General features: G+C 51.6%; 305 protein-coding genes, 10 tRNA genes and 6 pseudogenes (1 of these 321 only partly in view). 136 read left to right on the forward strand and 185 right to left on the reverse strand.

Features of this window, described 5'->3' with window-relative positions; genetic code table 11:
* A protein-coding gene (gene yegD / locus EDC54_RS06855) for a molecular chaperone (protein ID WP_132455128.1) crosses the window boundary here: on the forward strand, positions 1–864 show its 3' portion. It extends 489 nt beyond the left edge of the window; 864 of the gene's 1,353 nt are visible here — the last part of the coding sequence; its start codon lies off the left edge, out of view; it ends in the stop codon at positions 862–864.
* A 172-nt stretch (positions 865–1,036) separates the two neighbouring features.
* Here yegD and EDC54_RS06860 read toward each other — a convergent pair whose 3' ends face one another.
* The 22 genes and pseudogenes from EDC54_RS06860 to yceD form a co-directional block, all read right to left on the reverse strand.
* Complete coding sequence (locus EDC54_RS06860; protein WP_132454561.1) at positions 1,037–1,576, reverse strand: glycine zipper 2TM domain-containing protein; 540 nt, start codon at positions 1,574–1,576, stop codon at positions 1,037–1,039.
* Between the two features lie 454 nt (positions 1,577–2,030).
* Positions 2,031–3,335: an NAD(P)/FAD-dependent oxidoreductase gene (locus tag EDC54_RS06865; RefSeq protein WP_132454563.1), complete on the reverse strand. Its 1,305-nt coding sequence runs from the start codon at positions 3,333–3,335 to the stop codon at positions 2,031–2,033.
* Between the two features lie 347 nt (positions 3,336–3,682).
* Entirely contained in the window at positions 3,683–4,225 is a 543-nt protein-coding gene (ycfP, locus tag EDC54_RS06870) for an alpha/beta hydrolase YcfP (protein WP_132454565.1), read from the reverse strand.
* Positions 4,226–4,257: 32 nt separating this feature from the next.
* Positions 4,258–4,511, reverse strand: a pseudogene (locus EDC54_RS18180) (beta-N-acetylhexosaminidase); the annotation flags it as partial.
* Between the two features lie 55 nt (positions 4,512–4,566).
* Positions 4,567–5,430: a thiamine kinase gene (thiK, locus tag EDC54_RS06880; protein WP_132454567.1), complete on the reverse strand. Its 864-nt coding sequence runs from the start codon at positions 5,428–5,430 to the stop codon at positions 4,567–4,569.
* Positions 5,411–5,989, reverse strand: coding sequence for a penicillin-binding protein activator LpoB (gene lpoB, locus EDC54_RS06885; protein WP_132454569.1), 579 nt, complete (start codon positions 5,987–5,989; stop codon positions 5,411–5,413). Before lpoB ends, thiK begins: the two co-directional genes overlap by 20 nt.
* 21 nt (positions 5,990–6,010) lie before the next feature.
* Entirely contained in the window at positions 6,011–6,388 is a 378-nt protein-coding gene (locus tag EDC54_RS06890; protein ID WP_132454571.1) for a YcfL family protein, read from the reverse strand.
* Positions 6,389–6,431: 43 nt separating this feature from the next.
* Complete coding sequence (gene hinT, locus EDC54_RS06895) at positions 6,432–6,782, reverse strand: purine nucleoside phosphoramidase (RefSeq protein WP_132454573.1); 351 nt, start codon at positions 6,780–6,782, stop codon at positions 6,432–6,434.
* Positions 6,783–7,234: 452 nt separating this feature from the next.
* Positions 7,235–8,668 carry a PTS glucose transporter subunit IIBC gene (gene ptsG / locus EDC54_RS06905; protein WP_132454575.1) on the reverse strand — a complete coding sequence of 478 codons (1,434 nt, stop codon included), beginning with the start codon at positions 8,666–8,668 and terminating at the stop codon, positions 7,235–7,237.
* Between the two features lie 317 nt (positions 8,669–8,985).
* Positions 8,986–9,780: a metal-dependent hydrolase gene (locus EDC54_RS06910; protein WP_132454577.1), complete on the reverse strand. Its 795-nt coding sequence runs from the start codon at positions 9,778–9,780 to the stop codon at positions 8,986–8,988.
* A gap of 11 nt (positions 9,781–9,791) precedes the next feature.
* Positions 9,792–10,805 carry a DNA polymerase III subunit delta' gene (gene holB, locus EDC54_RS06915; RefSeq protein ID WP_132454579.1) on the reverse strand — a complete coding sequence of 338 codons (1,014 nt, stop codon included), beginning with the start codon at positions 10,803–10,805 and terminating at the stop codon, positions 9,792–9,794.
* Complete coding sequence (tmk, locus tag EDC54_RS06920; protein WP_132454581.1) at positions 10,805–11,464, reverse strand: dTMP kinase; 660 nt, start codon at positions 11,462–11,464, stop codon at positions 10,805–10,807. The genes holB and tmk overlap by 1 nt, the downstream gene beginning before the upstream one ends.
* Positions 11,454–12,473 (reverse strand): endolytic transglycosylase MltG, encoded by a 1,020-nt coding sequence (gene mltG / locus EDC54_RS06925; RefSeq protein ID WP_132454583.1) that lies wholly within the window; start codon positions 12,471–12,473, stop codon positions 11,454–11,456. Before mltG ends, tmk begins: the two co-directional genes overlap by 11 nt.
* Before the next feature lie 11 nt (positions 12,474–12,484).
* On the reverse strand, positions 12,485–13,291 hold the full coding sequence (gene pabC / locus EDC54_RS06930) for an aminodeoxychorismate lyase (protein ID WP_132455130.1): 807 nt from the start codon (positions 13,289–13,291) through the stop codon (positions 12,485–12,487).
* Between the two features lie 128 nt (positions 13,292–13,419).
* A complete protein-coding gene (gene fabF / locus EDC54_RS06935; RefSeq protein ID WP_132454585.1) occupies positions 13,420–14,661 on the reverse strand; it encodes a beta-ketoacyl-ACP synthase II in 1,242 nt (413 codons plus the stop codon).
* Positions 14,662–14,742: 81 nt separating this feature from the next.
* Entirely contained in the window at positions 14,743–14,979 is a 237-nt protein-coding gene (gene acpP / locus EDC54_RS06940; protein WP_005970506.1) for an acyl carrier protein, read from the reverse strand.
* A 154-nt stretch (positions 14,980–15,133) separates the two neighbouring features.
* Positions 15,134–15,868: a 3-oxoacyl-ACP reductase FabG gene (gene fabG, locus EDC54_RS06945; RefSeq protein ID WP_132454587.1), complete on the reverse strand. Its 735-nt coding sequence runs from the start codon at positions 15,866–15,868 to the stop codon at positions 15,134–15,136.
* 13 nt (positions 15,869–15,881) lie between these two features.
* Complete coding sequence (gene fabD / locus EDC54_RS06950) at positions 15,882–16,811, reverse strand: ACP S-malonyltransferase (protein WP_132454589.1); 930 nt, start codon at positions 16,809–16,811, stop codon at positions 15,882–15,884.
* Positions 16,812–16,828: 17 nt separating this feature from the next.
* Positions 16,829–17,782 (reverse strand): beta-ketoacyl-ACP synthase III, encoded by a 954-nt coding sequence (locus EDC54_RS06955; RefSeq protein ID WP_132454591.1) that lies wholly within the window; start codon positions 17,780–17,782, stop codon positions 16,829–16,831.
* 6 nt (positions 17,783–17,788) lie between these two features.
* The gene (plsX, locus tag EDC54_RS06960; protein ID WP_132454593.1) at positions 17,789–18,835 is read right to left on the reverse strand and encodes a phosphate acyltransferase PlsX; all 1,047 of its coding nucleotides are present in this window, start codon (positions 18,833–18,835) and stop codon (positions 17,789–17,791) included.
* Between the two features lie 29 nt (positions 18,836–18,864).
* Positions 18,865–19,035 (reverse strand): 50S ribosomal protein L32, encoded by a 171-nt coding sequence (gene rpmF / locus EDC54_RS06965; protein ID WP_005970518.1) that lies wholly within the window; start codon positions 19,033–19,035, stop codon positions 18,865–18,867.
* Between the two features lie 16 nt (positions 19,036–19,051).
* Complete coding sequence (gene yceD / locus EDC54_RS06970; RefSeq protein ID WP_132454595.1) at positions 19,052–19,573, reverse strand: 23S rRNA accumulation protein YceD; 522 nt, start codon at positions 19,571–19,573, stop codon at positions 19,052–19,054.
* Positions 19,574–19,713: 140 nt separating this feature from the next.
* Here yceD and EDC54_RS06975 point away from each other — a divergent pair, with 140 nt between their 5' ends.
* The gene (locus EDC54_RS06975) at positions 19,714–20,298 is read left to right on the forward strand and encodes a Maf family protein (protein ID WP_132454597.1); all 585 of its coding nucleotides are present in this window, start codon (positions 19,714–19,716) and stop codon (positions 20,296–20,298) included.
* A gap of 55 nt (positions 20,299–20,353) precedes the next feature.
* Here EDC54_RS06975 and rluC read toward each other — a convergent pair whose 3' ends face one another.
* Positions 20,354–21,310: a 23S rRNA pseudouridine(955/2504/2580) synthase RluC gene (gene rluC / locus EDC54_RS06980; protein WP_132454599.1), complete on the reverse strand. Its 957-nt coding sequence runs from the start codon at positions 21,308–21,310 to the stop codon at positions 20,354–20,356.
* A 580-nt stretch (positions 21,311–21,890) separates the two neighbouring features.
* On the opposite strand from rluC, the gene rne reads away from it, so the two are divergent.
* Positions 21,891–25,184, forward strand: a complete 3,294-nt coding sequence (gene rne, locus EDC54_RS06990; protein WP_132454601.1) for a ribonuclease E — start codon at positions 21,891–21,893, stop codon at positions 25,182–25,184.
* 62 nt (positions 25,185–25,246) lie between these two features.
* Here the strand turns inward: rne and EDC54_RS06995 are convergent, their stop codons facing one another.
* Positions 25,247–25,537, reverse strand: coding sequence for a putative quinol monooxygenase (locus EDC54_RS06995; RefSeq protein WP_132454603.1), 291 nt, complete (start codon positions 25,535–25,537; stop codon positions 25,247–25,249).
* Between the two features lie 184 nt (positions 25,538–25,721).
* Between EDC54_RS06995 and pyrC the strand changes: the two genes are divergently transcribed.
* From pyrC to EDC54_RS07025, 6 genes are all read left to right on the forward strand, one after another.
* Positions 25,722–26,765: a dihydroorotase gene (gene pyrC / locus EDC54_RS07000; RefSeq protein ID WP_132454605.1), complete on the forward strand. Its 1,044-nt coding sequence runs from the start codon at positions 25,722–25,724 to the stop codon at positions 26,763–26,765.
* A 106-nt stretch (positions 26,766–26,871) separates the two neighbouring features.
* Positions 26,872–27,120: a DNA damage-inducible protein I gene (dinI, locus tag EDC54_RS07005; protein WP_132454607.1), complete on the forward strand. Its 249-nt coding sequence runs from the start codon at positions 26,872–26,874 to the stop codon at positions 27,118–27,120.
* 208 nt (positions 27,121–27,328) lie between these two features.
* On the forward strand, positions 27,329–27,586 hold the full coding sequence (locus tag EDC54_RS07010; protein ID WP_132454609.1) for a hypothetical protein: 258 nt from the start codon (positions 27,329–27,331) through the stop codon (positions 27,584–27,586).
* A gap of 239 nt (positions 27,587–27,825) precedes the next feature.
* Complete coding sequence (gene bssS / locus EDC54_RS07015; protein ID WP_132454611.1) at positions 27,826–28,080, forward strand: biofilm formation regulator BssS; 255 nt, start codon at positions 27,826–27,828, stop codon at positions 28,078–28,080.
* 400 nt (positions 28,081–28,480) lie between these two features.
* A complete protein-coding gene (locus EDC54_RS07020) occupies positions 28,481–29,035 on the forward strand; it encodes a cytochrome b (protein ID WP_132454613.1) in 555 nt (184 codons plus the stop codon).
* 28 nt (positions 29,036–29,063) lie between these two features.
* Positions 29,064–29,639: a YceI family protein gene (locus tag EDC54_RS07025; RefSeq protein WP_132455134.1), complete on the forward strand. Its 576-nt coding sequence runs from the start codon at positions 29,064–29,066 to the stop codon at positions 29,637–29,639.
* 75 nt (positions 29,640–29,714) lie between these two features.
* On the opposite strand, the gene trhO is transcribed toward EDC54_RS07025, so the two are convergent.
* Positions 29,715–30,782, reverse strand: a complete 1,068-nt coding sequence (gene trhO, locus EDC54_RS07030) for an oxygen-dependent tRNA uridine(34) hydroxylase TrhO (RefSeq protein ID WP_132454615.1) — start codon at positions 30,780–30,782, stop codon at positions 29,715–29,717.
* A 215-nt stretch (positions 30,783–30,997) separates the two neighbouring features.
* On the opposite strand from trhO, the gene EDC54_RS07035 reads away from it, so the two are divergent.
* Positions 30,998–32,092, forward strand: coding sequence for an NADH:flavin oxidoreductase/NADH oxidase (locus tag EDC54_RS07035; RefSeq protein ID WP_132454617.1), 1,095 nt, complete (start codon positions 30,998–31,000; stop codon positions 32,090–32,092).
* A 254-nt stretch (positions 32,093–32,346) separates the two neighbouring features.
* Positions 32,347–33,267 carry a Kdo(2)-lipid IV(A) acyltransferase gene (locus tag EDC54_RS07040; protein WP_132454619.1) on the forward strand — a complete coding sequence of 307 codons (921 nt, stop codon included), beginning with the start codon at positions 32,347–32,349 and terminating at the stop codon, positions 33,265–33,267.
* A gap of 206 nt (positions 33,268–33,473) precedes the next feature.
* Here EDC54_RS07040 and mdoH read toward each other — a convergent pair whose 3' ends face one another.
* Both mdoH and EDC54_RS07050 read right to left on the reverse strand, forming a co-directional pair.
* On the reverse strand, positions 33,474–36,023 hold the full coding sequence (gene mdoH / locus EDC54_RS07045; RefSeq protein ID WP_132454621.1) for a glucans biosynthesis glucosyltransferase MdoH: 2,550 nt from the start codon (positions 36,021–36,023) through the stop codon (positions 33,474–33,476).
* A complete protein-coding gene (locus tag EDC54_RS07050; protein ID WP_132455136.1) occupies positions 36,016–37,518 on the reverse strand; it encodes a glucan biosynthesis protein G in 1,503 nt (500 codons plus the stop codon). The genes mdoH and EDC54_RS07050 overlap by 8 nt, the downstream gene beginning before the upstream one ends.
* A gap of 446 nt (positions 37,519–37,964) precedes the next feature.
* Here EDC54_RS07050 and EDC54_RS07055 point away from each other — a divergent pair, with 446 nt between their 5' ends.
* The gene (locus EDC54_RS07055) at positions 37,965–38,369 is read left to right on the forward strand and encodes a DUF2946 domain-containing protein (RefSeq protein ID WP_230514485.1); all 405 of its coding nucleotides are present in this window, start codon (positions 37,965–37,967) and stop codon (positions 38,367–38,369) included.
* A 185-nt stretch (positions 38,370–38,554) separates the two neighbouring features.
* Complete coding sequence (locus EDC54_RS07060; protein WP_230514492.1) at positions 38,555–39,988, forward strand: PepSY-associated TM helix domain-containing protein; 1,434 nt, start codon at positions 38,555–38,557, stop codon at positions 39,986–39,988.
* A 98-nt stretch (positions 39,989–40,086) separates the two neighbouring features.
* Here EDC54_RS07060 and EDC54_RS07065 read toward each other — a convergent pair whose 3' ends face one another.
* The 3 genes from EDC54_RS07065 to EDC54_RS07075 form a co-directional block, all read right to left on the reverse strand.
* Positions 40,087–41,748, reverse strand: coding sequence for a methyl-accepting chemotaxis protein (locus EDC54_RS07065; protein WP_132455138.1), 1,662 nt, complete (start codon positions 41,746–41,748; stop codon positions 40,087–40,089).
* Positions 41,749–42,338: 590 nt separating this feature from the next.
* The gene (locus tag EDC54_RS07070; protein WP_132454627.1) at positions 42,339–42,599 is read right to left on the reverse strand and encodes a hypothetical protein; all 261 of its coding nucleotides are present in this window, start codon (positions 42,597–42,599) and stop codon (positions 42,339–42,341) included.
* Positions 42,600–42,838: 239 nt separating this feature from the next.
* Positions 42,839–43,117, reverse strand: a complete 279-nt coding sequence (locus tag EDC54_RS07075) for a hypothetical protein (protein ID WP_132454629.1) — start codon at positions 43,115–43,117, stop codon at positions 42,839–42,841.
* A gap of 554 nt (positions 43,118–43,671) precedes the next feature.
* Here EDC54_RS07075 and EDC54_RS07080 point away from each other — a divergent pair.
* Entirely contained in the window at positions 43,672–43,857 is a 186-nt protein-coding gene (locus EDC54_RS07080; RefSeq protein ID WP_132454631.1) for a GhoT/OrtT family toxin, read from the forward strand.
* 181 nt (positions 43,858–44,038) lie between these two features.
* Here EDC54_RS07080 and EDC54_RS07085 read toward each other — a convergent pair whose 3' ends face one another.
* Positions 44,039–44,467, reverse strand: a complete 429-nt coding sequence (locus EDC54_RS07085; RefSeq protein ID WP_132454633.1) for a universal stress protein — start codon at positions 44,465–44,467, stop codon at positions 44,039–44,041.
* A 156-nt stretch (positions 44,468–44,623) separates the two neighbouring features.
* Positions 44,624–45,079 (reverse strand): GNAT family N-acetyltransferase, encoded by a 456-nt coding sequence (locus tag EDC54_RS07090; RefSeq protein ID WP_132454635.1) that lies wholly within the window; start codon positions 45,077–45,079, stop codon positions 44,624–44,626.
* A gap of 431 nt (positions 45,080–45,510) precedes the next feature.
* On the opposite strand from EDC54_RS07090, the gene EDC54_RS07095 reads away from it, so the two are divergent.
* On the forward strand, positions 45,511–45,765 hold the full coding sequence (locus tag EDC54_RS07095) for a biofilm/acid-resistance regulator YmgB/AriR (protein ID WP_132454637.1): 255 nt from the start codon (positions 45,511–45,513) through the stop codon (positions 45,763–45,765).
* A gap of 287 nt (positions 45,766–46,052) precedes the next feature.
* Positions 46,053–46,157, forward strand: a pseudogene (locus EDC54_RS18025) (hypothetical protein); the annotation flags it as partial.
* Between the two features lie 145 nt (positions 46,158–46,302).
* Here the strand turns inward: EDC54_RS18025 and EDC54_RS07100 are convergent.
* Positions 46,303–46,390 (reverse strand) — tRNA-Ser (locus EDC54_RS07100).
* A 298-nt stretch (positions 46,391–46,688) separates the two neighbouring features.
* Between EDC54_RS07100 and yccA the strand changes: the two genes are divergently transcribed.
* Both yccA and tusE read left to right on the forward strand, forming a co-directional pair.
* Positions 46,689–47,348 (forward strand): FtsH protease modulator YccA, encoded by a 660-nt coding sequence (gene yccA, locus EDC54_RS07105; RefSeq protein WP_132454639.1) that lies wholly within the window; start codon positions 46,689–46,691, stop codon positions 47,346–47,348.
* 112 nt (positions 47,349–47,460) lie between these two features.
* The gene (gene tusE, locus EDC54_RS07110; RefSeq protein WP_132454641.1) at positions 47,461–47,790 is read left to right on the forward strand and encodes a sulfurtransferase TusE; all 330 of its coding nucleotides are present in this window, start codon (positions 47,461–47,463) and stop codon (positions 47,788–47,790) included.
* Between the two features lie 12 nt (positions 47,791–47,802).
* On the opposite strand, the gene yccX is transcribed toward tusE, so the two are convergent.
* Positions 47,803–48,081, reverse strand: coding sequence for an acylphosphatase (yccX, locus tag EDC54_RS07115; RefSeq protein ID WP_132454643.1), 279 nt, complete (start codon positions 48,079–48,081; stop codon positions 47,803–47,805).
* Positions 48,082–48,324: 243 nt separating this feature from the next.
* Between yccX and hspQ the strand changes: the two genes are divergently transcribed.
* Positions 48,325–48,633: a heat shock protein HspQ gene (hspQ, locus tag EDC54_RS07120; protein ID WP_132454645.1), complete on the forward strand. Its 309-nt coding sequence runs from the start codon at positions 48,325–48,327 to the stop codon at positions 48,631–48,633.
* Between the two features lie 63 nt (positions 48,634–48,696).
* Here hspQ and EDC54_RS07125 read toward each other — a convergent pair whose 3' ends face one another.
* Positions 48,697–49,110 (reverse strand): CoA-binding protein, encoded by a 414-nt coding sequence (locus tag EDC54_RS07125; RefSeq protein ID WP_132454647.1) that lies wholly within the window; start codon positions 49,108–49,110, stop codon positions 48,697–48,699.
* 237 nt (positions 49,111–49,347) lie between these two features.
* Between EDC54_RS07125 and EDC54_RS07130 the strand changes: the two genes are divergently transcribed.
* Both EDC54_RS07130 and EDC54_RS07135 read left to right on the forward strand, forming a co-directional pair.
* A complete protein-coding gene (locus tag EDC54_RS07130; RefSeq protein WP_132454649.1) occupies positions 49,348–49,872 on the forward strand; it encodes a DUF2057 family protein in 525 nt (174 codons plus the stop codon).
* A 137-nt stretch (positions 49,873–50,009) separates the two neighbouring features.
* Entirely contained in the window at positions 50,010–50,468 is a 459-nt protein-coding gene (locus EDC54_RS07135; protein WP_132454651.1) for a methylglyoxal synthase, read from the forward strand.
* 77 nt (positions 50,469–50,545) lie between these two features.
* Here EDC54_RS07135 and helD read toward each other — a convergent pair whose 3' ends face one another.
* Complete coding sequence (helD, locus tag EDC54_RS07140) at positions 50,546–52,603, reverse strand: DNA helicase IV (protein WP_132454653.1); 2,058 nt, start codon at positions 52,601–52,603, stop codon at positions 50,546–50,548.
* A 181-nt stretch (positions 52,604–52,784) separates the two neighbouring features.
* Here helD and EDC54_RS07145 point away from each other — a divergent pair, with 181 nt between their 5' ends.
* Both EDC54_RS07145 and yccS read left to right on the forward strand, forming a co-directional pair.
* The gene (locus EDC54_RS07145) at positions 52,785–53,231 is read left to right on the forward strand and encodes a YccF domain-containing protein (RefSeq protein WP_132454655.1); all 447 of its coding nucleotides are present in this window, start codon (positions 52,785–52,787) and stop codon (positions 53,229–53,231) included.
* 20 nt (positions 53,232–53,251) lie between these two features.
* Positions 53,252–55,387 (forward strand): YccS family putative transporter, encoded by a 2,136-nt coding sequence (gene yccS / locus EDC54_RS07150; protein ID WP_132454657.1) that lies wholly within the window; start codon positions 53,252–53,254, stop codon positions 55,385–55,387.
* 14 nt (positions 55,388–55,401) lie between these two features.
* Here yccS and EDC54_RS07155 read toward each other — a convergent pair whose 3' ends face one another.
* On the reverse strand, positions 55,402–56,022 hold the full coding sequence (locus tag EDC54_RS07155; RefSeq protein ID WP_132454659.1) for a TfoX/Sxy family DNA transformation protein: 621 nt from the start codon (positions 56,020–56,022) through the stop codon (positions 55,402–55,404).
* Positions 56,023–56,247: 225 nt separating this feature from the next.
* On the opposite strand from EDC54_RS07155, the gene sulA reads away from it, so the two are divergent.
* Positions 56,248–56,754 carry an SOS-induced cell division inhibitor SulA gene (gene sulA, locus EDC54_RS07160; RefSeq protein ID WP_132454661.1) on the forward strand — a complete coding sequence of 169 codons (507 nt, stop codon included), beginning with the start codon at positions 56,248–56,250 and terminating at the stop codon, positions 56,752–56,754.
* Positions 56,755–57,117: 363 nt separating this feature from the next.
* On the forward strand, positions 57,118–58,191 hold the full coding sequence (gene ompA, locus EDC54_RS07165) for a porin OmpA (protein ID WP_132454663.1): 1,074 nt from the start codon (positions 57,118–57,120) through the stop codon (positions 58,189–58,191).
* 79 nt (positions 58,192–58,270) lie between these two features.
* Here ompA and matP read toward each other — a convergent pair whose 3' ends face one another.
* Positions 58,271–58,729, reverse strand: coding sequence for a macrodomain Ter protein MatP (gene matP, locus EDC54_RS07170; RefSeq protein WP_132454665.1), 459 nt, complete (start codon positions 58,727–58,729; stop codon positions 58,271–58,273).
* Between the two features lie 166 nt (positions 58,730–58,895).
* On the opposite strand from matP, the gene EDC54_RS07175 reads away from it, so the two are divergent.
* Both EDC54_RS07175 and fabA read left to right on the forward strand, forming a co-directional pair.
* A complete protein-coding gene (locus EDC54_RS07175; RefSeq protein ID WP_132455140.1) occupies positions 58,896–60,665 on the forward strand; it encodes an AAA family ATPase in 1,770 nt (589 codons plus the stop codon).
* A gap of 91 nt (positions 60,666–60,756) precedes the next feature.
* On the forward strand, positions 60,757–61,275 hold the full coding sequence (gene fabA / locus EDC54_RS07180) for a bifunctional 3-hydroxydecanoyl-ACP dehydratase/trans-2-decenoyl-ACP isomerase (RefSeq protein ID WP_132454667.1): 519 nt from the start codon (positions 60,757–60,759) through the stop codon (positions 61,273–61,275).
* Between the two features lie 76 nt (positions 61,276–61,351).
* On the opposite strand, the gene EDC54_RS07185 is transcribed toward fabA, so the two are convergent.
* The 4 genes from EDC54_RS07185 to betI form a co-directional block, all read right to left on the reverse strand.
* Positions 61,352–62,005 (reverse strand): tellurite resistance TerB family protein, encoded by a 654-nt coding sequence (locus EDC54_RS07185; protein WP_132454669.1) that lies wholly within the window; start codon positions 62,003–62,005, stop codon positions 61,352–61,354.
* Between the two features lie 146 nt (positions 62,006–62,151).
* The gene (gene betA / locus EDC54_RS07190; RefSeq protein ID WP_132454671.1) at positions 62,152–63,831 is read right to left on the reverse strand and encodes a choline dehydrogenase; all 1,680 of its coding nucleotides are present in this window, start codon (positions 63,829–63,831) and stop codon (positions 62,152–62,154) included.
* Positions 63,832–63,850: 19 nt separating this feature from the next.
* Positions 63,851–65,323, reverse strand: a complete 1,473-nt coding sequence (betB, locus tag EDC54_RS07195; protein WP_132454673.1) for a betaine-aldehyde dehydrogenase — start codon at positions 65,321–65,323, stop codon at positions 63,851–63,853.
* Positions 65,324–65,385: 62 nt separating this feature from the next.
* Entirely contained in the window at positions 65,386–65,973 is a 588-nt protein-coding gene (betI, locus tag EDC54_RS07200) for a transcriptional regulator BetI (protein ID WP_132454675.1), read from the reverse strand.
* A 344-nt stretch (positions 65,974–66,317) separates the two neighbouring features.
* Between betI and EDC54_RS07205 the strand changes: the two genes are divergently transcribed.
* The 3 genes from EDC54_RS07205 to EDC54_RS07215 all read left to right on the forward strand — a co-directional run bounded on the left by EDC54_RS07205 (position 66,318) and on the right by EDC54_RS07215 (position 69,522).
* On the forward strand, positions 66,318–68,357 hold the full coding sequence (locus EDC54_RS07205; RefSeq protein ID WP_132454677.1) for a choline transporter: 2,040 nt from the start codon (positions 66,318–66,320) through the stop codon (positions 68,355–68,357).
* Between the two features lie 218 nt (positions 68,358–68,575).
* Positions 68,576–69,214 (forward strand): RpiB/LacA/LacB family sugar-phosphate isomerase, encoded by a 639-nt coding sequence (locus EDC54_RS07210; RefSeq protein ID WP_132454679.1) that lies wholly within the window; start codon positions 68,576–68,578, stop codon positions 69,212–69,214.
* A gap of 218 nt (positions 69,215–69,432) precedes the next feature.
* A tRNA-Ser gene (locus EDC54_RS07215) sits at positions 69,433–69,522 on the forward strand.
* Between the two features lie 299 nt (positions 69,523–69,821).
* Here EDC54_RS07215 and EDC54_RS07220 read toward each other — a convergent pair.
* Together EDC54_RS07220 and EDC54_RS07225 are read right to left on the reverse strand one after the other, a co-directional pair.
* On the reverse strand, positions 69,822–70,571 hold the full coding sequence (locus EDC54_RS07220; RefSeq protein WP_132454681.1) for an SDR family NAD(P)-dependent oxidoreductase: 750 nt from the start codon (positions 70,569–70,571) through the stop codon (positions 69,822–69,824).
* 37 nt (positions 70,572–70,608) lie between these two features.
* Positions 70,609–71,073, reverse strand: coding sequence for a MarR family winged helix-turn-helix transcriptional regulator (locus tag EDC54_RS07225; RefSeq protein WP_132454683.1), 465 nt, complete (start codon positions 71,071–71,073; stop codon positions 70,609–70,611).
* A 629-nt stretch (positions 71,074–71,702) separates the two neighbouring features.
* On the opposite strand from EDC54_RS07225, the gene EDC54_RS07230 reads away from it, so the two are divergent.
* Positions 71,703–72,305, forward strand: coding sequence for a class I SAM-dependent DNA methyltransferase (locus tag EDC54_RS07230; protein WP_132454685.1), 603 nt, complete (start codon positions 71,703–71,705; stop codon positions 72,303–72,305).
* 126 nt (positions 72,306–72,431) lie between these two features.
* Here the strand turns inward: EDC54_RS07230 and phoH are convergent, their stop codons facing one another.
* From phoH to EDC54_RS07245, 3 genes are all read right to left on the reverse strand, one after another.
* A complete protein-coding gene (gene phoH, locus EDC54_RS07235) occupies positions 72,432–73,220 on the reverse strand; it encodes a phosphate starvation-inducible protein PhoH (protein WP_132454687.1) in 789 nt (262 codons plus the stop codon).
* A gap of 530 nt (positions 73,221–73,750) precedes the next feature.
* Positions 73,751–74,266 (reverse strand): flagella biosynthesis regulatory protein FliZ, encoded by a 516-nt coding sequence (gene fliZ / locus EDC54_RS07240; protein ID WP_132454689.1) that lies wholly within the window; start codon positions 74,264–74,266, stop codon positions 73,751–73,753.
* Between the two features lie 201 nt (positions 74,267–74,467).
* Complete coding sequence (locus EDC54_RS07245; RefSeq protein WP_132454691.1) at positions 74,468–75,190, reverse strand: RNA polymerase sigma factor FliA; 723 nt, start codon at positions 75,188–75,190, stop codon at positions 74,468–74,470.
* Positions 75,191–75,818: 628 nt separating this feature from the next.
* Here EDC54_RS07245 and EDC54_RS07250 point away from each other — a divergent pair.
* The gene (locus tag EDC54_RS07250; RefSeq protein ID WP_230514486.1) at positions 75,819–76,859 is read left to right on the forward strand and encodes a glycosyltransferase; all 1,041 of its coding nucleotides are present in this window, start codon (positions 75,819–75,821) and stop codon (positions 76,857–76,859) included.
* 188 nt (positions 76,860–77,047) lie between these two features.
* Here EDC54_RS07250 and EDC54_RS07255 read toward each other — a convergent pair whose 3' ends face one another.
* The 3 genes from EDC54_RS07255 to EDC54_RS07265 all read right to left on the reverse strand — a co-directional run bounded on the left by EDC54_RS07255 (position 77,048) and on the right by EDC54_RS07265 (position 83,408).
* Positions 77,048–78,523 carry a class I SAM-dependent methyltransferase gene (locus EDC54_RS07255; protein ID WP_132454695.1) on the reverse strand — a complete coding sequence of 492 codons (1,476 nt, stop codon included), beginning with the start codon at positions 78,521–78,523 and terminating at the stop codon, positions 77,048–77,050.
* Positions 78,524–78,714: 191 nt separating this feature from the next.
* Complete coding sequence (locus EDC54_RS07260; RefSeq protein ID WP_132454697.1) at positions 78,715–82,410, reverse strand: glycosyltransferase; 3,696 nt, start codon at positions 82,408–82,410, stop codon at positions 78,715–78,717.
* Positions 82,411–82,559: 149 nt separating this feature from the next.
* Positions 82,560–83,408, reverse strand: a complete 849-nt coding sequence (locus tag EDC54_RS07265) for a flagellin domain-containing protein (RefSeq protein WP_132454699.1) — start codon at positions 83,406–83,408, stop codon at positions 82,560–82,562.
* Between the two features lie 270 nt (positions 83,409–83,678).
* On the opposite strand from EDC54_RS07265, the gene fliD reads away from it, so the two are divergent.
* Genes fliD through fliT form a run of 3 tightly spaced genes read left to right on the forward strand, consistent with a single transcriptional unit; the run spans position 83,679 to position 85,873 of the window.
* Positions 83,679–85,067, forward strand: coding sequence for a flagellar filament capping protein FliD (gene fliD, locus EDC54_RS07270; protein WP_132454701.1), 1,389 nt, complete (start codon positions 83,679–83,681; stop codon positions 85,065–85,067).
* A gap of 30 nt (positions 85,068–85,097) precedes the next feature.
* Complete coding sequence (fliS, locus tag EDC54_RS07275; protein WP_132454703.1) at positions 85,098–85,508, forward strand: flagellar export chaperone FliS; 411 nt, start codon at positions 85,098–85,100, stop codon at positions 85,506–85,508.
* The gene (fliT, locus tag EDC54_RS07280; protein ID WP_132454705.1) at positions 85,508–85,873 is read left to right on the forward strand and encodes a flagella biosynthesis regulatory protein FliT; all 366 of its coding nucleotides are present in this window, start codon (positions 85,508–85,510) and stop codon (positions 85,871–85,873) included. The genes fliS and fliT overlap by 1 nt, the downstream gene beginning before the upstream one ends.
* A 229-nt stretch (positions 85,874–86,102) precedes the next feature.
* On the opposite strand, the gene fliE is transcribed toward fliT, so the two are convergent.
* On the reverse strand, positions 86,103–86,417 hold the full coding sequence (gene fliE, locus EDC54_RS07285) for a flagellar hook-basal body complex protein FliE (RefSeq protein ID WP_132454707.1): 315 nt from the start codon (positions 86,415–86,417) through the stop codon (positions 86,103–86,105).
* A 261-nt stretch (positions 86,418–86,678) separates the two neighbouring features.
* Between fliE and fliF the strand changes: the two genes are divergently transcribed.
* From fliF to fliR, 13 genes are all read left to right on the forward strand, one after another.
* Positions 86,679–88,406, forward strand: a complete 1,728-nt coding sequence (fliF, locus tag EDC54_RS07290; RefSeq protein ID WP_132454709.1) for a flagellar basal-body MS-ring/collar protein FliF — start codon at positions 86,679–86,681, stop codon at positions 88,404–88,406.
* Positions 88,403–89,395 (forward strand): flagellar motor switch protein FliG, encoded by a 993-nt coding sequence (fliG, locus tag EDC54_RS07295; protein WP_132454711.1) that lies wholly within the window; start codon positions 88,403–88,405, stop codon positions 89,393–89,395. Before fliF ends, fliG begins: the two co-directional genes overlap by 4 nt.
* Positions 89,388–90,113 (forward strand): flagellar assembly protein FliH, encoded by a 726-nt coding sequence (fliH, locus tag EDC54_RS07300; protein ID WP_132454713.1) that lies wholly within the window; start codon positions 89,388–89,390, stop codon positions 90,111–90,113. The genes fliG and fliH overlap by 8 nt, the downstream gene beginning before the upstream one ends.
* Entirely contained in the window at positions 90,113–91,483 is a 1,371-nt protein-coding gene (gene fliI / locus EDC54_RS07305; protein WP_132454715.1) for a flagellar protein export ATPase FliI, read from the forward strand. The genes fliH and fliI overlap by 1 nt, the downstream gene beginning before the upstream one ends.
* 8 nt (positions 91,484–91,491) lie before the next feature.
* Positions 91,492–91,938 (forward strand): flagellar export protein FliJ, encoded by a 447-nt coding sequence (fliJ, locus tag EDC54_RS07310; protein ID WP_132454717.1) that lies wholly within the window; start codon positions 91,492–91,494, stop codon positions 91,936–91,938.
* A complete protein-coding gene (locus tag EDC54_RS07315; protein ID WP_132454719.1) occupies positions 91,935–93,230 on the forward strand; it encodes a flagellar hook-length control protein FliK in 1,296 nt (431 codons plus the stop codon). The genes fliJ and EDC54_RS07315 overlap by 4 nt, the downstream gene beginning before the upstream one ends.
* Positions 93,231–93,385: 155 nt before the next feature.
* On the forward strand, positions 93,386–93,865 hold the full coding sequence (gene fliL / locus EDC54_RS07320; protein ID WP_132454721.1) for a flagellar basal body-associated protein FliL: 480 nt from the start codon (positions 93,386–93,388) through the stop codon (positions 93,863–93,865).
* A gap of 6 nt (positions 93,866–93,871) precedes the next feature.
* Entirely contained in the window at positions 93,872–94,885 is a 1,014-nt protein-coding gene (gene fliM / locus EDC54_RS07325) for a flagellar motor switch protein FliM (protein WP_132454723.1), read from the forward strand.
* Positions 94,878–95,294 (forward strand): flagellar motor switch protein FliN, encoded by a 417-nt coding sequence (gene fliN, locus EDC54_RS07330; protein ID WP_132454725.1) that lies wholly within the window; start codon positions 94,878–94,880, stop codon positions 95,292–95,294. Before fliM ends, fliN begins: the two co-directional genes overlap by 8 nt.
* On the forward strand, positions 95,294–95,719 hold the full coding sequence (gene fliO, locus EDC54_RS07335) for a flagellar biosynthetic protein FliO (protein ID WP_132454727.1): 426 nt from the start codon (positions 95,294–95,296) through the stop codon (positions 95,717–95,719). Before fliN ends, fliO begins: the two co-directional genes overlap by 1 nt.
* Before the next feature lie 77 nt (positions 95,720–95,796).
* The gene (gene fliP, locus EDC54_RS07340; protein ID WP_196238446.1) at positions 95,797–96,492 is read left to right on the forward strand and encodes a flagellar type III secretion system pore protein FliP; all 696 of its coding nucleotides are present in this window, start codon (positions 95,797–95,799) and stop codon (positions 96,490–96,492) included.
* A 20-nt stretch (positions 96,493–96,512) separates the two neighbouring features.
* Positions 96,513–96,782, forward strand: a complete 270-nt coding sequence (gene fliQ / locus EDC54_RS07345; protein WP_132454731.1) for a flagellar biosynthesis protein FliQ — start codon at positions 96,513–96,515, stop codon at positions 96,780–96,782.
* A gap of 2 nt (positions 96,783–96,784) precedes the next feature.
* Positions 96,785–97,567: a flagellar biosynthetic protein FliR gene (gene fliR, locus EDC54_RS07350; protein WP_132454733.1), complete on the forward strand. Its 783-nt coding sequence runs from the start codon at positions 96,785–96,787 to the stop codon at positions 97,565–97,567.
* Between the two features lie 265 nt (positions 97,568–97,832).
* Here the strand turns inward: fliR and flgL are convergent, their stop codons facing one another.
* The 11 genes from flgL to flgB form a co-directional block, all read right to left on the reverse strand.
* Positions 97,833–98,786: a flagellar hook-associated protein FlgL gene (flgL, locus tag EDC54_RS07355; protein WP_132454735.1), complete on the reverse strand. Its 954-nt coding sequence runs from the start codon at positions 98,784–98,786 to the stop codon at positions 97,833–97,835.
* Between the two features lie 31 nt (positions 98,787–98,817).
* Positions 98,818–100,512, reverse strand: a complete 1,695-nt coding sequence (flgK, locus tag EDC54_RS07360) for a flagellar hook-associated protein FlgK (RefSeq protein ID WP_132454737.1) — start codon at positions 100,510–100,512, stop codon at positions 98,818–98,820.
* A gap of 126 nt (positions 100,513–100,638) precedes the next feature.
* Positions 100,639–101,601: a flagellar assembly peptidoglycan hydrolase FlgJ gene (gene flgJ, locus EDC54_RS07365; RefSeq protein WP_132454739.1), complete on the reverse strand. Its 963-nt coding sequence runs from the start codon at positions 101,599–101,601 to the stop codon at positions 100,639–100,641.
* Positions 101,601–102,710 (reverse strand): flagellar basal body P-ring protein FlgI, encoded by a 1,110-nt coding sequence (locus EDC54_RS07370; protein ID WP_132454741.1) that lies wholly within the window; start codon positions 102,708–102,710, stop codon positions 101,601–101,603. Before EDC54_RS07370 ends, flgJ begins: the two co-directional genes overlap by 1 nt.
* Positions 102,711–102,726: 16 nt before the next feature.
* On the reverse strand, positions 102,727–103,440 hold the full coding sequence (gene flgH / locus EDC54_RS07375; RefSeq protein WP_132454743.1) for a flagellar basal body L-ring protein FlgH: 714 nt from the start codon (positions 103,438–103,440) through the stop codon (positions 102,727–102,729).
* A 182-nt stretch (positions 103,441–103,622) separates the two neighbouring features.
* A complete protein-coding gene (flgG, locus tag EDC54_RS07380; RefSeq protein WP_132454745.1) occupies positions 103,623–104,405 on the reverse strand; it encodes a flagellar basal-body rod protein FlgG in 783 nt (260 codons plus the stop codon).
* Positions 104,406–104,432: 27 nt separating this feature from the next.
* Entirely contained in the window at positions 104,433–105,188 is a 756-nt protein-coding gene (locus EDC54_RS07385; RefSeq protein ID WP_132454747.1) for a flagellar basal body rod protein FlgF, read from the reverse strand.
* Positions 105,189–105,209: 21 nt separating this feature from the next.
* Positions 105,210–106,463, reverse strand: coding sequence for a flagellar hook protein FlgE (flgE, locus tag EDC54_RS07390; protein WP_132454749.1), 1,254 nt, complete (start codon positions 106,461–106,463; stop codon positions 105,210–105,212).
* Between the two features lie 75 nt (positions 106,464–106,538).
* Entirely contained in the window at positions 106,539–107,219 is a 681-nt protein-coding gene (gene flgD / locus EDC54_RS07395; RefSeq protein WP_132454751.1) for a flagellar hook assembly protein FlgD, read from the reverse strand.
* Positions 107,220–107,234: 15 nt separating this feature from the next.
* Positions 107,235–107,639, reverse strand: coding sequence for a flagellar basal body rod protein FlgC (gene flgC / locus EDC54_RS07400; protein ID WP_015840801.1), 405 nt, complete (start codon positions 107,637–107,639; stop codon positions 107,235–107,237).
* 28 nt (positions 107,640–107,667) lie between these two features.
* A complete protein-coding gene (gene flgB, locus EDC54_RS07405; protein WP_132454753.1) occupies positions 107,668–108,084 on the reverse strand; it encodes a flagellar basal body rod protein FlgB in 417 nt (138 codons plus the stop codon).
* Between the two features lie 164 nt (positions 108,085–108,248).
* Between flgB and flgA the strand changes: the two genes are divergently transcribed.
* The 3 genes from flgA to EDC54_RS07420 all read left to right on the forward strand — a co-directional run bounded on the left by flgA (position 108,249) and on the right by EDC54_RS07420 (position 109,805).
* Positions 108,249–108,923 (forward strand): flagellar basal body P-ring formation chaperone FlgA, encoded by a 675-nt coding sequence (flgA, locus tag EDC54_RS07410; protein WP_132454754.1) that lies wholly within the window; start codon positions 108,249–108,251, stop codon positions 108,921–108,923.
* A gap of 142 nt (positions 108,924–109,065) precedes the next feature.
* Entirely contained in the window at positions 109,066–109,362 is a 297-nt protein-coding gene (gene flgM, locus EDC54_RS07415) for a flagellar biosynthesis anti-sigma factor FlgM (protein ID WP_132454756.1), read from the forward strand.
* A gap of 5 nt (positions 109,363–109,367) precedes the next feature.
* Positions 109,368–109,805: a flagella synthesis protein FlgN gene (locus tag EDC54_RS07420; protein ID WP_132454758.1), complete on the forward strand. Its 438-nt coding sequence runs from the start codon at positions 109,368–109,370 to the stop codon at positions 109,803–109,805.
* Between the two features lie 58 nt (positions 109,806–109,863).
* Here EDC54_RS07420 and EDC54_RS07425 read toward each other — a convergent pair whose 3' ends face one another.
* The 15 genes from EDC54_RS07425 to EDC54_RS07495 all read right to left on the reverse strand — a co-directional run bounded on the left by EDC54_RS07425 (position 109,864) and on the right by EDC54_RS07495 (position 126,475).
* A complete protein-coding gene (locus EDC54_RS07425) occupies positions 109,864–110,283 on the reverse strand; it encodes a flagellar protein FlhE (protein ID WP_132454760.1) in 420 nt (139 codons plus the stop codon).
* Positions 110,280–112,364, reverse strand: a complete 2,085-nt coding sequence (flhA, locus tag EDC54_RS07430; protein ID WP_132454762.1) for a flagellar biosynthesis protein FlhA — start codon at positions 112,362–112,364, stop codon at positions 110,280–110,282. The genes EDC54_RS07425 and flhA overlap by 4 nt, the downstream gene beginning before the upstream one ends.
* Positions 112,357–113,508 (reverse strand): flagellar biosynthesis protein FlhB, encoded by a 1,152-nt coding sequence (flhB, locus tag EDC54_RS07435; RefSeq protein ID WP_132454764.1) that lies wholly within the window; start codon positions 113,506–113,508, stop codon positions 112,357–112,359. Before flhB ends, flhA begins: the two co-directional genes overlap by 8 nt.
* Before the next feature lie 241 nt (positions 113,509–113,749).
* Entirely contained in the window at positions 113,750–114,394 is a 645-nt protein-coding gene (gene cheZ / locus EDC54_RS07440) for a protein phosphatase CheZ (RefSeq protein WP_132454766.1), read from the reverse strand.
* A gap of 9 nt (positions 114,395–114,403) precedes the next feature.
* The gene (cheY, locus tag EDC54_RS07445) at positions 114,404–114,793 is read right to left on the reverse strand and encodes a chemotaxis response regulator CheY (protein ID WP_132454768.1); all 390 of its coding nucleotides are present in this window, start codon (positions 114,791–114,793) and stop codon (positions 114,404–114,406) included.
* 38 nt (positions 114,794–114,831) lie between these two features.
* Positions 114,832–115,884 carry a protein-glutamate methylesterase/protein-glutamine glutaminase gene (locus EDC54_RS07450; protein ID WP_132454770.1) on the reverse strand — a complete coding sequence of 351 codons (1,053 nt, stop codon included), beginning with the start codon at positions 115,882–115,884 and terminating at the stop codon, positions 114,832–114,834.
* A complete protein-coding gene (cheR, locus tag EDC54_RS07455) occupies positions 115,884–116,756 on the reverse strand; it encodes a protein-glutamate O-methyltransferase CheR (RefSeq protein ID WP_132454772.1) in 873 nt (290 codons plus the stop codon). The genes EDC54_RS07450 and cheR overlap by 1 nt, the downstream gene beginning before the upstream one ends.
* Before the next feature lie 545 nt (positions 116,757–117,301).
* Entirely contained in the window at positions 117,302–118,987 is a 1,686-nt protein-coding gene (locus tag EDC54_RS07460) for a methyl-accepting chemotaxis protein (RefSeq protein ID WP_132454773.1), read from the reverse strand.
* A 138-nt stretch (positions 118,988–119,125) separates the two neighbouring features.
* On the reverse strand, positions 119,126–119,623 hold the full coding sequence (gene cheW, locus EDC54_RS07465) for a chemotaxis protein CheW (RefSeq protein WP_132454775.1): 498 nt from the start codon (positions 119,621–119,623) through the stop codon (positions 119,126–119,128).
* Positions 119,624–119,657: 34 nt separating this feature from the next.
* Entirely contained in the window at positions 119,658–121,670 is a 2,013-nt protein-coding gene (cheA, locus tag EDC54_RS07470; protein ID WP_196238441.1) for a chemotaxis protein CheA, read from the reverse strand.
* A gap of 39 nt (positions 121,671–121,709) precedes the next feature.
* A complete protein-coding gene (gene motB / locus EDC54_RS07475) occupies positions 121,710–122,762 on the reverse strand; it encodes a flagellar motor protein MotB (RefSeq protein WP_132454777.1) in 1,053 nt (350 codons plus the stop codon).
* Positions 122,759–123,646 carry a flagellar motor stator protein MotA gene (gene motA / locus EDC54_RS07480; RefSeq protein WP_132454779.1) on the reverse strand — a complete coding sequence of 296 codons (888 nt, stop codon included), beginning with the start codon at positions 123,644–123,646 and terminating at the stop codon, positions 122,759–122,761. Before motA ends, motB begins: the two co-directional genes overlap by 4 nt.
* A 132-nt stretch (positions 123,647–123,778) precedes the next feature.
* On the reverse strand, positions 123,779–124,357 hold the full coding sequence (gene flhC / locus EDC54_RS07485; RefSeq protein WP_132454781.1) for a flagellar transcriptional regulator FlhC: 579 nt from the start codon (positions 124,355–124,357) through the stop codon (positions 123,779–123,781).
* A 3-nt stretch (positions 124,358–124,360) separates the two neighbouring features.
* Positions 124,361–124,711: a flagellar transcriptional regulator FlhD gene (flhD, locus tag EDC54_RS07490; RefSeq protein ID WP_132454783.1), complete on the reverse strand. Its 351-nt coding sequence runs from the start codon at positions 124,709–124,711 to the stop codon at positions 124,361–124,363.
* Between the two features lie 807 nt (positions 124,712–125,518).
* A complete protein-coding gene (locus tag EDC54_RS07495; protein WP_165904282.1) occupies positions 125,519–126,475 on the reverse strand; it encodes a DMT family transporter in 957 nt (318 codons plus the stop codon).
* 268 nt (positions 126,476–126,743) lie between these two features.
* Between EDC54_RS07495 and EDC54_RS07500 the strand changes: the two genes are divergently transcribed.
* Positions 126,744–128,465: a methyl-accepting chemotaxis protein gene (locus tag EDC54_RS07500; RefSeq protein ID WP_132454787.1), complete on the forward strand. Its 1,722-nt coding sequence runs from the start codon at positions 126,744–126,746 to the stop codon at positions 128,463–128,465.
* A gap of 69 nt (positions 128,466–128,534) precedes the next feature.
* On the opposite strand, the gene dsrB is transcribed toward EDC54_RS07500, so the two are convergent.
* A complete protein-coding gene (gene dsrB / locus EDC54_RS07505) occupies positions 128,535–128,738 on the reverse strand; it encodes a protein DsrB (protein ID WP_132454789.1) in 204 nt (67 codons plus the stop codon).
* Between the two features lie 200 nt (positions 128,739–128,938).
* Here dsrB and EDC54_RS07510 point away from each other — a divergent pair, with 200 nt between their 5' ends.
* The 5 genes from EDC54_RS07510 to EDC54_RS07530 all read left to right on the forward strand — a co-directional run bounded on the left by EDC54_RS07510 (position 128,939) and on the right by EDC54_RS07530 (position 137,195).
* Positions 128,939–130,351: a diguanylate cyclase gene (locus EDC54_RS07510; RefSeq protein WP_132454791.1), complete on the forward strand. Its 1,413-nt coding sequence runs from the start codon at positions 128,939–128,941 to the stop codon at positions 130,349–130,351.
* A 266-nt stretch (positions 130,352–130,617) separates the two neighbouring features.
* Positions 130,618–130,836: a KTSC domain-containing protein gene (locus EDC54_RS07515; RefSeq protein ID WP_132454793.1), complete on the forward strand. Its 219-nt coding sequence runs from the start codon at positions 130,618–130,620 to the stop codon at positions 130,834–130,836.
* Positions 130,837–131,494: 658 nt separating this feature from the next.
* Complete coding sequence (locus EDC54_RS07520; protein ID WP_132454795.1) at positions 131,495–132,946, forward strand: flagellin N-terminal helical domain-containing protein; 1,452 nt, start codon at positions 131,495–131,497, stop codon at positions 132,944–132,946.
* Positions 132,947–132,995: 49 nt separating this feature from the next.
* On the forward strand, positions 132,996–133,541 hold the full coding sequence (locus EDC54_RS07525) for a helix-turn-helix transcriptional regulator (protein ID WP_132454797.1): 546 nt from the start codon (positions 132,996–132,998) through the stop codon (positions 133,539–133,541).
* A gap of 363 nt (positions 133,542–133,904) precedes the next feature.
* Positions 133,905–137,195 (forward strand): DEAD/DEAH box helicase, encoded by a 3,291-nt coding sequence (locus tag EDC54_RS07530; RefSeq protein WP_132455144.1) that lies wholly within the window; start codon positions 133,905–133,907, stop codon positions 137,193–137,195.
* Between the two features lie 312 nt (positions 137,196–137,507).
* Here the strand turns inward: EDC54_RS07530 and EDC54_RS07535 are convergent.
* The 9 genes and pseudogenes from EDC54_RS07535 to uvrY form a co-directional block, all read right to left on the reverse strand.
* Positions 137,508–137,586: transfer RNA gene (locus EDC54_RS07535), tRNA-OTHER, on the reverse strand.
* An 11-nt stretch (positions 137,587–137,597) separates the two neighbouring features.
* The gene (gene cspE / locus EDC54_RS07540; RefSeq protein WP_132454798.1) at positions 137,598–137,810 is read right to left on the reverse strand and encodes a transcription antiterminator/RNA stability regulator CspE; all 213 of its coding nucleotides are present in this window, start codon (positions 137,808–137,810) and stop codon (positions 137,598–137,600) included.
* 689 nt (positions 137,811–138,499) lie between these two features.
* Positions 138,500–138,638: pseudogene (locus EDC54_RS18035) on the reverse strand (RusA family crossover junction endodeoxyribonuclease); the annotation flags it as partial.
* Positions 138,639–139,186: 548 nt separating this feature from the next.
* A tRNA-Leu gene (locus EDC54_RS07555) sits at positions 139,187–139,273 on the reverse strand.
* A gap of 8 nt (positions 139,274–139,281) precedes the next feature.
* Positions 139,282–139,355, reverse strand: a tRNA-Cys gene (locus EDC54_RS07560).
* 39 nt (positions 139,356–139,394) lie between these two features.
* Positions 139,395–139,470 (reverse strand) — tRNA-Gly (locus tag EDC54_RS07565).
* Between the two features lie 139 nt (positions 139,471–139,609).
* Positions 139,610–140,158, reverse strand: coding sequence for a CDP-diacylglycerol--glycerol-3-phosphate 3-phosphatidyltransferase (pgsA, locus tag EDC54_RS07570; protein ID WP_132454800.1), 549 nt, complete (start codon positions 140,156–140,158; stop codon positions 139,610–139,612).
* Between the two features lie 58 nt (positions 140,159–140,216).
* A complete protein-coding gene (gene uvrC / locus EDC54_RS07575; RefSeq protein WP_132454802.1) occupies positions 140,217–142,049 on the reverse strand; it encodes an excinuclease ABC subunit UvrC in 1,833 nt (610 codons plus the stop codon).
* On the reverse strand, positions 142,042–142,698 hold the full coding sequence (gene uvrY, locus EDC54_RS07580) for a UvrY/SirA/GacA family response regulator transcription factor (protein WP_132454804.1): 657 nt from the start codon (positions 142,696–142,698) through the stop codon (positions 142,042–142,044). Before uvrY ends, uvrC begins: the two co-directional genes overlap by 8 nt.
* A gap of 647 nt (positions 142,699–143,345) precedes the next feature.
* Here uvrY and EDC54_RS07585 point away from each other — a divergent pair.
* Positions 143,346–143,570 (forward strand): DUF2594 family protein, encoded by a 225-nt coding sequence (locus tag EDC54_RS07585; RefSeq protein ID WP_132454805.1) that lies wholly within the window; start codon positions 143,346–143,348, stop codon positions 143,568–143,570.
* 93 nt (positions 143,571–143,663) lie between these two features.
* On the opposite strand, the gene EDC54_RS07590 is transcribed toward EDC54_RS07585, so the two are convergent.
* Together EDC54_RS07590 and EDC54_RS07595 are read right to left on the reverse strand one after the other, a co-directional pair.
* Positions 143,664–143,951: a hypothetical protein gene (locus tag EDC54_RS07590; RefSeq protein WP_132454807.1), complete on the reverse strand. Its 288-nt coding sequence runs from the start codon at positions 143,949–143,951 to the stop codon at positions 143,664–143,666.
* 418 nt (positions 143,952–144,369) lie between these two features.
* Positions 144,370–144,445 (reverse strand) — tRNA-Lys (locus EDC54_RS07595).
* A 345-nt stretch (positions 144,446–144,790) separates the two neighbouring features.
* Between EDC54_RS07595 and cycA the strand changes: the two genes are divergently transcribed.
* Complete coding sequence (gene cycA / locus EDC54_RS07600; RefSeq protein WP_132454809.1) at positions 144,791–146,203, forward strand: D-serine/D-alanine/glycine transporter; 1,413 nt, start codon at positions 144,791–144,793, stop codon at positions 146,201–146,203.
* 336 nt (positions 146,204–146,539) lie between these two features.
* On the opposite strand, the gene EDC54_RS07605 is transcribed toward cycA, so the two are convergent.
* Together EDC54_RS07605 and EDC54_RS07610 are read right to left on the reverse strand one after the other, a co-directional pair.
* Positions 146,540–146,806, reverse strand: a complete 267-nt coding sequence (locus tag EDC54_RS07605) for an anti-adapter protein IraP (protein ID WP_132454811.1) — start codon at positions 146,804–146,806, stop codon at positions 146,540–146,542.
* Between the two features lie 365 nt (positions 146,807–147,171).
* A pseudogene (locus EDC54_RS07610) lies at positions 147,172–147,441 on the reverse strand (LysR family transcriptional regulator); the annotation flags it as partial.
* A 376-nt stretch (positions 147,442–147,817) separates the two neighbouring features.
* Here EDC54_RS07610 and EDC54_RS07615 point away from each other — a divergent pair.
* The 3 genes from EDC54_RS07615 to EDC54_RS07625 all read left to right on the forward strand — a co-directional run bounded on the left by EDC54_RS07615 (position 147,818) and on the right by EDC54_RS07625 (position 152,716).
* Positions 147,818–147,893 (forward strand) — tRNA-Asn (locus EDC54_RS07615).
* A gap of 483 nt (positions 147,894–148,376) precedes the next feature.
* On the forward strand, positions 148,377–149,540 hold the full coding sequence (locus EDC54_RS07620) for an efflux RND transporter periplasmic adaptor subunit (protein ID WP_132454814.1): 1,164 nt from the start codon (positions 148,377–148,379) through the stop codon (positions 149,538–149,540).
* Positions 149,540–152,716, forward strand: a complete 3,177-nt coding sequence (locus EDC54_RS07625) for an efflux RND transporter permease subunit (RefSeq protein ID WP_132454816.1) — start codon at positions 149,540–149,542, stop codon at positions 152,714–152,716. The genes EDC54_RS07620 and EDC54_RS07625 overlap by 1 nt, the downstream gene beginning before the upstream one ends.
* 68 nt (positions 152,717–152,784) lie before the next feature.
* On the opposite strand, the gene EDC54_RS07630 is transcribed toward EDC54_RS07625, so the two are convergent.
* Positions 152,785–153,204 (reverse strand): Rrf2 family transcriptional regulator, encoded by a 420-nt coding sequence (locus EDC54_RS07630; protein ID WP_132454818.1) that lies wholly within the window; start codon positions 153,202–153,204, stop codon positions 152,785–152,787.
* Positions 153,205–153,316: 112 nt separating this feature from the next.
* Between EDC54_RS07630 and EDC54_RS07635 the strand changes: the two genes are divergently transcribed.
* Positions 153,317–153,691 (forward strand): hypothetical protein, encoded by a 375-nt coding sequence (locus EDC54_RS07635; RefSeq protein WP_132454819.1) that lies wholly within the window; start codon positions 153,317–153,319, stop codon positions 153,689–153,691.
* Between the two features lie 220 nt (positions 153,692–153,911).
* Here the strand turns inward: EDC54_RS07635 and EDC54_RS07640 are convergent, their stop codons facing one another.
* A complete protein-coding gene (locus EDC54_RS07640; RefSeq protein ID WP_230514488.1) occupies positions 153,912–154,859 on the reverse strand; it encodes an AraC family transcriptional regulator in 948 nt (315 codons plus the stop codon).
* Between the two features lie 197 nt (positions 154,860–155,056).
* Here EDC54_RS07640 and EDC54_RS07645 point away from each other — a divergent pair, with 197 nt between their 5' ends.
* The 7 genes from EDC54_RS07645 to EDC54_RS07675 all read left to right on the forward strand — a co-directional run bounded on the left by EDC54_RS07645 (position 155,057) and on the right by EDC54_RS07675 (position 162,721).
* Positions 155,057–155,800, forward strand: a complete 744-nt coding sequence (locus tag EDC54_RS07645) for an SDR family oxidoreductase (RefSeq protein WP_132454821.1) — start codon at positions 155,057–155,059, stop codon at positions 155,798–155,800.
* Positions 155,801–155,863: 63 nt separating this feature from the next.
* Positions 155,864–156,601 (forward strand): SDR family NAD(P)-dependent oxidoreductase, encoded by a 738-nt coding sequence (locus EDC54_RS07650; protein WP_230514489.1) that lies wholly within the window; start codon positions 155,864–155,866, stop codon positions 156,599–156,601.
* 35 nt (positions 156,602–156,636) lie between these two features.
* On the forward strand, positions 156,637–157,494 hold the full coding sequence (locus EDC54_RS07655) for an SDR family oxidoreductase (RefSeq protein WP_132454825.1): 858 nt from the start codon (positions 156,637–156,639) through the stop codon (positions 157,492–157,494).
* Between the two features lie 65 nt (positions 157,495–157,559).
* On the forward strand, positions 157,560–158,117 hold the full coding sequence (locus tag EDC54_RS07660; RefSeq protein WP_132454827.1) for a flavin reductase family protein: 558 nt from the start codon (positions 157,560–157,562) through the stop codon (positions 158,115–158,117).
* A 275-nt stretch (positions 158,118–158,392) separates the two neighbouring features.
* Positions 158,393–159,601, forward strand: a complete 1,209-nt coding sequence (locus tag EDC54_RS07665; protein ID WP_230514490.1) for an MFS transporter — start codon at positions 158,393–158,395, stop codon at positions 159,599–159,601.
* A 321-nt stretch (positions 159,602–159,922) separates the two neighbouring features.
* Positions 159,923–161,422, forward strand: coding sequence for a SulP family inorganic anion transporter (locus EDC54_RS07670; RefSeq protein ID WP_132454829.1), 1,500 nt, complete (start codon positions 159,923–159,925; stop codon positions 161,420–161,422).
* A gap of 117 nt (positions 161,423–161,539) precedes the next feature.
* Positions 161,540–162,721, forward strand: coding sequence for a mandelate racemase/muconate lactonizing enzyme family protein (locus tag EDC54_RS07675; protein ID WP_132454831.1), 1,182 nt, complete (start codon positions 161,540–161,542; stop codon positions 162,719–162,721).
* A 237-nt stretch (positions 162,722–162,958) separates the two neighbouring features.
* Here EDC54_RS07675 and EDC54_RS07680 read toward each other — a convergent pair whose 3' ends face one another.
* Positions 162,959–164,047: an NADH:flavin oxidoreductase/NADH oxidase gene (locus tag EDC54_RS07680; protein ID WP_132454833.1), complete on the reverse strand. Its 1,089-nt coding sequence runs from the start codon at positions 164,045–164,047 to the stop codon at positions 162,959–162,961.
* Between the two features lie 86 nt (positions 164,048–164,133).
* On the opposite strand from EDC54_RS07680, the gene EDC54_RS07685 reads away from it, so the two are divergent.
* Positions 164,134–164,439 (forward strand): ArsR/SmtB family transcription factor, encoded by a 306-nt coding sequence (locus EDC54_RS07685; RefSeq protein WP_132454835.1) that lies wholly within the window; start codon positions 164,134–164,136, stop codon positions 164,437–164,439.
* An 87-nt stretch (positions 164,440–164,526) separates the two neighbouring features.
* Here the strand turns inward: EDC54_RS07685 and EDC54_RS07690 are convergent, their stop codons facing one another.
* The gene (locus tag EDC54_RS07690; RefSeq protein ID WP_132454837.1) at positions 164,527–165,993 is read right to left on the reverse strand and encodes a UbiD family decarboxylase; all 1,467 of its coding nucleotides are present in this window, start codon (positions 165,991–165,993) and stop codon (positions 164,527–164,529) included.
* A 293-nt stretch (positions 165,994–166,286) separates the two neighbouring features.
* Between EDC54_RS07690 and EDC54_RS07695 the strand changes: the two genes are divergently transcribed.
* Positions 166,287–166,751, forward strand: a complete 465-nt coding sequence (locus tag EDC54_RS07695) for a YehS family protein (protein WP_132454839.1) — start codon at positions 166,287–166,289, stop codon at positions 166,749–166,751.
* Between the two features lie 88 nt (positions 166,752–166,839).
* Here EDC54_RS07695 and EDC54_RS07700 read toward each other — a convergent pair whose 3' ends face one another.
* From EDC54_RS07700 to EDC54_RS07735, 8 genes are all read right to left on the reverse strand, one after another.
* Entirely contained in the window at positions 166,840–167,760 is a 921-nt protein-coding gene (locus EDC54_RS07700; protein WP_132454841.1) for an Rpn family recombination-promoting nuclease/putative transposase, read from the reverse strand.
* A gap of 166 nt (positions 167,761–167,926) precedes the next feature.
* A complete protein-coding gene (cobA, locus tag EDC54_RS07705; RefSeq protein ID WP_132454843.1) occupies positions 167,927–168,760 on the reverse strand; it encodes a uroporphyrinogen-III C-methyltransferase in 834 nt (277 codons plus the stop codon).
* Between the two features lie 25 nt (positions 168,761–168,785).
* Positions 168,786–171,494, reverse strand: coding sequence for a nitrate reductase (locus tag EDC54_RS07710; RefSeq protein WP_132454845.1), 2,709 nt, complete (start codon positions 171,492–171,494; stop codon positions 168,786–168,788).
* Positions 171,491–175,675 (reverse strand): nitrite reductase large subunit NirB, encoded by a 4,185-nt coding sequence (nirB, locus tag EDC54_RS07715; RefSeq protein ID WP_380895448.1) that lies wholly within the window; start codon positions 175,673–175,675, stop codon positions 171,491–171,493. The genes EDC54_RS07710 and nirB overlap by 4 nt, the downstream gene beginning before the upstream one ends.
* Before the next feature lie 16 nt (positions 175,676–175,691).
* Complete coding sequence (locus EDC54_RS07720; protein ID WP_132454847.1) at positions 175,692–176,486, reverse strand: ABC transporter ATP-binding protein; 795 nt, start codon at positions 176,484–176,486, stop codon at positions 175,692–175,694.
* Between the two features lie 10 nt (positions 176,487–176,496).
* Complete coding sequence (ntrB, locus tag EDC54_RS07725) at positions 176,497–177,411, reverse strand: nitrate ABC transporter permease (RefSeq protein WP_132455152.1); 915 nt, start codon at positions 177,409–177,411, stop codon at positions 176,497–176,499.
* A gap of 12 nt (positions 177,412–177,423) precedes the next feature.
* Complete coding sequence (locus EDC54_RS07730; protein WP_132454849.1) at positions 177,424–178,683, reverse strand: CmpA/NrtA family ABC transporter substrate-binding protein; 1,260 nt, start codon at positions 178,681–178,683, stop codon at positions 177,424–177,426.
* Positions 178,684–179,173: 490 nt separating this feature from the next.
* Positions 179,174–180,463, reverse strand: a complete 1,290-nt coding sequence (locus EDC54_RS07735) for a nitrate regulatory protein (protein ID WP_132454851.1) — start codon at positions 180,461–180,463, stop codon at positions 179,174–179,176.
* A 137-nt stretch (positions 180,464–180,600) separates the two neighbouring features.
* Between EDC54_RS07735 and EDC54_RS07740 the strand changes: the two genes are divergently transcribed.
* Positions 180,601–180,966 (forward strand): YidH family protein, encoded by a 366-nt coding sequence (locus EDC54_RS07740; protein ID WP_132454853.1) that lies wholly within the window; start codon positions 180,601–180,603, stop codon positions 180,964–180,966.
* Between the two features lie 3 nt (positions 180,967–180,969).
* Positions 180,970–181,296, forward strand: coding sequence for a DUF202 domain-containing protein (locus EDC54_RS07745; RefSeq protein ID WP_132454855.1), 327 nt, complete (start codon positions 180,970–180,972; stop codon positions 181,294–181,296).
* Between the two features lie 48 nt (positions 181,297–181,344).
* Here the strand turns inward: EDC54_RS07745 and fdhE are convergent, their stop codons facing one another.
* The 4 genes from fdhE to EDC54_RS07765 form a co-directional block, all read right to left on the reverse strand.
* Positions 181,345–182,274, reverse strand: a complete 930-nt coding sequence (gene fdhE / locus EDC54_RS07750) for a formate dehydrogenase accessory protein FdhE (RefSeq protein ID WP_132454857.1) — start codon at positions 182,272–182,274, stop codon at positions 181,345–181,347.
* A gap of 352 nt (positions 182,275–182,626) precedes the next feature.
* Complete coding sequence (locus EDC54_RS07755) at positions 182,627–183,370, reverse strand: glutamine amidotransferase (protein ID WP_132454859.1); 744 nt, start codon at positions 183,368–183,370, stop codon at positions 182,627–182,629.
* Between the two features lie 123 nt (positions 183,371–183,493).
* Entirely contained in the window at positions 183,494–183,970 is a 477-nt protein-coding gene (locus EDC54_RS07760) for a YlaC family protein (protein ID WP_196238442.1), read from the reverse strand.
* A 247-nt stretch (positions 183,971–184,217) separates the two neighbouring features.
* Positions 184,218–185,810, reverse strand: a complete 1,593-nt coding sequence (locus EDC54_RS07765; RefSeq protein WP_132454863.1) for an ABC-F family ATPase — start codon at positions 185,808–185,810, stop codon at positions 184,218–184,220.
* A gap of 114 nt (positions 185,811–185,924) precedes the next feature.
* Here EDC54_RS07765 and EDC54_RS07770 point away from each other — a divergent pair, with 114 nt between their 5' ends.
* The 4 genes from EDC54_RS07770 to treC all read left to right on the forward strand — a co-directional run bounded on the left by EDC54_RS07770 (position 185,925) and on the right by treC (position 191,247).
* On the forward strand, positions 185,925–186,848 hold the full coding sequence (locus tag EDC54_RS07770; RefSeq protein ID WP_132454865.1) for a PhzF family phenazine biosynthesis protein: 924 nt from the start codon (positions 185,925–185,927) through the stop codon (positions 186,846–186,848).
* Complete coding sequence (locus tag EDC54_RS07775) at positions 186,817–187,362, forward strand: GNAT family N-acetyltransferase (RefSeq protein ID WP_132454867.1); 546 nt, start codon at positions 186,817–186,819, stop codon at positions 187,360–187,362. The genes EDC54_RS07770 and EDC54_RS07775 overlap by 32 nt, the downstream gene beginning before the upstream one ends.
* A gap of 718 nt (positions 187,363–188,080) precedes the next feature.
* Positions 188,081–189,499 carry a PTS trehalose transporter subunit IIBC gene (gene treB, locus EDC54_RS07780; RefSeq protein WP_132454868.1) on the forward strand — a complete coding sequence of 473 codons (1,419 nt, stop codon included), beginning with the start codon at positions 188,081–188,083 and terminating at the stop codon, positions 189,497–189,499.
* Positions 189,500–189,561: 62 nt separating this feature from the next.
* On the forward strand, positions 189,562–191,247 hold the full coding sequence (gene treC / locus EDC54_RS07785; protein WP_132454869.1) for an alpha,alpha-phosphotrehalase: 1,686 nt from the start codon (positions 189,562–189,564) through the stop codon (positions 191,245–191,247).
* Positions 191,248–191,371: 124 nt separating this feature from the next.
* Here the strand turns inward: treC and elaB are convergent, their stop codons facing one another.
* The 15 genes from elaB to lrhA form a co-directional block, all read right to left on the reverse strand.
* Positions 191,372–191,683 (reverse strand): stress response protein ElaB, encoded by a 312-nt coding sequence (gene elaB / locus EDC54_RS07790; RefSeq protein ID WP_132454871.1) that lies wholly within the window; start codon positions 191,681–191,683, stop codon positions 191,372–191,374.
* A 234-nt stretch (positions 191,684–191,917) separates the two neighbouring features.
* Positions 191,918–193,375, reverse strand: a complete 1,458-nt coding sequence (nuoN, locus tag EDC54_RS07795) for an NADH-quinone oxidoreductase subunit NuoN (RefSeq protein ID WP_132454873.1) — start codon at positions 193,373–193,375, stop codon at positions 191,918–191,920.
* Positions 193,376–193,381: 6 nt separating this feature from the next.
* Positions 193,382–194,917, reverse strand: a complete 1,536-nt coding sequence (gene nuoM / locus EDC54_RS07800) for an NADH-quinone oxidoreductase subunit M (protein WP_132454875.1) — start codon at positions 194,915–194,917, stop codon at positions 193,382–193,384.
* Between the two features lie 99 nt (positions 194,918–195,016).
* A complete protein-coding gene (gene nuoL / locus EDC54_RS07805; RefSeq protein ID WP_132454877.1) occupies positions 195,017–196,864 on the reverse strand; it encodes an NADH-quinone oxidoreductase subunit L in 1,848 nt (615 codons plus the stop codon).
* On the reverse strand, positions 196,861–197,163 hold the full coding sequence (nuoK, locus tag EDC54_RS07810) for an NADH-quinone oxidoreductase subunit NuoK (RefSeq protein ID WP_132454879.1): 303 nt from the start codon (positions 197,161–197,163) through the stop codon (positions 196,861–196,863). The genes nuoL and nuoK overlap by 4 nt, the downstream gene beginning before the upstream one ends.
* The gene (gene nuoJ / locus EDC54_RS07815) at positions 197,160–197,720 is read right to left on the reverse strand and encodes an NADH-quinone oxidoreductase subunit J (protein WP_132454881.1); all 561 of its coding nucleotides are present in this window, start codon (positions 197,718–197,720) and stop codon (positions 197,160–197,162) included. The genes nuoK and nuoJ overlap by 4 nt, the downstream gene beginning before the upstream one ends.
* 9 nt (positions 197,721–197,729) lie before the next feature.
* Positions 197,730–198,272 (reverse strand): NADH-quinone oxidoreductase subunit NuoI, encoded by a 543-nt coding sequence (nuoI, locus tag EDC54_RS07820; RefSeq protein ID WP_132454883.1) that lies wholly within the window; start codon positions 198,270–198,272, stop codon positions 197,730–197,732.
* Between the two features lie 17 nt (positions 198,273–198,289).
* Entirely contained in the window at positions 198,290–199,264 is a 975-nt protein-coding gene (gene nuoH / locus EDC54_RS07825) for an NADH-quinone oxidoreductase subunit NuoH (RefSeq protein WP_132454885.1), read from the reverse strand.
* Positions 199,261–201,987 (reverse strand): NADH-quinone oxidoreductase subunit NuoG, encoded by a 2,727-nt coding sequence (nuoG, locus tag EDC54_RS07830; RefSeq protein ID WP_132454887.1) that lies wholly within the window; start codon positions 201,985–201,987, stop codon positions 199,261–199,263. Before nuoG ends, nuoH begins: the two co-directional genes overlap by 4 nt.
* Before the next feature lie 187 nt (positions 201,988–202,174).
* Positions 202,175–203,524: an NADH-quinone oxidoreductase subunit NuoF gene (gene nuoF, locus EDC54_RS07835; RefSeq protein ID WP_132454889.1), complete on the reverse strand. Its 1,350-nt coding sequence runs from the start codon at positions 203,522–203,524 to the stop codon at positions 202,175–202,177.
* Complete coding sequence (nuoE, locus tag EDC54_RS07840) at positions 203,521–204,066, reverse strand: NADH-quinone oxidoreductase subunit NuoE (protein ID WP_132455154.1); 546 nt, start codon at positions 204,064–204,066, stop codon at positions 203,521–203,523. Before nuoE ends, nuoF begins: the two co-directional genes overlap by 4 nt.
* 32 nt (positions 204,067–204,098) lie before the next feature.
* Positions 204,099–205,898 (reverse strand): NADH-quinone oxidoreductase subunit C/D, encoded by a 1,800-nt coding sequence (nuoC, locus tag EDC54_RS07845; RefSeq protein WP_132454891.1) that lies wholly within the window; start codon positions 205,896–205,898, stop codon positions 204,099–204,101.
* Positions 205,899–205,996: 98 nt separating this feature from the next.
* Positions 205,997–206,671, reverse strand: coding sequence for a NuoB/complex I 20 kDa subunit family protein (locus EDC54_RS07850; RefSeq protein WP_132454893.1), 675 nt, complete (start codon positions 206,669–206,671; stop codon positions 205,997–205,999).
* Between the two features lie 17 nt (positions 206,672–206,688).
* Entirely contained in the window at positions 206,689–207,129 is a 441-nt protein-coding gene (locus EDC54_RS07855) for an NADH-quinone oxidoreductase subunit A (protein WP_132454895.1), read from the reverse strand.
* A gap of 649 nt (positions 207,130–207,778) precedes the next feature.
* Complete coding sequence (gene lrhA / locus EDC54_RS07865) at positions 207,779–208,729, reverse strand: transcriptional regulator LrhA (RefSeq protein WP_132454899.1); 951 nt, start codon at positions 208,727–208,729, stop codon at positions 207,779–207,781.
* 494 nt (positions 208,730–209,223) lie between these two features.
* Between lrhA and EDC54_RS07870 the strand changes: the two genes are divergently transcribed.
* Together EDC54_RS07870 and yfbR are read left to right on the forward strand one after the other, a co-directional pair.
* Entirely contained in the window at positions 209,224–210,438 is a 1,215-nt protein-coding gene (locus EDC54_RS07870) for a pyridoxal phosphate-dependent aminotransferase (RefSeq protein ID WP_132454901.1), read from the forward strand.
* 129 nt (positions 210,439–210,567) lie between these two features.
* Positions 210,568–211,167 carry a 5'-deoxynucleotidase gene (gene yfbR / locus EDC54_RS07875; protein ID WP_132454903.1) on the forward strand — a complete coding sequence of 200 codons (600 nt, stop codon included), beginning with the start codon at positions 210,568–210,570 and terminating at the stop codon, positions 211,165–211,167.
* Between the two features lie 13 nt (positions 211,168–211,180).
* On the opposite strand, the gene EDC54_RS07880 is transcribed toward yfbR, so the two are convergent.
* The 4 genes from EDC54_RS07880 to yfbV all read right to left on the reverse strand — a co-directional run bounded on the left by EDC54_RS07880 (position 211,181) and on the right by yfbV (position 215,000).
* Positions 211,181–213,013, reverse strand: coding sequence for an SLC13 family permease (locus EDC54_RS07880; protein WP_132454905.1), 1,833 nt, complete (start codon positions 213,011–213,013; stop codon positions 211,181–211,183).
* A gap of 197 nt (positions 213,014–213,210) precedes the next feature.
* On the reverse strand, positions 213,211–213,867 hold the full coding sequence (locus tag EDC54_RS07885) for a sugar phosphatase (protein WP_132454907.1): 657 nt from the start codon (positions 213,865–213,867) through the stop codon (positions 213,211–213,213).
* A gap of 21 nt (positions 213,868–213,888) precedes the next feature.
* Complete coding sequence (locus EDC54_RS07890; protein WP_132454909.1) at positions 213,889–214,383, reverse strand: YfbU family protein; 495 nt, start codon at positions 214,381–214,383, stop codon at positions 213,889–213,891.
* A 161-nt stretch (positions 214,384–214,544) separates the two neighbouring features.
* Entirely contained in the window at positions 214,545–215,000 is a 456-nt protein-coding gene (gene yfbV, locus EDC54_RS07895) for a terminus macrodomain insulation protein YfbV (RefSeq protein WP_132454911.1), read from the reverse strand.
* A 428-nt stretch (positions 215,001–215,428) separates the two neighbouring features.
* On the opposite strand from yfbV, the gene ackA reads away from it, so the two are divergent.
* On the forward strand, positions 215,429–216,631 hold the full coding sequence (ackA, locus tag EDC54_RS07900) for an acetate kinase (protein ID WP_132454913.1): 1,203 nt from the start codon (positions 215,429–215,431) through the stop codon (positions 216,629–216,631).
* 79 nt (positions 216,632–216,710) lie between these two features.
* Positions 216,711–218,849 carry a phosphate acetyltransferase gene (gene pta, locus EDC54_RS07905; protein WP_132454915.1) on the forward strand — a complete coding sequence of 713 codons (2,139 nt, stop codon included), beginning with the start codon at positions 216,711–216,713 and terminating at the stop codon, positions 218,847–218,849.
* A gap of 200 nt (positions 218,850–219,049) precedes the next feature.
* Here pta and yfcD read toward each other — a convergent pair whose 3' ends face one another.
* Both yfcD and yfcE read right to left on the reverse strand, forming a co-directional pair.
* Positions 219,050–219,682 (reverse strand): NUDIX hydrolase YfcD, encoded by a 633-nt coding sequence (yfcD, locus tag EDC54_RS07910; protein WP_132454917.1) that lies wholly within the window; start codon positions 219,680–219,682, stop codon positions 219,050–219,052.
* 119 nt (positions 219,683–219,801) lie between these two features.
* On the reverse strand, positions 219,802–220,353 hold the full coding sequence (gene yfcE / locus EDC54_RS07915; protein ID WP_132454919.1) for a phosphodiesterase: 552 nt from the start codon (positions 220,351–220,353) through the stop codon (positions 219,802–219,804).
* A 244-nt stretch (positions 220,354–220,597) separates the two neighbouring features.
* Between yfcE and yfcG the strand changes: the two genes are divergently transcribed.
* The 3 genes from yfcG to EDC54_RS07930 all read left to right on the forward strand — a co-directional run bounded on the left by yfcG (position 220,598) and on the right by EDC54_RS07930 (position 222,687).
* Positions 220,598–221,224, forward strand: a complete 627-nt coding sequence (gene yfcG / locus EDC54_RS07920) for a GSH-dependent disulfide bond oxidoreductase (protein ID WP_132454921.1) — start codon at positions 220,598–220,600, stop codon at positions 221,222–221,224.
* Between the two features lie 164 nt (positions 221,225–221,388).
* Positions 221,389–221,760, forward strand: a complete 372-nt coding sequence (folX, locus tag EDC54_RS07925; RefSeq protein WP_132454922.1) for a dihydroneopterin triphosphate 2'-epimerase — start codon at positions 221,389–221,391, stop codon at positions 221,758–221,760.
* A 21-nt stretch (positions 221,761–221,781) separates the two neighbouring features.
* Positions 221,782–222,687 (forward strand): TIGR01777 family oxidoreductase, encoded by a 906-nt coding sequence (locus tag EDC54_RS07930; protein WP_132454924.1) that lies wholly within the window; start codon positions 221,782–221,784, stop codon positions 222,685–222,687.
* A gap of 74 nt (positions 222,688–222,761) precedes the next feature.
* Here EDC54_RS07930 and EDC54_RS07935 read toward each other — a convergent pair whose 3' ends face one another.
* The 10 genes from EDC54_RS07935 to pdxB form a co-directional block, all read right to left on the reverse strand.
* Positions 222,762–223,334 (reverse strand): UbiX family flavin prenyltransferase, encoded by a 573-nt coding sequence (locus tag EDC54_RS07935; RefSeq protein WP_132454926.1) that lies wholly within the window; start codon positions 223,332–223,334, stop codon positions 222,762–222,764.
* A gap of 162 nt (positions 223,335–223,496) precedes the next feature.
* Positions 223,497–225,014 carry an amidophosphoribosyltransferase gene (gene purF / locus EDC54_RS07940; RefSeq protein WP_132454928.1) on the reverse strand — a complete coding sequence of 506 codons (1,518 nt, stop codon included), beginning with the start codon at positions 225,012–225,014 and terminating at the stop codon, positions 223,497–223,499.
* Positions 225,015–225,035: 21 nt separating this feature from the next.
* Entirely contained in the window at positions 225,036–225,536 is a 501-nt protein-coding gene (cvpA, locus tag EDC54_RS07945) for a colicin V production protein (RefSeq protein WP_132454930.1), read from the reverse strand.
* 277 nt (positions 225,537–225,813) lie between these two features.
* Positions 225,814–226,515: a cell division protein DedD gene (dedD, locus tag EDC54_RS07950; protein WP_132454932.1), complete on the reverse strand. Its 702-nt coding sequence runs from the start codon at positions 226,513–226,515 to the stop codon at positions 225,814–225,816.
* On the reverse strand, positions 226,505–227,773 hold the full coding sequence (gene folC, locus EDC54_RS07955; protein ID WP_132454934.1) for a bifunctional tetrahydrofolate synthase/dihydrofolate synthase: 1,269 nt from the start codon (positions 227,771–227,773) through the stop codon (positions 226,505–226,507). Before folC ends, dedD begins: the two co-directional genes overlap by 11 nt.
* Before the next feature lie 85 nt (positions 227,774–227,858).
* On the reverse strand, positions 227,859–228,776 hold the full coding sequence (gene accD, locus EDC54_RS07960) for an acetyl-CoA carboxylase, carboxyltransferase subunit beta (protein WP_132454936.1): 918 nt from the start codon (positions 228,774–228,776) through the stop codon (positions 227,859–227,861).
* 222 nt (positions 228,777–228,998) lie between these two features.
* Positions 228,999–229,661 (reverse strand): DedA family protein, encoded by a 663-nt coding sequence (locus EDC54_RS07970; protein WP_132454938.1) that lies wholly within the window; start codon positions 229,659–229,661, stop codon positions 228,999–229,001.
* 193 nt (positions 229,662–229,854) lie between these two features.
* Entirely contained in the window at positions 229,855–230,706 is an 852-nt protein-coding gene (gene truA, locus EDC54_RS07975) for a tRNA pseudouridine(38-40) synthase TruA (RefSeq protein ID WP_132454940.1), read from the reverse strand.
* Complete coding sequence (locus EDC54_RS07980; protein ID WP_132454942.1) at positions 230,706–231,716, reverse strand: aspartate-semialdehyde dehydrogenase; 1,011 nt, start codon at positions 231,714–231,716, stop codon at positions 230,706–230,708. The genes truA and EDC54_RS07980 overlap by 1 nt, the downstream gene beginning before the upstream one ends.
* Before the next feature lie 116 nt (positions 231,717–231,832).
* Positions 231,833–232,969: a 4-phosphoerythronate dehydrogenase PdxB gene (gene pdxB / locus EDC54_RS07985; protein ID WP_132454944.1), complete on the reverse strand. Its 1,137-nt coding sequence runs from the start codon at positions 232,967–232,969 to the stop codon at positions 231,833–231,835.
* A 274-nt stretch (positions 232,970–233,243) separates the two neighbouring features.
* Here pdxB and EDC54_RS07990 point away from each other — a divergent pair, with 274 nt between their 5' ends.
* Positions 233,244–234,128, forward strand: coding sequence for a DMT family transporter (locus tag EDC54_RS07990; RefSeq protein ID WP_230514493.1), 885 nt, complete (start codon positions 233,244–233,246; stop codon positions 234,126–234,128).
* An 88-nt stretch (positions 234,129–234,216) separates the two neighbouring features.
* The gene (flk, locus tag EDC54_RS07995; protein ID WP_132454946.1) at positions 234,217–235,425 is read left to right on the forward strand and encodes a flagella biosynthesis regulator Flk; all 1,209 of its coding nucleotides are present in this window, start codon (positions 234,217–234,219) and stop codon (positions 235,423–235,425) included.
* Positions 235,426–235,517: 92 nt separating this feature from the next.
* Here flk and fabB read toward each other — a convergent pair whose 3' ends face one another.
* Entirely contained in the window at positions 235,518–236,735 is a 1,218-nt protein-coding gene (fabB, locus tag EDC54_RS08000; RefSeq protein WP_132454948.1) for a beta-ketoacyl-ACP synthase I, read from the reverse strand.
* Positions 236,736–236,904: 169 nt separating this feature from the next.
* Between fabB and mnmC the strand changes: the two genes are divergently transcribed.
* Positions 236,905–238,932: a bifunctional tRNA (5-methylaminomethyl-2-thiouridine)(34)-methyltransferase MnmD/FAD-dependent 5-carboxymethylaminomethyl-2-thiouridine(34) oxidoreductase MnmC gene (gene mnmC, locus EDC54_RS08005; RefSeq protein WP_132454950.1), complete on the forward strand. Its 2,028-nt coding sequence runs from the start codon at positions 236,905–236,907 to the stop codon at positions 238,930–238,932.
* 67 nt (positions 238,933–238,999) lie between these two features.
* Here mnmC and EDC54_RS08010 read toward each other — a convergent pair whose 3' ends face one another.
* From EDC54_RS08010 to prmB, 6 genes are all read right to left on the reverse strand, one after another.
* A complete protein-coding gene (locus EDC54_RS08010) occupies positions 239,000–239,284 on the reverse strand; it encodes a YfcL family protein (protein WP_132454952.1) in 285 nt (94 codons plus the stop codon).
* Between the two features lie 29 nt (positions 239,285–239,313).
* Positions 239,314–239,862 (reverse strand): elongation factor P hydroxylase, encoded by a 549-nt coding sequence (locus EDC54_RS08015; RefSeq protein WP_132455158.1) that lies wholly within the window; start codon positions 239,860–239,862, stop codon positions 239,314–239,316.
* 11 nt (positions 239,863–239,873) lie between these two features.
* Positions 239,874–240,674, reverse strand: coding sequence for a sulfite exporter TauE/SafE family protein (locus EDC54_RS08020; RefSeq protein WP_132454954.1), 801 nt, complete (start codon positions 240,672–240,674; stop codon positions 239,874–239,876).
* A 2-nt stretch (positions 240,675–240,676) separates the two neighbouring features.
* The gene (gene mepA / locus EDC54_RS08025; RefSeq protein WP_132454956.1) at positions 240,677–241,522 is read right to left on the reverse strand and encodes a penicillin-insensitive murein endopeptidase; all 846 of its coding nucleotides are present in this window, start codon (positions 241,520–241,522) and stop codon (positions 240,677–240,679) included.
* A gap of 6 nt (positions 241,523–241,528) precedes the next feature.
* Positions 241,529–242,614, reverse strand: coding sequence for a chorismate synthase (gene aroC, locus EDC54_RS08030; protein ID WP_132454958.1), 1,086 nt, complete (start codon positions 242,612–242,614; stop codon positions 241,529–241,531).
* Between the two features lie 87 nt (positions 242,615–242,701).
* Complete coding sequence (gene prmB / locus EDC54_RS08035; RefSeq protein WP_132454960.1) at positions 242,702–243,634, reverse strand: 50S ribosomal protein L3 N(5)-glutamine methyltransferase; 933 nt, start codon at positions 243,632–243,634, stop codon at positions 242,702–242,704.
* Positions 243,635–243,805: 171 nt separating this feature from the next.
* Between prmB and smrB the strand changes: the two genes are divergently transcribed.
* Entirely contained in the window at positions 243,806–244,348 is a 543-nt protein-coding gene (smrB, locus tag EDC54_RS08040; RefSeq protein WP_132454962.1) for an endonuclease SmrB, read from the forward strand.
* Between the two features lie 47 nt (positions 244,349–244,395).
* Here smrB and sixA read toward each other — a convergent pair whose 3' ends face one another.
* A complete protein-coding gene (gene sixA / locus EDC54_RS08045) occupies positions 244,396–244,872 on the reverse strand; it encodes a phosphohistidine phosphatase SixA (RefSeq protein WP_132454964.1) in 477 nt (158 codons plus the stop codon).
* A gap of 972 nt (positions 244,873–245,844) precedes the next feature.
* On the opposite strand from sixA, the gene EDC54_RS08050 reads away from it, so the two are divergent.
* From EDC54_RS08050 to EDC54_RS08070, 5 genes are all read left to right on the forward strand, one after another.
* Positions 245,845–246,396 carry a Csu type fimbrial protein gene (locus EDC54_RS08050; RefSeq protein ID WP_132454966.1) on the forward strand — a complete coding sequence of 184 codons (552 nt, stop codon included), beginning with the start codon at positions 245,845–245,847 and terminating at the stop codon, positions 246,394–246,396.
* Between the two features lie 165 nt (positions 246,397–246,561).
* Entirely contained in the window at positions 246,562–247,098 is a 537-nt protein-coding gene (locus EDC54_RS08055; RefSeq protein WP_132454968.1) for a Csu type fimbrial protein, read from the forward strand.
* Between the two features lie 18 nt (positions 247,099–247,116).
* Positions 247,117–247,905, forward strand: coding sequence for a fimbrial biogenesis chaperone (locus tag EDC54_RS08060; RefSeq protein ID WP_132454970.1), 789 nt, complete (start codon positions 247,117–247,119; stop codon positions 247,903–247,905).
* Positions 247,906–247,956: 51 nt separating this feature from the next.
* Positions 247,957–250,335 carry a fimbria/pilus outer membrane usher protein gene (locus tag EDC54_RS08065; protein WP_132454972.1) on the forward strand — a complete coding sequence of 793 codons (2,379 nt, stop codon included), beginning with the start codon at positions 247,957–247,959 and terminating at the stop codon, positions 250,333–250,335.
* Between the two features lie 4 nt (positions 250,336–250,339).
* Complete coding sequence (locus EDC54_RS08070) at positions 250,340–251,347, forward strand: Csu type fimbrial protein (protein WP_132454974.1); 1,008 nt, start codon at positions 250,340–250,342, stop codon at positions 251,345–251,347.
* Between the two features lie 63 nt (positions 251,348–251,410).
* On the opposite strand, the gene fadJ is transcribed toward EDC54_RS08070, so the two are convergent.
* The 3 genes from fadJ to EDC54_RS08085 form a co-directional block, all read right to left on the reverse strand.
* Positions 251,411–253,606, reverse strand: coding sequence for a fatty acid oxidation complex subunit alpha FadJ (gene fadJ / locus EDC54_RS08075; RefSeq protein ID WP_132454976.1), 2,196 nt, complete (start codon positions 253,604–253,606; stop codon positions 251,411–251,413).
* Complete coding sequence (gene fadI / locus EDC54_RS08080) at positions 253,603–254,916, reverse strand: acetyl-CoA C-acyltransferase FadI (RefSeq protein WP_132454978.1); 1,314 nt, start codon at positions 254,914–254,916, stop codon at positions 253,603–253,605. The genes fadJ and fadI overlap by 4 nt, the downstream gene beginning before the upstream one ends.
* Positions 254,917–255,157: 241 nt before the next feature.
* Positions 255,158–255,454 carry a YfcZ/YiiS family protein gene (locus tag EDC54_RS08085; RefSeq protein WP_132454980.1) on the reverse strand — a complete coding sequence of 99 codons (297 nt, stop codon included), beginning with the start codon at positions 255,452–255,454 and terminating at the stop codon, positions 255,158–255,160.
* Between the two features lie 371 nt (positions 255,455–255,825).
* Between EDC54_RS08085 and fadL the strand changes: the two genes are divergently transcribed.
* Positions 255,826–257,127 (forward strand): long-chain fatty acid transporter FadL, encoded by a 1,302-nt coding sequence (gene fadL, locus EDC54_RS08090; protein WP_132454982.1) that lies wholly within the window; start codon positions 255,826–255,828, stop codon positions 257,125–257,127.
* A gap of 148 nt (positions 257,128–257,275) precedes the next feature.
* Here the strand turns inward: fadL and mqo are convergent, their stop codons facing one another.
* Together mqo and mlaA are read right to left on the reverse strand one after the other, a co-directional pair.
* Complete coding sequence (gene mqo / locus EDC54_RS08095; RefSeq protein ID WP_132454984.1) at positions 257,276–258,859, reverse strand: malate dehydrogenase (quinone); 1,584 nt, start codon at positions 258,857–258,859, stop codon at positions 257,276–257,278.
* Positions 258,860–259,207: 348 nt separating this feature from the next.
* Positions 259,208–259,969, reverse strand: a complete 762-nt coding sequence (mlaA, locus tag EDC54_RS08100) for a phospholipid-binding lipoprotein MlaA (RefSeq protein ID WP_132454986.1) — start codon at positions 259,967–259,969, stop codon at positions 259,208–259,210.
* Positions 259,970–260,534: 565 nt separating this feature from the next.
* Here mlaA and EDC54_RS08105 point away from each other — a divergent pair.
* Both EDC54_RS08105 and EDC54_RS08110 read left to right on the forward strand, forming a co-directional pair.
* Complete coding sequence (locus EDC54_RS08105; protein WP_132454988.1) at positions 260,535–261,479, forward strand: formate/nitrite transporter family protein; 945 nt, start codon at positions 260,535–260,537, stop codon at positions 261,477–261,479.
* Between the two features lie 69 nt (positions 261,480–261,548).
* Positions 261,549–261,623, forward strand: a tRNA-Arg gene (locus EDC54_RS08110).
* A gap of 465 nt (positions 261,624–262,088) precedes the next feature.
* On the opposite strand, the gene EDC54_RS08115 is transcribed toward EDC54_RS08110, so the two are convergent.
* Positions 262,089–262,355 (reverse strand): hypothetical protein, encoded by a 267-nt coding sequence (locus tag EDC54_RS08115; protein WP_132454990.1) that lies wholly within the window; start codon positions 262,353–262,355, stop codon positions 262,089–262,091.
* Between the two features lie 520 nt (positions 262,356–262,875).
* Between EDC54_RS08115 and EDC54_RS08120 the strand changes: the two genes are divergently transcribed.
* Positions 262,876–263,418, forward strand: coding sequence for a hypothetical protein (locus tag EDC54_RS08120; protein WP_132454992.1), 543 nt, complete (start codon positions 262,876–262,878; stop codon positions 263,416–263,418).
* Positions 263,419–263,643: 225 nt separating this feature from the next.
* On the opposite strand, the gene dbpA is transcribed toward EDC54_RS08120, so the two are convergent.
* Complete coding sequence (dbpA, locus tag EDC54_RS08125) at positions 263,644–265,026, reverse strand: ATP-dependent RNA helicase DbpA (RefSeq protein ID WP_132454994.1); 1,383 nt, start codon at positions 265,024–265,026, stop codon at positions 263,644–263,646.
* 501 nt (positions 265,027–265,527) lie between these two features.
* Between dbpA and ypdK the strand changes: the two genes are divergently transcribed.
* Complete coding sequence (gene ypdK, locus EDC54_RS08130) at positions 265,528–265,602, forward strand: membrane protein YpdK (RefSeq protein WP_099606229.1); 75 nt, start codon at positions 265,528–265,530, stop codon at positions 265,600–265,602.
* Positions 265,603–265,735: 133 nt separating this feature from the next.
* On the opposite strand, the gene EDC54_RS08135 is transcribed toward ypdK, so the two are convergent.
* The 14 genes from EDC54_RS08135 to EDC54_RS08200 form a co-directional block, all read right to left on the reverse strand.
* Positions 265,736–266,584 (reverse strand): prepilin peptidase, encoded by an 849-nt coding sequence (locus EDC54_RS08135; RefSeq protein WP_132454996.1) that lies wholly within the window; start codon positions 266,582–266,584, stop codon positions 265,736–265,738.
* A gap of 116 nt (positions 266,585–266,700) precedes the next feature.
* Positions 266,701–267,444 (reverse strand): type II secretion system protein N, encoded by a 744-nt coding sequence (locus tag EDC54_RS08140; RefSeq protein ID WP_132454998.1) that lies wholly within the window; start codon positions 267,442–267,444, stop codon positions 266,701–266,703.
* Positions 267,434–267,928, reverse strand: coding sequence for a type II secretion system protein GspM (gspM, locus tag EDC54_RS08145; RefSeq protein ID WP_132455000.1), 495 nt, complete (start codon positions 267,926–267,928; stop codon positions 267,434–267,436). The genes EDC54_RS08140 and gspM overlap by 11 nt, the downstream gene beginning before the upstream one ends.
* Positions 267,925–269,184, reverse strand: coding sequence for a type II secretion system protein GspL (gene gspL, locus EDC54_RS08150; protein WP_132455002.1), 1,260 nt, complete (start codon positions 269,182–269,184; stop codon positions 267,925–267,927). Before gspL ends, gspM begins: the two co-directional genes overlap by 4 nt.
* Positions 269,181–270,167, reverse strand: coding sequence for a type II secretion system minor pseudopilin GspK (gene gspK / locus EDC54_RS08155; protein WP_132455004.1), 987 nt, complete (start codon positions 270,165–270,167; stop codon positions 269,181–269,183). The genes gspL and gspK overlap by 4 nt, the downstream gene beginning before the upstream one ends.
* Complete coding sequence (gene gspJ, locus EDC54_RS08160; RefSeq protein WP_132455006.1) at positions 270,164–270,778, reverse strand: type II secretion system minor pseudopilin GspJ; 615 nt, start codon at positions 270,776–270,778, stop codon at positions 270,164–270,166. The genes gspK and gspJ overlap by 4 nt, the downstream gene beginning before the upstream one ends.
* Positions 270,778–271,143, reverse strand: a complete 366-nt coding sequence (gspI, locus tag EDC54_RS08165) for a type II secretion system minor pseudopilin GspI (protein WP_132455008.1) — start codon at positions 271,141–271,143, stop codon at positions 270,778–270,780. Before gspI ends, gspJ begins: the two co-directional genes overlap by 1 nt.
* Positions 271,140–271,706, reverse strand: coding sequence for a type II secretion system minor pseudopilin GspH (gene gspH / locus EDC54_RS08170; RefSeq protein ID WP_132455010.1), 567 nt, complete (start codon positions 271,704–271,706; stop codon positions 271,140–271,142). The genes gspI and gspH overlap by 4 nt, the downstream gene beginning before the upstream one ends.
* 52 nt (positions 271,707–271,758) lie before the next feature.
* Positions 271,759–272,199, reverse strand: coding sequence for a type II secretion system major pseudopilin GspG (gene gspG / locus EDC54_RS08175; RefSeq protein WP_132455012.1), 441 nt, complete (start codon positions 272,197–272,199; stop codon positions 271,759–271,761).
* Positions 272,200–272,231: 32 nt separating this feature from the next.
* Positions 272,232–273,458, reverse strand: a complete 1,227-nt coding sequence (gene gspF / locus EDC54_RS08180) for a type II secretion system inner membrane protein GspF (RefSeq protein WP_132455014.1) — start codon at positions 273,456–273,458, stop codon at positions 272,232–272,234.
* Between the two features lies 1 nt (position 273,459).
* Entirely contained in the window at positions 273,460–274,956 is a 1,497-nt protein-coding gene (gene gspE / locus EDC54_RS08185) for a type II secretion system ATPase GspE (protein ID WP_132455016.1), read from the reverse strand.
* Positions 274,953–276,872, reverse strand: coding sequence for a type II secretion system secretin GspD (gene gspD, locus EDC54_RS08190; RefSeq protein WP_196238444.1), 1,920 nt, complete (start codon positions 276,870–276,872; stop codon positions 274,953–274,955). The genes gspE and gspD overlap by 4 nt, the downstream gene beginning before the upstream one ends.
* Before the next feature lie 100 nt (positions 276,873–276,972).
* On the reverse strand, positions 276,973–277,842 hold the full coding sequence (gene gspC / locus EDC54_RS08195) for a type II secretion system protein GspC (RefSeq protein WP_132455020.1): 870 nt from the start codon (positions 277,840–277,842) through the stop codon (positions 276,973–276,975).
* Between the two features lie 50 nt (positions 277,843–277,892).
* Complete coding sequence (locus EDC54_RS08200; protein ID WP_132455022.1) at positions 277,893–279,872, reverse strand: glycosyl hydrolase family 28 protein; 1,980 nt, start codon at positions 279,870–279,872, stop codon at positions 277,893–277,895.
* A gap of 761 nt (positions 279,873–280,633) precedes the next feature.
* On the opposite strand from EDC54_RS08200, the gene gspB reads away from it, so the two are divergent.
* Entirely contained in the window at positions 280,634–281,194 is a 561-nt protein-coding gene (gene gspB, locus EDC54_RS08205; RefSeq protein WP_132455024.1) for a type II secretion system assembly factor GspB, read from the forward strand.
* Here gspB and gspS read toward each other — a convergent pair.
* Together gspS and alaC are read right to left on the reverse strand one after the other, a co-directional pair.
* Positions 281,191–281,604, reverse strand: coding sequence for a type II secretion system pilot lipoprotein GspS (gene gspS / locus EDC54_RS08210; RefSeq protein WP_132455026.1), 414 nt, complete (start codon positions 281,602–281,604; stop codon positions 281,191–281,193). The genes gspB and gspS overlap by 4 nt on opposite strands.
* Positions 281,605–281,710: 106 nt before the next feature.
* Positions 281,711–282,952 carry an alanine transaminase gene (alaC, locus tag EDC54_RS08215; RefSeq protein ID WP_132455028.1) on the reverse strand — a complete coding sequence of 414 codons (1,242 nt, stop codon included), beginning with the start codon at positions 282,950–282,952 and terminating at the stop codon, positions 281,711–281,713.
* 258 nt (positions 282,953–283,210) lie between these two features.
* Between alaC and dgcA the strand changes: the two genes are divergently transcribed.
* Both dgcA and EDC54_RS08225 read left to right on the forward strand, forming a co-directional pair.
* Positions 283,211–284,191, forward strand: coding sequence for an N-acetyl-D-Glu racemase DgcA (dgcA, locus tag EDC54_RS08220; RefSeq protein ID WP_132455030.1), 981 nt, complete (start codon positions 283,211–283,213; stop codon positions 284,189–284,191).
* A gap of 41 nt (positions 284,192–284,232) precedes the next feature.
* On the forward strand, positions 284,233–285,093 hold the full coding sequence (locus EDC54_RS08225) for a D-amino-acid transaminase (RefSeq protein ID WP_132455032.1): 861 nt from the start codon (positions 284,233–284,235) through the stop codon (positions 285,091–285,093).
* Between the two features lie 69 nt (positions 285,094–285,162).
* On the opposite strand, the gene EDC54_RS08230 is transcribed toward EDC54_RS08225, so the two are convergent.
* Positions 285,163–287,616: a DUF3772 domain-containing protein gene (locus EDC54_RS08230; RefSeq protein ID WP_132455034.1), complete on the reverse strand. Its 2,454-nt coding sequence runs from the start codon at positions 287,614–287,616 to the stop codon at positions 285,163–285,165.
* A gap of 403 nt (positions 287,617–288,019) precedes the next feature.
* Between EDC54_RS08230 and EDC54_RS08235 the strand changes: the two genes are divergently transcribed.
* From EDC54_RS08235 to ybcJ, 6 genes and pseudogenes are all read left to right on the forward strand, one after another.
* A tRNA-Arg gene (locus EDC54_RS08235) sits at positions 288,020–288,096 on the forward strand.
* Between the two features lie 274 nt (positions 288,097–288,370).
* A pseudogene (locus EDC54_RS08240) lies at positions 288,371–288,799 on the forward strand (DUF4942 domain-containing protein); the annotation flags it as partial.
* A gap of 93 nt (positions 288,800–288,892) precedes the next feature.
* Positions 288,893–289,123, forward strand: a complete 231-nt coding sequence (gene vapB, locus EDC54_RS08245) for a type II toxin-antitoxin system VapB family antitoxin (RefSeq protein ID WP_132455036.1) — start codon at positions 288,893–288,895, stop codon at positions 289,121–289,123.
* Positions 289,123–289,527, forward strand: coding sequence for a type II toxin-antitoxin system tRNA(fMet)-specific endonuclease VapC (gene vapC, locus EDC54_RS08250; protein ID WP_132455038.1), 405 nt, complete (start codon positions 289,123–289,125; stop codon positions 289,525–289,527). Before vapB ends, vapC begins: the two co-directional genes overlap by 1 nt.
* A 332-nt stretch (positions 289,528–289,859) precedes the next feature.
* Positions 289,860–290,723: a bifunctional methylenetetrahydrofolate dehydrogenase/methenyltetrahydrofolate cyclohydrolase FolD gene (gene folD, locus EDC54_RS08255; RefSeq protein ID WP_132455040.1), complete on the forward strand. Its 864-nt coding sequence runs from the start codon at positions 289,860–289,862 to the stop codon at positions 290,721–290,723.
* Between the two features lie 35 nt (positions 290,724–290,758).
* Positions 290,759–290,971: a ribosome-associated protein YbcJ gene (gene ybcJ / locus EDC54_RS08260; RefSeq protein ID WP_132455042.1), complete on the forward strand. Its 213-nt coding sequence runs from the start codon at positions 290,759–290,761 to the stop codon at positions 290,969–290,971.
* 82 nt (positions 290,972–291,053) lie between these two features.
* On the opposite strand, the gene cysS is transcribed toward ybcJ, so the two are convergent.
* A complete protein-coding gene (gene cysS / locus EDC54_RS08265; protein ID WP_132455044.1) occupies positions 291,054–292,439 on the reverse strand; it encodes a cysteine--tRNA ligase in 1,386 nt (461 codons plus the stop codon).
* Positions 292,440–292,730: 291 nt separating this feature from the next.
* A complete protein-coding gene (locus EDC54_RS08270; RefSeq protein WP_132455046.1) occupies positions 292,731–293,153 on the reverse strand; it encodes a DoxX family protein in 423 nt (140 codons plus the stop codon).
* A gap of 416 nt (positions 293,154–293,569) precedes the next feature.
* Here EDC54_RS08270 and ppiB point away from each other — a divergent pair, with 416 nt between their 5' ends.
* The 6 genes from ppiB (at position 293,570) to EDC54_RS08300 (ending at position 299,750) form a co-directional block, all read left to right on the forward strand.
* The gene (gene ppiB / locus EDC54_RS08275) at positions 293,570–294,064 is read left to right on the forward strand and encodes a peptidylprolyl isomerase B (protein WP_132455048.1); all 495 of its coding nucleotides are present in this window, start codon (positions 293,570–293,572) and stop codon (positions 294,062–294,064) included.
* A 10-nt stretch (positions 294,065–294,074) separates the two neighbouring features.
* Positions 294,075–294,797 carry a UDP-2,3-diacylglucosamine diphosphatase gene (gene lpxH / locus EDC54_RS08280; RefSeq protein ID WP_132455050.1) on the forward strand — a complete coding sequence of 241 codons (723 nt, stop codon included), beginning with the start codon at positions 294,075–294,077 and terminating at the stop codon, positions 294,795–294,797.
* A 175-nt stretch (positions 294,798–294,972) separates the two neighbouring features.
* A complete protein-coding gene (purE, locus tag EDC54_RS08285) occupies positions 294,973–295,482 on the forward strand; it encodes a 5-(carboxyamino)imidazole ribonucleotide mutase (RefSeq protein ID WP_132455052.1) in 510 nt (169 codons plus the stop codon).
* Positions 295,479–296,558 (forward strand): 5-(carboxyamino)imidazole ribonucleotide synthase, encoded by a 1,080-nt coding sequence (purK, locus tag EDC54_RS08290; RefSeq protein ID WP_132455054.1) that lies wholly within the window; start codon positions 295,479–295,481, stop codon positions 296,556–296,558. Before purE ends, purK begins: the two co-directional genes overlap by 4 nt.
* A 487-nt stretch (positions 296,559–297,045) precedes the next feature.
* The gene (locus EDC54_RS08295) at positions 297,046–298,335 is read left to right on the forward strand and encodes an HAAAP family serine/threonine permease (protein ID WP_132455056.1); all 1,290 of its coding nucleotides are present in this window, start codon (positions 297,046–297,048) and stop codon (positions 298,333–298,335) included.
* Positions 298,336–298,400: 65 nt separating this feature from the next.
* Entirely contained in the window at positions 298,401–299,750 is a 1,350-nt protein-coding gene (locus tag EDC54_RS08300) for an L-serine ammonia-lyase (protein WP_132455058.1), read from the forward strand.
* Positions 299,751–299,852: 102 nt separating this feature from the next.
* Here the strand turns inward: EDC54_RS08300 and EDC54_RS08305 are convergent, their stop codons facing one another.
* The 4 genes from EDC54_RS08305 to EDC54_RS08320 all read right to left on the reverse strand — a co-directional run bounded on the left by EDC54_RS08305 (position 299,853) and on the right by EDC54_RS08320 (position 305,060).
* Positions 299,853–300,290 (reverse strand): helix-turn-helix domain-containing protein, encoded by a 438-nt coding sequence (locus EDC54_RS08305; protein WP_132455060.1) that lies wholly within the window; start codon positions 300,288–300,290, stop codon positions 299,853–299,855.
* A 129-nt stretch (positions 300,291–300,419) separates the two neighbouring features.
* Complete coding sequence (gene pstB / locus EDC54_RS08310; protein ID WP_132455062.1) at positions 300,420–301,235, reverse strand: phosphate ABC transporter ATP-binding protein PstB; 816 nt, start codon at positions 301,233–301,235, stop codon at positions 300,420–300,422.
* A gap of 13 nt (positions 301,236–301,248) precedes the next feature.
* Entirely contained in the window at positions 301,249–302,895 is a 1,647-nt protein-coding gene (gene pstA, locus EDC54_RS08315; RefSeq protein WP_132455064.1) for a phosphate ABC transporter permease PstA, read from the reverse strand.
* The gene (locus tag EDC54_RS08320; protein WP_132455066.1) at positions 302,892–305,060 is read right to left on the reverse strand and encodes an ABC transporter permease subunit; all 2,169 of its coding nucleotides are present in this window, start codon (positions 305,058–305,060) and stop codon (positions 302,892–302,894) included. Before EDC54_RS08320 ends, pstA begins: the two co-directional genes overlap by 4 nt.
* Positions 305,061–305,277: 217 nt before the next feature.
* Between EDC54_RS08320 and ppk1 the strand changes: the two genes are divergently transcribed.
* The 5 genes from ppk1 (at position 305,278) to mgtE (ending at position 311,445) form a co-directional block, all read left to right on the forward strand.
* A complete protein-coding gene (gene ppk1, locus EDC54_RS08325) occupies positions 305,278–307,350 on the forward strand; it encodes a polyphosphate kinase 1 (RefSeq protein WP_132455068.1) in 2,073 nt (690 codons plus the stop codon).
* A complete protein-coding gene (ppx, locus tag EDC54_RS08330) occupies positions 307,350–308,885 on the forward strand; it encodes an exopolyphosphatase (protein ID WP_132455070.1) in 1,536 nt (511 codons plus the stop codon). The genes ppk1 and ppx overlap by 1 nt, the downstream gene beginning before the upstream one ends.
* Before the next feature lie 203 nt (positions 308,886–309,088).
* Complete coding sequence (locus EDC54_RS08335) at positions 309,089–309,277, forward strand: YjfB family protein (RefSeq protein WP_132455072.1); 189 nt, start codon at positions 309,089–309,091, stop codon at positions 309,275–309,277.
* 251 nt (positions 309,278–309,528) lie between these two features.
* Positions 309,529–309,744 carry a YfgG family protein gene (locus tag EDC54_RS08340; protein WP_132455074.1) on the forward strand — a complete coding sequence of 72 codons (216 nt, stop codon included), beginning with the start codon at positions 309,529–309,531 and terminating at the stop codon, positions 309,742–309,744.
* A 240-nt stretch (positions 309,745–309,984) separates the two neighbouring features.
* Positions 309,985–311,445: a magnesium transporter gene (mgtE, locus tag EDC54_RS08345; RefSeq protein WP_132455076.1), complete on the forward strand. Its 1,461-nt coding sequence runs from the start codon at positions 309,985–309,987 to the stop codon at positions 311,443–311,445.
* A 66-nt stretch (positions 311,446–311,511) separates the two neighbouring features.
* Here the strand turns inward: mgtE and galK are convergent, their stop codons facing one another.
* Both galK and galT read right to left on the reverse strand, forming a co-directional pair.
* Positions 311,512–312,675, reverse strand: a complete 1,164-nt coding sequence (gene galK, locus EDC54_RS08350) for a galactokinase (RefSeq protein WP_132455078.1) — start codon at positions 312,673–312,675, stop codon at positions 311,512–311,514.
* Between the two features lie 9 nt (positions 312,676–312,684).
* Positions 312,685–313,725, reverse strand: coding sequence for a galactose-1-phosphate uridylyltransferase (gene galT / locus EDC54_RS08355; RefSeq protein ID WP_132455080.1), 1,041 nt, complete (start codon positions 313,723–313,725; stop codon positions 312,685–312,687).
* 534 nt (positions 313,726–314,259) lie between these two features.
* Here galT and galR point away from each other — a divergent pair.
* The gene (galR, locus tag EDC54_RS08360) at positions 314,260–315,270 is read left to right on the forward strand and encodes an HTH-type transcriptional regulator GalR (protein ID WP_132455082.1); all 1,011 of its coding nucleotides are present in this window, start codon (positions 314,260–314,262) and stop codon (positions 315,268–315,270) included.
* 14 nt (positions 315,271–315,284) lie between these two features.
* Here galR and EDC54_RS08365 read toward each other — a convergent pair whose 3' ends face one another.
* Positions 315,285–316,259 (reverse strand): aldo/keto reductase, encoded by a 975-nt coding sequence (locus EDC54_RS08365; protein ID WP_132455084.1) that lies wholly within the window; start codon positions 316,257–316,259, stop codon positions 315,285–315,287.
* 265 nt (positions 316,260–316,524) lie between these two features.
* Between EDC54_RS08365 and EDC54_RS08370 the strand changes: the two genes are divergently transcribed.
* From EDC54_RS08370 to yegS, 10 genes are all read left to right on the forward strand, one after another.
* Complete coding sequence (locus tag EDC54_RS08370; protein WP_132455160.1) at positions 316,525–317,715, forward strand: NupC/NupG family nucleoside CNT transporter; 1,191 nt, start codon at positions 316,525–316,527, stop codon at positions 317,713–317,715.
* A 236-nt stretch (positions 317,716–317,951) separates the two neighbouring features.
* Positions 317,952–319,178, forward strand: coding sequence for an MdtA/MuxA family multidrug efflux RND transporter periplasmic adaptor subunit (locus tag EDC54_RS08375; RefSeq protein ID WP_132455086.1), 1,227 nt, complete (start codon positions 317,952–317,954; stop codon positions 319,176–319,178).
* Positions 319,178–322,300, forward strand: coding sequence for an MdtB/MuxB family multidrug efflux RND transporter permease subunit (locus tag EDC54_RS08380; RefSeq protein WP_132455088.1), 3,123 nt, complete (start codon positions 319,178–319,180; stop codon positions 322,298–322,300). The genes EDC54_RS08375 and EDC54_RS08380 overlap by 1 nt, the downstream gene beginning before the upstream one ends.
* Positions 322,297–325,380 carry a multidrug efflux RND transporter permease subunit MdtC gene (gene mdtC / locus EDC54_RS08385; RefSeq protein ID WP_132455090.1) on the forward strand — a complete coding sequence of 1,028 codons (3,084 nt, stop codon included), beginning with the start codon at positions 322,297–322,299 and terminating at the stop codon, positions 325,378–325,380. The genes EDC54_RS08380 and mdtC overlap by 4 nt, the downstream gene beginning before the upstream one ends.
* A gap of 228 nt (positions 325,381–325,608) precedes the next feature.
* The gene (gene mdtD / locus EDC54_RS08390; RefSeq protein ID WP_132455092.1) at positions 325,609–327,006 is read left to right on the forward strand and encodes a multidrug transporter subunit MdtD; all 1,398 of its coding nucleotides are present in this window, start codon (positions 325,609–325,611) and stop codon (positions 327,004–327,006) included.
* Between the two features lie 7 nt (positions 327,007–327,013).
* Positions 327,014–328,381, forward strand: a complete 1,368-nt coding sequence (gene baeS, locus EDC54_RS08395) for an envelope stress sensor histidine kinase BaeS (protein WP_132455094.1) — start codon at positions 327,014–327,016, stop codon at positions 328,379–328,381.
* A 5-nt stretch (positions 328,382–328,386) separates the two neighbouring features.
* Complete coding sequence (gene baeR, locus EDC54_RS08400) at positions 328,387–329,115, forward strand: envelope stress response regulator BaeR (protein WP_132455096.1); 729 nt, start codon at positions 328,387–328,389, stop codon at positions 329,113–329,115.
* Positions 329,116–329,148: 33 nt separating this feature from the next.
* On the forward strand, positions 329,149–329,700 hold the full coding sequence (locus tag EDC54_RS08405; RefSeq protein WP_132455098.1) for a GNAT family N-acetyltransferase: 552 nt from the start codon (positions 329,149–329,151) through the stop codon (positions 329,698–329,700).
* Positions 329,701–329,861: 161 nt separating this feature from the next.
* A complete protein-coding gene (gene trhP / locus EDC54_RS08410; RefSeq protein ID WP_132455100.1) occupies positions 329,862–331,223 on the forward strand; it encodes a prephenate-dependent tRNA uridine(34) hydroxylase TrhP in 1,362 nt (453 codons plus the stop codon).
* Positions 331,224–331,590: 367 nt separating this feature from the next.
* Complete coding sequence (yegS, locus tag EDC54_RS08415) at positions 331,591–332,490, forward strand: lipid kinase YegS (protein ID WP_132455102.1); 900 nt, start codon at positions 331,591–331,593, stop codon at positions 332,488–332,490.
* Between the two features lie 11 nt (positions 332,491–332,501).
* On the opposite strand, the gene psiE is transcribed toward yegS, so the two are convergent.
* From psiE to thiM, 3 genes are all read right to left on the reverse strand, one after another.
* A complete protein-coding gene (gene psiE, locus EDC54_RS08420; RefSeq protein ID WP_132455104.1) occupies positions 332,502–332,909 on the reverse strand; it encodes a phosphate-starvation-inducible protein PsiE in 408 nt (135 codons plus the stop codon).
* 141 nt (positions 332,910–333,050) lie between these two features.
* Complete coding sequence (gene thiD / locus EDC54_RS08425) at positions 333,051–333,854, reverse strand: bifunctional hydroxymethylpyrimidine kinase/phosphomethylpyrimidine kinase (RefSeq protein ID WP_132455106.1); 804 nt, start codon at positions 333,852–333,854, stop codon at positions 333,051–333,053.
* Positions 333,851–334,645, reverse strand: coding sequence for a hydroxyethylthiazole kinase (thiM, locus tag EDC54_RS08430; RefSeq protein WP_132455108.1), 795 nt, complete (start codon positions 334,643–334,645; stop codon positions 333,851–333,853). Before thiM ends, thiD begins: the two co-directional genes overlap by 4 nt.
* 845 nt (positions 334,646–335,490) lie before the next feature.
* Between thiM and EDC54_RS18235 the strand changes: the two genes are divergently transcribed.
* The 6 genes and pseudogenes from EDC54_RS18235 to EDC54_RS17890 all read left to right on the forward strand — a co-directional run bounded on the left by EDC54_RS18235 (position 335,491) and on the right by EDC54_RS17890 (position 339,198).
* Positions 335,491–336,108, forward strand: coding sequence for a tyrosine-type recombinase/integrase (locus tag EDC54_RS18235; protein ID WP_408005830.1), 618 nt, complete (start codon positions 335,491–335,493; stop codon positions 336,106–336,108).
* Positions 336,105–336,404: pseudogene (locus EDC54_RS08440) on the forward strand (tyrosine-type recombinase/integrase); the annotation flags it as partial. The gene EDC54_RS18235 and the pseudogene EDC54_RS08440, both read left to right, overlap by 4 nt.
* Before the next feature lie 88 nt (positions 336,405–336,492).
* Entirely contained in the window at positions 336,493–337,185 is a 693-nt protein-coding gene (locus tag EDC54_RS08445; RefSeq protein ID WP_132455112.1) for an MBL fold metallo-hydrolase, read from the forward strand.
* Positions 337,186–337,238: 53 nt separating this feature from the next.
* Positions 337,239–337,712 carry a ComEC/Rec2 family competence protein gene (locus tag EDC54_RS08450; protein ID WP_132455114.1) on the forward strand — a complete coding sequence of 158 codons (474 nt, stop codon included), beginning with the start codon at positions 337,239–337,241 and terminating at the stop codon, positions 337,710–337,712.
* Positions 337,713–337,736: 24 nt separating this feature from the next.
* The gene (locus EDC54_RS08455; RefSeq protein WP_132455116.1) at positions 337,737–338,639 is read left to right on the forward strand and encodes an HNH endonuclease; all 903 of its coding nucleotides are present in this window, start codon (positions 337,737–337,739) and stop codon (positions 338,637–338,639) included.
* A gap of 388 nt (positions 338,640–339,027) precedes the next feature.
* Positions 339,028–339,198 carry a hypothetical protein gene (locus tag EDC54_RS17890; RefSeq protein WP_165904285.1) on the forward strand — a complete coding sequence of 57 codons (171 nt, stop codon included), beginning with the start codon at positions 339,028–339,030 and terminating at the stop codon, positions 339,196–339,198.
* 67 nt (positions 339,199–339,265) lie between these two features.
* On the opposite strand, the gene EDC54_RS17945 is transcribed toward EDC54_RS17890, so the two are convergent.
* The 3 genes from EDC54_RS17945 to EDC54_RS08470 all read right to left on the reverse strand — a co-directional run.
* Positions 339,266–340,393, reverse strand: coding sequence for a hypothetical protein (locus EDC54_RS17945; protein ID WP_196238445.1), 1,128 nt, complete (start codon positions 340,391–340,393; stop codon positions 339,266–339,268).
* Positions 340,394–340,404: 11 nt separating this feature from the next.
* Positions 340,405–340,923 carry a type 4 pilus major pilin gene (locus EDC54_RS08465; protein ID WP_132455118.1) on the reverse strand — a complete coding sequence of 173 codons (519 nt, stop codon included), beginning with the start codon at positions 340,921–340,923 and terminating at the stop codon, positions 340,405–340,407.
* A gap of 428 nt (positions 340,924–341,351) precedes the next feature.
* Positions 341,352–341,516: integrase core domain-containing protein (locus EDC54_RS08470; protein ID WP_165904286.1), on the reverse strand; the 165-nt coding region annotated here is incomplete at its 5' end.

Consider the following 341,516-nt stretch of genomic DNA (forward strand, 5'->3'; position numbering starts at 1 on the left):
GGCGAAGAAGCCAACCAGCAGGCGCAAGGGATTTTGGATCGTGCCGCGCACCGCGCCGGATTTGACGACGTCGTTTTTCAGTTCGAACCCGTGGCAGCCGGGCTGGATTTCGAATCCACGCTGACGGAAGAAACCCGCGTCTTGGTCGTGGATATCGGCGGCGGAACCACCGACTGCTCCATGCTGCTGATGGGGCCCACGTGGCATCGGCAGCGTGAACGGACACAAAGTCTGTTAGGGCACAGCGGCTGCCGCGTCGGTGGTAACGATCTGGATATCATGCTTGCGTTCAAACAGCTGATGCCGCTGTTGGGTATGAACAGCGAAACGGAAAATGGCATCGCTCTGCCGATCATGACCTGGTGGAATGCGGTCGCGATTAACGATATTCCGGCGCAGAAAGCGTTCCATAGCCGTGACAGCCGCACGTTAATCAACGAGATGATCCGCGATGCGCGCCAGCCTGAATTGGTGAAAAGACTGTTGACCGTGTGGCAACAGCGCCTGAGCTACCGCCTGATTCAGCTGGCGGAAGAGAGCAAAATTGCGCTTTCCAGTCAGCCGGAAACGGCGGCGGACTTGCACTTTATCGAACCGGGCCTGACAACCTCGATTCATGTTGATGAACTCAATGCCGCGCTCGACAATCCGCTCACGCGCATTCAGCAGCAGGTGACGCTGGCATTAGAAACTAGTCAGACCCGACCGGATGTCATCTACCTGACCGGCGGTAGCGCACGCTCGCCCCTGTTGCGTCAGGCCATTCAGCAATTGCTTCCCGATATTCCTATCGCCAGCGGCAACGATTTTGGTTCCGTGACCGCCGGACTGGCGCGCTGGGCGGAAATTCTCTTTCGCCGTTAAGCTCCCTGTGCGGTATCTTGGCGTGTTGACGATGGGTATCGCACTTGGCTCAGGGGGCGGAAGCCTGTTTCAGAACCAGTGGCTGACCATAAAAAAACCGCGAGCACACATCTTCAGGTGTCTCGCGGTTTGCAAACAAGGTGTCAGCGCTAAAGCGTCGATATCAGATCAATTAACTCTGCTGATTCAGGATCAACTGACCATTTTTGTCCACTGGAATTTGTGTGCCCGGATCGCGATCCATACGGATTTTGCCCTGCTGGTCGCCGATTTTATAGGTGACATCATAACCCAGCACTTTTTGTGATTTGTCGTACACCGTCTGGCAGCGCTGTTGCTGCGTGGTGTACGTATCATTTTCCTGCATGCCGCTTTGTACGCGGTTACCGGCGTAGCCGCCTGCCAGCGCGCCCGCTACCGTCGCGACGTCTTTACCGCGTCCGCCGCCAAACTGATGCCCCAGAACGCCCCCTGCCACGGCACCCAGTACCGACCCGGCAATCTGATGTTCATCCTGTACCGGACGGCGATGCGTCACCGTGACGTTACGGCACTCCTGCCGAGGCGTTTTTACCGTTTCTTTGATTGGTGTTGCCGTCAGCACCTGTGCAAATTGAGGTTTAGAGGAGAACACATCCATACTCGCCACCGCCGCCACACCCAATGCAGCAGCCACACCAATACCTACACCCGCTAACATTGATTTGTTCACAGGATACCTCCCGAATCTATTCTCACGCATTTCCCATCTGCAACTCTGGCGTAAAGTTCACTTTACGGCCCGCTCGCGTTTAACGCGATGAATCCGATGAGACCTCCTGAATATCAGCATTCAGAATTTTCGACGTGCGTGCTACGTCATCTGTAAACAGTGGAAAGTCTGCACAATGTTTCAAACTCTCGCAATAAGACTAATTAACCAAAAGTGTCAGATTCATAACACAAAACCGCCATTTGAGAATTTTCTTAACTGGAATCGCCAATAAGACGATATTTTATACTGTAAAAACAGTGGGGTGGCAGCGCTGCGGACGAGTCATAACGCGGTGTTGATGGTGTGACGAAACGGGAGGATATCAGACAAGCATCAGATGATGGACGATACATAAAAATACGGGCATGAAAGCACACTCACGCCCGTGTTGATAACGGTATCCGCGTTGGGATTAATGCAACTTCAGACGCGGGCGAATCACCCGGTTGATCCCACCGACCAGCATCATCAGCCCGGTTTTAATGTAGCCATGCAACGCGATCTGATGTATGCGATATAGGGAGATATAAACGAAGCGTGCGATACGTCCTTCGACCATGACCGATCCCCGCATCAGGTTTCCCATCAGGCTTCCCACCGTACTGAACTTCGACAGTGAAACCAAAGAGCCATGATCTTTGTAGACATAAGGCTTAAGCGCTTGCCCGTTGAGTAAAGCAATAATATTACTGTGGCAACGTGACGCCATCTGGTGAGCCGCCTGCGCGCGCGGCGGCACAAAACCACCGCCTTCCTGCGGACAGGATGAACAGTCGCCAATCGCGAAGATATTCGGATCGCGAGTAGTCTGCAACGTCGGTTCAACAACCAGTTGGTTAATCCGGTTCGTCTCCAGACCCGCAATGTCTTTCATTGCATCCGGCGCTTTGATCCCCGCCGCCCAAACCATCAGGTCGGCGTCAATAAACTCACCGTCTTTCGTATTCAGGCCGCCGCGTTCCGCACTGGTTACCATGGTTTTCGTCAGCACGCGAACGCCAATGTTGGTCAACTCCTGATGGGCGGCAGCGGAAATGCGCGGCGGCAGCGCAGGCAAAATACGTTCGCCCGCTTCCACCAGCGTGACATTCAGCGTTTCATTATCCAGCCCGTCAAAACCATAACTGTGCAGTTGCTTCACCGCGTTATGCAGCTCAGCAGACAGCTCGACGCCGGTTGCGCCACCACCCACAATGGCAATGTTGACGCGCTCTTTCTCTTCCTTATTTGCCGTGAATTTCAGGAACAGATTCAGCATCTCGTTATGGAAGCGACGCGCCTGTTTCGGGTTATCCAGGAAGATGCAGTGATCTTTCACGCCCGGCGTACCAAAATCATTTGAGGTACTGCCCAGCGCCACCACCAGAATGTCATACGGGATCCGGCGCGCCGCAACCAGCACTTCGCCGTGCTCATCGCAGATTTCAGCCAGTTGAATCTGCTGCTGCTCTCGATCGATATCCGTCAGCATTCCCAACTGAAACTGGAAATAGTGATTACGGGCGTGCGCCAGATAGCTCAGCGCGTCCATATCATCGTCCAGCGAGCCCGTCGCCACTTCATGCAGCAACGGCTTCCACAGATGGCTATGGTTACGATCCACCAGCGTGATATCCGCTTTTTTCTTGCGCCCTAATTTATGGCCCAAACTGGTTGCCAGTTCAAGTCCACCGGCTCCCCCGCCGACAATAACGATTTTTTTGGTTGGTGATGGCAAAATGACCCCCTAAAATGTGAACCAATAGTTAATAAAGAGTAAAAATAATATCCTTATATAACATAGGGTTCGCGTAAGTTAAGCCTGTTCTCTGCTGCAAGAATAGCACGTCAGGTTAGTTGGTCATACCAAAATTGATATATATCAATTTATTTCGCCACGTGGATTTTTAGGAGGGGAATTCCATTTTTATTTCAGTTAATTACCAGAGGCTAACGAAGAGAGAAAGCAAGCAGCGGCGTGAATCGCAGGAAAAGAGAACAAACGGCGTGATTCCTTCTGATAGCGTCGAACAGACATATCAGAAGGAAAAACGGGAGCACTCATGCCAAAATGTTAACGGTACATCAGCCCAGCGTCTTAAAGGCTTTTATCCGTTGCAAATGGGGAGAGATATTTTTGAATTTATGCGTTTGGATGTCATCCCAGACAATCTCGTAATACGCACCCAGCACCTGCGCGCTACGCTGGCTGTCGAGCATTTCATCCTGCCGGGATAGGATGGTCAGACAGCGATCGCGATTTTTTTCGCGAAAATTCGCGACGCATTTCGTCGCAATATCCAGATACTCTTCCGGGCGATTAATTTTCCCCTTCATGTTTTCCTGCGGGAAAAGGTTCGGATTAAAAATGGCCTGCCGGATATCGCACAGAAAGCCGACCCGTTCGGCCCAAAATCCCCCCAATCCCACGCCGCAAATCAGCGGGCGCTCGTCATCCGAATGCTGAATCAGCTTATCCACCTGCTTTAACAGGTGCTGCATGTCATGACGCGGATGCAGCGTGCTATAGCTAATGAGTCTGACATCGTCATCAATAAACTGAAGCTGCAAGACTTTTTCATGGTTGCCGGGACTGTTCGAGTCAAAACCATGTAAATAGATAATCATCTTTTACCCTCACTGCTACGACTACTGGTTGTCTATTTCTCGCCGTTTTTGCGCGTCTCCCAACACTCGCTCAGTGACGAAAGCGCCTGATGCGGCGGCTGCCAGCGCGGCGAGCTCAACGGTTCCCGACGAGAAAACGAACCTTGATGATATAAACGTGTCAATCGTTCTGCTTTGACCAGGGACAGGTTATCCAGCACGCTGGCCGCCCTTCCCGACGATTGCCCACCAGAATCGTGTCGCGTCCTGCCTGTATCGCGGCCAGTGCGCGTTCCCCAAAACGCCCCGCGCTGCGCGTACTTTGCCGATCCATAACCACGATAAGACGCTCTCGCCAGCCGTCACTGGCGGCGCAGTGCGGGAATCGACGCTAAAAACTCAGGATCCCTCGTCTGGTGCCAACGCACTTCACACCACATCAATACCAGATAATCCACCCAGGGAAACCACTGCGTCACCCGTTGCTGAAGACTGCTTATGGAAAACGCTCGCCGACATCGCTGGTAGTCCTGTAGGAAACGCGTTTGCGCCCGACTTTCCATCTGACTGGCGCGTATGATGAATGCCAGCTCAAAGGCGATATCACCATCGACGGCGTATTCCCAATCAATCAGCTTTGTTCCCTGCGGTACAAGCAACACATTCTCCGCGTGCACATCCAGATGCAGAGGAGACAGTGCCAAAGGCTTGGGTAGCGCGGTGCGTTGAAAATAATGGTGGGCACGCAGCAAGGCGGGTGAACGACGGCACGGATCCATCCTTTGCCAATGCCGGGAGAGTAACGCTTTAAGATCGAGCGTATAGCCGCAGCGCGGCAGGCTATGCAGTTGAGACAGCATACGCGCGATTTCTCCGTTAGCCAGCATCATCAGGAATTCATCAGGCGTCGCGCTTCGCCCCGGCACCCATTCGACGATTAACCAACCATCGCGCCACAGCAAAGGCCGCGGCGCCAACCCCGCCGCAGACATCTGGCGTAGCAGAGCAAACTCCCTTTGGCGATCGACGCCGAGCTGTCGCTCGGCTAACGGCTGTTCGCGGGCAAGCCAGTCGATGCCCGCACTGCGGATACGCCAGCTTTTACTGCTTAGCCCGCTTACCGGTTCAACGCGAATATCCGCTATGTCCAACGCCGGAAAGTGCTTCTGGAGCGCCGTCATCAGCGGCTGTCGGGTGCCCTCAGGCCTAGCGCTGAACGGCGCCATTGCCTGACCACACAATTTCGCCGGTCTGTACCAGCATCAATTGCATATCCAACTGCGGTGATTTCACATCCCCGCTGACATCGCTATACAGCACATACTGTGCGCTGACGTAGCGCGCCAGACCAATGGCCTTGCTTCGCGACCCCAGACTGTCATCAACCGATAGCCCCAGCGTCTGCTTCGCCGCAGCCAGTTGCTCGCGCGGCACCAGTGTGAACGCCTTAGCGGAAGACAATGCGTTGTACAGCGCACCTGTCGCTTTCGACATCGGCAGTGAACCATTGGTGTTGTTCTTCACGCTATCCACCAGCAGTATGCTGCCCGGCGTGACGCCATCGGCTTTCAGCATCTGCGTCACCATCGGGTTGATACTGGCTTCCCAATTCAGCGTCTGGATTTTCGGAGGCTGAGGAACGGCCTCTCCCGGTGGCGGCGCAGGCTGAGACGGCGCCTCAGGTTCCACGGGTTCGATAGTTGCAGGCTCAGTCGGTTCCGGCGGGTGGCTGGGACACCCGGTCAGCACCAGTGCCGCCAGTATCACCCCTAGATACTTTTTCATGTTTACGCTCTCAACACAGCATTATAAAAACAGATGAAGACGGACCTGACGCGCGTTAGGACGACTGCGCATTGAAAATATTTTCACTTCCGTCTGAGGCGGGATATCGAGGGTTTGCACCTCTTCAAACGGCAAGACATCCAGCCCGTTTTCATCATACCAATAGAAACGATAATGTAGGGTCACCGCGTGTGAGGCATCGTTGCTCACGATGGAAGACGCGCGCGGCAGACCATTTTCTGCATCCAATGAGGGATTGCCGGCGATAATACCGGCAGACAGCACCGATGCATCAAGTATCAGTGTTTGCCGATCGTTGATGCTCATCACCTTTGGCGCACTACAGCCCGCCAGAAACCCAGCGATCAGGCACGCTGAGATAAACGTCGGATTACGCATGGCTTTCTCATCTGAAAATGGTTATCTGGCATCATGATATCGCCTAATTTGCCAGCAGAGGCCCTAACGCCCGGCCCCCCAGAAGATGCATGTGGATGTGATAAACTTCCTGACCGCCGTGTCGATTACAGTTGATAATCAACCGATACCCATCGTCCGCGATCCCTTCCTGCCGGGCAATCTTCGCTGCGACCGTCACCATACGGCCCAGCGCCGCTTCATGTTCCGGCGCCGTATCGTTAACAGTAGGAATCAAGACATTCGGGATAATCAGAATATGGGTTGGCGTGCGCGGTGCGATGTCACGGAAAGCGGTGACCAGTTCATCCTGATAAACGATATCGGCAGGAATTTCCCGGCGGATAATCTTACTAAAAATGGTTTCTTCAGCCATGAGCGATTTCCTTGTTAAAACAGACATTGTACAAAGCGATATAGGCAGTATGAGTGACATATTCCATTTCTTTCAACCTTCTTCGTCTATTTCTGGCGCGGCTGGTCAAAATACGACACGCAGAAAAAACCAGAAGTACGCCAGCGTTATCCCGAAACAGCCTGACCATCATCGCGGCGATAAGGATTGCACACCGTCCATTGAAATATGAACCGGTAAATCCGCTTTTCAGCGTCGGCGCACATCCTTCCGAGCGTAATCCTCTCTGGCTATTATTTACCGCGCCATTACTGCACGGGCGATTTATCGACCGGGAGCAACAGGCTTCACAGACGCGCTCACGGGATTCAGAGAAAGCGCTCATCGTCTGGCCGGTATTAGCCCGTAAGCGGCTTGTTCCCCGCCATAAAAAAAGGGGCTTTCGCCCCTTTCTGCAACTCCCCGACAACCCATCAGTGATTACGGATGTAGTCGTCCATGTCCGTTTTCAGATTATCGGATTTGGTCCCGAAAATAGCCTGAACGCCAGAGCCCGCGACAACCACACCCGCTGCGCCCAGCTCTTTCAGGCCGGCCTGATCGACTTTGGACACATCCCCTACGCTAACGCGCAGACGCGTGATGCAGGCATCGAGGTTGGTGATGTTTTCCTTGCCGCCAAATGCGCTAACCAGCGCAGCGGCCATTTCAGTGCTGTCCTGTGAATTTTTCTCGCCTGCGCTATCTTCGCGTCCCGGCGTTTTCAGGTTCAGCTTCGCGATCAATATGCGGAACAAGGTATAGTAAACCAGCGCATAGCACAGGCCGACAATCGGGAATAACCACAGCTTGCTGCCGTTGCCGCTCAGTACCACGAAGTCGATTAGCCCGTGTGAGAAGCTGGTACCATCACGCATTCCCAACAGGATACAGATTGGGAACGCCAGACCGGCCAGAATCGCATGGATGACATACAGGATCGGCGCAACAAACATGAATGAGAATTCGATTGGCTCGGTGATCCCCGTCAGGAACGAGGTCAGCGCCGCAGAGATCATGATACCGCCCACTTTCGCGCGGTTCTCTGGTTTAGCCGAATGCCAGATGGCAATCGCCGCCGCAGGCAGGCCGTACATTTTAAACAGGAATCCGCCGGACAGTTTCCCCGCAGTCGGGTCACCGGCAATGTAACGTGGGATATCGCCATGGAAAACCTGTCCAGCCGCATTGGTGAACTCGCCAACCTGCATTTGGAAAGGCACGTTCCAGATATGGTGCAAACCAAACGGCACCAGGGAACGTTCAACGACCCCATAAATACCGAATGCTAACATCGGATTCTCATTCGCAGCCCAATGTGAAAACGTTTGAATCGCGCTACCGACGGGCGGCCATATAAACGATAGCACCGCACCCGTAACAATCGCGGTCAGACCGGAAATAATCGGCACAAAGCGTTTACCGGCAAAGAAGCCCAGATATTCAGGCAATTGGATGCGGTAGAAGCGGTTGAACATATATGCGGCAATCGCACCCGCAATGATCCCCCCCAATACCCCGGTATCCGCCAGATGCTTTTCGGCAATCTCGGCAGCTGGCAAGCCCAGAACCAGCGGCGCAATCGCCGCCATGGTTTTCACCATAATGCCGTAGGCCACCACCGCCGCCAGCGCGGAAACACCGTCGTTATTGGTGAAGCCCAGAGCGACCCCGATGGCGAAAATCAGCGGCATGTTAGCAAATACCGAATCACCGGCCTGCGCCATGACGCTGGAGACAATTTCTGGCAACCAGCTAAAATTGGCCGAACCGACGCCCAACAGGATACCTGCGATAGGCAGTACGGATACGGGCAGCATTAGCGACTTACCTACTTTCTGCAGGTTTGCGAATGCATTTTTGAACATAATTGAGTGTGCTCCTGAGTAATAGTGCTTTTACTTCTGATACTTCATATAGGCAAAGGCAGGGAGGATGGCCTTTGTGCGCTGAGGGGTCTTAGCCCCCTTTAATTTTTACGCAGAGTAAAATAAATCACTTTCACAATGTTTGACTGCTATCACGTTTCCATTAGCCAACGGGCCAGGATCGAACAAGTATTGTACTTTTTTGTGATATGTCGCTGAAAAACATCCCCCCTCGCAGAGAAAAATCCTCTTCAAAGGGGGTAATGAAACGTCATTAATTACACAGATAAAAAAAACTCGGTTATTCTCAGCCACGATTAGCCAGTGGTCAACCGAAGCCTATCAATGTGGAATAAACGGGAGAAGTTTTCCGTCGTGGCGGCCGCTAACACATCCAGCGAGATCCCCTTCAGAACAGAAAGATATTCTGCAACATCACGGACATACGCAGGCTGATTTTCCTGTCCGCGAAACGGCACGGGAGCCAACCAAGGGGAATCCGTTTCAATAAGCATACGGTCCAGCGGCACATAGCGCGCCACGTCACGCAATGCTTCGGCGTTCTTAAACGTCACGATCCCAGAAAAAGAAATATAAAATCCCAGATCCAACAGGACTTTTGCCGTGGCTAAATCCTCCGTAAAACAGTGCAGAACTCCCCCGCATTTCTCTGCCTGCTCTTCCCGCAGGATCGCCAGCGTATCCTCACGGGCCGAGCGCGTATGCACAATAATCGGCTTGTTCAGCGTATTGCCAATGCGAATATGTTCACGAAAAGATGCCTGCTGTTGGGGTTTCGTTTCCTGTTGATAGAAATAATCCAGCCCCGTCTCCCCCATCGCCACAACGCGACTGGAACGGGCTAATTCACGCAGCTCGGCATAGTCATAAGGCTCGTCCTGATGCAGCGGGTGGACGCCACAGGAAAACACGACGTTGTCACGTTCGCCAATCAAATCCACCATCGCCCGGTAGCCGGGTAGCGTGGTCGCCACAGCCAGAAAAAAACCGACATCGCGGCGTTTCGCCTTCTCCAGCACATCAGACACGTCTTTATGTAATGACTGATAGTCCAGACCGTCAAGATGACAGTGGGAATCCACTAACAACATGATATTTACTCTTAGTTAACCAGAAAGGGATGATCGGTTCGTTGAATTGATGAAGAGAATGTGCGCTCGCCGTTAAGCAGGCGATCCGTCAGCAGTAGCTCACGATTCACGCCCGTCACACTCAGTAATCGTTGTCGACATGCCAGCCACTGTTGCAGTTCATACTGCAAGTGCGCGCCAGGTTCGAGCGCCAGACGCTCAACCAGTGCGACCTGATCCTGATTCACCAAATGTTCGCTGGCACCCTGCTGCCATTTCAGGGCGTCCAGCAGCAGCACAGTCAGCCAATGAATGCGCACATCGGCATCATCATGATGCAGCGCCGGCAAAAGCGCCAGCCAGTCTCGTGAAGTAAGTACGTCAGAAACCGCCTGACACAATACCATTCGCTGCTTCCAGCAGTCCGGTTGCAACAGCGCCTCTGCCGCCAGCGGCGCGCCCGATTGTAATCGCAGCGCTGTGCGCAGGGCTTCACGATCGTACTGGTGGCGCGTATTCAGCCACAGCACGCTTTGCGTTTCGTTCGGTACATCCAAATAGTGATACAGGCAACGGCTTCGCAGCGTCGCCAATAGACGGGCCGGCTCGCGGCAGCTCAATAAAAAGAAGGTCTTCTCCGGCGGCTCTTCCAGTGTTTTTAACAACGCATTCGCCGCGGCCTCGGTTAGCTGTTCGGCGGCAGGCAGCCAAATCACTTTCGCGCCCCCCTGTCGGGCGCGCTGATACACTTTTTCCACGACGTCGCGCACCGGGTCTATCCCCAGACTTTGCTTGCCTTTCTCCGGACTCAGCACGTGCCAGTCGGGATGCGTGCCCGCACTCATCAGGTGACAAGCGTGACATTGTCCGCAGCTTTTCATGCCGTTAGGCCGTTGACAGATCAGCCAGCGGCTCAGCGCATAAATCAGCGACTCGTCGCCCATGCCCGGCAATGCATGCAACAGAACCGCATGGTGGCCTCTCCCCGCCTGATACTGGCGGATAAGCTGCTGGTAGGAAGCCTTCAGCCACGGATACCAATCCATCAACGCGACTCCTGCTCGACGGGATGTAGCCCCTGCTGCCGCAGCCACTGCTGTAATGCCGACCGAATATCGGCATTGACGGCATCAATCGATTGCGACGCATCAATGGTCACGATGCGGTTATCTTCCGCGGCCAATTCCTGATAGCGGGAACGGGTACGGTCAAAGAAAGCCAGCGACTCTTGCTCAATGCGATCCAGTTCGCCACGCTGACGCGCGCGCTGAAGCCCAATCGCGGGGGGTAAATCAAGATAGAGCGTCAGGTCAGGGCGAAAATCACCCAATACGGTATCGCGCAGCGACCGTAGCAGTTGCTGGTCAATACCGCGTCCTCCGCCCTGATAAGCCTGTGAAGAGAGATCGTGACGATCGCCGATAACCCACTGGCCGCGGGCCAATGCGGGTTTGATGACGTTATCCACCAGTTGTACTCTGGCCGCGTATAACATCAGAACTTCCGCTTTATCGGTAACCTTCTCATCGGTCATGCCTTGTTTGATCAGCTCACGCAATCTCTCTGCCAGCGGCGTACCTCCCGGCTCTCGCGTAAACACCACATCCTGTACGCCATGTGCGCGCAGCGTTTCCACAACGATATTACGCGCTGTCGTCTTTCCTGCCCCTTCCAATCCTTCAATGACGATAAATTTACTGTTCATCCCGTTCCTTTAACGCTGAGCGGTATACCTTCACAGCCCGATTATGATCTGCAAGGTTAGTGGTAAAACGGTGTCCGCCCTTGCCATCTGCAACAAAATACAGATAAGACGTTTTGGCCGGATGAGCAGCCGCATCCAGCGACGCTTTTCCCGGCATGGCGATCGGCGTGGGCGGCAAACCGGAAATGACATAAGTATTGTAAGGCGTCGGCGTGTCCAACGCTTTGCGGGTTATCACCCCTTTATAATCGTCTCCCATGCCGTAAATCACGGTTGGGTCAGTCTGCAAACGCATACCAAGCCGCAGGCGGTTGACAAAAACAGAGGCAACCTGAGTACGCTCCTCATTGATGGCCGTTTCTTTTTCAATAATCGATGCCATCGTGAGCAATTCATCCGGCGTTTTATAGGGCAGCCCCTGTTCACGCCTTTTCCAGACCTCATCAACCGTCTTTTTCATGCGCTCATGCGCGCGCCGCAACAGGTCAATATCGCTCGTTCCGGCGGTATATAAATAAGTGTCAGGATAAAACCATCCTTCAGGGTTAGGCTTATCCTTTATCTCCAACAACATCGCAATATCCTGCTCGCTTTTATCGACCAGCGTATGCGTGGTATATGGCGCCTGTCTCAGGGTTTCAAGCCACTCTTTCAGGCGCGATCCTTCTACAAAACGGATAGAGAATTGCGCCTCTTTGCCGCTGGACAACAGCGCCAACATCTCACGAACGCTCATCCCCACCATAAAACGGTAGGTTCCGGCCTTGAACTTCGCCAGTTCGGGCTCCGCACGCAGCAGCCACGGGAAGAACGTGCCGTCAGCAATAATTTTTTGTTCAACAAGCAGGCTTTCCAGCCCCTCTCTCCCCGTACCTGCCGGGAGAGTGAAAATGGTTTCTTTTTCAATCGCCAACGGCGAGGCGGCGAAACGCTGCATTTTCTGCCATGCGATCGCTATCGACAATACGATGACGGCAACGATCAATAAACCAACTTTCTTTTTATTCATAAATCAACCAATTACTCACAGCCGGGATGCAAAAAGCGATAAAGCGTTCTGGCATGATCATGATAGCGCCAGACATGCGCCTGATTCACGGGGACGACTGGCATTAATGCGTTGCAAACCAGCACTTCGTCCGCATCCCCCAACGCAGAGATCGGTTCGTTGACAATCTGTAGTTCAAAATCGGACCCCGTTAACAAAGCGATGATATGTTGGCGGGCAACACCATCCACCCCTGACTGAGACAAATCCGGCGTATAAACACGGTGGCCTTTACGCCAGAATAAATTAGCGGCACAGCATTCCACCAGCATACCTGACGTGTCAAGCACCAGCGTTTCCTCGGCGGAGGTCTGGTCAAGGGCTGCACGGATCAGCACTTGTTCCAACCGATTTAGATGTTTTATTCCCGCCAGCAGCGGATTTTTGGCCAACGCCACGGGACTCAGATTCAGATTAATGCCCCGTTCACGCCAGTTAGCATAGTGCGCAGGATAGTCCGCCTGCATGACGATGCGAGTCGGTTGGAGACAGCCTTTCGGACTATAACCACGCCCGCCGACGCCACGAGTTAGCATCACTTTCACGACGCCGTTCGATTGACCCTGTGCTGCCTGATTCATCTCAGCGATCAGGCTTTCCCAGTCCACCGCCGGAAATAATAAGCGCTCAGCGGCCTGTTGCAGACGCGCAATATGTCGATCAAGCCAGACAATCCCACCGGCACAGACTCTGGCTGTGGTAAAGCAGCCATCGCCATACTGCGTACCCCGATCGAGCACTGAAAGCTGTTGCTGTAACTGACCATCAATCCACAGCATAATGGACCCCATAATGTTCACCGTCGCCAGCTTGCCAGTAAAACGGCACCTTGTACAAACAGGTATTTCTGATTTTATCCAGACAAAAAAAAACCCGGAAACCGGGTTTTTTCAACATACCGCCGCAATTAAATCTTACGGAAGATCAGCGAACCGTTGGTCCCGCCAAAACCGAAAGAGTTGCAAAGGGCGTATTCTATTCCACTCACCTGACGCGCCTCGTGCGGCACGAAATCCAAATCGCAACCGTCATCGGGGTTATCCAGATTGATCGTCGGCGGAACCGCCTGATCGCGCAGAGCAAGAATACTGAAGATAGACTCCACTGCCCCGGCTGCGCCGAGCAAATGGCCCGTCATGGATTTGGTCGAGCTGACCAGCACACGGCCAGCGTCAGCGCCAAACACAGATTTCACCGCCTGCGTTTCAGCTTTATCACCCGCCGGCGTAGAGGTGCCATGCGCGTTAATATAACCGATCTGAGTCGTCGACAAGCCTGCGTCTCGCAACGCGTTTTCCATCGCCAACGCGGCGCCTGAGCCATCTTCCGGCGGTGACGTCATATGATACGCATCGCTGCTCATGCCAAAACCGACAACTTCCGCGTAGATTTTCGCACCGCGTTTTTTCGCGTGTTCATATTCTTCCAGCACCATAATGCCGGAACCGTCGCCCAGCACAAAGCCATCGCGATCTTTATCCCACGGGCGACTCGCCGCCTGAGGGTCCTCATTGCGTGTAGACAACGCACGCGCCGCGCCAAACCCGCCAACGCCCAACGGCGTACTGGCTTTTTCCGCCCCACCGGCCAACATTACATCCGCATCGTTGTAAGCAATGGTACGTGCTGCGTAACCGATGTTGTGCACGCCGGAGGTACAGGCGGTGGCGATTGAGATACTCGGGCCACGCAGTCCATACATGATGGTAAGGTGGCCGGCGACCATGTTGACAATGGTCGATGGTACGAAGAACGGGCTGATTTTGCGAGGGCCGCTTTTGACCAACGCATTATGGTTTTCTTCAATAAGCCCCAGACCGCCGATACCGGAGCCAATCGCCGCACCGATACGCGATGCGTTTTCATCCGTTACTTCCAGACCAGAATCCTGCATGGCCTGTACGCCAGCAGCAACCCCGTATTGAATGAAGGCATCCATTTTGCGAGCTTCTTTACGCGAAATGAATTCCTCAGAATTAAAATTCTTTACTAAGCCAGCAAAACGCGTTGCATAGGCACTAGTATCGAAATGGTCGATCAGGCTGATACCACTCTGACCGGCAAGAAGAGCACTCCAGGTAGACTCAACTGTATTGCCGACAGGAGATAACATGCCCAGTCCGGTCACAACTACTCGACGCTTAGACACGCTTATCCTCCAGGGAGGGAAAAAAAATCACTGCGGGACAAAAAAACTTAGGCGGTCGAATGACCGCCTAGATATGTTCGCTTACTGCTGGTTAGCCTGAATGAAATCAATGGCTGCCTGAACAGTCGTGATTTTTTCAGCTTCTTCGTCTGGAATCTCAGTATCAAATTCTTCTTCCAGAGCCATTACCAGCTCAACGGTGTCAAGAGAATCAGCGCCGAGGTCATCAACGAAAGAAGCATTGTTTACGACTTCTTCCTGCTTAACACCAAGCTGTTCAACGATGATTTTCTTAACGCGTTCTTCGATAGTGCTCATACTCTTAAATTTCCTATCAAAACTCGCTTTCGCGATGGTTTTCGTAGTGTATAAAATGTTTGAAAAGATGCAACAAAATCTCGGCTGGTCGAACCACGATTTTATACTATTTTGCGGTTATCACCGCAAATAATGCAAATAGTTTTCGAGCTTTTTAGATCATATACATGCCGCCATTGACATGCAATGTTTCGCCAGTAATGTAAGCAGCCTCATCAGAGGCTAAAAATACAACAGCATTGGCGATTTCTTTCGCATCACCGAGTCGGTTAGCGGGAACCTGCGTCAAAATGCCTGCTCGCTGTTCTTCTGTCAATGCCTGAGTCATATCTGTTTCAATAAAACCAGGCGCAACCACGTTGACCGTAATGCCGCGAGAGGCCACTTCGCGCGCGAGGGATTTACTGAACCCAATCAGCCCCGCCTTCGCAGCCGCATAGTTGGCTTGCCCTGCATTGCCCATTGTTCCTACAACGGAACCGATGGTAATGATACGGCCAAAACGTTTTTTCATCATGGCGCGCATCACGGCTTTGGACATCCGGAATACCGAAGTCAGATTGGTATCCAGAATATCTTGCCATTCATCATCTTTCATGCGCATCAGCAGGTTATCACGAGTGATACCGGCGTTATTGATCAGAATATCAACGTCGCCAAACTCCGCGCGAATTTCTGCTAATACGTTTTCCACTGAAGCCGCATCGGCAACATTCAGCTTATAACCTTTACCGTTCTCACCCAGCCAGGCGCTAATCGCTTCAGCCCCTTTTTCGCTGGTTGCGGTACCTATGACTTTTGCCCCGCGGGCAACCAACGTCTCGGCGATGGCTCGCCCTATACCCCGGCTTGCGCCAGTAACCAGTGCAACTTTCCCCTGAAAACTCATGGTCTCTCCGTTCTTATTTCTCAATCGCCGCTGACAGAGAAGCAGGATCGTTCACCGCAGTTGCTGTCAGGCTATCGACGATTCGTTTGGTTAAACCGGTCAATACCTTGCCCGGTCCGACTTCCAGCAGCGACTCAACGCCCTGAGAAGCGATAAATTCAACACATTCAGTCCAGCGAACGGGACGATAGAGCTGGCGCACCAGCGCATCACGGATCGCCTCTGGCGCCGTTTCGATGCGGGCATCAACATTATTTACCACGGGAATGACAGGAGAATTAAACGTCACACTCTCCAGCGCGACGGCCAGTTTCTCTGCCGCCGGCGCCATCAAGGCACAGTGTGACGGTACGCTGACAGGCAACGGCAAAGCACGCTTCGCGCCAGCCGCTTTGCACGCCGCGCCAGCACGTTCGACGGCGTCTTTATGACCCGCAATCACTACCTGTCCCGGTGAATTAAAGTTTACCGGAGACACCACCTGCCCCTGCGCAGACGCTTCACACGCTTTAACAATCGCCTCATTGTCCAGCCCGATAATGGCGTACATCGCGCCGGTCCCTTCCGGCACCGCCTCCTGCATCAGTTTGCCGCGTAACTCGACCAGACTGACAGCCTGTTGGAAATCGAGCGCCCCGGCACATACCAGCGCGGAATATTCCCCAAGGCTATGACCGGACATCAATGCCGGCGTTTTCCCACCATGCTGCTGCCAGACGCGCCAGATAGCAACAGAGGCCGTCAGTAACGCAGGTTGCGTCTGCCAGGTTTTGTTCAACGCTTCAACTGGCCCCTGTTGGGTAAGCTGCCACAAATCATAGCCTAAAACTTCAGAGGCCTGAGCAAATGTCTCGGCAACGATCGGGTATTCAGCGGCCAGATCCGCCAGCATGCCGACCGTCTGCGATCCCTGACCGGGAAACACCATTGCAAATTGCGTCATATCACAATCCTGTTTAATTAAAAACGAACCAGTGCGGAACCCCAGGTAAAGCCGCCGCCGAAAGCTTCAAGCAGCACTAACTGTCCTGGTTTAATACGCCCGTCTCGCACCGCTTCATCCAACGCGGAAGGCACGGAAGCGGCGGAGGTGTTGCCATGACGATCCAACGTCACAACGACCTTGTCCATTCCCATGCCCAGTTTTTTCGCGGTGGCGGTGATGATTCTCAGATTGGCCTGATGAGGAACCAGCCAATCTATTTCACTTTTATCCAGTTGAGCCGCCTGCAGCGTTTCTTCAACAATATGCGCCAATTCCGTGACCGCCACTTTAAAGACCTCATTACCCGCCATCGTCAGGTAAGCAGGCGTATCCTGGCGGCTACGGTCCTGATGCGGCAACGCCAGCAGCTCGCCGTAACGACCATCGGCATGCAAATGGGTAGAAAGAATGCCCGGTTGCTCTGATGCCGTTAACAGCACAGCTCCAGCACCGTCGCCGAACAGAATCAGCGTACCGCGATCTTCAGGATCCAATGTACGAGACAAAGCATCAGAACCCACCACCAGCGCGTATTTTACCGTGCCGTTTTTAACATATTGATCGGCAACGCTTAAAGCGTAAGTGAACCCCGCGCAGGCCGCAGCCAGATCGAAAGCAATGGTATCTTTGATGCCCAGCAGTTGTTGAATCTGGCAGGCTGAACTGGGAAACGCATGGCTTGATGATGTCGTCGCGACGATCAGCAACCCCACCTCAGACGCATCGACGTTCGCCATTTCCAACGCGTTTTGCGCTGCCCGGCATCCCATGGTCGCGACATTTTCATCCGCCGCAGCAATGCGACGTTCACGAATTCCGGTACGCGTGACGATCCATTCGTCCGACGTCTCCACCATTTTCTCTAAATCAGCGTTCGTCCTGATTTCTTCAGGCAAATAGCTGCCCGTTCCGATTATTTTTGTATACATGTACGCTTAGTCACTCTTGGGTAATACCGCTTGTAGACGGGCGGCAATTCGTTCAGGAAGCTGCCGCCGTACCGCCTGCATTGCCTGCTCGATAGCAACCGCAAACGCTTTCTGGTTTGCTGCGCCGTGGCTTTTGATTACAGTTCCCCGTAATCCTAACAGACATGCGCCGTTATACTGATCGGGATTCAAATGACTGAAACGCTTTGATAACCGTGTTTTTAACCAGCGTCCCAACCATTTCAACCACCAGGACTGTTTTTGTTTTTTCGTCGGGTCCGAAGCGGGTGATTTTAGCAATGACAGGAACATCCTGACCATGCCCTCCACCGTTTTCAATGTGACATTCCCCACGAAGCCGTCACAAACCATCACATCCGTTTTTCCTGTCAGCAAATCATTGCCTTCCAGATAACCAATGTAGTTTATTGACGGCGCCTCTTTTAACTGCGCCGCCGCATCACGGATCGTGCTTAATCCTTTGCTTTCTTCTTCACCAATATTCAACAATGCGACGCGGGGATTCGTCAGCGCCAGCACTTCTTCCGCCATCACCGAGCCCATCACGGCAAACTGAACCAGCATCGTGCTATCACAATCGACATTCGCCCCAAGATCCAGCACGACCGTTTTTCCGCGCTGTTGATGGGGTAAGACTGACACCAACGCCGGTCGTTCAATCCCCTCAAGCGGTTTAATCAGAAGCTTGGCCAACCCCATCAGTGCGCCCGTATTACCCGCACTCACGCAAGCTTGCGCTCTGCCCTCTTTCACCAATTCAAGCGCAATGCGCATTGAGGTACCACGACTCGCACGAATAGCCTGCGACGGTCTTGCATCACTGGCAATAACCGATTCTGCTGGAACAACGTCTAAACGGGACAGCAACTCAGAATCGACTTTGGCAAGTAATGGGGTAATCGCAGCGGGATCGCCGACTAATAACAAATTGAGGACTGGATTTGAAGCCAGTGCCTGCAACGCAGCAGGCACTGTCACGCAGGGACCGAAATCCCCGCCCATCGCATCTAACGCCAGAGTTAGGCGTGTCAAGATATTGCCTTGCAAATAATTCGCAAGAATTACTTGGCAATGACCTTGCGACCGCGGTAGTAACCGTCCGCAGTGATGTGGTGACGCAGGTGAGTTTCGCCAGAAACTTTATCTACGGATACAGAAGCGGTAGTCAGCGCATCGTGTGAACGACGCATACCACGTTTGGAACGGCTAGGTTTGTTCTGTTGTACGGCCATGGACCTTACTCCTTAATTACTTACGCTTTAAACTGGCTAATACGGCAAACGGATTTGGCTTTTCCGCCTCTTCAGGCAGTTGACCAAACACCATGTCCGCTTCGGACACTTCACAGTGTTCAGAATCATGCACCGGAACGATAGGCAACGTCAGAATAATTTCATCCTCGATCATTGCCAGCAGATCGACTTCGCCGAATTCATCGACGCCGATCGGTTCATACGCTTCCGGTAACGCTTCGGCCTGTTCATCATTGACGACCGGGCTGAAACAAAATGTCGCATGGACCTGATGTTCAAACGGCTTTCCGCAACGTTGGCACATCAGTGTGACCGTAACGTCCGCATTACCGTCAATCACCGCCAGGCGCTGATTATCAATATTGAAAGATAAGGAGGCCTGAACATCACTATCCACACTCACCACTGATTCGGCAACCCGCGCTACTTGTTCAGGCAAATAGACACCAACATAGTCTAAACGCTTTTGAGCAGTGCGAACCGCATCAAGGGTTAAGGGTAATTTTACCTTTTGCATAGGGCGCGCATATTAACGTCGTAACGACATAGAGTCAAAGAAAAAGGCAGTGAAGCGCCGCCTTTCACCAATATTCGCTTCCAGAGCGGCGCATAGTTTAAAATGCCTTTCATTATTACGCCATGGTTTATCAAAAAATTATGCAGCAGATTATCCTCGCTTCAACATCACCTTACCGCCGGGCCTTACTGGAAAAACTGGCCATCCCTTTTATTTGCGCATCGCCCGATATTGACGAAACGCCCCACCCCGGCGAAAACGCCCGCGATCTCGTGATTCGTCTTGCTGAAAACAAAGCGCGGGCGCTGGCTGCACAATATCCCGCTCATCTGATTATCGGTTCCGATCAGGTTTGCGTGCTGGAAGATACGATTACGGGGAAGCCCTATAATAAGGTCAATGCCACGCGACAATTACAACAGGCCAGCGGAAAATGCGTTTCATTCTTTACCGGTTTGGCACTTTTTAATAGCGCGACTCAAAACATGCAGAGCATTGCGGAACCCTTTGACGTGTATTTCCGTGCGCTGACACAGACTGAAATCAGCGGCTATCTGGATAAAGAACAACCCTGGAACTGCGCTGGCAGTTTTAAAAGTGAAGGGCTGGGCATTACCTTATTCGAGCGACTATCCGGGCGAGATCCCAATGCGCTCATTGGGCTACCGCTGATCGCGCTGACGCACATGCTGAGACAGGAAGGCATCAATCCGCTGACGGTATGAAATGACGCGGGATAGCCCGATGACGAACTATCCCGGAGGAGAAACCGGACGGTGTTTAAGATTTCGTCTTACGCAGCGTTTGCAAACATTGACGAAGCGCGTTATCCAATGGGGCTTCAATCCTCAGCGTCTCGCCGGAATGAGGATGTTCAAAACGTAGCGCCTGCGCATGCAGGAACAAACGTTTTAGCCCCGTATTTGCCAGTTGCCGATCAAATTCGCGATCGCCGTAACGATCGTCAAACGCAATGGGGTGCCCGGCATGCAAAGTATGCACGCGAATCTGATGCGTACGTCCAGTAACCGGGCTCGCCCGCACCAATGTCGCATGCTCAAAACGCTCTTCAACTTTAAAGCGTGTCTCCGATGGCTTACCTTCGCTGTCTACCCGCACCACGCGTTCACCACTTTGCAGCGTATTCTTAAGCAACGGCGCCTGTATGACCTTGCAATGAGACTGCCACTGGCCGCGAACCAACGCGAGGTAATCTTTTTGCATCCCTTTCAGGCGCAGTTGCTCATGCAATGACCGCAGCGCCGAGCGCTTTTTCGCGACCAGTAAAACGCCGGAAGTATCACGATCGAGACGGTGTACCAACTCCAGAAAACGCGCTTGCGGGCGCAAAGCGCGCAACCCCTCGATCACGCCAAAGCTTAAGCCGCTCCCGCCATGTACCGCTGTCCCTGACGGCTTGTTTAACACCAGCAGGTAATCATCTTCATAAAGAATACACTCCGCCAGCGCGGCGACTTTACCAAGGCTGGCAGAAACAGGCGCTTCGTCACGTTCAGCCTGTCGAACAGGCGGAATGCGGATTTCATCGCCATCGAGCAATTTGTATTCTGGCTTGACCCGCTTCTTATTTATCCTTACCTCGCCTTTTCGCAAGATGCGGTAGATCAGACTTTTAGGCACACCCTTTAAGCGGGTATGCAGGAAATTATCGATGCGCTGCCCCGCTTCATCTGCGGAGATAGTCACAAATTGTACTGAAGGATGATCTGTTTTCATGATGCGCGATTCTAAATAGAGCAACCCAATAGCGCCACTTCTTTTTCTGTGCTTAACTGTGTGTCTGACTTATAAAGATATTGTTACATCGGCGGGTCAAGCAGGCTTAGCGTCAAACTCTGCCTGTTTTGGTGATGGCGACAGAACTATCTTTATACAGACAGGCAAAGTCACCTTGCTATAACGGTGTCAGCAGTGGAATAATGCTTTTGCGTTTCCCACGCGGGTTTCCGATAAAACGAGGGAAATTGCGAAATTATTAAGTTTGCCTGATAGCGCACACACGCAGCAATGGCGTAAGACGTAATGCGAAATCAAGCAGTTAGCGGGCTGCGGACTGCAGCTTGGCCGGCAAATGGAATCAGGTCTGGCGACATTCTTCAGAAGCGGTTCCCCCAGTAAATGCGCTGTTTTCCATCAGGAAAAACAGGCTACCGAAACATGCGCCTCTATGCAGGCGACAACCGGGAGGTTGACGTCCCTGCGATAAGCCACGAGGCCATCGGTTCACTCCGGTCATGCGGTTCTTTTGTCCGCAGCTCTATCAATAATGCAAGTAAAAATAACGAGTAAGTTGAAGATGAAAAGAATGTTAATTAACGCAACTCAGCAGGAAGAGTTGCGTGTTGCTTTGGTTGATGGTCAACGGCTGTATGATCTGGATATCGAAAGTCCCGGTCATGAGCAGAAAAAAGCAAATATCTACAAAGGTAAAATCACGCGTATCGAACCCAGTCTTGAAGCGGCTTTCGTTGATTATGGCGCAGAAAGGCATGGTTTCCTCCCTCTTAAAGAGATCGCCCGCGAATACTTCCCCAATAACTATGCTTCCCACGGTCGCCCTAACATTAAAGACGTGTTACGTGAAGGTCAGGAAGTCATCGTTCAGGTTGATAAGGAAGAGCGCGGCAACAAAGGCGCAGCGCTGACGACGTTTATCAGTCTGGCGGGCAGCTATCTGGTCTTGATGCCGAATAACCCGCGCGCTGGCGGCATATCTCGCCGAATCGAAGGTGACGACCGCACCGAACTTAAAGAAGCATTGGGCTCTCTGCAACTGCCAGACGGTATGGGACTCATTGTTCGTACCGCGGGCGTGGGCAAATCTGCCGAAGCGCTGCAATGGGATCTGGCTTTCCGTCTGAAGCACTGGGACGCGATTAAAAAAGCGGCTGAAGGACGTCCGGCGCCCTTCCTGATCCATCAGGAAAGTAACGTGATCGTGCGCGCATTCCGCGATTATCTGCGTCCGGATATCGGCGAAATCCTAATCGACAACCCCAAAATCGTCGATCTGGCGAAAGAGCATATTGCTGCGCTGGGTCGCCCCGATTTCAGCAGTAAGATTAAATTGTACAGCGGCGAAATTCCGTTATTCAGCCATTATCAGATCGAATCGCAGATCGAGTCGGCCTTCCAGCGTGAGGTTCGCCTGCCGTCCGGCGGTTCTATCGTTATTGATACCACCGAAGCGCTGACGGCTATCGATATCAACTCCGCTCGTGCGACGCGTGGGGGCGATATTGAGGAAACCGCCTTTAATACCAACCTTGAAGCCGCAGATGAAATTGCCCGTCAGTTGCGGCTGCGCGACCTTGGTGGCCTGATCGTTATCGATTTTATTGATATGACCCCGGTTCGCCACCAGCGCGAAGTTGAAAACCGTCTGCGTGACTCCGTTCGTCAGGATCGCGCTCGTATCCAGATTGGCCGCATTTCCCGCTTTGGTCTGTTGGAAATGTCGCGTCAGCGCCTGAGTCCTTCGTTGGGCGAATCCAGCCATCATGTTTGCCCTCGCTGTAGCGGCACCGGTACGATCCGTGACAACGAATCGCTTTCACTGTCTATTCTGCGTCTGATCGAAGAAGAGGCCCTGAAGGAAAATACCAAAGAAGTTCACGCCATCGTTCCCGTTCAGATCGCGTCTTATCTGCTGAATGAGAAGCGTGATGCGGTGAATGCCATCGAAAAACGTCAAGGCGGCGTTCGTGCCATTATCGTGCCGCACGATGGCATGCAGACACCGCACTACTCTGTGGTTCGCGTTCGCAAAGGTGAAGAAAAACCAACGCTCAGCTACATGTTGCCTCAGCGGTTAGAAACCGAAACTCAGCAGTTGCAAGAAGAGCAAACGATTGAGCGTAAGCAACCTGAGCAGCCCGCTTTAGCGACGTTTTCCCTGGCAGACATGCCGACGGAAACCGCCGCGCCGGTGGCCAAAGCCGCGCCAGTCGTCGCTCAAGCCGCGGCGGAAACGCAGCCGGGCTTCATTAGCCGTTTCGTCAGCGCGCTAAAAGGTCTTTTTGCTTCCGAACCTGCCACAAAAGCGGCAGATACGCTTGATGAGCAGAAAGCCGAAGAAGAAAAATCCGCTGAAACGCAACGCCCTGAGCGTCGTCATTCGCGCCGTCAAGGCAGTAATCGCCGTGACCGTGGCTCACGAGACAATCGTGAGCAGCGCGATGACCCGCGCCGTAATAAGCGGCAAAATCCTGAGGAAGCGGTGGTAGACACGCTCTCAGACACCGCAGAGAAGGCCAGCGTTGAAGAACAACCGCGTCGCGAGCCGCGTGCTGAACGCCAGCGTCGCCGTCAGGAAGAGCGTCGCCAGTCTTCAGCAGAAACTAAAGCGCAATCTACGGCTGAAAATTCGGACGATAACACCGAGGAGCAGGATAAACCCGCTCAGGTTATGCCTCGCCGTCAGCGCCGTCAGCTCACGCAGAAAGTACGTATTCAGTCAGAAAACGAACAAGCGACCGAGCCGGACAGCGTACAGCCTGTTGTTGAAACATCCACATTGTCTCCATCTGACGTCAACACCATCAACGTTGCGGCAGACAGCCAGGAAACCGATAACGAGCAAAACGAGGCGAATCGCGCCAATAACGAGAATGGCAGTATGCCGCGTCGTTCACGTCGTTCACCTCGCCACCTGCGCGTTAGCGGTCAGCGTCGCCGCCGTTATCGCGATGAGCGCTACCCTTCTCAATCCGCGATGCCACTGGCGTTTGCTGCCGCATCGCCGGAAATGGCCTCAGGCAAGGTCTGGGTTAGCTATCCTGTCGCACAGGCGCAGCAGGCCGAAGGACAACAGCAGGAAGAAAGCCTCACCGCAACAACGCCGCTGTTACCCGCCGTTATCGCCGCAACGGAACCTGAGCAAGTCAATACCGTAGAAACTCAAACGGTTGTGGACGCCGCGATTGTTGAAAACGGGACTCAGAACGAGACCGAGCCGACAGCAACCGCGCACACTGCTGACGTTATTCAGGATAGTAATGTTACTGATGTCGACGTCAGCGCCGATGGTAGCGAAACCATTGTCGGATCAGCCATTGATAATACCGCGATCGACGATGCAATTGCCGCAGTGGCCGTAAGTGCAGTTGAAGAAGTGAAAGCGGTTGATGCGGATGAGGTCGTTAATACGGATGAAATTGTTGACACGACGGCTGACCATGCGAATGAGCAGATTGCAGATGATGTTGTCAACGAAGACATCCCATCTGAGGCTGACGCCGTGGAGCAAACCGATGCCGCAGAGCCTGCTATTACAGCAACGCAGGATATCAGCCAGCCGCAACCGCTTCAGGACGAGCCTGCACTGGTCGCGGTTAACGCTCAACCGGCGATAGGATCTACTGACTCGAATGCTGAAGACAAGGCCGATGTCGCCGAGCCTCGCTATAAGCTCCACGCGACGGCGCCGGCAACCCATGCGCCAGCACCGGCATACCAGCCCGAGCCGGCACGGCACAGCGATTGGGTTCGCCCGACCTATGCGTTCTCCGGTAAAGGGTCCGCAGGCGGCCACGCTGCGCTGAACCATTCAACTGCGCCAGCAACCAAGCCTGCGCCAGTCAACGAATAAGCCTGTCTTTCGTCACTATCTCCCCCCGCCGTCCGGCGGGGGTTTTTACCGTTAACTTTCGCTTATTCGCCTAAAAGGTTCAGTTGGTTAATATCCACGCGTTCCGTTTTTCCATCCAGCTCAGCCAGCAGACGTTTGAAGTGTTCGCTCTGCTCATGTAACGCCAGAGCATCCCGATCCTTCCAACGTTCGAAAAACACAAAAGTGTCAGGCTTATCGACTACCTCGTGCAAATCATACTGCACATTTCCCGCTTCCTGTCGGCTGGACGCGACAACTTGTTTTAGCGTCGCGCTAACGTCCGCAATGAATTCTGCCTTTGCCTGAATAGTGGCGACAATACGAATTTCCATACACATCCCTTATTTCTTCATAGATAAGATAATGATATCAAATGCCAATACGGCGTTAATTTCAAGCTTTCATAAACAAACGGATGCATTGTAGCCACTTTACGCTTATCCTTGTCCCCCGCCTATCAGTCCCAACACCAACTTGAAGATGATGTTTTTCTACTGACCGCCGGAGCACAATGTCATGACCGCACAGCCTTCCACACTTAAAATTCGTCGCCCTGATGATTGGCATATTCATCTGCGTGACGATCAGATGTTGGAAACCGTACTCCCTTATACCAGCCGCATCTTTGGTCGTGCTATTGTCATGCCGAACCTGACGCCGCCGATTACCAGCATAGCGAGCGCCATTGCATACCGTCAGCGTATTTTAGCCGCTGTCCCGCAGGGGGATCGCTTTCAGCCGCTCATGACCTGCTATCTGACCGATGGGCTCGACGCCAATGAAATTGTCAGCGGTTTTGAGCAAGGCGTTTTCACCGCGGCCAAACTATACCCAGCCAACGCCACGACAAATTCCAGCCATGGCGTGACCAACGTTGCCAATATTTCCGGCATCCTGGAAAAAATGCAAAAGATAGGGATGCCGCTGCTCATCCACGGGGAAGTTACCGATCCCGACATTGATATTTTTGACCGGGAAGCCCGTTTTATTGAAACCGTGCTGGAGCCTCTGCGCCGGCAATTTCCTGAATTGAAAATCGTCCTTGAACACATTACGACAAAAGAAGCGGCACAATACGTTGTTGACGGAAACGATTATCTCGCGGCAACCCTTACTCCCCAGCATCTGATGTTCAACCGCAATCATATGCTGGTCGGCGGCATTCGCCCTCACCTGTATTGCCTGCCCATATTAAAACGCAACATCCACCAACAGGCGCTGCGTAATGCAGTAGCCAGCGGCTGCAATCGCCTTTTCCTCGGCACCGATTCTGCACCTCATGCCAAACACAGAAAAGAGTCCTGCTGCGGCTGTGCCGGCGTGTTCAACGCACAAGCGGCCTTAAGCGCATACGCTACGGTTTTCGAAGAGATGAACGCGTTAGATAAGCTTGAGGCATTCTGTTCACTGAACGGCCCACGTTTTTACGGCCTGCCGGTTAATGAAAGCTGGATTGAGCTGCATCGCGAAGCGATAACATTCCCTGAAGAAATCCCACTCGGTGATGAATCATTAATCCCTTTTTTGGCAGGACAACGCCTCAACTGGTCAGTTCGTTAATCGATTAGCCCATCCGTATAATGCCGATGGGCTAAATTTTATGTCGCGCCTTGTTCTTGACACGCAATGACTGTATAAATAAACAGTTTTCATTGGGAGACTCAACATGCGCGTAGAAATTACTCTTGCTAAGACAACGCCTTTACCCCCCGGTGCGATAGATGCGCTTCAGCAAGAACTGACAAACCGTATTCACAGAATTTACCCTGATATCCCCATTCAGGTGCGTTACGCATCCTCGAATAGCCTGACAGTGTTGGGAGCAGGCAAAGAGGATAAAGATCGCATCTCAGACATTCTGCAAGAAACCTGGGAAAGCGCCGATGACTGGTTTACGCCAGAGCAGGATGTTTGAGATTTTAAAAAAATAAAAATTATTACGTTATCTGACCGGTGTCGCGCAGTGGCATGGTATCAGAACCTATGTTATGCATATGCGCTGACATCCGATGATGCGACGTCCGCAATAAGTCGATGTTACAACTTGAAAGATAACGAGGATCTGGCTGTAATGACGGTTCGAAACGGCATTTCGCCATGTGTTATGACTGAGGGTATCTGTTATGACGGTAGAGAAACCAGAAGAAGCAATGACATTCGGGGAACTGCTGGCGCTTATTGGAGAGCAACAACGCAAACTCGACGCGCTGGAACTCGCCTTTTCATCGCTGGCATTTTGCCTTGATGAAAAGTCAAACCAGTTGATGATCCACAATCTGACGCTGGAATCTCAAAATGAGAACCGGGATCCGGTCATGAAAAAATATCTTGCCCGCCTCGCCGCCAGCTTGGAGAAAAACGCAGGGCCGGTTGCGGAATAATGTTCCGCGTCGCCTATCCCCCCTCTCTTCGGGATGAAAATGGTGTTCGTCCCGATATTTTATTTGATATACCACTGCGTTTATTCATATTGGCCCGTGTCATTTTTTTTACAAAAAATTGAAAATATTTCCCATAAATTAAATAAGCAGCAGTATACTGATAAAGCTCAGTCAAGATAATGAGCCACCTGAAACCTCGTTAGTCACTCATGTTAGTAACTAGTCAATAAGGGGTATTTATGGATAGAAAAAATGAAGTTATTCAGACACACCCTCTTGTAGGTTGGGACATCAGTACCGTTGACAGTTATGACGCCATGATGATCCGTTTACACTACTTGTCCGACGCGGATCAAGCACCAGATGAAGCACATGTTGACCGGACACTTTGGCTAACGACCGATGTAGCAAGGCAGTTGATAAACATACTTGAAGCCGGTATTGCGAAAATCGAATCGACTGACTTTGATGTCGGCGACTATCGAAAACATTAACCATTGATTGCGTTATTAATCATCGATTCAATCTTCTGTTAATTTGACTTAATAACAGCACCGCTATATTGGCGGTGCCGTTATTTTAGTTTTATTCTCATTTCTTTTTTATATTCTTCAATCAATTACCCTCGACCGATTGTTATTTGTCCTCTGAATGTACCGCTTTCGCGTCAATGTCATATTTATTCATCATTTCCGTCTGAAAACCGGCATCAGAAATAGCGGTCACGGTTCATGAGTTACCATAACTGAATTGAATAAGTTATGAATTTAGATTCAAAAAAACTGTTCTTGTTTATGATAGTGTTGCAATTTAAAAGTTTATATTGATTTTATGTTGCTTCCTGTTTAATTTTGCCAACCAGCCATGTTAAAAATCTGATAGGGAGTTATCACTATGCTTTGGCGTAATACATCGTCTCGTTACGGCCATATCAGCATTCTGCTGCACTGGATAGCGGCGTTGACAGTCTATGGTATGTTTGCTTTAGGGCTTTGGATGGTTTCATTAGGCTACTACGACATCTGGTATCACAAAGCCCCGGAAATTCACAAAGCTATCGGTACTCTGCTGTTTGCCGTCATGTTGTTTCGTGTGGTTTGGCGTTTTATTTCCCCGCCACCGCCCCCGTTGAAAAGTTACTCAACATTGACCCGGGTGAGCGCAACCCTGGCGCATATTGCGCTCTACGTGATTCTTTTCGCAATTCTTATCAGTGGTTATCTGATTTCCACCGCGGAAGGACAAGCAATTTCAGTTTTTGGCTGGTTTTCAATTCCGGCCATTGTCAGCGGCTTGACGGATCAAGCCGATATAGCAGGCGACGTGCATCTTTATCTTGCATGGGCGGTGGTTGCTCTATCAGTGCTGCACGGCTTAGCTGCATTAAAACACCACTTTATCGATGGTGATAACACGTTGAAACGGATGTTGGGTCGCAACGTTCCTTAACTTTTGAGATTATGGAGAAACACGAATGCTGAAAAAAACACTACTGGGCCTGACCGCAGTATCTATGCTTGCCTCTGCCGGTTCAGCGTTAGCCGCAGAATACAAGTTAGACAAGGAAGGCCAGCACGCGTTTATTGAATTCCGCATTAAACACCTTGGTTATAGCTGGCTTTATGGCAGCTTTAATGACTTTGATGGCGCGTTTACCTTTGATGAAAAAAACCCGTCAGCGGATAAAGTAAATGTCACGATCAACACCAACAGCGTTGATACCAATCATGCTGAGCGTGACAAGCACCTGCGTAGCGCAGAGTTTTTAAACGTTGCCAAGCATCCTCAGGCAACCTTTACCTCAACGGAAGTAAATAAAGACGGCAACGAATACGATATTACCGGTAACCTGACGTTAAATGGCGTGACCAAGCCCGTTAAACTGGATGCAAAACTCATCGGTCAGGGGGATGACCCGTGGGGCAACTACCGTGCGGGATTTGAAGCAGAAGGTACTATCAAGCTGAAAGATTTCAACATCACGACCGACCTCGGCCCGGCGTCACAAGAAGTCGAACTGATTATTTCGGTTGAAGGCATTCGTCAGAAATAAAGTTTAACGCTTGCTGCGGCAAACCCTAGCCCTTTCCTCAGGAAAGGGCTTTTTACTTGAGCGCGCTATCACCAATTATTCCGTATTACCTTTCGTCTCAGGCAGAGGAATACGTAATGATGACGTCAATAGTCCCTTGGATTTATTGAAAATTTTCATTCCATTTTCACGCCCGCTGCGCCTTGCCCGTTGCTCTTCCAGGGGCAGTTTCATTTCATCCTGACATACGCGACTACAGCACCCTTCATAGGTTGCCGCACAGTTTGGGCACTGAATAAACAGGAGATGACACCCTTCGTTGCGGCAATTGGTATGGGTATCGCATGAGGCTCCGCACTGATGGCAGTGTGCGATCACCTCATCAGAGATACGTTCACCCATGCGTTCATCAAACACAAAGTTCTTGCCAATAAATTTCAGCGGCAGCCCTTTCGCTTTAGCCTGGCGCGCATATTCAATAATACCGCCTTCTACGTGATACACATTTTCAAAGCCATGATGAAGCATGTAAGCGCTGGCTTTCTCGCAGCGAATGCCCCCCGTACAGTACATGACAATATTTTTATCACGCGCGTCATTCAGCATATCAACAGCCATAGGAAGTTGATCGCGAAACGTATCGGACGGAATCTCTAGCGCATTCTTGAAGTGCCCGACTTCATATTCGTAGTGATTCCGCATATCAACGAATACCGTATTGGGATCTTCGGCCATGGCATTGACCTGCTCTGCTTTCAGGTACTGCCCGACCTTCGCCGGATTAAAGGTGGGATCATCAATCCCGTCAGCGACAATCCGTGCGCGAACTTTCATTCTCAGTACCCAGAACGACTTCCCGTCATCTTCCAGTGCGATATTTAAGCGAACCTGATCGAGCGCCGGATGTGCGCTAAATAAGGCTTCTTTAAAGGAATCAAACTGATTATTGGGGACGCTGATTTGTGCGTTAATCCCTTCAGTTGCAATATAAATGCGCCCGAATACCTTACGCTGTTCAAACTGAACATATAGGCGGTCACGAAAGGCTTTGGGATCGTCAATCGTAAAATATTTATAGAAAGAAACAGTAGTACGCGGCTCGGTTTCAGCAAGCATACGCGCCTTTAGTTCCTCATTGGACACCCGGTTATGTAACACTGGCATGGTGTACGTTCCTGTCTTCATGAAGGTTAGCCTGCGAGGTTTCTCATTGAGCGCTAGCCCAATGGTTCGCATCGCCCGGCATCATACCTGATAGTGCCGCAGCTGTCAGGGCATGAAATCCCTGGCGAAAAGATGACGACTGATCTACCGTAACCGGATAGTCTCTGGCGTTCATTTCACGTTCACGACAAACCATCACTCAAGGATCTGTCATTATGAGCAAACTATTCTCTCCCGTGTCGCTGGGAAAACTCGATTTGCCTAACCGCATCATCATCGCCCCTATGTGTCAATATTCAGCTGAAGATGGCAAAGCGACGGCCTGGCATACGATGCACTTAGGTAGCCTGTCGCATTCCGGCGCGGGGTTACTCATACTGGAAGCCACGGCCGTCTCGCCGGAAGGCAGGATTTCCCCGCGCGATCTCGGCCTGTGGAATGACGCAACCGAGCAGGCTCTCGCCAACGTCATCCACTCAGTCAAAACTTACTCTGCCATGCCGCTCGGCATACAACTGGCTCACGCCGGTCGTAAAGCCTCGACGGCGGTTCCGTGGCATAGTCGGGTATTTCTTCGTCCGGATGAAGGCGGATGGCAAACCGTTGCGCCCTCAGCGCTTCCCTATGCAGCAAGCGATGATGCCCCATTAGCGCTGTCAGAACAGCAAATTCATACGCTGATCTCATCGTTTGTCGAAGCAGCTAAGCGTGCGGATCGTCTGGGGTTTGATCTGGTAGAGATTCATGCCGCTCACGGGTATTTGCTGCACCAATTCCTTTCACCGCTGGCAAACCAGCGCACGGACAGCTATGGTGGTTCACTCGCGAACCGAATGCGTCTGGTCATGGAGATTTTCCGTGCGGTTCGTGAAGTCTTCCCTGCGCATAAAGCCGTCGGCGTGCGGATTTCCGCGACTGACGGCGTTGACGGCGGCTGGGATCTGGAACAATCAGTAGAGCTGAGTAGAGCGCTGCACGAATCAGGCTGCGATTTCATTCATGTCTCCAGCGGCGGGTTATCTCCCCTGCAACAGATTAACCCTGCGCCGAATTATCAGGTCCCGTATGCGCAGCGCATTAAACAAGAGGTTGGTATTACCACTATCGCAGTTGGGCTGATCACCGAACCGGAACAGGCAGAAGCCATTGTCGCCACAGGGGAGGCCGATGCTATCGGACTCGCTCGGGCCATACTCTTCGATCCTCGCTGGCCGTGGCATGCGGCAGCCCGACTGGGGGCTCAGGTATCTGCACCACCACAGTACTGGCGTAGCGAACCACACCATGTCAGAGGTATTTTCAAACAATAGTTTTGCACGCCCCTTCAATGTCGAACAAGCCTATCAGGCCGCTTTTTTACACGGTGTTTTGCCATCAAAAGACAAAACTTACCATCCGGAGATGGTAAGATTAGCGTTTTTTTTGCATGAAAATCAGCAGATAAGACGGCAATAATTTGTTTTATTGGCGAAGCACCGCAATAATCTACCTTGTAGTTAACACTCTATTGATTCTTTTAAACGGTTCGCGTGCTGAGTAGCACCAGAAAATTGATATTGAGGCCATGACACAACTTCCTTCCTTTAATCGTTCACTGTTGCACCCACGCTATTGGCTCACCTGGTTGGGCATTGGCATCCTTTATCTTACCGTCTTACTACCCTACCCCGTGATTTATCGTATCGGCACCGGGTTAGGCCATCTGTCGATGCGCATGCTGCCGCGGCGCGTCAAGATTGCCTCACGTAACCTCGAACTCTGCTTCCCTGAGATGCCGCAGAGCGAGCGTGATGCGTTGATCAGAAAAAACTTCGAATCTGTCGGCATGGGAGTGCTGGAAACAGGCATGGCCTGGTTTTGGCCCGACTGGCGTATCGATCGTTGGTTTACGGTTAAGGGCTTAGAGCACATGCGCCCTTTACGGGAAAAGCGGCAAGGCGTGTTGCTCATCGGCCTGCATTTCCTGACGCTGGAACTGGGCGCTCGCATCTTTGGCATGAAAAATGCGGGAATTGGCGTCTATCGACCCAATGATAATAAGCTGATCGATTGGCTACAGACCTGGGGACGCTTACGCTCGAATAAATCCATGCTGGATCGCAAAGATCTCAAAGGCATGATTCGTGCACTCAAACAGGGAGAAATTATCTGGTATGCGCCGGATCACGATTATGGCCCCGCCAGCAGCGTATTCGCCCCGTTGTTTGCTGTAGATAATGCAGCGACAACCCGAGGCAGCTATATGCTGATCAAAACGGCCTCTCCGGCAGTCGTCCCATTCGTACCACGCCGATTACCTGACGGCAAAGGTTATGAACTGCTCATCCAGCCTGCGGAGTTAGGTGCCCCTGTAGACAATGAAACGGTGACGGCGACCTGGATGAACAAAGTGGTTGAGCAGAATATCCTGCTGGCTACGGACCAATACATGTGGCTACACCGCCGATTTAAAACTCGCCCTGAAGGAGAGCCTTCTCTCTATTAGGCCGCAAAAACCGGTAACCCTGTTCATAGCGTTAGCCGTATGGGCAGGGTATTAGTCATATCTCCCACTTTTCTCCCCTCGGCAATGCCTCCTTAACGTTCTGCACATACGCGATCTGATATACCATCTCAGGCATGCACTGAACTTGGGGCAAAAAAAAAGCAACGGCAATTGCCGTTGCTATCACTTTAATCGATCAATATCCGTCAGTTTTTAATGTGAGGCGCAGGCAGCTTTTGGTAAGCGTCAACCCAGTCCGCATGAACCTCTGGCGTTTGCCATACATGATAATGCAGACGCGATATCGTTACCGGATCGCTCAACAACGCCAGACGCTGCTCATTACTCACCTCTTCCGGTTTGCGATTCAGCGCATTACGCACATTCTGCTCACGCACCGCTTCGATCGCCCGGCTGAAACGGTGACGCGCAGTCGCCATTGCGCTGGCAAGCGCATTGATGGAAGGATCAAAAACAGCCTGCATGAACCCATTATCCAACCGGCGCTGATGGTTCAAACGACAGTACTCGTCTGTAGCAACCAATTCACGAGGCGGATTGTATTCTTCCGGTATCATCAGTAATTTTAATCGCTTGCATCCAATTCCCCACGATGCCCGACTTGAAAAAACCGAAACGAATGGAGACAGAATCAGCGAGAAGACAATCGGCGCCAGCCACCACAGGAAGCGCAGGTCCAGCCAGGCCATACCAATCGCCCATACCAGCCCCAGGATCAGTTGCGAACCGTGACGCACGAAAGCCTCTCCCCAAGGCGTCGCGTCATCATCGCGCTGAGGGGAATTCCATTGGACTGACCAGCCGAGAAAAGCGCTAACGACAAACACCGTGTGGAACAGCATACGCACGGGCGCCAACAACACCGAGAACAGCATTTCCAGCAGCAAAGAAATAAATACGCGGAAAACGCCGCCGTACTCTTTTGCTCCTTTCGCCCATACCAGAATGACGCTCAGCAGTTTTGGCAAGAACAGCAAAACCAATGTGGTGGAGAATAGCGCAATGGCTAATTCAGGCCGCCATTGTGGCCAAACGGGGAACAGTTGCCGGGGCTGCAAGAAGTATTGCGGCTCCATCAGCGTATGCACCACCTGCAAGGCCGTAGAGAGCATCAGGAACATAAACCATAGCGGGGCGGACAGATAGGACATCACCCCCGTCAGGAAAACCGCACGGTGAACCGGGTGCATTCCTTTAACCAGAAATAACCGGAAGTTCATCAGGTTACCGTGGCACCAGCGGCGATCGCGTTTCAGCTCGTCCAACAGATTCGGCGGCAGCTCCTCATAACTTCCCGGCAGATCGTAAGCGATCCAGACGCCCCATCCGGCACGACGCATTAATGCCGCCTCAACGAAGTCATGCGAAAGAATCGCCCCGGCAAACGACCCCTCACCGGGCAGCGGCGCCAGCGCACAGTGCTCGATGAACGGTTTAACGCGAATAATCGCGTTGTGCCCCCAGTAGTGCGATTCCCCCAACTGCCAGAAATGCAGACCGGCGGTAAACAGCGGGCCATAAACACGCGTGGCGAACTGCTGACAGCGCGCATATAACGTATCCATGCCCGATGCTTTCGGCGAAGACTGGATAATCCCGGCATTCGGGTTAGCTTCCATCAGTCTGACCAGAGAACTCAGACACTCTCCGCTCATGACACTGTCGGCATCCAGGATCACCATGTAACTATATTGGCTCCCCCAACGACGGCAGAAATCATCAATATTGCCGCTCTTACGTTTGACGCGACGACGACGACGACGATAGAAAATACGCCCGCTACCGCCGACATCCCGGCACAGCTCCATCCAGGCTTTTTGTTCCGCTACGCAGATGTCGGGATCGTTACTGTCGCTCAATACATACAGGTCAAAATGCTCAAGATTCCCGGTCGCTTCAACCGATTCATACGTCGCGCGCAGCCCCGCGAAAACCCGCTCTACGTCTTCGTTGCAAATCGGCATAATTAACGCCGTGCGGTGCTCCGGATTGAGCGGTTCATTACCCACGGTGGTCGAAGAGATACTGTATTTATCGCGGCCGATAAGCAGTTGCAGGAACCCCATCAGCGCTGTCCAGAATCCGGCAGAAACCCAGCAGAACAGCACCGCAAACAAAACGAGTATGCCGCTTTGCAACACATAGGGAAGCAGTTGCATCAGCGAACGCGTCCAGGGCTGATCGGCCATTTCAAACGGATCGATCAGCGCCCACCCCTGATAGGGCAGGATCGTTTTCATGTACCAGGTTGCAATCGCCGTCTGGAACAGCGTCAGCACCAGTAAAATATAGCGACGGATTGTTCCCACCATACGCCAGCGGCTTTCGGAAATCTTTTCCTCCGGGCTGTAATGAGGACGGGGAGGAACGGTTCGTCCTAATAAGCTTTCCCACCAGCGAACCAGTGGGTTAGTCCGCCAGGCATCAGGGAACATGGAAACCCGGGTAATGACGGGCATTGCTTTTAATGCCGTCCGCCCTTCCCTGTCTGTACCCAGTTGGCGCCCTTCATCCAGACCATCAGCCCAGGCCATTTCAAGACGCGTCTTAACAGAAAGCAGCGCAGCGTCGTCTTCAGCCTGAACATTTACCTGGCGACCTTCGGACAAAACCTGATGCAAAACGGCCTGATCGTTGCAGGCCGCTTGCGGTAGCTTTTCGCGAAAAACCGCTGCCTGCTCGGCAGGCAGCGGAAGTTTCTCAATATAATCGAGAGAAGAAGTTGACTTATTCATTAGCAGGTAGCTGATTGCTCCAGGTTTCAGTCAATGTCGTTTCGCCATTAACCAACGCAGCTCTCATTTCCGTTGGCTGTTTCGCATCTTTCACGCGTAAACGCAACGTCAAACGCCAGCCCTGAGTTACCGGGTTATAGCGAACGCTATTTTCGACAATCTCGCCGTTATCGCCGATGCTGACCTGAGAAGCGACCGGCGTATTCTCATCCAGCGCTTTCAGATTTGGCCCAATAAAATCGACAATGTAAGCGATCGTGCCATCAGGTTGGCGTATCAGGTTAGATTGTTTCACATCGCCGGTCGAACGACGGGTCTGCTGAACATAGGCGATATCCGGGGAATGCAACTGATCTTCATCGCGAGTAAAGTGCAGACGGTATTTGATATCCAGCGGCTTACCGGTTTCAGGCAGTACATCTGGCGTCCAGAACGCAACGATATTGTCATTGGTTTCATCCGCCGTTGGGATCTCAACCAACTCAACCTTTCCTTTACCCCACTCGCCTTTCGGTTCGATCCAACCGCTTGGGCGCAGGTCGTAACGATCGTCTAAATCCTCATAGGCTGCGAAATCGCGACCACGTTGCAACAGACCAAATCCTTTCGGATTTTCCACTGCATAGGTGCTGACAGACAGGTGCTTAGGATTGTTCAGCGGGCGCCAAATCCATTCGCCATTACCTGCATGAATCGACAGACCGTTAGAATCATTCAGCGCCGGACGATAGTTCAGCGTTGGTGACGGCTGGTTTGGCCCAAAGAGATACATACTGGTCAGGGGCGCAATGCCCAGCTTGCCGACCTTATCACGCAGGTAAACTCTGGCCTGAACGTCTACGACGCTGTCGCTGCCCGGATAAACGATAAAGCGGTAAGCGCCGGTGGCGCGCGGTGAATCCAGCAGCGCGAAAATAACCAGGTGTTTATCATTCGGTTTCGGGCGTTCAATCCAAAACTCACGAAAGCGCGGGAACTCTTCACCGGACGGCAACGCGGTATCGATAGCCAGGCCGCGCGCTGATAAACCATAAATCTGGCCTTTACCTACCACACGGAAATAGCTGGCTCCCAGCATACTCACGATTTCGTCGTTTTTATCAGCTTGATTGATTGGATAAAGGACTTTAAAACCCGCAAAGCCGAGGTTTTTAACCGACTCAGGGTCGTGATTGACGGGACCGAAATTAAAGTAATCAGGAGAGTATTTAATCTCCTTGACGGTTGTCGCCGTGACTTCATTAATTTTCACCGGGGTGTCGAAATACATCCCCTGATGATAAAACTGGAGCTTGAAAGGCGTCTGTAAATTATTCCAGTAGGATTTGTCGTCATTGAAACGAATTTGTTGATAGTCTGCAAATTTCATCTCACGAAATTGCGCAGGAAGGTTACTTTTCGGCGCTTCAAAGCTTTTTGCTGCCAGCTTTTCAGCCTGTTGTGCGACATCATCAATAGAAAATGCCCAGACAGGCACTGCGCTCACAGATAACATAACGGCGGCTGATAACCAGCGAAGGCTGGCAACCCGCTGTTTAAACCCAAATTTATTAACCAGCACAGCTCCCCCTGTTCGTGTGCTTCAATCAACTAAAATCCATAGTAATGGATAAGTTAGCTTTCCGACAACTTGATAAAGGTATTGTTCATCATAATAGGTCAGCGTTTAAACAACGAGAACACAAAACCATGATAAACCGGGTTGCAAAAATGGAAAACAGCGACGGACTATAACGAATATCCGCCTGTACGTGCGTAGGATTATTCCGTATACGCCTGCCTGATTTCACCGGCTAAGCGCTAAAAATCACGCCGGATTGTGAAATTGGCCTTGATGTGCGGCGCGTATAAACATTTGTGTAACAAAGCAAGGGCAAGTAAGATAGGCGCCCGGCCTGAACCTGGTATTGTTGAATAACGACCACTATGTTTTTGTCTGCGTTGCAACGACGAAGATTTCCTGCCTGGCTCGGCATCTTCGCTATTTTGACCATTTTCATTGCCCCGGTGATTTCACAGACGCTGGTGCTCCACGATCATGGGATAATGACATCGCCAGACCAGAGCGACGGTAGCGTCGAACGGCATCATCACGCCGGGCATACGATGCCCGAGCATCATTTTGTTCAGTCCCCCCATTCTCACTCACAGCCGGTTATGATGATGGATCATGCGGCCTGTGGTTACTGCGTTCTTTTTTCATACAGCCCGGCGCTGTTCGAAACCAGCGCGCTCAATCCGATACTGACCGCGCTTTTATCGGACGTTCTGGTTATCTATTTTATTTCCCGCTTCATTGCGCCAGAACGTTACGCCACCCCCGTTGTTCGCGCCCCGCCTCTCTGAATCATGCACCACCATGCCCATTGGGCATTAATAACGTACCAGACCATAGTCATTCAGACATGGCGTTTGGTTATTTCTGCTAACTGATTTCAGAGGGATCTATGTCATACCCTGATCAGACATCGACGACTGCTGCCACATCCACCGCACCACCGGTCGGCGCGGCACCGCGGGATAAATACACCATGGATAAAATATCGCCACGGGCTGCGATCGTGGCTCTACTCATTCGGCTCCACTTTTACATTGGTATTTTTGTCGGCCCTTTTATCTTCATTGCGGCACTCACTGGAACGCTGTACGTGGTAACGCCACAGATTGAAAACCGACTCTATTCGCACCAGCTTTTTACCGATAGTCGGGGCACACCACATTCACTGGCCGATCAGATCCGTGCCGCACAGGCAGGGCTACCGCACCATGAAGCTATATTATTGGCGATACGCCCGGCATCTGACGTCGGAGGAACCTCGCGCATTATGTTTGCTTCGCCGGGATTAGCCCCGGGGGAAAGCTATGCGGTTTTCATTGATCCGGTTTCACTGGAGAATCGCGGTAGCGAGAGAGTTTACGGCACCAGCGGCATCCTGCCATTCCGTACCTGGCTTGATTACCTGCATCGTGGCTTGCTGTTAGGGGATATCGGACGTAATTACAGCGAACTGGCGGCATCCTGGCTATGGGTCGCAGCGCTTGGGGGCATTGCCATCTGGTGGTCAACCCGGAAAACGAACTCAACCGCCAGACGGAAATTGAAAAACAGCCAAACGACAACGGCAAAGACGCTACGTCTGCGCCACTGGCATACCACCATGGGGCTTGCTCTTGTTTTGGGCTTAATCTTTTTCTCCGCTACGGGCTTAACCTGGTCGCAGTGGGCTGGCAGCAACATCTCTGTCGCCCGCGCCGCGTTGGGCTGGCAAACGCCTTCTGTAAACACTCAATTGCCCATGCCGCATGCCCATCACGGCATGATGCATGATCATGGCAGTACAATGTCTGCGGACGAACATGCAGAACACCATACTCCCCCTCCAATGGAGGATGCCGAACCCTATTCGCCCGAAAAATTTGATGACGTACTCGCTGCCGCTCGGCGCGCGGGGATCGACGCCAACAAGATCGAAATCCGCCCGGCCATGAAACCGCACCGCGCCTGGACCGTCAGTGAAATTGACCGGTCCTGGCCGACACAGGTTGACGCGGTGTCGGTCAATCCCGATACGCTGGCGATCGTCGACAAAATAGATTTCAACACCTTCCCACTTGCGGCCAAACTCACTCGCTGGGGAGTCGATGCGCATATGGGTGTGCTGTTCGGTTTACCGAACCAACTGATCCTGGCAGGATTTGGGCTTGGACTCTGTGCGACAATCGTGTGGGGATACCGGATGTGGTGGTTACGTCGCCCGAAATCCCGATATGTCACTCATCCCATCAAGACGCTGACAGCCGCGCTGCTACAGGTTCCCGTTTTTCACCGGGTACTCATTGTCTTGATGACACTCTTGCTGGCGCTGAGCTTGCCCATCATGGGAATAAGCCTGATGATCTTTCTGCTGGTTGACATTACCCGGTGGTATATCAACCGGACGACGCACGCCGCCGCCAAAAGCTGATTTCCGCCCGGTCGCCACCGCGCGACATCGCCCTATCAAAACCGCCATTGCCTAACACAATGGCGGTTAAAAAACGGCTCAAGGTTAACGAAACGGTATTAAATGTAGCTCCAGTCTGCCAATTCGCCTTTGGCCGTTTGCTCTGCTCCGCTGTTTTTCGGTGCCGTTAGCGCTTGCGTTTCCGCTTTATTATTGAATGCCGCACCTTTATAAAATGCGCCAAGATTGAATACGCTGACCGTATTCGTGAGGCTATTCGCCTGCTCCTGTAAAGAGAGTGCCGCAGCGGCGGATTCTTCAACCAGAGCCGCATTTTGCTGAGTCGTCGTGTCAATCTGCCCAACAGCCAAATTGATTTGGTTGATCCCATCGCTCTGCTCGCGGCTAGCCTGGGCGATCTCGCTAATGATTCCCGTCACGTCCTGCACATTAGACACCAACGCGTTCATCGTAGCGCCCGTTTCTTCTACCAGTCCCATTCCATCCTGGACTTTCTTGAACGAGTCATCGATAAGTTCTTTAATTTCTTTGGCGGCAGTAGCACTTCGTTGTGCCAGCGCCCGAACTTCACTGGCAACGACGGCAAACCCTCGACCTTGTTCCCCCGCACGCGCAGCTTCAACCGCCGCATTTAAGGCAAGAATATTGGTCTGGAACGCAATTCCATCAATCACACCGATAATTTCCGCCATACGCTGTGATGATTCACGGATACCACGCATTTCCTTCGTTACCGTTTCCATCATTTCGCCGCTTCTCTTCACTGTTTCAGAAGTGTTCACCGCGAGTTCTGTCGCTTGCGTCGTATTATCTGCAGTATTTCTTATCGTTGACGTCAGCTGTTCCATTGATGAGGCCGTCTCTTCCAGCGAGCTGGCCTGTTCTTCCGTTCTGGCGGATAAATCCTGATTTCCCGCCGCAATTTGTGACGCCGCGGTCGATATCGTTTCTGCGCCATCGCGTACCTGACTGACAATTTGTCGCAGGCTACGATTCATATTATTCAGGGCGGTTAGCAGCATGCCCGTTTCATCTTTACGATCGATATGAATGTCAGAGGTCAGATCGCCTTTGGCGACGTTTTCTGCAATACCCAGCGCTTCCTGTAGCGGTTGAGTGACGCTACGGGTAATAAATAAAGCGATGAACAGCCCAGACAACGCACTGAAGGCAATGATCGTGGCAAGCACCACCAGCGCATTGTTATAACTTTCCCCCACCTCTTGCGCAGAGAACGACATTTTATCATCCTGTATATCGATGAATTCATGCACGCTTTCGGTATACTTTGCCTGAGTAACGCGCGTGACATTGAAATATTCTTCGGCGGCGGCTTCCGTCTGCCCTGCGGTCACCAGTGAAGTGAGCTTATTCGCTGAGCGCAAAAAATCACTTCGAATTTCAGCAATTTCACGCAGCACCGCAACAGATTTGTCATCATTGACAGATTTGTTTAAGTACTCCATGAGTTCAGATATTGTTCCCGAGTGCTTTTCATTTAATGCCAGTTGCTTATTTATTTCATTTTCTGATTTAAGCAATAACAATAACTGCTGACCATTAAGATAATTATTTAACTCATTAATGAGTTTATTGCCATCCACCGTCAAAGGGTAGTTTTGAGAAACGATATCATCTATTCGGCCATGAAAATTACTTAATTTAGAAATGGAAATACTGCCAATCACCAAAAGCATTAATATCAAAAAGGAAAACCCGGCTCCTAATCGATAACCTATGCGCCAGTTAGCTAAACTCATTAACATCTCCTTATTCTTCCATTTGTATAAGAACATCCACACTTAAAAACTAATATTTCCCACAAAAAACAAACATCCCTCACAACATCGCCATAACAAAAAACGTCCACTTACGGGTAGGTTATTGATATGATGATATAAAATCATATCCCATTAACATGAACGTTTAAAAAACAATCTATAAGCAATGCAGACCAACAGACGCATTACTTACGCCGAAATGGGTATCGACCAGTTATATAAAATCTTTATATTTTCTAACTTATGATTTTAATATCGACTTAATCGATCATTTTTTAAAAATCTATCTCTTTACGAGATATAACTAATTATAATAAGAATTATTTCATTAAATTAAATATCATATATTTTATAATTAGAGCGTTGATAATTTAAAATACAAACAAACCGATGTTATTTTTGATTTCGTAAAATGAACATTTCTTTAAAACAAAACAGGGGAAAACACAGAGAATTAAATCAACATTCAGGCGGGTTATTTTAGGGGGGATTCTATTTTAATATGCCCATCCGGGATACTTATTAAAATAGAAAACCGTGGTAAGACGCAGAGAGAATGAATATATCGGTCATACTAACATCGCACGATAAGCTTCTCTCCAATGATTTTCACATTCTATACGAGCATTTGGAATATAGCGTGATGTCAGACCATGATAGGGTTCGGAAATAGTCCATGCCATGATCGCCTCATCTCCAGAAAAGAACGTTTTTTGTGTATAAATGACAGCAAAATATCCAGCATTGTGCTGGCTCTTGTAGATCTCATACCGATGAAGATGAGTATTATCCCCCTGAGCAAAAATCAACGTTTCTTTTAGCGTTCCCATTAACATAATCCGACAACCTCACAGAATAACATGAGTAACATTTATCGGCAGGACAGCAGGAATCTTATTGATCAATATCGCAAAAATGAGATGTATAAGAAAAAAATCTCAGTGAAAAGGGATAAAAGCAGGTATAAAGGGAAAATCCAAACTTGCCCAGCCACCCTTTATCAAGGCACCTGGGCAATTTATCTTTCATTTTATATAAATCAATCGGATAGCTTAGTTTCGTGACACTATTACTTTTTCTTAGACCCTGCTTTAGACTTGCCTTTCAGCAGTTCCCGGAGCTTTTTTATCTCTTTCTGCGTCAAAGGCGATTCTAAGATGACTTCTTCGGTCCCCTGACTGTCTACCGAATCCAGCGACACCTGAGAAGCCGGGTTATCATCAAAGCTCCTTAGTAGCCGGGAACTGACTTCGGCACTGATTGATACTTCATTTTCCAACGCGGCGGCCTTAATTTTTTCTTTCAAATCAGAAGAAATCTTTAAGGATAAACTAGATATCTCACTCATTTTATTACCTTTCTCGTGGGGTAAAATAGTAAGCTATGACAGCCCTCACATAATGTCCATACTGAAATAAAAATTTAATATTTTTGTCACAAAAAAATCATCAATTCTTACCTGACCCGAAAGTGACGATTGCACAATCGCTCTTCCTTTCGTGGTAGTGTTTTTATTTTTCGTTCTCCAATCCTCCATTGCCTTTCGGCTTACCTGAATGATCTTTTCTTTGACCTGTTCATCAGAAATTTGGCAACGCTTCGCCATACTATCAACAGGAGAATCAGTCCCCAGGGTGTAAACGCGTTGCGATAGTCAGAGTTGCTTTTATTCGTGGGGGATCATGCACCCGGCGTTAATCAGCGTAGTGCAAATAGTCGAGCACACTGAGAGACAGCACATATCAACAACTTCTGACCACCACACCACGCCAAAGTAGGCAACAGAAATGGCGAGGGAGACGGAAAGTGTGCAGCGTTGACGATTCATGATGGGTTAAAAAATTGATCATTAAATATTAACAACATAGAATGCAGGCGCTTCAACGATAAAAGGAAATAAACGTGTCACATCACTCCCTATGGGAATTTATTAAGCTCAGCTATCTTATCGGCTTTGTCATTTCCACGATCGTGACGTTCTTATTAAGTAAAGATAAATCACTGTTCATCCGATCTCTGGCATCATTAATGGTAGGCCTGACCTGGCCAATGAGCTTTCCCATCGCCTTGCTATTTTCAATCTTCTGAAGTGACTTGCACAAAATGGTGGCGTAAGCGCAGTATTGACGCGTTTCCCGCTCGCGAGAACGAGCTGTTGGTAGAACGCGTTAAATAGGCCGATCGTCACGTTATTGCTTCTCGCCCCGAAAAAACGCATGGTGTATCACGCCGCGGCTGCGACGTGACCCATCCCGAGCAGATATCAGAACTAACGGATAACTAACACTGACATTTTCGCATGGCGAACGATCGCGGCGGCATTAGAGCCAAGCAGGTAAGTTTTCACATTTGGCCGCCGCGAACCAACGACAATTAAATCGGCATTAATTTCCTCCGCCAGCGATAGGACCTCATCTCTGGGGGGCCCAAAGCTAACGCTGCATGACAAACGCGATGGCGGAAGGTCTATTGTTTTCATGATCGCCTTGAGCTTGTCGTTCGCCTTCACCACCGCCTCGTTTTCAAATTCTTTGATGCCAAAGGAATATGCGGATAAAAACGCAGACGCATCTGGAAGAGAATGAAAAAGGTGTATTGCGGCACCTGACATTTTCGCCAACCTCACCGCGTGCGTAATTGCATGGCTGGTGAGTTCATCTTCTTCTATATCGACTGGTACGAGAATTGTCGTATACATAATCACCGATCCCCAAAGTGGATGACTGCTTATCTGTCAGTATGTAAGAAACCGAGTCCATCTGCTATCTGGGGAATATGATCTCGTTCACTTTTATGCAAGTTACCGGCTATTTTCTGCATAAAATGCCCTATAAACAGACCGATGCTTTTACTTTTAAAGGGATCGCGAATAGATACGCGACAATCCTCCCCACGGGTGATAGCCCATGCCGGTAAAGTGGAATCCATACCGTTCGTAAAAACCTTGCAGTTCAGTACATAAATGCAGGCGGGAAAAACCTATCCGGCGAGCCTCCTGAGCCAGATGTTCGATCAGCAACCCCGCATAACCGTTACCGCGGTGATCCTCTTCCACATACAGCGCGCACAGCCAGGGGTAGAGATCCATACGGCTGATAAAATCATTGGTCACCAACCCCGTTCCGCCAAGAATGTCCCCTTCCTTTTCCAGCAAGTACCAATCCGGTAATGGATTGTCAGCACCAATACAGTGGGTAATACAATCTTCATAAAGCATTCCTGTTTCATCCGATGCCCAATGGCGCTGAAAATAGTCAATTGCGTGTTTTTTATATTCAGGATGACGCCTGACAGAAATAATGTTTAGCATACAGTTAACCGTTCATTCTTATAAAACAATGATACTCTCCGTTTCTTACCCTACTCTTGCATGTTAATACCAGACGTCAAAACCCGCTACTTAATAGTTCAAATGGATTAAATGAATTCCAGCATGTCGCCATCATCCTATAATTTATCGCTGAACGTAATCACGCGCTATTTAACACATTGATATCACGCTATATCGTGTAATCCCCTTAGAATAATGGGGTGAAAAGGATAAAACCATATCACCGTCCTTCTGATCTTTTAACGTCAGATAAGTGATTAGGTCATTATAATTATTTATCCTGCCGACTGGTTTTATGTGCATGATGGGCTAAAATAAATGGGTCATTTCTTCATCGCTGACGGGCGCTCCAGTGAAGCTCACCAGAAAACCGGTCACGATATCATCAGCACATTAGGGAGGGGGAAGTTATGTATTCAGAGATGACGCCAAACGAGCACTTAAGCTCGGATGTCCTGGGTCTGGAATCCCAAATCAGCGATAGTGAAATACTCGGTAATGTTGTGGAAGAGATCATACGGTCAGGCGACAGCGTTAGTAACAAAGCTATAATCGCAAAATTGGTAAACAAGATTGAAACGGAGACCAATGCCGTCTTTCAGGAAAGATACCGTTCACTGCTGGAATTTGTGGTTTTTAAAACGCAGGATGATGTTCTTATTTAACTTGCGAAAATACCTTTTTCTTCCCTTTTGATGAGATGCAGGTTTATTTCATTCACGGTTTACTTATGCACGAACGTGTCAATAATGAATAATAAAGATACAAGTGTTATCACTATCTTTAATGATCGTTATCGCATAATTAATATTTCCGTGGCACGCACATCTTTATTTTTATCTACTCGTCGTCTTCATTTCTGTATAAATCAAGTTGGCAAACGCTCGTTGGGCCGCCACAAACGATAAGGATGTGTAGCAAAATTTCATGACACCCGTGCTAAGCGAATAAAGAGGATTATCATGTCGCCGTCACTTACCCTGAAGATGATAAATTTTGTCTTTTATCCGATCCTTATGTTTTTCAGCATGAAGTGCAGACGATACATTCGTTGTAGAAACAAAATAAGTCCCGCCTGATCTCAACGCGCATCAAAAACTAACGATCTGTGTTTAAACAAAAATAGTATGAAAAGGCAAATCCATAATCACAAAAGGAGACGATAAATGGCTGGCAGAGAGAAATATGATTAACGCGTGAAGTGGCGGAGGAGTAGAGATTCGAACTCTAGAACGCTTTCGCGTCGCCGGTTTTCAAGACCGGTGCCTTCAACCACTCGGCCACTCCTCCGCAGTGACGCGAACTATAAACAGTGCATGAGATCTTGTAAAGCGTCATCGCGCTCGATTGCCTGAAAAACAACCTAACAGGACGTAAGCGCGCGTAAAGTCGCCAGAATGGACATAAATGCAACGCGCTATTTCTGCGATGATTCGACCGGTGAAGGTAAACGCAATGATCTGCGCCATTTCGCTTTAAACGAAATGATGAATTGACAGCGTAAAGAAGGGTAAACCGTCTTTAATAACATTCTGCAACTATTTATTCTTGGATATTAGATACTAGCACCCTAGAGAGAGTCTCTGATATGGATCGTATTGTTGTTTCCTCTACCCGTGAAAGTTCGCTACTCAGCACTCACAAAGTGCTGCGAAACACCTATTTTCTTCTGTCGCTGACGCTGGGTTTTTCCGCCGTAACGGCAACGGTAAGTACCGTGCTGAATCTGCCTGCGCCCGGCCTGTTATTAATGCTGGTTGGTTTTTATGGTCTGATGTTCCTGACGCATAAACTGGCGAACAGTCCGGCAGGTATTTTGGCCGCGTTCGCGCTGACGGGCTTTATGGGTTATACGCTCGGCCCGCTATTAAGTTCGCTGATCGCTTCCGGCGCGAGCGATATCGTTATGCTGGCGTTAGGCGGCACGGCGCTGGTGTTTTTCTGCTGTTCAGCCTATGTGTTGACGACGCGTAAGGATATGTCCTTCCTGTCTGGCATGATGATGGCAGGGTTTGTCGTTCTGGTAGTCGCTGTCATTGCCAATCTGTTTTTACAAATCCCGGCGCTGCATCTGGCGATCAGCGCGCTGTTCATTCTGTTCTCTGCAGGCGCCATCCTGTGGGAAACCAGCAACATCATCCACGGCGGCGAAACCAACTACATTCGGGCGACGGTTAGCCTGTATGTCGCGATATACAACATCTTCGTTAGCCTGTTGAGCATTCTGGGCATTATGCGTAACGACTAAGTCTCGTTTATTGTCCTCTCCAAGCCCCAATTTCTCCGGGGCTTTTTTTTATTCCGGTTCAGACAGAAAAATTTGTTAAACTGCGAACAGTCGTAGTGCAGGTGGAGAGAAGATGTTGGAGTTTGAAGGGCGAACGATCGCAACAGATGCCCAGGGTTACCTCATGGACAGTACGGAGTGGAGCGAAGCATTGTCTCCCATGTTAGCCGCGCAGGAAGGCATCGAATTGACCGAAGCGCATTGGGAAGTCATCCGGTTTGTGCGGAATTTTTATCTCGAATTTAATACCTCACCGGCGATACGCATGCTGGTGAAAGCCATGGCGCAAAAGTACGGCGAAGAAAAAGGCAATAGCCGTTATCTGTATCGACTGTTTCCTAAAGGGCCAGCCAAGCAGGCGACTAAAATCGCCGGCCTACCCAAACCGGTGAAATGCATCTAGGCCTATTCCGGGTCAATAACGGATCGAAAAACGTTCATAGTCAGTCTTACCATGCGGCTCAATAAGCACCTTATCAACCCGGGCGCTTCGCGGGCCCCCTTGTTTAAGCCAGCTAAGCAGCGTTTCAACCGCGTCCTGCTCACCGTTTGTCACCACTTCCACGCTGCCGTCATCACAATTGCGCGCGTAACCATTCAGCCCAAGCTTCACGGCCTGATGTTGTGTGCTGTAGCGAAATCCAACGCCTTGAACCAGACCATAGACATACGCCACGACAGCTATTTTTGCCATATTTTCCTCCTTCCCAACGCTGAACGCCAATAACACGTCAGCAGCAGGGCTGTATATTCTATAAATTTACACCATACTATTAATCATGTACTCAATCCGTGCTCCACTTAAGAACACCGCGCAGCATCACTTGAAAAAACGGAATACCGCTCTGCCTCAGAGGTCGTTGTCGGACGAATGCCATGGCCGCATCCGTCTTATCTGTCGTACACAGAAAGCGGTATCAATTTTTCGGGAGGTTATATGATCATCTGTAAATTCAGTATCGGACAGCAGATTCGTCATAAATTCCTCGGGTATCCAGGCGTCATTATTGATATCGACCCTGAGTACTCATTGGAAACGCCCCCGTGGGAAGAGATAAGCGACACTGACACATCGCGCTCCGAGCCGTGGTATCACGTGGTGATGGAAAATGATGAAGGGCAACCGGTCCACACCTATCTGGCGGAAGCGCATTTGATAAAGGAAGAACTTTCCGAACACGATAACCCTTCTCTCAATGAACTGGCCGAAGCCATTCAACGTCGGGCCCCCTATCTGCGCCATTAGAGGCAGTGCCAAGAGCAGGCCCGGATAGGTTGCCTCGCCGGTATCACACTCAATGCTTGCGGCTTATTTAGTCAACCCCAGCCGGGGGATTTCGATTTTCGGGCAACGATCCATCACAACCTGTAAACCGGCGTTGCGTGCTAAAATAGCCGCCTGCGCGTTGATAACGCCAATTTGCAACCATAAGACGCTAGCGCCGATAGCAATGGCCTCTTTAGCGATCTCATAGGCCGCTTCAGGCTGACGAAAAACATCCACCATATCAACCGGCTTAGGAATATCCGCTAAGCGGGCATAGACTTTTTGTCCTAAAAGCGTCTGTCCGGCCAGTTTGGGACTAACGGGAATCACGTCATAACCTTGTGTAAGCAGATACGCCATCACGCCATAGCTTGGTCGCGATGGCGTATCGCTCGCCCCGACAAGCGCAATCGTTTTAACCGAGCCCAGCACCGCTTTGATATCGCTGTCATTCATATTATTCAGCCTCTTTCGCATGGTTTATTTCAGTGTATCGTAGATTCCACGCGCGAGGTGAAATCACCGCTTTTCATTTCCCATTCCACGTCGCCTCGATGAAACAGCGCTGACCACGTCGTTCAATGGAGGATGTCGGCCCGAACAATATCATGACAGTCTGTTGCAAACTGAAACCTTTGACACACCAGGCCAATTACTCAACAATATGTAACCTGTTCGTCATCTGAGAAAATTATGAAATTCAGCTTTATTACCGCCTGCCTTTTCATCGCTGGCTTATGTGGTTCAGCCTTCGCGGCAACAACGCTGAAATTGGATCAGAAAGTCGATCTTCTCATGGTTGATGGACAAAAAATGGCAGGTTCGCTGCTGAAAGGTGCCGATAGCCTTGAACTCAGCAACGGTCAACACCAAATTTTGTTCAAGGTTGTCAAAACTGTCGATGCGCAGACCGGCCTGCCCGCCACCTATTTCCCCCAAACGTTTATTGCGGCGTTTAATACTGAAAATGTGCTGGCTGTTTCATTTAAACTGCCGCCGCTGCAAACATTTCAGGATCGCAAAAATTTTACCGTCCAGCCCCAATACCAATTGCTTGATGAGAAAAACCGGGCTATCCCCGTTCTCAGCGATGCGTTGGCGATTGCTGAGAGTGAATTACCTGACATAGAGAGAAAGATGTCGGAATATAACGCGTCGGCGAAGGGAGCCTCGGTAGCGAGCTTTGCCGCCACGCTGAACGAATCTGTAAGTTGGTGATTTTACGCGCGGCTACGTCAGAACTTTGATAGCGGTTTGCCTTTTTCTGTATTTATCCCTTTGCACTAAAACAGCGTTTTCGTAATCTGTCTTTACCTTAGTTTCAGCATGACTACACCAGATTGAAGGATGTCACTATGGAGTTCACCACCCGCACCATCGCCGCGCAAAAGCACATTGCGCTGGTCGCGCATGATCACTGTAAACAGGCTTTATTAGATTGGGTTAGTGAAAATAAACAACAACTTGCAGAACATGTCCTTTATGCCACGGGCACAACAGGCAACCTGATTCAGTTAAATACCGGCCTGCCCGTCAAAAGCATGTTAAGCGGCCCCATGGGAGGCGACCAACAGGTTGGCGCGTTAATCTCCGAAGGGAAAATCGACCTGATGATCTTTTTTTGGGACCCGCTCAATGCCGTGCCGCATGACCCTGACGTAAAGGCACTACTGAGGCTGGCGACGGTATGGAACATTCCGGTTGCGACCAACCGGGCAACGGCTGACTTTCTGATTAACTCCGCGCTATTTAAAGAACCGGTTCAGATTACTATCCCTGACTACCAGCGCTATTTGCAAGACCGTCTGAAATAGTCGCCGTCGCCAATAGACCAGCGATGCTTTGCTTGCTGGTCTTCGCCCTGTTAACGCACGGCGTTTTGAACTTTTTGTCACCCCGGTTTACGTTGCTTCGGCACCCCCAGTCGATGGAGATGTTCGATAAAGACGGATGGGTTCTTTACATCTTGTAGTAACCAGACGCGGTGTTTCGCTCTGGTTAGCGCCACATACAGTAAGCGACGCTCCTCCGCATCCGGGAAATCCTCAGGTTCGGGCAATAATACCGTTTCCATCACCGATTCACGGGCTGGCGCCGGGAAACCGTCTTTCCCATCATGCAAGCCGACTATAATGACATATTCCGCCTGCTGCCCTTTACTGGCATGTACCGTCATAAAATCAAGCGGTAAATTCGGCCATCGGGTCGCAGCCTTATCCAGAATATCAGGGCGTAAATGGTGATAACGGGCCAGGATCAGAACGCGTTCATCAGCCTTAACAAACCCACTTAGCTTGTCCAGCAGCGGCTCAAGCTGCTCCTGAGGCAGGATAGTCACCGCTTTTTTGTCGCCTTTGCTCAGGCTATTTAGCGGTTTTCTCAACTGATAAGGGTTCTGCTGTATAAACGTGTTGGCGATCTCCCCGATACGATCATTAAAGCGGTAAGTGGTATCCAGCGCGCACTGTTCACTCACGCCGAAATGCTGTTCAAACGCGGTCGTCAGCGTCAGCTCAGCGCCGCTAAAGCGGTAAATCGCCTGCCAATCATCTCCCACGGCAAAAAGGCAGGTACGGCTATTTTGCCTGCGTAATGCCGCAAGCAACTTTGCCCGCTGTGGCGAAATGTCCTGAAATTCATCCACCAGTATGTGCTTCCACGGGCTTACAAAGCGCCCTTTATCAAGCAGGTTCACGGCCTGATGGATTAGACCGGAGAAATCGACGGCATTCTCCTCCTTGAGCGCTTTTTTCCAGGCTTTCAGCAGCGGCGCCATCAGGCGAATACGCTGCTGAAATTGCGCCCGAATCGATTCCGGCGCTTGTTCTATCATTTCATTCTGACTACCACCATGCATACGCATCAGTCCCAGCCAACGTTCCAGCCGTCCCGCCAGCCGGTTCGCCAGCATCGGGTCATTCCAGAAATCACCTTCGGACACCGCCCACCCCAGCTCTTCCGTTAACCACCGCCGCCAGCCGTTAGCCTGCGTTTTTTTCTCGTGACATTGCTGTTGCCAGTGAGTAATCAGCAACTCACGCCGCCGTTTTGCATCACTTTCCAACTGGCTGACGATCGGGGCTTTGCGGCTGGCCTGTTGAATAATGTGCAATGCCAGCGCGTGGAACGTCTTAGCCTGAATCGCCTCAGTGTGGAGCCTTTCTTGGATCCGCTCATTCATCTCTTCTGCCGCCTTACGACCGAATGCCAGCAGCAGAATCTGATCGGGCGTGGCCGCTTGCCGATGGAGTAGCCATGCCGCTCTGGCGACCAGCACCGAAGTTTTTCCGCTTCCCGCCCCGGCGAGAACCAGCACACCGTCTTCGCCATTAATCACGGCCTGGCTCTGAGACACATTGAGCGGCGAGCGCTCCACCGACCCGAAGAAAGCCTGCTCTGCCTCAAGGGTACGCGCCATCCATGCCTGATTAGCCGCAACCCGCATCTCATCGCCCCGCTCAAGCCAGTTCAAACAGCATTGATAGTTTTCACGGCAGTTATCGAATGCGTCGAGCCGAGATGCGGGCAGCGGCAGCGCCGCCAGAGAATCACGGATGTCACGCTGTAATGTCGCCAGCGCCTGACGACTCAGCCAGTTATCCTGCTGCGTCAATGTTTGAACGCTGTCCATTTGGCGCTGCAAAACCTCGGCGCTGACCTGGCTCATGTCTTCGCTCCAGCTAAGCCAGGATTTAAGCAGGTGGTGATAAAAAGCCTGCGTTTCCTGCCACTCAGTACCGTGCAGGCGAACGACTTTTCCAGCGGGCAACTCAAACTCCAGCTCTCCCCATACCAGCCCTCTTTTACAGTGGATACTCAGCAACTGATTAAACGGGATCAGGTATTCGTGTTTATCGCCACTCACTTCAACACCGGCATTCAGTAATCGCACCCGGTTATAAGGATGCTGAGCCAAATGTTTGCCTAACGAGGTGGATTTCAGTTCCATGATGTTCGCGCCATGACTGTATAGAGGTTATTCGGCTAGTTTTTAACTTCACTGTTCCCTAGTTTACCCGTTATCTGACATCCCCCTCTAGCCTTAAAAACAGGTTAGGATATCCTGACACTTGATGTGATAATTCTTTAACCATCAGAGAGTTTGCCTAACCTGTAAATATAGGAAAACTATGCGTACTGTTTTAAATATCCTTAACTTCGTACTGGGTGGTTTTTTCACCACATTAGCCTGGCTTCTGGCCACCATTGTGAGCGTCTTGCTGATTTTCACCCTACCGCTGACGCGTTCATGCTGGGAAATTACCAAGCTATCCTTGTTGCCATACGGTAATGAAGCGATCCATGTTGATGAACTGCGCCCGGATGAAAAGAGTGCCATTCTCAGCACGGGCGGTTCGGTGCTGAATATCTTCTGGTTCATTTTCTTCGGCTGGTGGCTTTGCCTGTCGCACATCGTGACGGGGATTGCCCAATGCATTACGATCATCGGCATCCCCGTTGGGATAGCCAACTTTAAAATCGCCGCTATCGCGCTATGGCCTGTAGGACGTCGCGTGGTTTCCGTCGAAATGGCTCAGGCGGCGCGGGAAAATAATGCCCGTCGTCACTATCGTTAACGGCCTCTAAGGAAATGACGTTGCTCACCCTTTCACCGGGCATTCGCCGCTATGTGTACAACAGCAGCTGGCTGTATACCATCCGCATCTTTATTGCACTCAGTGGCGCATCGGCCGTTCCCTGGTGGCTGGGCCAACCCACGTCGACCATTCCCCTCACCCTTGGCGTCGTCGCCGCTGCACTGACCGATCTTGACGATCGCCTCACTGGTCGTTTACGCAATCTGTTCATTACGCTGACCTGCTTTTTTGTGGCTTCTGTTTCGATCGAACTGCTTTTCCCTTATCCCTGGCTGTTCGGATTGGGTTTGGCGGTGTCGACATGGGGGTTTATCCTGCTCGGCGCATTAGGTCAGCGCTATGCGACCATCGCCTTTGGCGCATTGCTGATCGCCATTTACACCATGTTAGGGATATCGCTTTATGATAACTGGTATCAGCAGCCCATCATGTTGCTGGTCGGGGCCTCCTGGTACAACCTGCTCACCCTGCTCGGCCATTTGATATTCCCTATCCGCCCATTGCAGGATAACCTCGCTCAGTGTTATCAACAGTTGGCTCACTATCTGGATGCGAAAGCCAACCTTTTCGATCCGGAAATAGAAGAGGAAACCGACAGACCATTAATTGATGTCGCCATGGCAAACAGCCAGCTGGTTGCTACGCTCAATCAGGCCAAATCCTCGCTGCTTACCCGACTGCGGGGCGATCGCGGCCAGCGGGGGACACGGCAAACGCTGCATTACTACTTTGTCGCTCAGGACATTCACGAACGCGCCAGTTCATCACACGTTTACTACCCGCTATTGCGCGAAAAACTGCGCTACAGCGATGTCCTGTTTCGCTTTCAACGCCTGTTGACGATGCAGGCCAAAGCCTGCCAGCAGTTGTCGCAATCCATTCTGTTGCATCAAAAATATCAGCATGACAACCGGTTTGAGCGGGCTTTTGTCCATCTCGAAGCGGCCATTGAACGCATCGCGGCCAACAAAATGGCTGATATCGCGCAAATCAAGGCGCTCACTTATCTGCTGAATAATCTGCGCGCGATTGATGCGCAGTTAGCAACCATTGAATCCGAACAGGCTATCGAACAGGAAAACACGGCGGAAAACACGCTGGCCGATGACAAGCTTACAGGCTGGAGCGACATACGCCTACGCATTAGCCGCCACCTGACGCCTCAGTCGTCACTGTTTCGCCACGCTGTACGCATGTCTGTATTACTGTGCAGCGGCTATACGTTGATTCAGGTGACAGGCTTACAACACGGTTACTGGATCCTGCTGACCAGTTTATTTGTCTGCCAGCCCAACTATAACGCTACCCGGCGACGCCTGACGCTGAGAATTATCGGGACGCTAACCGGTATTTTACTTGGCCTGCCCATCTTGTATTTCGTTCCCTCATTAGAAGGCCAACTAACGCTGATCGTCATTAGCGGCGTTCTGTTCTTTGCCTTTCGCAACGTACAATATGCGCATGCCACCATGTTTATTACTCTGCTCGTCCTGCTGTGTTTCAACCTTCTGGGGGAAGGCTTTGAAGTCGCCGTTCCACGTATCATTGATACGCTGCTGGGGTGCGCCATCGCGTGGGCGGCAGTCAGCTTTATCTGGCCAGACTGGCGTTTCCGCACGCTGCCCGCGGTTATCACCAAGACCCTGGAGGCCAACTGTCGTTATCTTGACGCGATCATCGCGCAATATCATCAGGGCAAGGACAATAGCCTGCCCTATCGGATTGCCCGCCGTGATGCGCATAACTGCGATGCGGAACTGGCATCCCTCGTGTCAAATATGTCGTCAGAACCCCATGCCCCCCGAAACCAGCTGGACAGCGCGTTCCGTCTCATGTGCCTGAACCACACGTTGTTGAGCTATATTTCGACGTTAGGCGCACACCGGGGGAAAATCGCCTCATTGGAAACGCTGCAATTACTGGATGATGCCGTTCGCCATGTTGATGACGCGCTGCAGTGCCGTGAAGAAGAACGTTTGCATCTTAATCAGGGATCGGAAACCATCACCGCCAGAATCCAATCCCTTACACCTGAACCAGACAGCAAAGAATCGTTAGTCATCCAGCAGATCGGCCTGCTGATCGGGCTGCTGCCCGAACTGGTACAGCTAAAAAACGAGATGACCACTCAGTGAAATCTTTAGCGCTGCTAGTGCTTGGGCTCCTTAGAGACGGCATGGTGCTGATACCATTCCACCAGCTCGCGGCGGATAGGGTGAGGCAGCGCGGCCTGATGTGTGCCACAAATCGCCCCCGCCAGCGCCAACAGCACATTGACGCTCAGGTTGCTGCGAATCTTTCGCAGCTCAAGGTAGCTGCTTTTTGCCCCGTAATGCTGTAATTCATCGACATTCTGTATGCCCGCCTTCCATAGCAAGCGCTCGATATCGTGATTAAGATTCGGGAGATCCTTCAAACGTCCATTTGCACTTCTGACCGTTTTATCGTACTGCGCGCCCGCCAGCGCCACCCGGGCCAGAAACAGCAGTTGTGACGGCTCTTGCCATAATGCCTCGTCCACAAGAAAGTAGTTAAGGGGGACCGGTATGCCGCGTTTGGTATAGATCAGGTTAATCATTTCACGACGCTGAAAATGTTGTTCATCTTTCTTACTGGCACGAAGGTAAAGTTCGCCCTCAGAGACCAGGCCGAAAATTGTCTTATTTGCTGCGATGCTGTAGCCACCAAATTGGGAACGCGAAGTGATGTTCCCCAAAGATGAAAAAGAGTGCTGTGATTGCAAAATCCTTTTTTTGCATAAATGCTTCATGGGTAATCCTTAGTGTTAAAATAATTTTATCCCGCAAAAATCAGTCAAGTAAAATCAATAGCAGGAACAAATAATTAATCACAGCGCAGGGGCAGCTTCAAACATAAAATGTGTTTAATGTCTTTCACATAAGGAATATGCGAGGCACTTTCAAAATCAGGTTGATTTTCGCTCACACAGGATATACTGTATACCCATACAGTAACACTATGGGTGAAACTCATTATGCGTACGCAATCAAGCAGCTCTCACAACGTTCAGGCCCCATCGCTTTCTGTGACTCAACGTGCTGCGGCTCCCGCAGCGTGTACGGGCGGAATCATCAGCGAAATCGTGTACAACGCCGATCAACCCATAGTCACACACCTGCTCTTACCGCTTTTACAACAGTTGGGCGCGCAGTCTCGCTGGTTGCTGTGGCTATCCCCACAACAAAAATTGAGCCGTCCCTGGGTACAGCAATCCGGGTTACCGCTCGAAAAAATAGTCCAACTCCATCACATCAATCCTCTGTTTACGGTTGACGCAATGGAAAGAGCGTTATTGACTGGCAATTACAGCGCCGTCTTATGTTGGTTGTCCGATGAGCTAACGGAAGAAGAAAAGGTTCGGTTACGGCAGGCGGCGCAGGCAGGAAACACCTACGGCTTTATTATGCGCTCCGAAAGCGCGGGCGATGACGCCTATAGACTCTTTCCGAGCCTTAAAATTCACTCAACATTGTATCATTAAGTAAATTAAGAATTTTCTCAGCCCGATCAGACCATGCGCTTCGCAGATCGCTGCGAAGCGGTATTCTGCGGGCTTTTTGTTTATTTTTAAAACACATGAAAGACGCAACATCTGTCAAAACCATCTATTATTTGTTAATAAGTATGTATGAATCGTGCGTTTTTCTTAAGTCGCAAATAACATCATACTTGTAACTTTCTCATCACGTTGTAGACTTTAACTCGCTGGAGTTGCTCTTTTATAACGTCAGTTGACTGACAGTGAGTCATAAATAAGGGCAAAGTCTCCAACCAAAGGATTTTAACCAAAGGTTTATTAGCCCGCACGGGTTAATTACCGATTTGGATGATAATGAGGCGTAAAATGAAAAAAACAGCTATCGCAGTTGCAGTGGCACTGGCTGGCTTCGCGACCATCGCGCAAGCTGCTCCTAAAGATAATACCTGGTACACCGGTGGTAAACTGGGTGTGTCTCAATTCCACGATACTGGTTTCTACGGAAATGGTTATTCCGGTGTCAATAACAACCCAATCAAAACCAAGCTAGGCGCAGGTGCCTTCCTTGGTTATCAAGCAAACCCATACCTGGGTTTTGAACTGGGTTACGATTGGCTGGGTCGCATGAAATATGCTGGCTCTACATCTAATGCAGCAGATAGCGCAAGCTTTAAAGCTCAAGGCGTTCAGCTGGCAGCTAAGCTGAGCTACCCAGTATTATCCGATCTGGACATCTATACTCGTCTGGGTGGTATGATTTGGCGTACTGATAGCCACGCGGCTATCGGCGGCGGACACATCAACAACGACGATACCGGCGTTTCCCCGCTGGCAGCTATCGGTGTTGAATACGCTATCGACAAAAACTGGGCTACCCGTGTTGACTACCAATGGGTAAGCAACATCGGTGACGCAGGTACCGTTGGTGCGCGTCCAGACAACATGCTGATGAGCGTGGGTCTGTCCTACCGTTTCGGTCAGGAAGATCGCGTAGTACCAGCTCCGGCTCCGGCTCCGGCGCCAGTTGTTGAAACCAAGCGTTTCACGCTGAAATCTGACGTGCTGTTCAACTTCAACAAAGCAACGCTGAAAGCAGAAGGCCAGCAATCACTGGATCAACTGTACACTCAGCTGAGCTCTCTGGATCCGAAAGACGGTTCCGTTGTTGTTCTGGGCTTCACCGACCGTTTAGGTTCAGAGCAATACAACCAGGCCCTGTCTGAAAAACGCGCTCAGAGCGTCGTTGATTACCTGGTATCCAAAGGTATTCCTGCGAACAAAATCTCTGCTCGTGGTCAGGGTAAATCTCAGCCGGTTACCGGTTCTACCTGTGACAACGTGAAGCCGCGCGCTGCGCTGATCGACTGCCTGGCACCGGATCGTCGTGTAGAGATCGAAGTTAAAGGCATCAAAGACGTTGTAACTCAGCCTCAGGCTTAAGTTATTAACGAAAAAACCTCGCTTCGGCGAGGTTTTTTTATGCACGCTGGTCACGCTCTTTACCCTAAATCACAAACGACTACTTCCCATCACTATTGAGAATCGCTTTGAGATCCTGTTTAAGCAGGGACATTTGGCTGGCGTATTTTTCTTTATGTTCAGCATCCTCGATTAACTGCACAATCGTCTCGGACAGCGTAGCGCCCCGTCTCTGAGCCAGAGCCGCAAGCCGCTGCCAGACCAGATATTCCAGATCGATCGATTTCTTACGCGTATGCTGATGTTCCGCATTAAAATGGCGCTTGCGTCGCGCACGGATGGTTTGCTTCATCCGGTTTTCTAAAGCGGGGTTCATACACTGCGCTATCCATTCCAGCACGTTTACCGGTTGGTTTTCCATCCGAAGCAACGTTTGCACAGCCTCATCCGCCGCGCTCTGTTCCAGAAAACGCGTAATCGCCTCACCTTCCCGGTGCTTCTTCACCAGGTACTTCCATTTCCACCCGCACTCAAGATTTTCTAGTTGTTGATATTTCATATTAAATGCTTCAGTGACCGCGTAACGTTACTTCTAGCATAACAGTTTTCTCTGATTTTGACCGCTTTCCGGCAGCTTTTAAGACGATTAGCCAAACGCGGTAAGGACGATAACGCATGAAAGATGACGGGGAGATGACTCTCCTTCTGTGCAGTACACGTTATTCTTGTATAATCACGGTTTTCCTTTAGACAATTACATTGATACTTTGACCAGTAACCGACTCTCATGGCAGCATTTACTGCCCAATAACACGCCTTATCAAACGCTATTCACTCAGGCTGCTCAGCTTGCACCTGTTGAATTTTCCGCTATTCAGCCGCGCCTGTCAGACAGCCTGACCCTTTTTTGCCACCCTCATTCGCCTTCCCGCTTTATGCTGTTGAAAGCACAGGAAAACGACGAATACATGGCATTAATCTCCCGCACGCTGAACGCCATCAGGCCGGAGTCTGGCGCGGTATATGGCAGTAAATATATCATTGAGGGTCGCCATATCCGGGTTGAACCCGCCACGTTGCCGACAGATAACTTCGCCGCCCAGCAATCCTGTGGCTATCAGGAATGGATAGAGCCGGAGCAGCTCTTTGGCTGTGTACGCAGTTTTCACGATGAAATCACGCTGTATCCAGGGCTGATTCATCAGGTTAACGGCGGTACGCTGATTCTGTCAGCCAGATCGCTACTGGCGCAGCCGTTGATGTGGCTGCGTTTGAAACAGATTATGGCTGAAGGGCTCTACCGCTGGCAGTCGCCAGACGAGCGCAAACCCTTGCCTGTTGATATTCCACCGATGCCTCTCAATGTCCGCCTGATTATTCTTGGTGACCGCGACAGTCTGGCGGATATTCATGATATGGAGCCGGAGCTAAGCGAGCACGCCATATACGGTGAGTTTGAAGCGCTATTGCAGCTGATTGAAACCGATGACATGGCGCGCTGGTGCGCCTATATCAACGCGTTATGCAGCGAAAATCATCTGCCTCGGCTTGCCGCCGATGCCTGGCCGGCGTTAGTGAACATCGCAGTCCGTTACAGCGGCGATCAGGGGAATTTACCTTTATGCCCGCGCTGGCTTATCGGCCAACTGAAATACGCCGCGTTGTACGCCAGAGAGGGAGAAATAACGAAGCAGGCGCTGGTTGACGCCGTTGCCGCTCGTCAATGGCGTGAAGGTTATCTTCGTGAGCGGATGCAGGATGAAATCGAGCTAGGCCAGATCCTTATTGAAACCGAAGGTGAAGTCATCGGTCAGGTCAACGGGCTTTCCGTTCTTGAGTTTCCCGGCTATCCCGTTGCCTTTGGCGAACCGACGCGCATCAGCTGCGTCGTACATGCGGGCGACGGGGAACTGACCGACGTCGAGCGGAAGGCTGAACTGGCGGGCAATTTGCACGCCAAAGGGATGATGATCATGCAGGCGTTCCTGATTGCGGAACTGGAACTCGATCAGCAGCTCCCTTTCTCTGCTTCCATGGTCTTTGAGCAGTCCTACAGTGAAGTCGACGGCGACAGTGCCTCGCTGGCGGAACTGTGTGCGCTGGTGAGCGCGCTCTCCCTGCGTCCAATCAATCAGCAGTTCGCCGTCACCGGTTCCGTCGACCAGTTTGGTCACGTCCAGCCCATTGGCGGCATAAATGAAAAAATTGAAGGTTTTTTTGAAGTTTGTCAGCGTCGTGGGCTAACGGGAAACCAGGGGGTGATTTTACCGGCTGCCAACCTGCGTCACCTCTGCTTGCAGGAAGACGTTGTGGACGCTGTCCGCCAAGGGCAATTTCATCTCATTCCGGTAGAAACTGCGCCGGAAGCGGTATCGCTGTTGACTAACCTTGCTTACGATGATGAACAGCAGCCTAACTTGCTGGCGGCGATTCGTGAGCGGATTGGACACATGATGCCGCAAGAGCGCAGACGTTTTCCCTGGTTTTTCCGTTAACGCAACTGGTTTAACCAGACGTAACAGACTTGCTCAGCGTACATCTGTACGCTAACCTGCGTGCTTCATTAAAATAAGGCTTACAGAGACCATGGTAGATAAACGCGAATCCTATACGAAAGAAGACCTCCTTGCCTCCAGTCGGGGTGAATTGTTCGGCCCACAGGGTCCGCAATTACCGGCGCCTAACATGCTAATGATGGACCGCGTCGTTAAAATGACAGAGGATGGCGGTAAGTATGGCAAAGGCTACGTGGAAGCCGAACTGGATATCACGCCTGATCTGTGGTTCTTCGGTTGCCATTTCATCGGCGATCCCGTCATGCCGGGCTGCCTCGGTCTGGATGCCATGTGGCAGTTAGTCGGCTTCTATCTGGGCTGGCTGGGCGGCGAAGGTAAAGGCCGCGCGCTCGGCGTAGGTGAAGTGAAATTTGCCGGACAGATTCTGCCAACCGCGAAGAAAGTGACTTACCGTATTCACTTCAAACGCGTCATTAACCGTCGTCTGGTTATGGGGATTGCTGACGGTGAAGTTCTGGTCGACGGACACCCGATCTACACCGCCAATGAGCTGAAAGTCGGCCTGTTCAAAGACACTAACGCGTTCTAAGCGTCAAGTGCTATTGCGGGCGAAAATCGCTTCGCCCGCACGACACTCTCCGCTCCTCTGATGACGTCCAGAACACTTATGATGGGCTTTTCAGCTCATTCGCTATCGAATGCCGTACATCCTGCGGGATTTTTAACTCCGTCGCTAACGCGTCCAGATAGCTTTTTTCCATGAAGTGGTCAACATCGATCACAGCGCAGCTCAGAAAGTAAATCTCAAGCGCTTCTTCCTCATTTTTCACGTCTCTTGCCAGCAAGGCCGGATCGAGCGGTTGTTCTATGGCTTCCTGCACCCAGCGGTTTGCCTCACTGCCTAATTGCAACTGCTGAATATTTTCCTCAATGCGCTGCTTCTCCGTGGCATCAATATGGCCATCACTCTTGGCGGCAAAGACCAGAGCCTGAATCAGGCGCCGGGCACGGATATTGTCAGACGAGGCGTGAGCGCCGAACTGCGGATCATCCTGATGCGCGTCACGAACGCGTTTCTTGTATTGATTCCACAGAACCACGCCGGCTGCCGCACTACCACCGATAATCAACGCGTTTTTACCCAATGAGCCCATGATTTTCCGCGCGGATTTATTCGACAGCAGTACCCCGGCCAGCCCCCCTAACGCCGCAGGTTTCATCATATCGCCCAGATTACCGTTCGAGCCCCCTTGATGATGATTACCCTGCTTGCTACCTGAGTTTAATAAGCCCTGAATCTGTTGCAGCCAGTTATTCATTTCGTTCTCCCAAGGAAAAGTGCCATCACTCATGACATTACTGTTCAATAGTAATGGTGCTCAGGACGTTTGTTTGTCAGGTTGTGTATAACAATGAAAAGTATGGGCTGAGCCAGAAACACAGCCCATAAACTGAAGCTGGTGAATTACGATATGGATTTCAGCGGCGATTTCTTCACCGGCGCCGTTCCCGCAACATAATAGCGCGCCTTACTGCGCGGTAACGGCTGACGTCCACGGATGCGGTCAGCAATTTTCTCGGCGATCATGATCGTGGTTGCGTTCAGGTTGCCGGTGATAATCTGCGGCATAATGGAAGCATCCACCACGCGCAGCCCCTCCATCCCGTGTACACGCCCTTGCCCATCGACGACGGCCATCTCATCTTCCCCCATCTTACAGGAGCAGGAAGGATGGAATGCGGTCTCGGCATGCGTGCGAATAAAATCGTCCAATTCCTCGTCGGTCTGAACATCCGGCCCCGGGCTAATCTCCCGACCACGGTATTTATCCAGCGCGGGCTGCGCCATAATTTCACGCGTCAGGCGAATCGCATCGCGAAACTCTTGCCAGTCCTGTTCCGTCGACATGTAGTTGAATAAGATACTCGGATGCTCACGAGGATCTCTGGAGCGGATCTGTACGCGCCCTCGGCTGGGCGAACGCATAGAACCGACATGGGCCTGAAAGCCGTGCTCTTTTACCGCATTACTGCCGTTATAGTTAATCGCGACAGGCAGGAAATGATACTGAATATTCGGCCAGGCAAATTCCTCGCGGCTGCGAATAAAACCGCCCGCCTCAAACTGATTGCTGGCGCCGATGCCTGTCCCATTCAATAACCATTCCGCGCCAATTTTTGGCTGATTGAACCACTGTAGTGCCGGATAGAGCGATACGGGTTCTTTGCAGGCATACTGCAAATACATTTCCAGATGGTCCTGTAGGTTCTCCCCGACGCCGGGTAAATCGTGCACCACAGGAATGTCGAACCGCTGCAACAAATCTGCCGGCCCTACGCCCGAACGCTGTAGAATTTGCGGCGAGGCAATCGCACCCGCACACAGCAGCACCTCACGCCGCGCCTTCGCCGTTTGCCTACGTTCGCCTTTAACGTAGGCGACGCCGACGGCCCGCTTTCCCTCAAAGAGAATTTGATCGGTCAAGGCATGCGTCACAATGGTCAGATTTTTACGTCCCTTCGCCTGATCCAGATAGCCACGTGCGGTACTGGCGCGCCGTCCTCTCGGCGTAACGGTTCGGTCCATCGGCCCAAAGCCTTCCTGCTGATAGCCGTTGAGATCGTCCGTACGCGGATAGCCCGCCTGTACGCCCGCGTCCACCATCGCATGGAACAGCGCATTGTTTCCCATTTTCGGCGTTGTCACCGAAACCGGTCCATTCGCGCCATGGTAGTCATTCGGCCCCACATCTCGCGCTTCGGCTTTACGGAAATAAGGCAGACAGTCGAGGTAGCTCCAGTTCTCCAGACCCGGCATCGTCGCCCAATTGTCAAAGTCCATCGCATTGCCGCGGATATAGCACATGCCATTAATCAGCGACGAACCGCCTAACCCTTTACCACGACCGCATTCCATACGGCGGTTGTTCATATGCGGTTCTGGATCGGTTTCATAAGCCCAGTTATAGCGTCTCCCTTGTAAAGGAAAAGCCAACGCGGCAGGCATCTGCGTGCGAAAATCCAGCCGATAGTCCGGCCCCCCGGCCTCAAGCAGCAACACGCTCACATCACTGTCTTCCGTTAAACGCGTTGCCAGCACATTGCCCGCGGAACCGGCGCCGATGATAATGTAGTCATATTCCATTAGGCTTTCTCCCCTTCGTTCAAAATACCGAGTGGAATTCACCCAGTTCAACCTGTACAGATTTGATTTGCGTGTAGTGTTCCAGCGTTGTAATGCCGTTCTCGCGGCCGACACCCGAATGCTTATAGCCGCCTACCGGCATCTCAGCCGGCGATTCGCCCCAGGTATTGATCCAGCAAATCCCGGCTTCAAGCTGATGAATAACCCGATGCGCCCGACTCAGGTCGCGGGTAACAATTCCCGCAGCCAACCCATACTCACTCTCATTCGCCCGGCGGATAACCTCATCTTCATCCCGATATGTCAGAATGCTCATGACCGGGCCAAAAATTTCTTCCCGCACAATCGTCATCTCGTCTCTGCAATCGGTGAACACGGTAGGTGCGACATAGGCGCCCTGAGCATAGTCGCCCTCCGTCATACGCATGCCGCCCACCAGCACGCGCGCCCCTTCACGCTTGCCGCTGTCGATGTAACGCAGTACCGATTCCATATGCGGAAAGCTGACCAACGGGCCGAAATTCACCAGCTCATCCGTCGGGTCGCCAACACGAATGCGTTGGACTCGCGCCAGAATCTTCTCCTCAAATTGGGCCTGTAACGCCTGAGGAACAAAGACGCGCGTACCGTTGGTGCAGACCTGACCTGAGCTGAAAAAATTCGCCATCATCGCAATATCCGCTGCCCTATCCAGATCGGCGTCGTCAAAAATAATCAGCGGCGATTTTCCCCCGAGCTCCATTGTGACGTCTTTTAGCGTCGAGCTGGCGGCACTGGCCATGACGTTCTTTCCACTGACGACGCCCCCGGTGAAAGACACCTTGGCAATGCCTAGATGCGTGGTCAGTGCCTGACCGACAGTGGCGCCCGTTCCCGTCAGTACGTTGAAGACACCGTCTGGCAATCCGGCTTCGGTGTAGATCTCCGCCAGCTTCAGCGCGGTCAACGACGTCACTTCACTGGGTTTAAAGATCATGGCATTGCCCGCCGCCAGCGCAGGCGCCGATTTCCATAACGCGATTTGAATGGGGTAATTCCACGCGCCAATACCCGCCACAACGCCCAGAGGTTCGCGGCGAGTATAGACAAATGACGTCTCACGCAGGGGGATTTGCTGGCCTTCGAGCATCGGAATCAAACCCGCGTAATACTCCAGAACATCCGCCCCGGTAACGATATCAACCGTTCGGGTTTCCGATAGCGGCTTGCCGGTATCGTGCGTTTCAATCAGCGCCAGTTCGTCGTTGCGCTCACGTAAGATATCGACGGCACGACGCAAAATGCGCGACCGCTCCATCGCCGGCATGGCTCCCCATACTTTCTGTCCCGCCGCCGCCGCCGTCACCGCCCGTTCGACGTCTGTGGCGGTGGCCGACTGAATCTGGGCGATAATTTCGCCATTAGCGGGATTGACCGCATCAAACCGGTCACTCCCCGTGCTGTCGACATAAGCACCATTGATATAAAGCTGTTGTAAACCGTAGTGAGACATAAACTCTCCTGTCTGATAACTGCCAGCGCACGCCGGGCAGAGAAGGCAAAATGATAAAAGGTCTAAGTGCGGGCGAGCTGTTGCTCAATGTAATCGCAGGCAATACTCAGCGCCTCTTCGCGGTCAAAGACGCCATCATTCAAGGCGCTACGTAGCCACAGTCCGTCGATCAAACCGGCCACGCCCTTCGCCGCGATACGCGCCCTCGCCTTCGGCAGGCAGCGGCTGAATTCGACGCACAGGTTAGAATAAAGACGACGATTGTTAACCTGCTGTAACCGATGGAGCTTAGGGGAATGCAGACTGCTGGCCCAGAAAGCCAGCCAGGTTTTCATCGCCGCGCTGTTCGTTTGGCTCTCATCAAAATTCCCCTGAACAATCGCCCGCAAACGGGCGCGGGGCGATGGATCTTCCAGACTTTGCAATCTTGATTTCACCGCCTGACCCAGATGACGAATCAGATAACGCATCGTCGCTTCCAGCAGGCCATTTTTATCGCGAAAATAGTGGCTGATGATGCCATTCGAAACGCCGGCGCGTCGGGCAATTTGCGCAATTGAGGCATCATGCATACCAACGTCATTAATCGCGGCCAGCGTCGCTTCGATCAGTTGCTGCCGCCTGATGGGCTGCATTCCGACTTTAGGCACAGCATCTCTCCTTCATTCCTCATTTTTGCAGAATAAATCACGGTAAAACGCAGTGATTCATGCTCCATGATTTTCCATTAAACTTTTTTTTGATTGAACGTTCAATAAAAAATGAATATCTTTTATTGCTGAAAAGTTAAAAATTAGTATCAATTATCATAAAAAATGGTTTAAGTTCAGAGGATAACGCCACCTTAAAAGGAATAACTGATTTTTTGTTCTGACAATCACACTTGGCGAAAAGCGTACTCAGCGGATGTCCTGCGCAGTGTTCTTGATATGCGCTAAGCGCGCTTCGTGCAATGTGGGTCAGCGTATGTGTTCACGCAATGCAGGGGATAACCATGCCAGCATCAGAAATTACCGCTCAACCCGCGAAGGATCGTCTGAATCCTGTCGTGTTCTATACCTCAGCCGCCTTGATCCTGACGTTCTCACTGATGACGATCTTGTTCAATAAGGCGGCAAATGCCTGGATAACCCGCGCGCTCAACTGGGTTTCCGCCACCTTTGGCTGGTACTACCTGCTGGCCGCCACGCTGTACATCGTCTTCGTTATTTTCATCGCCTCATCACGTTTTGGCGCGATTAAGCTTGGGCCGGAGCAGTCAAAGCCTGAATTTAGCCTGATGAGCTGGGCGGCGATGCTGTTTGCCGCGGGGATCGGTATCGACTTAATGTTCTTCTCCGTCGCGGAGCCCATCACGCAGTATATGATGCCACCGGAAGGCGACGGGCAAACGATGGAGGCTGCGCGACAGGCCATGGTCTGGACGCTGTTCCACTACGGATTGACCGGCTGGTCCATGTACGCCTTAATGGGGATCGCGCTGGGTTACTTCAGCTACCGATATAATCTGCCGCTGACGATCCGTTCAGCCCTCTACCCGATCTTTGGCAAGCGCATCAACGGCCCGATTGGTCACAGCGTTGATATTGCGGCCGTGCTCGGTACTATCTTTGGTATCGCAACCACGCTCGGTATCGGCGTCGTCCAGCTTAACTACGGGCTGAAAGTCCTGTTCCAGCTTCCTGAGAATCTCACCGTTCAGGCCTCGCTGATTTTACTTTCCGTCATCATGGCAACGGTATCCGTAACGTCCGGCGTAAACCGCGGCATTCGCTTTCTTTCAGAACTCAATGTCCTGCTTGCGCTCGGTCTGATCCTGTTTCTGCTCTTCTGGGGGGATACTGAATTTCTGCTCAATGCGCTGGTGCTTAACGTCGGTGATTACATCAATCGCTTTACAGGCATGACGCTGAACAGCTTTGCATTCGATCGTCCCACGGAATGGATGAACAGTTGGACGCTGTTTTTCTGGGCATGGTGGGTGGCATGGGCGCCGTTTGTCGGGCTGTTTCTCGCACGTATCTCACGCGGCAGGACGATCAGACAGTTTGTCGTCGGCACGCTGATTATCCCGTTTGTCTTTACGCTGCTGTGGCTTTCTATTTTCGGCAACAGCGCGCTTTATCAAGTGATCCACGGTAATCTGGACTTTGCGAATGAAGTCATGCAGCACCCGGAGCGCGGTTTCTACAGTCTGCTGGCGCAGTATCCGGGCTTCAGTCTGAGCGCCTCTGTCGCGACCATTACCGGTTTGCTGTTTTATGTGACCTCTGCCGATTCCGGTTCACTGGTGCTGGGCAACTTTACCTCACGTCTGAGCGACATCAATAATGATGCGCCAAACTGGTTACGCATTTTCTGGTCGGTGGCTATCGGCCTGCTGACGCTGGGCATGCTGATGACAAACGGCGTATCCGCCCTGCAAAATACGACCGTCATCATGGGGCTGCCCTTCAGCTTTGTGATGTTCTTTATTATGGCCGGGCTGTATAAATCGCTGAGAGTCGAGGATTACCGCAAAGCCAGCTCGTTACAGACCTCGGCCCCCATGCCCGTTTCCGGCGACGGCCGTTTGAACTGGAAACAGCGTATCTCACGCGTGATGAACTTCCCCGGCACCACGCATACGCAGAAGATGCTGGATGATGTTTGTAAACCGGCCATGGAAGACGTCGCACGCGAACTACGCCTGCGGGGAGCCAACGTCGACGTCAGCGAACTGCCGCCGGTTGAAGATGAACGGCTGAACCATCTAGAACTGCTGGTCGATTTAGGGGATGAACAGAATTTCCTTTACCAAATCTGGCCGCAACGTTACAGCGTTCCGGCGTTTACCTATCGCGCCCGCGCCGGTAAATCAGACTATTATCGGTTAGAAACTTTCCTGCTGGAAGGCAGTCAGGGTAACGACCTGATGGACTACAGCAAAGAGCAAGTGATCAACGATATTCTGGATCAATATGAACGACACATGAACTTTCTCCATCTCAATAGAGAAGCTCCGGGGAATACGTTGACCTTCCCTGACGCATGATCACTCACTTAATGGCGCTGTTAACAGCGCCATCTTTTAATGGACTACAACCGCATCACGAGACCTTCCGCCCCATCTACCGCTTCCCCGAACTATGGGCTATGCCGCATTCTTGGCTTCTGCAATTTGCGCTTTATTTTTGAAACGGTATACTGCACTCATTAAATTGAAATACGGTTTTAAAAAATGTATTTGTCCGTCACAAAAAAGGAACGAACATGAAAATTGCATTGATTAACGAGAACAGCCAGGCAGCCAAAAACGCCATCATCGCCGAGTCTCTGACCAAAGCCGTTACGCCGCTGGGCCACACTGTACACAACTACGGTCAATATGCCGTTGAAGACGCTGCACAGTTGACCTACATCCAGAACGGTATTCTGGCGGCTATCCTGCTGAACTCTGGCGCCGCGGATTTCGTCGTCACCGGCTGTGGTACGGGTCAGGGAGCCATGCTGGCTTGTAACTCTTTCCCTGGCGTCATCTGTGGTCTGGTTGTTGACCCCTCCGACGCTTACCTGTTCTCGCAGATCAACAACGGTAACGCGGTTTCCGTTCCCTACGCGAAAGGCTTCGGTTGGGGAGCAGAGCTGAATCTGGAAAACCTGTTCACCCAGCTGTTCAAGGAAGAAGGCGGCAGAGGCTATCCGAGCGATCGTGTTGCACCTCAGCAGCGCAATAAAAAAATCCTGGATGCAGTAAAAAAAGTCACCTATAACGATCTGATCACTATCCTGAAGGGTCTCGATCAGGATCTTGTGAAAGGCGCCATTGCCGGCCCCAAATTCCAGGAATATTTCTTCGCGAACAGCAAAGACGAAGCATTGACCAGCTACATCAAAACGCTGCTGGCTTAATCCTCCGGACGTTAACAAAAACCACGGGTCGCGATGGCCAGTGGTTTTTTTATGCCTGCGCGATGCCCATTTGCATGTACATTCACGTACTGCTGCGGTGCAAATTCTCCGTTAACGTTCAATGCTTAGCCAGACGCACCGATAGCGCTAAATACTGCTTGACCAGAGCTTAGCGACTCCCTATAGTAGCGCCCCGTTGCCCCTTGTTGGCGACCCCCGGTGAGGTGTCCGAGAGGCTGAAGGAGCACGCCTGGAAAGTGTGTATACGTGAAAACGTATCAAGGGTTCGAATCCCTTCCTCACCGCCATATTTTGTACAAAATCAAAAACTCAAACCTTGATTTTGTTATGCATAAAATCATACGTAAAAAGTCCGCTTCGGCGGACTTTTTGTTTATGAAATCCGGCCTCTCTCATTCGTTAGTTCTCCCCCACCTCCCTTGTAGACCCCAGCATAGCCTTTAGAAAGACATTGCTCCCTATGTAATCCCCTAAATTGTTTTTACCTCATGAACAGGAATGGAGATTATTCATTCTTCCTGACGCCGAATAATCAAGATAAGACTTCATTGTTATCTGAATGTATGAGAAAAAATGATTTTTTACGTTACTGTGCTAAATAACCACCATCGATAGGGTATACGCTACCAGTACAGAATCCTGCCAGATCTGACAATAAGAAAGAAATAAAATTAGCGACCTCAAGTCTTGTAGCAAAACGCTTCATCGGATGACTATTACCAAACGCCTCAAGCACGTTAGCAGGAGCTTCCCTCATTCTGGGGGTATCAACATATCCTGGAGCAATAGCATTTACCCGTATTCCTTTATCAGCGAATTCAAGTGCAGCTGATTTCGTCAGTCCTATTATGCCATGTTTGGCAACAGTGTATGGGGCTAACCCCGCGATACCCACTAAACCATTAACAGCAGAAAGATTAACTATTGACCCACCGCCACTTTTTAACATTGCAGGGATCTCATATTTTAAACAATAAAACACACTGCTTAGACTGGTATTGATAACTCTGTTCCAATCATCAATACTCTGATCCGGTATATTTTTATTATGTGCACCTGTTATCCCGGCATTATTCACAGCTAAATGCAACGCACCAAATTTTCTCATTACACTATCAACCATCCGTTCTACGGATACTGGATCTGAAACATCGCATTCTATACCTAACGTAATTTTTCCTGCGGGGTCTAACTCGTAAGCTTTTCTTTCTGAATGTTCTTTATCTCTTGATGCGATAACAACATAAGCACCATTCTCATGTAAAATATCAGCTATAGTTTCACCAATACCATTGGTACTACCCGTTACAATTGCTACTTTTTTTTCAAAATTCATTATTCGTCCCGCCTGTATAAAGCGCTGTTAATAAGCATCACAGTTTTTTTTCCTTCCCTTCCTCGACAAAAAGAGTACTGCTGAGAGCAAGCGCATGACTAACTTTATTACATAATTCGGTATAAATCGCTTGCTCTCCAGGTGTCAGCACTTCCATTGCTAACGTCGCCATATCATGATGGCAGGTAGCGGCACGAGAGAGAAAATCCCTTCCCGATGCCGAAATAGCCGTTCTCTGTTCCCGACGATCTATAGCGTCCTGATCTTGCGTAACAAAACCCAAATCTTTCAGCACCCTTAGCGATTTTGACATGCTTGCTCGGGTTATACCCAAACTCTTGCTCAGACCTGAAGGGGTTGATGGACCATTTAAACGCAATACTTCAAGGATATCGTACTGACTCCATGATACCTTCTCCGGCGTGTAGTAAGCCCTGCGAGCGACCATAACGCACTGTAATCTGGATAGAGCAGTTTCTAATGTATCAATAGCCTCAGACATATTGATAACTTCCCTCGCAAAAGAATGGTGTACCGACAATACATAATTGCCAAAAAGAAATCAAATCACCAAGAGAAAGGCGTTTTTATCTGAATATATGCTCACATAGGAAACCATTATGTAAATCATTCATAGGCTATTGAAATAACAACATTTTGATTTAACTAATAAAATAAGAGGCGATACGTTAAACCTCGTCAGGATAGGATTTTCAAACGTTTAACCTTACTGGTAGTCGAATACATGAGAGAGATATTCTCTGGGCCAAGAAGCCGGTTGCCTCCGTTGTTGATCACGATAAGCGCGTTGCTAAAAATTATGCGTTTCATGAGGATCAAGATATCTATGTGCCACACACTGAGTATGACAAATGCACACAATTTAACAGCGATGATTACAAGCCTACCAAGGAAGAGATCACCCGTTTTCCAAGTCGTCCGGGTAATCCAGCACAGCCTGATAGCGATCTTGACTACATACCAACACTCGCGGCAGACAGGAAAATCCAGTGCCTAAATTGAAGTTCCTAGGTTATTATCATAGCTGAACAACTCTCGATTGGAATAAAGTGCTGAAGCATGGTGTTTAGTCTGTATATCGATATCAATCACGATGATAACTGAGGTTTTATGTCCCATCCTGTATCAGCGACGATTATTGATTTTTATCATAAACATGCCTATGAATGGGATGAGATAAGGCAGCGACGTTTTCTCGAAAAAACCTGGATAGATCGATTCTTATCAGACATCCCACCGAATAGCGATATAGTTGATATAGGCTGCGGTTCTGGTACTCCACTGGGTGGATATATAATCAATCAAGGTTACAATCTCACAGGGATTGATTCATCTTCGCCATTAATTGAACTCTGCGTAAAACGCCATCCTTTTTCCAAGTGGATTATTGGCGATATGCGCACGTTATCATTGAATAAAACCTTTAATAGAATCCTGGTTTGGGATAGTTTCTTTCATCTTACTCAAGATGACCAAAGAAAAATGTTTCCTATCTTTAAGGCACATTCTCGCAAGGGTGCAATGCTAATGTTCACGAGCGGAACCTATGACGGTGAGGTAATTGGAAGACTTTTTGGTGATGATCTATACCATGCCAGTTTATCACCTGAAGAATATCGCAACCAATTAGACAGCAATGGCTTTGATATTATTGATTACATAGAAAACGACCTCTGTTGTGACAGAACGATTTGGTTAGCAAAATATCGTTAAATTTTTAATGCGCCCATCCATCGAGATGGATACACCGAGAAGAAAACGCCCTTAACTTACGTTAAGGGCGTTTTTTTATCACAATATCGGTGGCATAGAAATATTCACTTCCATACCGCACAAGCCTCAATCATAGGCATGAAGCGTGCGCTGACACAGCGCCGAACGCACACAATCCTCTTTACCGAAAGAGACGACGCCAATCATATCGTCCTCAACAAAGCGCTCCAACGCATCTTGCAGACCGGATCTAACCCCGGTCGGCAAATCACATTGCGTCACATCGCCATTAACAATAACGGTGACATTCTCGCCTAAACGCGTCAGGAACATTTTCATTTGGTTTACGGTTACGTTTTGCGCCTCATCCAGAATCACAACGGCATTTTCAAACGTCCGCCCGCGCATATAAGCGAAAGGCGCAATTTCAACTTTGCCTATTTCCGGTCTCAGGCAGTACTGCATAAAAGACGCCCCCAACCGTCTTAACAAAACGTCATAGACCGGGCGGAAATAAGGCGCAAACTTCTCCGCGATATCACCGGGTAGAAAGCCAAGATCCTCATCAGCCTGTAATACCGGCCGTGTCACAATAATACGCTCAACCTCTTTTTGAATGAGTGCCTCCGCCGCTTTCGCCGCGCTCAGGAACGTCTTGCCACAGCCCGCTTCGCCAGTGGCAAAAATCAACTGTTTGTTTTCTATCTCAGACAAGTAATGTTGCTGGGCGGTAGTACGAGCCTCAATCACGGAACGATCGCGATGCTCTCGCGCCATTCCTATCGCTTCAATCCCACCCATCTGTACCAGAGAAGTGACCGATTCTTCCTCGCGTTGACGATGACTACGCGACTCACGACGAATAACGCGTTTCGCTTCACGACGAGCTTTGATCACTGCTTTTTGTCTTCCCATAGTGGCACCTTACAGTTTGTTTCACTTACCGCACTGCCTTACAGCGCGTGACGTTTAACTCACTAACGAGGTCTGGCTTCCTTATTAAGCCGATAATGGACAAAGAACGGATATGATTACCCCACAACCCGAAAGAAAAATAGGCGGGATACTCGTAGACAAGAAAGGAAAATAAATGAGGAGTTGGCGTAAAAAAAGAATCGTGTAGCACTGAAATCAAGGGGGAAAAGAAGCGCTCGCGTCGGCAAGTCAGTGGGCTAGCATGTTGATATCGACTACAAAGTCCGGCAAAGGACATTACCATTCGCGTTCCTCACAGTAACAGTGACTACGCCACCGAATAATGCTTGATCGCATAACAAAATCGCGACTTACTACGGCATAAAGCTAGTATCGAATGATTTCAATAGTATGACAGTGCCGTAATTTACCCCGATAACGCAAGCATTTCTTACACTGTCATGACATTTATCTATAGTCGGTATCCTGGAATTTCACAACGCAGAGGCATAAAAAATACATAGCACGCGTTAGAAATGTCGCTGCCAGTCCAGATATTGATCGTATTTACGTAACGCGCTGCGGTAGATATTTTGTTCGATATCAGGAAAATGATCGCATAACTGCTGCTGAACACCATTGCGATGCCCGGAGAATTTTTCTGCCGGATAATTATTCGCGACCAGCAGCTCATCCAACCGCCGAAGGCGAATAACGTATTCTCGCATCGTGCTATGGCGCACTTCGGTTTGTTCAATCAGGTATTGTGTGAAAGCCTTTATATCGAAATAGCTAGCCTGGGTATTACATAATATTTCGCTACAAAAACGGCAAAGTGGGACGAGTTCTTGTTGCAAACCAGACCAAATTTCGTCATCAATAAGCCTGTCGATTCTGCCAATCGACTTTTTATTGATTAGCTGATTACGAAACACCAGTGAAACGCGGTCCAGCTCTTTATTGCAATGAGAACAGTTGGTTTGTCTATGTTTGAAATCTTTCAGATAACGGCTTAATAGCTGTTTCTTCCGGGTTGATAGATGCATGAATCCATTCCATGACATATATAGCCTTAATGAGAAGCGCTAGCGCCATACATTAGGGTAAAAATACCCGCGCTATAGAAACAGGAAACACGAATGATTGGCATCGTAATGCCATGCGCTTACCCGCATTCAAACACGTTGTAATCCTGCCACTTCAATCACTGAAGGTCTATGTGATAACAGTATTCCTACGCCGTGTAATTAAACATCGTTGACTAATTTCACGCGCAGACGCTTTATCGCCTGACTATGCAGTTGACTAACCCTCGACTCTCCAACTTCCAGAACGGCGCCGATCTCTTTCAAGTTCAGCTCTTCCTGGTAGTACAGCGTCAACACAAGCTTCTCACGCTCTGGCAGGTTTTCAATCGCATCCATTACACGATGGCGTAAATTCCCTTCCATCAGTTGATGCAATGGATTAGCGTCTTCATTCCCTTCCAATAACGCTTCTGCGCTGTCGCCATGTTCTTCACGCCACTCATCATAAGAAAAAAGCTGGCTATTGTTCGTGTCCAGCAATATCTGACGATATTCTTCCAGCGTGATATTTAGGACCTGCGCAACCTCCTGCTCAGTTGGAGTTCGACCCAGTCGCTGTTCAGCCTGCTGCATTGCTTGTGCAACTTCCCGCGCATTACGCCGCACACTCCGAGGAGCCCAATCGCGGCTGCGTAATTCATCCAACATCGAACCACGGATCCGCTGAACGGCATACGTCGTAAACGCCGTGCCTTGCAACGAATCGTAACGCTCAACTGCGCTAAGCAAACCGATACCACCGGCTTGCAGCAAATCGTCAAGCTCGACGCTTGCGGGGAGACGAACTTGTAAACGCAAGGCTTCATGGCGCACTAGCGGAACATAGCGCTTCCAAAGGGAATTTTTATCCATTGTGCCTTCGGCGGTATACAAATCGCTCACAGTGACAAGTACCTACGATGATAATGTTATCGACACTATTATGCGTTTAGGTAGGGTAGCCAATCGCATGAATAGCGTTAAAAAAGAAGGGTTATTCCTGCTATGTGTGGCAGGATTTTGTAAAGAACCGTAGAAGGAGGACAAGCGCTAACCGTAAACAGCGTTAAAATACAGCAAAGTTGTGATACACCTCTATTTTTAAAATGATTCTACGTTTAATCAAATAAAGCAATAATTTTATGCTCCTTCAGGAGGAGCTGGCGAAAGAGCATTCAAACTCGTTCTTAAGGCCATCAGTAAAATGCGCCGACCATTCGCGTCCAGTTCAAATTCACGATAATTTCGCCATAAACACTCCGACAACTTTTATCGCGGACTCTCTGAACAAAAAAACTGCCTGAACTTGCAATCTTTTTAAAATGAACTGGCGCATTCTGCGGAAAGTGGGAGCCGGGAATATTTTATCATGATGGAAAACAAATACATAATGCGATGATCATTTCACAATAACAGCAACGTCCCTTGGGCGCTGGTAATAAACTGCATCAAATTGTTTTCGATAATAAATTGATATAGTATTGGAAAATATTAACGCCCTAAAATGTGGTACGCAATGATATCGGTCTGCATGATTGTTAAAAACGAAGCTCAACACTTACAAGCCACACTCAAAGCTATTGCTAAATACTTTGACGACATCGTCATTGTTGATACCGGTTCGACTGACGATTCAAAAAAAATTGCGGGCGAATTTACTGATAAAATTTATGATTTCACATGGGTATCTGATTTTTCCGCCGCACGAAACTATGCCCTGCAATTTGCAAAATATGATTGGGTGTTAGTTGTTGATGCTGATGAAGAGCTGAATTTTATAGATAAAGACAAACTCGCCACTCAGATCTCCGCCCCACCTACACACGTTGGAACAGTCGAAATACGCAGTATCATCAGCAGCGAAACGCCCGAAGAAACAGACTCGGTTAAAGAACGTATTAGCCGTCTTTTCAATCGTTCACTCTATCACTATCGCGGTATTGTCCATGAGCAAATATGCAACAAAAAAACGGGTAGTCTTCCGACACGCCGTTTTGACACCTCCTTATCATTTCTTCATGTGGGGTATCAGCATGAGATATTAGCGAGTAAAGACAAAATTTCCCGCAATATTAACCTATTAAAAGAAGCAATAAATCATGCGCCCGAAGATCCTTACTGGCATTATCAGTTAGGGAAAAGTTATTATTTGGGAAAAGATTATGTCATGGCTGCCGGCTGCTTTGAAAACGCCCTGACCTTACAAAAAGGAGCATACCATAATTATAATGACGTGCTCATTGAATGCTACGGTTATTGCTTGCTCAACACTGCACAATATGAAAAAGCCTTAGATATTATAAAGTATGAGAATGTTTTTACCTCTACCGATTTCATGTTTCTAAAAGCACTGATACTCATGAACAATGCAGATTTCCAAGGCGCATTAGACACTTTTCAAGTATGTACAAGGATGGAGCCAGGTCGAAAGAAAGGCCTGAATACATACAAGGCAAATTATAATATCGCCGTCATCCTCGAATGCTTTGGCATGAAGCCTGAGGCACTGGATTATTATCAACGATGTGGTGATTACCGCCCTGCGCTTGAGGGGATAAATCGTATTCGATAGTGTTTTTTAACAATCAGTGATAGCATTACTTTAAATATATTAGCTCAGAGTTGAACTACTGCTAGAGACTGTAATTCAAACTTTGACCACCTAAGCCCTCATCTTTAATACCGTGGCAATTACACAGTATTATTCATAGAGTCGACAGTTACCTATGCAAGAATCAGTAACTGTCAGACCTAATAAAATCAGTACTCAAAAGAGTCGCCTATCCCCCCCATATTAGCTTGCATAGCTCTTGCTACACATTTTTCATGAAATGTTGTAGGTGCTTTCTCTAATAAGATCCGCATAAATGCTGCATTACTCTCCTGGCATTCTGATAAATTAATATCCAGAAAACAAGACTCTTTCATTATGAATTTATACTCAAACCAACCTAAATACCAAAACCACTCTGTATAATATATCCACGAGTTAACATTCATTGCTCTTATATGAGTTGGATCCTGCCATGCTGTAACAGATTTTTCATAAGGGACTTCAATAAAAAAGCAGCCGCCAACTTTTAGAAGATCAAGACAGTTACTCATCATTCTAACAAGATTAGGCACATGCTCCAGAACATTATTTGCATATATAAAATCATACGATTCTTTTCTTATGATTACATCACCAAGAAAAGGGGACTTTAATCTTACAGGCCAAGAGTGCTCACCACTCAAGTCTAAAATAACATCTGGCAATGTTTCTTCAGAAATATCTATATTAATCCACCCTGTTCTATAGTCTTTCCCTGAACCTATATGTATTTTATTTATTTTATCAGAAAAATTACTTAATTTTTTTTGACTAACAATCCCTTCCGCAACCCTTATAATTTCCTTATAAGAATCAAATTGACATTTTGATTTAAAATTTTCAAGCTTAGCATAACCCTCCGAATAAAATTCTTTAGTTTTCATTTTATTTGTAAAGAAATCAAGCAACTCATCCTTTTTGAGGAAAAACACACTATCATTATAATAAGGTGGAATACTTTCATTATCATCAAGCAAAGAAATAAATGGAGTACCGATAGACAAACAGTTAAAAGCTCGCGCCTCCTCAAAAATGGCAGAATCATAATAGTGACAATTAAATACGCACTTTGAATTTCGTATAAAAAAATCTCTTTCAGGTCCATATAATGGACTACTAAAAGTACTTACACTGACACCAGCAGATTCAATAAGGTCTAATATTTTCTTTCTTTTTTCATTCATTGCCCCAATAAATAAAACGTCAATTTCTCTTTCTTCAATAGGAAGAAATTCTTTTCTTAAATACGGAGCATACCCTAAAGGAGCATAGATCACATCGTAAAGACTCTCATCATATTCTTTTATATTAGCTTTATTGTAATCTATAAATTGGGCCTTCTTTTGTAATTCTTTATATTCATTTCCAACATGAGATACATCCCTTGATAGATTCTCAAGATTTACAAATAGGCTGCAATAGTTTTCCCAACCAGTAGGAATTATATCATTCGCGCCAAAAATAATATTTATAGAATCATACTTTAGCCTGTTTTTAGTGATGGTAACTATCTTCCCTAAGTTCTCAAACTGATATTTATAAAATAAAGCAACATCTAAAAATGCCAAAAAATGAGGGTTGGCCACACTAGAACTGCTCATTTTTTGCATCAATACTATATTGACTGCTATATTATAGCTCATAATCCGAACACCTCACTTTAGATTGATTAGACTTTTATATTTTTATAAAACATTCAAAATTTAAAATTAAAAAACACTATAATCGCATGCATCCAATGCCTTTAATTACCTACTCTGATTATGATATCCATAGTGAAACTGTTATACACAAAATAGTATCCATGGTAGACATACCAGATATAAGAGGACTTTTATCGCGGTAACCATGCATGCAACCAATCATTTAATCCGTTTCCTTCCAACATCCAATGAGATAAAACAGCTTCACGCAATTCATCGCCTAACCTAGCAGCCTCATCCATATCTGCCAGATGAGAACGAATTGCTTCCATCCAATCTTTAAAACGATTGTTGACGAGTGTTACAGGCAACCCACACCGATAAGGTTCTATATCCGTACAAATAACAGGAACACCACATGCACCTAATTCTAATAATCGTAGGTTGCTTTTACACACGTTGAACTGGTTATACTCTAACGGGACCAATGCCAAATCTAGATTTAAGCTCGCTGTTTTTTGTGGATAAAATTCTATCGGTACACCAGCATGAAATTCACATTTAACACCTTCAGGTTTCATTCCCATAAATACCCATTCAACTTTATTTTCCAAGGCTTTCATCACAGGCCGCAAAATATCTAGATCTCCAGAATGACTACTTCCCCCGGCCCAGCCAATACGTATTTTCTTTCCAACTCGACGCTGACTACGCAAGTGCCGCCACCAGAGGGGATTCAATCGATTCTGAGCAATACGAATATCTGAATGAAACTTAGAAAGCTCTTCAGCCAACGGAACTGTTGATACTACGAGCCAGTCAGCTACTTCTATACAGCGGCGCAATCCGCCAATAACCGATTGAGAAAAATCCTTTCTATGTATTGATCTTACAGGAATGTTGGATAAAAAGTCGTCATACTCAAGTACAATTTGAGATTGTGTGTACTTCTTATATTTTTTTATATACTCAGAAATACTTTTAGTCACAGCTCTCTGTACAACAGTAACATCAGGTTCGATGCGTTTTAGATCCACTACCCCCGATAAAGATGAAATTAGCCCACCGTCAATATGAAACTCGCGCTCTAACGCTTTGAACGGATGTATAACGCGATAATGTCCGCATCCGAACCAATCGGCATGCATCCCGACTACAACAGGTAAAGGACGCCCAGGCAAGGGCGGCTGGCAGCGAACCATTTCAGATCCCAGTGAAAACCCAGGAGCAAGTTTGCTATAGGAAGGATGATAGAAAGGATCATTTACTAGTTGAGGCAACCATTCCTGATATAACGCTTCCACATCTGACGGTTGCGGAGTTGGTGCCAAATCAAATTTTTTCAATAAGCGAGAGGCACCACCCAAGTGCATTACTCTTGCCTCTGGAGTCCAAACTACCAAATACCCTTGCTGACGGGCTTTGATACCAAGATCAACATCACCAAAATACACTGGAAAGCATTCTGCGTTATATCCTCCCAGCTCATCAAACACCTCACGACGCATCATCATGCAGGAAGCACTGACAGCACTGACATTGTGAGTTGTACACAAGCGGTTCATATAACCAGATGTGGATGAGGATAGCCCCTGAAACAGGATTCCTGAGTGGTCATTTAAACCTAGTGCAATACCACCATGTTGAATCCTGCCATCAATAAATTCCAGTCTAGCTCCGACAATACCGACTTCTGGCCGTAAGGCATGCGATAACATATTGTCCAACCACTGACCATCGATAATTTCGGTGTCGTTATTAAGGAATAGTAAAACATCACCTCTGGCCTGTTCCGCTGCATAATTATTAATGGCGGAAAAATTGAAAGGGTGAGGCCAGTTCAAGATTTTGACATTATGTAAAGACATATCAGCTAACTGAGATAGGTACTGGCACGCATCAGATTCTGTAGAGTTGTTGTTCATGATCAACAATTCATATCGTGTGTAACATGTTTTCTCCATCAGTGTTTCAATGCATCGACTCAATAGCGGTAAATTATCTCGTGTAGGGATAATAATAGAAACTAAAGGTTGAACATCATGCTGGTAATTTATATTGAAAATGCCTTGTTTTTTTCCTTCAACAATTGAGGCAGAAACATGGCAGCGCTGCAAGTGCTGTTGTAAAACTTTCGGATAATACAATAAAACAGTATCGCTACTGGCCCATTCAAGCAATCCTTGAGTCGTATAAATAACTACTTCTGGTATATGCCCTATCGCCTGAGGCCCATCTTTCTCAATCAGTTGAAATACAATATCTAAAGTTCCCAACACCTGATATTCGGTACATATTCCTTCAAGCTCTCGAATACATTGGACATCAACCGCCAGATTTCGGCCAATATAGGGATAGCTGCGTAACATATCAATATTACATTCAGGTTTTAGCATCAAATTTTGTACATTGCCATCAACCAATAGTGCTTCATCAAAGTAAAAAGCTTTTGCCGTAGGAAAACGCAAACGATATTCCGCCAGTAGTAATATCATGTGTGGAAATAACCGATCACCTGCCATAAGCACAAGCAAAAAAGAAGCTGAACATTGTGTGGATATCTGATTTAAAACTCTCGTAACCCCTTTAGGATCAGATAACCAGACAACACCGTCTCTCTCTTTTTTATCTGCTGGGTGGCAAGTAACGACATAGGTTTCTTCCGCTCTACATAACTGCCCTTGAAGACTCTCAAGCGACGCAGAGATAGCCTGTTCATCTACATGATGCTCATTTTCATCAATCACAACAACCGCAATTCTTCCTAACTCTGGTGTGTTATGGATATATGCCTGTAATAAAGCACTGCGTGCAGGTGTAATTTGTCGCTCGCTCAGCCAACTTTCCAATGAATAAACCGGTTTAACCTTATCCCGCAAGGTCAAATTATGCAGTTCTAAATATTGTAGTTCCTGCTCGCTTATTGTTTTAAGTTCTTTTGGAGGCAGAATTGATAGCAACTGTTTCAAGCAGAAAGACATTCTCCAATGCGTTTCAAAAAAAGCCAAGCGTTGAGAGACATAGTTTGCTGCTTGAATATATCCTTTTATCAATTCATCTACGAGCTCTGAAGTCGTGAGCTCTAGGAATTTAACATTCTCATTTCTAAAGGTACTATTTTCTAATGTTTCAGAACAGATATAACCTAGGAAGTTCTGTTCCTCCCTGTATAAATATACTGGAACACCAGCGCAAAGAGCATACCGAGCCATTCTTCCTGTTGCAACTACTGCATCATATTTTTGGAAAATATCCGGTTGCCGTACCACTTGCTCTTGATTTACAAGCTCACAATTCACCCCAACCTTTTCCAAAGCTTCCGGCAACGCATTCAGAATAGAATTCAAATCATTACAGATGATAAGTATATTTTTCAGTCCTTGCTCTAAAGGAGTATGGACAGTACGAAAGTGTTTATCCGGTATAGGTGAAGGAAATACTGAACAAAGAGAGGATGTTATACCGTTTTCATGCAAAAAAGAAGAAAGCCGTCTAATTGTCACCAACGAAAGATCTGCCAAACGATTTTCAAAATAGATATTGGCAGGCATTTCTTCATTACTTTTCAACGACTGATGGTCAATAACCAAATTGGTATGTATTCCATCATTCAATAATCGTCTCAGTATGCTACTATTCGCCGAAGTATACTGCAACCACAGTAACTCATAGTCATTAGAAAAGTCATATTCTTTATCATCAGTAATGAAAATCATTTCCCCATTATAACGATTTTCCACCTCAGCCTTTATTTCATGACTGTATTGATGACAAAAAACATCAACTTCCCAACCCAGTTCAATAAATGCTCCTATGAGGTCCAACGTTGCCAATGTTTCATCACAATAATCTGTTAGCTGGATCGTACTTATAAAAATACTGGGCATAATGGGGAACCTAAGTAAAAAAATGATGATGCTAGCTTACTAAAATAAAAAGAGTAATGATGAGCTAAAAAACGTGCAAGGTTTGCGGTTAACCCTACAATAGAAAAAACCCGGCGTGAAGCCGGGCTGAAAGATTTGTTCGTTGAAGCTTAACGCAGCAGAGACAAAACGGTCTGTGGAACCTGGTTAGCCTGAGACAATACGGACGTACCCGCCTGTTGCAGAATCTGCGCTCGGCTCATGTTGGACACTTCCGTCGCATAGTCGGCATCTTCGATACGGCTACGGGCGGACGACAGATTGTTTACCGAGTTATTCAGATTAGTAACTGTAGATTCAAAACGGTTTTGAATCGCACCCAAGTTACTACGTGCTGTATCAACTGCAGCCAGTGCAGTATCAACTGCATCGATCAGAGCCTGAGAACCAGAAGCAGAGCTAACGCCGCTGATGGCACCAGATACGCCGCTCATAGTCGCGCCAGAAGAAGTAGCATCAATCAGAGATGCGCTTGTAATAGTGATAGATTCAGTATCACCACTGTTCGCACCAACCTGAATCTGAATACCGCCACTTGCCGTACCATTCAGCAGGGAGGTACCATTAAATTTGGAAGAACCAGCAACACGGTCGATTTCCTCCATACGCGCGGTCATTTCAGTTTCGATTGATTGACGGTCAGTCGAAGTGTTAGTGTCGTTAGCTGCCTGTACCGCCAGTTCACGGATACGTTGCAGGTTGTTGTTGATTTCACTCAAGCTGCCTTCGGCAGTCTGAGCCAGAGAGATACCGTCGTTGGCGTTACGCGCCGCCTGAGTCATCCCTTTAACCTGCGCAGTCATACGGTTAGCAATCGCCTGACCAGCAGCATCATCTTTTGCGCTGTTGATACGCAGACCAGAAGACAGACGTTCAATCGCAGTACCCAGAGAAGATTGAGATTTGTTCAGGTTGTTCTGGGTAACCAGAGACATAGTATTAGTATTAATTACTGCCATAATAGCGATTCCTTAATCAGTAAGTGTCAGTTTCGGGTTAGACCCACGGGTTCATCCCCGTCGCTAACATTTATCGGAACGCTTTTCGGAAGCTTTAATTTTTTTTTACCTAAATCCACTTTTTATTACCCGAATAACAATAATGATGAATTCCCGTAGCCTGTTGGCATTCCAACGCTAAATAGCGCGTATTTTTAATGTTAAACTTATTTATTGTTCGGCCGATAACGCTGTTATAGACCACTGAACTCTGAATAAAAGGATTCGATCATGGCAAGCATTTCTTCCCTCGGCGTAGGCTCCGGGCTAGACTTGAGTTCTTTATTAACACAGTTAAGAACGGCAGAAAATCAACGCCTAACGCCCATCACCACGCAACAAAGCAGCTATAAAGCCCAGCTTACTGGCGTCAGCGCACTAAAAAGCGCCCTCGACAAACTGAATACGGCTAACAATGCGCTGGCTAAATCCGAATCTTTCGGTATCACCACGGGTTCTATAGACGGAATTACTAATACCAAGGTTTCCAGCACCAATAAAGCCTTTACCGCAACGACCGACAGCAAAGCCGTCGCTGGAAGCTATAGCATCGAAGTGCAACAGCTAGCGCAAGCACATTCTATTACCTCTGGAGCCAAAGCCAGCGCGACAGAAGCATTAAGCACAACGGACACCACGCTCACTATCGCTCAGGCAAACGGCAAATCACTCACCGTTGACGTGAAAGGCGGAGAAACCTCGCTGAATGACGTCCGCGATGCAATTAACAAAGCAAATGGCGGCGTGAGCGCCAGCGTGGTTAAAGCGAAAGACAATGAATATTATCTGATGCTTACGGCCAGAGACAGCGGCACTAAAGGCGAAATTACATTAACAGACAGCGGCGGTGTTCTGGGCACGACGGCAGAAAAAGTCGCCGCACAGAATTCCGTTATCGTAGCAAACGGCATCGAAATTGAGCGTCAAAGTAATACTATTGATGATGCATTCGAGGGCGTAACGCTCACATTGCAGGCGAAAACCGAAGCTGATAAGCCGGAAACGCTGACGATCGATCAAGACATCACCGGTATGAAAGATGCCGTCAAAGCCTGGGTTGATGCGTATAACGCGCTGCAAGACACCATTAATGCGCAGACAAAATATACTGCCGTTGAGGCCGGAGAAGAACAGTCCAGTACCAACGGAGCATTAATCGGTGATTCGACGGTTCGTAATATACAGAATAAACTGAAAGCGCAGTTAACCAACAGACAGGCTGATAACGGCGAGTTCAACATCCTTGCCGATTTAGGTATCAAGCAAAACTCTAAAACCGGTAAGCTTGAAATAGAAGATGCCAAGCTGGAAAAGGCGTTGAAGGAAGAGCCAGGAAAAGTACAAACCTTTTTCGTTGGTGATAACGATAAAACTGGGTTTGCTACACAGACCCGCAGCTATCTGAAAGAGGTTCTCAATACTACGGACGGTGCGATCAAAACCAAAGAAGATAGTATCAACAAAACGCTAAAATCGCTGGAAACTCAGCACACAAGAATCAGTAATAGCATTGAAGAAACCATCGCTCGCTATCAGAAGCAATTTACTGAGCTGGATAAAGCGATGTCTAATATGAACAGCACTGCGAGTCAGTTGACAAGCATGTTCTCTAAACTCTAAATGTTAGATGCAAGAAAGATAGGTAATGCGATGTACAACATGAAAGGCAGCCAGGCCTATGCTCAGGTAGGCCTGGAGAGCAGTGTGATGAGCGCCAGCCCTCACCAGCTTATCGTTATGCTGTTTGACGGCGCACGCAGCGCGATGATGCGTGCGCGTATACTTATAGAGCAAGGCGATATTCCCGGCAAAGGCGTGGCGTTATCTAAAGCGATCGATATCATCAACAACGGATTAAAAGCCGGGTTAGACAATGAGAAAGGGGGCGAGCTGGTTGAAAATCTGTCCGCGCTGTACGACTACATGTCCCAACGTCTCTTGATCGCTAACTTGCATAATGACGCAAACGCAATCGCGGAAGTCGAAGCCTTGCTGGAAAACATTGCCGATGCCTGGCGGCAAATCGGCCCTAATTACAAACCCGATCAGGAAGTAGGTTAATGGTCTCCCCTCCTCGGCTTCTGAAAGACTACCAACAGCTTCTCTCCCTAAGTCAAAAGATTCTTCATCTGGCGATGAGCGGCCAGTGGGATGCGTTAGTTGAGCAAGAGATTGTTTACGTTCAATCTGTTGAAGGCTTGGTTAACAAACCCATTCCTGATGAGATCGACAGCGTAATACGACTGCATTTCCGTGAGATTTTACAGGAAGTGATGAATAACGAAGCAAAAGTAAAACAACTGCTGCAGAAGCGGATGGACGAGCTCAGCTCGTTAATGGGGCAATCACTGAAACAAAGATCGATTAATACTACCTACAACGAATTCGCTGAGCAACGGTTGTTACCTGGTGAGCCGCACTCATGATGCCATAACGTCGTATGTTTATTCACCACGCCCTTGTCTCTGCTCAGAGATAGGGCGCGCTCTTTTGATATTCACTATATATTCGCGTCAGTCACCGCAACAATATACGTCGCAACAGTGCGCAAGAAGGTAAAAAAGGGTTACGGAATAAGGCTGCGCGTATTCCGGTCAGTTACCTGATGAAATAGCACGCAACAGCGCTCATTAGCGACGATGTCATTAGGCGACATCAAACGGACATGTTCATCACTTCCTGATAGGCAGACACTAATTTATTGCGAACCTGAATGCCCATCTGCATTGAAATTGATGATTTCTGTAAATCGACCATGACATCGTTCAGCGACACACCCGGCACCCCCAGTGTAAACTTCTCTGCCTGAGTACGGGCGGCTTGTTGCGTATCGCTAATCTTATCGATCGCCGACCTCAACTCGCTGGCGAAACCGGGTTCTACCGCGGGTCTGGCTATTGGCGTGTTTGAAGCTTGCAGAGCTTTGACCTGCATTTGCTGTAGAACGCCATCAATACCTTGAACGGACATAACACCTCACTAAAACCACACTGATTGCACTTTTCATACCGAATTTGTGACGAAGATACCCTATCACATGCTTTTTCGGATAAATCGCATAATTAGAGCAAAAAATACTACCTTATCGAGCCATCGATTTTTCTTTTACGGAAAATAATGACATGCCGAAAAATCCAGGCGAAATGTTTTATTGATTGCGCAATCAGGGAGTTCTGTTTTGTCACGTCACAACGTTAAGTATATCGTTCAAAAACCAAGCAGAGATAGAGTATGAACGCCTCATTAGCCGGCGCCGCTACCGGTAAAAATAGCTTTGGCGAAATACTCAACCGGTTACGCGCCAATCCTAAAGTTCCGTTATTGATCGCAGCCGCCGCGACGATTGCCATCGTCGTCGCCCTGACTTTATGGGCCAAAGGCCCTGATTACCGAGTGCTTTACAGTAATATCAATGACCGGGACGGCGGTGCCATTGTCAGCGAATTAACTAAGCTGAATATCCCCTACCGCTTTGCGGAAAACGGCGGGGCAATCATGATCCCCGCCGATAATGTTTATGAAACCCGACTCCGTCTTGCGCAGTTAGGTCTGCCAAAAGGCGGGGCCGTTGGTTTTGAATTGCTCGACCAGGAAAAATTTGGCATTAGCCAATTTAGCGAACAGATAAATTACCAGCGCGCGCTGGAGGGCGAACTGTCCAGAACGATCGAAACGCTAGGTCCCGTACAGAGCGCCCGCGTTCACCTCGCCATTCCCAAACCGTCGCTGTTCGTGCGTGAACAAAAAGCGCCCTCCTCTTCCGTCACCTTGATGTTACAACCGGGCCGGGCATTAGACGAAGGACAAATCAACTCCATCGTTTACATGGTTTCCAGTAGCGTTTCCGGTTTACCGCCAGATAATGTGACGGTCGTCGATCAAACCGGGCGTCTGTTAACGCAGGCCGGCGGCAGTAGCCGCGATCTCAATGCGGCACAGCTTAAATACAGCAACGAAGTCGAAGCGCTGTATCAACGCCGCATTGAATCGATCATCGCGCCGATGGTCGGCATGGGCAATGTACACGCTCAGGTCACCGCACAAATCGACTTCTCTGCACGCGAACAAACTGATGAGCAATACCAGCCCAATCAGCCTCCCGACAAAGCGGCCGTTCGTTCCCAACAAACCAGCCAAAGTGAGCAGAGAGGCGGCCCGAACGTAGGTGGTGTTCCCGGGGCATTGTCTAACCAGCCTGCGCCAGCGCCAACAGCGCCGATTACTGCGCAGCCCAATAACGCTAATGCCAACGCCAACGCAAATAACAATCAGGCTGGCCAGCAGAACAATGCGGCGGGCGCGCAAGCCAATGCGACGAATACGAATGCCGTGATTCAAACCTCGAATATTCGTAATGATGCCACCACTAACTATGAAGTTGACAAGACGATTCTGCATACCAAGCACAGCACTGGCGGTGTGAAACGCTTGTCCGCGGCGGTTATCGTCAATTACCTGCCGCCGGGAGAGGACGGCAAGCCGATCGCGTTGACGGAAGCGCAAATTAAACAAATCGAAACGGTTGCGCGCGAAGCAATGGGCTTCTCTGCTGAACGCGGCGATACGTTGAATGTCGTTAATACGCCGTTTATGGACAGCACCGATGGTTCCGGCGAACTACCCTTCTGGCAGAAGCAGGCATTCTTCGATTTGCTGATGGAAGCCGGACGTTGGCTACTGGTGCTGATCGTTGCCTGGATTCTATGGCGTAAGTTGGTACGACCACAGTTGCAGAAGAAAGCCCAGCAACAAGAGGCTGAACTGGCCGCCGCTACACTGGCCAAAGGTGCCGATGACGATGTTATGGTCAACCTGAGCTCGTCTGAAATCGAGCAACAACGTAGATCGCAGCAGCGTGTCAATGCAGAAATGCAAAGTAATCGCATACGTGAAATGGCAGAGAACGACCCACGCGTTGTCGCATTGGTCATTCGCCAATGGATGAGTACTGAACTATGAGCCTGACGGGAACAGAAAAAAGCGCCATTTTATTGATGACCATTGGAGAAGACCGCGCCGCAGAGGTGTTTACCCATCTTTCAACCAAAGAGGTACAGCACCTGAGTTCCGCAATGGCGAATATGAAACAGGTATCGCAGCAGCAGTTGCTGGAGATACTGAGAGAGTTTGAGGCTGATGCAGAGCAATATGCGGCGTTAAGCGTTAACGCCAGCGATTATCTGCGTTCTGTTCTTATCAAAGCCCTCGGTGAAGAGCGGGCATCCAGTTTGCTGGAAGATATTCTGGAAAGCCGCGAAACATCCAGCGGCATGGAAACGCTCAACTTTATGGAACCGCAGGTTGCGGCCGATCTCATCCGTGACGAGCATCCGCAGATCATCGCAACAATTTTGGTGCACCTGAAACGTGCTCAGGCAGCCGATATTCTCGCCCTGTTCGAAGAACGTCTTCGCCATGATGTTATGTTGCGTATCGCCACTTTCGGCGGCGTACAACCTTCAGCGTTGGCAGAATTGACCGATGTTCTGAACGGTTTGCTGGATGGCCAAAACCTCAAACGCAGCAAGATGGGGGGTATTCGTACTGCTGCTGAAATTATCAACCTGATGAAAACGCAGCAGGAAGAAGCGGTTATTGACGCCGTGCGCGAATTTGACGGTGAGCTGGCGCAGAAAATCATCGACGAAATGTTCTTGTTCGAAAACCTGGTGGACGTAGACGACCGCAGCATTCAGCGTCTCCTGCAAGAGGTCGAATCCGAGTCTCTGCTGCTGGCATTGAAAGGCGCCGAAGAACCGTTACGCGAAAAATTCCTGCGCAACATGTCTCAACGTGCGGCGGAAATCCTTCGCGACGATCTTGCCACGCGTGGTCCGGTACGTATGTCTCAGGTCGAAAACGAACAGAAAGCGATTCTGCTCATCGTTCGCCGACTGGCGGACAGCGGCGAGATGATCATCGGTGGCGGCGAGGATGCCTATGTCTAATGCTCCGAAGAACCTGGCCTGGCAGCCTTGGAAGCTTAACGATCTGGCGGAGTCAGTTTCACAACCTCCGTCCGCTTCTCAGGTAAATGATGGGGTGCCGGAGGCAGCCGAAACAGAAAGCCTCAATGAAGCTCCCCCACTCGCAGCAATGGAAGATGAGCTGGAAGCGCTACGCGAAAGCACACTGCAACAGGCGCGTGAAGCTGGTTTTGCGCAAGGCCATCAACAAGGTTATGACGCGGGTTATCAGGAAGGGTTAGCGCAAGGACAACAGCAGGGGTTGCAAAATGCGTTGGCACAACAGCAGCCCTTTATTGAACAAATGCAGAACATGGTCACAGAATTCCAGCAGTCGCTGGATGCGCTAGACAGTGTGATTCCCGCGCGTCTAATGCAACTGGCATTAACCGCCGCCAAGCAAATTCTGGGGCAGCCTCCGGTTTGCGACGGTAATGCGCTGCTTAGCCAGATACAACAATTGATTCAGCAAGAGCCTATGTTTTCAGGGAAAACGCAACTGCGCGTTCACCCGTCTGATTTGGAACACGTTGAACAATATTTAGGCCCGACGCTAAGTTTGCAAGGTTGGAGACTTCTTGCGGACAGCCAGATCCATCCTGGTGGCTGTAAAGTTAGCGCAGAAGAAGGCGATCTGGATGCTACGCTGGCAACACGCTGGCATGAACTTTGCCGCCTGGCCGCACCGGGAGAGCTATAATGACGTCACGCCTCGGACGCTGGCTCTCTTCTCTTGATTCCTTCGAGAAACGTATTGACGAAACCCCTTCGGTACGTCGTTACGGTCGCCTGACCCGGGCAACAGGTTTGGTATTGGAGGCGACAGGGCTGCATATGCCGTTGGGCGCAACCTGCCTCATTGAGCGGCAGAATGGCACTCAAATTGAAGAAGTCGAAAGTGAAGTTGTCGGTTTCAACGGGCAAAAGCTCTTCCTGATGCCGCTGGAAGAAGTTGAAGGCATTATACCCGGCGCGCGCGTTTACGCCCGCGTCGGTCAGGATAGCAGCAGCCAGGGCAAACAACTCCCGCTAGGCCCTGAACTACTCGGCCGGGTGTTGGATGGCAGCGCGAAACCGCTGGATGGTTTACCGGCGCCCGATACCGGCTATCGTGCGCCGCTGATCACACCACCGTTTAATCCGTTGCAAAGAACGCCAATCGAAAATGTTCTGGATGTCGGCGTCAGAGCTATTAATGCTTTGCTCACCGTGGGACGAGGGCAGCGTATGGGCCTGTTTGCCGGCTCAGGCGTAGGTAAGAGTGTGCTGCTGGGCATGATGGCGCGTTATACTCAGGCTGACGTCATCGTTGTTGGCCTTATCGGCGAGCGTGGTCGGGAAGTTAAAGATTTTATTGAAAACATATTGGGCGCCGAAGGCCGGGCTCGTTCCGTCGTTATTGCCGCCCCGGCGGATGTTTCTCCGCTATTAAGGATGCAGGGAGCCGCGTATGCCACCCGCATTGCGGAAGATTTTCGCGATCGTGGGCATCACGTTCTGCTCATCATGGATTCACTCACGCGTTATGCCATGGCACAGCGTGAAATTGCGTTAGCGATCGGCGAACCGCCGGCAACCAAAGGCTATCCCCCTTCTGTGTTTGCCAAATTACCGGCGTTGGTAGAACGTGCCGGAAATGGTATCCATGGGGGGGGATCAGTTACGGCCTTCTATACTGTTCTGACTGAAGGCGACGATCAGCAGGATCCTATCGCCGACTCCGCACGCGCCATTCTTGATGGACATATTGTTTTGTCGCGTCAACTTGCAGAGTCCGGCCACTATCCTGCCATCGATATAGAAGCATCGATTAGCCGTGCAATGACGGCGTTAATTGATGAAAGCCACTATGCTTCCGTCAGGCAATTTAAACAATTACTGTCCAGCTACCAACGTAACCGCGATTTAGTGAGTGTCGGCGCCTACGCGGCGGGTAGCGATCCTATGTTAGACAAAGCAATTCGACTTTACCCACAGCTGGAAGCCTTTTTGCAGCAGGGGATGTTTGAACAAAGCAACTACGAAGAGTCTTGTCAGGCATTGCACACGATTTTCCCTCGTAACGAGTAGGAGAGCAGATGAAAACCCAGTCACCGCTGGTTACACTACGCGAACTGGCGCAGAAGGATGTTGAGAAAGCCGCGGGCCAGTTGGGTCAGGTCCGTCAGGCTCACCAACAGGCGGAACAACAGCTCAATATGCTGTTAAACTATCAGGACGATTATCGTCAAAAGTTAAATTCGACGATGACCTCCGGAATGGCAAACAATAGTTGGCAAAACTATCAGCAGTTCATCCAAACGTTAGATAATGCCATAGAGCAACATAGGCAGCAGCTCTCGCAGTGGACATCACGTTTAGATTTAGCCATGAAGACCTGGCAGGAAAAGCAACAACGATTGAACGCATTTGAGAAATTGCAAGATCGCGAACAGATTAGACAGCTTGCCAAAGATAATAAAATACAACAAAAACAAATGGATGAATTTGCCCAACGGGCCTCACAGAGGAAAACAGAATCATGAATCTGCCTGCGTTACCTATAGCGACGACTGCCAGCGACACAAGCAGCACTTCTGCTTCTCAACTGACGCAGGGTGAACTACCAAAGGATTTTGTCGATCTGTTGGGCAAACGTATATCACAAGTTGCCGATACATCAGGCAAAAAAACACTGGATAAAGTAGACGAGGAAGCGCTGCTTAACGCGCTGGGAGAAGATGGTCCGGCGCTTAGCCGTGACGATTTAAATGCCCTGCTTTCTTCATTTAGCGCTCTCAACGGCGTCGGGCTTGCCTCTGGGAAACAGAATCCGGATGTCGCAGGAGCTAAATCAGGACAGGAAAAAGACCGCGTTGCCGTCACTGATGACGCTGCGGCCATGCAGGCGCTGCTTGCGATGCTACAAGCAACGGATCCTACAGCAAAAAACCCTGCTGAGAATATTTCTGTGACGGCCGCAACAACCGGCTTGCCTGTTACAGGGCTTACCGATGCCAAACGTCAAGGTGAAGCGCCGGTTTCCATACTGGATAACGCCGATACCGGCACCCAAAGTGCGCAGGCTAGCCTGTTCAACGCCCCCGTTGTGATGGATAAAGAGACAGGAATATCGCGCGATTTATCGCGAGGAGACAAGCAAGCTCATGCGACCTCGGCAGACGCTGCGGATGACGCTGCTAAATTTTCGCTAACGACGCTGCATGCTAATGTTGGCGAACGCAACGTGTCTGAATCGGTGTCGGCATCAGGAAATAACGCACCTCAGGCAACATCATCAGTGGCGCTGGCCATGCCTGCTCAACCGTCAACAGTGGGAACCACCACGTTGGCTCCCCAGACGACGAACGCGCAATTAAATGCGCCGTTTGGTTCAGCACAATGGCAAGATGCTTTGGGCCAGCAAATCATCATGTTTAGCCGTAATGGCCAGCAGACCGCAGAGTTACGCCTGCACCCACAGGAACTGGGCGCATTGCATATCAGCTTGAAAATCGATGATAACCAGGCACAAATCCATCTGGCTTCAGCAAATAGTCAGGTTCGTTCAACGCTGGAAGCCGCCCTTCCCCACTTGCGCCATTTGATGGCCGAAAATGGTATTAACCTGGGTCAGAGCAGCGTCGGCAGCGATACCGCAGCTTGGCAGCAGGCTCAACAACAGATGGCCGATAAAAACAATGGCGACGGCAACCGTGACGCGTCTTATCAACAACAGTTTGGTCATGCATCAGAAAAAAACGGTGAATTATTAAACGCTCCAGAGCAGCTAAAAGCGCTGGCATCATCCGTCAACGGCGTTGATATCTTTGCCTGAATGTGAAGTAAACGAATAAGTTAGCACGGTTTTTCCTGTCTATTCTCTGTATTGAACATGACGATAGGCAGGATAATCATCGACATTACGCATTTATTTGTTGTTGGTTGCATCCAGTAACAAATATCGATAAGTAACAGGAACTCTTTTTGGCTATGTCTGATATGCAAGTCCGACCAGGACGTAAACGGTCTATTTGGCTAATACTACTGACTATCGTTGCCCTCGCTGCGACAGGTGCGGCGGGTACCGCCTGGTGGCTATTAAATCAGAAAAATGCAGCAATGGCTGAGCATGAAGCGCCTCCACCGCCTGAGCCTGTATTTATGCCGCTGGATACCTTCACGGTTAATCTTATCAATGCAGATAATAACCCTGACCGCGTGTTATACGTTGGCTTCACGCTTCGTTTGCCAGATGAAGCGACGCGCACCCAGTTTACCCATTATCTGCCTGAGGTTCGCAGCAGATTGTTATTATTGCTTTCTCGTCAGGACGCCATTGCGCTTGCCAATGAGCAAGGTAAACAGCAACTGATAGAACAAATTAAACAAGTGCTAAGCCCGCCATTAGTTCCTGGTCAACCTAACCAGGTCGTTACTGATGTTCTGTTCACGGCCTTTATACTGCGGTAACCATTTATGGGCGATAGTATTCTTTCACAAGCAGAAATTGATGCATTGTTAAATGGCGACAGCGGCGATAATAATGCCGATGCCAACGTATCATCAAAAATGGATGGGGATGTTAAACCCTATGATCCGAATACTCAGCGACGCGTTATTCGCGAACGTTTACAAGCATTAGAAATTATTAATGAACGTTTTGCGCGTCAATTCCGCATGGGATTGTTTAACCTGTTGCGCCGTAGTCCGGATATCACGGTGGGTGGTATCAAAATTCAGCCTTATCATGAATTTGCCCGAAATCTTCCGGTACCGACGAACCTGAATCTGATTCACTTGAAGCCTCTGCGCGGCACGGCATTGTTTGTATTTTCACCGAGTTTGGTGTTTATCGCCGTAGACAACCTTTTTGGTGGTGATGGACGTTTTCCAACGAAAGTTGAAGGGCGAGAGTTTACGCACACCGAGCAGCGTGTGGTCAAACGCATGCTGCGTCTGGCACTCGAAGCCTATGGTGAGGCCTGGAACGCGATTTACAAGCTCGACATTGAATATGTGCGCTCTGAAATGCAGGTTAAGTTTACCAACATTACGACATCGCCTAACGATATCGTCGTGACCACGCCGTTCCATGTTGAAATTGGTTCACTGACCGGCGAATTTAACATTTGCATCCCGTTTTCCATGATAGAGCCGCTGCGCGAACTGCTGGCGAATCCCCCGTTGGAAAACTCGCGTCAGGAAGATCAGAGCTGGCGGGAAACCCTGGCTAAACAGGTGCAGCATTCTGAACTTGAATTGGTTGCGAATTTTGTTGATATTCCGCTACGGCTGTCAAAAGTTCTGAAATTACAGCCCGGTGATGTATTACCCATCGACAAACCCGATAAAGTGATTGCCCACGTTGACGGAGTGCCAGTGCTGACCAGCCAATATGGCACGCTAAACGGGCAATATGCTCTACGCGTTGAACATTTGATTAACCCTATATTGAATTCTCTGGATAACGAGGAACAGCCCCATGAGTGACACCAAGAAACCGTCCGATGACAAGGAATCAGTGGACGATCTGTGGGCTGATGCATTTAACGAGCAACAGGCTTCAGAAAAGTCAGCGGCAGCAACAACGGAAGGCATCTTTAAAACGCTGGAAGGCCATGATTCACTGGGCGCGTTACAGGATATCGACCTTATTTTAGATATTCCCGTCAAACTCACCGTTGAGCTTGGTCGGACTAAGATGACGATAAAAGAGCTGTTGCGACTGACTCAAGGTTCTGTTGTCGCACTTGATGGCCTGGCAGGCGAACCGCTGGACATCCTGATTAACGGTTATCTGATTGCTCAAGGCGAAGTCGTCGTCGTATCTGATAAGTACGGTGTTCGTATTACGGATATCATCACGCCGTCTGAACGTATGCGTCGCCTGAGTCGTTGATGGTAACAACCACGCACTCATCCTCTGCTTCAGTAACAAGCCAGCAGCAAACAACGCTTGTTACTGAGCCACCGCTTACCGGCAGCACACTGCTGACACAAGTCAGTAGTGCGCTTGTTGGTATTTTATTATTGATTTTGCTGCTCGCCTGGCTCGTTCGTAAGCTCGGTTTTGCCCCTCAGACCAAACAGAACAAGCTCTTAAAAGTGGTATCTAATTGTTCGGTCGGACAACGTGAACGCGTTGTTATCGTGGAAGTCGATAATACTTGGCTGGTACTAGGCGTTACCGCCCATCAGATCACTCCGCTGCACACGCTACCTGCACGGCCAACCAACGACAGTTCCGCTACGGGTGATTCTCAGGCGGTAGATTTCAATCAACTGTTGAAGAAAGTTTTAAAACGTCCGGAAAAATCGGAATGAGCGCCTTGCCTAATTATTGCCGCATTATCCCCCTGCCTCGTGCGTTACGCTATGGTCTGACCGCCTGCTTGTTGTTCATGGCGCCTTCTGCGTGGGCTCAGCTTCCGGGGATTGTCACTCAACCGCTGCCTAACGGTGGGCAGAGCTGGACACTATCAGTACAAACGCTGGTTTTTCTAACATCGCTAACGTTTCTTCCCGCTGCATTGCTGATGATGACCAGTTTCACCCGCATCATCATTGTACTCAGCTTATTACGTAATGCGCTGGGTACGCCAACGGCGCCACCAAACCAAGTGCTATTGGGATTAACGCTTTTCCTGACTTTTTTTGTGATGTCCCCGGTGCTAAACCGCGTTTATGAAGACGCTTATATCCCCTTCAGCCAGGACCAAATTAGTATGGAAGTCGCGATAGAACGGGGGGCTGAGCCGCTACGCGAATTCATGCTGCGACAAACCCGGGAAACCGATTTGGCGTTGTTCACCCGGCTGGCCCAAATTCCAGAGATCCAAGGGCCTGAAGCGGTGCCAATGCGCGTACTCCTGCCCGCATTTGTAACAAGTGAGCTGAAAACCGCGTTCCAGATCGGTTTTACCGTGTTTATCCCTTTCCTTATCATCGATCTGGTTGTTGCGAGTGTATTGATGGCTCTGGGGATGATGATGGTTCCTCCGGCTACCATCTCTTTGCCCTTTAAGCTTATGCTGTTTGTGTTAGTTGATGGCTGGCAGTTGCTACTCGGTTCATTAGCTCAAAGTTTTTATAGTTAGACGAATAGAGGAATGCGACGATGACACCAGAATCGGTGATGGCGCTTGGCTATGAAGCAATGAAAATAGCCCTGGCGCTGGCAGCGCCTCCCCTGATGGCGGCGCTGCTTAGCGGGCTGATTATCAGCCTTTTGCAGGCAGCCACCCAGGTGAATGAAATGACGCTGTCGTTTATTCCTAAAATCCTGACCGTATTCTTAACATTAGTGATCGCCGGTCCCTGGATGCTAAACCTCATGCTGGATTATATGCGTACGCTATTCGGCCAGTTGCCTAATATTATTGGGTAACCATGCTGACGTTTAATAGCTGGGACATGGTGAATTGGGTTAGTCAATTTTTCTGGCCTTTTGTCAGGATCCTGGCGCTGATCACTACCGCCCCCGTCTTTAACGAAAGAGCCATTGGTAACCGAGTGAAAATAGGTCTCGGTATACTGATTACTCTGCTCGTCGCCCCCTATTTACCGCTGAACACGACGCCTATTTTTTCCGTCGCAGGCGTATGGCTGTTGATACAACAAATCCTTATTGGCATTACACTGGGTCTCTCGATGCAATTGGCCTTTGCCGCGATTCGCCATGCCGGCGAACTCATTGGCTTGCAAATGGGGCTTGCCTTTGCAACGTTCTTTGACCCGACGGGGGGGCCGAATATGCAAGTATTAGCCCGTTTCCTGAATATTCTCGCCATTTTGCTGTTCTTAACCTTTGACGGGCACCTTTGGCTGATTTCGCTATTAGCCGACAGTTTCTATACCTTACCTGTCAGCACCAATCCCGTTAACAGCCATGCCTTTCTCGCCCTTGCACGTGCTGGCGGATTGATTTTTATCAACGGTCTCATGCTGGCATTACCTATCGTTACCTTGCTGCTCACCATCAACCTGGCACTCGGTATACTTAACCGCATGGCGCCTCAGCTTTCAATATTCGTGGTTGGCTTCCCGATCACCCTTACGGTCGGAATTATGACAATAGGGATGCTGATTCCTTTGATCTCCCCCTTCGCAGAGCATTTGTTCAGTGAGGTATTTGATTTACTCGCTGATATTCTTAGCCAGTTGCCGGCATAGGTCAGGCGACGTTCTCCGTAATTCACAAAACCCCACTGTTTTAGCCGCTTCATTGACGCAGCGATATGATTCCTACTGGAGACAGTTTTGGCTGACGCAGCGTTGAATTTGGGAAGGAATAACAGCCGGATAATGAATAAATTTGGATGTAACAAATGGCAGAATAAAAAATGGCATGTCATCCAGTTGATGACATGCCCAAAAAATACGCCCGGTTTAAGCGTATTCAAACCGTGTAATAGAATAGTTATCTATTCTATTGTTGTTATTTCATCTGGAAAAGGGACATTCCCTGCATATTCTGGAACGTTGTATAGGAAGCCTGTAAAGAAGCCATCTGCATGGTATAAGACGAAATGGCCTCATACCAATCGGTATCCTGCAATTGCGATAGTGTCGTTTTATTCGCTACATCGCGGTCTTCACCAATGGCATTGAGGTTATCTATTTCATTAAGCTGAATACCTAACTCCGCACGAACTGACGAAATATTATTCAGAGAGTTGTTTAAACCACGGTTAGCCTGTTCCATTGCGGCCTTAACACTTTCTCTGGTCGCCTCATCGGCACCATCGAGTGGAGTTTCAAGTGCATTGATAGCAATATCCAGCGTTTCAAACAGATCCGATTGAACAGAGCCATCCGGTTCTTTCTGGGCATCACCCGTGACGCCATTGAAAACGGCAGAACCAATATGGCCCACCGTCATTGTCCGGGCAGCATCGACACGCTGTGAAATAGCCTGATTCCCACCGACGTATTCAATGCCCGAAGCACCTTCAACAAACGGCTGTTTGTCTGTTTCATAACCGGCAAAAATAAAATTACCATTACCATCCGTGCTATTCGCCATATTCAGCAGTTCGGCCTTCATACCACGCAGGCTGGTCGCGACGGATTTACGATCGTCGTCGCTTTTAACGCCGCCGCCGCTAATCACCTCGGTTAATGCGCTGGTGATGGTCGTAACGCTTTTCCCTAAAATGGACTCTTCCAGCGACATACTTTGCTGAGCAAAGGTACGCGCCAGCGTATACTGGCTGTTTTCCGACTGAGCCTGACCGAGCATAATAACGCTCGCTGCCGCTATCGGATCATCAGACGGATTAACCACTCGTTTTCCACTTGAGAGTTGCTCGCCCGTTTTCTGCCAAGCGGCCTGACCATTCAGGATGCCTTGCATATTTTGCTGGTATATCATGCTGGTACTTAAGCGCATGGTATTAACTCCTCAATCTCAACTGCTCAAACTAGTTACGGGCTGCCAACAACGCATCAAAGATGGATTGTGCTGTTTGTATGACCTGGGCGTTCGCAATGTAATACTGTTGGTAACGCATCAAATCACCGTATTCTTCATCCAGATTCACGCCGGAAACCGCCTGCTGCTCGGCGGTCAGTTGTTTGACGACGTTTTGCTGCGATGTGCTATTGATTTTCAGTGTGTTGGTCTGGTTACCAATCTCCCCGACCAGACCGGCGTAGGCGCCGGAAACACTCGCTTTTCCGCCCACGATTTTTTCATTTTGTAACGCCAACAGCGCCTTGGCATTCGTGTTATCACTCACGCCGCCAAACACCGGGTCGCCATTTGCATCCAGTACCGGGTTGCCGTCGTCATCGAGCTTAACGGATGCCGCGGCAATTTTATTAGGATCGGAAATCGCCACCGACATATCGGTAATCACATCATTGACAGGCTTAAGCAGAAAACTGTCGTTCGTGGCGGGCGTTCCGCTGATGGTCATCTTCATGCCATCAAAATTCAGGCTGTTATCAGAGGGATCTACCGATGCCATGAATTTTGAATTATCAGACAAACGGGTAACCTGCCAATTGCTACCGTCATACTTGACGGAATAATTCGTCGCCTGCACCTCTTGGGTTGAGGTATACGAAGGCGTCAATACGGCGCTACCGGTATTTTTACTGTCATTCAGCACCGCCGCTTTACCAAACGAGAAGAAATCGCCGCCTTTAACCCCTTCACGATCGTAACCTTCACGATGCTGGGCGTTAAACGCATCAGTAAATGCCAAGGCTAACTGCCCTAACTGATTACGCGTTTCATCCAATGCATCAGTGCGGAAGGAAAGTAACCCGCCTAATGAACCGCCCGTGAGGGTACTTTCATTCAATGCCACAACATCGTTTGTTTGATCTTTATAACCAATAGTCAAACGCGCCGGATCGCTGCTGGAGCCCATGGCGACCAATTGGTTACTCGTCCCACTCTGAACCAGATTTGTACCGTTCTTCAATGTCACGTTATAGACTGTTCCGTCCTGAACAGTCACATCAACACCCACCAGTTTATTCAGTTCGTCAACCAGATGATCGCGCTGATCGAGCAAATCGTTAGGCATGGTGCCGCCGTTTGCGCCCATTAACTTGGTGATTTCGTTGTTTAACGACGCAATCTGCTTAGAGTAAGTATTAACCTGTCCGACAATGCTTTGAACCTGCGTATTCACGCCGCTGTCCATATCACGCAGGTATTTATCGGTCACCTTAAATTGGTTTACTAAACCTTCAGCTTTTCCCAGTACGGTTTGACGAGTAGAGGAGTCACCCGAATTACTGGTTAAATTCTGCAGGTTGGAGAAAAAATCCTGAATAGTTGACGACAAGCTGGTGGTGCTGCTGGCTAACAGGTTATCGATCTTGGAGATTTGTTCGTAGTAAGCGGTAACCGAACTACTGGTTGTCTGAGCAGAACGGAGCTGATTGGTAACAAATTCATTAAATTCGCGGTTAACGCTGACGACATTTACCCCATTGCCAATATAGCCTGCTGACGTGCTGTTGCTAATTGCCTGTTCAAGTATTGTATTTTGTCGGCTATAGCCTGCAACAGCCTGATTGCTAATATTGTTACTCACGGTACTCAGCGCGACCTGTGCACCTTTTAAGCCACTCATCGCAGTGTTAATTAAATTGGACATAGGGTGTTGTTCCTTTTACACAGGCACTTTACGACCTGCGCGATTAACCAAATGCTGAAAGCAGCAAATACGCTACATAAGTTGATTACTTTATCGGTCAGAAAGCGCAAATCTTGAATAAAAAAATCAAAATAGCCGGCTCAAATCGTGGGTATATGCCTTCACCGCTTTTTCTCCCGCACCCTTCATTTGCTGGATCATGCTCACCAGTTTCTGCGCATATTGTGGATCCGTCGCATAGCCCGCTTTTTGTAAAGCATGAGCGGCTTGTTCAGCCGTTCCCGCACTCATTACGGCGGAATAGCGTGGGTTATTGGTCAATAACTTCACATAATCGCCAATCGCCTCTATGTATGAGTCATACACTCTGAAGCTGGCTTTCACCTTTTTGGCAACGCCTTGCTCATACTCTGTAGTAGTTATCTCTGTCGTTGGCCCATTCCAACTGCTGCCCGCCTTGATACCGAATAAGTTATGGCTTGGCCGTCCATCTTCTGTAGGAATTTCTCGCTGTCCCCAACCGGATTCAAGAGCCGCCTGAGCAATAATGAGGTGATGAGGGATGCCACTATGTTGGCTGGCAATCTGGGCAGGTAAAGAAATTTGAGAGACGAAATTGTTGCTGGACAACGGCAAAGCCGACCCTGCGCTCGGCAATTTCGGCAGCGCTTTACGCACCATTTGCTCGACGGCGCCTGATGGCATACTTTTCAACACATCTCCGTCAAACGTGAGCGGAACCGAAGGAACCGGAGTTTTGGCGGATGCCACATCGGGTGAGTGCCGCGTCAATTGCTCAACCATCACATCCGCCAGCCCAAGCCCTTTCCCTTTTGTTGCAATCTCTTGAGCTATTTGCTGGTCATACATGGAGGTATACAGACGCGTCTGATCGCTGTTGAAAAGCCCGTCCTGCGGAATCGCAGAACGCATGCTTTTCATCATTAACTGTACGAATACGCCTTCCATCTGTTGCGCTACCGCCTTTATCCCCTCTTTACTCTGAGGATTACCTGATACTTCACGCTTCAGCGTATTCAGGGATTGCGCATCATAGGCGGCATTATTGAGTGCCAGCATATCGCTCATCAGATAATTTCCAGTTTGGCACGCAAACAGCCTGCGCTTTGCATCGCCTGCAAAATGGACATAAGCTCCATCGGTGTTGCGCCCAAAGAGTTCAGCGCGCGCACGACATTGTTGAGATTGGCGCTGGAATTCACGCGCTGTAAAGCGCCCCCGGCCTGTTGCACTGCAATTTCCGTTTGTGGCGTGACAACCGTCTGACCGCCGCCAAAAGGCGTGTCTGGCTGGCTGACATTGGCCTGCTGATTAATCGTCACAGACAAATTACCCTGAGCGATCGCACAGCTATCCAGCGTGACGTCACGGTTCATCACGACAGATCCGGTGCGGGAATTGATTACGACTTTTGCATCCTGAATACCGACATTGACGTCAATATTCTGGATATCAGCCAGAAAGCGAACCTGAGAACTGTTACCATGCGGCGCCAATACCTGAATAGTGCGTGAATCCAGCGGCGTTGCCGTGCCGCCGTACCCAGAGCGGTTAATAGCATCACTCACCTTCTGCGCCATTGAAAAATCATCACTCTTTAGTTGCAGCATAATCGTATTTGACGCGCCAAAAGAGCTAGGCAACTCTCGTTCAATCACCGCGCCATTGCTGATGCGGCCTCCAGCAAGTTGGTTAACCTGAACGCTGCTGCCGCCAGCGGCAGCGCCGGCGCCGCCAACCAAAACGTTACCTTGCGCCAGGGCATAGACTTGATTATCCGCGCCTTTTAATGGCGTCATTAATAACGTCCCGCCGCGCAGGCTTTTCGCGTTGCCGAGAGAAGACACAACAACATCAATATTCTGACCCGCTCTGCCGAACGGCGGAAGCGTCGCCGTTACCATCACTGCCGCCACGTTTTTCAGCTGCATGTTGGTACCGGCGGGCACAGTAATACCCAATTGGGACAGCATGTTGGTTAAGCTCTGTATCGTAAATGGCGTTTGCGTAGTCTGGTCACCGGAACCATCCAGACCAACCACCAGGCCGTACCCAATCAACGCGTTATCACGCACGCCCTGGATATTGACCAGATCGCGAATTCTCTCAGCCGACGCAGGAACTGCACTGAGTGTCAGCAACGTCAGCAGTGCAGTGAAAAATGATGCAATCCGCATGGCAGGCCTCTTAAACTTAGAACGGAGAAACATTAAGGAAGAATCGCTGTAACCAGCCCATGTTTTGCGCCTCGTTAATGTAACCATTACCGACATATTCAATGCGCGCGTCCGCCACCTGAGTTGATGGCACCGAATTATTACCGCTAATGGTTCTCGGATTCACCACGCCAGCGAAACGAATAAATTCAGTTCCCTGATTAATGGCAATCTGCTTTTCGCCCACGACATGCAGGTTGCCGTTGGCCAATACCTGATCGACCGTTACCGTAATCGTGCCGCTGAATGTATTATTCGCATTCGCGCCGCCCTGACCGGAAAATTCGTTTGTTCCCGTCGCATTCAGCGCCGCACGATTATTGCCGAGAGGCCCTTCCAAATAACGCGGCGTGGCTGTCAGCCCAAACGTAGATGAACCATCCCGGCTGGCATTGGCCGATGAACTTTTACTGGCGCTGACATTTTCCTGCAACACGATCGTCAACGTATCACCAACGTTACGTGGGCGACGATCTTCAAACATTGGCTGGTAGCCATAATTCATGGGTTGCACGGTTTGAAAAATAGAGCCATTCGGGCCAGCTAATACAGGCGAAGCTGGCTGGGCTGTCGTAGGCCCGGTTACAACTTTATCATGCGGAATATAGGCGCAGCCGTTAAGTGCTAACATCGAGATCAAAGCCAACAAACGGGGTCGGCTGAGTGGTTTGATAACCGACTTTGCATTCATTATCACTGCGGATATCGCCTTAAATTAATCTGTTTCACATATTCACGGGGTAAATCAAAGCCATGTCTTCCCCATTCCCCGGGTTGCCTATGGCCATCATTACCCCGTTAAAGACTGTCTCTATTGCCAACATCAAGCTAACAACGCGTAAACGTTCACCGCTGAAATTAGCAAGGCAGGCATTACAGCTGAGTCAATCTCTGCAACATCTGGTCTGAAGAAGAAATCGCCTTACTGTTAATTTCGTAGGCGCGCTGAGTCTGAATCATCGACACCAACTCTTCTGCCACGTTGACGTTAGAGGTTTCAACGTATTTCTGATACAGCAGGCCCGCGCCATTTAATCCAGGGTTTGCTTCATTCGGCGCACCAGAACTCGCCGTTTCCAGATACAGATTCTCACCGATGCTTTCCAGCCCGCTGTCGTTGATAAAGGTTGTCAGCGTCAGTTGTCCAATCTGGTTGGTTGCCGCCTGTCCCTGTAGTTTAACGCTGACGATCCCATCACGACCGATATTCAGCTCAGTCGCATTCGACGGAACGGTAATCGCTGGCTGAACCTGATAGCCGCTGGATGTAACCAGCTGACCGTTGCCATCAAGCTGGAAGGCGCCATCGCGCGTATAGGCCGTGGTACCATCAGGGAGCAGGACCTGGAAAAATCCCTGACCTTTAATCGCCACATCTTTTGAGTTACCGGTTTCGGAAAACGTTCCCTGAGTATGGATACGTTCTGTTGATACCGGGCGAACCCCAGTGCCTAACTGTAAACCGGAGGGCAACATGGTTTGCTCTGATGACTGAGCGCCAGGCTGGCGAACAGTCTGGTACATCAAATCTTCAAATACGGCACGCTGGCGCTTGAAACCATTGGTACTGACGTTTGCCAGGTTATTGGAAATAACGTCCATATTGGTTTGCTGAGCATTCAGGCCGGTTTTTGCAATCCATAAAGAACGGATCATTTATTCACTCCTGTGCGCACTCGGCGCTTAACCCATTGCTAATATCTGATTAGCGCGTTGTGCATTATCGTCGACACTGCTGATGACTTTCATCTGCATTTCAAAGCGACGCGCATTGGCAATCATATCGACCATCGTATCTACCGTGTTTACATTACTGCCTTCTATCACCCCGGACATGATACGTATCGTGGGATCATTCGGCAGAACATTGCCACGTTGCTGCTGGGCCTGTTGCGTCAGACGGAACAATCCGTCATCAGAGCGCTCAACTTCCTGCCCGGTGGCTCTGACGAGCTTCAGGCGCCCCAATTGAGCAATCGTATTCGGCGGATCGCCATCATTAAGCACGGAGATCGTGCCATCAGGAGAAATGCCGATCTGGGATTGCGGCGGCACGTCAATCGGCCCACCGTCTCCCATCACCACACGTCCCTGGATCGTCAACTGGCCGTCAGCGTTGATCTCCATATTGCCATTACGGGTGTATGCCTCACTGCCATCGGCAGTTTGTACGGCCAGCCACCCTTCTTTCGGTAAAGCAACGTCCATTGCACGACCCGTATAATTCATCACGCCCTCGGTCATATCGGCGCCAGGCGTTGACGCGACAACCAACGTTCGGGTCGGCAATGTCAGCCCGTTAACCGGCACCGCACGCAGCGCTGAAAGCTGCGCCCGGAACCCCGGCGTTGAGGCATTCGCCAGGTTGTTTGCGGTAATCGCCTGTTTTTCCAATGACTGACTCGCGCCACCCATTGCCGTATAAATCGCGTGATCCATGCAATGTCCCCGTCAGGATAATTAGCGCAGGCTAACCAACGTTTGCAGAATGGAGTCCTGCGTCTTGATGGTTTGCGCATTCGATTGATAGTTGCGCTGTGCCACGATCATGTTGACCAGTTCTTTACTTAAATCAACGTTCGAACTTTCGGTGGATTTGCCGATCAGCTTGCCCAGACTGCCAGTACCCGCCAGACCGATAACCGCCTGACCGGACGTCCCCGTTTCAGACCACACGTTATCGCCTTCAGGCGAAAGGCCTTCAGGGTTAGCAAAACCAGCTAGCAAAATCTGTCCCAGCGGCTGTTTCTGACCATTACTGTAGCTACCTTCGATCGTACCATCGTCATTGATGGCAAAACCGGTCAACGACCCTGGCGCGAAACCATTCTGGGTCGGGCTTTTGTAACTGTATTCGGTATTTTGCTGCACGCTGCCAGTCAGGTTAAAATTAAAATTACTGGCAAGGGAGCCGTTCACAGAGGCGAGCTGGATATTCATTGGGTTGATGCCATTGGGAACCGATGCCGCTGGCGGCGCTGCAAATCCAGAAGTCTGACCGATCAGCGCACCGTTGGTATCAAACTTCAGCGTGCCCGCCTCTTGATAGTTTACCGGCGACACGCTGTCGTCTTTCGCGTACACGTTCCACAGATTATCCGCCGTTTTGACGAAGTAGAGCGAGAAGTTATGCACATTCCCCTGACTGTCATAGGTTGTCAACGCGGTTTTACTATTGTACGTGCCTTCCTGACCCTGTGTGGTCGCATCCCAGGCCGTCGTCGGTATGCTGTCGGAAGAATTCAGGTTAGCGATAATGGATGCCGTTGTTGTCTGGCTGGCCAGCATATCGCCATCGGGGATCGTCAACGGAACGGGATCGGCACCGGTCTGAACGGTTGGCGGCGTACCCGCAACCGGAAAGCCGGTTAGCTGCATGCCTTGAGCATTCACAATATTACGACCGTTCAGCATAAACTGACCGTTACGGCTGTAATAGACGGAGCCGTTAGTGTCCTGCATTCTATAGAAGCCGCTACCGCTGATCGCCACATCCAGATCGCGTGAAGAGGACGTCACCGTACCGCTACCAAAATCCTGCAATACCGATGAGACCTGGACGCCCATCCCGACCTTCGAACCTGCAAACATATCCGCAAAGGTCACAGTGCCGGATTTAAACCCCACTGTCGCCGAGTTGGCGATGTTATTACCAATCACATCCAGGTTATTAGACGCGGCGTTTAAGCCACTGACCGCCTGAGAAAAACCCATGTTGTTCTCCAGATAAATTGATTAAGTCATATTCCAGAAAATGAACGAGTCTGGAATAACAGATAATTGATACCGTTACAGAATTTGCCGGACATCGTCCAACGTCGCTTTACCTCGCAGGCCCAAATCCAGCACGACGCCGCCATCGGCGCGGGTTACCGCATTCACCACGCCATAGCTCAGAGGCTGAACAACCTGTTGCGCGCCGCCAGTACTGGCAGAAGCGGTAAAGGTATAGGCACCGTCAGGGGCAGCCGTGCCATCTGCCAGCTTGCTATCCCAATTGAATGAATGAACGCCAGCCGAGAGCGGCCCCAGTTCAACGGTGCGTACCGCTTTGCCTGTTGCATCATTAACGGTGACCGTCACCACTTCCGCGGCTTTTTCCAGTTCGACGCCAAAGGGGGTGCTGGTTTCCTGGCCGACTAAAATGTCTTTTCCTGGGATCATGACGCCATGATCGATCAGCGTGGTCGCTTGCATGGATTGGTTATTGTCGATCTGGCCGGAGATAGAGCCCAATGTGGTATTCAACTTCTCAATCCCGCTGACGGTATTCAACTGGGCAAGCTGACTGACAAGCTGATCGTTACTCATCGGATTTGTCGGATCCTGATTCTTCAACTGCGCAACCAGAAGCGTCAGAAACTGGTTTTGAAGGTCGTCAGCACTGCTGGTACTCGAAGCCGATGATATGGCGCTGGATGTACTCTGGGTCTGATTCGCCGCGTATGTATCATTAATGGTTACTGACATGTTGTCGTCTCCCGATTATTGCCCGATCGTTAACGTCTTCAGCATCATCGATTTCGTCGTATTCAACACTTCGACGTTCGCCTGATAGCTGCGTGATGCTGAAATGGTGTTGACCATCTCTGCTACCGGGTCAACATTCGGCATGCGAACGTACCCTTGTCCATCAGCCAAAGGGTTACCCGGTTCATAGACCAGACGCGCAGGCGATGGGTCTTCAATAACATTCGCAACGCGCACGCCGCCAGTTGACTGTCCCGGAGCCGCATTCACTTCGAATACAACCTGTTTGGCGCGATACGGCTCACCATCCGGGCCCGTCACGCTGTCTGCGTTAGCCAGGTTGCTGGCACTCACGTTCAGGCGCTGAGATTGCGCGGAAAGCGCGGAACCTGATATTTCGAATATGTTTAATAACGACATAAATCTTTACCTTTTCATCCCGCTACGATCATGAACCCGACTGCAAGACCGACATCATGCCTTTAATCTGCCCGCTCAAAACGGTCAGATTGGTTTGATATTTCAGGCTATTATCGGCAAAATTAGTACGTTCACGGTCCATGTCGACCGTATTGCCATCTAACGCGGGCTGATCGGGTACGCGGTACAGCAAATCAAGCTCCGGCGGTTGGAAATTTTGTGCCGGTATATGGCGCACAGACGTTGTTTTCAGCGCAATACCAGTACCATCCGCTCGCCCTTGCTCCATCACTTTGTTAAGCTGGCTGGCAAAATCGATGTCTCTGGCTTGATATCCCGGCGTATCCGCATTGGCAATGTTCGCGGCCAGAATTTCCTGCCGCTGGGCACGCAAATTCAACGCTTCCTGCTGAAACCGCAACGAGGCGTTTAATTTATCGAGCATGCTCCCTCCGCGAGTTAAAATTTCGAGTGAGTAGGATAATTCTCATTATGGCTATGTCATCGAACGAATAGGCATCAAATGCAGCGCTATTTATTGCTTTAACCCCACGCGGACATCGTTACACTTACAGCCCGATATCAGAGAACCAGGAGCGCAGAGCGGGAATGAAAATACTATCGAATTATCTCTGTCTGGTGACATCCTGTTTTTTTCCCCTTCTTTTCTGTCCCCCCGCGCAGGCAAGTGACCTTAAGGCGCAAATCAATCAGTTTTTCTCGGCACGCTTTCAGGGAAGCGAGAATACCGTTAACGTTGTGATAAAATCGCCAGAATCACAGTGGCCGCAGTGCGAAACGCCCCAAATCACCCAGTCCGGGAATGCCAAAATGTGGGGGAATGTAAGCGTGTCCGTGCGCTGTGGTCAGCAGCGCCGTTTTATTCAAACCGAGGTTCAGGTCACCGGCAATTATGTGACAAGCTCGCGACCGATAAATCGTGGAACAACCCTCTCGGAAAAAGACATCCGGTTAACAAAAGGCAGGCTCGATTTATTGCCGCTGCGCGCCATACTGACGTTACAAGACGCACAGGGTGCCGTTCTGCTACGCGATCTGACGCCCGGACAAGTGATTACGACCGCCATGATCAGGCGAGCATGGGTCGTTAAAGCGGGCCAATCGGTGCAGATTATCGCGCAGGGGGAAGGCTTCACGGTTAACGGTGAAGGCAAGGCGATGAATAATGCGGCAGCAGGTCAGGCGGTGAGAGTCAGAACGGCAAATGGACAAATAACCAGCGGCATTGCCGGCGACGATGGGATTATTCTGATCTCGCCGTAATTAATTAAAGGTTTACGTATCTTTGCCGATGTTAATTACATTGTCATTCATGGCGACGTTTATAAATTGAGCACCAATGTGACGGAAATCTTTTAACACATTGATGATTAAACATTTTATCCTCACATTAGAGGGATTTATTATGAGTATCGATCGCACCCAACCGCTAAAGCCGGTCACGCAGGTTCAGCAACGCGAATCTGGCGATATCGCTAAAGCCAAACAGAAACAGACAGAAGCCCAGTCTGAAGTTAGCGCAACACAGGTAAAGTTGAGTGATGCGCAGGCCAAACTCATGCAGCCCGGTACGCAGGATATCGATATGAATCGCGTCGAAACCCTGAAGCAGGCCATTCGCGATGGTTCTCTCAAGATTGATACGGGAAAAATCGCCGATGCACTTCTTAAGGACACGCAGGATTTTTTAGCAGGTAATTAACATTTATGGACAATCTGCAATCAATCCTGGAGCAATTACTGAATAACCTGCGCGAGCTTGACGTCGTTCTGTCTGAAGAACAAACGCTACTTTGTGCTGGTCATATCAACGGCATTGCACTGCAACAGGTAACAGATAAGAAAACGTCTTTACTGGCGACAATGCAGCATCTTGAGACACACCGCCATGAAGTCGAGGCGACGCTTAATCTGCAAGCACCTTATCGCGACGTTGAGCCGTTGTCTGCTTATTGGCAACAAATTCAAAGTCTCACCAGCAGCCTGAACGATAAAAATAAGCACAATGGTCTGTTGCTCAATCGGCATATTGCTTATACCAATGAAGCACTCAATATATTGAAACCCCGTCATGGTCAGGGGCTGTATGGTCCTGATGGTCAGGCAAAAAGTGTGACCGTTGGCGGCAGGAAAATCACCTTTTAAACGTCTCTGTCTTTCGGACAGAGACGCCTTTCACTGAATACCTTCTATTCTAATACCGTCACTTAAAATTGACGGCAAGATCAATTGTACGAACATGAAACGTGCTGTTAATACGTCCATGTCCTTCAATATAATAAATAAAGCGGAATTCGTTGTTTGCCGTCAATCCCGCGAATGCCTGAGTCTGCCCGTCCCCACTGCCATCCAAATCAACACAACGCTGCGGCGATCGTGAGCAGAGCTTAACAACAAGCCCGTTTGGGATGACGGAATCAATCACGTGTCGCCAGTATATCGTAGTGATCGTTTCCTCTGGCTTGACGCTAATATTGGGCACAAAAGCCGATGTCGTGACCATTTCGCCGCGGTGCTCAAGCCTGATCCCCGGCAGGGTTCCGTTCCAACTGCCTGGCGTCGCGGTGACGCAAAATGAGAAAACCAGCGCCGGCAACGCCAGAAGCCACGTTATCTTTCTCATGTCTGCGCTTCCCCTATAATCGATGTCATCCGGATCTGGCGATGGTCACTGATTTCCATATTAGAAAGCACAGCCATGTTGGGCAAACTACGGTGCAGGAATCGAGCCAGTAACGCGCGTAATGCATGGTTAACCAACAGCACCGGCGGCGCACCTAACATTTCCTGCCGCTGTAGCGCTTGTTTAGCTTGTTCCAAGAGACGATCGGCAAGCCCCGGTTCAAGTCCGCCACCGCCCTGAAGCGCCTGTAACAGCAGGCGTTCCAGTGATCCTTCCAGACCAATCACCTGAAGCTCGCTATCACCCGGGAACCACTGTTGAGTGATCGCTCTTCCCAGGGCAACCCTGACCACCGTCGTAAGCTCGTAAGGATCGGGTTGTACCGGCGCATGTTCAGCGAGTGTCTCCATAATCGTGCGCATATCCCTGATTGAAACCCGCTCGCTAAGCAGATTTTGCAAGACTTTATGTAAGGTGGTTAACGTCACCACGCCAGGAATGAAATCTTCTGCCAGTTTAGGCATTTCCTGAGCCACGCGATCCATCAGTTGCTGAGCCTCCTGACGTCCGAATAACTCACTGGCATGTGATGCAATTAAGTGATTCAGGTGCGTTGCAACCACAGTACTTGCCTCTACTACCGTAAATCCCTGAGCCTGAGCTTGATCTTTCAGCGCATTGTCAATCCAAACCGCGGGCAACCCAAATGCGGGATCTTTCGTCACATCCCCAGCTAAAGAGCCTACTGCATTGCCAGGATTAATGGCCATCCAGCGCCCCGGGTGAGCTTCACCGTGCCCTACTTCGACACCTTTCATCAATATACGATAGCTGGCAGGCTGAAGTTCAAGATTGTCACGAATATGAACGACCGGCGGTAAGAACCCCATTTCCTGAGCAAATTTCTTCCTGATACTGCGAATTCTGCCCAGCAATTCTCCATCCTGCTGTGCATCAACCATTGGGATGAGGCGATAGCCAACTTCCATCCCCAATGGATCTTCCAGTTGCACATCAGACCAACTGGCCTCAATAACCTGATGCTTTTCCATTGAGGCCGGGACAGGCTGCATAACCGGTTCTTTTTGCTCCGCGCCACGTATCCACCAGGCGAGCGCCAACAAAGAGGCCGTAAATAATAGAAAGACGAAATTAGGCATACCGGGAACCAAGCCAATAAGCCCGATAACCGCCGCACTCAGCACCATAACCCGAGGGTTATTGAAGAGCTGGGTTACCATCTGCTGGCCGACATCCTGATCGGTACTGACGCGGGTAACAATAACACCTGCCGCAGTAGAAATAATCAGGGCAGGGATCTGTGCGACCAGACCATCCCCAATGGTAAGCAGCGTATAACTTTCTGCCGCCTGCCCTACCGGCATGCCATGCTGTGCCACCCCGACCAGTAACCCGCCGACAATGTTAATAACCATGATTATCAGCCCGGCGATTGCATCGCCACGGACGAATTTACTGGCGCCGTCCATTGAACCGTAAAAGTCCGATTCCTGAGTCACCTCAGCACGGCGCTTTTTCGCTTCATCCTCCCCAATCAAGCCGGCATTGAGATCGGCATCAATCGCCATTTGTTTGCCCGGCATGCCATCAAGCACAAAACGAGCGCCAACTTCGGCGATGCGCCCGGCCCCCTTGGTGATGACCATAAAGTTGATTAATACCAGGATGATGAAGACGACAATACCAATAGCAAAATTCCCGCCCACCAAAAAGTGTCCGAATGCTTCAACGACCTTTCCCGCTGCGGCCGTTCCGGTATGCCCTTCCATTAAAATGATACGGGTGGATGCAACGTTAAGTGATAAACGCAACAATGTAGAAAACAGCAGGATGGTAGGAAACGCCGCAAATTCCAGCGTACGCTGCGTAAACATCGCCACCAGCAATACCATGATCGACAGCGCAATATTAAAGGTAAACAGCAGATCCAGAACGAATGGCGGCAGAGGCAATACCATCATGGACAGTATCAGCAGGATCAGTATTGGTCCGGCTAATATTTGCCATTGAGTACTTTTCATCGAACTCGGTAAACGAAGCAAAGAGGCCAAATTAGCCATCAGTAGTATTCTCTTTAGCAAAATCCAGTGCATCCGGCACGGGTAAGTGTTTCGGTTTTCTAGGAATTAATCCACCTTCGCGCTTCCAGCGCTTGAGTTGATAAACCCAGGCTAAGACTTCTGCAACAGCAGCATATAATGCAGCCGGGATATGTTCTCCAACTTCGGAATGACGAAATAAGGCTCGCGCCAGCGGCGGCGCTTCCAAAATAGGTACGCGATGTTCGTTTCCTAATTCACGAATGCGTAAAGCAATCTCACCAGCACCTTTTGCCAGCACTTTTGGCGCATTCATTTTTTTCTCGTCGTAGCGTAAAGCCACCGCATAATGCGTTGGGTTGGTTACAATCACATCGGCTTTAGGGACATCAGCCATCATTCTGCGTTGGGCCATGGCCCGCTGCTGCTGGCGAATGCGAGCTTTAACATGCGGATCGCCTTCGCTTTGTTTGTGTTCGTCACGAATTTCCTGTTTGCTCATCCGCAGCTTCTTAACGTGGCTCCAGATTTGCCAGAACACATCAAAAGCGACCATAGGGATAAGGGCCATAATGATGAGAAAACCACACATCACCGCCAGTTCCAAAGCATCGCCTAATGCGGCCTTCGGGGGTTCAGATATCAGATGCAATATTTTCGGCCAGTTATGCATCAAGAATAAAATACTGACGACGCCCACCATCACTGACTTCAATATCGCTTTGAAAAGTTCAGCCAATGCCTGGGAAGAAAATAGTCGCTTCAGCCCGGAAATCGGATCTAATTTTTTGAAATTCACCTTGAGCGACTTGGTACTAAATAACACGCCCCCGAGCAGCAGCGGCGCTGACAGCGCCACCAGTACAGCACCAAGCATAATCGGTATTAAAGCGGATACCGCCTGACGTAATAATGAACCGACATGGCGCAACATCTGGGTATCATCACCAATCGTCGCGTAATCAAAGTTCAGCGACTGAGAGACAATCCCCGCCAATCGAGCGGCCATGGTGCTCCCCCCCATCCACAAGATGGCCAATCCTGCGATCATCATCAAAACAGAGGACAATTCCCGGGAGCGGGGAATCTGGCCTTCTTCACGCGCTTTCTCCTCTTTTTGGGGAGTGGGGGCTTCTGTTTTTTCCAGATCGCTATCATCAGCCACTTGGCGTTCCTGTTACAACTTTGGGATAGGAATTTGCTGCCTAGCATGACAAATACGGAAAAGTTTTATGGCTTGAACAAAGAGGGAAAGCGACGCTTCTTTAATGGATAGTTGAAAGATAAAGAAGAAAAATTCGATTTAGCTATTTATGGCCGTAACGACCGGCCATAAATAGTGGGGACGGTGACATTCACAATCGTCGCAAAAAGAAGGTAGCTTCTTTTCTTAGCGATGGGTTTATTTAGAATCCGAGGCTATCCAGAAGATCGTCGACCTGATCCTGATTGGCGACAATACCAGCGGCACCTTTGTCCAACTGTGGTCCATTCAGGAGACTCTCATTCGCACGTTTAGACGCATCCGGTTTTTCTGGAATATTTTCCAGTAACACCATCAGCAGTTGTTTTTCAATCTCCTGAACAACATCCATCATACGCTTGATAACCTGACCGGTAAGGTCCTGGAAATCCTGCGCCATCATGATCTCCAACAGCTGAGCGTTGGTAAATGAGGTGTGTTGCGGCACATCTTCAAGATAGCTACGCGTATCCGTCACTAATTCGCGAGCATCAGCCAACTCTATGGGGTTTTCAAACCATTCATCCCAACGGGCTTTCAGCGATTTCGCGTCAGACTCTAACTGATTTTGGCGTGGTTGCGCAGCTTCTACACAGTTCAGAGCCCGTTCTGCCGCTTGTGCAGTCATTTGAACAACATAATCAAGACGATCGCGGGCGTCAGGGATAGCTTCTGCTGCTTCGGCTATAGCGTGATCCAGACCCAGCTCTTTTAGGCTGTCACGTAGCATACGGGTCAATTGACCGATACGCGAAATGATCTCGGTAGCTGAAGCTGTGTCGTTTACGGACGGCATATGTGACGTCATAAGATCCCCTTACATACCCAGTTTTTCAAAAATCTTATTCAGTTTTTCTTCAAGGGTAGCAGCAGTAAATGGTTTAACTACATAGCCGCTCGCACCCGCCTGTGCCGCAGCAATAATATTTTCTTTCTTCGCTTCCGCCGTTACCATCAGTACAGGAAGTTTGGAAAGCGCGCCGTCGGCACGAATCGTCTGCAACAACTCCAATCCATCCATGTTGGGCATATTCCAGTCTGAAATGACGAAATCAAAAGCGCTAGAGCGAAGTTTGTTCAGCGCATCTGCGCCATCCTCTGCCTCTTCTACGTTATTAAAGCCCAGTTCCTTCAGCAAGTTGCGGACAATTCGTCGCATCGTCGAAAAGTCATCCACTACCAGAAATCTGAGTTCTTTATCGGCCATACTTACTCCTAAAATATTTATTGCTCGCCAAGAGCTGCTTATATACGTAATGCCTGTCCGGCAGAAATTTGTGCCAACATTCGCTGGCTCACCTGGTGCAAATCCACCACTTCGTCGACGCCACCCATAGCAATCGCCTCACGTGGCATCCCAAATACCACACAACTTGCTTCATTTTGGGCCAATGTGTAAGCGCCAGCCTGATGCAATTCCAACATGCCAGCCGCCCCATCATTGCCCATTCCCGTAAGGATGACGCCTACAGCATTCCGTCCGGCGAATCTTGCAACCGAACGGAATAACACATCAACGGATGGACGATGCCTGTTAACCGGAGCATCATCATTTAAACGTACCTGATAGTTCGCCCCGCTACGCGCCAGTTCAAGGTGCCGGGCGCCCGGAGCAATGTAGGCATGTCCGGGAAGCACGCGCTCGCCATCTTCTGCTTCTTTCACGGTAATCTGGCACAGCTTGTTCAGACGCTCGGCAAAAGACTTCGTAAAACCCGGAGGCATGTGCTGGGTGATCAATAATGCAGGGCTTGTCGGCGGCAAAGGCTGCAATACATGGCGTATTGCTTCTGTTCCACCGGTAGACGCGCCAATCGCGATCAATTTTTCACTGCTGAGCAACGGCATATGCTGAATTATTTTTGTGGGTTCCGCCGCTGCGCTACGCTGTGGCAGTCGTGCCTTCGCCGCCATACGGATTTTTTCCGCAATCAGTTCGCTATACGACAGCATGCCTTCGCGGATACCTAGCTGCGGTTTGGTCACGAAGTCTATGGCGCCAAGTTCCAGAGCGCGCAGCGTAATTTCCGAGCCTTTCCCCGTCAACGACGACACCATCACCACGGGCATCGGTCGCAAACGCATGAGTTTCTCCAGGAAATCCAGTCCGTCCATACGCGGCATTTCAACATCCAGCGTTAATACCTGAGGGTTGAATTTTTTAATCAAATCACGGGCAACTAAGGGATCCGGGGCAGTAGCAACGACTTCCATATCCGGGTGGCTATTAATGATTTCAGTCATGATCTGACGCATCAGCGCAGAATCATCGACACATAATACTCTTATCTTGCTCATTATCTTTCCTTAGCCAGCCCATATACTGTTTGCCCACGCAAATAGAATTCTCGACTGATCTGACTGAAATTCTCTGAATGCCCGGCAAATAATAATCCGCCCGGTTTAAGCATCGGGACGAATCGACGGAGAATAGATTCTTGGGTTTCTTTATCGAAATAAATCATCACATTGCGGCAAAAAATAGCATCGAAGGGCGCGGGAACAGACCAATCAGGCGAGAGCAGATTCAGTTGCTGAAAATGCACCATAGAGGCAAGTTCAGGACGAACACGGACCAACCCACTATGTGGCCCGGTGCCACGTAAAAAGAAACGCTGTAGTTGCTGTGGAGAAAGAGAGCGTAACTCTTCCTGACGATAAATGCCGGCGGTCGCTTTTTCCAACACCTGAGTATCGATGTCGCTGGCCCATACCTGACATCCATTCGCTTTATTGCCGAGCGCTTCAGCGAGCGTCATCGCCAATGAATAAGGCTCTTCCCCTGTGGAAGCCGCCGTACTCCAGATGGTATAACCATTTGGACGTTTTTTCGCATGTTCAGCCAATATGGGGAAATGGTGAGCTTCACGGAAAAATGCCGTCAGGTTAGTAGTTAATGCATTAATAAAGGCCTGCCATTCCGCGCTATTAGGATTTGATTCCAGCAAAACCAGATATTGTCCGAAATCAGTAATCCCGAGCAGACGAAGACGCCTGACGAGACGGTTATAAACCATTTCCCGCTTGTGATCGGCCAGTACAATCCCGGCACGTTGATAGATCAGCTGACTTATCCGTCGGAAATGCGTGTCCGACAGCGGTAATCTGTCAACCATCTGCGTCAGGATAGAAGCAGATTCGGGGCGATTTTGCGATGGTATATTTTTCATATCAAACCGCTCGAATATTTATTTTTGGCAAGGTGTTTTTCAATCTAAACGTTCCTTTACAACTATCGCAGGTTTTTATTGTCATTCGTCAGTTTTTCACTTGTGGTGACCCAAACCGACACGGTATTGGTAATACACCCCGCAAGTTCTGAAAGCGGAACTGCTCGGCGTGTTTTAACCAAAACCACAGATTGCAACGCTATTTATGAGTTACGACATCACAAAACATCAGGCTCTGACATCGCTGGTTAGCCCCTGACGATGAACCACTTTTTGATTCACTGACGTACATTCAGGCTGCGTAAATTCAATCGTCATTATGACATATCTTGCCGATACTGAAGCGAGCGCCACCGGGCCGCTATATACTCAAATCACAGGATTGCGCCGATTGATTAACCCATTTTTTCATCTTTTAATTTTTAATTATCGTGGGTAAACCAATCCCCCGGCCACTTATCCATAGCGGCTGGGGGGTGCTTCATTCAATAAATGACTTTCAGCATTTTGGGTATATTAGGATAGCCTTAATACCATTGCTTTTATCAGAACGTTTCCCAGTTGTCCGTCGAGGAACTTCCTTTCGTTTTCTTGCTGCTTTCAACCGATGGCGCAATCAATACGGTTTTTTGACTGTTAGCGATTTGGCTCGCCCCTCGCAACGCGCCTGAATTCTCAGACAGTCGGAATACAGCCACGGCCTGATTCAGCATTCTGACTTGTTCTTCCAAAGCAACAGCGGCAGCGGCAGATTCTTCAACCAAGGACGCATTCTGCTGGGTAACGCGATCCATTTCAGTTACCGCCTGACCGACCTGATCGATCCCTTTACTCTGTTCATCAGAAGCAGAAGCAATTTCACCCATGATGTCGGTGACACGAGTAACAGCGCTAACGATTTCGTCCATCGTCTCGCCCGCGCTTTCAACCAGCACAGAACCCTCACTGACCCGGTTAACAGAATCTTCAATCAGGCTCTTAATTTCCTTTGCCGCCTGCGCACTACGTTGCGCCAGGTTACGCACTTCTCCTGCAACCACGGCAAAACCGCGCCCTTGCTCCCCTGCTCTGGCCGCCTCAACCGCAGCGTTCAGCGCAAGAATATTCGTTTGGAAAGCAATGCCATCAATTACACTAATAATATCGGCAATTTTTTGAGAACTTCCAGCGATATTGTGCATGGTTTTGACCACATTATCGACAACCTTGCCGCCCTTCTGCGCCGTCTCTGATGCACTCAATGCTAACTGGCTGGCCTGACGAGCATTTTCCGCATTCTGTTTAACTGTTGCGGTTAGCTGCTCCATACTCGCGGCGGTTTCTTCTAACGATGCAGCCTGTTGTTCTGTCCGCGAGGAAAGGTCATTATTTCCGGCACTAATCTCTGTCGCGCCGGTATAAATCGCATCAGCCCCTTGTCGAACCGCACTCACCGTGGAGACAAACTCGCTTTGCATATGGCGAATGCTTTCAGCCAGAATCCCCATCTCATTACTGCTGTGAAGGTTGAGCGTTTTGGTCAAATCGCCTTTTGCGATAAAACGAATATGTTCAACGATGCTATTTAGCGGTTTTATTAATAATTCCCGGATACCGAACCAGGAGAGCAGAACGAGTGAAAAGACCACAACGAAAATGGAAACGAGAACCCAAAGCGCTGACTGGTAAGCAGCATCATTTTTAGCGATACCGGCGTGGTAAAGCTTATCGCTCTCCGCTTTGTAGGCGTAATACGCTTTTTCAAAATTATCCTGAAAGCTTTGTGTCGGTTGCTCAACAAATTTTTTGAATTCTCCGGCCTGCAAAAACTGAATTAATTCAGTAAGCGCTGCGTTCAGAGCGACATAATTCTCTTTGACTCCCCGGGAAATGTTCTCATTCTGACGTGCATCCTGCGGCACGTTTTCATAACGGGAAAAAAAATCGTTTGCGGTAGACAATTGCTTTTGAGCAGAGAGAAGAAGCTCCTGACCATTAACGCCGGCCCCTGAACCGCTGGCATCCAGGGCAAAACGCGTCCCTGCACGGTTAAGCGTATTGCGAGTCTGTAATAAATATGACCATGTAGCATCCAGTTCAGAACGCTTCTGGTTAATAATCTGTGTTGACCGAAAAATATCCTTATCATTCTTTAATGAATTAAAGAATAAACCGCCAGAAATAAGCTGTAGTGCCCCAAACAATACCAATACAAGCATTAAACCTGTAACAACTTTTATACGATTAAACATATAGCGCCCTTTGAGTAGACCAACCACCCGGTTATATCGGCATTATCCTGGATATCTTTACGAATTTCTGAACGGACAAGGATAAAGAAGTGAACGGTTTTCGGGGCTACTCTCGTAGCCCCTGGCGCCTTATGTAACTCAGCCTTTCGATACGCTATCAACCAGCGCCATTTCTTCGCTGCTCAATAGCTTTTCGATATCCACCAAAATCAGCATTCTTTCACCCAACGATCCCAAACCTGTCAGATATTCCGTCGACAGGGTGACGGCAAATTCAGGCGCTGGTCTGATTTGGTCGGCGGTCAATGACAACACATCCGATACGCCATCGACAACAATCCCGACAACACGCTGCCCCAGATTCAGAACAATCACTACCGTGTTTTCATCGTAATCAACTTCCTGTTTGGCAAACTTAATGCGCAAGTCAACGATAGGGACGATGACACCTCGCAGGTTGGTTACGCCTTTAATGAAGGAAGGGGTGTTGGCAATGCGCGTTACCTGATCATAACCACGAATTTCTTGTACTTTTAAAATATCAACACCGTATTCTTCGTCTCCCAACGTAAAAATCAGGAACTCCTGCCCTACGGTTTCGCCAGTTAGTTTCGTGACGTTTGCAAGTCCAGTCATGTTTTCCACCCTTTATTCACAATCTGTTTTATTATTAAGCAGCAGTTTCAACCACACGCTTTTCACGGTTAAGCGCTTGTAACGCCGAAACATCCACAATCAGCGCAACACTGCCATCACCAAGAATGGTTGCAGCTGAAACGCCTGGCACCTTGCGGTAATTACTTTCCAGGTTTTTAACGACAACCTGGTGCTGCCCAATCAACTGATCGACCAGCAAAGCATAACGGCGACCTGCACTTTGCAGAATCACGACAATCCCCTGAGTCGGATCGGTTTTAGCACCATCCACATCAAAGATGTGAAAGAGTTCAACCAGAGGCAAATACTCGCCACGAACTTGCAATACACGCTCTCCGCCGGCCAATGGATAAATATCTTCCGCCTGCGGCTGCAAGGATTCCATCACGGCATTAAGCGGCAGAATAAACACCTCATTGTTCACCTTGACGGACATACCATCCAGGATGGCCAAAGTTAACGGCAGGAGGATCCTGATAGTCGTCCCTTTTCCCGCCTGAAAATGGATTTCGACATGCCCCCCCATTTCCTGAATGTTTCGCTTAACCACATCCATACCGACGCCACGGCCAGAAACGTCAGTGACCTTCTCTGCGGTAGAGAAGCCAGGAGCGAAAATCAGCATCCCCACGTCTTCATCGGACATGGAATCACTCACCGCCAGTCCCTGAGACATCGCCTTCGCCAGAATTCTTTCCCGGTTAAGGCCGGCGCCATCATCGATAACTTCAATACAGATGTTACCGCCCTGATGTTCGGCAGAGAGCGTTAAATTTCCCACGGCACTCTTGCCGACGGCGGCCCGTTTCTCAGGCGCTTCAATACCATGGTCAAGGCTGTTACGCACCAGGTGCGTCAGAGGATCGATAATACGTTCGATCAGGCTTTTATCCAGTTCGGTGGAGCTGCCCATCAGAGTCAACTCGACCTGTTTCCCCAGCTTAGCCGCCAAATCACGAACCAAACGGGGGAAACGGCTGAATACATATTCCATTGGCATCATACGAATGGACATCACGGACTCTTGTAGATCGCGCGCGTTACGTTCTAGCTGTCCCATGCTGTTGAGCAGATCGCCGTGCGCGACAGGATCGAGTTCACTTGAACGTTGTGCCAACATCGACTGCGTAATCACCAGTTCACCGACGAGGTTGATAAGCTGATCGACCTTTTCAACTGCCACGCGAATACTGGTATCGCCGGTTTTGGCTTTGTTCTTTCCGTTTTCCGGCGCAGAATGCGGTTTTACCGCCTGCGCTGGCGCGGCGGGGGCCGATGTCGCCGGTACAACCGGCGTATCAACCGCAGCGGACACGATTTCTACCGTTTCGGTTACCGGCTGGTCGGTTACGACGGGTTTAAAACTGATTTGTTCCGGTTCGAGAACAAAACACAGGACCGCACTGATGTCATCTTCGCTTTCCGATGTGGCTAACGTCACTTCCAGGCTAGTATCCGTCTGATGCGGATCTTTTACCGTCCCCAGATTGCCCAGCTCTTCCAGCATCTGAGGTATTTCCTGAGATTTCAGACCGGTCAACGCGATGCGCATTTCACCTTTACCTGAATCTTTAGATGCCGATGCGGCAGGTTGCGGCGCAATCGCAGCGTCAGCCGGTGCCGTTGACTGAGCCTCCCCCGCAGCTTTAGACTCCAGAGCGAGCTGACGCAGCGCCTGACAGATATACTCAAAGCTTTCAGCATTGGGCTCCTGTGCGGTTTTATAAGCGTCCAACTGATCCTGCATAATGTCTTTTGTTTCCAGAAACAGGTTGATGATATCAGTGCTAAGACGCATTTCACCGCGTCTCGCCCCATCGAGTAAATTTTCCAGGATGTGCGTAGTTTCCTGCAATACCTTAAAACCAAACGTGCCCGCCCCTCCTTTTATTGAATGAGCGGCACGAAAAATCGCATTCAATTGCTCCGTATCAGGTTCTGATGGATCCAGCAACAGCAAGTGTTGTTCCATATCCGCCAGTAATTCATCTGCTTCATCAAAGAACGTTTGATAAAAAGCACTCATGTCCATGCTCACGTGGTCACCTCTGCTGTGAATCGCGGCTTATTGAGAAGGCGTCGCCTGACTATCCGGCGCAGCAGGCAACGCAGTTGTTGGCTGTTGACGCGCAGGAGCAGGAACTCCATTAGTTGGTTGTGGCGCAGTGTCACCATTTCCACTCGTGTTGTTATCACTATTTTCGGCAGACGGAGTGTCAGGTTTAGGCTCATCCAACCCCATATTTTGTAAATTTTCTGCTTTATCGATATTGACAGCAGCGCTTTCTGCATTTTCGGTCTCAATGTCTTTCTGCGCCTGCTTGCTTAAAACCAGTAAACTAATACGACGGTTAATCGCATCATTGCCGCCTGTCGCCTGCTTAAGGCTCATCGTGGCCGCCATTCCCACAACGCGCAAAACCTTTCCGTCAGATAAACCGCCGAATATCAGCTCTCGCCGCGATGCATTAGCGCGATCCGCAGAGAGTTCCCAGTTACTATAACCACGCTCCCCGGTTGCATACTGAACATCATCAGTGTGGCCCGAGATACTCAATTTATTGGGGAAATCATTCAGAATGGGGGCGATTGCACGCAGGATATCCCGCATATACGGTTCGACCTGTGCGCTCCCTGTTTTAAACATCGGGCGGTTTTGGCTATCAATAATTTGGATGCGCAAACCTTCATCAATCATTTCGATCAGCAAATGTGGGCGAAGCGCACGTAACCGCGGATCTGCCTCGATGAGCTGATCCAGACGCTCACGCAGTTTATTAAGCCGGATTTCATCCAGCTTACCCTCCACGTCCTCCATTTTGATGGCTTTTTTCACTTCACCATCTTGCTGCGTCGGGTCATCTCCACCACCGGGAATCGGGCTGGAACTGTCGCTGGATTTGGAACCGGAGGTGAGTGCCACTTTTAGCGGAGTACGAAAATATTCTGCAATCTGGGCCAACTGCATCGGCGTAGAGATGGCGATAAGCCACATGACCAGAAACAGCGCCATCATTGCCGTCATGAAGTCAGCATAGGCAATTTTCCAGGAGCCGCCATGGTGGCCTCCATGTCCCGACTTACGCTTTTTGCGAATAATGGGATGCTGATGTTTCATGCGTTACTGTCCGACGCTTGTTGAGTCGGCGATTTCACACGACGAATATGTTCTTCCAGTTCGGTAAAGGAAGGACGCTCCGTCGAGTACAGCGTTTTGCGTCCAAACTCAACGGCAATTTGCGGAGCATAACCATTAAGGCTTGAGAGTAAAGTAACCTTGATGCATTGTAACACTTTGATTTTTTCTGCATTTTTTTGACGAAGCAAGGCTGCCAGCGGAGATACGAAGCCGTACGCAAGCAGAATACCGAGAAAAGTTCCCACCATCGCGTGAGCAATCATCATCCCTAATTCGGCTGCCGGGCGGTCAACATAGGCCAGCGAGTGAACGACCCCCATAACGGCCGCCACGATACCAAATGCAGGGAGACCATCCCCCATCATCGTCAAACTGGTGGCAGGCACTTCACTTTCATGCTCAACGGTTTCAATCTCTTCGTCCATCAACGTTTCGATTTCGAACGCATTCATATTGCCACTGACCATCAAACGCAAATAGTCGGTGATAAATTCAACAATATTATTGTCGGCCAGAATATTGGGATAGCTGGAAAAGATCTCACTTTCACGCGGGTTATCGATGTCAAACTCCAAAGAGAGCATACCTTGCTGACGTGATTTAGCCATCACCCGGAAAAGTAAGGCCATGAGGTCCATGTATAACGCTTTATTGTACTTAGAGCCTTTAATCAAGAGCGGCAGTGCGCGCCCCGTTGCTTTTATCGCCTTGCCATTGTTACCAACAATGAAAGCGCCTATCGCGGCACCACCGATGATCAGCAATTCCGATGGTTGATAAAGCGCTCCCAAGGCCCCACCGACCATGAGATAGCCGCCGAGTATCGAGGCCACAATAACGATATAACCCAATAGAACCAGCACAAGAAATCCTTATAATAAAAAGGTGGGCTGAAGGAGAGATAAAACGCTAAAGCCGTAGCCAGGACGTGCTTGAGGAAGAAATCTATCACCGTCTTCACGCGAACAGTGATAGATTCACAAATCGCTACAGGCTCAGACTGCTTGTTTTACCTGTTCATCCAGCAGTTGAGGTATAATATCGGCAAGATTTTGTGAAAGTTTACGCCTTTTTACCGCCCGGGAAGGGGGCTGACACAAACTACAAACAAAACTGTTTTTGGGTTGATGAGCGTGGGTAATGAACATCCCTGTGCAGCAACTGCAAGACGACAGCTGCAGCATGCCGCTGTCAACAAAGCGGACGAGTGTCCATGCCCGCGTCAGTGCTAACAGTGGTGAATCGCTTTTGGGCGCGCACTGTTCCAGATAGAGCCGATAGGATTTAATAACCGCCTCAACGCCGCTACACTGCCCGTTCTTGATTAAGAAGTTATAGGCATTGTAGAACATGGACGAGTGAATATTTTGTTCCCAGGTCATAAACCAATCTGTAGAAAAAGGTAACATTCCCTTTGGCGGCGGACTTCCTCTGAGTTCTTTATACAGTTTGATTAAACGTCCGCGGCTTAACTGAGTTTCGCTTTCCAACATCTGCAACCGTGCGCCAAGCGAAATGAGTTCCATCGCCAATTGGATGTCTTTCGCTTCCTGAACAATACTTTTCTCCGCCATTAGTTATGCCCTTTTCTTAGGCAGGTTTTCTTCTTTCGAAGGTAACTGTTGTAATAAATGACTCGACAACAAAATTCCCGTATGAATTTGCTGTAAATCATCCACACGCGATTCTTGAGTCAACAGCTTGATTGTATTGTGATCATCAAAACGGAAATGACATATCAACTGGTTAGTTTCTGCCAGTTTTACCATCTGCGGTAAAGTCAATTGCATCAAGGTATCTGCCATTTCGGCATCGATGCCTAAACGAAACATCGCAGAAGCTTTTTCATCATTAATTAAACGTTGTGCCAGTAACAAATAAGACAGATTAATGTCATAAATGTGTTTGAGTAATTCAGAGGTCCCCATATTTCCCATCCCGACAGGCTATGTTTAAAACATAAGTTAGGTGATAGACCATATCGCCCAGTTCAAAAATCACTCTCCATTGATGGCATAAAAAATTATCGATGCCAGGTACTGCGAGTTACTACTGCATCTTTTCTTATTCGGACAATTGTTACTTGCCAACTTTTAACATCACACATTGCACTTCGACTCCCGTCCGACGACCACTCTTGCTAGTCTCATCCTGAAGGTGCCCTCCGACCAAAGCATAGGATTAATCCTAAAGCAGCGCAACTGTACCGCCTAACCCTTAGCACACACAACGCGACACAAGAGTGATTTTGATTATTATGTGATGTAGATCACAAAAATGAAATTATTTCGCGCAAAAACACAGCTGGTCAGATCACTTTCATGTCTTTTTTTGCACAAAAAAAGCACAATAACTGTTACAGAAAAAAGTCTTTAAAATAATAAAAAAGAAACAATTTGTTTGCTATATAAATGATTGATAAACAAAAAAACGTGATGCACAGAAAAAGCATTGTTACGCAAAATTATACCTTTCACGAAAATCTGACATTTTTTAACCAATCCCTACTCAAAGAACATAATGATGCCTATCCTGCCTCTCTACAGTCACAGCATTACGAAAGCGATAACAGAGCAATCAGGCCTGATGATGCCAGGAAGATCTTCATTTATGATATTGATGAAAAAGAATTATAAAAATCTGGCTTACCAGAAGTGAAAACAGGAAGTCATACGATTGCACTGTATGACTTCAATGCCGTGACGGATGCACTCAGAAGATAGTTAATACCGTGATTATTTTCTTATGACTCGGTTAACCAACCAAATACCTGAACAAACCATAACCAGAGCGAAAAAATATTTCCATTCCAAAATACTTTCATCAAGAAACATCGCTGACAACAATGTACCCGATATCGGGATGAGAAAATTAAATGGGGCAACCATACCGACTCGATTATATTTCAGTAATTGGCTCCAGAGTGAGAAAGCGATCGACGAAAGTAATATAAGATAACCCAGCATTAGCATTGCTTTCCAATCTGGCATGCTCAGCGAACCGCCGGTAATGTACCCGGATAACGTTAAAATAATCCCACCGATCGCCAATTGATAGCCAGTCATGACGGTTGGATCCATGGTTTGCGACACGCGCTTCCCATATATTGTTGACGCAGATAAAATAAACGCAGCAATAACAACAAAGCCATCGCCTAAAAATGTAAAACTAAAATCCATAGCATGACTGTCTATATTTACGACCATCACACCAATAAACCCTAATAGACAACCGGCTAACTTATTAAGCGTTAACTTATCATTTTGGTATAAATAATGAGCAATCAGTACGCTGAAAAACGTGCTGGTCGCATTCATAATCGAGCCTTTAACTCCCGTGGTATAAGCTAAACCGATATAGAAAAAAACATACTGCAATGATGTCTGAAATACCCCCAATAACGTCAATTGAGCCAATTGCCCACGTTGAAAACGTCCAATAGATCGACCACTTAACACTGCAATGGCCAGCAACAATCCGCCGGCAAACGCAAACCGATAGCCCGCAAAGACCAGCTTTCCCGGGATGTCATTATCAGCGATATGAAACAACTCATAGCCGTTTTTAATTGCCGGGTAAGCACTTCCCCATAACAAACAGCATAAAGTGGCAATAAAAAAAACAACTTTTTTATCAGAAAAAAAATGTGCACGCGTTTCCACGAAAAGTCCCTCCGAAGATAGACATCGCATAATAACGTCTAACCTCAGACAAATAAAGTTAAGCGGCGAACTCTTTATTTTTTATTATCAATTTGTATGATTTAGCACCACGAGATTCGTTTTTCTTTTTAAAGAATTAAAAACGTGATCGAGATCGCATCGAATTCTATTAAGGTTTCACAATATGTGCCGATTACCTTTTACGTTGGCTGTTTCACTAATTAACACAGAGACTAAAACTAAACGCCAGTGTCGCCGCTATTGGCATGGTAAATCGTCATTTCCTGAGAATGAGCGAATGGATATGAAAATAATTTCAAGGTCTGAGCATCAAACTGAAAACGGTCTGCTGAACAACTTACGACTAGTTCCTTTATTCGTCATTATTCTGGGTGGTATTATGCTGCTATTTGCAGCGTCTATTGGCACATCCAGCTATTTTTTACAAAACAGCAATCAGTCATTAGCCGACGTTACACAAGAAATCGATACCCGGATGGGGATCTCAAACAGTTCCAACCATCTGCGCACTGCGCGCCTGTTACTTATCCAGGCGGCGGCAGCGGCACGGATCGGTGACTCTCAGGTGTTCAATGACAACCTGACTCAGGCTCAACAGCGTCTGGAACAGTCAAAGAAAGCCTTTCTGACCTATGAAGAACGCCCTGTTAAAACCGCTCAGGATACCGCGCTGGATGACGATCTGCGTCAGTCCTATGACGCTTACGTCAATCAAGGCCTGATACCAATGCTGAACGCCGCGAAACAAGGGTTGTTCGAAGAGGTTATCACCCTTGAATCCGAAGAGACCCGGGTTTTAGATTTGGCCTACAATAAATTTTTGCTGAAGGCGGTCGCTTACCGCACGCAAAGAGCGAAAAGTTTAAATGAAACCGCACAGGCCAATTCCTTATTGGGCTATTCGCTGATGGGGGGCAGCTTTGTGCTCGCCGTCATTTTAACGCTCATGACGTTCTTCTTCCTGCGTAGGATCCTCATCAATCCGATGAATCAGTTGGTGGTAAGAATTCAGCGCATTGCCCGGGGAGATTTAACTCAGCCGCCGGCACGCTATGGTAAAAATGAAATCGGTACGCTGGCAAACAACGTTCAACAGATGCAGTCTTATCTGGTGACGACCGTCACGACAGTCAGGGAAAGTGCCGACTCGATTTATCAGGGGTCGACGGAAATTTCGTCGGGCAATACGGACCTCTCTTCACGCACCGAGCAACAGGCCTCAGCGCTTGAGCAAACGGCTGCAAGCATGGAGCAATTAACCGCAACCGTGAAGCAAAACTCAGAAAATGCACACCATGCCAGCCAATTAGCCACAAATGCTTCCGGAAAAGCCAGGCAAGGCGGGGACATCGTTGCGAATGTTGTGAATACAATGAACAGCATTTCGGGCAGTTCAAAGAAAATATCTGAAATTACCAGTGTCATTAACAGCATTGCTTTTCAAACGAATATTCTTGCCCTTAACGCCGCCGTTGAGGCGGCCAGAGCGGGAGAACAAGGTCGCGGCTTTGCCGTCGTGGCTAGTGAGGTTCGCAATCTCGCACAGCGCAGCGCACAAGCCGCAAAAGAGATAGAAACGCTGATTTCCGAATCGGTCGGTCTGGTAAACAGCGGTTCTGTCCTGGTGGGTAATGCAGGCCAAACGATGAAAGAGATCGTCGATGCCGTGACAAACGTCACCGATATCATAGGGGAGATCGCTTCTGCCTCTGATGAACAAAGTCAGGGCATTACTCAGGTCGGTCAGGCGATATCGGAAATGGACAGCGTGACGCAGCAAAACGCCGCACTCGTTCAGGAGGCCAGCGCGGCGGCGGCATCGCTGGAAGAACAGGCAGCACTGCTCACCCGCGCAGTAGAGGCATTTAAGTTATCCGACAACGCCTCACATGCGAATTTAGCGCCTACGCAAGCCAATACATTGGCTGCGAAAAACCGTACATCACTCGCCCTTCCCCGCCAGACGAATCCGGGAGAAGATAACTGGGAAACATTCTAATCCCTCTGACGGTATCACTCTGCGGGCTTTGTCGTCACACAGGCAATGCCCGTAGTGAGGTGTATTCTTTCACTCTTTGCCCGGCAACACCTTCGGTTCAACAAACGTGCCATCCTGACTATCCACTTCATTGAAAAACCAGATACCGGCTGGGTACTCTTGTAGCGCGACTAAATACATTGTCCCTTCCTGAAACGTTTCAACCGCCAGAATGGTGCCCTCGCGGCGCGTGTTCCCGTCGGTTTTTACCGTAACCAGATCATTAACTTTCATAATTATCCCAAAAGAGCTTCTAACATCAAAAAAACAGCATTATCATTTACGCATGCAGTAACAATAGCAGCCATGTAAAATAATCAACTTTGTTTATCATAAACAACGATATATTGGTCTTTATCATTAAACATACCAATTCAGCAAAGTTGCACATTCTATCCTAGTACATCCGACCTATTCGCAAAAGAGATGAAAAGTTGAACGGACTATTGAGCGTAAACGAACAAAGAGATTACGATGAACCGGACTACAATCAAGCCATCACATCAGAATGGAAACAATTGATAGCCACGACGTCACCGCAATCTTTTGAGCTACTGCAAACCCTGGCTGTTCAGAAAGCGTCCGATTTTGCCGATGAGTTCTATTCTTACATGTTGAAAGACCAAGATGCCTCTCTTTTTCTTTCCAGCCAGCAAGTGCATGACCGGCTTCAATGTTCCATGACCAAGTGGATAATCGATATTCTCACAAACACGGGAGAACGTCTGACGGAACTGATGGGCTACCAAAAGAAAATTGGTCATATCCATGCTCGTATCGGTATTCCCGCCGATCTGATTGAACGTGGCACGCGACGTTTAAAATTACACCTCTATGAAAGCATCACACAGGCGACGGATGATAAAACGTTGTGTTTTGATGCATTGCGTTTTTCCTCTCTTTCCATGGATATCGCCATAGAAATAATGAACAGAACGTATTCACAATCACACAATCTGGTAGCAAAACACGAAGAGTCTTATCGACTGTTTTCTATTCTGGAAAATGCCAGTATAGAAAGAGAACGACAAAATGCCTCGCTGTTACATTGGGAGAATTCTTTTATTTTTAGCGTTGCGACCGGTAACCCTATCTCTAATATTCAGGAACTGAGTGATTCAGAATTCGGGCTATGGTTTAACCACAAAGGCAAATCCAGCTTCAATAACGTACAGGAAATACGTGTTATAGCAGACATGATAACTGAAACCGATGAGTACATCCGCAGTTACAGCAACACCACACCCTTGGTACCGCAGGATTATGCCCCGCTGCTTAAAGCGGTCAGAAGCAAATTATATAAAATAAGCATGCTGTTAGGATCCCTCTTTGATCAAGTCCAGAAGCTGGAAAGTGGTAAAGATACGCTAACTCTTTTGCTCAATCGCCGTTTCCTGCCCACCATCCTCCGACATGAAATATCACTGGCAATGCATGCAAATTCATCACTGAGCATAGCGATGATTGATATAGACCACTTTAAGGCCATCAATGACACCTATGGCCACACGACCGGTGATAACATACTGAAAAAAATTGCAGAGATTCTGTATGAAAACACGAGGAACAGCGATTATATTTTTCGCTATGGGGGAGAAGAGTTTATGATTGTCCTCATTGAGATGTCTAAACATGCCGCCTATGCCATTATCGAACGGTTAAGAAAGCGAATTCAGGATCACAAAATTCAGTTGCAGAACGGCGAGGTTATTACAATAACCATCAGCGCAGGCATCGCCGTTTATCGCGGGCACCCAGATTACGAATGTCTGATCAAAGCGGCGGACGATGCGCTTTATCAAGCCAAATCCAACGGTAGAAACAGGATCGAATACGCGCCGGAATAACTCACCTCCTCATTGCAGACCTGCCCCCCAGTCAGCATTTTAAGGTGAACAGCGCGCCATTCATCATCGCAGGTTTGCATCATGAGCAGTGCTGCATAAAACCCCGGTGCCCGTGAACACATTCAATGTCGTAAATCCCCATTACTCGAATTTATCCACCAGCCCGGAAAATTTGATAAAATTTAATAATAAGCATGATCTCAGGCAGTACGTCCTGTATAGAATGTTGTAACTTGATCTTATTTTACGTCATGAGGGAGCGAGCATTGCAGCGACAGCGGGTTTCATCTTCACGAATTTACACCATTGGGTATGATTTAAAAGCGCGCACCCTTGAGATAGAGTTTACTAATAAAGATATCTATCAATATGTTGGTGTACCTGAATCCATCTATAAGAAATTTATTTCCGATACCGTTGTTTCTAAAGGACGATTTTTTGACGGCGTGATAAAAAATAAATTCTTATGTCGAAAAATCAGATAGATAAAAAATAACGTTTTTCTGAAATCGTCTGAACGCGCATTTTTTGATCAATGGGAATATCTATCAGGTTCAGGATAATTCACACACTTATCCCCCCAACATTCAGAGAGCGACATTTTACTTTCCTCTGACCATTCCACACTGTACCGGGCCAAATAAAGACCTTGCGCACCAGCACACCAGCAGGAGAGTGCCACTGAGGAAGGAGGGAACGACGACAAGGTTCATAACCCCCGGCACGGTTCAAATCTATACGACGCAGCGACGCTGCCACTACTAAAAACAACATAAAAAACAATAAATTAATCAATATCCAGGCAGCTAAACACGTCACGTCCGTGCCCCACGCCTCTGCTGCTTTCGACGCCTGGAGACGACACAGACTCCCGCGGCGTTTGAGGTGGCGGTTGTCATGCGAATGTGGCTCTGGTACTTTCGATCGGTAACACCGATCGATATGATCGTATCGATCTATCAAAACAATTATCTTTTACTCGTTTCCGCCGCTAAGCTATAGCCGAAAATAACTATAACGTAATGTTTTATCTGTTTTTAATTCCTATTATCGGGAAGGGTAAGTTGTTGCCCGCTATCCGGTAACCAATCATCAACAGATAAAAGCCATCTCGTTGTTTTGCCAAATCAGGATAGGTGAGCAATGACTCCGATTACCTCTCTTCATTTAATGATACGAAATCAACAGGGAAAATCAGCATCCCAATTGAGTCAGGCGATCGAACGTCTGGCATCAGGACAGCGAATTAATGCCGCAAAAGACGATGCTGCCGGTCAGGCAATTGCCAACCGGATGACCTCGACTCTGCATGCTAACCGCGTCATCACCAATGGAATGAGAGACGGCCTCAGCCTGATGCAAACCGCCGAAAGCGGGCTGGATGCCATCAATAACCTGATCCAACGTGGCAGGCAGCTTGCCGTGCAGGCGGCAAACGGAACGCTGTCAGATACCGATCAGTCCAGCCTGAACGGTGAGTATCAGCAGATCAGGGAAGAAATCGACCGCATCGCCTCCTCAACACAGATCTTTGGTCGTTATCCGCTGGCGCCTGCCGAGCCCGGACCTCAGCCGGTCAAACTGGGCGAAACCTTGCCACTGGCAGAGAAGTTTCCTGATGCGAATACGCAGTATGAATTCCCTTCCGGGGTAGTTTCACTGGCTTACATTCCTGCTGGCGCAAAAAATATTGCTATTACCATCAACTCATTAAGTGCCGATGACGATATCCAGCTCTTTACGCGGGATGGTAAACATCTGGCTGGTACGCCAGTAGAAAGCGCAGACGCCGATATCGTTTGGTCAAAAAATGGCGTAACGGACGAAAACGCCATGAATGCCGCCGTGATGACGCAAGACAACGGCTTTTTACCCCATGCGACCTATTCGGCTGATTCGCTGCCAGAGATCGGTGAATACAATATGAATACCGGAGTGCAGACCGCGTATCAGGGAATGACCATCACCTACAGCGGCGATGGCGACCGTTTTGAAAATGCCAACACCGGGGGATTCAACAATGGAAATGTGGGTAGCAACCAACTGGAAAAGATCCACATTGATGAGGTAACGGAAGACCTGATTGTCATTGTGGCTGGCAGCGGTGTGTTTTACAGTCACGCAAGCTGGGATGAACTACCTACCCCGACAGAACCCGCGCCGCCGTTGTCGCCCTCAGTACCGGTCAGCAAGGAAACGACGTTTGTCGTCGGGGCAGGTTTCGATGATACGTTGCAGACGGTCACCCTTGCTCCAACGCCCGCTGACAGCCAGTCGTTGGGGATTTATTCCGTCACGCTCGATACCCCTGAACAGGCGAGCGCCGCAGTAGCCGTGTTCGATAACGCACTGAAAACGCTGGACGGTTACCGCGGCGAATACGGTAGCCAGATGAACCGCTTTGAATCCGTTATTGCCGTGCTGTCGCAGGAGACCGTTGCCACGGCAACGGCCCGCTCACGCATACTGGATGCCGATTATGCCATTGAGGTTTCCGCGATGACAAAAGCCCTGATCCTGCAACAAGCTTCCCTGTCCGTATTGTCGCAAGCCAATCAGCAGCCGGAAAATATATTAAAGCTGTTACAGGGATGATGTCCCTGTGGGAATATTTTCGCCGTTTATTTATTGAATCACTATCGCCATGAGCATTGAAATATTCAGCCGTTGCCCCTTCACCACGGCGGCGTTTACCCGTCTGGAAAAGACTAACAACAGCAATGTGCCAATCGCTGTTGTTGATATCGAGCACGGTATCGATATGACCTTATTAGCGAAAATCATTGCTGATAAACACTGGAATTTCGTCGTTATTCTAAACAACCGTCACCATGCTCCCGTGATGGTGGCGAAAAAGGTACTGCTGTTATCAAAATACACGCCGGTTATCACGATAAAAAATGTCATCTCTGCAATGTCATCGTTCAGAGAAATAAAGGGTAAGGCGATATCCTTATCACCCAATGAGAAAATATTTTTCGATTATTGGCTGGACGGTATTTCAATAAAAACCATCGCGAAAAACATGGCGATAACCCACAAGACGGCTAACAATATGAAAAATAATATCTACAGAAAATATGGCGTAAAGGATTTACTCACCTTTTTACTCATCGCCAGAATTTCCCACATGCAAAGCATCGTTGATGCCGAATATCACAAAGTTATCTACCTTGAAAAAGTGGCCTGACGGACAAATACGACTACCAATAGGGTGCCTTAATCTCACTGATTTTGAGCAAGGTTGCGATATATCCCCCTCAGCCCGTGTTAACGATAGTCACCGGTTCAGGTGCGACAAACAACCATCGCTGGCCAATCTACATGGCGTAAAGCGGATTTTTTCCATGCATCTTCGCCTCGCCGAGACGTTTTGGGTCACAACAATGCGTTCATTATCCGCAGATATTTTCCTCCCCTGAAAGAAAACCGCTCGATTTTTATCTGCTGCGACGTAAAAATATGTAGTAATATTCAGGCTGCTGTTTATAAAAGTCCGTCACCTGAAGTAAGCTGTTTATCATTTATTTTGGATAATAATCAAAGTGCTATGATGGCCAAAACCGCTCTTCCCAACGCTATTCTCCGCGCCTGGCAACGTATCGAATTTTTCCAACCCTATACTCTGGAAGAAAAAAAGAAGAGTTTGCAGATATCGGTTAACAAACTCAGCCAGCACAAGGATAGCCAACTTCCCTGGCTTTCTACTGCGTTACGTAAACAGTATGAAATCCCAGCCAAAGCGTCATATTGCGTCTATCTCGGTCTCTTTGATAAAGGGATAGCAAACACCATCAGTCAGGAGGTGTTCGGGCCGGATGAAGAACATGATGCTGAAGAGCGAGAGCAGCGGTTGGATCAGGAAGGCATCACCTGTTTTGCTAAAGTCCTGCTGAACGCCGAAGGCGTACCTGATTTGGATAAGCTGTCCGTTAGTTCTCTTCCATGGGCGCTCGGCCATTTGAAAAAAGAGCGCTTTCAGGAGCTTAATGCTGAATTTTTTTCTGCCGAATGTCAGCGGCTTGCGAGCACACTCAGAACATTCAGCACGACGTTAAAGCCCATGCGTGACAACGGGCCCGGCGTACTGACAGCGGATGATATTTTAACGCTGCTGACGACACATTTAGTGGCGTGGGCTGACTTTGAACCGCAGTGGGAATATGTTTTACAAATCGACTGGTTTGGGGGACATAGCCACCGTTCAGAAGCATCAACGGAAGAAGAAGAGGATGAAATTGAAGAAGAAATTAGCGATGGCGATAAAAGCTTAGTCCTGCCGATCTTAAATAGTTTCTTTTTTGAAGACATTGAACGCATCATCGCTGCCTTGCAACGGAATGATGAATGCAAAGCCCTCAGAACGTATTTGTCCGTCGATGCTCCGCGAAATGCCAATCTATATTCACAAGACGGTCTTTCATCGATCATTGATAAACTACAGCCGGCAAACATGCCTCATGGCCGCTGGCCTTCCTCCCCCGAACATCCGATGTCGTTGATGCAGCAGTTTGCGATTAATACTGCAATAGACGAACTTTCCGGCGGTGGCCTACTTTCCGTCAATGGCCCCCCGGGGACGGGAAAAACAACGCTGCTGCGTGATTTGATCGCACACAATGTCGTTGAGCGCGCCAAAGTGCTGTCTCGTTTTAAAACTGTTGATGACACGCTGGACAGCGACGGTTTCATCGTCCCTGCACTCACCGGTTTTGAAATGGTGGTTGCCTCCTCTAACAACACCGCGGTGGAAAACATTTCAAAGGAACTGCCACAAAAGAAATCATTGGCAGAAGAGTTTCATTCGCTTAACTATTTAGCGCCGACGGCAAACCAGATCGCGGCAAAATCGCTTCCCAAACGCGAAAATAAAAAAATCACAGAGGGGCCGAGGAAAGGAAATCTCTATCACCTTTTCCACCCGCTGAAGGATGAAATGCAGTGCTGGGGCGTCATCTCTGCGACACTCGGCAAAAAGGATAATCGAACTAAATTCACTCAACGTCTGTTCTTTGATGAGCATTTTGAACGTGACACGGCGTCTGAAATGTCTCGTCCTGATGATGAAAATTACCTGAGTCTGTGGCGCTGGAAACACTATCACTCGCCGACCCCTTTCGCGGTGGTGAAAAAACAGTTCATTGAATGTGTGAAAAAGACAGAAGCGATACAACAGCAATTAATGACCTTTGCCGATCTCCTTGCCAAACAACCTGACGATACCCTTGATGTTCTCACATCAGCGTTGGATGATATGGAGAGATGTCATGAAGAACACCTCAGCAAGCTAAAACTCGCCACCGCACAACAGGATGCCGTGGAAAAACAAATACAGTACACCCACCAGCAGCAAAAAATCCTCGAAAATAATAAGCCAGGCTGGCTGACTCGCTTGATAAAACGTCAACAATTTACTGACTATCAGGATTCACTGGCCGGGCTACAGCATGAGCTTTCAAGATTGACAAAGTTGCAGGCCGAACTTGCTCAAAGCGTTGCTGAGCAGACAGCGCATTGTTATGACATCAAGAACAAAAAGCGTGAGACAGAACAGACGCTTGCCACCGTTACTCAGCAACAACAGGATAATCAGGAAAGATTGCAAGCGTTGAAGACGCAATTTCCCGATATCGTGTTGCCGGACGTCAATAAGCCCATTAATGATGCCGCGTTGCAACGTACCGCATTCTGGCAAAATGCCACAATAAACCGTCAGCGTTCCGCATTATTTATCTGCGCGATGGAGCTACATCAGGCCTGGCTTTACGAGGTACTGGATAAGCGGTTAATTATGCATGTCATGAGAAAATTCAGTCATTTCCTCAGCAATCCTCATACTGAAACGGCGCCATTACGCTGGTGGCAAACGCTGTTTATGGTTGTACCCGTCATTTCAACCACGTTTGCCTCCGTTAGCCGCATGTTTCACGGCGTGAAAAGCGAAGCGCTGGGGTGGTTGATGATTGATGAAGCCGGACAGGCGCCGCCGCAACAAGCCGTTGGCGCGATCTGGCGGGCTAAACGAGTCCTGGTGGTGGGAGATCCGTTACAGATTGAGCCTGTATTCACCACCTCGCCAGCGCTAGTGGAGCGACTTTGTCAGGACGTACTACAGGAGCAGGCCAGGAATTGGAATCCGGCTAAACTCTCGGTTCAACAGGTTGCCGATCGTGTGAATTCATGGGGATGTGAATTAGATGTAATGGACACCCCCATGTGGATCGGTATCCCTTTATGGGTGCATCGTCGATGTATCGAACCCATGTTCAGTCTGGCGAATAAAATGGCCTACAATGGCAGGATGATCCATGGGCTTGATGCCGACAAGATTGCTAGCCTATCGATAAATAATGTGATTAACAATCACTGGCGAATTTCTACCGGCGGACGAGGTGAAAAACAGTACCGAGACAGCCACGGGAACGATTTGCTCTCTCTTTTAGATCGCCTGCTGGCGGAAAATGTATCGCTCAATTCGATTTATGTCATCACCCCCTTCAAGGCGGTAAAAGCGGGTATTTTGCAACGGATTGAACAGCGAAATATAAAAGCATGGCGACAGCATTCACCACAATTAGGGCACCAAGAACTCAAAGATTGGCAAAATAAATGCGTTGGTACGGTGCATACGTTTCAGGGGAAGGAAAACGATATTGTTATTTTTGTCCTGGGCTGCGATGAGAAGAGCAACGGCGGCGCTAAATGGGCAGCAAGTAAACCTAATTTGTTAAATGTGGCCCTTACTCGCGCTAAAAAACATATCTTTATCATTGGTGACCCCAACGTATGGCATGGTTTGCGCTGGTTTCGTGATGTAGCGAAGCAACTACCGGCTGAGCGCTAAAATCGACACGACCAAGCTACGCAAGGGAATGACTCAGGCATGCGGCTATTAAGCAGACGCTGTTGGCAACAAGCCAAAGAAGATGCGGTCGCAAGCATCCCCACCCTGCTCCGCATAGCGTTTTAGGATAGTTAGCGTTAATCGCCCGGCTGTGAAGCCATTCAATTCGAAGTCCGTAGAGTCCAACCCTTTATAATCATGGTACAAAGTGTAAGGTGTTGACGAGGCAAGATCACGTAACACCTAATACGCTAAAAATACAGCTATAGATGCAAAAAAGCCCCAGCATTTGCTGAGGCTTCAACATATATTTGGGCCGCCATCGAGGAATCGAACCCCGGCCCTACTTCCTAAAACAAAAGCAACGCTCTACCTGCTGAGCTAATGGCGGATTTGGCGATACTAAATCACGCACACATTGCCGGCTGCTGGGCCTTTCTGACCATTTTCAATCGTAAACTCAACCTTTTGGCCTTCGTCCAGAGTTTTGAAATCGTTGCTCTGAATAGCAGAAAAATGTACGAATACATCTTTGCTACCGTCAGCAGGAGTAATGAAACCAAAACCTTTACCAGCATCAAACCACTTTACTAAACCAGTCATTTTGTTAGACATAAATATTTCCTCAATACATGAGCCTTCCGGCAAATAGAGTTTGCGCCACAGAATTTGATTATTAACGATAAGGAGGCTCAAGAAGAAGGATTATCCGGGATAACGCTTGAAATGAGGACTGCTTTACTAAACCGCTTTATCTGGTCTGTGTATCAAACCGACGAATCATTAACGCACGTTTAACATTTTTAAGCAAGCAATAAAAACTCGCACTGATGATGGGTTTCTGAAGTTATGTCGCCTGTGGGCACTGCTTCGCGAAGAATACCTAAACCATGAAGACTCAACCTGTTTTCAACGCATTGCCGCATTTTCTCTGCGTAATTCTTCAAGTAACGTGAAATAGACGGAAGAATAGAACAATTCTATGCACCCGAGCCTCCGGTCAATGCACTGTTTTTCCGTTAAGAACGGAACATACTTGCGATTCAGCCTGTGTAACCCATGTTCCTCAGGCTATTGAGCACTGTTGCCATTCTTTCCTGCTGTTCACAGCTGTCCGCCTCCGCTTGAGCCCACATGCCGCCACCAGCTGACAGGTGTTCAGTACCATTATCGCCATACGTCGCCCCCCCAATAATTCAGTAGAAAACGAATCCAGCGATTTTGTGATGGCATCAGTCTGCGACATTTACCCAGGAACGACGCGGAGCGCGAGCCAGTGTTTATCTTGAATATCTCTCACACGCTCACCTCATCATAATAATTTGCCCAACTTCACCCCAAATGTTTGATATTCGGCCATCCCATATCCGGGTCGTCGTCAAAAATCGCATCCAGCAGCGCCTTTTCCAGATTGTCTTTATCCGGTTTTTGCTGGTAGGGCTTCCTGACCTCGTAAGTCGCAATGGCGTTAGCCTATCGAGCTGCGTTCGGCAGGCTGCATTCTTGAGTTACGAAAGAAAACCTATTAGATCAGGGAATACTAATGCAGCAAAGTAAAACTAGTGCGCCTCAAGTCAAAGCGTGGTCTGAATGATTATCTACTGCAATAAAACTCGCCGAATTTCTCCCGCTAAAATCGGGAATGTCAAGTATATATGTGCTACACCAGCCATCAGGATTGCAATTCATCCGCGACAGCTTTAACACACGAGAAGAAGACAAAGAAAAATGCAGAGGAACTCCCCCGGATTTATGTTTCATGATTTGAATGTGAAAGATATTTCAGATCTAAAAGACAATCCATACTAAAAACAGACCATTCCAGTCATAAAATGTTACTCAGACTGCAAGACACGGCAGGAAAATAGCAGTTATTGGTAGTCAGAATATGGTGAAAATGTGGTGAAGGAGTGATTTGGATACAAAAAAACCGCCTTTCGGCGGCTTACAATATTGCACATAAGTGCTTGTTTTAATTCTTTTTAAATCAATGGTGCCCGGGGCGGGACTTGAACCCGCACAGCGCGAACGCCGAGGGATTTTAAATCCCTTGTGTCTACCGATTCCACCACCCGGGCTTGAATATTGGAGGCGCGTCCCGGAGTCGAACCGAGGTAGGCGGATTTGCAATCCGCTGCATGGCCACTCTGCCAACGCGCCTTACCTTGAAAATCTATCAACGCGGATCAAAAGTGATATTGGAGCGGGAAACGAGACTCGAACTCGCGACCCCGACCTTGGCAAGGTCGTGCTCTACCAACTGAGCTATTCCCGCAGTACCAAACTCACTGATTCTTCTGACTTCTTACAAACCAGCGTTGCTGTTGATGCGGTGCATTCTACTGACCTGACACGATGAGTCAACAGAATTATCGAGCAAACACGTTCGTTTGCTGGTTTTTACGGCGCTTCGATCAAGGTTCAAGCAAATCGTGGCGGGCAGCGTTCAAATACTGAAACATTGACCAAAATGTCAGCACCGCTGCTATATACAATGCCACGATACCAACACCTTCGACCACCCGTTCCGGCCGCCATAACAAAGCAAAAAGCGCCATCATTTGCGCTGTTGTCTTAACTTTGCCGATCCACGACACGGCAACGCTGCTTCTTTTACCAATTTCAGCCATCCACTCGCGCAATGCCGAAATAATAATTTCCCGCGCAATCATCGTTGCCGCGGGCAACGTAATCCACCAGGAGTGGTAATGTTCAGCAACTAACACCAGTGCAACGGCAACCATCACTTTATCCGCAACCGGATCGAGGAAAGCGCCAAAACGCGTGGTTTGTTTCCAGCGGCGGGCGAGAAAACCATCAAACCAATCCGTCACGGCAGCGAAGACGAAGATCAGCGCACACAGCAACGGCGCCCAGACGAATGGAAGATAAAAAGCCAGCACAATAAACGGAATAAGGGCAACACGAAACAGAGTAAGCAACGTCGGTATATTAAATTGCATAGCGCTTAGGTAACTATCTGGCTGGAGTGGATATTAAGAGTATGTTGCTACATTGTCCCTAGTGTTTCAATGCATGGAAGATCTTTTCTGCTAATGCATGCGAAATTCCTGGAACATTTGCAATTTCCTCAATGCTGGCATTCATCAAAGGCTGTAGTCCACCCATGTATTTTAACAGCGTTTGACGACGCTTAGGACCGACACCTTCGATAAGCTCCAACGTACTGGTATTTTTTACTTTTGCTCTCTTCTTACGATGCCCGCCAATGGCATGGTCATGCGAGTCATCACGAATATGCTGGATAACGTGTAATGCCGGGGAATCTGGCGGCAATACCACCCCCTCGCCCGTTGCCTCAAAAAATAGCGTTTCCAGCCCGGCCTTGCGATCGCTGCCTTTTGCCACACCGAGCAATAACGGCTTGTTTTTATCCCACGGGACCTGCAACGAATCAAATACGGCTTTAGCCTGACCGAGTTGTCCCTTACCACCGTCAATCACAATCACATCCGGTATTTTACTGTTATCCAGCGCTTTACCATAACGGCGGCAGAGAACCTGAGCCATCGCTGCGTAATCATCGCCCGGCGTAATGCCACTGATATTATAACGCCGATATTCCGATCGTAACGGCCCATTCGCATCAAAAACCACGCAGGACGCCACGGTCTGCTCCCCCATGGTATGGCTGATGTCAAAACACTCCATTCGCTGAATTTCCGGCAGCTTTAAGACATCGGCCAATGCGGTCAGTCGCTGATGAATCGTTGACTGCTGAGACAGTTTGGTGACCAGAGCCGTTGCAGCATTCGTCCGCGCCAGTTTTAAATAACGGGCACGATCTCCGCGAGGTTTCGCCTGTATCTGTATTTTTCTCCCGGCGATCGTCGTTAACGATTCGGTCAACAACGCTTTATCAGGCAAAGCGAAATCAAGCAAAATTTCCGCGGGAAGCGTTCTGCTCAGGCTTCCTTGTAAATAAAACTGTCCGACAAAGGTCTGTACGACTTCACCCAGTTCCGTGCCACTTGGCACCTTGGGAAAGTAACTCCGGCTCCCGAGGACTTTTCCCTGCCGGATGAACAGGACATATACGCAGGCTATGCCGGCATCAAAAGCAACGCTGATGACGTCCAGATCTTCGCTGTCGCCGGACACGAATTGTTTTTCCGTCACCCGACGAACCGCCTGAATCTGATCGCGAATTCGCGCGGCTTCTTCAAAGCGCCATTCACGGCTGGCGGATTCCATCCGCGCGATGAGTTGACTAAGCACCTGCTGATCTTTACCTGACAGGAAAAGGCGGACGTACTCAACCTGCTGTTGATAATCTTCGTCACTGACCAGACCGCTCACACAAGGCCCAAGGCAACGACCAATTTGATATTGCAGACAGGGACGAGAACGGTTGCGATAGACGCTATTTTCACACTGCCGCACCGGAAAAAGTTTTTGTAGCAATGCCAGCGTTTCACGCACGGCATTCCCATTAGGAAACGGGCCGAAGTATTCACCCTTCGCGTGTTTAGCGCCTCGGTGGATAGCCAAACGTGGATGAACATCGCCGCTGAGGAAAATCATAGGATAAGATTTATCATCGCGTAACAAAACGTTGTAACGAGGCTGATAAAGCTTAATGTAGTTGTGTTCGAGCAGCAGGGCTTCAGTTTCTGTGTGCGTAATCGTGACATCAATGTGATTGATGCTTTTGACCAATGCCTCCGTTTTACGGCTGGCAACATGACGACGGAAATAGCTGGAAAGCCGTTTTTTTAAATCCTTCGCCTTACCGACATAGATGACCGTATTACCAGCATCGTACATTCGGTAAACCCCTGGCTGGCTGGTTACCGTTTTTAAAAATGCCGAAGCATCGAAACTCTCACTCACTACTTAACAATGTCTCCGCGGTAAAAAGCCCATGCCGGATAGCCAGATGAGTCAGTTCTACATCACCGTTGATATTTAGCTTGCTGAACATACGGTAACGATAGCTGTTCACTGTTTTAGGGCTGAGATTAAGCTGATCCGAGATTTCAGTCACTTTCTGCCCTTTCGTAATCATTAGCATAATCTGTAACTCACGTTCAGACAAACACTCCAACGGCGCATCCGTCTGCGGCTCCAGCTGTCTTAGCGCCATCTGTTGGGCAATATCAGAGGCGATATATCGTTTACCCGCATGTACCGCGCGAATGGCGGAGATCACTTCCTGAGGCGCGGCCGCTTTGCTGACGTAACCCGCCGCACCTGCTTGCATCACTTTTGCGGGCAAAGGGTTTTCTGTATAAATCGTGAGCATAATCACTTTAATATCTGGAGAAAACCGTAAGATTTTACGCGTTGCCTCAAGACCGCCGATGCCCGGCATGCTCATATCCATCAGAACAACGTCCACATCATTGTTGCGGCACCATTTAACGGCATCTTCACCACAACATGCCTCGCCAACCACTTTCAGACCTTTGGTATCGTCAAGAATGCGTCGTATCCCTGCCCGCACCAGTTCATGGTCATCAACAAGAAAAACGCTAATCAAAGAATAATTCTCCAAAAAAGGGGAAGTAACACTTACATGACACGTTGCTTGCAGGTGATACTACGTTGGTTTCAAAAAATAATGAACACTGGCTTATATGAATAAGTCTTTTTAAGTAGACCAAGAAGATATAAAAATCATCCATATCTGCGATCATAACAATATATCGTTAATTGAATGGTGTGTATTGATCACATTATTAACATTTTAAATACGCGGTTCATGATAACCAACCCTGTGACAAAAATTATAAAACCGTTAACCTTAATCAAATGGCATGCAATTGGCTTTACATTTGGAATGTCAATAAAAAATCACTATTTTAACCATGTTATTACACCGAACCCCACCATCAACTGTATTCATATTATACAAATAATATATTCAGGGAAAATCATCCATAGTGAACATCGTATGTATTAAACAGAACACATCCATAGCTTTTGCCGCAAAATAAACCCGAAATATATGCGTTTTTCTAATAAGTTAAATGCATAAAAAACAGCCACTAAAATGACATTATCCACGAATAATACCGTCAATAATATGCTTTATGCTATACTCGCGCTTATCGGGATCTGTCTGTTGTGTTAGCGGCAACGCTCATTTCAGGCAAAGAAAACATCTTTTCTTGTTGAGGACAAAACATGAGCAACGTAGATTTTTCTACTACCGCATCCGTTGAAACGCTGGCCCATGAGGTAACCTGCCTGAAAACAATGGTGACGCTGTTATTAAAAGCAATCGGTCAAGCGGATGCGGGTAAGGTTATAATTAATATGGAAAAATACATATCTCAGTTGGAAGACGCTGAGCAAGCCGCTATTTTTGATAACACAATTAAGCAGATCAAAACCGTTTACCGCAAATAGCACCGTTTGCTACACCGCTGTCTCGATAACCTTACCGGTGCCAGCGGTGTAGTGATATTCAGTAAGACTGCCTTGAAAAATAGAGACTCGCGTCTATTTATTTTCAATACTGATAAGCTTCAGGAGCAATGCCTCTTCTTTCTTTTTATACTGCGTCAACTCGATGACTGAAATTTTATCCAGAAGCTGTTTCCTGGAAAGGGCTTTTCTCTCATTAACCAACTCTTTCAACTCAGTGAAACACGCATTTATTTTGTACTCCTTAGCGCTTTCCATACAAATTATCTCATGTATTGCCTGGCTCAATTCAGACAGTGAGATAACTGACTTTGGGTCCTGATAGCTTTTTTCGACGACAGCCAGCAATTTTTCGAATCCCATTTGAACCTCCGAAATCAAGCAGAATTTACCCTTTAGTCAACCAGGAAAATCCAGCCGCCTCTCAACGTCGCCCCGGTGGATGTGGATATGCCATGTGATACGCCCCGTAACATCATCGGTACAGCCTATCCCACCAGTTAAGCATAGCACTTTCTTTTTCCTCTACCCGCTCCCGACGGGCAGGGATCCAACCGTTTCATATCGCCAGCGAGCAGGTCTTCTCCGGAAAGAGAGCGCCAAAAACATCGTTTCCATTACAAAAGTATTTTTACGATTTATAAAGATTGATAACAGAGTAAGGAGATAAGTGAAGAAAAATAACCAGGGGAAATAACAAAGCGAGTTTAAATAAAAACATTGCGCGCAGGATGTCGCTAACAAAAACAAAATGCTAACAAAAAAGAATCTATTGCGGTGTTGGTGGGTCGTGTAGGGCTCGAACCTACGACCAATTGATTAAGAGTCAACTGCTCTACCAACTGAGCTAACGACCCAACGGGGGGAATTATTCTCCTCTCAAGCGCGGCTGTCAAATACTTCATCTTAATTTTTTCTTATTTTTTTATGCTCGAAAATTGCATTGTGAGCGATTCACAACTTTGTTAATCTACACGGCCTATATATCTGCACAGCTATCCGTTTTATATCCTCTTCACTTAGGGCAAAAAACATACAGCATCTTTTGACGTAATTATCTGCCCTCTTTATGTCTGGCAATCTCCAGTACCCGCTATAATATGTCACGCGGTTGCGCTATCTTATCTATTTTGATTTTAGCAAACGAGAGCCACCAAAGAGCTCAATAAAACATCACAGACAGAAACAGGAAAGTGTACTAAATGGCCGAACAATCAAAAGAAAGTGCAGCCCTCTCCCCTGAACGGGGAGAAGGGCTGCAACGTAACCTGACTAATCGTCATATTCAGCTCATCGCCATCGGCGGCGCAATCGGCACCGGGCTGTTTATGGGGTCGGGAAAAACCATCAGTCTGGCGGGTCCCTCGATCATCTTCGTTTATATGATCATTGGTTTTATGCTGTTTTTCGTCATGCGCGCGATGGGAGAACTGCTGCTTTCCAACCTCAATTACAAATCATTCAGTGATTTTGCTGCCGACTTACTCGGCCCCTGGGCTGGATTTTTTACAGGTTGGACTTACTGGTTCTGTTGGGTCGTCACCGGTATTGCCGATGTCGTAGCCATTAGCGCCTACTCACAATTCTGGTTCCCTGATTTATCGCAGTGGGTCTCTTCCCTGCTTTGCGTTCTACTGCTATTAACGCTAAATCTGGCAACCGTCAAACTTTTCGGTGAGATGGAATTCTGGTTCGCGATGATAAAAATCGTCGCCATCGTGGCGCTCATCGTTGTCGGTGCCGCACTGGTGATGGTGCAGTTTTCTTCGCCATCCGGAAACGTCGCCTCATTTGCCAATCTCTGGAACGATGGCGGTATGTTCCCTAAAGGCATTAGCGGCTTTTTTGCCGGCTTTCAGATAGCCGTCTTCGCTTTCGTTGGTATCGAACTGGTGGGGACAACCGCCGCTGAAACAAAGAACCCCAAAACCGTGTTGCCCCGCGCAATCAACGCTATCCCGATACGCATCATCATGTTTTATGTTTTTGCACTGATCATGATAATGTCCGTGACGCCGTGGAGTGCGATTACAGCCGATCGCAGCCCCTTCGTCGAAATGTTCGTGTTGGTGGGATTACCTGCGGCGGCCAGCGTCATCAACTTTGTGGTTCTCACCTCTGCGGCATCCTCGGCCAATAGCGGCGTTTTTTCTACCAGCCGCATGCTCTTTGGTCTGGCAAAGCAAGGGGATGCGCCAAAAAGTTTCGGCCTGTTGTCTAAACGCGCCGTGCCTTCCACAGGCCTGATGTTTTCCTGCATTTGCCTGCTGTCAGGTGTGGTATTGATTTACCTGATACCGAATGTGATGACCGTCTTCACGCTGGTGACCACCGTATCCGCGATTTTGTTTATGTTCATTTGGAGCATCATCCTGTGCTCCTACCTGACGTACCGTAAAAAGCGCCCTCAGCTACACACGGCATCATTATATAAAATGCCGTGGGGGATTTTCATGTGCTGGGTCTGTCTGGCCTTTTTCGCATTTGTCATTGTTCTTTTAACGCTACAACCGGATACATTGAAAGCACTGGTTGTCACACCACTGTGGTTCATTATTCTGGCCATTGCTTATCAATTTATTCGACGTAAAAAGCAGGCTATGAATACGAAGTAGCGCGAATAAATACAGGGAAGGTGCAGCCATGTCTGCGCCTTCAACCTTCTCCCTAATTCCGTCTGCCATAGATATGTTCTATTACCAGATAGATACGCTAAATAACACCTATTTCAAAACAAAACACCGTTATAGGCAATGCAATATACACGCTCTTGAGGTGAAACTAATATGCCCCTTGTAACACAACAGGAAAGCCCCCCGTAAGCCTACTTAAGCTAAGTAAACGTCGTCATGCAAACGCAACTTAAAATATGACATATAAATGATTATCAATTAATGTGCGGGAGTTAATATGTTACTCATTCATCATATCAACATTGATTTATAAGAAAATTACTTCCCAAATGAAACAGTTTCTATCCGGTTTAAATTCTCTGCTAATAATTCCACCGCCAAACCATTGCACTCACCTCCCCGCAAAGAGGCATCAGCAACCACGCTTTCAATCTTCTTATTTAACTCATTGAGTTTCCCCTCATCCAATGTTGAAACAATGGCAGAGATCAGTATTTCGAGTGAGTCAATTTTGGCGTTAAGTTCTTTTTCTCCAACTTCTTTTTCTGCCAACTTCATTAAGAGATGCGAGAGAATATTATTCATTTGAACTCCTTAATCAAAAAAATAACCACCATACGCCATAAGCTAAAATCTGCTCTTGATGAACAGAATAAAGGGAAACATAACTAAGATTAATGTAACACTGTGAATGGTCAGATTGCTAGTGTCTCTGCGTATTTTAAGACAACGTTATTCGCACAGCCGCTAAGATCTAAGATGAAATTGAAAATAGACAAATCAGATAAATAAAAACCCGTTTATTTTAAACTAAAGAAATCCCCCTCTGTAACTTGTGACTTTTTTCACAACGATGAAAATTAGACTTCTTACTCTAACGACAAATAAAACAAAGACATCAGAGCAAAAGCCAGCCATCGTGGAATGGCTGGCTTTGTTAATATCTACACACGCAGTGATTGCCTTGTACTGTTCACCGCATCCTTTGCCTGTTCACACTGTAGCAATATCGTTAGCGCGTGAGAATAAAGAATTTTCCCTGCTTCGGTCGGCGTAACACCGCGCCGACCCCGCACCAGAAGCTGGTTTTGCAGTTCGCTTTCCAGTGTCGCCAACTGCTGGCTCAGTGCTGGCTGTGCGATATGCAGCGACTCCGCGGCCTGTGTCAGGCTACCAATATCAACGATTTTCACAAAATACTTGAGCCGTCTAAAATTCATGTCTGCCTCCTGAGTAGTTACACTAAAGAGGTAGCAAAAAACGCGCCATATTTTATTCTTCTGGTGAAGAGGAAGTGATATGCCCTGATAACCCATAATAAAATAAGGAAAAACAATGCCTCTGTGGACCGGTATCCCTGGGCTGGAATAGGAGATGAGTCTCCAGGCTAATGTCCACTCTGCATCATTCTAAAGCATCCATTGTCATGTTAGAGTGCAACCGGCCCACCAGTCAGCACCTTCATACCATTCTGGCGTTCAACTTGAGCAATAATTTCAATGCGTTGGTTATTAGTTCGTCAATCAAACGCGCCGTTCGCTAACAAGCTTTGACAACCCGAAATGCTCCGGCTATTATCCATCGCACTTAACCGATTCCTTTGTAGTTCAGTCGGTAGAACGGCGGACTGTTAATCCGTATGTCACTGGTTCGAGTCCAGTCAGAGGAGCCAAATTTAGAAAATCCCGCTTAAGGAAACTTAAGCGGGATTTTTGCTTTTCATCCTTTTATTGAATAACTTCAGGAACAAAGCGTTCCCGATACATTGTCAGTGTTCCCTCCGCATCGGGAAAAAATGGAGGTCAGATTTGGGGTCAGGTTGGTTCGATAATGAAGTGACCCCGAATGTCTCTTTTCCGGCGTGGAGCCAAAATGCGCCCCCCGCATAATCCCCCCACCGACCCGTCTCTATTGTAGTCATTTACACAGAAAGGAACGCACTACACGCAAAAAACATCATGTAACTTTCATAGTTTCCTGTGATAAGGTTGATCATGACTCATATGAAGTTACATGACTTTACCTTTTGATGTCAGCTTGGAAAAGCCGACAGCGTGCTCGCATCAATGAAGCATCTCAGGCAAAGGCTATGGCGTTAAGTGTCAATGACTACCTAACACTCAGTTTAATAATTAAATGATTTCTGGATTGATTTATGACTGTATCGTTCAAACGACGTGTAGTGTGCCTAACCGTTGTGATTGCTGTCATCGGAACGTTGTTTTTAAAACAGACCGTTATACCCGATGCGCATGCTCTGGAATTAACAAGCCTTCAGACGGTGCAAACAACACCGGCAGTTGTTGAGACTGTAAACGACTGGGTTGAATTTTCAGGGAAACTGGAGGCCACTGATGAGGTCACTGTCCGCTCAAGAGTCGCGGGCGCAATTGTTGATGTTAAGTTCAGGGATGGTCAGTTGGTCAGGAAAGGCGATATTTTATTCGTTATCGATCCAGCGCCCTATAAGGCTGAACTGGAGCGGGCCCGTGCGGCCTATGCACAGGCAAAAGCAAAGCAGGATCTGGCATTGCTGGACCTCTCCCGGGGTAAAAAACTTATTGGGACCCATGCTATTTCACAGCGGGATTTCGATGTTCTGGTGAATGCTGCCCAAGAGTCGAAAGCTGCCAGAGATATTGCCGGCGCTGAGCTTGAACGCGCCAGCCTTGAGGAAAGCTATACCCGGATCACCGCACTGGTATCTGGCCGTATTTCCAGAGCGGAACTGACGGTTGGTAATCTGGTCGCAGCCGGAAGCGACAGCTCAGTTCTTGCATCAATTGTCGCCCTTGATCCCGTGTATGTTGCTTTTAATGCGGATGAGCGAACCTACCTGCGTTATATCGATAAGTTTTCCCAAAAAGACAGGCCTGAAGTGCTGGTTGGTCTGGCCGATGAAAAAAACTTTCCACATAAAGCCATCCTTAATTCTGTAGATAATCGTCTCAGTACCGAAACCGGCACTATCAGGATGCGCGCGCTTCTTAATAATCCATCATCAAGGCTGCTTCCCGGTTTACAGGCTCGTGTCAGGCTCCAGGCGAGTAAACCTTACCAGGCCGTGTTGATTGACCAGACGTTGATACGCACCGACCAGGACCGACGTTACGTCCTTGTTGTCGGAAATAATGACAAAGTTGAATATCGAGCGCTTGAGCTGGGAAGCAGGCAGGGAACACGGATTGTTGTGGAAAATGGTCTCAGTAAAGGTGACAAAGTCATTTCCGGGGGAGCACAGCTCGTGAGGCCAGGGGATACCGTCAGGATCAGCAAAGACGCTCCCCTCTCTTCACAGCTCCAGGAAGGGAAGCCATAATGAAATTATCAAAGTTCTTTATCGACAGGCCGGTTTTTGCCGGTGTACTGTCGTCGTTATTTGTTCTGGCAGGCATTATCGCTATGTTTCGTCTGCCGGTGTCGGAATACCCGCCGGTCGTCCCTCCATCCGTCATCGTTCATGCTCAGTATCCTGGGGCCAGTGCAGCCACTATTGCGCAGACAGTCGCGGCACCAATAGAGGAAACCGTTAATGGCGTGGAAAATATGCTGTATATGCAGTCGCTTTCAAATGAAGATGGCAATCTCTATTTGACAGTGACATTCAGGCTGGGCACTGACCCAGACCAGGCACAGCAGTGGGTTCAGAACAGGGTGTCGCAGGCGCTGCCCCGTTTGCCAGAAGATGTCCAGCGGCTTGGTGTGACGACCAATAAAAGCTCGCCGAATATCACGCTTGCTGTCCATATGATATCGCCTGATGGCAGATATCATGACAATTACATCAGTAATTACGCTATACGCAACGTCAAAGACCAGCTTTCGCGTATTGATGGTGTGGGCCAGGTCACCGTATGGGGCCCCGGCGGTTATGCGATGCGCATATGGCTCAATCCTGCTGCGATGGCAGCCCGCGGACTGACGACATCCGATGTCGCCTCAGCGATCCGTGAGCAAAATGCGCAGTCGCCTGCGGGAAGTGTCGGCGCAGCACCGATGACAGAAGAAACGCCATTGCAGTTGTCCGTGAATGCCGGCGGTCGGCTTAAAACAGCAGAAGAGTTTGGCAACATTGTGCTTCATGCCCGGCAGGACACCAGAACAACATTGTTGAAAGATGTTGCCCGTATCGAACTGGCTGCAGAAAATTATGCCATGCGTACTTACCTGGATAAAAAGCCGGCGGTAGCGCTGGCCATACAGGAATCTCCCGGTGCGAACGCTCTGGATATTGCTGCACAGGTTAACAGCACCATGGAGGAACTGAAAAAACAGTTCCCACAGGGTCTGGACTATCAGATAGCTTACAATCCAACCAAATCGGTTAAGTCCGGCATTGAGGCTGTGATCCATACCCTCTTTGAAGCCGTACTCCTCGTGGTACTAGTCGTTTTTCTTTTTCTCCAGACCTGGCGGGCCTCCATCATTCCTCTGCTGGCCGTTCCTGTATCGATAATTGGTACCATGGCTTTCCTGTATTTGTTCGGATTCTCAATTAATGCGCTGAGCCTTTTTGGTCTGGTCCTGGCTATAGGCATCGTGGTTGATGATGCCATTGTCGTTGTGGAGAATGTGGAGAGAAACATAGAAAGAGGTATGACGCCATATCAGGCCGCGTGCAAGGCAATGCAGGAGGTCAGTAGCCCCATTATCGCGATCGCACTGACGCTGAGCGCCGTGTTTGTTCCACTGGCTTTTATGAGTGGCCTGACTGGAAGGTTTTATCAGCAGTTCGCCGTGACCATTGCAGTATCGACGATCATCTCCGCCATCAATTCTCTTACGCTTTCGCCGGCACTGTCAGCAATGCTCCTGAAGCCGCATGGTTCAGAAAGTGACTGGCTTACCCGTATCATGCATCGGTATTGCGGTCGGTTCTTTACTGTTTTTAACCGCCTGTTTAACAGTAGCGCCAGGCGATATGAAAAAGGTGTCGGCGCGCTTGGACAACGTAAGCTACTGATTATGATGGTTTATGGCGGTTTACTGATATTAACGCTGTTTCTGGGCAGGGCGATACCCGGGGGATTTATCCCCTCTCAGGATAAAGAATACCTGATCAGCTTTGTGCAGCTTCCCGCAGGTGCATCCCTGTCCAGAACTGATGCAGTGCTGGAAAAAATGAATGAAATTGCACGAAGTGAACCGGGTGTGTCATCCACGTCTTCCTACGCGGGGCTTTCAGTAAACGGCACCACCACCAGTTCAGGTTCCGGTCTGACATTTATCCTCCTTAAGCCTTTTGATCAGCGGCAGGGTATCAGCGCAGATGATGTTGCCGCTTCTCTGAATGCCAGATACCGGTCCCTCCCAAATGCGGATTTTGCGGCTGTATTTCCGGCACCCCCGGTTATGGGCCTCGGATCGCTGGGGGGGTTCAAATTGCAGCTCGAAGACAGAGGTAACGTTGGTTACGACAGAATGGCCGAAGTGCTTGGACGCTTTCAGGCCGAAGCCGCTCAATCCCCCGTGCTCACGCCACTTTTTTCTACTTACCAGAATAATGTTCCGCAGCTGAATATCGATATTGACCGGAACCGGGCCAAGCAGCTAGGGGTGAGCATCAGCGATATCACCGAAACAGTGCAAACCTATCTTGGCTCATATTACGTCAATGATTTCAATTTCATAGGTCGTGTTTATCAGGTAAGGATGCAGGCTGACGCGAAGTACAGGGCTACGCCGGAGGATATACTGAAACTACAGACCCGAAATGCCGATGGCGATATGGTACCGCTGTCTGCGATTGCCCATATAGAGTCCACACACGGGCCTGAACTGGTTACCCGTTATAACGGTTATACAGCGGCCGATCTCAGTGGCGCTCCGGCTCCGGGCTATTCTTCCAGCCAGGCAATGGACGAGATTGAACGCATAGCGAAGAAAACACTTCCACCTGGCGTAGAGTATGAATGGACAGACCTGACCTACCAGCAAATCCTTGCAGGCAACAGTGCCGTCTGGGTTTTTCCGCTGTGTGTATTTCTGGTATTCCTGGTACTGGCCGCCCAGTATGAAAGCCTGACGCTTCCGCTAGCCGTCATTATGATTGTACCAATGAGTATTCTTTCCGCCCTGACCGGAGTATGGCTTACACACGGGGACAATAATATCTTTACGCAGATAGGATTTATCGTTCTTGTCGGACTGGCGTCTAAAAATGCCATTCTTATCGTTGAATTTGCACGTGAACTTGAACTGTCAGGTAAGTCGTCTTACGACGCGGTAAAGGAAGCATGTCGTCTCAGACTTCGCCCTATTCTGATGACCTCTCTGGCCTTCATTATGGGTGTGATACCACTGATGGTATCGCATGGTGCCGGGGCTGAAATGCGTCAGGCAATCGGAATATCGGTGTTCTTTGGTATGCTTGGCGTAACCCTGTTTGGCCTGTTTATGACGCCCGTCTTTTACCTCATTGCCCGAAAAATATCAGGGAAGCCTCTGCACTCGGCCATACCACCGGACGCGCCTGATGAACAACCGGTAACATAACAGGCTTCAGCCCGAATAAGTCATAACAACCATTCAACAGCCAGACGCTATGAGTCCGGCTGTTGAATTTAAGGGTGTTTAAGAACGTCCGGCACAAGCTTATCAAGGGTCAGCTCAGAAAAGCGGTTCGTAATCAGGCGTCTCGCCTCTTCAAGCGTATCACTGATTTCATTGTTGACCGCATCCTCAATCAGGCATTTATCGTGCTCATTCGTCCAGCCTATTGAAAAAAGTTCAGTACTGCCAATAGCATGGAAAACCTGAAGAAGGGTAATCGAGCTGAGGGATTGCTGAAGTGTCCAGCCCCCGCCGTGGCCCTTCTCAGAATGGATCATGCCTGCCTGTTTAAGCCCCTGAAAAAGGCGTCTGACCACGACCGGATTCGTATTGATCATCGAAGCAATATCTTCGGAGGTCACGGGATCGCGGATTTTATCCATATGAATCAGTACATGTAACGCCCGGGATAGTCGGTGGTCTTTTCTCATTGTTGATTCCTGTTTGCTGTATGTTTACTTATGAAACTTTTGTTGTTGCATAAGTCGCAAGATTTCATGTATCTTATACTATTACATGAAATCCTTACAGAGAGTATTTTTTATGTCATTCGATAACGTTTTAGAACAGTTGTGGGTTTGTCTGGTCATCGCGCTGATGTCCAGTTGTATTTCAATTACCGTAACGCAGCAGGAAATGTTCCGTCCATTGCGTGAATGGATGGTCAAAAGAAATGCCATGATTGGCTATCTGTTCAGTTGCTTTTATTGTTTCAGCCACTGGGTGGTTTTTGCGGGTGTGGCAATTTACAGGCCTGTTCTTGTTCATTCAGGGTTCTGGTTAGTGGACCTGGCTGTTACGGCTTTCTTTACTGTCGGTTTAACGGCCATGTTCAGCGGTATTATCCTGAAGGTGATGAGAAATGCCATTGCCAAAGCCATTGAAGAAAAGGAGATGAAAGACAAGCTGGGTTTATAAATCGTGTAGAGCCTGACAACCGGGCGTTGATAGCAAGGCTCCGTTCAGCCCGGAGCCGAATATCATCGGCCATGGTTGGCGCAGTCTCACGCCAGGTTGCGAGACATTTTTGCCTTCATCATTCGTGAAGTCCACAAGGACCTGCCGCCAGTACAAAACTCTCAGTGTATCTATCTGACATGCTTTCAATGTGTTCGCATAAATTAAAGATAAATGCGTATTAATGCATCGATGTGGCGGCTTCAAGTTGAGCGGGCTCCATCAGTGCGAATGCTGAGCGCATTTTACGTGCCTCTTCTCCGGGGCTGCGACCAAATAGCCGTTTAAACTCCCGGTTGAACTGCGATGCGCTTTCGTAACCGACCCGGGCTGCGGCCCCTGCTGCGGTAACGTTGTCGCGGATCATCATCAGTCTTGCCTGATGAAGACGTACTGATTTGATGTACTGGATGGGTGAAGTGGCCGCGACGGTTTTAAAGTGCGCATGGAAAGCCGGCACGCTCAGGCCAGCTTCACGCGCCAGTGAAGCCACGTCCAGCGACTGGGCGTAGTCGCTGTGGATGCGCCGCAGGCTCCGGGCGATGCGTCCAAAGTTGCCATGACAAGCCAGTGCGGCACGGATAGCAACGCCCTGTTCACCCAATAAAACACGAAAACTCAGCTCGCGCACGATCCCTGGCCCCAGAACCCGGGCTTCAAGCGGTGAACACAATGCTCTCAGCAAACGAATTGTCGTATCTGCCAGCGTGTCGTCCAGTGGCGTCGAGACAATGCCGACTGGCGTGCCCGATGCGGTGCTGACATGCTGATCAACAGCCATGACCAGGTCTGCCACCGCGGTCATATCCAGACGAACGGACACAGCCAGCAGCGGTTCTTCCGGGCTGGCATCGGTCTCGCTTGAGAATGGCAGAGGTACTGACAGCACTAGGTAGTGCAGAGGGTCATAGTGGTAAACCTTGTCGGCCAGATAGCCGCGTTTGTGTCCCTGACAGACAATAATAATGCTCGGCTCATAGAGCACGGGCGTACGCCCCAACGGCCCATCTGCACGCATCAGACGCACGCCATCAAGCAGCGTACGGGTGTGGCCTTCGTGTGGGGCAAGCTGCCGGATCATCGCCGCCATTTCGGACTGTCTGGACATAAAGGGCGTTATTTCTGACATGGAACAGACCTGTTCAACTGACTTAGTGGTGATATTTTTGCGCTTTAAATGCTTAAAAAGCAATACGGCTAATAGGATTAGGCAATAACGCAAGAGTGTTAGACCTGTCGCCGATGATTCCCCCTCTTTATGATACCTGCCTGTTCGATATTCCCACGGCTATTCCTGTAACAGTCGAAGATAAGCAAGGAGGGAACATGAAACCAGTAGCATCAGAAGCGGCTAAGGTGGTCATACTTACCGGTGCCAGTAGTGGTATCGGTGAGGCCACGGTTCGTCATCTTTCCCGGCAGGGGCATCATCTGTTCATCGGTGCCCGACGTCTGGAAAGACTGACAGCATTGCAGGCTGAGCTGAGGTCGGAAGGGGCAAATATTGATGTGATGGCACTCGACGTCACGCGGCCAGAAGATTTGCAACGCATCGTAGCCATGGCGCAGGCAAGGCACGGACGCATTGACGTACTCATCAACAACGCCGGCGTTATGCCCCTCTCACCGTTGGCAGCGTTGAAAGTTGCGGAGTGGGATCTCATGCTGGATGTCAATGTGCGTGGCGTTTTACACGGCATTGCCGCTGTCCTGCCGTTCATGCAGGCACAGGGTTATGGTCACATCATTAACATCGGCTCCATTGGTGCGCATACGGTCTCACCCACTGCCTCTGTCTATTGCGCCAGTAAGTTCGCGGTACGCGCCATCTCAGACGGACTGCGGCAGGAGAACGACGCCATCCGGGTGACACTGGTCAGCCCGGGTGTGGTCGAATCGGAGCTTGCCGATCATATTACGGACGAAACGGCCCGGGTCGCCATGCGCGAATTCCGACGCATTGCCTTACCTCCGCAAGCCGTAGCGCAGGCTATTGCTTATGCCATCGCACAGCCCGATGGCGTGGACGTCAGCGAGCTCATCATCCGTCCCACGGCCAGCCGTTATTAATCGTAAACATCTTTTCATCTACCAGGAGTTTTCATGTCAGAAGCAAGCTCTTCTACCCGGGCCATGCCATTTGCAGGTCGTGTTGCCATCGTCACAGGTGCTGCCAGCGGAATCGGCCTGGCAACCGTCGAACGATTACATCAGCAGGGAGCGAGTATCGTCGCCGTTGGCCGTGGAGATAACGTCAACGCGCTGGCATGCGAAGGCATCGTGCCAGTCGTCGCCGACGTCACGCAGGAAGCCAGCGCAGCACTGGCGGTACAGACTGCACTGGAACAGTTCGGTCGCCTCGATATCCTGATCAACAACGCTGGCATCATCATTAATCGGCCGGTGGCGGAAATGACGCTTGAGGAATGGAATCAGGTCATGGCAGTCAACGCCACCGGTGCATTCCTGTTCTCCAGAGAAGCCATGCGTCCAATGAGAGCGGCAGGTTCCGGTGCAATCGTCAATATTGGCTCCTACGCCTGTTACCAGTCTTTTCCCGGTATCGCCGCCTATGCCGCATCCAAAGGCGCGCTGGCTCAGTTAACCCGGACGCTCGCGCTGGAGGCTATTGGCCACGGTATTCGTGTCAACGCGGTGGGCTCTGGTGATGCCGTGACAAACATCACGAATACCATCCAGCCCGACGGGCAGGCATATCTGACAGAGCATGGCCGCAAAGCACCCATTGGTCGCGCAGCCCACCCCGGGGAAATCGCAGAGGTTGCGATTTTCCTTGCATCGGACAGGGCCAGTTACCTTGTCGGCTCGGTGGTGATGGCCGATGGCGGCATGAGTGTCGCCATTCAGTAATACAACTCATTTTCCAACAACAGGAGTCCTCATCCATGCAACAACAAGCACACTTTTCTAAAGTTTGGTTTATCACCGGCGCGGCACGCGGCATCGGCCTTTCGCTGGCCCGTCTGGCACTGGCACGCGGAGATAGTGTGGCCGCCACATCCCGTACACTTGCCAGCCTGCGTCAGGCGTTCGGCGACAGCAGCGAACGGCTGCTACCGCTGGAAGTGGATCTGATTAATGAAGCGAGCGTTCAAGCCGCCATTGACAAGACCATCGCCACCTTCGGACGCATCGACTGCGTGGTCAACAATGCCGGCTACGGCCAACAAGGGACCATCGAGGCTTTGAGCGATGCCGAACTGCGCCGCAATTTTGACGTCAACGTGTTCGCGCCCCTGCACGTGTTGCGTCATGCCCTGCCGCATTTGCGCGGCCAGCGCAGCGGCCACATATTCAACGTGGCCTCCATCGTGGGCTTCCAGGGCGGTTACGCAGGCTGGGGCAGTTATGTTGCCAGCAAGTTCGCGCTGGCCGGTCTGACCGAAACACTGGCTGCCGAACTGGCCGAGCTGAACATCAAGGCAACCGTGGTTTATCCGGGACCGGTGCGCACCGGCTTTCTGTCCAGAGACACGCTGGTGGTGGCCGAGCGTTCGATTTCAGACTACACCGAAGCTCAGGCTTCGCTGGATCTGCATCTCAACGGTCTGGATGGGAAGCAGGCTGGCGACCCTGATAAAGTCGCGGCCCTGATACTGCAAGCGGCCCGTGCTGACGAATCACCGGTACATCTTTTCGCGGGTAAGATTGCCAACACCCTTGCAAAACAGAAAATGCAGGCGGTGAGTAAGGATCTAGAGGACTGGCGAATCGCGTCAGATGCCACGGATTTCGATGATTAATAACCTGTCCCCTAAGGGGCGTGTGAACAGCGCATGCCCCTCATTTTCATTCAGGAGGATATATCATGCATGACAGCCTACCTGCGGACAAAGCGTACCGTATTCTGGAGTCCGGCCCTGTAGTTCTGGTATCCACCCGGGGGATAGATGGCCGTACTAATCTGATGACCATGGGGTTTCACATGATGATACAGCACGCCCCGCCTCTGGTCGGCGCGATTATCGGCCCCTGGGATTACAGTCATCAGGCATTATCTGATACCGGTGAGTGCGTACTGGCCGTACCCACTGTAGAACTCACGGAGAAAGTCGTCGACATCGGCAATTGTTCGGGCGAAACAGACGACAAATTTGCGCGTTTCGGCCTGACACCTGCCCCCGCGCTAACGGTCAATGCGCCTCTGGTACGTGAATGCTGGGCTAACCTGGAGTGCCAGGTGGTCGATGATAGCTGGGCGCGGCGCTATAACCTATGGGTTCTGGAAGTTCAACGGATATGGCTCGATACTTCGCGACGAAATGTGCGTCTGGTCCACCATCAGGGCGATGGCCGCTTCAGCGTGGATGGAGACCTTATTGATTTTAGTGAAAAAATGGTGAAATGGCGCGATTTGATGGCGTGATATCTCAGAATATAGGCGGTCGAATGACAGGATGTTTTTGGCCCGGATGAGGATTAACAGGCCGCACTGGTTTAAGATTCTGAGTCGATTGCTGAGGTGAGGTATCATAACGCGTTACATTCCCGGCAGAGATCGTTGCTTTTATGTCTCCCGCTGTTTAATTTTCTGAAAGGGAGAACACATCATGCAACAGCAAACAATGCCGGATAAGCTCCTTTCGGGGCTGCGTTCATTACCGACGATCATCCTCCAGTGGTAAAAAAGGAACCTAAAACGTGACGAACACGATGACTCAGCCCACTTTCAGGCTTGGTCGGGGAACATGTTTCCTACTGGCCATCGCTTGCGGTATTACCGTCGCCAACGTCTATCTTAGCCAGCCGCTACTCAATGAGATCGCCCGCTATTTCGGCGCAGCGCCGGAGCACGCCAGCCTGGTAGCCAGTCTGGCGCAAACGGGCTACGCCTGTGGGATACTGTTCGTCGTCCCCTGTGCAGACAGCCTGTCACCGCGGCGTTTATGCGGCGCACTGCTGGTCATGACGTCACTGATGTTGCTGGCATCCTCTTTTGCGCCCGGACTGGACATCCTTGTGATAGCCAGCTTTTTCCTTACGACCTTCACCGTGATCCCTCAGGTGATTATTCCCTTTGCCGTCTCCGTCGCGGATAAGGGACAGACCGGAAGAGTTATTGCCTCGCTACAGACCGGGCTCATTCTGGGGATTCTTCTGGCGCGAACGTTCTCTGGCGTGCTGGCAGACCTGACGGGCACATGGCGTGCGCCGTTTCTTGTCGCCGCTGTGCTGAACCTGTCCGTACTGATGATGCTGGCTTTTTGCCTACCTGCTGCAAGTCATCATACCCCCCGACTCACTTTCAAGCGTTATCTGGCCCTGCTGCGGCCAATACCGGGCCTGATAGTAAAATACCCGCCGCTGCTGCTGTCTTGTCTGATGGGATTTTTGGTATTTGGCGCATTTTCAGCCTTCTGGGCGACGCTGGCTTACTATCTGGCCTCGCCGGCTTTTGGGATGACCCCTGCCGAAATCGGGCTGTTTGGCCTCTGGGGCGCGGCGGGCGCTCTGCTGGCGCCGCGTATGGGACGCCTCAGTGACCGCTTTAGCCCGGAACTGGTCAACGCGGTGTCGCTTATCGCCGTCGCGCTCGCGTTTTTCTTGTTTTGGTCGCCGTATGGGTATCCGCTGGCTCTGCTGGTGGTGGGGGTTAACCTGCTTGATTTCGGTTTGCAAAGCGGTCAAATCGCCAATCAGGCGCGTATCTTTACGCTGCCCGCCGAATTCCGGGCTCGTCTGAATACCGTTTATATGGTGTTCACCTTTACCGGCGGGGCAATAGGCGCGGCCATGGGCGCGCATTTGTGGGCCCTTTGGGGCTGGGGCGCGGTTTGTCTGCTGGGGATAGCTATGCTGATATTGGCGGCGACAGTATTACGGCTCTTATCCCGAAGGGTCCGTCCCTGATTGAGTCAATGGTTTTCCTGACTACCTACCGCGCGTGGAATAGGAAGCCCACGGCGCGGCGCAATAGAATCCCACACTGGCGGATGTCTCACTGATGAGAAGAGTATCTTTTATCATGCCGATAATTTATTCTTTGCCGCTTTTCATCATGCCTTATCGTTCCTGAAGATTCGCATGGCGTGACAAGCGTTAGCGTTCTGAACAACGCGATGCGTTGGTCTCAGAACGAGGCCTTCGACGGCCTGACGCGTCAGTTCAACCACCGGGTATGCCGTTTGGGCCATCACGGTACGTAAGAAAAGAATAAGAGCCTGCAATATTATGATTCCATCGTCCAACACCACAGCGCCGTCGGTTCCATCGGCATCATCAACGCTTGCCATATTACGCTCACCTTCGTTACTGATGCGTGAGGTTCTGGCGGGCACCATCACCGCGCTGGCGCTTATTCCAGAGGTGATTTCATTTTCCATTATTGCGGGGGTTGACCCGAAAGTCAGCCTGATCGCATCCGTGGTTTTATGCTTTATGATGTCCTTCCTCGGTGGCCGCCCTGCAATGGTCACCGCAGCTGCGGGCGCCGTGGCGCTGGTTATCGGTCCGATGGTGCACGCGCACGGTGTGGCCTATATTCTGCCCGCCGTCATCATGGCAGGGATCGTACAGATTCTGTTTGGACTGGCAGGTTTGGCGAGAATGATGCGCTATATTCCCCGTTCGGTGATGATCGGTTTCGTGAATGCATTGGGCATCCTGATTTTCGCCGCGCAGGTGCCACATATTTACGGCCAATCTTCACTCGTCTGGCTACTATTTGCATTAACGGTCGCGATCGTTTTACTGCTGCCCTATGCGGTAAAAAGCATTCCCGCACCGCTGGTTGCCATTGTGACCGTGACCGCGATTGCCATCTTTACCGGCATCACCGTGCCTAATGTCGGCGATGCCGGCCCTATGCAGCCCGGATTGCCAGGGTTCACCCAGTGGCTGGTGCCGTTCAATCTTGAGACACTGCGTATCATCTGGCCAACCGCGTTCAGTATCGCCTTCGTCGGGCTGATGGAATCACTGTTAACCGCCAAACTGGTAGACGACATCACGGATACACCATCCAGCAAGCGCCGCGAATGCTGGGGACTGGGCGTGACCAATATCTTCGCCGGATTCTACGGCGGCATGGCCGGGTGCGCGATGATCGGGCAAACCATGGTCAACGTGGAGTTGGGTAAGGCGCGCACGCGTATCTCCACCCTCGCCGCCGCACTGGTGCTGTTGTTGCTGGTGACAGGGCTGAGCGAGCTCATGGCGCAGATCCCGATGGTGGTGTTGGCGGGTATTATGATGATCGTCGCGCTTAAAACCATGAACTGGCATAGCCTGCACCCCACTACGCTGAAACGGATGCCGCTATCGGAAACGCTGGTGGTATTGGTCACCGTCATCGCCACCGTCTCGACGGGGAATCTGGCGATCGGCGTCGCCGGTGGCGTTATCTTTGCCATCCTGCTGTTTGCGCGTCGCGTGGCGCACGTCATTCACGCGGAGCGTCAGGTGAGCGAAGACGGGCAGTCGGTATACTACAGGGTACGCGGGCCGCTGTTCTTTGGCAGCAGTAACGATCTCTTCGAGCACTTCCTCTATGCGCAGGATCCGCAGAACGTCACGATTGATCTGACCCACGCCCAGATTTGGGATGCGTCCAGCGTGGCGGCACTCGACGCGATTGAAACCCGCTATCACCGCTACCATGCGACGGTTTCGATCATCGGGCTGGACACGAACAGCACGAAAATTCACCAGCGCCTGTCAGGGCATCTCTGATCGAGTGCAGGTCGCGCCGGAGAGCTATCCTATTTCGCACCTTTTTCTGCCATTGACAACCCGTACGCCGCTGTGATTAGACTCGATGCAAAGCAGGCTAACTAAAAGGAAGTATTAATGAAAATTACCGATGTGCGCGTCATTTTAGCGAACCGTTATATGTTTGTTGAGGTCACGACCGACGAGGGGTTGACGGGCATTGGCGAATCCGGTGCCTGGGGCTTTCTCGATGCCTCCAAAGGCGCGGTCGAAGCGCTGCGCACGTATCTGATTGGACAGGATCCGCTGCGGATTGAACATCACTGGCAGTATATGTACCGCTGCTGGCATTTCCGCGGCGCCGCCATTATGGGCGCCATCAGCGCCATCGATATCGCTCTGTGGGACATTGCGGGCAAGTATTACGATACGCCGGTTTATAACCTGCTGGGCGGACGCTGCCGCGACAAGGCGCGCGTTTATGCGCATGCGGGTGGCCGCACGACAGAAGAGACTATCGCCAATCTGAAACAGGCCAAAGCCGACGGCTTCACCGCGATTGGGCACCTGACGCCTTTTCTCGATGAATCGCGCGATGCGCCCTACTTTACTACCCACGCCAAAGAGGTCGGCGAAGCCATCGAGCGTATCGGTCTCTATCGGGAAGCGGTCGGTAACGATGTCGACCTGTGTATTGAGGTCCACCGTCGCCTGAAACCTGCCGATGCCGTGGTGTTCGCACGCGGCATTGAGCCGTTTTATCCCTATTTTATTGAAGATCCTATCGGCGCAGATAACTTCGATTCAATGGCCGAGGTGGCCGACAAAATCAATATTCCTATCGCCACCGGTGAACGTCTGAATAACCCGCAGGAGTTCGCGATGCTGATCCGCCGTAACGCGGTCGCCTATGTGCGCCCCGATGTTTGCATGTGCGGCGGGATCACCGGCGCGAAAAAAGTGGCGGCGCTGGCAGAAGCCAACGATTTGATGGTCGTCCCGCACAACCCGCTTAGCCCCGTCTCTACCGCCGCCTGTTTACAGATCGCCGTCAGCATCCCGAATTTTGCCCTGCTGGAGTATCCGGGGGATGATCAACCGGCGCTGTCGGAAAAATTTGGCGCGACCGGCGTCGAAAACGGCGTGCGGAAAAAAGACGTGGTGAAGAACACGTTCAAATGCGTAGAGGGATTTATGGAGATACCGACGCAGTCCGGCATCGGCATTGAGCTCGCTGACGATCTGGAGAACCGCTTCCCTTATCGTCGTCGCGGCCTGAAAACCCGACTGCACGTCGACGGTTCCGTCGTCGATCAATAAAAAGCGTCAGCGGTGCCGCCAACGCCACTGACGACTCAAAAGCGACCATAGGCGCCAATGGAACCACGTTAGCGGTTCCATTGACGCCCAAAAACTGAGGACTTAGCGCGCCGGCGATTGGGCGCCCTAAGGCGGCGTCATATCAATTCCACAGAGATATTTCGCCGCTTATCGTGCGCGAAATCCTACTGTTTTTATCTTGATGCACCTAACGTCCTCACAGATATTTATCAGTAATTAATAGCGTTCCAACCAGTGGGCATACGGCGCTGGCAGCGTCCATGAGGCCCGTTCGATGCCCAGTTCGCGTGCCGCCTGATAGCTCCAGTGCGGGTTCGCCAGATGCGCTTTACCCACCATCACTACATCCAACTGGCCCGACGCCACGGCCTGTTCAGCCAGCTCAGGCGTACCGAAGCCCCAGGCAGAGGAAACAGGCAGATCGGCCTGCTCGCGCACCTGTTGAGCAATCGGTCCCATAAAGGCAGGCGCCCACGGAATGTTGGCTTCCGGCGTGGAAAAACCGATGCTGACGCTGAGCATATCTAGCCCTGCGGCTTTAAAGCGGCGCGTCAGCTCAATGGATTCCTGCAGGGTTTCTTCATCCCGACCGTCAAATTCAATCACGCCGAAACGCGCGGTCAGCGGCAGGTGCTGCGGCCATACGTCGCGAACGGCAGCCAGCGTTTCCAACAGAAAACGGCTGCGATTATCAAAACTGCCGCCGTACTGGTCGTTACGCTTGTTGGAGTGAACGGAGAAGAAGCTCTGTGCCAGATAGCCGTGAGCAAAGTGCAGCTCCAGCCATTCAAACCCGGCCTCCAACGCGCGGCGAGCGGCTGCGACAAAATCATCCCGCACGCGAGCAATATCTTCCAGCGTCATTTCCTGCGGCTGTTTAGGCAGATTTGCACCGAACGGCTCTGCGGAAGGGGCAATCGTCTGCCAGCCACGCGGATCGCCGGCAGGGATGTGATCGTCGCCTTCCCAGGGAATGTTGGCACTGGCTTTACGTCCGGCGTGGGCAATCTGAATACCCGGTACTGCGCCCGCAGCTTTGATGGATTTGGCTACGTTGGCAAACGCCTGCGCCTGCTCATCGTTCCAAATACCGGCGCAGTGCGGCGTGATGCGGCCTTCGGGGGCGACAGCCGTCGCTTCCACGATAACCAACCCGGCACCACCGCGCGCCAGCGAGGCATAATGCACCTGATGCCACTCGTTGATCAGGCCATCATGTGCGGAATAGGTACACATCGGTGGAACAGCAATGCGGTTGCGTAGCGTAATGTCTTTTAGTTTGAAGGGTTGAAACAGTGCGGACATATTTTTCCTACCTTGTCTGTTTACTTCGATATTTCGATATTATTCGAATAATGGATTTCAGACAACCCTGACGCTATAATTCGTTTATGCGACCTTTTAAACACCCTGCCCCCGAAGATTTTGTACTTGAGCGCGTTCTGTACGCCTTGAGCGACCCGTTACGCATGGCGATCGTGCGCCGACTGGCCTTGCACGGAGAAGCAACGTGCAGCGAACTTGATGGCGGTCGACCCAAATCCAGCGTCTCTCATCACTTCCGGGTGCTGCGTGATTCGGGACTGCTGCATACCAGCAACAGCGGTACGACACACATTAATCGATTGCGCTATCGCGAAATGCAGCAGCGTTTTCCCGGCTTACTCGACGCGGTCCTGTCTCAATCTGCGGAATAACGGCACGTCTGAATCAGAAGCAGTGCGGATGTTCGCGTCAGATCTCCGGGCACAATCCGGGTCATCGGACGTGCCGCGGAAAACACATTATTCCGCATCCCATAAATGAATGACTCGCTCCCGTATCTCCTGAGGATACGCCCCTTCGAACGAACTGTGTTTTTGACGCCCCTGGCCCGGTGCAGGCAACAGACAATCATGGGCGACCCGTTCCCCCGTTCGGGCGTGGCGTTCTTCGTCCGTATAACACGCGATGATCGGCAGAACAGGGCCGATACTGGTAATGCAGCGTTTTGTTGGGTGACAGCGCGTCGCGACGGCCCATAAATAATCCTTCGGTTGTGTCGGATCAATGTCATCATCTAATACATAGATGACGGGGCAAAGCAGGCCAAACTTGGTATTCCAGATAATCTGGGCGATATTATCGGTGAACGCCTCACTACTGACGCCGGGCAGTTTATCTCGCCAGTCGGCTTGCACCGTCACAAATAACCAATGATTGGCGGTTTCCAGTGGCGACCAGACATGGGCCACGGGTAGACCCGCTTCCTGAAGCAATGAAAGCGCTTCTGCGCTGAGCGCAACGGCAACCGTCGTGTGGTATTCATCGATCGGACGACCTTCAGGAATAAACGGCCATATCGCGCCATCACGATAAGTAATGCACTCCACATGATAAACCGGCTGCAAACTTTTTTCCGTCACCACATAACCGGGATATTCCCCAAATGGCCCTTCTTCAGCTTCCCGCTCAATTGAGACATGTCCTTCAATAACAATTTCCGCACTAGCGGGAACGTCAAGATCCACGGTTTCACAGCTCACCACCTCTATCGCTTCACCAAAATGCCCCCCCAGATAATCGGATTCGTTAACATATTCATCAAGCGGCATTGAAGATACGATGGGAAGCGCGGGTTCAGCTCCCTGCACGACGGCAAAAGGCATTGGCTTGCCAATTTTCCGCCAGGCCTCCCACACGGTGTTAATATGCTGCGGATGCATGAAAAGCCCCGTCATACGGTGTGCATCTAATTTTTGGATACGGGCAATGGACCAGTTTGTCCATTTGCCGTCAGGCGTTTTAACAACTATCGTGCCCCAGGTGTTGCAGTAAGGCCCGCCGTCCCCGTCATGAAGATAAGGAATAGGAAACAGGTCGAGGCTGGCCTCTTTTCCATGGAGGATATGTTGTTTGCACGGCGCGTTGGCAACAAGACGGGGAGGAATGGGTGTGGCGTGCTTGGATGCAGCCAGACATTCAACGATATCCAACCATGACGCATCAGCAGATAAACCGACGGACAGCGCAACGCGCGCGGCGGGTTTACCGGGTACAGAACTGAGCGCCGCGGGCCCCCCCATCGCCCTCATTCCACGGGATGTACCACGGATATGATTAAATAAAGGTGCCGGGGCGTGGAGATCGTAACCCCGCCTGGCGATGGCAGCCATCTCAAGGTGCGGATCCACCTCACGGTCGATCGTGCGAATGTCACCTAACTTAGCAAGAATATCAATATATTGACGAAGATCTTTAATTCGTTCCATAAATTCACCTCGTAAAAAATTCACTATTATTTAACGATCGTCTTCATTCCCTGATAAAAAAATCATTCTCAATACCGCTCTAAAATTTCGTACCGACTCTATTTATATACCACTTTCGGCAAGTTATCCTCATCATTACCCCGGTTAATGGGCTGGGGAAAACAGTCAGAACGATACACTCAGATACACACTAAAAGTGACGTTCGCTCATCACGCGATCGTTTCTGCATTTCTCCGCCGTTCCCTTTATACTACTGCGCCATACGAAGACGAACGGCGAGAAAACTCCGGTAATGATGAATAACGATGTCCTGCGCAGCGTGCGCTATATGCTGAATTTGAATAATGACCACCTGCTGAAGATCCTGGCGCTGGTGGAGATGACAGTCCCTCCCCAGCAGTTGGCGAGCTACGTCAAAAAAGAGGGCGAAGAAGGCTATCAACCTTGCCCGGACATCGTAATGAGTTATTTCCTGAATGGACTGATTCTGCAAAAACGCGGCAAAGATGAAAACCAGCCTGCGCCACAGTTTGAACGCAAGATGACCAACAATATTATCCTGAAAAAGCTGCGCGTTGCCTTTTCACTCAAAACGGATGATATTCAGGCGATCCTGCTGGCACAAAATTTTCGTATTTCAGTGCCGGAAGTGACTGCGATGATGCGCGCGCCTGACCACAAAAACTATCGCGCCTGCGGCGATCAGGTGATCCGCTACTTTCTGAAAGGGCTGACCGCGCGGGTACGTAAAGGCTAAAATCTCTCCGTTAAAGGCAAGATTAGAGCGTTGCCAGACTGGCCTTGCCCCGTAACAGGCAGTAGCAACGCTCGATTTTTAGCATATATCAATGCTGTGTTTCATGTAGGACAGCCGTTATCAGTTGCTCAAGCTCTTCGTTTTCAATCTGAGTGACCTGCTGCACGCTGTTCTTATCCATCCCCGTTAGCAATAAATTACGGGCGATCTGCCTGGCACTGTTTTTCATCCCCTGTTCTAATCCTTGCTGAATACCCTCGTCGAATCCCATTTTTTTCAATTGTTCTGCAATCGTCATAATGTCCTCCTGACCGGTTGATAGCGGAGCAGCCAGTGCGTCAATGAAGTCTGCGGGTTTGGATGTGCTTCCCGTTTGCGCAATATAGAATAGTATCGCTCGGCGCTGCGTCAGCGGTACCGACCAGCGTTCAAATAATAACCCAATTTCTCGCGCCAACTCCAGCATATCGCGGGTTCGAATATGTTTTTGCACTAACTCCAACAACGCTATCCGTCGGTGCGTTCGAATTTCATCATCCGGCATGACGGTTAAATCTACCAGCGGGAAAGACTGTTCATATAGCGTTTGCGCCAATACAGGATCGGCGAAACTGTCCAACCACCGTAGACTGTAAGGATAAGGCCGCGATCTGCCGTGGTAAAACAGCAGCGGCACCACCAATGGTAAACGATCGTGTCCTTGATCCAGATGTTGTTGCATGGCGGCCAGACAATAACGCAGCAGCCGAAAAGCCATCTGCTTTTCCGGGCGACTTTGATGTTCAATCACACAGTAAATGTATCCTTTACCCGCTGTGGTGTACAGTGAGTACAACACGTCCGATATTCGCGCGCGCAGTTTTTCATCGATAAACGACGCGGACTCCAGTTGCAGCGTGCTGAAATCACATCGCTGACGAATTTTATCCGGCAGATGAATAGTCAGAAAATCCCGGGCAACTGCGATGTCGCTCAGAAACTGCTTGAAGATCGCATCGTGCGATGGCATCTCGCTCCCTTCCTTGTCAGACACTGGCTAAAAATTCAGTAGGGAAGATAACGGGGATGCGATATCAAAACAGAAAACATGATAGGAAGTGGAAAGCGCCTCGAAGAAAAACACGTTTTTTCACATTCAAAATGAGGCGCTCACCATAGAAAGGAATCTGTTGCCGTCAGGCGGCTTCATGCTTTTCCATCGCCAACCGCGCAGATGTGGCCTCAACGTGTAACGCAGGATGGCGGCAGAAACGCACGACGTCACCGACCACCAGCAGGCTGGGCGACTGTGGCTGATAGCGCGCCAACAATGCTGGTAAGGTCGCCAGCGTCGCGGTCAATAGTCGCTGCTCCGGCTGGGTGCCGCGTTCGATAATCGCGATCGGCGTCTGCGCCGACAGCCCGTGCTCTATCAGGCGCTGGCACAGACGACGGCTGTGGCTGAGTCCCATATAAAACACCAGCGTTTGCTGGTTGTCCGCCAGCGTCGGCCAGTCTAACTGTGGTTCGCCGTCACGCGCGTAGCCGGTCACAAAACGTACCGACTGCGCGCAGGCGCGGTGCGTCAGCGGTAAGCCGACAGCTGCCGCACAGCCTGTCGCGGCGGTAATGCCGGGCACCACATGGCAGACGATCCCCGCCTGCTGAGCGTAGTCCATCTCCTCACCGCCGCGTCCGAAAACGAAGGGATCGCCGCCTTTGAGACGGATCACCCGCTGCCCAGCCTGCGCCAGTTCGACCAACAGCTGATTGATTTTTTCCTGTGACAGACGGTGGCAACCGCGCGTTTTCCCGACGTCGATGCACAGCGCCTGCTCCGGCACCAGATCCATAATCTCCGCCGACACCAGCCGATCGTAGACCACCACATCCGCCTGCTGGATTGCCCGCAGCGCCTTCAGCGTCAGTAATTCTGCATCACCCGGTCCCGCGCCCACCAGCCAGATTTCACCGCCGAGTACGGGCTGACGCCGCTGACCCCGCGCCACTATTGATTGTGTCGTCATCATGTCACACCTCATTACGCCGTGGCGCTCAACCTGTTTTTTTCAGTTCATTGACCGTTATTGGGACATGCTGACTCAATAACGCCTTCAGTTCGGGAATACAGGAACCGCAGTTGGTGCCACATTTCAGTGCGCCGCCTAATGCAGCAACGCTGTGACACCCTTTGCGGATCGCATCGACAATGGTCGCTTCGCCGACGCTATAGCAACTGCAAATCGTCGTGCCCTGCTTCATCTGTCCCTGCGGTGCCTGCCCCGCCAGCAGCGCATGCCGCTCGTGCGATAGCTGGGGCGGCGTGATAAACGCCTGATGCACCGCATCGCTGTCGATACGCAGCGCCTGCGCACTGACATAGCAGGCCAGCACCACGCGCCCTTCGCGCCAGCCAATCAGGTGGAATACGCCTTTGCCCTGCGCGGTCTGGCACTGCATATTTTCCAGCCCGTAGCGTTCAGCCAGCCACGCCTGCCAGTCGTCTACCGGCGTGCGGTCGGCAAACAGATACTGCGTTACGCCATCATGGGGCACTTTGCTCCAGTAGGTCACGGGCGGCGGCAGAACATCGTGATCGGGCGAGGGGGTAAGCGGTGGTGACATCGGTTCGTCGGCTAGAAATAGCGTTGCCTGCCAAGCGGTATGCCAGGGTTGGATTCGTACCCGGCTGTGTTTACTCTCCGGCTGGCCGGAATGGGGATCGGTCACAGGCGCGACTAAACTATCAACCCGCGCCTGCGCGCTGAACTGCTGATTCCAGTGCATCGGCACAAACACACTGCCGCGCGCCTGCCCGGCATCAAGCCTTGCCCGCGCCAGCATCCAGCCGTGCGCCGACGACAGACGCACCAGATCGCCCGCCTGAATATCGTGCGTCTGCGCATCCTGCGGATGCAGCTCACAATAAGGTTCGCTGATATGCCGCATCAGTCGGGCGGCTTTACCGGTACGCGTCATAGTGTGCCACTGATCGCGGATGCGTCCGGTGTTCAGCACCAGCGGATACGCCATGCTCCATGGGCTTTGCGGCAGCGACGGGGCAACCGCCACCAGACGCGCTTTGCCATCCGCATGCCAGAATCGCCCATCGTCCCCCAGTCGGGCACGGCCATGCGGGAATGCCGTATTCACCGGCCACTGTATCGGTTCCAACTGCTGCCACTGCTCGTTGCTGAGCATCGCCAGCCCGCTGATATCAAACGCACGGCTGCCGTTATTCTCAAACCCCGACAGCGCCGCATGTTCACGAAAGATTTCCGCCGGATGCTGATACGCAAATGCGTCGGCAAATCCCATGCGCTGCGCCACCTGACTTAACATCCACCAGTCGGCTTTGGCCTCCCCCGGCGCAGGCAGAAAGGCGCGCTGGCGCGATAACCGGCGTTCTGAATTGGTCACCGTGCCGTCTTTCTCCCCCCAGCCTAAGGCGGGGAGTAAGATATCAGCCGTTTCTGCGGTATCGGTATGGCGCATCACCTCGGAGACGATCACCAGCGGGCAGCGCTCCAGCGCCTGTTTCACCCGGTCGGCGTCCGGCATCGACACCACCGGGTTGGTGCCCATAATCCACACCGCTTTAACATCACCGCGCTCAACGGCGCGAAACAGATCTACCGCATTCAGGCCGGGCTGCGTCGCCACATTATCGCTCTGCCAGAAGCGTCCAACCCTCTCGATATCCTGTGGCGTAAACCCCATATGGCTGGCAAGCTGATTGGCTAAGCCGCCAACCTCCCGTCCCCCCATCGCATTGGGCTGTCCGGTTATCGAAAAGGGACCACTACCGGGTAGACCGATTTTTCCGCTCAGCAGATGCGCATTGATGATGGCGTTGCATTTGTCGCTGCCCGAAGACGATTGATTAACGCCCTGCGAATAAAGCGTGACCACCTTTTCGCTGGTGCTGAACAGGTGATAGAAACGCCTGATATCAGCCTCATTCAACTGGCAGAAATCCGCCACCTGCGCCACCGACCATACCTGTGCTGACTGTAATGCCTCCTCCACGCCGGAAAAACGCTCAGCTGATTCGATGATATCGACCCGCGAGTGCTGCGCAATCCACTGTAGCAGGCCGTTAAACAGCCCCGCATCGCTGCCGGGTTGCAGCGGTAAATGCAGATCGGCGGTATCGCAGGTTGCGGTACGGCGCGGATCGACCACCACCACCCGCATCTGCGGCCGCTGCTGTTTCGCCTGTACCAAGCGTTGATACACCACCGGATGCGCCCAGGCGGTATTAGACCCTACCAGCACCACCACGTCCGCCTGCTCGATATCCTCATAGCTACAGGGAACGGCATCCGCCCCCAGCCCGCGCTTGTAGCCGATCACCGCCGACGCCATGCACAGCCGCGAATTGGTATCCATATTGGCGACGCCAATAAAGCCCTTCATCAGCTTGTTGGCAACGTAGTAATCTTCCGTCAACAGCTGGCCTGAACCATAAAACGCCACCGACTGCGGGCCGTGCTGCTGTATGGTTGCCAGCAGCTGTTCGGCCACCGTATCAAGCGCCTGCTCCCAGCTCACACGACGCCCTTCTACCAGCGGCCACAGCAATCTGCCTTTCAGATCCAGCGTATCTCCCAGTGCGGAACCTTTGACACACAGCCGCCCCCAATTCGCCGGGTGCGCCGGATCGCCGCCGATCTTTACCGCACCCTGCTCGTCGCGTTCCGCCAGCACGCCACAGCCGACGCCACAGTAAGGGCAGGTGGTCCGACAGACGCGCGCGTTCATGATGCTTTCGCCATATCAGTTTCTGCCAGACCAACGCGTGCAGGCACGGCCAGTGGTTGACGGCATACCCAGATCTCACCGTCTTCCACGCGCACAGGCCAGACGCGCACAGACAGCACGTGGTCGTCTGGACTCACTCCGTCCCGCAGCCTGAAGCGTTTCTTATACAGCGGGGAAATCACCACCGGTTCGCCCGCGACATCGCCGATCAACCCACGCGACAACACATTCGCCCCACTGCCCGGTTCATGGTTTTCCAACGCGTACACCAGTTGCTCGCAGCCCGGCAGGTGGAACAGTGCGATCTGCTGCTGTCCAAGACGCGCCGCCATACCGGCATGACGCGGAATATCGTCCAGCATCGCCACCCGTATCCACTCGGCTTCCTGTACGGCGGGTTTCAGGGCAACCGGTTCCGGCGCTGCCGCCTTCTCACCATCCTGCGCCGGACGAATCTGCCCTCGCTCCGGCACCATCACTACCGCTTCATCCGGGTTATCGCTGTTGAGGAAACCACGGAACAGCGCCAGACGTTCCGGGCTTTCGAGCGTGGTTTGCCATTCGCACTGGTAGGCATCCACCACGCGCTGCATCTCTTTATCCAACTCTTCACCGATATTCAGGCTGTCTTCCAGAATCACCTGACGCAGATAATCAATACCGCCTTCCAGATTTTCCATCCAGGTACTGGTGCGCTGGAGACGGTCGCCGGTGCGGATATAGAACATCAAGACCCGATCGATGGTGCGCAGCAGGGTTTCCGTATCCAGATCGCTGGCGAAGAGATCCGCATGGCGCGGTTTCATACCGCCGTTGCCGCACACGTAAAGGTTCCAGCCTTTATCAGTGGCAATCACGCCGATATCTTTGCTCTGCGCTTCTGCACACTCGCGGGTACAGCCGGACACCGCCATTTTGATCTTATGCGGTGAACGCAACCCTTTGTAACGGTGCTCCAGTTGGATCGCCAGTCCGGTGGAATCCTGCACGCCGTAGCGGCACCAGGTCGACCCCACGCAGGATTTCACGGTACGCAGCGATTTACCGTAGGCATGACCGGTTTCAAATCCGGCGTCAATCAGCTCGCGCCAAATCGCCGGAAGCTGTTCCAGCCGTGCGCCGAAGAGGTCCACCCGCTGGCCGCCAGTAATTTTGGTGTACAGGTTATAGCGCTGCGCCACCTGACCGATGGCAATCAGTCCTGCCGGCGTAATTTCCCCTGCCGGAACGCGCGGCACCACGGAGTACGTGCCGTCTTTTTGGATGTTGGCGAAGAAACGGTCATTAGTATCCTGCAACGGCAGGTGCTGGGGTTGCAGCAGATACTCATTCCAGCAGGACGCCAGCATCGACCCCACCAGCGGTTTACACACTTCGCAGCCCAGGCCGTGACCGTAGCGTTCAAGCAGGCTGTCGAACGAGCGGATCTCATGCACGCGGATCAGGTGATACAGTTCCTGACGCGAATAGGCAAAGTGCTCGCAAATGTCCTTCTTCACTTCGACACCCAGCTGCGTCAGTTCATACTCCATCACCTGTTTAAGCAACGGTACACAGCCGCCGCACCCCGTTCCCGCCTTGGTGCAGGTTTTCAGCGCACCCAGTTCGCCGCAGCCCCCCGCCACCGCAGCCGAAATATCGCCTTTGCTGACGTTATGGCACGAACAGATCTGTGCGCTGGCAGGCAAGGCCGCCACGCCCAGCCCTTTCGGCGCATCGCCGGAACGCACCGGTAAAATCAGTTCTTCCGGCTGTGTGGGCAACGGCATATCGTTGAGCATCATTTGCAGTAGCGTGCTGTAATCGCGGCTGTCGCCAATCAATACCGCCCCCAGTAAACGCTTGCCGTCGGCAGACACGACGATTTTCTTGTAGATCTCGTTCGGACCGTCCGTCCACTGATAGCTTTGGCTCCCCGCCGTGCGACCGTGCGCATCGCCAATCGAAGCGACTTCAACGCCCAGCAGCTTCAGTTTGGTACTCATATCTGCGCCGGTAAACGGCGTGTCGCACTGCGCCAGCGTATCGGCCACGCTGCGCGCCATCTGATAGCCCGGCGCTACCAGCCCGAAAATCTGCCCTTTCCACAACGCACATTCGCCGATGGCGAAAATTGCGTCATCCGACGTCCGGCAATGGTCGTCAATCACGATGCCGCCGCGCGGCCCTTTCTCTAAATCACAGCTATCCGCCAGTTTGTCTCGCGGACGGATCCCGGCGGAAAATAGCACCAAATCGGTTTCCAGCACGCTGCCGTCGGCAAAACAGAGGCGATGCAACGCCTGCTCGCCGTCGGTGATTTCCCGCGTTTCTTTGCTGACATGAATCTGTACCCCCAGCGCTTCAATCTTGCGCCGCAACATGGCCGCCCCGCTTTCATCCAGTTGAACCGCCATCAGACGCGGCGCAAACTCCACCACGTGGGTATCCAGCCCCAGTTGACGCAGGGCGTTTGCGGCTTCCAGCCCCAGCAAACCGCCGCCGATTACCACGCCGGATTTAGCCTTTTTCGCCTGTGCGGCAATCGCGTCCAGATCGTCCAGCGTGCGGTACACCAGACAGCCGGGGCGCGTATTGCCGGAAATCGGCGGAACAAACGCATAAGAGCCCGTCGCCAGCACCAGCTTGTCGTAGGCGGTTTCCCGGCCCTGCGCATCACATACACATTGACGTTCCCGATCGATCGCCACGATTTCGCTGGCGCTGCGCAGTTCAATGCCGCTTTCGGCAAAAAAGCCGTCTTTTACCAACGACAGCGACGCGGCGCTGCGGCCGGAAAAATACTCGGAGAGATGAACGCGATCATAGGCTTCATGGCGCTCTTCGCCAAAGACGACGATGTGGTAATGCCGATGCAGGTCACGCTCAACCAGCTGTTCAAGAAAATAGTGGCCGACCATACCGTGGCCGACGACCACCAAAATAGGTTTGCTCATGACAGGGATCCTTACAGCGTCAGGCTGTGAGTCAGAATCGGGAGAGGAAAGACCGAAAAGCAGCGAGGCAGGCGGCTCGTCTTCCGTTGCGCTACCCAGCGCGGCCAGCAGATGCTGGCTGTCGTCGGTGTCGCCATACAGCAGGACACCGCTCAGCCGACCATCGCGCAGGAGCAGACGACGGTAGTGCGGCGTCTGTGGATCAAACAGGGTGTACACCTCATCATCCGGCGCCACGTGAATATCGCCGCCGCTGACCACGCCAATTCCCGTGACTTTCAGCCGCGTCGCTGCCTGTTCGTGCTGATAGTCTTGCGGCGCGTGTCCGGCAAGGCGCTGCGCCACCAGCGCGGCATGGGTGAAACACGGGGCAACCAGCCCGAAGGTTTCGCCATTGAGTTCACAACATTCGCCGATTGCGCTGATATACGGGTCGGCAGTTTGCAACTGTCCGTCCACCAGCACGCCGCGGTTACAGGGTAAGCCGCAGTCGCGCGCCAACTGGCTGACGGGGATCACGCCCGCGGTCACCACCACCAACCCGGCCGGAATCGTGCGCCCATCAGCCAGTGCGACAGCCGTTACGCCTTTTTCATCGCCGTGCAGCGCGAGTACCTGCACATCGGTCTCACAGGCAATACCACGAGCACGCAGGCTGTCGCACAGCAGGTTGCTTGCCGTGGCATCCAGTTGACGCTCCATGAGAATCGGGACGCGATGCAGCAACGTGACATCGGCACCGCGCCGTTTCAGCGCGGCCGCCGCTTCAATGCCAAGCAGCCCCCCGCCAATCACCACCGCAGGGACGGACTGGCGGATCGTCGCTAACATCAGCTCGACATCATCCAACGTGCGGAAGCCGCACACGCCCGCCAGATCGATACCCGGCATCGGCGGCATAAACGGCGTGGAACCTGTCGCCAGCACCAGATGATCGTAATGTAGTTGCCGTTGCGTCGTTGTCACCTCACGCTGTTGGCGATCGATATGAAGTACCCGTTCACCCAGCAGATAATTGACTGGCAACGCCGCGTCATCATCGATAGCTGCAGGCGTCAGCAGGGTATCCGAAAACGCCTTTTCGCCGCTCAATACCGGCGACAGCAGGATGCGGTTATAGCTGGCGCGCGGTTCATCGCCAATCACAGTGATGCTGTAGCGCGTCGCGGCCAGTTGCCGTAACACATCGACGAATCGCGCGCTCGCCATCCCGTTGCCAATCACAATCAGATGCGGTTTCATCATGGTTCCGGTCTCGCGGTCAGGCGGCTTTAGGCTGTTTTTCATATAAGAAATGCAGTACCTGCTGGCGGTAATGGTGATAGCGCGGATCGTCAGCCAGCACGACGCGCGAGCGCGGACGTTCCAGCTCGACCGTCATGATTTCCCCCACCGTCGCCGCCGGGCCGTTGGTCATCATCAGCACGCGATCCGACAGCAGCACCGCTTCGTCGACGTCGTGGGTAATCAACACAATCGTGGTGTGCAAACGCTGCTGAATCTCCATCACCGCGTTCTGAAGGTGCGCACGGGTCAGCGCATCCAGCGCGCCGAAGGGTTCATCCATCAGCAACACTTTCGGCTTCATGGCCAGCGCACGGGCAATACCCACGCGCTGCTTCATCCCGCCGGAGATCTCATTGGGCCGCTTGTTCAGCGCGTGCCCCATATGCACCAGTTCCAGATTGTGGGTAATCCATTCGTGCATCTCGTGCTTGTTCATCTGCCCGCGAAACACCTGACGCACCGCCAGCGCGACGTTTTCGTAGGTGGTCAGCCACGGCAGCAGAGAATGGTTCTGAAAGACCACGCCGCGCTCCGGCCCCGGCCCGTCGATTTCACGGTTGTCACACAGTAGGCCGCCGCTGCTCGGCAGCGTCAGACCGGCAATCAGGTTCAATAATGTGGATTTGCCGCAGCCGGAATGACCGATCAGGCTGATCGTCTCGCCGGCATAAATATCGAAACTCACCTGATCCAGCGCCAGAAACTCACCGCTGGCGGTGTTGAAACGCTGGCTCACCTGCTGCACTTGAATAATCGGTATGGTACGCATCGTTGGCTCCTTAGCGATCGTCATAGCTGAAGCGGTTAGCAATCCACATCAGTCCCTGCTCAAACAGCAGACCGATCACGCCAATCACCACGATAGCGATGATGATGTTTTCCACATTCAGGTTGTTCCATTCATTCCAAATCCAGAAACCGATACCGACGCCGCCGGTCAGCATTTCAGCCGCCACAATCACCAGCCAGGCGACGCCAATCGACAGACGCACACCGGTCAAGACGTTCGGCAGCACCGCCGGCAGCAGAATTTTGCGCATGATGGTGAACTCAGAGAGTTTCAATACCCGCGCCACGTTCAGATAATCCTGCGGGATGCGGCGCACGCCTTCGGCGGTATTGAGGATCATCGGCCAGATGGAGCAGATAAAAATAGTCCAACTGGATGCCGGTTCCGCGCGCTGGAACAGCAGCAGTCCGATAGGCAGCCATGCCAGCGGGCTGACCGGACGCAGCAGCGAAATAATCGGGTTGAGCATGCCCGCCAGAAAAGTAAAACGACCAATCAGGAAGCCCGCTGGAATGCCGACCAGCGCCGCCAGTCCGAAGCCAATACCCACGCGTTGCAGCGAGGCCAAGACGTTCCAGCCGATACCCTGATCGTTCGGTCCGGCGATGTAAAACGGATCGGCAAAGAGACTGAGCGCCGCAAGCCAGGTCGTCCACGGCGTCGGAAAGTTTTCGCTGTTGAGCGCGGCAATCTGCCAGACCGTCACCAGCAGCCCCAGCCCCAGTAGCGCGGGGAAAAGCGCCAGAGACAGCTTACGCAGCAGCGGGCGGTAGGCGAAAGCAGGCGCTGTCGCGGCGTTTTCCGGCGTCGCCGGTTTGGTTGGCAGCGGCATAATTTCAGCGCTGTGCGCGGTTTCCGGTGCGCGTTCCGCAGCAAGCGGAATGATTTGAGCCTGGTTTTTCATCATCAACCTCACTTATTTCTTCACGCTGAAACTGTTGGCATAACCCGCCGGATCGCTGCCATCCCAGCGACGACCATCAATGAGTACGCTGCTGCGCATGTCGCTGCCGGGCAATGGCACGTTTCCTACGGCCTCGGCCGCCTGTTTGTAGATATCGATGCGGTTAACTTGCTTCGCGACGGCCAGATAGTCCGGCTCTTCGGTGAGCAAGCCCCAGCGTTTATGCTGGGTGAGGAACCACATACCATCGGACAGATACGGGTAGTTCACGGAACCGTCGTGGAAGAAACGCATCGCGTGCTCGTCTTGCCAGCTTTTCCCCAGCCCGTTTTCGTACTGGCCCAGCATGCGACCGACGATGGTCTCTTCTTTGGCATTGATGTACGCCCGTCCAGAGATGACGCCCGCCGTCTCGCGACGATGGTCGTCGGCGGCATCAATCCAGCGTGACGCATCAAGGATCGCGGCAGTCAGCGCGCGGGCGCTGTTCGGATTGGCCTTCACCCAGTCGGCGCGGGTGCCCAGCACTTTTTCCGGGTGATCCGGCCAGATATCCTGCGAGGTGGCGGCGGTAAAGCCGATTTTTTCGCTGATGGCGCGCTGGTTCCAGGGCTCGCCGACGCAGTAGCCCACCATGTTGCCAATCTTCATGTTCATCACCATCTGCGGCGGCGGCACCACCACGGTGCGCACGTCGTTCAGCGGATGGATCCCGGCGGAAGCCAGCCAGTAATAGAGCCACATGGCATGCGTACCGGTCGGGAAGGTTTGCGCGAAGGTGTAGGTGCCCGCCGGATTGGCGGCGATGTATTTTTGCAGCGCCGCAAGATCGGTGACGTTGGCGTCACGCAGTTGGTTTGCCAGCGTGATCCCCTGTCCGTTCTGGTTAAGCGTCATCAGCGCCGCCATGTTGCTCTGCGCCCCGGACAGGCCCATTTGCAGGCCGTACAGTTGGCCGTATAAAATATGTGCGGCATCCAGCTCGCCCGACACCAACTTGTCGCGTACCGCCGCCCAACTGGCCTCTTTGCTGGGCACGATGGTAATGCCGTATTTCTTATCGAAACCTTTTACGGCCGCCATCACCACCGAGGCGCAGTCCGTCAACGGGATAAAACCGACCCGGATTTCTTTTTTCTCCGGCGCATCGGAACCCGCGGCCCAGACGCTATTCATCAACCCTGGCAACATCAGACTGCCGCCCAGCGCCGCACTCCCCAGCAGAAACTGGCGGCGAGAGACGGTCATGCTTTTGGTTTTGGAATCACTCATCAACGACACCCTTGCGCAAAACGCCTTTTCAGGCGGTAAAAAAACAAAAACGGCGTCCACAAGCCCATGCAGAATCTGCACGCTTATGGACGCCGTTGTCCGATTAACACCTTCCGCACCGCCGTTGGCCCGAAACGCGTTATGAATGTTTGGTTTTTGCTAATGAGTTAAAGCAAGGTTTGTGCCAGATGTCACAGTTTTGCAAACCTTCCCTTCTCAGGGGCGGTTTCTTAATCACCTGTCTATACAGGTTCGGAGATATTTTCGTGCGCCATACCGCCACCCTTTTATGCAATACCGTACACGCGCCCGACGCAGGGCGCTCAAGCGCCCCGTGTCGTGCGTGTGCTACAACGTAGCATAGAAATAGCGATCTTTGTACGCACGAAACCACTTCACACCGTCAGTGACTCAGCTATTTTCGCACTCACAAGACGACGTCTTGCACCGCCAGCAAGCAAAACACGCACAGTTCATGTGCGCATACCCCTTAAGGGGTATCCCCGAATACGTCTGCTACCGCCAGCATTGCCGTTGCGATGTCAATCAGCTTTTTATTCTGGTTCATCGCCATGCGGCGCAGGGTTTTGTAAGCCTCTTCTTCGCTTAACCCACGGTGCTGCATCAGTAAGCCCTTCGCACGATCGATCTGTTTTCTTTCATTCAACGTGGCGCGCAGCGCGGTCAATTCATGGTCCAGCGTCTGTAAACGCCGCGACTGTTGTTGCACCAACGACAGCAGCGACCGTCCCAGTTGAGGACTGACGCCATCGCTATGCAGCCAGCCGGGCGCTGAGTTCTGCCCTTCCACGTCATGACCGGCGATAAAGATCGAATAGCCGGGATCATCCCTCTCCTGTTGCGCCATCAGCGCGTCGAGATCCGCCCGCTGATCGCTGCACGCCTTCTCCGTAGCCGCAATACGGGTACGGCAGCGCTGCATCAACGTCTGCTCCAGTTCGTCTTCGATCTGCTTCATTTCATCAATGCGCCGTGTCGCGATCGCAAACCAGTGCAGGCTATCGGCCTCCGAGAGCTTTTCTATCGCGCGGCGGGTGCACACAATGCGGCGCAGGCGCTCAAATTCACTGTCGACCGCGATCGCGCGCCAGCGCTGCTGGTTGTCTTCATCGCTAAAACTGAGAAAGGTATCGAAACAACGTTCCTGCCGCTCAATCAAATCCAGCAGCTTTTGCCGGGTGTCCTCATCGACGCTGCCCGCCGCATAAGCCGCCGCACCAATAGCCCGCTCCTGCCCCGCCAGTTCTTTACCCTGCATAAAACTGAACATGGCAATCAGCGTGCGGGAAATACCCGGATCGGCCGCCGTATCGGATACTTCAAAAACCAACGCCAGCAGGTTACGGACAATATCGTTGAAAAATGTCATCGCCTGTGGCTGAGGCAGTAAGCGCTGCCGGATCCGCTGACGCAGCGCGGGCAGCAGGCTCAGCGCATAGACCACGCTGGCGACACGGCTGAACAGACGGCTTGCCTGCGGTAATTCCGCCGTCATTTTTTCCAACTCTGCCAGATGCAGCATCAAGTGCGCCTGCGCCGCCTGCACGTCTTTCTCACGCAGCGCCAGTTCATCGGCGAAGAAGCGGCCATCAGAACAAAGGTACAGATTGGCCGTTCCCCGTTCACGCTGTAACAGATGCACAAGCTGGCTGATCTTGCCGACCAGCTCACCGCTTTGCAGCAGGTAACGCAGGCTGTTCAGCTCACACTGGCGCGAGGCAAGTAAAAATCGAATGGTGGTTGATGGTTCCACGCCCATTGCCGTCTCCCCTGAAAATACTTACCGGAGATATGCAATTCTCACGCCTGAAAAGCCCGTCGTTCTGTTAAAATAGCATCACGCGACCCAAAACCGGCGCGACGATTTACGCCCTCGCGCTGAAAATAGATGACGACATGACAACGCCCAGACAAGATAAAACCCCATGGTGGAAGCAGGGGAAAACCCCGGACTACCGTTTTTCATTAGCGAATGAGCGCACTTTTCTGGCGTGGATACGCACCGCGCTGGCGTTTCTTGCCGGTGCGATCGGCATCGATCAATTCACGGTTCATCTCGCCCCGTTGGTGCGTCAGGGATTAGCGCTACTGCTGGTGGTCTGTGCGGCGCTGCTGGGTGGTCTGGCCTATCGCCGCTGGGTCAGTAATGAAAAAGCGATGCGAAAGGAAAGCGATATCCCGTACACGCCGATGTTGCCAATTGTGACGCTGCTGATCACCCTGATCGCCAGCGCGCTCGCCGCCGTGATCCTGTTCGGGTAGCGTATGGATACGAGACGCGACCCGGGGCTACAACCGCAGCGAACCGGTATGGCCTGGACACGAACCCTGTTTGTGATGCTGATAAACAGCCTGCTGTGCTTCCACTTAAGTATGGTAGACAACAGCCGCACGGTATTTGCCTGCGCCATTCTGCTGCTGTGCGTATCCGTCCTGATGTCGTTACAGGCGATGCGGCGGCATCATTTTAACGCTCATGACCGACAGGTGCTGTCAGGCGCCAACTGCGGGCTGATCGCGCTCGTCTCGTCATCAATAGTGATTACCGCGCTGGTATTATTGCTGCATTTCAGCGGCATCTGGCGGGAATAAAGACATAAAGAAACGGTGAGGTGCGAATGCGCCTCACCGATTGGGAAATTATTCGATCGAACTTTCCGGGAACAGAAACGGGTTGATGCTACTGCGGGAAAAACCTTCTTCCTCCATTTTCACATCCAATACCAGCGACGCCAGATCGTCGGCGACAGCCTCCACATGGTGATCTTTTTCCTGATACAACAGCTTCAGGTAGGTGCCGCAGTGGTCGCAGCTTTCCGCTTTAATCGCCGCATTTTCACTATCCAGCGACCAGTAATTCAGCGCGCTCGACTCCTCGCAATTACTGCATTTCACCCGCACCATATGCCATTCGCTCTCGCACAGATTACAGTGCAGATAGCGCAACCCGCTGGACGTGCCTAACTGCACCACGCCGGATACCGGAATACTGCCGCATACCGGGCAGAACTGGCGGTGTTCGCCGGGTACGGCGCGCGCTTTGCCGGGCAGCAGGCTCGCCATTTGCGCCCAGTACAAAGATAGCGCTGCCCAGATAAACGGAGCTTTATCATTGTTCTCGGCACGGAACTCGTGGTGCAGCAGCGCGGTCGCCTGCTCTTCCAGTTCCTGTTCTGAGGCTTTTTCCAAATTCTCCAGCGTAGCTAACACCTGCCCGCTGGCATCCGGTTTCATTTCTTCTATCAGCGCATGCAGCAGCGTGTGCCAGTGCGCATCACGCGGGAATACCGCGATATCGAGCGGCGGCCGTTCGCCGGACGGTTTCAGTACGTCGCTGAGATCGCGCTGCAACGGATGATCGTGCAAGACCTTCTGCTGGGCCTCCACCACGCTGGCGGCGAAGGTGAGGTAATCCCCCAGCGGGTGATCCGCCGCTAACTGGCGCAGGCGCTCCGCGCGACTGCTGTACAGACTTTTCAGATTGGCAAAAAGCAGCGGAGGGATGTGCCCTTCCTGCATCGATTTTTCATTCTGTTCTAGCTGTTCCTGAGGAACAATACGAATACTCATCAGGGTGATTTTTCCTGTTGTTTACGTGGTCTGTCCGGTAGATTTCGGGGCAGGAAGACAGCCTGTGCTGGGTCCGAAAGATAGCGGCTATCGTTCACCTTTGACGGAAATTATACGTGTCATACGTACCCACTTTCTGATTTCCGGCAATGTTATAGCGGTTTTTCGCCATCAATCCCGACGCTCTCCCGCGATTGCGGCAAACAGTAGCAGAAAAACCGTCAGCATCGCCACACCCACAAAGGGGAAACCGGTTTAGACACCCGCCGCTGTGCCGCTCGCGACGCGCCTCCATTCATTGGATGCCTTAAAGCGCAAGCAACGATCGTACTGCGGCTGATGTCACCCTCTATCAGTCCGCCGCACAGGACGATTTGGCGGCGTAGCGCTGCACAAAATCCAGCAGGATCTTGCGCGCCCAGAGGGGCTCCTGCGCAATGTCCATCATCCGGTCGACATCCCAGCCGCCTTGTCGCAGCGCCGTTTCATTATGACGCAGGCACGCCTGCATGATGTCGGCATTGAATTCCGGATGAAATTGTACGGTCAGCACGCGGTCGCTGTAGCGGATAATCTGGCAGCCATCCATTTCTGAACTCGCCAGCACTTGCGCCCCCACGGGCGGTTCCAGTACCGATTGCTGGTGGGTCAGATAAGCGCCGAACCGTTGCGGATAATCGCGCAGCAACGCATCCTGTGCCGCGGCCTCATGGGTTGTCACGATCTGAACGCCGACTTCCTTGCCGTTCGGGTTATCCCCCACTTTGCCCCCCAGCGCATCAGCCAGCAGTTGGTGACCATAACACACGCCCAACATGGGGATATCGGCATCAAACGCTGAACGTAGCCAATCTGCGGTATATTCGCTCCAATCCAGGCGCTCCGTGACCATCGACCACGACCCGGAAATGATCACCGCCGCTAGCCGTTCAAACGTCGGCAGAGATTCGCCAAGATAGGGGCGGACGATCTGCACCGGCAGCGTTTTCCCCTGTACCGCATCGACAAACCACTTCCCTTGCTGCCCAACCTGAGAGGCAATGCCTTCCGGCGGTTGACCCAGTTGGATCACCAGTAATACCTTTTCGTCCTTCATGCTGTTTCGCCCGTCGTGTTAGAAATGACAAGAATCAAGAATAAAGTGGCTGACAACGTTCGTCGAGCAGCGCAATAAAGAGATCGCAATGCCGATGACGCGAACCAATACCTGTATCACCGGCTAGGCGGAGGGGGGCTGACGATACGCCAGCGAGAAGACGTCATAAAAGTCAACATCGCCTTTTGTGCGCTGAATCTTTTCTATCCCGGTTTTCACGGCGGGCGGCACCTGCTCGTTGCGTAGCAGCTTATCCAGCGTGTCCTGCGACACATGGCGGATCGTAAACCACTCGCCGTTATAGCAAACGCGTAAATCCAGCGCATCGATATCTTCAAAGCGATATTTCGGGTTGATATCGATTGAGAGCGCCAACGCCATCACCAGCAGAAAGACGGTAAAACCGATCAGATAAGGCCAGCCAAAATAAGGGGAATAAAGCAGAATCATCGCCACCGGCACATAACTAATCAGCATCGCAGCAAACAGATAAGGATGCGACTGCATGAATTTGCGGCTGAAACGTATTCTATTATCGCGTTTTTCTTCCTGATTAATACGTTCGATCTCTTCTGTCAGAAGGCGTTTTACTTCATCCATTATCATCACCGTCACGCGGATTAAACCCGTTGTATTTTAACAAAAATACAACACAATTGGCGTCGATTAAAACACAGTTACGTAAAAGATGACAGACAGCGTTTTCAACCACCATTTACCTAACGGGGAAGCGGGTAACGGGGGAATGGACTGAACAAGGTCGGCAGGACCAAGACCGGGTTAGTGAACCCAGGAGAGGCGCGGCACACAATACAATCGCGGCCTCATCAGAGGCCGCATCGTCGAATTACTGAATTCCCTGACTGCGCAGGTAATCTTCATAGTTACCGGTGAAGTCCACCACCTTTTTCGGCGTGATCTCCAGAATACGCGTCGCCAGCGAGCTGACAAACTCGCGGTCATGAGAGACGAAGAACAGCGTCCCTTCATACATTTCCAGCGCCATATTCAGTGATTCGATGGATTCCATATCCAGGTGGTTCGTCGGTTCGTCCATCACCAGAATATTAGGGCGCTGCATCATCAGCTTACCAAACAACATCCGGCCTTTTTCTCCACCGGATAACACCTTTACCTTCTTCTTGATGTCATCCTGACTGAACAGCAGGCGACCAAGCACGCTACGCACCGCCTGCTCGTCATCTTTTTCCTGCTTCCACTGGCTCATCCAGTCGAAAACCGTCAGCGTCTCATCGAATTCATATTCATGATCCTGCGCGTAATAGCCGATTTTGGCGTTTTCAGACCATTTCACGCTACCACTGTCCGGCTGAAGGTCGCCCACCAGCGTTTTCAACAGCGTCGATTTACCGATACCGTTCGTCCCCAGAATGGCCACTTTCTCACCGACTTCGACCATCAGGTTCAGTTTGCTGAAAAGGGGGCCGTTATCAAACCCTTTCGTCAGCGCTTCCACCTCCAGCGCATTACGGAACAGTTTCTTATCCTGCTCAAAGCGAATGAACGGATTCTGACGGCTGGAGGCTTTCACTTCTTCCAACTGGATTTTATCAATTTGACGGGCGCGCGATGTCGCCTGTTTGGACTTGGAGGCGTTGGCGCTAAAGCGGCTGACGAAAGATTGCAGCTCGGAAATCTGTGCTTTTTTCTTGGCATTATCCGCCAGCAGACGTTCACGCGCCTGCGTCGCCGCCGTCATATATTCATCATAGTTGCCGGGGTAAAGCCGCAGCTCGCCGTAGTCCAGATCCGCCATATGCGTGCAGACCATATTCAGGAAGTGGCGGTCATGCGAAATGATGATCATCGTGCTGTTGCGTTCGTTCAGCACCTGCTCCAGCCAGCGAATGGTATCGATATCCAGGTTGTTGGTCGGTTCGTCAAGTAACAGAATATCCGGATCGGCAAACAGCGCCTGCGCCAGCAATACACGCAGTTTCCAGCCGGGCGCCACTTCGCTCATCGGGCCATAATGCTGCTCCACCGGAATACCGACGCCGAGCAGCAGTTCGCCAGCGCGTGATTCCGCGCTGTACCCATCCATCTCACCATACTGCACTTCAAGGTCGGCAACTTTATAGCCGTCCTCTTCGCTCATTTCCGGCAGCCCGTAAATACGGTCACGCTCTTCTTTTACCGCCCACAGTTCGGCATGCCCCATGATCACGGTGTCCAGTACGCTATATTGTTCAAAAGCGAACTGATCCTGACGCAGCTTGCCCAGACGCTCATTGGGATCAAGAAACACATTCCCGGCAGTGGGCGTCAGGTCGCCGCCGAGAATTTTCATAAACGTAGATTTACCGCAGCCATTGGCGCCAATCAGACCGTAACGGTTGCCGCTGCCAAATTTAACGGAAATGTTTTCGAACAATGGCTTACTGCCGAACTGCATGGTGATATTGTTGGTACTTAACACAGCACTTACTCAAGTCGGAATGTGATTTGGCGCGCATTATGCCATAAGCGCGCGATAGGATCGCGGTTAGTTTTGAGCAATATTTAATCACAGGACATTTGGGAGAGAATGCGGATGCCTATTGTACGACGTTTTAAACAGGTCGATGTGTTCACCCAGCAGCCTTGCAAGGGGAATCCCCTTGCCGTCATTATGGAGGCAAAGAGGCTGACGGAGGGACAGATGCAAGATATCGCCCGCTGGACGAACCTATCGGAAACCGCATTTGTCTTGCCTGCGACCAATCCGCTGGCCGATTATCATGTGCGCATATTCACGCCGGAATCGGAACTTCCCTTCGCCGGACACCCGACGCTGGGAACGGCGCATGCTCTGCTGGAAGACGGCTTACGCCCAAAAAACGCGAGACAGATTGTGCAACAGTGCGGCATAGGTCTGGTGCCCATCAACATCAGTAAGAGTGATGGACTGGCCTTTCACGCGCCGCAGGCTACGATCGTTCCGCTCGAAAACCAGCACATCCCGCTGTTGGAAAAAACCATCGGTTCTGGCCAAATCGACCTGCGCTACGCGCCCGCTGCCGTTCACATGGGCATTCGCTGGCTGGTTGTGCGCGTAGACAGTGCCGATGCCTGCCTGAACATCGTGGCGGATGCGCAGGCCCTGACGGCGTTACAAACCGCCAGCCAGACTCAGGGTATCGCGATTTATGGCCCCCACCCCGACGCAATCCCTGCCGACTACGAAATTCGGGCGCTGTACATTGAACGCGGCGCGTTAAAAGAGGATCCGGTTACCGGCAGCGCCAATGCCTGTCTGGCCGCACTCTTGCGCCAGCAACACGCCCTTCCGGCGCTGACCCGGTTAGGTTATCGCGTCCGGCAAGGCACCGTACTGCAACGCGATGGCCGTATTACCGTGACGTACCTGAATGACGAACCCTGGATCGGCGGCCACAGCGTCACGATCGTTGAGGGTAGCATGCAACTCCAGACTGGAAACGCTGATGGAAACTCGATTGATGAATGCGATGTATGAATTACATCACCAGCCTCATTTACGACTGACGATACAGGAGGAAAGCGACGCTGATGCCCTTTTCGCCCTGATCCAACAGGAAAAACCGCGTCTGCGCCGCACGTTACCCTGGCCAGATTCCGTCAAAACCCTTGATAACACGCGTGAAAACATTCGCGCCAACAGGGACGGTTTCTTCGCCGGAACGACGGCCGTGTACATCGTCCGCTGGGACAAGGCACTGGCGGGCATCGTCTCCTTCAATACCCTTCAGCATCAGGAAGGCATTATCGGGTATTGGCTTGCCGAAGCCTTTGAAGGAAAAGGCATCGCGTCCCTGGCCGTCAGGACGATGACTACCGCCTATACCCATGCGGCCCTGATTAAACGCTGCGTCATCAGGGCTTCAGTCGCCAACGCACGTAGCAACGCATTAGCGCAACGGCTCAATTTCCGGCTTCACCATACTGAAAAGCAGGCAGAACGCATTGGCGAAACGCTTTTCGATCAAAACGTTTATTACTCTCCCGCCTGATATCCCCCGGTGGTTTCGCCTGCCTGATGCGCCAACGCTCCCGACGCACGTCAGTTTTTTATCCTGCACGCCAGACCGTTTTGTATGCTGCAACATTTTTGTGATATCAGTCACAAAAATGTTGAAATCCTATTTCATCTTCGCTACCATTTAAAACGTGATCAATATCACATTAAATAGCCCAACAAGGAGTCTGATGATGAAAATGTTCCGTAATATCAGCAAATTCTTTAAAAGAATGGGAGATGTTTATGTCAGCTACTGCGAACGTATTGGGTCTGTCATCAGCCCATTCTGATTGTGATGTAAACAATCTCTGAAGCCGCCGTTTCTGGCGGCTTTTGTTTTTATTGCCCGCAAAAAGCAAACGCCAGTCTATCAATAGCGCTTCCTCCCTGCCTTCCTCTATGCATTGTGCGCCTGAGCACGCTAGCGCCCTCAATCGCCTGAGCGCCGACCTTTTGCATCGAAAATTTGCCTCGTTTCGGGTGTCCAGTAAATCTATACGGGCAACATTATGATAGCGAGTAAGGGTTTATAACTTAAGCTTATATAAGTCGTTCCGTCTTTATTAAAGATAGTCAGGCTGAAACTTAAAGCAGTGATCTTTCCGTGCGCCAGCATCCTTCAGAAAGCTCATCACATTCAAACATGTACTTCACTTACATTGCTGCACGGTTGAGCTTCTGGATCCTCAAAGAGAAAAAAGGACAACGCGATGAGCAGCATTAAACAACAGGATATTGACCATTTGATCGCACTGGTCGGCGGGCGTGAGAATATCGCCGCCGTCTCGCATTGCCTCACCCGCCTCCGTTTCGTATTACACGACGTCACTAAAGCGCACCCCAAAAGTATTGAAGAAATGCGCATGGTGAAAGGATGTTTCACCAATGCCGGACAATTTCAGGTCGTGATCGGCACCAACGTGGATGCATACTACAAAGCGCTGCTCGCCACCGCGGGTAAAAGCGAAATCAATAAGGAGGAGGCCAAAGTTGCGGCCCGCCAGAATATGAGCTGGTTTGAGCGCAGTATTTCACACTTTGCGGAGATCTTTTTTCCACTGCTCCCGGCCCTGATCTCCGGTGGATTGATCCTCGGCGCACGCAACGTTATCGGCGATATTCCCATCCGTGACGGACAAACGCTGGCGCAACTCTACCCAATCTGGCAAACCCTCTACGATTTCCTCTGGCTATTAGGAGAAGCTATCTTCTTCTACCTGCCCGTTGCCGTGTGTTGGTCAACCGTGCGTAAAATAGGCGGTACGCCTATCCTCGGGATCGTACTGGGCATTACGCTGGTCTCCCCTCAGTTGATGAATGCCTACCTTATTGGCCAGCAAATGCCTGAGATCTGGAATTTTGGTTGGTTCTCGGTTGAAAAAATCGGCTATCAGGCTCAGGTGATCCCCGCCGTATTAGCCGGGATGGCGCTGGCGCTTATCGAAACCCGACTGAAAAAAATCGTGCCGGATTACCTCTATCTGGTCGTGGTTCCCGTTACCTCACTTATGCTGACCGTTTTTCTGGCGCACACGCTGATCGGCCCGTTTGGCCGTATGATTGGCGATGGCGTCGCCTGGGCCGTGAAGTTGACGATGACCGGCAGCTTCGCCCCGATTGGCGCGGCGCTGTTCGGTTTCCTGTATGCGCCTCTGGTGATCACCGGCGTACACCAAACCACCCTGGCGATTGATATGCAAATGGTCCAGAGTATAGGCGGCACGCCCGTCTGGCCACTTATCGCGCTGTCTAACATCGCGCAGGCGGCGGCCGTCACCGGGGTGATCCTCGTCAGCCGAAAAGCCAACGAACGTGAAGTTTCCGTTCCTGCGGCAATTTCCGCCTTTCTTGGCGTAACCGAGCCGGCAATGTACGGCATCAACCTGAAGTACCGTTTTCCCATGTTGTGTGCCATGATCGGCTCCTCCGCTGCCGCACTGATTTGTGGACTGTACGGCGTCACGGCAAATGGTATCGGCGTAGGGGGACTGCCAGGGATCCTCTCCATCAAACCACAGTTTTGGGGCGTTTTTGCCCTCGCCATGCTGGTGGCCATCATCATTCCGATGGGACTGACGCCTCTGGTCTATAAGCGTAAAAGCCGCAACGGTACGTTGGAGACGCCTTAATCGCTCAGATCCATTCAGCCTGCGTCTGTTTAGAAGCGAGCATAGCTAAAGGAGAATTATTCATGAAAACTCGACTCCCCTGGTGGAAAAATGGCGTGATCTACCAGATCTATCCAAAGAGCTTTCAGGACAGCAGCGGAAATGGCGTTGGTGATATCCCGGGCATCACCGCCCGTCTTGATTACCTGCAACAACTGGGAGTCGATGCCATCTGGCTGACGCCGGTTTACCTCTCTCCCCAGATAGACAATGGCTATGATGTAGCCGATTACTGCGCTATCGACCCCGCGTATGGCACGATGGCGGATATGGAAGCGCTGATCGCACAAGCGCATCGTCGTCGTATCCGTATCGTCATGGATATGGTCTTCAACCACACCTCGACACATCACCCGTGGTTCCTGAACGCGCAGGATCGTCGCAGTCCATATCGTCATTTTTACCTGTGGCGCGATGGCAATGATGGCGCACCACCCAATAACTGGCAGTCTAAATTTGGTGGTTCTGCCTGGCAGTGGCACGCTGCCAGCAAACAGTATTATCTGCACCTCTTCTCCCCCGAACAGGCCGATCTGAATTGGGAACACCCGCGTGTGCGGGACGAATTAAAAAAAGTTTGTGCGTTCTGGGCGGAAAAAGGCGTGGATGGTTTACGTTTAGATGTCATTAATCTGGTGTCCAAACAGCAGGACTTTCCATCAGACGAACTGGGTGACGGACGCCGCTTCTATACCGACGGGCCGCGGATGCATGACTATTTGCAGGAATTCAGTCGCGAAGTCTTTCAGCCTCGCGACCTGATGACCGTCGGTGAGATGTCATCCACGTCACTAGACCATTGCCGCCGCTATGCGGCGTTGGACGGCAGCGAACTCTCGATGACGTTCAATTTCCATCATCTGAAAGTTGATTATCCCAATGATGAAAAGTGGACGCTGGCAAAGCCTGACTTTATTGCGCTAAAGCAGATTTTTAATCACTGGCAACAAGGCATGCATAACCATGCCTGGAATGCGCTGTTCTGGTGTAATCACGATCAGCCCCGCATTGTGTCGCGCTTCGGTGATGAAGGAGAATTCCGCGCGCAGTCCGCCAAAATGCTGGCAATGGTTCTGCATGGCATGCAGGGCACGCCCTATATTTATCAGGGGGAAGAGCTAGGAATGACTAACCCGGGTTATACGCAGATTGAACAATACCGGGACATTGAAAGCCTGAATATGTTTGCCGAACGAACGGGTAAAGGCCAATCGGCGTCACAGCTCTTAGCGATTCTGGCGAGTAAATCACGCGATAATGGCCGCACGCCGATGCAATGGGATACTCGGGACAACGCAGGATTTACAACCGGTACGCCATGGATAGCGCCAGCGCCCAATTATCCTGAGATCAACGTTGAAAAGGCGCTGGCCGACAAAACATCAGTCTTCTATACCTACCAACAGCTTATCGCCATGCGCAAAGCATTACCGTTACTCACGCAGGGAGACTATCAGGATTTGCTGCCAGACCACCCCGGCATCTGGTGCTATCAACGAACCTGGCAGGGGCAACGGCTGCTGGTTCTGGCAAATTTCAGCAAGCACCCCCAGGACTGGCAACCCTGCGCGGAGAACGGAAAAGGCCGCTGGCGATTGTTATTCAGCAATTATTCCGATCCCTGTCACCAGCCTGCAAGGCTGACATTATGCCCGTTTGAGGCCGTGTATTGGATTCAGGGGATGCGGGAAAAAGAGGATAAAATTTAACATTATGAATGTAGCGGGGCACCCCGCTACATCGTCAAGTCACAAAGGTGAACCGTTCGCCCTGAGGGCGCTCCCGTGACAACCTGATATCAAGACGGACAACGCGGATTCGGTTGAACGCACATTAACGCTTAGCCAACAGCAAACCCAGCACCAACCCTACGGTGGCACCAATGCCGACACCGTGCCAGGGTTTATCGCGCAGATAAACATCGGCTTTATCTGCAACCTGCTTTGCACGCTCACAATAGCCATCACTGGCGCCGAGGCGCCCTTTAACTTCTTGCAGCGCTTTTTCCGCATTTTTCTTCAAATCAAGATAGGCCTGATCCGCTTGATCGCCAGTATAACGCAGCACTTCATCCAGCGTATCAGACAGCAATTTCAAGTCATCATCAACACGAATCTCTTCAGGCTGTTTTTTCGTTTCGGCCATAAAATTCTCCCTCTTAATTATGAAAAATGACTGCCTTCTTAACTATAGACAATTCTGCGCATCTGCCACGTCAGATAAGAACAGATCATTCCTAAAGTGCGTCTCCTGACGAGATGGCGGAAATCTTCACCTTTTCGATATCATCGATCGCGCTCAACCACGGGAGAAACGCCATAAAAAAACGCCGTCGATTTTCATCAACGGCGTTGTGTAACTCAGCGACCCTCGCAGTGGCTACATCATCGGCTGCGCCAACTGAACCAGAGAGATAAGCGGCTGCGGATACACCCCAAGGAACAGTACCGCAATAGAGGAAATCAGAACAACGACGCCTCCCGCGGTTAAAGCCCAGTTACTTGGCGTGTCGCGCTGCAACACCTTAGGCGCAGTCAGATATAAGCTGACCATCACACGCAGGTAATAGTACAGACCGATAGCGCTGCCCAGCACCACCGCACCAGCCAACCACCACAGCTCAGCGTTCACGCCCACAGCCAACACGTAGAATTTGCCAAAGAAACCGAGCGTCATCGGGATGCCCGCCAACGACAGCATCATCACCGTCATAACAGCCGATAGAATAGGCTTATGCCAGAACAGACCACGGTAAGAGAACAGCGAATCGGCATCCGGGCCACGGTACGGGCTGGACATCAGACTCACCACGCCAAACGCCCCCAGACTGCTGAACAAATAACCGACCAGATAAACGCCAACGGTTTCCAGCGCCAACTGATGACTCTGCACGGCAATCAGCGCCACCAACAAATAACCCAGGTGGGCGATGGAAGAATAACCGAGGAGGCGCTTGATATTGGTTTGCGAGACCGCCATCACGTTGCCAAACAGGATCGAGGCAAATGCGATAATGCCCAACACGATTCTGACGGATTCACTGTCCGCCATCGGCGCATACAGAAACAGGCGCATAACGGCACCGAAAACGGCAATCTTACCCGCCGTCGCCAGGAACGTAGAAACCGGCGCAGGCGCACCTTGATAGACATCCGGCGTCCACAGCTGGAACGGAACCAGAGACAGTTTGAAGCCCAATCCCACGATCATCATCCCCAAGCCGGCCAGCAACAGCGGCGCATGGATTTGATGATCGCTCAGGCTTTTGCCCAGGCTGGCAAAGCTCAGATTGCCGGATTCAGCATAAATCAGCGCCATACCAAACAGCAGGAAGGAAGACGCCGCCGCTGACAGCAGCATGTATTTAATACTGGCTTCCAGCGAACGCTTCTGGCGGAAGGCATAGCCCACCAAACCAAACAGCGGCAGGGAAAGCAATTCAATGCCGATAAACAACGAGGCCAGATGATTCGCGCTCGACAGCAGAATGCCTCCCAGCGCGGCAATGAGCACTAACAGATAGAACTCATCGCGGTTATCCGGGTAACCCTCCAGCCACGGGTAGGCGAACGTGCTGGTCGCCAGACTCGCCAGCAGAATCAACCCGGTATAGAACATCGAGAAACCATCAGCACGCAGCAGCGGCGTCACGTCCATTGGGCCAGCCTGCCCGACGAAATACAGTGACAGCAGGGCAATGTTCAGGCCGATAACCGTCACGGTTGCGTTGATAAAATGGTTGCGTCGCCACGCAATGCACAGCATCACAACCACTACCGTCAATCCGACGATCAACAGCGGCGATAGCGCAATTAGTTGTTGAAGAGTAATTGTCATGGCGAATTACGGCCTTGTTGTTGAAATAATTGAATCTGGAGCAGACGACATAAACCACTGCTGGATATTTGACATCGCGGCACTGGAGGTATCCAGAATCGGCTGCGGGTAAACCCCTAATAGCACCAGCAACACGACCAGCAGCATCACGATAGACAATTCACGGATCGACATCCCCTTCAACGGTTGGTCGGATTTAGGCGCGCCATAATAGGCGCGCTGCATCATGATCAGGGAATAAACCGACGCAAAGACCAGACCGAAAGTCGATATCACCGTAATCATCGGCACAACCTGATAACTGCCGAACAGAATCATGAATTCACCGACAAAGTTACCCGTTCCCGGCATCCCCAACGTCGCCACGGCGAAGAAGAGAGACAAGGCCGGCAGGAATTTCAGACGAGCCCACAGGCCGCCCATCTCACGCATATCGCGCGTATGCAGGCGCTCATACAACTGACCACACAGAATAAACAGCCCGGCGGCAGACAAGCCGTGTGCAATCATCTGGATCACCGCCCCTTGATAAGCCAGTTGATTACCGGAATAGATGGCAATCATCACGAAGCCCATGTGGGACACAGAGGTGTAAGCAATCAGGCGTTTGATATCCGTTTGTTTGAATGCCAGCCATGCGCCGTAGAAAATACCGATCACCCCCAGCCACATCGCAATCGGTGCAAACTCGTGAGAAGCATTCGGGAACAGCGGCAGGCTGAAACGCAGCAGGCCATAGGCCGCCGTTTTCAGCAGGATCCCCGCCAGGTCAACAGAGCCTGCGGTCGGCGCCTGACTGTGCGCATCCGGCAACCAGCCGTGCAACGGCACGACCGGCATTTTTACCGCGAACGCGATGAAGAATCCCAACATCAGCAGATATTCAACGCCGTGAGACATCGGCGTATTCAGCAGCTCTTCATAGTTGAACGTCCAGACACCGGTGGCGTTGTAGTGCACAAACACCAGCGCCAGTATCGCAATCAACATGATCAGGCCGCTTGCCTGGGTATAGATGAAGAATTTGGTCGCCGCCGTAATTCTGGTCTTACCGTCGGACCCCTTATGGCCCCACAGCGCAATCAGGAAGTACATCGGCACCAACATCATTTCCCAGAAGAAGAAGAACAGGAACATGTCGATGGCAAGGAACACGCCGATAACGCCGCCCAGAATCCACAGCAGGTTCAGGTGGAAAAAACCCTGATAGCGCTGAATTTCATTCCAGGAACAGAGGATTGCCAACACCCCCAGCAACCCCGTCAACACCACCATCAACAGCGATAAACCATCCAGCGCAAGGTGGATGCCAATGCCAAAGCGAGGGATCCACGGCACATAATATTCAGCCTGCCATTGCGGCACGCCGGTCGGCGCCGTCAGGGAATAACCGCCCTGCAACCACAGTTGCACAGACAGCGCGAGTGTCAGCCCCATTGCAATCAACGCTACCCAGCGCGGTACTTTCGTACCAAAACGTTCTAACTGCCAACACAGCAGACCGCCGATAAAGGGGAGAAGAATTAGCCAAGGTAGTAGCATGGCGTTTTGTGTCCCTAAATTAAAGAAATCTGAAAACTTGCCGTGGCAGGCATTCCGATTTGCGAAATGCCCTGCCTCTCATACGTTACCGAACGCCGCTTACACCAGCAGTAACAAAGCCAGTAGCAATACGGCACCGCAGCTCATAGAGGCGACGTACCAGCGCAATTGACCATTCGCACTGAACGCCAACCCACGGTTACCCCAACGGGTAATCACTGCCGGGATGGCCATCAACCCATCTAACGGATCGCGCTGCAACAGCTTCGCAATCGCCAGATACGGTTTAACAAAGACATGGTCGTATAACCAGTCAAAGCCCCAGGCATGGAACCACCAGGTCGAGAAGAAACGACCCGGCGCGCTTTGCGCAATACTGTTCACCGCCTGACGTTTACCCAGCCACAGCACAGCGGCAAGCAGAATACCGGCAATCGCCACCACGCCAGAGGTAATTTCCAGCGTCATCAACTGACCGTGCTCCAGTTCAGTCGTCGCCGGCAATACGCCATGCAACGGCGGAACAATCATCGCACCGATAAAGGTGGACAGGATCATCAGCACAACCAGCGGCAAGTGGTGAGAAAGGCCTTTTCCTGCATGCGCTTTCGTTTTCTCTTCACCGTGGAACACGATGAAAATCATGCGGAACGTATACAGCGAGGTCATAAAGGCACCGGCCAATCCCGCCACCATCAGATTGATGTGACCATTTGCCCATGCGCCAGCCAGAATTTCGTCTTTACTAAAGAAGCCCGCGGTGACCAGCGGCAGTGCGGCCAGCGCCGCGCCCCCGACCAGGAAGCAGACATAAACCAGCGGGATAGTCTTACGCAGACCGCCCATCTTAAAGATGTTTTGCTCATGGTGGCAGGCCAGAATCACCGAACCCGATGAGAGGAACAGCAACGCTTTAAAGAACGCGTGCGTCATCAGGTGGAAAATCGCGGCATCCCATGCCTGAACGCCCAGCGCCAGGAACATGTAGCCAATCTGACTCATCGTGGAATAGGCCAGCACGCGCTTGATATCGGTCTGAACCAACGCAGCGAACCCCGCCAGCACCAGCGTCACCGCACCGACAATACCCACCAGATGCAGGACATCCGGCGCCATCAGGAACAGGCCGTTGGTACGCGCAATCAGGTAAACGCCCGCGGTCACCATCGTGGCGGCGTGGATCAGCGCGGATACCGGCGTCGGGCCAGCCATCGCGTCCGCTAACCAGGTTTGCAGCGGCAGCTGTGCCGATTTACCGACCGCGCCGCCCAGCAGCATCAACGTCGCCCAGGTGATTTCCGGCGAGCCTTCCGCCAGTTTCTGCGGCGCCAAGACCATCAGCTCGCGGAAGTTGAGCGTCCCCAGCTCTTTGTAAAGAATAAACAGTGCAAAGGCCAGGAAGACATCACCCACGCGCGTAACGATGAACGCTTTCATCGCCGCCGCGCCATTCTTCGGATTGGTGTAGTAGAAACCGATCAGCAGATAGCTGCACAGCCCAACCCCTTCCCAACCGAGATACATCAGCAGCAGGTTATCCGCCAACACCAGAACCACCATGCTGGCGATAAACAGGTTGGTATAGGCGAAGAAGCGGGAATACCCCTCTTCCCCACGCATATACCAGGAGGCGAACAGGTGAATGAAGAAACCAACACCGGTCACAACAGACAGCATCGTCACCGACAAACCATCGAGCGTCAGCGTTACGCTGATGTCGAAATTGCCAACGGCCATCCATGTCCACAGGTGCTGATTAAAGAAGGTCACGCCGCCATGCTGCTGGCCCATAAAATCGACCACAACCCAAGCGGTAACCAACGCTGCCAACCCGATTGAACCGACACCGACGGTCGCTGAGGTGTTTTCCGACCAGCGACCGCGGGAAAATGCCAGCAACAGAAAGCCGAGCAGCGGGAAGAGTATGGTTAAATAGAGTAAGTTCATCCGCGCATCTCACTGACTGTATCAATATTCAGGGTCTGACGACGACGATACATCTGTAGCAACAGCGCCAGACCAATACTGGCCTCCGCCGCCGCCAGCGTAATCGCCAGAATGTACATCACTTGCCCATCCGGCTGCTGCCAGTAGCTGCCTGCGACAACAAACGCCAGTGCGGCAGCGTTGATCATAATTTCAAGGCTGATCAACATAAACAGCAGGTTACGGCGGATCAACAGTCCGGTCAGCCCTAAAACAAACAGAATGGCGGCTAAAATCAGCCCATGTTCTAACGGAATCATGCGCGTTCCCCCGTTATTTTCTTCTCAACGTCCTGGTTCACGCCGTCTTTGCTGATAACGTCACCACGTTTATCTTCACGACCGATATGGAACGCGACGACTAACCCCGCCAGCAGCAACATTGAAGCTAACTCAACAGCAAGGACATAAGGCCCGAACAGGCTGATGCCAACCGCTTTCGCCTCAACGGGCGCGCCAGTGATGCCCTGCCCTTCCAGACTAAAGATGGCGTTCACCACAATCACCAACAGTGCAAGTGATAGCAGACTCGGACCGATCCACACGCTGGGTTTGAGCCAATTCCGCTCCTGCTCTTCAACGGCATTACCAAGGTTGAGCATCATCACCACGAAGACAAACAGCACCATAATGGCGCCTGCGTAAACAATGATGCTCAGCGCGCCGGCAAAGTTAGCGCCGAGCGAGAAAAAGACCCCCGCAATCGCCATTAATGAGGTAACCATGTACAACAATGCATGCACAGGGTTGGTATGCGTAATGACGCGCAACGTCGCCAGTATCGCAATCAAACCTGTGGTGTAAAAAGCGAATTCCATGCTAGCTCCTTAGGGCAACAGGCCTTTGACATCAATGGGTTTGGCTTCGTTTTCCGCTTCGCCCTTATCTTTCCCATCAATGGCCATACCAGACATCCGGTAGAAATTATATTCCGGATATTTACCCGGCCCCGATATCAGCAGATCGTCTTTCTCATAGACCAGATCCTGACGTTTGTAATCCCCCATCTCGAAATCCGGCGTCAGCTGGATGGCTGTCGTCGGACAGGCTTCTTCACAGAAGCCGCAGAAAATGCAGCGCGAGAAGTTGATACGGAAGAACTCGGGATACCAGCGACCATCTTTGGTTTCCGCTTTCTGCAAGGAAATACAGCCGACCGGACACGCTACCGCACACAGGTTGCAGGCGACGCAACGCTCTTCACCATCGGGATCGCGCGTCAACACGATGCGGCCACGATAACGCGGCGGCGGGTTGACGGGCTCTTCGGGATACATTTTGGTTTCGCGCTTCTTAAAAGCGTTCGATCCCACCATACAGATACTGCGTATCTGGGTGCCGAAACCAATCACTAACTCTTTCAATGTCATGGTTTATTCACCCCTTGTTAAGCGTTGTACAAAATGACGGCCGCCGTTGCCAGCAGGTTCAAAAGCGTTATCGGCAGACAGACTTTCCAACCGAAAGCCATCACCTGGTCATAACGCGGACGGGGTAACGAGGCTCGGATCAGGATGAACATCATCATGAAAAAGCCCGTTTTCAGCGCGAACCAGACAAACGGAGGCAGGATTGGCCCATGCCAGCCGCCGAAAAACAGCGTCACGATCAGCGCAGAAACGGTAACGATACCGATATATTCCCCGACAAAGAACAAACCGAATTTCATACCGGAGTATTCGATGTGATAACCATCCGCCAATTCTTGCTCGGCTTCAGGCTGGTCAAACGGATGACGGTGGCACACCGCCACGCCAGCAATGGCAAACGTGATGAAGCCAAAGAATTGCGGGATGACGTTCCACAGATGCTGCTGAGAGTCCACGATGTCACGCATGTTGAATGACCCCGCCTGCGCGACGACGCCCATCAGAGACAGACCAATAAACACTTCGTAACTGACGGTTTGAGCGGAAGCGCGCACCGCCCCCAGCAGAGAGTATTTGTTGTTACTCGACCAGCCGGCAAACAGCACGGCGTAAACGGCCAAACCGGCCATCATCAGGAAGAACAGGATACCAATGTTTAGATCGGCGACACCCCAGGTTGGCGTAATCGGCACAATCGCGAAAGCAATCAGCATGGATGTAAACGCGATCATCGGCGCCAACGTAAAGATCACCTTATCGGTAAAATTCGGCACCCAGTCTTCTTTGAAGAACATCTTGATCATGTCGGCGACAAGCTGTAATGAACCGCCCCAGCCCACGCGGTTCGGTCCATAACGCCCCTGGAAGAGGGCAAGCAATCGGCGCTCTCCCATACTCATGAACGCGCCGCAGGTCACGACAACCAACAGAACCACGATCGCTTTTCCGACGGAGATCAGAATCTCGCTTAATTCCGGCGTTAACCAACTCATTGTGCGGCCTCCCGCAGATTTTCAACGGTCGCCCCCGCCAGTACCGGCGCAATTCCCGGCAAGCCCAGCGGTAAACCAACCTGTCCCTGACCCAGTTCCGCACTTAACCGCAGCGGGAGACGTAACGCCTGCCCGGCACAGGTCAACTCCAGCAACGCACCTTCATTCACCCCCAGCGTCGCAGCATCCGCCGGATTCACCATGACATACGGCTCAGGCATGCGCTGTTGGATCACATCAGAACGTTGTGACATCTCATCACTGCCAAACAGGTGATAATACGGCGCAATACGCCATTGCCCCGTCTGTGGAACAAACGCCGCAGGAATATTATCGAAATAAGCCAGTGAGGCCTCTCCAACTTCAATGATGCGAACGCCCGGATCGCCGTGGCGCAAATGGCCGCCCACTTCATCCTGGAATTTGTTCCAGGCTTGCGGTGAGTTCCAACCCGGCGCCCAGGCAAAGGGGATGTGCTGACGGTTAGCCGTGGGACTGTTGTTCCCTTCCATCGAGAAGGCAAACATGGTGTCTTTGTCGACCGGCTGACGGGGTTCATGCACGCTGATATTGGCGCGCATTGCCGTCCGACCGCTGGCGCGAATAGGCGAACGCGACAGTTTTTGACCACGAATGCGGAACGATGCATCCGGCGCGGCATCTTTGATCGCCGACAGTTGCGGCAGCGCCGCGACACACGCGTCAATCACATTATCCAACTGCGTCCAGTCAACCTGACGGCTGTTGTAAGTGATGAATAATGAATGCAGCCAGCGCCAGCTTTCCAGCATGACAACTTTGTCGTTGTAGTAGGTTGGATCATAGACCTGGAAGAAACGCTGCGCACGGCCTTCCTGATTCACCAACGTACCGTCGCTTTCAGCAAAGCTGGCGGCGGACAGAATGATGTTGGCCTTATCCATGATACGGGTGCGCTGATGATCGACCACGATCAGGTTTTCCGCTTTTTCCAGCGCCGCGTCAACGCGAGCAGCGGAGGCATGGCGGTAGAGATCGTTTTCCAAAACCACTACGCCGTCAGCGTCGCCGCTTTCCAACTGAGCCAGCGCTTCATCCAGCGACCCGCCGCCCATCATCGACAAACCGATACTGTTTGCAGCGGAAGCGACAAAGGTAATCCCCACGTCGGAACCGCGCTGCTTCAGCGCCTTGGCGACGTTTGCCGCCGCGGAAATCACCTCTTCGCTGCCCGCGTTCGTTCCGGAAATGATGAGCGGTTTTTTCGCCCCAGCCAGCGCCTGAACGATGATATCGACTTTCTGCTCAAGATCGGATGCTAAATCGATGACTGCGGGGGCGCTGTTATCCAACCCGTGCGCAATCGCGAACCCAAGGCGCGCCTGATCGGAAACCGGCGCATGGTAACTCCAGGCGGCGATATCATCCAGACGGGTGTGATCCACGTTAGTAACAAATAACGGGTGTTTGGCATGCTGACCAATGTTCATGATCGCCGCGATCTGCCAGTCAGCCACTTTCTGAGCGGCTGCCATTTCACGCGCTTTGCCTTTTACCGCCTGACGAACGGCCAACGCGATACGCGCCCCGGTTTGCGTCAAGTCTTCACCCAGAATCAGCACCGCGTCGTAACCTTCAATTTCACGCAGCGCTGGCGTCCTTACTCCGCTTTCGCGTAACACTTTCAGGATTAATTGCAGACGTTGCTGTTCTTGCTGCGCGATACCGGTATAGAAGTTCTCGGCGCCCACAAGTTCACGCAGCGCAAAGTTGCTTTCAATACTGGCGCGCGGTGAACCGATGCCGATGGTTTTTTTCGCCTGACGCAACACGTCCGCCGCGCCTTGCAGCGCCTGCTCGGCATTCAGCGCGATCCAGTCTGCGCCCCGACGTTGCAGCGGCTGTGTCGGCCGATCTTTCCGGTTAACGTAGCCGTAACCAAAACGACCGCGGTCGCACAGGAAATAGTGGTTTACGCTACCATTGAAACGGTTTTCGATGCGACGCAGCTCGCCATAGCGTTCACCGGGGCTGGTATTACAGCCGACGCTGCACTGCTGGCAGATGCTCGGTGCAAACTGCATATCCCATTTGCGGTTATAGCGCTCAGAGTGCGTTTTATCGGTGAATACGCCGGTGGGACAAACTTCGATCAGGTTACCGGAAAACTCACTTTCTAATACACCGTCTTCCGGGCGTCCGAAATAGACGTTGTCGTGCGCACCGTAAACGCCAAGATCTTTGCCATCCGCATAGTCCTTGTAATAACGAACGCAGCGGTAACAGGCGATACAGCGGTTCATTTCATGGGAAATGAAGGGCCCAAGATCCTGATTACGATGGGTACGCTTGGTAAAACGATAGCGGCGGAAGTTCTGCCCCGTCATTACCGTCATATCCTGCAAGTGACAGTTGCCGCCTTCCTCACACACCGGGCAATCGTGCGGGTGGTTGGTCATCAGAAACTCAACTATCGTTTTACGGAATAGCTTCGCTTCTTCATCTTCAATGGCGATGAACGTTCCCTCGGTCGCCGGTGTCATACAGGACATCACCAGACGACCGCGGGTATCTTCCGCGTTTTGATACTGCTTTACCGCACACAGGCGGCAGGATCCGACGCTCCCGAGCGCGGGGTGCCAGCAAAAGTAAGGAATATCAAGTCCCAAAGTCAGACAAGCTTCCAGAAGGTTGTCTGCTCCGTTTACTTCATACTCTTTGCCGTCTACATGAATAGTAGCCATAGTCAGCATGCTTCCATAATGGCCCGTGTCGCCACGGGCGCTAATCAAAAATTCTGTATACCCGCTATCTTTCAAAGCGTGGATACGTTAGTTCCGCGCGTTGAAATCCATTGGGTTTATGAGGCCGGCTTATTTGCGCCGCCCTGCGGATACATTCGCTGCATCTCGCACTTACTCTGACAATGTTTTACCAGCGCTCTTTCAACAAGTTAGGCTGAATACCGCTAATCGCTTTAACATTACCCAAGTACTGTTTTGAGAGGCCCGCTTCGAATTCTTCCCGGAAATACTTGATGGCACTTTGCAGCGGCTCCACCGCACCCGGCGCATGCGCACAGAAGGTGTTACCCGGTCCGAGGAAACGGCAAAGCTGCTCCAGCGTTTCGATATCGCCCGGCTGGCCTTCACCTTTCTCCAGCGCACGCAGAATCTTCACGCTCCACGGCAGGCCATCGCGGCACGGCGTACACCAGCCGCAGGATTCCCGCGCAAAGAACTCTTCCAGATTGCGCGTCAGCGACACCATATTGATCTCATGATCGACCGCCATTGCCAGCGCAGTACCCAAACGGCTGCCCGCTTTCGCGATATGCTCAAAATCCATCGGCAGATCGAGGTGGCTTTCCGTCAGGAAGTCGGTACCAGCCCCGCCCGGTTGCCAGGCTTTAAGTTTCAGCCCGTCGCGCATGCCGCCCGCGTAATCTTCTAAAATTTCGCGCGCCGTGGTGCCAAACGGCAGTTCCCACAGGCCCGGGTTATTCACGCGACCGGAGAAGCCCATCAATTTCGTGCCCGCGTCTTTACTCTTACCCGCAGACAACCCCTGATACCACGCCGCCCCGTGCTCGATGATCGCCGGTACGTTACACAGCGTTTCCACGTTGTTGACGCAGGTCGGTTTACCCCACACCCCCGCAGACGCCGGGAAAGGCGGCTTGGAGCGCGGGTTGGCGCGACGGCCTTCCAGCGAGTTAATCAGCGCGGTTTCTTCACCGCAAATGTAACGTCCGGCGCCGGTGTGCACGAACAGCTCGAAATCGAACCCGCTGCCCAGAATATTCTTGCCCAGCAGACCAGCCGCTTTCGCTTCTTCAATTGCGCGACGCAGGTGAACCGCAGCTTCAATGTATTCACCGCGCAGAAAGATGTAGCCGCGGTAAGCTTTCAGCGCGAATGCGCCAATCAGCATACCTTCAATCAGAAGGTGAGGCTCTTGCTCCATCAACAGGCGATCTTTGTATGTGCCGGGCTCCATTTCATCCGCGTTACACAGCAGGTAGCGGATATTCATGCTTTCGTCTTTCGGCATCAGACTCCATTTCAAGCCTGTCGAGAAGCCCGCGCCGCCGCGCCCTTTCAGGCCGGCGTCTTTGACCAGGGTAACCACCTCATCCTGCGCCATGCCGGTTAACGCTTTTTGTGCCGCGGCATACCCATTTTTACTGCGGTATTCATCCAGCCATACCGGCTGTTTGTCCGCACGTAAACGCCAGGTCAGAGGATGCTGCTCAGCAGTCAGAACAATGTTTTTACTCATTGATACTGCTCCAATAACGATTCAATGCCTTCCGGCGTCACATGGGTGTGGGTGTCCTCGTCAATCATCATTGTCGGCCCCTTGTCACAGTTCCCCAGGCAACAGGTCGGCAACAGCGTGAAACGTCCATCGAACGTTGTCTGTCCCGGTTTGATACTGAGCTTACGTTCAAGCGCCGCCTGTACGCCCTGATAACCGTTGATGTGACACACAACGCTGTCACAATAACGGATAATATGACGCCCAACGGGCTGGCGGAAAATCTGGCTGTAAAACGTCGCGACGCCTTCGACATCGCTGGCTGGGATACCCAGTAGATCGGCAATGGCATTGATGGCGCCATCCGGCACCCACCCACGCGCTTTCTGCACAATTTTCAACGCTTCAATCGACGCGGCACGCGCATCTTCATAGTGATGTTTCTCGTGCTCAATGGCATCGCGCTCAGCGTCGCTCAACGTAAAAGCGTTTTCGTTGCCTAGCGAATCGACCACAGATTGTTCATGAGCGTCATGACGCTCGTGACTGTCGCGATCGGGCATGCTGTTATCAAAAATTTTGTTATCAGCCATAGTTAGCGGTCCACATCTGACATAACGAAATCAATACTGCCGAGATAAACGATCAGATCGGATACCAGACATCCGCGAATGACAGAAGGGATCTGCTGCAGATGCGCATAGCTCGGCGTGCGAATACGAGTGCGGTAGCTCATGGTGCCGCCGTCACTGGTCAGGTAATAGCTGTTGATGCCTTTGGTCGCCTCCACCATCTGGAATGATTCATTGGCAGGCATGACCGGCCCCCAGGAGACCTGAAGGAAGTGGTTGATCAGCGTATCAATATGCTGCAACGTGCGCTCTTTCGGCGGCGGCGTCGTCAGCGGGTGGTCGGCCTTGAACGGCCCTTCCGGCATGTTATTGAGGCACTGTTCCAGAATACGCAGGCTCTGGCGTAACTCTTCAACTTTCAACATGACGCGGCTATAGCAATCACTGATCCCGTTACCGACTGGCACCTCAAAGTCAAAATTCTCATAGCCGGAATACGGACGCCATTTTCGGACGTCAAAACCAATGCCTGTGGCTCGCAGCCCTGCGCCCGTCACGCCCCAATCCAGCGCTTCTTTCGCATTATAAGCGGCGACGCCCTGGGTACGGCCTTTCAGGATGGTGTTCTGCAATGCAGCTTTGACATAGGTATCCAGACGGCTCGGCATCCAATCGAGGAATTCGCGCAGCAGGCGCTCCCAGCCGCGCGGCAAATCGTGCGCTACGCCACCAATGCGGAACCACGCCGGATGCATACGGAACCCGGTAATTGCTTCGACTAAATCATAAATTTTCTGGCGATCAGTAAACGCAAAGAAGACCGGCGTCATCGCACCGACATCCTGAATATAGGTACTGATATACAGCAGGTGGCTATTAATGCGGAATAGCTCAGACAGCATCACGCGAATCGTTTTAACGCGATCCGGCACCTCAATGCCCGCCAGTTTTTCTACGGCAAGCACGTACGGCATTTCGTTAACGCAGCCGCCGAGGTATTCAATACGGTCGGTATAAGGAATATAACTATGCCAGGACTGGCGTTCGCCCATCTTCTCCGCGCCGCGATGGTGGTAACCCACATCAGGCACACAGTCGATAATTTCTTCGCCGTCCAATTGCAGAATAATACGGAAGGCGCCGTGTGAAGACGGGTGGTTCGGCCCAAGGTTGAGGAACATGAAGTCCTCATTTTCCGTGCCGCGTTTCATTCCCCACTCTTCCGGTTTGAACGTCAGCGACTCCATTTCCAGATCTTCTTTCTGCTTGGTCAGCACGAAGGGATCGAATTCGGTCGCGCGCGCCGGGTAATCTTTACGTAGCGGGTGCCCTTCCCACGTCTGCGGCATCATGATGCGCGTCAAATGCGGGTGGCCATCAAACGTGATACCAAACATCTCCCAGGTTTCCCGTTCATACCAGTTGGCATTCGGGAAAAACTTGGTGATGGTCGATAAGTGTAAATCCTTCTCGTCCAGCGCGACTTTCAGCATGATGTCGCGGTTACGCTCAACGGAAATGATGTGATAAAAAACGGAATAGTCGGCAGCAGGCAAACCTTCGCGGTGAGTGCGTAAACGTTCATCCATACCGTGAAGATCGAACAGCATGACGTAAGGTTTCGGCTGTTTCTTCAGGAATTCGACAACATCCAGTAATTGCTCACGCTTCACCCACACAACGGGAATACCGGTGCGGGTCGCTTGTACAGTAAATGAATCTGGTCCAAAACGGTTACACAGTTCGCCAATCACCGGATCATCAAGGTGATCGCGGGTTTGCCAGCCTGGCTGAGCGAGATCGTGCGTCGTTAAATCTGTCATAAATAGGTCACCACATTAAATGTGCTAATTCTGTATCTGATGATGGCCGCACACTATTATCGGGGTATTACACGACCACCGTACTCATCATCTACAGGTCAAATCTCATCAGGCGAACGCAGATTAGTCACCGCGATTCGCTCGCCGCGCTTACGCTCACGCTCAGATTGCATATTGGCGCGGTAAACGCCCTGTTCACCCACCACCCATGACAGAGGACGGCGTTCTTTACCGATGGATTCTTTCAGCAACAGCAACGCTTGCATATAAGCTTCAGGACGAGGCGGACAGCCAGGGATATACACATCGACGGGCAGGAACTTATCCACCCCCTGAACAACAGAGTAAATGTCGTACATACCGCCGGAATTCGCACATGCCCCCATGGAGATAACCCATTTAGGCTCAAGCATTTGCTCGTACAGGCGTTGAATGACGGGGGCCATCTTGGTGAAGCAGGTGCCCGCCACAACCATGAAGTCGGCCTGACGCGGCGACGCACGTAAAACCTCCGCGCCAAAACGCGCCACGTCGTGAACGGCAGTAAATGACGTCACCATTTCAACGTAGCAACAGGAAAGACCAAAGTTATAAGGCCACAGGGAATTCTGGCGCCCCCAGTTCACCGTATCATGTAATGCATGTTCCAGTTTGCCCATATAGACACTGCGGTGAACATGTTGCTCCAGAGGGTCGGACACGATCTCCTGTTTTTGCAGGGGATAACGGTCATTCTCACCGTTCGGCTCTATGCGGGTGAGCGTATAGTCCATCTTAAAATGCCTCGCTGTTACTGCGGATGAGTGTTGGTAGTGTTGACGATGTCTGATTTAATGACCTGTCTTTTGGAACGTACCGGGGTCCAGTCAAGCGCCCCAACGCGCACCAGATAAATCAAACCAGCCAATAACACCAAAATGAAAATGGTTGCTTCAATGAAGCCAACCCAGCCGCTTTCTTTGATAGACACAGCCCAAGCGTAGAGATAGAGGGCTTCCACATCAAAGATCACAAAGAACATAGCGACCAGATAAAATTTAGCAGACAGACGTAAGCGCGCCGAGCCAACCGAGTCGATCCCGGATTCGTAAGGCACGTTCTTGGCTCTGGCTCTGGCTCTCCCCCCCAGCAAGAACCCGCCAGTCAGCATGAAAACACACAGGCCTACGGCGATGATAAGGAATAGCGCAAAAGCCCAATGATGGGCGAGGATTTCAGTAGTTGTTGACATTCTCTTTGCTTACTCATCAAAAGTGGCGGGTAACACCTCTGCTCTTTATCGGCAGTTAATGCGCCACATCGATTAAAAGGAAGGATTAATAACCACAAAAAAGCACGGAAACGTATCAGTCACGCCCTGCCTAATGTGATTGAGCCCCTAAATTTGCAACTTTTTTTCAACCTTACTAAAAATAACAGTACATTACTTTACATGCACGCTGTTTTGTTAACAATTTGTGTTCTCACTCGGAGCTAAATCGAGTCAGTCCCCTCTCTCGTTAACCAGAGTGCAACGATACAGAAAGCAAGTTTGCCGCGTTACTATACCATTTTCACAGAAAATGCCTGTTCCCCCATGGGGTTATTAGGGGTATTTTTTGATCCAGCACACATTTTTATCAATTTAGTTATTAAAAAAACCACAACGGTATTGGTTAAGGAAGTCGCTGCTTTTCACAACATATTTTTAATAAAAAAGAAATTGTGTTTTATAAAAAACAAAAACACTTAACCCGCCACGGGGACGTTGGAAAGATAACGATCGACACGGTGTAGGCTAAGCCATAAAAATCAGCGAATCTGAAATACAGGGATTCGCGCAGCCCCCTTTCGGAGGGGTGTCCCTACCCTCCCGGATGGCGTTCAGGCCTTCTTCACTATTACATCATATCCTTCAGCAACGGGTCGGAAGCGCGTTTTTCACTCGCCGTGTCTGTTAACAGACTGACAGAGGTCGCCCCCGATGGCCTCCCTGATTCGATCACATTAAAAATCGCCGTTGCCAGTTCATTCTCCCGATTAGGATTCTGGCAGAGAAAATAACGCGTTTCCGGCAATCGCGGTAACCCTTCTTCCTCACCCAGTACCCGTAATTCCGGGCTCATCATTTCTACCGAACGCACCGTGACGCCCATGCCTGCTCTTACCGCTGCGCGTACCGCAGAAAGCGTGGAAGCAACATACGCGATTCGCCAGGGGATACCGGCCATCGTCAGTTGCTGCGTCGCCAATGCGCGGAAAGGACTCGGCTCATCCAATACCACCAACGGCACAGGTTCTTCCCTCTGGAACTGATAATCTGCCGAGCAGTACCATAACGTCGGCGAGCTGCGCAATAATACATGAGGGAATACCGCGCCGTTCATTGTCGTAATGACAAGGTCTATTTTTCCCTGATTCAGCATTTCCATCATTTCAGCACTACGTTTTACGCTAACGTTGACGGAAAGTTTAGGAAATACTGAGGTAACCCGATGTAGAATATAAGGAAGAATAGTGTCAGCGGTATCGTCAGACGCCCCGATCGTCAACGTACCCTGAATATCGCTGTACATTAATGAAATACAAGCTTCGTCATTGAATTGTAATATTTTTCTGGCGTAGCCCAGAAACTGAATACCATGTTCGGTCAGCAATTTATTACGCCCGTGACGAGCAAAAAGTTCCTTGCCGACAAGTTGTTCCAGCCGTTGCATCTGCTGGCTGACGGCCGATTGAGTCCGATTCACGGCGGCGGCAGCGGCGGCAAACGTGTTTAAATCCGCAACGGCAACAAACGTTCTTAATAAATCAAGATCGAGATTAAGTACTGGTCGGTGTGCACTGGTCATACGATTCTTCACTTATCTATTTTAATTTTAAAAAAATATTCCTGGTGTTTTATAACGATGTACTGGTAACGACCGATACATTTAAAAGACACTATCGCAGACTTTCGGTAAGGGCAAACAAACACGTATATTTCGTTACCGCCATCGCCTTTTGCATGGGTAAGGCCTCAATAATGAAATGGCTCGCCAGCCTTAATCTTTAATTCAATAACAACCCACCTTTTTATTTTTCCTCGTAAAATAAACACATTAAGCATTCCACTCTGGTGCCCTTCTCCCTTCCGGTGAGAAACGATCAATATGACATCAGAAATTTCTCCCTTTTACCATATCGCACCACCCGACGAGTACACAACAACATAGTGCAGATGCGCAATCATTTGCAGCGAAAGCGATAATCATTCTTCAAAAGGCCGTATAGGAGGAGTACATTAAGCGGGTTATGCTATTCCGCACGGGAATATGCGCTCTCTGTAAAAAGGTTCGTACAATTTATGTCTCCGATTGAAAAATCCAAAAAACTGGAGAACGTATGCTATGACATCCGTGGACCAGTACTGAAGGAAGCCAAACGACTTGAAGAAGAAGGCAACAAAGTCCTTAAGCTGAATATTGGCAACCCAGCCCCTTTCGGGTTTGAGGCACCGGACGAAATACTGGTCGATGTCATTCGTAACCTGCCCACAGCACAAGGCTACTGTGATTCCAAAGGACTGTATTCGGCCCGTAAGGCCATCGTTCAACATTATCAGGCGCGGGATATGCGTGATATTACGGTTGAAGATGTCTATATCGGCAACGGCGTTTCAGAACTTATCGTGCAGTCCATGCAAGCGCTGCTCAATTCCGGCGATGAGATGTTGGTTCCCGCGCCGGATTACCCCCTCTGGACTGCCGCCGTTTCCCTTTCCGACGGCAACGCCGTTCACTATCTCTGCGATGAATCTGCGGATTGGTTTCCCGATCTGGATGATATCCGCAAAAAAATCACGCCGCGCACTCGCGGTATTGTCATCATCAATCCGAATAACCCCACAGGCGCCGTTTACAGCAAGGAACTCTTGCTGGAGATCGTCTCGATTGCGCGTGAACACAACCTGATCATCTTCGCTGACGAAATCTACGACAAAATCCTGTATGACGAGGCGCAACATCACTCTATTGCCGCACTGGCCCCGGATTTGCTGACGATCACATTCAACGGGCTTTCCAAGACGTATCGTGTTGCAGGGTTCCGCCAGGGCTGGATGGTCCTGAACGGCCCGAAAAAGCACGCTAAAGGATACATTGAAGGCTTAGAAATGCTGGCGTCCATGCGTTTATGCGCCAACGTGCCAATGCAGCACGCTATCCAGACAGCTTTGGGAGGCTACCAAAGCATCAGCGAATTTATTCAACCCGGCGGACGCCTGTATGAACAGCGTAACCGCTCGTGGGAGTTGATCAACCAGATCCCTGGCGTGTCGTGCGTCAAACCGCGCGGTGCGTTGTATATGTTCCCGCGCATTGATGCCAAACGTTTTAATATCCGCGACGATCAGAAATTGGTGCTGGATCTCCTGTTGCAGGAAAAAGTGCTGTTGGTTCAGGGGAGTGCGTTTAACTGGCCTTACCCGGACCACGTGCGTATCGTCACGCTGCCACGTGTTGATGAACTGGACATGGCGATCCATAAATTAGGTCGCTTTCTGGAGCACTATCACCAGTAATCAAGCCGGGTTTCGCCGGGTTTTCTTAACTCGGCGAAACCCGACCATCATTTGCATTATCTCCGCCAAGTCCCCACAATGGACGCCCACGACATTGCGATTAAACATGCCACCGCCTGAGAGAATGCTATGCAGCAGAGTCACTTTTTCGCCTATCTGTCCCGTTTAAAACTAATCAGCCGTTGGCCGCTAATGCGCAATGTCCGCACGGAAAACGTTTCAGAACATAGCCTCCAGGTGGCCTTTGTCGCCCATGCGCTGGCGGTTATCAAAAACCGCAAATTTGGCGGGAACGTCAACGCAGAGCGCATTGCGCTACTGGCAATGTACCATGATGCCAGCGAGGTGCTGACGGGCGATATGCCGACGCCAATCAAGTACTACAATGCGCAAATCGCCCATGAATATAAGAAGATAGAGAAAATCGCGCAGCAGAAACTGGTTGAGATGTTGCCAGAAGAGCTACAGCAGGATTATCGGATGGTTCTGGACGACAACTACACCAGCGAAGAAGAGCGCATCATCGTTAAACAGGCAGACGCCCTTTGCGCCTACCTGAAATGTCTGGAAGAGCTATCTGCCGGAAATACGGAATTCACGCTAGCCAAAGCGCGTCTGGACAAAACATTGCAGCAGCGCCGTAGCCCGGAAATGGACTATTTCATGACGATATTCATTCCCAGTTTCAGCCTGTCGCTCGATGAAATCAGTCAGGACTCCCCCCTCTGACAGCGCAACAATGTCAGAACGGGTACAGCCACGGCACCATGACCACGCTCACCAGCATGACCAGAACGGTAAAAGGGACGCCAACACGTACAAAGTCCCCGAACTTATAGCCGCCGGGGCCTAATACCAGCGTGTTAACGGGTGACGACACCGGTGTCATAAACGCGGCAGAGGCTGCAATCGCAATAATCATCGCGAAAGGATAAGGCGACACCCCCATCTGCTGTGCCGCGGCAATAGCGATCGGGGCCATCAATACCGCCGTCGCGGTATTGGAAATAAACAGACCGATTACCGCACACAGCACGAAGAGACACACCAGCATCACATGCGGCCCGGCTCCGCCGGCAATTTCCATCAATCCCTGAACAATCAACGCCACCCCGCCGGTTTGTTGCAACGCCAGCGCAAACGGCATCATCCCGACGATAAGAATAATGCTGGGCCAGTGGATTGCACGGTAGGCGCTTTCCATATCAATGCAGCGAAATTTACCCATCAGCAAGCAGGCGATGAGCGCGGCAATGGCATTCGGCACTTCATCCGTCAGCATCATAGCGACCATCAGCGCCAGAGAAAACAACGCATGCGGGGCCTGACTCACCGCAGGCGCAACGTCATCAACTTCTGCGGGGAGGTTAAGCAACAGAAAGTCATTTTTCTGCATGTGCAACTGACGAATCATCCGCCAGTCTCCCATGACCAATAGAATATCGCCAAGCTGAAGCGGCTCATCAGCGAGGATCCCTTCCAGCGCTTCACCCGCCCGGCGGATCCCCACTACGCTGAGACCATAGCGGCTGCGAAACCCGACATCGTACAGCGTTTTGCCTAACAGTTCGGAGTCAGGAATCAAAGAAACTTCAGCCATCCCGACATCCCGCGCCTGCTCAGAGAAATACTCCCCACGCAGCACCATCGGTTCAAGTCGTTGCGCGCGGCAAAATTCACGTAAATCCACCTCTGACGCAGACATATCGATCAGCAGGACATCGTTTAAACGCAGTTCCGTATTCCCAGCCACGCTGATCATCACGCGACGAAATTTACGCCATCGCTCAATCCCGACCACGTTTGCCCCAAAACGCTGGCGCAGACGCAGGTCATCCAGACAATGACCAATAAAGGGTGACCCGGGCCGAATCGCCAGACGGCGTGCTTTACCCGTTAGTCGGTAATCGCGGATCAGATCGCGAAACGTCCTTCTTTTCCACGTCGCTTTTGTCTCTGCCGCTTCCGCCCCGCCAAGCCAGTAACGCGCCACCATCATATACGCCACGCCTAACAGCAACACCACCAAGCCAATCGGCGTCACACTAAAAAAACCAAACCCTGCGATGCCTTCACGTATGAGTTCACTGCTCACCACCATATTTGGCGGCGTTGCCACCAGCGTCATCATGCCGCTAATCAGACCGGCAAAACTGAGCGGCATCATCAGCCTACCGGGTGAAACCTTCATCCTGACGGAAACGCTCAGCACCACGGGAATAAAAATCGCCACAACGCCCGTCGAACTCATAAAGGCACCCAGCAGCGCCACAGTGACCATCAGTAAGATCAGCATCTTAAGCTCACTGCTGCCTGCAACCCGAACCAGCCAATCCCCCACCTGATAGGCGACGCCGGTACGAACCAACCCTTCGCCGATCACGAACAGAGCAGCAATCAGTATGACGTTCGGATCGCTAAACCCGACCAACGCATCAGAGAGCGTCAGCGTGCCGCTCAATACAAACGTAATAATGACCAGGAGCGCCACAACGTCCATGCGTAATTTATTGGTGGTAAACAAAACCATGGCGATCAATAAGAGGGATAAAACCCAGAGAAGTTCGCTATTCAAAAACGGATCCCCTGATGAAAAATGCGTATTGGAAGTGTCGGTTTCAGCATGCGATAAGAAATGCAGGCGCATTTCTTAACACCATCGCGCGATGGCCCTAAAGGCAGCGGACGGGGATAGTCTGCCATAAAAAAAACCTCGCGAATGCGAGGTTCGATCATATTTAGTCACTATTTTATCATCAGGTTATAGACGATCTACCGGCGTAAACAAACCTTAACGCCCCCCGGCGATCTCTCAATGTCTATCTGCGCCAATGAATCAAGAATCAGGTTAACCTTATCCAGCTTCGGCGTATCTGCCGGCGCGTTTACCGCGATGACCTGACATCCCGCCGCCAGCCCGGAGAGTATCCCCGCTGGCGCATCTTCCACGACCACGCATTCCTCCGGCCGAAGCCCAAGACGCTGCGCGCCAAGTAAGTAAGCATCGGGATGCGGCTTCCCATTAGCGACCTGCTCTGCCGTAATAAATTCGCGGGGAGCAGGCAACTCACCATGCCGGTGGCGGGCGCTGGCAATCGGGATCGTCCCCGATGTCACGATGGCCCAGGGAATGCCCAATGCCTCCAGCTTCTCCAGCAGCGCTTTCGCGCCGGGCATAGCAACAACCCCGCGGGTATCGGAAGCTTCTGTATTCTCCAGCGCGATAAACTCCCGTTGAATCGTTTCCTCACTCTGCCCGCGGAGAAAGTGACGCAAGGACGTGATAGCCTGCTTGCCATGAATAAAATCCAGTACTTCCTGTGGTGCGATAGCATGATCTTTCGCCCAGTTAACCCACGCTCGCTCTACGGCAGGCAGTGAGTCAACCAGCGTACCATCGAGGTCAAACAGAAAACCTTTACACTCCACAGAAAGCCCCTTTGTTACTCATCACGCGTTGATGATCTGTACGATTTCCACCGAACTTAAGTGATACTGACGCGGACAAGATTGCCAGACAGCCAGCATCCTATTGTATTTTTCCCACATTTTCGTCTGGGCGTTAAAGCCATGCGAACCCGCATCAAAGTGAGGATAGCGTCCTTCGACATGGACCATGAAACGAACGAAGCCAAGGTAACGCGCTTCCGTCGCTGCATCGAATCCCAGAAAGGTCAGGCGGCGTTCATCCAGATCCTGCTTATCCTTCAGATTGGTCCACGACACCTGCAAAGCATGATGCATTTCCATAATATTAATGATAGTGCGACAAACCTCTTCGCTCAGCTCGCCAAATTCGCGATCCAGCTCACGCATCTGTAGACCATAACCGCGTTCGACGATCGTCTGTAAACGGCGATAGCGCTCGGCGTTATCGGGATCGAGCAAGGTCATCATTTTGTATTGGTTTGAAAGGATCAATCTCTGGGCATTCGTCATTTCCATGTTGCTCTCCTGAACCTTCTTCTGCGGTGTCGATGTCAAACAGCGATTAAGCGTAGAATTGCATACTGAATCGTGTCAGGGTAGCCGTAGCCGCCGCTTCTTTGATTTGAAACAGGAGAAGGAACAAAATACCCTGAGACCCGCGCACAGTCTGACGCCGATCACAAATCGTCCAGAAAGGTCTTATCAAGTTGCTTAAATGCCCGCTTCAGTACATCCGCCAGGGTTTGATAAGTCGGCGCTTCTTCCAGCGGTGCTAATGTCTGGCCTGATTCCTGTAGCTTGTGCCGAATATCATGGAACCATTGCGCCAACGTCGCGGGCAAAGGTGTAACGGAACGACGGCCAAGCCACCATAACCCCTGCAATGGCAGGCTGCAGGCAAAGAGTGCCGTCGCGATAGCCGGACCGAGTTGGCCACCCAATGCAATCTGCCATGTCAATGTAAACACCGCTAACGGCGGCATCACACGAATCCCGAACCGTGTCGCCCGAACCACACGGTTTTCAGGAAAGACAGGCGCCAATTGTTTTTCAATCGGCCACGTGTTCATGTAATGCTGCCCATGCTGGAGTAACTGTCGCCAGCTCTTGCTACCGTCCGGCTGTGTCGCCATCGCCACACCTCAACTTTACTGATAAAAAATAAAAACTTCACACAAACCAACAACTCAAATTGGTAAACTTAAAATATATTTTGTGTTTATCTGACGCTATCGGTATCCTAAGCCGGCCTTTTGGCCGCGGTATACCTAAAGTAGTATGACTACACGCGAGGTGTATAATTCCCTTCGCGATATTAAGCGCAGCCAACGGTCACAACGCGGTTGTCCATCGCTTTAAAGCTGCGGTTTACATCAGGTCGGTGTCACTGTGTCATACCTCTTCTCAGGTATAACATAAGTAATCGTCTCGACCCTAATTCATCGTTGTGTCTGGTGCATCGCACCAAGGCATGATGTTAATCATAAATGCCAGTGGCATTATGCGATACGCTATGCCCTGTATGACATTTATTAACCATGTATAACAAGTAGGTACTTCCATGTCGAGTAAGTTAGTACTGGTTCTTAACTGCGGTAGTTCATCCCTGAAATTCGCGATCATCGATGCGATTAACGGAGAAGAGTACCTGTCTGGTTTAGCCGAGTGTTTCCACCTGCCTGAAGCCCGTATCAAATGGAAAATAGACGGCGGTAAACAAGACGCCGAACTGGGCGCCGGTGCGGCTCACAGCGAAGCGCTGAACTTCATCGTCAACACCATTCTGTCTCAGAAACCAGAGCTGTCGGCGCAGCTGGTTGCTATCGGTCACCGTATCGTTCACGGCGGTGAGAAGTTCACCCAATCCGCGATCATCACTGACGATGTCCTTCAGGGTATCAAAGATTCCGTACCTTTTGCACCGCTGCACAACCCGGCGCACCTCATCGGCATCGAAGAAGCGCTGAAATCTTTCCCGCATCTGGCTGATAAAAACGTCGCTGTTTTCGACACCGCCTTCCACCAGACCATGCCGGAAGAGTCTTATCTTTATGCACTGCCGTACAAACTGTATAAAGAAAACCACATCCGCCGTTACGGCGCGCATGGCACCAGCCACTACTTCGTTTCCCGCGAAGCCGCTAAAGTGCTGAACAAGCCGGTTGAAGAGCTGAACGTTATCACTTGCCATTTGGGTAACGGCGGCTCTGTTACGGCTATTCGCAACGGAGAGTGCGTTGATACTTCAATGGGTCTGACGCCGCTGGAAGGGCTGGTTATGGGAACGCGCTCCGGCGATATCGATCCCGCCATCGTTTTCCATCTGCATGACGCGCTGGGTATGGACGTTGCCAGCATCAACAAATTGCTGACCAAAGAGTCCGGCCTGTTGGGTCTGACGGAAGTGACCAGCGACTGTCGTTACGTTGAAGATAACTACCAAACGAAAGCAGACGCCAAACGTGCGATGGATGTTTACTGCCACCGTCTGGCTAAATACATCGGTTCCTACACGGCACTGATGGAAGGCCGTCTAGATGCCGTGATCTTCACCGGCGGTATTGGTGAAAACGCGGCGATGGTGCGTGAACTGACGCTGAAAAAACTCAGCCTGCTGGGCTTTGAGGTCGATCACGAGCGCAACCTGGCTGCCCGCTTTGGTAAAAGCGGCAACATCGCCAAAGAGGGTACCCGCCCGGCGCTGGTTATCCCAACCAATGAAGAGTTGGTCATCGCGCAAGACGCCCACCGTCTGACTGCGTAAAACAAATAATGCCCAACACCGTCAGCTCAGGCTGACGGTGTTGTTTTTGACTAACGAGCAACCGTAAAGAGGTTCAGCCGTGTCCCGTATAATCATGTTGATCCCAACTGGCACCAGCGTTGGTCTGACAAGCGTCAGCCTGGGTGTCATCCGTTCCATGGAACAGAAAGGCGTCCATCTGAGTGTGTTCAAACCTATCGCTCAGCCGCGCAGTGGCGACAACACGCCAGACCAGACGACCACCATCATTCGAGCCAACTCCGCCATCAATGCCGCTGAACCGCTGGCAATGAGCCACGTAGAGGCCCTGCTGAGCTCTAATCAGCAGGACGTGCTGATGGAAGAGATCATTGCCCGCTACCATGAAAACACCAAGGATGCCGAAGTCGTTCTGGTTGAAGGTCTGGTTCCCACGCGCAAACATCAGTTCGCTAACGCATTGAACTATGAGATTGCCAAGACGCTGAATGCGGAAATCGTTTTCGTACTGGCGCTGGGTAATGACTCGCCGGCACAGTTGAAAGATCGTATCGAACTGGCTCGCTCCAGCTTCGGCGGCAGCAAAAACAAAAACATTACTGGCGTCATTATCAACAAACTGAATGCACCGGTAGACGAACAGGGTCGTACTCGCCCTGACCTGTCTGAAATCTTTGATGACTCCACGAAAGCCAGCGTTGCCAACGTCGATCCGAAGCAGCTGTTCGCCAACAGCCCGCTGCCGGTGCTGGGCTGCATTCCATGGAGCTTTGATCTGATCGCGACGCGCGCAATCGATATGGCGAATCACCTGAATGCTCGCATCATCAACGAAGGTGATATTCAAACGCGTCGCGTTAAATCGGTAACGTTCTGCGCACGCAGCATTCCCCATATGTTGGAACATTTCCGTCCGGGTTCACTGCTGGTGACCTCCGCTGACCGTCCGGATGTGCTGGTTGCCGCCTGTCTGGCCGCCATGAATGGCGTGGAAATCGGCGCCCTGCTGCTGACTGGCGGTTACGAAATGGATCCGAGCATCGCCAAACTGTGCGAGCGCGCATTCCAGACCGGTCTGCCGGTATTCATGGTCAAAACTAACACCTGGCAAACCTCACTCAGCCTGCAAAGCTTCAATCTTGAAGTGCCGGCGGATGACCGTCAGCGCGTAGAGAAAGTACAAGAGTATGTCGCCCGCCACATCGACACCCAGTGGATCGATTCCCTGAGCGCCGCGTCTGAACGTTCTCGCCGCCTGTCTCCGCCAGCGTTCCGTTATCAGTTGACTGAACTGGCGCGTAAAGCAGGCAAGCGTATCGTTCTGCCGGAAGGCGATGAACCACGTACCGTTAAAGCAGCAGCAATCTGTGCCGAACGTGGCATTGCACACTGTGTACTCATCGGCAACCCGGAAGAGATCCAGCGTGTGGCAGCCGCTCAGGGCGTAGAACTGGGCAAAGGCATTGAAATCGTTGATCCCGTCGCCGTGCGTGAAAACTATGTCTCTCGTCTGGTTGAGCTGCGTAAGAATAAAGGCATGACCGAAGTGGTTGCGCGCGAACAGTTGGAAGACAACGTGGTTCTGGGTACGCTGATGCTGGAACAGGGCGAAGTTGACGGTCTGGTTTCCGGCGCGGTTCACACCACAGCCAATACCATCCGCCCACCGCTACAGCTGATCAAAACCGCGCCGGGCAGTTCGCTGGTATCGTCTGTGTTTTTCATGCTGCTGCCTGAGCAGGTTCTGGTTTACGGCGATTGCGCCATCAACCCGGATCCGACCGCAGAACAGCTGGCCGAGATCGCTATCCAGTCCGCCGACTCCGCGGCGGCCTTCGGTATCGACCCGCGTGTTGCAATGATCTCCTACTCTACCGGTAACTCCGGTGCGGGTAGCGATGTTGAGAAAGTGCGTGAAGCAACTCGTCTGGCACAGGAAAAACGGCCCGATCTGGTCATCGATGGTCCATTGCAATATGACGCCGCGATCATGGCCGATGTCGCACAGTCCAAAGCGCCAAATTCTCCGGTCGCCGGTAAAGCAACCGTGTTCATCTTCCCGGATCTGAACACCGGTAACACCACATACAAAGCGGTGCAACGCTCTGCTGACCTGATCTCCATCGGGCCAATGCTGCAAGGCATGCGCAAACCGGTTAACGACCTATCCCGCGGGGCGCTGGTCGATGATATCGTTTATACCGTCGCTTTAACCGCGATTCAGGCGACCCAGATCTAATTGATAGCCTGACTCACGTTGCCCGAGCGGGTAACGCTGTCTTTATGCCAGCCTTGTGCTGGCATTTTTGTTTCTGTCTACCCAGAAATGACGCAAAAAGCAGAGACGCGTTGGCTGATGACGGTAATGGAGACTGGAACTGAATTTTCGGCAGATGACGCCGCTGCGAAGAACAGCAGCGGCGAGAAGACGTTAACAGGTTATTTCAGTGAGTCCGTTTCTGATGGCGCGTCATTATTGCCGTTCTCCGCGCGATCGGGCTCGGCGGGTAATTCAGCCTCCTCGTCCTGCTGGCGTAAAATCGGCTTGCCATATTCCCGATCGCTATAGCGCGTCAGCCACAGTGACAGCGCTTTGAGTGAATCCGGCGTAAACTCATCGCACCGGGCGGTAATCTCCTGCGGTGTCAGCCAACTGACTTCATCAACCTCTTCTTCCTGCAAAGCGAAGGGCCCGTGGGTAACACAGCTAAACAACGCCCCCCACACGCGACAGTTTTCGCCTTCAAAATAGAACTGGCCATGCTCTGCAAAGGGGACGTCGGCAATACCAAGTTCCTCCTCCGCCTCACGACGCGCAGATTCCAGCATGTGCTCACCGCTTTGCACAACCCCGCCCGCCGTCGCGTCAAGCCAGCCCGGATAGAAGTCTTTATTTTTCGTCCGACGCTGCACCAGAATTTTGCCCATGCCATCATGTACAACAATGTAAGTCGCACGATGACGAAGATTTTGCGCACGCATCTGCTGACGACTTGACTGGGCGATTACCTCGTTGTTTTCATTGACGATATCAACCCACTCTGTACCTGCCGCCTGACTTTGTTCCGCCATCCTCTGAAACCCTTTAGTATTGGCGCGTTGCTACGCGCGTCTGTTTTACATAATTGAATGTTGCTGTAACCCTTCCCCGCCACTGGCTGGAAAAGTTCAAAAACAGGACATACGCTAAATTAGTGCCTAATCGTGACCTGTGCAATAGGCTCGCCGCCATGCAGTGGCAGAACCCGCAGTTCGTCTTGTTCGAGCAGACCGTAGCTCGCCGGATATCCACCTTTTGGCAAGCTGACTGAACCGGGGTTAAACAAGTAGTGTTCACCACGTCGCTCGGCAAACGGGAGGTGGGTATGGCCATACACCAGCACATCCCCCGTGTGTAGCGGCGGCAGATGGTCGGGGTGATAGAGATGCCCATGCGTCAGAAAAAGGCGATTTTGCGGTAACAGGACCTGTTGCCACGGCGCCATAACCGGAAAAGTGAGCAGCATCTGGTCAACCTCGCTGTCGCAATTCCCGCGGACGGCAACGATGCGCGATGCATACGCGTTCAGCCGGGTAGCGACTTCCGCTGGCTGGTATGCGTCGGGTAGCGGATTGCGCGGGCCATGATTGAGAAAATCACCCAATAAAATAAGCCAGTCGGCCTGTTTCTGCTCGAAGATGTTCAGCACCCGTTCCGTTGCGCTGAGAGAACCATGTATGTCGGACGCAAACAGTAATTTCATCGTTCTTCCCTACCATTCTCATACCCAAAAACGATCGCCGTGTTGTTGCAGGTAGTCTATCAAAGTTGGCCGCTCACTTCCGGCAAACATCACATCACCGTGCGCTGTCGCTTATTTTTTAAACGAAGGAGTGATAAGATTAACAACATGATACCTCCTTATCCTGACAGCCGATTGGCCGCTGTGGCGATCGGTTTCCATACGCCCCATGATGTTTTGCTGAAGTAAAAAGGAGACTCGATTCATGATCGATCTATATTATGCACCGACGCCTAACGGGCATAAGATTACCCTGTTTCTGGAAGAAGCAGGCCTTCCTTACCAACTCCACCACGTGAATATCAGCAAAGGCGAGCAGTTCAAGCCGGCGTTTTTAGCTATCTCGCCAAACAATAAGATACCCGCCATTGTCGATCATCAGCCGGCAGACGGCGGCGCCCCCGTTAGTCTGTTTGAATCCGGAGCAATTTTGCTGTATCTGGCGGAAAAACATCGCGTTCTGTTAAGTTCAGAATTACGCGAACGCACCGCTACCCTACAGTGGCTTTTCTGGCAAGTCGCCAACTTTGGTCCGATGTTGGGGCAAAACCACCATTTTAACCATTACGCGCCGCAGCCGGTGCCTTACGCCATTGAACGCTACCAGCAAGAGGCTCTGCGCCTGTACCGCGTGCTGGATAGCCATCTGAAAAATCACCCCTGGCTGGCTGGCGAACACTACAGCATCGCCGATATTGCCACTTACCCTTGGGTTGTTCCTTACGCTCGTCAACGCATTGACCTTGATGATTACCCAGCGGTAAAAGCGTGGTATAAGCGCATCAGCGAACGCCCGGCGACGCAGCGCGCCTATGAATTAGCGGAGCAATAACAATATACGCCAGTACCCGTTCGGTCTTTGGGCATCTTCTGCTATGGTAATCACTATCCTGTTGTTAATGATATTGTTACCAACACGCCGATATCTGTTACCCAACTCACTGGTGCCGTGCTTTATTGGCGGCAACGGGAAAAGAAGCCCCCGAGGACCGAGCAATGTCACAACACCATTCTGACGCGATTATCCGCATCAAAAATTTGCGGTTGCGTACCTTCATCGGCATCAAAGATGAGGAAATCGCCAATAAGCAGGATGTGATCATCAACGTCACCATTCACTACCCGGCAGAACAGGCGCGCAACAGCGAGAACATTGATGACGCGCTGAACTATCGCACCATCACCAAAAATATCATTCGCCACGTGGAAAATAACCGCTTCGCTCTGCTGGAAAAATTAACGCAGGATGTGCTCAATATCGCCAGCAATCACGACTGGATCACCTATGCTGAAGTAGAAGTGGATAAACCCTTTGCGTTGCGATACGCCGATTCGGTTTCAATGACCATGCGTTATCACAAGGCATAACGATAACAAAAGGGGCCAGCGATGCAATTACTCATTACAGGTGGAACCGGCCTTATTGGACGCCATCTTATCTCGCGTTTACAATTGCTTTCCCATCGCATCACGGTGCTGACTCGCGATCCTGAACGTGCCCGCGGTATTCTCGGCAATCAGGTGGAATATTGGTCGACGTTGGACAATGTAACTTCGCTGAATGATTTTGACGGCGTCATCAATCTCGCCGGTGAACCCATAGCCGACAAACGCTGGACACCCCGGCAAAAACAGCGCCTGACGCAAAGCCGTTGGGCTGTCACCGAACAGCTGGCGAAGCTTATTACCGCCAGCAGCGAACCGCCCACCGTTTTTATTTCAGGCTCCGCTGTCGGGTACTATGGCGATCAGGGGGAAGCGCTGGTCACAGAAGATGAATCTGCTGTTGATGAATTTACACACCGCCTGTGCGCCCGTTGGGAAGCGCTGGCGCAGTCTGCCGAAAGCGATCAAACCCGCGTCTGCCTGCTGCGTACCGGCATTGTCCTGTCGGCACAAGGCGGCGCGTTGGCAAAAATGCTGCCGCTCTTTCGCCTTGGCCTCGGCGGGCCGATGGGCTCCGGTAAACAATATATGCCCTGGATCCATATTGATGACATGGTCAACGGCATTATTTACCTGTTGGATCAGCCAACGCTTAACGGGCCCTTCAATATGGTTTCGCCCTATCCGGTTCATAATGAACAGTTTTCCGCCATGCTGGCACATGTGTTGGATCGTCCCGGTTTCCTGCGTGCGCCGGCTTTCGCGATCAAACTCCTTATGGGAGAAGCGGCAACGCTGGTTTTGGGCGGGCAGCGCGCCATTCCGCAACGGCTGGAAGCCGCCGGCTTTGGCTTTCGCTTCTATGAATTGGAAGAGGCACTACAGGACGTGACAAAAAAAGCCGGCTGACGGCTGTCCGTTTCAGACAACCGCAGTCTCTTCACCGCGTAGAAACCATCCTGATGGGATGCCGCATCCGTCTGCTATGATGCGCCCTGCCACCGCGTAAAGAGATCCGTCGGCAGGGCGATATCGAACTGGTCCAGAATTCGGTTCACCGTCTGATCCACGACATCCTGCACGCTTTCCGGGCGATGATAAAATGCCGGCACCGGTGGCATAATGATCGCACCCAGTTCCACCGCGCTGGTCATCAAACGCAAATGGCCTAAGTGTAAAGGTGTTTCACGCACGGCCAGCACCAGAGGACGGCGCTCTTTCAATATGACATCCGCTGCGCGCGTCAGGAGATTGTCGCTATAACTGTGCACAATCCCAGAAAGGGTTTTTATCGAACAGGGCAAAATAACCATCCCCGCCGTTTTAAACGAGCCTGAAGAGACGCTGGCGGCAATATCGCGCGTGTCGTACACCACGCTGGCTAACGCCTGCACATCACGCAGGCTAAAATCCGTTTCCAGCGCCAGCGTCTGACGTGCGGCCTGACTCATGATCAGATGCGTCTCAATGCCTTCCACTGTCTGTAAAACCTGTAGCAACCGAATGCCGTAAATAACGCCGCTGGCACCGGAAATCCCTACAATGAGTCGCTTCATTCGTTTGCCCTCTGACTGGTCGCGCAAAGTGAGACGCGGGAAAATCATGTGTGCAGACTTTGCCGTATCGATCCCTGATAAGCAAGGAGAAGCACACAAAACAAAAAGGGAAGACGCTTTCGCGTCTTCCCCCTTAGATCGGCCCCGCCCTGAAGTCAGTCGTTAGCCTTCGTTATGCAGTTCCAGATCTTCAACCTCATTCTGGCTGCGTAATGCCTTAGCATCGTCATTGCGCAGCATTTCCAGGTAATCCAGATAGCCTTGATCGACATCTTTAGTCACGTAAATGCCGTTGAAAACCGAACATTCAAACTGAACAATGTCCGGATTATCTTCCCGCGCAGCGTCGATGAGATCGTCCAGATCCTGGAAAATCAGCGCGTCGGCACCAATTATCTTACAGATTTCATCCACTTCGCGACCGTGGGCAATCAATTCGTTAACGCTCGGCATATCAATGCCATACACATTAGGGAAACGAATTTCCGGTGCGGCCGAGGCCAGATAAACGCGTTTGGCACCCGCTTCTCGCGCCATTTCAACGATCTGCTCTGATGTCGTACCGCGCACGATGGAATCGTCCACCAGCAGTACATTTTTGTCACGAAATTCGGCGCGATTAGCATTCAGCTTACGCCGCACGGACTTACGACGCGCCTGCTGACCCGGCATGATGAAGGTCCGTCCCACGTAGCGGTTTTTCACGAACCCCTGACGGTACGGCTTGTCGATAATACGCGCAATTTCCAGCGCGATATCACAAGACGTTTCCGGGATCGGGATAACCACATCAATCTCAAGATCTTCCCACTGACGCGCAATCTTTTCGCCAAGCTTCTGTCCCATACGAACGCGAGCGCTGTACACCGAGATTTTATCAATGAAAGAATCCGGACGAGCAAAGTAGACATACTCAAACAGACACGGGTTGCTCTTTGGATTTTCCGCGCACTGGCGGGTAAACAACTGCCCTTTCTCGGTAATGTAGATCGCCTCTCCGGGCGCCACATCGCGCAAGAATTCAAAGCCTAACGTATCCAGTGCCACGCTTTCCGACGCGACCATGTATTCGCTGCGGCCATCGTCCAGATCGCGCTTGCCAATCACCAGAGGACGAATTCCGTTAGGATCGCGGAATGCCACCATACCATGACCGATAATCATCGCCACACAGGCATAAGCCCCACGGATTTGCTGATGCGTCGCGGAAACGGCCGCAAAAATGTTATCAGCTTCCAGCGGGTAATGCTGAAAACGATCCAGCTCTCTGGCGAAGATATTCAACAGAATTTCAGAATCGGACGTGGTGTTAACGTGACGACGCTCCTGCTCGAACAGCTTTTTACGCAGTTCGTGCGCGTTAGTCAGGTTTCCATTGTGGGCCAGCGTGATACCGAACGGAGAGTTGACATAGAAAGGCTGTGCTTCCGATGCGCTGGAACTGCCCGCCGTCGGATAACGCACGTGACCAATCCCCATGTTTCCCTGTAGGCGCTGCATGTGTCTGGCTTCAAACACATCTTTGACCAGACCGTTGGCTTTACGCAGGCGAAAACAATTCAGAGCATCAATGGTAACAATCCCCGCAGCATCCTGCCCACGGTGTTGCAACACCGTTAACGCGTCATAAATCGACTGGTTGACCGGTGTAAAACCGGCGATACCGACAATACCGCACATGGTGTCTTTTCCTCATCAGCGCTACCGCAGCGGCAAATGCTGCGGCAAGAAACTTGACGTGCTTTGCAGGTAGTCAAAAAACCACCTGATAATGTAACTGAACTGCGGGATTAACTGGGACTGCTTCCAGTCATCGCTCTGCGAAAAACCGGTAAAGGTATCCAGAAAGAAGAGCAGCGCGGAAACGATCAGCACACCGCGCAGCGCACCAAAACAGATGCCCAAAACACGGTCGGTGCCGGATAATCCGGTCCGCTCAACCAACGAGCCTATCGCGTAGTTGACGATAGCCCCCACAATCAGCGTGGCAATAAACAGAATGGCGATCGCGATGCCGTTGCGTACCAGTTCATCATCAAAACGGGTGAAATATACCGCAAGGTAGGCGTAGTAATGGCTGGCAATAAAAAAGGCACATCCCCAGGTTACTAACGACAGCGCTTCACGAACAAATCCCCGGATTAAGCTAACCAGAGCCGAAAACCCGATGATGCCAATAATGACGTAATCAACCCAAACCATGAACGATCCTAATAATGAACGATGCTATCAATAGTCGCTACGCCGTCCTGTTCGCGGCGCATTCTAACAGAAAAAGAAAACGTTTGCGTAGCGTATTTCCGCCGATGCGATCAATAGACGATCGGGCGAAAACATCTTCGGCACATGTGCCTGATGCGATTAACGAACGGCCTTCCAGAGCGGGCCTGAGGGGACGCAACCGCTGTGCGTTTCGTCCCCTCAGCCTCATCCTGTTTGTTCAGGTAACACAAAATCGGACACGCTGATATCCTCGCCCCTAGCGAACCGAATGCGCCCGTATCTGTCCGCTGAGCCCACTGAGCTGTTTCAATTCCCCCAGCGAAGACTCCAGTTTCTGCTTCGAGGCATCCGGCCCCACATAAATACGGGTAATTTCCCCCGGAACCGGCGTTGACGGCACGGTATAGGCCCGGTAGCCAGAGAGGCGGAGTTTGGCGACAATCTCATTGACCTTATCCGCATTTTTCAGCGCCCCCAACTGCACAATGTAGGCTTGCCCGGCAGGCGCCTGTTGCGTCGGCTGGGGTTCAGGCTTCACTGCCGGTTTCGGTTCAGGTTTCGGCTTCACCTCAGGTTTTGGCTGAGGCTTCGGCGCAACCGGCGTTGGCGTCTGAACAGGCGGGTGTTCAACCACCACGGGCGGTACCGTCAAGGCGGGGGCCTGCTCCGCAGGGGGAGAAGCGGGAGTGGTCGGCATACTGACCGCGGGCGCTTCAGCTTCCGGGCGTCCCTGCATGACCGACTCCGCGCCTTCCGGCGGCTGATTTGGCAGTGACTGCGTCAACGCGGGCAGCGAATCCATCTCATTGCTGTCGCCCGGTTTTGGGATCAGGGGGATCGACGCAAACTCATCTTCGTAATGTTTTTTCTTGCCGTCCAGCAAGCCGGGTAACACGATGACGCCCAACGCGACCAGAATAACCGTCCCCACCAGGCGATTCTGAAATTTACTCGCCATACGTTTTTTCCTCATCCAGCGCTTCCATCACATGCGCTACCGTATGAAAAGAGCCACACACAATCACGATATCCTGCTCTGCGGCTTCGGACATTGCCTGTCGCCAGGCAGCGGCCACATCGGGAAATGATTGGCTGTGCGCCAGATATTCGGCAAGCTGCTGCGCCGTCGCGCCACGCGGCCCTTCAAGCGGCGCGCAATACCACTCATCAACTAACGGCGTCAGGTGAGCCAGCGTACCGGCAATGTCTTTATCGGCCAGCATGCCGACGACGGCGCGCACTTTTCCCGTTCGGGGCAAAGCGGACAGGCGGTTCGCCAGATAGGCGGCGGCATGAGGATTATGCGCTACGTCAAGGATCAATAGCGGCGATTCGCGCACAATCTGAAAACGACCGGGCAATGCGGCGCGCTGCAACCCCTGCCGAATCGCCTCTTCGCAGACATTGAGTGAAGAGCTGTAAACTGCGGCCAGCGCGGTGGCGGCATTCGGCAGCGGTACGTTTGGCAATGGCAATCGCGATAGCTCACGCTGTTTGTCCTGCCAACTCCAGGTCGCACGCTGTACTGAAAACTCCCAGTCACGACCGCGACGGCGCAGGAGCGCCCCTTTTTCAGCCGCGACATCAGCAATCGTTCCCGGCATATCCGGCTCACCGACGATAGCAGGCTTCCCGTGTCGGAAGATCCCAGCCTTTTCCCGCCCAATACTGTCCCGATCGTTGCCAAGCCAGTCGGTATGGTCAAGCGCAATACTGGTTACCACGGCGACATCCGTATCCACAATATTGGTGGCATCCAAACGCCCCCCTAACCCGACCTCCAGAATGACGACATCCAGATTCGCCTGTTTAAAGAGCTGCAATGCCGCCAGCGTACCGAATTCAAAATAGGTGAGCGATACCGCCCCTCTTCCGGATTCGATATCCGCAAAGGCCTGTGTATGCAGAGCTTCAGGCAATTCTTTGCCCTGAATACGCACACGCTCGGTATAACGAACGAGGTGGGGAGAACTGTATACACCAACCCGCAACCCGGCAGCCAGCAGAATGGATTCCAGCGTACAGCAGGTTGTTCCTTTACCGTTGGTGCCTGCGACGGTAAAAACCGTTCCGGCAGGCTGTAACAGTTGCAGACGATCGGCGACCTGCTTAACGCGTTCCAGACCTAAATCGATGGCCTGGGCGTGCAGGTGCTCAAGATAATGAAGCCACGTGACCAAAGGTGACGTGGCTTGAGGTATTTGAAGAGTCTTCATGCGTCCCGTTCACTGACTTACAGTTCATTGTGCGCAGAGCGCGCTCTGATAAGACGAGTGCCGCACGCTCTGCCCATCATGCCAATTATGCGTCATCCTGTGATGATTCAGACGGCGTATCGCTGCGGATGTCCACATCATCGTTGCCGGGCTCTGGGTGGTTCGTCAGTTTGGCAAGAATGGTGGCCAGCTTGTAGCGCATTTCCGGACGACGCACAATCATATCGATCGCCCCTTTCTCAATCAGGAATTCACTGCGCTGGAAACCCGGCGGCAGCTTTTCACGCACGGTCTGTTCGATAACGCGTGGACCGGCAAAACCGATCAGCGCTTTCGGCTCGGCAATATTCAGATCGCCCAGCATTGCCAGACTCGCGGAAACGCCGCCCATTGTCGGGTCAGTCAACACAGAGATATATGGCAAGCCGCGTTCGCGCATTTTTGCCAGTGCCGCACTGGTTTTCGCCATTTGCATCAGCGACATCAGCGCTTCCTGCATACGTGCGCCGCCGCTGGCGGAGAAACACACCAGCGGACAGCCATCTTCCAGAGCCTGTTCAACGGCGCGCACAAAACGGGCGCCAACCACGGAGGCCATCGAACCGCCCATAAAAGAGAACTCAAACGACGCCGCGACAACCGGCATGCCGTAAAGCGTCCCTTTCATCACGACCAGCGCGTCTTTCTCATCGGACTGTTTCTGCGCAGAAACCAGACGATCTTTATATTTTTTGGAATCCCGGAATTTCAGAACATCTTTCGGTTCTAATTCACTGCCTAACTCAACCGTGCTTTCTTTATCCAGAAACCCTTGTAGACGAGCGCGTGCGGAAAGACGCATATGGTGATCGCACTTCGGGCAAACCTCCAGATTACGCTCCAGTTCCGCACGATAAAGCACCTGACCGCAGCTATCACATTTTGTCCATACCCCTTCAGGGATGTTCGCTTTACGGGTCGGCGTGATATTGCTCTTGTTAAGAATTCGTTCAATCCAGCTCATTGATAACCTTTCTGCTTGAACCTGGCAAATGCCAGTCCGCTGTTCATGTTATACCCTGACAACATTGCCAATGAAAATCCCCCGGACGCACGACAATCGCGCCACAAAGGCCTCGGCAGCAAGGGTGTTCCCGAGAACAGACCATAAATGCTGTCCATTAAACCATAACGCCCCGGAACTGTGGATAAAAAACTGGTCAAACCGGGGGTTGAAATGTGTCGATTATTTCACATTACCACGTATGGCCGCACGACGATGACGGGCAATCTCAATAATCCCCGGTAGGATAGAGAGAAAAATAATCGCGACAATCAGTAATTTCAGATTTTCCTGCACCACCGGCAAATCGCCAAACAGGTAGCCGGCATAGGTGAACAATACCACCCACAGCAGCGCGCCAATGACGTTGTAAGCGGCAAAGTGCCGATAGCTCATGTGTCCCATTCCGGCGACAAACGGCGCGAATGTTCTCACAATCGGGACAAAGCGCGCCAGAATTATTGTCTTTCCACCATGACGCGCATAAAACGCATGTGTTTTATCCAGATAGCTGCGGCGAAAGATGACGGAATCCGGATTGCTAAACAGTTTTTCACCGAATAATCGCCCTATCGTGTAGTTCACCGCATCCCCGGCAATCGCGGCAATAATCATCAGGCACACCATGGTATGCACATTCAGGTCATTCGACGGCAGGGCCGCCAGCGCGCCGGCCACAAACAGCAGTGAGTCCCCCGGCAGAAACGGCGTCACGACCAGCCCCGTCTCGCAAAACAGGATCAGGAACAAAATGGCATAAACCCAGACACCATATTGCGCCACCAGTTCCGCTAGGTGAACGTCAATGTGCAGAATAAAATCAATAATAAACTGTATAAATTCCATCACAACGTCTTCTCTCCAAAATGTATATCGATCGCACGCGGTCGATATACGCAAGGCAGCGGGGATTTCCGCGTTGCCTTGCGTATAGCACGCTAAACAGCATCGTCCCAATACGCACCGCACGCGGCTTTTTGGCCTGCGGCCATCCGGCAGCGTGCGACACGAAAAAACCAGCCGACCCCATCAGCAAACGTTAGTCCGCCAGAAAAAGCGGCCCCATCGCAGGCTGCGGCAAGGCAAAACGCGCCGGGTAATCCACCGCCACTAAATACAAGCCTTCCGCGCGGGCAGTCGCTGCCGCCAGCGTACGATCTTTCGCCGCCAGCAGTTCGGCAATCCATGACTCCGGGCGATTGCCGCAACCGACTTCCATCAGGCTGCCGACGATGTTGCGCACCATATGATGAACGAATGCATTAGCCTTAATATCTACCACGATATAGTCACCGTGACGCGTAACCTTTAAATGATTTACATTACGCCACGGCGTGCGCGACTGACACTGCACCGCCCGAAACGAGGTGAAATCATTTTCCCCCAGCAGACACTGTCCAGCACGCGCCATGCGCGCCTCATCCAGCGGGTGATAAAAATGCGTCACGCCATGCGCCAATACCGCGGATCGGTAGCGGTGATTGTAGATAATATAGCGGTAACGACGTGCCGTAGCGCTGAACCGCGCGTGAAAATCGTCATCGACCGCTTTAACCCAACGCACGGCGATATCGCGCGGCAAATTCGCATTTACGCCCATCGTCCAAGCGGCATCTTTTCTGGCGGCGTGCGTCGTGAAATGAACAACCTGCCCGGTGCCGTGAACGCCAGCATCCGTTCGCCCGGCGCAAAACACCTCTATCGGTTCATCCGCGACTTTGCTCAGCGCTTTTTCCAGACAGGCCTGCACGCTGGCAACGTCCGACTGGCGCTGCCAGCCATAATACTGACTCCCATCGTACTCAATCCCCAGCGCGATTTTTAGCGGGGCGCGTTCGTTATCCGCAACGGCGTCGGCCTGAACAGCCGTCGCCCGAGTGGTTTGCGACATTACCCGAGATACTCCCGTACCAGACACTCCGCCGTTTCCACCGCCATCAGCGCGCCGCCAAAGCGGGCGTTATCGGCAACCGACCAGAATTGCAGCAGTTCAGGAATACCATAATCATTACGCAGGCAGCCGACGCTCAGTTGCCCATTGCCGGACGCATCGCCAACCTGCGTCGGGTAATCGTACTCGTCGCTTACCTGAATATTCCCGGCATTGAGCAACTCGTCTCGCGCTTCTTCCGCAGACAGCGGGCGCAGTGATTCAAGATGCACGACCTGCGCGTGACCATAAAACACCGGGGACTGAATGCAGGTCACGGAAATCGGTAATCCATCGTCCTGTAAAACCTTACGCACCTGCTCGACCAGACGTCGTTCTTCACGCACGCTTCCCGCCTCGTCCGGTAATAATGGCAACAGATTGAAAGCCAGCTGTTTCGGGAAAACGCCTTCTTCAGGCGGAATGCCATTCAGCAAACGGGCGCTTTGCCCGGCCAGATCGTCTACCGCGGCTTTGCCGAAGGCGGAAACCGACAGCATATTGACGACATGCAGGCGAGAAAGCCCTGCCGCCTCGGTCAGCGGTTTAATCGCCGTCAGCAGTTGGCTGGTAAGGCTGTCCGCCACCGCGACAATATTGCGGTTACGATAATCCGCCAGCGTATGCGCATTCACCCCCGGCACCACCAGCGGGACATCCGGCTCCAGCGCAAACAGACCGCTGCTGTCGATGACCAGACAGCCAGCATCCCCCGCGGCTTCTGCGTAGCGGGCGCTGGCATCCTGACCAGCTACGAAAAACGCCAGTTGCGCCTGTGACCAGTCAAAATCCGCCACATCGGTAACCAGACAGGATTTGCCGTTAAAACGAAGAGTTTCACCCGCGCTACGTTCGCTGGCCAGCGGATACAGTTCTCCCACCGGGAATTCGCGTTCCTGCAATAATTCCAGTAACGCCGTGCCTACTGCGCCCGTTGCGCCCAGCAGAGCAATATTCCAGCCGTCAGACATTTGGTTCTCTCCCAAATTTAGAATGAAACACCAATCATGAATCGAACCGGCAGACGATAGCGACACCCTCTGTCAGTTCATGAATAAAAAAAGAGTCATGCTCGCGCGGCGCGCCGTTAGGATGCGCCCCGCACTGACGCCGTGAATCCCAGCGCGTTCAGACAATCTGCGCTGTCAGCATCGGCACAGATGACATGGAGTGATGACCACTCGCGTCGTTCCTGATAATGTTTGCGCAGGCGATCGAACTCGCCTTCCTGATGCGCAACGTGGCGCAACAACGCATCGTCCCGGCGCACATCATACACCAGATGCACCAGACGTTTTAGCAACGCCTCATCCAGCGGGGCGGTCAATGTTATGTCGGCATACTCGGGCGCAGGCAAAAGGGATGAAAGCGCCACTGACTGCGGCGTTCCGATAAATTCGCTCCAGGCTTCAAAAACCTGCGTGGTGCCACGTGCCTTCCCTTCCAGCGTATAGCCGGCGATATGCGCCGTGCCGATATCCACTCGCGCCAGCAGGTCGGTTGACAATGCGGGCTCAGGCTCCCACACATCCAGAACGACGCTGAGTTTTTTCCCGCGTTGCAGCGCGTCAAGCAGCGCTGCATTGTCCACCACCGGGCCGCGGCAGGCGTTAATCAGAATGCGTCCGTCCGCAAAGGCATCCAGCATGCGGGCATCAACCAAATGGTGAGTCCGGTACGGCCCGTCGAAAGACAGCGGCGTATGCAGCGTCAGAATGTCGGCATCACGTACCAGCGTCTCCAGCGGCAGGAAATCACCGGCGTCACCGCGATCGGCTCGCGGTGGATCGCACAACAGTGTTTTAACGCCCCAGGCTTTCAGACGCGCCTCCAGACGTTTGCCAACATTCCCCACGCCGACGATCCCTACGGTTTTATCACGCAGTCGGAAGCCATCACGCTCGGCCAGCATCAATAAAGAAGAAAAGACATACTCCACCACGGCGATGGCATTACAGCCGGGAGCAGCGGAAAATGCGATACCGTTGGCGTTCAGCCAGGCTTCATCAACATGGTCAGTGCCTGCCGTCGCGCTACCGACAAACTTGACCGCCGAACCCGACAGCAGATCCGCGTTCACTTTCGTGACCGAACGCACCATCAGCGCATCTACGCCGGCCAGCCGCTCACGCGGCAAAGGACGCCCCGGCACGGGTATCACCTCGCCCAAACGACTGAAAAGCTCGCGGGCATACGGCATATTTTCATCAACCAGTATCTTCATCACGTCTCCGGTAACCTGTCGCCAGCAAAAAAAGAGGGGAGATATTTTGCCACCGAATGACAAAGAAGCCCAAGGCAATTACGACACAATCTCTTCCCTGGCCGCTTCCCGACAGCGTTCCCGCAAGATGTCACGATCGACCATGTCAAAACAGACCGGGTTGATAGTCATCCCGATGCTCTGCTATGTTGTGGGCAATTCGTCCTTGCCCGACTTTAAGAGTCCGGACCGGCAAAGGGTGCCTTTTCGCCGGGTCTGTCATGGAATGCCAACGTTGAATACCCTGTTTCCCATCATCGCGGTTCTGATCTGGTCGATTAACGTAATTGTTAACAAGCTCTCCGCTACCGTCATCGATCCCGCCGCCATCTCATTTTATCGCTGGCTGTTGGCGTTCCTCGTGATGACGCCGTTCATTCTACCCGGTCTTCGTCCTCATACTGCGGTAATCCGTCAACACGCCGGGAAACTGCTGGTGCTAGGCCTGCTGGGTATGGTGCTTTATCAGAGCCTCGCCTACTACGCGGCGCATACCATCAGTGCCGTAATGATGGGCATTATGGGGTCGCTGCTGCCGTTACTCACGGTTCTGCTCAGCATCCCTCTGCTGCGCGTGGCGCCGACACTGGGCGTACTGCTTGGCAGCCTGCTGTCTCTGGCGGGTATTGTGTGGCTGATCAGCGCCGGGCATCCTGAACAGATTTTGTCGCAGGGGATCGGCCCCGGCGAGTTTATGATGTTTTGCGCCGCCTTGTCCTATGCGCTCTATGGCGTACTCACCAAACGCTGGAGTATCCCGTTGCCCAACTGGGTCTCGCTGTATGTGCAAATTGCCTTTGGCGTGGTACTACTCGTGCCGAACTTTTTGTTCGCAGATAATATCGAGCTCAACGAACAGAATCTGCCGCTGGTGATTTTCGCGGGCATCATGGCCTCAATCATTGCGCCTTTTTTGTGGATTCAAGGAGTTATGCGGCTGGGAGCCAGTAAAACCGCCATTTTGATGAACCTGACGCCTATCTTTACCGCCATTATTGCGATCGGCTTTTTACATGAACCGCTGCACCATTATCATCTGATTGGCGGCGGCGTCACGTTATTGGGGGTGATACTCGCCCAGCGTCTGCGCACGCCACTCGGGCGCGCCTCACATGATTAGCCCCGTTTTAAGCGACGCATGGACTTTCAGCCGTCACGTCAGATTGCTATGATTTACCTCCACCATGAGGGCAGCGAGGACAATTGATATGCAACCTGTAAGTGGCCCCGGCGCCCCGTTGCCCGGCGAACGAACGGCGACGCCATCAACGTCATCGGCGACCCACTCGACGGCAGCGACCGACGGCGACAGGCCGCTGACGCTGGCGCAGCGTACCACGCTGGACAATCTGGTACTCAAAGTTGCCGCCCTGACAACCGCAAAGGCAACGGACGTCTGGACAACGATAAAACAGGGATTAGGGCTGGCAGAAAATAATGAACTGCGCTCTCGCCACTACCAGCCTGCCGAGCAAATGCTTCAGACGCGTTTAACGCAGGCGCAGGATAACAGCGGGCGTCAGGCGTTGCTTCAGCGGCTGACGGAGATGCTGTCTCAGGGAAACCATCGCCAGGCAGTCAGCAATTTTATTCAGCAACAGTTCGGTAGCACCACGCTAAGCGCGCTGAATAAAACGCAGCTAGAGCAGGTTGTTACCCGGCTGCAAAATGGCCTAATTTCGTCGCCAACAGCGTCGCCATCCACGCTGTCCGCCAGCGCCGAACGCCCGCTCTCTCCCGCAGAACAGCGCGGTCTGAATCAGCTCGTCGCCCGCCTGGCAACCATGACCGGGGAACAACCTGCCCGCGTGTTGAGCAACCTGATGATGATGCAGAATCTTAACGCCGGCGACGCCATCCCGTTGAAACATCTGCCGCTGCTCACACAATTCCTGCACGCGCGGATTGAGTTGCAACAAACGCAGACACCGCTGCGCGCGCCCTTGTCCGCGTCGCAAGGAGCGCCGGCAAATGCCGGAACAGCAGGCACAGCTTCAGCCCCACAGACAACCAATACGGCTAGCGCGCCGAACGCGAATTTGTCGTCGCCGCCGCTGCCGGCACAGAACGGGCTGATTTCCCCAAACCTCGCGCCCGTGCAGATGCTATTGCAACACCCGATGACCGTGCAGGAACAGCAGTTTTTGATGGAGCACGCGCAGAACCGCTTCAATATCGGCTTACAGACCCCGCTGACGCCGATACAGGTCAGCGATCTGCTAACGTTACTGTTCACACAGCGTATTCAGCGTGCGCAGGAAACGGACTGGGCGGCGACATCATCACCGCTCTCGCCGCTGTTTAACCCCTTAATTGCGTCACTGCCGCTCAGTTGGCAATCCCTGTTCCATAAGCCGCTGTTTCTGGTGATTGTCTGCGCCTGCGTGGCTGCGTTTCTGCTCTGGGTGTTGATTTAAACGCCAGTGTCTATTCGCCCCTCACGCCATCGCCCACAAAAAACCCCGCGGCTGACGCCTGCGGGGTTTTGCTTATCCGAATGATAACGCGATTACTTATCGAATTTTCTCATCACCAGCGTCGCGTTGGTTCCACCAAAGCCGAAGCTGTTAGACATCACCGTGGTCAGTTTACGTTCCGTCGGTTCCGTCACAATATTCAGACCTGCCGCTTGTTCATCCAGCGTTTCCACGTTGATGCTTGGCGCGATAAAACCGTGTTGCAGCATCAGCAGTGAGTAAATGGCTTCCTGAACACCCGCCGCGCCCAATGAGTGCCCGGTCATTGCTTTCGTCGCGGAAATAGACGGGGAGTTATCGCCAAAGACTTCACGAATCGCGCCCAGTTCCTTCACATCGCCAACCGGCGTTGAGGTACCGTGAGAGTTCAGATAATCGATCGGCGTGTCCACGCCTTCCATCGCCATCTTCATACAACGCACAGCGCCTTCACCCGACGGCGCCACCATATCCGCTCCGTCAGAGGTCGCACCGTAGCCAACGACCTCTGCGTAGATATGCGCACCGCGCGCCAGCGCGTGTTCCAATTCTTCGATGACAACCATACCGCCGCCGCCGGCGATGACGAAACCATCGCGATCGGCATCATATGTCCGGGACGCTTTTTCCGGCGTTTCATTGTATTTGGTTGACAGCGCGCCCATGGCATCAAATTCACAGGCCAGCTCCCAGCAGAGCTCTTCGGCACCGCCGGCAAACACGATATCCTGTTTACCCATCTGGATTTGTTCAACCGCGTTACCGATGCAGTGTGCGGAGGTCGCACAGGCGGAGCTGATGGAGTAGTTCACGCCGTGAATTTTAAACGGGGTCGCCAGACAGGCGGATACCGCAGAGCCCATCGATTTGGTCACGACGTAAGGGCCGACCGCTTTCAGGCCGCGCGGGCTGCGCATTGCGTCAGCGCCAAACACCTGATAACGCGCAGAGCCGCCGGAACCGGCAATCAGGCCTACGCGGGGATTGTTCTGATAAACCTCATCTGGCAGTTTGGCATCCTGAATCGCCTGCTCCATAGACAAGTAAGCATAAATTGATGCATCTCCCATGAAACGCACAACTTTACGATCGATGAGGCCAGTGGTGTCCAATTTGACGTTGCCCCAGACGTGACTACGCATGCCGGAATCTTTCAGCTCTTGAGAGAAAGTAATGCCCGAGCGACCTTCCCGCAACGATGCCAGAACTTCCTGCTGGTTGTTACCAATGCTTGATACGATCCCCAGACCAGTAATCACTGCACGTTTCATTTAATACCTCTTCCACTTATAGAGTTGGGATTTCGCCTCGCACTTTAGCGTACACTTGTACGCTGAACAAGTCCGATCAGCCGAATACCCGCGAAATAATTGCTAAATTTGCACCACCATATTCCGCTCGCTAAAATCTCGCCATCACTTGAATAATGAGCTTTTTACCGTGACTAACCTTCCCATCCAACACGCGTCGTTAAGTTGGAACGCTCAGGGTACACCTGTATCGCAACAGTTTGATGACGTTTATTTCTCGAATCAGGATGGGTTGGCAGAAACCCGCTATGTGTTTTTAAAGGGCAATCAGTTTCCTGAGCGTTTCACTACGCATCCGCGCGCAAACTGCGTGGTGGCAGAAACCGGCTTCGGTACCGGTCTTAACTTTCTGACGCTGTGGCAAGCCTTTGCCCACTTCCGTCAACGGCAGCCGCAGGCGACGTTGCGACACCTGCATTTCATCAGCTTCGAGAAATTCCCGCTGCGTCGTCACGATCTGGCCGCCGCGCACGCCCAGTGGCCGGAGCTGGCAGCCTTTGCGGAAGAATTGCGCCAGCAGTGGCCGATGCCGCTGCCGGGGTGCCACCGTCTGATTCTGGCGCAGGGCAGCATCACGCTTGATTTGTGGTTCGGTGACGTCAATGACTTGCTGCCTGAGCTGGATGACTCGCTGAATCATCAGGTTGACGCTTGGTTTCTGGACGGCTTCGCCCCCGCTAAAAATCTGGATATGTGGACAGACCACCTGTTTCAGGCAATGGCACGTCTGTGCCGCAAAGAAGGCACGTTCGCCACCTTTACCGCCGCAGGTTTTGTGCGTCGCGGGCTGCAACAGGCGGGATTTCAGGTCAGCAAAATAAAAGGGTTCGGACAAAAGCGAGAAATGCTGATCGGCACCCTGCCTGACGAATCCGACATCTCTTCGCCGACGCCGTGGTATGCGCGCCCTGCCGCCAGCACGACCGAAGATATTGCGATTATCGGCGGCGGTATCGCCAGCGTGCTCACCGCGCTGGCCCTGCAACGGCGCGGCGCGAACGTGACGCTCTACTGCGCAGAAGCCCAGCCGGCCACGGGGGCATCCGGCAATCGTCAGGGGGCGCTGTACCCGCTGCTGAATAACCGGCACGATGCGTTATCCCGTTTTTTCTCCCTCGCGTTTGCGTTCGCCCAACGCAGCTACGCCGCGCTGGCGCAACAGGGGCTGGCGTTTGAACACCAGTGGTGTGGCGTCAGCCAGCTCGCCTGGGACGAGAAAAGCACGCGAAAAATCGAACAAATTCTGCAAGGGAACTGGCCGGAGGAACTGGTCATCGGCGCGGATGCCCGGCAATTGGAAGACCAGAGCGGCGTGAAGCTCGGCGTAAATGGCCTCATCTACCCTGGCGGCGGCTGGCTGTGCCCGGCGGAACTGACGGCGGCGGCGTTAACGCTGGCACAGCAGAACGGCCTGTCGGTGCAGATGAATAGCGCCGTTTCCGCACTGGAGAAAACGGACGACGGCTGGGCTCTCACCCTCAGCAGCGGTCGGCGTGTAAACCATAACGTCGTGGTGCTGGCGAATGGGTATCAAATAACCGACTGGCCTCAAACCCGCCATTTACCCAGCTACGCGGTGCGTGGACAGGTCAGCCATGTGCCCACTCACCCTGTGTTAGGGCAACTAAAACAGGTCCTGTGCTACGACGGCTATCTGACGCCCGTCAGTCCACGCCACCAGACGCACTGTATCGGCGCAAGTTACGTGCGCGGCGAAACACGCTGCGATTATCGGGAAGCGGAACAACAAGAAAACTATCAACGACTGCGGCACTGTCTGCCGGATGCGGAATGGGCGACAGCCATTGATATCCGCGCTGGGCAGTCGCGTCAGGGCGTTCGCTGCGCGCTGCGTGACCATCTGCCGCTCGTCGGTGCAGTACCCGACTATGAAAAAACGCTGACAGAATATGAAGATCGGTTACATCCCCAGCACCGCGCCGACGCGGTACCAAGCGCCCCCTATTGGCAGGATCTGTTTATTATCGGCGCATTAGGCTCACGCGGGCTCTGCTCCGCCCCGCTCGCCGCGGAAATTCTGGCCTCGCAGATTTATGGCGACCCCCTGCCGCTGGATGGCGACACGCTGGCGGCGCTGAATCCGAATCGTTTCTGGATAAGAAAACTGCTGAAAGGCAAACCCGTCGCTCAGGATTAATCGGGAAAAAGATAGGCTGGCTCTGCTGAGCCAGCACCGGCTGATTAACGCTCAGAACAGATAAGAACTAGTGGGTATTATTCCGTGCCTGCTGGAACAAACGCTCCCACATCCCATTAACCAGTACCTGATCCGGTGGTGAAAGCTCGCCATTTTTGATGGCGTTCTGAATACTGCCGCTAACGCGCGCGTGCAGGGCTTCGAGCGTATGTTCCCCCTGCTCTTCCGCTTCTGCAACCGACACTGTCAGATGACCGCGCAAATAGCCGCCAGCAAAAAGTTCATCGTCGCTGGCATGTTCGACCATGTCATCAATCAGCGCCAGAATACGCGTTTCAAATTCTGCGATCATTTCTTATCCTCGGTTAATTCTCTTCCTGCTCAGTCCAGATCGGCTGGGTACGGGAAATGCGCGGCCGTCAGCGGCGGCGTATTGTAAAACGATTGTAACGCGCGAATAAAGCGCGCCGGACGCGAGGGGATCCCCTGTTCCAGATAGGCCATCACTTGCTTATGCACACGCCGTTGAAAAGCGATGCGATCCGGTTCACTGTCGCCGTTCAGATTGTCGCAACTGACGTTAAAGGGAAAACCGGCGGCCACGCAGAACAGCCAGTCGAAAGCCTGTGGCTTAATCTCCACGGCTTCAAACTGGCTTTGGGTGGTGGAGTCGCGGCCATCCGGACAATACCAATAACCGAAGTCGACCTGCAAACGCCGCTGCTCGCCGGCGATGCACCAGTGTGAGATTTCATGCAGCGCGCTGGCATAAAAACCGTGAGCAAACACGATCCGGTGGTACGGAACCAGATCATCCGCAGGCAGATAAATCGGCTCATCGTCGCCTTTCACCAGTCGCGTATTATAATCATCGCCAAAGCAATTATTAAAAATATCAATCAGTTGTTGATAATTATGCGTCTCTTTCATGGTATCTGCCATCATAAAAACCGCTCCAGCCAGGCGGCGATCGCATGCCCATGGCTGTCATAAATCAACTTGCCGCTCATCACGGCGGAAACCAATACCAGCATTGGGCGAATCAGCGCTTGCCCCTTCGTCATCACCATTCTGGCGCCGAGTCGCGCTCCGAGGATCTGCCCAACCAACATCACCGCGCCAACAATCCAGACGACTTTTCCACTCAGCATGAAAAACAGCAGCCCACCGAAGTTGGAGGTAAAGTTCAGAATTTTGGCATTCGCCGTCGCTTTGGCCAGATTGAAGCCGTACAGCGTGACAAACGCCAACGCATAAAATGACCCGGCTCCCGGGCCAAAGAAGCCGTCATAAAAGCCGACGCAGCCACCGGCCACCATGGCAAATGGAACGGGAGACAACCGACGCTGCCGATCGGCATCGCCGATTTTGGGCGTGAATAAAAAATAGAGACCAATGCCAATAATCAGCAAAGGCAACAGTTGGCGCAGAAAATCGGCGTGGATTTGCTGAATCAGCCACGCGCCAAACGTCGAACCGGCGAACGTCAGCGCAATAGCCAGTTTTTGTTCATTGAGATTCACCGCCCGGCGGCGGATAAAATACAGGCTGGCGGAAAAGGATCCGCCGACGGCCTGCAACTTATTCGTTGCCAGCGCCTGCGCAGGCGACAATCCCGACGCCAGTAAAGCGGGGATCGTCAATAATCCGCCGCCCCCGGCAATTGAGTCAATAAACCCGGCCAGCGCCCCAACAAAAAACAACATGACCAACATTTCTGGCCCGACAATCAACAAATCCATCGTTATTTCTCAGCAAAATGTCTGTCGAGCAACGCCTGACAGGAAGGAGGCAAAGGCGGCGGGGTGGTTTTTTCCGGTGATTTTCTACCCGATGGCTTCGGCTGGAACCAGCTGGTTAGCTCGGCGCCACATCCGTCGCCGATGGGCGGCTCGTCCTGCTCCTGGCATTCGAGGCTATCGGCCGGGCAGCGCAGGCGTACATGCATATGCGCACGGTGTGCAAACCAGGGGCGAACTTTACGCAACCAATCGCGATCGTGACCCGCTTCAAGACAGAGCTGTTTTTTAATCGCCGGATTGACGAAGATACGCGTCACGTCGCTGTCTGACGCAGCCGTTTTAATCAGAGTGGTGATTTCTGGTCGCCAGACGCGGGGGTTAACGTTAAGCCCGCTGGCGCTGACTAAATCAATCGGCTGCGGCTTCAGCAACTGTTGTTCGCTCCAGCGCTGTCTGGGCAATTGCAGCCAGATGTCCACATCCAGCCCGGATTGATGGCTGGCGTGACCGCTGCTGAAACGTCCGCCGGCAGGCATCCCCATATCCCCAACCAGCACATGACCTGACGTTATTCGCCTCACTTCGGCGCTCAGACGCTGAATAAACGCCAGTAGATCGGGATGACCAAAATAGCGACGCTGATCGACGCGCATCACCTGGTAATCCGGCGTCTGTAGCGGCAACGGCTGAGCGCCAATGACACAGCCATTAGAAAAACTCCCGATTGCCTGCGGCGCACCCGCGACCGGCTGCGTCACTGCCTGCCAGGGGGTTTTTGCCCACGCGGCGTTCAGGCACGGCAACATGCTAAAAACCAGCGTAAGAACGCCGATGACCCGTTGTCTCATTCTTTTTTACCAGCGAGGAACCTGACTCTTCACATCCCCACACTGTGCGCGTTGGCGCAGCAGGTGATCCATTAATACAATCGCCATCATGGCTTCGGCTATCGGCACCGCCCTAATTCCCACGCAGGGATCGTGACGCCCGCGCGTCACCATTTCCGTCTCCTCTCCCTGACGGTTGATGGTTTTCCCCGGCACCATGATACTGGAAGTCGGTTTCAAGGCCAGATGCGCAACAATGTTCTGACCACTGCTGATGCCTCCCAGAATGCCGCCTGCATGGTTACTCTGGAAACCTTCCGGCGTAATTTCATCACGGTTTTCGCTACCGCGTTTGGTGACAACCGCAAAACCATCACCAATTTCAACGCCTTTTACCGCATTGATGCTCATCAACGCGTGGGCCAGATCGGCATCCAGACGGTCAAAGACCGGTTCGCCTAATCCAGCGGGCACCGATTCCGCCACGACGCTCACTTTCGCGCCAATCGAATCGCCCTCTTTTTTCAGCGCGCGCATCAGCTCATCCAATGCCTCCAGCTTGTCGATATCCGGGCAAAAGAACGGGTTTTGCTCGACCTGCGCCCAATCTTTCAGCTCACAGGCGACATCGCCAATCTGCGACAGATAGCCGCGAATCGTCACGCCATGCTGAAGTTGCAGGTATTTTTTCGCAATCGCGCCCGCGGCAACGCGCATCGCGGTTTCACGCGCGGAAGAGCGTCCGCCGCCGCGGTAATCACGCAGGCCATATTTTTGCTCATAGGTGTAATCGGCGTGTCCGGGGCGAAAAACGTCTTTAATCGCACTGTAATCCTGAGAGCGCTGATCGGTGTTTTCAATCAGCAGGCCAATGCTCGTTCCCGTGGTTACGCCGTCAAAAACGCCGGAGAGAATTTTGACCCGATCGGGCTCCCGGCGCTGCGTCGTGTAGCGGGATGTCCCCGGACGACGGCGATCCAAATCGTGTTGTAAATCCGCTTCCGTCAGCGGAATGCCCGGCGGCACGCCATCAACAATACACCCCAGAGCAATACCGTGGGACTCACCAAATGTAGTGACGCGGAAAAATTGCCCAATACTGTTGCCTGCCATCACAACTCCTTCGCATGTGTTCTGTTTCTGTCTTACGCTCCGGCGCGTTGCGCAAACGGTAAGACCAATGAATAGGGTTAAGACCGTTTAATCACGGTAAGCGCTAAAATGGGTTTTACAATCAAGCAGCTGCGACCGGGTTAGCCTAAATACGCCGTCGCCGCCGTTCTCAAACGTCAGCCAGGTGAACGGGATGTCGGGGTATTGTTCGATCAGGTGCACCATACTATTGCCCACCTCGCAAATCAGCACGCCGTCGTCGCTAAGGTAGTCTGGCGCGCAGGCCAGAATACGACGCACCAGATCCAAGCCGTCGTTGCCCGCCGTCAGACCCAGCTCAGGCTCGAAACGGAACTCCTGCGGCAAATCGGACATATCTTCTTCATCCACATACGGTGGATTGGTCACGATCAGATCATAACGGATCTCAGGTAAATCACGGAACAGGTCGGATCGAATCGGCGTTACGCGGTAGTCCAGACCGTGCTGCTGAATATTTTGCTCGGTCACCGCCAGCGCATCGCCGGAGATATCCACTGCGTCCACTTCCGCTTCCGGGAAGGCATAGGCGCAGGCAATGGCGATACAGCCGCTACCGGTGCACAGATCCAGAATATGCTTCGGCGCTGCTGGCAGGTGCTCACCAAAAGCCTTGTTGATCAGTTCGCCGATGGGAGAACGCGGCACCAGCACGCGTTCATCAACGTAGAATTCCAGTCCGCAAAACCAGGCTTTGTTGGTCAGATAGGCGACGGGGATACGCTCATTGACGCGGCGGATCACGCGTTCAATGATGCGCTGCCGTTCGCTGGTGGTCAAACGGGAGGCGTAAATATCTTCAGGAATATCAAGCGGTAAATACAGGCTAGGCAACACCAGCTGTATCGCCTCATCCCAGGGATTATCCGTCCCGTGACCGTAATAGACGTTGGCTGCGTTAAACCGGCTGACAGCCCAGCGCAACATATCCTGAATGGTATGAAGTTCACTGACGGCCTCGTCGACGAAAATTTTGTCCAAGGGTATCCTCCGCAGACACATCTCTATGGGAAATTGGCGTTTAGTTTGCCATGAAGCCCGCAACAAATCAGCAGATATAACCGTCAGAGCGCCCCCGAAGACAGACTTTTATTTAGCGGCTGAAGCGAGACAAGGTAAACTGATCGGATGTTGACGCAGGGTGAATAAAAAATGAGTAAAAAATATTCGCTGAATGACGACGAATTGCAGCTTTTTCGCGCGTCAATCGCAGGCACAAAAAAGTTGCGTCAGGATACCTATACCTACAGACCACCACGACGAAAAGTGGGTGAGTTGCCGGCTAAACGGGTATTGCAGGAACAGGTTGACGCCAGCTTCTATTTCTCGGATGAATTTCAGCCGCAGTTAGAAGCAGAAGGCCCGATGCGCTACATCCAACCGGGCGCCAGCCATTATGAATTGAAAAAGCTCCGGCGCGGGGATTACGCACCGGAATTATTTCTGGATTTGCATGGGCTGACGCAGCGTCAGGCAAAACAGGAACTGGGGGCATTGCTGGCGGCCTGCCGTCGTGAGCACGTTGACTGCGCCTGTGTCATGCACGGGCACGGTAAACATATTCTTAAGCAGCAAACGCCGCTCTGGCTAGCGCAGCACCCCGATGTGCTGGCGTTTCATCAGGCACCGAAAGCGTTCGGCGGCGATGCTGCGCTGCTGGTGCTGATTGCGCAGGAAGCGCCGCTGCCGGAATAATCGCCACTGGCGCTCAGCGCGACATCCGTTTTAGCGCGTTTAGCGCTTTACTCTGGCAGTTGCGCCGGGCTGACTTGCCAGCTTAGTACGCCATTGCCGGATTCCGCATGCAGCGTCACGCTGGCAATCGCAGACGTCGCGAACATCGGGGCTGTTTCCCCCCGGCATAATTCCGCAACCAGATACCCGACCAAAGGCAGATGAGACACAACCAGTACCGCGCCAACGCCTTCCCGCGCCAGCGTTTGCAGGTAGTCGCTGACGAGTCGGGCATCGCCGCCGGGCGTCAATTCGTTTAAGCAATCCGCCTCTTCCGGCAACGGCAGCACTTTTTTCACCACGTCGAGCGTCTGCCGGGCACGTAAATAAGGGCTCACCAAAACGCGCTCAATATCAATAGGTTGCTCGTTCAGCCACTCTGCCATCTGGCGAGATTCATCACGACCGCCATCGCTCAATGGGCGAACAGCATCACTCGCGGCATCCAGTAACGCATCACCATGACGCATTATTAACACTTGCATATCACACCGCTAAATTATGGGTTATGGAGTTCAAATTATACCAACTTATGCCATGACAAGCGGTATGAAGAAACGCAGACCTGTCGTGCGAAGAAACAAAGGTATCCTTCTTGTCACTGTAGGGTACCCGAGTTTTTCGCATGGATAAATGAATCTTGCACCAGATTTTACTCAATCCATTATGAAAGGGATATTACTTGATAAAACACAAGCAGTTAATTAACTATTAGCGAGAAGAACAATATAAAAAAAGCATATTCCTTATTTAGGGGAGCAGGTCTTGTGCACGTATTCATTGCGTACTGTATGATCGCAAAAGCCCCCTTTCGCATAACTTACTGGGCAACAAAAAAGACAAACGGTAATATACAAAAGGCAGTATCATAATTTTTTTACAAAATCATCACATAAAGAAAATATAACCCTACATTAACAGATCAGACCAAAAAACCACACAAAAATAGTGGATTGTTTCATAATAAAATAAAATAACCACAAATAGCCCTATTCTAACTAAAATTTACCACATTAAATTGCAAAACATGAGAATGGTTATATTATAAATAATGTAATCAATTTTTTGCCAGTTAACGTTGTATTCCATAAAGCAGGATCAACCAAAAGTCATTGGATAAAAATGAAATTTTATTTGAAAGAGCCATCATTGGTATCATTTTATTCTGACTCGTCACCACGGAAGAAGCAATGTTGTTCCTTTTATTGATTTTATCACCATGTGGAAAACTGAAATAAGTCTATTTTTATTTCAGTAGATCATGATTTCGTATCCGTAACCACGCACCTAGGGTGAGAGCGATATTAATTAATTCGCTTAAAATTTATTGAATTTATGGCTACGAAGATCTGTTGTAATCACGCATAGAAACGCCACGACTCACCTTTTGACGCCAAAGTCGACTATAACGTTATTTTCAATGTTTTTCCGTGTAATGAATGTAATAAAGGAATCGTATGACAGCTAAACGTGCAACATTAACCCTGCTCGCATCAGCAATTACGCTATTTGGCGTATCTACAACCGCCAATAGCGCGACTATTGATGGACAAATCCCGGTTACTGTAACAATCACATCATCTTGTTCCGTTGAAAACGGAGGCTCAGGATCAGGGGCAACTTGGGGAACCATTGATTTTGGCACCCATCCTGATTTAGCAACAAATATTGATGGTCAGACGACGGGTAATGGTGGCAACGGAATTAGTGTCAGTTGTTCTGTTGGTACACCCGCTACCTTAACGTTTGATGCGGGGACCAATGCGTCGTCGACACTGCGCCAACTCGCGCCGGGATCGGGAGATTATAATATCCCTTATCGCTTATACAGCGACTCAGCGCGTGCGAGTGAGATTCCCATCAATAGCACTACTGGTATTGAAATTGTCTCTAACGGTAATGCGCAAGCCATTCCGGTTTATGCGCGTATCTTATCTTCAGATCAAACCGTTAGCTCACCTACTGCGGGAACGTATACCGATACCATCACCGCGACGATTGAGTGGTAAATCACAAGGGTCTGTCTCTATTGAGACCGACCCTTTTGTTTATTCATTAATATACCGCCCTGGCGGCACAATGCATGCATTGTGTGACAAGTCCGCGTCATACCTTGTTTTAACGAAAACGGGGAATGTCTTTCTCGCTCGATAAAAACTAATTCTGGTACAACGATGCGTTTTCTTTCGACCCCTATATTATTCGTGCTTTTTCCTGTTATTACCTCGCCGATGGTGGCCATGGCGTTAACCGTTGACAGCGTATTTACCGTTGACGCCACCATTCAAAAAGGATGTGCCTTCGGGACCGATATCGCCAGCGGTGAGACGAATATGGGTACGCTTGATTTCGGCACTCGCAGTGCAGCGGACACCAATATAGACATCGCGAGCACCCCAGGAGGGGGATCAATCATCGCAACCTGTACACCCGGCATTAGTGCAATTATTGAGCTTGATTATGGGGTGAACGGCGGCAACAGCGCCCGGCGTTACCTCAGCAACGAAGACGGAACCGTGCAATTACCTTACCAGTTATACCACGATGCCGCGCGTACACAGGTATGGGGAACCGGGAGTCTTGCCCTCGACATTCCCTCTTTTCCCGCAACGACACAAACGTACACGGTGTATGCCCGTTACTTTGGCCGAACTCCGCTGCCTCCGGCGGGAATTTATCGCGATAACGTGACCATTAGCCTGACATATTAGTCAATAGAGTGAGCATTCATGATAAGGAAAAAATCAATTTTTATAGGCGTTGTTGCTTTCATTCTCAGCGCGTTCACTGGTGCCTGTTTTGCTGCCAGCTCTATTCTTGTCTGGCCGATATACCAAGTGATCGAAGCCGATGAAAATGGTTCCGCGCTGTGGCTGGAAAATAAAGGTAAAAATCCTGTCGCGTTACAAATCAGGATTATGTCCTGGCGACAAATTGACTATCAGGATCGTTATGCGCAACAAAGTGATGTGATCGGTACCCCGCCTTTTATGCGACTGGAACCGGGAAAGCGCAATATGGTCAGGTTGATGCGAGTTAAACCTGTTGCCCCTAATACAGAACAATCTTACCGCATCATCATTGATGAAATTGCCGAACCTTATGAACAAAAAGAAAACCCGAAAATGGGGCTGCAATTTCAGATGCGCTATCTGTTACCGCTTTTCTTAACGGGTAACGGAGTTCAGAGCAACCTTCGACCAGAAAAAATACGTCCGAATAGCACGATTACGTCGCCAATATTAAGTTGGCGAGTCAACGCCGTTGCGGGGAAAAACTATCTGTACGTCCGCAATCGCGGGGTCGTACATGCACGCCTGAATAAAGTTTATTGGTCATCAGATCCCGATGGAAAGAAAATCAACACAATGATTTCAGAAGGTTTTCTCGGCTATGTCCTACCCGGTCAGGAAATGCGCTGGCCTTTACCGGCTGGAGTTTCTGCACCGGGCAGTACGATGCAACTTTTCACTGAACAAGCCGATAGCCCAAACGCCACCTTAATCAAACGTGAATGATGGTGAACTAAAAACCATATTCTTTGTGCATTCAGGAATGATGAGTTGAAGATGAAATCTCCTATAAAAATTAAGGCGAGATCGCTTGTTACATTGATCTACGCGGCACTGGCCCCATTCTACTGTGCAGAGCTGTTGGCCGCGGAATATTCCGATCTCCCCCCACCGCCTCGCGCCATGCCTTCTTTAAATGAGGCGATTTACTATTTAACGCTCGCGGTGAATGGTCAAAGCAATCATACCGTTATTCCCGTGACGTACCGTGATGGTCATTATTATATTGATGCCGTCACATTACGTGAAAATCATATTCCTTTGCCAGAAAATCGTACTGGTTTGATCAATGTGAATACATTATCGGGCGTTACCGTGGATCATGATCAAACCATTCAGCAACTTAAATTGAACGTTCCTCCCGATTGGCTACCCGCTCAATCAATCAACGGCGGGGGACAAGGGACTGACCGAATTCCCGCCATCAGCAGCCCGGGATTACTGTTTAACTACAATTTATATTATAGTTCGCCCCGTCATCGATCAGACGCATTGAGTAGTTGGATGGAGCAGCGTATTTTCAGTTCATACGGTACGCTCTCTAACACCGGCGTATATAACATCACTTCAGGTGACAACTACGCTCAACATGATGGGTACCGGCGTTACGATACTTACTGGCGGTACAACGACCATGATCGAATGATCACCTACCAATTAGGTGATCTGATCAGTAACTCTCTCACATGGAGCAATTCTGTACGAATGGGGGGGTTAAGGATCGCGCGTAACTTCGCCATCCGTCCGGATATCATCACTTATCCGATGCTCCAGTATACCGGCACGGCCGCCGTTCCCTCTACCCTAGACTTGTTTATTAATGGGTACAAAGCCAATAGTACCAACCTGAATTCCGGCCCGTTCACCCTGACCAATACCCCTTATCTCAATGGGGCGGGTGAAGCGACGGTCATAACAACAGATGCACAAGGTCGTCAGATTTCGACTACCGTACCGTTTTATGTCTCCAATACCTTACTGAAGGAGGGGCTGAGTGATTTTGATCTCTCGCTCGGCGCGCTGCGCGAAGATTACGGGATCTCGAATAACCAGTACGATACTGAGCCTTCGGTCAGTGGTATCTATCGTTACGGGGTGAACAATAAACTCACCGTATCGACGCATGGGGAAGGAACAAAAGGGTTGTACCTGCTTGGCGCGGGCGCCGATTTTACCGTTGGCCGCTTGGGAACGCTGAGTTCCTCTTACAGCCAGAGCGAAAAAGAGGCTTCTGGACACCAATATACCGTGGGTTATTCGTATTACGCGTCATTATTCAGCCTCAATGCGCAACACGCCAGACGTAATGAAGCCTATCGAGATTTAACGTCAATCCTTCCTGGCAGCCGTCTTAGCAAAGAAACTTATCAGGCAACGTTAAGTACCCAATTGTTTGGAAGTAATAACGGAACACTGGGACTCGGGTATTTCGATATCCGCACTTTTGATGAAAACCGTACCCGCTTGCTGAATGTTTCTTACAGTCGCCAGTTATGGCGGGGCAGCTCGATGTATCTTGCGGTTAACAAGACGGTCGGCACCAATGATTACAGCGCACAGCTGCAATTCTTAATTCCTTTGGGTTCGAATATCAATATGAACGCGGGTGGCCAACGGGATAACAATGGCGACTACTCTTCGCGTGTCGGGATGAGCAAAACGATCCCAACTGACGGTGGGTTCGGCTGGAATGCGCTCTATGGCACCGGTAAAAACCCTTACCATCAGGGAACTCTCAGTTGGCGCGGTCCTTATGCGATGGTTCAGGGCGGTAGCTATGGTAATGAGGGAGACACGACACAATGGGGCGAGCTGGATGGTTCATTGATTTATATGAACGGGGGAATGTTCCTCAGCAATCGGATTAACGATGCTTTTATCGTCGTGGATACAGACGGTTATGCGGATGTTCCTATCAAGTATGAGAATCAGTTGGTGGGGAAAACCAATAAACGCGGGCATTTGCTTGTGCCATGGGTGGTATCAAACTACCCCGCCAAAGTGGAGATCGATCCGATTGACCTACCCATCAATGTCTCTTTGCCCCAGATCGAATCGCGCGTATCGGTGAAAGAAGGGAGTGGTACCGTCGTTTCGTTCCCTGTTCATACCGTGCGGTCCGCGAACATCATTCTTCACAATACGGATGGGACACCACTGACAACAGGGAGTTGGGTCACAGATGAAACCAGCGGTAATACCACGATTAGCGGTTATGACGGGATCGTCTATTTCTCCAACCTGAGCGAGTTAAATCGTCTGCGTTTCAAACAAGCCGACGGCCAATCATGCAAAGTCGAATTTCAATTGCCGGAATCGCAGAACACCCTCGCGACGGTTGGCCCACTCACCTGCCAGATTGACTCAAAAGGATAAGACCATGTTGATTCTGAAACGGCTGGTTTGCCTATTTTCCGCGCTTACTCAGTATGTTCTCGGAGGAGGACGATGGCTGCTGCTGGCACCACTCCTTTATTCGCAGTACAGCGTTGCGGACTGTACCGTCCCGAACAGTAGCGTCACACTCGGACCTTACGCTTCCTCTGTGCTGAGCTCAAACAGCTCACCGCAGATCACGCAATCAGGCAGCGGATTTCGTTGCACAGGCAGTTTGCTGAGTTTGGTCGGTACCAACACCATTGATGCCACTGTAGAGAGCGCGATTAACGCGAGTGGCTCAACAATGCGTCTGCATCGCGAAAACAGTTCGGACTACGTACCCTACAGTTTGTGCATGGATTCGGGATGCGGCACGCTTTATAACATTGGCTCAACCTATAAATGGAGTCGCACGACGTTTCTGGGAATATTAGGGCTATTTAACTCATCAGACGGTACGATGCCGATTTTTCTACGAACCAGCATCGGTAACAATGTCGCGGCTGGGGTTTATACGGACACATTGACGATCAAATGGGACTATAAGCTCTGTGCTTTCGGGATAGGTGGTCTATGTTTCTACGATGAAGGGACCAAATGGTCGACGTTAAACATCACCATGACCGTCACCAATGATTGCAACATCACCAATGCGCCAAATATCAATTTCGGTACCGCTGCGCTCCCAGCCAGCTTTGCCGCAGTCACCAGCGGCATCGGCGTTAACTGTACACGTCTTGGCGCCTATACCGTGAAACTCACCAGTTCCCATCCCGACGATCCCAATTGGCGTAGGATGACCTCCACGGCTGGCGGTACTGCCAATTACTTACAGTATCAACTCTACCGTTCAGATAATATGGCCTGGACCGAGACCAATGATTATGCGGGGGTGGGCAGCGGCATTATTCAGACGATCCCCTACACGGCTCGTATCAACGCTAACCAGGGCAATAAACCGGTAGGTTCTTACCACGATACCGTTACTGTTACTGTTACTATCAACTAGCACGTTACTACGTCTTTATAAGCTTCTCCTCCCTTTATGATGGGGAGGAGGTCAATCTGAACCTTACCCTTTTGACATCGACTCATCTGAGGAATAAAAGTGCTGCTGTTTTTCGCGCATTGCCAGCAAACGAGCACAAGGCGCGAACCGATCGCCATGCTGCTGCTGCAATACCCGCAGCGTTTTCACTACGGCTTCGATGCCCAGACGATCCATATAGTGGAACGGGCCGCCGAGGAAAGGCGGAAAACCGATGCCGAACACGGCGCCGATATCACCGTCACGGGCGCATTGAATTACGCCTTCATCCAGACAGCGCGCGGCTTCATTCAGCATCATCATGACACCGCGCAGGCTGATGAGTGCAGGGTCAATATGGGCTTTCGGCGTCACACCCAGCAAAGAATAAAGTGATTTATCCACCTCCTTCCCGCGCTGCCAGAAACGGCGTTTCTTACCGTAAAGGTAAAACCCTTTGCTATTCTTACGCCCTTTACGCCCATCGTTTAAAATCGCATGAAACGCCGGCGGGAAGGCAAAACGCTCGCCCAGCGCGTCATGCAGTACGGGCACAATCTTGGTTGCCACATCAATACCGACTTCATCCAGCAATGTTAACGGGCCGACGGGGAAACCAAAACGCACCAGCGCAGCGTCGATCGACTCGACGGGCTCCCCTTCCAACAGGCAGTAAGCGGCTTCATTGATATAGGGCGCCAGTATGCGATTCACATAAAACCCCGCGCTGTCCCCCACGACGATCGCCGTCTTCCCCTGCTTTCTTGCCAGGGCGACCGTCGTCGCAATCGTCTCCGTGCTGGTTTGCGCATGAGGAATAACTTCAACCAGCGGCATTTTGTCTACCGGACTAAAATAGTGCAGACCAATCACCTGCTGCGGACGGCGCGCGCCCTCAGCAATCTGATGAATCGGCAACGACGACGTATTGGAGGCGAAAATGGTATGCGGTGCAGCATGCGCTTCAATTTCCGCCACCATTTGCCGCTTCAGCGCCAGATCCTCAAAAACGGCCTCAATCACGACATCCACGTGTTCGAAACCACGATAGTCCGTACTGCCGGAAATCAACGTCATCAAGCGCTGGCGCGCCTCAGGCGTCATTCGTTTACGCTGGACGCGTTTAGTCAGTAGTTGCCAGCTGTATTTCAACGCATGATTAATGCCCTGCTCATGGATATCTTTCACCCTTACCGGCAACTGTCCCCGCGCCGCCGTCACATTGGCGATGCCCCCGCCCATCAGCCCACCGCCGAGAACCCCGACACGCTGGATCGGCTTCGCTTCAGAAGCGGCGGCTGAAGACGCCTTCAATGCCGTTGAGGCAAAAAACAGATGGCGCAGCGCAGCAGACTCCGGTGTCATCACCAGTTTGCCGAAGGCCCGCGCTTCCTGCCGCGCGCCCTCTTCCCTGCCTTTTTCCATTCCACGCCGCACGACATGAATGATCTTCTCGGTTGCCGGGTAGTTGCCGTGTGTTTTCGCGCGCGTTTTGCGCTTTACGAGCTTAAAAAATACCTGCCGAATGCCGGGACTGCCAAGCAGACGCGATCGCCAACTCAGCGGTACGGCCTTCCGCTTGCCCTTTTTAAGTATCGCCACCGCCGTCGCCAGCAAAATATCGTGCGGTACGACATCATCCACCAGCCCCAGCCGTAGCGCCTGAGTCGCCCGAAGACGGCGACCGCTCAACATCAAGTCCAGCGCGCTGTCCACGCCAATCAATCGAGGCAAGCGCTGTGTTCCGCCCGAGCCGGGCAGGAGGCCAAGCTGCACTTCCGGCAGTCCCAATACGGTTTTTTCATCCAGCGAACAAACGCGATAGTCGCAGGCGAGCGCCAGCTCCAGCCCGCCGCCCAGACAGGCGCCATGAATCGCCGCCGCCACGGGAAAAGGCAATGAGGCGATCTGATCAAACGTGTCCTGCCCCTGCTTTGCCAGATCCTCCGCCTGCTCCGCGTTTTGGCACTGGTTCAGCATGTTGATATCCGCCCCGGCAATAAATGAATCGCGTTTGGCGGAGAGCAGCACCAGCCCCCGGAGCGCAGCGTGCTGGCGCGCCTGTTCGAAGACGGCCAGAATCTGTTGCGCAAATTCACTTTTCAGCGTGTTCACTTTTTCGCCGGGGACATCAATGCTGACAATACCGATATTGTCCGGTCGAATCGTCAGGGAAAAGGCAGACGGACTTTCCGCCGCAGGCGAGGATGTTGTTGCGTGTAAAGGCTGTCGATCGTTCATGGCGTCACCTCCAGTACCATCGCCGCCCCTAGCCCGCCGGCCGCACAGGCCGTGGCTAAGCCCAGCCCGCCGCCACGACGGCGCAGTTCATTCAGCGTTTGGGTAATCATTCTCGCACCAGTGGCGGCAAAAGGATGCCCGTAAGCGATGGATCCCCCCAATACATTGAATTGAGTGAGATCCACATCGCCCAACGCGCGCGCTCTCCCCAACTGACGGTGGGCAAACGCCTCGCTGGCAAACAGTTTCAGGTTAGCCAGCGTCTGGGCGGCAAAGGCTTCATGCATGTCAATCAATGTCAGATCCGCTAACGTCACCCCTGCTCTTGCCAGCGCCAGCGGAGAAGCATAAGCCGGCCCCAGCAGCATATCCCGCTGTACGCCAATAGCGTGAAACGCATAGCTGCGCAGATAGCCCAACGGCGTCATCCCCAGACTTTTTGCTTTAGATTCACTCATCATCAGCACCGCTGCCGCACCATCCGTCAGCGGCGTACTGTTTGCCGCTGTAACCGTGCCGTGTCGACGATCGAACGCCGGACGCAAACGTGAATACTGTTCCAGTGCGGAATCATGGCGTATGTTGTTGTCTTCACTTAACGCCTGCTCATAAGGTGGGACATAGGCCGTCATCACTTCATCACGCAACACGCCGGATGCCCAGGCCTGCGCCGCCAGTTTATGCGAACGGTGCGCCAGCGCATCCTGCTCTTCGCGCGTAATGCCGTAGGTTTTTGCCATCTGCTCCGCCGTGTCGCCCATGCGCAGCCCGGTGGAATATTCCGCCACGGCGGGCGCAACCGGCAGCAAATCTTTCGGACGCAGCTTGCTCAAAAGCGTCAGGCGCTGGCTCAGCGTCCGCGCTTTATTCATATCCACCAGCGTTCTGGCCAATGTTTTACTCACGCCAATCGGCAGTACGGAAGAAGAGTCTGCCCCACCGGCAATCCCCACCTCGATCGTACCGGCCATAATACTTTCCGCGACGTTGGCAATCGCCTGAAAGCTGGTGGCGCAGGCGCGTGAGACGCTATAGGCATCGGTATGCACGCTCATGCCGGTGCCAAGCACAATCTCTCTGGCGATGTTCGGCGCTTCGGGCATCTGGACCACTTGCCCAAAAACCAAGAGATCGATCAATTCGGAATCGATACCGGTTCGTACAAGTAGTTCACTGATGACGAGCTTCCCTAACTCTACGGCGGGTACACCATGATAGGCCGTTGCCTGCCGGGCGAAGGGGGTGCGTAACCCGCTGACGAACGCGATGCGATCGCCACGACGGGTTATCAGCGGTAATACCTCGCTCATAAACGCTCCTGTAAGCCGAAAATAAATTACGCGCACAACAGGTCTGACCTGATTTTATTGTTAACCAGATAGTTACATTAAGCAAAGCCACGCAACATAAAAATGTGAAGAACTACGACAGATGAGAGGTGAAAGTCAACGCAGGCAGGAAAACGGGAAGTCGTTCAAAACATTGACGGAGTTAAAAACCGAGAGGAAGAGATGAGCAGGAGCGCGCCGTTGGCTCCTGCCAGTACGAAAATTAACGCAGGCCTAGCTGGAAAATCATCGTTTCAGCCTGGCAGCTGAAGGTGAAATCAATGTCCAACTTCACACCGCCGTCGACAGGCTCCAGTTTGGAGTCGATCTGGCAAGGTTCGGACTCTACCGCACGCGCTTTTTCCGTCAACGCCGCCAGTTCGGCTTCCGCATCAGCGCGATGGGTGAAAACCTTGCTGTAAGACGCCGTGCAGTCGGTGTTATCCATGATAGTGCCAACATCGACACAGCAACAGGCTGCCGTTTCTTCGGCACTGCATTTATTGATTACGTTCGTCATAATGCTTTCCTCTTAAAATGCGGGGGGATGATCCAGTTCAAATAATTTTATATTTTACCCCCTCACCTCAAGACAGTACCAGAACTTCATGCCAGCAGAGAATTTTAGTGATATCAATCACATTAAAGTGTTATCTGGCGGTGAAAACCCGGCAACACTTCGTCACACTAACTAACCAAAACGTTAAGCAGATCTAAATTCTGCATCATTTTTGAAATGATTTTCATACACAAAAGCAACATTTCCACTTTCCTTACTTATACTTTGTCAACTGGTCTGATTTGTCAGACTCAGTGCGCCCCCTACAATGCGCGTCCCTTGTTACCTCGTGTAACATCGTTAAATAACAAGCATATATAGAGGTTTTGGTCATGAACCAGAAAAACCTGTTTAAAAAAACCGCAATTGCTATCGCAGTGGCCCTGTGTTCAGCAAAGGTTTCTGCGGCTGGTTTTCAGCTTAATGAATACTCATCATCAGGTCTGGGACGCGCGTTCTCTGGTGAAGGCGCCGTCGCCGACAACGCCACCTCCGGCAGCCGTAACCCGGCGACCATGACCCTATTCGACCGCCCGTCATTCTCTGGTGGCGTCACCTACATTAACCCGGACATTGATGTTCGGGGGAAAAACTCCCTGACGGGACAAGATACCAGCGCCAAAAATATCGCGCCGCACGCCTGGGTGCCCAACCTGCATTTCATTATGCCGCTTAATGAACAGTGGGCGATTGGCGCTTCCGCCACCACCAACTACGGTCTGGCGACGGAATTCAATGATAACTATGCCGCAGGCTCCATCGGCGGTCAGACCGATCTGATAACCTCCAACCTGAACCTGAGCGCCGCCTACCGCCTGAACCAACACTTCAGTTTCGGTCTGGGTGTTAACGCCGTTTATGCCGACGCCAAGATTGTGCGTCGTGCGGGCGAACTGGCCAATGTCCCGCCTTCTATGGGCGGCGCGCAGGGGGTTGTAGCCGGCCCGTCTTCAGAGCTGGCTCGTCTGGAAGGGAAAGAGTGGGGTTACGGCTGGAACGCCGGCATTCTTTATGAAGTGGATGAAAACAACCGCTTCGGCTTCACCTACCGCTCCAAAGTCGACATCGATTTTGATGGCGACTACAGCAACGATCTCCCGACAGTGGCCGGCGGTACCGGCGGCGCGAAGATCCCCGGCAAGCTAACGCTCAATCTGCCGGAGATGTGGGAAGCCTCAGCGTACCACCGCGTCGCGCCCAAGTGGGCAGTACACTATAGCCTGACCTACACCAGTTGGAGTCAGTTCCAGGAGCTGAAAGCAACAGGCAGCAATGGCAACACGCTGTTCCAAAAAGAGGAAGGGTTCCGCGATGCCTACCGGATCGCGCTCGGCACGACCTATTATCATGACGAAAACTGGACGTTCCGTGGCGGCGTCGCGTTTGATGACAGTCCGGTTCCTGCGGATAAACGCTCTATCTCCATCCCGGATCAGGACCGTTTCTGGCTGAGCGCAGGCACCACCTACGCCTTTAACAAAGACGCGTCTGTTGACGTCGGCGTCTCCTACATGCACGGTAAGCAGGTGAATATCAGCGAACCCCTCTCTGATAACTCCGGCTCACCACGCTATAACTTCAGTTCCAAAGGCAAAGCCTGGCTGTACGGCGTGAACTTTAACTATGCATTCTAACTAAAATACGCGTACTGATGAGTCACTCGCAGTCCGTTACAGGCAGGTAAGGCAACTTACCTGCTTTTTTATCGCCCGCACGCTGGCGGAACATGCACGTAAAAAAGGCCGCTTTCGCGGCCTTATCTCGTGCTGTGGTTAATACCGATTACTCCGGCTTAACCTCAATGTAGTTCAGTCCCAGCGTGCTGCTGGTGTAGCTGCGGATTTTATTGGTCATTTCAATATTACCGTCCAGCTTCTGACCATAGGAAGGAATGATCTCTTTTAACTTGCTCTGCCATTCCGGCGTCGCCACTTTATCTTTAAAGACTTTTTGCAGCAGGTTCAACATGATTGGCGCCGCAGTAGAAGCACCGGGAGAGGCGCCCAGCAGAGCGGCAATCGAACCATCCTGAGAGCTGACGATCTCGGTCCCCAATTTCAACACGCCGCCTTTCTCGTCATCCTTCTTGATCACCTGAACACGCTGTCCGGCGATGGACAGTTTCCAGTCCTCTTTCTTCGCATTCGGGAAATATTCCTGCAATGCGGCGAAACGGTCATCGTCGTCCATCATGACCTGACTAATGAGATACTTCACCAGATCGAAATTATCCAGACCGACATGCGCCATCGGCATAACGTTGGAGAAGTTCACAGAGCCAATCAGATCCCACAGAGAGCCGTTTTTCAGGAACTTAGTGGAGAAGGTCGCAAACGGACCAAACAGTAACGCCGGTTTGCCGTCAAAAATACGGGTATCCAGATGGGGAACGGACATCGGCGGTGCCCCTACTGAGGCTTTACCGTAGACTTTCGCCATATGACGGTTCACGATTTCCGGGTTGTTGGTTACCAGAAATTCGCCGCCAACCGGGAAGCCGCCGTACAGGTCAGCCTCAGGAATGCCGGATTTCTGCAACAACGGCAGCGCCGCGCCGCCCGCACCGATAAAGACAAACTTCGCCTTAATCACGTTCTCTTTTTCGCCGTTCTTCAGATCGGCGTAAGTGACGCTCCAGGTATTGTCTGGATTACGTTTGATATCACGAACTTCAGCATTCAGGTGCAACGCGAAGTTTGATTTTTTCTTCATCGCGTCAACCAGCTGACGCGTGATCTCACCGTAGTTCACATCGGTACCGATAGGCATACGGGTCGCCGCAATCTTCTGGGCCGGGTCGCGACCTTCCATCACCAACGGCGCCCACGTTTTAATCGTGTTCGGATCGTCTGAGAACTCCATGCCGCGGTACAGCGTGCTGTGCTGCATCGCGTCATAGCGACGCTTCAGGAACGTGGTGTTTTCATCGCCCCAGACAAAGGCGATATGCGGCACGCTGTTGATAAATGAGTGGGGATTATTCAGCACGCCGTTCTTGACCTGATAAGACCAAAACTGACGTGAAACCTCAAACGCTTCGGTGATTTCGAGCGCTTTGCTGATATTAATCGGGCCGTCAGGATTGTCCGGCGTATAGTTGAGCTCCATGAAGGCGGAGTGACCGGTACCGGCATTATTCCAACCGTTAGAGCTCTCTTCCGCCACATTATCCATGCGCTCGACCATGTCGATAGACCAGTCCGGCTGCAACTCCTGTAAATACACGCCCAGCGTAGAGCTCATAATCCCCCCGCCGATCAGCACCACATCCCTTGTTGTCTCTGTCGTTTTAGTCTCTTCAGCCATCGCCAACGGAGCGTTGACCACCACGCTCAGGCAGAAGAACGTAGCAAGTAGTTTTTTCATGCTTATATCTCTATTTTTATAAATGCAGGTAAATCGCATTTCAGGCATTTGTTAACACACTACCGAGACCTAGTGCGTTAAGACCCCTTTGTGAGACCTTTTTGTTAATCATCTGGTTAACAAAAAAATCAACACGCTGACACATTTCAGCCATAACGGACACCAGTGCCGTTAACGACTCAATATTATTGTTATCTGATAAAGAAAATAAATTTTAGTAAGTAAATAAACAACAAAACCATAACCTTTAAGAAACAAAACCACGGGGTTGTTGTGACGAAAATAAGTTTAGCAGTATTTTATAAAAGCAAAAGGCACCCTAAGGTGCCCTTGTAAGAAGCAAAAACCCTATTTTTCAGAATCAATCTCGTCAAGCGAGTCTTCAATCGCAGCGGCGTTCGGGTTCTTCTGCGGGGTGATTTGCCCATCGCTGGCGAGGAAATCATGCCGCTGAAAGTAGGCTTCACGCATCATCAGGTAAGGATCGGAAGAATTACGCAGCAATCCATCGGAATCCAGCAGCTGTGCGCGCGTTTCCAGCCCCTCGATAGCCCACTTGCCTGCGGACATCCAGAACGTGAGATAACTCAACATCGGATATAGCGTATCCACGACCCCGCCGCCATCCTCACGGGGGGTGAAGTTGCCGTACCCCGGCAACACGACATAAGGCCCGTAGCCCATGCCATAATTTCCCAGCGTGCTACCAAAACGCCGTGATTCCTCTTTCGCCAGTTTGGGGTTAGCCATCGAAGCCACGTCAATCAGCCCGCCCATCCCTAATAACGTATTGAGGAAGAAGCGGTTAAAGTGGACCATCGCTTTATACGGTTTACCTTCAAGGAAGTAGTTCACCATCGTCGCGGGCTCTTCCAGGTTACTAAAGAAATTCCCCAGGCCATTACGCGCGGGGGTCGGCACATAATCGCGCCACACAACAGCCGCAGGACGAACCAGATAAGGATCCAGAACATCATAGTTAAAGCTGAACATGGTACGGTTAAAGCCTTCAAGCGGATCGGAACGCCCTTCTTGAGACCGATCCCCGGAACTGGCGCAGCCAATCAGCAATACGCTGGCCAACACCACCCCACTCAGGCGGTAATTCATATCTGTTCTCCCTGATTTATAGTGTGCTATACCCGTCATACGTCAAGTTGCCTGTGCGTTGATGAAGTCAACTGGCACGCTTGCGTGCGCTCAACGCCGTCAGTATCGCAGCAAACCGCATTCACATCGGCCTCTGGCTGGTGGGCACGCCCGCGAACACTGACTTGATGAAATGAACCTCGCCCTGCACACGAATGATTTAGGGCATATATCCACGACCGAAAATCGGTATTCCCGGTACCAGCCCACCCCATTTCGCGGAGAGACAAAGACGGGATATCGGTCGACAGTGTAACATTTTATTGCCCTATCGCTACGTTGGCTTGTCCATCACTGCATTTTCAGAGGATGACTATTTATCATCAGGATAACGTGTACGACCGCACGGTATCTCATGACGCCCCTCCACAGCATAGCACCGCCCGCTTAAACCAGTAAAAGACGCCACATCCCCCCCACCGTAAAAACAGACTACGCTTATCTTCAGTCTTACCCGTGCCAACGCCGCGGCTTGAGCATCGTTATTAGCCACACTCCATCCAGTCAGAACATTGAGAGCATCGCGATGACAACATTTTCAGATTCCAGCCATTCCCGGAAAAAGAAAGAACAAGACGTTGCAGTAGAGAGTGAGGAGAATACACAGGGAAAAGCGATTAACGTTGACGAAGAACACCTCCCCTCTCCAGCCGCTGCAATCCATGAAGAGATTCGTCAGGAAGGACAAAAAGAACTGGAGCGCGACGCTATGGCCCTGTTGTGGTCAGCGATCGCGGCGGGTGTTTCCATGGGAACCTCATTCATGGCAGTCGGTATGCTCCACAATCATCTGGTTGGCGTGCCGGGGAGCTTTCTGCTGACGTGTTTTGGTTACACTATCGGTTTTGTGATTGTCATTATGGCGCGACAACAGCTGTTTACCGAAAACACGGTGACGGCGGTGCTTCCCATCATGCATAAGCCAACGCGCCGTAATGTCTACCTGCTCGGTCGATTATGGTTCATCGTGCTGGCGGGCAACCTGATTGGCACGGCATTGGCAGCGCTAGCCTTTACTTATATGCCCGTTTTTGATGGTGAAACGCGGGAAGCATTAGTTGATATCGCCATGAAGGTTATGAAGAATTCGCCAACGGAGATGTTCGCCAACGCCATTGTCTCAGGCTGGATTGTTGCCACCATGGTCTGGATGCTTCCCCACGCCCAATCCGCCAGGCTCTGGATTATCATTATCATGACCTGGATGATTGCCTTCAGTAACCTCACCCACATCGTGGCGGGCGCCTCTGAGATTTTCTATCTGGTGTTTATCGGCAAAATCACCTGGCAGGCATTCATCTGGCCTTTTGCGTTGCCCACGCTGGCGGGGAATATCATCGGCGGTACGTTTATTTTTGCGCTCATCAGCCATGCGCAAATTCGTAATGACATGAGCACGCCTTTTCGGGCGAAACCCCAAAAGCCACATGAAAACAAAGAAAAAGCGGCCCCGAAAAACCCCGATTGCTGACACTTTGAGCAAACGCGCGCTTAAGTGCTTATTCTCAGAGTGAAAATGCGTATAATAAGCGGGCTTCGCGTCCCCGTAGTTAAACGGATATAACAAGCCCCTCCTAAGGGCTAGTTACTGGTTCGATTCCAGTCGGGGACACCAGAAGTTTGTTCAGCAATATCCACTACCGCTCTCAAATCACATGAAAATAGGGACATCCGCTATATCGTTGGCATCCATAACCACATCGTACCTGGCGCGAGTGAAGCCTTGGCTTTGGATACTTGGCTTTCATGGATGAACGGAAAAAGTAATCATTTTTCTGGTCAGAGACACCATGACACCCCGTCGCGGTAAATGTGTCGCGAATGAAATCAAAGTAGAAAAAATTTTTTTAAAAAAAGAAGAGAGTGAAAAGTTATTTATTTTCACTCATGCATAAAAAACATATTTCTGCTGACGATATGATAAAACGCAGAATACAATATAAGCGTTATTTAATTTTACCGACGATATATTTCACCACACATTAGTAACCCTCGTCCTGACGGTGCAATCATCGCGCTGTATTTATCGGAAAATAACGCCCTTAAAGAGGAGCATCAGCAATGGCCCCAGTCGATCGCGCTAATCATGGTGGCAACAAGGACAGCTTTCCACCTTCGAGACCGTCATGGTTGTGGTTCCCGGGCAATCCCATTCAACGCGTATAGGCAACGCTTCTGACCCTGAATGATGCAAATACTTGTCAACCGGGGTTTCCGTCATACCGGTAACCACTTCATTAGCAATGAGTTTATCACCGACAAAAATACGCGCGGTCGCCTCAGACGCTTCGCGCGAGTCGCCTGACTGACGATATAAATAGTGAACCGTGAGTTTAATACTGGGCATCGCGTTCTTAACACAGGAAAAACAAAAGGAACCACAGTGTACCGGTTTACCTTCCGCTTGTAGAGACAAGCGCGGTCGCAAAACCTCAAATTTCACCGTAATAGCATGATAATGTTATTTTTTTAAAAATGGGGATAATCGGTGACACAAAATCGCAACTCTAGTAATCAATACGTTAATTCTTATGCATTTTAGTTCTTAATGAAGCCCAAAAAATAGCCGATATCCTTTGCGATAGGGTGTTCTTTAATACAATTGCATTTTATATAAATGGTGCTTGGTATAAATACTGTTTAAATAAAGCATGTTAATAAAGCCACTGGGTTAATGTCAGTTGTTGAATAGCAGGCAATTATACTTAGCAGATTAATGTTTTCTCAAAGAGAGTTCATTAATTTGCCTATATCAGGCAGGCCCGTATTTCACCATTGAAAATGTTAACACACGTGGTTTAACACTGAAGTAACTCACTGGTACAAAACCGTACCAGCATTAAATAGATATAAGAAGGAGTTATATTGTGGTGATTCCAGATATTCAAATCGTGAATGCAACAACCCCTGCGACCCTGCCTGCCGCGATTGGCGCAGCGGCCAACCCAACGGTGGTTGCCGCCATGGGCCAGGGGAATAAGGCAGATACATCAACAAACTCCGACTCTCAAAATATGCAAGGCTCGGAAGAAAGCGCGAAGGTGATGCTCTCTTCCAGCAAGAAACGCGCCGCTTTAGAAAATGACACGCCGTCCCCTGAACAAATTAAGACGCAGCAAAAGGCCGCCAGCGAATACTCGCTGGCGCTGACAGGCATTCCTTTGTATAACGGCAAGCTGATTTCTGTCATAAAATATCCAGACGGAAATGCTGAAATGTTTGATGCCTTTACAGGGCAACGCGTAACGCAAGAGGATCTTGCGCTTATGGACGCGCTGTATCGTTCAGGAGAAGAACAGGCATTACATTTCGAGAGCAAAACCTCATATAGCAATTTATCTGCGGCAGAAGTGTATCAGCAGATTCAGGAATTACTCCAAGGCGTAGGCTCTCAGGAAAACCTCGTCTGACGAGTGCGTTATGTCATGACAATATATTTATTGCCCTGACATTAACGATAAATATCTCGTGATTTTGTAATGTGAAGATGGCAGTTAAATGCAATGCGGTCACGGTGAGCCTGAATATGCCAGACTCGCCGACGGCATACAGGCACAGGGCTCACGACAGCTCGCCCACTCGCCTGTGTTTACCCGGCAACCGTGATTCTTTTCGGCCTGATATGCCCGCCGCGGTTATTTTAACAGCCTCACTTTACAACTTTTTCCCTTGATTTTCCCTTTCTGGAGCTGCTGTAACGCGCGTTTAGCACAGGCCTTACGGATTGCCACGTAGGCATTCAGAGGAAACATATCAATCTTCCCGACGTCTGCTGCCGTCAGTCCCGCCTCTCCGGTTAACGCACCGAGAATATCGCCAGGACGGATTTTCGCTTTCCTGCCGCCGTCAATGCATAACGTCATCATCTCAGGTTCGAGTACGCCGTCACCAAGACGCTCAAGGCGATCCACTGAGGCCCACTGGATGCGCATACCAAGGTAATCCTCGATCAAATTAGCCCGGCTCATTTCCTGTGGCGTACACAGACTCACCGCCAGTCCCTGCGCACCGGCACGTCCCGTTCTGCCAATGCGGTGAACATGAACCTCCGGATCGAAGGCCAATTCGAAATTCACCACCAGTTCCAACGCCTTGATATCCAGACCACGCGCCGCGACGTCCGTTGCAACCAGTACGCGGCAACTGCGGTTGGCAAAGCGTACCAGAACCTGATCGCGATCGCGCTGTTCCAGATCGCCATGCAGCGCCAGCGCGCTAATCCCTCGACTCTCCAGCGTCTCAAACACGCTCTGGCAATCACGCTTTGTGTTGCAAAACACCACGCAGGACGTCGGCTGATAATGATTCAAAACCGCCATCAACAGCGGCAAGCGCTGTTCTTTCGTTGTTTCGTAGAAAGACTGTTCAATTGTGGTTTCTTCTCCTTCGTCAGCAACATCGAAACGCACCGGCTGACGCTGAAGGCGGGCGCTGATCTGTTCGATCGCTTCCGGGTAAGTCGCGGAAAACAGCAGGGTTTGCCGATCGGGAGGCGTATAGGAAATCACATCATCAATCGCCTCACTGAACCCCATGTCCAGCATGCGATCCGCTTCATCCAGCACCAGTATCTTCACGTCATTCAGGGACAGCGACTGCTTACGCAGGTGATCCTGAATGCGCCCCGGCGTGCCAACGACAATGTGCGGTGCGTGAACCAGCGAGTCGAGCTGCTGCCCCATCGGCTGACCGCCGCACAGCGTCAGGATCTTAATGTTCTGCGCAAAACGCGCCAGACGACGCAATTCTTTACTGACCTGATCCGCCAGCTCGCGCGTTGGGCACAGCACCAGCGCCTGCGTGGTAAAATCGCTCACCACAATACGATTGAGCAACCCAATACCAAACGCGGCCGTTTTACCGCTACCGGTTTTCGCCCTGGCCCGCACGTCGACGCCCTTCAACACGGCGGGCAACGTCGCCGCCTGGACTGGCGTCATTTCGTTATAGCCCAGTTCATTGAGATTAGATAATTGCTCTGCCGGAAGCGCGAGGGAAGAAAAAGAGGTTGAACTCACAGTAATTACTCTACCAAAGACGATATGACGGAAAGTGACGCCGAACCGAAACAAGGCGCGGATATGCCGTATAGGATACCAGAGTTCGCCATCATTAGCCGATTTACCTCCGTCTCCGCCACTGAAAAAACGGGCACATACTGTGATGTGAGAAAACGCGGTAACCGATCCCGGTAAAATAAAACTTTTGCGCTAAATAAAACCGCCAGAGAGACGTTAAAGCGTGATTTTCAGCGGTGTAAACGCACGATTTTTCGACGTTAAAATGCGGGCAACGCGCATTTAATGCGATTTTAAAAATATAGTTTCCGGACCTCTTGAATTCCCCCCCTGACTCGGCGTAGATTTAGCGCCGATCCCGTCATAACTGGTGTGACTCTGGTGATGACAACGGGAAAGATTACCCTTCCGCCGTCTGGTCGGAGCGTAATGATTTCCTTCCATAAATAAAACGCACAATCGGGATCGTTGCTGGCGTGGTTTCTGCTGGAGAATAAATCGGTGAAGTATTTCTTTATGGGTATCTCATTCTGTTTAGTCGTTTGGGTGAGTACCTTTATGCTGATGGTAGAATAACCTGTCATTTGCCCGACAAAGCCGTTTTCGCTGAAGGGCGCAGAGAAATAAGAGAAGGCTGATGGTAATCCTACCCTCAGCCTGTTTTTTTTGCCTGTCGTTCAGCCGGTCGTCGTTACTGCATGGCTACGCTCTACAGAGTAAGCCCGTTCATGATGATGCCAAATACGCCGCCGACCGCCAGCCAGGGGCCGAAGGCCAGCGGTTTATCCATGTTCTCTTTACGCAACCCGCGCCAGACCAGGGTAACGACTAACCCACTCAACGCCGCAACCAGAACCAGATTCGGCAATGCACGCCACCCCAGCCAGGCTCCCAACGCGGCCAACAGCTTAAAATCGCCATACCCCAGCGCGTCTTTGCCGGTGGCATATTTGAACACCCAATACAGCAGCCACAGCGACAGATAACCGGCTATCACGCCAACGACAGCCTCATTCAACGGGACAAATATCCCATGCAGGTTAAACAACAGCCCAATCCACAGGAGCGAAAGCGTTAACATATCCGGCAGCAACAGCGTTTTTAGATCGATAACGGTAAGAACTAACAGGAAAGACAGCAGAATCAATACGCCCCATAGCGCCACACCGGGCGACCACAGTAACCCTGCCCCCGAAAAAGCCAGCATCGCGAGGGCTTCCACCAGCGGGTATTGTACAGATATGCGTTGATGGCAACAGCGGGAGCGGCCACGTAACCAAAGCCAGCTGAAGATCGGGATATTATCTTTGACCGCAATAGGCTGCTGACAGTGTGGGCAGGCTGAAGGTGGCCACCACAGGCTATAATGCGCCGAATCGCTACCGGCATCGGTCATGCCCGCATGAAGGTCAAGCGCTTGTCGCCAGCGTCGTTCCAGCATAATCGGCAGGCGATAAATCACCACATTCAGAAAACTACCGACAATCAACCCCAGAACGCCGAGCGCACCGAGCCACCCGACCAGAAACACCGCTGCGAATTCCCTTAAATCGTCCACGTTAATCCCTGATGACTGATAAAGAAGTGGTATAGAGATGAGCATTTCATATTTTGCGACGGCCACCAACGCTGGCGATACATTCTTGTCTGCTCTTGCGATCGGCTTCGCAACGATTACCGCAGCCGCCCCTGCACGTTCAGCATCCTGACGCCTAGTTCATCGGCTTTCCCGACGGCCATCAGCTGCTTCATGGCCGTCGGGAAAGCGTCCCCGTAACGAAGCTGCCCAGCAAACTGATATTCGCCCTTCAGAGTAACGCGGCCTTTACCGGACAGCTGCATCTGTGAGGACGTCTGCCGCAGGCTCGCTTCGAACGCCCCCTGCTGACAGCGTAACGAGGTCCGGGGCGTAGCCAACGCCAGCTCGCCCAGCGGCGTATTCACGCGCGCACCCGACCAGCTCATGTTGGCATCCAGTGACTGGCAGCCAGCGCGATCGACCGTGGCCTCTTGCAGATTCAGGTACATCTGACCTTCCGCCCTGACGGGCACAATAAAACGCAGGCGTCTGAACAGCTGGTTCGCAGGCATCGCGAGCCGCCATTGATAAAACTGTACCGACCGCCAGCCGCGAAGCGTTCCATGTCCTTCAATCCCATCCGGGTGGTTAAACGCGATCGCCAGCGCCGGCATTAATCCCGAAACCGTGAGTTTCCAACGTACATTATCCAGCGTTAACGCGCGCCAGCTCAACCGTTGCAAGCTTCCCTGCCATAGCGTCCCAGCCGCCCCGGTGACGACCATGCCGGTTGGCAACGGCATGAGCGCAATCAGCCGGGCGGGGGCATACCAGAGCAGAAATACCCCATAGGCCAGCGCCAACGCGATACCCAGCCACAGACGGGTCTTAACCTTCATCCATCCTTTCCAACAGCAACCGGGTTACTTCCACGCTTCCCGGTGCTTGTTCTACGGCATTGACGTCCAGCGACACCACCCGCACGCCGTTTTGCTGCTCCAGCTCATTCAGCCAACGCATCAGACGATTAAAATCGCTCTGTGCCAATAACACCGAAACCTGATGGCTCTGCGGCTGCAAGCGTACAATATTCAACCCGTAACGCTGGGTACTTTGCGATACCAGAATCGGCAGGCTGACGTCTCGTTGGCTCACATCCGCCTGCGCCTGATTTCCCTGCGGCATGACGGCGGCCTGTTTCTGCATCCAGACAACGGTCTGCTTCTCGCGTGAGATCGTGCGTTCCCACTGCGCTGTACGCCATTGCCACGGTTGTAAAATCGCGTAATACAGGAAGCTAAGTAGCAGCAGCGCGGCACACGCCACCGTGAGCAGACGTTCACGCCGGCTCATCGCCAGCCAACGTTGTCGTAATCCATTCATGGTTGGCTCCTTAATGTTAAACGACCTTCAACCCGATCGTGCTCCTGCCGCATCTCCCCCGCCTGAACCTGATAATCGGTCATGGCTTGCTGCTGGAACTGTTCTAACGCCTGATACGAGCCAGCCAACAAGGCCAGTCGAAACTCGCCGGAGGAACCCTCGTAAGACAGCGATTGGATTTTGACTCCGCCATTCTGCGCGATCAGCTTCTGCAACGGCGTAAGCCGCGCCAATAGCCCTTTCGTGCCGTTTCCAGCCGATGCCCGTTGCAGGTGCTGCTGCATCTGCACGCGCGGGTTTACGACATTCGTTTCTGAAGGGAAAATTTGGCGATAGACGCGAACACTTTCCTGTCGCCAATGTTCAGCCTGTTGGTAGAGCTGGTAGTGCGACCAGCCCGCCTCCACCGCCACCAGCAGGAGATAACCGGCAAGCGCGATCCCCACACCGCGCCACGGCAGCAGAGCATTGCGCCACGTATTCTCCTGTGCATAGTCCCCTTGCCTGAGATCGGCTGAAGCGGGCAGCGCTGCCGTGACCGCCAGCGTAAAGAGATGCGTCTCCGGCTGAGGCTGCCAGTCAAACTGCGCCAGCGCCCCCTCGGCAGGAACCGGGCTATAGCTATAGATGGCCGGCAGCGGCATCGATGCTGTCAGCAAGTCTGCGCACCAGGAAGACTCTGCCGCCATCGCGTGCCCCGTCGGCTGACGAAACAGCCACATATCGTCGTGTTGCAAAGCGCTCCAGCCATCCTTATGTTTCGGCAATACGCAGGCATCCGGCACCAGGGTATCGATACGAATCGCCAACGCCTCACACTGCGCTAACCAGCGCCGCATCCGGCTTTTTTCCACCACGGCCACCGTACCTTCATCGCCCTGAATCTCCAGCGCGGCAACGTGCAGCGTTTCAATCTCTGTAGCCAGTTGTTCCTCCAGCATAAACGGCACAACCTGCGCCAACTGCCGACGAGCCTGACGGGGCAATGTCAGGGAATAGAACGTCACTTCCGCTGTCGGTACCAGAACGCGGGTAAAGGCGACGGACGGGTAAGCCATCAATGCCTGACGCACCGATTCCGCGCTGCCACGCCCCTGCCCCAGCAAATGCGCCCCATCGGGTGAACGCGCCTGCCATTCCATCTCTCCTTGCTCCTCCACCGGGAGGCGAATAATCAGGCACGGGTGTCGCAGATTTTCTTCCCGGCGTAAAGTGACTGTCGCGGCCTTTTGCTTCCATTTCTCCACTATTTTCATGGATTCACCGTCCTATATCCTCCATATTGCCGCTGTACGATTTGTACGTTTTGTCCACTCAGATGAATCAAACTACGTTGGTGGAAATCACTGTCGCCAACACTCACCTGTAACCGAACAAAGAACCATTCACTTTTTACGGTCAGTACCCTCTGCGCCGTGTTTTTACTGTTCGCGGGCAATGCGCCGGTTTGTTGCAGCATGTCGATGCTGGCCCAGCCCTTATCTGGTCGCTGCTGCACCAATGCCTTCGCCTGCAACATCGTCATTTCATTCAGGAACAGCGCGGATAATAGCGGGGCGTCATCCTCCGTCATCGTATTGATATTTATGGACATCGCATCCACGGGTAGCGCGCAGACGTAGGGCAACAGGCGACGATAGAGATCGCTATCCATCCCGAAAACCGCGCGCAATTCGCTGATGTCGCTCATTCTCTGATTGGCCGTGCGATAAGGTACGGGTAGCGCGGTATAGACCTCGTCTTCCGCCCCATACGCCGAGGGGTAATTATCTGCGTCGATCCAATCACGCACCGCCGCCGTAATCTTTTCCGCCCGATCCGACGCCTCGCCCAGATTTTTTAATAACAGCCGGAAAACCTGCGCGGGATACGGCGTCGCTACCTGCGTGCTCTCGTTATCCACGCCTTGATTGATCGCATTAAGATTAAAGCAGGTACGGGCATCGCTAATCTGCCCGATGATTTCTCCCCCATCCACGGGAAAGCGGCGGCCCGCCTGCGACCATGCCTGTCCGATAAACGTGCGACCCGGCATATCCCGCGCATCACGCAGCAATATCTGTCCGCTCAGCGTTTCCGCCCCTAATGCGTACCACTTCGCCTGCTGTCGGCTCAGGTGGCTCTCGGTACGAAAAAACGCGTTCCCGGTACGTTCTGCGATCGCGGCGGCAATCGTCACCATTAACGCCAGAATCAGCAGCACCACCAGCAGCGCGACGCCACGCTCGCGCGTTCTCATTTAACCGGCCCGCGGGTAATCAGGAACATCCGCGACATCTCGCCGTAATCCTTTAAGGTCAGCACCACTTCAATACCCTGTGGCAGTTGTGTCTTATTATCCCAGCGATCGCGCCAGGTTTTATCGCTGAAGAACCGTAGCCGTAAGCCGTCGACCTGAGTGAGAAGCGTCCTGACACCGGGATCGAGCCCTTCAATCGTATCAGGGTGAGCATAGGCTAACCGTTCCAGCGTAGTGTTGCGTAACCGATAGGCAACGGGCTGTAGCTCGGAGCGCGGCAGAAGGCCAAATGGGTTTTGCCAGCCGTTACGCATAAAGCTGACGCCCCAATCATCACTCTTTAACTGATCCCGTCCGGCATAAAATACCGCCGTACTTCCCCGGCTGGCCCGGGCGATCATCTGAGAAAAATCGCTCTCCATCTGGGCAAAGGCGCGCTGAATCTCAGCCAAACGCTCAGCCTTGCGCTGCGAAACCTCATCGTTGCGCATGACGCCATTCAGTACCTGAAACGCACTCACGCTCAGCGCCGCAAAAATGGCGATCGCGAGAATCATCTCCAGCAGCGTAAAACCCTGCTGGCCTCGCCGGTTCCTTATAGCTGTTGACATCACGGCTTCACCACATAGCTGCGTAGCGACGCATCAGCCGCGAAGGCCTCTTTATGACGCCGCACCTCCACATCCAACGCTCTGACCTGCGGATCGCCGGTCTCGACGCCCTGCCAGCGCCAATACCAGCGCACACCGGCAAACACGGTTTCACCTTTTACCCATGTCGCTTCCGGCCATTGCTGTTCCAGCCGCAGCCGAACCTGTTGGTTTTCGGCCACCCAACTGGCAAATGTCTTTTCTTCCAGCCTGCTCAGGCTACTCGCCTGTCTGGCCGTCGTCTGTAAAACGGCCACCCCGGCCAGTGCAAAGACGCTCAGCGCAACCAACACTTCCACCAGGGTCATCCCTTTTTGTCGCCTCATGGCTTGTTACTCTGATTTACCGATGTCGTTATTTGTCCGTTGGCATCAACCTGAAACCACGCCGAAAGCGCTTTGTTTTCGGCTTTAAAAGCCAAACGAAAGGGGGTGATCTCGCCGCCGGGCAAAATCAGGATATCGGGATCATCACCGTTTCGTGTTTTTGCTGCTTTCTTTCCGTCGAGTTGCAATGGCTCAAGCCGCAATGTCTCCGGCAGCCTTGCCGATAGACGCGCCCGATGCGGTTGCCACCGCTGCCATTTGTAGCCCTGCCAGCGGTTGTTGCCCGCAACCGCGAGGCTATCCGATGCAGAAAGACGTTGGAGTTGATAAAACTGCCAGCGATCGGGATAAATACGCACCCCAAGCAGCGCGTCATGAATTTGGCTGGTTTCAGCGGCAAACGCTAACTGCGCCTGAAAGGAGGACAGTTGCCAGGTCGCGTCATGCTGACGCCCGGAGGGAAACGCCATGACCACCATACCGGCGGCCACCCCCGCCAGAAGCACGACCAGCATCATTTCCAGCAGGGTGAATCCCTGCTGCGTCCTTATCGATCGCTCCATCGCGCTTCCGCCGTCCTTTTATCCATCACCGTGGGCGCGCCGCCGCCCTGCATTATTTCTTATCAAGATTCCAGTTGCCGATATCATCTTCCGTTTCCGGCATGCCATCCGGCCCCAGAGAAAAAATATCCAGCTTACCGTGCTGACCGGGGTTCAAAAGCTGATAATCCGCCCCCCACGGATCCTGCGGCAGGCGACGAATATACCCCTCCTCCGGGTAATTACGCGGCTCAGGCTGTACCGTCGGTTTGGCGACCAGCGCCTTCAGCCCCTGCTCCGTTGACGGATAGCGGTTGTTATCCAGCTTGTACATATCGAGTGCGCTTTCCAGAGAAACAATATCGCTGACGGCTTTTTGCCGATCCGCCTTCTCCTTGTTCCCCATCAGGTTTGGCACCACCAGACTGGCCAGTACGCCAAGAATCACGATCACTACCATAATTTCCAACAGGGTAAAACCACGTTGCCCCTTACCACGCTGATACTGTTGCATCCTTACTTTTCCTCGATCAATTATTCGTGCTGTTACGCACTCATTAAGGTATTCAATTGCAGAATCGGTTGCAGGATCGCCAGGACGATAAACAACACCACCACCGCCATGCTGACCACCAGCAGCGGTTCAAATAACCCCAACGCCAGCGTCATCTGCGAACTGAATTCACGATCCTGATTATCTGCCGCCCGCTCCAGCATGCCGTCCAACTCGCCGCTGCGTTCACCGCTGGCGATCATATGGCGCATCATTGGAGGGAAGAGCGCGGTCTGTTCCAGTGCCTTATGCAGACTGACGCCTTCTCGCACCGCGTCCGTCGCCAAAGAGAGCCGATAACGGGCATAGTCATTACTCATGACATCGCCGCTGATGCGCATCGCCTGTAGCAACGGCACCGCACTGGCATTCAGGATGCTGAGCGTTCGCGCATAACGGGCTGTGTTCAAGCCGCGAGCAATACGGCCAAGTAGCGGTAAATAAAGTAAACGCCGGTGAAAGCCGATGCGGCGTTGTTCCTGACGCAACATCACTCGCAGCGCCACACCGACGCCCAGCAGCGCCAGCAACACCCATGGCCCGAACGTGCGCACGGCATCGCTGATTCCCATCAGAACCCGGGTTGAGAGCGGCAGCGCCTGCTTCATGTGAATAAACTGCTCTACGACCTTCGGCACCACGACAGACAGCAAAATGCTCACGACGGCGATGGCGACAACGGTCAGTACGCAGGGATAGATCATCGCCTGCTGTATGCGGCTACGCATCTGCTGGCGCTGTTCGGTGTAGTCCGCCAGCCGGTTCAATACCTCATCCAGATGGCCGGAGGTTTCGCCGGCGGCCACCATCGCGCAGTACAATCGCTCAAAGCTGCCGGGGAAGCACTTCATGGCATCCGCCAGCGAATGCCCTTCCATGACCTTGCTGCGCACCGCCGCCATCAGTTGGCTGAGATGCGGCTTTTCGCTCTGTTTCGCCACGGCGTCCAGCGCTTCTTCCAACGGCAGGGACGCGGCGACTAACGTTGCCAACTGGCGCGTCAATAACGCCAGATCGGCGGTACTGATGCGATGCTGACGTCGCAAAGAGAAGCCAACAGAACGAGATTCCCGCGGTTCGTTGCGGCTTTCGTCAACCGACAGCGGCACCAACCCGCGTTCTCGCAATAGCTGACGCACCTGTCTGGCCGAATCGGCCTCCTGACTGCCACGGCATTTTTTCCCCTGCGTATTCAGCGCCTGATACTGGTACTGCGCCATGTCATTCCTCTTTGGTTACGCGGACCACTTCTTCCCAGGTAGTAAGCCCCGCCAGTACCTTGTCCAATCCGTCCTGACGGATTGTCGTCCGACTCGCCCCCAGCATCTGTGCAATCGCGACTTCGCCATCACGACGATGGATCGCGGCGCGAACATCATCATTGATCAACACCAGTTCATGGATCCCAATTCGCCCCCGGTAGCCGGTAAAACTACACTGTGAGCAGCCAACGGGGCTCTGCAACAACGTACCGGGTGCGATCCCCATCTGCTTAGCCTGTGCGGGCTCAACGGGAAGCGGCTGGCGACAGTCAGGGCACAGCGTTCTGACCAGACGTTGTGCTAATACGCCCAGCAACGAGGTTGACAGCAGGAACGGCTCGACGCCCATGTCCTGCAAACGAGAAAGCGCGCCCAGCGCGCTGTTGGTATGCAGTGTCGATAAAACGAGATGCCCGGTCAGCGATGCCTGAACCGCAATCTGCGCCGTTTCACCATCGCGGATCTCCCCAACCAGCACCACGTCCGGGTCCTGACGCAAAATAGCGCGCAGCCCGCGGGCAAACGTCATATCCACCTTGGGGTTCACCTGCGTTTGCCCGATGCCTTCCAGTTCATATTCGATGGGATCTTCCACCGTCATGATATTGCGCTCCGCGGCGTTCAGTCGGCTAAGCGCGGCATAGAGCGTGGTGCTTTTTCCCGAACCTGTCGGGCCGGTTACCAGAATAATGCCATGCGGTCGATGGATCAGGCTGTCCAGCCGCTGCCGATTGCTTTGCGACATGCCCAACAGTTCAAGATCGAGCTTGACGCTGTTTTTATCCAGCAAGCGCAGCACCACTCGTTCACCGTAGTTTGAAGGCAACGTTGAGACGCGGACGTCAATCGCCCGCCCGCCAACCCGCAACGCCATACGCCCGTCTTGCGGAATACGCTTTTCCGCGATATCCAACTTGGCCATGACTTTAATACGCGATACCAACAGCGACGCCAGCTTACGCTGCGGGCGCAGAATTTCGCGCAATACGCCATCCACACGAAAGCGGATCAGCAAATAGCGCTCATAGGTTTCAATATGGATATCCGATGCTTTATTTTTAATCGCCTCAGTCAACATCGCGTTGATCAGGCGAATAATCGGCGCGTCGTCGTCCGCATCGAGCAAATCATCGCTGTCCGGGAGCTCTTCCGCCAGCGTATAGAAATCCATCTCATTGCCGATGTCCTCCATCAGACGTCGCGCCTCTTCCGAATCGCGCTGATAGCTCATGACAAGCTGCCGTTCGAATTCGTCTTCGGTGACTCGCTCAATCCTGAGCGAACACCCGGCAATCCGACGCGCTTCCAACAAGGCAGCCGGCGAGGTCTGCGCGACGCAAATCGTCTGCAAGCTCGCGTCATTCTCCTTTTGCAGCAACAGGATTTGCTGCGCCCGCGCATAGGCGAAAGGCAGCAGGGGACGTGACTCCATGGCGGAAGAGGCAATGTCGCTCATTTCCCCCCCGCCGGGTAAAATGCCGCGATGGACGCCTGCACCTGACGAAACGTGTAGGCGTTCCCCCCCTCAGGCAGACGTAGTAAGTCGTTGCTTAACGTCCCTTCGCCGCGTTGAACATCACGCTGCTGTTCTTGTTCATCGCTGAACGCGCGGTACTTACTGACGGAGGCGCTTTGATATTGACTGCGATCGCGGATGATAGAAGGTCGGATAAACAGCATCAGGTTGCGTTTTGACATCTGTCGACTATTTGAGCGGAACAAATAGCCGAGAAGAGGAATATCCCCCAGCAGGGGAACTTTATCGGCGGTTTCACGCGAGCTTTTATCCAGCAGCCCGCCAACAACGACGGTTTCCCCGCTGCTGACCAGCACCGCGTTACTCACCGTTCGCGTGTTGAAGGTTGCGCCAAGATCCGAACTGCCGCTGGAGGCTGAATCCGCCACGCTGGACACCTCCTGTTCGATCTCCAGCAGTACCGCATCGCCTTCATTAATTTGCGGCTTCACCTTCAGTTTGATCCCGACTGTTTTGCGTTCCACCGTTTGGAAAATATTGTCACCGGACGTCGTTTGTGAACCCGCCAATACGGGAACTTCCTGACCGACGTTAAAGGTGGCTTCCATGTTATCCAGCGTCACAATACTGGGCGTCGCCAGAATATCGTTTTTGCTATTGCTGGAGATCGCCGTCAGCAACATGCTCCAGTTTCCCTGATAGAAACCCGCGGCGATCCCGTTAAAACTGTTCAACGCGCTGGTCGCGGCATTGCTTACCGTCCCACCCTGCCGATACTGATCGGCGCCCATGACCATGGTCGAAATAGGCAGACCGGTATTGGTAAACTGCGTCATTCCCGCATTTTTGTTCGACCACTGAATCCCCAGGTTCATCCCGTCGGCGTCCTGCACTTCCGCGATGATCGCTTCGACCAAGACCTGCGGACGACGGATATCCAACTGCGTGATGACCTGCTCCAGATCGCGCATGATATCGGGCGCGGCATTCACGATCAGCGAGTTGGTCTGTTCGTGCGCCTTAATTGAAATATCTTTGCGCAGCGCGGGCAGCGCATTTTGCTGGTCGGTCTGGATACTGTCGCCGACACCGGTGAGCACCTCCACCAGATCGGCGGCTTTGGCGTACTTGAGATAGATGACCTTGGTATTGCCCTGCACCGCCTGCTGGCGATCGAGCTGTTTGATCATATCGATGACGCGCTGGCGCGAATTGGGCTCTCCGCGCACCAGCACCGAGTTGGTTCGTTCATCGGCGACCACATTGGCGGTCAACATGCCCGGCAAAGCGGTTTTTTCGTCCATCTTGTTCAGTTCATTCACCATCTTCACCACGTCCGCCGAAGACGCGTAAGACAGAGGCACGCTGATGACATTCCGATCGCCGGTTTTATCCACCCGCTCGACAATCGCCATCAGCCGCTTGATCACCCCGGCTCTCCCGGTCATCAGCAACACGTTCGAGGGTTCATAATGCACCACGCTCCCCGCCCCGGCGTTATCATTCAACTGGCGCAACAGCGGCGCCAGGTCGCGCGCGGCTACGTTGTTAACCGGCACGACGCGCGTAACGACTTCATCACCAACCCCCGGCTGCTCATCGCTGGCCAACGGCATGGACGTAGATTTCGCATCCTTCGAGCGAATAATTTTCAATACGTTGTTATCCATCGGAATAACCGTAAACCCATACACATCCAGCACGCTCAGAAAGAACTGGTAATACTGTTCTTCATTCATCATGTCATAGCTGCGTACGGTGATGGTTCCGCTCACCGACGGATCGATAATGACGGTTTTGTTCAGGTTCTTACTGACGGTATTAATAAACTCCTGAATATCCGTACCCTTAAAACTGGCGGAGAATTCGGCGCTCACGGCGAATGACGACGCCATCAGCAAAACCCCCCCACCGAGCCATAACAGGCTTTTACGGCGCACATGATCAAGCCATCGGTTTTTATAGTTAAAAAATCCCTGTTCCTTGCTAAACAAATTAGTGGTCTCCATCCAGTGCCAGATATATCTCTTGCCGCTGACCATCACGTTCGATGGTCAAATTGAATTTGTTCATCCCTGCCAATTGCGCCACCGCCTGCCGCGCCTGATCCTCATCGCGTAAATCCATGCCGTTTAATGACACGGCGAGATCGTGATCCTGCAAGCCTGCGCGGTAGAAAAGGTCGGGATTTTTCCCCGGATTTAACTGATAGCCTTTCAGCACCTCTTCTTCCGTGACGGGAGAAATAGAGAGGTAATCCAGCACCGTTACCGGGGATTTTTGGCGTTCTTCTTTCAATTGGCTGAATGCGCCGGAAGCACGCGGCGCATTTCCGTCGGGCACGTGTTCTTCCTGATACAAATGCAGCGCTTCGTAGCGCCCTTGATAGCGGATCACGACTCGATCGGCAGAGATAGTCACAACGTTAGCTTCATAGCCCGGCACCGCATCACCCACCCCGCGGCTATATTGCTGACTATCTTTAGCGATAATGGCGATCGAACGGCTGGCGTCTTCGCTCGCCAACACGCCGGTCAGGCTGATATTGAGTGAGGTAGAGGGGATCTCGCCGGATAGCGCGCCGCCAGAAACGGCGGCGGGGTCCGTCACGGACGCATGCCCGAATAGGGTGAAATCGTGCGGCGCGGCGGGCTGTTCTTTTGCCTGCGCTGGCGTGACCGAAACGCTGGTAATCGGTGAGCGATCAGGCAAAAGAACACGCCATGTCAGTACGGCTAATTGCTGGCAGATCAGCAGCAAAATTATCCCCAACACGACGCGTCGAATCAGTGGCGCTGGCAGTGACCGGAGTGTGATGAGCAGCGAATGAAAAGACGGGTATTTTAACGCTTGCGAGCGTGCCATAAATCATCATCCATAATATCCCCCACGCCCGCTGGCGCAGGGGAAATGCCTTATTCCGTTGCGGCTTCCCGGGTGATGGTTTCATCACCGTCGGTCGTCAGCGCGGCATCCTTATTTACACGGTCTTCCAGCCTGATATTTTCGACATGCGCGAAATTCCAGGCTCCCGGTACATCCTCAAAAATGACATTCTTAAATTCGCTGTTCTTCAGGAATGTGATTAACGTGGCTTTTGTCCCTTTGAATTTGACATTTTCAAAGTGAAAGCCTTGATGGTAAGCATCACGTCCGAAAGAGAACCCATAAGCCTCTGCCATTTCAGCAACGGTCATGCCATCAACCAGGATGCTGTTTTTATTCGCTGAACCATCGACAGTAACGTTGGCAACCGTCACATCGCGGAACTGCGCGGGGGCGGCCGCGGGCTGGGTATCGTTCACATCGGCTTTATATTTGATGGTGAACACAAACGGTTCTTTGACAATATCACGCATCGCATTATTTCGGAATACCACGTCACGCGAGCCGCCGCCATAATAAGGGCGACTCTTCATGCGCAAGCCAACATCCGTCTTGTACATGACATTATCTTCAGCAACAATTTTTTCAATCCAGGCGCCGGTATGGCTCCCCGTGACGATCGCGCCATGTCCGCGCCGGAAGTAGTTATTGAAGATCCAGGCGCCGCTTTGCGCTTGTTGCCCCCGCGTCGCCACTTCGGCGCCGTACCCTGCCGCAAAGTTTACGCTGTCATCACCAGTATCAAAAAAGTTATTGAATACCATAACATTTTGGCTATTACCAAACTCGATACCATCGGCATTATTGGCATCATACGTCGTATGCGCCAGCGCATTCATCGCCACATTTTCAGATTCCAGGACCATCACGCCGTGAAACGCGGGATTCAGGATCGTCAGCCCCTCCAGATACAGATTGCTGACGCCGCGTAGCGTCATCAGGCTGGAGCGCCGATTTTTATACGCCTCATCCAGCAACATTCCTTCGGCAAGCGCTTTGGCCGTCTGGTCTTTCGCCAGTATGCCATCGCGAGCAACATTTGCGGCTTTGCTCGCGCGATAGAGCGGCAATACGTTGTTTAATTCATCAGTTTCATTAATGTTATCGTCGTCGATTTTAACACCGCGCGTCCAGCCGTTGCCATCAATGGTACCCTGCCCGACGATACGAATATTCCTGAACGTACCGGCGTGGCTGCTGCCTTTATCATTTCCTTCAAGTACGTTAATCAGCGAGGGCGGACGCTTCGGCAACGTGGGCGAAGTATACGGGTAGAGGAAGTAGCCGCGTGCCAGTGGGTAATCGTCCCCGTTGTCCGAACCGAGCAGCGTCGCACCCTTTGCAACTTCAAACGTCATATCGCTGTGCAGGAACAGCGCACCAGTTTTAAACGTTCCCCCGTCAACCACGACCTTACAGCCTTTCGGATACGCCGCCGGGGTACAGTCGTCAATCGCTTTCTGAATCGCCAGCGTATCGTTCGTTACACCATCCCCTTTCGCGCCATAGTTGGTCACATTCAATGTCGCTGGTGTCGCCGTGGTCTTCTGAACAACCGCTTCACTGTCAGCCGATTCTTTTCCATCCTCATAAACCGCGCGAACCGTAAAGCGGTATTCCGTTTCCGGCGACAGTTTCGTCACCTTAAAATTATGGAAACTGACGCGGACATGCCAGTTGGCGCTATCTATCGTATTGTAGAAATTATCGATGTAGGGCTTCGCCGGCGAGTGCGCGTTCTGATTCTCAATCGTCCCGCCCAGAAGCGTTCCATTCATATAAACGTGGTAATCCTTAATAACGGCCGCGGGTTTTTCTGGCTTTTCCCAAACCAGAACCACGCTTTCATCATCATAAGCCAGCGTTGGCACTTTCAGATTCTGGGGCGCGGCGGCGCGATCAACCCCCACATTCGGCGTTGAGTCGCTATCGCTGCATCCGGCAATCAGACCACTCAGGATAAATGCCGCACAGAGCGTCAGGCGAGTACGAGGTAATAAATAAGTCATAAGCATTCCTGTATTTTTACTCTTATGGTGCCCGATATCTTTCACCATGCGACAGCGTGATGACCGCATCGTGACCGTTATTGGACAGAAGGTTTACTGCGTCATCGTCGATATCCGGCAAGCCGCCTGGTGCGCAATCGGCTTGCCAAACAGCAGAGGCTCATGAGCGCAGGGGTTCTCCATCGGTAAAAGTGCAACGCCCGAGTCATCGCCGCGGAGAATCCTTTTCTCTGGCATGGTTAAATAATAAAAACCCCCATACAACGCCCTGCATTATTAATTGCCTATTCTAAAATTCATTTTTTATAATTTAACGCCTGCCCGTCGCATTGCCTGCAGATAAAAAGCAGGAACACGTGGTGAAACGTTAGCAATCAATACTGAACATTTAAAAAAATAGATCGCAACCTGACTATTTTAAGGTTATCTTTTGACGCCAACAAACAAAAAAGAAACAATATAACCGAAATTATAAAACGTAGTTTCATCAAATCAAATTCATACGTTTTTTTTGCGACTCGCATCAATATTTCATTCTTTATTATTATGATTAAAATTATTTTTAATAAAAATTAATGCGGGTCACACAACCGGGAAAATCCGTTTTAATCTTTCCGATATTACAAAATAAAAGGAAAACGAACGCCTCCGACGGCCTGACTTTCGTTTATGATGTTATCAGCCGGACTCAATCAGCACGGACGTTGGCGCCCGCATTCGGACAGACAACAACATCAGGACAACCCTTTAAGGATTCGCGCATGGATAACGCACCCGTCTCTTCACAGCCAGCGCTGCTGACCAAATACCCGGTACCGGGCTATCTGATGATCATTTATGCCCTGCTTTTTATCGCGCTCGGCTGGTTCAGCCACCAGCGCTGGGGCAGCGCGGCATGTGCGATATCCTCACAGATCACTCACGCTTCCGCTTTACCGACCTCAGGCGAACAAACGACGTCGGCATCAGCGTTGACCCTGCCTGAAAAAAACGCGCCTGAGGATACGCCAGCGCCTCCGGAGAAAAAAGCCATGCTGCCGCTCCCCGCCATTCGCGATGGTGATATTCCGCCGCTCACCTACAGCGCCCATGTTTATACCTCGGACGAGGCAAAACGCAGCATTACGCTTAATGGTCAGCAATTCCATGAAGGCGACGTCCCCGTCGAAGGGTTGATTATTGAACAGATTCAGCATGATATGACGATTTTCAGCGTTGAGGGCGAGGCGTTTATTCTGGAAGCGCTGGAGGACTGGCCGGGCGGAAAATTCAAGGAGCGTGAATATTCCGCCGACGATGAGAATGGTGAGTCGACGCCTTAACGATAATTGCGGATGTCATCAATAAACGGCATTAACGTGCGGTTAAACGCTGAACACTGCGTCGCCTTTGGCGTACTGTCTTTCAACAGCCCCTGATACAGGCTTTCACTCCGCTGCGTTAAAGCCTGGTCATTCACCGTCTTCCACCCTCTCTGTGTCGCTACGGCTGACGCCACATTAACAATGGTGGCATCATCAGGGAGATCGCTGCGGCTGCACTGCGTTTGGAGATATCGCGTGCCTGCCACCAGCGATGCCAGTTGATTTAATTGATCGTTAGAAGAAACCGTTACCGCAGAAGGCTGACCCACCACCGTTCCCTTGTGAGCAGACGTCCCCGTTTGCTGACACCCTACCAACGTAACGCACAACAGCGTTAACGCAGAATATTGAGACAAAGATAACAACATGATACTCATCCTGATTGAGATTAACGGGAGGCATTCTAACAAATGATAAGGCGCTGTCACGGCATGTTTACGCCGCTCCCGGAGTGCTTTCCGCGAGCGGCGAAGATCAGGCTGACATCCCCTTCGCGGATGAGCCCTTGGCCGGCGCCAAAATACCATCCGCACGGAACATCGCCTTAATACCGCGCACCGCCTGACGAATGCGATCCTGATTTTCAATTAAAGCGAATCGGACGTGGGTATCACCATAATCACCAAAACCGATACCGGGCGATACGCACACCTTCGCTTCCGACAGTAAGCGTTTGGCGAACTCCAGCGACCCCAAATGCGCATAGGCGTCGGGAATTTTCGCCCAGACGTACATTGACGCTTTCGGCTCATCGACCATCCAACCGGCCTCGTGCAGCCCACGAACCAGCACATTACGCCGCTGGCGATACTGTTCGGCAATATCTTTCACGCATTGCTGATCGCCTTCCAGCGCGGCAATCGCCGCCACTTGCAACGGCGTAAACGTCCCGTAATCGTGATAACTTTTAATCCGCGCTAATGCGCTCACCAGTTCAGGGTTGCCGACCATAAAGCCGATACGCCAGCCCGCCATGTTGTAGCTTTTCGACAACGTGAAAAACTCTACCGCAATCTCCTTCGCGCCGGGAACCTGCATGATCGACGGCGCTTTCCAACCGTCATAAACGATATCGGCATAGGCCAAATCGTGGATCACCAACACGCCGTACTGTTTCGCCAGCGCGACCACACGTTCGAAGAAATCCAGCTCGACGCACTGTGCCGTCGGGTTCGATGGAAAACCGAGGATCATCATTTTCGGCTTTGGGATACTCTCCCGGATTGCGCGTTCCAGCTCATTAAAAAAATCTACCCCCTCCACCAGCGGCACAGAGCGCACCTGAGCGCCGGCAATCACTGCGCCGTAGATGTGAATCGGGTAGCTGGGATTCGGCACCAGAACCGTATCGCCGTGGTCCAACGTGGCCAGCATCAGATGCGCCAGCCCCTCTTTAGAGCCAATGGTGACAATCGCTTCGCTTTCAGGATCGATATCCACCTCATAGCGTTCGGCATACCAGCGAGAAATCGCACGCCGTAAACGTGGGATCCCTCGTGATGTCGAATAGCCGTGGGTGTCTTCGCGCTGCGCAACCGTGCAAAGCTTTTCCACAATATGGGGCGGTGTTGGCCCATCCGGGTTCCCCATGCTGAAATCAATAATGTCTTCGCCGCGCCGACGCGCAGCCATTTTTAATTCAGCGGTGATATTAAAAACATACGGAGGGAGACGATCGATACGTGTAAAACGGCGAGGGGAAGTAGAATCAGCCATAATTTCCTCAAATGAACGTCAGCGCCCGGACCGTCCGAGCGACGTGGCCCCTGAACGGGGCATCATTTAAGCTATCCCAGTTCATTCATCCTGTCGATAGCCCGTCCGGAAATTTTCTCCTGCCTTAACTGATTGTTGAAGCCGCGAAAAATGCAACTCTCGTCCCAAAAGAGGGAGTAAACTTTATGGTCAGCACATACGCGCCAGAGGCGCAGAGATATTGCAAAGACACGGGATGCCGAATCCGGGAATACACTTATGATCGAGATACGATATTGCACCGAGAGTTGGCCGATACGAGGCGCATTCACCCTTTCGCGCGGCAGCAAACATCAGGCAGACGTCATCGTGGTGACGCTCCGCACCGGCAACGTTATCGGCTGCGGCGAATGCGTACCCTATTCCCGTTACGGGGAATCGCTCGCCAGCGTTATGGATCAAATTGCCTCATTACATAGCGATCTGCGTAACGGTCTGGATCGGGAAGCGTTACAGCACCGCTTGCCTGCGGGCGCGGCGCGCAATGCGCTGGACTGTGCGTTCTGGGATCTGGAATGCAAACAGCATCAGCAACGCATCTGGCAGCGCCTGAATTATCCTGCGCCAGCGTCGCTGGAAACCGCTTATACGCTATCACTCGATACCCCTGAACGGATGCGGCAGGCCGCGATACAACATGCCCATCGCCCTCTGCTCAAATTAAAACTGGCGGATGCAGACGACCTGGCAAGAGTCGCCGCTGTGCGCGCCGGCGCCCCCTTGGTGCGTCTGGTCGTAGATGCCAATGAAGGATGGGATGTCCGGCGCTATCTGTCGCTGGTTCCTGAACTTGTCACGCTCGGCGTCACCATGATCGAACAACCTTTTCCGGCGGGCAGCGATGATGTGCTGGCGGAACTGCCCCGCCCGATTCCTGTCTGCGCCGATGAGTCCTGTCACGATACCCCGTCGTTGCTTCCGCTTTCAGGGCGCTATGACATGATCAATATCAAACTGGATAAAACCGGCGGCCTGACGGAAGCGCTGCGTCTGCGGCGTCTTGCGCTGGCTCAAGGCTTAAAAATTATGGTTGGCTGCATGGTTAGCACCTCGCTCTCCATGGCACCCGCCTTTGTGGTGGCACAGGGCGCCGCTCTTGTTGATCTGGACGGCCCGCTACTCTTGCAGCGCGATCGTCATAATGGGTTGCACTATAACGATAGCGAAATCTTACCGCCCGACGCATTATTGTGGGGATAGCGCGCGTTAACCGCATTAAGCAACGATTAAGGAGTGTTGTGATGCAACGTCAAGTTTATGTCGATGGGCAGTACCTAAAAGAAAGTGAAGCAAAAATTTCAGTATTCGACCGCGGTTTCCTGTTTGCCGATGCTGTCTATGAAGTCACCTCAGTCATTGATGGCCATCTGGTTGATTTCAGCGATCACATCCTCCGTCTTCAGCGCTCCTGTCGCGAACTCTCTCTCTCGTTGCCTGTCGCGCCCGGGGAACTAAAAAAGATTCATGATGAGCTGATAGACAAAAATAACCTGAAAGAAGGGGCGATCTATTTACAGATTAGCCGCGGCAATGCAGGCGATCGCGACTTTTTGTTCCCCTCTACTGAGGTCAAACCTACGCTGGTTTTATTCACTCAGGCGCGATCGCTGGTCAATAACCCGAAGGTCGCAACCGGCCTACACGTTGTCACCACCGAGGAGATCCGCTGGCATCGCCGGGATATCAAAACCGTCAGCCTGCTCGCCGCCAGTCTGGCGAAAGAATACGCTCATGCCAAACACGCTGACGACGCTTTCTTTGTCGAGGATGGCTTCATTACCGAAGGCAGCTCCTGCAATTGCTATCTCGTCCTGCACGACGATACGGTGGTGACCCGGCCACTCAGCAATGCCATCCTGCCCGGTATTACGCGCCAGTCGTTGCTCCGGCTTGCAGAACAGGATGGGATCAAGCTGGAAGAACGCAGTTTTACGCCGGAAGAGGCGTATCACGCCAAAGAAATTTTTCTCAGTTCCGCCACTCAGTTCGTCCTTCCTGTTGTGACGCTGGATGGAAAAAGCATTGGCGACGGCAAGCCGGGGCGCATCACCTTACGGCTACGCGAAATCTATCTCGATATGATTAAACAACAGGGGAAATAATCACGCATCATCAACCGGGACGGCTTCACCGTTATCCAAACGATATCGGATAGCGGTGAAGCCAGAGCGTTATTTATCGTCAATCACGCTACCGTCAGGCAGCGACAGACCGGTATTTTCCAGCACCATTTTCTGCGGCACGACCAGCGGAATATTCGACGCCCGCAAACGTTTAATGATTTCAAACAACAGGTCGCTTTTAGCTTCCGACACCATTCTGGGGCTACTCACATAACCCGTGACGCTCAGCACCATGCCCGTCGGATTCAACTGACTGAACTTCACTGACGGAGCAGGCGATTCAAGGATGGCATCATGGTTGATATACGCCTCCAGCAGAAGCGCGCGAACTTCTTCAGGATCAATATCCAGCGGGAATGTCAGCGCCAGCGTCGCCACCCCATACGGATTCCCCATCGTAATGTTGCGCACATTTTGTGAGATAAACTGCGAGTTTGGCACAATCACCGTGGAACGGTCGCTCAGTTGAATTTCCGTGGCGCGGACGTTAATCCGGCGAATGTCGCCTTCCACACCGCTGATGCTCACCGAATCCCCGACTTTCACGGGCCGCTCGGTCAACAAAATTAAGCCCGAAATAAAATTCTTCACGATCTCCTGCAAGCCAAAACCAATCCCCACCGACAGCGCACTGACAATCCATGCCAGCTTGTTCCATTGGATCCCCAGCGTCGCCAGCGTCAGCAGGATAATCAGGATATAACCGATATTGCTGAACAGCGTGACCAGCGAGGCGCGGATACCCCGCTCCAGCGTGGTTTTAGGAAGAAATTCGTCCTCCAGCCAGCGTTTTGACGATCGTAAAACGTAAATGCCTATCGCCAGGAAGAGCACGGCGTTGACCAGATGAGCAGGCACAATGCTCAATGTTTCCAGCCCTTTCCCACCCCAAATTTCAACCGCTTTCTGGATGAGCTCCAGCGGTGTCGTCGTGCCAAATGTCCCGTTAAGTAAAGCGACGGCCGCCATCAGAATTAAAAAGACCTTGCCGCAGGCCGACAGGAGCGATGTCGCCTGAGCTAAATGCCGATCGTCTAAGTTGAGCGAATTTTTAATCCGCTTGCCGCTGGCATTATTCGGGGAGAAAACACTTTCACAGATGTCCGTAATAAACGTCGAAAACAAGTACAGACAGGAGAACACCATGCCAATCCATACCAGCTCAAACGTCAGAAAACGGGCCAGCGAGATATAACCGATAATCAGCGATACCAAGACGGTAAACGATGTCGCCAAGACGGCAAGATGGATAATGCCGGACAGCGTCGAACGCGCTTCCGGTTGCTCCCCGGAATGCACCATCTGTCGACGAATCTGATCGCTTTTCAGCGCGATTGTCCCCGCGGTCAGCGCTAAAAACAGAGCGGACAGACCGTTTACCATAATCGTCGCGGCAACCGACGTCCCCACTGTCACCGTGATTTGTTCAATAAACCCGAAAATCAGAATGAGTACGGCGGCAACCACTGGGAACGGCTTCATGGCCTGAGCCACCGGATTAGCAATCGCAGGCAGGCGCCATGAAGGGCGCTGGTTTGACAAAAAGGCCCTGCCCAGCCCGGCTATCATCGCACAGAAAATGGCCTGTCTTACCATTGAATCAAGGAACGATACAACGCGCTCTGAGGCCTCACCGTGGCGCGTCAAGGTAATGTCGATCAGATTCACGGCAATACCGATCGTCAGTACGGTGGAGATCACCGACGCCGTAGCGAGAAAACTCCTGCGCAGACGCCCTTCCGGCAGCCAGTGAATGCCCGCCCAGGCCAGATATTTCTCCAGATAGCGGCGCCCTGCGGAACCCATGGCTATGGCGATCAGAATCAGGAAGACAGAACCATAACGCCAGTCCGGCTCCCAGGCTGCAACAAAGGCATCGCTTAACTGATCCTGAAAGGCGCTCAGACGACGAACATCCTCGGCCTGCGGAGCGACAATCGGCGCCCAGAAACGCCCGCCAAGAATGCTGCCGGAATTCAATGCCAACTGCGTCTTCAGCGCATTACGACGCAGAGTAACAATTTGCGCAGACAGATTGGTCGCACTGGTGCGCAAAGCCTGAATCTGCTCAATTTGCGCATCCATTTTCGCTTTCTGCGCATTCAAATTGTTTCGCTTACGCGTTACTTCACTGGTTTCATTAATACCTGAACCGGACTCCGGCGCCGGCCCTAACACATCCAACTGAGCCTGAATTTGAGCGCGCTGCGGCACCACGGCACTAGAAAGCTCATTGGCGCTATTCACCAATTCCTGAGTTGTGTCATTCAAGGCGCCGAATTTGCTGTCGTTATTTGTGCCTGAAACCTGCTGCTTGATGTTATCTAATTGTTTTTGCAGCTTGATCAATTCAGCATCAACATTAATTTTTACCGGCGCATCCGTCTGCACAGGTTGCGGATCCGGAACGGTTTCCGCATTCGCTACCGATACATATCCAACGGGCAGCATCAACATTACCAGCAAACAAACGCGCAAGAATGCGGATGAAAGAATGTTCATAAATCAAAAGGTTCCAAAGTTCGACAAAATAGCGGATTCACAAACGACCGGACAATGAACCGTCATGTGAAAGTAGCCCACACGCATCCAAACCTAACGAATGCGGGCATAGTGTACCAACAGCACATGGCGCAGAATACGCTCGTTAATAACTTGAAAAGAATTACTGAACGCGGCCAGAAGATACAACTGAAATTTTCATTGCTATGTGTAGCTTATGTGGATACCGCTCGCAATTGTGCAAAAAAGTCACACCGGGAAAAGCCCCCTCTCGTCAAAGCTGTACAGGTATTCACCGTATAGTATAAATCCAGCGCCAATACGTTGACTCACCGGGACGTGTGGGTATAATCCTGCCCACTGTGGTGACAAGCAGCCGCCACACTTTTTGCTTTCGCGCAATGCGCCCTTAGCTCAGCTGGATAGAGCAACGGCCTTCTAAGCCGTAGGTCACAGGTTCGAATCCTGTAGGGCGTACCATAATTTCGTCTTTTGACGTCTCTTAAAGTCTACAATTCCCTTTAAAATCAGCATTATCCTCTACAGTATGGGCTACCAAGGTCTAGTGTGGTCTCTTGAGTTCCAGCCTCACTTGGGGGCATGTTTGGGGGTATTCGCAGGTTCAATAGAAGTGATACCCCCAAATGAAGCTAACCGCCCGTCAGATCAATGCCGCTAAGCCAACGGTAAGTGTCAAGGTAGTTGGCACCCCCGGTTGATTTAGGCTGCCTGTTTTTCCCGTTCGGATTCAATATTACAGCAGAGCAAGAAGGAGGTATTCGAGCGCGGGGTAATCAACGTATTCAAAGGGCTGTCTTGGGATTACAAAACTAATCACCCTTGCTACTTCGGTAAGAAAATCATCATCAGTAATCTGGTGACATACCACCGTTGGGGCTTTGGCCTGAACTGGGGCTGGCGACGCGATCAACTGGCCGCTCTGGAACGTATGCTCTATCTGCTGGATGGTAAACCTATTCCCGACAATCGGGGCGATGTCACCATCCGGCTGATGGACCATATTCGTGATAATCCGCATCAGCAGGAATACGAGGATGAGTTCTTCAGCGTTCGTTACTTTCAGAAAGGCATCGGGCATCTCATCTTTAAGCGTCCTGACTTGATCGATCAGATGAACGATATTATCGCCAAACATTATCCGGGGATGTTGGCGGCGAGGTGATTAACCAATCATGTTACATAGGTATATCCCATTGACATATCCCATTGATAATCTATGCTATCGATAGCACAAAATTTATCCACGGAGGTTCCCATGGAGAAAACTACAGTATTTAAAAGCAATCGCAGCCAGGCGGTACGGCTCCCTAAAGCCGTTGCGCTGCCCGATGATGTTAAGCAGGTTGATATCGTTGCGATTGGTCGCACACGTATCATTACTCCAGCAGGCGAAAGCTGGGATAGTTGGTTCGAAGAGGATGGGGTAACGCCTGACTTCATGATCACCAGAGAGCAACCTGATGATCAGGTCAGGGAAGATTTCTGATGCTGAAATATCTGCTCGATACCAATATTTGTATTTACACCATCAAGAACAAACCGCAGGAAGTCAGGGACGCTTTCTATCGCCATTACGGGCAGTTTGCTATCAGTTCTATCACGCTGATGGAACTGATCTATGGTGCGGAGAAATCGGTAAACCCAGAAAAAAATCTCGCCGTGATTGAAGGGTTTTTTGCACGTCTGGAAGTTCAAAACTACGGTTTTGACGCCGCCGTACATACCGGCCAAATTCGTGCGGAACTGGCAAAACAAGGAACACCCATCGGCCCATATGATGCCATGCTAGCGGGTCATGCTCGGTCAGCAGGTTTGATACTGGTAACGAACAATGTGCGTGAATTTGAGCGTGTGCCTGGGCTACGTGTGGAAAACTGGGTCAGTCGATAAGCTGTGAATTCGCTGCTTTCAGTCAACCAGACTCTACCGACAGTACCTGGCTACAGTTAGACACCATCCGAATTCAGGATAACGCTTACCTGATCGGCGGCCCCCTCTCCTACCTTTTCACCTGCACGCGTTATTGAATACTCCGCGCCTTTTGTTTTCATCGCTTCGGTCCGGTTGAAGCATGCGGGATTTCTCTCCTCCCACAGCGAAGAAAACGGCTTAAATCCCCCGGTTAAACAATTAATGTTGACACAATGCCTGACAGCACACGCCGCTTCTGACAAAATAGCGGCCATCTCCCCTATTCTTAATATTGATGGGTCGCATCTCAGATGGCAGCAAAGATTATTGATGGTAAAACGATTGCGCAGCAGGTTAAAGATGAAGTTGCCGCACGGGTAAAACAGCGTTTGGCAGAAGGAAAACGAGCGCCAGGTCTCGCCGTCGTGCTGGTAGGCGACAATCCGGCATCCCAAATTTATGTCGCCAGCAAGCGTAAAGTCTGTGAAGAAGTCGGCTTTATTTCCCGCTCCTATGATTTACCCGCCACCACGACCGAATCGGCGCTGCTGGCGCTTATCGACGAACTCAACGCCGACCAGACGATTGACGGTATTCTGGTACAGCTTCCTCTTCCTGAGGGCATTGATAATACGAAGGTGATCGAACGCATCGCCGCAGATAAAGACGTTGATGGCTTCCATCCTTATAACGTCGGTCGCCTGTGTCAGCGCGCGCCATTGCTGCGCGCCTGTACGCCGCGCGGCATCATCACGCTGCTGGAGCGTTACAATATCGAAACCTTCGGGCTGAATGCCGTCGTAGTCGGCGCGTCGAATATTGTTGGTCGTCCGATGAGTCTGGAACTGCTGCTGGCAGGCTGCACCACGACCGTTACGCACCGTTTCACCAAAAATCTGCGCCACCATATTGAAAACGCCGATCTGCTGGTTGTCGCGGTCGGTAAACCGGGCTTTATTCCCGGTGAATGGATTAAACCGGGCGCAATTGTGCTGGATGTCGGCATCAACCGTCTGGAAAGCGGAAAAGTCGTTGGCGATGTGGAATTTGAAACGGCACAGGAAAGAGCGTCTTACATCAGCCCCGTGCCGGGCGGCGTCGGCCCGATGACCGTTGCCACGCTGATTCAAAACACGCTACAGGCGTGTGAAGAGTATCATGACCGCGCTGAATAATTCGGCGGAGTTCACACACAGATAAACAGGAAATTATGACAACGTTTCATCTTGAAAAACATCCGCACGTTGAACTGTGCGACCTCTTAAAGCTGATGGGCTGGAGCGAAAGCGGAGCCGCAGCCAAACTGGCTATCGCCGCGGGCGACGTCACCGTTGACGGCCACACGGAAACCCGAAAACGCTGTAAAATCGTCGAGGGCCAAACCGTCCGGTTCAACGGCGAAACCGTAAGCGTCGCCCGCTAATCCTGAAGTTTTAATCAGGTCGACAAAAAAGCCCGCGATTAACATCGACGGGCTTTTCATTTATTGAATATTGAACGAGAAATTATTTGCGACGCCAGATCGTTCCCTGCGCGCCGTCTTCCAGCACGATCCCCATTTCATTTAACCGATCGCGCGCCCGATCCGCGAGCGCCCAGTCCTTCGCCGCTCGCGCATCTTTACGTTGTTGGATTAACGCTTCAATTTCTTTCACGTCCTCGTCATCCACCTTCGCCCCTTGTTGCAGGAACTGTTCAGGATCCTGCTCCAAAAGCCCCAATACGCCAGACAAGTTACGCAACGCCGATGCCAGTTGATTCGCCGCCTGCATGTCTTCCACTTTCAGGCGGTTAACTTCACGCGCCATATCAAACAACACCGAGTAAGCTTCCGGCGTGTTGAAATCATCATCCATCGCTTCGCGAAAGCGCGCCTCAAACTCATCACCGCCCAGCGCTTCAACGCTGGGGTCAGTACCGCGCAGCGCGGTATACAGTCGCTCTAACGCCGCACGCGCCTGCTTCAGGTTCTCTTCGCTGTAATTCAGTTGGCTGCGGTAATGACCGGACATCAGGAAATAACGCACGGTTTCCGGATCGTAGTACGCCAGCACATCGCGCACGGTGAAAAAATTGTTGAGCGATTTCGACATTTTTTCACGATCGACCATCACCATGCCAGAGTGCATCCAGTAATTCACATACTCGCCGCCATGCGCGCAGCGGGACTGGGCAATTTCATTTTCGTGGTGCGGAAACATCAAATCGGAACCACCGCCGTGAATATCAAAATGTTCTCCCAACTGTTTGCAGTTCATCGCGGAACATTCGATGTGCCACCCAGGGCGACCGTCCCCCCACGGAGAAGGCCAGTGAGGCTCGCCGGGTTTGGACATTTTCCACAACACAAAGTCCATCGGGTTGCGTTTCACCTCGGTAATTTCAACGCGCGCGCCGGCCTGAAGCTGTTCCAGATCCTGACGCGACAACACGCCGTAACCCGGCGCGGTATCGACAGAGAACATGACATCGCCGTTACTCGCGACATAGGCGTGGCGACGGGCGATCAGCGTTTCCACCATTTCGATGATATCCGCGATATGGTGCGTCGCCCGCGGCTCCTCATCCGGGCGAAGAATATTCAGCGCATCAAAATCGGCATGCATTTCCGCGATCATGCGGGTCGTCAGCTGCTCGCTGGTTTCCCCATTTTCGGCGGCGCGTTTAATAATTTTATCGTCAATATCAGTAACATTACGCACATATTTCAGTGAATATCCCAGATACCGTAAATACCGAGCCACCACATCAAACGCCACGAAGGTACGTCCGTGACCGATATGACACAGGTCATACACGGTAATACCACAAACATACATTCCCACCTGACCGGCGTGGATAGGTTTAAATTCCTCTTTTTGACGACTCAGCGTATTAAAAATCTTTAGCATCAGGGCGTTCCATTGTTTGCACAAAAATAGCGTTCACAAGAATGGGCTTCACAAAAATTGCGTTCACAACGATCATTGCGTTCACAACAATAGTGTTCACACGGTAGGTCAATCACATTCGCTGTCAGCGTCAGTAACATCAATATATCAGGGGTTATCCCCTTACGGCGTATTGAAACCCGAAGACCATTGTATTGCAAGGCGAAGAAGAAGGCATCAGCGAGAAAGGCGCAAAAAAATGGCCCGGGTTTCCCGAGCCATTCACTACATAAATACGTTTTACAATCGCAATTAACGCCAACTCGGGTTAGACATGACCGAGTATTTTCCGCTGCCGAGCAGTGCAATGGCCAATCCGGCGAAGAAGAAGACGGCTGCGCTTTCAACGGCCAATGCACCGGTTTTTTCCAGCGCCAGGAAATCACCGCCGTGGGCCAATGAAGCAGCGGCGAGCATGGTAAAAGAGAAGATCAACGCCGATGGACGTGTCAGAATCCCGAGGATCATCAGAATCGGGGTGATCACCTCGCCGATATAGACGCCATAACCAACAAAAGCAGGAATTCCCGCCGAAGTCAGCATGCCTTCAATCCCGCTAATTCCTCCATGTACCTTGTGCCAGCCGTGAAACAACATCAAAACGCTGAAAGAGACTCGCAGCAGTAATTTGCCGAAGTCGGGCCTATCTAATACTCGATTAAAACTATCCAGCATGGTTCACCTATCCATTTCGTGATATGAGGGAATACGAATCACTCTCAGATTAATCTTAGCCGCAAAAAAAGAATACGTTGACGACTCAAAACATTGATCCAGTGCAACAAAAATATCATTCAAATGAATGAACTATCAAATCGATATTTCATCAATTTATTTTTTTTCAAAAGTCCGTATTGCCCGATCAACACACTGTCGCACAATTTTCATCCCCTCACTGATATGGGCATAGCGGAGTGGTATACGCGTTGAGCGTTTTCGTCGCATCGCGAAAGCAGGCAAACGGGCAACCGCGCGAAAGATAAAGGTCATACTGACTCGCTCAGCCAGTTATGCTATAACAGCGCTCTTGTTGTTCATTCACCAATGTGAACAGCACTCTTAATCACTAAGGCTATCTAGGGTTCATTATTATGATCACGCTTCATACCAACCACGGCGATATCGTTATTAATACGTTTGCAGACAAAGCGCCGGTTACCGTAGAAAATTTTCTGAACTATTGCCGCAGCGGTTTTTATGACAACACAATTTTCCACCGTGTGATCAATGGGTTTATGATTCAGGGCGGCGGCTTTGCGCCCGGCATGGTACAAAAAGAAACCAACGCGCCAATCAAAAATGAAGCCAGCAACGGCCTGAAAAACACCCGTGGAACATTGGCAATGGCTCGCACCAACGACCCACATTCCGCAACGGCTCAGTTCTTTATCAACGTTGTCGATAACGACTTTCTGAATTTCCGTTCAGAGCGTGCTGATGGCTGGGGCTATTGCGTCTTTGCCGAAGTGACCGAAGGCATGGACATCGTTGATAAAATCAAAGGCGTGGCGACCGGCCGTAGCGGTATGCATCAGGACGTACCGAAAGAAGATGTGGTGATCACCCACGTCACTGTCAGCGAATAATCCCGTCTGCATGGCAACGCTGTTCATTGCCGATCTGCATTTAAGCCTTCATGAACCGGCGATAACCGCCGGTTTTCTGCGTTTTTTGCGCCATGAAGCTGTCCACGCAGACGCGCTGTATATCCTTGGCGACCTGTTCGACGCCTGGATTGGCGACGATGATCCCCAACCGCTGCATGCGACTGTCGCCGCTGAAGTGTATAAACTGCATCAGCGCGGCGTTCCCTGCTATTTCGTACACGGCAACCGCGATTTCCTGCTTGGCAAACGCTTCGCCGATGAAAGCGCAATGACGCTATTGCCGACGGAAACCGTGCTCGACCTCTATGGTCAGAAAATCCTTATTTTGCACGGTGATACGCTGTGTACTGACGATCACGCCTATCAAAAGTTCCGCCGACGGGTACACAACCCGTTCATTCAGCGACTGTTTTTACGCTTACCTTTATCTCTGCGCGTGAAGATCGCGAACAAGATGCGTGCGGCCAGTCAGCAGGCTAACCAGCAAAAAACGCAGCAGATTATGGATGTGAATCCGGAAAAGGTGCGCGAACGTCTGCGGCACCATCAGGTAAACACCCTGATCCACGGTCATACGCATCGTCCGGCCATCCACCAGATCGACCTTGACGGCGCCCACGCCCGCCGCGCCGTTCTGGGCGCCTGGCATCAGGCGGGCTCGATGATTAAGGTCACACCACAAAATATCGAATTGATCGCCTTCCCCTTTTAATCGCGCCCCGCCATTGACGCTGCCACATCACCGTAACGAAGGGAGATTTCCGCCCACGCAACCGTTTTCCTCAACATAATGGCATGGTATGCTCTACGCCCTCAACGTCAGACCCTCTCTATCTGGCCGATGCGAACGCATCACGAACACGTAAAATCACAGGAGCATTACAGGCATGTCATCCAACGTTGCCCCGGCTAAAATCGCCATCGTCATGGGTTCAAAGAGTGACTGGGCCACTATGCAGTTTGCGGCGGAAATCCTCACTACGCTGCGCATCCCTTTTCATACTGAAGTCGTTTCCGCCCATCGGACGCCGGACAAACTGTTCAGCTTCGCCGAGAGCGCGGCGCAAAACGGCTTTGATGTGATCATTGCTGGCGCAGGCGGCGCGGCGCACCTGCCGGGGATGCTGGCGGCGAAAACGCTGGTTCCTGTACTGGGCGTGCCCGTACAAAGCGCCGCGCTGAGTGGTGTAGACAGCCTGTACTCCATCGTCCAGATGCCAAGAGGCATCCCGGTCGGCACGCTGGCGATCGGCAAAGCCGGTGCGGCCAATGCGGCACTGCTGGCGGCGCAAATCCTCGCGCTGCATGATGACGCCATTGCCACTCGTCTGACCGACTGGCGTCAGGCCCAAACTGAGGATGTGCTGTCTCATCCCGATCCGCGGGAGGAGGTATGAAACCGGTTTGTGTATTAGGCAATGGTCAGCTAGGCAGAATGATGCGTCAGGCTGGCGAACCGTTGGGCATTGCGGTTTATCCCGTGGGGCTGGATGCCGAACCTGAATCCGTTCCGTTTCATAACAGCGTAATTACCGCAGAAATCGAACGCTGGCCGGAAACCGCCCTCACCCGCGAGTTAGCCGATCACGCGGCGTTTGTAAACCGCGATATTTTCCCGCGTCTGGCCGATCGTCTGACGCAAAAACAGCTGCTGGATTCGCTGAATCTGGCGACAGCCCCCTGGCAACTGCTGGCAAGAGCAGACGAATGGCCGCACGTTTTTGCCTCATTCGGTGAATTAGCCATCGTTAAACGCCGGGTCGGTGGTTACGACGGCCGTGGACAATGGCGTTTGCGTAATGGTGAACAGCAAACGCTCCCCGCAGAGTGCTACGGCGAGTGTATCGTTGAGCAGGGAATTCACTTTTCCGGTGAAGTGTCATTGGTTGGCGCACGCAATGCGCACGGAAAATGCGTGTTCTACCCGCTAACGCATAACCTGCATCAGGATGGCATTTTGCGCGCCAGCGTCGCGCTCCCTCAACCTGAAGCAACGTTGCAACAGCAGGCGGAGCATATGCTGTCGACGATCATGAATACGCTGAACTATGTCGGCGTCATGGCGATGGAATGCTTTATTGTCGGCGATCGCCTGCTCATTAATGAACTGGCGCCTCGCGTGCACAACAGCGGTCACTGGACGCAAAATGGGGCGTCGATTAGCCAGTTTGAACTTCACCTGCGCGCCATCCTGGATCTGCCGCTACCGGCGCCTATCGTCGAGGCTCCAGCGGTGATGGTGAATCTGATCGGCACTGACGTGAATACCGACTGGCTGGCGCTACCGCTGATCCACCTGCACTGGTATGAGAAAGAGGTTCGCTCGGGTCGTAAAGTCGGTCATCTCAATCTCACGTCTGCAACGATCTCGCAGCTACAGCACACTTTGCAGGCCCTGACGCCGCTCTTACCGGCTGAATATCACAGCGGTCTGGCATGGGCAGCAGAAAAACTCGTCAGTGAACGAAGCTGATCCGCTCTCCGGCAGGCTACGGCCTGCCGTCCCTGTGCGACGCCGCGACAATAGATAACCGCCAGCGAGCGGCCTGCTCCGGACACCGAATTATTTCACGTATAAGCGTGACACCAGAAAAATAGCGTTTATTATTCCAGCTCCGTTCATTTTATTTTCGGTTTATTTTTCATCACAGATGAAATTAAAAAAAGCATCAACAAAGATCCGTTACAAATATTTAAAATAAAGTATCAAGTTTGATATTTTATTTCCCCCTGGCTTTTATTAAAATATTCCCCGTCAATTCATTTATGTGATCGCTTCAATATTATTCGCTGACCACCACGATATAGAATGCCGCCACAAAACAGTATTGACCTTTCGACATAATTAGCACTATGTCTTGTTTGTTTTTTAATCTGTGTAACGGCAGGTTGCCGTTAGTGTGATTTTTATACCCCAGCGTGACGGGTATTAATGTGTTCACCGAGGAGAAACCAATAAAATGAGCACAATTCATGACAGCAGTCAGGTGTTAGAGCAAACATCAAGCTGGCGTAAAAGCGATACCGTCTGGATGCTGGGCCTTTACGGCACGGCTATTGGCGCTGGCGTATTATTCCTCCCCATCAATGCGGGAATCGGTGGGTTAATTCCATTAATCATCATGGCAATCATTGCCTTTCCCATGACCTATTATTCTCACCGCGCGCTATGCCGTTTTGTGTTGTCCGGTAAAAAGAGCGGTGAAGATATTACCGGAGTCGTTGAAGAACATTTCGGCGTTGGCGCCGGTAATTTAATCACTTTGCTTTATTTTTTCGCTATTTATCCCATTCTATTGGTTTATAGCGTCGCCATTACCAATACCGTAGATAGCTTTATTACTCACCAGTTGAATTTGCCTTCTCCGCCGCGCGCTGTGCTGTCATTAATATTAATCCTCGGGTTGATGTTTATTGTTCGTTTCGGCGAAGTCATGATTGTTAAAGCCATGAGCATTCTTGTTTATCCTTTTGTTGCTGTGTTAATGCTGCTGGCGCTTTATTTAATTCCCAACTGGAATACTTCTGTTTTTGAAAACATTTCTTTAAGTTCCAGCATCACCGGTAACGGCCTGTTGACTACGTTATGGCTGGCGATTCCGGTGATGGTTTTCTCATTCAACCATTCGCCGATCATCTCCTCTTTTGCCGTCGCCAAACGTAAAGAATATGGCGATAACGCAGAGAAGAAATGTTCTCGCATCCTGTCTTACAGCCACATAATGATGGTGCTGACGGTGATGTTCTTCGTTTTCAGCTGTGTACTGAGCCTGTCTCCGGCTGAACTGATGGAAGCCAAATCACAGAACATTTCTATCCTGTCTTATCTGGCGAACCATTTTAACAATCCGGTTATCGGCTATCTGGCCCCCGTTATTGCGACCATCGCGATCTCTAAATCGTTTCTGGGCCACTATCTGGGCGCCGGCGAAGGTTTTAACGGCATGCTCGTAAAAGCCCTGCGCAGCAGAGGAAAAACCCTTTCCGACACCAAATTGAACCGTATCACGACATTATTCATGCTGGTCACCACCTGGATTGTCGCAACCAAAAACCCCAGCATTCTGGGCATGATTGAAACATTAGGCGGCCCGATTATCGCATGCCTGCTGTTCCTGATGCCGATGTACGCCATCCAGAAAGTTCCCGCGATGAAAAAATACAGCGGCCACATCAGTAACGTCTTTGTCACGCTTATGGGGCTGATCGCGATTTCCGCCATCATTTACAGCCTGCGCGATCTGCTGTAAGCCCTCGACACTCATTTAACGCCAGTACGTTATTAACGGCTGGCGTTTTTTTTAAGGAAATCGCAATGGTCAGCGTATTCGATATCTTCAAAATCGGCATCGGCCCGTCCAGCTCGCATACCGTGGGGCCAATGAAAGCAGGGAAAATGTTCACCGACGATCTGGTGAATCACGGCTTCATCTCATCGGTCACGCAGATTGTCGTTGATATTTACGGTTCGCTGTCGCTGACCGGAAAAGGCCATCATACCGATATCGCCATTATTATGGGGTTAGCGGGTAACCTGCCGGAAAGCGTGGATATCGATAGCATCCCGGCATTTATTCAGCAGGTGAAAGACACCCAGCGGCTCCCGCTGCTCGACGGACAGTATGACGTGAGCTTCCCGCTGGCGACGGCCCTGCGTTTTCAGTCAGAAAACCTGCCGCTGCATGAAAACGGCATGACCCTTCGCGCCTATCGCCAGCAAGAGCTAATTTACAGCAAAACGTATTACTCTATCGGCGGCGGATTTGTCGTCGATCAGGAAAATTTCGCTAAGACCACTATGACGGAAGAAAGCGTGCCCTACCCGTATTTCTCCGCCCAAAAGCTGCTACAGCACTGCCGCGACAACTGCCTGTCGTTATCCGCGATTGTCCTGAAAAATGAGATTGCCCTGCACGGTCGTGAAGCCATTGAACACTATTTTGCCGATGTGTGGAAAACGATGCAGGAGTGTATACATCGCGGAATGAATACCGAAGGCGTGCTGCCCGGCCCACTGCGCGTTCCTCGTCGGGCGTCGGCACTGCATCGCCTGCTGTTCATCAATGACCGTTTTTCTCACGACCCGATGGATGCGATGGACTGGGTGAACATGTTCGCGATGGCGGTATCGGAAGAAAACGCCGCGGGCGGGCGCGTGGTTACCGCACCGACTAACGGCGCGTGCGGCATCATTCCCGCCGTGCTGGCCTACTACGACCACTATGTTCAGCCAGTGACGCCGGAGTCTTATCTACGTTATTTTCTGGCCTCCGGCGCTATCGGCATGCTCTACAAAATGAACGCGTCTATTTCCGGCGCGGAAGTGGGCTGTCAGGGCGAAGTCGGCGTTGCCTGTTCAATGGCGGCCGCAGGGCTGGCGGAGCTGCTCGGCGCCAACCCGGAGCAGGTGTGCATCGCAGCGGAGATCGGTATGGAACACAATCTGGGGTTGACGTGCGATCCGGTGGCTGGTCAGGTTCAGGTGCCATGCATTGAACGTAACGCCATCGCCTCCGTGAAGGCCATCAACGCGGCGAGAATGGCGATGCGTCGCGCCAGCGAGCCACGCGTGTCGTTGGATAAAGTCATTGAAACCATGTATGAAACGGGCAAAGACATGAATGCCAAGTATCGTGAAACGTCGCGCGGGGGTCTGGCGATTTAAAGTCGTCCTGTGCGAATAGTCTCCTCGTCACCCTGCAAGCGGTTTATGTACGGCGGCCCAGATCCGTCTGGCCGGCTAATGGGGCTGAACGCACATTAGCCTTTATTTTTTCTCGCCTTCCGGCACCGACCAGACAATGTTGTTTTCAGCCGCCGCAATGTACCAGTCAACGGTACTGTTGACCGGCTTTTTGATATTTTCATGCGGGGTGAGCGTTTTGCCGGAGAAAGCCGCCGCTTTCTTTCTGATACGCAACGGCGTCTGTTTTTTCTCTCCGCTGATTTGCGCGTGGAAGGACTCCACGCCGGCATCAAAAAGCACGCCTTCAAGCTGATGCAAGCGGTTTAATCCGCGTAATATTGAAAGCAGGCTGCTGAGTGTGATGGATCCGCCCATTTCGGCGCGTTTGATCGTTGCAATTCCCAATCCTGCCCGCTCTGCGAGATCAACCTGTGATAAACGCTGCTGGATTCTGGCGTCTTTTATTCTCCGACAAAGCTCGGTAATAATTTCGCCCTCGTTCATGGTATTGAATCTCATCTTACCCGCCACCTGCCTGAGTCATAAAACTGCGCGCAGTTTATCACCAATTTGTCAAATGGCACGGATAATTGATGAACGGTATCCATAATCTTTTGGGGGATTTTAAACGCGTCGGTTTGCAGCCTGTTAGCCAAAGCGCCCGGTAATATAATCTTCCGTGCGCCGCTGGACGGGCGCAGTAAAAAGATCGTCCGTGCGGTTGTATTCGATCAACGTTCCCTGATTAATGAAGGCGGTGTAATCCGACACACGGGCAGCCTGTTGCATATTGTGCGTCACCAGCACCAGCGTAAAGTGCTGCTTTAGCGAACCCATCAGTTCTTCAATAATCAGCGTTGAAATCGGGTCGAGCGCTGAAGTCGGCTCATCTAACAGCAAGACTTCCGGCTCAATCGCAATAGCGCGGGCGATCACCAGTCGCTGTTGTTGCCCGCTGGACAGCGTGAGCGCATTGTCGCTCAGCCGATCCTTTACCTCATGCCAGAGCGCCGCGGCCCGCAACGCCCGCTCAACGGTATCATCCAGAAAACGCCGATCGCGCAGTCCCTGCAACCGCAGGCCATAAATCACGTTTTCATAGATCGACTTGGGAAACGGGTTCGGACGTTGAAAGACCATGCCCACCCGGCGACGTAACATCGCGACATCCAACTGCGGGTCGTTAATCCGCATGCCATGCAGCCAGATATCGCCCTCCGTGCGGCAGCCATCCACCAGATCGTTCATGCGATTAAAACAGCGCAGTAAGGTCGATTTGCCGCAGCCGGAAGGACCAATCAATGCCGTCACCTGATTTTTGGGAATGCGAATCGAAATATCATTCAACGCCTGTTTACCACTATAGAACAGATTCAGATGCTCCACGGTTAACGCGCTCTGCTCATCACTCAGATGATGAACATCAGGCAGCAGCGCCATCGCATTCTGTGTCATAAAGCCCATAACTTCATCCTACCTAGAGTGACAACGAACGATATTTTTCACGTAAAACATGCCGGATCCCAATGGCCGCGAGGTTCAGCCCGACCACGATCAGCACCAGCAGCAGCGCGGTGATATAGACCAGCGGCCTCGCCGCTTCCACATCCGGGCTCTGGAAAGCCAAATCGTAGATCTGGAATCCCAGATGCATAAATTTCCGCTCCAGATGCAAGTAGGGGAAGATATCATCAACCGGCAACACCGGCACCGATTTCACCACGCCAACCAGCATCAGCGGAGCCGTTTCCCCTGCCGCACGCGCCACGGCGAGGATCAGACCGGTCATCATCGCGGGAACGGCCATCGGGATCACCACGTGCCACAGCGTTTCAGCCTTGGTTGCCCCCAGCGCCAGTGAACCGTCACGCACCGACTGGGGAATACGCGACAGCCCCTCCTCCGTTGCTACGATCACCACCGGCAGCGTCAGCAAGGCCAGCGTCAGCGATGCCCACAGCAGCCCCGGCGTTCCAAATGTCGGGTTAGGCAGCGCCTCAGAATAGAACAGCTGGTCCAACGTGCCGCCAATCAGATAGACAAAAAAGCCTAGCCCAAATACGCCGTAAACGATTGATGGCACGCCGGCCAGATTGACCACCGCGATCCGCACCCAGCGCGTTAAGCTATTTTTTCCTGCATATTCATGTAAGTAGATCGCTGCGACGACGCCCAGCGGCATCACAATGATGGACATCAGCACCACCATCAACACCGTGCCGAAAATGGCCGGAAACAGCTGACCTGCGCTGTTGTTGTCCGGCGAGTAATGCACCAGCATGTGCTTCGCCTGATTGCCCCATTGGCCGATCTTTTCCCATAGATTCATGGTATTGGGAAACCAGGCCTGTTCAATATCCCTGAGTGGAATAAGATGGATAGCGCCATTCGCATCCCGCAGTTGCACCGTATCGCGGTTGATCTCCTGATTCAGTGCGGTCAACTGGTGCGAAAGCCCGTCAAACTGGCGCTGTAGCTCAATACGTTCTGCCTGAAGCCGCGCCAGCGCCTGATTATCCAGCGTATTGGTCAACCGCCGTTTTTTTTCCTCCAGCCGCAGCGCTTCAAACTGCTGGTTGATTTTTGCCATCTCCCCCATGCGGATCGCCTGCGCCATCGCCAGCAACGCCTGCACCTGCTCTACGCGATGATGCAGCGTTGCCGGTAAATCCGCCGCCACCAGTGGCTGCTCCCCTTCCATCATCCCGGCCAGATAGCCATAAGCCGTGCCATTGTTCATTCGCTTTAGCACCAGAATGTCGGCGGGTTTCTCAATGCGGGCTATATCACGAGACAGCAGTACGCGAAAGCTCTGTCCATGTATCTCACGCTGACCAATCTTGACCAGATAACGCGTTTCCGTCTGCGCCGGCGCAGCCGCTAAACCGGCCTGTTCCAACTGCTGCGGAGAAAGCGTCTGCTCGGCATAAATTTCACCCAGCACCGCACGCTGCACGCCGTTCTCTGGCTGCAACGTCATCAGCCACACGGGTTGAGGCCACAGGTAACGCATTCCCTGCCCGACCAACAGCGCGGTAATCGCCAACATCGCCAGCAGGCTGATAGAAATTGATGATGCCGTCAGCCACACCCAGGGTTTTCCCGAACCGAACCAACGCTTCACGCATTTTCTCCTTCATCACGATAGCGCCGGCGTAAACGCTGCCGGATAGCTTCGGCCAGCGTGTTCACGGCAAACGTGAAAACAAACAGCGTCAATGCCGTTAGAAACAGAACCCGATAGTGGCCGCTGTTTGTCACCGCCTCCGGCATTTCAATCGCAATATTTGCCGCCAGCGAACGCAATCCCTGAAGCAGTCCCTCATCCATAATCGGCGTATTGCCCGTCGCCATGAGCACAATCATGGTTTCCCCTACGGCGCGGCCAAAGCTCAGCATCAGCGCGGCGAAAATCCCGGCGCTGGCGGACGGCAGAACAACGCGCCACAACGTTTGCCACGCTGTCGCGCCCAGCGCCAGCGACCCCTCGCTTAAGCGCGCAGGAACGCTGAACAGGGCGTCTTCCGCCAGCGAAAAAATCAGCGGGATCAGCGCAAAACCGAGCGCGACGCCCGCAACCAAGGTATTGCGCTGCACGAAATCATCGCCCAGCCACTGGTATAACGGTTGCCCCAGAATCCCTATCTCGATGTACGGCGCCATCCAACAGGCCGCCAGCCAGGTCAGAAAAACCACGGGAAGAAGAAACAGCGCGTCCCATCCCGCCGGGAAACGGGCGCGCCAATGCGCGGGCAAACGCTGCGCCAGCCAACCGCAGCCGAGTACGGCCAACACCCATAATATCGGCATCGCCAGAATAGCGGAAAGATAGGTCGCAAAGTGCGGCGCCAGCCAGATGGCCGCAATCAGCCCGACCACCACCGTCGGCAGCGCCCCCATAATTTCTAACGTGGGTTTAATCCAGCGCCGCAGGGCCGGAGACATAAAACAGGCCGTGTAAACCGCCGCGGACAGCGCCAGCGGCGTGGCAAACAGCATCGCGTAGATCGCGGCTTTCAGCGTGCCTAACATCAGCGGCATCATACTGAATTTTGTCTGATAGCTATCATCGGCAGACGTTGATTGCCAGATGTACGCCGGTTCAGGATAATTTTCATACCACAGTTTCTGCCACAGCCCGCGCCAGCCGATATCCGGATAGGGATTATCGACCCGATAGCGATGCCACCCTTGCGCCGTCTCAATCAATAGGGCCTGACCTCGCGCCGAAAGCGCCAGCCCCTGCGCACGCGCCGGCACATTTTGCGTCAGTAGCGCCTGCGACTGCTTACTGGCAAACAGCGACAGCTTGCCCTGCGCGTTCAGCGTGGCAAACACCCGCCGCTGCGCTTCGGTCGCCAACAGTACGGACTCGCCAGCGATATGTTCAAACCGACGAATTTCCGTCAGCGTCGCTCCGTCGTCTCCCGGCACCTCAAACCATTGACTGATCTGTCCGTCAGCCGCCTGCACCAGCAGGGACCGCCCGCCGGACAAGAGCGCCAGATGCAGCGGCTCAGCCAGTTGCAGTTGCCGTTTTTCCCGCAACGTCAGCGCCGCCCCATCCACCTGCCACTGCATCAGTTCACCGCCGCTGAGCAAATAGAGTTGTTGTCCGTCCGGCGTCAACAACAGTTGTTGAACGGCGTTGTCGCTAAGCGCAACGCGTGCCCGCACCCGGAGGCCATTGGCATCAATATCGGCAACGATCAAGGTATTTTCCTGCCCGATAGCCGCCACCACGAGATGTTGTTCCCCGACGGAGGCAATCGCCAGATGGCGCAACGGCTGCGTGGGCAGCCCAAGTGAATATGTCTGTTCACCGAACGGATACGACCAGTCAAAAGAAAGATGTTCCTTATGCGAGATGACGGGTTGTACAAATCGCAACCGGCCATCGGGCTGATTTAAGGCATAAACCGGCCATTCTCCAGCGCTTTGCGCCAGCAGACTCAGGGTGGGAACCAGTTGTACTCGCGACACTGGCTGGTTTTTTATGAAAGGAATAAACTCACCGTAGCCCTGGTTGTCAATGCGAAACCCGATTTGCCCATCGTCGCTAATGCCGAGTGCCGATGCCGATACCGCGCTATGGCGTTGAACCGTTTTCTGACCATTGACGCTGGGGGAGAGGAACAGCGGCGTAACCACATACAGCAGATAGAAAAAAATTAATAACAGCGTAGCCAGCACCAGCAGTCCACTGCCGGCGACAACGCGGTGCGTCAAACGATCGACCCGCGCTCGCCGACGATCCCGATACTGTAATGTGTTGCCTGTTTTTACCATTATTCTCGCCGTTAGGGTGAAGCCGCCTGAGTAATGTCATTAAGGTGATGCGGGGAACCTATGTTGCCTTTACACCCACAATATGACAATGGTAAGTCTGTCTATGGATTAGATTTTATCGTCATTAACACGCCATAATGTTGTTGTACCCTATTTGGAAAGCAGTCGGGTATGAATATTGGATGAACCTTCAAAACACGAGTTTAGCGGAGTGACAATGGGTCAGGACAAACTCTACATAGAGAAAGAATTAAGTTGGTTATCCTTTAATGAGCGAGTACTTCAGGAAGCAGCAGATAAGAGCAATCCGTTAATCGAACGCATGCGCTTTCTCGGTATTTACTCCAGCAACCTTGATGAGTTTTATAAAGTCCGTTTTGCCGATCTGAAAAGACGCATTCTGATTAATGAAGAGCAAGGTTTAGACGGCAATCTGCGGCACCTTTTGGGTAAGATTCAGGCACGCGTGCTAAAAACCGATCAGATATTCGACAGCCTGTACAACGAATTGCTGTTAGAGATGGCGCGTAACCAGATTTTCCTCGTCAATGAACGTCAGGTTTCCCCCAATCAGCAAGAGTGGCTGCGGGAGTACTTCCGGCAATATCTGCGTCCGCACATCACGCCCATTCTCATCTTTAACGAAACCAATCTGGTCGAGTTCCTGAAGGATGATTATACCTACCTTGCGGTCGAAATTATTCGTGGCGATAACATCAGCTACGCGCTGCTGGAAATCCCATCGGATAAAGTTCCCCGGTTCGTCAATCTGCCGGCGGAAGCGCCCCGACGGCGTAAGACCATGATCCTCATTGATAATATTCTGCGCTACTGTCTGAATGATATTTTCAAGGGCTTCTTTGATTATGACGCGCTGAACGCCTACTCAATGAAGATGACGCGTGATGCGGAATACGATCTGGTCACGGAAATGGAGTCCAGCCTGCTGGAACTGATGTCTTCCAGCCTGAAGCAGCGCCTCACCGCCGAGCCGGTAAGATTTGTCTATCAGCGCGATATGCCGGACGCGATGGTAGCCATGCTACAGGAAAAACTGGGCATCTCTTCCTATGACTCCGTCATCCCCGGCGGTCGTTATCATAATTTCAAAGACTTTATTTCCTTCCCGAATGTTGGGCGCGCCAATCTGGTTAACAAACCGCTGCCCCGGCTGCGCCACAGCTGGTTCAGCCATTTTCGCAACGGGTTTGACGCCATCCGCGAGCGCGATGTTCTCCTCTATTACCCGTACCACACATTTGAACACGTGCTGGAACTGCTGCGTCAGGCCTCGTTCGACCCCAATGTGTTGTCCATCAAAATCAATATTTATCGCGTCGCCAAAGACTCGCGCATTATTAATTCCATGATCCATGCCGCACACAACGGTAAGAAAGTGACGGTGGTGGTCGAGCTACAGGCGCGTTTTGACGAAGAAGCGAATATTCACTGGGCCAAGCGTCTGACGGAAGCGGGCGTGCACGTAATTTTCTCCGTACCGGGTTTGAAAATTCACGCCAAGCTGTTCCTGATTTCGCGCCGGGAAGGGGAAAATATTGTGCGTTACGCACACATCGGCACCGGGAATTTCAACGAAAAAACCGCTCGTCTGTATACGGACTACTCGCTCATCACCGCTGACGAACGCATCACCAATGAAGTCCGCCGCGTCTTCAACTTCATTGAAAATCCCTACCGTCCGGTCAGTTTCGAGTACCTGCTCGTGTCGCCGCAAAACTCACGCGATAAGCTTTATCAACTGATTGACAACGAGATCGAAAACGCGCTGGCGAACCGTGATGCAGGCATTACGCTGAAAGTTAATAATCTGGTGGATAAAGGGCTGGTAGAAAGGCTGTATCGGGCCTCCGGCGCGGGCGTAAAAATTAACCTGCTGGTGCGCGGCATGTGTTCACTCATCCCCAACCTGACGGGGATTAGCGAGAATATTCAGGTGATCAGCATTCTTGACCGCTATCTGGAACACGATCGTGTGTATGTCTTCCACAACGGCGGCGACAAAAAAGTCTACCTGTCTTCCGCAGATTGGATGACGCGCAACATTGACTATCGCATTGAAGTCGCTGCGGAAATACTGGATCCCATATTGAAAAACCGCGTGCTGGAAACGCTGGATATCCTGTTCAGCGATACGGTGAAAGCCCGCGTCATTGATAAAGAATTGAGTAACCGCTATGTATCACGCGGCAACCGGCGTAAAGTACGCGCGCAAAATGCCATCTATGATTACATCAAGGCGCTGGAGCAACCTGGAGAAAAGCCTGAATAATGCCATTAACAAACAATGAAAAGCATGAGGTGAAACCGCAAGAGTTCGCCGCGATCGACTTAGGTTCCAATAGTTTTCACATGGTTATCGCGCGCGTGGTCAACGGGGCGCTTCAGGTACTGAGTCGTTTAAAACAGCGGGTGCATCTGGCCGACGGGTTGGACAATAAAAACAGGCTCAGCGAAGAGGCCATCGAACGCGGCCTGAACTGTCTGGCGCTGTTTGCCGAACGTTTGCAGGGCTTTCCCGCCATGAATGTCTCCATCGTCGGGACGCATGCGCTGCGTCAGGCGACCAACGCGCAGGCGTTTCTGAGCCGTGCGGCGGATATCATCCCATACCCGATTGAGATCATCTCAGGGCATGAAGAGGCCCGTCTGATTTTTATGGGCGTAGAGCACACGCAGCCGGAAAAAGGCCGCAAGCTGGTGATCGACATTGGCGGAGGCTCCACCGAACTGGTTATCGGTGAAGATTTCGAACCGATACTGGTGGAAAGCCGCCGCATGGGATGCGTCAGTTTCGCACAGCAGTTTTTCCCCAACGGGGAAATCAGCGAGGCCAACTTCAAACGCGCCCGACTGGCTGCCGTGCAAAAGCTGGAAACGCTGTCCTGGGAATATCGCATCTATGGCTGGGAATTCGCGCTCGGTGCGTCCGGCACCATCAAATCCGCCCATGAAATTCTGGTGGCGATGGGAGAAAAAGACGGTCTGATCACCCCTGAACGGCTGGAAATGCTGCGCCAGCAAATCTTACAGTTTAAGAACTTCAAGTCGCTGAGCCTGCCGGGCCTGTCCGAAGACAGGCAGTCGGTGCTGGTGCCCGGTCTGGCGATTCTGTGTGGCGTCTTTGATGCGCTGGCGATCAAAGCGCTACGCCTGTCCGACGGCGCGCTGCGTGAAGGCGTGCTGTACGAAATGGAAGGCCGTTTCCGCCATCAGGATATTCGGATCCGCACCGCGCAAAGTCTGGCCAGCCACTACAATATCGACCGCGAACAGGCTCGCCGCGTGCGCGAGACAACGCAACGGCTGTATACGCAGTGGGCGGAACAAAACCCGCATCTGGTTCATCCGCAAATCGAGGCCATCGTAAACTGGGCTTCCATGCTGCATGAAGTCGGGCTGGGCATTAACCATAGCGGCATGCATCGCCATTCCGCCTATATTCTGCAAAATACCAATCTGCCCGGTTTCAATCAGGAACAACAGTTGGTGCTGTCGCTGATTGTGCGGCTGCATCGTAAGGCGATCAAGCTGGAAGAATTGCCGCGTCTGAACCTGTTCAAAAAGAAACAGTATTTGCCGATGGTGCAGCTGCTGCGTCTTGCCGCCTTGCTCAATAATCAGCGGCAGGCCACCACCACGCCGGAAACGCTCCGGCTGCATACGGATGACAACCATTGGACGCTGACGTTTCCTTACGACTTTTTTACCCATAACACGCTGGTGCAATTGGATTTGGAACGGGAACAGGCTTATTGGCAGGAGGTTACTGGCTGGAAGTTAATCATTCAGGAAGAAAAGGCCTGATAACTGCCGGACGGCGCCTGCACCGCGCCGTCGCTACGCCGCGTCCCGCGTTTCAGTCAGGTTAACATAAAGTTTACAGCGATGACGCCGATACCAAAATGAGGGTTGGTGAGCATTTTTTGCCAACATCAGCCTCCTCAATGGTAAGGCGCGCTTCCTTTCCATATCCGATATGAATCCAACTCAGCGTGAAGGAGAGAAAAATGGATGTATCACAGATTGCATCGCTCGCGACCGACCTCAGCAACCTACGCACCAGCAATGAGGCCAATACGCTGGTGATGAAAAAATCGCTCGACAATCAAGAAGCCCTTATTTCCGGCATCTTACAGGCATTACCCCCTTTGCCTGCAAACCCGTCCATCGGACGTAATATCAATACCACGGCATAACACCGCCGTCAGGCTTCAAACGGCATAGCGTTGTGTAAACGCGACTCGAATGTAGTATTGAAGCCCCCCAAGGCAGCCCGTTCTTCGATTGACGGGCAGGTTGCCTTGTCCACTGAATGCCATTCCTGAACGCCTGACGCGGGCAACGCAGCTCGGCCATCATCTTTTTCGCCCGGACAGATTGACCTCCCCTTATCCTTATGCCTAAATAAATAGCAGCGAATGTTCGCTTTCACAGAGGTTTTCGCGTCATGTCTACACTTATCCAAAAACGACGATTGTCGATACGCTCACGACGAAGTGGTTCCCGCATTGCCCGCACCGTTTTGATGATCAGCTTCATTATTCTTTTAGGCCGCTTTGCTTACTCCACGCTCACTGCATTTGCCCATCATCAGGACAAACAGCAGCAACGCGTTGAACAATCCTTTCTTCCTCCCAGCGTACACATTCATCAGAAAGAGTAGCAGCCCGCCTCTGAACGCTTATATTCCATTCATTTTCAGCAGGTCATTGCCACCGTTTTTCCGTGCCTGTTATTCCCTGCTTACGTCTCATTTTACCCCCTGCCTGTTCGGTATTCATTGCGCCCGATAAATGCCGCCTAACCTTTCAGACCCTGATTGGCCGTGAATCCTATTCTTAATCGACTGATTTTGCGCTACGTTTAATAAAATACGGATAAAAACAGATCGAGCATCAACACCATGTCGAGCGTAAAAAAACTTACCGACCTTCGGCGTCGTATTTCTCTTCTATTACTGGAAAACAAGGCGCTGGTTGAAGAGATTATCCAGCGACCTTTCCACACGACGGCCCCCGGGGATGCGACGTTACGAGACAAAACCACGCTGCGCGATAAGCGTCTCCTGCTCGAACAAACCGCCGAAATCCGCGAGCATATTATCAGGCTGCATGCCGCCGACGTGGCCGATTTGCTGGAGTCGCTGCCGCAGGATGAGCGTCTGGCGCTCTGGCGACTCGTTCCGGTAGAAAAACGTGGTCACGTCCTGATCGAAGCTTCCGATAGCATTTCCGATAGTCTGATCGACGATATGCAGGATAAGGAAATTCTGCGGGCGGTGCGTTTGCTGGATGTAGACGACCAGGCCCAGCTTTCGCGGCTTCTCCCACGCCATCTGCTGGGGAGAATACTCACGTCGCTTGAGCCGAAGCAGCGTGCCCAGCTGCGCGCCGCCATCAATTATGATGAAGACTGCATTGGCCACATGATGGACTTCAAAATCATCACCGTGCGTGCCGATGTCACGCTGGCAGCCGTACAGCGCTATCTGCGCTACCGCAAGGTCATCCCCGAATCAACCGACAAATTGTTCGTCACCGACCGCAAAAACACGCTAATCGGCGAATTGTCACTCGCCAGCATTTTGCTCCACCCGCCCCTCGCGCGGGTGGCAGACATCATGGAAGCGCAGCCGTTAAGCTTTCAGCCTGAAGATAAAGTCGAAGAGGCCGCCGGCGCCTTTGAACGCTATGACTTGATCTCCAGCGCGGTGGTCGACAGCAAAGGGAAGCTCATGGGACGCCTGACCATTGAAGATATCGTCGATGTCGTCAATAGAGAAAGCGACAGCAACCTGCGACGTTCCGGGGGTTTGACGCCGTCAGAAGACGTCTATGCCCCGGTGTACAAATCGGTGCGTAACCGCTGGACATGGCTGGCCGTCAATCTGTGTACGGCGCTGATCGCTTCGCGCGTTATCGGCCTGTTTGAGCACACGCTGTCCCATCTGGTGGCGCTGGCGACGCTCATGCCGATTGTCGCCGGGATTGGCGGGAATACCGGTAATCAGACGATCACTATGATTGTGCGCGCGCTGGCGCTGCATCAGTTGGAGCATGGCAATAAGCGGTATCTGTTGCTCAAAGAGTTGGGCGTGGCGCTGGTGAACGGCGTGATATGGGGCGCGGTCATGGGGCTGGTAACCTTCCTGCTCTACGGCAACCCGGCCATGGGCGGCGTCATGATGCTGGCGATTTTGCTGAATTTGTTACTCGCCGCATTGATGGGCGTGGCGATCCCGCTGGCCATGATGAAGCTGGGGCGCGATCCTGCTATCGGATCCAGCGTGATGATTACGGCGATCACCGACACCGGCGGCTTCTTTATTTTTCTTGGACTGGCGACGCTGTTTTTGCTGCCCTGAGATCCTGACAATATCAAAAGGGCCTTAACCATTGCGCCCTTTTCGCCGGTGATTTTCGGCGAACGCTCAGCGCAATCGGCCTGCGCCGTCGGACGCCCGGCACAGGTAGATAGACGGTTGAAGCCCGGTACGCGCCGGGTATTCTCGAACTATCGCCTGTTTTACCTCTTCCGTCAGCGCGGAGGGGATCAGGGCGACAATGCAGCCGCCGAAACCGCCGCCGGTCATGCGCACGCCCCCCTGCGCACCGACACGTTCCTGAATCAGCGCCACCAGCGCATCAATCGGCGGCACGGTAATGTCAAAATCCTCCCGCATGGAAACCTGAGATTCCGCCATCAGCGTAAATAACCGACGGGCATCCTGACGCGCCAGCGCATCGGCCGCATCCAGTGTGCGGCTGTTCTCGGTAATCACGTGCCGCGCACGGCGCACCACGACCGGATCCAGCTCCGCCGCTCCCGCTTCAAGCTGCGGCAGTGAAACATCGCGCAACGCCTTGACATTGAAATGACGTGCAGCCGCTTCACACTGTTGGCGACGTGCATTGTATTCGCTGTCCACCAAACCACGGCGCACGTTGGAATTTACAATCAGTAAATCCACATCGGCGAGCATCCGTACAGATCGGCTCGCCAGAGAGCGGCAATCAATCAGCATCGCATGACCGGCCTGCCCCTGCGCCGAAATATACTGATCCATAATGCCGCAGCGGCAACCGACAAAATCGTTTTCCGCACGCTGGCCGTTTAACGCAATATCCAACTGGCTGATGTTCAGGCCGTTTAACTCTTTGAACGTTTGTCCGATCGCCACTTCCAGCGAAGCCGACGAACTCAGCCCGGCGCCAGAGGGAACGTTGCCGGCAATCACCATGTCCATTCCGCTAAGCGGCAGGCCGCGCGCCAGCAGGAACTTTACGGTTCCCCGGACATAGTTAGCCCAGATAAGCGTCGGATGAGGCGCAATCTCCCCGGCAAGGTCGAATTCATCCTGCTGATTGTCATAATCCACCGCGATCGCCCGTATTTTGCCATCCTGACGCACAGCCGCGCTCACGACCGTGTGGTAATCGATCGCACAGGGTAAAACAAAGCCATCGTTATAATCCGTGTGTTCACCAATCAGGTTAACCCGACCGGGAGCCTGAATCGCGGCGTGTGGCGCATAACCCAACAAACGTCTGAAAACAGACTCGGTGACTTGACGCAGAGACTCCATCCGGGACATAAAATGACCTCAACTTTGCTCACGAAAATGAATATCACTCAGGCTGCGTAAACGTTCAGCCGCCTGCTCTGCCGTCAGATCGCGTTGTGCTTCAGCCAGCATTTCATAGCCGACCATAAATTTGCGCACGCTGGCGGAGCGTAACAGCGGAGGATAAAAATGGGCATGCAATTGCCAGTGCCTATTGTCGTCGCCATTAAATGGCGCGCCGTGCCATCCCATCGAATAGGGAAATGAACACTGGAACAGATTGTCGTAACGGCTGGTCAGTTTCTTCAGGAGCAGCGCCAGATCGTGACGCTGAACGTCGCTCAACTGCGGCAATCGCTGTACGGCGAATGTCGGCAATACCAGCGTTTCAAACGGCCATGACGCCCAGTAAGGGACAACCGCCAACCAGTGCGCCGTTTCCACCACGCTGCGCGAACCGTCAGCCTGCTCACGCTGAACGTAGTCCAGCAGTAACGGTGAACCATGACGGGCGAAATAGGCTCGCTGCCGCTCGTCCTCACGCTGTACCTCATTTGGCAGAAAATCGTTAGCCCACACTTGCCCGTGCGGATGGGGATTGGAGCACCCCATCATCGCGCCTTTATTCTCGAAAACCTGAACCCACGGATAGCGCCTGCCCAGTTCCTCGCTTTGATCGCACCAGATATCAATTACCGCTTTCAGTGCCGGCAGCGAAAGCTGAGGCAGACTTTTACCGTGATCGGGAGAAAAACAGATGACGCGGCTGACGCCGCGCGCTTGCTGCATCCGGAAAAGGTCGTCGTTGCCCGGCGGCGCATCCGGCGTGTCCTCCATCAGGGCCGAAAAATCATTCGTAAAAACAAAGGGGCCCTGATAAGGCGGATTAACATCGCCAGTAATACGTTTGTTGCCCGCACACAGGTAGCAGGCGGGATCATAGGACGGCGGCGTCGAACGATCGGGCTCATCCTGCTGACCTTGCCAGGGGCGGCTGGCGCGATGCGGCGAAACCAGAATCCATTCACCTTTCAGCGGATTAAATCGGCGATGCGGATGTTCTGTTGGCTCAAACGGCATAAGCGATTCCTCAAAGCAATAATGCGAATTCCTTACAGGTAGGAAAGCCAATGGCATAGCCCGGCGCCTTTCATCAATAAGGGGCGCGAATCGGGCAGCACACAGACACCGTCAGAAAAGTCACCGTGTAACCGTTACCCCTATATTTATAGAAAAAATCTCTGTAATAATGCGAGTGTTATTGGGAATTGATGTATAAGGGCATAAAAATGTGTAAACGATTACATTCAATCTAAACCTCAGGCGATGATTTTGGAATAGCGAAAGAGAAGATAATGGGTGATGGCGATCGTATAAATACGGTCTGGATCAGAAAGGGCAGCAGGTCAAATAGGTAACATGCCTGAAAAACCTGTACAGTGATAAAGAAAAATCAGCCGTTTTTTCTTTTAATTGCACGTTAGGCGACGACTCGCCTTCTCTCCCCCCAGACAATGTGAGCGGCAGGACAAAGCTCATCGTTTTGTACTCTGCCGATGCATACGCCGCTTGCGGCGCGACGGGGATAACGTATTTGACCGTTCAGGAATGCCAATGGCCACAATAAAGGACGTCGCACGTCTATCCGGTTTCTCCGTCGCCACGGTTTCACGCGTGATCAACAACTCCCCCAAAGCGAGCGCCGCCTCACGCGACGCGGTACACAAAGCGATGGCGGAACTGAAATATCATCCGAATGCCAATGCCAGAGCCCTTGCCCACCAAAGTGCGGAGACCATGGGGCTGGTTGTCGCTGATGTGTCCGATCCCTTTTTTGGCGCGATGGTGAAATCCGTCGAGCAAATCGCACAGGCAACCGGTCGTTTTCTGCTGATCGGGAACGGCTACCACAATGCCGAACAGGAGAGGAAGGCCATTGAGCAGTTGATTCGCCATCGTTGCGCCGGGCTGATCGTGCACGCGAAGATGCTGTCGGACGACGAACTGGCCGCGTTAATGAGCCATATTCCCGATATGGTGCTTATCAACCGTGTTTTGCCCGACTATGAAACCCGCTGCGTCGCGCTGGATGATCATTACGGTTCCTGGCTGGCGACGCGTCATTTGATTCAGGAAGGGCATCAGAAAATGGGTTTCCTCTGCTCTAATCACCCCATCTCCGACGCCGCAGACCGCTTGCAGGGCTATCGGGATGCTTTGCAGGAACACAACATCACGCTAGATGAACGTCTTATTGCCTGGGCATCGCCGGACGAACCGGGCGGCGAGTCGGCAATGATGGAGCTCCTGAGTCGGGGAGGCCAGATGACAGCGGTGGTGTGTTATAACGACGCGATGGCCGCTGGCGCGCTGTCGGTGTTAAGCGACAACAGCATCAGCGTTCCGCAGGATATGTCGGTGGTAGGGTTCGATGACGTCCTCATTGCCCGTTACCTTCGTCCCCGACTGACAACCGTGCGCTATCCGGTTTCAACAATGGCAATACAGGCGGCGGAATTGGCTATTGCGCTCTCCCACGGTCAGCCGCTGAGCGCCCCCACCCATCTGTTCAGCCCAACGCTGGTGCGCCGCCAATCGGTCTGCCCACCAGCGCGTAACACCTAAGCGCGCGTTAGCGGTCAACGGTTTTCGCTGCCGCTCGCCTCATTCAGCCGTTCGATATCGTCTGCCGACAGCGTCAGCCGCGTCGCGCTCGCCAGTTCCGCCACCTGCGCGAGCGACGTCGCGCTGGCGATCGGCGCGGTCACGCTCGGGCGCGCAATCAGCCACGCCAACGCCACCTGAGACGGCGTCGTTTGATGCGACTGCGCCACGCTATCCAGCGCCGTCAGAATCGTGCGCCCACGTGCGTTCAGGTATTTCTCGACGACCCCTTGTCCGCGCGCGCTTTTTGACGCATCCTCCGGCTGGCGATACTTGCCTGACAGAAACCCGCTGGCCAGTGAATAATAGCTGATGACCCCGATCCCGTGTTCAAGCGCCAGCGGCTCCAGCTCGGCTTCGTAGCCCTGCCGATCGTATAAGTTGTATTCCGGTTGCAGCGTTTCATAGCGTGCCAGATGGTTAGCTTTGCTGACGTTCAGGGCCTCCGCCAGACGCTCCGCGCTGTAGTTAGACGCGCCAATCGCTCTGACTTTCCCCTCTTTAATCAAGGCATCAAACGCAGCCAGCGTTTCCTCCAGCGGCGTCTCCTGGTCGTCCGTATGCGCCTGATAGAGATCGATATAATCCGTTTGCAAACGCTGTAAGGAAGACTCGACCGCCTGACGAATATAGCGAGGCGACAGCCCTTTCTTGCCCTCGTCCAAATCCATGCCGACTTTGGTGGCGAGAATGACCTTATCGCGCAGGCCGCTTTTCTTCAGCCAGTTGCCGATGATCGTTTCAGACTCGCCGCCCTGATTACCGGGCGCCCAACGCGAGTAAACATCCGCGGTATCAATGAAGTTCAGCCGGTGCTCCATGAGCGCATCCAGCAGGCTGAACGAGGTCGGCTGATCGACCGTCCAGCCAAAGACATTGCCGCCAAACGCCAATGGCGGAACCACAATGCCCGAACGTCCAAGCTCACGCATCATCTCTGATACTGACATAATCACACTCCTTTTGAATCATGCAGAACACATTATGGGAAACACTCGCCTATCGGCAACGTGTAGCCTGCCGCAACAACTTTCCGTTGTGGGATAAGAACAATGAATGAACGGAAAGCGAGAATAACGAGACATAGCATCTAGTTTAGATAAAATCCTGCGGTATAATTCTTTTTTTTGTGTTCTTTCTCTCATTTTTAGTACACGCGTTACATAAAATGACGTGGAAAACTTGTCCTGCCTCATATTTGGAGCACACATGTCCCTGTCCCATATCGCGCAATTCATTCTGGCATTGCTTGTTGTGGCGGCGTTAGCGCTGCTTATCTGCCGCGATCGTAAAAGTATTCGTATTCGCTTTATTATCCAGCTACTCGTCATCGAAATTCTGCTTGCTTACTTCTTCCTGTACTCAAACATCGGTTTAGGTGCAGTCAAAGGATTCGCCGCGCTATTCGACAAATTATTGGGATTCGCAGGTCAAGGGACGGACTTCGTATTCGGCGACATGGTCAATAGCGAAAAAAATCTGATCTCCTTTTTCTTTAAAGTCCTCTGCCCTATCGTCTTTATCTCCGCGCTGATCGGTATCCTGCAATACATTAAAGTGTTGCCCGTCGTTATCCGTATCATCGGTACGATCCTGTCCAAAGTGAACGGCATGGGCAAACTGGAGTCGTTTAACGCCGTCAGCTCGCTGATCCTCGGTCAGTCCGAAAACTTCATTGCCTATAAAGACATTCTGGGCAAAATGTCCGAAAAACGGATGTACACGATGGCGGCAACCGCGATGTCGACTGTTTCGATGTCCATCGTCGGGGCGTACATGTCGATGCTGGATGCGAAATTCGTCGTTGCCGCGCTGATTCTGAATATGTTCAGTACCTTCATTGTGTTGTCGCTGATTAACCCCTATAAGGCTGGCGAAGAGTCGGAATTGCAGTTGGGTAATCTTCACGAAGGCCAGAGCTTCTTTGAAATGCTGGGTGAATACATTCTGGCGGGCTTCAAAGTCGCCGTTATCGTCGCCGCCATGCTGATCGGTTTCATTGCGCTGATCGCCGCCATCAACGCCATTTTTAGCGCGATTTTCGGCATCAGCTTCCAGGAAACCCTTGGTTACGTGTTCTATCCGTTTGCCTGGATCATGGGTATTCCTTCTCACGAAGCGCTTCAGGTCGGCAGCATCATGGCGACCAAGCTGGTGTCGAATGAATTTGTCGCCATGCTGGAATTGCAGAAAGTGGCAGGCGATCTGTCCCCGCGCAGCGTAGGCATTCTGTCGGTATTCCTGGTGTCCTTCGCCAACTTCTCGTCCATCGGCATTATTGCCGGCGCGATTAAAGGACTGAATGAACACCAGGGTAACGTGGTCTCCCGTTTTGGTCTGAAACTGGTCTACGGCTCCACGTTGGTGAGCATCCTTTCCGCCTCCGTCGCGGGTCTGGTGCTGTAACCCCGCTACGTCAATTCCCCCTCTTTGCTCGCCGACCGCGCCTTACGCGGTCGGCGTTTTCCTACAAACCCTGACACTTCTTTCATATTTCCTTCATTTTTGTCCCGTATCGACTGTTTAAACTAGTAAAATAAGGCTATAGGTCGAATAACATGCGGAAACAGCGCGCAGACAGCGCGAAACATAGACGGGTGTACCGCACTTGCCGCGCAATCTGGAGAGAGTAATCCATCACTATGAATGTCAAACGTATCCGACGTCTGCTGATACTTGCCGCAATCTTCGTTACCGTCGTGCTGATCTGGCGTTACGTTAGCCCGACGACACCAACCCCTTCCGACACACGCGCTCCCCACGCCACCGGTACGCCGCCTGCGGGCCGCGACGCCGGCGGACGCCGGAGCGCGATGCGAACGCTGGCGCCCGTACAGGCGGCGCTGACACAGTCCGCCTCCGTCCCCTACTATCTTTCCGGTTTAGGCACCGTCACGGCGGCCAACACCGTGACACTGCGCAGCCGGGTGAACGGGCAACTGATGGCGCTACACTTTCAGGAAGGGCAGCAGGTCGAGGCCGGCGATCTGCTGGTGGAAATCGATCCCCGCCCTTTTCAGGTTGAACTGACGCAGGCGCAGGGACAGTTGGCGAAAGATCGGGCCGTGCTGGCTAACGCCCGTCAGGATTTAGCGCGCTATCAGCAACTGGTGAAAACCAACCTGATCTCCCGTCAGGAATTGGATGCACAGATCGCGGCGGTGCGTCAGGCAGAAGGGACGCTAAAAGCCGATGAAGGCGCCGTGGCCAGCGCCCAGCTCCAGTTGGATTACAGTAAAATCACCGCGCCCATCAGCGGGCGGGTAGGGTTAAAACAGGTCGACGTCGGTAATTATATCACCAGCAGCGACACCGATGGCCTCGTGGTCATCACGCAAACACATCCTATCGATGTGGTCTTTACCGTGCCGGAAGCGGAGATCGCCACGATCCTTTCTGCGCAAAAATCCGGTCAGCCGCTGGTGGAAGCCTGGGATCGCGCCAATCAACACAAACTCGCGCAGGGCAAGCTGCTCAGCATGGATAACCAGATCGACGCCGCCACCGGCACGATCCGGCTCAAAGCGCGTTTTGAAAATCGGGATGATGCCCTGTTCCCGAATCAGTTCGTCAATATCCGTATGAAGGTCGATATGCTGCAAAATGCCGTCGTTGCACCGTCGGCCGCCGTACAAATGGGGAATGAAGGCCGCTTCGTCTGGATCCTGAATGACCAAAACGAAGTGAGTAAGCGTCAGGTTACCACCGGTATTACGTTCGGTCAGTTGGTCGTCATCACCGCCGGGCTGGATGCCGGCGTACACGTCGTGACTGACGGTATCGATCGCCTGACCGAAGGCGCGAAAGTGGAAGTCGTGCCCTCGGCGCAGACGGAATCCCCCCCTGCGATCGCACCGGAGATCCCCTGATGCAGGATACCGTTCCAACCCGCGGCGGCGGGCCGTCACGCCTGTTTATTCTGCGCCCGGTCGCCACCACGCTGCTGATGCTCGCCATTCTGTTAGCCGGTATTATCGGCTACCGGGCGCTGCCGGTCTCGGCGCTGCCCGAAGTCGATTACCCGACGATTCAGGTGGTAACGCTGTATCCCGGCGCCAGCCCTGACGTCGTGACATCGGCGATTACCGCCCCGCTGGAGCGGCAGTTCGGCCAGATGTCCGGCCTCAAACAGATGTCGACGCAGAGCGCGGGCGGCGCCTCAGTCATTACGCTTCAGTTCCAGCTTGAGCTACCGCTGGACGTCGCGGAGCAGGATGTGCAGGCCGCCATCAACGCCGCGAGCAACCTGCTGCCTAACGACCTGCCTTATCCGCCCACCTACAGCAAAGTGAATCCGGCGGATCCGCCGATTATGACGCTGGCCGTCACATCTAATGCCATGTCAATGACGCAGGTGCAGGACATGGTGGACAATCGCATCGCGCAGAAAATCGCACAGGTGGCGGGAGTCGGTCTGGTGTCGCTCGCCGGCGGCCAGCGCCCGGCGGTGCGGGTAAGCTTGAACGCGCCGGCATTGGCGGCTTATGGCCTGACCAGCGAAACCATTCGTACCGCGATCACCGCCGCCAACGTAAACTCCGCCAAGGGAAGTCTGGATGGGCCGACGCGTTCGATCACGCTCTCCGCCAACGACCAGATGAAATCCGTTGATGATTACCGCAAGCTGATTGTCGCGTGGAAAAACGGCGCGCCGATACGGCTTCAGGATGTCGCCAGCATCAAACAGGCCGCCGAGAATATCCACCTCGGTGCCTGGGCGAATCGTCAACAGGCGATCATTATCAACGTTCAGCGTCAGCCGGGCGCCAACGTCATTACCACAACGGACAGTATCCGCGAGATGCTGCCCGCGCTGAAAGCCAGTCTGCCGAACGCCGTGGAGGTCACGACGCTGACCGACCGCACCACCAGCATCCGGGCTTCCGTTAAAGACGTCCAGTTTGAACTGTTGTTGGCGATCGCCCTGGTGGTGATGGTGATTTACCTGTTTCTGCGCAACGCCGTCGCCACCCTGATCCCCAGCGTCGCCGTGCCGCTGTCGCTCATCGGCACCTTTGCCGTCATGTATTTTCTCGGCTTTTCCATCAATAACCTTACGCTGATGGCGCTGACCATCGCCACCGGCTTTGTGGTGGATGATGCCATCGTGGTGATTGAAAACATTGCACGTTATATCGAAAAAGGGGAAAAACCGCTTAATGCGGCGCTAAAAGGCGCAGGAGAAATTGGCTTCACCATCATTTCCCTGACCTTCTCGCTGATCGCCGTCCTGATCCCGCTGCTGTTTATGGGCGATATAGTCGGGCGTCTGTTCCGCGAGTTCGCCGTCACGCTGGCCGTATCTATTCTGATTTCCGGCGTTGTTTCGCTCACGCTCACCCCGATGATGTGCGCGCGCATGCTGAGCCATCAGTCGCTGCGTCAGCAAAACCGTTTTACCCGCGCCAGCGAGCGCTTCATGACGCGTCTGGTTGACGCCTATGGCATCTGGCTGCGCAAGGTGCTGAACCATCCCTGGCTGACGTTAAGCGTCGCGCTCGGTACGCTACTGTTGACCATCCTGTTATATATCGCGATCCCCAAGGGGTTTTTCCCGGTACAGGATAACGGCATGATTCAGGGAACGGTGCAGGCGCCGCAGACGGTTTCGTTCAGTGACATGGCCGATCGTCAACAGCGCGTAGCCTCCATCATCATGAAAGATCCGTCGGTCGAGAGCGTCTCTTCGTTCGTCGGCGTTGACGGCACCAATGCGGCGCTGAACGTGGGACGGCTGCAAATCAACCTGAAACCCCTCAGCGAGCGCAGCGAACGCATTCCGGAAATTATCGCCCGTTTACAGCAGCAAACCGCCCGGCTCCCCGGCGTCCAGCTCTATCTGCAACCGGTGCAGGATCTCACCATCGACACGCAAATCAGCCGCACGCAATACCAGTTTACCTTGCAGGCGATGTCGCTCGACGAGTTAAGCCTGTGGGTGCCGAAGCTTCTTAGCGAATTGAAAACGCTGCCGCAGTTAGAAGATGTCAGCAGCGACTGGCAAGACGGCGCCGCCGTCGCGTATGTCAACGTCGATCGCGATACCGCCAGCCGGCTGGGCATCACGATGTCTCAGGTCGACAGCGCGCTGTACAACGCCTTTGGGCAGCGGCTGGTTTCCACCATTTATACGCAGGCCAGCCAATATCGCGTGGTGCTGGAACACGACACGACGAGCAACACCGGTCTGGATGCGCTGAATGATATACGCCTCATCAGCAGCGACGGCGGCACGATCCCGCTTCGCAGCATCGCCACAATCGAAGAACGTCAGGGGCCGCTGACGATCAACCATATCGATCAGTTCCCCTCAACGACATTCTCCTTTAACGTCGCCAGCGGCTACGCGCTGGGCGAGGCGGTTGACGCCATCACCCAAACGGAACGACAGATGGACCTGCCTGCGGATATCACCACCCGTTTTCAGGGCAGTACGCTGGCGTTCCAGTCGGCGCTGAGCGGCACCGTGTGGCTGATCATCGCGGCCATCGTCGCCATGTACATCGTACTCGGCGTGCTGTACGAGAGCTTTATCCACCCGATTACGATCCTGTCCACCCTGCCGACGGCGGGCGTGGGCGCGCTGCTGGCGCTGATGATAGCGGGGCGCGATCTGGATGTGATCGCCATTATCGGGATCATTTTGCTCATCGGGATCGTGAAGAAGAACGCCATCATGATGATTGATTTCGCGCTGGCGGCAGAACGCGAACAAGGCATGAAACCGTATGACGCCATTTATCAGGCCTGCCTGTTGCGTTTTCGACCGATCCTGATGACCACCATGGCGGCGCTGCTGAGCGCGCTACCGCTGATGCTGAGCACCGGCGTCGGCGCGGAGCTGCGCCAGCCGCTGGGGATCTGTATGGTTGGCGGCCTGATCATGAGCCAGATTTTAACGCTGTTTACCACCCCGGTGATTTACCTGCTGTTTGACCGTTTGGCGATACGTTTGCGCCGTGCGGTGCGTCAGGAGGAGGCCGCCGAGTGAAGTTTTTCGCCCTGTTCATCCACCGCCCCGTCGCGACGCTATTACTGACGCTGGCCATCGCCCTGTGCGGCGTATTGGGCTTTCGCCTGCTGCCGGTGTCTCCGCTGCCGCAGGTGGATTTTCCCGTCATTCTGGTCAGCGCGTCACTGCCCGGCGCCTCGCCGGAAACGATGGCCTCCGCCGTCGCCACGCCGTTGGAGCGCGCGCTCGGCAGGATTGCCGGCGTGAGTGAAATGACCTCCACCAGCGCGCTGGGGAGCACGCGCGTCATTCTGGTGTTTAACCTCGATCGCGACATCAACGGGGCGGCCCGTGATGTACAGGCGGCGATCAATGCCGCGCAGACTTTACTGCCTTCCGGCATGCCCAGCCGCCCGACCTACCGCAAGGTCAACCCGTCCGATGCGCCCATTATGATCCTGACGCTGACGTCGGACACCTACAATCCGGGGCAACTGTACGATTTTGCCTCTACCCGGCTGGCACAAAAAATCGCCCAGATGGAAGGCGTCGGCGATGTTTCCATCGGCGGCGGCTCGCTCCCTGCCGTGCGCGTCGCGCTGAACCCGGTAGCGCTGTTTCATCAGGGGGTTTCGCTCGATGACGTTCGCCAGACTATCGCGCAGGCAAACGTGCGCCTGCCGTTGGGCAATGTGGAAAATCATCAGAAAAGCTGGCAGGTGCAAACCAATGACGAGCTAAAAACCGCCGCGGCTTACGCGCCGTTGGTTATTCGCTACAACAGCGGCGGCGGCGCCGTCCGACTGAGTGATGTCGCGAAGGTGGAGGATTCCGTACAGAACGCCCGCAACGCGGGGATGAGTAACGCGAAACCGGCGGTTCTGGTGATGATCCGCCGTTCGCCGGATGCCAACATCATTACCACAGTTGACCGCATTCGCGCCGCCATGCCGGAACTGCGCGCCAGTCTGCCGGCCGAAGTGCACCTTGACGTGGCGCAGGACCGATCCCCGACCATCCGCGCCTCGCTGGCGGAAGTGGAACAGTCGCTGATTATCGCCGTCGTGCTGGTCATTCTGGTCGTCTTTATGTTTCTACGATCCGGACGGGCAACGATTATCCCCGCGCTGGCGGTGCCGGTGTCGCTTATCGGCACCTTCGCGGCCATGTACCTGTGCGGTTTCAGCCTGAATAACCTGTCGCTCATGGCGCTTACCGTGGCCACCAGTTTCGTGGTGGATGATGCCATTGTGGTGCTGGAGAACATTTCCCGCCATATTGAAGCGGGCATGAAGCCGTTACAGGCCGCGCTTCAGGGCGTACATGAAGTGGGCTTTACCGTCTTATCCATGAGTCTGTCGCTGGTTGCGGTGTTTATTCCGCTATTGATGATGGATGGGCTGTCGGGACGACTTTTCCGTGAATTCGCCGTCACGCTGTCGGTGGCAATCATCATCTCGCTGCTGATCTCGCTAACGCTGACGCCGATGCTGTGCGCGCGACTGCTGCGCGCCGTCCCTGAGCGCAGCCAGCCCAATCGGCGCGGTTTCAACCGCATACTGCTGGGCATACAGCAGGGCTATGGCCGCTCGCTGAAATGGGTGCTTAACCATGCGCGCTGGGTGCTACTCCTGTTGCTGGGGACAATCGCACTCAATATCTGGCTGTACATCACCATTCCGAAAACCTTTTTCCCGGAACAAGACACGGGCAGATTGATGGGCTTTATTCAGGCCGACCAGAGCATCTCCTTTCAGGCCATGACGGCGAAGCTCCAGAATTTTATGACCATTGTGCGAAGCGATCCCGCTGTGGATAACGTCACGGGTTTCACCGGCGGCTCACGAACCAACAGCGGTTCGATGTTTATCTCGCTTAAGCCGCTGTCCGAGCGTGATGTTTCGGCACAGCAGGTAATCGGACGCCTGCGCGTCAAGCTGGCCAGAGAACCGGGAGCCGACCTGTTTTTAATGCCGGTACAGGACATCCGCATCGGCGGGCGCGAATCCAATGCGGGCTATCAGTACACACTGCTGTCAGACGATTTAAGCGACCTACGCGCCTGGGAACCCAAAATTCGCGCCGCCTTCAGTAAACTGCCCGAACTGGCCGATGTGAACTCCGATCAGCAGGATAAAGGGGCAGAGATGGCGCTGACCTACGATCGTGACGCGATGGCGCGACTCGGCATCAGCGTCAGCGACGCCAACGCCCTGCTCAACAACGCCTTCGGGCAGCGCCAGATTTCCACCATTTACCAGCCATTAAACCAGTATAAAGTGGTGATGGAAGTGGACGATGCCTATACGCAGGACGTCAGTTCGCTGGATAAGATGTTCGTGATCAATCAGGACGGTCGACCGATCCCGCTCTCTTATTTCGCCCGTTGGCAGCCGATCAATGCGCCGCTATCGGTGAACCATCAGGGGCTGTCCGCCGCCTCGACGATCTCGTTTAACCTGCCCGAAGGCACCGATCTCTCCCGCGCGACGACGGCAATCGAGAGGACCATGACCGCGCTGGGCGTGCCCTCTTCGGTGCGCGGCCAGTTCTCCGGCACGGCACAGGCATTCCAGCAGTCGCAATCCTCTCAATTGTTGCTGATACTGGCGGCGATCGTCACTGTGTACATTGTTCTGGGCGTGCTGTATGAAAGTTACATTCACCCGCTGACGATTCTCTCCACCCTCCCCTCGGCGGGGGTTGGCGCGCTGCTGGCGCTGTTGTGGTTCGACGCCCCCTTTAGTCTGGTGGCGCTGATTGGCATTATGCTGTTGATTGGTGTGGTAAAAAAGAATGCCATCATGATGGTGGACTTTGCGCTGGTGGCGCAGCGTAGGGGCGGGCTCAGCGCCGAGGACGCGATTTTTCAGGCGAGTCTGTTGCGTTTCCGCCCGATAATGATGACCACCCTCGCGGCGCTGTTTGGCGCCCTACCGCTGGTGCTGACCAGCGGGGACGGCGCGGAGTTGAGGCAACCGCTCGGCATTACGATTGTCGGCGGGCTGGTCATGAGCCAGATCCTCACGTTGTACACCACGCCGGTGGTGTACCTGTTTTTCGACAAGCTGAGGAGCCGGCGGCGCAAGGCACCGGAGAGGGATGTGTCACTATCGTGACTGAACATGAGTACCAGTAACATGCTAATTTAGGAGAAGTTTCGTGCGCTTAACGTTCGCTGTTTTCTAGTAGCATTCCGAACGCGCCCGACCAAGGGCGCATACGGAAAACATACAGAGAAAAACAAATGTTAAGCGCACGAAACCACCCCGAGATAAAAATATTCGCAATGTGAGGACACCGCCGACGATGCCCACTACATCCAACAAGCCTGAGGGTTATGGAATATGACCCAACCGGCCTCCGTCCGCTGGCAGCTCTGGATTGTCGCCTTTGGCTTTTTTATGCAGACGCTGGATACCACCATCGTGAATACCGCGCTGCCCTCTATGGCCGCGAGCCTGAATGAAAGCCCGCTGCATATGCATTCGGTCATTGTCTCCTATGTGCTGACCGTCGCGGTGATGCTGCCCGCCAGCGGCTGGCTGGCGGATCGCCTCGGCGTGAAGAATATCTTTTTTGCCGCCATTCTCCTGTTCACGCTGGGGTCGCTGCTGTGCGCGCGTTCGGAAACGCTGAATGCGCTGCTGATCTCACGCGTCATTCAGGGCATTGGCGGCGCGATGATGGTGCCGGTAGGACGCCTGACGGTGATCAAGATCGTCCCGCGCGAACAGTACATGGCCGCCATGACGTTCGTGACGCTGCCGGGGCAAATTGGCCCACTGGTTGGCCCGGCGCTCGGCGGTTTTCTGGTGGAGTACGCCAGTTGGCACTGGATCTTTCTGATCAATCTCCCGGTTGGCCTTCTCGGCGCGCTGGCCACCTGGTTCCTGATGCCCAATTACACCCTGAAAACCCAGCGCTTTGATGTCAGCGGTTTTCTGTGGCTCGCCGTCGGCATGGCGACGCTGACGCTGGCGCTGGACAGCCGCAGTCTGGGGATTGCGCCGATTGTCATCTTCGCGTTAATCGCCATCGGGCTCATCGCGCTCCTGAGCTACTGGCTGCACGCCCGTCATAACGAACGGGCCTTGTTCAACCTACGTCTGTTTGATACCCACACCTTTTCTATCGGCCTGACCGGCGGGTTATTGGCGCGCATCGGCAGCGGCATGTTACCGTTCATGACGCCGCTGTTTTTGCAGTTAGGTGTTGGCCTTTCCCCGTTCCATGCCGGACTGATGATGATACCGATGGTGCTTGGCAACATGGGCATAAAGCGTGTCGTGGTGCAGATCGTCAACCGCTTCGGCTACCGCCGCGTACTGATCGTCTCCACGCTGCTGTTGGCGCTGGTCACCGCGCTGTTCGCCTTGGTTGCACTGATGAAATGGATCTGGATGATACCGATTGTGCTGTTCTTCCTCGGCGTGCTGAACGCTATCCGTTTTTCCACTATGAACACGCTGACGCTGAAAGATCTGCCGGACGCCCTCGCCAGCGGCGGCAATAGCCTGCTGTCGATGACCATGCAGCTATCCACCAGCCTTGGAGTGAGTATCGCCGGGCTTTTGCTGGGCATCTTTACCCAGCCGCATATCGCGGCGGAAAGCGGAGAACCTCACGCGGTATTTCTCTACACTTATCTCAGCATGGCCGCCATCATCGCGTTGCCCGCGCTGATTTTCCACCGCGTCCCAACGGACTTCGCCAAACAGACTACGCTGTCGCGCAAATCGTGAGGTCATCATGAAATTCGGAATCACGGCAAAACTGTTTCTGGCGATATTCGCCACCTGCATGCTGGTACTCATCACCATGCATTGGGGCGTGCGCATCAGCTTTGAGCGCGGTTTTATTGACTACATCAAGCGCGATAACGAACAGCGGGTTACGCAGTTGCGCGATGCGCTGGCGGAGCAATATCAGCAGCATGGTGACTGGTCATTCCTCCATAACAATCAGCGTCTGGTCTTCAAAATGCTGCATGCGATGGAACAGAACAGCGACACCAACCACAGAATGCAGGGGTGGCGAGTCCGTCTCTGGGTGTTGGATACCCATAAACATACGCTGTTTGGCTCTTCCGTTCCGCTACCGAAAGAGGCCCACTGGCGCGCCATTCAGGTTCAGAACCAGACGGTCGGCTGGATCGTGGCCTCGCCCGTTGAACGCCTGACCCGCAACGTCGATATCAGTTTCGATCGGCAGCAGCAGCGCACCAGTTGGCTGATCGTCGGTCTTTCGACGCTACTCGCCATCATCGCCACCTGGCTGACGGCGCGCGGCCTGCTTGCCCCCGTCAAACGGCTGGTTAACGGCATGCACAGCCTGGCCTCCGGGGATTTCAGCACCCGTGTTTCCACAGGCTCGCACGATGAGCTGGGCAAGCTGGCGTTGGATTTCAATCAGCTCGCCAGCACGCTGGAAAAAAACGAACAGTCGCGCCGGGCATTTATGGCCGATGTCTCACACGAGTTACGCACGCCGCTGGCCGTGCTGAACGGCGAGCTGGAGGCTTTACAGGACGGGGTACGCAAACCCGATGCCCACGCGCTACACTCGCTTCAGTCTGAAGTCGCGACACTGACCAAACTGGTTGACGATCTGCATCAGCTCACGCTGTCCGATCGCGGAGCGCTGGCTTATCGCAAAACATCGGTGGATGTCGTGCAAATCCTGAATATCACTCTTGCCGCATTTCGCGAGCGCTTCCGGAAAAAACAGATCGCGCTGACGACCGACTTCCCTGATCGGGCAGGGGTATTTGGTGATCCGGATCGGCTCAGCCAACTGTTTAATAACCTGCTGGAAAACAGCCTGCGCTACACGGATGAGCGCGGTCAACTGTCTATCTCGCTTGTCCAGCACCATCAACACTGGGCCATCATCTGGCAGGACAGCGCGCCGGGCGTCACCGAAGAGCAGCTCACACGGATTTTCGAACGCTTCTATCGCGCGGAAAGTTCGCGTAACCGGGCCAGCGGCGGCTCCGGGTTGGGGCTGGCGATCTGTAATAATATCGTTGAGGCACATAACGGACGCCTGTATGCTGACCCTTCACCACTTGGGGGTGTCATGATTACCGTGGAACTCCCGTCGCATTCACCTGATTAAGAGCCATGACAACCCAATCCGATCGCGCCAGGACATCGCCGATTTTGATCGTTGAAGATGAACCTAAACTGGGACGACTGCTGGTGGACTACCTTCAGGCAGCCGATTACGCCACGCACTGGCTGGACAACGGCAATGATGTCGTAGAGTGGGTGCGACAGCATTCACCTGCGCTCATCTTGCTGGATTTGATGTTGCCGGGCTGTGACGGCCTGACGCTTTGCCGCACTCTCCGCCAGTTTTCCAACGTGCCTATCATCATGGTCACTGCCCGTAGCGAAGAGATCGATCGCCTGCTGGGGCTGGAAATCGGGGCCGATGACTATATCTGCAAGCCGTTCAGCCCGCGTGAAGTCGTCGTGCGCGTCAGAACGCTACTGCGCCGCTGCGGCTGGCAGAACGACGACATGAAAGCCGCTGAAAAAAGCGAAACGGCCCTGTTGATTGATAAAAATCGCTTTCAGGCCAGCTATCAGGGACAGAACCTTGATCTGACGCCGGCGGAGTTCCGCCTGCTCAGAACCCTCTCCACCGAGCCTGGCAAGGTGTTTTCGCGCGAAGCCCTGCTGGATCAGCTCTACGACGATTATCGCGTCGTGACCGATCGCACCATCGATAGTCATATTAAAAACCTGCGTCGCAAACTGGAACAGTTGGATGAAGATACCCCGTTTATCCGCACGGTGTACGGCATTGGCTATCGCTGGGAAGCCGCGTCCTGCCATCTGATTTAACCGGCGCATCGTTATCAGGAAGGAACAATAAGTATGACCCCGTTATTTTCCACCGCCACGAAAATTGAGACGCCCCGCCTGCTGTTGCGCCCGCTCTATCGTGACGACGCGCAGACACTGTTTGCCTTTATGTCCGATCCGGTGGTGATGCGCTTCTGGAATCATCCGCCCTGGCAATGTATCGAACAGGCCTATGATGCAATTGACGAATACTGGAGCGCATTGTACGCCGGGCAGTACATGAAGTTAGGTATGGAGGTGAAAGAGAGCGGAGAAATGATCGGCACCTGCGTACTGTTCAACCTTGAGATTGGCTCGAAGCGCGCAGAAATTGGCTACTGTCTGGCGACCCATGCGCAAGGGCAAGGCTATATGGCGGAGGCGCTATCGGCCCTGCGGGATTTCGCCTTCGGCACGGCAGGCATAAGCCGGCTGGAAGCGGAAATCGACCCGCGAAACCGGGCCTCAGCCAGAACGCTGGAACGACTCGGCTTTACGCAGGAAGGGGTGCTAAAACAGCGTTGGATCGTAGACGGCGAAATTTCCGACTCTGCGCTATACGGCCTGCTGGCGGCCAAACGCTAGCGCCCTCGCCTCAGCGCGAAGCGCGATTGATTCACGTCAAACAACAGGCCTACTTTTCGTGGGTTCTCTACTGCATTTTCTCCGCGTTAGCGCTAAAATCCCCCGCCTTTACTGCTTCCATCACGAAGCAGCCTGACTTGTGATCAGAATCGAGAGATACCATGTTTAAACCGGAACTGCTTTCTCCGGCCGGTACGCTGAAAAATATGCGCTACGCCTTTGCCTATGGCGCGGATGCGATTTATGCCGGTCAACCTCGCTACAGCCTGCGCGTGCGCAACAATGAATTTAACCACCAGACGCTGGCGCAAGCCATTAACGAAGCGCACGAGCTGGGCAAGAAATTCTATGTGGTCGTTAACATCGCGCCGCACAATGCCAAGCTGAAAACCTTCCTGCGCGATCTGCAACCGGTGATCGAAATGGGACCGGATGCACTGATCATGTCCGATCCCGGCCTGATTATGCTGGTACGGGAAAACTTCCCCCAGATGCCGATCCACCTTTCTGTTCAGGCTAACGCGGTCAACTGGGCCACGGTAAAGTTCTGGCAGCAGATGGGGCTAAGCCGCGTGATCCTGTCGCGCGAACTGTCGCTGGAAGAGATTGCGGAAATCCGTCAGCATGTCCCGGAGATGGAACTGGAAATCTTCGTTCACGGCGCGTTGTGTATGGCCTATTCCGGCCGCTGCCTGCTGTCCGGCTATATCAATAAACGCGATCCGAATCAGGGTACCTGCACCAACGCCTGCCGCTGGGAGTATAAGGTTCAGGAAGGCAAAGAGGATGATGTCGGCAATATCGTCCACCAACATGAGCCTATCGCAGTAAAAAATGTCGATCCTACGCTGGGTATCGGCGCGCCCACCGACAAAGTCTTTATGCTGGAAGAAAGCCAGCGCCCCGGCGAATACATGAGCGCATTCGAAGACGAGCACGGCACCTACATTATGAACTCCCGCGACCTGCGTGCGATCCAACATGTCGAGCGCCTGACGCAAATGCAGGTTCATTCGTTGAAAATCGAAGGCCGCACCAAATCATTCTACTACTGCGCCCGTACCGCGCAGGTGTATCGTCGCGCCATCGATGATGCCGTCGCGGGTAAACCGTTCGACCCGACATTGCTGGAAACGCTGGAAGGCTTAGCGCATCGCGGTTATACCGAAGGTTTCCTGCGTCGCCACGTGCATGAAGATTATCAAAACTACGACTATGGCTATTCCGTTTCCGACCGTCAGCAGTTCGTCGGTGAATTCACCGGCGTGCGCCGAGACGGGCTGGCGGAGGTTGCGGTGAAGAACAAGTTTTCCTGTGGCGACAGCGTGGAGATGATGACGCCGAACGGCAATATCCAGTTCACCATCAACGCCATGCAGAATGCCAAAGGGCAGCCGAGCGAAGTTGCGCCGGGTAACGGTCATATCGTTTACCTGCCGGTGCCGGACGACGTCTCGTTGGACTATGCGCTACTGCTGCGTAATCTGCCGGGGACCACCACGCGGAACCCTAACGCCAGGTAGCCGCCAATGCCGCCGGGTGTGCCACATATCCGGCGATATTCCGTTTATCCCGCGCGCTCCGTTGGTCAATAATCCGCACATATAGTTACAAACCCCAGGTTTTTAACCAATATTAGAAACAGATCACATCAATTTATTATGCTTGTGGTTACTATCTCATCGCTGAGAAAATATAGAACGAAAAATAAGCGTAGTGATACTACTAGGAACCACCTCCTTAGCCAGCTCAATCTCCCTTGAGCTGGCTTTTCTTTTTCTTCCGCCTTTTCCCGTCCCGGGATTCCCCCTTCATTGATTCTTCTGATTTCAGCCCGGCGATTTAGTGGCTATGATTAATTCCAGCATCCCCGCCTCGGAGAGACACGGCATGGAAAAAAAACCGGTCACGCTGCTGATTCTGAATGGGAAAAGCGCGGACAATGAAGAACTTCGCAACGCGATTGGCGCGCTGCGCGCAGAAGATTATACGCTGCATGTTCGCGTCACCTGGGAATATGGCGATGCCGGACGCTACGTGGAAGAAGCGATCCGGCTTAACGCGGACAATGTGGTAGCCGCCGGGGGAGACGGCACCGTTAACGAAGTTGCCGCGGCGCTGGCGGTGCAGCCGGAAGCCGTCCGCCCCTGTCTGGGCATTGTACCGCTGGGCACCGCTAACGATTTTGCAACCGGTTGTCAGATCCCAACGGCGATACACAACGCGCTAACGCTGGCGATCAAAGGTAGCGCGACCGCCATTGATATTGCCAAAGTGAACGATAGCCACTACTTCATCAATATGGCGACAGGCGGATTCGCCACCAGCATCACCACAGAAACGCCGGCTAAAATGAAGGCGGCGCTGGGGAGCGCCTCCTATGTGCTGCACGCGCTTTTTCGCATGGATATGCTGCAAGCCGAACGCGGCGAGATTCACGGGCCCGATTTTCACTGGTCAGGCGATACGCTGGTGATTGCCGTGGGAAACGGTCGTCAGGCTGGTGGCGGACAACAGCTTTGCCCGGAAGCGGTCATCAACGACGGGCAGTTGGCGCTGAGCGTACTATCAGCAAAAGAGCTGCTGCCCAACATGCTGCAAACCTGGTTCACCGGCAGCGACAACCAGAACATGATTTCCGCAACATTGCCCTGGCTGACGATCACCGCGCCGAACGAGATGACGTTCAATCTGGACGGCGAACCGTTGACCGCCAAACGTTTCCACATTGAAGTGATCCCCGCGGCCCTTCGCTGCCGGCTACCGCCTCAATGTCCGCTGCTGGAATAGCCGACATTCGGCTACTCCCGCTTCAGACGGTTACTGTTAGCCAGATACAACGCCACGACCAGCAACAGTATCGCCGCCGAATACACCAGCGTATCTGAGGGGCTTTTGTGATCGACAACAATCAGCCGAATGATGGCCGTGATGCCGATGTAGATAAAGTAGCGCAGCGGGAAATGATAGCCGGACTGAAAATATTTCACGATAAGCGCGATAAATTCAAAATAGAGAAAATAGATGACAATGCCTTCAATCAATTGATAAGAAGACTCTTTTTCATTGGAGATCAGTAACACTTTCGCCAGATGAAAGGTTTCCTTCACGAGGAAAACCACCAGAATGGTCGCCAATACCAGCAGGCCGATATTGAGTATCGTCTGAAGCGCTTTGGCAGCCATCGTACTGCGAGCAGAACCTGCCATATTTTACCCACCCCGTTTCATATCTATAGCCGGATTTCACAGCAAAATAACCGCGCGCCCCACAGGTTGTCTATGTCAACGTGCGTTTAATTTAGTTTGCAATACCGGAAACGATGTCACGCGGTAATGAATCGGAAGAGACTACCACCAGCGGTGGAAATGGTGAACGGGGCCGATCCCGTGCCCGACCTCCAGCGTGTCGGCCTGCTGTAACGCCTGCTGTAAATACGCTTTCGCTGCCTTGACCGTCTCGCTCCAGCTATCGTGGCGCGGTCGCAGCGCCGCCAACGCCGCAGACAGCGTGCAGCCCGTGCCATGCGTGTGGCGCGTTGCCACGCGCGGCGAGCTAAAGCGCTGCGGTTCGGCCTGCCGACTAAACAACCAGTCCGGGCTTTCCGTCTCACTCAAATGGCCGCCTTTCATTAATACCGCCTGGCAGCCCAGCGCCAATAACGCTTCGCCCTGCTCACACATTTCCCGTTCACTCTCGGCGGGCGAGCAGTTCAGCAGCGCCGCCGCTTCCGGCAGATTAGGGGTAATCAGGGAAACCCGCGGCAGCAGCTCACGACGGATCGATTCCACCGCATCCGGCGCAAGGAGCGGATCGCCACTTTTCGCCAGCATGACGGTATCCAACACCACAAAAGGCACGGCATAATGGCGCAAGCGCTCGGCAACGACCTCGACAATATCGGTCTGCGCCAGCATCCCAATCTTGGCGCTGTCGATACGAACATCGCTCAGCACCGAATCCAGCTGCGCCGCGACAAAATCCGGTTCAATCCGGTAGACGGACTGTACGCCGCGCGTATTTTGCGCCACCAGCGCGGTGATCACCGACGTGCCGTACGCCCCCAACGCAGAGAACGCTTTCAAATCCGCCTGAATCCCCGCGCCGCCGCTCGGATCGGTACCGGCAATCGTCAACGCATTGATACGTTTCATGCCGGCTCCTCCGCGCTCAGGGTATATAGCTCATCGAGAAAGTGAGGGATAAAACTGCCCGGCCCTTGCGCCAACCTGGCCGCCTGCTGCCCGGCCAGCGCCATGACATAACACGCCGCCGCTACGTGCGATAACCGCTCTCCCGCTAAGGAACAGAACCCCGCCACCACCGCCGACAGCGCACAGCCCGTCCCTACCACGCGCGTCATAATGCGATCGCCACCGCTCACCGCGATATCGCGTTCACCATCCGTGACATAATCCACGGCCCCCGTGACGGCAACGATCGTTCCCACCTGCCGGGCCAATTCACGCGCGGCGGGGAGCGCAGCCAACGAGTCGTCGGCGCTATCCACGCCGCGCCCCTGGGCGTTGAGTCCCGCCAACGCCATGATTTCAGACCCATTACCGCGGATCGCCGCGGGTTTCCATATCAGCAGTTCCCGGCAAAATTCGGTGCGAAAAGTCAGCGCGCCCACGGCAACCGGATCGAGCACCCACGGCGTCCCCATGTGATGTGCGCGGCTTAACGCGGCCCGTATCGTATCGGCACGCGCGCGATCCAGCGTGCCGACATTAACCAGCAGCGCATCCGCCATTGCGCTGAACTGCACGGCTTCTTCAGGATCGACCACCATGGCAGGCGACGCATTCAGCGCCAGCAGCACATTCGCCGTAAAAGATTGCACAACGTCGTTAGTCAGGCAGTGCACCAGCGGCGACGCTGAACGGAATTGAGTGAGTGATGTTGCTGCCTGAGTGGCAGAAAAGTCGGCGGGTCGCATAATCATAAGTCTCCCAACCGGCGAGGAAGAAGGCGGTAACCGGTCGGGCATACCGTGACTTCCCTACGCTGGCATTATCCAGTTCAAATAGAAAGTTAGTGTCTCAGAACATCTAACAAAGTTAAATAGTAGCCATAAAACAACGAGATAATAGTTCATTATGTCCCATAATATTTCTATTCATCTCGGTGCATTTTAGGTACATAATAGGGACGTGAAAAAATCGGATAATGCCAATGCTCAAAACTAAAACTGACATCCAGCGTTTCACCATCCCCGATGGTAAGACAATGAAGAAAGAAATCGTCTTCAACAACGGATTAACAGGATTGTACTTTGCTGCCCGAAGAAATCCATCAGGCGTGATAACAAAAAGCTGGCGTTATATTGTGGGTAGCAATGATGTTACTTTAGGCACCTATCCAGCCTACAGTCTGGAAGATGCCAGAAAATGGCATTTGCAACAGGTACAAAAAACCAGACAAGGCTTTGCACCCAGCAAAACACTCACCGGAAAACCCACCACTATGGATGGTCTGGTTCAGGAGTGGCTGGAAGTAAAATGCGCTAAACCGTCAAAACCGGGAAGACAGGCGATCTGGAACAAACATGGTAAAGCCCTGCATAACGTAGACCTTGAGCAGCTTACTTACCACCATGTCTATTCTCATATTTTGGCGATGGGGGTCAGCAACGCTTCTCATCGTATGTGCCAGATAATTAAAATGGTGATGTTATATGCCTTTCAGGTGCATGGCATACAGGGGCAACAACCGGGACAACCTGTATACGTTCCGCAAAAATTGTCAGAGATTCATGACAGAAAAAAAGTTGCCGCCGTCATCGGTAAAATGCGTGATAACCATCTACAAGTAGAACAATACCGCATACTCTGGCATTCCTTGGGTAACACCCCTTCCCATGCTGCGATGCGCTTTATTATGATCTTTGGTACTCGCAAATCAGAATCAGCAAAGCTGGTATGGCCTGAAATAGATTTAAAGGCTAAGACATGGACCTTACCTGCTGAACGTACCAAAACAAAACAGGAGCGCGTCTACCCTCTTCCTGATTACCTAATCAGTCTGTTAGAAGAGTGGTCTTGGACAAAACACAACCTTGGCAAACAGATATGGACACATATCGGACATACCACGATGTCTCATTCCGCTGTCAGGCTACGGGAAACGGTAGGAAATGACTTTACGACTCACGATCTGAGACGTAGTACGGCATCAATGATGAGTAACGAGGCGGGGATTGATCCCATTATTGTAGACCTGATGTTAGGTCATAGCCTCAGCATGGTAATGTCAAAGATTCTGGCAACTTACCAACCAAAAGCCTTTCAGAAAAAAGTCGATAAGGCTTGGCCTATTTGGTTTCAGTGGTTTGAGAAAAATATCATCAACAAGAAGCCAAAGGAATGGCAAAGGGGACTGCCTAAACTTGCGGATACAAGTAAATGAGTGAAAACACCATCAACAAAGCACTACGCAAAATGGGCTATGACACCAAAACCGATCTGTGCGGTCACGGTTTTCGAACGCTGGCGTGTAGTGCCTTAATTGAATCAGGGATCTGGCCCGAAGATGTGGTTGAACTTCAAATCAGCCACATGGAAAAGAACAACGTTCGCGCTGCCTACACTCACAAGGCCAAACACCTTGAGTAACGCCGCCTCATGTTGCAATGGTGGGCTGATTTTCTGGATGCTAACAGCAACGGGATGATTAGGCCGTTTGAGTTTGGGCAGAAGGGATAGATTTTGCAGCCAAGGATGGCTTGATTAATTTAGACCTAGTGTTAGCATAATTTAACTCTTCTACCAAATTTTTCATGATGGATTAGAAATGACATTACTATCAGCGGAAGTAACATATCATGGTGTAGGTCAAGGATTATTTATTTCTGGAGAAATAACTTCAAATGAAAGGTCTTTCAAATGGGTTTATGATTGTGGGTCAAGTTCAAAGTCAGGTAAATTACTATTAGAGAGGAAAATTAAAACTCTATTTAAACAAAGAAATGAGCCTAACGTTATAGATATGCTAGTTATTTCTCATTTTGACAGAGACCATATAAACGGATGTGAGTCATTACTCAAAAAATTTAAAGTAAATAAAGTAATACTTCCATACATCCCGCTTTGGAAAAGAATCCTATTAGCATTAGAGCAAAAAATTGGTATTACTGGAAAGTATATTAATTTTTATATAAACCCTACAAAATACATTAATGAAATATCAGAAAACAAAGAAATTCATATAGAGTACATAGATTCACAACTAGTCGATTTTAACGAAGAAGAAACTCCCCCCACCAATGAATCACAATATATCCCCCCTCATGAAAACGAAAGTGATTTATTTAATTCACCCTATATTAAATTAAGGAAGAATGGAGGCGTTTTGATTGAAAAAGATATTATCAAATGGGAGTTTGTATTTTATAACGACGAAGCCATGAAAGGACACCTCGATAAAACAGCAATAGAAGAGATAAAAAAATTATGTATAGAGATAAATAACGACAAAAAACAATAAAAAAAATAAAAAAAATATATGAAGAAAAATACACAAAAAAAGATGAAAGAAATATGATCTCTTTGTTTATGTATGCTGGACCAATAAATATAAAAAATAATCTCAAAAAAACATACATCCATTTGTGCTCACCCACTTGCGTAAAAAATCATGATATGGTTTACCAGTACTTACCAAACCAAAAATCAGGATTCCTATTTACTGGTGATGGATATTTAAATACTCAACACAGATTCGAATCACTTAAAAATTCCATTACAGAAAAAAGAATGAATAATATATTATCCTTTCAAGTAATGCATCACGGTTCAAAAAACAACTGGTTTCACAGTATTGCAAATGAAATATGCCCCCGTTTTAGTGTATTTAGTTCGAATCCTGAAAGATCTAAAAAAGACAGATACGGAAAATCTAAATCATGGAATCATCCAGATCCTGAAGTTGTAATGGACTTCTATAGATACAATCCTATTCAGGTTGATCTGAAAAAATCTTTTTATGTACACTCTCATTATTATTTTATTTAGTTCTTAATAAAAACTGGGAAAATAATGAATATTTTATTTTGTAATATTGGATGGATGGATAAATATGATGGAATTGATGGTGATTCAATCAAACGAGGTGGAGCCTACAACAAAAAATCCATAGGCCATGAAGTTTGTAACTTTACAAACTCTGATGGATATGTATATGGATATGTACAACCAACAGGCCAGATAAAAATAGAAAAGCTAGGTGCCAACAAACGTGATGAAAAAATTGATGGTGTGACTGTTGTTTGGCTTGCTGGCCCTGACTCTGGTGGTACTGCTGTTGTTGGCTGGTATAAGAATGCAACAATATTCCGTGAGCCACAAGACTTGATATCCCCTTCATCGAAACATAAAAAAAATGGTATAACTACTTTTAGAATAAAAGCTCTGTGGAAGGATGCTTTTTTATTACACACTGATAATAGAAGCACTTTAATTCCCAGAGCTGTCAAGGGAGGAATTGGACAAAGTAATGTTTGGTATGCCAATACCCCTGAAAGTGAGAAGTATGTTAATAAAGTAAGAAAGCTAATTTCTGAATCCGACGAAAATATTCATACACCTGATATTGACCAAGAAATTATGGGGATTGAAGGCAATCCACGATTTATATCACATATACGAAGAGAACGAGACTCAAAAATCGTTAAAGCGAAAAAAAGAATTGTTTTAGAAGAGAAGGGACATTTGAGATGTGAAGTATGCAACTTCGATTTTTTTGAATTTTATGGTGAGGATGGATACGGTTTTTGCGAAGTACATCACTTGATACCGCTACACAAATCAGACGGGGCTACGATTACAAAACTATCTGATCTTGCGATAGTATGCTCAAACTGCCATAGAATAATACACAGAACAACACCAATGGTTTCACTTGATGAACTGTCTAGAAAAATTAATCAGCGAAAAAGTTAAAATTAAACTAAAACCTAATACCAAGCGAAAAGTTATTGGCTTCACTTAGCTGTAGTAGCTTAGCTACCGCTTCACTCAGTTCTGGAACTATGCGAATCTGAGAGAACAGGAGTTTATCCGGCATTGATTTTCTCGTATCGAGTTTAGCAATTGACTAGTACCACCCCTAGCCTTAAATTGCAGCCAATCAGGTACGTACTTAACAAAAGACCATCTGAACACAAGTTTCGCCCCTGAAAGGTACGGCAATACCAGACAAGGGCTAACCTCAACGTTATACAGAGTAACGCTATGGCTGTCTGTCAGTTTACCTATTCCCTTCCTGAAAATCTGCATCTGGCTACTGCTTTTTTTGCCACATCTCAGCATCCAGCAACGGAGGCTTATCATGTTCGATAACACACCGCTAGAACTGGAAGAAATCATCGATCAGTGTCGGGCATTAATTTACGCTGTTGTTGAACTGGATGAACCCAAGGCAAAAGAGATTTTAGCTTTTATTTTGTGCGAAAGGTTAAATACACTGCATCTGACTTATCAGAAGGAAACTGTAAGCTAATATTCTTTGTTCAGATGATGAAATGCTAAAAGGGCATAACAGCCCTTTTAGTCGATTATAAAATATATCATTTAGTCTGTAATTTACAACCACGCCCACATTTTTCATAAAGGGGCATGTTTTTTATCTCTTCCTCAGTTAAAACAGAACTATCGTAATATATGGTTGGAGAAAAAAAGATACTTATTATTTTATAAGCATAAGCAATCGGATCGGAATTTAACTCTTTTTCCCTTTTACTTTTACTGCTTTTATCGAAAAAACTGGCAGGAGAGTCTTCTGTCGCCTCAAAACTAATATAACGGTTAAACTGTATAAAGACATAGTTTCCACATATTTGGCCTGTCGGTGATGGAGCAGAATTACATGTACTAATTTCTTTTATACTATCCTTTATTTTTTCAATGTCAGGGACCGTTTTATTTTCTGCTGCTCCCTGACTTATCGATAAACTCGTCGAGATCGATGAGGAAGTAGATACTGATTTACTTGCCGACAACGATGCCGATGTACTGGCTGAAACACTTGCCGATCTGGAAGCACTCAGACTGGCACTGGTACTTGCTGATTTTGACGCTGATAATCTTGCGCTAGTTGAAGCCGATTTAGACGCAGAGATCGATGCTGATTGGCTGGCACTGAGACTATGACTTGTTGAAGCACTTAGTGACTGACTTGTGCTTGCTGACTTAGAAGCCGATAGTGATGTACTGGTTGAAGTGCTTAAACTTGCTGACACTGAAGCCGATTTAGAAGCTGATACCGAACTTGATATAGACGAGGATATCGACTTACTGGCGCTCACCGATACCGATGTTGATGCTGATTTACTGGTAGACAGTGAGGCTGACATACTGGCAGATTTGGATGCAGAGGTTGATATTGCCGTACTTGCCGCGACTTCTGCCTCTGAACCTTCCCGCAGTTCCCCAAGATTCAACGGAAAAGCCAATGTGTTTTTTAAGATCTGCATGGAAATAGGATAGGTTTCCTGAACACTTCCATCTGGCTTGGCACTCATAAGATATGCATCTGCTGTATCGAATATGGTACGAACCTGTTGAACGGTTTCCCTTACCGCCGCATCATGCTTTTCATTGAGATAAAAGCTAAATGCGGTATAGGCAATTCCTGAAGCAATCCCAAGTGTTAAAACAATTTCTAATACTGAATATCCCTTTTTGTTTTTTATCATAATATTTATCCTTATTTAATCGATAACTGATGGTTTTCTCTGGTCTGCATGGTTTTTCGATAAATCTCATAACTGACCTTAATGAGGTTTTCTTTTTCAGCAGAACCGCCAGAGGAATGAACAATATCCCCACCAGATTGATATAGTGCGTAGGTTTTGGGATAGACAAAATGATTGACTACAATAGTGTTATCTTTACCTGATTTACATAATGCTGCTGTTTTATCCGCTACAACAGTGTTTCTGTTCCATGTGGTTCCTGAAGCAGGCGGCGTGAATGGCACATATTGGTTATTGACCAGCACTTCAAAATATTGTCCAGCTAATTGCGTTGCCAATGTCGCACATGACTTATCTGGTACATTGCTTAGCTTTAACTTTAGAACGTTAGCACCAGTATATGTTGGGTTATATTCCAATGAATAAATACTACCTACCGGAGCTTTAAAAATACTATCTACGGAAATGGCTTTAGCTGAAAAAAACAATGTGAATAGAAAATACACAAACCCGACATTTTTTATTATCATATTACCTCCTAAATATTCTTCAATATATTATTTAAGAGATAATCAATTTTTTAGTCTTTGGCAATAAGCTGTTTATTATTTGTTTTCACAATTCCACCAATGATGGATAAGCGGATTTATTATATAAACTAACCGCATTTTATCTTTGTTACATTAGATAATTTATAAACATTAGATTCACAATCGTTACCGTCACCACTGCTAGCACTAGTTGTAAGACTTAATTGATATGGTGTAACCCAACCATAATAATTGCTCCCCTTTCCTCTACAAGAGGTAGTGTATTTAACATATCCATAATAAGCGAATAGTGCTGTATTATTGGGGCAGTAATTATTTCCCCCTTCATTAACATATGGTATGGATGTGATATATTCAGTAATTCCAGTACCTAGTTCCCATTTGCCGCTAATGTAAATAGACCCGTTTTAGTTCCATGCATTTTTTGAGTTCCCGGCCAAATAATGGTGCTGTCGGTATTCCTCCGGTGTCATATTGTTCAGCGATTCATGCGGACGTTCACAGTTATATTCTGATAACCATTTTTCCGTGATTTCACGTACTTCATTCAGCGTTCTGAACAGATAAAAATC

Source organism: Samsonia erythrinae (genome assembly GCF_004342665.1).
In the GTDB taxonomy this organism is placed as follows: domain Bacteria; phylum Pseudomonadota; class Gammaproteobacteria; order Enterobacterales; family Enterobacteriaceae; genus Samsonia; species Samsonia erythrinae.

Bases quoted from the DNA above. Each gene is read 5' to 3' on its own strand.
- EDC54_RS08140 (WP_132454998.1), bottom strand. From the start codon at position 267,444: ATGAAGGTTAAGACCCGTCTGTGGCTGGGTATCGCGTTGGCGCTGGCC.
- EDC54_RS07680 (WP_132454833.1), bottom strand. From the start codon at position 164,047: ATGTCCGCACTGTTTCAACCCTTCAAACTAAAAGACATTACGCTACGC.
- accD (WP_132454936.1), bottom strand. From the start codon at position 228,776: ATGAGCTGGATTGAACGAATTCTTAACAAGAGCAATATCACGCCGACC.
- cysS (WP_132455044.1), bottom strand. From the start codon at position 292,439: ATGCTAAAGATTTTTAATACGCTGAGTCGTCAAAAAGAGGAATTTAAA.
- holB (WP_132454579.1), bottom strand. From the start codon at position 10,805: ATGGATTGGTATCCGTGGCTGAAGGCTTCCTACCAGCAGCTTATCCGC.
- EDC54_RS07740 (WP_132454853.1), top strand. From the start codon at position 180,601: ATGACAACGCCCAGACAAGATAAAACCCCATGGTGGAAGCAGGGGAAA.
- flgB (WP_132454753.1), bottom strand. From the start codon at position 108,084: ATGCTCGATAAATTAAACGCCTCGTTGCGGTTTCAGCAGGAAGCGTTG.
- EDC54_RS07660 (WP_132454827.1), top strand. From the start codon at position 157,560: ATGCATGACAGCCTACCTGCGGACAAAGCGTACCGTATTCTGGAGTCC.
- mltG (WP_132454583.1), bottom strand. From the start codon at position 12,473: ATGAATAAAAAGAAAGTTGGTTTATTGATCGTTGCCGTCATCGTATTG.
- EDC54_RS17890 (WP_165904285.1), top strand. From the start codon at position 339,028: ATGTTCGATAACACACCGCTAGAACTGGAAGAAATCATCGATCAGTGT.
- EDC54_RS07385 (WP_132454747.1), bottom strand. From the start codon at position 105,188: ATGGATCACGCGATTTATACGGCAATGGGTGGCGCGAGTCAGTCATTG.
- dgcA (WP_132455030.1), top strand. From the start codon at position 283,211: ATGATCGAGATACGATATTGCACCGAGAGTTGGCCGATACGAGGCGCA.
- gspG (WP_132455012.1), bottom strand. From the start codon at position 272,199: ATGCAACAGTATCAGCGTGGTAAGGGGCAACGTGGTTTTACCCTGTTG.
- EDC54_RS07735 (WP_132454851.1), bottom strand. From the start codon at position 180,463: ATGGGCGTGGAACCATCAACCACCATTCGATTTTTACTTGCCTCGCGC.
- EDC54_RS07770 (WP_132454865.1), top strand. From the start codon at position 185,925: ATGCCTATTGTACGACGTTTTAAACAGGTCGATGTGTTCACCCAGCAG.
- baeS (WP_132455094.1), top strand. From the start codon at position 327,014: ATGAAATTCGGAATCACGGCAAAACTGTTTCTGGCGATATTCGCCACC.
- tusE (WP_132454641.1), top strand. From the start codon at position 47,461: ATGTTGGAGTTTGAAGGGCGAACGATCGCAACAGATGCCCAGGGTTAC.
- mqo (WP_132454984.1), bottom strand. From the start codon at position 258,859: ATGAAAAAACTACTTGCTACGTTCTTCTGCCTGAGCGTGGTGGTCAAC.
- EDC54_RS07760 (WP_196238442.1), bottom strand. From the start codon at position 183,970: ATGGATGAAGTAAAACGCCTTCTGACAGAAGAGATCGAACGTATTAAT.
- yfcG (WP_132454921.1), top strand. From the start codon at position 220,598: ATGATCGATCTATATTATGCACCGACGCCTAACGGGCATAAGATTACC.
- gspB (WP_132455024.1), top strand. From the start codon at position 280,634: ATGGATAACGCACCCGTCTCTTCACAGCCAGCGCTGCTGACCAAATAC.
- pabC (WP_132455130.1), bottom strand. From the start codon at position 13,291: ATGCTGTGGATTGATGGTCAGTTACAGCAACAGCTTTCAGTGCTCGAT.
- bssS (WP_132454611.1), top strand. From the start codon at position 27,826: ATGGATAGAAAAAATGAAGTTATTCAGACACACCCTCTTGTAGGTTGG.
- thiD (WP_132455106.1), bottom strand. From the start codon at position 333,854: ATGAAACGTATCAATGCGTTGACGATTGCCGGTACCGATCCGAGCGGC.
- yceD (WP_132454595.1), bottom strand. From the start codon at position 19,573: ATGCAAAAGGTAAAATTACCCTTAACCCTTGATGCGGTTCGCACTGCT.
- EDC54_RS07640 (WP_230514488.1), bottom strand. From the start codon at position 154,859: ATGTCAGAAATAACGCCCTTTATGTCCAGACAGTCCGAAATGGCGGCG.
- nuoE (WP_132455154.1), bottom strand. From the start codon at position 204,066: ATGCCCGATCGCGACAGTCACGAGCGTCATGACGCTCATGAACAATCT.
- EDC54_RS07075 (WP_132454629.1), bottom strand. From the start codon at position 43,117: ATGAGTGAGATATCTAGTTTATCCTTAAAGATTTCTTCTGATTTGAAA.
- flgK (WP_132454737.1), bottom strand. From the start codon at position 100,512: ATGTCCAATTTAATTAACACTGCGATGAGTGGCTTAAAAGGTGCACAG.
- EDC54_RS17945 (WP_196238445.1), bottom strand. From the start codon at position 340,393: ATGATAAAAAACAAAAAGGGATATTCAGTATTAGAAATTGTTTTAACA.
- EDC54_RS07460 (WP_132454773.1), bottom strand. From the start codon at position 118,987: ATGTTTAATCGTATAAAAGTTGTTACAGGTTTAATGCTTGTATTGGTA.
- EDC54_RS07850 (WP_132454893.1), bottom strand. From the start codon at position 206,671: ATGGACTATACGCTCACCCGCATAGAGCCGAACGGTGAGAATGACCGT.
- folD (WP_132455040.1), top strand. From the start codon at position 289,860: ATGGCAGCAAAGATTATTGATGGTAAAACGATTGCGCAGCAGGTTAAA.
- EDC54_RS07710 (WP_132454845.1), bottom strand. From the start codon at position 171,494: ATGAACGCGCGCGTCTGTCGGACCACCTGCCCTTACTGTGGCGTCGGC.
- EDC54_RS08065 (WP_132454972.1), top strand. From the start codon at position 247,957: ATGAAATCTCCTATAAAAATTAAGGCGAGATCGCTTGTTACATTGATC.
- EDC54_RS08105 (WP_132454988.1), top strand. From the start codon at position 260,535: ATGACAACATTTTCAGATTCCAGCCATTCCCGGAAAAAGAAAGAACAA.
- EDC54_RS07230 (WP_132454685.1), top strand. From the start codon at position 71,703: ATGTCCCATCCTGTATCAGCGACGATTATTGATTTTTATCATAAACAT.
- ycfP (WP_132454565.1), bottom strand. From the start codon at position 4,225: ATGATTATCTATTTACATGGTTTTGACTCGAACAGTCCCGGCAACCAT.
- EDC54_RS08450 (WP_132455114.1), top strand. From the start codon at position 337,239: ATGATCTCTTTGTTTATGTATGCTGGACCAATAAATATAAAAAATAAT.
- EDC54_RS08225 (WP_132455032.1), top strand. From the start codon at position 284,233: ATGCAACGTCAAGTTTATGTCGATGGGCAGTACCTAAAAGAAAGTGAA.
- dedD (WP_132454932.1), bottom strand. From the start codon at position 226,515: ATGGCGAGTAAATTTCAGAATCGCCTGGTGGGGACGGTTATTCTGGTC.
- sixA (WP_132454964.1), bottom strand. From the start codon at position 244,872: ATGCAAGTGTTAATAATGCGTCATGGTGATGCGTTACTGGATGCCGCG.
- sulA (WP_132454661.1), top strand. From the start codon at position 56,248: ATGCGTACGCAATCAAGCAGCTCTCACAACGTTCAGGCCCCATCGCTT.
- acpP (WP_005970506.1), bottom strand. From the start codon at position 14,979: ATGAGCACTATCGAAGAACGCGTTAAGAAAATCATCGTTGAACAGCTT.
- flgJ (WP_132454739.1), bottom strand. From the start codon at position 101,601: ATGAGCGATATGCTGGCACTCAATAATGCCGCCTATGATGCGCAATCC.
- EDC54_RS07745 (WP_132454855.1), top strand. From the start codon at position 180,970: ATGGATACGAGACGCGACCCGGGGCTACAACCGCAGCGAACCGGTATG.
- EDC54_RS08070 (WP_132454974.1), top strand. From the start codon at position 250,340: ATGTTGATTCTGAAACGGCTGGTTTGCCTATTTTCCGCGCTTACTCAG.
- nuoM (WP_132454875.1), bottom strand. From the start codon at position 194,917: ATGCTACTACCTTGGCTAATTCTTCTCCCCTTTATCGGCGGTCTGCTG.
- yfbV (WP_132454911.1), bottom strand. From the start codon at position 215,000: ATGGCGACACAGCCGGACGGTAGCAAGAGCTGGCGACAGTTACTCCAG.
- EDC54_RS07255 (WP_132454695.1), bottom strand. From the start codon at position 78,523: ATGAGCTATAATATAGCAGTCAATATAGTATTGATGCAAAAAATGAGC.
- fliZ (WP_132454689.1), bottom strand. From the start codon at position 74,266: ATGCATCTATCAACCCGGAAGAAACAGCTATTAAGCCGTTATCTGAAA.
- pyrC (WP_132454605.1), top strand. From the start codon at position 25,722: ATGACCGCACAGCCTTCCACACTTAAAATTCGTCGCCCTGATGATTGG.
- gspK (WP_132455004.1), bottom strand. From the start codon at position 270,167: ATGAGAACGCGCGAGCGTGGCGTCGCGCTGCTGGTGGTGCTGCTGATT.
- EDC54_RS08445 (WP_132455112.1), top strand. From the start codon at position 336,493: ATGACATTACTATCAGCGGAAGTAACATATCATGGTGTAGGTCAAGGA.
- pdxB (WP_132454944.1), bottom strand. From the start codon at position 232,969: ATGAAGATACTGGTTGATGAAAATATGCCGTATGCCCGCGAGCTTTTC.
- lpoB (WP_132454569.1), bottom strand. From the start codon at position 5,989: ATGAAAAAGTATCTAGGGGTGATACTGGCGGCACTGGTGCTGACCGGG.
- EDC54_RS07220 (WP_132454681.1), bottom strand. From the start codon at position 70,571: ATGAATTTTGAAAAAAAAGTAGCAATTGTAACGGGTAGTACCAATGGT.
- EDC54_RS07700 (WP_132454841.1), bottom strand. From the start codon at position 167,760: ATGCCATCGCACGATGCGATCTTCAAGCAGTTTCTGAGCGACATCGCA.
- ybcJ (WP_132455042.1), top strand. From the start codon at position 290,759: ATGACAACGTTTCATCTTGAAAAACATCCGCACGTTGAACTGTGCGAC.
- EDC54_RS07530 (WP_132455144.1), top strand. From the start codon at position 133,905: ATGGCCAAAACCGCTCTTCCCAACGCTATTCTCCGCGCCTGGCAACGT.
- EDC54_RS07720 (WP_132454847.1), bottom strand. From the start codon at position 176,486: ATGCGTACCATACCGATTATTCAAGTGCAGCAGGTGAGCCAGCGTTTC.
- thiK (WP_132454567.1), bottom strand. From the start codon at position 5,430: ATGGCGCCGTTCAGCGCTAGGCCTGAGGGCACCCGACAGCCGCTGATG.
- nuoH (WP_132454885.1), bottom strand. From the start codon at position 199,264: ATGAGTTGGTTAACGCCGGAATTAAGCGAGATTCTGATCTCCGTCGGA.
- EDC54_RS07630 (WP_132454818.1), bottom strand. From the start codon at position 153,204: ATGAGAAAAGACCACCGACTATCCCGGGCGTTACATGTACTGATTCAT.
- purE (WP_132455052.1), top strand. From the start codon at position 294,973: ATGTCATCCAACGTTGCCCCGGCTAAAATCGCCATCGTCATGGGTTCA.
- EDC54_RS07520 (WP_132454795.1), top strand. From the start codon at position 131,495: ATGACTCCGATTACCTCTCTTCATTTAATGATACGAAATCAACAGGGA.
- fliE (WP_132454707.1), bottom strand. From the start codon at position 86,417: ATGTCCGTTCAAGGTATTGATGGCGTTCTACAGCAAATGCAGGTCAAA.
- rpmF (WP_005970518.1), bottom strand. From the start codon at position 19,035: ATGGCCGTACAACAGAACAAACCTAGCCGTTCCAAACGTGGTATGCGT.
- folC (WP_132454934.1), bottom strand. From the start codon at position 227,773: ATGAAGACTCTTCAAATACCTCAAGCCACGTCACCTTTGGTCACGTGG.
- EDC54_RS06955 (WP_132454591.1), bottom strand. From the start codon at position 17,782: ATGTATACAAAAATAATCGGAACGGGCAGCTATTTGCCTGAAGAAATC.
- fliP (WP_196238446.1), top strand. From the start codon at position 95,797: ATGGCGCCTTCTGCGTGGGCTCAGCTTCCGGGGATTGTCACTCAACCG.
- psiE (WP_132455104.1), bottom strand. From the start codon at position 332,909: ATGGCAGGTTCTGCTCGCAGTACGATGGCTGCCAAAGCGCTTCAGACG.
- EDC54_RS07870 (WP_132454901.1), top strand. From the start codon at position 209,224: ATGTCTCCGATTGAAAAATCCAAAAAACTGGAGAACGTATGCTATGAC.
- nuoK (WP_132454879.1), bottom strand. From the start codon at position 197,163: ATGATTCCGTTAGAACATGGGCTGATTTTAGCCGCCATTCTGTTTGTT.
- EDC54_RS07225 (WP_132454683.1), bottom strand. From the start codon at position 71,073: ATGTCTGAGGCTATTGATACATTAGAAACTGCTCTATCCAGATTACAG.
- fabB (WP_132454948.1), bottom strand. From the start codon at position 236,735: ATGAAACGTGCAGTGATTACTGGTCTGGGGATCGTATCAAGCATTGGT.
- EDC54_RS07730 (WP_132454849.1), bottom strand. From the start codon at position 178,683: ATGAGTGATTCCAAAACCAAAAGCATGACCGTCTCTCGCCGCCAGTTT.
- EDC54_RS07420 (WP_132454758.1), top strand. From the start codon at position 109,368: ATGGACAATCTGCAATCAATCCTGGAGCAATTACTGAATAACCTGCGC.
- pgsA (WP_132454800.1), bottom strand. From the start codon at position 140,158: ATGCAATTTAATATACCGACGTTGCTTACTCTGTTTCGTGTTGCCCTT.
- cobA (WP_132454843.1), bottom strand. From the start codon at position 168,760: ATGATGACGACACAATCAATAGTGGCGCGGGGTCAGCGGCGTCAGCCC.
- yfbR (WP_132454903.1), top strand. From the start codon at position 210,568: ATGCAGCAGAGTCACTTTTTCGCCTATCTGTCCCGTTTAAAACTAATC.
- EDC54_RS07065 (WP_132455138.1), bottom strand. From the start codon at position 41,748: ATGAGTTTAGCTAACTGGCGCATAGGTTATCGATTAGGAGCCGGGTTT.
- EDC54_RS07855 (WP_132454895.1), bottom strand. From the start codon at position 207,129: ATGTCAACAACTACTGAAATCCTCGCCCATCATTGGGCTTTTGCGCTA.
- gspF (WP_132455014.1), bottom strand. From the start codon at position 273,458: ATGGCGCAGTACCAGTATCAGGCGCTGAATACGCAGGGGAAAAAATGC.
- fdhE (WP_132454857.1), bottom strand. From the start codon at position 182,274: ATGAGTATTCGTATTGTTCCTCAGGAACAGCTAGAACAGAATGAAAAA.
- flk (WP_132454946.1), top strand. From the start codon at position 234,217: ATGCAACCTGTAAGTGGCCCCGGCGCCCCGTTGCCCGGCGAACGAACG.
- ptsG (WP_132454575.1), bottom strand. From the start codon at position 8,668: ATGTTCAAAAATGCATTCGCAAACCTGCAGAAAGTAGGTAAGTCGCTA.
- EDC54_RS07450 (WP_132454770.1), bottom strand. From the start codon at position 115,884: ATGAGCAAGATAAGAGTATTATGTGTCGATGATTCTGCGCTGATGCGT.
- fliL (WP_132454721.1), top strand. From the start codon at position 93,386: ATGTCTGATATGCAAGTCCGACCAGGACGTAAACGGTCTATTTGGCTA.
- EDC54_RS08020 (WP_132454954.1), bottom strand. From the start codon at position 240,674: ATGGATTTGTTGATTGTCGGGCCAGAAATGTTGGTCATGTTGTTTTTT.
- flhD (WP_132454783.1), bottom strand. From the start codon at position 124,711: ATGGGGACCTCTGAATTACTCAAACACATTTATGACATTAATCTGTCT.
- EDC54_RS07890 (WP_132454909.1), bottom strand. From the start codon at position 214,383: ATGGAAATGACGAATGCCCAGAGATTGATCCTTTCAAACCAATACAAA.
- nuoL (WP_132454877.1), bottom strand. From the start codon at position 196,864: ATGAACTTACTCTATTTAACCATACTCTTCCCGCTGCTCGGCTTTCTG.
- EDC54_RS07250 (WP_230514486.1), top strand. From the start codon at position 75,819: ATGATTGTTAAAAACGAAGCTCAACACTTACAAGCCACACTCAAAGCT.
- gspE (WP_132455016.1), bottom strand. From the start codon at position 274,956: ATGAGCGACATTGCCTCTTCCGCCATGGAGTCACGTCCCCTGCTGCCT.
- flhA (WP_132454762.1), bottom strand. From the start codon at position 112,364: ATGGCTAATTTGGCCTCTTTGCTTCGTTTACCGAGTTCGATGAAAAGT.
- tmk (WP_132454581.1), bottom strand. From the start codon at position 11,464: ATGAACAGTAAATTTATCGTCATTGAAGGATTGGAAGGGGCAGGAAAG.
- cheR (WP_132454772.1), bottom strand. From the start codon at position 116,756: ATGAAAAATATACCATCGCAAAATCGCCCCGAATCTGCTTCTATCCTG.
- rluC (WP_132454599.1), bottom strand. From the start codon at position 21,310: ATGAAAACAGATCATCCTTCAGTACAATTTGTGACTATCTCCGCAGAT.
- EDC54_RS07625 (WP_132454816.1), top strand. From the start codon at position 149,540: ATGAAATTATCAAAGTTCTTTATCGACAGGCCGGTTTTTGCCGGTGTA.
- gspM (WP_132455000.1), bottom strand. From the start codon at position 267,928: ATGAATGGATTACGACAACGTTGGCTGGCGATGAGCCGGCGTGAACGT.
- EDC54_RS08060 (WP_132454970.1), top strand. From the start codon at position 247,117: ATGATAAGGAAAAAATCAATTTTTATAGGCGTTGTTGCTTTCATTCTC.
- fliQ (WP_132454731.1), top strand. From the start codon at position 96,513: ATGACACCAGAATCGGTGATGGCGCTTGGCTATGAAGCAATGAAAATA.
- rne (WP_132454601.1), top strand. From the start codon at position 21,891: ATGAAAAGAATGTTAATTAACGCAACTCAGCAGGAAGAGTTGCGTGTT.
- EDC54_RS08300 (WP_132455058.1), top strand. From the start codon at position 298,401: ATGGTCAGCGTATTCGATATCTTCAAAATCGGCATCGGCCCGTCCAGC.
- thiM (WP_132455108.1), bottom strand. From the start codon at position 334,645: ATGATTATGCGACCCGCCGACTTTTCTGCCACTCAGGCAGCAACATCA.
- fabA (WP_132454667.1), top strand. From the start codon at position 60,757: ATGGTAGATAAACGCGAATCCTATACGAAAGAAGACCTCCTTGCCTCC.
- EDC54_RS07670 (WP_132454829.1), top strand. From the start codon at position 159,923: ATGATTCCATCGTCCAACACCACAGCGCCGTCGGTTCCATCGGCATCA.
- EDC54_RS07050 (WP_132455136.1), bottom strand. From the start codon at position 37,518: ATGTTATCTGTGAGCGCAGTGCCTGTCTGGGCATTTTCTATTGATGAT.
- EDC54_RS07500 (WP_132454787.1), top strand. From the start codon at position 126,744: ATGGATATGAAAATAATTTCAAGGTCTGAGCATCAAACTGAAAACGGT.
- cheY (WP_132454768.1), bottom strand. From the start codon at position 114,793: ATGGCCGATAAAGAACTCAGATTTCTGGTAGTGGATGACTTTTCGACG.
- trhO (WP_132454615.1), bottom strand. From the start codon at position 30,782: ATGCCAGTGTTACATAACCGGGTGTCCAATGAGGAACTAAAGGCGCGT.
- flhC (WP_132454781.1), bottom strand. From the start codon at position 124,357: ATGGCGGAGAAAAGTATTGTTCAGGAAGCGAAAGACATCCAATTGGCG.
- EDC54_RS08010 (WP_132454952.1), bottom strand. From the start codon at position 239,284: ATGATCGCAGAATTTGAAACGCGTATTCTGGCGCTGATTGATGACATG.
- EDC54_RS07655 (WP_132454825.1), top strand. From the start codon at position 156,637: ATGCAACAACAAGCACACTTTTCTAAAGTTTGGTTTATCACCGGCGCG.
- EDC54_RS08115 (WP_132454990.1), bottom strand. From the start codon at position 262,355: ATGCCCAGTATTAAACTCACGGTTCACTATTTATATCGTCAGTCAGGC.
- EDC54_RS07525 (WP_132454797.1), top strand. From the start codon at position 132,996: ATGAGCATTGAAATATTCAGCCGTTGCCCCTTCACCACGGCGGCGTTT.
- flgE (WP_132454749.1), bottom strand. From the start codon at position 106,463: ATGGGTTTTTCTCAGGCGGTCAGTGGCTTAAACGCCGCGTCTAATAAC.
- EDC54_RS08295 (WP_132455056.1), top strand. From the start codon at position 297,046: ATGAGCACAATTCATGACAGCAGTCAGGTGTTAGAGCAAACATCAAGC.
- purF (WP_132454928.1), bottom strand. From the start codon at position 225,014: ATGTGCGGTATTGTCGGTATCGCCGGTTTTACACCGGTCAACCAGTCG.
- smrB (WP_132454962.1), top strand. From the start codon at position 243,806: ATGAGTAAAAAATATTCGCTGAATGACGACGAATTGCAGCTTTTTCGC.
- EDC54_RS08365 (WP_132455084.1), bottom strand. From the start codon at position 316,259: ATGTCAGTATCAGAGATGATGCGTGAGCTTGGACGTTCGGGCATTGTG.
- gspH (WP_132455010.1), bottom strand. From the start codon at position 271,706: ATGGAGCGATCGATAAGGACGCAGCAGGGATTCACCCTGCTGGAAATG.
- cheZ (WP_132454766.1), bottom strand. From the start codon at position 114,394: ATGACGTCACATATGCCGTCCGTAAACGACACAGCTTCAGCTACCGAG.
- EDC54_RS07605 (WP_132454811.1), bottom strand. From the start codon at position 146,806: ATGAATAATATTCTCTCGCATCTCTTAATGAAGTTGGCAGAAAAAGAA.
- yfcE (WP_132454919.1), bottom strand. From the start codon at position 220,353: ATGAAATTACTGTTTGCGTCCGACATACATGGTTCTCTCAGCGCAACG.
- yegS (WP_132455102.1), top strand. From the start codon at position 331,591: ATGGAAAAAAAACCGGTCACGCTGCTGATTCTGAATGGGAAAAGCGCG.
- vapB (WP_132455036.1), top strand. From the start codon at position 288,893: ATGGAGAAAACTACAGTATTTAAAAGCAATCGCAGCCAGGCGGTACGG.
- fliF (WP_132454709.1), top strand. From the start codon at position 86,679: ATGAACGCCTCATTAGCCGGCGCCGCTACCGGTAAAAATAGCTTTGGC.
- truA (WP_132454940.1), bottom strand. From the start codon at position 230,706: ATGTCGCAAACCACTCGGGCGACGGCTGTTCAGGCCGACGCCGTTGCG.
- EDC54_RS07095 (WP_132454637.1), top strand. From the start codon at position 45,511: ATGTATTCAGAGATGACGCCAAACGAGCACTTAAGCTCGGATGTCCTG.
- EDC54_RS07125 (WP_132454647.1), bottom strand. From the start codon at position 49,110: ATGAATGACAGCGATATCAAAGCGGTGCTGGGCTCGGTTAAAACGATT.
- gspS (WP_132455026.1), bottom strand. From the start codon at position 281,604: ATGTTGTTATCTTTGTCTCAATATTCTGCGTTAACGCTGTTGTGCGTT.
- flgC (WP_015840801.1), bottom strand. From the start codon at position 107,639: ATGTCGTTATTAAACATATTCGAAATATCAGGTTCCGCGCTTTCCGCG.
- baeR (WP_132455096.1), top strand. From the start codon at position 328,387: ATGACAACCCAATCCGATCGCGCCAGGACATCGCCGATTTTGATCGTT.
- EDC54_RS08455 (WP_132455116.1), top strand. From the start codon at position 337,737: ATGAATATTTTATTTTGTAATATTGGATGGATGGATAAATATGATGGA.
- fadI (WP_132454978.1), bottom strand. From the start codon at position 254,916: ATGAGCGAGGTATTACCGCTGATAACCCGTCGTGGCGATCGCATCGCG.
- fadJ (WP_132454976.1), bottom strand. From the start codon at position 253,606: ATGAACGATCGACAGCCTTTACACGCAACAACATCCTCGCCTGCGGCG.
- cheA (WP_196238441.1), bottom strand. From the start codon at position 121,670: ATGAGTGCTTTTTATCAAACGTTCTTTGATGAAGCAGATGAATTACTG.
- EDC54_RS08340 (WP_132455074.1), top strand. From the start codon at position 309,529: ATGTCTACACTTATCCAAAAACGACGATTGTCGATACGCTCACGACGA.
- gspI (WP_132455008.1), bottom strand. From the start codon at position 271,143: ATGAGGCGACAAAAAGGGATGACCCTGGTGGAAGTGTTGGTTGCGCTG.
- EDC54_RS07205 (WP_132454677.1), top strand. From the start codon at position 66,318: ATGCCAGCATCAGAAATTACCGCTCAACCCGCGAAGGATCGTCTGAAT.
- EDC54_RS07040 (WP_132454619.1), top strand. From the start codon at position 32,347: ATGACACAACTTCCTTCCTTTAATCGTTCACTGTTGCACCCACGCTAT.
- mdoH (WP_132454621.1), bottom strand. From the start codon at position 36,023: ATGAATAAGTCAACTTCTTCTCTCGATTATATTGAGAAACTTCCGCTG.
- EDC54_RS07775 (WP_132454867.1), top strand. From the start codon at position 186,817: ATGGAAACTCGATTGATGAATGCGATGTATGAATTACATCACCAGCCT.
- treB (WP_132454868.1), top strand. From the start codon at position 188,081: ATGAGCAGCATTAAACAACAGGATATTGACCATTTGATCGCACTGGTC.
- EDC54_RS07060 (WP_230514492.1), top strand. From the start codon at position 38,555: ATGGATAAAATATCGCCACGGGCTGCGATCGTGGCTCTACTCATTCGG.
- yfcD (WP_132454917.1), bottom strand. From the start codon at position 219,682: ATGGCGGAACAAAGTCAGGCGGCAGGTACAGAGTGGGTTGATATCGTC.
- fliJ (WP_132454717.1), top strand. From the start codon at position 91,492: ATGAAAACCCAGTCACCGCTGGTTACACTACGCGAACTGGCGCAGAAG.
- fliG (WP_132454711.1), top strand. From the start codon at position 88,403: ATGAGCCTGACGGGAACAGAAAAAAGCGCCATTTTATTGATGACCATT.
- ppk1 (WP_132455068.1), top strand. From the start codon at position 305,278: ATGGGTCAGGACAAACTCTACATAGAGAAAGAATTAAGTTGGTTATCC.
- nuoI (WP_132454883.1), bottom strand. From the start codon at position 198,272: ATGACATTGAAAGAGTTAGTGATTGGTTTCGGCACCCAGATACGCAGT.
- EDC54_RS07090 (WP_132454635.1), bottom strand. From the start codon at position 45,079: ATGCTAAACATTATTTCTGTCAGGCGTCATCCTGAATATAAAAAACAC.
- EDC54_RS07130 (WP_132454649.1), top strand. From the start codon at position 49,348: ATGAAATTCAGCTTTATTACCGCCTGCCTTTTCATCGCTGGCTTATGT.
- cspE (WP_132454798.1), bottom strand. From the start codon at position 137,810: ATGTCTAACAAAATGACTGGTTTAGTAAAGTGGTTTGATGCTGGTAAA.
- EDC54_RS07690 (WP_132454837.1), bottom strand. From the start codon at position 165,993: ATGGAACGAATTAAAGATCTTCGTCAATATATTGATATTCTTGCTAAG.
- fadL (WP_132454982.1), top strand. From the start codon at position 255,826: ATGAACCAGAAAAACCTGTTTAAAAAAACCGCAATTGCTATCGCAGTG.
- EDC54_RS07620 (WP_132454814.1), top strand. From the start codon at position 148,377: ATGACTGTATCGTTCAAACGACGTGTAGTGTGCCTAACCGTTGTGATT.
- EDC54_RS07935 (WP_132454926.1), bottom strand. From the start codon at position 223,334: ATGAAGCGACTCATTGTAGGGATTTCCGGTGCCAGCGGCGTTATTTAC.
- EDC54_RS08380 (WP_132455088.1), top strand. From the start codon at position 319,178: ATGCAGGATACCGTTCCAACCCGCGGCGGCGGGCCGTCACGCCTGTTT.
- EDC54_RS07155 (WP_132454659.1), bottom strand. From the start codon at position 56,022: ATGAAGCATTTATGCAAAAAAAGGATTTTGCAATCACAGCACTCTTTT.
- fliD (WP_132454701.1), top strand. From the start codon at position 83,679: ATGGCAAGCATTTCTTCCCTCGGCGTAGGCTCCGGGCTAGACTTGAGT.
- dsrB (WP_132454789.1), bottom strand. From the start codon at position 128,738: ATGAAAGTTAATGATCTGGTTACGGTAAAAACCGACGGGAACACGCGC.
- fliT (WP_132454705.1), top strand. From the start codon at position 85,508: ATGGTCTCCCCTCCTCGGCTTCTGAAAGACTACCAACAGCTTCTCTCC.
- galK (WP_132455078.1), bottom strand. From the start codon at position 312,675: ATGTCCCGGATGGAGTCTCTGCGTCAAGTCACCGAGTCTGTTTTCAGA.
- betA (WP_132454671.1), bottom strand. From the start codon at position 63,831: ATGGAATATGACTACATTATCATCGGCGCCGGTTCCGCGGGCAATGTG.
- aroC (WP_132454958.1), bottom strand. From the start codon at position 242,614: ATGGCAGGCAACAGTATTGGGCAATTTTTCCGCGTCACTACATTTGGT.
- alaC (WP_132455028.1), bottom strand. From the start codon at position 282,952: ATGGCTGATTCTACTTCCCCTCGCCGTTTTACACGTATCGATCGTCTC.
- EDC54_RS07210 (WP_132454679.1), top strand. From the start codon at position 68,576: ATGAAAATTGCATTGATTAACGAGAACAGCCAGGCAGCCAAAAACGCC.
- EDC54_RS07135 (WP_132454651.1), top strand. From the start codon at position 50,010: ATGGAGTTCACCACCCGCACCATCGCCGCGCAAAAGCACATTGCGCTG.
- EDC54_RS07645 (WP_132454821.1), top strand. From the start codon at position 155,057: ATGAAACCAGTAGCATCAGAAGCGGCTAAGGTGGTCATACTTACCGGT.
- EDC54_RS07370 (WP_132454741.1), bottom strand. From the start codon at position 102,710: ATGCGGATTGCATCATTTTTCACTGCACTGCTGACGTTGCTGACACTC.
- flgL (WP_132454735.1), bottom strand. From the start codon at position 98,786: ATGCGCTTAAGTACCAGCATGATATACCAGCAAAATATGCAAGGCATC.
- nuoG (WP_132454887.1), bottom strand. From the start codon at position 201,987: ATGGCTACTATTCATGTAGACGGCAAAGAGTATGAAGTAAACGGAGCA.
- lrhA (WP_132454899.1), bottom strand. From the start codon at position 208,729: ATGACCAGTGCACACCGACCAGTACTTAATCTCGATCTTGATTTATTA.
- EDC54_RS08335 (WP_132455072.1), top strand. From the start codon at position 309,089: ATGGATGTATCACAGATTGCATCGCTCGCGACCGACCTCAGCAACCTA.
- EDC54_RS08085 (WP_132454980.1), bottom strand. From the start codon at position 255,454: ATGACGAACGTAATCAATAAATGCAGTGCCGAAGAAACGGCAGCCTGT.
- cvpA (WP_132454930.1), bottom strand. From the start codon at position 225,536: ATGGTTTGGGTTGATTACGTCATTATTGGCATCATCGGGTTTTCGGCT.
- nuoC (WP_132454891.1), bottom strand. From the start codon at position 205,898: ATGACAGATTTAACGACGCACGATCTCGCTCAGCCAGGCTGGCAAACC.
- EDC54_RS08015 (WP_132455158.1), bottom strand. From the start codon at position 239,862: ATGAAAGAGACGCATAATTATCAACAACTGATTGATATTTTTAATAAT.
- ackA (WP_132454913.1), top strand. From the start codon at position 215,429: ATGTCGAGTAAGTTAGTACTGGTTCTTAACTGCGGTAGTTCATCCCTG.
- yccX (WP_132454643.1), bottom strand. From the start codon at position 48,081: ATGGCAAAAATAGCTGTCGTGGCGTATGTCTATGGTCTGGTTCAAGGC.
- EDC54_RS07070 (WP_132454627.1), bottom strand. From the start codon at position 42,599: ATGGGAACGCTAAAAGAAACGTTGATTTTTGCTCAGGGGGATAATACT.
- betB (WP_132454673.1), bottom strand. From the start codon at position 65,323: ATGTCTCACTACGGTTTACAACAGCTTTATATCAATGGTGCTTATGTC.
- EDC54_RS08050 (WP_132454966.1), top strand. From the start codon at position 245,845: ATGACAGCTAAACGTGCAACATTAACCCTGCTCGCATCAGCAATTACG.
- flgH (WP_132454743.1), bottom strand. From the start codon at position 103,440: ATGAATGCAAAGTCGGTTATCAAACCACTCAGCCGACCCCGTTTGTTG.
- nuoJ (WP_132454881.1), bottom strand. From the start codon at position 197,720: ATGGAATTCGCTTTTTACACCACAGGTTTGATTGCGATACTGGCGACG.
- EDC54_RS07425 (WP_132454760.1), bottom strand. From the start codon at position 110,283: ATGAGAAAGATAACGTGGCTTCTGGCGTTGCCGGCGCTGGTTTTCTCA.
- EDC54_RS06975 (WP_132454597.1), top strand. From the start codon at position 19,714: ATGCAGCAGATTATCCTCGCTTCAACATCACCTTACCGCCGGGCCTTA.
- pstB (WP_132455062.1), bottom strand. From the start codon at position 301,235: ATGGGCTTTATGACACAGAATGCGATGGCGCTGCTGCCTGATGTTCAT.
- EDC54_RS07970 (WP_132454938.1), bottom strand. From the start codon at position 229,661: ATGGAATTTATACAGTTTATTATTGATTTTATTCTGCACATTGACGTT.
- EDC54_RS07980 (WP_132454942.1), bottom strand. From the start codon at position 231,716: ATGTCTGACGGCTGGAATATTGCTCTGCTGGGCGCAACGGGCGCAGTA.
- EDC54_RS08405 (WP_132455098.1), top strand. From the start codon at position 329,149: ATGACCCCGTTATTTTCCACCGCCACGAAAATTGAGACGCCCCGCCTG.
- vapC (WP_132455038.1), top strand. From the start codon at position 289,123: ATGCTGAAATATCTGCTCGATACCAATATTTGTATTTACACCATCAAG.
- phoH (WP_132454687.1), bottom strand. From the start codon at position 73,220: ATGGGAAGACAAAAAGCAGTGATCAAAGCTCGTCGTGAAGCGAAACGC.
- EDC54_RS07085 (WP_132454633.1), bottom strand. From the start codon at position 44,467: ATGTATACGACAATTCTCGTACCAGTCGATATAGAAGAAGATGAACTC.
- mlaA (WP_132454986.1), bottom strand. From the start codon at position 259,969: ATGAATTACCGCCTGAGTGGGGTGGTGTTGGCCAGCGTATTGCTGATT.
- EDC54_RS07260 (WP_132454697.1), bottom strand. From the start codon at position 82,410: ATGCCCAGTATTTTTATAAGTACGATCCAGCTAACAGATTATTGTGAT.
- ntrB (WP_132455152.1), bottom strand. From the start codon at position 177,411: ATGAAAAACCAGGCTCAAATCATTCCGCTTGCTGCGGAACGCGCACCG.
- motB (WP_132454777.1), bottom strand. From the start codon at position 122,762: ATGAAACATCAGCATCCCATTATTCGCAAAAAGCGTAAGTCGGGACAT.
- EDC54_RS08375 (WP_132455086.1), top strand. From the start codon at position 317,952: ATGAATGTCAAACGTATCCGACGTCTGCTGATACTTGCCGCAATCTTC.
- gspL (WP_132455002.1), bottom strand. From the start codon at position 269,184: ATGAAAATAGTGGAGAAATGGAAGCAAAAGGCCGCGACAGTCACTTTA.
- EDC54_RS07010 (WP_132454609.1), top strand. From the start codon at position 27,329: ATGACGGTAGAGAAACCAGAAGAAGCAATGACATTCGGGGAACTGCTG.
- fliH (WP_132454713.1), top strand. From the start codon at position 89,388: ATGTCTAATGCTCCGAAGAACCTGGCCTGGCAGCCTTGGAAGCTTAAC.
- EDC54_RS07675 (WP_132454831.1), top strand. From the start codon at position 161,540: ATGAAAATTACCGATGTGCGCGTCATTTTAGCGAACCGTTATATGTTT.
- EDC54_RS08465 (WP_132455118.1), bottom strand. From the start codon at position 340,923: ATGATAATAAAAAATGTCGGGTTTGTGTATTTTCTATTCACATTGTTT.
- fliM (WP_132454723.1), top strand. From the start codon at position 93,872: ATGGGCGATAGTATTCTTTCACAAGCAGAAATTGATGCATTGTTAAAT.
- mgtE (WP_132455076.1), top strand. From the start codon at position 309,985: ATGTCGAGCGTAAAAAAACTTACCGACCTTCGGCGTCGTATTTCTCTT.
- EDC54_RS07590 (WP_132454807.1), bottom strand. From the start codon at position 143,951: ATGGGATTCGAAAAATTGCTGGCTGTCGTCGAAAAAAGCTATCAGGAC.
- EDC54_RS08200 (WP_132455022.1), bottom strand. From the start codon at position 279,872: ATGACTTATTTATTACCTCGTACTCGCCTGACGCTCTGTGCGGCATTT.
- fliI (WP_132454715.1), top strand. From the start codon at position 90,113: ATGACGTCACGCCTCGGACGCTGGCTCTCTTCTCTTGATTCCTTCGAG.
- EDC54_RS08270 (WP_132455046.1), bottom strand. From the start codon at position 293,153: ATGCTGGATAGTTTTAATCGAGTATTAGATAGGCCCGACTTCGGCAAA.
- dinI (WP_132454607.1), top strand. From the start codon at position 26,872: ATGCGCGTAGAAATTACTCTTGCTAAGACAACGCCTTTACCCCCCGGT.
- helD (WP_132454653.1), bottom strand. From the start codon at position 52,603: ATGGAACTGAAATCCACCTCGTTAGGCAAACATTTGGCTCAGCATCCT.
- EDC54_RS08305 (WP_132455060.1), bottom strand. From the start codon at position 300,290: ATGAGATTCAATACCATGAACGAGGGCGAAATTATTACCGAGCTTTGT.
- fabD (WP_132454589.1), bottom strand. From the start codon at position 16,811: ATGACGCAATTTGCAATGGTGTTTCCCGGTCAGGGATCGCAGACGGTC.
- mdtD (WP_132455092.1), top strand. From the start codon at position 325,609: ATGACCCAACCGGCCTCCGTCCGCTGGCAGCTCTGGATTGTCGCCTTT.
- EDC54_RS06890 (WP_132454571.1), bottom strand. From the start codon at position 6,388: ATGCGTAATCCGACGTTTATCTCAGCGTGCCTGATCGCTGGGTTTCTG.
- treC (WP_132454869.1), top strand. From the start codon at position 189,562: ATGAAAACTCGACTCCCCTGGTGGAAAAATGGCGTGATCTACCAGATC.
- EDC54_RS06910 (WP_132454577.1), bottom strand. From the start codon at position 9,780: ATGTTGTTAGTGGATTCCCACTGTCATCTTGACGGTCTGGACTATCAG.
- ppiB (WP_132455048.1), top strand. From the start codon at position 293,570: ATGATCACGCTTCATACCAACCACGGCGATATCGTTATTAATACGTTT.
- flgM (WP_132454756.1), top strand. From the start codon at position 109,066: ATGAGTATCGATCGCACCCAACCGCTAAAGCCGGTCACGCAGGTTCAG.
- fliS (WP_132454703.1), top strand. From the start codon at position 85,098: ATGTACAACATGAAAGGCAGCCAGGCCTATGCTCAGGTAGGCCTGGAG.
- EDC54_RS07635 (WP_132454819.1), top strand. From the start codon at position 153,317: ATGTCATTCGATAACGTTTTAGAACAGTTGTGGGTTTGTCTGGTCATC.
- EDC54_RS07185 (WP_132454669.1), bottom strand. From the start codon at position 62,005: ATGAATAACTGGCTGCAACAGATTCAGGGCTTATTAAACTCAGGTAGC.
- EDC54_RS08320 (WP_132455066.1), bottom strand. From the start codon at position 305,060: ATGGTAAAAACAGGCAACACATTACAGTATCGGGATCGTCGGCGAGCG.
- fliO (WP_132454727.1), top strand. From the start codon at position 95,294: ATGGTAACAACCACGCACTCATCCTCTGCTTCAGTAACAAGCCAGCAG.
- galR (WP_132455082.1), top strand. From the start codon at position 314,260: ATGGCCACAATAAAGGACGTCGCACGTCTATCCGGTTTCTCCGTCGCC.
- flgA (WP_132454754.1), top strand. From the start codon at position 108,249: ATGAAAATACTATCGAATTATCTCTGTCTGGTGACATCCTGTTTTTTT.
- nirB (WP_380895448.1), bottom strand. From the start codon at position 175,675: ATGATGAAACCGCATCTGATTGTGATTGGCAACGGGATGGCGAGCGCG.
- EDC54_RS07585 (WP_132454805.1), top strand. From the start codon at position 143,346: ATGAGCAACGTAGATTTTTCTACTACCGCATCCGTTGAAACGCTGGCC.
- EDC54_RS07315 (WP_132454719.1), top strand. From the start codon at position 91,935: ATGAATCTGCCTGCGTTACCTATAGCGACGACTGCCAGCGACACAAGC.
- EDC54_RS07930 (WP_132454924.1), top strand. From the start codon at position 221,782: ATGCAATTACTCATTACAGGTGGAACCGGCCTTATTGGACGCCATCTT.
- EDC54_RS07755 (WP_132454859.1), bottom strand. From the start codon at position 183,370: ATGAAGGACGAAAAGGTATTACTGGTGATCCAACTGGGTCAACCGCCG.
- folX (WP_132454922.1), top strand. From the start codon at position 221,389: ATGTCACAACACCATTCTGACGCGATTATCCGCATCAAAAATTTGCGG.
- fabG (WP_132454587.1), bottom strand. From the start codon at position 15,868: ATGAGTTTTCAGGGGAAAGTTGCACTGGTTACTGGCGCAAGCCGGGGT.
- gspD (WP_196238444.1), bottom strand. From the start codon at position 276,872: ATGGCGTCGTCATTCGCCGTGAGCGCCGAATTCTCCGCCAGTTTTAAG.
- EDC54_RS07035 (WP_132454617.1), top strand. From the start codon at position 30,998: ATGAGCAAACTATTCTCTCCCGTGTCGCTGGGAAAACTCGATTTGCCT.
- EDC54_RS08055 (WP_132454968.1), top strand. From the start codon at position 246,562: ATGCGTTTTCTTTCGACCCCTATATTATTCGTGCTTTTTCCTGTTATT.
- flgD (WP_132454751.1), bottom strand. From the start codon at position 107,219: ATGTCAGTAACCATTAATGATACATACGCGGCGAATCAGACCCAGAGT.
- EDC54_RS18235 (WP_408005830.1), top strand. From the start codon at position 335,491: ATGCGTGATAACCATCTACAAGTAGAACAATACCGCATACTCTGGCAT.
- galT (WP_132455080.1), bottom strand. From the start codon at position 313,725: ATGCCGTTTGAGCCAACAGAACATCCGCATCGCCGATTTAATCCGCTG.
- cycA (WP_132454809.1), top strand. From the start codon at position 144,791: ATGGCCGAACAATCAAAAGAAAGTGCAGCCCTCTCCCCTGAACGGGGA.
- gspC (WP_132455020.1), bottom strand. From the start codon at position 277,842: ATGGCACGCTCGCAAGCGTTAAAATACCCGTCTTTTCATTCGCTGCTC.
- EDC54_RS07020 (WP_132454613.1), top strand. From the start codon at position 28,481: ATGCTTTGGCGTAATACATCGTCTCGTTACGGCCATATCAGCATTCTG.
- fliR (WP_132454733.1), top strand. From the start codon at position 96,785: ATGCTGACGTTTAATAGCTGGGACATGGTGAATTGGGTTAGTCAATTT.
- flgG (WP_132454745.1), bottom strand. From the start codon at position 104,405: ATGATCCGTTCTTTATGGATTGCAAAAACCGGCCTGAATGCTCAGCAA.
- EDC54_RS07650 (WP_230514489.1), top strand. From the start codon at position 155,864: ATGCCATTTGCAGGTCGTGTTGCCATCGTCACAGGTGCTGCCAGCGGA.
- elaB (WP_132454871.1), bottom strand. From the start codon at position 191,683: ATGGCCGAAACGAAAAAACAGCCTGAAGAGATTCGTGTTGATGATGAC.
- ompA (WP_132454663.1), top strand. From the start codon at position 57,118: ATGAAAAAAACAGCTATCGCAGTTGCAGTGGCACTGGCTGGCTTCGCG.
- cheW (WP_132454775.1), bottom strand. From the start codon at position 119,623: ATGACTGGACTTGCAAACGTCACGAAACTAACTGGCGAAACCGTAGGG.
- EDC54_RS07685 (WP_132454835.1), top strand. From the start codon at position 164,134: ATGCGACCTTTTAAACACCCTGCCCCCGAAGATTTTGTACTTGAGCGC.
- EDC54_RS06995 (WP_132454603.1), bottom strand. From the start codon at position 25,537: ATGGAAATTCGTATTGTCGCCACTATTCAGGCAAAGGCAGAATTCATT.
- matP (WP_132454665.1), bottom strand. From the start codon at position 58,729: ATGAAATATCAACAACTAGAAAATCTTGAGTGCGGGTGGAAATGGAAG.
- EDC54_RS07495 (WP_165904282.1), bottom strand. From the start codon at position 126,475: ATGCGATGTCTATCTTCGGAGGGACTTTTCGTGGAAACGCGTGCACAT.
- gspJ (WP_132455006.1), bottom strand. From the start codon at position 270,778: ATGTCAACAGCTATAAGGAACCGGCGAGGCCAGCAGGGTTTTACGCTG.
- hinT (WP_132454573.1), bottom strand. From the start codon at position 6,782: ATGGCTGAAGAAACCATTTTTAGTAAGATTATCCGCCGGGAAATTCCT.
- ppx (WP_132455070.1), top strand. From the start codon at position 307,350: ATGCCATTAACAAACAATGAAAAGCATGAGGTGAAACCGCAAGAGTTC.
- mepA (WP_132454956.1), bottom strand. From the start codon at position 241,522: ATGAGACAACGGGTCATCGGCGTTCTTACGCTGGTTTTTAGCATGTTG.
- EDC54_RS07145 (WP_132454655.1), top strand. From the start codon at position 52,785: ATGCGTACTGTTTTAAATATCCTTAACTTCGTACTGGGTGGTTTTTTC.
- EDC54_RS07695 (WP_132454839.1), top strand. From the start codon at position 166,287: ATGATGAATAACGATGTCCTGCGCAGCGTGCGCTATATGCTGAATTTG.
- purK (WP_132455054.1), top strand. From the start codon at position 295,479: ATGAAACCGGTTTGTGTATTAGGCAATGGTCAGCTAGGCAGAATGATG.
- nuoF (WP_132454889.1), bottom strand. From the start codon at position 203,524: ATGAGTAAAAACATTGTTCTGACTGCTGAGCAGCATCCTCTGACCTGG.
- fliN (WP_132454725.1), top strand. From the start codon at position 94,878: ATGAGTGACACCAAGAAACCGTCCGATGACAAGGAATCAGTGGACGAT.
- nuoN (WP_132454873.1), bottom strand. From the start codon at position 193,375: ATGACAATTACTCTTCAACAACTAATTGCGCTATCGCCGCTGTTGATC.
- trhP (WP_132455100.1), top strand. From the start codon at position 329,862: ATGTTTAAACCGGAACTGCTTTCTCCGGCCGGTACGCTGAAAAATATG.
- hspQ (WP_132454645.1), top strand. From the start codon at position 48,325: ATGATCATCTGTAAATTCAGTATCGGACAGCAGATTCGTCATAAATTC.
- EDC54_RS07265 (WP_132454699.1), bottom strand. From the start codon at position 83,408: ATGGCAGTAATTAATACTAATACTATGTCTCTGGTTACCCAGAACAAC.
- yccA (WP_132454639.1), top strand. From the start codon at position 46,689: ATGGATCGTATTGTTGTTTCCTCTACCCGTGAAAGTTCGCTACTCAGC.
- EDC54_RS08230 (WP_132455034.1), bottom strand. From the start codon at position 287,616: ATGAACATTCTTTCATCCGCATTCTTGCGCGTTTGTTTGCTGGTAATG.
- lpxH (WP_132455050.1), top strand. From the start codon at position 294,075: ATGGCAACGCTGTTCATTGCCGATCTGCATTTAAGCCTTCATGAACCG.